The sequence below is a fragment of the Paenibacillus sp. PvR098 genome, assembly GCF_017833255.1.
GTDB lineage: Bacteria > Bacillota > Bacilli > Paenibacillales > NBRC-103111 > Paenibacillus_G.
The window spans coordinates 576,714-1,038,086 of the sequence record NZ_JAFIBU010000001.1; the positions used below are offsets into that span (position 1 = coordinate 576,714).

Genomic DNA, 461,373 nt, shown 5'->3' on the forward strand with positions numbered 1-461,373 from the left:
AATATTGTCACGATTAATGGGGTAGAGGACCGGACGCGCGGGATGTTATTGCAAACAAAAGATGAAGAGAAAGTAGATTTAATGGGTAAAATGCTCAAAAAGGTGGATAATATAACTATAACCGCTTTACGTACACCCAAATTGGTTGATATATTGGCAGTGCGACATGGCCGTTATATCGAAAGGGATTCGGACGATCGCAAAACGTTTCGTTTTACACGCGACGAGCTGGGGCTTTTAGTTGACTTTCTCGGTGAAGTATTTAAGCGGGATGGTAATCACGTCGTAGGACTTCGCGGTATGCCGCGAGTAGGCAAAACGGAATCGATTATCGCGGGGAGCGTATGCTCGAATAAAAGGTGGACCTTCGTATCCTCCACTTTGCTTCGTCAAACGGTGCGCAGCCAGCTGTCCGAGGAAGAGATGAATCCGAACAACGTGTTTATTATTGACGGCATCGTGTCCACCCTGCGTTCTAACGAGAAGCATTATGCGCTGCTGCAGGAAATTATGGCCATGTCTTCGACCAAGGTCATTGAGCATCCGGATATTTTTATCCGCGAGTCCGAATATACCTACGAAGACTTCGATTGTATCGTCGAGCTTCGGAATACGCCGGAAGAAGAAATAAACTATGAAACCTTCACTTCAGGGTTCGACGAGTATTAAGTTTGGTTGACGCGGGATAGCTAGCGTCCTTCCATAAGGCTTCTACTGTTCTTGAAAGGAGTGACAACGTGTCCGATCTTGGTCAGATGCTCAAAAAAGCCAGACTGGAAAATAAAATATCACTCGAGGATTTACAAGAGTCGACTAAAATCCGCAAGCGCTACCTGGAAGCGATCGAGGATGGCAACTACAAGGTGCTGCCCGGGAACTTTTATGTACGTGCGTTTATTAAAAGCTATGCAGAAGCCGTCGGATTGGATCCGAACGAGGTACTGCAGATGTACCACAATGTAATCCCGTCTCCAGAGCCGGAGCATATTGAACCGATCCGCACGAAACGGACAATCCGAAATACGGAGCGGATTGGCAAATGGGCGTCCAATGTTATGGTCATCTCCTTTGTTGTGCTGATTCTGGGGATTATTTATTATTTTGTAAATATGAATTATACCGGCGGGACCGAAGATACTGCGGACGGATTGCCGAATTCCATCACGGACAAAATCGCACCTGCGCCTCAACAAGCGCCAGCTGCCAATGGCGATGCAGGCACAGGGACTGTGACTGAACAACAAGCACCGGAACAGATACCTGTCCCGGTTACACCTGAAGCTCCCCAAACCGAAGTGAAGCTGGTTAAAAGCGAGAGAAACACCGACTTTTACTCGGTAGCGGGAGTGAAGGAGCTGAGCATTGAAATGACAGTGACCGGTGACAGATGTTGGGTTGAGGTGGAATCCGCAGGAACCGAGAAAAAAGTGCTCGCCTCGCAAAATTTCCTGAACGGGAATACGCAAACGTGGGTCATTCCGAATACCGCCCGTGTGGTTCTAGGGAAGGCAAGCGCTGTGGAACTTACGATTAACGGCACCCCGATCAACGTAGGTGATGAAGCGAATGTCAAACGCATTCAGATTGACCTGCTGCCATCTTAAGCCTAAGCTGTCTCCCCTCCGGTGATGATGGAGAGGCGCGTGTGTTCACTTAAGACGATTAACGTAAACTAGCTGGAGACACACGGAGGCTTTGTGCTGAAGGTGTCTTTTTTGTTAATATAAATAACAGTTGTGTTTATCAAGAAAGGAAGAGATGAATGAGCAGCGAAAATTCATTTGACATTGTATCCAAGCTGGATATCCAGGAGTTAAACAACGCGATTAATCAGGCAGAGAAGGAAATAGCCACGCGCTTTGATTTCAAGGGCAGCAAGAGTAGTATAACCCTTGAGAAGGAGGAGTTGGTCGTTATATCCGACGACGAGTTTAAGCTTCAGAATGTACTTGATATTCTTCAGTCCAAGATGGCTAAGCGGGGCATCTCTTTAAAAAATTTGGATTATGGCAAAGTGGAACCGGCCGCATCAAGCACCGTTCGCCAAAAGATTAAGGTAAAGCAAGGCATCGATCAAGACAATTCCAAAAAAATCAATGTGCTCATCCGCGATTCCAAGTTGAAAGTAAAAAGCCAAATTCAGGGGGATCAAATTCGGGTAACCGGGAAAAGTAAGGATGATTTGCAGCAGATTATGCAGCTCCTCCGGAAGGCCGATTTGCCGCTGGAGTTACAATTCATCAATTTTAGATAAGTGTCGTGCGTCTTGCAAATTTTTTTAGCATGGAGCAATCGTAAGGTTCTACTTCTTTTGACACTCTTCGAGCGATTATATTATACTTGTAACTAGTCGTTTAGAAGGAACAGGTGGAGGATTTATATGACAGAGAAAGTTAAAGTGGTGACCCTTGGTTGCGAGAAAAATTTGGTTGACTCCGAAATCATGTCCGGTCTCATTCACGAGCGCGGTTACAGCTTGGTATCGGAGAAGGAAGAAGCTACGGTCATCATTGTCAATACATGCGGGTTCATCGATGCAGCAAAAGAGGAGTCGGTGAATACGATATTGGATATGGCGGAACTAAAGCAAACCGGGCAGTTGAAGGCATTGATCGTATCGGGCTGTTTGACACAGCGGTACAAAGAAGAGCTGATGAATGAGATGCCGGAGATCGACGGCATTGTCGGAACCGGAGATTTTGACAAAATCAACGACATTGTCGATAAGGCGCTGTCGGGTAAAAAACCGGTTATGGTTGGTAATCCGGTGTTCAACTATGAGCAAAAGTTGCCGAGACGGTTGACTACGCCGCGATATACGGCTTATGTGAAAATCGCAGAAGGCTGTGATAACGCCTGTACGTTCTGCAGTATTCCGATCATGCGCGGAAAGTTTCGCAGCCGGAGTATGGAGTCGATCCTTGAAGAAGTGGAGCAGCTTGCTTCACAAGGTGTGAAGGAAGTCAGTCTGATTGCACAGGATTCTACCAATTACGGTACTGATCTGTATGACGGGTTTATGCTTCCGACCCTAATGAATAAAGTGACCGAAGTTCCTGGCATTGAGTGGGTAAGGCTTCATTACGCCTATCCGGGCTTCTTCACGGACGAATTGATTGAAGTGATGGCGAATAATCCTAAGGTATGCAAATACGTGGATATGCCTCTGCAGCACAGTGAGGACAGCATTCTGAAGCGGATGCGCCGTCCGGGTCGTCAGCGTGATTCTCGCGAGCTAATCCGCAAAATCCGTGACCGTATTCCGGGCGTTTCGCTGCGCACGTCTATCATTGTCGGCTTCCCTGGAGAAACCGAGGAAGACTTCGAAAATTTGAAAAATTTTATCACTGAAATTCAATTTGACCGCCTGGGGGTTTTCACGTACTCCTTGGAAGAGGATACCCCTGCTTCACGTTTGCCGGATCAGGTGCCGGATGAGGTGAAGGAATATCGTTCCAACTTGCTTATGGAGATTCAACGGAAAATTTCGAACGAACGGAACAGCATCCGGATCGGGCAAGTCATTGACGTCTTGATCGAAAAGTATGATGGTCGAGGCGATGTATATGTAGGCCGGTCTATGTACGATGCTCCAGAAATCGACGGTGAGGTGTTCGCACGGGGTGTTCAGCTGACTATCGGGGAGATTGCCAAGGTTCGAATTACCCATTCGTTTGAGTTTGATTTATCCGGGGAGGTTGTAGCATGAATTTAGCCAACCGGATCACTTTGGCGAGAATATTTTTAGTCCCTATCATTATGTTTTTCTTGCTCGTCAACGTGAAATTTCCTCATATCCGGATCGAACAGTTCAGTATTACGTACAACCAGATTATTGCAGCTTTGATCTTCATCATAGCTGCGAGTACGGATAGTCTCGACGGCTACATCGCCAGAAAAAGGAAGCTTGTCACGAATCTCGGCAAGCTTCTGGATCCGCTGGCCGACAAGCTCTTGGTATCCGCGGTTCTTGTTTCTTTGGTGGAGATGGATAAGCTTGGCGCATGGATCGTGATCGTGATCATCAGCCGTGAGTTTGCCGTAACAGGGCTTCGCCAAATCGCGCTGCTGGAAGGCGTCGTCATGGCGGCAAGCAAGTGGGGGAAATGGAAGACCGCTGCGCAAATTACCGCGATTATCGCGCTGCTGCTTAACAATTTTCCATTCGCCTTCATCAACTTTCCGTTTGACGTTATCACCAGTTGGATCGCCGCTATTATTACGGTCTATTCGGGCATTGATTATTTTATTAAAAACAAGCATGTCATTAACTTTAATGAACAAAAACAGTAGGGCTTCCTATTGTTTTTGTTTTATTCGGAGGCGAAACGCATGAAAGCGGAAATCATCGCTGTCGGCACAGAGCTGCTGATGGGACAGATCGTGAATACGAATGCGCAATATTTGGCCCGAGGGTTGGCTGATATCGGGGTCGGCGTTTATTATCAGACGGTGGTGGGTGATAACGCTTCACGGATGAAGGAGGCGCTGCGGCTGGCCAAAAGCCGTGTAGATTTAGTCATATGCACAGGCGGGCTTGGCCCAACGCAGGATGATCTAACCAAAGACGTGCTTGCCGAAGTACTCGGTCAAAGTTTGGTGATGCATCAGCCTTCGCTTGATAAAATGATAGCTCTCTTCGAAGGGCGTGGTATACCCATGGTGGAGAGCAATAAGCGTCAGGCGTTAATGCTTGAGCACAGCGAGCCGCTTGCAAACGATACGGGGCTTGCGGTAGGTGTCGCCGTTACGCATGAGGGCACTCATTACATATTGCTGCCGGGACCGCCTAAAGAAATGAAGCCTATGTTCGATAATTATGCGCGGCGCTGGATCGATTCTAACATGGACAACGCACAGCCTCTGTATTCTTTAATGGTGAAATTTGCCGGGATTGGCGAGTCATCTCTTGAGCACGAACTGATTGATTTGATCGAATCCCAGAGCGATCCGACGATTGCTCCCTATGCCAAAGAAGGCGAAGTAGCAATTCGACTCACGACACGGGCGACATCGGCTGATGAAGCGGCCGAAAGATTACAGCCGCTGGAGAAGGAGATCCGGAGCAGGCTCGGGGAGCATATTTATGCGTCAGAGGATATTTCGCTTGAGCAGCATATTCTACGAACGCTAGCCACGCAAGGAAAGAAACTGGCTGTGGCGGAAAGCTGCTCAGGCGGACATTTAAGCGATATGCTGACGGCTGTACCGGGTAGCTCGGATGCGTTTGTGGGCGGGGTTATCTGCTACTCGAACGCGATGAAACATAAGCTGTTAGGGATTCCGATGGAACAGTTAGAGAGTGACGGCTCACCTGGTGCCGTTAGCGAGGAAACGGCGGCGGCTATGGCCGAGAATGTCACGGAGCTGACCGGAGCTGATTTCGGAATTTCTATTACCGGCGTGGCGGGTCCAGGTGAATCCGAAGGCAAGCCGGTTGGACTTGTCTATGTTGGAATCGCCAAGAGGGGCGAGAAAGCCGCTGTAGTGAAATTGCTGCAGCCTGGCAACCGAGAGTCGATTAAGCTGAGAGCTTCCAAAAATTCGCTTTACCATCTCTGGAATCTTTTAAAATCGTAGTTGCCACCTTTCGGGAAATCAAGTATAATATATTTTATCGGAAGCACCGTAACAAACTCAAACCTTTGTTACGGTTTTTCTTTTGCTTTACATGCGAATGTATGTTCTAAAAATAGCTTGGCAACGGGTGAAAAACCCGCTATGATGTAATTATACGAATACGAAGAAGGAAGTGAGTCTCTTGACAGATCGGCGCGCAGCCTTAGAGAATGCACTACGTCAAATTGAGAAGCAGTTTGGTAAAGGATCGATCATGAAATTGGGAGAATCTACCCATATGCAGGTGGAGACGATTCCTAGCGGTTCGCTTGCATTGGATATCGCACTGGGTATAGGCGGGTTTCCGCGAGGTAGAATCATAGAAGTATATGGACCGGAATCCTCCGGTAAAACGACGGTAGCGCTGCATGCGATTGCCGAAGTGCAGAGGGCGGGAGGAACGGCTGCCTTCATCGATGCGGAGCATGCTTTGGACCCGCTGTATGCGAGCAAGCTCGGCATCAACATTGATGAGCTGCTGCTGTCCCAGCCGGATACCGGTGAACAAGCGCTCGAGATCGCAGAAGCACTCGTGCGCAGCGGAGCGGTTGACATTATTGTCATTGACTCTGTTGCCGCACTCGTACCCAAGGCCGAGATCGAAGGAGAGATGGGGGATTCCCATGTTGGTCTACAGGCTCGCTTAATGTCTCAGGCACTGCGTAAGCTTTCCGGTGCCATTAACAAATCGAAGACGATTACCATCTTCATCAACCAGCTTCGGGAGAAGGTCGGCGTGATGTTCGGTAATCCGGAGACGACCCCTGGCGGACGGGCATTGAAGTTTTATTCTTCGGTCCGGCTTGATGTGCGCCGTGTGGAGACGATTAAGCAGGGGAATGATATGGTCGGGAACCGTACGCGGATCAAAGTCGTCAAGAACAAAGTAGCACCTCCTTTCAAGCAAGCAGAGATTGATATCATGTATGGTGAAGGCATCTCCAGAGAAGGCAGTATCGTAGATATTGCAACCGAGATGGATATCATTCAGAAGAGCGGCGCTTGGTACTCTTATAACAATGATCGGCTTGGTCAAGGCCGTGAGAACGCGAAGCAGTTCTTAAAGGAGAACAAGAGCATTGCGGATGTTATCGAGAAGCAGATCCGGGATAACAGCAACCTGGTTACTGCAGTCGGACCGAACACCGATGAGGAAGAGGATTTGGCTGTACCTTTTGAATAAACGTCAACGTCACATCGGTTAGTCCGAAGCGTCGGTTGATGCACATAGCGATTCACCAATCAGGGCAAGGGCACCTTTACGATGAGTGAAAGGTGCCCTTGCTGTTTGTAAGGAGTGTGTTACAGGTTGACGAATCATACAGACGAATGTCTGGCCCCGGGAGTCATCACCAAAATTGAGCAGCAGCAGAGATCGAGGCAGCGTTATAATTTGTATATTGACGAAAAGTTTGCTTTTTCCGTACATGAAGATGTGTTGGTCAAGCATCGGTTGCTGAAAGGGGAGGTCGTCGATGCTTCTCAGCTGCAGAAAATATTGTACGAGGAAGAGGTTAACAAAGCGTACCTAGACGCGATCCGGCTGTTGTCCAGCCGGTTGCGTTCAGAGCATGAAATGCTGACGCGGCTCAAGCAAAAAGGGTATTCACCCGAAGTCAGTCAAGTGACGATTGAACGTCTTCGAAAGGAAGGCTACCTGAACGATACGCTGTTTGCCGAGCAGTTGACCAAGCAGCGCTTGAAATCGCAAAAGAAAGGGAGCCGCTGGATAAAACAAGAGCTTCAGCACAAAGGGATTAACAAAGAACAAATTTCTGAGGCTATGGAGCAGGTGGATGAGGAAACTGAATACCAGATGGCCTACAGCCTGACGATAAAACGGTACGGTGCTGAGCTGGAGAAGGATGCCAGCAAAGCCCGGCGCAAAATCGTAGGGTTTCTTCAGCGCAGAGGCTATCCCGGTTCGGTAGTAAGCAAAGTACTGAGCCGTTTGCCCGTCCAAGGGCAAGAAGATGAGTGGAATGAGACGGATTTCAACGAAGATTAGTCAAGATCATACGAAAGAAATTAATGAAATAAATAATTAGTATAGTGTATTAAAGTTCAAGAAAAAGACAACCATCTTGACAAGCTTCTTCGTCAAAAGCTAAAATAATCATGTATAAACATTATACAAGAGAGTTTTCCCTTCCAGCCTAAGGGAAGATTCGCAAAGTAAAATCGCCAATTTTTACTTTTTCTAGCGCTTGTAAAATGGATAAAAAACCTTATTATCCCAAGCTTACCCCTTGGAGAAACAACGAGGAGGTGAACTGCATGCTAAACACAGTCATCTGGATCCTGATTGTTCTCGTTGTTGGTGCTCTATGCTTATGGATTGGTTATTTTATCCGCAAGTCCCTTGCAGAGGCGAAGATTTCCAGTGCTGAACATGCTGCCACGCAAATTATCGACAATGCTCGCAAAGAGGCAGACGCACTGAAGAAAGAAACGGTTCTTGAAGCAAAAGACGAGATTCACAAGCTCAGAACCGAAGCTGAAAAAGACATTCGTGACCGTCGGAACGAAACTCAACGACAAGAGAGACGATTGTTGCAAAAAGAGGAGTCGCTGGATAAAAAATTAGATTCTCTTGAGAAGAAAGAAGAGCAGGTCGCCAACAAGGAGAAACGAATCGAAGAAACCCAAGTGCAAATTGATCAGATTTATAAAGATCAAGTTGCCGAACTGGAGCGGATTTCCGCGTTGACGATGGAAGAAGCCAAGAACATCATCTTGACTAACGTTGAGCAGGAAGTTCGCCACGAAACCGCACAGTTAATTAAAGAAATTGAACAGCAAGCCAAAGAAGAAGGCGACAAGAAAGCCAGAGAGATCATCACGCTGGCCATCCAGAGATGCGCCGCCGATCACGTGGCTGAAACTACCGTATCGGTCGTAGCGCTTCCGAATGAAGAGATGAAAGGCCGGATCATCGGTCGTGAAGGTCGTAACATCCGGGCTCTGGAAACACTGACGGGCATCGATTTAATTATCGATGATACGCCGGAAGCGGTTATCTTGTCCGGCTTTGACCCGATCCGAAGAGAAATTGCCAGAACATCGCTTGAAAAGCTGGTAGCTGATGGACGAATCCATCCGGCTCGTATCGAAGAAATGGTGGAGAAGTCCCGTAAGGAAGTTGACGAGCGCATTCGCGAATATGGTGAGCAAGCTACGTTCGAAACAGGCGTTCACGGGCTCCATCCGGATTTGATCAAAATTTTGGGCCGTCTGAAGTTCCGCACAAGCTACGGTCAGAATGTACTGAAGCACTCAATGGAAGTTGCATATTTGACCGGGCTGATGGCTGGAGAACTGGGAGAAGACGTGACATTGGCGAAGCGTGCCGGACTTCTTCATGACATCGGCAAAGCGCTCGATCATGAGGTAGAAGGCTCCCACGTAGAAATCGGTGTCGAAATTGCGAAGAAATACAAGGAACATCCTGTGGTCATCAACAGTATCGCATCGCATCATGGCGACACTGAAGCCACATCAGTTATCGCGATGCTTGTCGGCGCAGCAGATGCTCTTTCCGCCGCAAGACCGGGTGCTCGCAGAGAAACGCTCGAAACGTATATCAAACGTTTGGAGAAGCTTGAAGAGATTTCCGAGTCGTTCGAAGGCGTAGAGAAATCGTATGCGATTCAAGCAGGTCGTGAGGTTCGCGTTATGGTTCAACCGGAAAAGGTGGATGATACAGAAGCCTTCCGTTTGGCCAGAGACATCACAAAGAAGATCGAGGGCGAACTGGATTATCCGGGCCACATTAAGGTAACGGTGATTCGCGAAACACGGGCTGTAGAATACGCTAAATAATTGCGTACACTAAAGAGAAGTGGCTGAAAAGCCACTTCTCTTTAATTACATAACGAATTGGAATCAGGCAGGAGGAGAAAGTCATTCGTATTTTATTTATAGGTGATATCGTTGGATCGGTTGGCAGGAAGGCTCTCAAAACGTGTTTGACCAAGTTGAAAACAAAATACAATCCCCATTGGATCATTGCCAATGGTGAGAATGCCGCGGCCGGTCGGGGGATTACCTCAGCCATCACCAAAGAATTGATCGAGCTTGGCGTGCATGGGATAACGATGGGTAATCACACGTGGGATCAAAAGGAAATATTTGATTTTATTGACAAGGAAGATCGGATGGTTAGACCTGCCAATTTTCCCAAAGGGACGCCAGGCCGGGGAATGACGTTTATTAAGATAAAGGAACAGGAGCTCGCGATTATTAATCTGCAAGGACGCACCTTCCTGCCTCCGCTGGATTGCCCATTCGAGAAAGCCTCGGAACTGGTGGAGCAGGCAAGGAAACGAACCAAATACATCTTTGTTGATTTTCATGCGGAAGCGACCTCGGAGAAATTGGCGATGGGATGGCATCTCGATGGAAAGGTATCTGCGGTCGTCGGTACTCACACGCACGTGCAGACCCATGACGAACGCATTCTGCCGCAGGGAACGGCCTATGTGACGGACGTTGGAATGGTTGGTCCTCGTGATGGAATCCTTGGTATGGAGCGTACAGCCGTGCTTCAGAAATTCAAAACACAGCTCCCTGTCCGGTTTGTTGTGGACGAAGGGAAATGGCATTTTCACGCGGTATGCATCGATCTTGACCCGGCAAACGGGCTGGGTAAAAAAATTCAACTGATCCGTATGGATGAAGACAGTGTTCTGTTTGAATAGGCTATAGTGCAGAAATAATTAACAAATTGACGAACAATTCAAATATTTTAGAAAATAACCTCTTCGGGAAGAAGGAATTAACGGTAAATTCCTAGAATATGAATAGTACTGGAAGCTATCATCATTCCCGAGGAGGTACTTTTCATGGAAGTATTAAAAGTTTCAGCAAAATCCAACCCAAATTCTGTTGCAGGCGCGCTTGCTGGGGTGTTGCGTGAACGTGGGGCTGCAGAGCTCCAGGCCATCGGGGCGGGAGCTCTGAACCAAGCGATCAAAGCGGTAGCCATTGCTCGAGGATTTGTGGCTCCCAGCGGGGTTGATTTGATCTGCATACCAGCGTTTACCGATATTGTGATTGACGGGGAAGATCGGACAGCCATTAAATTGATTGTAGAACCAAGGTAAGCTCCCAAATGCATATATGTTGGCGCAAAACACCTGTTTACTTTGTAGACAGGTTTTTTTGTTTTTTTGGAGCTAAGAAGCTAAGGAGGATGATTCGGTGAAAGTGATCGACGGGCACTGCGATGCGTTGTATAAAATGTACGAAAACCCTGATATCGATTTTTTCGATGCTCAAACTTCTCCGATGGACGTGACCTATTCAAGAATGCTTAATTCCAATGTAAAAGTGCAATGTTTTGCCATATATTTGCCTGAACGTATAACTCTGCCTCATTTTGACCATTATTTGGAATATATAACTATTTTCTATCGGAAGATCGTTCGGGTCGGCTACATTCATGCGATTAAAACCCGTGGTGACCTTGAAGGGGTCATGAACGGTCGTGTTCTCGGAGCGCTGCTGACGTTAGAAGGAGCAGATGCTCTCTATGGCAATCCACTTTATACGCATACCCTGTATCAATTAGGCGTGCGTATGATGGGTGTTACATGGAATTATGCTAATTGGGCAGCAGACGGTGTGCTGGAGCCCCGGCAAGGGGGATTTACACGCAAAGGAAAAAGCTTTATTAAACAATGCAATGATCTGGGTATCCTATTGGATGTGTCTCATTTGTCCACTGCGGCATTCTGGGATTTGGCCGCAGCTTCCACCAAACCGTTCGTTGCCACCCATTCCAATGTCAAGAGACTATGCGGTCACCCAAGGAATTTGGACGATGAGCAAATCAAGACTTTGATCCGTGTGGACGGACGGATTGGGGTGACATTCGTGCCCTGGTTTGTGGAAAGCAGCGGAAAAGCAAGCGTCGAGGATATAGTGAAGCATATGGAATACATTTGTGCGTTAGGCGGTGAACGCCAGCTCGTGCTTGGTTCAGATTTTGACGGAATTGACCGTCATATTCCGGGGCTGGAGCATGCCGGCCAATACGATCGATTGGCTGAGGCGCTTCACAAACGATTTACAGACGAGCAGGTAAACAGGTTTATGCATGGGAATTGGCATTCATTTTTGACCCGTCACCTCCCCGTTCACTAAAAATTAACATCTTTTTTATAGATATAAGACAACTAATATATTCTCAAATTGATATGGATTCAATCTAAAATAACTATCTTTAAAAATGATCTAAACCCTTGCTTTTTAATGCTTTACGTCATAAAATTTATTTGACAGGTGAAAAGTTATTTTTATCTTTCCTACAGAACAGTTTTTAAGTGGTAAGCTGCAGCGTCAGCGAATTTAAAAGGAGTGGACAACGGTGATTAGCCAATTATCTTGGAAGGTCGGAGGACAACAGGGGGAAGGCGTGGAAAGTACTGATAAAATTTTTTCCACGGCATTGACCAGACTGGGGTACTACTTGTACGGCTACCGTCATTTTTCATCGCGGATTAAAGGCGGGCACACGAACAACAAAATCAGAATCAGCACGAAACCGATTCGAGCCATTTCCGACGATTTGGACATTCTCGTAGCTTTTGACCAAGAAACAATTGATTTGAATGCATACGAACTGCGTGAGAACGGCGTGATTATCGCCGATGCAAAAGTCAATCCGGTTGTACCTGAAGGCGTAAAAGCCAGACTGTTCCCGGTTCCAATTACGGCAATTGCTGAAGAATTGGGCACATCCTTATTTAAGAATATGGCTGCTTCCGGCGCATCTTGGGCATTGCTCGGATTGCCGCTTGAAGTGTTTAATAAAGCAGTGGAAGAAGAGTTCGGTCGTAAAGGTGCGGCTGTTGTTGAAAAGAACATCGAAGCGGTTCGTAAAGCAGCAGATTTCGTACTTGAACTTACAGGCGGTCCGCTTCCTGAGTTTCAACTGGAACCCGCGGATGGAAGAACGAAGCTGTTCATGATTGGTAACGATGCAATTGGTCTTGGTTCAGTAGCCGCAGGCTGCCGTTTCATGCCAGCTTACCCGATTACTCCGGCTTCCGAAATTATGGAGTACTTGATCAAGACGCTTCCGAAATTCGGCGGCACAGTTATTCAAACAGAAGATGAGATTGCTGCATGTACAATGGCAATCGGTGCTAACTACGGCGGAGTTCGCGCGTTAACGGCATCGGCCGGCCCAGGGTTGTCCCTGATGATGGAAGCAATCGGTCTTGCCGGTATGACGGAAACGCCTGTCGTTATCGTTGATACACAGCGTGGTGGTCCAAGTACTGGACTTCCTACGAAGCAAGAGCAATCTGACGTACTGGCCATGATCCACGGTACGCACGGTGAGATTCCAAAGATTGTATTGTCGCCATCGACTATCGAAGAATGCTTCTATGATACGATTGAGGCGTTCAACTTGGCTGAAATGTACCAATGCCCTGTTATTCTGCTGACAGATCTGCAGTTGTCCTTGGGTAAACAAACGAGCGAGCATCTCGACTACAATAGAATTCAAATCAACCGCGGCACACTAAACTCGGGCGATCTGCCGCAGCTTGAAGAGAACCAAATGTTCAAACGCTATGCTTTTGCAGAGAACGAGAACGGGATTTCACCTCGTGCGGTGCCGGGACAAAAGTACGGTATCCACCATGTGACCGGCGTAGAGCATGCTGAAGATGGCCGTCCGTCCGAGAGCCCAGTAAACCGTAAGAAGATGATGGACAAACGGATGGGTAAAATGAAGCACGTGAAAGTGACCGATCCGATCAAAGCCGACGCTCCTCACGAAAATCCGGACCTGCTCATCATTGGAATGGGATCCATCGGTGGAACGATTGACGAAGCTAGAGGTCGTTTGAACGATAAAGGTATCACTTCGAATCACGTCACGGTTCGCCTGCTGCATCCGTTCCCTGCTGAAGAGCTGCAGCCTTACCTTGAAAAAGCGAAAACCGTCGTTGTAGTTGAAAACAACGCAACGGGTCAACTCGCTTCCTTGATCAAACTTAACGTAGGCTATGCCGATAAAATCAAAAGTATGCTGAAATATGACGGCAATCCTTTCTTGCCGGCTGAAATCACAAAATACTGTCAGGAGTTGAACCTTGTATGGCAACGTTAAAAGATTTCCGCAATAATATCAAACCGAACTGGTGCCCGGGCTGCGGTGACTTCTCCGTACAAGCGGCGATTCAAAGAGCGTCCGCCAATGTCGGTCTGGAACCGGAACAGCTTGCCGTTGTCTCAGGGATAGGCTGCTCCGGTCGGATCTCCGGTTACATTAACGCTTATGGATTCCATGGTGTTCATGGACGTTCGCTTCCTATCGCACAAGGCTTGAAGATGGCTAACCGTGAATTGACGGTTATCGCAGCAGGCGGCGACGGGGACGGCTTCGCGATTGGTATGGGTCATACGGTTCATGCAATTCGCCGGAACATCAACATTACGTACATTGTCATGGATAACCAAATTTACGGCTTGACTAAAGGCCAAACATCTCCGCGTAGTGCAGAGGGCTTCAAGACAAAATCAACGCCTTCCGGTTCGATCGAGTCCGCGCTGTCTCCGCTGGAAGTGGCTCTGGCTGCTGGCGCTACATTCGTAGCTCAATCGTTCTCGAGTAACCTGAAGCAGTTGACTTCTTTGATCGAAGAAGGCATGAAACACGAAGGTTTCTCCTTCATCAACGTGTTCAGCCCTTGCGTAACGTTCAATAAAGTAAACACATATGAGTGGTTTAAAGAGCATATCGTTGATCTGGAAGAAACTCCAGAATACGATTCGTCTAACCGCCTTGCTGCAATGACCAAGATTATGGAAACAAACAGCTTGGTTACTGGTTTGATCTATCAAGACAAGTCCAAGAAGAGCTATGAAGATATGGTTGCTGGCTTCAAGCCAGAAGGGCTTTCCAAGCAAGATTTGAAGCTCAGCGAGCAAGATTTTGAAAAATTGGTGGCTGAATTCAAATAATTATACGAACTTTATTAAAGCATACGGCGACAGCCGTATGCTTTTTTCATATGGGTTGGGTATAATGTGAAGAGAAGTGTATGTGGAAGAAAAAGGAGCGTGTGGCTATGAAGCAGGTACCGATCGGTGTATCCGCAAGACATATTCATTTATCGAAGGAGCACATCCGGATCTTATTCGGACCGGATTATCAATTACAAGTGTTGAAAGAGCTATCGCAGCCAGGGCAGTTCGCAGCAAAAGAAACGGTGACCGTCATTGCCTCCAAAGGTCAGTTCGAAAAGGTCCGTATTCTTGGCCCGGCCCGCAGTCAATCGCAGTTGGAAATATCGAGAACTGATGCGTTCACATTGGGAATTGACCCGCCTGTAAGGGAATCGGGTCATATTCAGGGGACGCCGGGAATCAGAGTCGTGGGACCCGCCGGTGAGGTCGAGCTGGAGGAAGGCGTTATTGTTGCGGCTAGGCACATTCATTTTCATATAGACGATGCTGCCAGGTGGGGTATATCAGACAAACAAAAGCTAACCGTCCGGGTTGAAGGGGAAAGAGCGGTTACCTTCGAACAGGTTGTGGCCCGTGTGTCCGATCAATATGCTCTGGACATGCATATCGATACGGACGAAGCCAATGCAGCGGGTGTGAAAAACGGAGTTGTAGGTTTCATAGTATCGTAGGAGATAGAGAATTCTTTTGAAATGCATGCCGTACTAGTGATATAATAAAGGGTATGATCTTCGCGGCAAAATGCAATTCAGGAGGAAATGAAGTACATGACGACAAAACCAAAATCCGAGAAAGATTATTCGATATATTTTCAGCCTCCTTCTCTTACGGACGCCAAAAAAAGAGGGAAGGAAGATATTGAGGTTCATTACGATTTTAACATTCCAGAGGAACTGCGTGAGCTCGGGAAGGACAAGTATTATTTGATCCAAACCTACGGCTGCCAAATGAACGAGCATGATACGGAGACGATCAAGGGCTTGCTTGAGCAGATGGGCTATCAGACGACAGAAGATCGTAGGCAAGCGGACATCATTCTTCTTAATACGTGCGCCGTACGGGAGAATGCGGAGGATAAAGTTTTCGGTGAGCTCGGACACTTGAAGCATCTGAAGACGGAGAAGCCGTCGCTTATTCTCGGCGTGTGCGGCTGTATGTCTCAAGAGGAATCTGTGGTAAACCGCATTCTGAAGAAGCATCCGTTCGTCGATCTGATTTTCGGTACACACAACATTCACCGGCTGCCAGTTCTTGTGAAAGAAGCTATGTTCAGTAAAGAAATGGTTATTGAGGTATGGTCCAAGGAAGGCGATATCATCGAGAACCTGCCCAAAAAGCGTGAAGGAATCAAAGCTTGGGTGAACATCATGTACGGCTGTGACAAGTTCTGTACGTACTGTATCGTGCCTTATACGCGCGGAAAGGAACGAAGCCGCCGTCCGGAGGACGTTATTGCTGAAGTGAGGGATTTGGCGCGGCAGGGCTTTAAGGAGATTATGCTGATCGGCCAGAACGTGAACGCGTACGGCAAAGATTTTGAAGATTCCGATTACCGTTTCGGAGATCTGATGGATGATATCCGTAAAATCGATATCCCGAGGGTCAGGTTCACCACATCGCATCCCCGTGATTTTGACGACCACCTGATCGAGGTACTGGCGAAGAAGGGCAACCTGATGGAGCACATTCATCTTCCGGTCCAATCGGGGAGCAACGAAATTTTAAAGCGGATGAGCCGCAAATATACGCGTGAGCATTATTTGGAGCTGGTCAGCAAAATCAAGGAAGCAATTCCTGATGTTATCTTGTCGACGGACATTATCGTAGGTTTCCCCGGTGAAACCGAGGAACAGTTCGAAGAAACGATTGCGCTAGTGCGTGAGGTTGGATTCGACAGCGCATATACGTTCATTTATTCTCCTAGGGATGGTACTCCGGCTGCGGATATGGAAGATAACGTTCCTCTTCAAACGAAAAAAGAACGTTTATACCGCCTAAACGATGTCCTTAAAGAATATAGTAAGGCCAGCAACGAGAGCCTAAAAGGTCAAACGGTCGAAGTATTGGTCGAAGGTGAAAGTAAAAACAATGCCGACGTATTGGCTGGACGCTCGCGTACAAACAAGCTTGTGCATTTTGAAGGGCCGAAGGAGTTAATCGGAAAGTTTGTGAATGTGAAGATTACAGATACCCCGACGTTCTATATTAAAGGCGATTGGGTACAAGAAGCGGTAGTACAATAAGTTAAAGGTTAGGGGCGTGTGACGCGTATGGCGGAGCAAAAATATACGGATTGCGGTATGGAATTGTACTACAACAAGGATTTAATTGTCCGTGAGGATATTATGGCGAAAGCGAAGGAGCTTGCAGGTCTCTTGTCTACCTCGAACGAGGTTCAGTTTTTTCAAAAAGCTGAGAAGCAGATTGCGAATAACAACCATATCCAGACGCTGATTAGCGCGATTAAGAAGAAGCAAAAAGAAATCGTAGCGTTTGAGTCCTTCCAGAATCAGAAAATGGTGGACAAGATTGAGAAAGAAATCGAAGCTCTTCAGGAGGAGCTTGATGCGATTCCAATCGTAAGTGAGTTCAAGCAGTCTCAGGAGGACATCAACTATCTGCTGCAGCTAGTGATGACAGTGATTCGCGATACGATCTCGGAGACGATCACGGTTGAGCGAGGAACGGTTACCAGTTCCACCTGCAGTGATTAATTTTAATAGTGAGTTCAACATAAGACCGATGTGCAAACCGATGAGGGATGCAGGTCGGTCTTTTTATTTTCAGAAATTGGTATATGATGGGGATTGAAATTGGATACTATCGAGATAACCAATAGGAGGAATGCGAGATGTCCAGTACAGTGAATATACCAGGACCCAAGGGGCTGCCGATCTCGGGTAATTTGCTCGCGTTTCGCAAGGATCCGCTAGGTTTTCTCGTTAAAGCGCAGCGGGAATACGGAGATGTGGTGCATATTCGTTTTGGACCGTCCCGTCATGTATATTTGATCAGCGATCCTGAGTATATAAAAGAGGTATTAGTAACAAAGCAGAACGCCTTTCGCAAGGCGAAAGGCTTGCAAACGGCCAAAGCGGTTGTGGGCGAAGGGATTCTCACGAGCGAAGGCGAAGCGCATATGCTGCAGCGCAGGTTGCTACAGCCTTCCTTTCGCAAGGATCGAATTGGACGTTATGCGGAGGTTATGGTGGACTATACGGATCGAATGCTGCAGAGCTGGAGCCTTGGTGAGACGCGTATCGTTACAGACGATATGATGCAGTTGACGCTAGATATTATCACGCACACCATGTTTGGGACAAGTATCACCAGCGGAGTGGAAGAGATCGGTCATGCCATAGAAGTGGGTATGAAATATGTAACCCATAAAGCGTCTTCCATATTCGATATTCCCGACATGATACCAACCCGAAGCAACGTGGAATTCAAGCAAGCGGCCAAAACGCTGGATGAGGTGATCTTCGGCATCATAGACCAGCGAAGGAAGCATCCCGAACCGGGCAGAGGAGATCTGCTATCCATGCTGCTTGATGCTCGTGATGAAGAGACAGGAACGGGGATGAGCAATAAGCAGGTACGGGATGAGGTGATGACCATTTTCCTTGCAGGTCATGAAACGACGGCGAACACGCTGTCCTGGACATGGTATTTGCTGTCTCAGCATCCGGAAACGGAGAAGAAATTTCATGAGGAGCTGGACCGTGTATTAGGCGGGCGCAAGCCCACGCATGATGATTTGAATCGACTGGAGTATACCCAGCAGATTGTCTGGGAGTCTATGCGTATATATCCAGCCGTATGGGCCGTGAACCGTGAAGTGTACGAGGAGGTTGAGATTGGCGGTCGCACGTACACGCCGGGGGACACGCTGATGATGAGTCAATTTGTGATGCATCGAAATCCGAAATATTATGAGCAGGCGGAACGTTTTTTGCCTGAACGCTTTGCGGGAGATATGCTCAAGCAAATCCCTGCGTTCGCCTATTTTCCGTTTGGTGGAGGCCCCCGGGTGTGTATCGGGAATCATTTTGCTCTGATGGAAGCAACGCTGCTTCTAGCAACGATCGGAACCCGTTATCAACTGCGTATGGCGCCTGATCACCGCCTTGTGGAGCTGGAGCCTCTCGTGACGCTCAGGCCGAAGTACGGACTTAAGATGGTCGTGTCGGAAAGGAAAGCATAATTTGCGGGAAAAGCGGACATCCTTCTTTTACATCAAAAAAAGGTACAGAAGGAGGCTTGCGAAGTGGACCTCGTCAAATTTACGATACATCCTCAAAATGAAGCTGAGCTGAAGGCACTGATTGATGAAATCAATGCCCATTCCGTACTCACAGATACGGAGAAGCAGCAGTTGTTGGAAGAGCTGAATGACCTGCATTATGAAGTGGAGAAATAAAATAAACGAGACCCTTAGACCATTCTGCTCGAAGGCTGACGGGTCTTTTGGCGAAAGTAGGAAGTACACCTTCGGAATTCATCTTGTCGGGGAGTTGTGATACAATATATCGACAAGCGTGATTGAATGAGGTGAATGGCGGTGGAGAAAGACATCTTAACCAGGTTCGGCGTGTCCATGCCGGAAGAACTGGTCAAGCAGTTTGACCAGTATATTACTGAACAAGGCTACACTAACCGATCCGAGGCGATTCGGGATTTAGTGAGAAGAGTGCTGCTTGAGCCAGGAGGCTTGCCGGGAGACCAGCTTGTGGCGGGAACGATCGTGATGGTATATGATCATCATATGACAGATCTCCCGCTGTATCTGATGGAACTGCAGCATGATTATCATCATCATATTATTTCTACGATGCATGTCCATCTGAACCACGATCAATGTCTTGAAATTATTGCTGTCCGCGGTAATCTTTCTGAGCTAAGAGAGCTTAAGCAAAAAATACAAGTACAAAAAGGTGTATTGTACGCTGAGCTGTCCGTTACTTACGTAGATGAGCATGGAACAAACGATTCGAAGAATCATCATCATACATAGAATAAGGGCCCGGGTTTTATTAGCCGGGTCCTTATTCTATGATGGCGCGAAAGACAACATTGAAATTCAATGTATAAGACGACCCATAAACCGAAGAAACTAAACCCAGCGTATGTTTGGCTTGTCCTGACGGACATCTGTGCGTATGCTCCGATAGATAGGCAAAGGAGGTATTCATATGGAACGAAAATGGGGGATCATTGCCATCGGTTTGGCGATCGCTGTGGGTCTCACGGCTTGTGGTGGAGGCAGCAGCGATGAGGCCGCCAAACCGCCTCAAGCGGCTGATGGAGGAGGTACGGTGAATGCGGAAGCGATATACAGGAGCAACTGTGTCACCTGTCATGGCGCCGACCTGACGGGGGGATCGGGTCCGAATCTGCAGAAAGTCGGAGCCAGGCTGAGTAAGGATCAAATCGTGGCTAAAATCGAGAACGGCGGCGCTGGGATGCCGGCATATAAAAATACGCTGGAAGATAACGAGATCGCTGCACTGGCTGAGTGGCTGTCGACTAAGAAGTAGGGCGTGAGAAGGAGAGGACGTTTGCAGAACGTCCTCTCCTTCTTCATAAATTTGTCATCGAATATCATGGGACGGAGTGTTTTTTCTTGTCGTTTTGTGGTATTTTGATAGACAAAAGCATCAATTAGCTATACGTAACCGAAAGGGGTCTATCAGCAACATGGCTACTATTATTCTACTACTGTGCTTGATTGTTATGGGTTCGTTTTTTAGCGCAGCCTTTGTTTTGTTTTTTCAGAAAAGAACAACCAATGGATACATTTTCACCGTTCTTGGATTGATCAGCGCGGCCATCTTTTATTATGCCATTTTTAAAGGCTGGCTTGTTCTGCCAGAGGCTCAATAAACATGGACGGACGGAATCGTAAAGACATTGCGCCCGGTGTGGAAGTGGATATTGTTCTGAAGCAGGATCAGCGAACCGGCAGGCTCACTCGCGGTATCGTGAAGGATCTGCTCACAAACTCAGCGACACATCCTCATGGCATCAAGGTGAGGCTTAGAAACGGACTAATCGGGCGAGTCAAGCAAATCATTAAGCCTAAATAGATATAGTTTGCATTCTTCCCGCGTACAATGACGTCATAAGGAACGTAAGTAACGGGAGGCAGGTGGGATTCGCTGATGGAAACGTTCGGTAGATGGTTGTCGTTTTTGTTTTTGCATGGATCACACAAAGCACGATTAACATTCCATGGTTTATTTTAATTCCTCTGGTGATTCTAGCTTTCTGGATTGCAGGCAAGAAGAGCAAATGAGCAAAGAACCAGACGCTTTTGCGTCGTATCCTTGCGCTTCGGTGCCTTTCTTCCCGGCAAGGCCGCCTTCTCATGCGCATATGTTCCGTAACTGGTCTGTACCTGAAATGGGTCATACGCATCTTATTGAATTATTCACGTATCCGGTTAACGGCAGCGCAACGGATCGGCATGTACACACATATCAAGGTCATACCGCTATGGCTGCCGGACACTTTCACCGTTTTCTAAGTACGACGGGTCCCGCGATCCCATTGCCGGATGGTTCGCATTATCACGTCATTGACGGAGTGGTCGATGATGAGCCGTTCGAGTTTAAGGGGGGCTTTTATGTCACGGTGACACGGCTGAAGCGGCATACCCATAGGTTTTGGGGATCTACCGGGAGTGGTCTCGGCTATGAGCCGCCGGATTGGTAGAATAACACATGGAATCAAAGACTCGCCCATTGGAGCCGGGTCTTTTTCTGTTTCTTATGAATTCAGTGTATTCTGATCTGTTTTACCAACATTAATCCATTGTGAATAAAACTTGTATATTTAACAGATTGAAAATTATTTTTATTGAAAGATAATAGAGAAAAAGAGTGTATTATTGGGATTCATACAAAAATGGTCAAAATCATTATTTCAAAATGGAATAAAGTCAGGTATAATAGAAGTAATATTATAGGAAACGGGGGGAGTCACGTGAAAAGCCGGAAAAATTCATTTAAGCAATGGGCGAGCATTTTTTGGACATTTTTTAAAATCGGCCCTGTCACCTTCGGCGGCGGATACGCGATGATTCCTGCCATTGAGAGGGAAGTAGTGGATAAGCAGCAGTGGATTACACACGATGAGATGAGCGGGGTTTTGTCTGTAGCCGGATCGGCACCGGGAGGAATCGGGGTCAATGCTGCCTCATTCATCGGGTATCGATTGGCGGGAATTCCAGGTGCGGCGGCGGCGGTAGCCGGGATTACACTGCCGACATTCGTCATTGTGTTCTTACTGAGCCTCGGCTTCAGTCAAGTTGTTGGCCATCCGAAAGTCACTGCGGCGTTTCAAGGCATTCAAGGCGCGATTGCAGCGCTCATTCTTATATCGGCCTACAACATGGGCAAAACATCCGTGGTGGATCGAACGACATTGGCCACGGCAGCGAGTACGGTTGTGCTGCTTCTGGTGTTTCATTTTTCCCCTATTGCACTCATTGTTGTCGGATTGGTTATCGGGCATTTGCTTATTCTTATAAAAAATAAACTTGGGGTTGTTGTGAGCTTCAATAACGAGCTTGCAGCAGCTACGACATCTACGAGCTATAAATATTCAGACTATTATATAGCTGACGGGATTTGATGATTCGGGGTGTTCCATATGCTGATGAGCTTGTTTTTTGTTTTCTTGCAAATTGGGTTCGTGTCGTTCGGCGGGGGCTACGCCATGATTCCGGTTATTCGTCATGAGGTGCTGCAGCATGGCTGGATCTCCCAACAGGAGTTTAATGACCTGGTTGCCCTTGCGGGGATGTCACCAGGGCCTATTGTTACGAATATTGCGACTTTAATAGGCTATAAAACGGCAGGTATCGGCGGAGCGGTGCTTTCTACTTTAGGAATGGTGCTGCCTTCGCTAATCCTGATCATCGTGATTTCGGCCTTTTATTATAAAGTACAAAAGGCGAATTGGGTACAAGCGACGTTCTATGGGTTAAAGCCTGTAGTGACGGGGATGATCGTATATGCAGCGATTCATTTCGGAATACCGAACGGGGGTTTTGGTCTGCTTTCCTGGCATACGGCCGGCACTTTGATCATCATTGCGCTATGTATCGTCGCGCTGCTGAAATACCGGGTGCACCCGCTCGCTGTAATCGCTATGTCCGGCCTTCTCGGTATTGCTTTCTTTCATTAAACCTGACACAAGCCCCGGCAGTTCGGGGCTTTATTTCTTTTGCTAAGGCTGGGAACAGATTCTCAGAGGACATCAATAAGAAGGTTTTCTTGTTCCCGCATATGGTACAATGAAGGATGAATTGTTGGAAATCGGAGTGATGTTCATTGTTGAAGCTTCCTGTTGAATCTGTCCTGCCGGAATTAAAGGACAAGCTCAGAACGCATAACAACGCGGTACTGATTGCAGCGCCGGGAGCAGGGAAAACGACCCGTGTTCCGCTTGAGCTGTTTTCCGAGCCGTGGCTGGAGGATCGGAAGATCGTTATGCTGGAGCCCCGACGTTTGGCTGCAAGGGCTGCCGCACGCTTTATGGCTGCGTTGCTCGGCGAACAGGTCGGGGAGACTGTAGGTTACCGGGTGCGCTCGGATACGAAAGTCAGCGCAAAAACCCGGATCGAAGTGATGACCGAAGGGGTACTGACCCGGTTGCTGCAATGCGATCCGGCACTCGAGGATGTGGGGCTCGTTATTTTTGATGAGTATCATGAACGCAGTCTCCAGGCGGATCTGGGACTTGCGCTATGTCTGGAGGCCCAAGCTGTTCTTCGGGAGGATTTACGATTGTTGGTCATGTCCGCCACATTGGATGCCTCACCAGTTGCTGGGCTGCTGAACGATGCTCCAGTGGTAGTAAGTGAAGGCCGCAGCTTTCCCGTGGAGACACGATATTTGAGCCGACCGCCGGAAGGACGTATTGAACCATTGGTGGTAAGGCAAATCATCGATGCGCTGTCGGCAGGGGAAGGAGATATTCTGGTCTTTCTGCCGGGTGCCGGGGAGATTCGGCGTGTGGAAGGGTTGCTTGCCGGCTCGAGCTTGGGGGCTAACGTCCGGGTGGCGCCGCTGTATGGTCAAATGCCGCAGGAAGCGCAGGATCGGGCGGTCGGGCCAAGCGCCACAGGCGAACGCAAGATTGTACTGGCGACATCCATCGCCGAATCCAGTCTTACAGTCGAAGGGGTACGGATTGTTGTAGATAGCGGGCTAATGAGGGTGCCGCGATTCTCGCCGAGAACAGGGATGACCCGGCTGGAGACCGTCCCCGTATCTCGCGCTTCGGCGGATCAACGGCGAGGCCGGGCCGGACGTTTGGCGCCCGGTCTGTGCTTCCGGCTTTGGACAGAGCAGGAAGAGAGGAATCTTGCACCCTATTCGACGCCGGAGATCTTAGAAGCGGATCTGGCACCGCTGGCACTTGAGCTTGCCGCTTGGGGCGTGACCGATCCGGTCAAGCTGGCCTGGCTGAATCCGCCTCCGGCTGCAGCATATTCGCAGGGCCGGGAGCTGCTCATGCAGCTTGGGGCACTTGATACAGCAGGAGCCATTACCGCTCATGGGCGCCGCATGGCTGAGCTCGGGATGACGCCCCGGTTAGCGCATATGGTGCTTCAAGCGCTGCCTCTGGGCTGCGGGGGGCTGGCATGCGATCTGGCAGCGCTGTTGAGCGAGCGGGATATGCTTCGCTTTGCTGGCGGAGCCCCCGAATCAGACCTTAGGCTGCGTGTGGAAGCTTTGCTTCACCCAGATGAGCTTCCGGTCGGTTATTCGGCGGATTCCTCTATCAGGCAACGCGTGAGGACGGAAGCGAAGCAATGGAAGCAGTCACTGAGAATACCGCAGATTCAAGAGAAGGTGGAGGACATTGATTCCTGCGGATGGCTGCTCGCTTATGCTTACCCCGATCGAATCGCACAAAGCAGAGGCGGCGGACGGTATGTACTGAGCAGCGGACGGGGGGCGGCCTTCGGACAACTGCAGTCTTTAGCTTATGCCCCATATTTGGTTGCGGCCGAGCTCGATGACCAAGGAGCAGAGAGCCGAATTCAATTGGCAGCTCCGTTGGATGCGGAACAATTATACAGGCATAATGCAGAGCGCATCGTAACAGAAGACGTCGTCAGCTGGGACCGCGGGTCTCAAGCCGTTAGGGCTAGGCGGCGTGAGCGGCTCGGCTCGCTTGTTCTGCGGGATACGCCTATGTCGAACCCGGATCTGGATGAGGTACTGCAGACACTGCTTGCTGGAATAACAGAAGAAGGCTTAACTATTCTTCCATGGAGTAAAGCCTCCAAGCAGCTCCGGCAGCGTATGCGTTACATGCATCGGTATGCTCCCGAGTGGCCAGATGTATCGGACGCCGGGCTAATTTCTACGCTGCACTTATGGCTTGCTCCGCATGTGTATGGGATGAGGAGCCGCGACGATCTCCAGCGGTTGAAACTAACAGAAGCGCTTGAATCCATGCTGTCGTGGTCGCGGCGACAAGCATTGGAGGAGGGTGTGCCAACGCATATTGTGGTGCCTAGCGGATCACGCATACCCGTCGATTATAGCGACCCCGATGCCCCGGTGCTTGCTGTACGCCTGCAGGAACTTTTTGGGCTTCGGGAGACGCCGCGTATCGCAGGAGGCAAGGTGCCGCTCGTACTTCACCTGCTGTCTCCAGCGCAGCGTCCGGTGCAAGTGACGAGAGACTTGGCCAGCTTTTGGCGTGAGGCTTATTTTGAGATAAAGAAAGATTTGAAAGGCAGGTATCCTAAGCACTATTGGCCGGATGATCCACTCGTCGCCGAACCGACTCATCGTGCTAAGCCGCGCAGCCAAGCCTGATATACATTTGTATGTACGAAAGCCTATGCTCATCAAAGACCCTTTAAGTTTTACATTATTCGGTACGAAATGCACAAAGAGCCGCTCCGATTTTCACGGAGCGGCTCTTTCCTGCTTTAATAGCGATATATGTTGGAATGCGATTGACCACTTCGGAGAAGCCTCCAGCCGAAATAGATTAATGCGGCGGCGATCACCATATTGAGCAGCATCGGGAGCCAATACAGCATCAGCCCGACTCCGGCGGCGATCACCAGCCCGCTGCATATTTTCTTCAATGTCGAGTCCGCCTCAACCCACAGCTTATAGCCAAACCGGAGCATCACCAGAGCAATCAAGTAAGAGAATAATCCGGCCAGTCCGCCCCAGGAAATTAAACCCCAAACCCCGATTACGATCATAACGGCACCGCTCACACTTTTTACGTTCCATTTCATAGTCGTTCACCAGTCCTTTTAGGTTGTCTATGCTTTTATTGTAAAGGATTCAGGGCTTGGTGAAAACCGTCTGAGGGTGGTTGGTTCGACTAGACCTTGGTCGGGCAAAATCTTTGCATTAATGTTTCCTCGGGATTAGGCTTTTCCTTCAGAGAGCGATATAATTAGGATAATTATGGATAAGAGGAGACGTCATGGGATCTAAATCCAAGTTGTTGACTATATTTTTTGGGTTGTTCGCACTGTATGCCGTTGCGATAGGTTTGTATTTATGGCTTGCCTCCATTGATCCGATCCCGGATTTCTTCAAAGGAACTGCGGCTGATCCTGCCACGTTCTTGACGGATACGCAGCTGCAGCAGAGTGTGATTTATTCCGCGCTGCGCAACTGGATCTTTTTCGTTCGTTATCCCTGGGAATGGGCGATTTATCTCGTGCTGTTGTTCACTGGAACCGCGGGACGGTGGCAGGATAAACTGGCGCAAGCCTCATGGTCGGGCTTCGTCCGTTTTCCCGTTTTCGTGCTGCTGCTGAGCCTTGTATCTTATGCCGCTTTGCTGCCGCTTCGATTGATCAGTTACGCTCTGGCCCGTCACTATGGCATATCGACTCAACCGGTCTGGAGTTGGATCAGGGACCATGCGGTAACATTTGCGATCGATTTGGTGATACTGACGATTGTCTCATCTGTAGCCTTCTGGTTCATTCGCCGCGGGGGCCGCTGGTGGCTGAGGCTGTGGGTAGTATCCGTTCCTTTCATCCTGATTATGATGTATATTCAGCCTGTCGTCATCGATCCGTTGTATAACGAGTTTTCCCGTCTTTCGAACCCGCAGCTTGAGCAGCGAATATTGGCTCTGGCGGACAAAGCCGATATTCCAGCAGACCGGGTGTATGAGGTGAATGTGTCGGAAAAGACGAATGCGCTGAACGCTTATGTCAATGGCATCGGCACCAGTTTGCGGATCGTTCTGTGGGATACGACGCTTCAGAAGCTTGATGAGAATGAGACTTTGCTGATCATGGCTCATGAGATGGGGCATTATGTCATGCGTCATTTGGAATGGAGCGCCTTTGGCGCAGTCGCCTCCTCATTCTTCCTGCTTTGGTTCGGCAGTAAGCTCTATAAAGCGGTCCTTCGACGGTGGGGTCCGGCATGGGGCATTCGTAAAGCAGGTGATGTGGCCTCGCTTCCGGTTCTTTTGCTTATCATCTCTCTACTTAACTTTGCGTTCACTCCCGCGGCCAATTTTGTATCCAGACAAGCGGAGCGGTCAGCCGATGATTATGCGATTCGTCTCATTGGCAACACAGAAGGAGCGGTGACGATGTACCAGAAGCTCGCCATATCTTCTCTTAGCGAAATGAATCCGCCGCTGCTGGTAAAGCTGTTCCGGTCAACCCATCCGAGCTTGATGGAACGTATTGCGGGTGTTCAGAATGATAAGCAATCCTAGTAGCAAGCTGGAGCTCTATTGCATGAGCGGGATGGCTACCTCACCGAATTTCTTGGAAGACTTCTGTTGTGAGCTTAGCCGGCGGATGATGCAGGAGGGTTGGGACGTGAACTCGCAGCTCCTGTTTCCTTACGGGGATTGGAATCGTAAGACGGCCGCCCAAATCGTTGAGATTATCCATGATACTGGGCTTGGTCCCAACCGTTACTCTCGTTCCATAGGAGGCCGTAGAGCAGCGGCAGGGCTCAGTAACGGTTTTGCGGCATCCGGCGTCATTCGCGTCTTTATCGGTCACAGTGGGGGAGGCGTGGCGGCCGCGCATGCGTCGCGCATTCTGCTGCAGGATAACGTTCATGACCCAAGGCACTATATCGTTCAAATCGGCTCTCCCAAGTGTGCACTCATTCCTGAAGATCGGACGCAAGCGCTATACATCAGGTTCGGAGAGCATGGCCGACGGACGGACCCGGTTACGCGTATGGGCAGTTGGGGAGGCTGGGAAAAAGCAGGCCGGGGCTGGCGCTGGAATTCCGAAAAGTATGCGCCTGCTTACCGTGTTTCCCTCTCTTTGATCGGAGGACATGCGGATTATTTCAGACGAAACGATCCTTTTGTTTCGGAGGATGGAAAATCCAATCTGGACAAGACGACGGACTGTATCGGATTATGGCTGCTGGAAAAAATAAATGCAGTTTAGATCAATTAACGGGTCTTCTGGACCTGTAAAAAGATTCTTGCAAACGCTTACGGGATAAATTATGATAAAGTAAATTTATAAACGAGAGGACTGGTGCAGCAGATGAAAGTATGTGAAATAACTGTTCGTAGAGATCTGGAGGCGCAGGAGCTGCAGATGATATCCCATCAAGCCAGCCTGTTCAGTTCGGATGTCATGTTCAAATATGAAAACCTGAACCTTCAATTGGATGCCAAAAGCGTGTTGGGCATGCTGCTGCTTCCCATTCGCAGAGGTACGAAACTGACGGTTCAAACGAAAGGAAAAGACGAGCTTGAAGCGTTGGAGCATCTTATCCTCTTATTGGAGAAACAAGATGCGCCGCGCGAACAAGGATAACAAAAGATGGACCCGCGGGAATGGGGGGGTGGAGTTACCGAAGCTGATCCCGCTTTAATTGCACATCGAGCACAAATGTGCCAAACGGTACGAGCGATGCGATCAAAGCGCCGATCCCTCGTAATACCGACCATCGGTGAACGAACATCACATGGGCAACCGCGATGAGAAAAAGAACAAAAAGCAGGCCGTGCAATGCCCCTACGATGCTCACAGCCATCGGAAGATCGGCGAAATATTTGAGCGGCATCGCGATTAAGAGAAGCACTAGATAAGATATTCCTTCATACAAAGCGATGAGACGAAGGCGCCCTAAAGGCGTTTTCAATGTCATATATGATACACCTCCTATTCAAATCTCATTATATACCATTATCAGGCCTGATCTATGAATTAACTCATTTGTTCGGAATATGTTCAATTAGTTTGTTTATTTCGCGTGAAAGCAGGGTAAGAATTACTAGTTAAGCAGGGTTGAAATTTCAACCATATTAATTCACAATGGGAGAGTCTGTACTGGACGAGAACTCCATCAGTTTTCCGTACATCAGGCGACAGGAAAGGAGGCTTGCCGCATGAACGGACTCGAAGTCGTGATCACCATTGTGCTGATGAATGTTGTGTATGTATCTCTTTTTACGATCCGTATTATTCTTGTTATGAAAGCAAGAAGAGTCTTGGCTACTTTGATCAGCATGGCGGAAGTGTTTATCTATTTAATGGCGTTAAATATTGTGCTGAACAATATCGATGAACCGATCAATTTGGTCGCATATTGTCTTGGTTGGGGTGCTGGAGTGTGGCTTGGCATTAAGATTGAAGAATGGTTGGCGCTTGGGTACACTACGCTGCAGATTGTCGTTGATCACGAAGCCAACTCCCTTCCGATCACGCTGAGGGAGAAGGGTTACGGGGTGACGAGCTGGCTGGCGGAAGGACGTGACGGCCCGCGGTTGGTCATGCAGGTGCTCACCAAACGGAATCAGGAGAAAAATCTGATGAAGCTCATTCAACAAATCGCCCCCAAAGCGTTCGTTATTTCTTATGAACCAAGGACATTCCACGGAGGCTTTTGGACAAAAGTTCTGAAACGGTAACCGTTTCGAACTTCATGGATAAATATCGGCAGACCCTTTGAAGGGTCTGTTTTTTTATGCGTTATTTCGAAGTAGTATGTTTGGGCAATCATGAAGACATCGAAGTGAATGAAGTAAATAAACGGCTAACAAAGCATTCCATAAAAGAGTAATTGTGGTAGAATGGAAGACATTCCGTTTATTTAGGTAAGGAGGGAGGACAATTGGATTTTGTCATCTCTATCATTCTGTCGACACTGGAAACGTGCACTGTATTTTTTCTCACGATGACCATGCACCGATATAAGCATAAGCCTGATTATATCATGATCGGTCTATTCAGTCTCATGCTTTCCACTCTTTCTTACATTATGAGGGTTAAGTTTCAGCTTCCCAGGCTCGATATCCCTGTTCAGTGGAGTTTAATGTTTCTGTATGTTCACTACATGTTCGGGGTACGATGGTTTTATTCGGCCCTCATGGTGATGTCTGGATCGATTTTGTATGCCTTGCTTCAAAGTGTCATTATACTGGCGGCTAACCAGCTCGGGATGTTCTCGTTTTCCGATTCGCAGTCAGGAACAAGCGATGGGGCTCACCGAGTTCAAATCGTCTCGGTAATCATCTGCGCCGCCCTCATACGGCTGATGAAGAGTTTCAGATTTGGTTTTTCCTTCGTCCCGAATCATCCCCGGGCCGATGTGAAGCTCAAAGGTGTGAATAAACGTATTTTATGGTCCATGGTCGTTATTGGGCTGGTGATTTCCGTCTCCATTATATCGATGTCCACACAGAGTGCTTATTTGTTCTACAGCTCCGCCGTCCTCTTATTGTTTTCCTTTATTGATCTGATGAGGCTGTCTTATGTTAAAGAGTTTGAGGAAGACTAATGGGTCTGTTTACAAAGTAATGTACGCATTCCAGCATTCGCCGGATGTTCTTGTCTTTGAGCCATCCGGCAATGGAATCGTTACGATGTAAGCCGCTTCAAGGGCCGGTCCGCTAGCACCGGTTAATCTATCTGCTCGATGCTTGTCCGGATCATCTCGTATTGCATGCGGATTCGCGCATATGGTAATCGAATTGACGCAATCCATCACCGGTACATATAAATAGGCCTCCAAATCTTGGCCGAATTGATTCAGTGACGGGGTTCTACGGTTAAGTACTAGATGTTTAAATGGAAAGGGGGAAGGGGAATGTCGACCAAAATGGAGCGTGGCGAAAAGGGACAAGTCTCTTATGGCAGCACGGGAAAGACTCCCGATGTGGGAAAAAGCACGAAACCGAGGCTCCGGTTGTCAGGCTTTCTGCTTAGCCTGTACTGCCGTTTCCAGGATGACGATGTGCCTGCGATGGGCGCGCAGTTGACGTACTATTTGATCCTGTCCTTTTTTCCGTTCCTTATCTTTGTTATTGCCGTGCTTAGTTTCACCGATTTAAATACGAAGGACGGGATTGAGGGCCTGACCCAAATCATGCCGGACCTATCCATTCAGCTTATTATGAGTGTGTTTAATGAAATTGACGGGTCAAAAAGCGGTTCCCTGCTTTCCATCGGCTTGTTGGCTACCCTTTGGTCCGCTTCAAACGGGGTCAATGCGGTCATCAAGGCCTTGAATAAAGCTTATGATGAAGAGGAAAACCGTCCGTTCTGGAAGGTACGCGGCACCTCTATTTTGTTCACCGTCATTTTGGCGATTGTGATTTTGTTCGCGTTCATCATGCTGGTTTTCGGCCGAGTGATTGGTGAAATGATCTACACGTTTGCGCTTTCTTCAGATGGCTTCGATACATTTTGGCGAGTGGGCCAGTTTGCTATACCTCTGGTGATTATGGTGATTGTGTTTGTCCTTCTGTATCGTTTTACGCCGAATTTAAGGTTGACGGTCAAAGAAGTTTTGCCTGGTGCCATTTTCGCCACCTTTGGGTGGGTCGTTACATCGTTGTTATTCTCCTTCTATGTTAATAATTTCGGCAATTATACAAAAACGTACGGCAGTATTGGAGGCATTATCGTGCTGCTGATGTGGCTGTATCTGTCGAGCATTATTATTGTGCTTGGTGGCGAGATCAATGCGACGCTTTACTACCATAAGGAAGGGAAGCAAAAGCCGGTCTGCAAAACATTTGCTCTCACCCTGCCCTTCAGCATGAAAAAATGGTTCAAATGAATACCCATAGTTTTGAAGTGGATGGGAATAATAAGCAAAAAGAAAGGAGGGATCTGCGTCATGAGGGACGATTTGCGCGGGAGCACCGATGAGTGGGTTGAGAAGCTGCACGATACCCAGAAGAAGGACGAAATAAACCGGAAGCATCAAGGAGACGGGCACCCGGATAAGAAGCTCCCGGCCAAACAGCACCGCAACGGTAATTAAGAAAACATGCACTACAATTGAAACCGCCGAAGGGCGGTTTTTGCGTCGTTCAGCAAGCAGGCATACTCCCATGAGGGCTTGACAGGATGACACGGAGCAGATATCGTCTTTCTAAGAGTAATGATATTTACATGTTTCTGGGAGCGGACATTAATAGACAATCCACAGAGGGGGAGACGCAGTGGAACTATGGGTCATCTATTTGCTCGTCTTGAATCTGATCTCATTTGTCATCATGGGATACGATAAAGCGCAGGCTAAAAAAGGCGGCCGCAGAATAGCTGAGAGAACGCTATTTATCATCGCCGCGGCGGGTGGAGCACTGGGTATGTGGATGGGCATGCGAAAATGGAGACATAAGACAAAGCATGGATCTTTTGTCTATGGAATTCCGCTGCTTCTAGCCTTGAACGCTGCTCTCGTTTATTATATCGCGTTAGCTTGATACGATTCTGAGTTCATTTTTGGAGGATTTATATGGAAGCTATGCTGTGGGGAGGCTTCGTATCGTCGCTGGCAACGGCGCTCGGTGCGATTCCGGTCCTTTTTATGAAAGAATTATCACATCGAGCCAAGGATACCTTACTTGCTTTCACCGCAGGCATCATGGTATCCGCCTCCATGTACAGCCTGATCCCTACCGCCTTGGCCATGTCCGGCTTACTTGTTCTCTGCGTAGGTGTAATGCTTGGTACCGTGACGCTGACCCTGCTCGAAAAGCTGGTGCCGCACATTGATCTTGTGCATGCCGGAGAAAGCCGGGTCATTGGAAAATTACCGCTTGAACGCAAGTCGATTCTGTTTCTGACGGCGATGACGCTGCACAATTTGCCCGAAGGGCTCTCCGTTGGGGTAAGCTACGCGAGTGAGCAGGAGGAGCTTGGACCGTTGGTCGCTATATCGATGGGTCTACAGAATGCGCCGGAAGGCTTCTTGGTCGCGTTGTTTCTCATCATGCAGAAGGCTCGTAAAAGCACGGCTATTTTTTTCGCACTTTTTACGGGGATGCTGGAGTTTGCAAGCTGCATCATCGGGTTCTATTTGACTGCATATGTAACCGGACTTATTCCGTACGGCCTTGCATTTGCAGGTGGCGCTATGCTATTTATCGTATATAAGGAGCTCATACCGGAGAGCCACGGTCACGGCTATGAGAGAATGGCGACCTTCTCTTTCATCATCGGGCTGCTGGTGATGATCGTGTTGACGGAAATCTTGGGGTAACGGAGGAATACTCTATGGAACATGACAAAAGGGTGAAATCCGGCAAAGGATTGGACGTTCTTGAGCGTGTCAGGGAAACGTGTGCTTGTATGCTAGAGGTAGAAGAGAAGGTAGATTCGTTCGGCCATAGTTCGTTTCGGGTGAACAACAAGCCTTTTGTCATGATAGGGGAGAATGACCATGAAGGGTCCATTGCGATCAAGACGGATCACGCTTCACAGGAAATTCTTCTGCAGCAAGGCCGCTATTACAAAACGCCCTATATCGGGCAGCACGGCTGGGTTTCGCTGCGCCTTACGGAAGTGCTCGACTGGGCGGAGCTGAATGATCTCATCGTTGAAGCTTATTTGCGTATTGCTCCGAAGCGGCTTGCGCGGAGGCTCAAGGAATGAACGGCTTTCTGTTGTTGGCCAACCATAGTTTTGTTGTTCGCAATACACTGCCCGAACTCAATTCAGGCAGTGTATTTTTTTATGCATTGGATAGGTGACGAGAAGAAATCACTGTGCTACAATATCTATTATTCGTGCTACGAAAATAGGATAATTAGATTTGGAGTGGAGAGAGTGAAGCGGCAATCCTTTCGCGTTATTTTGGTTTTAGTCGCAGCAATTGTCTTGATTGGCCTTGTTGCAGGCTGTTCATCAGATGCGAACCCGAGTTCAGAAGCTTCAGAAGCAATTAAAGAAGAGCTCATGATGGCCATCGGATCTGAACCGGAGACAGGCTTTGATCCGACCACCGGATGGGGGCGTTACGGCGCGCCGATTTTCCAGAGCACACTATTAAAGCGGGATCATGAGCTGAGCATCGTGAATGACCTTGCAACCGGTTACGAAATCACCAGCAGCGGAACGGTATGGACCGTTAAGCTCCGTAATGATGCAAAGTTCTCTGATGGCAAGCCGTTAACTGCCGCAGATGTGAAGTATACCTTCGAAACCGCGGCGCAGAGCGGCTCCGTGGTCGACCTGACCAACATGGAAAGCGTGGAAGCCACCGAAGAATTCACCGTAAAATTCACTTTGAAGGAAGCGCAATCGACTTTCGTATATAGCTTAGTCACAACAGGAATTGTTCCGAAGCACGCGCACGGTCCGAATTATGCGGCCAATCCGATCGGATCGGGACCTTATCGGCTCGTGCAATGGGACAAAGGGCAGCAGCTGATTGTTGAGGCAAATCCTGAATATTACGGAGCTAAGCCTTTCTTTAAGAAGCTGATATTTTTATTTTTGAACGAGGATGCGGCCTTTGCTGCAGCTAAGGCCGGTAAGGTAGATATATCTTACATACCTTCTGCTTTCAGCAAACAGACGGTAGAAGGTATGCGCCTTGAAGCTGTGCGCACTGTCGATAACCGGGGAATCGCATTCCCCACAGTTCCTTCCGGAAATAAAACAAAAGACGGATATCCAATAGGTAACGATGTGACTGCAGATATTGCCATTCGCCAAGCGATCAATAGAGCTATCGATCGCGAAGCCCTTGTCAAAGGCGTATTGGAGGGACATGGTACACCGGCTTTTACCGTCAATGACGGCCTTCCATGGTGGAATTCAAAAAGCATCATTAAGGACGCTGATTTAGACGGAGCCCGAAGCATCTTGGCAGACGCCGGTTGGAAGGACTCTAATGGTGACGGTATTGTGGAAAAGGGGGCCTTGAAGGCAGAGTTCACTCTTGTTTATCCGGCCAGTGATGTGACGCGACAATCTCTTGCGATCGCCGTGGCGGATCATATGAAAGCAATTGGAATCTCAATTAAGGTCGAAGGCAAGAGCTGGGACGATATCAGAACCATGATGCATTCCAATGCCGTGCTTTTCGGCTGGGGGAGTCACGATCCGGTCGAGATGTATAATCTGTACAACAGCAAGTATATGGGGAAGGATCTTTTCAACCCCGGATATTACAGCAACCCTACGGTCGACAAATATATGACTCAAGCTATGAAGGCAACCAGCAAGGAAGAAGCGATGGAGTACTGGAAGAAAGCTCAGTGGGACGGAACAACAGGTGTAAGCGCCTTGGGGGATGCTCCATGGGCATGGCTTGTGAATATCGATCATCTGTATTTAGTCAAAGACGGTCTTGATATCGGAAAACAGAGAATTCATCCTCATGGTCATGGCTGGCCGGTGACAGACAACATCGAAGAGTGGAAATGGTTGAAATAGAGTGAGAACGGAGCCTTATACCCCATGATACGGAGCATGATCAGATTTATATGGATGAAAAGCCTACGGCTTGTATTTCTGCTAGTGGCTATCAGTTTCATTTCATTCTTGCTTCTAAGCCACTCTCCTATTGATCCGGTTCAAGCTTATATTGGTGCTGATATGATGCGCGTGAGCCCGGAGCAGCGGGAACAAATCGCCGAGTATTGGGGACTGAATCAGCCATTGCTCGAGCGTTATCTTCATTGGGGAGCTGCAGTACTGCAAGGGGATTTGGGTACCTCCATGATGTATCGCCTTCCTGTGGTGGAAGTGATTGGAGAACGGTTTGCGAACTCCATTGCATTGATGGGAGTCTCATGGGTATTATCGGGACTTATCGGATTTACCGCGGGTGTCATAGCTGCGATGAACAAAGATACCTGGGTGGATAAGCTGATCAAATGGTATTGCTACACGCTGGCATCCACACCAGCCTTTTGGTTGGGTTTGGTGCTGCTCATTGTTTTTGCGGTATGGCTCGGCTGGTTTCCGGTAGGCTTGGGCGTTCCGGCGGGTACACTGACCGAGAACGTAACCTGGGGAGACCGGATATATCATATGGTGCTGCCTGCATTGACGTTGAGCATCATCGGAATCGCCTCTATAGCCCTGCATACGAGGCAGAAGCTGCTCGATGTGCTATCGAGCGACTATATTTTGTTTGCGAGAGCCCGCGGTGAGCGTGGATTGAAGCTGTTTTGGAGACACGGACTCCGCGGGGTGGCTCTGCCGGCGGTGACGCTGCAGTTTACAGCCTTCAGCGAGCTGTTTGGAGGGGCCGTTCTGGCGGAGCAAGTATTTTCATATCCAGGATTGGGTCAGGCTACAGTGGAGGCGGGTTTGCGGGGCGATGTCCCGCTTTTGCTTGGAATCGTTCTGTTCAGCGCGGTATTCGTCTTTTCCGGTAACACCGCGGCGGATTTGATATACCGTGCGGTAGATCCAAGGATCAGGGAGGGACGTTCCGTATGAGTAGTTTGTTCGTCCCTGAACGCAATAACAAGCGTTTTACATCCAAATTCAATCACAGACAGCGGGCGTTGCTCATGGCTGCTGCATCTGCTGCTTTAATCGTGGGGACATGGCTCACTGGGCTGTTGTTGGATGATGTGAGTTTATCCACTAATCTCGAAATGCGTAATTTAATCCCGTCTCTTTCGCATCCTTTCGGTACAGATTGGCTGGGTAGAGATATGTTCACACGCACACTAAAGGGTTTAAACTTAAGTATTCAGGTGGGTATGATGGCTGCTGCCGTGAGTGTAAGCATCGCGGTCATTCTAGGAATGCTCGCCGCAACTATGGGTAAAACAGTCGATCGAATCATCGGTTGGTTGATCGACTTGTTTTTGAGCGTGCCGCATCTAGTTACACTTATATTAATCAGCTTTGTACTAGGCGGAGGTGTCAGAGGGGTTGTCATCGGGATTGCTTTGACTCATTGGCCGAGTCTGGCGCGTGTGATCCGTGCAGAGGTGCTGCAGCTGCGTTCGTCTGAGTTCATCCAAATCTCGCGTAGAATGGGCAAGTCGCGCTGGTGGGTCGCCGTTAGGCATATGATGCCCCATCTGATTCCCCAGATGATGGTAGGCTTGCTGCTCGTGTTCCCACATGCGATTCTTCATGAAGCCGCTATTTCTTTTTTAGGTATGGGATTGTCTCCTCATCAACCCGCTATCGGTATTATCCTATCCGAGTCGATGCGATATTTATCTACCGGCCTTTGGTGGTTGGCGTTTTTTCCAGGCCTCTGCTTGCTGCTTGTAGTACGTTCCTTCGACACGGCAGGAGAAAATATACGTTTGCTGTTGGACTCGCATCGGTCTAATGAGTAACTGTATGAGGCCATTAGGCGAACAAAAAGGGAGGTTCATGCGGGAATGACTGTTCTTTTGGAAGTGAATGATTTGAGCATCTCGTTCCTGCAGTATATCCAAGGTTTCCGGCAAAGCAAGCTAAGCGTGGTGCATGGGTTGAATGTTACTGTGAATGCAGGAGAGATCGTTGCATTGGTGGGCTCAAGCGGCGCGGGTAAAAGCTTGCTGGCCCATGCTATATTGGGAATTCTTCCCGACAATGCGGAGATATCGGGTAAGATTCGTTATGAAGGAGAGGAGCTCACGTCTGCCAGGCAAGCAGCGCTAAGGGGTCGTGAGATCGCTCTTGTACCGCAATCGGTCAATTATCTCGATCCGCTGATGCGTGTTGGAGCTCAGGTCCGAACCAAGCGTGGAGATACGAAGGATGCGGTCAAGCAACAGCGGAACGTTTTTGAGCGATATGGGCTTTCCCCCAAAGTGGAGCAGATGTACCCTTTTGAATTGTCCGGAGGGATGGCTCGACGTGTGCTGGTCTCCACAGCGGCCGTCAGCGGGGCAAGATTAGTCATTGCGGATGAACCAACCCCCGGCCTCGACGCAGCCATCGTTCGAGAAGCGCTCGGCTTCTTCAAAGAGCTGGCCGACCAAGGGTGCGGAGTGCTGTTCATTACTCACGATGTAGAAGCCGCGCTTCAAATCGCTCATAAAGTGGCGATCATCTATGCCGGAACGACCGTTGAGACGGCTCGTCCTGAGGACTTCTGCGGCAGCGGGGAATGGCTGCGCCACCCATACAGCAAGGCACTGTGGAGAGCGCTACCGCAAAACGGGTTTGTGTCGTTTCCCGGCTCCCAGCCTCATCCGAACGAGCTGCCGCCGGGCTGCAGGTTTGCCCCGCGCTGTCAGATGGCCACTGCTGAATGCATGCATTCTTTACCTGACATGCGTGAGCTGAACGGAGGATTGGTGAGGTGCATTCATGCTACTTGAAGGACGAAATCTTGGTTTTCATTACGAAGGGGCTCCTTGGATTTTTAGAAATCTGGATCTCGTGATCCGGCCGCGTGAAGTGGTAGGACTTGTCGGGCCGAGCGGCTGTGGGAAATCCACGTTGTCTCGCATTCTGGCAGGCTATGAAAAGCTGACCGAGGGAACGGTACTGCTCGATGGCGCTCCTGCGCCCACGAAGGGTTATCATCCGGTTCAGCTGATATTTCAGCATCCGGAGAAGGCAGTCAATCCGCGTTGGCGCATGCGGGCGATCCTTAAGGAGAGTTGGGAGCCCGATGAAGACCTTCTTGCCTCCTTAGGGATTATGGAGGAATGGCTTAACCGTCGACCCAGCGAGCTTTCCGGTGGCGAGCTCCAACGATTCTGCATCGCCCGTGCGCTTGGTCCGATGACCCGTTTCCTGATTGCCGATGAGATCACCACGATGCTTGATGCTATTACTCAAGCCCAAATATGGCATGCTGTGCTGGAAATAGCCGAGAAGCGGGGCATGGGTGTACTTGTGATCAGTCATGATAAGCATCTGATTCACCGGCTCTGCAGCAGAGTAATGGAGTGGGACTTCTTCAAGGAATCATCAAGGGTTCCGCAATGAAGCTGATGGTAGTGAATTTTAGTTCCAAGGTTTAATAAAATGCATCAACGGCGAATTTATATCGCGGCTGGTGCATTTTATTATGCATGAATGCCTAGTGCGACATCATAAAATCTAGTTCTGAAGCAAGGAAAATTATAGTAAAAATGTGGGAAATGTGTTAGAATGTAAGCACAGATTGTCGAAACTGCTTTTTTATACACTATCCATGTCGAAAGTCTTACATTATTCATCTGATTCACACACAAAAAACCAACATTTTACATAAAATGATGGTCCGATAAAGGCACAGCCATTGAAAAGTGGTGTCGCAAAGCTATAGGGGCTACCGTGTGGAAACACACCATGCCAGCCAGCCGCCGGAATGAGGTCGGAAAAGCCCTTCATTCGGAGGGCTTTTTTTTTACAACTTGTGCGGGAGGTGAGAGGACATGTACGGGGTCTTCAATGAAAAGCGTCTCCAACACTTATCGGAAGAAATTGAGACGATCCGGACTCGAATGCATGGGATTTTCAACATCAAACATAGTCTATCTGACCCGGAAGTTAATGCAATAAGCAAAGAATTGGATTGCGCTATTATTAGGTACCAGGAATACACTAAGCGGCTTATGTAAAATGAGTAGAGAGGCAAGAGAGAGCTTGTAACCGGAAAGGATGATGTCGATGATCGGTAATCAGGCGGTGAATGGACTTACACAATTATTAGTAAAAGATATAGCGACCTATGAGCACAGCATCAGGATAGGGAAAATGGCTAAATTGATGGCTGCTTATCTGAATTACGATGAACAGCAGACCCAAAAATTAATTGCAGGCTGCTGTTTACACGATATGGGCAAGGTACACATCCATGAATCCATTCTTAAAAAGAAATCCTCACTGACACAGGAAGAGTGGAAATTTATGAAGCGCCATGCTTTTTTTGGTGTTCAGATGGCCATTATGGAAGGAATTACAGATCAAGACATCATAGATACCATACATTATCATCATGAGCGTTGGGACGGTACGGGTTACCCGACAGGGTTGCAAGGAACCGATATTCCGTTGTATGCTCGCATTTGCTCCATATTGGATGCTTTCGATAGTATGATTTCGGATCTTCCATATAAAAAGGGCATGTCCATTCAACATGCTCGTGAAGAGCTTATTCGGCAGAGTTATTCACAATTTGACGGTCGTTATGTCCAGGTGTTTCTCACGATACAAGATATCATATTGGCTTATATTCAAAGGGATTCTGTCCATTCTGCTTCTTATTTTGCTAGATCAGTATATCATCCGGAAATCATGCAGCAGTGAAATATGTCATCGATATTGATAGGTGGCTTTTTTTGATTTTGCAGAAGGAAAACCGGGGGAGGGTAATGAAATAATAATAGAGCGGACTGAGAGAAACCGAGCAACTATGATTGGAGGGGAATTATAATTGAATAGGGTAATCGTGTCCAAAACGTGGAAGATCTTACTTGCCTTCTGGATTACGATGGCTATGCTGGCCATTCCGGCGCCACGGGCGGAGGCTTCATCCTTTTCTTATATGTCGTATCCTAAAGGAACGGTTGGTATTTCCAAACCGGACATCGGATTTGAACTTAGTAACCGGAACGAACTGCAGGTGAATACGTTTCGTATGAAGCTGGATCAAGATCTTGTTTCGGGAACATGGGATAACGAATCGATGAGCTTTATTTATACACCGACTACTGCTTTACAGCCTGGAGAGCATTCGGTTGAAGTGGAGCTGCAATTCTCAGGCTACGAAGCAGTCAAGTTGAATTGGAAGTTTAAGGTAGCGGACAACCCTGTAAGCGAGATTCCTTCTGAGTTCACGGAGAACCATCGGCTAGGTCTGAAAGCGATCAATGATTATCGAATACTGTACGGGTTAAAGCCTTTAAAGCTTAACGGCAGTTTGACGTTGGCAGCTAAAAATCATGCGCAGTATTTGTTTGCGAACCGAGTGGCACAGACGATCTCACCAGTCTCGTTACACGATGAGAAGAAAGGCTTGCCAGGGTTTACAGGGGCTACACCTTCCGATCGCGCAAGATATGCCGGATATTCCTTTGGCGTCGGGGAGGATGTTTCCTTCTATACCGGAACGCTCGTGGAGTCTGTCGATGCGTTGTTTGACGCGCCGTATCACCGCAAGCCCTTCTTAATGCCTCATGTTACGGAGGCAGGAATTGAAATGGTCGGGGATTATGTCGTCATCATGTTTGGCTACGGGGAAGAAACCGAGCTGCAGATGACTGTATCTCCGGCTCCAGGAGATCCTTATGTTCCACTGGATTTTGACGGTTATGAAACTCCGGATCCGATTCGCATGCACCCAGCAAGAGAATATCCAGTCGGTTATCCGCTCATGGCTCTTGTTTCGGGAAGCGATATCGAAAAGGTGCAGCTGCTCGAATCCACTCTGAAGGATGAATCGGGACAACCGGTAAAGCTGCTGCTTAACAGTCCGAGTAACGACAATCAATTGAAAAACAGCGTGATCCTGATTCCGGCCGAGCCACTGAAGCCGGACATGCTGTATTCCGCTTATGTGAGGCTGAATGTAACCGAGAACGGCCTTTCTAGAACAATTCAGAAAGCTTGGGATTTTCACACGGAGCCGGTTTCTGGCATTGGAAAGCAAAAACTACACAAGGACGTTGCGGCCTATGTCAGGTTGACGAAGCAACAAGGCGGCATCAATCATGTGGTTACTTTCAAGCTGGATGATGATGATTATACGCTGGATGATGTATCGTATCTACTGAAGAGGCAGCCGTTTATTCTGGAAGGGACGTCCTATTTATGGGTGAGAGACTTGGCCGATGCTCTAGGAGCTTCCGTCACTTGGGATGACAGCCGCAAAGCCGCGATCTACACCAAGAACGGCCGAGAAATCACTTTCTTTACGGGACGTAACGTATATTCTATTAATGGGAAGGAATATACGACCGACTCACCGGCCCGATTGGAGGAGGAGCTCACAATGATCCCGGTTCGTTTACTTTCAGAAGTATTGGGAGCTCATGTAGAATACATGCAGGAAACGCGGAGCGTTAAGATCATGTATTGACACTCCTAGCTTAAGCTGTGTTTTGTCCCACGGGTAAGGCACAGCAAAATAAAGCACAGCTGATCAAGATCGTAGATGCAGTTAGGTTAAATTAAGACTAACGAGGGTCACATCTGGAGGTTACACCATGAGGGTTATTGATTTATCGGAGCCAATATTTCATAGAATGCCTGTTTATCCAGGCGATCCGGAAGTGAAAGTTGAAGTGATCCATTCCTACGAGAAGCAATCATGGGAGCTGCGTCAATTGACTTTGGGAACGCATACCGGTACTCATGTAGATGCTTTTTCGCATATGCATAGGCAGGGTAAAGCCATCGATGAGATTCCTATTGAACGTTTTTTCGGGACGTCACAAGTTGTAAGTTTATTCTCGGAATGGCCGGTGAATAAAGGATTATTTTTTAAAGAAGAAATCGGGATGGAGTGGTTTGAACGCATCCATCAATCAAGCCCGACTTTTGTAGGAGGGAAGATCACGGAGGATTTGGAAAGGGCACTTCTTGGCATTGGAATCATAACTTATACCAACTTGGTTCATTTGGAATTGCTGCCATTAGGCAAAGACTTCATGTTTTATGGCTTTCCTCTTCACATTAAGCAGGGCGATGGGTCTCCTGTGAGAGCCGTTGCTGTACTTGATACATAACAGAGCACAATGTCGACCATAGAATAAACGCCCAAAAAGGAATCCCATGGTTAGCGCAGGGATTCCTTTTTGGCCGGAAAGCCGTCGGTTATATGAGAAAGTTATCCTCGCTTACAGCTTAGTCATTGTTCACACGATACAAATCATGTTCCGTCCGTTATTTTTTGCTGAATACAGCGCTTTATCGGTTTCTTCCATCATATCTTGCATGTTGAAATCGGATGATTTGGTAATGATACCCATGGATACGGTTACAGTTAGAGTTAAATCCCCCACAGGAATTTGTAAATCTTGTATCGCGGAATGAACTCTTCTCGCGACGCTCAATGCTTCTGCTTCATCTGTTTCCGGTAAGAGTATGGCGAACTCTTCTCCGCCGATCCTAGCGCAAATATCCGTTTCTCTTGTGTTTTCAAGCACGGTATCTGCTATTTTGATCAATACTTCATCTCCAACAAAATGGCCGTGACGATCGTTTATATTTTTGAAGCGGTCGATGTCCAAAATGATAAAAGAAATGGGATGATGATATCGACTGGCTCTAGCCATTTCTTCTATAAATTTCTTTTCCAAATATCTGCGGTTGTGAAGAGAGGTTAGAGTATCTGATATCGCTAACTCGATTAATTTTTCTTCCATGATTTTACGTTCTGTAATATTGATGTGAGAAATCGTAGCACCCTTAATTTCCGATTTGACAAGAAGAGGAGTCACATTCATCAAGAACCATCTTTTCTCATACGCGGAATCACAGGGGTACTCATAAGTAAAGTTCGGCTTGTTCCCAAAGAGAACGGAGAGGATTCCTTCGAGCACTTCTCTGTTTTCTCCACAATAATCAAAATAATTGGCACCGATACCGCAAGCGGCCAAATCACCGCCATTATTGGAGGCAAACGAAATCCACGACTCATTGACAAAAATAATCGTTCCTTTTGTATCGATCAAAGCAATCTGGTCTATCAGTGAGTTCACAATAGCAAGACTCAAGTGTTCAACATTAGATGAAACCATGACCAATCGCCCCTAACCAGCAGAATCTCGAAATAGGTATACATGAACACCTCTCAATCCGCAAAAATAACCCCCCAGAATAAGGGGGGCCTCATACTGGCAGCTGGCTGGCATATTGTACAAGAAGATGTACAGTTTAGCCCCTGTAGTTTTGCGGCCTTATTTTTCAATAAGTGTGCCCGTCATATTGTATTTGTTTCTTGATCATTAATACAAAGTCATCTTTATCCTTTATTATAATCTTGTTATGTTAAGTTGTCACTGCGGTTTCGACAAATAACAACATTAAATGCGAACTATTTCTTGATATAATGTAGATATGGCTATTTAAATATCCAGACACTATCCGCAGGAGGAAAGACAATGAATGGAGTTCACTTCGTTTTGGGATCCCCAAACGCCTACATCCACGAACCTGGTATTTTGCGTAAGGCTGGAGAATGGATAGGAAAATACGGCAGATCCGTATTTATCGTAAGCGGCGAGAAATCTTGGAACAGCTGCGGAAGCCGGTTGGCCTTCAGCTTGGATGAGTCGGGAATTCGTTATGAGATGCATCGATACCGTGGAGAATGTTCCTATGAAGAAATGGAACGATTGAAAGCGCTTGTGGATTCGGGTGTAGATCTGATCTGCGGCGTGGGGGGCGGGAAAGTAATGGATACCTCTAAAGCTCTGGCTGATGCCCTAGGCAAACCGTTTGTGGCCATCCCCACCTTGGCTGCAACATGTGCAGCTGTCGCCAATCTATCGATCATGTACACTGAAGACGGTGTTTACTTGAATTTTCCCGTTTATGTCCGGGGGACGCTGCTTTGTTTAGTGGATACGGAGATCATTGCACAAGCTCCTGCTCGTTATTTGGCCGCGGGCATTGCGGATACATTGGCGAAGTGGATCGAAGCGCCGATGTCTGCCACCGGGAGAAAGCATAATCTCCCAACGATTGGCGGACTTCAGGCGGCCAAGCTTTGTTATGACACGCTGATTCAGCACAGCGCACAGGCGCTGGAGGATGCCCGACAAGGAATACCAAGCGAAGCGCTTCAGCAAGTTATCGATGCGAATATTTTATTCAGCGGATTGGTAGGCGGGCTTGGAGAAGACAATTGCCGAACAGCAGCGGCTCATGCGATACATAATGGTCTGACCGCCATCCAAGACACCCATGAGGCTTATCATGGGGAAAAGGTGGCATACGGCATTTTAGTACAACTTGTCTTGGAACACCGGTCAAAGCATGAGATGGACGAGATGCTGGCGTTTTATAAAGAAGTCGGGCTCCCGCATCGGCTTGACCAGATAGGAATTCATAGGGAGTTAACGAATGAGGAATGGAATGAGATTGCGCGGGTGTCGCTTCTTCCGGAAGGCACGATGGCTAATATGCCGTTTGCCATTTCAAGCGAGATGGTCATCCGTGCGATTAGAGAAGTAGAGAGCTGGTAACGAGTTATCATCGCAGGGAATACCCATGACAAATGTCATGGGTATTTTTGTTGCCTATTAAAATATGACTAGCTCTCTCCGCGTTAACCGTTTCTTTTAGCCATTGATTTACATACACCTATCATAGAAAAAGAAAAGGTATCCGTCTGTTTAAAATAATCTTACTAACATCACAGAAAGGAGAGATGACCAATAATGAAGAAACACGTCCTTATTATTGCTGCTCATCCTGACGATGAACTGCTGGGCTCGGGAGGGACGATAAAAAAATTGATTCAAAATGGATTTGAGGTGATTACTGTCATCACCGCCAGGGGCCGACCGGAGGAAGATCATCATATACGGCAGTTTGCCATGAGAGCGAACCAGCATTTGGGGATCAAAGATGTTATTTTTTTGAATTTCCCCAATTTGGAATTGGAATGCTCTCCGCTGCATGTAATTAACAAAAACATCGAAAAAATAATTCTTCAGTATGACCCTGCTATGATTTTTACTCACCATTACGGTGATTTAAACCGAGATCATCAAATTACGTATCAAGCCGTAATGACGGCTGTGCGGCCCCTCCCCGGCAGCTCTCCCATAGAAATATTATGTTTTGAAACGGTGTCCTCCACTGAATGGACAGGGCATACCAATGATAAAACATTTAAACCCAATTATTACGTTGACATCAGCGATACGATATATGACAAACTGGCTGCACTAAAGCATTACGAAGTCGAGATGCGTTCGTTTCCTCATCCGCGGTCCTATGATGGAGTGACGTATTTAGCCCGTGTCCGTGGAATGACGGTTGGGGTCCCTTATGCGGAAGCATTCGAAATCATACGAAAGATATGGAAATGACGAAATGAGCATACATCCATAGCATGTTGATTCCGTATGGATTATTCATTTGAGGAGGAAGCACGTATGAGTACAACGAGTTCAGGCTCTACATTACCCGAGAACGAAATGTTTATAGAGATGCTTGGCCAACATATTCTAATCGTTACCAAATCGGCGCAGTTAAATATTTTGGGTCAAACATTCAGGGGCATATTTACCGGCAAGCTATGCCATGTTGCAGACGGCTACATCACGCTCGATCCGGTTATTATCAAAATGTTTAATGCGCCTTTTTATCGTTTTCCTACACCGCTCCAATACCCGATTGAGCAAATCGCCAATTTTATGCCGTTTGATCCCGAGACCCGTTTGCCGCTAACTTAAATCAGATATGGAGGTCATCATTTATGCATGATAGGCAGGCACATGATATCCACATCCTTCGTCGAAAGTCCATAAGTGAAGCTTTTGAACAGGGTATTGGAAGAAGGGTGTTCCTCTTGATTCCTCAGTATCCCTTCATGATGATTGGACGAATCGATAGAATGGTTAGCGATTTTGTGGTTCTCGAAGCGGAAACAACAAATATTAACGAATTGGACGGACGTATGATCAGCGTTCATATTGATCAAATTGAAGTGTTTTATATTGAAGGAAAACACGGTGTAAAGATTCCCCGATTAGACTGCTAGTCCAGAAAGGAGGAAATCTCTTGCTTAGATGCTTTCACATTGTAGCCATCCCGGTACGTATGGTCATCAACAGCTTCGGAGATCACGACCCCAACGGGATGATGTATGTTCTTAAAGAGAATGAAAGCCGGGTAAAAGAAGAGACTGCCCACAATCCGTTTACCCCCGTCGACTTGGTTCAACCGTTAGTTATTCGGGCAAATATAGGGGATGAAATAGAAGTTTTGTTTGAGAATCAGCTTCCTTTCAGTACGTCAATCCACATTCAACGGGCTGATTATCATGTGCAGACATCCGATGGCGCATTTGTGGGCTGTAACGATAACTCAACCGCTCCGCCATGCTCTCCCGGCCATGTCCAGCAGTACCGTTGGTCCGTCCATCTGGAGGGCATCCATTTATTCTTCGACCTCGGAAATACGCTGTCTAGTGAATGGGGGAGCAATGTTCACGGGCTGTTCGGAGCGCTCATCGTTCAACCGAAAGGTTCTTGGTGGACCGATCCCGTAACTGGTAAGCCCCTTAACAGTGGAATTTACGCTGACGTGCATCATCCGCTGCTTCCATCGTTCCGTGAGTATGCCTGGATGTTCCACGACGAGATGGAGGTCAACGATTTAACGGGACAAAATCCTATCGATCCGCATACACTGCAGCACGAAGCGTCGCACAGTGTAAATTACAGGGCTGAACCGATGCGAAACCGGATGCGTTTGCTGCAGGAGGGCGTTGTTTGTCCCGATTGCGAGGGGGAAGAGGTACATCACGATTCCTGGGTTTTTGGAGATCCGGCCACACCCATTTTACGCGCTTACGTAGGAGACCCGGTGAAAATTCGCCTTATGCACGGCGGAGTGAAAGAAACGCACGTATTCCACTATCATGTTCATCAATGGCTGTTTGAAGCGGAAGACCAGGATTCGGAGCTTATCGATTCGCAGGCAATTTCTCCTCAAACCTCTTACACAGTATCACCACTATATGGCGCCGGGAGCTTACAAGGCGCATTTGGTGATATTATCATCCATTGCCACTTGTATCCGCATTTCACCGAGGGAATGTGGGGGATGCAGCGGATATTCAATACGCTGCAGGATGGCGGTCAATGTTATCCGAACGGGGTCCCGATCCAGGCGTTACAACCCTTACCGGGTCGCCCCCATCCGCCCAGGCCAACTCCGGAGAAACCGGGTTTCCCAGGATTTATCCCCGGTGTGGTGGGATATAAGGCACCACGCCCTCCGATGGGGATTGTAGGAGGACGTAAAGCTACGTCGCTGGAAAAGAACCAATTTGCCCCCAATGCCAGCCCGGGCGCCGTTTTTGTTAACCCCACTACGGAAGGAATTCCAGAGCGGAATTACCATATTATAGCGATGGAGTTGCCTATTGTCTATAACAAGCAGGGCTGGTACGATCCACACGGAAGAATCTTTGTTCTGGCAGAGGATGAAGAGGATATCCGCTCCGGCCGGAAGAAACCGGTGCCGTTGGTTATATTCGCCAACTCGGGTGACTGCGTGAATTTAAAATTGACAAATAAGCTACCGGAGACGTTAGGGGGCAATGCGTTTCAGCTGGTGAACCGAACATATGAGGCGGGACTGCACGTTCATTTCGTTAAATTCGATCCGCTCTCGTCGGATGGGGCGAATGTGGGCTGGAACTATGATAGCAGCCTGATGCCTGGAGAAACGGGGCATTATCAATGGTACTGTGAGGTCGAACTAAGGGGCACGTTCTTCCATGACCATCTGTTTGCGAACTCGCATCAGCAGCATGGGTTATTCGCTGGCATCAACATTCAGGCAAGAGGCTCCAAGCATCTGGATCCACATACCCTCAAAGTCATTCGAAGCGGTACGCAAGCGGTGATTACCAATCCTCTAATTCCAGATTTTCGTGAGCTGACCTTATTCGTGCATGATTTCACGATGCTCTTCGATGCCGACAGCTGTCCATTGAACCAGCCTCCGTTTCCTGGTTCCCCAGACGATCCGGGCGTCATGGGGATTAATTACCGCAACGAGCCATTGCAGTTTCGTCTGAAGCCGGACTGTGATCCCGCGTACGTGTTCAGCTCCTATGTCCATGGAGACCCGTGTACGCCTCTGCTCCAAACGTACAATGGCGATCCAGTACGCATCCGTTTATTCCAAGGGGCGCATGAGGAATCTCACAGCTTTAATCTGCACCGGCAGCGATGGCATCAGGAGCGCCGAGATCTGGACTCAGAAATCGTGCAGCAGCAGCATATCGGCATATCGGAGCATTATACTGCGGAGTTTTATGTCGATGGAGAAGGCGATTTTGATATGCTTTACCATTTCGGGTCCATCGATGATCTATGGGTTGGCAATTGGGGCATCATTCGCAGCTATGAATCAGAAGTGCAGCATTTACCGCCGCTGCCGGACAGGAAGCCGCCAAGGCAAAGAAAGACACCGCTGCCAGTCCCTACAGGGGAGCTGCCGCCGCCTGCTCCCGACCCTGGAAACCCTTGTCCGCCCAATGCTGTAACGAGATGCTATGAGGTCGTTGCCATGCAGACGCCTATCGTGTACAACGAGGCTGGGGATCACGATCCTTTTGGCATTGTGTTCGCTCTTGCAGAAGATGTTTCTGCCATTATAAACAAACAGAAGAATCCGGAACCGCTTATTTTGAGGGCTAATGTAGGCGATTGCGTAGAAGTTACACTGCACAACCGCTTATCCTGCGATGTTCATAATGATATGATTCATGGCTATCCCGGTGTGCCAGTGGAAGCTCCGTTCCCGCCTTCGTTCCGAATTTCGCTGCATCCCCAGTTCCTTGTTTACGATGCTCGGGGCTCCGATGGCGCCACCGTAGGCTTCAATCCGGATCAAACGGTAGGACCGGGCTGCAGTATCACGTACCGATGGTATGTTGATTTGGAGCTAGGCTCCTGCAATCTTTGGGATATGGCGGATTTGCGTAACCACCGGCACCATGGTGCGTTCGGCATTCTGATCATAGAACCTAGAGGCTCTAAATACCTGGACCCTGTTACCCGTAAAGAAGCGGTCACAGGAAGCCAGATGATTATCTCCAATCCGCTCCTTGGAGAGTTTCGTGAATTCGTCCTCCTCATGCACGACGGCGTAAGGCTGGTTGACAGAGAAGGGAATCTCATCCTCGATCCGGAACCGCCGATTCTCATGGACAATGCGGAAGCGGATATCGAAGACTTCGAGGACCAAGGCTCTCGCGGGTTCAACTATCGGGCCGAGCGATTTAGACACCGGTTATTGCGAAACCCAGACATTGCGAAAGTATTCAGCTCTAAAGTTCATGGCGATCCATCCACCCCTGTTTTTCTGGCTTATGCAGGGGATCCGGTGACGGTTCGTTTCGTGTTTCCTTCCGACAGGGCGCGTGCCCACGCCTTTGTAATGCATGGGCACGAATGGTATCGCAGCTCTGACGATTTGAATTCAACGGTGGTAAGCGTACGCGGCCAAAACACGGTAGGTTCCTCAGACGATATTTATCTTGGTTACGGAGCAGGCAGCATGTTCAATATTCCGGGTGACTATATGTACCGGTCAGGCAATATTCGGTGGGATGTGGAGTTAGGGCTTTGGGGATTCATTCGCGTGCTGGGTGAACACTGTCATTTCTTGGCGCCATTGAAAGATTCCCGTATAGTCCAGCTTGCAGCTCCTCCGGCGAATTCGGATGGGACTCTGTCTAGTAACGTGAAGAAGGAGACTAGGGAGACATTTCAGGAGGTGATTAACAATGACGAAACAACGGTTCAAAGACGTCAGCCCTGGCGTGCCTTGTCCCGAATCATCAACCATATCCGTACCTGACACTTTGGATTGTTCCTGTCCGAGGCCCATCACGACACGGCGCTTCCCATCGCCGAACAGTCCGCTTCGACCCAAAGATCTCGAACGATTGAAGGAAAGCATCGAAGCAGCTAATGAGCTGCTTCGCACCCTTGGCAATCCTCGAGAGCCGGATAATCTCAGAGAGCTGCAGCTGCATTTTCGTACTCTTCGCGGTGTAATGGTGAGAATATCCGTCGACTGTACGGACGCAGTCATTCATTTGGTTGGCCGGGTGGAAGACGCGGGGAGGGACTTCCTTCAAATCAATGCAGTTGGGCAGCAGGTGTTTGTTTTATATGATCGGATATGCCTTATCCACCAAGAAGAGTGCAAGGATTCTATCGTGGACACCCAGGAATTACGGGATGCGGATGCATGCCTTCGTCGCGACCTTGTTTTGCATTTCGGAAGTTTTGTATCCGGTAATCCATACCTGATGAATTTGTTCTTCGGGCTTCCGCTCCATTGGTATTTGCTGCAGTTTGTATGCTGTGAGGTTGTAGTGCATAAAGTAGGGGAAGAGGGTCCGATACGCGGAATATTGGTCGGATCGGACAAAGAACAGGTTATCCAAATTCAAAAAGGTAATAAACTGGAGCAAATCAAATGCAGTGAAATCTGCTATCTGACGATATGAAAAAAGCCCGTTATCCACGGGCTTTTTTCATGAATAACATAAGGTTTAACGCTTTAAGATACGGTCATAGAGTCTGAGGGAAAGATTCAGCATATAGGGAACCGTCATCTTTATTCTTCTAAGCTTAATGTAATCCACGTCACGCAGATTCACGTCGAATCTGTTTTTTGCGTTTTGCAGGGAAAGCGTTCCAGATGCTGCATAAACGATTTTGCCGGAATGCATAGTCTCATTAGCCGTAACCGTTACACTTGCTCCTTTCCAGCTTTGGAGACTGGTTTGGAGCGAATCCTCGTAAAATTGCTGTTTTAAGATATCGTGCCCGCCTACCGTTTTGCCAAATTGAGTAAGCAGCCTTCTTCTTAGTTGTTCATCAAATACAACATGTTGATGTGTATTGGAAACATCAGGAAGACCGGCAGGGATATTGGAGGATTGAATACTGCGATAGGGAATCCAAATTCGGTTCCATAGCGTAGTCAGGACAACAAAGTCCCTGCCTATATTCGCCACCTTCCCTAAAGTATGCTGTTTATGAGCTCCGATGCTTGACACAATCTCAACCCGCTGATTTCGTTTGTGCTTAAAAAATTTGATTAGCATCAGGTTTTTTTTCTGACGGGGTAAAGATTCGCTTAATTTCTGCAGGTTCACGTCATGGATATATTTTTGAAGCATTTTTAATTCGTAATCCGGCAGTGGACTGGCCGGGGAGGTATACTTTTCTTCTTCACGATTTGGACGGTCGGGTGATTTTTCCATGATAAAGAGACCACCTTCCTTTCTTCATAGATTATTTGCTTGCTGCAACATTAGTACCTGTCAAACACCCGTTTTCTAGGTTATAAGCACACATTGGGTACTATACCTCATAAAGTGATAGGAGGGCGATGGGATGATCTCTTTGTATTGGGTTATTTTACTCAGCTATTTTATCGTAGGTGCGGGAGCGTATATTTATTTAATGAAATCCCGGTATTTGATAGGCTATCATCTTGGAATGAATATCGCGATGACGGCTAGCGGGGTGATCGGATTAGCGGTAGGGACTGTGCTCGGCTCCCAATTTCCTTCCCACGAAAGCATGGTTACCGTGGTGACTACAGGTATAGCGGTCCTGACGGGTATCTTGTTCGGAGCGCTAGTGGATTACCAAACTCTCTTAACCGGCGTGTCAAGCGGTATCATGTCAGGTTTAATGGGGCCGATGCTTGGGCTGCATTCCTCGCAGCCATTTTTCTTAATTCTGCTTTGTACGTTGTTGGTTTTTATTTCTTTTGCTTTGCTATGTTTTTCTTTGAGGGTATAAAGGTATGCCGAAGCGAAGGGAGGGGGTGAGGCGGCTGATAAGGAGTCCATGTAGAAGTAAATTACACTTGCTGTACCGAGCAGCTCTGTGCTTTATGATGATGTTTTCGATCTTCCCCAAGGATACGTACTCACATGCATCTCTCGTTGCAGCCGATCCCTCTCCAGACAGTGAATGGATTTCTTCACCGCCGGAGATCCATTTGACTTTTAGTGAAAGAATCGACCAAGGGCTCTATTACCTCAAAGTATTTGACGATAAGGGCAACGAAGTGGCGGGTAATGAAGCGAGTGTAAGTGAAGATCGAATGGTCCTGCGATTAAGTTTGCCTACTCTGGCTAACGGAGTGTATACCGTATCTTACCGTATCATATCCGAGGACAGTCACCCCGTTCGCGGTACTTACATTATCTTTGTGGGCATCCCTCGTTCGAATGCGGATCATAGCGTCAGTAATCCGTCCTCTACACGGGGGTTTTCCGAGAGCATCATTTATGCGGCCAACGGCATTTATCTATTAAGCTATCTTCTCTTGATAGGCTGGATAGGCTGGGGAACTGTTTTTCGTCCTTTTACCGCGGTGGATGAATTAAGGAAGGGATACCTCCTTGGGACTCAGGTTATGCAGCAAATCCATTTGATGTCGTTAATCCTCCTCATGTTACTGTTGTCGAGAGATATCATATCTAGTTTGAAAGGTACGGAGGAGCTTAAGCTTCCGTTAGGATCGCTTTATGGTGTGACATGGATGGCGCTTCTGTTGCTTTCCATTACGGGGTTCTTCACGCTGCTGCGCTCCAAGGTATGGGACAGAATATGGGTCGTATTGATGGTAGGAGTCAAGAGCTTGAGTGGGCATGCGATTACCTTAGGCCCTCCGTTGGTTACTGTTCCGTTAAATGCCATTCATTTACTGGCGGCGGGGGTTTGGGTGGGCGGCCTCCTATTGATCGTGATGAATTGGCGCCGACACCAATTGTATATGCGTGTCTTTATAGCCTTATTTTCTCGAACGGCGATGATTTGTATCGCTTTATTATCTGTTTCGGGTATCGTCTCTGCCGAAATGTTCTTGCCTAAACTTAGGTATGTGCTGGAGACTCCATGGGGGCTGTTGATAGGTATTAAGTTGGCGCTTATATTAGGCGTTGCAGTGATAGGCGCTGTCTTAAACGTTTCTGTTAGACACAGCAGATTTATGAACATTAGCACGTGGTTGAAATGCGAAATCGGCCTAATGGTAGTCATCGTCATGGTGGTCGGTGTGTTGGTTCATCAGAAGCCGACTCCCGAGAATAAGCCTCTATTGTGGGAAGACGAGTGGAATCAAGCGCACATGTCCGCACAAATCGTTCCTAATATACCGGGGATCAAGAACCGATTTATTGTGGACATTGCCGTTTCCGATCCTGATGCTGAGCCCAAAAATATAGAAATGCGGTTGTATCCTCGAAGTCACCCGGAGATCGCTCCTATTCGAGTTCCGTTAAGTTATGAAGCTCATGATGATGGTGTCAATATTTATTCAACAGAAGGGGCATATGTGCCTTTTCCAGGCCGTTGGACCGTTGAGATCCGTATTCAAGATAAGGAAGATAACGAACAGGTTTATCGTCGTCAGATTGAGGTTTTTGCTCCTTAGACGCGAAAAATAAATAACCCTTTACCTAACCAAAAAACGCTAGGTGAAGGGTTGCTGTATAACGGATCAGTTAGTGCTCAGGTTCATCGTGCGAACATGGCTCGCACGGCTGATGAGGCGGACTTGGATGGCAAGGATGGCAATTCGAATCGAGCCAGGTGACCTTACAGATTTTTTCCGTCAATAATGTAACCACCGTATGATTGTCTTTGATCACACTCACATAGTTGGTTCCTACACTGCAAATTTTGCCTCTGATCGAGTGGCCGTTCCCATTACCGCTATGACCTGTTCCTGGAGCGACATCACCATCGCCGTTATCTCCGCCGCTGCCTTCGTTACATTGGCATTCATAATCGACTTCGATTTCGCAGCCTTTACCGCGAAGCAATTGAAAATTAAGATTGCCGGTAAGACCCCCAAGATGTAAACGATCATGACAGAACGGGATATGGTGGTATCTCGGGGAAAAGGCAGGGTAGTGTTTGCCGCAGCCGCAGTGACCGTGGTGGTGATGCTGCTTGTGGCAGCCGCAGTGACCGTGGTGGTGATGCTGCTTGTGGCAGCCGCAGTGATGGTTGTGGTCCATTTGTTTAAGTAATTCCTTGCATTGCTGGTATTTTTCCTTGTATTTTCTGTACTGATTCTTGTAGTGCTTGTACCTCTCGTTATAATCGACCATTGCTTATCACCTCCTCGTTACTATTAAGATATGTAAAATGGCTGCTTGATGTAAGGGACGACTACCTTGTTTTATAAACTTACTGAAAGGAGTAAATGGGTGATGGTAGCAGTAAGGATTACCACTATATCGGAGAGGGTGAGCAGGGGAGGGGATTCCAAACTTCTCTTGCAACCGTTTTAAATAGTAAAAAATGGATAGATACGAACAAAATATGATGATTGGGTACTGCTTTATCTTCATGCGAAAAAACACAAATTAAAGGCAATGAGCAACAATGCTCGTAAGATGACGGAGGAAATATACGCTTCTTTTTGAACGCCTCCGGAATCGGTCAAAATAAGCTGTGCTTGGCTTTCTAAAGCCAGCATATCGAAATAATCGACAGGATTACTCGTTTGAATATTGTCGCTGCCTATCAGAACTTGCAAATTCCACTTTTCAATGAGTCATGGCGACTTGTTTGTAATAGAGCACAGAGTCATACATTATGTCCCCAACCAGATAGACATTCTGACGGATCCCCTCGTAAACCAGATTATCCACCGCTGTCTGAGTGGGGCAAAACAACAAGGAGGACATATGGTCTGTAAGTATCCGGTTTAACTCTTCCGGCATACGCCGATTAAAGCTTCATAACCCTGCCTTTACATGTGCGATGGAAATACATAACTTAGACGGGTGTGAACACTGACCTCTTGTACCGAGGGTGGGAATAGCTTGCTTAAAACTGATACTTTAATGAATTGAAGCCGTGCGCTAATGAAAGTAACAAGTTTCAAGCCTGTACCTCCCTCTAACTCTTCATCTTAAGTTTTATTGTATTCTAATCCGTTAAGGGTGGAATGGATTAGAAACTATTTAATTTATAATACATGAAAGACTAGAACGTTACCTCGGACAACTTAATATTATAACTTGAGGAGAAGAAACACCAATCACCTTTTGATAGATAGGGGAATACAGGTCTGCGACTTTTTGAAGCACGGCTGAGATGGCAAAAGTGATGGAGAACACCCAAAAATTTGTAAACATTTCTTTTATGAATGTTTTTGATACTAAAAATGTAACCCGCACATTCGGACCGTTGGATCACGTTATATATCTGTAAGCAACTCGGTTAAATACTTTTCTAGGAAATATGGAACGATTTGATCTGTAACCGAGTATGATAGAACAACATTATTTTCACTGATTTGAAAGGAGTGAATGCGATGATGAAAGAAACAAACAGCAGTAAGGAGTACCATTTTATTGGAGAGGGCAAGCAGGGGAGGGTTTTCCGAATATCTCCTAATTGCTGCATTAAAGTGTATAGTGAAAAAAGACATGCAGAGAGGGAAAGGAAAGCATATCAGGCGGCGCAGGGATCCCCGATCATTCCCAAGCTTCATGAATACGGGTCAAACTATATTATTATAGACTATGTGCAAGGACCTACGCTCAAACAATATTTAAAAGAGAAGGGCTATATTTCCAAATCCATTACGGAACAAATTTTGTCATTATTAAAAGAACAGGAACGGTTGGGTTTCACACGGATCGATGCCGCTGTACGCCACATCTTTATAACGGAAGATATGAATCTTAAGCTAATAGACTTAACGAACTGCTACCAGCATACAAGCTCCGCTCCCCGCATGCTGCTTAAAAGTTTGAATAATATGGGCTTCCTGCATTCTTTTTTGGAGCATGTAAAGGGGTTGGATCCAACATTGTATTCCAAATGGAAAAAGATGATATAAAGTAAATGTTAGGTATGCGCAGAAGCGGTAAAAATAGAGCCCTTATCTTCCAGGGCTCTATTTTTTCTTATTTATTTTTGGCTGGAGTGCCATATCGGAAAATGCTTCTGGAGTTTCCCTATGGCCCTATCCACACGTGACTTTCGATAATACAAATATTCGGTCAATGCATGGATTTCATCCCGCTTCAATCCCCATTCCTTGGGGATGCCCTCAATGGCTTCACTAATATCAGATTTGCTTAATGATTCAATCGCCTTCAGATCATCGTGAAAAGGATCTTTACCATCAATGTATCGGACAAACCTCTTGTACATATCTCCCCAATACACCTTTGATTTGTTTTGGTTTTTATTCAATGAATCTACTGACCATCTTGGACCGTCGAAGCAATTGGCATGGTCAATCATGATGATGTTGTTCTGCACAATTAACAGATTGGATGTACTTCTGTTATGTCTATCCCAATTATGAATCCAATGGTCAAAAGCGATCATTCCGGAAGCCTTGTTCAAGTTCTTACATTTGGAAATCAGTTTTTCGTTATCGGTTTCAACTGCTCCTTCATAGTAACAAATCCCCAAATGCGGCCCACTTTCAAGTTTCATATCTTTTAATGAAGGATACAAACTAATCAGTCCCTCGGAGATATAGATCACCTGACACTCGCCCACCGGAAGATTTAACATGCTCCCAAGCTTATAGGCAATAAATTCATTACTAAGCGTCTTTTTCCCCAAGGGGTTATTTTTGAATTTAACGACATATTTTTTGCCGTCTATACATCGAAATAATTGCGGCTTGGTCCAACCTCTGCCGATCGGACCTAAATATTGAACCGCATCAAGCATAGCATGTCACCTCTTTTCTACTAGAATCAACAGGACATCAACAGGACACCAACAGGACATCAACAGAACATTAAGAAAAAGGACCTTCCCAGCTCCAGGATTTATGATCATCTCTCCGGTAATATTTCAGCATCCCATTGGACTCTGTTATGGCTATGAGATTGCCCGATTTACTTTGAATTAACGAAACCCAATTGACTTGCTCTTGGCCAAAGACTACAGGTCCGCTCCATGGTTGTCCCGGCGCGTCATTGTTTCTCCACCAGTGGCCTAAGCCTCCGCCGGACAGGGGAGCAACCACTTCGAAATTACCGCGACTGCTTTCAATAAAGGAAACCAATCCTTTTGTGCCGTTGGCAAAAGAGGCCTGTTCAATCCATTCCTCAGAACCGAATTGCTCATCCCGCCAGTAATGAACAAGCTGCTCTCCCTTTCGTGCAACCAGCTCAAGTACATTGAACCTACTGTGGATCATGGCCACCGCACCAAATTTTTCGCGATCAAAGACCTTAGGACCGAACCAATGTAATCCCCGTTCATCGTTGTTCTGCCGCCAATGCCCTAGCCCGCCTTCCTTTAAAGGAGCCACAAATTCAAACCATTCACTCTTCCCAAGCTTACGCCGGTTAAAATATGGAGGTCTACGGATCTTTTCAGTATCGAGCATCAGTCCGTCAATATACTTTTCCCAGTTTCGTTGATCACTTGCCCGTTTTTTATTCATCAGGTTCCTGATGGTCCATCTTACTTCATCCTTTGATCTGCGATTTACGGGATGAAAGAGAAAACAGTGGGGATTCTCATTCATAAAATGAATGAAACTTCTGTAGGAATAATGGGGACGATAACGGATCGAAATACTGGTTTCTTTGGGATAGGATTTCGGTTCAAATCCGAGGAGCTTTGCCATGTTGACGAATACAATCTCTTCGATAGCAAAGCATTTGGTTTTCTTTAGATTATTTTTCACTAATTCTAATTGCTCGCATCTAAGCAAAGTTTGAATAAATCGCCGACCAAACACTTGTCCTACATTAAATGCCTTTAAGAAAGGGTCTTCTTTAAATAGAGATCGCCACAGCTCCCTCTCTTTTCTGAAAAGAACCCCGGGATACCAGCTTTCTTTGGGGACTCTCATATCCACTCCCATGTATTCCGAATTTTTCATAGCATGGAATATAAAATCTTCAAACCCCTCTCTTGCAAAAAGAACATCGGAATCTAGACTGATCAGATAGTCGTAATCGTAATTGATTTCTTCTAACCACTCCATAACATCAAGCATGAAAGAAGTGAGAAACCCGTAGCTTAGTTTTTTGCTCATCGGACAAACGGGGTATTCCAGATCTTTACATAAATTTGGATCGTCACCGCCGTTATACAATACAATATCGCTGTTGGGGCAGAAGTAACGAATATTATCGATCAGATCTCGTATGCTTTCTCTTTTGTTATGGACAAGGATGGCAAAACAAATCTTTTTTTCATTACTATTTTTTCTTAGGCTTAGCATGGATTATCCAGCACTCCTTCTTTCATAATGTGACTGATGTACCTATATTGTATGGTCTAAGCGGAGTTTGGATTGGACGAAAGCAGGAGTCTAGTAAATATAGACAGGGGCCTGATTTTGAACTATGCAGGTTACTGGTCCATGTCCATATTTTAGTCAAAAGCATACAATTTAAAGAGACGTTCGATCCATGCCTATAGTGGTTCGTTTATTTCATGATGCAGAACCGTTGATCGTAGTACTGGAAACGTTGGAAAGGAGAACGGAGATGGACCCATTTAAAATAAAGGGCAACAAGCGATTTTTGGTTATTGCCAGAGTAGGCGACTCCTCTCTCCACCAGGAGTGGTTGCAGCCGGCAGAGTACAAAAATTTCGACCTATGCCTCAGCTATTTTGACAGTCAGCCGGGGCGGTTCTCAGAGGATTGCGATTTTTATCATCAAGCTCCAGGAGTAAAATGGCCTAAGCTAAAAGAAATTATTGCCTTATTCGGAGAGCAGATGGACCATTATGACGCGGTTTGGATGCCTGACGATGACATTAGTACCAATGCATACGATATCAATCGGATGTTTGAGCTATTTATGCAGTATGAGTTGGAATTGGCTCAGCCGGCTTTGACCAGCGATTCGTATTATTCACATAAGGTCACGTGTGTAAATAAAGAGTATCGTTTAAGATACACCCAATTTGTCGAACCCATGGTTCCGATTTATTCCAGGGAAGCATTCCGTGTCCTCTTGCCTACATTTGAGAAAAGTGAAGCCGCCTATGGGCTCGATTTCGTATGGCCGAAGGTGCTCGGTTACCCTCACAAAAAAATCGGTATCATCGATGACGTCCCTATGAAGCATACAAGACCTGTTGGCGGAGGAACGTTATATCAGAACATAACCAATAACCGATGGGATGATTTTCATCGTGTGACCAAGGAATATGATGTCGAAGTCAATTGGCATCCTACGCATTATGATGGCGTACCTAAAGGGACAAAAGTGATGTTTGCCGTGCTTGCTCAGCATGAGGAGAAGGTGCTTGCCGCCCAATTGGATAACATACGTCATTATAATCCGGATGCAGGCATCGTAGTTTATAATGCAGGCAAGGATAGGGAAATGGCAGCCCATGTGAATGCTCTCATATGCCCAAACAGTCGTCCGGATCGTTCGGATAACTTTGCCCTCTTTATGTGGGATGTAATGAACTGGCTTCACAATAATAAGGTAGAGTATGAATACTTCATTACCCTCAATAATGATATGCTGTTTGTCAAACACGGCTTTGATTCCTTCCTTGATAAGACGATGAAATATTCGGATTGCATGGGATGGAATTTGCAGAGGTTCTCGAGTAAGGAAGAGGCTGATGATGACTCCAAAAAATCGATGTGGAAGGAAAGTCGGAAATGGAGCTCCCTTTTAGGGGATGAAGGGTTTATTCGTTATTATTCTCCAGCTCAGGTATACCGTCGCGAGATTGTCAAACGAATGATTTCAGCCGTTACTCGTGCAGGAGTGGCTAACAAAATTGCTGAATCGGAAGTCCAGTCGCTCGCAGAATTCTTCTTCGTTACACTTGCTGCGTCTTTAAAAGGCCGATGTCGGGAATACCCTCGGGACCGGATGCTCAATGTGATAAGCCATGAAAACGATGTAGATATGTCAAGGATGCAGCAGGCAGTCCATCATGCTTACTATTACTTCATTCACCCGGTTCGAGGCCAACAGCTCATTGAGATGAAACACTGGCTGATGGGTGGTGATGCGGTGCAGGAAAATGATTCAGTTCAAAACGAACAGATGGCAGAAAACGAGACACAGCAGGAGCAGCAGGAGCAGCAGGAGCAGCAGGAGCAGCAGGAGCAGCAGGAGCAGCAGGAGCAGCAGGAGCAGCACAGTATTGGAAGGCGGAAGAGGAGACGGAAGGTCGTACGGGGTAAAAAGAAAATCTGGAACAAAAGAAAAATAGTAAGGGGTAAGAAAAGGGCTATACCCAGGAAGGCATTCAAAAAAACGTTGAGCAAAAAGGCAATACCGAGAAGAAGACGCATGATCAAAAGACCACTTAAAGGGAGAACTGTTCAACGCAAGGGGATTCCTAAAAACAAAGTGAATAATTCCTCACAGACGGTTTGGAAAAATATACAAAAATCCGCACCGTCAGGCAAACAAATCAAGGCTGCTTAAGCGTAAGCTGCTATTGTGGTGCGCCATGTCAGGGTGGGAGAATAGCCTTCCACCCAAGCAGCTTCTATCTTACTGCATGTAGTCGGATGAAATACATACGTTGGATAACCTTGATAAAAAAGCGGTACACCTGTTCGATTTCCAGACGTGGAGGAGTTAACATGAAGAGATAGATGGCAGGTCTATTGCTCACCTGCGGTGTTATCTATAACCACCACAGGCTGTGGGCTTGTTGGGTGAAAGCAAAGCAATAAATCCCCAATGTTCAAGCCCCCTGGCAAGGATGAGAAGGCCAAAATTAAAGTGCTGTTCTATAACGTTCAGGCTTTCGGAATGCCATACCAAATCGTCCGTTCCGGCTGCTGCTTGGGAGTTTGTCAAATTCGTCAACGGCGACGAGTTCGCCAAAATTCGTTCGAAGTCTTCCTTCGAACCGCTGACCTGTACGGCTATATGAAGGATAGGGAAAGCTTCAGTACAAAATCAAGCTAGCATGCTAGGACGGATACCGCTTCAAAATGAACTTTATTTCATAGAATATCATTATGAGAAAAGGAGGTGATAGGAGAATGGCATTGGAAAAGGAGCTTTTGAAGAAGGTGGAGCAAATACGCGTGTGGAAGCCGACCTACTCCGTCGATATTGACAATCCTACAAGCTATAAACTTCTGGGTGCGGGCAAGCAAGGAGTGGCCTTCCAGATTGACGAGAAGCGCTGTGTAAAAATGTATTTCAGGCATGAAAGTCTTACAAGAGAATTACATGCTCTGCAGTTGGGAGGCAAGGCGGGTATTTGTCCGGAGGTATATTTATGGGGCGATCATTTTATCGTGATGGAATATTTGAATGCCCCTACGCTGTACGAGTATCTGGATACCCACCCACTGACCGAAGCATTGAGCGGCAAAATCATACATTTGTTAGATACATTCGAAAATATCGGATTTAATCGATTTGATCATGCGGCGCGTCATATCTATATGCTGCCCGGCGAACAGATGAAGGTGATCGACGTTGTTCATGTCATCAAAAGCCAACCCGTATGGCTGGCACAAAAGCTCATCAGTGATATGGAAGAAAACGCGATTCTATTCGTTGAGCATGTGCAAAAATTGAGCCCTAAATGGTATGAGCGTTGGAGCAATCAACCGGAGTTCGGTGTACTGATGGAAAAGTTGAAACAAAAATGGTAAACACAAAAAGGTTCTTCAACGATGAAGAGCCTTTTTGTGTTTCATTATTCATCTTTGATTGGCTTTGGCAACATATCCGTTGAAATCCGGATGACTGCTCCATGAAATATATAATGCTTCGTCGATTTCCTTCACATATTCCAAGAAGAGGCTGACTTGCTTGCCCATTCCTTTGATCATTTTTTTCGGGAACGGCGCAGCTAGGGGAGCATCGGATTTGATACCTATTGCCATGAGGCTACCGCTTGGCATGATCAGAATGTTCTCCGGCGCTTGATTGATGCTGAATCCCGCTTCCTTCAGGTTTTTGAAAAGCCGGATCAGCTTTTCCGTTAGTTCCTTTGTTAAAGGATAGGAGTCTAAATATTGTGCCACTGTCGGCGAGTTAATGGATTCCATAACAATATAATTCGGTCCCCAATCGTACACCTGGGGACTAATTCCTTGTTTTGCTCCTAAACGCTGGTTGTGATATTCTTGTTCCGCTTTACCGACTTTGGGGAAAATTTTAATGCAGCGCTTCTCATCAAGTCCAAAAATGGCATATTTCTTATGCCTGGTCAGTAACGGCAGGTCTGTGGGATTATCCACCTCTACCAATTCTTCTTCGCCCGTTTCAGGTCTGTTGACTTTAATTTTATTAATTTCCTCTATCAGCTGTGCTTCTTTTATTTTTCTCCATTCATTCTTGAAATAATTTATCATCTGGCTTGCTCCTTTCATTTGCTTGTTCAATATAGAATATGAAAATCAAAAGAAATAGAAACGGCTCATATCTTTAGAGATGAAAATGTGATTTCGTGGAGATAATGGCCGTTCACTGAGCCATTTTGGCCTCATACGATAGTAAGTTCAGAGATTATAAGAAAATGAAAGACGGTGATATTCATATGAAAGATTTCTTAATCCCCTTGGAGTATATTAAACCCATGGAGACTGGCTATTCCAAACCTCAATTGATCCGCTTTGACGACGGTCAAGAATATGTCGTGAAATTCAGGAACAATCCTTCCGGTACAAGAATTCTAGTAAATGAATACATCGCAAGCAGGCTGGCCGAGCTTCTGTGCCTGCCCGTACCTGCATTCAAAATCATGCCTATTCCCCGATCTTTTATTGATCAAAACCCCGCTATTCCTTCACGTTTTGAGGGAGGAAACCAGTTTGCTACCCTGTTTATACCCCATTGCACATCTTTAAATCGAGACCTGCATACTCCGAAACAGCTTCAAATCGTAAACAGATCTGCTCTTGCCGGAATGATTGTATTTGATAAATGGATTGGTAATACTGACCGAAAAGACAACAACCTTCTGTTGCAACCGGTCGGAGAAGGGGCCTATCAGGTCATCATGATCGACCACGGCCGCTGCTTCTCCGATGCCAAATGGAAGGTAAAAACCCTTCGGAAAATGCCGGATATGGAGAAGATTCTGAAGGTCCATCAATGGTGTGCAAGCTATCTGGAGTCGCCCCAAGAGCTAGTCCTTGCTGCCGACCAAATCGTATCATTGCCGGAAGACTCAATCTATCAGGTAGTGGATTCGATTCCCGAGGATTGGGAGGTTTCGGGGGAAGAAAGAGAGGCCGTCGCTAGGCATCTTATCCAAGCCAAAACTCTTCTGCACGGCATCCGAATATCTACTATGAGAAAAAGCAAGCTATAACCTTTCCTAAGTTCCAGTAGTCTATTGAATATGGATCTCTTTAGTAGACAAGCGCCGTTTCTGTTTTCATTCAGTTTCATATGATATAGCAATGAGATATTAAGATCATGTAAAACCGGTTCTGAGAAAGATAAATCTGAGGTGGTAAATGATGAAGGTGGCGATGATTGGTTGGGAATATCCTCCGTCTTTTTCCGGAGGGCTTGGGGTTCACTGCCAAGCGCTTGTCCGCGAGCTGACAAGCATGGCAGTTGACATTGAGTTTTATCTTCCCACGGATGGAAAAACACAATTCGATATACCTGATCGGATGACGATGCACCCGATGGTACTGCCTAATTCAGAATCTTCATACAACGCTCGTGTCACATGGGAAGCGGTACAACAATTCCGGGACTGGCTTGAAGCATACTTCACACCAAAGGGGATTGATATCATTCACGCGCATGATTGGATGGGGATCTTTGCTGCGATGCGTATATCTCGACTTCACAACATTCCTCTGATCTGGACGGTACATTCGACTGAATATGACAGATCTGCTGGTATGTCTCTTCATCCCGGAATCTTATCGATCGAATTGGAAGCATTAAGCCAAGCAAACTATACCATTGCGGTCTCCAAGCGGACTAAGCACACTTTGGTTAAACGATATCAAAACGATTCGGCCCCCATAGCGGTGATTTATAACGGTCTTGATGCCGGCCCGTTTACACCAATGTCACATAGGAATTATCTGCATGATGAAGGACATATCCTGTTTCTTGGCAGGGTCACTGAGCAAAAGGGTCCAGGGATTTTCTTGGAGGCAGCCCGAATTGTTCTCGCTGAAACGGACGCACGATTTGTGATTGCTGGCGATGGGGAATTATTAGGTATTTTGCGCCGGAGGGCGCGAAGATGGGAGATTGACAATCGTGTCGAGTTTACGGGGGCGGTATTCGGGGCCCCGCTGTATGATTGTTATAGAAATGCGATACTATTTGTTCTGCCGGCCGTATCCGAACCGTTCGGAATTACGGTTTTGGAGGCAATGGCTTCCGGTATTCCGTCCATCATTTCTACGACTACCGGTGCAGGAGAAATTATCAAGCATGCATTGAAGGTCAATCCGAACAATCCTCAGGAGCTGGCGCAAACCATTCTGGTCCTGCTGAAGCATCCTAGGCTTAGACAATCGATCGGACAGAACAGTGCTCGGGAAGCTCGCCATTGGACCTGGAAGCGCGTCGCCCGTGAGACCTATTCCTTGTACCAGCAGGTTTTGATAAGGACATGACTTTGATCATACGGAAAGGAGGGGTTTACAATTGGTTACTGATGGACATTTGCTTCCCCCAATCGAACAGGTTACTTCAGCCTATGAAGCAAGCTTTGATAACGATGGACAGCAAGTACTGTCCACCACACTTACTTCCTTTACTCCCAAATTACGCAAATGTATTTTGGAGTACAATGTGGCGTCTATGAACCCATTTGGCGAACGAGTTGAGGAAGCTGTGATCGGCAAAGTTTACTCTAGAACAGAAACTGGAAATGATTGCTATCATTTGATGCAGTATGTATGGAACCACGGGATGGATACGGATCCGTATTACACGATCGTTCGTCCCCTCGCATTTGTAAGCCACTTGCGGCTGTTTCTGATGTCTAAGGCACCGGGTAAAACCCTGGATGATTATATACACACGGCTCAAGACGGTAAACAAGGGGCTTATCTTGCAGCGAATTGGCTGGCCCGGCTTCACTCGATTCCTCCGTCTCAAATACAGAATAACAAACGAACAAGATCGGGAGCGGATATTGGGCGTTTTGTTCATGAGCTTGAAACCGCGGTGCCCAATAAGTCATCCAGCTTTAGATCGATATATAACCGTTTGCTTGTCCAGTCCGGAAAGCCGTGGACGGGTCAGCCTGTATTTCTTCACGGCGATTTTCACCCCAAGAACGTATTCCTGGACGAGGAGAGAGTCGTAGCGATTGATTTTGATCACCATTTCGCGGGAGATCCTGCTTGGGACGTGGCTTATCTCGCTTGTCAAATACAGATCAGCGGATTTTTTAAGCGGGGAGATTTTCATTATTTTGATCCGATCGTAAGATACCTTGTAGATGTTTATCTTGAACTTCACCCTGCTTATAATCGGACATCGTTTGTTGAACGGCTATGTCTTTATCGGGCCCGATCATTATTTGAGAGCCTTCATTATGAATTATGCGTGTTGAAAAAAGGGGACCTCCACATTGTTGATCTTTTTCTTAATGAATGTGAGCAATCCTTAGATGGGAAAGGATTCCATTGAACGGGTCTCGTGTCCCCATAGCTATCGTCCATCATGCCAATCAATATTTAATTGCGAACGATTACCGTAACCGCGCAGGATTGGCTGAAATCATCGGGCCCCCGAATGCTTCCTCCGGCTTACGAGCCGTATTTGAGCTTCATTCGATGTATAGAATCCCCTTTAATCTTCATATCAGCGGTACATTTATTGAAGCCTGTGCTTGGTTGGAACCCCATTTCCTGGAGGAAATCTCAGAAATGGTAGATTATGGACTTATAGAGGTCCTCGGATCCACTTATGCGCAAAACATTATGCCGCTGTTTGAAAGAGAGCATAACCTATACCAAATCCGGGAGGAGCTTGACGCAATAGAAGCCTGGTTAGGTGTCCATCCAACCCAAATTACCGGCTTCTGGATTCCTGAGCGTGTATGGAATACGGAACGGCTAAGTCCCGTTCTTACGGACAGCACTCTCGGAAATGGAGGGTTTCGTTACATTCTGGCGGATGACCGGCTGTTGGTACCCAAATCGGAACGATACAGCTTCGACCAAAACCGTCCTTTTAGACCCGAGCTTTTTGAGGCCTATGATATCCGCGGGGGGAATGGTCTTATTGTCCTGCCGTTATCTGGAGAGATGCGTCTCAATATCCCTTTGGAGACGGTTCAGCAGGAACGTAAGCTTGATACCCTCATGGCCCGATTAACCGAAGAATTACGAAACGGCAGGAATATCATTGCGATATACGGTGACGACATGGAAAAAGCCGCGGGCATTCCTCCGTGGAATCCCCTGGCAGTCAAGCATTATCGCCGATTTCTTCAATGGGTCGTTAGGAGACAGGATGCGTATCCTGTTCAGCTGAATGCCTGGTTAACGCAAAAGGCCCTCCGACCGACGGGGTGTGTTGAGCCGGGCACATACCGGGAGCTGGCTGTTCAATTCGGAGCGGGCGAGGATTATATGGGATGGGCGGGTTCTGCGGAATGGATGCCTTATCAGAACATGATGAAAAAAGCGTGGGACAGATATATGCTGCTATCGAAGCAGAGCGATGCAGCCCCTGGATTGCTCGATTTGGCCCGAAAGCACTTGTTGGCCAGCGCTTATGAAACAGGCTGGCACGACGCTCCGGACAGTGTTCATACGAATCCTAATCAGAAAGAGGGGGCCGGTTCGACTCCCGCATTATGGGCGTGTGCCCTGGCAAGCCAATCTCGAGCGTCCCACGTGCTTATGGAAGCGGCCCAATGGGGGGCAGACACGAAACGGAAAAGTAAAGCGCTCGTATCTATAGAGGATTTGGACAAGGACGGCCATAAGGAAGTCCTTATGCGAAACGAAGTATTCGCCGTTGTCATTACTCCACAGTTTGGCGGACGAATTGTGTATGGATTCCAATACGATGAACATGACGGCGTTCTTGTTATAGGCAATCCATCAGACGATTGGAACTGGTTGGAGCAGCCTAACGATTATATGGATGTTCCAGCGAACCATCCCGGAGCTTTAGCCGATGTTGGCTTCGAGCACGACCGATACGAAATCGAATCCATGCAAACGAATCCCGAGGGGGATGTGGAATTGGTTATCGTTAACCGAGAGCCCAACAGTCCTGCCTATGGATTAATCAAACGCTTTATTCTCTCAAAAAACAGCACCATCCATGTTCGCTATGAACAGATCCCAAGTGACTTGTTTCCCCTGAATCTAAATGTAGGATTTTCCCCTGATTACCTGCGCCTGCTGCGAGAGGGACGACGTGCTGTCGCGCCCTTCACGAAAGGAGATAAACGCGGGTTCCGCACAGGAAGCTTATTTGCCTGGGTACGATTGAAATCAGATAACGTAAGCTGGGGCATTTCACGCAATCCGGTGTTCGGCCATGGGCTATGCCTTGGCCTCGGCATCAGCTCATCCACTGCAACGTTAGAGATCGGAGTTGAAATTCTTCAGCCTGACAGCGGCTAAGTCCTTCGCCATACGAACAGAAACATTTCTACTGGGAAGCATGGCATCCGGAGCTTGAGCACCAAGTTCTGGATGCTATTGTATTTTGAATTATGGCCTCTTTTATCTTACTGTTAACATTTGTTAAACAAATGTACTGAAATTTTGATTTTTTCACTCCGTTTTATCATGTATAATTGAATAAAGTGGATTATTTTTCATCCCCTTTCATTCTCTCAAAAAGAAATGAAGACCAATAATGATACCTGAAAACATCGGCTACATCCTTCTTCTGTTGATTGCAAGCATTCTTACCTGCATGCTAAGTGCCTATACCTATATTAAAGCTCGAGGAAAACCAGGAGTAAAGGCTTATGTCTGGTTAGCCTTGGCATCGAGTATATATGCATTCGGTTATGCATTCGAATTAGCGGGCGGCTCACTGCAAAATATTCTGTTTTGGTTAAAAGTACAGTATCTTGCTATTCCAATTATCCCCGTATTGTGCCTGATCATGAGTTTAAGCTACACGGGGCTTGAACGATACCTTAAACGGAATATCGTATTTGGATTATTTCTTATTCCCGTATTAACCTATGTAATTTATTATACAAATTCTCTCCATCATTTACATTATACTTCAGTTGCATTACGAACGGATGAAGCTTTTCCTATGGTGTCGCTTGGGAAGGGATTCTGGTACTGGGTTCATATCAGCTATTCGTACCTGTGCATCCTTGGGGCAATCCTTTTGTTAATCAGACGATGGCATCGATCCGCTTATCCATACCGTATGCAAACCCTTAGCATGTCGTTGGGTATGTTCTTACCTCTGCTAGGAAACTTCATTTATCTTATCGGCGAAAGTCCATCGGGGATTGATTTGGCGCCTATGATGATGACTTTTGCGAGTCCCTTTCATGCTGCGGCTTTAATGTCATTTCGAATGTTTAATTTAGTGCCGGTTGCCCGTGGGAAGGTTTTTGAGAGCATGCGGGACGGAGTTATAGTACTTGACGATTTAGACCGAATTGTCGACTTTAATCCGGCGTCAGTGGAAGTGTTCCCGGCCTTGACCCCGAAGGTTATCGGAAAACATGTCCAACTCGGACTGAAGGAATTCCCTGATTTATGGGGGCAAGTCTCTTCTGGTGCTGATGAATTTGATATCCGGCTGGAAATCGAACTAACCAGGATGTATTTTCAAGTTCGCATTTCACCTATCTTAAAAGGGACAGGAGAACATATTGGAAGAATTATGGTTTTAAACAACATAACGGAGAGAGTTCAGCTACTTGAACATCTGCGTACCCTTGCGACGTTCGATGGATTAACACAGATTTACAACAGGGCTCATTTAATGGAGGAATGCAGGAAAGAGCTTGATAATGTAAAACGTCAAACTGGGCCGATCTCGGTAATCATGATGGATATTGATCATTTTAAAAGTATTAATGATCATTACGGACATGAAGTCGGTGATATCGTAATCCAACAAATTGTACATACTTGTAATGAACAGCTACAACAAGGCGATATCTTTGGTCGTTATGGCGGGGAAGAGTTCGTGATTTGTCTCCCTTTCACTGACCCTCAAAGGGCGTTGGAATGGGCAGAACAAGTAAGGATCGCTGTAGCCGCGCAGCGTATTCAGTTAGTTGAAGGAGAGGTTGCTACCACAGCAAGCTTTGGTGTAGCGGGAAGAAACGTATCAACCGCAGATCTGGATATGGCTTTATTACTGCGTGAAGCGGATAAAGCCCTATATATTGCCAAGGAAAGGGGTCGTAATCGTGTAGAGAGTATAGTTCATGAAGAACCATACTCAAAGTAAATGAATATTGGTTTGTGGATTACACTATCGGAGCATGTCAGAGCTCCACCTCTTGAAACCTGTGGGGAGGTGGAGCATTTAGTATGAATTGTATTGGTGATGGTTGATCCAGACATTAAATTGAAGATATGATTCTGATTGAAATTTTGGTGAAATACAAATAAGTATCAGCGTCTCTACGGGAGGAGAGGGACTAAGAATAAGGGGAATTGGCCGCAGGATTGTAAACGTTATCACTGGACGTTTGAAAACATATTCATAAAACGAGGTGATTACAGTGGGAACCCGCTTATTATCGGAGCATTTAATAAAAAAACGTTATCCGCATTTAAAATATGTAAGAATCCATACGATTGCTAACAATACAGCAGCAATCTATGCTTGGAATGATAATTTGCAGCTACCGGATAAGGAAATAGCTATTTTGAAGAACTATGCTTCCGGCTATTTGCTTCAGCATGTTTGCTACAAAGTGAAATCCTATGATATGGTTCAAACCGATCGGGTACCCCAAGTAGAAGAATTGCCAGAACTCATTATTCAAACAGCTATGAGCAGGAATTTAAATCAAGATCGAATTGTCGGGATCATTAACGGATTGTTCTCAAACGGCAGTATGACTTTTAACAGCTACGACATGATCACGGGGACCATTCATTATGATTTTCACTCATCCAAACCAGTTATGGATATAGAAAAGGAATTAATTCGCCAATATCTTTATGAAATTACTCCCTTAGGGGCTTACAGCGAAGTGACATATTGTCAAGAGCGGGCCGGGAATGAGAAACCGACAGATTTATCCTGATAGACCGAGTTATTAAGGGCAACAAAAAGCCGAACGTAAACGTAAAGTTTATGGTCGGCTTTTTGTTTGCCTTGCCGAGCCGTAATCATTGATATGTAAAGAAGTCATTTGATAAATAAATCTACGCAATGTATTGAATATGGATTGAAAATTATGGTATTATGATTTTAGATTTTATATACAAAACCTAGTTTATTATAATAAACCATAAAAATAAGTCTCTATCAAAATCAATAGGAATTATTGGGTCTCCGTTAGGTTGGTTGTGTTCCCACTCAGCTTTCCATTCGGGATGGAAGAGATCTTATTTATTTGGGCAAATAAGAAAGCGGTTGCAATTTTTCTCTGACATGCTGCGACCTAGCAATTTCGCCGGTCCCTTGTGAAGTCCGAGGGCAGTTATGATCCCTTTTTGACCACGCCTATCGCAGCAGGACTCTTGGTTTTAGCGCTTAGTCCTCTTCTAACACCATTTATTCTAAAATTACGGAAGAGATGAGCATTGAAATAATACATGGTGAGGAGTAAGATGAGAGATGAAAACTTTAGTCTGGACCGGCCCAAATAAAATGGAAGTACAGGAGGCCGCTATCCCTTCCTTAGCTGAAGAAGAATTGCTCTTGAAGGTAGATGCCGTAGGTATCTGCGGATCTGAAATTGAGGGATATCTGGGACATAACAGTCTTCGGGTGCCTCCGCTCGTGATGGGGCATGAATTCAGCGCAACCGTGGAGGAAACGGGAGCAAAGACCAACGGCTTTATGAAGGGGAACAAAGTTGTGGTAAACCCGTTGATTTCCTGCGGAACATGTCATTCCTGCAGAAAAGGGCTTGTGCAGCTTTGTGCGAAGCGTTCCATTGTTGGGATCCACCGTCCAGGTTCCTTTGCGGAGTATGTCAATGTCCCGGCTTCCGCCGCTTATCTTCTGCCCGATGGTATTAACCCTTTTAGGGCTGCCCTGGCTGAGCCGCTCGCATGCTCGCTGCGAGCGGCCAGAAGAGCAATGGAGAAACATCCGTTTGCTAATGTCGTCGTGTTTGGCGCAGGCACGATAGGATTATTAAGCTTTCTGGTCGCACAAATTTTAGGAGCCTCCAAAATCATCGTTGTGGATACGAATGAAGCCCGGCTGAGAACGCCTGAAAAATTAGGTGCTCATGGAGTGTTCAATCCACTAGCGCCAGATTATATAAGTAAAATCAAAGACGCCATGGGACCTTCCGGGATAGATGTTATCATCGATGCTGCCGGATTCCAGTCCAGCCGTTCAGCAGCAATGGAACTGGTTAATCCTGGGGGAACAGTCATGAACATCGGCCTTGGCATCGATGTAACTCAAGTTCCAATTAACGTTTGTATTCGGAGTGAAATCTCAATACTAGGTTCCTTTTCTTATGACAAACAGGATTTTTACGACTCGATTGAGCTGTTAAAGAGCGGGAAAATTCAAGAATCGGAATGGTCGGAAGTCCGCTCCTTATGGGATGGAGACCAGGCATTCCAGGATTTGATTAATGGAAGGGTTCACAATGCAAAAATCTTTTTGACACCGTAAGGGGAGTGATTTTCCTCCCTTTATTTTCTTTTTTATGGAGATGAATTGTGTGAACGGGTTAATTATTCTTTTGTGTGTTATATGGGGATTCAACTGGGTTGTGATGGATGTTGGAGGGCAATATTTTCCGCCGATGATGTTTTCCGCTTTACGTTTTCTTGTAGGCTCCTTGGTCATTTTTTTAGTCATATGGTTCAAGCGGATTCCGCTGCCTAAAAAAGAAGACTGGAAATGGTACGGAATATGCGGGATTCTACAGATCGCTTACGTCTATACGGTATCTCAATATGCCCTTCATTATATAGATACTGGCCTTGCTTGTGTGTTGAATTTTACCATGCCCTTATGGGTAACCCTCATCTCCCCGTTTTTTATTCCTGGTGAACGTTTAACAAAATTAAGGTTGACGGGAGTCTTTATTGGCATCATCGGATTGGTTATGGTGATGGAGATTCATTCTGCCCAGCTTGAAGGAAATGGAATGAAGCTGTGGATGGAACTGCTGCTGCTATTAGGAGCAGTGGCTTGGGCCATATGCAATATTATCATTAAAAAGGTGCTCCATTCTCATGATAAGATCCAATTTACCGGATATCAGATGTTCATCGGAGCCATACTGCTGCTATTGGGGTCTTTGGCTTTTGAAAGAGGAGAGCCGATCACCTGGAGTACTGAAGGTGTGATCGCCGTTCTCTTTGCAGGGATAGTCGCATCCTCCCTGGCTTATGTATTATGGTTTTATATTTTAGTACGAATCGATGCAACCAAGGCTTCCATCAGTTTGTTGTTAGTGCCTGTTGTCGGTGTTTTTTCAAGTAGTCTCGTATTTCAAACTCAACTGAGCTGGAGCGTCTTCATAGGGATTGTTCTTATTCTTTCGGGTATCGGGATCGTTAACATGAAGCCTCGTCATCGTAGACAGAGTATTGCTGTGAAGTGAGTCGCATCAAGAATGCAAATCATCCAATCACAAGCCTGTGCCTTATGTTACAATATAAGTATTGGGATTTATATACTGCTTTTGAATTATAAGGAGGTATTGGGGATGAGCCAGACATCGACTTCGATCATTCGGGAACCATTTACATTAGAAGCGGGCCAACTGGAAACAGGTGAGCGGCTTTATATTCGCGGTGAAGTAAGAGCAGCGCGTGGGAAGGAGGACATGGCCAGACCGGTTGTTTTTATCAGCCACGGATTCAAAGGCTTTAAGGACTGGTCCTTCTATCCTTACATTGCGGAGCGTATCGCTGAACAGGGCTTCTATGCAGTAACCTACAATTTCTCCTGCAACGGGGTGAATGAGCGTGACTTTGATGAGCTCGACAAATTCGCGCTGAATACTTATTCACGTGAACAGGAGGATCTTGGAATCCTGCTTCACGCTCTTGAGGCAGGTACATTGCCGCTCGCTTCACTCGCAGATCCGCGGCGTCTTTATTTGCTGGGTCATAGCAGGGGGGGCGGAGGCAGCATCATCTTCGCCTCTGAGCACCCACAGGTGAAGGCTGTCGTCACTTGGAACGGTATTGCTTTTGTCAATCTGTTTGAAGACGCGTTTAAAGCGCAAATTATCGAGCATGGCGTAGCCTACGTGACGAACATGCGAACGAAGCAGGAAATGCCGATCAAGGCGAGCTTTTATGAGGACTTATCCAAGAACGAAGAACGATTTAATATCGTCAGCCGTTTGGCAGAATTACAAATACCTGTTCTACAAGTCCAAGGCGGTCAGGATTCACCTCGGCTGCAGGCCGGTTTTGAACGGCTTCGCGAGGCTGCGCCTCAGCATCAAGTCTTGGCGATTCCAAGCGCAAATCATACGTTCGGAGCCGTTCATCCTTTTCTGGGTACAACGGAAGAACTGGAAACGGCCTTAGAGCAAACGATTCAATTTTGGAAGAGTATTTCATAATATGAAATATCCTGTAGAAAACAACTTATAATATCATGTATGGTTTGGGGGCTCGGGGCTACCATCTTTTTGATGGTAAGCCTTAGGGCCTCTTTTGCTTAAGGTGACTTGAAGAGGAGTTATAAAATTTTTCCCTTCAGCGAAAGCAAGATTTCTATTTTATTTATTGAGAATACTTATTTATATTGTTAATCAAACAGACGGGGGTGATCATGCCAAAAAGTGAACCAACGTTTGTAGGCTAAACCTTTGAAGTCCTCTATGATATAAAATTATTGTGGGGCTGTATAGTAAAACTTCTATTTTAAGGTTTGGTTAATTTACTTTATATTGGAAGAATAGGTACAAAATATTAAAAAATAGGTGATGAGAGAAATGGGAAATTATAAGTTAGCCATTCTTGAAGGAGACGGTATAGGCCCGGAGATTGTGAGGGAAACAGAGAAGATCCTAACTACCGTTCAAAGAGAAGTCGACGGGATCAGCTTCGAATATCAATACTTCCCCGTCGGGCTTAAGTCTTACGAAGAACATGGGGCAACACTTCCCCAAATAACGTTAGATGGATTAAGTCAATGTGATGCGGCGCTGCTTGGGCCTTTAACTACACATACGTATGATGTAAGCACCCCAAACATGGTCAATCCAAGCGGTGCGCTTAGAAAACACTTCAACCTGTACGCGAATATACGTCCCGCCAAAAATTATCCTGGAGTCAACAGCAGATATGAGAATGTCGATCTTGTCATCGTAAGGGAAAATACAGAAGGAATGTATTCCGATCGAAATCTGTTTTGGGGATCGGGGGAATTCATGCCGGATCCGGATACAGTCTTATCTATTCGGAAAGTCACAAGAAATACTAGTGAAAAATTAGCGAAGGTAGCTTTTGAGCTTGCAGAGGTTCGAAGAAAATCGCTATCGATCGTTCATAAAATGAATGTGCTAAGGAAAGGCTGCGGTTTATTTTACGATAGCTGCAAGAACATTGGATCTCAATATAGCGAAGTATCTGTAAATGATTTTCATGTGGATGCCTTCTCTATGTTTTTGGTACAAAGACCTGAAGATTTTGATGTTATTGTCACAACGAACATGTTTGGTGATATTCTATCTGATGAGGCTGCCGGTTTAGTTGGGGGACTCGGCTTGGCTCCTGGATTAAACCTGGGGGATCATTTTATGATTGCACAGGCTACGCATGGTTCGGCCCCGGATATTGCGGGGAAAAACATTGCGAATCCGATTGCCGAGATCCTTTCGGCAGGGATGATGCTCACTTGGTTAGGCATACGCAATCAGGATCAAGCCATCACAGATGCATCGCTGCTCATTGAACAATCGGTAACCAATGTCATGACGAAACAAATCTTCACACCGGATTTGGGAGGATCCGCAACGACACAGGAGATGGGTGATGCTATCGTAAACGAAATTCAAAGGCTGGTCGCTTTAAAGGCTTAGGAGTGGAAACACAGCAATTGACGAGGAGGATATTGGGTATGCTGGAAATGAAAATGTTAATTAACGGGGAATGGGTCGATAGTTCAACCAAAGAAAGATTCGACTCGGTTAATCCTTTCAATCAAGAAGCTTGGGCTAGTATTCCGAAAGCGAGTGAGCAAGACATCAACGATGCGATCCATGCTGCAAAACATGCTTTTCATAAGACATGGAAGCATACCAATGGAATTACAAGAGCCCAAATGATGACGAAATTAGCGGATTTGTTAGATCAGCGTGCAGAAGAAATGGGAAGATTGGAAACTACAGATAACGGTAAAGTCATTAGAGAAACCAAAACACAGATGCACTTTGCGGCGAGAAACTACCGTTTTTTTGGAGCCTATGCGGACAAGCTGTACGGAGAAGTCATTCCGCTGGATAATACAAACTGCTTTGACTATACCTTGCGTGAACCCATTGGAGTCGTTGTTTTAATTACAGCGTGGAATTCACCGATGGCTATCCTGGCCAATAAACTGGCGCCCGCTCTGGCAGCAGGCAACACGGTAGTAATTAAGCCGTCTGAACATACTTCAGTTACGACACTGGAATTTGGAAAGCTAATCATGGAAGCGGGATTTCCGGCCGGAGTCGTTAATATCGTTACGGGAGACGGGAAAGTCGGGGATCTTCTGACGAAATCCTCCGACATTGATAAGATCAGCTTTACGGGGGGAACGGAAACCGGGAGAGCCATTGCTCAGAATGCCAGTCTCAATCTCATCCCGACCACGATGGAGCTAGGCGGCAAGTCACCAAATATGATATTTGACGACGCGAATTTGGAGAGGGCAGTAAATGGAGCGATCGCCGGAATCTTTGCTGCAGCGGGCCAGACTTGCATCGCAGGTTCGCGACTATTGGTTCAGGATTCGATATACGATGAGATTGTCTTCAAATTGGCGGAAAAGACAAAAAGCATACGATTAGGGGATCCTTTGAAAGCGGAAACACAAATGGGGCCGGTGGCAAATAAGCATCAAATGGATCGAATACTCAAATTTATACAATATGGAAAAGACGAAGGAGCAGAACTCATCGTTGGCGGAGCTCCTGGTCAAACAGAAGAATGTAAAAGAGGATATTTTATCGAGCCCACCATATTTGCCGGTGTTTCCAACAAAATGACGATAGCACAGGAGGAAATTTTCGGCCCTGTATTAAGTGTTATCCCATTTACGAATGAGAGCGAAGCAGTCGAAATCGCTAACGATATTCCCGGTGGTCTGGCTTCCGGTATTTGGACGAAAGATCTGGCAAGAGCGCATCGTGTGGGCAGACAGATTGAGGCTGGAACGGTATGGATTAACACCTATAGAACCAATGCGGCGCAAGCCCCTTTTGGCGGGGTGAAGCAAAGCGGGTACGGAAGAGAAAGAGGGCATCATGCATTGCTGGATTATACCAGAGTAAAGAATGTCATGATCGACCTCTCGGAAGATGAAAGAGATCCATTCTCGGTAAAAGTATAAACAAGAAGGGGAGTAAGTACGACATGAGAGAGAATCAATGGAGAGTTGGAGTCATTGGATTAGGCAATATGGGGGGAAATATGGCGCAGGCCATATTTGATGGGGGATACGCTGTCACAGTATATGATGTCAATTCGGAACTCGTATCTAAGTATGGTTCCTTAGGATTTGGAACATCAGATTCGATTCAGGATCTGACCCAAAAGTCGAACCTGATCCTGACCAGCTTGCCCAATTCCGAGATCGTCCGTCAGGTATATATGGGAGCGCAGGGGATTGTCCAACATATTCAGCCTGGATCCGTGGCTGTTGATTTAAGTACCATAGAACCGGATGTCATTCGTGAGATTGATACGGCCATCGTAAGTAAATCGGCATCGTTGTTGGATGCCCCGGTGAGCGGTGGACCTAATGAAGCGAGAAATGGAGAATTGGTGTTAATCGTCGGGGGCCATAAGGAGCTGCTGGAAGAAGTAGAACCTGTATTAAGACGTATTGGAAATACGATCTTCCATGTGGGAACGCCAGGAGACGCCAAAGTGGTCAAGCTTGTGAATAATATGATGACGATGGGTAATGTTCTCGTTGCGGCTGAGGCGTTCTCTGTAGGAGTAAAGGCAGGAGTAGATCCAGAGCTGCTATTTCAAGTTTTGAGCCAAAGCGGAGGCCGTTCGCATCACTTTAATAAGCGTTTTCCGAAAGCGCTTGAAAGGAACTTTAATCCTGGTTTCACCGTCGAACTTGGCGAAAAAGATGTGGGACTTGGGGTAGACTTGTCGAAATCGCTGCAGTTACCGCTGCCCCTCATGAATTTGGTTAGGCAAATGTATGGAGTCGCTATGTCCGAAGGCTTAGGAAAAGAAGATATTGTAAGCGTTCTTAAGCTTTATGAGAACTGGGGCAGCAAACAGAAAGCATAAGAGAGCATTCATGCCGTGGCTGTACATGGGGTTTGTCCTAATGTTCGATAGGGCGAACGAATTTATACCCATGAGTTTAATATCATTTAAAAAATGGAGGTCATACCCATGAAAAAAATGCTTAGTGTATCCTTGGCAGCGATTTTATCGTTAGCGCTTACAGCTTGCGGCACCGGTGGAGCTCAAGAAACCTCCTCTCAAGGAGGCGCTTCCGCTCCTGCTCAAGAATCAAAAAAGGGTGAAAAGTGGCCGACTAAGCCCATCAATATGATCATTTCTTATGCGCCCGGCGGCAGTACGGACGTGACGGCCCGAATCCTGATGCCTTACGTCGAAAAGGAGCTTGGTGTCCCGATTAATGTGATTAATAAACCGGGAGGCAGCGGTTGGATCGGCTGGACGGAGCTCGCCAAAGCCAATCCCGATGGCTACACTCTTGGGTATGTTAACACCCCCAATATCATGACAGGCTACATGGATCCGAAGCAAAACCGAAAGGAAAATCTGGACAGCTTCTCATTCATTGCAAACCATATTGTGAATCCAGGTATTATAGGTATTCGTAAAGACGAGACTCGCTTTACTGACATCAAATCGTTGATTGAATACGCCAAAAACAATGAACTTACGGCAACGGCCAGCGGTGTGGGAAGCGATGAGCATTATGCAGCTTTGAATATGAATAAGACGTTCGGAACCAAGTTTAGAGTCGTTCAGAACAAAGGATCTGCAGAAGCGCCGGTTCAGGTTATGGGAGGTCATGTGGATGTCTTGTTAGCCAACGTCGGTGATGTCTATACCCTTCACCAAAGCGGGGAAATCAAAATTGTTGCCGTAACGACAGAAGAGCGTTCCCCATTCCTGCCTGACGTGCTAACACTGAAGGAAAACGGACATGAAGGGGTTATCTTTATGTCGGCTGCAGGAATAGCTGCTCCCAAGGGCGTAGATTCTGAAAAGCTGGAGATCCTGCGTGCGGCTATTGAAAAAGGAATGAAGAATGAAGAACAAATCAAGAAGCAGGCCGATGCCGGTCTTCAGATGGATTATAAAGACGGACAAGATTATATGAATATGTTAAAAGCGGATGAGGATCTTGTAAATAGTTTAAGAGATATGATGGGTTGGTGACGAATTCGAAGCTGGCCGGGAGTAAAGTACCGGCCAGCTATACTTCTAATCGGCAGGTTTGAAAGGGGGGTGAAAGATGAAAAACGCAGGAGTCTGGCTTGGTCTGATTCTATTGATTTTTGGCGGAATATTTTTATGGAATTCATTATCCTACGATTATTATGGTGATTATGGTCCGGGTCCGGGATTATTTCCTGTTTGGTTGAGCGGATTATTAATATTTCTGGCCATTCTTTATATCATTGATTCGATCCGCAAGGAACCCATCAACCTAACTGAACTTCTTCCGAAAGGAAAAGGGCTGAGAAAAGTTTTAGCGATTTTTACTTCGCTGATTATTTTTCTGATTCTCTTGCCTTTTGTGGGGTTTACGATGGCATGCGTGATCATGCTGTTTATTTTATTTTACCGTGAATACAAGTGGTACTGGGGCTTAGGCATTTCCATTATTATCTCGTTCGCCTTATTCTACGCATTCTATGTTTTATTAAGCGTACCACTGCCTGTGAATTCGTTCGGAGTGTAAAGGGGGCTGCTTCATGGAGTACTTGCTATCTGGCTTTGCAGTCGCATTCAGCGGCTGGAATTTATTGTATTGTTTAATTGGCGTAACCATCGGGATGCTTGTAGGGGTATTACCGGGTCTTGGTCCGACAACAGGGACGGCCGTTCTGCTCCCACTTACCTTTGGAATGGAACCGATATCTGCGATCATTATGCTCTCCGGGATTTATTATGGAGCGATGTACGGTGGTACGATTACATCCGTTTTGATTAATACACCCGGGGAGGCTGCTTCCGTTATTACTTGTCTTGATGGGCATCCTTTGGCTAAGCAGGGTAGAGCAGGGACCGCATTAGGGGTAGCCGGGATCGGATCCTTTATTGGCGGCACCTTATCTATCATTGGACTGGCGCTTATAGGTCCGCCTATCGCCAGGTTAGCCCTGAATTTCGGGCCTCCGGAATTTTTTGCATTGATGCTGCTAGGGATGACCATGGTTGTCGGTCTCATGGGTAAGTCGCTTACTCGTGGGCTGATCGCAGCGGCGATCGGATTAATTTTGGCACTGATTGGGCTCGACCCGCAGACAGGCGCGGCCCGGTTTACTTTTGATTCCGATGCGTTGATGAGCGGCTTGGATTTTGTACCGCTAGCCATGGGGTTGTTCGGAATATCCGAGATATTGAGCAGCGTGGAAAATAATATTAAAGCAGAAAAACCTCCGAAGGTTAAGGGAGTGCTCCCCAGGCGGGAGGAATGGAAGCCTACCCTTGCCGCCATTTTTAGAGGAACCGGTATTGGATTCGTTATCGGATTACTGCCGGGAACGAATTCTGTCATTCCAGCGATCATGTCCTACTCCATGGAAAAAAAGCTTGCCAAGGACCCGTCCCGTTTTGGCAAAGGGGCTATTGAAGGAGTTGCCGGTCCGGAGACCGCGAATAATTCTTATTGCGGTGGGGCTCTAATCCCATTATTTACTCTAGGGATTCCGAGTTCTCCCGTCATCGCCGTCTTATTAGGAGCTTTCATCATGCACGGTCTTACACCGGGGCCGCAGCTGTTCCAGAATAATCCTGACATTGTTTGGGCTATTATTGCCAGTATGTTTATCGGGAATTTTATACTCTTAATGATGAATTTGCCCTTGGCCGGTATGTGGGCCAAAATTACGTTAGTCCCATTAAAGCTGCTTTTCCCCATCATTATTGCGGTTGCCATCGTAGGGGCGTACAGCGTAAATAATAGTGTATTTGATGTTATCGTCATGATTATTTTTGGGGTTGTAGGTTATGTATTCAAAAAGATGGACATTCCGTTAGCGCCGATTGTATTGACTTTCGTGCTTGGTCAATTAATGGAAAACGCCCTGCTGCAGTCTTTGACCATATATAAAGGGAATTTCTTTGCCTTATTTACCCGACCTATTTCAGGAACCATCTTAGTGATCACGATAGGTATCATTGCATTCAGTATCTACGCAGGACTCAAGAACAGAAGAAAAATCATTGCATCAGATGTTGAAATGTAATATATACCTTTTAAGTTTAGGAGGATAAACGATGGGAAATGTGATCGACCAATGTAAACAGCTTCCTACAACCTGCATTTCGGATGCCATGCAAGGTCTTAATCATCTGGACCCTGCCATTAAACCTTTAAAAGATGAATATAAAATGGTTGGCAGGGCATTTACCGTCAAAATGCCAATGGGAGAGAATACATCCGTATTAAGAGCAATAAGGGACGCAAGCCCTGGTGATATTCTTGTCATTGATGCCAAAGGAGATTGTTACCGGGGGATCGCCGGTGATTTTATGCTTGGCATGGCTCAAACTTTGGGGATCGCCGGGATCGTAGTGGATGGAGCAATACGGGACGTTCTTGGGATCAAGGCTTTGAATTTTCCCGTTTTTTGTAAAGCAACGACAGTCAGTGCGAGTGCTAAAACCGATGCGGGTGAAACCAATGTTCCTATTTCTTGTGGAGGAGTTTCGGTTCATCCGGGAGATTTGGTCGTTGGGGACGTGGATGGGGTAGTCGTCATTCCGCAAAGAATTGAACAAGAAATCCTGAACTTAACATTGGAGAAAATGGCGAAGGATGAGGCACGAGCCGAGCGAATTTCAGGTAATCCGGATGCGATAAAGAAATATCTGGATGAGGTGCTTTCAAAAAAGTAGAATGATCAATTAAAACCATAAAATCATATCCCCGTAACCGTCTAACTGAAAGGTAAAACGGACTACGGGGATGAGTTCATGATGTGCTGCTGGTTTTAAAATAGGCTTTAACAAATTCTACAAAGGTGCGCACGGTTAATAGACTTAATGAAGTGGAGTGATAGATCATCCACGTTTTCCGCGTCTCGATTTCCCCGTTAGCATCCGTGAGATTTATCCTGAATAATTCATCCGTTTCAGTCAAACAAATGCTAGGGAATACACTATAACCCAAACCATTCAGCACCATTTCTTTGCAGGTTTCGACCCGGTCGACCTCCATCATGATATATGGAGGCTTGGAGAAGGTTTGATTCCACCATGTATCGATTTGACTTTTTAGGTATTTATCTGTATTATATGAAATTTGAGGCAGATCAATTAAATCGCTTACATGAATTTTGTGTTTAGAAACAATACAGATGCTTTCTTCAGCCAACAGTTCTTTTTGATCATTCCAATCATGATTGCCTCGAACAAAACCGACATGAATTTCTTCTTCCGAAGCCATTTTGACTAAATCTGTACTCCAGCCCGTAAGCACCTGAAACTCAACATGAGGATAGAGGTCATGGAACGATTTTAAGAACCCTGGTAATTTATATCTGGCAAAATTATTGGATACGCCTAGAATGATCTTTCCCCTGATCTCATTCTCGGCATCTTCGAGCTGCTCTAACAGTTTTCGATGTTGGATAAGGATACGATTGGCGTATTCAACTAAATGCTCCCCTTGGGTCGTAAATTCAATCCCATTTTTACGTCGTATGATGAGTTGAGTATTATATGTTTTTTCAATTTGTTGAATACGATAAGTTAAAGCAGGTTGAGTTAAAAAGACGCGTTCAGACGCTTTGGTTAAATTTTTCTCTTCGTGCAGTATTTTTAATATGTAACAGTCTTTTTCATCCATGAACATTCCACCTTAGATATAAAAAAAATAGGGCTATGCTGAATAAAGATTCTATTTTATTTATTATATATTTTTGATTATAGTATTCTCATCATACAAATACAATGAAGTGAGTACTTCATTGTATTTGTATGATGAATCATATCGGAGGAAGAATTCGTGGTCTTATTTTCTTTCTTAGTCATTCATTTGCTGAATTGCATTGCGCTTGTAGGAACAAGGCCGATTGTTTCTTTGTATGCGCATGATCAAGGTGCCTCAGCGGTGATCATCGGTCTTCTTGTTTCCACGTATGCTTTCATTCCTATGTTGGTGTCCATCACCGTTGGCAAATGGGTGGACGATTTTGGTGCGCGAAAAATTACGATACTGGGTGGAGCCGTAATGGCAATAGGTATTGCTCTTCCGGCCAGTTATCCCGGATTGATCACATTATTTATTTCTCAGCTCGTATTAGGGTTTTCCATGCTTTGTGCTCTCTTATCTCTTCAAAAGACCATAGGAAACCTCTCGGGGAGCCGGGATAAGCTCATGGCCCATTTTAGTGTGATGGCATCTATAGGAGAGCTTTTAGGCCCTTTGATCAGCGGGAAGACTTACGAGAATTTTGGATTTCAAGCCACGTACACGATTAGCTTTGTTGTTGTTTTCCTTGGACTATTGGTAGCCATTATGATCAATAAGAATCATTGGAGCCCTGAAACGAAGACTACATCCGGTGGAAACCAGAGGAATTTGCTTTCTACCGTGCGTTTGCTTGAGAACGGGAATCTTCGAAAGGCTGTTGTGATCAGCGGGCTGGTTATGTATTCAAAAGATTTATTCGTAGCTTATTTTCCAGTGTATGCGAGCGGGATAGGCATGAAAGCAGGTAGCATTGGCATCATACTATCCATTATGGCTGGAGCATCGATGAGTGTAAGGTTGGTCCAATTTTATTTGGTAGAGAGATTTGGACGTGGACGTGTGCTTACTGCGACATTGTCCATGAGCGCGATTGCTTTTTTGCTAATCCCTCAATTTACCCAACCGGCGCTTCTTACCATGCTGGCATTTCTATTAGGAATGGGGCTTGGATTAGGGCAGCCGCTCAGTATGGTTTATGCGCTGAATCATAGTCCGATTCATAGGCAAGGAGAAGTGCTGGGTCTGCGTATGACGGTTAATCGCGGTTCCCAATTTTTCGCTCCCTTCTTATTCGGAACGATCGGGGGGATAGCAGGTTTGGCCTCCATTTTTTGGCTAAGCGGGGCTCTTGTATTGATAGGAGCCTATTATACCCGTATGAAAGAATCAGAGAATGCTGAACAGAAGGCGGTTATGAAATGATTGAAATAGAAGTGGCGCTGAGTACGAGAGGATGATTCTATAAACAGATGGAGGAGATCACGATGGGTCAAGTTGTTGGTGTAATTGGCTTAGGAAACATGGGAGCGGAAATTGCGAAACGCATGGGTAAGAACCTTCAGGTGATAGGCTATGATCTCGACCCTAACAAAATGGAGTCCGTGAGCAGACATGGAGTCATGTGCAACAAATCCATGGAAGAGCTCGCAGAAAGCGTTGATGTGATTATTCTCTCGTTACCCAAGCCGGAAATCAGTTTACGGGTGGTGCAAACCATTTCACCAATGCTTCGAGCGGGGGCCATCATCGTGGAAACAAGCACGGTTGCTCCAAGCGATGTAAAGAGACTCTCCGAAGTGTGTTTACCGCATCAAGTCAAAGTGGTTGACGCCGCCCTGCTTGGCGGAGTGTCCCACGCTGTCAATGGAACCATTGGTGTTTTGTTAGGCGGCGATCCAGACGATATGGATAATGTAAAGAGCATCTTGGCTGAACTGTCCAATGACGTCGAAGCACTTGGAGCATTGGGAGCGGGAATGGCTGCTAAAATTATTAATAATGCGGTTGCGCATTCGGTCATGGTATTAATTGTGGAAGCAGCGGCATTAGCGGTACGCACGGGGATTTCAAGGGAGGCTGCGTACAAGCTGCTCAGCGGGGAGACCGCACTGCAGCGCCCTCTTACTCATCGACTAGGTGAACGGATATTAAGCGCACAATATGAAGGCGGAATGTCGACAAGCAACGCCAGAAAAGACTCGACACTTGCGCTCAGCCTTGCACAGGAAATGGGTGTACCGTTGTTTGCGATTCAATCCACACATACAGTCTACGACATTGCCGTGCAAGAGGGGTTGGGTCATCTGGATTACGCGTCGATCGCCAAGCTTTGGGAAAAGTGGGCACATATCGATTTTGCTCATTAATCAACCTAGAAAAGAGGAGATATTGTTGGCAAACGCAGTACAAGACATCCTATTGTATCCGTTACGTATTCATGCTGATGCTCCGGTCATTGAAGAGCTTTATTCATCCATCCAACAGGCGATTGAAAGTGTAATGACGGGTGAGAGATTCAAGAAGCTTAAACGCGGTTCCCGGATTGGGATAACGGCAGGGAGTCGTGGAATTGCTAACTATGTACCGATCATGCAGTCCATAGTACAAGTCTTTAAGGATAAAGGCTATGAGCCTTTCCTTTTATCTTCCATGGGCACTCATGGGAGAGGAGAGCCTGAGGGACAGCGGGAAATCCTAGACAGCTTAGGGATTACACCTGAGCAAATGAATTGTTCTGTGTCTTATTCAAGTGACGTGGTTGTTCTGGGGGAAATGGAAGCCTATGGTCGTACTCTTCCTATTTATTGCGCCAAAGATGCTTGTGAAGCGGATGCCGTTCTTGTTGTGAACCGAATCAAACCGCATACCTCTTTTCACGGTGATTATGAAAGCGGTTTGCTTAAGATGATCACCGTTGGGATGGGGAGAGTGCCTGGAGCAACGATGTTTCATAGTCTGGGAGCCGGTTTATTGAGGGAAGCGATCCCGCTCTTTGGGGAGCGTCTTCTGGAACTGGCGCCGATCGTGGGCGGAATCGGTATTGTCGAGAATGCGAATGAGCAGACCGCGATCATTGAAGGAATCCCTAAAGAAAACATCTTTGAACGAGAAAAGAAGCTGTTGGAAGAGGCAAAAAGGCTGATGCCCAGGCTTCCGATGAATCAGGCCGACATATGTATCGTAGGAGAGATGGGGAAAAACTACAGCGGAACGGGAATGGATACGAATATTATCGGACGGCTTCGAATCCAGGGAGTGGCCGAACCTTCAGCCCCGCAGTTTACCTATATCGGTGTATTAAGGCTTTCTGAACCCTCGCATGGGAATGCTACCGGAATCGGGTTGGCTGATTTCACAACTGAAGATCTTGTGAATGGTATTGACAAGAAAGCTACTTACTTAAATTGTATGACCAGCGGTTTTGTCATCCGAGCGGCAATTCCTATGACTTTCCCTACAGATTTGGAGTTAGTGGCTGGAGCTGTTCAAGCTCTACACATGGAAGATGTGAATTCATTGCGTATGGTGGCAATCAAAAATACTCTACACATTGATCATATTTGGGTTACGAAGGCTATATATGAGGAAGTGAAAAACCTTGAGCATATTACATTAGACGGTAATCCGTCTGCGATCACGTTTGATTCCGGCGGAAATTGGTTGTGGAACGCAGTGAAATGATTTCATCCCTCTTGTGCATAGATTGGGTTAGCCCTTATCTTTTCAATGAACACAGGAGGGATGTTTTTGTTATGCCCTCCTGGATGCTAGGATGATGTCCACTCACCGCCGTTAACGTGAAGCGTTTGGCCTGTGACGAAACGTGAATCGTCAGAAGCAAGGTAGACGAAGGTTGGCGCCAGCTCAAATGGCTGGGCCATCCGTTCCATTGGATTAAAGGCTCCGAATACGCCAACTTGGTCTGCTGAGAAACTGGACGGAATGAGTGGAGTCCAGATGCGTCCCGGAGCCACCGCGTTGACACGGATGCCATTATCTGCAAGATTGTTCGCGAGAGCGCGTGTGAAGCCGATATTAGCGCCTTTGGTGGCGGTGTAATCAATCATTTGCTTCTCACCTATAAACGTTACCACTGAGGAAGTGTTGATGATGGAGCTGCCTGGTTTTAAATAAGGAAGCGCTGCTCTCGTCGTGTAAAAGTGAGAATATATATTTACTTTAAAGGTATCGTCGAATTGCTCGTCGGTGATATCAAGTAAGCTTAGTTGCTGAAATTGGATACCCACGTGGTTGCAGAGAATATCAAGTCGTCCGAAAGTGTGTATGGTATGCTCCACAATGGCTGCGCACTGCCTTTTATCACGCAGATCGCCTGGCATTAATATACAGCGTTGTCCGAGCTGTTCGATCCTCGCTTTGGTCCGGTGTGCATCCTCATGTTCATCTAAATAAGCTATGGCAACGTCTGCGCCTTCTTTAGCAAAAGCTATGGCAGCCGCTGCGCCAATACCACTGTCGCCGCCTGTTATGAGAGCGATCTTACCTATTAATTTTTCGCTTCCTTTATAGTTCGGGTTTTCAATAATCGGCCGGGGCACCATAAGTCGTTCCAAGCCGGGTTGACGGGTCTGGCGCTGCTCCGGGACACTGATCGGGATATCTTTGTAACGTGTTATTTTACCATAATTGGGGTACATGGGATACGCTTTCTGTTCTTGATGTGTTGGGTGCATATGACAATAATGGTCCATGGTAAACCTCCTACAATATAATCAATAGTCAGTGTACCTTATGTCAGATGGGCTAATGCGGTTCCTGTTCCACAATAGCCTTTGAAGCTGGTTCCAACCGTACTAGCTCAATGTCACGGGAGTCTGAATAGGGTAAAGAGCAAGTCATTATGCGAAGGAGGCTGCCGTGTTGCAAAACCAAATCATATACCCTCAAGTTTATTTATTGCTGCAAAACAATACGGAAGAAAAAGAGGAAATCCTATACAATAATAATCCTTGTCCCTGGCTAAAGCCAAAAATCGGACCGAGACCCCCAATCTACTGCAACCCGCGTTATGTTCAATACTATCCGATAGCTTAAATCGGCAAATAGGGCTGTCCATGTTTCTTAGAACAGCCCCTTTGGATTTACTTTGGAAAGATCGTCTTGATCTCTAAAGTGCAATCGGACAAGCCTTTATTACAAAGCATTGAATCTCTTATTCTGTAGTATAATGAAGTCTCAGGAATTCTACGAATGCTTTAACTACGGATAGCTTCGTATCGTCCTCATGATAGAAGGCCCAAAGTTTCCGTAGTATCGGTTTCCCGTCTAATATTAGAGGATGGATAAACAAATCATCTCTCTTATCTTGGTCCGAAAGAAGGTAGTGGGGGATGATGCCGTATCCTAATCCATTGAGCACCATTTCCTTGCAGGTTTCCAATTTATCGACCTCCATACTGATATAAGGAGGTTGAGAAAAATGTCCCTGCCACCATTGTTCGATCGCCCTTTTTGCGTCCGGATCCGTTTGATGGCGTATTCTCGGTAAGTTAGGCAGATTTTCCAGAGAAATATGCTTTTTTGATATTAAGCAAAGCTCATCTGCTCCCATCAATATTTTGGATTCATCCCATTCATAATCCCCCCGGATAATGCCAACATGTATTTCCTCTTTGGCCAAATGCTCCAATATTTGTACGCTCCAGCCCGTGTGAACATTGAATTGAACATTAGGATAATGATCGTGGAAGCTTTTCAGTATGGAGGGGAGTTTATATTGCGCAAAATTGCTGGAAACGGCGAGCCTTAATTCTCCGCTAACCTGCTGCTTCAAATCCTGCAGCTGATCCTTTAATTTACGTAGTTCTATTACCATTTTATTGGCATAATCAACGAGGTGCTCTCCTTCTTTCGTAAATTTGAGTTCTCTTTTTCCCCGGACAAAAATTTGAATGTCAAAATGTTCCCCTAACTGATTAAGCCGATAGGTCAAGGCCGGCTGAGATATGTGCAGCTTCTGCGCAGCTCTGGTAATATTTTTTTCTTGATATACCGCCTGCAAAACGCTCCAGTCTTTGTCGTCCATGATCAACAGCTCCTTTTAAGAAGAGGGTTCGTTTTAATTATAAATAAAATATTCAGACAAGAGAGAATTTTTATATTTTATTGATTATTCTTTATATACTATAATCAAATCAAAGAAGAACAACAACCATTTATCTAGTAAAAATACCACATTATGGATATGAAAGAGGGTATATCCTTTGAGCGCGATGACCAAAGTGGTTTCACTTGATAAGCTGTCGGATAAGATGAAACTCTTAATCCAAAGTAAGCTGAATCCCAATGTGGAAATTGTATTTTGCGAACAGGAAAGCGATAGGGAAGTCCATATTTCTTCAGCAGATGTGTTGATTACGTTTACAAAAGGAATCTCTAAAGTATGGCTTGAGAAAGCGAGCGCCTGCCGATTCATTCAAAAATTGGGGGCAGGGGTGAACAATATTGATATGGAAACGGCATCGAGGAAGGGGATTCCCGTAAGCAATACGAAAGGGCTGAATGCTCGATCGGTTGCGGAGCATGCCGTACTCTTGATGATGTCGGTCTACAAGCAGCTCATTACAGCTCATAATGAAATTGTATACAAGGGGAACTGGTTAAAGACAGAGCTGCGGGACCGCTCCCACGAACTGACTCGCAAAAAAATCGGATTGGTCGGATTTGGCGCCATCGGAAAAGAAGTAGCGAACATATTGCAGGGATTTCAATGCGATGTCCGATACTATGATGTTTACCGACTAACGGCCGAGCAAGAAAGGAATGTGAACGTTAGTTTTATGGAACTAGACCCGCTGCTTGCCGAATCGGATGTCATTTCCTTGCATGTACCGTTAAATGAGCACACCTACCATTTGATTAACGAAGAGAAGCTTAAGCTAATGAAACCGACAACTATCCTCATTAACACCTGCAGAGGCGGTATCGTGGATGAGAAAGCGCTGTTCCAATATTTGAGCAGCAGAAGAATCCTGGGGGCCGGCCTCGATGTGTTTGAGAAAGAACCGGTAGATCGGAATGATCCCCTGACCACTTTAAATAACATTGTGTTAACGCCCCATATCGGGGGAGGAACGGTGGAGGCGATGGAGAACGTCGTCGACAAGGCCTGCCGTAATATCAATCATTTTATGGTTAATGGCGCTCCTTATGACGAATCAGATGTGGTTAATTTAGCAGCCCTGACGATGTCGGTAAATAAACAAGAATAATTTTTAGGGGGGAATGGCGATACAATGAGTATCAGAACTTCGGACTTATGTGATCAATTTTCAGACCAAGTCGTGATTTGCACGACAGCGTTTCAATCTTACGGAATTAAGAAAGCGTTTACAGGTAAAATATCTACGGTGAAGATTTACTCCAATGACAATCAGATTTTCATGGAGGCGATTGAGCAAGTGACTCCGGGCACCGTCCTCGTACTAGATGGAGCCCATAATTTAGCGCCTTGCGCCTGGATGGGAGACAGAAAAGCCGGAATCGCGGCATCCAGGGGAGTCACCGGAATCATTATTAACGGCTTGGTACGCGATATCGAAGGGTTGGCGTATCTGGATATCGGTGTTTTGGCATTAGGAAGCCATCCTTTAAGCAGCAGATTTGTGAAAAAAGAACAAAGGGGGGTTCGCGATGTGATCCTTGATTTTGGCAATGTCGATTGGGTTCCCGGCCATTATGTTTACGCTGATCAAGATGGGGTTGTTATTTCAGAGAAAGAATTAAGCGTGTAAGGGGTGATAAATTGAATATGAATGCGGAAGTCAATCCAGATGTCCTCAAGCTGCTGCAAAACCACAGATCGGTACGGAAATTTAACAACAGAAAAATATCCGATCGTGATCTAGTGCAAATTATTAAATCTGCTCAAGCGGCGCCTTCCTCGAGCCATGGGCAAGCTTATTCCATTATTGGAGTAACCGATCCGGAAAGAAAAGCGAAATTGGCGGAATATGCTGGCGGCCAGCCCCAAGTGGAATCCTGCTCACATTTTCTTGTATTTTGTGCGGATTTATACCGATTGGAGAAACTTGCATTACAACAAGGTGTAAATATGACGGAATCGATGGATTCAACAGAGATGTTTATGGTCGCTACCATAGATGCGGCATTGGTTGCACAAAATACAGCTATTGCCGCAGAGGCGATTGGCTTAGGGATTGTCTATACGGGAGGGCTGCGCAACCATCCGTATGAAGTAGCTCAGCTGCTGGAATTGCCGAAAAGGGTATATGCGGTATTCGGAATGTGTATTGGCTATCCCGAGGTAATTCCGGACCCCAAACCGCGGCTTCCATTGGAAGCGGTGTATTTTGAAAATAAGTATAGGGACTTTGAAGAGGTAAACAAGCATATTCATCAATATGATGAAACCATGAAAGCGTATTATTTGAATAGAACCCATGGAACCCGATCCGAGACATGGTCGGAAACCATGACCCACAAAAGAAAACGTCCAAGAAGAATGAACATGAAATCGTTCTTATTGGAACAAGGCTTTCCGCTTAAATAAAAAAAGGGAGGTAATTGCTTTGAAAGGAAAAATGAAACCCATCATGGCTTCCATCATCGTTTTCTCTCTCGCCTTCACATTAGCCGCCTGTGGGTCACAAAGCCGTACAGCAGATTCGCCTTCAACTCCACCAGCAGATGACTATCCGAACAAACCGATCAACTTGGTTATCCCGTTCTCGCCTGGTGTAGCGGGAGATACCTTCTCCAGGACATTTGCCAAGATTGCCGAAAAATACGTTGGTCAGCCTTTTGTTCCCGTTAATAAAGAAGGCGGAAGCGGTGCTGTAGGTGTTTCTTACATGATGTCCCAGCCCGCAGACGGGTACACGATCACTTATCACTCTTCAACCTTTGCTTACACGATGGCTTCAGGCCAAGTTCCATTCAAAACAAAGGATATAGCCCCCATCGCAAGCATCAATGCCGATTATCAAGTGTTAGCCGTATTGAAGGATAGCCCTCTTAAAACCTTTGACGACTTTGTCCAACACGCCAAAGCCAATCCCGGGAAGCTGAAGGTTTCCGGCTCCCAGACCAAGGGTACCAATCATGTTTTCTTATATAAAATCTTAAAAGAAGCCGGTATTGAGGCGAACTACATTCCTTACGATGGTGGCAGCAAGACTTTGCTCGCCTTATTGGGCGGCAATGTGGACGCATTGGTATCGTCCAGCTCGGTAGTCAATCAGCATGTAGACAGCGGTGAGGTTCGGATACTCGCGGTTACCGGTTCTGAACGCGCTCCGAACCGTCCGGATGTTCCGACATTTAAAGAATTAGGCTTAACGAATATCGTCGATGAAAATTTGTGGAGAGCTTTTTTTGGAAAGCCTGGAATTCCGCAAAATCGGCTGGATAAATTAAGTAAGGCCTTTGAACAAGTGATTCAAGATCCGGAGTGGCGGAAGTTTATGGAGACGGATCAGCAGATTGATTTTTACAAGAATACCGCTGATTTTACCGAGTATTTCAACAAGTATGTCACTGATGCGGAAGAAGTGTTTAAAAACTTAGAGTAATCTGATATCGATATCTCTCAACTTTCGCAGTTCAATTGGCGAATCCTGGTTATTGTGTTGCGAAAGTTGAGATTAAAAAGCCTGAAGCGGAGGCGAAGGAATGAGCTATAAAATAGCCAGTTACGTGTCCCTAATCTTTTTTGCCATGATAGGAGTATTGTTTTTCAGTTCATCGTTTTATTTGCCAGCATCGGGCCAAACGATCGGACCTGAATATTTTCCGAGACTGCTCAGTATTATTCTGATTATCTTTTGTATCATCAGTTTTATTACTACAACGAAAAAAAAGGATGTGAAAGTTGAATTTGCTAATCCCCGCTACATTATTTTCACAGTCCTATTGAGTATTGTGTTTATCGGTCTATGGCACATGTTCGGGTTATTTTATGTATTTGCCTTTGTTTACATGGCCATTTTGTTTTATTTCTATAACCAAGACAAACATAGTTTAAAAAAAGCGTTCAAATATATCGTTATTGCGTTAGGGATGGCCATCTTTTTGTATGTGTTGTTTGAACGCCTACTGAATTTTACAATCCGTTAACGGAGGATTAGACTATGTTTGATTTCCTTTTCTTTGATTTTTCTCAATTATTCACATGGAGTAATTTATTTGCCATTATTTTTGGGACCTTGTTTGGGCTTCTTATTGGGGCATTGCCCGGACTTGGACCTACGGTAGGCGTAGCTTTGCTCCTGCCTTTAACCTATACGATGGATACGGTTCCGGCCATTCTGATGCTCGTAGCTTTATATCAGGCTGCTGAGTATGGAGGTTCCATTACATCGATTGTACTGGGAATTCCTGGGACTGCAGCGGCCGTGGCGACTGTCCTTGACGGCAATGCCATGGCCAAGGACGGGTATCCTGGAAAGGCCTTGGCTTATTCACTAATCCCATCTACCATTGGGGGCCTTATCGGAATTCTTGCATTAATGATGCTTACGGTTCCATTGACCAAGCTAACCATCAAATTCGCCGATCCGGAATTGTTCTTAATCGCACTGTTAGGTTTGATTAGCGTGGTCAGTTTAAGCTCCAAGGACATTCCCAAGAGCGTGATATCGGTCATGTTAGGCCTGCTTCTCGGCACAATCGGATTGGACGTATTTACCGGTTCGGCGAGATTCACTATGGGCAGCATTCACTTTATGGAAGGTCTTTCCTTGATTGCCGTCTTGACGGGTTTGTTTGCGATCTCGGAAGTTCTGACCATGGTGACCGACGATTTGCGTAAGCGATATGTTACAAATACCCAAAATTTAAAGGTGTCGCTAACCTGGAGCGAGCTGAAATCGGTGTGGAAAAGCACAACCAAAGGATCCATTATTGGGGTCATGGCAGGGATCATACCGGGACTCGGGGCCAGCGCCGCTTCGTGGATCGCTTATACGGAAGCGAAAAGAACATCGAAAAATCCTGAAAAATTCGGGAAGGGTGAACCGAACGGCATTGCTGCCCCCGAAGCGGCGAATAACGCCGTCGTTGGCGGGAATTTAGTTCCCTTATTAACATTAGGGATACCCGGATCCGCTACAGTGGCCGTGATTATGGGCGCCTTCATGATACAAGGGATTCAACCGGGTCCTCAAGTATTCAAAAATGAACCTGATCTGATTTATAGTATTTTCTGGGGATTTTTTGCAGCTACCATATTGATGTATGTATTTGGAAAATATACCACTTCCATTTGGGCCAGGCTGCTGACGATTCCCAATTATATCCTTATTCCCATCGTTTTTATTGCATGCGTAATTGGCGCTTATGCGCATAAAGAATCGCATTTTGACGTATGGTTAGCCCTTTTTGTCGGACTCATAGGCTTCATGATCAAAAAATTGGATTACTCGTTTCCTGCCTTTATTTTGGCTTTTGTATTAGGCCCCCTGATGGAAAGCAGCTTGCGGCGCTCGTTAATGTTATCCGAAGGCAGCTACAGCATATTTATTTCGAGAGGCTATTCAGTTGGGATTATCATACTTATATTGGCCATCGTTAGCGCTACAGTATATGGGAATTGGAAGAGGAAGAAATCTGCTCAATCCGAGGGAGTAAACATGTGATTTAATATAAAACGTTTCCAAAGGAGGGAATTCTACATGGCGTCAAAGTACAGAATTATAGATGTGGATGCGCATTACCACGATGATCCGAGGGCAGTGCACAAATACTTGGAAGAACCGTGGAAGAGCAGAATTCGAGATTGGAGCGGGAAGTATTTTTTACCGGTCAGCGGTGGCTCGGTTGGCGATCCTTTGATGGGGGGCCGTATTCGAATAGGCGCACACAATAATGATATGTCAAAAAGAACCTTGGGTATATCCAATACAAGAGAGAGTATTAGAGAAACCATGGAATTTTTGGATTTTGAAACCATTGTCATGGTGCCTACCTATATGCTGCATGTGGGGAGAATCAACGATAAAGATCGTGCCGTCGCTCTAGCCAACGGCCATGCGGATTATATGTTAGAGGAGATGGCCGATCCGGCACGTGGCATATATTGCGCTCTTCCCGTGCCCGCACAAGATCCTGAAGAGGCAAGGAAATTAATCGAAAGGGTTGGCGCCGAGCCCGGATTTTGCGGAATTATTATTGTGACGAACGGACCGAACCCGCCGCTGGGAGACCGTTACTATGATCCGATATACGACGCTGCGGAGCGATTTAACCTTCCTTGTATCCTTCACAGCGGATTTGCGGGGCCGGATGACAATACGTATGCAAAGGGCTTAGAAAAATGGGTCGAGAGCCACAGCCTGGATTTTGTGTTCAGCAATATGATTCAATTGACCAGCGTTGTTATGCAGGGCGTAAAAGAACGCTTCCCTAAATTGGATTTTATTTTCCAAGAATCCGGCATTTTTTATATTCCGCAAATGATGTACAGATTGGATAACGAATACATGCGGCGCAGGGCAGAAGTGCCGTTACTGAAAAAGCTGCCGAGCGAATACATTAAGGATTTTTATTATGGAACCCAACCTTTGGAGCTGCCCAGCAACATGAACCATCTCAAAATGGTATTCGAAATGATCGATGCACCCAATACGTTAATGTATGCATCCGATTATCCTCACTATGATTGGGATCATCCATCATGTATCGAGCGCTTGACGTTCCTTTCCGAGGAGGATAAATGTAAAATTCTTGGAGATAACGCAAGACGGGTTTTGCGTTTTAGGGGGGAATAACATGGGCACACACTATGTATGTCCTGCAGCGGATATTACGGTTGGGAGCCACAGGGTTTTTCAGATCGGACGCCACTCCTTCGGAGTGTTTAAAGTAGAGGGAAGCTATTATGCGGTGCGAAATTACTGTCCGCATCAAGGAGGACCGCTATGCGAAGAATCCGGCGTGTTCGATCAGATTGACGCGGAGGTCACGGATAATCACAAAGTAAGGGAATTTATATCCGTAGAAAAAAACTTGGTTGCCTGCCCTTGGCACGGTATCGAATTCGATGTCAGGACAGGAGAATGCTTGGTCAGGAAAGATTGGAAAGTAAGAACCTATAAAGTGCATCTTGATTCTGAAAACAACCTGCTGGTTGAACTGCCGGACTGATTCGCTTTGCCAGCTTCGTTGTCTGTTAAGAAAGATTTGTTTAAGGAGGCTCTCGTATGGATAAGGTCTATACCTTAGGCTGCTCCGATTATATCAATATGGGAAAAGACATATTGAGCCATACCGGAGTTTCTGAGGAACATGCTGAGATTTTAATGTCACATTTGCTGGATTCGGATGAAAAAGGAATCTATACACACGGTTTTTATCGATTGCCTACGTATTTAAAACAAATCAAACGCGGAAATATTAACCCGCGGCCGAATATCCAAAAGCTAAAGAGCGGTCCGATTGTCCAATTGCTGGATGGCGATGACGGGCTAGGAGCGATCGTCAGCTATTATGCGATGCAGGAAGCGATCCAAACAAGCAGCGAGCGAGGGATTGGCGTTGTCGGCGTGAGGAGAAGCAGCCACTTTGGCGCGGCCGCCTATTATGCTGAAATGCCTGCGAGATCGAACCAAATCGGTATTGTATTCTCGAATGCATCTCCGGGGATCGCACCGACGGGCAGCTTGACGCCTGTACTCGGCAACAATCCATGGTCGATCTCCGTACCGACAAATTTGAACTATCCCATTACTTTGGATATCGCTAACAGCGTTGCAGCAAGGGGTAAAATCCGGCTTGCGGCCTTGAAGGGGGAGTCGATCCCGTTCGGTTGGGCTATCAATAAATACGGTGAACCGACGGCCGATCCGCAGGAAGCGTTGGAGGGCGCGATTTTGCCGATCGGGGATTACAAGGGCTATGGAATTACGCTGATGATTGATATTTTGTCGGGAGTCCTCACTGGGGCCAATTTTGGGGATCAAGTGCCGGGCGTTGAAGAGGATGGAGTGCGAAATAACGGTCACCTGTTTATTTCGTTAAACATCGAAGCGTTTATGAACATTACGGAATTTAAGCAAAGAGTGGACGAATTAGTGCGTATGGTGAAAGCTGCTCCCAAGATCAGTGAGGAGACGGAGATTTTGCTTCCCGGGGAAAGAGAATGGGCGCGCAAGCTGGGCCAAAATCAAGCTACTGTCACCATTCCGGAACAAATGTTCGATGTGGTCGCTGCTCTATGTCGTGAATATGCCATCGACTTACCGGAAGTTCAAATGATAAACGGATGATCCTTCCCGAAATTCGGATCAGTGCTGAGGCTGGGCTGAATACGAAGCTTAATTCAAATGGAGGTTAACATCAACATGCCATACCAATCAAAGCAAAATTCAGTCAAAACGGCCATACGCGAAGGGCGAACCGCTCTTGGGATGTATGTGGCGATTCCTTCGCCTGTCATTGTGGAGCTCGCGGGTCTTGCAGGGTTAGACTTTGTTCGAATCGACTGCGCTCACTCCCCTTTGGATGGATATGGAACAGAGCAAATGATCCGGGCTGCGGAAACCCAGGGGATTACCCCTTTCGTTAGAATCAACTATGATGAACAAAAAATATCCAAAGTTTTGGAAATGGGTGCGATGGGGATTATCGTGCCCGGTGTGTCCACTGCAGAGGCTGCAAGAGAAGTGGTAAATGCGGCAAAGTTTTCTCCTATTGGAGAGCGTGGTATGTTTGTCGGTCCCAGAAGTTCAGGCTATGGCAGCATGGATGCGGCAGCTTATACAAATTGGTCCAACCAAGAAGTGATGGTGGCTGTTCAGATCGAAAGTGCACAGGCGATCGAAAATTTGGAAGAGATCATGAACGTCCCTGGTATCGATATGGTATTAAGCGGACGTGGGGATCTGGCGAATTCTCTGAAAGTCACCGGTCAACGAAACCATCCATTAGTACTCGAAGCCGAGCAGAAAATATTTAGTATTGCCCAATCCAAAGGGATCGCCGTATCCGTAAACCTGGACCCGACGGATGTGAATTTTGCCGCAAGTGTAGAGGAGTGGAGGGAAAAGGGGGCGCAGGCCATCACCTTTGGGCATGATCTCACGTTGATTAGAAAAACCTTTGAACAAATGGTAAACACATCACGTGTCAGATCGTAAATCTAGCTGCGGGAGGTGAGTAATGTGACAATCGATTACAAAATGCTAATCAATGGACAATGGGTGGAAAGCTCAACGAAAGAACGTTTCCCATCCAGCAACCCGTATAACCAGGAAATTTGGGCGACCATTCCTCAAGCTTCTGAAGACGATGTGAGTCAAGCGATTGATGGCGCGCGCAAAGCCTTTGATACGTCTTGGAGAAAGGTGAGCGGGCTGCAGCGGGCGCAGCTATTAATGAAATTGGCCGACCTGCTGGATGATAATGCAGCCCGAATAGCCGCTCTAGAAACGACAGATAACGGAAAAGTCATCCGTGAAACGAAAAATCAGATGCATTTTGCTGCACGTAATTACCGTTTTTTTGCGGGCTACGCAGACAAATTAAATGGCGAGGTTATCCCATTAGATAATCCTTCTTTATTTGATTACACATTAAGAGAACCGCTGGGAGTAGCGGTGCTGATCACCTCGTGGAATTCACCGATTGCTCTCTTAACGAACAAATTAGCTCCTGCTTTGGCTGCAGGGAATACGGTGGTCATCAAGCCATCCGAGCATACGAGCGCTACAACGCTGGAAATCGGCAAGCTCATTCAACAAGCCGGTTTTCCCGATGGTGTGGTCAATGTCGTAACGGGAGATCATCGAGTAGGCCATTTCTTAACTCTGAACCCGAATGTAAACAAGATTAGCTTTACTGGCGGGGCGGAAACAGGGAAGACGATTGCTCGAAATGCGAGCCAAAATCTGATTCCCGTAACCCTGGAGCTGGGAGGCAAATCCCCAAATATCATCTTCGAGGATGCGGACATCCATGCGGCCGTGATCGGCGCCGTCGCCGGCATCTACGGAGCAAGCGGACAAACCTGCATTGCCGGATCGCGTTTGTTGGTTCAACGCTCTGTATATGATGAAGTCATCCAAAAAGTCGTTGATAAAGCTAAAACGATCCGATTAGGAAATCCGATCACCCCCTCAACCGAGATGGGGCCGGCTGCGAACAAGCCGCAGTACGACCGTATCCTCTCCATGATCGCGAAGGGTAATGAGGATGGGGCCAAGCTGGTGTATGGCGGCCATCCGGTTTCCGAAGGCGAACTGAATAACGGGTATTTTATTGCTCCAACGATATTTGTTGATGTAAAAAATCACAGCACCATTGCTCAGGAAGAGATTTTTGGGCCGGTCTTAAGTGTGATTCCGTTTGAGGATCAAGAAGAAGCGGTGCAGATTGCCAACGATTCCAAGTATGGATTGGCATCCGGGATTTGGACTTCCGATGTCAAACGGGTCCATCGAATGGCCAGACAAATCCAAGCCGGAACGGTTTGGGTGAATACGTACAGAACTTCGGCAGCTCAAGCGCCATTTGGCGGAGTCAAAATGAGCGGATATGGGAGAGAGAGGGGCTTGCATGCGTTAATGGACTACACACAGATGAAAAATGTAATGATTAATTTGTCCGACGATGCACGAGACCCTTTTTCCATGCAAACCTAACGAGGAGTGAGCTAATGAAATTAGGAGAAGCAATTACCAAAAAACTAGGAAATTCGGAAATCGATACGGTATTTGGCATACCCGGTGGTGGCAGCAGTTCGGATTTGCTCTGTTATATGGGCGATCATGATATGAAATTTATTTTGACGCAAAATGAGACAACGGCTGCAATTATGGGCAGTGTGTATGGTGAGGTTACCGGAAAACCTGGCGTTTGTCTGACGGATCTGGGACCGGGAGCACTCTCTATGTCTACCGGTTTGGCTTATGCCTTGCTTGATCGTGCGCCATTGATTACGTTAAGCGATAGATACGGCAGTGAGAATGTAGATTATGCGCTGCGACAAAAAATATCTCACACGGATGCCTTTAAACCCATCACGAAGCTAACAAGCAGTTTATCCGCTTCCAATTGGAGCAGTATGCTGCACAGAGGATATACGGTGGCTATGACGCCGAAAAGAGGACCGGTGCATTTTGATATCCCCAATGATCTTATCAATCGGGAAGTGGATGAGGATATTGGGAGCTTGTCCCGGGAGGCTTACCTTTTAACTGCTGATGAGAAGAGTTTGAAAAATGCTGCGTCTCTTATTCAAAAGGCAAAATTTCCCGTCGTGATTGTGGGTTTAACCATCAACAACGGAAATGGGAGCCAGTATGAACAGTTAAGGAAGTTTGTCGAAGCCTTTCAAATTCCCGTTTTCAAAACCGCTAAAGCCAAAGGGTCTTTGTCCGATCAGCATGAGCTCTCTTTGGGAGTATTTATGGGTGGAAGATTAGAGACGGGCATTATGGAACAATGTGACTTGATTGTAGCGATCGGTTTGGATCCTGTTGAGCTGCTGCCCAAGAAATGGCGGTATAACCAACCAGTGGTGTATATCTGCGATGATCCGAACGATCAAGAGATGTATCGTGCGGAAGCGGAAGTGATCGGCGATATCGGTATTTCCTTGGACCTCATCGGAGATTATATGACGGATTCCAATAACCAGTGGCAGTCTCATGATATCACTCAATATCGCAATCAGGTGAAATCAGCCCTGGAAACCAGCGGAACTATTCTCACAGCTGATAAAGTCATTCGCGTTTCACAGGAGGAATTACCGGCCGATGTCTTGATGACTACTGATGTTGGAGCCAGCAAACTGCTGGTAATCGAATTGTGGGAGTCCATAAATCCTCAATCCTTCTTTATCTCTAATGGCCTGGCAACCATGGGTTTTGCTCTGCCGGCAGCCATGGCGCTGCAGCATGTGTTTCCTAATAAGGTGGTTGTTTCACTGACCGGCGACGGCGGATTCATGATGAGATTACCGGATATTTCCACTGCCGTTCAAAATCGATGGCCGGTCATCTCCATCGTTTTCTCAGACCGCCGACTTAGTCTGATGGATGTCAAGCAGGTGAAGAAGGGCTATAATCAGCCATTCGGAACAGAATTTGTAGCGCCTGACTATGTTAAATTTGCTGAAAGCTTCGGAGCCAACGGCTGGAGTGTAGATACGGAAGACGAGCTACGGCAAGCCATACGTAGTGCGCTGGGATCAACCAACGGAATGCCCTCAATCATTGAAGCTCGCATCGATCCTTCATCCTACCATAAACAATTTGAAGCGATCAGAGAATTATAGCATTTATGTTTTCATTCATCCTGAAAAAAGAGCAGCAGCACCCTATGTAGATGGATGCTGTGCTCTTTTTTTATAGGTCAGGGTCGAAATATGACGACGAATTTCGGTTCTTTCTCGCCTATAAGGAATTTAGCATATTAGGGACAATTGAAGGGGACCATTATAGGGCACAACTTGCCTAAGCAAAGTGAGACTGCTGCCTTACTGACCGTAAATTCCTGTATTAACTGACCGACAGAAGGTGTCGTAATATACCTGGTTGAACCTGAGGCGGCTTTTATTAATAATGGCGGATAAAAGTGATTCATTGTATAAAGTTATGGGTAATAAAATCTGTTATATGCCGAAAAATGCATCAAAAATAATTCTGATCGAGTCCAGTTAGTTGAAACTTTAATCAGCAGAAGGATGATATGGTCGAACGGATAAGATATCATCATCACCATGAAGAGGATCTTCCAGATACGTTTCCATGGCGATTGCTGCCCATGTTCCGGCAGTTCCAACTGAGGTGACACGATCTGATAGGCGATTTTCCACTAATTCAAATCGATTGTTTGCAACGAAATGTCATTCCTTCAGGTTGATTATCAATTATTCAAAATGGTTAATCATTGGGGAAACGGTTTTTCTGTATTAACTATATGAAATATGGGAGCAATAAATGAGGCCAAAGTAGGAAGTGGCAGGACGTTGAATTTCTAGCAGGGGAATACGATAGAAACCGTTGGGAAAAATAGTGAAGCAAAGATTTCCGTTTCTCGAAGGGATTTGATTCTTTTGGATCGCATAATTCGTTATTTTCCAAACATTTTTACTCTATCTAATCTGGGCTGCGGCATCGTAGCTTTAGTTTTCATTGTTAATCATCTGCCGCTTATTGCTACTCTATTCTTAGTATTATCAGCCATATTTGATTTGTTTGATGGAAAAATTGCACGCAGTCTTAAAGTGTCCAGTGAATTTGGGGTTGAGCTTGATTCCTTAGCGGATATCGTTAGCTTTGGTGTTGTTCCGGCACTGGCGCTTTATGAAACCGTACCCCATCAAGTTGCATCCACCATCGCTTTAATGGTATTCCCCATGGCAGGTGCCCTTAGACTGGCACGTTTTAATACACGTCCCACCAAAGGATACTTTGAGGGGGTGCCGATCCCTGCAGCGGGATTACTGGTCTGTTTAGTATTATGGTTTCCCGCCGTTTATGGCTTCGCTGCCTACATTGCGCTGATTTTATCAATTTTAATGGTCAGTAGGATACGTGTCAAAAAGTTATAGAGAATAAAAAAACGGCAATCCAAAACCCTTCAGCGTAAGACTGGAGGGTTTTGTCGTTCTCAAGTTAACTCCTCACACTTTTAAGGACGGAATTTTTATAATTGTCTTGCTGCGATACAGGTGATAATATATGTTTATAAACATATCATATGAGTTGGTGATGATGATTAAAGAGCTAGCAAGTACAAAAATTCTAAATGAATTGACCAGAAGGATTGAACAGGAAGAGTGGAAGGCCGGGCAGAAGCTGCCTTCTTTGGCTGCAGTTGCCAAAGAATTTCAAGTAGGCGTCTCCACCGTACGAGAAGCTCTGCGCATTTTGGAAAACAAAGGATTTATTCTTATTGAGCATGGCAGAGGGATGTTCGTACGTAATCCGAACTATTGGAAACAGGAAAATGCATTGGACCTCACTCGGCTTCCTGTAGGAGATATGTTTTCCTTGCAGGAATACCGGGCTATTCTTGAACCTGAAATGGCAGCGCTTGCAGCGGAAAGGGCGACCCCTGGACAAACTGCACAAATGAAGGCGGCGGCATTAAAAATGATCGAAGATGTATCCAAAAGAGAAGATTATTTCGAAGCCGATATGGCCTTTCACGAACATATTGCCGAGGCTTGCTCGAATGAAGTCATGGCTCAGGTCATGAAAGGGATCTCAGACTTGCTCCTGGAGAGCCGCAGAAAAACAACGCGTATTCCCGGCAGTGCCGAGAGAGCTGCACACTTTCATATGCTGATCGCGTTGGCAATAGAGCAGAGAAACGGTGCCCTTGCCAAAGATATGATGAAGGCGCATCTGCAGGATGTTCGTCAGGATTCAATGAAGCTCAAGGAAGGTATGCAACCGCCACAACAAATTGAAACCATCGAATGGGAGAGAAGTTAATGAAAACAATCCATCATGGTGTTAATCCGTACCAAGGTAATGTACAGGGCAAAGCTAACGAGCCTATTACCGTAGCCGGGCTATTAGACCGCGCACGTCGCAGTCTTGGCGGGAAATACGAAGGCGGGGAGCCGGATTGGACGCTCGACAACATTTATGACCGACTAGAGAATAATTCACCCCGGATCGCCATTATCGGAGGCTCCTCCGATCATCCGGCCCATATTTTGGATCATGAAACGGTCTATAAAGCTGCTCTAAAAATATGGCAGGAAGGTGGAGTGCCGTTCTATTTCAGTACCCCGGTGCTTTGTGACGGAACAGCGCAAAACAACATGGGGATGTCCTATTCACTGCAGAGCCGCAATGCGATTGCGGAAATCGTAGTGAATCAAATGGAAGCGCAGTCATATCACGGAGCATTTGTGATTCAGGGCTGCGATAAGCAACCGCTGGGAGTATTAAGCGCCCTTGCCCATCTGGATCGTGTCCGGCGTTATCGCGGCGAGCATCATGTGTTTGCTACGTTCGCCCCTTCCCACGTACTGAAGGGAGGTACGATTCCGGATGATTTAAAGCTGGAATTAGCAGGTTTAGTATCCCAAGCCGTTGCAGCGGGATATGACGATATTGCCGCCGACATTGAAGATGCGGTGAGCTATATCCTTCAGTGCTCTTCCAACACCTCATTCCAAGGGGTTTTTGAACGAGCCGTGGAATGTGGTCTATTGACGGAGGAACGGCATAAGTATTTTGAAAAGAGGCTGGCTGTGAGCACCTGTGATTCCAAGGGCGGCATCTGTGCATTTCATGGAACGGGCAATAGTTCCCGGGACGTTACTACAGGGTTCGGTATCGTAAGCCCTGAGCTAGAGCTGCTGACAGACCCGCCGACACAGGCTCAAGTTAATCAAGCGATCGAGTCTTTGTTCTCCATCATCGATCGTCCGGAATGCAGCGTGAGTGAATTGGTCCGAGCCAATATCACCAATGTGATCCGGATCCATAGCTCCGCCGGAGGCTCTACCAACCTGATGATGCATATTGTCGGCGCAATGGTCTATGCGGGTTATGACTTTTCGCTCGAAGATATGGAACGCATCGCTGCTGAACATCCGATTCCCGATTTGTTCGATTACAGCTTGACCGAAGGAAGAGATATCTATGTATTGGCCCAGCAGTGCTGCTCAGGTCAAATTCGCGGCATGGAAACGCTGATGTATGAGCTTACAAGAAATGGTGTTCCTATGGCTTTGGATGCACCGACGGTGACTGGTCAAACCTGGGGAGAAAGGCTGTCCAATACCGTAGGCTTAAGTGCGGATGGCGTGAAGAACAATCCGATCATCTTAAGCAAGCCTAAAAGAAGCTTTAGCGGTGTCGATGTCCTTCGGGGGAACTTTTTTAACCAAGCTGTGGTTAAAATCAGCGGCATGCCTACAAAGCAGCTCAATCAATTCGACGATAAAGTCGCCTTCGTACTTTATTATGAAAATGAAGAAGAGGCGAACCATCATCTGTTGGACGTGAATATGTTGGACCGCCTAAAGGCCGAACGGCACTTTGAGCTTGAACATATGAAGCGGATGGCTTCCTATAACGCTTCCGTTTCTTTGGAAGAGCTGCAAACGTTGAGTTATGATGAGCTGTTTGACCGGATGATTCGGGAGGAATGGCTCAGGCTGGCGGTCATTATATCCGGTCAAGGCCCTGAAGCTTTCGGAATGCCGGAAATGATGACGCCTATGCAGCATATTAACGCACACCGTCAGTTAAAGTGTCTGACCACCTTAATCAGCGACGGCCGCTATTCGGGTGTGACATTTGGAGCTGCTGTAGGTCATATGACACCGGAAGCTTTTCATGGCGGCGGGCTTCTGTATCTGCAAGAGGGAGATCTGCTGCATCTGCAATTTCGCAAGAAACGTATCGATCTGCTGAATCCACAGTCATTTGCTTTGGGCCTAATTGAACACGACGTTGGGGAGCTTCGGAACAAGCGGACTGAACTCGGAATTTTCAGAATGGAAAAGATGCGTAAAAGACAAAAGCGTGTGGCGGCATCGAACCGGCTGCGCGATTGTACGGATGCATCCCGCGGCGTAGTGCCGATGGGAGTTGCATTGGATGCGGAGCTGAAATGGATTTAAGGGATAGGAGGTAGAATGAAACGGCAATAGAGAAAGGGATTTTTAGAGCCCGCTGGTGAAGCGGGTTTCTTTATTTTCTTGAATCGATCTTTTGGGCGGAAATATGTTGCGTTCATGGAATGCAAATGAGAATATATTATTGGATGCGCTATTAATTAAGGATTTTGTTGCAAATGTTAACACTTGTTCAACTGATGAAAAAATCTTTATTTAAAAGGTGATCGAATTGAATATACTTGCCATAGCTCCATATCCAGGGTTGAGGGATTTAATTCTGGAAGTGAATAAGGATTTGAAAAAAAACATCGATGTTGAAATCGGAGATTGGTATGAAGGTGTGGACATTGCCAAAGCGTTGGAAAACAAAGACTATGATATCATCATTAGCCGCGGAGCGACTGTAAATCTGCTGAGGGAACATTGTTCCATTCCGGTGACGGAAATTAAAATATCGGGTTATGACATTTTACGCACGCTTACGCTCTTGAACGGATTTGAAGGAAAAATTGGCGTGATGAGCCATTTGAAGGTGATTCAAGGAGCGGACTTTATAGGCAAGCTTCTGAATATGGACTTAACCTTTTACGGCGATGGAGATTGTGAAAGGTGTCTGGAAAAGGCCATTGAAGACGAGGTTCAGGTGATTGTCGGGGATGTTAAATCAACCAATGCGGCTAGAAACCACGGACTTCACGGTATCCTTATCACTTCCGGAAAGGAAGCTGTGATGGAGGCGATTCAGGATGCAGAAAGATTAATCTTTTACATAAATAAAGAAAAAGAAAAATATGCAGGTTTAGTATCTATACTGGATCAAAAATGGAAGCCTGATCAACCCGTTCGGGATAAGATTGATAAGTATCGGTTTGTAAAACAAGCAAAGGCGACTGTCCACTTCAACCAGCTGGTTGGAAAATCGCAGATTATGGCTCATTTGATTGATTCCGCCAAACGGATAAGCCATTCCGAACTGCCGATTATGATCTACGGAGAGCCGGGAACGGGAAAACACGTTTTAGCCCAAAGTATTCATAATGAAGGCGGTCTAAAAACGAAAGCGTTTATTACCATAGATTGTAGTTCCCATTCACCCGAGATATTAGAAAAAGAAATGCTGGGCATAGGTTCTGAGCCGGGTGCTTTCGAGCTTGCAAATGGCGGAACTTTATATATGTCCAATATTGGTAAGCTGCCTTTGAGCCTCCAAGTCACATTGTTACATATTCTAACCCGTCATAAGGTCAGGAGAATGGATAGCAATGAAGACCGAGAGATCAAGGTTCGAGTGATTGCTGAAAATGAAGAAAAATTAAACCCTATGGTCTCAAGAGGTGAATTTAGATCCGATCTGTACCGTGCTATAAATACATTCGCTTTAAGTCTTTCTCCGCTGTGTGAAAGAGTAGAGGATATGGCTGATTTGATAAGGATGTTCATCGCTTCGGCGAACGTCGTGACGGGAAAGGAAATCGTCGGGGTCAAACCGGAAGTGATGGAACTTTTAAGATCGTATGACTGGCCGGGGAACATCGATCAGCTGAAAAATACAATCAAAAAAATGTGCTTGCTTAGCAGTGGCCCTTACATTGATCAAGTAGAGATCGAACCGGTCATTAAAGAATTAAGTGAGAGTTCAGAAACCCATGATGCTCAAGGCATTTCTTTCTTCAACAAAACGTTAGATGAAATTGAAAGCGATATCATTTGTAAAATACTCGCGGAGGAAGAATATAACCAATCGAAAGCGGCAAAAAGGCTTGGGATTAATCGAACGACCCTATGGCGCAAATTGAAAATAAAGAATAGAAGGTCAATGATCACAAGCAATGATTAAATCTGCAACAAAACAAAATCGTATGGCTGTAGTAAATGGTAACAACACCATAATATAATTAAAAAAACGCTTACACCAATTCATTAAACCGTGAAGGAGATAGGGTATGGAAACTCAAAGAAAGCCGATCATGGCTTTGACTTACGGGGACGCTGCAGGAATCGGACCGGAGTTGGTCGCTCAAGTGCTGCAATTGGATGAAATTCGCAGCTTGGCTCACTGGGTGCTGATTGGTGATGAACGGGTGTTTCAGCAGGGGGCGGAACTCGCAGGGGTAACCTTGAACTATCGAAGAATCGATTCCATCGAGCAGGCTTCACATCAAGAGCATGAACTTCCGTTAATTGATCTGCAAAATGTAAATTTGGACGATTTCCAAAAGGGTACCCTATCTCCGGAAGCGGGGTTAGCCAGCGGAAAAACGCTGGAATACACTTTGCAGCTCGTGAAAGGGAATCATTTAGAGGGCGTGGTATACGCGCCTTTGAATAAAGAAGCGATGTTTCGGGGTGGTCTTCATTTTGAAGATGATATTCATTTCCTTGGTGACCTACTGGGCGTCAAAGACGGATTCGGTGAAATTAATGTCATGGAGAAGCTATGGGTATTCCGTGTAACCTCTCATATTCCTCTTAGAAAGGTAAGTGACTTGATTACGAAAGAAAGTGTCGGGCAGCGTATTCGTTTTGCTCATGAAACGCTCACCGCAGCGGGTTTTCATCAGCCGCGAATTGTAGTGGCCGCACTCAATCCTCATGCGGGTGAAGGAGGGCTCTTCGGGATGGAAGAGATCGATGAGATTATTCCGGCGGTACAAGACGCACAGGCACAAGGAATTAATGCTGTAGGGCCTTATCCGGCAGATACGATTTTCTTGCGTCTTCCTAAGGACCCGTTCGACTGCTTACTCTCTATGTATCACGACCAAGCGCAGACGGGCATGAAGCTTATGGGTTTCAACAAAGGGGTGACGGTCAGCGGCGGACTTCCTGTTGTTCTGGCGACTCCTGCACATGGAACTGCATTTGATATCGCCGGCAAGGGCGTTGCTGATCCCGGAGCCATGGCTCATGCAATGAAGCTGGCCGTTCGATTGGTCCTGGGGAAGCAGATTTCAGTAGCAAATGAATAAAAGTGAGGAGAAGGAGCAGCATGGATGCCAAATACAGTACCGTCATGATGAAACCGATAGATAATGTGACCGTAGCCTTAACAGAATCGGGCCTACATTTTAACATTTAAATCAAACAGGGTTCATACAAAAGCGACCTCCGAGATGAGAATGGACAAGGGCTTGAATCCCTGTTCAGGCTCCTCATAGCGGAGGGCGCTTTTTTAAAGTAAAGATGAGATTACTTTCACCGGTGAAACATCCAAATTAATAAGGCCGCCAGCTCATCTTGCGACTTGAACTGCTCCATGATATCAGTCTCCTGTTTATATTCATCAATATATTATAGTATGGAGGCCGAGAGACCATTCCTTTTCCAATATAGTATAATGAGTTCACTGCAGTAACAATAGATTTATCAAAGACCGGAACGGGGAAGGAATGAAGAGCTTGGCTATAAAACATGTAATATTCGATTTTGACGGCACCTTGGCGAATACACTTTCCGTCGTTGAATATAGTCTAATTCAGGTGTTTCAAAAATTTGATGGCAGGATCTTGACCCATGAAGAATTCCTTTCGATGTGCGGGCCTTCAGAGACAGGAATCATATCAAAGTATTTTTCAAAAAAAGATAACATCGAAGAAGCGATTGCAGAATTTTTTCAATTGTACGAGGACAAGCATGACGACTTGGTGGACAGGTTCTCTTTTATCGATGAGCTTCTACGCGATTTGAGAAGAACGGACGTGCGCTTGGGACTATTTACAGGTAAAACTCGTCGTAGCCTGGAAATCTCCCTACAGAAATTAAATTTTGATCATTCATTTGATGTGATGATCACAGGTGATGACGTGAAAGAAAGCAAGCCCTCACCGGAAGGCTTGCTTATGGCTATGCAAGTATTAGATGCGACAAGGGAAGAAACGGTATTTATTGGTGACAGCGATGACGATATGCAGGCGGGGTGGCGAGCGAATGTCAGAACGATAGGTGCACAGTGGATGCCTGCTAAGCAATCGACAGAATACCAACATGTGCCAGAGCACATCTTTAATGATGTGTCCGATTTGCGTGAGTTGTTGTCGCAGCATATAGCCGGGTTTCCTCAATAGGCCCTCCATTACGGTGGATTTAGTGGGATGAACTCCAATATTTGTTTTGATGAATCTTAAGTATGAGCTAGGGGGAAAAGTCTTGAGAGGAAAAGTAGCACTGATTACCGGTTCGGCTACAGGTATAGGGAAAGCCGTTGCTATTCGTTTAGCCCAAGAAGGAGTCCGCATCACAGCCAATTATTCAAAGTCAGAGAAGGAAGCATTGGAGACGCAGAAGGAAATCGAGGCATTGGGCGTCCAATGCTTATTGGTTCAAACTACGGTATCGAATGATCAGAAGGTAAGGGAAATGGTTCAACAAACGATCGATACCTTTGGGCGTCTGGACATTCTGGTCAATAATGCGGGAGTTACTGATTTTGTGAAGCACGAAGATCTGGAAGGGTTAAAGGAGGAATATTGGGATCGGGTCATGGATGTCAATGTGAAAGGCCTTTTCTTCTGCTGTCGTGCGGCGGCGCCTGAGTTAAAGAAACAGAGGGGCTGTATTGTGAATATTACTTCGGTGGCGGGCTTAACAGGGTTGGGCAGCTCCATTGCCTATGCTGCCTCTAAAGCGGCTGCGATCAGTGTAACCAAATCGCTGGCCCGTGTGATGGCGCCTGAGGTGAGAGTGAACAGCGTTGCTCCGGGGATTGTGCAAACCCGGTGGGTTGAAGGGCAGGAGGATCATGTGAAGCGTTTGGCGGAAGGAACACCGCTCGGCAAAGTGGCTAGCCCCGAGGATATAGCCAATGTGGTCTTTTCCGTAATTGCTCACTCTCATTTTGTGACTGGAGAGACGATTAAAGTGGATGGCGGTATGTTTATCTAACTGCGGATGAGTGCTCAGCCTTAAATAACATGATTGGATTCGAGGGACGATGATTCATCGTCTCTTTTTTTATTACATATTTTCAATATTACGTATGCGTTAAAATAATATAAATACTTGGTTTCATATCTATTGTTCTAATTAATCCTCATATATATGATATTTTAATGTGATAATGTAAAATTTTATAAAATGTATTGACATTAACGTATACATTAATTGATAATAATAATATGAAATCATTTAACAAATCCAGATACAAAATGATGGCAGGAGGCCGAATTATGAGTGACCAACGACATTTTCGAATTGCAGTAATCCCGGGTGATGGAATAGGACAAGAAGTGATCCAGGAAGGGCAGCGAGTACTCGAGCATATTGCTCAAGCATCCAACGGCAAGTTTTCTTTTGAATTTGATTCGTTTCCTTGGGGATGCGAATATTATTCCAAATACGGCCGCATGATGGCAGAAGACGGTTTGGAACAGCTGAAAGACTATGATGCCATATATTTCGGAGCTGTAGGTTGGAAAAGTGTCCCTGACCATGTAAGCTTGTGGGGATTGAGACTTGCGATCTGCCAAGGATTCGATCAATGGGCCAATATCCGTCCTGTTCGCTTCCTGCCAGGGGTGGAAAGCAAGCTTCGGCATCCTAATGTAGAAGAGCTGGATTGGATCTTGATTCGCGAAAACTCTGAAGGGGAGTATTCAGGGTTCGGAGGACGGAATTTCACAGGCCGGGGAAAAGGGAAAGAAGTGGCGGTTCAGTCATCGGTGTTTACGGAGGAAGGGTGCGAGCGAATTATCCGTTACGCATTTGAGACCGCCCGTACTCGTAAGAGGAAGAAAGTGACCAGTGTAACGAAAAGCAACGCTCAGCAATACGGCATGGTGCTATGGGATGAAGTGTTTGCCCGTGTTAGCCAAGAGTATCCGGACGTAGAAACCGAACAATGGCTTGTTGACGCTATGGCGGCCCGCTTTGTATTGAAACCGGAAACGTTGGAAGTTGTTGTAGGATCCAACCTGATCGCAGACATCCTGTCTGATTTGGGCAGTGCGCTTGCGGGAAGCTTAGGGCTTGCAGCCAGCGCCAATCTCAACCTGGACAGACGTTACCCAAGCATGTTCGAGCCCGTCCATGGATCTGCTCCGGATATTGCTGGGGAAGGCATTGCGAATCCGATCGGAACCATTGCCAGCGGGGCGCTCATGCTGGAACATCTTGGCCTTCGAGAGGAAGCTGCTCTTCTCAATCGTGCGATCGAGGAGACGACGAGACAAGGAAAGCTAACACCTGATGTGGGCGGAACTTGCAAAACGAGCGAAGTAACCGGAGCTATCATAGCGAATTTATCCAATCAGGTTGCACAGGTTTAAATAAAGAAAGAGCTGGAGTAGATGTATTGCACATCCACTCCAGCTCTTTTTATGTTGGTTTAGGTTTGGGGCATATTTCGAAGTACTTCTAAAATTTCATTGCGCGCCCTAAAGCGATGAGATTGAAGCATCGTCCGCGCAGCTTCGGATTCGCCGGCCTTCATAACCGCCAGGATGGCTTTATGCTCCATGATAGAACGCGTAGGCTGGGGCCTATGTTGTATCGTAAATAATCGGGCGCGATAAAGTTGATCGGATTGATTATCCATAATGCCTCGAAGACGCGGATTTTTGGCCAAGTCTACAATTCCGTTATGAAATTGATCATCCAGATCCGTCCATTCAAGCAGGTCATCGTTTGCCAGTGCGTTTTCCTGTTTCTCAATGAGAAGTTCAAGCTGTTGAAGCTCCTCAGGAGTGACGCGGCCAGTAGCGAGTCGGCCTGCAATACCGTCCAGCGCTTCCACGACTTCGTAGATTTGCTGCAGGTCATCAACCACAATGGGCGCAACGACAAAGCCCCGGCGCGGAATGAGACGTACCCAGCCCTCCAGCTCCAGACGGACAAGTGCTTCGCGGACGGGGGTCCTGCTCATACCAAGAATATCCGCTAATGTTCTCTCTAATACCGTCTGACCGGGAGACAGTTGAAGATGCCGTATCGCATGGCGAACGGCTAAGTATGCACGCTGCGGCAATCGCGTTTCTTCGCTTATGTACAGGTGGGATAAATTAATTTGCATATGGTGAGAGAGAGCGCGGTTCATGTTCTCTTGATGATTACCATTCGGCTGAGGAATGAACGGTCGTTTTTCCATGTAATATTTACACATCCTCGATAGGCTGACGATTCTTACTTTCATTAAATTATAACAAAAAGTAAACGAATTACTCAATTAGGCAAATTGGACACGGATCTGACATTGACTCTCTTGGGACGTTTAAACTACAATATGTAGTGTTAACTAAAGAAAAATACATAATGTAGTTATATGAGGAGGTGAACTGTTGAATACAGTAGATTTAACTTTATGGCTGGTGTTTGGAGCAGGTTTTTTATCATTCATCTCTCCCTGCTGCCTACCCTTATACCCATCATACCTTTCTTATGTAACCGGGGTTTCAGTCAAAGAGTTGAAAGAAGGAAAAGGGATGTTTCAGAGGCAAGCTCTGCTGCATACGTTTTTCTTTATTTTGGGATTTTCAATCATATTTTTTGCGCTGGGGCTATCGGCCAGTTTGCTCGGAGATTTGTTCTCCGGTAATCAACAATTGATCAGGCAGCTCGGGGCCATTCTGGTCATAGTGATGGGGCTTGTCATGCTGGGCTTTATGCAGCCCAAGTTTTTGATGAAAGAAGTGCGATTTCAGTACAACGCTAAACCAGTGGGATATATGGGTTCGATTCTTGTTGGTATCACCTATGCGGCAGGATGGACGCCCTGTGTAGGGCCTATTTTGGCATCCGTGCTGGCCTTAGGCGTGAGCAATCCGGGTCAATCGGTATTGTATACAGGGGCTTATACGGTGGGGTTTGCACTCCCATTTTTTATCATGGCTTTTTTTATAGGAAAAATGAAGTGGATTTTGAAATATTCCATTCTTATGACGAAAATAGGCGGGGCATTTATGATACTTACGGGAATATTGCTTTATACCGATAAAATGACGACGATCACTATATTTCTTATTGATCAATACGGCGGATTTACCGGCTTTTAGGAGTGGACGATATGTATTCATTGTTTAGTCAGGTCAGTGCTTTTTTAAGTGAACCGTTCGTTCATGCGGCGAATACGGATATGGCTCTGATTGCTGCGCTGTTTCTAGGCTTTGTCGGATCAGTCGCCCCATGCCAAATCTCAGCCAATGTGGCTGCCATCACATATTTTGGAAATCGGCAGCTCCAAGGAAAGCTGTCCTGGGTTGAAACATCCATGTATATTTTTGGGAAAGTCGTAGTGTTTATTTTGTTGGGCACGGTTTTTTGGTTTTTTGGTCAGCAGATTTCCAAAGAATTTATTCCTTACTTTGCTTTTGCAAGAAAAGTGCTGGGACCGCTGCTTATCCTTATCGGACTCTTTATGATAGGCTGGATATCCATTCCATTTCAATGGGGAAATCGCATATCCGAATCGATCAAAAAACTCTTCGACCGGACCAGCGGCAAAAGTGGAGCATTTCTCTTGGGAGTCGCTTTTTCCCTTGGTTTTTGTCCTACGATGTTTGTCTTATTTTTCGGAACGTTAATGCCGCTCACCTTACAATCTTCCTATGGCATCGTTCTTCCGTCTATTTTTGCTGTAGGTACGGCTATGCCATTTTTACTGTTTGCCGGGCTAACCGTTGGGTTCGGTTTGGATCGCGTTATGATCAAACGTGCAAGACGATGGGGAAGCTGGATTCAGAAATTGGCGGGTATATTATTTATCATGTTTGGAATAGGTGACACCATGACGTACTGGGCTTTATAGCTTTAAGCTATTCCGTATAGCTTAAAGCTTGTTTACCCAATGCTTCCCAAGTAGCAATAAATCGTTCTTTTTCAATTCTTAACTGTTTTCTGCCGCTCAATGGATCGTTGACGTAAACGTTCTTCTCATCGTAGCCGACTAGCAGCACGGTATGTTCCTGAAAGGTTGTTCGAATAGGTCCGATGGAGGTGTCCCATACCACCCACTGTTTATCCGCAGGTACTGTAAAAGAAACCGTAGTCCATACAAGAACGGGTATGCCGTTGGATACTTGTCGCTCCAAATCATCGAATGAGCTGCCTGTTAAATCGACTCCTGTCGGGATGTATTTAAGAAGCAATTCAGATAATGCGGCATGGTATATTCCAAGCCCTTTTTGTTTGCCGGTCACATCTCCAACAAATCCGAGATTCGGATTTCCCCAATATTTAATTGTTCCGTTTGGATTGTACTGAATTGTGGTTGAATCCTTTTTCATCTCAGGAACAAGCTCCATTTTGTTTTTCTTAATTCCTTTATACTGAAACAGCATGGTTAACGCTGTAATTTCGCACCCATTAAAGAGCTCTGGTTTTTGCATAATTATAGGAGCATCGATCATGGCGGACAGCTTTTTTCTGTTATCTTCATCCTCCAATGAATTCATATCGGAGAGCGCTGCTGCCGGACTAAATGAATCGTAGATTGGAGGAGGTTCATTATTGTCGATTATTTTCATATACAACAGGAAAAGCATAATCGCACTTGAAAAGGCGAGTCCGATCAGGAGCAGCGCACCTAAAAAAGTTTTTATACGTCTTAATATCATGATATCATCCGCTTTAGTTTGATTTTAAACGCACATAAATTATACTACAATTTGTAGTGAGAATAAAATCCTTGAGTCATTGACATAGACGATTTCTTTATACTACAATCTGTAAGTACGGGATATGAAAATCATGCAGATTAAAAAGTTCAATATGAACGAAGTAGGATTGAATCATTTTTTCGGCCCGCTCGAATCGCGCATCATGACGATTCTATGGTCTTCAGAGGGAATCACTGTTCGAGATATGCAGACGATTTTAAATCAGGAAGCGGTTCACTTCCTTCGAACCTTTGCAGTCCAAAGATCAATTTCTATCGGAACAGACCAAAGCCGTTACCTATGGACTTATACAGGAATATGGAGGGCTTGTCGTCAATCATCTCATCGATGCTTTGGATCATGCTGACGAGGGACTGATTACCAGGCTCGAGCATAAAATCAATGAGATGAAAAGCAGAAAGAAGACATAACAGATCATGGTCACAGGAGGGTGCCCTTGTGGAAGGTAATGTTTTGAATGTAACACTGATCATATTGAATATCGTCGTCTTTATTTTTATTATGAGATATAGAAGACGAAGATTAGCTAAACAAGCTGAGAAAGGTAGAAAGCTGCAGGAATTGATCTCTCAATTCTCATTCGAAGCCAATAATGAGAATGTACAGCAATTTATCGATGAGATGAAAAACTCTTATGCCTTGTTCAGCAATCCCAAGAATGGCGACATTGCACGATCAGCATTTGAAAACGTAGAAGCAAGCGATAAAGTAGATTTGGAATTAAAGCAAGAATTACGTAGAGTACTTACGAAATCGGGAGTCAAGAATCTCAAAGAAATCCATACATAACCGACTTACAGCAAGCTGGCGTCTGCATTCCCGCAGATGTCAGCTTGTTTTTATGCTTAAGAACTGACGCGAAACACCGTTTAAGAACCGTATTCTGAAAAAGATTTTCTCTTGGTTTTGTTCATTATAAAAGAACCGACCCTATTTTTATCATTCATTGAAAGGTATTTTATGGAAGAGGACGGATAATGAAAATGTGTTGGAGCTGGTCCTTCCGCAATATTTATACAGCGCTTTCATGATGTTGTGATTGGGCAATTGCGGTGAAGCTGCCGACACCTGAAGGGGGATCGAATGGGATGAAAAGTTTGATTCAAAATTCGTTGAGAGGGACCTCAAAGCTCATGCTGACGCTGCTGGCATGCACCTCGCTGATATTGACGGCTGCAGGATGCGGGAGCCAGACGGCTGATTTGCCTGCATCAGAGGGTAAGAGTGGAAGCCCAGAAGCTGCAGAGGCTGTGAAGATTAAGCCGGATCAACTGACCACGATTAAGATGGGGCTTCCTTCGAAAAACATGAGCTACCTACCGATTTACGTGGCACAAAAGAAAGGATTTTATAAGAACGTCAATCTGGAAGTCAATCTCGAGTATGTTAAAGGCGGCGTCCTGGCTCTAAGGGGGCTTCAAACCGGAGAATATCCGATTATCTCCACGCTTCCGGAGTCGGTCATTACCGGGGTAGCGGAAGGCGCGAACGTCAAGATGATCGGCACGCTCGACGATAAGTCGATGTATTCGATCTTTGTGTCAAAGGATATCAAAAGCCCCAGTGATCTGAAGGGTAAGTCAGCGGCGAGCAACGTACCGGGTAACGGAACAGACATTCAGCTGCAATATTGGTTGAAGAAAAACGGGTTAGTGCCTAACGAGGACGTACGACTCATCAACGCAGGTGAGAACGCGGGCCGTTTGCAGGCGCTTCAGACAGGTCAGGCGTCCGTAACCATTTTAAGCCAGCCCACAGATTTGAAGGCCGAAGAGCTCGGTTTCACCAGGTTGTCTTTAATGCGCGACGAGCTCAAGACGTATAATCACAACATGATCGCTGTCAATGGAGACGTTGTAAAAAATACGCCGGAGGTTGTCTATGCCTTTATGTCGGCACATGCCGAGGCCGTGAAGTTTATCAAGGATAGCGCCAATCGCGAAGAAGCCTTGCAAATCGCCATGTCGGAGCTGGGAATGAAGAAAGCCGATGCGGAAAAATCGTTCGATTTCGTGCTGCCGGCACTTGCGGACAAGGGTAAAATGAACATCGAAGGCATGAAATGGGCCATCGATACGGTAAAGGAAACAGGGGCTCTTTCGAAAGAGATCAGTGTCGATAAAGTGGTGGATGAACGTTTTTATGCTAAGTAACTGCGTTAAGAGCTGCCCGAGCTGTTTGGGCGCTCTTTTTATTCTGCTGCTTCTCATTTAAGAATAGACAGTTATAGGGGATGCAGCATAAACCGGCTGCTCCGGTGCTAGGAACGAAACCTTTTTTTCATTATGTTCACCATATAAGAACTCCGGGATTTTAGGGAGATGGTTAGCCCTTATACTTAAGGCAATGATTTAGCCTCATCTAAGAAATCAAGGGAGAGATGGATATGTTAAAAAGAGAAGACAATGAGAGGCTATGCAGGGTAGGCCCGGGAACACCGATGGGTGAGCTGTTCCGACGTTATTGGATTCCCGCTGTCTTAAGCGAAGAGCTGCCGGCAGCGGATTGCCCGCCTGTTCGTGTCCGAATCCTAGGGGAGGATTTGGTTGCGTTTCGCGATACGAATGGGAAAGTCGGACTGCTCGATGCGTACTGCCCTCATCGCCGGGCCCATTTGTTCTGGGGACGCAATGAAGAATGCGGCCTCCGCTGCGTGTATCACGGCTGGAAATTCGATACTAGCGGTCAATGCTTGGATACACCGAACGAGCCGCCGACCAGTGATTTCAAGCATAGCGTCCAATTGACGTCTTATCCTACCTATGAAAAAGCGGGGATCATCTGGACCTATATGGGGCCGGAGGAGCAGCAGCCAGGTTTCCCGGATTACGAATGGATGAGAGCGCCGGAAAATTACCGCAATGTATCGAAAACCTTCGAGGCATGCAACTGGCTTCAGGCGTTGGAAGGGGGCATTGATACTTCCCATTCCTCATTTGCTCATAACAATAACATTGCGGATAAAAATGCGCTGCGGACAAGGGCCACCGCGCCAAAGCTAGAGGTGGTCAAAACCAATTACGGCTTCAAATACGCTGGCATTCGTGACTTAAAGGAACACAATAATTATGTCAGGGCTTATCAATTTATTATGCCGGCACAGCAAATGAGGGGCGCCATGATCCGCTGGACCGATGGTAAAAGGGAAGAATTTCCGTCCATCGCAGGCCATTTGTGGGTGCCCGTCGATGACGCTAATGTATGGGTGTACAACATTCTGTACTCATCGGATGTCAATATTCCGTTCACCCCTGAATTTGTGACGAAGCACGAAACGGATTTCGGCCGTGGGCAAGAAGATATGCTGCCGGGATACAAACTGGTGCGCAATCCTTCCAATGACTACTTCATTGACCGTGAAGTGCAGCGAACCCAAACCTTCACGGGTATCGCCGGTATCAACACCCAGGACTACGCACTGCAGGAAACGATGGAGCTGCCATTCTGTGACCGTACCAAGGAGAAGCTGGGTACCGCCGACACCGCCATTATTGCGGCGCGCCAGCTGCTTTTGGAGGCGACCAGAGACGTTGAGGCAGGGAGAACGCCGCGCGGAGCAGAGCCGGACACACACAGCAAGGTTAGAGGCTGCGATAAGTTTCTGCCTAAAGGTGTGGATTGGAAAGAGGGGCTGCTCGAAGAAATGACGGCCAAGTTCTAGGCGCCCCACCAGCAGAGGGGAGGAAGGATATGGTATTCACTACCGATTCCGGACAATTAAAAAAGAGACTTGTTCAAAGCATTCTGATGCTGGAGCGGGCGGAAATCATCGACTTTAACGGCCATTGCAGCGTACGTATTCCCGGTACAGAGCAAATCCTGATCAATTCAGGGCCGAGTACCCGAAACGATTTGAGCGCTGAAGATATCGTCACCATGGATGTTAACGGGACAAAGCTGGAAGGGCGTGAAGCTCCTCCGATGGAATATCACATTCATACGGAAATCTATAAAAGACGGCCCGACGTGCAGGCTGTGATCCATGCCCATCCTCGTTGGTCGACCTTTTTCAGTATGACGGGGACACCGCTTAGACCTGTGTTTCCTCAAGCGGCTCTGTTGGGTGAGATTCCGACCTTTGACCGCATTGATTCCATAAACACGCCGGAGCTGGGCGGCCGGTTGGCCGAGGTGCTTGGGGGCAGCCGCATTGCGCTGTTAAAGTCTCACGGCAGCGTCATAACCGGGTCCACGCTCGAAGAGGCGTTCGCCCTGTGCATATATTTGGAGGAGAACGCTAAGCGTCAGTACAGGGCTCAAGCCATGGGCAAGCCCTATGAACTAAACGATCAGGAAATCGAAGCCTGTGCCCGTCATTTAGGGAAGCCTGCCCTTTACCGCAAGGTATGGGAATATTACGAGGTAAAAATACGGCACTAATCTTCCGATTTGTTCCGTAGAGAGGGGAAGACATCATGGCGATTCATAATGAATTTGCAGGAAAAACAATTGCCGTGCTCGGCTACAGTGAGGACGGGGCCGAATATGCAAAGCGGCTGCGGGAGCAAGGCTTTGAGGTCGTCATTGGCTTGCGAGAAAGGGACATCATGTGGCCTCGGGCTGAGCAGGATGGCTTTAGGGTGATGAACCTGTGGAATGCGGTCGGAGCTTCCGACATCATACAAGTGTGGTAAACCAAAGGAGGGATATCATCGCTTGAGTGAATCGATTGAACCCGTTGAAGCATCGCCGTCACATTCTTTGAAGGACATGTGGCTGATCACGATCGGTCACGGATTAACCCATTGGTATCCAGCCACTTTTTATATGCTGCTTCCGATCATTGGCAAAGAGCTGGGACTCAGCTATACCGAAACCGGGATGATCATTACGTTTCAATATATTGCGAGCACGATTTCCAATGTGCCGGGAGGTATGCTGGTAGATACGGTTGGCAAAAAAAGTCTTCTTATGGCACTGTCGCTCTTCTGGGTCGGATTCCCCTACTTGTTCATGAATTTTACGAGCACCTATTGGATGCTGCTCCTTTGCATCTCGCTGGTCGGCATAGGCAACAACCTGTGGCATCCTACGGCGATCCCTACATTATCTCAGCGCTATCCGAAGCGGAGAGGCTTTGTCCTATCGGTTCACGGCATGGGAGCCAATGTGGGCGATGCGCTCGCTCCGCTGGCGATAGGTGCGATGTTGGCTATATTTACTTGGAGGCAAATCGTTGTGATCAATATCATTCCTGGCGTTTTGATCGCTCTGCTCATTGTGATCTTGCTGCGGAATTCACAATTAGACTCCAAAAAACAAAAGGCGACGGATAGTGAAGAGAAGCAAGGACAAACCATAAAGGAATATTTCAGCGGACTGAAGGGACTGGTACAAAACCGCAGTCTGGTGCTCATTTCAACGAGCTCCGCTTTCCGTTCCATGACGCAAAACGCGCTGCTTACCTTTCTCCCGTTGTATTTGGCGCATGAACTGGATTTCTCTCCTTTATGGGTCGGAGTAGGCTTATTCCTGCTCCAGATGGGAGGTTTTATCGCCGCTCCGATATCCGGTCATTTGTCCGATAAGTGGGGACGCAAAAAGGTATTGGTGACAAGCATGGCGATGAGTGCCGTGATTCTGATCGTCATGGCGGTTTTGGGTAAATCACCGTTATTCATTGTATTTATCGCGGTTCTCGGATTTTTTCTCTATGCGGTTCGTCCCGTGATGCAGGCTTGGCTGATGGAAGCATCTCCCCAAAAAATGGCCGGGACCAGCATAGGTATCCTGTTCGGTATGCAATCCCTGGGCCAATCGATCTCTCCATTGCTGGGCGGTATCATTTCCGACAAGTTCGGTTTGTTTGCTGCATTTTATTTTGTTGCCGGCACGATTATCATTGCGAATCTGCTCATCTTGTTTGCTCCAAAAGAGGAAGTGTCATCTGGCAATAATCAATCCATATCCACGTGAGGGGGATCACCATGAACAAGTTAAATTTAAGCTTCGCCTGTTGGGACTACGACCGTGTTCAAGCGTTAGTGGACGGCTCCGTCCATCCCAAGGGAATTGAACTGAACTTTCTCAACATGCCGGTGGAAGAAACGTTTTTCCGCATGATGCGCCATCAGGAATTCGATGTTGCTGAGCTGTCGGCTTCTTCCTACCTTCTTGCGAGGGACCGCGGATTTCCGAATTTTACGGCCATTCCGGTATTTCCGTCCCGGTTTTTCCGTCATTCCGGCATTTACGTGAATGTTGAATCGGGTATCCGAAAACCGGAGGATTTAAAAGGCAAGCGCATCGGTATTCCCGAGTATCAGCTGACCGCCTGCGTCTGGATTCGCGGATTTTTGCAGCATGAATATGGTGTTCATCCGTCCGAGGTGGATTGGTTCTTTGGGGGGCAGGAGACCCCAGGCCGCGTCGAAAAGTTCAAGCTGGAGCTTCCGGCTGACATTCGCCTGCAGCCGATTGGTCCGGAACAGACGCTAAACCAAATGCTTGAGTGCGGCGAACTGGACGCGTTTATTGCTCCGCGCGCTCCGTCCTGCTTCTTGAAGGGATCACCGCGCGTCAAGCGTCTGTTCGAAGATTATGTATCCGTTGAAAAGGAGTATTTCCGCAAAACCGGTATTTTCCCGATTATGCATGTGGTAGCCGTTCGAAACGAAATTCTGCAACAGAATCCGTGGGCTGCACAAAACCTGTATCAGGCTTTCGTCGAGGCGAAGAACAAGGTGTACGAGGGCTTCAATCAAACCGCGGCCTTAAAAGTGACGCTGCCTTGGCTCGTAGCGGAGATTGAGCAAACAAAGCAACTGATGGGCGATGATTTCTGGCCTTATGGATTAGAGAAAAACCGCGCTACCCTGGAAGCGCTGGTCAGCTATTCCTATGAACAGGGTCTCATCAAAAACAAGCTTTCGGTGGAAGATTTATTTGTGAAGTCGACCTTGGAGCAGTACACCATTTAAAAAAAGAAAGGCGTGATGTTCATGTCTCTTGAATTAAATATGCTGGTTGCCCATATGCCGCGCATTTGTCACGAAGACCGCGTCGCCGAGTTCCAAAAACCACTGATCCGCGCGATGCATATCGCTTCCCAGGAGCTTTTTAAAGTAAGCCCTGACGTTGTCGTCAGCATTTCATGTCATTTTCCGGCGACATTTCATCATTATGTGAACTGTGCCGCAGTACATCAAGGATCTTTGACCGCGGTGGAGTGTCCCGATTTGATCGCGGATGTGCGCTACCAATATGCCGGAGATCCGGTACTGGCGGAAGAGCTGGTCCATGCGGGAAAAGAAGCGGGATTGCCGATCCTTGCGTTTCGCGACGATGCCTATGTCTGGGATTACGGAACATTGGTACCGATGCGTTATTTGGTACCGAAAGAAAATCTTCCGGTCATCGACTTGTCGGTTTGCTGGGCGGCAAGCCTGGATGAGACGTTTGAGTGGGGGAGAATTGTAGGTGAGACTCTCAAAAACAGTGAGAAAAAAGCCGTATTCGTCAGCAGCGGAGCACTGTCCCATAATCTGGTGCGAGGTCCAGAGAAAATGCCGACGATTTCCGAGCAGGCGCTCGACCAGCAGTTTACGGAGTACCTGCTTTCGGGGAGCCTCGATAAGGCTCGCGAAATGCTGCCGCAATATGCACGGATAGCTGGAGTAGAGTCAGGCGGTCGTCACCTGGCCATCCTTCTTGGCGTAATGGAAGGCAGCGGCAATTACAAGGCTACCTTCCACGGCTATGCCCAGTCGTCAGGAAGCGGTAACGCGGTGATTACTTTTGAGCCTATGGCGGGGTGAGCCATGAAGATGAATGAAAAGAGGTTGATTTCATGAAGCGAACATCATTGGCCGCTGTCACGACCGGAGTTCGAACGACAGAGCTGCAGGAATTCGACCTGCCCGAGGTAGCGGATGATTCCGGACTGCTTCGAATCGAAACCGTAGGCGTGTGCGGAACGGATGTATCCTACTACAAGAAATCACAACCCCCTCGCATACTGGGTCACCATATTGTCGGCTTTATTGAGCGGGTAGGGGAAAAGGCGGCTGCGCGTTGGGGGGTGAAGGAGGGGGATCGGGTAGTACTTGAGGAATATATTCCTTGCGGCCAATGCTCTTTTTGCCGGATGGGCATGTATCGCTCCTGCCAAACGACGGATCCAAGAGCTGGCGGTATTCGATACGGTGCTACACCTGTGGACCTGCGGCCCTCCTTGTGGGGCGGTTTCAGCGAGTTTATGTATCTTCATCCGAACTCGGTGCTGCATCCGATGCCTGAACATGTTCTTCCGGAAGAAGCTGCCCTTACCTTACCCTTGGCTAACGGGTTTGAATGGATGTCACTGCAGGGCGGCGTAGGTCCCGGAAAAACGGTTGTCATACAGGGACCCGGTCAGCAAGGGTTGGCTTGTACCCTCGCAGCAAAGGCGGCCGGGGCTGACTGTGTTATTGTCACCGGAAGAACTACCAGTATGAACCGGCTTGACTTGTCCAGACGCCTCGGTGCCGATCATATTGTGAATATCCAAACTGAAAGTTTGGAAGAACGGGTCCGTGAAATCACTGGCGGCCGGATGGCAGATGTGGTTATCGATTTAACCTCTGGCGGCACAGAGCCGGTGTTATCCTCCGTTGCTATTGCCGGTCGTGGCGGAATGGTTCTATTTGGAGCCTACAAATACACGATGATCCCCGAATTCGACATCGACAGGGTCATTACGAAAACACTTCAGCTCAAAGGCGTCAGGGGACACAGCTATACATCGGTACAAATGGCCGTCGATTTTATCGCTTCGGGCAAATTTCCGCTGCGTATCATGAATTCTCACGATTACGCGTTGGAGGAAACGGACATGGCATTAAAAACGGCAGGGGGAGAAGGCGATCCAGGTCCGCTTCTTGTCACCGTATCGCCCGGGAAGAAAAGATAAAATCCCGCGTTTGATGAGTTGATGCAGCATCTTTTGCTTCGAGAGGGTAAGCAGCCTGAGTCGAAGACGGACCTAGTCCATTTACTGCCAAATACAAAAAACGGGATGGAATGAATCCATCCCGTCCCATTGACGAGCATTTCTTGTATTAGCCGAAATGACCTGCAACTAACTGAGCCGCTCAGTGATCAGCCTGCTGTAGGTCTTTAATTCCTTGACATAGTTTTGTACCTGTTCGGGATACAAATACGATTTGGTTACAGCTAGACTGACGGCTGCGATGACCAGGCCAGTGTTGCTAAGCACCGGAACAGCTACGGAGCAAATTCCGTTTTTATACTCCGACATTCCTACGGAATAGCCATTTTTGCGCACGTCTCGCAGTTGTTCGATGAGCGATTCACCGTTAGTGATGGTTTTGGGCGTATGCAGGTTAAGTCCTTTTTGGACGACTCGCTGGATTTCTTGCTCGGATTGTACAGCAAGGAGAACTTTGCCTGAAGCGCTGCAGTAGCTTGGTATTCGTTTTCCTATTTTCGATACGGTTCCGTTATGATCATCAGGAACCTTTTTGCACAAAAACACGACTTCTCCGCGATCGTAAACGCCTAAATGAACCGCCTCACGGTATGTTGTCATCAGCTTGTTCAAGAGTGGAGTCGCTATCGACCGAAGCTCATTGCCGTGGTATACGGCAAAACCAAGCTCGAACGAGCCGATTCCTAAATGATATTTATGGGTGTACTTGTTTTTCTCCACAAGATTGTTCCCCTTAAGCGTGCTAACTAACCGGAAAATAGTGCTTTTGGCCAATCCTAAACGCTCACTCAGCTCCGTGATGCCAAGCTCTTTATCTTCTAGGGTAAACTCCCGCAAGATACGGATCGCATTGTTAACTGATGAAAGAGGTTCTTGGTATGCCAATGAAAACACCACCTTGAAAATGATTTTTCAGCCATTATGTATTCGCTTACATAATGATTATGACATACCCTTTTGGGAGTTGAAATGTATTGTGCCGTATAGGGGAACACGTTGTAACAACAGCCATACGATCTTAGGAAGGCTCATTTTGACACGATTTCTTTCTAAGCTTAGCCACAATCCATGTCACAAGTGGAAGCACAAGCATAAAAGTTGAGGCATACGCCGGCCACACCCGTTGGATAAAATCGTTCACGTAAACGATGTTAGTATAAATCAGTAAGTTGGTGACAATCGTAAACATGCCAAGCGGTATGGTCAGAAAGGAATAGGATTTCAATCGAAATACTTGACTTGCTCCGAGAGCTGCCGCGAAGAAGGATAAAATTAATTTGAATGTTATGGTAATAAACCATATGCCCCCAATAATGATCTCAACACGTTCAAAAAATTTTCCGACGCTGATCTTTTTTGCAAGGATAAAGCTGGGATAGTTGTGCACCGTAGTTAAGTCCGGTCCCAACACTAGGATGCACAACAATACGATGATAATAATTACAGCACCAGCTATAAGGGACCCGGAATAAAAGGCATGGCCTGCTTTTTTCGAAACCTTTACGAAGGGGTATATCATCATCAAGATGACGTATTCCTGCAAGCTAAAAAAAGGAAAGACCGCTTTGATTACCGGCATCCATCCATTCTCCAATACGGGTTGAATTTTTACTGCATCCATTTTGGGAAGCAACATCAGAATGAGCAGAACCAGCAGCAGCACTACCCAAGGGAAAAAAATTTCCGCTCCCCTGGCCATGACCTCCGGTCCTAAACGAGTCCCCATAATCACGACAACCATCAGACAAGCCATAATAAAAACAATGGGGGTTTCAGGCATCACATCTGTAGTCAGAAAATATCCGATATCTCCAAGCAGCAAAGAGCTTAATATTAAAAAAAACAGAATATAAAGAAAAGACACGGCCTTGCCTAACCATTTACCGAAAACCAATTCGTTCATCTCCATAAGGGTTTTATGGGGAAACCGGCTAGATAGGGCTACATAGACTGCAATCGGCAGTAGCCCGAGGAGAATTCCAAGAATAGAGGAGATCCAGGCATCCTGCTTGGCAACAGCTGCAAGGGGAGATGGAGCTATCAGGATGGATGTGCCCATGCCGAAGAAAATGACAAGGACCGTAAATTGGTGAACCCCTATAGCCCGATTTTCTTTCATGATGGACTCCTTTCTGCTAACGAACCGCACTCTTAACTTATCCAGCCATGAACCAGAATCTTTTATACATCATCGAAATGAGTTCAAGTGGATTGGGTAGACGGTAATTCAGCGTTTGCATGGTATAGATCGTCAATGATGAGATCGTTAATGAGCTATATATCACCATTTCTTTGTACTGCTTTTTTTTATACAGCGTCGGTAGTTCCAGTAGGATTACAAAGATGCTAACGGCGACGGCTAAGATAATGGGCCACATGGGATCTACTTCCTTACACGGGATTTGACGGATTGATTAATCGTTCCGGTTCGGCGGATATCTACGTCAACGGTTACTTGAACTTTTAGGTTAACAAATGTGTCATCCCAATTCTGTTTCCATTGCTTCCAGTGCTTGGGGTATGCTCGGCGAAGTGCTTCTCCGAATCCGAATATATCGGTCTTATAACGCCTTTGTGTGTTTCGTACCGCATCCTGTATGGATGCCTTTATGGTCTGTGCACTGATCTGTTCGATTTGCTGAATCGAAGAGGGATCCAGCATATTGATGTCGCATGTGACATCCCCGACATTACCTTCGGCATAAACTTCTATACTTACTTCCGGTTCTCCATCGCTCGTTAAATGTCCCTTAATTTTTGTTTTTGTTCGAATGAGCTCAACGGCAACTTCTCCCCCAAGGCATTTTTGAACGCCAACCGTGCTTTTAACCTTTCCTTGAATAAAGTTATAGCCCTTGCTATCGTTTTCATTTAGCCATCCAATCAACTTATCGCTTTTAAATACCGCAATGCCGTCATATTGCAAGAGGGTAGCAACGGTTGAAGATTGTAAATTATCCATTTTCTGCCCCTTACTATGAGGGCCCACCATAAACATACCTGTTAAAACAGGGCTCTTGCCCTCACTTTGCAAGTCGCTAATTAACATGTCCAGCGTCATTTTTCCTGTGGCTGCCCATGCTTTTTCTGACATTTCCAAAGAACCATACATTTTATTCGCTGGTATTCTTTCTTGAGGTGTCAAAATATCCAGGATGTCCCCGGCCTTTGCTTGCTTGGCTATGACGACATAAAAATCCGTTCTTAGTTCATGATCTCTGGAAAGAAAATCAATGGGATCCGCAATTCCTTTCCTTGCCAAGTCTTCACCAATCACCAGCATACGAAGGTGGGCTAGATAAATTTTTCGATTCAACTTGGTTGTCATCCTTCTAATAGCCTCAAAAACGGAACGGCCTTGAGAACGAAACGTGGATACCGGTGAGCCGCCAGCTCCCCCGGATTTGGAGGCAATATCTTTGGGATTGACCAGCTGCACGGTAACCAGATATTGACCAGCTTCCGATATATCTAATCCCATGGCCACCGCTATGGACAGCTCATTGAGTTCCGTACGATTCCAGCAGCCGGTCAACAGCAGGATCAATCCGGTAATCAACAGCCATTTCCACCAATTTAAAATCATAGGAAACCTCCTTTATGAATTGGAGCTATCCTTTCCATGTAGGTCTTGGTTTGGAGAAATCGTTTCCGACCCGATCCGAATGTAGTTTCGATTTTTCGTGTAAAAAGGTCTTGAAAACATAGCCCAACGAGGTACACGAAGAATGGCATCCTTTTGATCATCCAGATGGAACGGAGCGAATGTGCTCAAGTACGGCACCCCAAAAGAGCGAAGGCTGCATAAGTGAAAAACGATGATAAACAACCCTAACAAGATACCGAATATGCCTAAGGAACCAGCCAGCATCATCATAAAAAAGCGTAGAAGTCGTAAGGAAATAGCAATACTGTACGAAGGAATGACGAAATTGGCTATTGCCGTTAATGAAACGATAATCACCATAGCCGGGGAAACAAGCCCGGCTTCCACTGCCGCTTGACCTATGACGAGTGTACCCACGATGGATACCGCTTGTCCGACCGTTTTGGGCATTCTTACTCCAGCTTCTCTTAAGATTTCAAAGGTGATCTCCATGATCATGGCTTCCACGAACGCGGGAAATGGGACATCCTCCCGTGCTGCGATTAGATTCATTAGAAGTTGGGGTGGGAGAATTTCCTGATGAAAAGTGATAATAGCGACATAAAGCGCAGGAGCAACAAGCGCAATGCCAAGGCTTGCATAACGGATCAACCGAATGAACGTGGCAAAATCCCACCGTTGGTAATGATCCTCTGAAGCCTGTAAAAATTGAACGAACAGCGCAGGTACAATTAATACAAAAGGCGTCCCATCCACCAGAATGGCTACTCTTCCTTCTAATAATTCAGCCGAGATGACATCAGGTCTCTCCGAGTTATAAACCAGCGGAAATACGGTTAGGGTTTTGTCCTGGATAAATTCTTCGATATACCCGCTCTCCAAAATGCTGTCGATATCAATTGAATTCAAACGCGTGCGTACTTCATCCACTACTTTCGGGCTTGCGATTCCATTGATGTACATCATGGCGACATCCGTTTGGGTGACTCGTCCGATTTGAAGGGTTTCCATCCAAAGATCCGGATTTTTAATTCTTTTGCGCAAAAGTGAAGTGTTAGTCCGTAAAGACTCCGTGAAGCCGTCCCGGGGACCTCTAACCACTGATTCGGTATTCGGTTCTTCTATACTGCGCTCCTTCCATTGTCTCGAACCAGCAATGACACCATAATCCAGGCCATCAAATAAGATAGCGGTATCCCCGGAGAGAATTGCCTTCAGAAGTGAGGTCATGTCACGGACCATCTTTACTGAACCTACAGGAACGAAAAGACGTTGAATGAAATCTTCAGCATCGATTATAGGCCACTGCACTTGCTGGTTCGATTGTTCATGCAGGATCATGACTAGAGGCTCCAGCACAGACTTCGTATCAGTAATCCCGTCGAAATACAAAATCGCTGCATTTTGCTGATTTTTATCGCCCATTATGAAATGTCTGATCATTAGATCCGTGCTGTTTCCTAGTCGTTGTGTGATTACGTCGATATTAGTGTTTAAACGGGTGTCCAACGATATTTCGGACGTTGAACCCTCAATCTGCGGAGACTTTTGGTTGGGAGAATGGGAAAGCTTTTTTTTAATCCATTTTCGAAACAACTTCATTGGAACCATGCCCCCTAATCATTACAGAGTGATTTGGTATAAAGTTATGTTTACCAATTTAACGAAAAAAATCCATAGCAGGATAGATATAATAATTGCACAGTGAATGATTGCGGTTCACATTCTGTTCTGAGAAGTAATGTATTTACAAATGCAAGCTGAAACTTTATGATAAGACTATGATTGAGAAAACGTTTACTCACGAGGGGCGAACATGTCCAATATTACGATTAAAGAAATCGCTGATTTAGCAGGGGTGTCCGTTGCGACGGTATCCAGAGTATTGAATGGAAATGGACGATATTCAGATGAGACCAAACAACGAGTGCTGGGGATCGCGGAGAAATTCAATTACAGAACCAATGTGGTGGCCAAAAGCTTGAGGACCAATCAATCCAAGACGATAGGCGTCATTGTTCCGGATATTACCAACGAGTTTTTCGCGAAGATTGCGCTGGCTATTGAACATGTTTTGGTTCCATACGGGTATTCCATTTTTATATGCAATACGAGTGAAGATCATGAGAAAGAAAAAAGGTTTGTCCGGGATTTGGAATCCAAGGGTGTGGATGGTTTGATCTATGTTTCGGGTAACATGAATATCCCGGATGAGGCTACCATCAAAAGACTTCCCATTGTCTGTATCAATCGTCGCGATCCGCAAAATCAGGAGTTTGTTGTCGTTGAATCCGATAATTATAACGGGGGCTTTGTGGCCACAGAAGAATTAATTGCTCAAGGCTGCAAGCATATCGTCATTGTAAAGGATGAACGTGACATCGTCCCGATGAATGAAAGGTACCGCGGATATCGCGAAGCGTTAAAAAAACATGGAATATTATTAGATTTAGATCTGGTGATCGAGATCCCCGTTGATGTACATCATGCTGAGAAAGCGATGCAGCACCTTTTAGGTCGGGGAGTGAAATTTGATGGCATTTTTGCTTGCACCGATTGGTTAGCGATTGGGGCGCTGAAGGCGTTACAGCAAAATCACATTCACGTTCCTCAAGAGGTACAGGTCATCGGCTTCGATAATATTTTGGTTGGAGAGCACAGCCACCCGACGTTAACAACGATTCATCAAGATAAAATCAAATTAGGAGAGGTCGCCTCCGAGATTCTCCTGAATAGGATTGAACATCGAAATACGTTAACAGAAAGAAAAATCGTTGTACCTGTTTCTTTAATCAAAAGAAATACAACTTTACAGCGCTGAGTAAACGATTACGCAAACTCTATAACCAGAAGCCCAAGGAGGATTTTTAAACATGAGCAGACCAAAAGTATTTGTCCCCAACCGAATCCCTGTACAAGCGCTCCGCTACCTTCAAGAACATTGTGAGGTAGACTACCGGGATGTAGAAGAGAAGCTTTCTGACGCGGAGCTCATCGATGGGCTTGAGGATGCTGAAGGGTTAATGATCTATTCCCGCCAGAAAATTCATGCTTCTATTCTTGAACACGCCCCTCGCTTAAAGGTGGTTAGTAATATCGCTGTCGGATACGATAATTTGGATCTAAAAGAATTAACCATGCGTGGCATTATGGGAACCAATACCCCTGGGGTGTTGACGGAAACAACGGCTGACCTCACCTTCAGTATTCTTACAGCCGCGGCCAGACGGATAGCGGAAGCGGATCATTTTGTGAAAAGCGGTCAGTGGGAAGGCTGGATGCCCAGTTTATTGCTAGGGAAAAATATCTATGGTTCCACGCTTGGGATTATCGGAATGGGAAGGATCGGAGAAGCGGTAGCCCGCCGGGCAAAAGGCTTCGATATGAATATCCTCTATTACAATCGTTCCAGAAAATCGGAGGCCGAGGAGATGTTGGGAGTAGCCTACTCTTCATTAGACGATCTTCTGCAGCAATCCGATTATGTTGTCGTATTGGTTCCGCTGAGTCCGAGTTCAACCCGTTTAATAAGCGAGCGTGAATTTCGGATGATGAAGCGTGATGCCATCTTTGTTAATGTTTCAAGGGGGCCAACCGTAGACGAGCAGGCCTTAATTCACGCTTTACAGGAAGGCTGGATCGCAGGAGCCGCTCTGGATGTGTTTGAGAAAGAACCGGTAGATAAGAATAATCCGTTACTCCAAATGCCGAATGTGGTAACTGTGCCTCACATTGGAAGCGCTACATTGGAAACACGTTCAGAAATGGCCGTGAAGGCCGCTAAGAACTTGATAGCCGGTGTGACAGGGCAAATACCTATGGATCTAGTAAATCCGGACGTCATTCATACAACATCAAGTCAGGAGAGGTAATATGACAAGTTCTTCGTCTATCGTGATACACCCGGATGATTCGGTATGTATTACCCTTCGACCTTTTGCCAAAGGAGAGGAGCTTACTATAAGCGATCGCAGCGTGATTTTGCAAGAGGACATCCCTCAGGGTCATAAAATTGCAAGAAAACGCATACTTTCTGGTGAACATGTGTTAAAATTTGGGTATTCCATCGGGAAAGCCAGCAGTGATATTCAGGAAGGACAATGGGTGCATACCCACAACCTCAGAACGAATTTGGAGGGGATGTCAGACTACCGCTATGAGCCGGCCCAGGAAACCAAAGTAAAGGTACAGTCGAATGAGGTAACTTTTCAGGGTTATGTAAGGAAGAATGGAGATATCGGTATTCGTAATGAAATCTGGATTATTAATACCGTAGGATGCATTAACAAAACCGCGGAATTGCTGGCCAAAATGGGTAATGAACAATATAACCATGCAAAATTCGATGGAGTGTTTCATTTTGCCCATCCTTTTGGCTGCTCGCAGCTGGGCGATGACCTAAGGATGACCCAAAGCATCTTAAGTGATCTGGTTCATCACCCGAACGCTGCTGGTGTGCTCGTGCTTGGACTCGGATGCGAGAATAATTATGTTGAGCTGTTTAAGAAGTCCATCGGAGAGTTCGACCCGAATAGGGTAAAATTTCTAGTCTCCCAAGAAATCGAGGATGAATTAGAAATCGGTATGGAATTGATAGGGGAATTGGTAGGCTACGCGGAACAGTTTGAGCGAGAGCCTGTGCCTGTCTCTTCCTTGAAAGTGGGTCTGAAATGCGGAGGATCGGACGGTTTCTCCGGCATTACAGCCAATCCTCTTGTGGGAAGCTTCTCCGATGTTTTGGTTTCTCAAGGCGGAACTTCGATCATGACCGAAGTTCCGGAGATGTTCGGAGCAGAGACTATTCTTATGAATCGGGCAAACAATGAGGAAGTATTTCATCAAACGGTTTCACTTATCAACGACTTTAAGCAATATTATATCAAGCATGATCAGGTTATCTATGAGAATCCTTCCCCTGGGAACAAGCAGGGAGGGATTACGACTTTAGAGGAAAAATCGTTAGGTTGTGTCCAAAAAGGGGGACACGCCCAAGTGATGGACGTGCTTCCTTATGGCGTCAGAGTAACGAAGAACGGTTTGAATCTGGTTGAAGGTCCAGGTAATGATCTCGTATCCGTTACGGCTCTAGCTGCGTCCGGAGCGCATATCGTTCTGTTTACCACTGGGCGCGGGACGCCGTTTGGAGGGCCTGTACCTACGGTGAAGATTTCAACGAACAGTCAGTTGTTCCAGAGAAAACGGAATTGGATCGATTTTAATGCCGGACAACTGCTTGAGGACGTGGAGTCCGAGCACTTGACAGGCGAGTTGTTTAATTATGTCCTGCAAGTAGCTTCTGGGGAAGTGAAAACTTGTAATGAGCGAAACGGCTTTAAAGAGATCGCGATCTTTAAGGATGGAGTGACTTTATAAAGGAGGTAAGATACGGTGGAATCACTTAATTTAAGTTTATACCCTGAAATTGAATTGCCCCGCTTTGTTAAAGTAAAGCAAAACTTTGATCCTCAGAAGCTGGAAGATATCCCGGACGAGATTCAGAAAAATATAGCGCCATATCTCGAGAATCTTAAGGACAAACGCATTGCTGTAGGTGTCGGGAGTCGTGGGATCCATAACATCGACCTCATCACAAAATGCGTGGTTGATCAACTGAAGCAGGCGGGCGCTCGGCCGTTTATTATCCCGGCGATGGGCAGTCATGGCGGAGCGACACCTGAAGGACAAGCCGAAATTTTGGAAGCCTACGGAATTTCTGAGGAAACGATGGGTGTTGAGATCGATGCGACCATGGATGTGGAATCGGTCGGGGAGATTGAACCGGGACTCGAGGTGTATGTGGCCAAAAGCGTAATGGAAGCAGATGGGATCGTTATTATTCCGAGAATTAAAGCGCATACGGCGTTCCGGGGTGAAGTCGAGAGCGGGATTTGCAAAATGCTGGTCATCGGGCTAGGTAAACAAGCGGGCACAGATCTTGTGCATCGTCAGGGATTTGGACGTTTCGCAGAACTGATTCCCTCTATTGGCCGCATGATTGCTGAAAAAACCAAATTTCTTTTTTCCGTATCCATCATCGAGAATGGGTATGAAGAAACGTATAAAATTGAAGTCATACCCAAGCAGGACGTGATCACGTTAGAAAGAGAAAAAGCCCTTCTTGAAGAAAGTAAGAATAAGATGGGCAAGATCCTGTTTCCCAAATTTGATGTGTTAATCATTGAACAGATCGGTAAAAACATCAGCGGCGATGGACAAGATCCCAACGTGACCGGGCTTTATGTGACAAAGTATGCCAGTGGAGGTCCTGAGTTTCAGAATTGTGCCATTTTCGATTTAACGGAAGAGACACATGGGAACGCGAATGGTATGGGAACGGCAGACGTCATTACCCGCAAACTGTTTGATAAGATTGACTTCATTTCCATGTATACGAATTCTTTCACCAGCACGGAATCCATTCCTGTCAAAATCCCGATGGTCGCCTCCACACCAGAGGACGCCCTGCGCATCGCCGTGAAGATGTGTAATGGAATTGATCCTTACCAACATAAGATTGTATGGATCAAAAACACCCTGGAGTTAGGTGAGATTATCATTAGTGAGCCCTTATTAGAGGAAGCCGAAACTAACCCGAATATTGAGATTAGTTCGGATTTGGTAGAGCTTACTTTCGCCAATGGGGAACCGCTGTTTCATTGCTAAAATCGGAAGGGTCCAGTGCATATGGAGGTGGATAGATTGATGAAGCTTCGTTGTGCGATTCTTGATGACTACCAGCAAGCTGCGCTAACCATGGCTGACTGGTCGCCTATATCTGAATTGGTGGAGGTCCAGTCATTTGACCAGCATGTGGATCAGGAGGATGAGCTCGTTAAGATCCTTAGAGATTATGAGATCATTGTAATCATGCGCGAACGTACTCCTTTTCCTGCTTCGCTTTTTGCGCGTTTGCCTAAGCTGAAGATGCTCATCACCTCGGGCATGCGTAATGCATCTATAGACCTTGCTGCCGCGGCTTCTCATGGTGTTGTAGTTTGTGGGACGGGAAGTAAGTCTGACCCACCTACAGAGCTTACATGGGCGTTGATTCTTGGGCTTGCCCGTCATATCGTTCAAGAAAACAATGCTATCCGAGCGAATGGTCGCTGGCAAAGTACGATCGGGACAGATCTTTATGGCAAGCAGCTCGGCGTGCTGGGTCTCGGTAAGATCGGCAGCAAGGTGGCTCGTATTGGCATGGCCTTCGGGATGAATGTGACGGCCTGGAGTCAAAACTTATCCCAAGAACAGGCCGATGCTGTAGGCGTACGTTTAGCTGCCTCGAAAGAGGAGCTGCTTGAGAGCAGCGACTTTGTCTCCATTCATCTCGTGCTCAGCGATAGGACGAGAGGATTGCTTGGCAGAGAGGAGCTTCAACGGATGCGTCCTACGGCGTATTTAATCAATACCTCACGTGCTGCGATTGTGGATCAACCAGCTCTCATTGAAGCTCTGCAGAATCGGTGGATCGCAGGCGCGGGTATCGATGTGTTCGACATGGAGCCTCTGTCAAAGGAGGACCCGTTCCGAAAGCTGTCTAATGCTCTCACGACACCTCATCTCGGGTATGTGTCCCAAGGAAATTATCATACATATTATCGGGAAGCGGTAGAAAACATCCAGGCTTTTTTGTCCGGGGCACCGATTCGCAAGCTCTCCTAAGCCGACAAATCCGCGTACAACATCGCGGATTTTTTTGTTCATCCTTTCCGCTTACTAAAGGGGGCATGAACAATACGTTTATTTGACGAGCGAAAAAAATAAGTAGAAGTGTTTGAGCTTTTGCATTACAATAGTGGTGCGCGAGAATTGGTAAATTAGGCAGCTTACAGAAGGACGTGGGAAAATGAGACGAAATCAGTTTCGATTGCGTGTAAACTGGGGAGATACGGACAAGGCAGGAATCGTTTATTATCCGAATTATTTTAAGTGGTTTGACATTGCAGGTCACCAGTTCTTCCGAAGCATTGATCTTTCTCCTACAACATTGTCGGAGCGGGAGGGTGTGATTTTACCTCTGCTGGATGTTCGCTGCTCATTCGAGAAACCGCTTTACTACGACGATGTCATCACCGTGATGACGGAAGTGGCTGAGGTCAATGCCAAAACATTGAAGCTCACGCACCAGGTATTTGCTCGTGATATTCGCACAGGCCATGGTTATGAGTTGCGCGGATGGGTGAAAGAGGTGAATGGAAACATGAAGGCGGTAGATATTCCTTCAGCCTATCGGGCGATTCTGGAAGAGGATTGTCCGTTTCCACCGTTAAATTCAGACCCGTGGTTGTGTTCGTGAGGTGATAGAGATGATGGATGAATTACGAAACCGGCAGCAGAGATTACAGCAAATGATGAAGCAGAGTGGAATTGATGCTTTCGTCATTACCCACAATGTTGGGCTTTATTATTTTACAGGCTCGATGCAAACGGGATATTTGCTGATCCCATCCGAGGGAGAAGCAACATTCTTTGTTCGGAAAAGCGTGTCTCGCGCCCGCCGCGAATACGAAGGCAGGGTGGAGCCGCTTGAATCGTTGACCGAACTGCGGACTCGATTGGAGCAGGAGCGTCCGGACTTGTATCGTGGTAAGGCTTTAGTTTATGCCACAGAGTATGACGTGCTGCCCTTATCGTATTATCAACGATTAGTTAAGGCGCTGCCTAGCGTCACTTGGGTGGACGGAGCGTTGTTGATCCGCGAAACCCGAATGATCAAGACGCCCTACGAAATCCAGAAAATTAAGGATTCAGCTATGGTGCTTCATTCCGCGCTCGAGCGTTCCTTATCATACATTCACGTGGGCATGTCGGAGCTTGAGATGATCAGCCGCATCGAGCATGACATGCGGCAATCAGGGCATATCGGTCTCATGCGTATGAGGGCATACAATCAGCAGGCCTCCTCCGGAATCATCGTATCAGGTGCTTCCGCTGCACTTCCTACTTACTTTGACGGGCCAGCTGGAGGAGAAGGGCTTACTGCAGCTTTTCCTATCGGATCAAGCCGCAGGGCATTCGAGAAGAATGTTCCGATACTTATTGATGTGGGTTGCTGTATCGACGGCTATCATATTGATCAATCGAGAACATTGGTGTTTGGGGAATTGCCTGAGGATTTGCAGCATGCGTACGATACTGCGGAACGGATCGCGAGACAAACGGAAATAAATATGCAGCCGGGCATTATTTGTGAACGTTTGTTTCAAGATGCGCTAATCACTGCGGAAGAAGAGCGGCTGATCGACCATTTCATGGGTTATAAAGAGGACCGGGCTAAATTTTTGGGGCATGGCATCGGGCTCGAGATTGATGAATTTCCTGTGTTGGCCGAGAAGTTTATGTACCCCCTTCAGACCGGAATGGTCATTGCTGTTGAACCGAAGTTCACATTCCCTGACCTCGGCGTCGTCGGCACGGAAGACACCTATTACATCACTGAGACGGGATGCGAAAGACTCTCGGTAACTGCGCCTGGCTTGATTCGAATGTAGATATACGAAAATCGGAACAAGAAATGGGGCTTGTTTCTTTCATGGACCCAAGGTGACGGCGTGTTTGGAGAACACACCGTCACCTTGGGTCCATTATTGTTTAACAACACAAAAAGGGTACTATGAATCTGATGATTCGTGTTATTAAAGAATGTTTGGTATTGTCAAAAGAGATTGAAGGTATATAATTAAAGCTGCAACTAAAATATCAGCCTTCTATTATATAGACGGGTTTAATCAACAAGGAGATAACCATCATGGGAAAACTTTCCCGGACGCAAACCATTTATTTCATCATCTTTCTAGTCACCGTCTGGGGAGTGAATTGGCCGTTATCCAAAATTGCTCTTTCCTATACACCACCGGTGCTATTCTCGGGACTTCGAACCTTATTAGCTGGATTGATCTTGCTGATCATCGCCCTTCCAAGATATAAGCAGCTCCTTTTTAAGGAAACATGGGCGATTTATTTGCTATCCGCTTTGTTTAATGTGGTCTTATATTACGGCTTGCAAACGATCGGACTGAATTACTTGCCGGCGGGTTTGTTTTCTGCCATCGTATTTCTTCAGCCTGTGCTCGTCGGTATTTTGTCATGGATGTGGCTCGGAGAGTCGATGTATGGCTTGAAGATTCTGGGTCTCATTCTCGGTTTTTCCGGCGTCGGAATCATAAGTACGGGGGGGGTATCCGGTGAGATCTCCAGCATAGGCGTCATGTTGGCCATAGGTTCCGCTATGAGTTGGGCGATAGGAACGGTTTATGTTAAAAAGAAGGCTTCGGGAGTGGATCCCATCTGGCTTGTAACTCTTCAGCTGATCGCCGGCGGACTGTTCATGACGGCTGGTGGCTTAGGGGTTGAGAGTTGGTCCGACATTGTCTGGACACCTACTTTTATCCTGTGTCTATTGTTCATTTCGCTTTTTGTCATCGCGATCGGCTGGCTTGTCTTCTTTAGGCTCATCGACTCCGGTGAGGCCAGCAAAGTGGCATCGTACACCTTTTTCATTCCCATCGTGGCGATTCTGATCGGCAGCCTTGTTCTTCAAGAACCGCTTACATTATCTCTTTTGCTCGGTGTAGTGTTGATCCTCGTCAGCATCTATTTTGTGAACCGGACACCGAAAAGAATGGTATTAAAAAGGGTTGCTTTAAAAAACAAGAGCTAGCCTAAGTATGTATCATTATAACAAGAAGAGAACCCCCTATCACGGGGGTTCTCTTTTTCATTATCTCTGCTTTGATTGTCGAAACGATTGGAATTGGGTCATCAGCTTTTGACGGGCCTCTTTATTTCTAAGTAAATATGCGGCTCCCATACTAATAGCGGTCCAAATCATTTTTCTCATCGTCTTTACCTCCTTCAAAGGGTTGTATGGTTGTAGAATATAACATTTTACGATTGGTTATGGATTAGCTAGAGGACTGAGCCAACTTCACAAGCATATGAGCCAGCTTATGCTGCTCTTCTTGCGAACCTACCTTCCATAGCTCCTGGAGCAGCTTTTCCTCGCTGTTGCGAGGTTCTTCATGATCGGCCAAGTAGTTCGCTACCTTCTCAGCCGTTTTGGCTAATTGTTCCTCATTCAGGCCAAACTTCTCGGCCATCTCAATTCGTTTGCCCAGATAGCGTTTGAAGGAATCGAAATTTCGAAGAATTTCGTCCCTTTGTCCAGAGCCCAGATTTCTCAGGGTATTGTCCACTTTCTCATCTACGGTTTGGTTATTTGGATCCATGTACTGTGTCATAATAACGCCTCCTCAATGGTTTGGTGTGACATGACCTAATTAACCTTTGAGGTTGGTCATGAATCACGCATATCGTTTCAGTCATCGCACGGCTGGTGTATTAATAGTCAACCATAAACCGGCAAAGGGGCGAAATGATCACATGGAAAATAAGTTTAAAAAATGGCATGGCAGCAGCTTATATTGGCCTCATACCTCGATTGAATTACCAACTTGTCCTTCATTGAATCAACGTATGGTTGCCTAGGTTGCCTAGGTTGCCTGTGGGAGACAGCCCGTCCTTATTTTTATTTTAGGACAACCCCTGACGGCAGGATGATAGCAGGAGGTTTAGACGAAGAGCGTTAAGTTCCCATAACCAACTCTACTTATCTAAAAGTACCTTTGGCGGATGGGAAGAGAGTCTTCCTTTAAGATCTGGAACAGCCCGGAATTTTTCATGCTCTGGGATGCTGGGGGAACGGGACCGTGTATGGCATGATTGCCGCTGAAATGTTGAGCGATCACTTATGCGGGAGAAAGCATCCTTTAAACTCATTGTTGGCTCCCCGACGTACGAATAGGTAAAAAATACTATCCTTTAAAAAATTATCAGAAACAAATCATGTTTAGCCGCAGAGCGTTGAGGGTAATAATTGCATAAGAAACACCACTTACAATACACAAGGAGGAATGAACATGCTAACAAATTGGAGAAAGAAAGTGATCGTGGGAGCTATGGCTGTAGTCCTTGCACTGGGTGGATTGGCAGGATGTGGTGACGGTGTGGATCAGGATAATGGAATCAGTGATGGACAGTTGAAGGATGAAAAGGATGTCAAAAACCCCTAGTAATAATCCAATGGTATAATAAAAAAGCTGAATACGATAAAATAAAATGGTATTATCCCCTTTAAGTAGACACTCAGAAAAAAACCTTATGTTATTATGAGGAGCGAGTGAACTTAGAGGGGATATTTTGTATGGCCAAAAAGGGACAAATGTTTCAACAGTATACGGAAGAATTCAAGTTAGCAGCAGTCAAAGCATACATAGAGGGATCAGCGAGCTATAAAGCGGTAGCAGAAAAGTTGGAAATCAGAAACTGCACACAATTAAAAGTATGGGTAAGGAAATGGCAGGATGGAGAGGCATTTGACGTACGCAAAGGGATATCTAACCCACTTAAAGGACGTCCGCGAACCGTCTTTGACACCGTAGAGGAAGAGCGAGATTATTTGAAGGCACCGGTGGACTACTTAAAAAAAGCGGTATCCAAATCTGGTAAGGGAGGCACCTTGAGTCCGCAGGATAACTATGATAATCGAAGGGTTACGCCACCTGCATGGTGTTACACGCCTGTTAGCCATTGCAGGGGTACCCAGAGCTAGCTACTACAAGTGGCGGGCTACACAGCCACTGCGTATCGAAAAACAAACGCGGGATCACGAGATCAAGGAACACATGATGGCCATTCATTTCGCACATCCTTATTTTGGATACCCCCGAATGATGACAGCTTTGTGGGAAGCAGGCTATCGCGTCAATCACAAAAAGTATGGAGGCTCATGAAACAATTAGCGATCCAGTCTGTTATTCGAAAGAAACGAAAACATTCCAGTTATACCCCATCTGTTATGTATCCTAACCGATTGAAGCGTCAATTTCATGCCATAGGGCCTCAACAGAAAATGGTCGCCGATATCACCTATCTTTCCGATGGCACACGCTTTTATTACCTGTCGGTCATTCAGGACCTATTCAACAACGAGATCGTGGCTTGGCAATTGTCTGAACGCAACGATGTTCAGCTTGTGCTCGATACCCTAGAGCAGTGGACAAGAAAAAGAGACGTCTCGGAAGCTATGCTCCATTCGGATCAAGGCTTCCAATATACGTCTCATGCGTACAACACACGATTAGAATCCTTTAGCGTTAAAGGCAGCCACTCTCGCAAAGCAACCTGCCTGGATAACGCGTGCATCGAATCCTTCTTTTCGCATCTCAAAACAGAGAAGCTGTACCTCCACCAGTGTAAGTCAGAAGCCGAAATTCATCAAGCCATAGAAGAATACATCTACTTTTATAACTATCAACGGTTTCAAGCCAAACTCAAACAGCGCGCACCGATTGAGTATCGGCACGCGCTGGCAGCATAGCTTTTTTCATCTGTCTACTGACAGCGGTATAACCAAAGCCGCCAATTTGCGGCTTTTTATTTTATCTCGAACTAGTTATATAGAGCCGTTTAAATGCATGATTCTCTCGGTATGAAGGCAAGGCGCATGCTCTTATCTTTTTCAGCTGAAGATTGATGTTTCAAACCTTGTAAAGAAGGGTAAAACAGTAAATTATAGAGGGGGGAAATACATGATTCGATTCGATAACGTGAGAAAAGCCTATGAAGACGGATTTGTGGCTCTGAAAAACATTGATCTCGAATTCAATGAAGGCGAATTAACCGTTCTAATCGGGCCTAGTGGTTGCGGAAAAACCACTTTGATGAAGCTGATTAACCGGTTGAATAATCCGAGTCAGGGAAAAGTCCTCATCCGAGGAAAGGATATTTCTAGCATTGACCCGATCAAGCTGAGGCGGAGTATTGGATATGTCATTCAAAGCATTGGATTATTTCCTCATATGACGATTGCCTCAAACGTGGGAGTTGTTCCGCGCTTGCTTCATTGGGACCAAGCTCGTATTGACCAGAGAGTAGATGAGCTGCTTCGCCTAGTCAATCTCGATCCCGATACCTATCGTAACCGGTATCCGGCAGAGCTGAGCGGTGGGCAGCAGCAGCGCATCGGGATTATCCGGGCGCTCGCAGCAAACCCCGATATTATCTTGATGGATGAACCTTTCAGTGCGTTGGATCCGATCAGCCGTGAAACTCTGCAAGACGAGCTTGTTCGACTGCAGCAAGAATTAAAGCAAACGATCGTGTTCGTTACACATGATATGGATGAAGCGCTCAAAATCGCCGATACGATTGTACTCATGAAAGATGGAGAGGTCGTGCAGACGGGGCGTCCTGAACAAATTTTGAGGCATCCGGCCAATGATTTCGTGAAGAGCTTTATCGGAGAAAAGAGGCTGCAAACCGAAACGGCAGATGATCTGCTTCAGGTGGATGATGTCATGACGGTGAATGCCGTAACCGCATACCCGACGCGGGGATTGGCCGAAGCGATCAAACTGATGGAAAAGCGTAAGGTAGACTCTTTGATTGTTGTTAACCGGAATAATGACCTGCTCGGGTATGCTTCGATTTTTAGTGTGCTGGATCGGTATCGGGAAGAACATGCAACTCTAGTCGATGTCATGAAGCCCTTTGAGCATGTCGTCGAGTCGGGAATGCCTGTAGCGGCTGCCATATTCTTGATGAATGAGCATGGGCTTCCTTATGTGCCAGTTATTCGCGAAGGCCGCTTTGTCGGTCTCATTACAAAGGGAAGCATTGTACGACATCTGGCCGAAGTATATACTCCGGTAGAATCGACCGAACCGCAGCTGTTTGAGGGGGCTTTATCCAATCTGGAAATCGAGCAAACCTCTCAAGAGATGAAGGGCGGCGGAACCATATGATCGGCCAATATTTTGAATTTGTCCTTAGCCGGCAGGAAGATATTTTGCGCGCAATGCAGGATCACTTGGTTATTTCGGCAGTATCGGTGCTGCTCGGTGCTATTGTGGCGATTCCCATCGGTATTTGGCTGGCCGGAAACCGGAGCTCCTGGTTAAACGGGATTATATTTTCCATAGCAAATATTTTGCAAACTATTCCCAGCCTAGCACTGCTCGCCATACTGATTCCGCTGCTGGGAGTTGGCAGGACCCCTGCCATTTTTGCGTTGTTCCTGTATTCTTTAATGCCGATACTGCGCAATACATATTCCGGATTTCAATCTGTCGATCCGAACTTACTGGAGGCTGCAAGGGGCATGGGCTATAGCAGGAAGCAGCAATTGCTCCAAATCCAACTGCCCCTTGCTCTTCCATATATAATGTCAGGCATTCGTGTCACGACGGTGTACATCATCAGTTGGGCAACGTTGGCGACGTTGATCGGCGCCGGTGGGCTTGGACAATTGATTTTTGCCGGCATGGGAACGAATAGGAAAGAGCTTATATTTACAGGAGCCATTTTGGCGGTTATTTTGGCGCTTGCAGCGGATTTATTCCTAAGCCTTGCAGAAAAGCGAGTCACGGCCAATACCCATTCTGCCAACGCCATCGGACGGGGGGGCAATCAATGATTTGGTTGAAGTCGGCAACATCAAGGTTAGTCCTACTTGCTGTTTTTACCATTATTTTGCTCGTCGGCTGCAGTAATGAAGATAGAATCATTATTGGTACGCAGACGTATTCAGAGCCCAAAATTTTGGCGCAAATGCATAAGCTACTGATCGAAGATCGGACCGGACTCAAGGTCGACGTACTGCCTGATTTAGCATCCAGCGCGGTTGTCGCTCAGGCTATGAAAAACAACGATATCCAAATGGCCGTATTGTATACGGGCATGATCTTTGACAATTATTTTCCGGTTGAGCCCAATAAAGACCGCGATATCGTGTTTCAACAGGCCAAAGAAGGTTTTGATAAGCATTACGGCTTCCATTGGTTTGATCCGTACGGTTTTGAGAATACGTATGCCTTTACTGTAAGGGAGGACGTTGCGTCTCAAGGCAATCTCGCCAATATTTCTGACGTGGGACCTATGGCCGGAAATATGTCGCTTGGCGTGGACACGACCTGGCTTGAGCGGGAGAACGACGGTTATCCTGCTTTTCGCAAACATTACGGTTTCGCCTTCGGAAAAACGCTTCCTATGGAAGTGGCGCTCGTGTACAAGGCTGTAGCGAGCAAGAACGTGGATATCGTTCTTGCTTATTCCACGGATCCACGCATCAAGGAATACAATCTGCAATCTCTTAAGGACGATAAGCAGTTTTTCCCTCCTTACGACGCCGCGCCGGTGATACGAAACGATGTTCTGGCTCAGCACCCGGAGCTAAATGAGATTACTAGTCTTTTGGCAGGCAAGATCGATGTACAGACAATGATCGAATTGAATTATGAAGTCGACGTCAGCAAAAGAAATGAAAGAAAAGTAGCCGAGGAGTATCTGAAAAAAGTCGGACTTCTGAACTAAAGAAAGGAGGTGGCTAAATGGATTTGTTTTTCCGTTATGTGGGGGAGAACTGGCTTTACCTCGTTGAACTCACTTATCAACATATCTTGATGGTAATATCGGCTTTGCTGTTAGCATTGATCGTAGGAGTCCCTTTCGGCATACTTGCTGCAAGAGTACCCAAGCTTGCCGGTGTCATTTTAGCCTCAGCTAATGTTGTGCAGGTTTTTCCGAGCTTGGCTATGCTCGTGCTGCTCATGATCGTTTTCGGTTTGGGATTCACTACCGTAGTTATCGGATTGTTCTTGTACTCACTGCTGCCGGTAATTCGCAACACTTATGTCGGATTGACTCAGGTAGACCCGGCAATTACCGAAGCTGGGCGCGGTGTAGGAATGAGTCCTTTGCAGCTGCTGTTTCGTGTGCAGTTTCCCCTCGCTCTGCCTTTTGTGTTCACAGGGATAAGAGTGGCCGCAGTCATTGCCATTGGCGTTGCGACCATCGCTCCGCTGATCGGCGGGGAAGGGCTCGGCCGCGAAATTTATGCCGGTATCAATATGGATAATTCGGCACGGCTCTACGCAGGAGCTATTCCTGCTGCCATACTTGCACTGCTAGCAGATCTGCTTCTGGGTTTGCTGCAGCGGCGTGTGGGTCAAGGAAAGACTGTTTAGGATAAAAGTAAAGAAAAACCGTAGCATGATCATACCCCTGTCAAGTAGACATTCGAAAAAAGCTATGCTGCCAGCGCGTGCCGATACTCAATCGGTGCGCGCTGTTTGAGTTTAGCTTGAAATCGCTGATAGTTATAAAAGTAAATATAATCTTCAATGGCTTGATGTATTTCGGATTCTGACTTAAACTGTTGGAGATACAACTTCTCTGTTTTGAGATGCGAGAAGAAGGATTCGATGCATGCGTTATCCAGGCAGGTTGCTTTGCGAGAGTGGCTGCCTTTAACGCTGAATGCTTCTAATCGTTTGTTGTACGCCTGAGACGTGTATTGGAAGCCCTGATCCGAATGGAGCACGGCCCCATAAACGTCTCTTTTTCTTGTCCACTTCTCCAACGTATCCAGCACGAGCTGCACATCGTTTCGTTCAGATAATTGCCAAGCTACAATCTCATTGTTAAACAAGTCCTGAATGGCGGACAGGTAATAGAAACGTGTGCCATCTGAGATATACGTGATGTCGGCGACCAACTTCTGCTGAGGACCTATGGCATGGAACTGACGCTGTAATCGGTTCGGATAAATGACGGAAGGCTTGTAACTGAAACGTTGTCGTTTCTTCCGAATGACGGATTGTATGGATAGTTCCCTCATCAATCGCCATACTTTCTTGTGGTTAACACGGTATCCTGCTTCCCACAAGGCGTTCATCATGCGAGGGTATCCGAAATATGGATGCGTAGCATGAACGGCCATCATACGCTCCTTCAACTCGTGGTCTCGTGCTTGTTTTTCTACGCGCAACGAGCGTGTTTTTCGCCATTTGTAATAGCTGGCTCAAGCTATACCCGCGATATGTATGAGGGGGGTAACACCGTGTATGCTACGTAAATCTTCGATTAGTTGGTAGTGATCTTGCTGCTCGACATGGCCTCCTTTACCAGATTTGGATACCGCTTTTTTAGGTAGTCTACCTGCGCTCTCAGATCGTCCCGCTCTTCCTCTATGCTAGCGAAGGATGTACGAAGACGCCCTTTTAACGGATTACTGACGCCTTTACGCTCATCAAAGCTGGTATATGCTTTAACCGCAGCTATCTTAAATTCTTCTGTATACGTCTGAAAGATCTGCCCTTTTTTAGCCACAAAGAAATCCCCTCCAAGTATTTCACTCGTTCCTCATGATAACATGACGGTTTTTATTGAGTGTCTACTTAAAGGGGATAATACTAAGCAATACGGTTTTTTTTGTTGTAATTTTGCAAGAAAGAACCCCAAAAAAATAATTTTATGACATTAAAGATTAATAGTATAAATATAAATTCATGTTCTTATTCACAAAATATAAAAGAGTGAAGGAAGTCATGCACAATATTCCTTGATTAACAACGACTTCCTAACGACATTTTATTTATAAGAATGATATATTTTTAGGGCGAAATGTTATATATCACAGGATTTGATGTTTTCAGATGAAAAAGAGGTTAGTAGGTAGAAAAACATATATTTCTGTTTATGAAAAGTTCATAGTTAGTCATATGTTTTCATGGGTTTGGTTGTTATTTTCCGTTTGGATTTCTCAAAAATCGATTTTGGAATTAGGACAGATCACGGGTATCCCGTTCGCTATCCTTATCATTGCCGGTATTGCTTATATTCCTGGTTATATGAATAGTTTTTTGGTTTCAAGCCTTCTTTTGGATAGACAACCACCGTTTAAACATCAAGCTAGTGTGTTTGCTAAATATTTAACGGGTATCAATTTCAGAAAAGTATATATGACAAGTCCTATTGCAGTCTGGTGTTACGTACAAGGGGCCTTTCAATTAAAACGTGTATGGAAATAAAGAAAGGATAGATCGATGTTGAAGAAGCTCTTGCGGGATGCAAGAGCTTTTTGTTTTGAGCGTGCAGGATTTATGTAGGGGTGCCGCGGGTATATTTAATGAGTAAACACGTGCTGATCGATACGGACTTTCATCGGACGGCTCTTGCTCCAGGACGATGTTGCAATCTTAGGATTATAGTAATAGAGAGCTCCGTCCGTCGGATCCGATCCGTTCAAAGCGGCCTTGGCCGCCCGATAGGCTGAAGATCCTGGAGTCAAGTTGTATTGTCCGTCCTGAATGGCGGAGAATTGACGCGGTTGAAAAATGACCTTGGTAATGGAATCGGGAAATTCATTGGACTGAACTCTATTGAGGACGACCGCACCGACGGCGACTTGTCCTTGAAACGATTCCCCTCTAGCCTCGGCGTGGATCACTCGTGCCAATTGCTCCAATACGTTTTGCTTGGGATCGGCCGATTTTTTCAATAGCGACAAGGTCTTGGGATCGGCCTTACCGTTTGCAAGCAAGCCTTTTTGTTTTTGAAATTTCTTTACCGCATTGTGCGTAATCGATCCGTAGTAGCCGGTTGCACCGGCTTGAAAATGACCAAGCGTGCTAAGACGCAGCTGTAGGTCGAGGACATGCTCGCTTTTGGTACCTTTCTCCAGCGCGGCTGCGCCGACTGGCATCGCCATGGCCGTAAGGCCAAGGGTACAGGCGATTAATGTGACTAGTACGGAACCTTTCTTCATCGTATTCAGACAACCTCCTATTCCTTTTTGGGGCCGTATCAGTGACGGCATTACAAGTTCTGGGATGTTCATCCGACCGGGGAAGTCGCCATACACGCTCAATATGGTAAGGCGGGAACAGCTCTGGGCTGTTCTCAAAGGGTTCGGAGCCGTTATCTTGTTTAGGCCCGGTTGTTAATTTTTTTAATAATTGTTACCAGATTTAATTCTATTTATTACCCTTTTTCCTTGCAAAATAAACCTCAATTTATTACACTAAATCTATATTTAGCGTAATTTAATTTTAAACGGATTTTTTTCTCCGCAGCCGGGCATTAGCAGCAAAGAAACGGAGCGAAATGAGATGGCAGATGAGTACTTTGATGATGAATTGTTAGAATTATTCGATATCTGGATGAAGGATCAAGGCTTTACTCCACGAACACAAAAGGCGTATCTTGGAGATGTCCGTTTGTTTTTAGCCGCGGTAGCACCTAAGACATTAAATGAAATTGAGGCCATCGACGTACTGCGTTTTCTAACCAAAATGCGACAAGGGGGGGCGGGCGATTCTGCGAGGAATCGTTACCTCTCCTCCGTTCGAACCTTTTTCTCCGCTTTGATTGAATACAAATATGCCCAAAACAATCCGGCCCTTCACGTAAAGAAATCAAAATTTGATAAGAATCAGATCCCATCTTATCTGGATAAGCATCTTTTATCTGTGTTCATAGAATCAATAGAAGGAAAATATCAGATCAGAAATGTGTCCATGTTTCTTCTTATGAGCTACGCGGGGCTGCGGGTCAGTGAATTACATCGTCTTAATATTTCTGATTTCAACAGAACGGCGAATCTATTAACCGTTTATGGGAAGGGACGTAAGTGGCGAGCCATACCGCTGCCCGTACAGCTAGTCAAGGTTTTGGATATGGCACTTAGTGAACGTATTTCTCCAGGGAAAAAAGGGGAACAGGCTTTTTTCGTTTCACAGTTCGGGCGTCGTATTTCCATCCGCATGATCCAAAAGATTGCTGAAGCCCAATTTGATGAACTAAAGGAACAGTTTAGTGAGCTAAGAGGAAAATCCCTTTCCAGTCATAAGTTACGGCATACCTTTGCGACGATGCAAGTGATGGCCGGTACGGATATAAGAACGTTACAAGAATTGTTAGGACATGCGAGTATACAAACCACACAGATTTATACGCACGTTGGAGATAAGCAAAAGCAGGAAGCCATGAACCGAGTAGTACCTCGTGTACCCGTGTCAATATTGAAAGGAATAGATGTCGCCGGCGGCTCTGATATTGCAAGTCAACCATGAATCACAGGGAAGAAAATGAGGAGCTGTATAAAAGGTTATTAAAAAGAAATGCATCCATGTTTGCGTCGTCGAAGTACCCGATGCAAACATGGATGCATTTTTCATTTAGATCTTCATTTTAGCCAATTCCCTGATCTTTTTCCATTCCGCGAGATGCTTCTCAAGGTTGTCGATCAGATGATCCACGTCATTCAAGAAGCCTTCTTCATCGATTGTTTTGATTTCTATGATGTCCGTCGGCAGAGGAGTGTGGTCCGGAAGGGAAGCGAGTAATCGCTGCAGCTTGTCCTCCATAGTAGCTGCTGTTTTCACTTCAAGCTCATTCTTCGCCGGCTTCGTATTCTTCTCCGGAGTCGCGTTCTTTGCTGCCTTCGGCGCGGCGGGCTTTGCTCTTTCCGCTTTATTTTGTTCATGTACGGACCACGTTTCGAGGAGCCCAGATCCTGTTTTGTACAACAACTTATCTTTTGTACCGGATGAGATATTTTTATCTTTAAATAGGCGAGCGATCTTTTTGACATCACTCACGGGCAGCTCGTCCCTAGCGATAATCAAGGCCAGTGGATCGCGATGCTCGATCGGTAAATCTTTAATGGGCAGCAGCTGATCTTCTGTCAGCTTGTCTTTTCTGATTTCCGTACCGCTAACGATCAGCTTTTTTACAGCCATACCAAATTTCAGTAGATCACATTTGTTTTTAATGTAGGCTTCCGGCTTTCCCAGTTTACTGGAGAGGTATTTAACCGAACTGCTGAACTTAGGGTCGTTCAGAAGTTTATTGAAGGCCTCGGCTTCTTCAATGGGGGAGAAGCCTTCTCTCGTTAAATTCTCCGCAATCTGCTCCAAATAAATCTCGAGCTCATCCGTTACGGTGGAGACAAGGCAAGGGATCGTGGGGCGCCCTAGCATTTTGCAGGCTTTGTATCTTCGATTTCCATATATGATTTTATAACGGCCGTTACTCGCGGTTCTCACTTTGATCGGCGACAATAGGCCAAGCTCTTCAATGCTTTTCATTAATTCCTGAAGCGCTTCTTCATCAAATTGATATCTGGGCTGATCCGTATCCTCATCAATCAAGTCGGTTAAAATTTCGGTAATTTCCATATCCGTTCAATCTCCTATCCTTCTATTAAATCCCCGAGAGAAGTCGCCGGTGGGACATACGTATATAAGTATTATATAACACGGCCCGCGTGGAGGAAATGTGTGCTATGTCTACTTAACTTCAGAGAGTCAGGGGCGGTCCTGTAGATGTGTCTTTGTAATGATTTTTAATAAATTCAACATATGCTTTGACGACCGATAGCTCTAAAGCCGCATTGCGATGCATCATTGAGGTTTTACGTGATATCGGCTGGTTTTCTTCAGAATATAGGTCAATGGTATGCAAAGAATCGATCTCGCTGAGACTGATGCTCGGAATGATTGCATAACCTAATCCGTTCTTGACGAGCTCAACACAGGTGTCAATACGGTCAACATCCATGGTGATCAGAGGGGGGTGATTAAAAGTTTTGTGCCACCAATGATCGATGGTTTGCTTGAGATGACTATCCGTTTTATAGTTAATTCTTGCTAGATTCGGCAAGTTTTCCAGATGGATATGCTCTCTTGAAGCAATGGTGACCGGTTCTTCATATAAGAGATAGCTGTGTTCATGCCAATGATGATCCCCACGTACAATGCCAATATGAACTTCATCCTTATATAAATAATTGAGGACTTCCGTGCTCCACCCCGTTTTTACTATGATTTCAACATCCGGGTAAATCTTTAAGAATTGTTTGAGTAAAGCGGGCAGCCGATATCGTGCGAAGTTACTGGAAACACCAAGACGCAGCGTACCTTGAACTTTGCGGCCCATGTTTTGTATCTTATCTTTTGTTTTTCGGATATCCTGCAGGATTTGATCGGCAAGCTTGACAAGACATTCGCCCTCCGCAGTAAATTCAACCCCTTTCTTTCCTCTGGAGATGATCGGGGTATTAAAATATTTTTCGAGATTTTGAACCCGATAAGTAATGGCCGGCTGAGAAATGTATAAAATTTCAGCAGTTTTGCTAATATTTTTTTCCGTATACAGGGTTTTCAGCAGCAAAAAGTCTTTTTCATCCATGAGCAGACTCCTTTTTCAATAAAACTTATGGATAAGTATAAAAATTAAATATTTTTATTATCGATGGGATTATATTACAATACCCTTATACGGAAATGCAAGCCTCAGCTGCATAGAGCTAAGCCTAAAGTGAGTTGGATAATTAACCCTAAAATTCTACCCATAAAAAAAGTCCTGGGAGGTAAAAACATGACGAATGAATATGCTATACAATACGATGTAGTTGTCGTAGGTGCAGGTAATGCGGCTCTCTGTGCCGGGATATCCGCTAAAGAGGAAGGCGCCAATGTCTTAATCCTGGAAAGAGGGCCGCTCGAAAAGCGCGGAGGAAATTCCTTTTTTACGGATGGAGCCATAAGGACAGCCTTTCAAAATCTTGATGATATCCGAGAAGTCATCCCTGAAATCACAGATGAAGAAGCTTCGAGAATTGAAATCCCGATTTATAACGATGAAGATTTTTACAATGATCTGATGAGGGTTACCGGGGGGAAAAGCGATCCTCAATTAGCGAGATACCTGACTGGCCAATCTACACAAATCGTGAAATGGCTGCATCGCAATGGAGTGATCTTTGAGCTGAATGAGAACCAATCTTTTGAGAATGAAGGGAAACTGACCTTTTGGGGAAATCTACCTCTGAAAACGCAAAATAAAGGAGTTGGACTGATTCAGCAATTGAACCAACGAGCAAAAGAACTGGATATTGATATTTGGTATCAGTCTCGTGCCGTTAAGCTGGTGACTGAAAATGAACAGATCACTGCGATTCAAATCGAACAACCGGACGGAGTGGTTACTGTTCGTGCCGGGAGTGTTATTCTTGCCTGTGGTGGATTTGAGGCGAATAAAACAATGCGTGCCGAGCATCTGGGCTCCGAGTGGAATGCTGCCATTGTGAGAGGGACTGAGTATAATACCGGGGATGGTCTTACGATGGCGTTAGAGGTAGGAGCGCAAGCCTATGGTGATTGGGCTGGATGCCATTCGATTGGAACTGACTACAAAGCGCCGGAGGTAGGAGATTTTACGAAGCCGGGAGATATTTACAAAAAGTCATCTTTTCCGCTTGGACTTCTTATAAATAAAGAGGGGAATCGATTTGTTGACGAGGGCGCAGATTTTCGCAATTATACGTACGCCAAATACGGCCGGGAGGTATTGAAGCAGCCGGGGAACATGGCTTATCAGATATTCGATGCCGAGGTACATCCAATGCTGCGCAAGGAGTATCTCTTGGAGGAAGCCACCTTTATCAAGGCGGACAGCATGGAAGAATTAGCGGATTTACTTGCAGTGGATAAGGAGCAATTCGTAAAAACCATCCAGGAATACAATCAGGCAGTTCAGGAAGGTACCTATAATCCTACGGTGAAAGATGGGAAAGGTACGAAAGGAATTACACCGCCTAAATCAAATTGGGCGCTGCGTATGGAGGAAGAACCCTTCTATGCTTATCCGGTAACCTGCGGGATTACGTTTACCTTTGGCGGTATAAAAGTGAATACTCAAGGAGAAGTTCTCGGCAATAACGGTTCACCAATTTCCGGTCTATACGCTGCTGGTGAGATGGTTGGCGGGTTATTCTATGAAAATTATCCAGGCGGATCAGGATTAATGTCGGGTGCTGTTTTCGGCAAGATAGCGGGAACCTCCGCAACGCATTATGTAAGAGAAAGAACGAATACAATAGCAAATCAATAATAGAGGAATAGGTTAGATAAAAAGGATCATTCCATGCGTAGATGGAGTGGTCCTTTATATTTTTAAGAGGATGGTTTATATTCCCGGAATCATGTAGACGTACAAATAAAAGAATGCTAAAATGATGTCACCTATTGGAGAGGGCGGCTTATACATCAGGTACAGAAAGCTAAATTGACGGATAAAAATCTCTAATATAGAAGGTATGGAATGGGAGAGAAGCAGACATGAGTTATTTAGAAATAGCGTGCAAGGCGGCAAAAGAAGCCGGAAAAATGATTCTGTCCAGATCAGGCGGGGAGCTAGGTACAGAAGAAAAAAGCTCAAGCTTTGATGTTGTGACAGAGGTCGATAAACTAGCGGAGCAAATGATCCGCGATGTTATTATGGATTCTTATCCTGAACATGCATTTCTTGGTGAAGAAGAAACCTACCTTTCTTCTCGTCCTATACAGGAAGTTCTTGAAGGGGCGGCCGACATTCCGTTCTTATGGATTGTCGATCCGATTGACGGCACAACCAATTATGTTCATGGTATCCCCGGGTTTACGGTTTCTATTGCGCTGGCCTGCCATGGGGAGCTTGTGATCGGTGTCGTATACGATCCTAGCCGGGATGAATTGTTTTCGGCAGAGAAAGGTAAAGGTACTTATCTTAATGGTAAATCAGTAAAGGTATCTAATGCGGAGCATGCTGCCCAGTGCGTAATTGCCACTGGTCTTATGTCATCGCCCGAGTACAGGGAGATGAATCTCGGCAGTATGGTTCCAATGGGCAAGCAGTTCAGGGCGATTCGGGTGTTTGGTTCTGCTGCCTTACATATGGCCTATGTTGCCTGCGGAAGATTCGGTGCATTCTGGCAGTACGGCTTAAATGCGTGGGATATGGCTGGAGGCATCGTGCTTGTTAAGGAGGCCGGGGGAATGGTGACTGACATCAAGGGAGGTACATATCGTCTGTCGGATCAACATATCATCTGCAGCAATGTGAAAGTACATTCTACGGTGATTAGTTGTCTACAGCCGATCGCAGAATAGCCTCGTTGGAATATCGTTTGGTTTCGCTCTGCAAAAAGGGGCTGTCCCATAAGTCATGAATGAAATGACTCAGGGGCAACCCTGTTTTTAAAATTGTAAAACAAAAAGAAACCGGTTCTTAGTAAAATGGAGGTACCACCCAACCATTCGAAAGGAGACGGTTTCTTTGTACATTCAATATAACATGGATCAACTTTATCTGCCAATGGATTTGGAGGAAGACATTCCAGCGAATCATCTGGTGCGTGTGGTGAACGCTGCTGTGAATCGCATAGATGACCACATCTTCACGGCAGCTTATCCAGGTGGAGGTCGAGACAGCTACCACCCCAAGATGCTCACAAAAATCATCATCTACGCTTACACCCAGCGGATCTACTTCTCTCGTCAAATCGCAAAAGCCGTGCGTGAACATATTCCGTTCATGTGGCTCGCTGCCCGGCAACGACCAGACTTTCGTACTATAAACCGCTTCCGTTCCGAGCGGATGAAAGCCGTGCTGGAAACCATCTTTACCACGGTGCTTGGCTTTCTGGTGGAAGCCGGCTATGTCAAGCTGGAGCATTACTTCATCGATGGAACAAAAATCGAGGCCAATGCCAACAAGTACACCTTTGTCTGGGGCAAAGCCGTGGTGAAACATAAAGCGAAACTTCAAGAGAAAGTCCAAACCCTCTTTGCGAGCATTGAAGAAGCCGAGCGTCAAGAAGAACAAGAGCGACAAAATCAGGATTTGCTTGAACTGGGCGAGTCCAGTTCCATCACCGGTGAAAAGCTGGAGAAAGCGGTGCAACAGCTCGAAGAAAAACTGAAAGCCAAACCCAAGGATAAGCCGCTGAAAAAGGCGGTTCGCTTGGTGCGCAAAGATTTACTGCCCCGTTTGCAGAAGTAAGAACATCACGAAAAGGTGCTGGGCGAGCGGAACAGCTACAGCAAAACGGATCCGGACGCGACCTTCATGCGGATGAAGGAGGATCACATGCGCAATGGGCAGCTCAAACCGGGTTACAACGTGCAAATCGGAACGGAAAACCAGTTTATCATCGGATACAGCTTGCATCAACGCCCGACCGACACCCGTTGCATGAAGCCCCACTTGGAGAAAGTCAAGGCAGCGTTTGGCAAGCTGCCGGGCACCGTCATTGCCGATGCTGGATATGGCGGAGAAGAGAACTACGCCTATCTGGAGGACGAACAGATCAAGGCCGTGGTCAAATACAACACCTACCACAAAGAGAAGTCGAGAAAATGGAAGAGCGACATCAGCAAGGTGGACAACTGGTCATATGATGAAGCAAGCGACATGTGGCATTGCCCTGGCGGTCGAGCCTTAACGTTCCGATATGAAAGCAAAGGACGGACCGAAAGCGGCTACGAAATCCAACTTCGCCATTACCGAAGTGTCGATTGCACGGACTGCCCCATCAAAAGCGACTGTACGAAAGCACAGGGAAATCGAGAAATACGGGTCAGCATGAAGTATCTGCGCCAGAAGCGGCAAGCACGAGAACTGCTTCAAAGCGAGGAAGGTTACAAGCTCTCGGTTCGCCGCATGATTGAACCGGAGAGTGTGTTTGGACAAATGAAGAGCAACCGGAACTTCCGGCGTTTCCTGCTTCGGGGCTTGCCAAAAGTAAGCCTTGAGGTCGGGTGGCTTTCGCTTGCCCACAATCTGCTCAAGTGGGCAACGATGATCCAAAAAGGCCGAGTTCAGGAGCAAGTATAAGCCCTGACTCGACCTTTTTTCGTCATAATGAGAGAAGGGACCATCTCTTTAGTAGCAAAAACCTACTTTTGAGACAGCCCCGTCAGACCTTTATATATGTCCTTACGTCATACAGGAAAAACGTCAGCGATGGGTTACATTTATAGCTCTGGGAAGTATAAAAAAGCAAGGTGTAGTATACCTAAAATCATTCATAACCGGGCGATTACTTTTTCAACGTATGGGAAAAAGAGGTTAAAAAAGTTAGCGCGAGTGAGCACGATATTTAACAGAACCAATCGTTTCGGTAAATATGGTATTCATAAATTGCTGCTTCAGCAATGAACGAATGTTCAGAACTCTATGTTAAGCCAACAAGTGGAAGCATAGGCAACGGCATTATTAAAATAAAGAAAAAATCGAGTGGAAATTGGACTATTTATTGGAAAAAAGAAAAGCATTTGCAAAAATCTCTGCGGAAAACCTTTGCTTTTATTGAACAAAAAGTGGGTCCGCAAAATTATCTCATCCAAGAGGCTATTCCTTTAGCAACTTATCATGGACGACCCTATGATCTTCGAGTTTCGGTTCAGAGAGGAAGAACAGGGGAATGGCAGATTTCCGGTATGGTGGGGAAGGTTGCCGCGGCAGGCCGCCATGTAACCAATGTGGCCAAGGGTGGCAAGGTTAAAAGAGGTGAGAAACTTTTCCGGCACAGCGGGTTGTCAGTGGAATCCATGAAAAAAGAAGTTAACCGCGCGTCATTGGAGATCGCTAATTACTTGGGGGATCAATTGCCCCACCTTGCCGATATTGGCTTGGATATGGGGGTTACTCGCAATGGTTCGGTCAAATTTATTGAGATGAACGGAAGAGACCAGCGAATTACATTTAAAAAAGCAGGAATGCGTTCAACGTTTTTTGATACTTACCTCACACCCATTCAGTATGCCGTGTTTTTAATGAAATCAAACCGAAAACTAAATTCAAGGTGGGGAAGAGGAAAAACTAAAAAGACGAGGGTCTAATGGTTCTGTGGCCGACAGCAGTGTTCGGCCCCTCTCTATACTATTGTGAATCCTCGGATGCGAAAATATCTAGCATAGACAAGAAACATGTACATATATTTAATATCACAATGAACTCATCAGTTGAGCATACCAGTTAGAGAGGGAAGGTGACCACCATAGTTGCTGAAAAGAAAATCCAACCATTTACTCAACGAATGATTAGAGATACGATCTGGAAAATTAGTCGAAATGAATACCATTCAGGTGCTCAGCTGCCTTCGATTGAAAGTATCGCAAAAAGCTATGGCGTAGCGAGAACAACGGTACGTGAAAGCATTAAATACATGGAATCGACAGGTTTGGTCTACTCCATACATGGTAAAGGAACATTCATAGCAGATTTTACTCCTTCACCCAATGGAGTAGCTTTTTTGGAGCATGTTGTCGATTTAAGACGTATGATCGAAATTTTTGGAATCAAAAAGGCAGCTGAAAACCGTACAGCATCAGATATAGAAGAGCTTAGAGATTTAATAGAGGAAATGCGAAAAACAATATTGGTTCCCAAACGTTTTTTGGAGTTTGATCGTGAATTTCATTTTATCATCTCCAAAGCTTCTAAAAATCCATTTATTCACAGTATTTTTCATAATATCTCAGGCATGTTTGATGCCGTGCTGGACGCTTTAACCCATATACCTGATTATCCATTCGAAAGAGTTCTGGAGGATCATACCATTATGGTCGACGCTATTGAAACCGGAGATACTCAACTGGCGGAGGATATTATGAAGAAGCATCTGGATAATATCACTGACGAATTAACAAAACAGACGTAAGTCAATGGATATTTTTATCCATATGCGAATGCTAGCATCAAGATTTTTTTTAATGTTATGCTCATCAGATGAGCATATTAGCTTATTTATTGAATATGATGGCTGTGAGGAAATCATTAAGACTAGTATGCTGCAGCTTTGGTTTTGAAGAATGTGTTTACCATTCGCCAATTAACCTATTTCATTTCATGTATCCTATATCATCGTCCTCCACGGCGTGTGTTTACCAAAGCAGGACCATTGCAGGGGCAAGAACGAAGGAGGGTACCCGTGAATTTGAGAAAAAAAATGATTCAGAACGACGATGACATTGTTGATTTGATCAAGGAAAAAGCGAAGCTATCCCGTTTGGAAACCATTCGATTGATTTCTCTGGCGGGCAGCGGACACTATGGATCTTCGTTTTCTTGCGCGGAGATCTTTGCTGCTCTTTATTATTACACGATGAAGTATGATGCCAATCGACCTTCATGGGAGGAGCGAGATCGTTTTGTTATGGGAAAGGGGCATGCAGCCGTCGGATTATATCCCATACTGGCTGATGTCGGCTTTTTTCCCAAAGACGAACTGAACACGTACACACAAATCGGAAGCGCTTTTGGAGATCACCCGGATATGAATAAAATTCCTGGCATCGATTTCAGTTCCGGTTCGCTAGGGCATGGAATATCCGTAAGTGTGGGGATGGCTTTGGGGGCTAGACTGGATCGGATTGCGAATCGGATCTATTGCTTGCTGGGCGATGGGGAGATCCAAGAGGGGCAAGTGTGGGAAGCCGCTATGAGCGCCTCACATTTTAAGCTCGGAAATGTCGTCGCGATTTTGGATAATAACAAAGTTTCCGTAGATGGAATAACGAAAGAAATCATGAATATTTATCCGATCCGAGAAAAGTTTGAAAGCTTCGGCTGGAATGTGGTTGAGATCGATGGCCATGATATCCCTTCACTCCTTAGAACGTTTGATTCGCTTCCCGCTCCGGATTCGGAGAAACCTACTCTGATCCTCTGCGATACCGTTTCCGGAAAAGGCGTGTCCTGGATGGAGCATACGTTTGAATGGCACGTCGCTAATTTGGCTCAGGAAGATATGGATAAAGCGATCCGGGAAATCAAGGGGGTAGGATAACATGGCCGTACCATTACATGAAGATACGTGGGAGCTGTTCCAAGGCTTGACATTCGCCAAGCAATTAACCGCAGGCGAAACGCTTGCACGATTAGGGGAGCAATATCCCGGAATAGTGGCCTTATGTGCCGATCTCGGATATCCGACCCGTTTGGCGGACTTTGGAAACAAATATCCGGATCGGTTTTTCGATTTCGGCATTGCCGAAAAAAATATGGTATCAGCTGCAGCCGGGTTGGCAACTACGGGGAAAATTCCATTTGTGGCAACCTATGCATCGTTTCTTGGATTGCTATGCTGTGAGCAGATTAGAACCGATATTGCCTATCCTAAACTCAAAGTCAGACTCATTGGCACACACACCGGAATTGCTATGGGTTTTTATGGTTCCTCGCACCATGCTACCGAGGATATTGCGATTATTCGATCGATGGCGAACATGACCGTGATTTCCCCAGCAGACGGGCAGGCTCTGTCGCAATTGATTGAGGAATCGGTCGTGTCATACGACGGGCCGATTTACTTCCGGGTGAGTAGAGGCCGGGAGGATGTAGTGTATACGTCGGATCGTCCTAAGAACGTTATCGGGAAAGCGAATGTACTCAGACAAGGTGAAGATTTAACCATTATTGCGTGTGGAATCACCGTGAAATCAGCATTGGACGCAGCGGAGCAATTAAATCAAGAAGGGCTGGAGGTACGTGTGCTCGATATGCATACCATTAAGCCTCTGGATCAAGAAGCCGTCTTTCAAGCGGCAAGAGAAACTGGAGCTATATTGACCGTTGAAGAACACAATATTTATGGCGGACTTGGGGGAGCTGTAGCGGAAGTGCTGATGGAGTCAGGCATACCGTGCAAATTTAAACGCCATGGCATCATGGATCAATATTCATTGATCGGTAAGCCTTACCACTTATACCATTACTACAAACTGGACGGTGAAGGGATCGCGTCCGTTGCGCGAGAAATAGTCAATCCATAACGATAAAAGGGGTACCCATATGAATTTCGATCAAAGAATTGCGCTCATTACAGGGGCCGGGTCCAAGCGGGGCATTGGTCGTGAAATCGCTAGACAGCTGGCCTCAAGAGGTGCTGCGGTAGTTCTGGCCGACATTGATGTGAGCGGGGTGCAAGAGGCAGCGAAGGAAATTGAAGATAGCGGCGGAATCGCCGTATCCATTCCGCTTGATGTAACCGACCGTAAGCAAATATCCCAAGCCGTAAGCGATATTGTTAACCGATTCGGTAAATTAGACATTCTTGTCAATAACGCGGGCATTACCCGCCCGACACGAGTACTGGATATTTCGGAAGAGGAATGGGACCTCATTTTCAAAATCAATATGAAGGGGGTATTTCATCTTACCCAAGAAGTTCTTCCTTACATGAAACAGAACAGCTACGGTCGAATTATAAATTTGGGATCTGTTTCGGGAAAAAGAGGAGGCGGATTGTTCGGGGGCTCTCATTACTCTGCGGCGAAAGCAGCTGTAAGCGGTTTTTCGAAAGCGGTTGCAAGAGAGATGGCTGCTTTTGGTATTACCTGTAACAGTGTGGCTCCCGGACTGATCGGGACAGAAATCACAGGCGGTCTGCTCACACCTCAATTGAAAGAGGAATTAGTAAGAGGGATTCCGGTTGGAAGGATTGGAACGATTGGAGACGTGGCCTATACGATTGTGTTTCTGGCTTCTGAAGAGGCGGGATATATTACCGGTGAAGAAATTGATATCAATGGCGGTATGCATATCGATTAAATATTGAGGGGATGCCATATGAAAAAAGTGCTTTGTATACTGCTTACTTTAAGCATGGTATTGGCAGCGTGCTCTTCCGGTGGGTCGAATTCAAGCTCAAGTCCAAATACATCAGGTTCTCCAATGCCTGCAAGCAATGATAAGAAAATCATTATTAAATTGGGACATAGCAGTGTCGAAACGAACTTCAGACATCAGGCGGCGCTGAAATTTAAAGAATTGGTTGATCAAAAGTCCAATGGAACTATGGAAGTGCAAGTTTTCCCCTCTGAACAATTGGGCAGTGAGTCGGCCATGCTTCAAAGCCTGGTCACCAACTCGATCCAAGCAACGCCAGTGGCAACTGGTCTATTCGCCAAATATTACAGCAACATCGGCGTTATCGAATTACCTTACCTATTCGAAAATTTTGAACAGGCATGGAAGGTGCTGGATGGACCTGTGGGCAAAGAGCTTGCCGAACCGTTGACCGGCAAAGGCATCAGGATTATCAGCTATTGGGAGAATGGTTTCAGACAGATTACGAATAACAAAAGGCCTATCGAGAAACCTGAGGATTTAAAAGGAGTGAAAATTCGAACGCCCGAGATACCTATTTCACTGAGTGTTCTCAAAGCGATGGGGGCCAATTCGGTAGGGATGGCATTCGGTGAGCTATTCCCGGCTTTAGAGCAGAACGTGGTTGACGGACAGGAAAATCCGCTAACAAACATTAATGCAAGTAAGTTTTATGAAGTCCAAAAATATCTTTCTATGACAGGTCATCAATACAGCCCGGTGCCTTTTGCCGTTAGTGAAACCTTCTGGAAAAGTTTATCGGCGGATCAACAAAAAATCATATCGGATAGCGGTAAAGAAGCGGGACAAATGATGCGGGAGCTGGTTAAGCAAGATGATGTCAAGCTGAAGGCCGAGCTTCAGGCCAAAGGCATGCTGATCAATGAACCCGACAAAAAACCGTTTCAGGAAGCCGTTGCTCCGGTCTACAAGGAATATGAAAGCACGTATGGCAAGGAATTGATTGAAAAAGTACGTAATGCTGCCAAACAGTAAAGACGATTTGCACATCAATGAATGGATGAGGGGATGCAATATGAAAAAAATATTTGCCATTTTACTCACAGTATCCATGGTACTTTTTTTGGCATCGTGCTCTTCCGGTGGCACTCCATCTACTCCGAGCCCCAATGCATCAAACAACAATACGCCAACGCCGGCGAACAATGATAAGAAAATCATCATTAAATTGGGTCATGCACTCACCGAAACGAACTTCAGGCATACGGCGGCGCTGAAATTTAAAGAGCTGGTAGAGCAAAAGTCGAACGGAACAATGGAAGTGCAGGTTTTCTCGGGTGAACAATTAGGCAGTGAATCCGCCATGCTGCAGAGTATTGTGACGAATTCTATTCAGGCGACGCCAGTAGCTACGGGTCTCTTTGCCAAATATAGTCCCAGCATCGGAGTCATCGAATTACCGTATTTGTTCGAGAATTTCGAGCAGGCATGGAAGGTGCTGGATGGTGCTGTCGGTAAAGAGCTGGCCGATCCGTTAATCGGTAAAGGCATACGGATTATCAGCTATTGGGAGAATGGATTTAGACAAATCACGAATAGCAAAAAGCCTATCGAAAAGCCGGAGGATTTAAAAGGGGTTAAAATTCGAACGCCCGAAATACCGGTATCACTGAGCGTTCTTAAAGCAATGGGGGCTAATTCTTTAGGAATGGCGTACAGCGAGCTATACCCTGCTTTGGAACAGCACGTAGTTGATGGACAGGAGAATCCGCTTACGAACATTAATGCGAGCAAGTTTTATGAAGTCCAAAAATATCTTTCTATGACAGGACATCAATACAGCCCGGTGCCTTTTGCCGTTAGTGAAGCCTTCTGGAAAACATTATCTCCGGATCAGCAAAAAATCATATCGGATAGCGGTAAAGAAGCGGGACAAATGATGCGGGAGCTGGTCAAGCAAGATGACATCAAGCTGAAGGCCGAGCTGCAGACCAAGGGAATGCTGATCAATGAACCCGACAAAAAACCGTTTCAGGAAGCCGTTGCTCCGGTCTACAAGGAATATGAAAGCACCTATGGTAAAGAGTTAATTGAAAAAGTTCGAAGCGCTGCCAGACAGTAAGGAATGGGGTTCGCCGCCCCTGGTTTGGGGCGGGTTTCCTTGAAATCTCCAGTCGTTTGGAGGGGGTCTTATATTGTCTCAAGCATCCTTGACCATGGAACCACTTAAAGAGAAGGCTCTGGTTATTCGAAAACAGATCATTACGATGGTGGAGGCTGCTCAGTCCGGACACCCGGGCGCTTCGCTTTCCTCTGTTGAACTCGTAACCGCTCTATATTTTTCGGTAATGAATATCGATCCTTTAAGACCCGATTGGGACAAACGCGACCGGTTTGTATAATCTAAAGGTCATGCTAGCCCAGTTCTATACGCGGCTTTGGCAGAGAGAGGATATTTTCCTAAGGAAGAATTGAGCACATTCCGCCAGATAAACAGCAGACTTCAAGGCCATCCTGACATGAGAAAAACACCTGGTGTTGATATGTCCACCGGATCATTAGGACAGGGATTTGCTAGTTCGGTAGGCATGGCGTTAGGACTTCGAAACAAGGGAATACCGGCATATACTTATGCTCTATTGGGAGATGGAGAATTAAACGAAGGCATCGTTTGGGAGTCTGCCATGATTGCATCCCATTATAAAACAAATCATCTGATAGCGATCGTCGATAAGAATGGAAAGCAAGCAGGCGGTTTCACCAAGGATATCATTCATATGGAAGATGTAATGAAAAAATGGGAGTCTTTCGGTTGAAACGCGATGGAAATCGACGGGCATCATTTTGGGCAAATACTGGCTGGAATAGCTCAGGTTAAAGCGTGCAAAGACAAACCTTCCGTACTGATTGCTAAAACCGTCAAAGGAAAAGGGATTTCCTTCATGGAACGTGGAAACGAATTTTACGGAGAAAAATTAAGCAAAGCCGAAATTCAGTTGGCCAAACAGGAATTGTTGGGCTAAGGAGGGATACCCGCTGGAGAATCCAAGTGCAGCCTATTGTGAGGAGCTTATCCGTTTAGCTGATACACGCTCCGATATTGTACTTATTACCGCAGATTCCTCCGATCCTATAGGACTGGGGCCATTTATCGAAAAGCACCCGGACAAATTTTACGATGTCGGCATTGCGGAACAGGCCATGACCAGTATCGCCGCAGGGTTTGCCAGTCTCGGGTTTACTCCCTTTGTCTCTGCCTTTGCCATGTTTCAAGCCTTACGGGCTGGCGACAATATAAGAAATGGAATTGCTTATCCTTTACTTAATGTGAAAATCGTATCTGCGAATATCAGTGTTCATGTCGGTAAAAACGGGGCGACTCACCACGCGCTTGAAGATATAGCCATCATGAGGTCGATCCCCAATATGACCGTGGTGTCTCCAGCTGATGCGAATTCGACGAGAAGACTGATACGGCAAGTTGCCGAGATGGTGGGTCCAGTCTACGTCAGATTGGATAAAGTCCCTATTCCGGTTGTTTATGGGGAGGATGAACCAGTTAACCTGGGTAAAGGCAAGATTTTGAGGACAGGCAAGGATGTGGCCATATTAGCCACCGGGTCTATGGTCAGTACCGCGGTCGAGGCTTCAAAACAGTTAACTCTGCAAGGAATAACATCTATGGTGATTGATATTCACACGATCAAACCGTTGGATGAGGAAGTAATCATTTCGTGTGCACGGACTAATAAAGCCATAGTCACCGTTGAACCGCATAGTATCATCGGAGGGCTTGGCGGAGCGGTATCGGAGCTGCTAGGCAATACACTGCCGGTACCGATTGAACGAGTCGGCATCAGGGACCGATTTACCGAGTCGGGCTTAGTAAACGATCTGAATCATAAATATGGCCTTACAGTCCAATCCGTTGTCCAAGCGGTAGAAAAGGTGCTTGAACGTAAGAAACAGCATATCAAATAACGGATTTAATCCAAAGGTGGTGTTATCCATGCAAAAAATGTTCAAGCCGATCAGAAATCTTCTTAATCTCGCTATCGTTATCTCACTGACGGCCATGAGTATCCTTGTTTTTGGCAACGCCGTATTGCGCTATGTTTTTGATTCCGGCATTTCCTGGACGGAAGAAATGGCACGATTTTTATTAATTTGGATGACATTTCTCGGAGCCATCGCCGCATTAAAAGATAACCAGCATTTGGGGGTCGATATGTTTGTCAAAAAGCTACCTATGTCGCTTAGAAAAATCGCATTTGTTCTGAGCAACTTGATGGTTCTTTATTGTCTTTGGTTGGTTTTCTTAGGGAGCTGGAATATTACGATACTGAATATCGACAACAGAGCCCCGGCAACCGGAATGCGTCTCTTTCTGGTTTATGGCATTGGTGTGGTTACCAGTATAAGTATGGGAGCTATACTGTTATACAATATATTCCAGGCGTTATTCAAGAAAAATAATGACAGCGATCTCACTTTCACGAGCGATTCGGAAGAATGAACGAGTTCTGTAATCCATAAGTAAAGGGGAGGGCAAGAACGTGACAATAGCCGTATTTGTAGGTTCGCTTCTCGGCGCGATGGCTTTAGGCATACCGATTGCTTTTTCCCTCTTGCTTTGCGGAGTTGCGTTAATGTTTTATCTGGGTACCTTTGATACGTCCATTATTGCGCAAAACCTAATCAATGGCGTAGATAACTTTTCTCTTATGGCGATTCCATTTTTTATTCTTGCAGGGGAACTGATGAATGCGGGCGGGATCTCCAAACGGATTGTAAACCTGGCTTTGTCCTTGGTTGGGCATATTCGCGGCAGCCTCGGGTATGTTGTTATTATCGGGAGTGTTCTGTTTGCCGGACTTTCCGGCTCGGCTGTTGCGGACACGGCTGCACTAGGCGCTATCTTGATCCCGATGATGGTTAAAGCAGGCTACGATCGCAACCGGGCAAGCGGACTGGTTGCAGGGAGCGGTATCATAGCCCCCATTATCCCGCCGAGTATCCCCATGATTTTATATGGGGTAACCGCGAATGTATCGATCACCAAATTATTTCTAGGGGGCATTGCGCCTGGTTTACTGATGGCGGTAGGTTTGGCGGTTTGCTGGTGGTGGCTTTCACGCTCAGGAACCTATCAGGTATATCCACGCAAATCGTTCAAAGAGATTTTCGGGACCTTCCTAGATTCGATCTGGGCTCTCCTATTGCCTATATTTATTATTGTGGGGATGCGCGGAGGGGTTTTCACCATTACGGAATCGGCGGTGATGGCCGCATTCTATGCTTTAGTTGTCGGTTTATTCATTTATCGGGAATTGAAGTTGGAACAGATGTTCGATGTTTTGTTATCGGCAGCCAAAACCACGAGCATAGTTTTGTTCCTTACTGCTGCGGCTATGGTTTCCGCATGGCAAATCACGATCGCGAACATTCCAGCCGAAGTAGCGAGTATGCTGGGACCGTTCATTGAGCATAAAACTCTTCTTTTGCTGATCATTATGGTGATCGTATTTTTGGTTGGTACAGCTATGGATTTGACCCCAACGATTTTAATACTTACACCCGTATTGATGCCTATTATCCATGCGGCGGGAATTGATCCTGTTTATTTTGGCATTCTCTATGTTCTTAACAATTGTATAGGGCTTCTAACACCGCCGGTAGGAACAGTTCTTAATGTGGCTGCTAGTGTAGGGAAGACCAATATGGAAGGGATTATGAAGGGCGTTTGGCCTTTCTTGTGGGTACACGTTGTGATCCTGCTTCTGCTGGTGTTGTTTCCCCAAATTGTTACGGTTCCTTTGGAACTTTTGTATAATAAGTGATTCTAATCAGCGCGCTATTTCATAAGAATAAATTCATCAGATGAGCATATCTATGGGTACAAGAACCATCTAATAGGAGGAATGAACGATGAGTAACAGAGAAACATTAGCGGATATTACGGTTGTAGACGTTGACGTACATGTGAATGATACTCCAAGGGAGCTTGCTCCTTATATCGATATGCCTTGGCGTAAGTCGCTGGAATATTTAGAGGAAGTCCCTTGGAGATATTTATCCATTCCCGGCTATGCGCCTCAGTTTAGAGATAATCTCCCTCTTTGGCCTGGAGGGAATACGATGTTCCGGCAAGTTACGAGTCCAGCTCAAATGAAAGAAGAATTATCCGCCTTTCATATCGACATCGGAGTGTTGTTTCCAGACCACCTCTTGCTGATCAATAATCTGCCTCAAGTGGAATATGCTGCGGCCCTAGCCAGAGCCTATAACGCATATATCGTAGACAAATGGTGCGATAAAGAGCAGGGCTTGAAGGGCTGCATCATTGCATGCTCCCAAGATCCTGAGGACGCAGCAAGGGAGATTGAGAAATATAAGGATGTGGAAGGAATTGTCGGCATATATCTTCCGTGTGCTGGACTCGATGTATTATGGGGTCATAAAAAATATGATCCGATATTCCAAGCTGCCGAATCGGCCGGACTTCCGTTAATTCTTCATGCTGCGACCACCTTGGTACCGCATTTCCCGAATAATGTTCATCAATACGAAACGCTCATAGGACAGTTTGTTTTCCCTCACTGCTTCTCTATGATGGCGAATATGTTGAAAATGATGGAGAAGGGAATACCTGTTCGTTTTCCTAAATTGAAAATTTGTTTTGAAGAAGCGGGAATTTCATGGGTGCCGTTTATGATGATGAGATTAGATAAAGTGTACCTGGAGCAGCGCAGAGAGTGGGGAATCCTGGAGCATCCTCCAAGTCACTATGTCAAAAACTTTTACTATGCTACACAACCGATCGAGGAGCCGGATAAACCTGAGCATTTAAAGCAGATCATCGACATGTTTGAAGGGGAAAATCGTGTGATGTTTGCTTCCGATTGGCCGCACCATGATTTTGACCACCCAAGAGAAGTATTTAACAACCCGGCCTTTACTCCGGAGCTGCGACGTAAGATCATGGGCGAGAATGCGTTGGAATTTTTTAATATCGACAAAACAGGTCGCCGGTTAAACCTTGAAAAGAAAGCCATAGACCAAATCAAGTAAGTGAATGAGGAATGAGGAGGGTGATCGATGGTGGCGGGTGGAGATATTGTAGGGAAAGTAGAGGATTTTCCTAAGGGTTCACATAAAGTGGTCAAGGTGAAAAACAGAGAAATCGGAGTGTTTAATATTGACGGCGAACTGTATGCCCTCCCTAACCTATGTCCGCATCAGGTGGGACCCGTATGTGAAGGGAGAGTATCGGGCACGCTGGCCGCTAATAAAGATACGAATTGGCAAAAGCAATGGATCAAAGACGGCGAAATCATAGCTTGTCCATGGCATGGTCTGGAGTACGAAATTAAAACGGGACAATGTCTGGCTTATCAAGAAATTAAACTTAGAACGTATAAGGTGGAAGTACAGGATGGTTTAGTCCGTTTGGCATAAACAACGGCTGCCAGATCATAAGGGGAAGATTGAAATGGAAGAGATGAAGCTAGAGCGTCTTAAAGTCGTTGAAAGGCCGTTGGAGTATATTGTGGTGTATTCGGAAAATGAACTGGATTGGGTGGCTAAATTCGATAAATCGTGGGTGGAAGCGAAGAGCTGGGCTTATCATATGGTTGAAGTATACAATTCCCGGTTAAGCCAATCGGAATAAGCTTAGCAGCATTTAAGGAATATACCTATAAGGAGAGGTTGAACCATGGCTTCAAAAGTGAGAGTTGCAATTATCGGATTGGGTCGAATTTCAAGAACGCATATTGATGCGATTCAATATTGGCCCGATCTATGCGAGCTTGCCGCAGTGATAGATACGCAGGAACGGCTTGCGGTATCGTTTTCCGAAGAATACGGCGTTCCGTACTACACCTCTGTAGATGAAGCGTTCAAGGATCCTGATATTGATGCCGTAGTGATTTGCTTGCCCCATTTCTTGCACCAGGAGATCGCTGTAAAAGCCGCCGAAGCGGGAAAACATGTTCTAGTGGAAAAAGTGATGGCCAATTCCGTACCCGAAGGCCAAGCCATGGTCGATGCGGCGGAGAGAAACGGCGTGAACCTCATGGTAGCGCAAAGCCGCCGCTTCTTTATCGCCCTGCAGGAGGCCAGGAAGCAGCGCGAAAAAATCGGGAAGATTACCAACCTCTTGTATACTTTCGTTTGTCATTTTGACGTGAATACCGCTCCTGTGTGGTGGCGATCGAAGAAAGCTACGGGCGGACTCGTATATCCGATGCAGGGCTCTCACAGTATTGATTTTACATTATGGATGCTGAACGATCGACGGCCCGTGTCCGTGTTCGCCCAAGGCGCCTCGAACAACCCCGATTTCGAGGGGGATGACGATGTTACAATTATCATCGGCTTTGACGACGGGACTCATGCCACCAGCTTCCTATCCATTAATAACCGGCCTTCTAGACATGAAGGACTGATGATCGGCAAAGAAGGATCCATTTATTTCTCACAAACGGGGGACCATGTCGGCTTGGTAGGTACCGCAGAAACCGACTTGTATGTAAATGGTGAGCTGATCATGACGGGCGAGCCGCTTCCGCACAATTTTGCGGTGCAGATGAAGGAATTCGTGGATTCGATAAGGGAAGAGCGGGAACCAGTGGCATCCGGTAAAGAGATCATGCTACAGCTCAAAGTTATTGAAGCGGCCATGCGATCGGCTGAAGAAAAAAGAGTCATTATGTTGGATGAAATTGAAGTAGCTGCTCATTCATTGGCCAAATAGTAGGCGCATATCAAAGATGACGCACAGGAGGGAAAAGGAATGCTGAAAAAGCTGGTGATTCAACAAATCGCTGCTTATTTTCGCTCGGAGCAGTGGAACAAGACCATAGAAACATTGGAAAAAGGAAGAAAAATACGTCATATGCATGTCTATGCCAATAGTATCCTGTACCCGCATGATATGGCCAAAGTGGTTGAAGGCTATTTCTCAAAGAAAGGCTATACCCTGCAGCGAAAAATCGGATTTTTGGGACATGGAAAAGGGATAACCAATATATATTACATCCATCCGCGACAGGACATGGCTCACTTTGAATTATTCTTAACCTATGATTCCAATGCTGTAATTGAGCCCGCAAATCCTAACAACACAAGAGCCGGGACCAATTTGGAATATTGGGAAGATGATTTTATGGAAAACTATTATTCGAAATATGAATTCAGACAACCTGAAACTCATGAAAAACCGATCATTAGCAGCTACTTTAAATCACAGCATTGGCAGCAAAGCTATGAATTTATGACTTCTGAGGGCACGCACTGTCATGTTCCGGTGAAAACAAGCATTCATCCGGAGACATTGGCACAGTTCGGAAGAGATGCCATAGAGGCCAAAGGCTGGAGCATATCGAAAGTGGATTCCGTTGTATACAGCATGAAAGGCTATGATCAAGGGAAAATCACCTACTTGCTCAGCAGCCCTGAAATGGTATTGGAATTGGACTGGGAGTTTGACGCAGATACGGTGATTGAGCCAAGACATCCCGAATTGATCATCAAGATGACGGAAGAAAATTTCAAGAGCTCCGTTGAAGGCTTAAGCTATTATAGACTGGATCACAACGATATCCGTGAAGTGATTGATCTGATTTAAGTTCGGTTAGGCGGGGCGAGTTTCCGGACTTTTTTATATCCATTTACTCGTAAGCTGAGCAGTTCAATGGACGGAATCAAGGGAGGAAAAAGAGATGACATTGGCTAATGGAGAAGGGTTTACGTCAGCAGAGGGTAAAACGGGTCGATTGATTGCCATTCGATTAGACCGAGGCACGGATTTAGTGCAAGGGGTCATTGACGCTTGTAAGAAATACGGAGTGAGATCCGGGGGAATCACGGCGATGGTCGGCAGCTTGGCAGCCGGCGCTCAGTATAGATTTGTTGCGCTGGATTCAAACGCGATCACCGGGGCGGGCTTTACCGAAATGCAGACGATTGATAGTCCTGTAGAGGTGTTATCCGGTCAAGGCATCATTTGCGAAAAAGGCGACGATTTGTTCATTCATTTACATGCGGTTATGGTGGATATCCATGGGAAAGTCATTGGCGGGCATATTGAAAGAGCCTACAATTGTTATGCATTAAATACGCTGGAGGTCATTGTTCAGGAATTGGACAACGCCGTATTCCGACGGGAGCTTGCTGAGGATACGGGCTATACGGTATCTATGCCGAGACAGCTGTAAGATATATGATTAGAAGCTCAACATGAATGGAAAGGAAGGATCTATGGTGTCTGACGAGACGATTGTGGGAAAAGTGGAGGATTTTCCAAAGGGTTCGCATAAAGTGGTCAAGGTGAGGAATAGAGAAATCGGAGTGTTTAATATCGATGGGGAGCTTTATGCTCTCCCTAATCTTTGTCCCCATCAGGTCGGACCCGTATGTGAAGGCAGAGTATCGGGGACGCTGGCTGCAAATAAAGAAACGAACTGGCAAAAACAATGGATCAAAGATGGCGAAATCATAGCATGTCCTTGGCACGGCCTGGAGTATGAAATTAAAACGGGACAGTGCCTGGCTTATCAAGAAATTAAACTCAAAACCTATAAGGTGGAGGTTCAAGAAGGGCTAGTGAAAATCTTGTAAACAACCATCCGACGAGATATCACGTGACGTGTATGGAATCCTGGATCCGATTGGAGGATGGAGCCTTACACGTCTTTGTGCATATCCTGATCAAACGTGTTGCCTGTACTTATTGAGCTGGTGAAACCATAAGACGCGGGTCTTTTTTCTTCTTATGAACCATAGAATATATTAAAAATTAATTGTGATATTCAGGTCAATAGAAGAGGACGGCCTTGGATCATCCGGCTGCTCTATTGTTTATTGATCTAAACTCATTAGTTTATGTAGAAGTGAGGGATTAGACAATGAATAAGCCAGAGGCCGTTGGCCCTGATTTACATCTGTTGGCACAATCTTGCGTTGTTACCGAGTGTTCGGATGAGATGAAAAAGAGTTTGGGGCTATCGTATGATGCTGAACTCCCGATTGCTGAACCCGGCAGTGAAGCTGAAGTATCCGAGATATTGCGAAACGCACAAGAAAGAGGTCTAGCCGTCATACCTACTGGTCTAGGGAGCCAGCTGTTCATTGGAGAGAATCCGCAGAGGACGGATATTCTGCTGTCTTCAAGACAGCTAACGGGCATTGTAGAACATTCGGTGGGCGACCTTACCATGACGGTGCGGGCCGGGACTCCTTATTCCGAAATTCAGTCGTATCTGAGAGAGCATGGACAATTCATTCCCATCATGCCGCCTACTGCGGATGAATCGACCATTGGCGGACTTATTGGGACAGCCGCAAGCGGTCCCGAAAGAGTACTGTACGGATCCTGGCGGGACAACGTAATCGGTCTAAGAGTGGTATATCCGAATGGGAATATCATTCGCACGGGCGGTAAAGTGGTTAAGAATGTTGCTGGATATGATATGAACAAGCTGTTTGTCGGCTCCCATGGGTCACTCGGCTTCATCAGCGAAGTGACGCTCCGGGTACGCCCTTATCCCAAACATAGAGAAATGATCCTTGCTCACAGTAAACGACTTGAGGATTTAACGGCGCTCGCTGCTTGGGTGCTTGCCTCGGAATGTATTCCCAGCTGGTTGGAGCTGACAAACCGTCCTTCGGAAGGGTTGTATGAACTAGCCATTGGATGCGATGAAGTGGAAAGCGCAGCACGCTATCAGGCTGAGCGGATTCGCCAGCTCGCAAGTGCAATGGATTCACAGGTTGATTATGTCCATCTAATCCATGAGGAAATGGAGCAGTATGGTCTAGAGCACCGAACTGAGTGGAAGCAGACTGCTCCCGACTCATTGCTGCTCAAGGCAGCTTGTCCGATCCCAAGCATGACGGACCTGCTCTCTTTGTTTGAGAGGGAGGCCTCCTCACGCAATGTATCCCTTGACTATACGGCAAGTCTAGGCGTTGGAACTCTTCGCATACGACTGCGCTCGAATGATCCTTCCGCGTTGGTTGAGACGGCCCAGCTCCTCAGACAAAGTTCTGAGCAGCGGGGAGGCTATCTTGTGCTGGAATATGGGGAAGAGTCCCTTAAAAAAGACATTGGCGTTTGGGGCACTATGCAAAGTGGGCTTTCGATCATGAAAGGTATCAAACAAACCATAGATCCGGCTTGCATCTTGAGCCCGGGGCGTTTTGTAGGAGGGTGCTAGGATGAACAATTTCAAGTGGCCGGATCCACCGAGTGTCGATAAATATTCCGTTTGTGTGCACTGTGGACTGTGTCTTCAGGCATGCCCCACCTATCTGGAAACGGGGAATGAGGCACAATCTCCCCGGGGGCGCGTAGATTTAATCAAAGCGGTGTCGGAAGGGAGAATGGCGATCAATGAGTCATTTATCGATCCTGTCTTCCGCTGTCTGGACTGCCGTGCTTGTGAAACGGCTTGTCCTTCCGGTGTGCAGGTGGGGACTCTGATCGAGGAGGCACGCGGTCAAATTCGCCAGGCAGAGCCACTGACAGGCTTCAAAGGAATGGTTAGCAGCGTTTTTCTAAAAGGCATTTTCCCGAATCCGGGTCGGTTGAAAGCTCTGGGCACGCTCACGAGATTGTATCAGAAGTCAGGAATGCGAAAGCTGGTCCGCGGAACCGGAGCCATGAGGCTGCTTCCTAGACATCTGCAGGACATGGAAAGGGTAATGCCGGAGGTGTCTGCCCGTACCTCTCGGGAAGTTCTTCCCCCGCTGGTGCCGGCCATCGGAGAGAAACGTGGTTCCGTAGGGCTGATTTTGGGCTGTGTGATGGATGTTCTCTATGCAGACATCAATCTTGCCACGGCTCGGGTGCTGGCCCGAAACGGTTTTGATGTGATGGTTCCTCAAGCCCAAACCTGCTGCGGGGCGCTTCAGGTGCATGCAGGGGAAAGACCCACGGCAAAGCTAATGGCTAGGCAGAACATTGATGCATTCCTGGAAGCTGGAGTGGATTATATTATTATCAATGCGGCCGGGTGCGGCGCGACGTTGAAAGAGTATGAGGATCTGATGCAGAGCGATCAGGAATATGCCCATAAAGCAGGCCAGTTTGTAGCGAAGGTTCGCGACATCGCGGAATTCCTGGTAGAGGTTGGCTATGAAGCACCAAAGGGAAGAGTAGATGTGAAGGTCACCTATCATGACGCCTGCCATCTAGCTCATGCACAAAAAGTGAGAACGCAGCCGCGTCAGCTCCTCCATTCGATTCCGGGCGTGGAGCTGATTGAAATGAGGGATTCCGATGTATGCTGTGGGTCTGCCGGTATTTATAACCTGACCCATCCGGATATGGCAGAACCCATTTTGGATAAAAAAATGGCTAATGTACCTCCTGAGGCAGAGATCCTTGTCATGGGGAACCCGGGCTGTATGATGCAGATGTCCGTAGGAGTTCACCGGAAGGCGATGGATCAGGAAGTAGTGCATACTATTTCCCTTATGGATCGGGCCTATGAGGCAGAAAAGAGGTCGGGGGCATGAATCAGGAACAATTGGTTGCCGAGCTGAAGAACATCGTTGGTCTCAAAGAAGTCATCCATAAGCCGGATGATCTGATCGCCTATGAATGTGACGGGTTTACAATTGTTAGGGCCCGTCCGAGGGCTGTCGTATTTCCAAACAACACCGATCATGTGGCTGCCGTGGTCAAATTACTGCACAATAACCGGATTCCGTTTATTCCACGCGGTGCCGGAACAGGGCTCTCTGGAGGAGCCACTCCGATTAACGGGGAGGTGTTGATCAGCCTCGTTAAGATGAACCGATTGTTAAGTGTGGACTTCAAAAATCGTACGGCCGTTGTCGAGCCAGGACATGTGAATCTAAAGCTGACGAACGCTATCGCTCATGAAGGGTATTATTATGCGCCGGATCCTTCTAGCGGTATGTCCTGTACCATTGGAGGGAACGTGGGGGAGAACGCAGGCGGACCGCATTGTTTGAAATACGGGGTGACCAGCAATCACGTCCTAGGCGTGGAAATGGTTCTGCCGGACGGGGAAATCGTAACGTTAGGCGGTACCGTTCCGGATATGCCTGGTTATGATGTCACTGGCCTTATTGTTGGTTCTGAAGGAACGATGGGCATTGTCACCAAAATTTTCGTAAGAATTCTCAAGAAGCCGCAGGGTGTCAAAACCATTGTTGCCTTGTACGATTCAGTGGATGACGCGAGCCAAACGGTCTCTGCTATTATTGCGGAAGGGATCATTCCGGGTGCTCTTGAAATGATGGATCGGGTGGCTATAGAAGGGGTCGAAGCGGGAAATTATCCGGTTGGCTACCCTAAGGACCTGGCCGCAGTGCTGATTATTGAATTGGATGGCCTTACCGTCGGAATGGAAGCTATGGCGGAACAGATCGTCGACATCTGTACCCAGTTTCATGTACGGGAAGTTCGAGTGGCTCAGACGGATCAAGAAAGAACGCTTTGGTGGGCAAATCGAAAAACTGCTTTTGGAGCCATGGGCAGAATTTCCCCGGACTACATGGTGCAAGATGGAGTGATCCCCCGCAGCCGTCTTCCGGAAGTGCTGCAGCGCATTTCTGACATTAGTGTGGAATCGGGACTGCGTATTGCGAATGTGTTCCATGCAGGAGACGGAAACCTGCACCCGCTTATTTTGTTCAACGCAGCCAACCCGGGTGAAACGGAGTTGGCCGTAAGGGTGGGCTCAGAAGTGCTGCAGGTTTGTGCCGACGTGGGGGGAAGCATCACGGGCGAGCATGGTGTGGGCATCGAGAAGCAGAGGGATATGATTAAGATTTTCACTCCCGAAGAGATTGCCGCGCAAGTGGAGGTTATGCGGGTGTTCAATCCTCATAATCTGTGCAATCCGGATAAGCTGTTCCCTAAGCCCTCTCGCTGCGTAGAGGTAAAGAGAGCAGCGCATACGCATTAACGGAGTGCGGAGTGCGGCGGTTCGGAGCATATCCGTTGTTTTCAATATGCATACGTGGAGCGGGTGCTGAGGCACCCGCTTTTGTGATTTCATCAGTAATAATTTCAAGATTCATCAATATAGATAAGATGAGCAGGTGATCAAATCATAATATCATGGATTGATCTTGAACTGAATGCGATTACAAAATAATGATTTTTAAGGAGGAATTGTTGTGGAAACCTTATGTGTTCACATGCCTGAACCGCGGAATTTGCAATTAGTCAAAAGAGAGCTTGAGCTTAAGGATGATGAGGTGCTGGTCAAAACATATCAAAGCTCCATATGTGATGCGGATTTACGGGCTTGGCAGGGGTTATTGATTCCCGATGACCTTCCTCCGGATTGTTTCCCTTGGATGGGACATGAAGGCGGAGGCGTCGTTGTCGCTTTGGGCAAAAAGGTAAGGGAATTCGAAGTAGGGGATAAGGTCATGCTGTTTGGTCCGCATAACGGGATGTCGACCCATTTCAAATCCAAGGTTCATAATCTGTTTAAAGCACCGGAAGGATTGGATATGGAAATTGCTTGCTTGGCCGAACCTATTTGCGTTGGAATGTTTGGGGTTTTTGAGAGCGGTGTCAAATTGGGGGATACCGTGGTTGTCGCAGGGCTAAATTTTCAAGGACTGATTGCCGTCGAGGGTCTGAAGAAAAGCGGAGCGGAAAAACTGATCGCAGTGGATTATTCGGATGCTCACCTGGAATTGGCCAAAAACCGGGGTGCGGATGTACTGATTAACACAACAAAAGAAAATGCCATGGAAGCCATCCTTGATTTGACGAATGGACAGGGTGTAGACGTAGCTTATCACTCGTGCGGATACTGGAACCCTCTAACGGAAGATTATTATAACTTGTGTATCGATGTAACAAGAGACGAAGGCATTGTAGCCTCGGTACCCGATATGATGGCGCCGATAAAAGTGAATCTTCACCGGTTCCATCATCATGCCATGGATGTGCGTTTTCCGGCGTTTATGCATCACGGTCCTGAGTTTAGGAAGCAGCGATTTGCCCGGTTAATGAATCCGGTCGTTCAAGGCATGATTGATATCAAATCTTTAATTACAGGAAGCTATCCTTTATCCAAGATTGATGAAGCGATGAAGAAATATAACGAGGATTTGGATCAAGTAAAAATTCTCATTACGCCGGATTCTTAATTGGCAATACAGAAGGAGCGGATAAATATGATTACAAAGGTAAGAATCGCTGTGATAGGATTAGGCAGAATATCCCGCACTCACATCGACGGAATCCAAAGTTGGCCGGAGCACTGTGAGCTTGCTGCCGTTGTAGATATGCAGGAGCATCTTGCAAAGTCTTATTCAGAGGAATACGGTGTTCGATATTATACTTCTACAGAGGAAGCGTTCAAAGACCCTGACATTGATGCCGTTGTTATCTGTCTGCCACATCATTTGCACGAAAAGATCACGACGCAAGCATGCGAAGCGGGTAAGCATGTACTGGTGGAAAAAGTGATGGCTAATTCTATAGCCGAAGGCAAGGCGATGGTAGAGGCAGCCGACAGCAATGGAGTAAAGCTCATGGTCGCCCAGAGCCGACGTTTCTTTATCGCCCTGCAGGAAGCCAGGAAGCAGCGGGCACACATTGGCAGGATCACCAATATGCTTTATACCTTCGCTTGCTATTTCGACGTAAACACGGCTCCGGTGTGGTGGCGCTCCAAAAAAGCCACTGGCGGTCTTGTATACCCGATGCTGGGCTCTCACAGTATTGATTTTACATTATGGATGCTGGATGACAGAAGACCTGTATCTGTATATGCACAGGGAGCCTCAAGCAACCCCGATTTCGAAGGGGATGACGACGTCACCATTATTATCGGATTCGACGATGGGACGCATGCTACGAATTTCCTATCCATTAATAATAAGCAATCGAGACATGAAGGGCTAATGATTGGCTCCGAAGGTTCCATCTATTTTACGCAAGCGGGGGATCATATCGGATTTATAGGCACGGCAGAAACCGACCTCTATGTCAATGGGGAGCTGATCATGACCGGCGAGCCGCTTCCTCACAATTTTGCAGTGCAAATGAAAGAATTCGTGGATTCCATTCGTGAAGACAGAGAACCGATCGCGTCCGGGAAAGAGATCCTGCTGCAGCTCAAGCTGATTGAAGCCGCCCAACGCTCAGCGGAAGAAAAGAGAGTCATCATGCTGGATTAACCGTAGTACATATTGTCTGCGGTATAACCTGTAAAACAAAGAAGTGTAGGTCAGGTGATGCCGGGCCTACACTTCGTTAAGAGGAGCTGAGAAGTGGAGCCATTGGATTGAATAGAAAAAGGGTACGGGCAAGGTGATCGTTATTTAAAATTGTAACCGCTTACAGTTTTTAGATAAGGCCGATGGTAGTGAGTCTAAATATAAGTAAAGTGGGAGGGTCAAGAATAATGAAACTATTGAAACGAAATGTCTTTATCTCATTAGTTCTGGTCTTGCTTGCTGGCTGTGGTTCAAACCCGTCGCAAGGTGACGTCAAAACCGATAATGGCACAAGCAATAATGTCCAAACCAAGAAGCTCACATTTGCCCTAGATCAGTCGCCTTCCGATAGCTGGAGTCAAGCAACAAGGAAATTTGCTGATTTGGTAAAAGAAAAGACGCAGGGCAGCATTACGATTCAAGTTCATGATTCAGGTACCCTCGGAGCACAACGTCAGGCATTAGAAGGAATTCTAGCCGGTACCATTCATGGTACCGTGACTCTGGAACCTGTCTCGTATTGGGTAGAGGACATTGGTATATATGGAATTCCATATCTGTTTAGGGATCAAAGCCATCTTGATCAATTTTTGGCGAGCAAGTCTGGTGATGAATTACATCAAAAAATGACGGATGCGGGATTTCGCCCGATGACCTACTTTAAGCGGCCTCCAAGACATATAACGAGCAATAAACCCATTAACACATTAGCAGATTTAAAAGGATTGAAAATAAGAGTTCCGGAAACACCGACAGCTCCGCCTGCGTTTAAAGCGATGGGGGCAGCGCCTGTAGCCATGCCTTTCTCTGAAGTGTACTCCGCGTTGGATACGCATGTTATCGATGGACAAGAAAATCCTTTGCCTACAACATTTTCCAATAAATTTCAGGAGGTTCAAAAGTACGTTGCCCTGACAGGTCACCAATATCAGGTTGCTTATCTTGTGCTGAGTGACAAGATATATGCCTCCTTAACAGATGCGGAGAAGAAGGCTATAGACGAGGCGGCCAAAGAGGCTCAGCAGTTCGAAAGTGAAACGGTAGATAAAAACATGAAAACGATAGAAGCGGATATGATTAAAGCGGGAGTCACCTTCACGAAACCGGATACGAAACCATTTGCTGAAGCGGCACAAACGGCCTATTCAGGCTATAGCAAGCTCATGCAGGACTGGATACAAAAAATTCAAAGTCTAAACTAATTCCATATAGAGAGTCTTCCTGATCAAGTGTCGGGAAGACTCCTATAACAAAGCGGGGAACCGATATGCAGAAAATAGTTAAGATCTTTGACCATATATTCAAAGGCATAATGGTTGCTTCAATTAGTACTATGGTGATTCTGGTATTTGCAAATGTTGTTCTTCGTTACGTATTTAGCTCCGGAATCATTTCTTCCGAGGAGTTATCGCGCTTTTTATTCGTTTGGTTGACTTTTATAGGGGCTGTCGCTGCATTTAAAGATAATGAACACTTGGGTGTAGATACATTGGTTAAGCGACTGCCCATAAAAATCAGAAAAATGGTGTATATCGTCAGCAGCTTGCTAATGATGTTAGCATGCGGTCTCATCTTGGAAGGCAGCTGGAAATTGACGATGATTAATCTTCATAGTAAAGCACCGGCTACGGGATTGCCGCTTTCCTTTATATATGTTACAGGTATTCTGATGAGTGTGGCGATTTTATTGATGCTGATGATCAATCTTTATCGATTAGTGTTTAACAAAATCAAAGCAGAGGATTTCAACTTAGTAAAAGAATCTGAAGAGCTGTTGGAATTTCATCAGGAACAAAAGGGAAAGGAGGGTAAACCATGATGATCGGGGTATTTATTGGTTCTCTACTTGGTACCATGGCGCTTGGCATGCCGATTGCTTTTGCTTTGTTATTAAGCGGCGTTGGTTTAATGCTTTACCTTGATATTTTTGACAGTCAAATTATCGCGCAAAATCTCATTATTGGGGCAGATAATTTTCCTCTCATGGCGATTCCTTTTTTCCTTCTGGCCGGGGAGCTGATGAATGCCGGGGGGCTGTCTCATCGAATCGTATCCATGGCAATGTCATTGGTTGGTCACATTCGAGGGGGACTTGGATACGTAGCTATTATTGCCGGAATACTGTTTGCAAGCTTGTCGGGATCAGCTATCGCAGATACGGCGGCTTTGGGAGCTATTTTGATTCCTATGATGGTGAAGAACGGATATGATATCAAACGCTCTAGCGGATTGATTGCGTCGGCTGGAATCATTGCACCCGTGATCCCGCCAAGTATTGGTTTCATCATGTTCGGTGTCATCGGCGGTGTGTCGATTACCAAGCTTTTTTTGGCGGGGATTGTACCAGGTCTTCTCATGGGATTAGGACTGACGATCACATGGGCCATTATGGCTCGCAAGGATAAATTAAAGGTTCAACCTCGTAAAACGGCCAAAGAAATATTTGTTGAATTCAGACAAGGGATTTGGGCGCTTTTCTTACCGGTGATTATTATCGGCGGTCTTAGAGGAGGTGTGTTCACTCCGACAGAAGCGGCTGTCGTGGCTGCCGTCTATGCTTTATTTGTTGGACTAGTCATTTATCGCGGACTGAAAATAAAAGATTTATACCATGTGCTGATAAGGGCAGCCAAGACGACAAGTGTAGTGATGTTTCTGGTATGTGCGGCTCTGGTATCCTCATGGTTGATGACAATTGCGAATTTGCCTGCCGCAGTGGTTCATCTGTTAGACCCTTTTATGGATAACCCCCTGCTGCTTCTGGTCATGATTAACATTTTAGTTATATTGATCGGAACCGCAATGGATATGACGCCTACCATTCTGATTTTAACGCCTGTATTATTGCCGGTGATTGAACAGGCAGGCATTGATCCCGTTTATTTCGGTGTCTTGTTCATTATAAACAATGCCATTGGATTATTAACGCCGCCTGTTGGAACCGTATTGAACGTGATGGCCGGGGTGAGTAAAATCAGCATGGAGGATATTATGAAAGGGGTCTGGCCGTTTCTGCTTGTAGAAATCCTAGTATTGATTTTGCTGATTTTATTCCCGTCACTTGTACTCGTACCCCTTGAATGGTTCTCCTAATGGCGTTAGCGTGCCAAGAATCTGACGTCCACGGCACCTGAGCCCTGCGTGTTTTGGTTAGCCCCAAGACTGAGAGCTCGCCGCTTTAATAACCTTTTGACTTGATTAGGGGTTAATGAACGATGTTTCTGTAACAGCTGCGCAGCAGTTCCTGCGACAATAGGGGTTGACATACTCGTACCCGATAACGTGAAGTACCATCGGCCTTTTCTTGAGCTTTTCTCGGTCTGATCCAGTGCCGAGCCCGGCGCTCGCAAAGAGATGATGGTTGTTCCAGGTGCCACGAGATCGGGTTTCACAACGCCATCTATTGTCGGACCACGACTGGAAAAGCGTGCGATTCGGTCATCCGAAACTTTGGTGCTCCCTCGGTCGTTACTTGCGCCTACCGTAATTCCTAAAGGGCTGATCCCTGGGGAAGAAATCGTTCTCCGGCCTGGACCTGAATTACCTGCGGAAGTAACGACAGCCAATCCTTGTTTCCATGCTTTTTCGACGGCCTGGCACAACGGATCCCTTTTGGAAGGGACGCTCGCTGAGCCGCCTAAGGAAAGGGAAAGGATACGAATGCCAAGGCGCTTTTTGTTCTTCACGCACCAATCGATACCCCGGATAGTAGTTGAATCGGTGCCAATTCCATCTCGATCCAATACTTTGATACCTACTAGCTTGGCTTTCGGTGCGGGTCCTTTGTATTTCCCTTTCGAGCTGAGGCCGTTACCCGCCGCATCGCCAGCGCAATGAGTCCCGTGACCATTATCGTCGTAAGGGCGCTTGCGGTTGTTAATGAAATCTTTGAAAGCGACGATTCGATTAATTGGCTTTGTTAAATCAGGATGGGGGTATATGCCTGTATCCAAGATGGCAATGGTTACCCCCGATCCAGTCCATCCGGATGCTTGTGCTGCTGAGGCTCCGATAGCAGGAGTGGCCACATTAAGGTGAATTCGATTTTTCCGGTCCCTGTAAACATAACTCACTTGTTTGCAACTGCATAACCTGCCAATACAATCGGCTGGCACCTTTACGGCTATCGAACGAATTAAGCCCAAACGGACATGATTTTTCAACTGATAAGGGTGCATATATTTTTTCAAAGCTTGCAGCTGTTTTTTTTGATTTTTCCCCTTAAATTGAACAATCACTTGAACCAAGGGGATACGGCGTTTCCAGTGATGGGCCGGTTTTAACATTCGCCGCAAATCGGGGTCCATTTTCTGATTGTTACTCAATCGCAGCACCTCTTTCAATTTATACAACAGCTTATGGGTGATGTACGGTTTGAGCTTGGAGAGCCGCCTATAACATTAGGAAAAAAATTAAAACCTGAAATTCTCCGCTAAAACAAAAAAGGAGGCATAGCCTCCAAGTCTTCCTCATTTCTAGTATTTTGAATCTATTATTTACGCTTTGTTACCGAAAGTCCCCGTGCTCGTATGAAAGTCCAACGTTGTCCGCCGAATCCCCCTGTTTGAGCAAGCTGTCGAAGGCTCAGTACCCCGTTATTGTTAATAAAAACTTCCACCGTCAGGGTGCCACTGTTTAAAGTAACGCCACGGGGCACGTCAGCCCACTGGCCTGATATAACGTCTCCGGTTCGAGTGGCGCGGTATACATTGGTAAAAACAGCACCGTTTCCTCGGCCGCTAAGCCCCGCCCAGAATATACGTCTGCCAATTTGCCTGATGTAATAACGACCCCCGTCACTGCAATTCCAGACTCCGGTAATGTTGGACAATTGAGCTGCCTGGACAGGCTTTGCTGCACGGACTGACTTCATGTTACGAACAATCTGCTTCGCCATTTTCAACACACAACCTTTCGTTAGTGATGATTCATTCTATGCTGTTTTGGTTACTGATGAATGGGGATGAACCTGTTACTAGTAAAAAAAGGTAGATACCTAATAGATTCTAGACTTAGCCGCGTTTTATATAGAGTAATCATAATGTTTGAAGATCGAAGCTACGGTAATAATAGAAGGATTGGAAGGTATAGACCGTAGATTAAATACCGTGGAAAAGGAAACTTGATCATAATGAAAGCATCTTTACTCCGTGAACCGAAGCATCGTAAATTGCTGTTCAGCGCTGGACTTAGCTGGCTGTTCGATGCGATGGATGTGGGAATGATCTCGTTCATCGTTGCCGCTTTGGCTGTTGAATGGAATCTGGCTGCACAGCAGATTGGGCTGCTGACGGCCATCAATTCGGTCGGAATGGCCGTTGGAGCGGCTATCGCGGGATTGCTTGCGGACCGTTATGGACGCCGGTCTGTGCTGATCTGGACGCTTCTTATTTTCTCTGCCGCTAGCGGGTTGTCCGCTTTGGCCACCAGCTTTGTTGTACTGTGTGTACTGCGTTTTGTAGCCGGGTTGGGCTTGGGCGGGGAGCTGCCGGTTGCCTCGACACTCGTATCTGAATCCGTACCAGTCCAAGAAAGGGGGCGCGCGGTTGTTCTGCTTGAAAGCTTCTGGGCCGGCGGGTGGCTTGTCGCGGCGTTGATCGCCTATTTCGTTATACCGGATTACGGCTGGAGGACAGCTTTTATTATCGGTGCGCTGCCGGCTTTCTATGCTCTCTACCTCCGGCGGGCCATCCAGGATTCTCCTCGTTATATCGGTCAGCAAAGCAGGAAGCTGACGTTTATGGAGCGGGTGGCATCCGTATGGTCGGCGAAGCACCGCAAGTCTACCATTACACTCTGGATTGTATGGTTTACCTTAGTATTTTCTTATTACGGCATTTTCCTGTGGCTTCCGACTGTCATGATATGGAAGGGATTTGACCTTGTGAAAAGCTTTCAATATGTCATGATCATGACTCTTGCACAGCTGCCCGGATATTTTACGGCTGCTTACTTTATCGAAAAATACGGCCGGAAGTTTGTGCTCGTTACCTATCTTCTCTTAACGGCAGCAAGTGCAGTTTGGTTTGGCAATGCCGAAACGGAGGGGATGCTGATTGCGGCAGGAGTGAGCCTCTCCTTTTTTAACCTTGGTGCCTGGGGAGGGATTTATGCATACACTCCAGAGCTGTACCCGACTTCGGTCCGCTCTACCGGGGTTGGACTTGCCACATCCTTCGGAAGGATCGGCGGCATCATCGGACCCTACCTTGTAGGCATTCTGGCGGCACAGGGAACCCCAATCACAACGATATTTTTGGTATTCTTCGTTTCGATAGTCATCGGAGCACTAGCTGTACTGTTCTTTGGTATAGAAACAAAGGGGACGGATCCGGATCAAAACGCAGATGATCGGTTAACCGAATTAAACTAAGGGGTTCAAGATTCGTTTCGAATAAGATAAAATAACGAAGAAGCGCTTTTTGTTGATAACGTTAACTTAGTTAATATTTTATATCATAAGAGAAAGTGGGGATCACTTTAATGGGTCAATCGAGAGTCGTATCGCTTTGGAGATATCCTGTAAAATCCATGATGGGTGAAGAAATGAATTCGTGTGACGTGACTTCTCAGGGCTTATTAGGAGATCGCGCCTATGCCGTGCTGGATACCTCAACCGGTAAATTGGCTAACGCAAAGAACCCTTTGAAGTGGCCGCGTATGTTTGAATATCGCGCGGCTTATATGGAGCCGCCCTCCATTGATGCTGCACAACAGCCGGTGCGAATCACATTTCCTGATGGATCGACCGGCGAAAGTACGGAAAGCGATTTGGGAGAAAGACTTTCCAATAGCTTTGGCAGGCCTGTAAAACTAACGGGAGAGCTGTCACAGGAAGTGCAGTTCGAAGGCTATATCCCTGATATGGAGGAGCTTCAAGATCGTGATTCCGTATTTACACGTACGTCTCCTGAGGGGACCTTTTTTGATATCGGATTCGTTCATATCTTAACAACAGCCACGATCAACCAAATGCGTGCTCTAGCACCTCAAAGTCGTCTCGAGGTTAGACGCTTTCGGCCTAATCTGGTGATCGATGTTCTCAATGGAGAAGGCTTTGTTGAGAATGAATGGGTTGGCAAAACATTACGGTTCGGCAATGAGGTTCGTTTGCAGATTGTACAACCCACCATTCGATGTATCATGACAACACTGGAGCAGGGCGATCTTCCAAAAGATCCTAACGTATTACGTACTGCTGTAAAGCATAACGCAGGAGCCGTTGGAGTTTACGCATCAGTGCTGCAGGGCGGGCGTATCCGTCGGGGGGATTATATGGAGTTTGAGTAAAGGGCTTAACGGTCCGGTACTTTTGGCAATAGAGCAAACCGCGCTTCCCGAAGCGTGGTTTTTTAAATTGGTTCTTTTCGCCAAGATTGCTGCTTTTAAATGCAACAATTCTAATTTATCGGTTACGATGGGTTACAGCGCTGAAGGGCCGGATCATCCGGAAGTTCAAAAAACAATGAACGGAGTGATGGCAGCAGGTCAGAAGCATGGCGTTACGGTAGGAATCCAAGTAGCGAGCGCGCCGGCGGTCACTCAAAAACAACAATGGGGCGCTCCTTATATCGGTATAGCGATTACTCCTGTGGTGTTCTCCGCATTCGGAGAAGCTGTTAAGGCGGGCAACCCATCAAATCAATTGAAATAATATCATAAGGAGATCACAGAAGCGGTTCTACCACAATAAACAGCCTCTCTCACAGGGCCCTATGAACCTGGGGTTCATAGGGCCCTTTACGTGAGTTGTTTTGATTTTATCGGACTCTTATTTCATGGTAAACTTAAGACGCTAACAGCTCTTAAAATGATTCGAAGTAGGGGGATATTATGAATTGGATAGCTAAACAGCCCTATTATAAGGTTCAGCGGGAAGTGAGCAGCACAGAACAAAAAACGGTTGTGCATGACCGTTGGTTGTACTTGTATGAAGATAAAATTGTTACCGGGTATAGGAGGTTTCCCATCGATGAAGTATTTGATATGTCTTATCGAAGGCTGGGCAGCGAAGAAGGGGTTCTCTATTTACACACGAAGCAAGGCGTCTATTCTTACACGGTGAAAGCAGATCCAGGTACATTTATAGAAGCATTCAAGGAGCTTGAGACAACCTCGCGGGAGCATAAGAAACAATAATTGAGCTATGGATAAATTCAAACAAGGCCGATTACAAAAGAACCCCAGGGAGACCGGGGGCATGCGGCTTATTGTTTCTGCTTATCCTTGGGCTATGGCAACCATAAAAATAATCCAACCGGCTAAAAAGGCGATACCGCCGAGTGGTGTAATAGCACCTAGTTTTCTAACGCCAGTTAAACTTAAAGCATATAGGCTGCCAGAGAACAGGATAATCCCAGCGAGTAGGAACCAGCCGGCAGTAATGACGAGTGAGGATCCCACGTCGCTCCCTGCGTTCTGACCGAGCAAGAGCAATCCGAGTGCATGGGCGATATGATATTGAATTCCCGTCTGGTAAACCTTCATCATGTCCTCGGACAGCTTTTTCTTTAATGCATGCGCCCCAAAAGCGCCTAAAGCAACCGCAATGAACATATTTAAACTTCCGAGCAGCAATAACGTATTCATGAACAACGCCTCCTTCCGAAATACTACCGATAATAAATCATTTCGTCAAATATAATAGGATTAATGGGTGAAATAGCTAACGCTATTCTGAATGGCGGAGGTGATGTGATCGGAGTCATGCCTGTAAGAAGGTCGGGTGAGTGCGGGAGGCGAATGGTGTGACTGCGTGACTGTCCTATAGGTACAAATCAGTTGTCATTACGGATTGACGTAATGGTGAGCGGGATGGTATATTATGGATATTAAACGCGAAACAAATTAACGTAATAAACAATAGATAACGCACCTATTTTTCTGGGCAGACATCATCCATGTGAAGGAAACCGATCAAAATGAAAGAATAATCAATGATTAGTTATTGATTAATTCGCGATTTCGGAATGAAGGAGGCCGTATGAATCCTGCCCGTTCATCCTTTCTAATTGAGATTATGGATCGTGCCGTTGCTTTGTTTGATGATCGTGGGTATACGCTTGCCGTATCGGATATCGATCGCGCGGGTGCGATGCATGGTATTCGAAGCGTACTTAAACAAGCTTCAGAGATAGACTTGATCGACACCTCTCTTTTCTTGCACTGTTGTCCTGAAATCCGCCTTCAAACAAACTGTGTTAGTAAAACTGTGTATTCCCTCAGCGGCCAGCCTGTCGGTCTGATCACCTCAAATTCTTTTAAAGAACAGGCTTTAAAACTATTTTCATTACTTCAAATTCCTCAAGAGTTCCTTTATGTAATGCCGACAGAGGGTGTCGTTGACCCGACGGCTTCACTCCGTAACGCTATGAACCGTTTTCTCTATCACGGCGCGGAAACGGTTGCTATTTGTATAGCACCATTACTAGATCAGCAGTTTCAAGAAGAAGAACTAAAGAAAAAGATCACCACCCTGTATCCTCCGCATTTGTTAGGTTCCATCCCTATATTAATTCCTTTACATCTTGTACAGCAGCGTAGCGAATGGGATCGGCTTGAGTCTGTTGTCGTGAGCGGATATGTTCGCGGCTCCCTTTTACAACAATTGAAAGAGGTTCAGCAACTGCTGCGCGAGCACGGATTTACAGGTCGATTATTAACTAATACGGGCGATAATCGTCTGGTTCCAAGCTCCCAATGTTATCCGTGGGACATGCTGGCATATGACAGACATCGTTTTTTCACCGATATCCGTCATTGGTCGAAAGAGGAGGCCGTAAGCGAAGGAGTAGCCATCCATATTGATTTATACAAAATTGAAACCGCTATCATTGAAAGTGGCGGGACGTATAAATCATGTTCGATTACAGACTGCACGCCACTTCGCACCTTGTTTCCTCATAACCAAAAGAAGGAACCGGTACATGACCTTTTGGCTTCCGCCGGATTGCTGCCTGATCAAGAGGAACAAGGCTATAGCGAAGGAAACGGATCTATTCGCTACTTATCCCAATGGATTCAAGAGCTTGCGAGCCTCGTAAGGAGAAAGGCAATGGTTGAAGGAGGGCAGTTATTCTCGGATACACCACTCATGGTATCCGGCACGATCGGCGGTATGGTTGCTTGTCATCTTGCGGATTCATTAGGGATAAGGAATCTGTATCTGACGTTAGGCAGACCGTTTGTCTCTAATGCTGCAAGGAACTCTACTTCAAAAACGATTCGATGGAGCGCAAATAGCGGCTGGCTGTCTTCCCCGAGCATCGGGGGGACTCAGGTCGCCTTGCTGGAAGAAGTGAACGGTCTTCATTACATAGAGGGGTACGAGACGGAATGTTTGGTGCCTCCCGGTTGGATTTTCAAGCCCATATCAAGCGGAAGGGCTGCACTTATTCGGAGGTCGTCATGAGAATACGAATTACAGAAAGCTTAGATATTGACTTGAATTCGGAGATGTGGTGCTGCAATCGCTGCGGAATCGAGCTCGTAGATGCACGAATGAATTATAAAGAGGGCTGTTTGATCCAAGCGCGGGATCCGAAAGAAGTTTTCCGCCCTCTTGTCGAAGGCGAAACGTACACCTTTGCCCCCGATTCTGATTGGGCTCGTCTTGTGGAATTTTATTGCCCTAGATGCGGAGTCATGTTTGAGAACGAAATGCTTCCTCCGGGGCATCCAATTACGCACGACATTGAGATCGATTTAGAGAAATTAAAGCGAAAACATCAGTAAAATCCTTCCACGAAAGAGGGAGTTGGATGACCTACCGAATCTTTATCGATATCGGCGGCACCTTCGCGGATTGTGTCGTCATTCATCAGCAGGGTATTGTATCCTCTAAACGCCCAAGCGCGCACGATCGAATCGGTGAAGTTCTGGTTAAGGCATTGCGCGAATGTGCAGACGAGCTGCGCATTGACATTAGCGAATTATTGTCCAATACGGAAGAGATCGGTTATGCATCGACAGCCGCGTTGAATCAACTTGTAGCACGACAAGGGCCTAAAATTGGACTGATGACCACAGCCGGGGCGGAGGATGCGATCTATATCGGAATGGGAGCGCAATGGATTGACGGAATCCGTGACATCGAACGGGAATCGCTGCTGCCGAATGCGCGGAAACCGTCCCCGCTTATTCCCCGTGAGCTGTCGGTCGGTATCTTGGAGAGGATGGACTCACGAGGTAACGTCATCCGACCGTTAGATGAAGAGATGGTTCGCGAGCAGGTGCGCCGCTTGGTAGAGGGAGGGGTACAGGGCTTTATCGTCTCCTTCTTATGGTCGTTTCTGAATCCGAGCCATGAGCTGAGGGTGCGTGAAATCATCAAGGAAGAGTTCCCGGATCACTTATATGCGCTCCCTATTGTCCTTTCGAGCGAGTCAGCTTCAGTTCGCGGGGAGTACCAAAGAACGATGACCGCAGTGATCAATTTATTTTTGATGGAAAATATGCGCTTCCAAATGTACAGCGCGATCGAAGAGCTGCGTAAGCACGGCTTTCGAGGACAGATTTCCCTTGTTCAAAATAATGCAGGACTAGCTGATGTTTGGTCTACTGCGCCTGTTTCCGTATTTAAAGGCGGGCCAGCGGCTGGCCTGATCGGGGCAACGCACCTGAAGAAAAAATATGGCGATAACATCATTACGACCGACATGGGAGGAACGACGTTTGACGTCGGCGTCATTAGCGCTGGCGAGCCGATGACGAGCGAATTGCGCCCAGTCATTGATCGATGGCTCATTGGAGCCAATATGCTGGAAGTGACGTCAATCGGGGCAGGCAGCGGTACCATATTCCAAGTGAACCAAGAACGTAACGGTCAGCTTGAAGCGATGCCGCAAAGCGCCGGATCGGTGCCGGGACCTGCAGCTTACGATCTTGGAGCGAGCGATCCGACTTTGCTGGATGCGGATCTCATTCTAGGCTACCTTGATTCTGACACGTTCGCCGGAGGAAAACGGAAGCTGAACCGGGATCGCGCTTATCGCTGCATTAACGAACGAATCGCTCGTCCACTAGGAATATCTGTCGTAGATGCAGCTGCCAGAATGCGGCGCATGGCGAACGACCTTATGGGACACACATTGTTGAAGGAAACGTTGATGCGTGGTTTCGATCCCAGAGAATTTACCGTTTTCGCATACGGTGGTGCGGGTCCAACCCATTGCTGCGACTATACGAGAGTGCTGGATCCTAAACGAATTGTAACGTTTCCTTTTTCGCCTGTGTTTTGTGCAATTGCCAGCTCACTCTTGTCTCACAGCCTCACCTTAAGTAAATCAAAGCCGTTTGTTCTCATGTATCCCGGACAGCAATGGCCGGATCATTTTGACGCTTTCAATGCTGCCGTTAAAGAACTTCAAGCACTGGCCTGTCAAAATCTAGGCACAGAATCAGTAAACAGAGGAGCTTTGGAGTACACATTAGAACTCGATATGAAATTCGGGGGACAAGTGCATGTGAAGCGAATCGTATCTCCTCTCCTTCGGATTGAATCTGTGGGGGACGCAGATCTGATCTATGCCACGTTTATCGAGTCTTATAAACGAAGATTCAGTCCGTTCTCACTTAATGTCGAAGGAGGGGTCATTATCGAAGCGTTTACCTTACATGCTTCAATTCCGCGAGAAGCAAAGGAGCTGCCGACATTTCCTGCTGCTTCTTCCGGTCCTTCTCGCGCTTTGAAGGGAAGAAGGGACGTATTTTGGATTTATGAAAAACAGTGGATGTCGACGCCGATCTATTCATTTGATTTGCTAAGCGCGGGCAATTTGTTAGAGGGGCCGGCCATTGCCGAAAGTGCGTATACGACCTATGTCATCCCTCTTGGTTATCGCTTTTCATTGGACCGCCATAAAGCCGGCATAATCGAAAAAGCATGACATAATTTAGCATTATTGCATAGGGGGAAAACGGATGACCTTCGTCGATCAAGGAGAGTTATTGGGATGGTTGAAGCCTGAAATTCCGTCGGATTACGAAATCAATTGCTCTGAACGGATTGACGATGTGGACTACGCCGTCTATAAGCAAAAATTAAATCTGATCCTATCGGAAGCCATGGATATGTTTGTGCGATGCGGGATCTCCGACTTAGCCATGGCCGGGGATGTCGGTGTTGCGTTGTTCACGCCGGAGGGGGATTTGGTCGCATGTAACGTAGGAAGTTATTTGCATGTGGTAAGCTCCGTGTTTCCGATTAAATATATCATGCGCATATTGCGCCACAGCCAAGGAATGGCCGTTCGGGAAGGGGACTTCTATTTCTGCAATGATCCTTTATACGGGGCCGTACACAATGCGGATCAAATCGTTATGATGCCTATATTTCATAATGGTACGTTGGTAGCCTGGACCGGAGCGACCGCGCATACGGGAGAAACAGGGGCGACAGAACCCGGCGGCATGCCCGTTAGAGCTCGCAGCCGATTTGACGAAGGTATGAAGATGGCGCCTTTCCGGATTGGGGAGCGTTATCAATTGCGGACGGATTTGCTTCAGATGATGGAGAATTATGTATCGCGATCGCCTCGCACCTTCATGATCGAGTTAAGGGCACGGGTAAGCGCCTGCGATCGAGTGAGAATTCGGGTTCAGGAGCTGGTTCAGGCCAAAGGAGCCGTTTTTTTAACCGGATTATTCCGGAAAGTATTGGTCGAAGCGGAGACCAGCGCAAGAGCGCGGATTCGAGGATGGAACGACGGAATATATCGAGCGGTGACGTTTACCGACAGTATTGGCTTAGAAGAGGGCTTGCAGCGCGTGTCGCTTACGTTAACAAAGTCCGAAGACCGTCTCGTCTTCGACTTCAGCGGTACTTCTCCTGAGCATGAAGGCTCGTATCATGCTTTTCCGCATGCTACGGCGGCGCATGCCGCCATTTATTTATTCGGTTGGCCGTTTTGCGACCTGCCGAGATCGTCGGGGACGCTGGCCTCCTGCGAATTTGAATTTGCGCCTGGAACGGCGTTGTCTCCGAGTTCAGAGGCAGCTACTTCGAATTCCGTCATGATCGGCAGCGCGGTTATGTCACTTTTGCCGAACTGCTTTAGCAAGATGATGTTCGATAGTCCCCAACGGGATCTAGTAAGCGCAGCCATGGGAAATACAGGTTCCGGTTATGTTATTTCTGGCTTGAGCCAGTGGAACGTACCTTTCTCCGATATGCTGGCGTATCCGCTTAACACGGAAGGCGGCGGCGGGAAGGCGGAATCCGACGGAGTCGATGCGATGGGTTTTCCTTGGTGCCCCTCGGGCAGGGCATCCAATGTAGAGGATGAGGAGCACGATTATCCCATTATATGCATTACGCAGAAGCTGGCGCGCGACAGCTGCGGTTTTGGTCGACATAGAGGCGGATCAGGAACGCAAATGGCGGTTACGCCGCATCATGTAGAGCACTTGGCACAAATGTCAATTTCCAAAAATTCGCGCCTTCACACCACACAAGGACTGTTTGGTGGCTACCCTCCGCGTGTGATCCCGGGGATTGTTATTCGAAATACCGATTTATTCGCTCGATGGCAGAAAGGCGATCGGGAGATCCTGCACGACATCCACGATCTGATTATGAACCGAAGTCTTTCAGGCGAATACATTTTTACTACGCATTATCGTCCCGTTCAACTTCTGAAACGGGGAGATATCTTCGTTGAATTTTCCTCCGGCGGACCTGGTTATGGAGATGTTTTAGAGCGAGATGCTCACAGCGTGTTGGCCGATATCAAGCAAGGCGTCATTTCCGAATGGGTTGCGGATCAAGTGTATCTGGTATCGTACCACTCACATACATTTGAACTGAATGACGAACGGACGACGGAGCGGCGAAGAGAAGCAAGGGCTCGTCGTTGTCATAAGGGATTACCTTACCGCAGTTTTATGCGTGATTGGGAGAAGCTTCGGCCGTCGGAGGAGTTACTGCGTTACTATGGGAATTGGCCGGATGCTTCACCGAACCGAGACGTTATCCGCATGTGATACGCCGATGGGAGGGGAAGAAACCATGCTCGCCTATTCATATGATTCGTTGGGAGAACAATGGAGCCGTCAAACGGTGTTATCGGAGTTATTAAAGGACGCAGTACAGGTCATTTCTGGTATCTGCAGCACCCCCTGCGTTGCGATTATTTTTCGAGAACCCACGGGGAAAACGATATTTCATTGCGAAGGTCCTCTTTCGGAACATGCTGCATCAGATATACGTCGTTGGTTGGAGCGAGGGAAGTGGGAATGTACGGAATACGAAGCGAAAGAGGTTGCTAGGGAATTGGCTTCGGGCTTTCTCCTTGGCATTCGAGCATGCGTGACCATCCCCGTCAATCGGCATGGAGAATTGACCGGAATCATCGGTCTGTTTTATGAAGAGTCTAAGCCGGCATTACAGCGAGAGATGCTTGAAGATCTATCGGCCCAATTGTACCTGGCGGCCAAACGTTGTTGGCTGTACCAACGCGAAAGGCAGTTGGTTAACCTCCTGCAAGAATCCCGCAATGAAACGGCAGAGCTTAAGCGCAAATATGATCGGCTTTTCACGCTTCAAAAACAATTCGCAGATATCAATGCAGTTGTGGATGGCTTTGATCCCATTGTCGGAAAGCTTGGCGAGCTCTTGAAAGAGCCGATCCTTCTACTGGATAAAGATCTGCGATTATTGGCGTCGTACACGCCGCCCGTGCCCTTAGAGACGGCTTGGATCCGGTCGTTGGAGGAGCGTCGATTAGACCCGTCTTTCGCCGATCGTCCCTCTTTTCAGCATGCGATTCGGCGGGTGCAGTCGGGAGATACGGTACCCGTTACGTTAGAAAGCTCATCGAGCGGTACGAGGGAGCTTTATTGGTTGGCGGCTTTGCAGAGCGGAGCGAGTGTATGGTGTTACCTGTTGTGGAGGGGCGTACTTCCGCCATTACCGAAAGAGACTGCCCATACGATTCAAATGGCAGGAGTAGCCCTGACACTCGCCTATTTCTACCAATTCGAACAAACACTGCAACAACGGCCGTCCTTCCTGGAAGCCTTTCTCGCGGGACAGTACTCCAGTACTGAATCGGTCTTGGAGCAGGCTCGGCTGCAGGGCTGCGACATCCAAAAGATGAACAAAATCATCATCATTGAACCGGAGAAGACAGACAGAAGCATGAGTGAACTGAGATCGCTGGTTGAGAGTGCTGTAGGCGGAATGAACTGTGCATTTTATTCGGGAGTATATGCCGAAACGATTGTCGTTCTTCTTGATTTCGATGCGGAGGAGAAGGCGGTGTCCAAGGCGATTTACGATCGTCTCCGTGCGAATGATATTCCGATCTTGCTGGGGGTAAGCCGCTCCTTTCGGGATATGGAGGATCTACGAAGCGCTTTCACCGAAGTTCGCCGAAGCTTGGCGCTCTCACGGAAGTGGGGAAAGCACAATACGGTCGTTCATTACGAGAGCCTTGGCGTTTATCGGTTGTTGTTAACCACGGATCGAGCATCATTAGAGGATACCATTCATAAAGCGATGGGACCGCTCTTGCGCGTCGAAAAGAAACAATCCGACGAATTGATGTCCACATTAATGCACTATCTTCGAACCGGCGGAAGCATTCAACAGGCGGCGGAGCTTTGTTTCGTTCATATCAATACAGTGAAATATAGGCTAAAACGAATTTCGCAATTACTGGATGCCGACTTAAGCCACCCGGACGAACGGTTCAAGCTGGATTTCGCACTGCGCGCGATGGAGATATTGGATTTGTAGGCGATTAAGGGGTCGAGGTTAAACCAAAAACCATTGAAAAGATTAATGGCCGTTCCACGTTGATTGGACGGTCTTTCGTATTATTAGGTCAGTCAGAAAATTCGGCTGGCCTTTTTTTGTCCTTGAAAACAGCTAAACTTCTCAGTAAGATCTCGGGGAGGGTTGTTTTCATTTCAAAGAAGTTTATACCTCAAAGACAACGGTAATTGTACCTCAAGATATCTATGAAGAAGATGTGCCAAAAGATAGGATGTAAGCGTATACAATAAATCGCTTACGGGAGGTGCAGTATGCGTTATACAGTCGATATCGACATCGGCGGAACGTTGACAGATGGTCTATTCAGCGACGGCCAGCAGGTTATCGCAACGAAAGTGGACACGACTCCACATGATTTTACCGTTTGTTTTTTTGAGTGCATTCGAGAGGGTGCCAATCGTCTTGGTTACGAGAGCCTGACTGACTTTTTTGCTGACGTGAAAGTTATTCGTTGGTCAAGTACGATCGCAACGAATGTACTTGCTGAAGGGAAAGGACCGAAGCTTGGTCTCCTGATCAGCGACGGCCATGGAACGGATCTGTACGGTAATGGAGTAAGCCCGGCGATTAACAAAGTATTGTCACCGGAGAACATCACACAAATCAGCGAACCGATTTCGGAAGAAGAAGTACTTCGCAAAGTAAGAGCGCTTCTGGAGCAGGGCGTTCGGCGCATTTGTGTCAGCCTGAAGGGAGCCTTCGACAATCCGTCAATAGAACGGCGTATTAAGAAGCTCGTGGATGAACAGTTCCCCGACCACTATTTGGGTGCTGTGCCTGTCTTGTTAGGAAGCGATATTCTGCACCACCCGGACAGCCAGACGAGAACCCATCTGTCCCTGATCAATTCGTATGTTCATACTCCGCTCGCAGTAGCCTTGTTTAAAGCGGAGGATGAACTTCTTCTTCAGCACAAATATCGCAAGCCGGTTTATATCGGTCACGTGAATGGTGGGGTCGCACGTGTTGCAAAGACGAAGGGCGTGGACACAACCGAATCCGGTCCGGTATTCGGACTTCACGCAGCGTCTTATTTTGCCAAACGATACGGCTTGAATAAGGTATTGTCTGTTGATGTAGGCGGTACGACGGCCAAGATCGGATTGATCCTTAACGGGGAAGTGATCACGGTTCCCAATGGTGATTTGTTCGGTATTCCACTGAAAACGCCGTGGGTTTTGCTTCGTTCCATCGCTCTCGGCGGAGGTTCCATTGCCCGTGTGAAAGACGGTAAGGTAACTCTAGGTCCAGAGTCGATGGGCGCCTACCCCGGACCTGCTTGCTATAACCTTGGGGGCGACTCTGCAACGCTTACAGATGCATTCCTTGTCTCCGGTGCGATGAATCCGGATCGTTTCTTAGGCGGACGTCGGCAGCTTCAGATGGAGCAAGCGCGCCGTGCGATTCAAGAGCAGGTCGCCGGTCCGCTCAACATCAGCGTTGAAGCAGCAGCTCAAGCGATTGTCGAGAAAGCGATGGAGCTGGTGACGGACTGCTGCAATGAAACACTCAAGGAATACGGTTATACATCGGAAGGCTTCAGCTTGTTCTCATTCGGCGGCAACGGCTCCAACTTCGCCTCTGGCGTGGCCGACAAGCTGAATCTGAAGAACGCTTACGTATTCGGTCTCGGTCCTGTGCTTTCTGCTTTCGGTTCATCGGTATCCGACATTTGCCACATTCACGAGGAATGGCCATACCAGCCGCTGAGCAAGACTTCGGTTCAAGACGTGCATAAGCTCGTTGCAGCCGGCCAAGAACGCGTGCTCCGCGATTTGGAAGGTGAGGGCTTGTCGGCGGCGGATGCGGAATTGAGCGTTGAATTCATCATTGCAAAAAACAATGACGAATCCGAGGTCGTTCAGCTTCCCATCGAGAAGGCGCTAAACGGAGGATTCATAGAAATTGTCGCAAGCCATTCGGGCTCGACGCTCGAACGCGTCTCGATCAAAGGAGTGTCCCCGGTATCGAAGTTTGAGCTACAGCGCACGGATACGAGCGCACAGCAGGCAAAAACGGAACAGCGCCGGACGATGCTGTGGCCGAAGCAGGCCGATCATGCGCCGATTTACGATTGGGAACAACTGCAGCGGGGAAGTTCGTTCACAGGTCCCGCTTGTTTGGAGTCCGAAACCGTTTCATGTGTGGTCATCCCGGGCTGGGGTGTCCAGATCGACGAATACGGCAACGCCGTGTTCACCAAAGGAGGCGCGTAATCCATGAAGCGATTGATCATTACCGAATATTTGGAGATTGATCTCGATTCAGAGATGTGGCACTGCAATCGATGTAAGCACGCTCTGATCTCAGCCCGCAAAAATTACAAGGAAGGGCTACTGGTCTATAACCGGGATCCTAGGGAGATTCACAAGGAGGTTATCGAGGGAGAGTATACGTTCTCCCCGGATCCGAACTGGATGCGCATTTTGGAGTTTTATTGCCCGGGCTGCGGTGCACAGGTAGAGACGGAATATTTACCACCGGGACACCCGATCACCCATGATATCGAGATCGATATCGACAGCTTGAAGCAGCGTCTTCAGGAAGGCGAATTGGAAATTCACGAAAAAAGGCTGGTGAGCAAGATATGACGGAACCAAGCTCAGCTCGCAATACGATTGACGTTGATGTAGGCGGTACGTTTACCGATATGGTCCTGACCTATGAAGGTACGCAAATATTTCGCAAAGTGCCGACGACCCCCTACGATCTTTCAGTTTGCTTCATCCAGGCGATCGAAGAAGGGGCGAAACATTTCCATAAGACGGCAGATCAAATTCTCCCGAATTTCGATATCGTTCGGTATTCGACGACCGTAGCCATGAACCGTCTCATCGAGCGGAAGGGTCCGCGTCTTGGTTTAATCACGACCGAGGGTCATGAGGATGCGGTCCACATTGGACGCGGCGCACAGTGGATCGACGGCACGCGCCTCGCGGAACGGCGCAACCTGCCGATTCAACAGAAGCCGAAGCCGATCGTTGATCGTGAAATGATCGTCGGGGTGAAGGAGCGGATCGATGCGAAGGGTAAGGTCATCCGACCGCTGGATGAAGAGGACGTCCGCCGTAAGGTCCGGACGCTCGTCGATCGCGGGGCGCGCGCTTTCGTCGTATCGCTTTTGTGGTCGTTTGTCAATCCGTCACACGAGAAGCGGATCAAGGAAATCATTCGCGAGGAGTACCGCGAGTACCACGTCGGCTATTTGCCGGTCATTTTGTCACACGGAGTCGTGAGCCGATTGGGCGAATATGAGCGAACAAATACCGCGATACTCGATGCGTACCTTCAGCGATCCATGCAGATCGAGCTGTCCGGCACTTGGGATAAGCTGCGGGAGAAAGGGTACCGCGGACCGTTCATGATGGTGCATAACACCGGCGGCTGCGCGGACGTCTTCAAGACGACGGCGAGCAAGACATACAACGGCGGCCCGGTATCCGGTCTCGTTGGGGCGCAGTTCGTTGCGGACAAAATTGGCATCAAGAACGCGGTCACGGCCGACGTTGGCGGCACAAGCTTCGACATCGGACTCGTAATGGAATCCAGCGTTCGAAACTATGAGTTTAATCCGGTCGTCGATCGGTGGATGGTCAGCGCGAACATGCTGCAGTCGATCTCGATCGGCGCAGGCGGCGGTTCGATTGCCTGGATAAATAAGCAGCTGGGCAACCGTCTGGAAGTGGGACCGCAATCTGCAGGTTCATATCCGGGGCCTGTTTGTTACAACCTCGGGGGCACCGAACCAACAGTGACCGATGCGGACCTGGTACTCGGCTACCTGAATCCGGACTATTACTTCGGTGGCCGCATGAAGCTGAACAAGGCGGCTGCGGAGCGGGCGATCCGCAAGAAGATTGCGGAACCGCTAGGTCTCTCCGTCATGGAAGCCGCGTCCTTAATCCGGAGGCTCGTTGACGAGAAGATGGCTTCTGCGATCCGCAAAGAGGTTGTACTGCGGGGCTATCGCCCGGACGACTTCGCGATCTTCGCGATGGGCGGAGGAGGCGCCACGCATGCGGCGGGATATAAGGATGAGATTCCGAAGGTCGTCATTTTCCCGTATTCCCCTGTATTCTGCGCATTCGGATCGTCGATCATGGACATCATGCACGTGTATGAGACGTCGAAAAAGATGCCGTTCATCGCTCCGATGACGGAGCAGCCGACGCTTGACTTTGAAGAATTCAATACGACGGTGAACTCTCTGCTCGAGCAGGGGAAGAAGGAGCTGGAGGCGGAAGGGCTCGACACGAATAAGGCTGTCTTCACGCTTGAGCTGGATATGCTCTACGGCGGACAAATCAACTCTAAGCGTACGTCGACGCCGGGCCTCCATATTACGAATGACGAGGATCTCTGGAGGTTCTATAAGCAGTTTGAAAAAGAATTCAGTGAAGCGTTCAGCCCCCACGTCATCAACCTGTCGGGCGGCGTGTACATCGAATCGTTCGTATTGAAGGCGGCCGTACCTTCCCAGCCGTTCAATCTTCCGGTGCTGCCTCCGGCAACGGCAGGCAAGGAGAACGCGTTGAAAGAGCATCGCTTGATGTACTGGCCGGAGGTGTCAGACCATGCGGATTCGCCGGTATATGATCAGATGAAGCTGCAGCCGGGTCACGTTGTGAACGGACCGGCCATTATTGAGTCCGAATATACTACCGTCGTCGTTCCGCCGGGGCTAAAATACAGCGTTGACCGATACGGACTTGGCATCATGGAACTAGATGAAGAGCGTGTGCCGGCCCTTTCAGGTACGGCAGCCAATCAAGGATAAGGAGGCAAATCGATATGCCAATGCCTACACCGGAACAGAAACTAGCCATGATTAAAATGGAGCCCGCTACGCCCGAAGAAATCGCGGCAATGGAGACGCTCTCTCCAGGGGATTACGAAATCGGCTATCAGCGAACGAATGATATCGTAGATGAAGCATTAGAAGTTTTCCAGCGTTCCTCACGTTCGAGTATGGGGGTGTCCGGCGACGTCATGCTCGCGATCTTTACCGCGAACGGAGACTTGGTCAACTCCGCGGCGGGCACTTATCTTCACGCTATCATTCAGCCGATTATCATCAAATACATCATTAAGCACTACAGTAAAAATCCGGGTATTAAAGACGGCGACGTCTGGTTCGCGAACGACGCACTCTATGGCGGTATCCATAACCCGGACATGGTCTGCATAACGCCTGTGTTCCACAACGGCAAGCTGATCGCTTGGACCGGAGCAGCGAGTCATATGACCGAGACTGGCGCGATTGAGCCGGGGGGTATGCCTGTATCGGCGACCTCGCGCTTTGAAGAAGGGCTTGGTCTTCCGCCTGTGAAGATCGGCGAGAATCACGAGCTTCGCGAGGACTGGATAGAAGTGTTCACCGCATATGGCATTCGCGCGCCGCAGATGATGGTGACGGACTTGAAGGCGCGGGCGACGTCCGCGGATCGGGTACGTACCCGCCTGATCGAGCTTGCGGACCGTGAAGGTACCGAATTCGTGATTGGCCTGCTGCGGAAAATGCTTGAGGTGGCGAAGGAAGGTGCGACGAAACGTTTGGCATCCTGGCCGGACGGCAAATTCCGCTGCGTCACGTTCTCCGACGCGGTAGGGGTGAAGCACGGCTTAATTCGTAACGCGGCTCTGACGATCGAGAAGAAAGGCGATAAACTGATCTACGATTTCACGGGGACGTCGCCGGAAAACTATTCAAGCTATCATGCTCATGTGCAGGCTGTTGTCGGTCACGTGGCCAACTACATTTATTCCTACGTGTTCTATGACTTGCCGATCTCGAGCGCCACATTTGAGCCAATCGAGTTCCGTATTCCGAAAGGAACTATTCTGAATCCGGATCCGAAGGCGGCGACCTCAAATGCGGTCATGATCTGTACGGGCGTCATGTCCGCCAGCGCGAACGCGTTCGCCAAGATGATGTTCTGCACGCAGGATGCTAATAAGGTTGTGGCTTCGTCCTCCAATGCCGGCAACGCGATGGTTATCGCTGGCTTGTCACAATGGGGCTTGCCGTTCGCGGACATGATCGCCTACTCCATCAACACTGAGGGTCAAGGAGGTCGTCCCGCGCTCAAAGGGATGAATGCGTTCGGGTTCCCATGGTGCCCATTCGGCCGTGCTCCGAACGTAGAGCTCATGGAGAACGAATTCCCTCTGCTTATTCCGCTGTCGCAGCATTGGAAAGATTCTTGCGGCCACGGCAAAAACCGCGGCGGCGTAGGTACCGCTCAGATGTGGGTCGCACACCAGGTACCTCAAGTATTCTTTATGGCGATTGCCGATAACTCGAAGGTACAGACGCCGCAAGGCTTGTTTGGCGGATATGCACCTTGTACGGTACCGGGCATCGGCATTCGTAATGCGGATATCGTGCAGAAGATGAAGGAAGGAACGAGCCGGAATCTGGAAGTGAGAGAAACGCTGACGGAGCGTTGGATCGAAGGCAGCTGGGAGGTTGAGTTCTTCGGCCGATCCGCTCGCCCCTACAACGAAGGTGACGTGATGGCGTACGGCTTCTCCGCAGGGGGCGCCGGCTACGGGGATCCGCTTGAAGCGGAGCCGGAATCGGTCGGGGAGGACGTTATCAACCAAATCATCACGAATGAAACGGCCGCAGAAATGTATAAGGTCATCTTTGACGAAAAGGCGCATAAGGTCGACGTGGAAGCGACCAACCGTCTCCGGAACGAAGAGAAAGCCGCTCGCCGCGGCCGCGGAAAACCGTACTCTGCGTTCATTAAGGAATGGGAAAAGTTAAAGCCTGCGGACGATATCCTGCACTCTTTCGGCTCCTGGCCGGAAGGTCAATCGACCGGCGTGATGATGAGAATGTAAGAAGGAGGCGCTTGACTCATGTCCTCTCCTAAAGAATTGTTGAACACTGTACTGACGGGTGGACGAGCGGGGCGAAAGCTCCTCGCTCCGCTCGTTTGCGCGGCGGCCGGCGAAATGGCAAGTCTCTCGCCTAAGGAATTTTTGAACAATTCGACTAAGATGGCCAACACACTGCGCGATTTGCAGCGAGCGTTGGGGCTAGACGTGGTCGTTCCGGAATCGGGATCGAACATCGAGTGGGAAGCGTTAGGGGCGAAGCTGGACTGGTCGGTATATCCGCCACGTCCGAACTCCTATCCGTTCGAGGGCGATATCGCCCTCGCCTTTAGGGGACGGATGCCTGTGCTGGTTGAGACGGTCAAGCGGTTGAAGCAGATGCTCGGGGACAAAGCGGCGGTGGCCGTGGCGCTTCAAGGGCCACAACGGATTTCGGACGCCGGAGACGTCGGGTTGGACGATGCTGCTGATTTCGTACTTCGGATGGCTCGCGTGGCGTGCGAAAGCGGCGCAGATTTGATCTGGTTGAAGGAGGATGGTGAACACCCTCCGCTAGATACTGACGAATACCTCGCCTTAACGGCGCCGATCTGGGGGACGATTCGATTTTATCAATCCGTTCCCGCGCTACATCTAGCAGGTTCCGCCGATCGATGGCTCGATACGGTGCTTGATGCTGGCGGAAGCGTCATCCCTTGCATCGATCCGCTCCGTTCTCCGGAGCTTTCGGCTGCGCTGAAATCCGCGGGTACGTATGGGGCAATAGTGGGTGACGACATGTTAACTCTCGATAAGGCGGCTTCACTTCGCGCGTTTGCCCAGGAACCTGGTTGTCTGCTTCTTACTAGCGAATCGGATTGGTTTGGGAGGGTGACAGCACGTGATTTTCAAACAAGCATCGACCAATGGAAAATGCTGATCAATCCATAATCAAGGGGGTGTGAACCGATGGATCGGACCTATTGGGCTCCAGACATGGAAACAAGCGTACCAGGTTCGCTTCATTCACTAGAGGAGAGCAGATTGCGTCAGCAGCTTTCTTGGGTGTTGAAGCATTCTCCGTTGTATCAAGAGAAGTTTAAGGGAATCGATCCGGAAAAATTCCAGCTTTCCGATCTTTCCAAGCTTCCCGTTACGACGAAGCAAGAGGTTCGGCTGAGTCAGGAGTTATATCCTCCGCTTGGCGGTCATGCGTGCGTCGATTGGAGACAAATAGGACGCATTCACGCGAGCTCGGGCACAACAGGAAGGCCAACGCTTGTTGGTGCGTCAACGCGAGACCGAGAGATGTGGCGGGATCTGGTCGCTCGCTGCATGTGGGCTATGGGCTGCCGACCCGAACACCGGGCTTGGGTGCCGCTGACGTTCGGTTGGTGGATCGCAGGTTTAAGTTTCTATGAAGGCCTGCAGCATCTCGGAGCGGCGGTGCTTCCGAGCGGAAACAACGAACCGGCGCGAACGCTCGGCGTGCTGCAAACAACAGGCGCCGACTTCGCAATCTCTACGCCTTCGTTTATTACTTATTTGGCACAGCTTGCCCAGGATGAGCTCGGCATGGATCCTCGATCCTTGGGGCTCAAGAACATCGGTCTGGGTGGAGAGCCGGGGGCCGGCTTGCCCGATGTCCGACGCCAAATTCAAGAAACGTGGGGCGCGAAGGTATACGACTGTATGGGAACGGCAGACTTCTGTACTGTCATCTGGAGCGAATGTGAATGCCAAGACGGCATGCATTTCTTCGGTCAAGGTTATATCATTCCGGAGCTGCTCGATCCGGTCACTGGAGATGTGATCGAGGTGAAAAAGGGTGTTGTCGGTGAACTGCTGTATACAGCCATTCACCGCGAGTGTACTCCGTTGATGCGTTTTAAGATAGGGGATCTTGTGGAAGTGGTGGGCGACGGAACGTGTGATTGCGGCAGAACGGGGATGCGGATTCGCTGCGTGGGCCGGGCGGACGACATGCTGATTATACAAGGCGTAAATGTATATCCGTCCGCGGTAGCGGATGTCGTTTCCTCCTTCCGTCCAAGAACCACTGGGGAAATACGGATATTTACGGACGGAGCGGGCCCGAACGTACAACCTCCTGTACGAATTCAGGTGGAGCACGAACCCGATGTGGGAGATTTGGAAGCGTTAAAACACGACATAGAGCTCGCAGTCCGCCAGAAGCTAGTGTTCCGAGCCAATATCGAATGGGTGGATAAAGGTGCGTTGGCTGCGAAGGGCGGAATGAAACGCAATCTTGTCGAGCGTCCGAAAGTTTCTTCGCAGTAATGGCCTAGAACAAACTCATGAAGAGGGGTGTGCGTACATGACAACGCACAAAGGGAAAATCGACGTGGTGACCGGAGCGGCGAGAGGCTTCGGTCACTCAATCTCGGTAGGACATGCTGAGGTGGGAGCCACGGTAGTTGCTGTAGACCTTAATGACTCGAAGGAAACGAAGAAGGCCATTGAAGCGGTCGGCGGTACTTGCCTATCCCTTCATCGACTTCGCGGATCTTACTTTTGAGCAGTGGCGCAAGACGTTGTCCGTGTCATCGGCTTCACACGCGGCCTCGCGAATGATCTTGGTGCGCATAGCATTACGGTAAATTACGCCGTTGACGGCGGATTGGCGAAATACCAAAGGCATCCCCTGCGTACAGCAGGGGAATAATCCATATCGGAGGAGGGAAGGCATGGGGAATCACGAGGTGTATTTGATAGACGGGGCTCGCACCGCCTTCGGGGATTTTGGAGGCTCCCTTAAGAATGTCTCTGCTATAGAACTTGCAGTAGAAAGCGCTAAGAGAGCGATGGAAAGGGCGAGTGTGGCTCCTGAAGAGATCGATCAGGTTATCCTCGGAAATGTCATTCAATCGAGTACGGACGCCATTTATATGGGGCGGCATGTTGGATTAAAATCGGGCGTGCCGGAGCATGTGCCAGGGTTGACGGTCAATCGCCTTTGTGGCTCGGGTTTACAGGCGATCGTGAATGCGGCGCAATCCATCATTCTCGGCGAATCCGACTTGGCTCTAGCTGGCGGAGCGGAAAACATGAGTCAGGTGCCGCATGTCATTCGAGGCGCTCGGTGGGGCATTCCGCTAGGGAAAGCAACGATGGAAGATTATTTGTGGGAGGCGCTCTACGATCCTTATGGCGATTGCACCATGGCGATGACAGCAGAAAACCTTGCCGTCCAATATGGTATCACGAGAGAAGAAGTGGATGCCTTTGCCCTCCGCAGCCAAGAGAGAGCGATAACGGCAATCGAGAAGGGTATTTTTGCGGAGGAAATTGTACCGTTTACCGTCAAAGGACAGAAGGGCGATACGGTGGTGAATCTGGATGAGCATCCGCGGAAGACGACAATGGAGGCGCTGGCAAAGCTGCCGGCTCGTTTTACGAAGAAAGGAGTCGTCACAGCCGGCAATGCAAGCGGCATTAATGATGGCGCAGCCATGACGGTCATCGCATCGGAGGATGCCGTCAAAAGAAGTAACCTGAAACCAATCGCTCGCTTGGTATCTTGGGGAATTGTCGGCGTGGAGCCGAAAATCATGGGCATCGGCCCGGTAGAAGCGATTCGACAAGCGCTTAATCGCGCGGGCATGTCTATACATGACCTGGATCTGATCGAAATCAATGAAGCCTTCGCGGCACAATACTTATCGTGCCAGAAGGAGCTCGGCTTCGATCCGGAACTTGGTAACGTGAACGGAGGGGCCGTCGCGTTAGGGCATCCGCTTGGGGCAAGCGGAGCGAGAATTACGCTGTCCCTTATGTACGAACTGCGGCGCAGAAACAAGAAATTCGGCGTATCGTCTCTTTGTATTGGCGGGGGGCAAGGCATCGCGGCGATTTGGGAACGAGTATGAGGCAGACCGTGTGGAGGAGGGGATGCGATAAATCCGGTAGAGTTGGGTGGTTACGAGGTATCGAGACTCTCTACTATGTTGTTTTACGAAGCCTCCGGCATGAGAGTACATCGGTCAATTAAACACATCATAACGAAGGAAAATGGCGTTGTACAATTGACGCAAAACATGGCTTTAAAAATCGTTTTTCCAAAGAGTCTATTTATACCCGTGGTGGGTAGAAATGGAAATTGGAAGGACGATTTTTTTGTATTATCCTTTAAACGACATAAGAAATTGCCATATAATCCCTTATGTATTATTATAAAGATGACATATTATGTTATATATTTATTGATCTTAAGTATAGATTTATTACGAAATTGATAGTACATTCGTATGTATCGGTCATAAAAATTTATTATTTTGGTTAATAAAGATGTTTTTTGTAAAAATATTCGCTTTTTCGACAATTCTTGTGTGAAAAAGGGTAACATACGGATTGACGTTTATAAAGATTGTTCGTATAATTTCCCTTATGACTTATTGAATGTGAAGGGAACTCACATCATGACATTTTTAATTACATATCCTTAAGATTAGCTGCGGATTGAAACAAGAATGAAAGGCACATTTTGCTTATCTGAAGTCACTTTTTTTGATTTAAAAAAGCTATAAACGTCACCATAAGATGTTAATAACGTTTCTATGTAACAGATGAAGAGACAACTAGAGTAAAGGGCTAATTTTAGAAAGAAAGGTAAGTGAATATGACAATTAACGGAATTCCTAGTAAACAAGGCCTCTATGATCCCCGGTTCGAGCATGACGCGTGCGGAATCGGTTTTGTAGCCAATATCAAAGGCAAGCCTTCACACGAAATCATCAGACAGGCGCTTCAAGTTCTTTTAAATATTGATCACCGGGGCGGACAGGGCAGTGAAGCCAATACGGGCGACGGTGCAGGCATTTTGCTGCAGATTCCGCACAGCTTTTTTATCTCAGAGCTTGCCAAACAGCAGGTCCAGCTCCCTGAGGCAGGCAGTTACGGAGTGGGAATGGTTTTCCTTCCACAAGCTGAGAAGTTGAGAGCTGCCTGTGAGAACATCCTTGAAGGAATTATCCGTGAAGAGGGCCAAGAGCTGCTTGCATGGAGAACTGTTCCTGTAAATAACTCCACATTGGGCGACTCCGCAGTTTCATCTGAGCCATATGTGAAGCAAATTTTTATAGGCCGAAGCTCAGATATCAAGGATGAGATGGCTTTTGAACGTAAGCTTTTCGTGATCCGAAAATTAGCTGAGCATGCCATTGCAAAAATGGAAGGCGCTGAGTCGTTTTATTTCCCTTCCTTTTCATCCAGGACCATCGTTTATAAAGGCATGTTGACGCCAGAACAAGTAGACGCTTACTATTTGGAGCTTCAGGATCCGGCGATGGAAACGGCGATGGCACTCGTGCACTCCCGTTTCTCGACAAATACGTTCCCGAGCTGGGAACGGGCGCATCCCTACCGTTATGTGATTCATAACGGCGAAATCAATACGCTGCGTGGTAATGTCAATTGGATGCATGCCCGCCAGGCGATGTTCAACACCGATCTGTTTGGTGACGACATTTCCCGAATCCTTCCTATCATGCAAACGGACGGTTCGGACTCCCAGATTTTCGACAACAGTCTGGAATTTTTGTCTCTTTCCGGACGCAGCCTGCCACATGCTGCTATGATGATGATTCCCGAACCATGGGCGAAGCATGAGACGATGGACGCTGACAAGAAAGCCTTCTATGAATATCACAGCACGCTGATGGAGCCATGGGACGGCCCGGCGGCGATCTCCTTTACGGATGGTCGTATCATCGGTGCCTTGCTTGACCGTAACGGACTGCGACCTGCTCGCTATTACGTGACCAGCGACGATCTGATCGTTCTGTCTTCCGAAGCGGGAGTTCTGGATATTGAACCGGAGAGGATCGTGTTGAAGGAACGGCTGCACCCGGGCAAGATGCTTTTAGTGGACACGGTACAGGGTCGGATCGTTCCGGATGAGGAAGTAAAACGGAATATCATAAACGAACAACCCTATCGCAAGTGGGTTGAAGATAATTTGATTTCCGTTGAAGAGCTGCCGGCTTATGAAACACCGATAACGGACAAGGCTACTCTCGCCCAACGCCAGCTGGCTTTCGGCTATACATTTGAGCATATACGTAAGATCATCGAGCCGATGAGCAAAAACGGTGTTGATCCGGTAGGATCAATGGGCTACGATTCTCCGCTCGCCGTGTTGTCAGAGCGTTCTCAATTGCTTTACAGCTATTTCAAGCAGCTGTTCGCACAGGTAACCAACCCGCCGATCGACTCCAACTTCGAGGAGATCATCACTTCTCAAGGCACGACGATTGGTGCCGAAGGCAATTTGATCGATCCGAAGCCTGAAAGCTGCCGCCAAATACGTCTGCACGCTCCGATCATTACGAATGAAGAGCTGGCTAAACTGCGCCACATTAATCGCGAAGGCTTCAAAACCATAACCTTGGACACGGTATTTCCTGCTCTGGATGGCGGCGCCGGTCTGGAGAAGGCGATGAAACAGCTATACGCTGATGCGGACGCGGCCATTAGAGACGGAGCAACGCTGCTTATCTTGTCCGACCGGGCAGTGAATGAAAAGCTTGCACCCATTCCGGCGCTGCTGGCCACTTCCGGCTTGCATCACCACTTGATCCGCAGCGGAAGCCGCACACGCGTCTCCTTGCTAGTGGAGTCGGGTGAACCTCGGGAAGTGCATCATTTTGCCTTGCTTATTGGTTACGGAGCTGCTGCGATCAACCCTTACCTGGTCTTTGAAACCGTTGATGAGATGATTGAAGAAGGCATTCTCGAGAACCTGTCTTACGAGAAAGGCGTTTATCATTATGTAAAGGCAGCCACCAAAGGCGTTGTCAAAGTTCTTGCCAAAATGGGGATTTCCACTATTCAAAGCTACCGGGGAGCTCAAATATTCGAAGCGGTTGGTTTGAACCAAGATTTCATTAATAAATACTTCACCTGGACTTATACACCTATCGAAGGCATCGGGCTGGAAGAAGTGGCTTTAGAAGCTACGATCCGCCACAGCCAGGCATACTCCAATCAGGATCCTGTGCTGGATTCGGGCGGTGAGCTGCAGTGGCGTCGTGACGGGGAAGAACATTTGTACAACCCGGAAACGATTCACGCTCTGCAAACCGCTGTTCGCAACAACGATTATGACGCGTACCGCAAGTTTGTAAGATTGGTAAATCGAGAGCATGAAAAGCAAGCAACACTGCGTGGATTGCTCAAGCTTCGTAAAGATCACAAGCCGGTTCCTATAAATGAAGTGGAAAGTGTGGAATCGATTCTCAAACGGTTCAAAACAGGTGCGATGTCCTTTGGGTCGATCTCCAAAGAAGCGCATGAGGCGCTAGCAATCGCGATGAATCGTATCAACGGCAAAAGCAATACCGGTGAAGGCGGCGAGCATCCGGAGCGTTACATTCCGGACGAGAATGGCGATTTCCGCCGTAGTGCAATTAAGCAGGTAGCTTCGGGAAGATTCGGAGTGACGAGCAATTACTTGGTTCATGCCGATGAAATCCAGATCAAGATGGCGCAAGGTGCGAAGCCGGGCGAAGGCGGACAGCTGCCGGGCACAAAAGTGTATCCTTGGGTCGCCGAAGTACGCGGCGTAACGCCGGGTGTAGGCTTGATCTCTCCTCCTCCGCATCACGATATTTACTCGATCGAGGATTTGGCAGAGCTGATTCATGATCTGAAGAACGCCAACCCTAAGGCCCGGATCAGCGTGAAACTGGTTTCCGAAGTCGGGGTCGGCACGATCGCCGCAGGGGTCGCTAAAGGTAAGGCTGACCTGATCCTGATCAGCGGCTACGACGGGGGTACAGGCGCTTCACCACAAACATCAATCCGCCATGCCGGATTGCCTTGGGAGCTGGGTTTGGCCGAAACGCATCAGACACTGATGCTTAACAACCTTAGAAGCCGAGTGATGCTTGAGACGGATGGCAAGATGATGACTGGGCGTGATGTGATCATCGCCGCTCTACTGGGTGCCGAAGAGTACGGTTTTTCTACGACGCCGCTCATTGCTCTTGGCTGTATCATGATGAGAGTGTGTCATTTGGACACTTGCCCGGTTGGCGTTGCGACGCAAAACCCGGAACTGAGAAAAAACTTTACCGGGGAACCGGAGCATGTTATAAACTTTATGCGTTTCGTCGCAATGGATGTCCGCGAATTGATGGCCGAATACGGCTTCCTCACGTTGAATGAGATGATCGGCCGCACAGAGTACCTGGAATCGTCCGACTTGTCCGGACATTGGAAAGCCAAGAATCTCGACCTGTCTCCGCTGCTGCATAAACCGGAAGTAGGCGAGGACATTGGAAGATTTAAACAAATGGAGCAGGATCACGGGCTCGACAAATCACTTGATATGCAGAAGCTCCTTAACATCGCCAAACCGGCGCTGGAAAAAGGGGATCGAGTGCATGCCATCCTGCCAATCCGCAATACGAACCGCGTTACCGGAACGATTCTTGGCAGCGAAGTTACTCGCCAATTCGGGGCGGAAGGGCTGCCGCACGATATGATCCGTCTTCACTTCAGAGGTTCTGCGGGTCAAAGCTTCGGCGCTTTCGTGCCGAAAGGAATTACCCTATCGCTCGAAGGCGATGCCAATGACTATGTCGGTAAAGGACTTTCCGGCGGAAAGCTCATTGTTTTCCCTTCGGAACAGTCGTCTTTCATCGCAGAAGAAAACATCATCATCGGCAACGTGGCTTTGTATGGAGCGACGGGAGGAGAAGCTTACATCCGCGGTAGAGCAGGAGAACGCTTCTGCGTGCGGAATTCGGGCGTACGTACGGTTGTCGAAGGTGTAGGGGATCATGGTTGCGAATATATGACCGGAGGTCGCGTGGTCGTACTCGGGCCAACAGGACGCAATTTCGCGGCAGGGATGTCTGGCGGAACGGCATATGTCCTCGATGAGGATGGTACCTTTGCCTCCCGCTGCAACAAAGATATGGTGCACCTAGAGACTGTTGAAGAAACGTTCGAGATCAATGAACTGAAAGGCATGATCCAGCATCATGCTACGTTTACGGATAGTGCTGTGGCGCACCGTGTGCTGACTGCGTGGGATGAATACATTTGGAAATTCGTAAAAGTCATTCCGAAGGACTACAAGCGAATGTTTAACTCCATCGAAAAGATGAAGAGGTCCGGGCTTAGTCAGTCGGAAGCTGTAATGGTTGCTTTTGAAGAGAACAGAAAAGATTTGGCCCGTGTTGGCGGAAACTAACTACGGCTAAGCATAAGGATGGATGGAGGGCAGCAAAATGGGTAAGCCAACCGGATTTATGGAACATGTGCGGGAAGACTCGAGAGAGCGACAGCCCCTTGAGCGGGTAAAAGACTGGAAGGAATTCTACATCAAGCTTCCGGAAGAGCAATTACGCTTGCAAGGAGCTCGCTGCATGGATTGCGGCATTCCTTACTGTCATACCGGCAAAAATATGAGCGGCAGCGTCTCCGGCTGCCCGGTGAACAACCTCATTCCCGAGTGGAATGATCTCGTATACCGCGGACGCTGGAGAGAAGCGTTGGATCGTTTGCATAAAACAAATAATTTTCCTGAATTCACAGGGCGGGTCTGTCCCGCTCCGTGTGAGGGATCCTGCACGGTCGGCTTAATCGGTGACGCCGTCTCGATCAAGAGCATCGAGCAGGCCATCATCGACAAAGGTTTTGAGGAAGGCTGGGTCGTAGCTGAACCGCCTGCGATTCGTACGGGGAAGAAAGTGGCCGTCGTCGGCTCCGGACCAGCTGGTCTCGCAGCAGCGGCGCAGCTTAACAAAGCAGGCCACACCGTTACCGTCTATGAGCGCTCTGACCGTATCGGCGGACTGCTGATGTACGGTATACCTGCGATGAAGCTGGAGAAGCATATCATCCAGCGCCGGGTGGATTTGCTTGCGGCTGAGGGTGTCCAGTTCGTAACGAATACCGAAGTCGGCAAGGACATTTCTGTCGATACTCTGAAGGCTGAATTCGATGCGATCGTATTGTGCGGCGGAGCTACACGTCCCAGGGAACTTCAAGTAGAGGGTCGCGAGCTGAAAGGGGTCTATCCGGCGATGGAATTCCTGAGCTTGAACACGAAGAGCTTACTGGATTCGAACCATCAGGACGGCCAATTTATTAATGCCGAAGGGAAAGACGTCATCGTCATCGGTGGAGGCGATACGGGTACGGACTGTGTTGCCACATCCGTGCGCCACAAGGCTAACAGCGTAACGCAGTTCCAGCACCGTGCGAAGCCTCCTGAAAAGCGTGCGGTAAATAATCCATGGCCGGAATGGCCAAAGGTGTTCACGGTTGAATACGGCCACAAAGAAGCGGCTGCCGTACATGGCGAAGATCCGCGACGGTTTCTCATCACCACCAAGAAATTGGTGGGTGACGAGAACGGTAACGTTAAGGAGCTTCACACCGCCATTATCGAATGGCAGGAAGACAGCGAAGGCAACTTTGTCGCGGTGGAGGTGCCTGGCAGCCAAAAGGTGTATCCCGCACAACTTGTACTGCTGGCAATGGGCTTCGCAGGGCCGGAAGGCGATCTGCTAGACCAACTGGGTGTAGAACGCGACAACCGTTCAAACGCGAAGGCCGATTATGGTAAGTACCGTACGAATGTTGATAAAGTATTTGCCGCCGGTGACATGCGCCGTGGGCAAAGCTTGATCGTTTGGGCTATCAACGAAGGTCGGGAAGCGGCGAGAGAAATAGATCGTTATTTGATGGGCAGCACTTTGCTGCCATAACGAATAAAGCTTCGGCAACTTAGTTGCCGAAGCTTTATTGTTTTTGCACGTACAAAAGCCCTGTTAAGTCCAACGGGCAGATCCTCCAAGCCTGATTACCCATTTCCTGTTGATGAGATGAATCATTTCCTCGAGAACAGCCAGTGAACACAACGACGCCAGAAAGGGAACGTAGATTATCAGTGAGCCGAAGGTGGAATGCCGAATGACGATCGTGCGGCGGGAAATGTTCGTTTCAACCAAGGTCATCATGCTAATCTCATACCTAATGATTAATGAAGCAGGATTATTAGGTTATTTGTAGAATAATCAACGTTGCTGCACGAATATAGTAGTTCGACAGTAAGTTTAAGGGGATTGAAGATATACGACATCACTTGAAGGTGTGCAAGCATTATAGAGACGAGACTACCTATTGTTTGCTAACCAAGGGAAAGGAAGAGCATCATGACATCAGCAAGGGAAAATAATGAAACCCTACTATTTACTAGAGTGGACAAGAATACGAAATCACTTCCTGTGTCATTTGAAGATTGGGTACAGAAGGCAAAGGACATTTTGGCAGATGGACCGTTTGATTATATCGTTGGCGGGGCTGGAGCGGAGGAGACGTTGGCAGCCAACGTTAAGGCGTTTTCTCGCTGGGCCATTGTACCACGGATGATGCGGGATGTATCCAAACGTTCGGTGCAAATCACGCTTTTTGATGAACAGCTGCGTGCTCCGGTTTTATTGGCGCCAGTCGGCATGCAAGCCATTGCTCATCCGGATGGCGAGCTTGCGACAGCCAAGGCAGCTGCGGCAGCAGGAGTGCCTCTTATAGTCAGCACGGTTTCCTCTTATTCGTTAGAACAGATTGCACAATCGATGGGAGAAGCTCCCCGTTGGTTCCAGCTCTACTGGTCCAATGATCGTGAAGTGTCCGCAAGCATGGTAAATCGGGCGGAAGCAGCAGGTTACTCAGCGATTGTACTAACGGTAGACACGATCATGCAAGGTTGGAAACGCCGAGATTTGCGTAATGGGTATTCTCCGCTTCGGGAAGGTAAGGGGCTGGCTAACTATATTCAGGACCCTGTGTTTTGCTCGCGTTTGTCAGAAGTCACCCCAGAGAAAGCAGTTGAAGAAATTTTTCGGAGTATCTATCATCCGGCATTGAACTGGGCCGACATTGCTTTTTTGCGTAAGCATACGCGCCTTCCGATTTTGTTAAAAGGCATACTTCATCCGGAAGATGCAAAGCTTGCTCTGGAGCATGGCGTAGACGGTATCATTGTATCCAATCACGGCGGCCGCCAGCTTGATGGGGCTATCTCTGCCTTGGATGCATTGCCTCGGATCGCAGAAGTGGTGACTGGACGGATTCCTGTTCTATTGGATAGCGGCGTTCGCACGGGCTCTGACGTTGTAAAAGCGATTGCTTTGGGGGCAAATGCAGTCTTGATCGGCCGTCCGTTCATGCTAGGCTTGGCGGTTGCGGGGGAACAAGGCGTTGCAAGCGTGCTGGACACTGTGTTGGGTGAACTGGATGTATCCATGGCTCTTTCCGGCAGTAATACCATTGCAGACTTGGATCAAAGGATTCTCACTCGCGTGTAAGAAGATTGCCGTGAGGCTTATTGGCGATGGATGATCTTCAAGATAGCGCTCAGAACGGGAACATAACATTATGATTAACAGAAACTTCCACAACATGGAGGTTTCTTTGTTGTGTAAATTTTCCAATCAATTCGGTTTTCTAAAATCCAATCGTTAAGGCAGAAAGCCGCAAAATTACGACAATGCCGTTGGACTCACTGTTATTGCCGCCCATTCTACTTAGAGACTGTAGGCGGATATCAAAAAGCCACTTACAGCTCCCTAATGTGGTGTAAGTGGCTTAAGCCATGCCATTGGTAATGGTACGGAATCGTTCTGTTCAGATTTCCTTCAGCCAGGCGTTCGCCAACGCCATCGCGCCTCTCGCAGCGGCGGTTTCGGCCAGCGCATTCAGCATGACGAAGTCGTGGATGATGCCTTGAAAGCGTGCTGCCGTCACGCGCACGCCGGCTTCGCGGAGCTTGTTGGCATAGGCTTCTCCCTCATCACGCAGGACATCGGCTTCGCCGGTAATGACGAGCGCCTCCGGCAGCCCCTTTAGCTGTTCGGTCGAGGCGCGGAGCGGCGACGCCGTGATCTGGGCCCGTTCCTCGGGGTCGGTCGTGTACTGGTCCCAGAACCATTGCATCCCTTCTCGGCTCAGGAAATAACCTTTTGCGAACTGCTTGTAGGAATCCGTATCGAACGAGGCGTCCGTTACCGGATAGAACAGCAGCTGCTTATGGATGGCGGGGCCTCCGCGATCCTTGGCCATCAGCGTGACGGCAGCGGTCATGTTGCCGCCAACGCTGTCTCCGCCGACCGTCAGCCTGGAAGGATCGGCGCCAATCTCCCTGCCGCTCTCAGCGACCCACTTGACGACGGCATAGATCTCCTCAATCGCAGTTGGATATTTGTTCTCCGGGGAAAGGCTGTAATTCGGAAACACGACCACGGATTGCGATCCCACAGCCAGCTCGCGGATCAGCCGGTCATGGGTGTGCGCATTGCCGAATACCCAGCCGGCACCATGGATATAGACGATAACGGGCAGCAGCGCCGGGGCGTTCTTCGGCTTCAGGATCGTTACCGACACATCTCCGTTTGGTCCGCCCGGTATCGTACGCTCCTCGAGTTCAACGTCCGGCTTTGTGACAGGGCTCGACTGTACCTCATCCACTTTCTCTCGGCCTTTCTCGGGTCCCAGATCGTACAGGTACGGTGGATTTGCCGTGGCTTCCACGAATTTTTGCGCTTCGGGCTCCAGCTTTACTTCATTCGGCATGGTTTATGACTCCTTTCAAATTGGAGTGTTACTTACTTTTTTACACAGAATGTGTGATTCTAAAACCTTTGCAAGTCAGCCACCGTAAGCTTCTGCTTCCTCAGCAGCTCAAGCAGAATGATGTTTAGGCTTGCTCCAACCGCCGACGACCGCATAATTGGCCGTTGCTTGCATGCGGCAATTTATGCAGCTTAGCCCAGTTAGCTCGCACCAACTCTTTTACCCTGCTCTTAGCACTTTTGGCGGCCCAGGAGCAGACGGTGTCAGCACAAGTGTCCGGTACCAAGCTGCACTTGCAATTTCAAGACAAACAAATATCCGCGGCTGTCAATGGCTCGGCTGATCTTTAGAGGCAGCGGCTCAAATCGTGGACGGAAACTTCTACATACCGATTCGTTGGGCTTCAAAGCAGCTTGGACTGGCGACGAAGTGGAACGAGGAACGAAAGACGGCGGGACTTACCACGCCAAGCGCCTATTTGGAGTGGGATTTGGAGCGTCAAACGGTCAGTGTCAACGGAGCATCGATGCCTTTGAAGGAAACATCCTTTATTAGTGAAGGAGCACTGTTGGTAAAGCTGAGTTGGATCGCGCAGTACCTACAGGTGCAATACGCATTTCAACCGAATCCTAGCCGTGTGGACTTAGCCTACGTACAGCAGATGGATACCGCCTATCGTGAGTCAAACTACTCCGAGGACACCTAGCCCAATTCACGTCCCATCGCTATTTTTGTTACCGACAAGTCGTCTTATCGGCTCGGTGAGCCGATCTTTTATATTGATTTGAGCTATGACCCCGATGCCAAGGGTCTTCCAGAATATCGATGGTCCGGTAACAAGCAGGCCTTCTTTGAACCGGGGACCTACTCCGTTTCCTTGCAGAAGCGTGATGGCAGCGGGAATTGGAGCGAGACTGAGGTTCAGAGCGTGAAGGTGACGGATGAACCCTACTTAACCGCATCGGAGTTTCCTTGGCATACCAAGCCTGCCGGCGCAGTAATCAAGGATGAATCGAAACCATGGAATCGCACGCTATCTAGCGCTCCTCAGCTATCTGCTATTGTGACGAGATCCACGGAGAGAGCGTGAATAATCAGCGGGGAAAGCGATGTAATCCGAAATACAGGACTTATTGGGCAGCAATCCGTGAACGGTATATATCACGCGTGAAGGACTGCTTCAGCCGACCGTCTTACATCAGGCTAATGTGAGAGAAGCGGCGGTCAATTTTATGACCCAGCCGGTCTTGGAGGAAAGCTTTGAGGTGAAACCGGGGGGGGGGACGGCGGTATTAAAGCAAGTCTCTCTTGAGCCTGGGCAAGACTTTGCAGTGATTCAAGACATAGAAGCGGTTGGCCAAGCAGAAATCGAATTTGTTGTAATCAAGGCGGGCGAAACAATAAAGCCCTATGGCTCCTATTCCAAAATAAGTGTCGTCAAGGCCGTATATGATACTTCAGAAATTCGCCTGGATGCGGATATCGATGGGAAGAGTATGCCGGTGTTGTCCAAATGGACGCTAGACACTCCTCAGACCTCCGATAGAGGTACTGTGTATTCCTTGCATTTGTATCATCCGCGCCAATCCGTCATTGCATTTCGAGCGAATGAAGGCTATGTCAACGGTGTCGTAAGAGTCAATGGCCATGTGCTGACTTTGCCTCAAGGAGGCTTGACAGATCAGGACGGCGCCTTTGTGGTCTATCGAGCGGAGGGATGGGAATCCGCCGTGCATATCGAATGGTTGGCCGCCCCTGGACGCACGTCTCCGATCGAATGGATATTCTATCCTTTAGAAGAAAAGAAATAAAGATAGAAAGGATTACATAGCTGATGCAACCATTACGTCAACTGCTGCTTACACTAACTACGGTCTTCTCTTTGGGGGCCGTAAGCGGGCAGGCCGCGGCCGGCCCGGAGGTTAGCCACCTGATACTTTATCCCGGCAATACGGTAGTCTATATTAACGGGTCGAAAACACAAACCCAAGTCACAACGCTTGAACAGAACGGAAGATATTACTTGCCTGCTGCGGAGCTGAACGGCTGGTTAGGTATTCCTGTTAAGTGGGATGGAGAGAAGCAGGCGGTGCAAATCACGACGCCGAAGGCGTTTCTGGAGTACTCACTTGCCGACCAAACGGTACTTGAGAACGGTGCAAGCCGCAAATGGGGTACCGATGCGGTCCTTCAGGGTGATCGGCTATACATTGAATTGACCTCGCTGCAGCAATATATTTCTTTTCATGCCAAGGTCGATCAGGAGCTGAAACGAGTCGAGTTGCGGTATGTAAAGCCGGCGGCGAACCGAACGCTGTTTACGAACGATGCCGCGCCGAACGTCAAGCCTGTTGCCAAATTCACCGTGGATAAGGAATCGTACCGGATCGGCGAACCGATACATTACAGCAATCTCAGCTACGATCCGAAGGGAACGAAACTAACGGACATCCAATGGATCGGTAATGCGCATGCGATTTTTACTCCGGGCCTGTACAAGGTTTCTCTCACAGTAACAGACAGCCTAGGGCAATATCAGCACTACATATTCCCGCAATATTCTCGTAAAGGACAAGCCTTACTTAGACAAATTTGAGCACAAGGTATATCACGAGCCTGTAGGAACCTACGTTCGAGAGGAAGAAGCGGTGCTTCGCAAAAATTTGCGCGAAATCCCCCAGATTCCCAAACAAGAGCAGAAGCCTGCGGACCGTCCTCTGATTGTAAGCGATAGTCCGGAGACGTTTACGGAGAAGGGCTTTTTATACCAGGAGAAAGTAAACGGGAAAGCACGGCTGTATGCAACCCATGCCAACGGTATGGATCGAAAAATGAAATTTGCCATCGTTGTACGAAATAGCGATCCGACCCGCAGCGTTACGATCAAGACGACCAATCAAGGGGAGGTATATCCTTCGATCTACGCCAACTTGATGGGGAATGAACCGACGATTGAGTTTCTGCAAGGAAAGAGAGCTGTGGAAACGATGGTGCTTAGGCCGTACGAAACGGCTTATTATTAAGCAATGCCTGATTTCTACCCGGGACAAGGAATGAATGTACTGTATGATGTGGAGACGGATGGTGAGGTATACTTTTCCTTCGTAGCCATGGAGCAGGAAGATGGACTCGAAACGATCGCCTCATTCCCAAGATTGGCTTACAAAGGGAATGTACGAGGAACGTTCAGCGGTTCAGAAGTTCAATGGACCATCGATGCTTCCGCGATCAAGAGGCCTTCCAGCTTCGCTATCGGGGATGGTACATCGGATCAATTTGTTACTGGAACAGATTTTTTCAGCAAAGAGCCTTCGCTCAATCTGGGTAACTACGGTGTGGTATACAAAATCCACATTGATGCTCCGCCGAAAATGTCCGTGCTGATTCTCCCGCGCGGCGGCGTGTTTAGAGGACCGTTCATTGTGAATGGAAAAATCGTTCAAACCCCGCCGTCGGGAGTCATGATGGATTATCAGGGGTATACGATCATTGCTAGGACGAATGGGACCGAGCCGTCACTGGATCTGGAATTTTCTCCGGCCTCGGGATCGGCATTCCCGATCGACGTCATTTTTTATCCGCTAAATCGTAATTAAAACAAGGTAACCGCCTCTAAACGGTGATCGTTCTTTTTGACCGGGCTCATTTAGAGGACATTTGGTAAAGCTTTTGGGTGTATTTTGGAAATAGAATGATTCAAATGATCCTTGCGCAGGCGTCGCCACCGATCACCAATTACAAAATGCAGTCCGCTTCCCATGAGAAGTGAACTGCATTTTTGTGTTTTTAGTCTACTTCAGCCTCATCTTCTTCATTAAACCATAGAGGATCGTCGCAATCCACTTCACCATTATAGTTGATTAGTATCTCATCCCCTGCATTTATATCTGTATAGGCATAGAATTCAAATGTGTGATTGTTAAAGTTAATATCATACGTGGCATTAGGAGTATATGAATGGTTAAACAAACTGCCATATCCTAAGAGGATGGCCGTGTGGTTAGCTCCATACTCATACACATAATCTGCAAGTATTGTTTTCTCTATGAAATCATGGTCCTCATTAGGATAAGGAATGACCGGTGCTTCATGTATAAGAGCACCCTTTGAAATATCTTGTGTCGCAAACACCCCTCTATTGAACTCCCCATTGCTAAGTTTGGAAATTTTTATCTCAATCATACTAATCACCTACGCGCTCTTTAGTCTATGGAGTCACCTTGCTTACTTGATAACGTTTGAAAGAATAATTGTAACTCACCCTCGGTAAAACGGCAAGCAGAACAATTATAACGGGTTACGATACACAAAAAAGGACGGGTGCCAAGTTTAATGCTGCCTCTATTTTATCGCGGTTGGAAAGATAGGCAATGCAACTGAACGAAGCAATTTACGAAGCAGTTTATGTGGATTACGTTATTTATTCCCAATTAATTTCCAATAAATGTGGGTTGTTACACTCTACGGCCCCCCGGTACAATGAAAAAGGAAGAAAGGAGACGATCATATAGTGAAAACATGGACGATAGCCATCCTTTTCTCATTCCTTATACTTTTTTCATTTGCGGTGCATGCGGATCACACGAATGCCGCGCCATCGCTCAAGATGGGCAGTTCCAATGGGGATGTGTGGGATGTGCAGTACCGATTAAAGGTTTTGGGGCACTATAAACAACCCCTTGACGGAAAATACGGGGCACACACAGCCTCCGCAGTTCGCAGTTTCCAAAAAAATTACGGCCTGCCAGCAGACGGCGTTGTTGGGGAACGCACCTGGGCTATGCTTAAAAAATATAGTTTAAATCGGGCAGACATCGATATCATGGCCCGCGTCATACACAGTGAGGCCCGCGGGGAACCTTACATGGGGAAGGTGGCAGTAGGAGCGGTAGTCATGAATCGGATACAGTCGCCTTTATTTCCGAATACCATTAAAGGTGTTGTTTTCCAGCCAAGAGCCTTTACTGCTGTAGATGATGGACAATATTGGTTAACACCGGACCGCAGCGCATATTTAGCAGCCTTCGACGCCGTTCGCGGTTGGGATCCGACGAAGAATTCGCTCTATTACTTTAATCCGATAACGGCAACGAGCGCATGGATTTGGACGCGTCCGCAAGAGTTGAAAATCGGTAACCATATCTTCGCACGTTAATTCGTTATATTAAAAACCAGCACCTCTTATGGTACTGGTTTTTATTTTAGTTTTCTTTCCCCTGAAATCGCCGAGAAAAAGAAGTGAACATTTATTATGCTGCATTAAATATTTGTGATTGGGATATTTTAAGTGAATAATGACTAAAGCCATTGGGAGGATATTTTATGCAGCAGAATTCGCAGCAACAAGGCGTGGGATTTCAGCAAATGCCAGTACGTATCCAAGAGCCGAATATGCATAGAGAAGACTTTTCTTCTCAGAAAGTGATGCCGCAAAACCCTTCGGTCGATGTGAGCATACAGCGAATGCTGACTCAGGCAGGGGTAAGCAACTTCGCCCAGCAGATGCAGCAAATCGGTCAACACCTTCAATATTTAACGGAACGTCTCCATTACGCTCAAAATCAAGTTCAAACTCAAGCCGAGGCACAACTTCGAGAACTTCACCAAATTCAGCAGGCGATCGTCTTGACGATGCAGCAGATGCAACAAGCGCAAATATCGGCAAACATGCAACCGAATCTAATGCAATAACAAACCAACAATGAACAGAACATTGGTACAATCGGTTTGAAAAACTTGATACATAAGGCTATTAGAGTCTTATGCCTGATCAAGCTATCCCAAACTATTATAAAATTTGGGATAGCTTTTTTTATATGGAAACATTTTGTTGCCCACAAACATTTAGTCGCTTTATATTAGCGGTATGTCCTGAAACAATGAATAGAAAGTGGGCTTGACTCGCATCCTTTTGATGAATCAAAATAAAAAATAAGGGTCATAAGAAGACGGGACACATTTTTTTACGGACCCGGTGAATGAGGAATCCCAAGACAAGTGAGTAGATGAGGCTGCGGCGGTAAGGCAGAGATGGCCGTCCAAAGTGGGAATACTAGCATGATCTGGAGGTCAAGCTCTTGGGATAACAAGTTCAGAGAAGTGCAGATCATTCAAAAGTTCGCAGAATATAGTCATTAAGAACTAATCTTTGGTTCTTTTAGGACTAAAATGGTATTCGTACAATTCATGTTGTTCGACACAATCATATCTTATGCGACATTATTCTTAGGTAGTTCATGCGTATTATAATCCGAAATAACTATTTTAACAATAGATTTTTTTGTAATTAAATAGTTCTATTTAACTAATATTTATTTTTGAAACAGTCTGCAACATAATCGGGTGCTGCTTTATTTATCTGCCCCACTGTATGAAGGTATCGTTGTGTGGTATTAATATGTGTATGTCCAAGATTTTCTTGAACTTGCTGCAAAGAAGCTCCATTGAGCAAGGCTAAAGTTGCATTGGTATGTCTAAGCCAGTGGGGAGTCACTTTCTTTTCAAATTCACATTGTTCACGTGCTTTCTGAATAATTTTTTCTATAAGTCTTACAGAAAAGGGGAATATTCGTTTATCTTGAATCGGATTGTAACCCGCCTGTTGTCCTTGACGATATAATTCTTCAATTAGGTTCCACAGCATCCCCGGTACTTTTACTTCACGTTGTTTTCCTCCCTTTCCGTTAATCACAGTTAACCAGTTGGTCGTTTCTTCAGGATCGGTATGGAAATGTCCCCATTCAATGGAGACTAATTCCGACACTCTCAATCCGAGTAATACAAGGGTTAATCCAATGACATAATCACGAAATCCCTGTCTTTTTAGCTGCTCTAATAATGTAATGACCTCTCGTTTGGTCAAGTAGTGATTTTTGCTGGTAACAGATATTTTGGGACTACGAACACATGTAGTAGGATTATGGTCAAAAATCCCGATATTAGGATCACTAGCCCATTTGAATAAGGAACGCAGTGGTGCCAGATGAATGGCGACAGTTGCTGGAGCGTTCGGTTTGTTATTGAAAATACCTTTGATTAACCCCATTTTGTAAACCTCAATTTCCCTCCATGTGACGTCGTTTAGTGATTTATCTCCAATGAATAGTTTGAATTTTCTTATCGCATTTTTATAATTCCTTATTGTGTAATCTGAACGTTGAGCTGTGGCTAAAAACATAGCAACAATCTGGTCATCCGAATAAGATGCGTTATTTTCTTCAAGAACCAGAGCCTTATTAGGCAGATACAATTGTTGCTGCATATATAAATTTTCCTCCTTTTTTTTCGAACAACATGAATTGTACGAATACTATTGTACTATTCCTAAGGCCATGAAGCACCCATGAGTTCGAAAAACAATCGAAAAGGCACACCTATTGAAAAATAGGGTCGCAAAGCTATAGGGGCTACAACACATCGAAATGATGTTACGCCAGCCAGTTACCGAAATGAGATGAAAGTCCTCCTATTTCGGGAGGATTTTTTTGTTGAAAGGGGGTGGAAGAATGAGCTTTATAAATCAACAATTTGCTGTTTTTACCATTAATAAAAGTATGTATGGCCTTCCTATTCAAGAAATTTCGGAAATCATCCGAATGCAAACGGTTAATTGGACGCCCAATTCGCAGCGAGAGGTCTTAGGAATGATTCATCTCAGGGAAAAAGTAATCCCGATTATTAGTCTGCATCGCGTTTTTCTGGAAACGGAAAAAGAGTTAGATTCCAAAACCCGCATTATTGTTATACATGCCAAAGGCAAGGAAATCGGTATTGTGGTAGATGAAGTGGACAAGGTAATGTTATTGCCGGAACAGTATATTAGTCCGCCCCCTTACCGGTCTGAGAATGGCTGGATGAGGGGAGTGTACCATCATGAGGAATTGATTATCGCTCTGGTCCATATGGAAGCGGTATTAGGGAATGTGGATATGGATTTGTTTTAAATTAAACTAAAATGGATATGAGATGAGGAAAACGATGATGAAGTGGTTTTATGATTTAAAAACATCCGTGAAATTGATCACGGCTTTTGTTATGGTTTCGATTATTTTAGCATGTGTTGGTTTTTTTGGATTGTCGAACATGGGAACGGTTAATTCCAGCTTGGAAGATATGTATCACGAAAGGCTTCAACCCGTTAAAAACATGTCGGAAGTACGAATCGCGTTCCAGCAGATGCGGATAGCCATTCGGGATATTGGAAGAGAGGAAACCAGTGCAGGGAAAGATAAGTACGACGATCTAGTCAAAGAAATCAGGAAAGAGATAGAAGCTAAAATCAATGTATACAGCGGGCGCAATTTAACTCCGGAGCAGCAGCGGGCTGTCCAACAATTTAGTTCCGCTTGGCAGGCATATAATCCGTTATTCGATCAAGCGATGCAATTAAGCTATGCGAATCGGGATGATGAGTTCAGAGAGCTGCTATCCGGCGATTTGTCGGCAGTGGGTGACGAATTGGATCATGCGTTGAATGAAATTATCAATATCAATGTGAAAGTTGCAGAGTCAGCATATGCCGATTCAAAGGAAGTGTATACATCATCACAATTTATCACGATCTCTGTCATTATCATTTCATTTGTCATCAGTATAGGTTTAGGGATTTACATTTCCCGAATTATCTCCAGTCCTCTTAACAAGGTCGTCGAATTAGTCACAAAGGTGGCTAAGGGAGATTTGCGGGAAACGACGGACATCGATACCAAGGATGAGATCGGAATTTTAGCAAAATCAATTAACGACATGGTGTTAAGCTTAAGATCAACCGTCGGGGGCATTCTGGCTTCAGCGGAAAGTGTATCGGCAGCGGCACAACAAATTTCTGCCTCCACGGAAGAGATTGCCAGCGGCAGCAACAGTCAGGCCACTGCGGCGCAAACGATGTCCGAACTGTTCAAGGAATTGTCTACAGCCATCAATTCGGTGGCTCAAAGTGCAGAGCAAGCCTCGGAATTGTCCAATAAAACAATGGGGATTGCTCAGGATGGAGGGAAAGTGGTTCGCTCTTCCATTGACGGGATGAATTTGGTCAATCAGCAAGTATCCAGGCTGGAGGAAGACTCCAATAAGATCGGGGAAATTATTGAAGTGATTGACGATATCGCCGATCAGACCAATCTGCTTGCTTTGAACGCAGCGATTGAAGCGGCTCGTGCTGGAGATCAGGGGAGGGGCTTTGCGGTAGTTGCCGATGAAGTCCGCAAATTAGCCGAACGCAGCAGTGAAGCGACCAAGCAGATCACTTCCATTATTAAGGGAATGCAGGAAAACACCCAGCAAAGCGTAAAAGCTGTAGGTGATGGTGTTATATCGTCTCAGAAAACAGGAGAAGCGTTTGACAACATCCTGTCCATGGTTAATGAAACCGCCCATAAAGTTACTGAAATTGCCGCCGCCAGCGAAGAGCAGGCCGCACAGTCCTCCGAAGTGCTGCTATCGATTGAGAGCATCTCCGCAACGACCGAAGAGTCGGCCGCCAGCAGCGAGGAAACAGCGTCCACCGCTCAATCTCTATCGCAACTGGCGGAAGAACTGAACAATACGGTTATGATTTTCAAAATTAACTAATCCGCTCAACTTGAATGGTTTAAATCAACCCCAATCTAACCAGATTGGGGTACCACCACTGAACATAAAGAAGGTGAATTTTCATGGAAAAAAATCGGGATGAACAGTACATAGAGGTGGGCATCGGCAAAGAAAGATATGCGCTTAGAATCTACGAAATTCATGAAATTATCAAGATGCAGGATATTACCGAAATTCCTAATAGCTTATCATATTTGAATGGTGTCATTAATTTGCGGGGTAGTATTGTGCCGATCATTGGTTTGCGCAATCGATTTGGATTACCGGAAAAGGCCCCAACGAAGACAACCCGAATTGTTGTGGTGAATTATGCCGAGGAGATGGTGGGGATCGTCGTGGATCAAGTGAATCAAGTCACGAGCTTTGCGGACATACAGCCTCCACCGGAACGAATCGGCAGCGTGAATGGCTCCTTTTTTGCGGGGATCGGATGTACCGACACCGGGTTGGTCAGCATATTGAAACTGGAAGAGATCCTTCGGGTATAGGAGGAAGTATGATGAATCCGTTATATATGTCCGAGCTCAAAAGCGTATTTTTGGACGAGGTCGAAGAACAGCTTCAAATCATGGATCAGGACGTATTGCATCTGGAGCAAGCCGGGGAATCGGGGGAAACGATTCAAAGCTTATTTCGGGCAGCGCACACGTTGAAGGGTTCTTCTGCTGCGATGGGTTTCGAAGAGATGAAGCAGCTGACGCATGAAATGGAGCATCTCTTGGATCAAGTGCGCAATCGGCAAGTGCGTGTTACAGGCGCAATGATCAATTTGTTATTTAATTGCCTGGATCATCTGCAAATATTGAGAGAAGAGTTTATTGCCGGAGAAGCCATCTCAACAGAGATATCTCCATTATTGGAGGAACTGAGGCGTGCCATAAAGCCGAAAAACCAGTTCAGGCAAGATACGGTAATCACTAATGAACAGGCCTCTTCATTTCAAACCAGGATTGGCCCGGATATCGTCTTGAAGGCTGTACAATTACAAGAAAAGGGGTCTCGCGTGTTTGTCGTACGTGTCAGGCTCACCGTTGAATGCGTAATGAAATCGGTTCGTGCCGCTGTGATCTTACAACAGCTTTGTTCAATTGGTGAGGTTCTGTATAGCGATCCCTCATCGGAGAATCTGCGTGAAGAAGACGACAGTGTGTACGAACAATTCCTTATTCTGCTAGCTTCTCAAGCTGAAGCATCGAAAATTCAAGATGTCCTCCTATCCTTCTTGGATGTGGCTGAAGCGGAGGCTTCTCTCTACCTGGCGGAAATGAATGAAAGTAACCCCCTTGAAGCTACAGTAGGCATTCATATGAATTCTCAAAAAAACGATAACATGCCCGCTGCCGGAGAGGGGAAGCGGAAACCGCAAACGATCCGGGTGGATGTGGAACGGTTGGAGCATCTGATGAACTTGGTGGGAGAGCTTGTCATTGATCAAACTCGGATGAGCCAAGTTGGAAATATATTAAACCATCGTTATACGACTGATGATACGGTGGCTGAACTGGGGCAAGTATCCGATCATGTCTCCCGGGTGATCGGGGAATTGCAGGAAAGCGTCATGAAGGTACGCATGCTTCCGCTTGAGCAATTATTCAATCGGTTTCCGCGAATGGTTCGGGATTTAGCACAGTCATTGAACAAAGAGATCGAATTGATCATTGGGGGAAGTGAAACCGAACTGGATCGAACGGTCATTGAAGAAATTGGAGATCCGCTTATTCATTTAATCCGAAATGCGGTGGACCATGGGATGGAGACGACGGCGGAACGAATAAGAGTCGGGAAACCTTCCAGAGGGATACTGCGAATTACTGCTGCACACGAAGAGAACCAAGTGGTCATAACGGTAGAAGATGACGGGCCGGGTATCGACCCCGGGCGAATAAGGGAATCGGCTGTCCGTAAAGGCGTCGTTACGGAGGACGAAGCCCAGAAGCTTTCCGACCGGGAGGCCGTCTATCTGATATTCCGCCCCGGCTTCTCAACTGCGGCAGCCGTCAGTGATATATCCGGTCGGGGAGTCGGAATGGATATTGTCCGCAATCATATCGAAAAACTGAACGGTCTAATCGATATTGAATCCAAACCGGGAGAAGGGACCCGGTTTAAAATCAAACTACCGTTAACTTTGGCGATTATTACCGGTCTGTTAATCAAGTTAAGCGGAAGGACCTTTATTCTGCCGATGAGCTGCGTCATAGAGATTGTTCGTATGCCGATAGAGGCCTTTCAAACAATCAAAAAAGACCCTGTGGTTGTCATTCGGGAAGAAGTGCTGCCGGTCGTCTGGCTGCACGATCATTTCCGTATTCCAAGGACACAGGATGAACGTAAACAGATGCCTGTTGTCGTGGTAGGCACTGCCGACAAGCGAATCGCATTGGTGGTAGATGAACTGAATGGGAATCAGGAGATCGTGGTGAAATCGTTGGGCGCTTATGTGGGCAAGACAGGCGGCGTTTCGGGTGCTACGATCTTGGGGGATGGGAGAGTTGCTTTGATTCTGGAGGTTTCGGGAATTTGCCAATTCATCGGAAAAGGCGTGTGAGCGGTGCAATCGTGGATTAGGAGTGATAAAACATCGTGAGGGTTTTAATTGTGGATGACGCTGCATTTATGCGGATGACGCTTCGGAAAATCTTGGAATCGGCAGGCCATGAGGTGGCGGGTGAAGCCGTGGACGGAGATGATGCCATTTTAAAATATAACGAGCTCAAGCCCGATTTGGTGACTATGGATATTACGATGCCACGGAAGGATGGAATTGCGGCTACTAAAGCCATACGTTCTGTCGATCCGAATGCGAAAATCTTGATTACTTCGGCGATGGGACAAGCTGCGATGGTTAAGGAAGCCGTGTTGTCCGGCGCATTTGATTTTATAGTTAAGCCTGTGGATGAGGATCGCTTGTTAGCGGCTGTCACTAAGGCCTCGATAACCTATTACGAAAACACTATAAAGACATAATTCTATAATGTGGCGGATATTAGTTTCTGTCGATCGACATTGCCGGCGGAGAGGAATCTTAGATGTCCCGATTATCCTACGCGGTTTGGCATATGATATACCACAGCTGTTTAAACACCTGCATAACCACATGCAGGTGTTTTCTATATGTAGGGAGCGATCATTAAATGTTAAAAAAAGGGGCCAACATCATAACATCGCTTTTAAATCCATAATTCAAGGAGAGAGTTGTCGTCATGCTTGATCGGGGCTGAATACGGGTAAAGTAACTTCATCCAAGTATACTTCGGATGGGGTGTTGAGTGGGATGAAGGACCAAACAACGATAGAGTTCGTTCATAATGAATTTGACTGGAAAAACTTTTTGCATAATAATCATTTCAAAACGGATTTAACTTTATTTCATAAAGAATTAGACGACAGAAAAGAAGATTTGTCTGAGCTTCGCTGGCTGCTTTTGGAAATCCGGAGGGTGCTGGAGCTTTACCGGGGCGCTTTTCCGCATGGACAGTTCGAACGGGAGCTGAGGGCGGCTTTTACACGTCAGGCGGACGTGTTGGAGAAGCAGGTGGCCGGATATGAAACCAAGCTGGAAGAATGCGATTTGAACGCTTACCTTGCTGTGAAGTATGAAATTCGAACGCTTTTCAAGCAGCTTGGTGCGATCGTGGCGGGAAGCGATTGGCAATCTCCATGTAAAAGACTTAAGAATCCTCCTCCGGATGTCCCCGAGGAGGCAGGTTTTGCACAGGAGGAGCAAGGCACATACATGCGCAGCTATGGCAGCGAGACGGTTAAGGAGTACGAGGAGGCTTCGCTGGCGGCATTTTACTCGTTGTCTGCAGACATTCGTAAGCAGAGTGTCGGTTTTCTGACGACATCGGGAATGAAGGCGCTGGAGCTTGCGTTGATCGCTTATAAGACCTTCACACGTGAAACCCTCCCATTTTATTATCAAAAAGGCTTCTATTGCGAAGGGGTTGACTTGGCCAAAACGCTAATGATCACCCCGTTGGAACTGGATCCGGCGGAGATCTATATGGAAGTGGAGGCCAACAAGCCTATCGGCTGTTTGCTTGTGGATCCTGGAATGTGCTGGCCGGTTAGGCCCGCAGTTGATCTTGCGAGGCTATTTGAAGGCTTGTCTTGTCACAAACAGAGCCAGCCGCTTTATGTCATCGTGGACCGGACGCTGACGAGTGTGGCTAACCCGTTGTTCGAGAGGTATGCGGACCGACTGCCGCCTCATGTCGTGCTGATCAGTGTAGAAAGCGGGATCAAGTACATGCAGTACGGCCTTGAGCTGGCTAATGTAGGTTATCTAGTCGCCGTTGGTAGGACGCTGAGAAGCGAATCACATCGTGAGAAGTGGGTTGCTCTGTTGTCGCTCCTGGACGCGGGTGCCGATCCGCTCACCGTCCGTCAGTTGCCGGCACCTGACCTTAAGCGGTTAACGGCCCGCTTATCCAGATTAAACCGCAATGCCTACTGGATGGACGCCTTTTTGAGTCATATGGCGCGGGAGGGGAAAGTTGCGGCTTTTTACCGCTCGGTGGAGCCTTCTTCCCAATATGATTTGAACGGTAGGAATTGGATCGGTTCGGTCTTTTATATTCAACTTCCGGGGCATCGTTCGGAGCAGGAATATCAAGCCTGGATTGATGATTTTGTCGTGTCGTCGCCCGAGGAGGTACATTTCGTGTCCGGCGGAAGCTTCGGGTTCGATACGTTTCGGATGAACGCTGTAGGCGACGTAAGCGGCAAAGAAAACGCGTTGCGAGTGTCCGTCGGTCGAGACCCATTAGGCCAGCTTTTGTTGAAGCTCAAATATATGTACAGCTATGTACAGCCATAGTGAAAAGTAACTGGTTCATTTCCGCAACACCTTCGCATGTCGCACTTTTGCCGGTACGTGTGCACAATAAAAGCCGACTGCGTGTTCTTGGCAGCCGGTATTTTACTATGCCATTTTGTACATTATTCAATATGGTAATGTGATGAAGTTAACTAAGGCGATATGGATCGAGGATGAATCGGGAAAAAAACACCTGTTACGTGACAAACGGACCGAACTGGTCGATCCAGTGTTTTACATCTCAATAAACATAATATGGCTTTTAACTTAAAAAACAATATTATAACAAGGAAGAAGTGGAGGTTCCACGGTCATGGAAAGCAGCAGGACAGTCTAGAACATTCTTTGCATGTTGTGAACTGTTTTTTCTGTTCTTTATGGGATAAAACTATTTTGCAAGTAGAATCGTGGTTTTGCAACCGTAAATATTCATACCTTTGGAGTTGGTTTATCATAAATTTGGGCTAAAGGGCTGAAAATAGCCCTTTTATGCGAATTCTGTGTCGACTACATACGAAGTTACCGTTTCATTAAACAAAATACTGGTGAATAGAACAACGGCGAGATCGTCCTACCACGAGAGGAGTTTTGAAAATGAATTTAAAACAAAAGATGGGTAAAGTATTTATGGCATGTGCCCTTGTTGCAGGAGTAGGTACTGCTGTTTCTCCTTCTGTAAACGCTGCAACAGAAGTTATTCCAGGTGGAGCAATTTATGGTCCTTTTTACACAAAGGTTACTAAGAGCGAATTGAATTCTTGGAAGTGTAGCTGGAATACGATCTGTAAAAAAACAAAGCCGTTAGTAATCAAACGTTATGGTAGTGTAAATAAGAAGAGTTCTTACACAGTATCATATCGTAACAAAGTAATTCAACGTCATGTCTATTCACATACTGGTAGTGTAGTAAACTTGAAACTTGTTAAATAATAGTTTCATTTAAACGGGAAACAATACTTCAACCTACACGAAAGAGCAGGCTCCGCAACTCGGGTCTGCTCATTTTTCTGTGCTAGCGGCGCAGGCAGATGTCTTTGGATTAAGGATTATCCTCGGCAGCTGTGTAGAGTCTATTGCGATGTAAGCAGATCTTTATGAAAGGTTAAGCAGCTGCCAAGTGTTTTGTTCAAATACAGAACAGATGCTTCTTAGTCGCTACTAGTCATCGCATTCGCCTTTTATATTTTTTTGGTAAAAGACTGGCTTCCCCGGTCTTTTGCTGCAACATAACATCGGATGTGTGTTTTGCATTGCTCTTTTCTGGGCAGTATGTTTTTATACTCTGATGAAAGGGTAAGTATTGTTGTATTTGACCAGTAATAATCCAGGGAGGTATTACATGAAAGCCGTAACGTTTCAGGGAGCAAAGGACATCCAGGTTAAGGAAGTCGCAGATCCGAAGTTGCATAAGTCTGACGACATTATTGTGCGGATTACCTCTACAGCCATTTGCGGGTCAGATCTTCATATCTATCAAGGAGCATTACCGGCAGCCAAGGATTATGTGATCGGACATGAGCCTATGGGAATTGTCGAAGAAGTGTCCCCTGGTGTCACAAGGGTAAAGAAAGGCGACCGGGTCGTGTTGCCATTCAATATCTCTTGCGGCCAATGTTTCTATTGCCATCACGAGATGGAAAGTCAATGTGATCATTCGAATAAAGATTCAGCCATCGATTCGGGCGGATATTTCGGTTTCACGGAACGTTACGGCAACTACCCGGGGGGCCAAGCGGAATATCTTCACGTTCCGTACGGCAACTTCATGCCGTTCGTCATACCGGAGTCCTGCGAACTTCCGGATGAAGCGCTGTTGTTTATGTCAGATGTTCTCCCTACCGCCTATTGGAGTGTAGAGAACGCCGGCGTGGAACAAGGAGATACGGTCGTCGTGCTGGGCTGCGGTCCTGTTGGACTGATGACGCAAAAATTCGCATGGATGAGAGGGGCCAAGAGAGTGATCGCAATCGATAATGTCCCATATCGGCTCAACCATGCGAAAAAAATGAACAATGTCGAAATAATCAATTTTGATGACTATAACGATTACGACGATGTGGGCAAGTATATAAGGGAAATGACCAAAGGCGGAGCGGACGTTGTCATCGATTGCGTGGGCATGGACGGCAAGAAGTCCACGATCGAGGCCATTGAACAGAAGCTCAAGCTTCAAGGCGGAACACTTAGTCCAATCAAAATCGCATTAGATGCCGTCCGGAAATTCGGGACGATCCAGCTCACCGGTGTGTACGGCGCCAAGTACAACATGTTCCCGCTCGGCAATATTTTCGAACGGAATATCACTCTGAAGATGGGACAGGCTCCTGTCATCCACTACATGCCTATGCTGTTTGAAAAGATTACGGCTGGTGAATTTGATCCAACGGAAATCATCACGCACCAGGTCCCGCTCGAGAGAGCGGCAGATGTTTATAAGATCTTTAACGATCATGAGGAAGATTGCATCAAGGTCGTGCTGAAACCATAGCAAGCAATCGATTAAATCGACTCTCGCTCTGGATACACAACTAAGGGATAATGATTGTTTAATACCGAAAGGGCTGCCGGCTGGCAGCCCTTTCGCTCCGATAACGGGCAAGTTAACGCACTCTTTCAACCATTTGATAAGAAGTATGTGCCTAAACCATAACAGGAATGAAGTATGTTATAATCGGAATTGGGTTAAGAACCCTGTTTCAAAGGATCCAGCCATCTTACTGATTATGGGAGCCATGTGTTCGATGGTTTATTGGGATGAACAATTCTGTCAACGATTAGCCGATACGGGACGATATTTATTCTATATGATAAGCGAGATGTTGGACGTTCCACTTCCTATGAGCCGGGGAGTTCCTAGTATACCGTGGAAGACATGGCAAGGGTGACAATTCGGTTGTACCGATTGTGTTACCCTTCTTCTTATTGAAGATAAGTGTTGGAAGCGTTGAAGCTAACAGGGGACGCTAATTCATTGTACTGAAGGAGATAGATGACTTGCATCTATTAGCTAAGGAGTTAAGCAAGTGTAATGAGATTACAGTATATGATGCTACCCAGTTATATGGGGAAATAGGGAAATATCGATTCTTGCAGTTTTCAGATGATGCTATACAAGGTGCAATAGACTTGATGGATCCGAAGCGCATCGTGCTAGAATACCCGAGGGCAATTATACAATTAATGGAATGTAACGATCCTCATTTCGAAAACGTGTTTATCATAGGCCATGGGATTGGTACGATCGCAGGCCATTACCAGAACAAGCGATTTAGAACAGCGGAAATCGACGAGAAAGTGGTGGAGTTAAGCAAGGCGTTTTTTAGATACAAAAAGGATAATGTTATTGTCGGAGATGGCCGCCAGATCCTTATGAATGAAGAACCGAATGAATTTGATTATATTATCCTGGATGCCTTCACCAAAGAGGGTACTCCGGTTCATTTAACAACCATGGAATTTTTCGAAATGACCAAGGAAAAGCTCAACTCTCGGGGATCTATTATCATGAATCTAATGGGAAAAGCCAAGAACGATAAACTAATTAATGCCATTCATACGACTCTTAGAGAAACCTATGTTTACACAAAAGCTTTTTCCCTACCGGGAAAGGATGTGTCTGACATAAGGAATATCATATTAATTGGAAGCAACAAGAACATTGATTTCCCACGGGATATGGCAGGCTTTTTTGAGATCGAATTAGGACAAGGACATATCATACTGGACAGAGAACCAAGATTTTCTTGAATGAACTGGCACAATATAAAGGAGTTAACAGATCGTGTGATGGTACGCCGACAGATTTTAGTTCCTACTTGTATAGCCCTAATTTTAAACGACAAGATCCATTTCTTTTGCTGAAAGCTAGTTGTATATACCTGAAGGATTATTTTATCAAGGATGTTTACAAGCAAAAGATTGTTAATAATATGGGTTATTATACTGTCGGGACATGACTCATATCCCATAGACAGCACCTTTTCTACCTGTTTATGGGATTTTATTAAGACAAACGAACAAGCACACTCTCGAAGGATTACATATACAATTATTGGTTATAAAAATTCAAAAGAGGTGAGTTTAGAATGTCTTGTCCTAAATGTCCAGCAGGGGGTAAACGTGGATGAAAGAAATTCCGATTAAGGGATTTGTCGTGTGTTCAGGTAACGAAGAGTCCGACCATTCACACAAATTGTATATCACCTCATGGGACGGCAGACCTATACATGTCCATCCATTTGCCGGCACAACCTCTTATGACGTCGGTCATGCACACCGGTATGCCGGAACTACAGAACCGGCACCCAGCGGCGTGCAGCACACTCATGGCTATTACGCTGAAACAACATTTAACGATGGCCATATTCATATCATTCATGGAGTCACAGGCCCCGCAATCCAGCTTCCTGGTGGTGGACACATTCATTACTTTGAAGGGAATACTACTGTAAATGGACGCATCCCACATGTTCATCACTACAGCGGTAAAACAGGCAAAGAAAATTAAGCAAACATCCAGTGAAAGCTATTTCAAGTTTACAATATGAACGGGGTTTTCCGGATTTTATAGGCATTTACCTAAGCGATTTGCCCACTTGCTGAATATTTGTATTGATGTCTAGCCCTTGTTTAGTAAGTGGCCGGTTATCCGAAAAAATGAACAAAAAGGAGAAATGGCTCTTTCGCTTTGATGCGAACAGAGCCATTTTTGCCATTGTTCCAGTAAAATCGGCTACCATAGCGTATTTAATAAATGCGAGAATGTAGTGAGTGGCGAGCCATTCTTGAGTCCGCTTTAGAACCCGACGAAGACTTTATCTTGGTTCCGCAGATCGACTGTAGCGGTAAGGAGTTATATCGTTCCATTGAAAAGAGGGTGGTGGAATTGTGGCTAAAATGAAGGATAGCCGTTATATTTCAAGGCGAACTAACGAATGGTTGAAGATAATAAATTATCAGTATGCGGAGGTTTATATCACCGGGTATCGTAACGAGGAATTTGGCTGGCTGGTCCATGTCATGGAGAAGGGGCGATTATGGCCTGCAGGTATTTTCCGCTCAGCTGCATCTTCTGAAGCTGCAGGGAAGAATAGAGGTTACTACAACGAATTGGGGCTAAAGTAAGCTCGTTCAGGCAACGTTTTATACAAAAGGATGAGGATATGGGTTAAGCTGCTCAATCGTTAGCGGTATCTTCGCATACCCAAGCTCCATTGGTATTCTAAGCACTCTTTCTAGCTCTGACAAGCGGGTAAGGTGATGTCCGAACGTCATTGGCAGCATTCCTGGAATAAGCACTTTTACGCAATATAACCCGTTTCGAAGTGTTTCCGGTGAAGTCTGATCTACTACAATCACATCGAGGTTCAATTGGCGAAACACGTTAACCAAGTCCTTTAGATCATCCGTCAGATCCGAGTGACTTACCTTTCGCTTAAATTCCTCATCAAACATGCACAATGAACGCTGTCTATCCAACAAGAATTGTAGCCGCTCCTCCGCTTGTGGTAAACTGTACAGCATTACATGGTCCTCCATTTGCTGTACCAAATATGAATCATGGAACATTTTTACGAAATCCTCCCGGCTCGCTTTAAATTTCTCTTGAAGTATTAACAACATGCCAGCCAATTCGTGAATCGCACTTTTTGCTGCCCGTATAGGATCTACATGGGCTCCGGCCGCACAGATGATATTCATTTCTTCCTCCGGATTCTGGGTTTTCGCCAATGCCCAAATGCTTGGAATTCCATTCTCCATCGTTATGTTAAATAAATGAATGTTATATCCGGCGACTGCCTGTAACCTTTCAATCATCAACTGTAGTTCTTGATCATTAGCAGAAAAGGGGTCAAGGCGGGGGACAGGCAATTTTGCATACCAAGTCATCAGGAACGAGTCTCGCTCAACCACTTCCAACATTCCGTAGAAAATGGCTTCTTCTAAACTTCCCCCTAAAGCGCATCCGTTTGAACCTTCTTGCACAAAACCACCACCGTAGATTGAGCTATAGTAGGCAAGACTCTCTGGAACAAGAATCGGGCGCTCGCGCATGAACGAAAAGCCCCATACCCAATTCATTGGGCTATCAGGATCAAAAGGTTCGAACGGGAAATCAGGCTGAGCGTATTGTTCCTTAGTGTATAAGCCGACCTTGACTGGATCGAGTGCTTTATCTGCAAGATTGTTAAAACTGTCGTATATCACGGTTTGTTTACCGTGGGGGGCCAATCCGCATCGACGCTCCAAACCTTCTAGAATGGCGGTCAATTCGCTTTCCGCATAAGAGTGGCTCCGTCCTCCAGTTACCTCATCTCCCGTCGTGAAAGTCGGTAGATTCACAGTCACAGAAGCAAAAGGCGATACGAGATCTTGCATTTTTGCATTAAATAGACCTGTTCTGGAATCCAGATAGTCTTTGACCATAACTTTTTTCAGATCATCTACCGAACGGCAACGATAACTCTCGGCGTTTGTTTTGGGTCTTGGTTCCAATGAAATTCGGGCTCCAGTGGATGAATCGTAAGGCAATTGGCCGCATACTGGGCACAGCGGGTCAGGCAGAACGAAATGCAGTGAGGTCTTTAGCGTTTTAAGGTTAATTATATACATATGGTCTTCCGTGTAGGCTTTGTCGTCCTGAAGTACTCTCTGTGTCTCTGAAACAAGCAGATGAGCTACATGGCGTAATCCTGAAGGCGATATTCTTACATTACGGGGGATGTCCCCGGGCAGGGTCAACACATTTAGTAAATTTACCATTTCATTGGACTCGCTTCTCGCCATAAATCGACGGGTGTCCGCACACAGGGAGCATCCCGGTTTGCCCGGATGAACTAACGGTCCGACTACCCCTTCATTCAATGAAACGAAACCGTGCAGGCAAGGTATGCCGACCTGCTGCAGTATCTCTTCAGTCTTAAGATAATCGAAGGAATGCCAGTCATCATGTATCACTAAAACTAGTTCAGCCGCTCTTGGAGCTCCTATTATAAAATCGGTCTGATGAACGACTTTATAGTGGGCAGACAATTCTCTGCTTACAAAGTCAGCCAGTAAACCTTCTCCAATTATCGCTACAACAGTATTCATTTGGACACAACCTTCCGTAGTATGTGCCTATTACTTTTACAGGCGATCTTTTAAAAACGGTTCCAGCACCAAATCAAAAACGAGGAGACGCCTACGGTTCTGTTTCAAGATTTGAAAGGCTGACAGAAGGATCTCAGAGGTTTCGTTTCTTCAATATGAATTTGTACCTTTTTGACAGAGGGCTTCTTTCTGATACCCTGCTTCCCCGAGTACTCTTTATGGGTAAGATAGGTACAGACAATTTCCGGTAACAAATCAGCCGGCCCTCCACCAAGGGATCTACTACTTGAGCGCGGCACTGAGAGAGCTGTAGTTGCTTAAACCTGAATATGTTTATTCTTGGATTAATGTAACAGGAAGAGAAGTGAACCCACATCAATCAAAGTGATATTGAATTTAATAAAGTGTGCTACATGACCGGCACGCAACAGCCCCCTTTCGGAGAAGTTCCTAAGACATAGGGGCTTCTTTCATTTTATAAGGTGAAGACGAGCAATCTATGTTAGCTGTTGTTTCCAGCAAGTGCACATTTTTGAGTATCCCAATTTTAAGGCCATTAAAAAAACAGAATTTTAAGCGAAAAGGGAGAAACTATGAATTGCTAAAAGAATATGGTCATTATATTTCTTCTCTTTTACAAGCTGGTAATCCTTACAATGTAGGTTATAAATTATATTTCTGGAGATGACTTTTCCAATTCATGTTAGATGAAAGCTTTACACCGTAACCAAAACCACCCATTGTGCAAAACTCCTTTCACTTGTTTTTGTACTACAAGAACACTATATGAACAAACGAATAAATTTGCTAAAGTCACAGGTAAAGGAAATGAGTCTGAAGCTAAGGAAACTTCAGAATCACTTAACTAAATCGTTATAAACCGAAAATCCTTGATTAATTAACTGAGGCAATTCCGATAAGGTCCGATTGAACCTAGTTGTCGCCCTTATAGATAAAACATGTAAGGTAAGGTTAATAAAATATGCTAACAATCTGTTCATTTGTCCAAACAAAATTTGTTATTCGCTCATAAGTTGTTGATGTAGTTAAATCAAGGAGGTGTTGAACAATGAGTACTGTTGCTGGTTTTAGCTGTGGAGGTTTTAGCTGTGGAGGTTTCGGTTTTACTACCACTGGAGTTATACTCGTTCTGTTTATTCTGTTGGTTATTGTTTCCAGAGCTATTGTAATCTAATTCTAAAACAGACTGCCGCTGACACAAAAAACGTATAAAATCAGGAATACTCGGCAGGTATCAAAAGGGGCTGTACCAAAAGCCATCTGTAAGATGACTCCTGACCAGCCCCTTCATTTTCACGAAGTGTCCAATCCAAAAGAAACCGTTTCTTGCTAAGATGTAAGTACGACCAAACATCAGCAAAGGAGCGGTTTCTTTGTACATTCAATATACCATGGACCAACTTTTCTTGCCGATGTGAGCAAGCTTGATAACTGCACGTATGAAACCGAAACGGATTGCCGGATATGCCCGGCAGGACAAGCATTAACGTATATACGAGAGAACAAATCCCAAACCGACAACAAGAATCCGTGATGATCACCATCGTTGTGCAAGTCATTTAATTTTCTACCGTTTTATGTGCCCTTGCCCGGATTTCCTCGGTTTAACTTGAATGGAACTGAAATAATACACCAAACATACAAATCGGAGTACAGATAAAAAAGAATAATTGAATAGAAATCCCATGATGTGGAGAAGTATGCTCTCACGCAACATTCGAGATGACGGAGTTAGCCGATATAATGGAATATATGATGATTGAGGACTTCATTCAGATTGGTCTTTGGAATAAAAAAGAGAGGGTGAAAAATTTATTAAATCATTACAGGAAATTAGATATTTGAAGGCTTGGCCGTCACTTTGACCTTTTGAAATGTCTAACCAAACGCATTTGTTCGAGAGGTTCAGCTAAGTGAATGCCTGTATATGGTCGTTGTGACGATATTCCGGAGCAGCAGGGAAAAGTGTGGATAACCCCCGTTTAATACGACCTCTTTCAGGGTAATGATGCATGAGGTGATAATTATGGAGAATCCAATGGTAAAATGCAGCATTGCCAACTGTGAATACTGGGAGCAGGGCAATAACTGCAGCGCTGAAGTCATTATGATTGAAGTAAACTCCCATGCCGACAGGACCCAGCCCCAGCACAAAGGCGATGAAGGCTACGATTCCCGTCACCGCGATTCGGCCTCGGGCATTGTCGACACCTGTTGTCAGACGTTTGAGGAGAGAAAGATCCATTAACAAAGATGAATTAAGGCATGAACAAACAGACTCTCTGTAAAAGAGAGTCTGTTTGTTCTGGGAAACCCGGTCATGCACCGGATTAAATTTATGTTTAAACAATGATTAGGAAATTTACTCAATAATACATACGGTAGGTATTGTATTGGAGCAAGAGTTCGGAGACCCTACGGTTCTAATGACAAATCCTCTCTAACAGTGTCCCCAATTGTTCTGCTAAAGCTTCATGTGGAATAGGCTTTCCATTCGTGAACCACCATTCCACTGCCCCTACGTAAGCTGATGCAACAAATCTAACAATAAGATCTTCATTTAATCCATGGTTTTTTCCTTTGGTTACATCCACCTCATCCCGAAATTCTTCGATAAGAAAGTCAAGGAACCGATTACGAAAATAAGGTGCTCCTTTACTCGCTAACATCATCGAAAAGAATGAATAATTACTTTCGAAGTATTCAGGAGCAGTTGCTAGTGAATTACCTGAAACAATTTCAGATGTAGGACTAAAATCTTCAGTTGATGAATTCTACAAAGTTGCGATTGGTGCCGAGAGCATTGCTCGTGCAATTGCTTTTGCAATTGAACAACCAGCTGATGTAGCCATTAATGAGATGATTATTCGTCCTACAATCCAAGAGCTCTAATAAGAAAACTAATTAAGACAATGTCATCGAAAATTTTTTCAGTTTCAATTCAATCACGGCATTCTTTATGCTTTTTGATTTTGAGTAATCCAAAATCCATTTTAGGCATTGTGGTCACCTTACTTTTCTGGAATTAATCAACAATGATAGATCATTTGTTCACTAATTAACAAAACGCGCTTCTCTAACAATGGCATAAATTCTGTATCTGTTTATGATTATAGACAGATGTTCATTTCTATATCAGGATTTATTATTAACTATTGCGAAGAAAGGGGAAACAAATGAAGAAAATTGTAGTACAGGCTCTAGTATTGATGATGGTTTTCATCCTCGCTGCCTGCGGGGGAGAAAACGATGCCATGACTGACAACACCCGGATGGAACAGCAGTCCGCCACGTCCATCGAAAGCGCACAGGCAGAAACAGAGGATACCAAGGAAGACGAGCTTGTCCCAGACTAAAAGACACCAATAACGATAACGGTTGGAGAAACGATCATTACAGCTACATTAGATCATAGTAAAACATCTCAGGACTTTATAGAATCATTACCTCAAACGATATCAATGAAGAGGTGGGAAAATAGAGAATATTATGGGGCCATACAAGAATCTCTTTCAGATGAAGGTGAATTGCAGAGCGTATTTGAAAATGGTGATGTAGCATACTGGCCTAGTGGCAAGTCTTTGGCTCTATTTTTTGATAAATCTGTAGATCCTACACTGTCTTCACCTGTAATCATCATAGGAAAGATAACTTCGGATCTGGGGGTTTTTGAGAGTTTAGGTGAAGCTGTAGAGATGAAGGTGGAGGTAAAGAACTAGCCGAACATCATCGGGCATAAATGTATTGTTATAAGTAGGCAAGGGGGAGAAGAATGATGAAGAAAATGTTAGTACTGGCCCTCGGATTGATGATGCTCTTTACCCTCGTCGCATGCGGAGGCAACAACACCCGGCAGGAACAGCAGTCTGGCACGCCTATCGAAGGCGCACAGCGGCTCACGCATCAGCGACGAGGAGTTGTCGGAGGTAACGCAGAAAATGCAAAATCTTCTGGAGGAGTAAGAAAAGGAGTTGACGGATTAAACCCTTGGATGAGGGTACTCTTCATGCTGCTTATACATCTTGCGGTTCGACGCCGTGACCAAAGAATGGCTCCAGTATCGTATGGTCTCTCATGCCTAGGGCAGAATCAGTGGGCAAGAATCCACGAATTCTTATGAAGCTTTCCTAGATAACTACGAAAAAGGACATCGTGTTTTTGATATGTTGATCTGATCCTCACAGCAGACGGAAAATTAGTTCCGCGACACGACTGGTTGGAATATACGCCAGATAGGCTGCTGCAAATATCCCTCCTGATGTCCAATAAAAAAAATAAGTATTTTCTTAGTGCTTAGTTTAATATATGGATCTGTATAAAAAAACTACATGCTACTTGCGTGTGCTTTATTAATAATTGGTAATGGTGAGGACGTAGCACAAGCGAAGGTGTGTGGGCGTTCTTTTTTTGTTAAACTAACTCGCAGGATAGCTGTTCAAAGAATTATTTTAGAATCAATTCTGGTATACTATGTACTATAATTTAGTTAAGTTTACTCCTTCTAATGAAGGTAATACGGCCACCGTTTGTCTTCCGGCTATTAAGCCATACACTTTGTTATTATGATATTTATCCTGATAGGAATAAACCCACATTTTCTTCGATTCGTCAAATCCTAAATAATTCATAAACTCTACTCTATTTTTCAGATCCTGAATGGTCATCTTAATTCCCCTTACTTTATTATTAAAAGGACATGTTAATAGTTTCGTTTGCCGTTTACATTTTAAGGGGATGAAAGTCATAGACTGAAAAATAAAGTATTAGACTGAGAAAAAATAGTTATAGATTAAGAAAATAAAGTTTTAGAATGGGTAGGGTATTAAGCTCCCTCGATATGATTCAGTTTCCTCACTCAGACTCATGAATTCGCGGTTTCACCTTTAGCTTAGCGTGAGATAAGAAGGGAACAGAGAGCCGGCAGCTTGGAACAACTGAAAGGGCATGCAGGAACAGAGGTGAGGGCGAGTCACCCAATTACTTCCATATCCTATTCGATCTGCACTTCTGGCTCACCATAACTGGAGTAGACTCGTTCTGGCGCTTCGGCAAGTCTGCCGCCAATGCATCTTCTGTTATTGATCTCGGAGGCTATAAGGAGAGGTTAAGGCAAGGGAATCCGACTCAGAGGCCCATGTTCACATCGTTCTATGAGAATTGATGTGTCTGGTCTGATGGAGCAAAACATAAAACTGATCAGGTGATTTTTGCAACAGGTTTCCGATCAAATCTTGCTTTTCTTCAAGAGATCGGCAGAATAACCAGTACAGGCGAAGCGATTCAAGAAGGTGGAATAAGCACAGCTGTATCCGGAATGTATCGTGGGGTTATCCGGCCAGAGGACATTTGCCTCGGCTACCTTGCGAGGGGTGGGACATGATGCATCCTATGTCGTAAATCATATTCGCCGGAGGATGAAAAGCATACGGAGCGGTTAAGAACCGCTCCAGGCTCTGATCGATATGCACTAACTAGTTACAACACGAAACTGCGGATCCGGATGGCTGACAACAACATTTATGTTGCTGAAAAATGATTGAACAGAAAGAGAGATTAGACAGAATTCGAGCAAAAGAGATCTTACTGTTAACCAGAGTAGATGATCATTGAACTAACGAGGAACGTTAGTCAGAAGGAACTTTTAACTACTCCTGGACATATGTACAAAATACGGGTTTTGTGAAAATGTGTATTTATCAAATGGTGCGCCGGTGGTCCAATCCTATACGATCGTTTCCCAATAGTCTTGCAAAGCCACCCACGACTATTGATAAATATTTTTATGCCCACTAAATTCTCCGTGAACACATATAACGTTTTCTAAAAGTACCCGAATCAAAGGAGATAAACTGCTCTGATAAATACGAAAAAAAATAGCGATATCTAGAGCATCTTGTATTGTGAAGGCGATCCGGCAAAATCAGCTTACGCCTTCAGCAGCGCTTGTCTCAACTCTTAGCTGCATAATTATCTACACATATTTATCCGTTTGGGTTTGTTGATAATGTCAAGATTCGTAAGGTGTTGAAATCAGTTATTGTTGTCAGTCAAAACGGTGACTCAACTATTCTCTCCCCGTCAAGCCTTCAAAAAATTACAATTAACCGAAGACCACGAAATCCTACTACAAAAAGGTTCAGTATCGCTTTAAATTCAATAGCGAGAGACGGACAACCGCAGAGTCCCTTCCCCTTGCCCATTCCGACTAAGATAATATGCAAAAGTTCCCTAAACTCGACAAAATCGCTCTAATGCTTCCAAGCAGCATGGATTAGACTTGATAAAGCTGTATGAAATTACCACAAGTATCCTCAAATATGGCCTCTGTTCCCATTTCTGTTTTTGTTGGCTTTTTTCTAAAAACTACGCCCAGTTTGTTCATTCTTTCATATTCATGTTGGATATCTTCAACACCTAAAACAACAACAGGCAATCCTGCATTGTAAAGAGCTTCTTGGTATGTCTTGGCGATCGGATTATCGTTTGGCTCAAGGAGTAAACCTGTCCCATTTGGTTCCTCAGGTGAAGCAACAATTGCCAAGTATGCTTCAGGCATGTAGATCCTTTTGATGAAACCCAGAACCTCCGTGTAAAACTTAAAGGCTTCGACTGGGTTATTTACATATACACTAGTTAAGCTAATTTTCATAATAACCTCCGTTTTAATTCATCATTATTTTCGTAGTAAAATGCATATGCTTTCCATTTCACGGGGTTGAGTCAGGAACTAATACTTGTTCGATTTGCGGCTACATTATCATTCCATCTTAAGATATTATATCCTATTATACCCATTTTTACACATTTGTCGAAGAAATCCATTTTACTTGACCACCTCTTCCCCATTGTTATAAAACAAAAATAGTGTGATGTTTCTCAGAGCAGTTTTCACTGTTGTACGTTCCGGGTTCAACCTGGAAAAACGCCTCTCTGTTGTATCGTAGGACACCCTGAATTAACAAAAGAACTATACCAAGGAAAATAACTTCCTGGTATAGCCCCTAGATGAACTATGCGTGATCGATATTTTTCGCAGCCCGCCTAAACTGTTACGGACGGTTTCTCAGAATCGCGATGTCGATTTTGTTTCTTACTAGATTTGTTGGCCACCACTGTAATCAGGAATGCCAATATCAAGGCTGTCGCCATGGAGATGATGAAGCCGGCCATGTTATTGGATAGCAGAGGTCCCATGAAAGACGGTACATAGGCTGTTCCGCGAATGTTAAACAAGCCTACAAGTCCCCCTCCAACGCCAGCTGAAAGGATTGCGCCCATAAAAACAATCTTGTTTGAAAACATGAATGGATAAGCCGCCTCAACAAACGTGCCGAAGCCCATATTGATCAGAAAGCCCGGAGTGGCTACGGTAGCTTCCCCTTTGTCACGGGGAGCGACGATGTTCGCCAGTGTAATTCCTGCCGACACCATAACCAAGCCGACCATATCAATCGCACCCAAAAAACTGTTCCCCGTATTTTCCATTTCAAGCAATACAATAGGCAAAATAGCAGCATGATAGATGCCGCCAAGAATGGCAGGCCAAATCAGGAGTCCAGCAACAATACCTGCGAGAATCGGATTGAACGATACCGCCTGGTCAATGACAAATCGGATCAATTCCCCCGCTTGCAGAGCAATAGGTGCAATCAAATAATATACGATCAAACCGGATATGAGACCGGCGAACCCGCCTGCGACAATATTCACGGTGGTCATCGGGAAACGCCACTGGACGCATTTGATAAACAGGAATTGAACTAGCAAACCGGCTCCGATACCTCCGATAATGCCGCCGATAATCCCACCCTCAATAGACAATGTACCCGCAATTACACCTGCTACAATAGAGACTTCATCCAGATCGGAAATTTGCTTTGCGGCAATGACAGCCAGTATAACAGGCAATGCTTTAATCATGAGATCAAATACTTCCTTCAACCCTTTTAAGGCAGGAATCTGGCTAAGCGCCAACACGATGGCCATTGCGATAAAAGCTGGCAGAGAAGATTGCATGATGCCTTTAAGATTTACTCTTTTCAAGGGATTGCCCGATATTGACGCAAGGCCTGCTTTGGTTTCTCCAAGTACAGGATGGTACTTGATACCCCAAAACCTGCATAATGAAGTCATGAAGGACACAGCTCTTGTCCGGTTAGTAGTGCCTGTTGTGCCTGAAGTAGCGATGACGTTGACGCCTTTTGAGCTGATGAGAGCCATGGATGTTCCGCCTGTTCCGACAACGGGTATCCTCTTCTCTGCCGCTGCTAATATGGCTTGCTTATTTGCATGTTCGGGGTCGGTACTCATCACGATCAGAGCATCGATTTGTCCTGCTTTTATTAAATCCGCGATGCTGCCATCCAGTTCAACGGCTGCCTTATTAGTATCACTTAAAGAGCCATCGAACATTTTATAGAATCGCTGTCCGGAAGAGTTCCAGCTATAAAGCGATGCCGTAGTTTTCTCTTTCGTTGAATCCATGGAATCCGTTGCGGCAATAAATTGCAGCGCTTTAATTTCGACACCAGCACCTTCACACTGTGCAACGATTTCCCCGATTAATTTTTCGGGATCTTCCCCTCCCAAATTAAACAAATTTCCCCCGCTACTCCCCAGTATTGCTATGCGCTTCATCTTCTTGCCCCTCTCGTTGTACTTTCATTCATTATTGTTTGAAAAACCGGGTTGTTAGATTTGTTAACCTTCGTTTTCAAAATAAAAGAACTTCGCAACGAAGGAAGATTACCAAGTTCCCTCATGCCAAAGCTCTTTTCTATAAAAGATAAGCTATTAGCTTACTTGCAAATTGTGACATTTATAATTATACCAAAGCCTAAAAGCATATCAATAGCTTTTTAAGAAACAATTATTTCATTCGTTTTAACAAGCGCTGCAAAAATCCTGGCTTGAATCGCCCCGTTCTCTTAGGTGCCTCGAGGGCCACTGCCACTTCGAACTGTGAACGCAGGTGTTCGGTGAGCTGTCGTTCACGTGCTTTTAAGGAATCCTCGATAAACTGCTGCTGCAGTTCCATCAATTTTGTTTGTTCATTCAGCGTTTCGACAAGTATTTTTAACAGCACGCTTTGATCCGTAACCCTTTCCGAGAGTGCCTCAATTTGTTGCTCGAAGCTTGATTTCGCATCTGTTGATTTATAAATGATTACATTGCCCCCAAGCCATTCACGCACCTGGTTGTAGGTCCAGCCTTCACTCTGGATTTTTTCTTTGATTGCCAGCAAGTCGGCGATGTTTTGTTGAGTAAACCGTCGGTGACCGCGAGTAGTACGCTCCACCTGCAGATTAAATTCCTTCTGGTAAACCCGGATTAAATCATCCGAGAGCTCCGTGATCTCAGCGACTTGTTTTGTGCTGTAATAGACATCTGCCGAAACCTCGATATCTGATTCCAAGTTAGGTTGCACAATATCACCTCCCTATTTGAAGCTCGCAACACGTATTCCAGATTTCAATTCTACTCTTTTCATTGTAGATTCATAGCGCTGAATTTACAGTCGAAATCGGGTGTCGGATATTCAATTATAGTGAGGGAAACTTGATATCTTTCTTCTTTTATCCGTTGAAAATGACGATTGGTGTTGAGTTTTTGCGAGATACACTTTAAACTGCCGTCCATCCTCCATCGACCATGACTGTATGTCCCGTTACTAAATCAGATGCAGGACTCGCAAGGTAAATAACGGTTCCCAGAAGATCCTCGGGCCTTCCAACCCGCTGAATAGGTTGGCGCCGGAAATATTCTTCTTTAAAAGCATCTTTCGAAAACAGATTTTCAGTTAATGGTGTCAATAAGTACGTGGGCCCAATGGCATTGACATTGATGCCATACTCAGCCCATTCCGCTGCCAGCGTGCGGGTCAAATTAATAACGCCTGCTTTGCTGGCTGTGTAAGAGGATCGTTCGGCGGACCCAATCATTCCATTGATAGAAGCGATATTGATCATTTTTCCGCCTCTTTGTTGAATCATCACTTTAGCGACAGCCTGACTGGTAAAGAATACGCCCTTGAGATTGACGTCCATCACCTTATCCCATTCTTCTTCCGTCACGTCCACAGCCTTTTTCCTAATAATAATGCCGGCATTATTCACAAGAATATCAATTCGCCCAAACGCAGCGCATGCTTGTTTGACCATATGTCCAATGCTGCTTACATCCGTTACATCCAAATCGACTACGAAGGTTTTCCTTCCCGCGCTGCGAACTTGCTCCGCAGTTTCATGGGCAGCGTTTGATTTTTCCGACAGTTCAGTAATGACAATATCCGCTCCCGCTTCAGCAAGACCCAATGCTATATTTCTGCCGATGCCGGAACCGCTTCCTGTGACGACCGCCACTTTACCTTCAAGATTAAAGCTAGGATGCTGCATTAGCTTGACCTCCCATATGAACAATTGAGAAATGGCATATCCTACTGAATATATATATTGTCTACGAATTCAACAGCGTTGTATAACAAAATTGATAAATAATCTAAACGATTCTATTTATAATCATAAAGATGTAATATCAAAAAGGTCCTATAGTAATCTCTCGGTTTTTCAACCTAAGTAAAAAGTGTTACTAACGAAAATGGCTGCGTCACATAGACTCAGTCATTAATTGGTCTTGTAAGTTAACATAATATTTGTTACGTAAACTAAAAGTCAAATCTTACTATTACTTTCAAGACTATCGGTTAATCATCACACGTTATCTTTTAACTCGCGAGCTGCTTCAAGCTCCAATTCACTCAGTTTTTGAACTCTCCTTCTGAAATGCTCCTCAACGCTAAATTTTGCTTGAATATAAGCTTTAACCAAATCTTCGGCTAACCATGGGCCAATAATTTGTGCACCGATACACATGATATTTACGTCGTCGTGCTCCACGCATTGATGCGCGGAATGAACATCATGGCACACGGAGGCCCGAATTCCCGGAATTTTGTTTGCGGCAATCGCCGCTCCCACACCTGTTCCGCAAACCATAATTCCTCGAACTACATCTCCACGTCGGACCGAATCGCATACCACTCTTGCAATGTCGGGAAAATCGACGGGCTCTTCCGAATGACAGCCCAAATCTATAACCTCGCAACCAAGGCTCTCAAGGACTTGCTTCACTTTATCTTTCATGGGATAACCGCAATGGTCATTACCAAGTGCAATTTTCATTGATCTTCTCCCTTTCATCATTTATAAAATCAAGTGGAGGAACTCCATAAGAGGGCTGATCATCCGCTTGAAATAATATATTCCTCCGCCTTTGAGCTAATACCGGTTAATGATCCGGAGAATCCTGAGAGGGTTCTCAAATCAAAGATCTACTTCTCTAATGTAAATTTTATTCCAGATGACTAGATATTCCTGCCGATGTATAATTGAATTGTTACAATCATCATGTGTTTCGACAGCCTATTCTTTCAGCAATGTTAAGTACAAGGAGGACGTATTAGATGAAACAAAGTTTAACAATATTGGCTTGCTCGACTATGGCTTTAACGATATTTACTTCCACAGCAACGGCCAATCCGGCAGTACATACTCCGGCTTCCATCGCGGCGGACGCCAAAGTGGCTCATACTTTCAATGACCTGTCCAATATTGACACGGCTCTTAAGGCTAAAATTGATGCATTAGTGTCTAAGCAGATATTTGAAGGTGTTTCAAGCGACATTTTTGGAATTAACCAAACCATGACTCGCGCCCAATTTGCGAAGGTTGCTGCATTAGTCTTTGAATTAAAAGTAGATTACAGCATAAAAACTTCCAGCTTTGTGGATGTTAAAGCAAACGACCTTCAGAATAGCTGGGCCATACCTTATATCGAAGCCGCCAAGAGGGCTGGCCTGATCGATGGGATTACGGATACAGAATTCGCCCCAGGTGAGAATGTAACTATAGGTCAACTGGATAAGGTTTTCGTTACTGGGTTGGGCAAGAAAGTGAAGTTGGCGGGTATTCCTTGGTATGAGGATGCTGTTAAACAAGCCCGGGATCTGGGAATTCATCCGGTTGGCAAAGAAGGCAACACGGCTGCCACTCGTGCTGATCTTGTCGTAGCCGCGTATGGCAGTTCAGAAGCATATGAGAAACAGAACAGTCCCGCTCCCGCGTCTATCGTTTCCGTCCAAGCAGCTGATGACAATAAGATGGTTCAAGTGACATTTAACCAGGCGGTGGAATCTTCCAAGGCAACACTTTCACTAAAGAAGGGTGCTCAATCGATCTCCACGTCAACACATTGGTCCAGCGATCGTAAATCAGCACATGTAACCATTGACGCCGCGCTTTCTTCAGGTGAGTATACGATTGTGTTGAATGGTCTGGACAAACCGGTTACAGCTTCTTTAACGATTACTGGAAAGATAAGCACCAACGACCCCCATGTCACGATCACGAACCCTGGTGATATTGCCAACGTCATGGATAGCGGCTTGACGAATGCAGCTAGCGGGCTCAATGGCCTTGTATCCAAATCGACAGCGGAAGATCCGACCGTCAGTAAATTTGCCAAAGAGATCAAATTTAATGTAACGAATGCGGCTGGAGAAAAAGTGGCCATTCCTGGCATTATCGAGTCGATCACCTCCTCCGATCCCGGCGTTCTAAGAGTCGCGCGATCGAATGATAAACGTGGCTATGTTCTTGGCAATAAAGCTGGCACCGCGATTGTGAATATTGTGTTTAAGACGAATACTGGTGAGTCCAAACGGACGACCGTAACCATGAACGTGAAAAGCGACAGTGTCACCGCAAGCAGGATTGAAGCGGATACAAGAACGAATCAAAGGATGACCGTGACGAATAACGTTTATTCTGCAGCTTTTAATGCGTATTCCGCAATGAATCTAAAAGTTGGCGATAACTACGGCATCGAGTACCAAAAAGACGAAGTGCAGAAATATAACTTTGCGCTGGCTGTCTTGATTATACCGGAGCATATTGTTGGCGACCCTGACCATGGCGCTGTAGGAACAGTAACAATAGATCCAGATGGAACTGTTCATGTGACCGGAAACGTGACGCAATTTGATTTGACCGCATACCTTCCGAACAATAAAAGTGTGAGCACTGAGGTTCAACTTCAACGATAATACCGTTGTACAAGATAACAGGACACTTGTTTCTAATGAAACAGGTGTCTGTATTTGTTTTCAACGTCTCTTTGTATGCGATATGATATAATAATCATTGCCAGCGAATAACGAAGTAGAAGGTGATTCCGAAATGCTGCAGCTTATCGCTATGATTACCATGCTTATTGACCATGTAGGTCTGATCTTTTTCCCTCACTCAGAGATGTACCGCATCATTGGTCGGATTGCCTTCCCTCTTTACAGCTGGTTTCTTGTACAAGGATACCTGCACACAAGCAACCTTAAACGTTATATATGGAGGCTTTTTGGACTGGCGTGCTTGTCCCAGATCCCCTATACCCTTGCATTAGACGGTCAGGTTTTTCAGGAACTAAATGTGATCTTTACACTATTGTTATCGATACTTGGCTTATATGTAATGGATCGCGTAGCGAATGAGAGTTTAAAAGCCATTCTCATGATCGGAGTGCTCAGCGCTGCTCTTCTTATACCGATGGATTATGGACTTTACGGAGTACTGCTTGTCTTCATTTACCGTTATTATGACCAATGGAAAATGATTGGCTATCACATGACTCTGAATCTGATGTATATTGCAATATACGGAACAGGTGCCTGGATACAATTATTCAGTCTATTGGGGACTTTTCTATTCGCATATTCGATTCCGTATTATTCGATATCTATGAAGAAATGGATATACCGCAGCTTCTATCCGGCTCATTTAGCTATCTTATTTATCGTATACCTATGGATGGAACAATCTTAGATCCGCTTCATGTAAAAAATCTGGGTTAAGGAGCAGCGACCCCTCAACCCAGAAATGTAATGGAGCTTCATTTATTGTTTATCTGTATCTTCTAATTCGTTAACCAACCGGTCATACTTCGCATATCGATCATCCACTTCTGAGGCCATTTGCCGAAAACGCTTGGTTTCTAACACTACCGGGTCGATGTGCGCTTGAATACGAATCTCCGTCTTGATCGGCAATCGTTTGCGAGCGGCTTCATCAACATTCTCTTGCCTCATCTCACCTTCTGTGAGCTTTTGCACCAATTCTTCCTCCAGCTCCTTGGAACTCATGCTCATCCGCCTCCATTTCACTTGTAATGATCATACCTATATCCTATCCATACGATTGAACTGCTATAAGCTGGAACGCCATTGATAATGACATGCGTCAAGGCCGCCAATAGCATAGAGGTGCCCAATGGGACATAAAACAATATGATCCGAAGCACGCTCCCCCATACCTATCCATGATATATCCAAGCTGCGGGTTGTTGTGCTATGATTTAGACCGGATCAATTTGAACCGCCGCCTGCTTGCCGCTTAACTGAATGCCTGTTTTTTTGCGCCCTATCTGGCTTAAATCCTTGATTAATGCTTCTAATAGCTCCTTCGCTTTGGCACCTTCTTTGGCCTGGATGCGAACAACGAGCATAACAGAATCGCCGGATTTGAGGAATCGCTGTGCTTGCTGCATTTTGGTGTCGTAGTCATGTTCCTCGATTTGAGGAGTAAGACGGATTTCCTTCAGCTTAGGCTGGCGTTCCTTCTTACGGTCCTGCTGTGCCTCCTGCTTGGCCGCCCCGGCCCCCATCAGCTTACATGGCGGAGGACTGCTCATTAATGACGTGCATACTAGATCAACCTTCAGCTTTTTGGCTAATGCCAGTGCCTCCGATGTCGGAACAATTCCCATATCCTCGCCGTTAAGGCCAGTGAGCGAAACCTCGGATGCTTTAATTTTTTCATTCATGATCATTGTGTATGCACCTAATCTTTCACTATAATGAACCCATATTACCGCGTAAAAGGAGAATTTTCAATGAGCAATAAAGAGCTAGAGGAGCAAATCATCCGCAATTACCAACGCGACGAGCAAATGATGATCCTCGTGTTTGCCCAGTGGTGCGTCAATCATGACCTCGATCCGACAGAGCTGTACCAGCGTGCCTATCCGCAGCAAGCATCGAATCAAGAACTCCAGCAGGCGATCGAATTAACCGTATCGAAAGAAGAAGCCGGTGAAATTCCGGATGACACCTTGCTTGGTGTTCTGTCGCTGTTCGGAAACGAAGAGCTGGCCTTCATCGTGACCGAGGAAATCCAAAATCGTCCGCGCCCCATGTTATAAATACCGAAACTCATCATTTCATCCGAGTCGAGGGTACTCCCCATCAGAAGTACCCTCGGCTGTTCTGGGTTCATGAATCCACAAAATGATGCTGCGGTATATAAATAATTAACAGTTATCCTGATCATGGAATTTCTTCACAATCCTCTATTGAATATTGTTTTGAACCAGTCTACTGCTTGATGTTATGATAAGTGAAGAGGTTAAAGTTTATTTGTTTACATAAATATTATTATGTTAACTATTTAACTCCACTGCATGAGGTGAGACTACATATGAATATCATCAAAATAAAAGATCGCAACGAACTGGATAAAAAGGTGCCATCGATGCCTTGGTATGTGGAAAAATTTATTAATTATAAGCTGCCGGACCTCTCCCCCTCATCGCTGCTTGAATATGTGCGTGATTATGAAACGTTTTTTTCCTGGCTGCTGGCCGAAGGCCTTTCCTCAGCCGCAGCCATTCGCGAGATTCCGATCGAAGATTTAGAGAAGCTGCATATGGACAGCATTGATAATTTTAAAATGTTTCTGTCCTCCCGAAAAGAGAACGCGAACGGAAAAACGACGATTTCCCGCAAGCTCTCTTCTCTCCGATCGCTTTTCCACTACTTAAGCCAAATTGCGGAGGACGAGAACTTCTATCCGTTATTGAAACGCAACGTGATGGCGAAGGTGGAAATAAAAAGGACGCACAAGCCGAAAGATTCCGCGGCCAAGCTGGAGGGCAAGCTCCTCCAGGAGTCTGAAATCACCGAATTTATTGAGTATGTCCAACAGGGATATGGCCTGGATGTGATAAAAAACAAGCAGGCTATCTATTCCTACGAAATAAACAAAACGCGCGATGCATGTATTATTAGCTTAATTCTGAATTCAGGGCTCCGTGTTTCCGAAGTGGTCAATTTGAATATCGAGGACATTGATCTGAAGAAAAAGCTGACCTATGTGTATCGCAAAGGTAAGAATGACGACACATTCAAAACCCCGGTGTATTTCCGGCAAGAAGCGATAGACAACCTGACGAAATATATGGAGCTGCGACAAACGCAGTATAAAGCCCCGAAAAGGGAAAAAGCCCTCTTTCTAGCCGTTGCGAACGGCAAAAAAGAAGGCGAACGTATGACGAAGCGGGCCATTCAAGAGATGGTTGTCAAATATGCCAAGCGCTTCGGCAAACCGTATTTGTCGGTCCACAAGCTGCGGCATTCCTTTGCGACCGATTACTATTTGCGCAACGATCTGTATAAGACGCAAGAGCAGCTCGGCCATGCCTCTCCCGAAACGACGCAAATATATGCGCATTTGACGGATAGAACCATGGCGGAAGCGATCGATAAACGGTCTGAGGGCGGAGCATAGAAGCCTGAAGCCGCGTGATAACCATCCGCATTAATTGCCTTTACTGATCCAAAAAGTGATGCTCTCTCCTTTGGCAACCTTCTGACCGGCTTCAAGGTCCTGCCTAAACACTGTATTGGCGGGACTTTCATGCGGCTCCAAAAAGAATTTATACCTAAGCCCTGAGGCCAGCGCCTGCTTCTCCGCTTCTTCTTTGGAAAGGCCGACAAGACTAGGCGTATCCACAGGTTCGTTGGAAGAAGGCTGCGTGTCTGCGGGTGTCTCCGTAGGTTCATCCTGCTCGATGTTCGGCTCAGGCACAGGTTCTGTTGAAGACGGAGGGGTTTGAAACGATATGTCTCTCTGATGGGTATCTGTAGCAGCAGAAGGCTGACGTTCCTCCGGTCCGCCCAAGCCGAACAAAAAAATGAGGATCAGCCCGGAAAAACTGGCAATGCCAGCTCCGATCAACAGCTTGATGCTTGCGCGCCACAAGAATCCTCTTCTTGGAGGTTCCTCTTCGTTCGATTCCTCTGGCTCATCAAGTTCTTCTTTCTCTTCTAAGTGCAGCTCCTCCATCGGCTGGACTGCTTGAGCCCATGGCTCCTGCACCACCTTTTGCAAGCTAAGAATAAAGGAAGATAGCGTATTTTGATCGTTCCATGCGCGTCTCCAAGACATCATCAGCATGTCAAGATTTCCCTCAGGAATTTCATTGAGCGCAGAGCGCAGCGATTGCTCCGCAGCTTCCAATGAGTCAGGCTGCGCTTCTGAACGGGTGAGGAGCTGATAAAGCAAGCCGGCCAAGCCCTGAACACCGCGCTCCGAAGTCTCTCCCTTTTCCCAATAGTTGATGATTTTCAGCTGTCCGTCTTCACCGACCCATACATTGCTTGAGAGCACGGTAAAGCCTGCGATCTCATGCTCCATAGCATCTTGCAAGCCTTTCCCAAGCTCGGCCACCATAGTAATCATTTCCTTGGGTGAATAGGTATGGTATTTCAAAAATTGAATCAGCGGTTGACCGGTAAAGGTTTTTAGCGCAGCAAAAATACGATGGCTTTCTATTCCAACGTCAAGAATATGGAGGAATCGGTTGTCGTTAAACATCGCAACATCTTGAAGCAACCGCATATAAGCTTTTTTATGAGCTTTCCCCTGGCTTTCCACAACGAATATGAGGAGTTCTCTGTTCAAGGACAAATCGTTCCCGCTATATAAGATTCCGCTTCGCATCGGAACAATCGGATCTAGAAGCTCGTAACGCTGGTTGATGCGTTTTTCCATGAATACCTCCTGAAACAGGTAATAAAATACAGGGACTTATTTCATAATAATATAATTCGAATGGAGTTTGATTTTTCTGAGGTAGCAGCCGCATTGATTGGGAATTATGTTTAATAACATTAATAATTAATTAGATATATTATTATTCGAGTTAATTAATTATCTGAATCTCCTTTTCACCTACTTTAAGTATAGCATACTAATTAAGAGGCTGCATTTGCTTTCATAGAGTATACATAACTTTATTTATGTAAACAATATTTCCTCCTACTTCCATCCATTCGTACAATCTGCTACCATGAAGCTTGTACAAACAATTGACCAAGGTGGGAACGTTAATGAGAACTGAAGATCAAGTGAGAAGAAAGTTGAACGAATTCATTATGCAGCGGCAATCTCTTGTAAGCCGTCTCGACAGTGCTGCAGAAGAAGCCAAGGAAGCGCTCCAGTCTGAGCTGAATCATCTTGACGATCAAATCATTCTGCTGGAATGGGTATTGAATAAGCCTATTGGAAGCTATCACGTGTAAGCGTTGGTTATCCCCTCTTACCCCCTGCGTAACGAATACACAATCATTTCAGTACATATAAACTTCGATTCGTTAGTACATAATGGTATTGTTGTCACATTATAAAGTCCAGGAGCTACGAATCGATAAGATACCGGAAGTTGGGCAGAACCGGAAGAAAGTGAGTGAAATCAGTCTGGGCAGCTGGATGACGTATGGAGGATACGTGGATCATGACAAATCTGTTCGCTCGATCGAGAGGCCAATGATTTGGGCGTGAACTTTTTTGTTACAGCGAATGTGTATGAGCGCAGCCATGCCAGCCTGCAGCGGCTTGCAGTTGGCGTGCATGGATCTTGCGACAGGATAACAGTGCTCTTGTCGGTGCAAGTCGTCCGGAGCAAGTTGTAGAGAACTGCGCTGCTTCCGATGTCGTGATTACATAAGATGTGCTTGATTGGATCGAAACGATTCTGCAGGACTAGTACGGTATAACTTTATGGAATCCAGCTTTACTGTACCGGAATGAAGACCCGGCTGGTAAGGCTGGATTTTTCCATACTTTGAAAGACTATTTTTTGATCATGGCGTATTTAGCTGGAGGCTCCTCAATAAGCAGCTCCTCCTCTTTTCCCACTATCACGCGGCTTCGGGGCAACTCGGAATAAGCCTTCATTCGGTCTGGAGCGTAAGGCTTAAGTAAGCTTTGCAGGAAGTCCGGTTCTCCATTCATCTGCGGATCAAGCCAGGCATCGATATCACGCTCGTTCAGAATAACGGGCATCCGTTCGTCGTATTCATAGATCAGCCGGTTTGATACTGTAGTCATTACCGTACACGTACGATATTCCCTGCCGCGGGCATCCTTCCAAATTTCATATAAGCCGGCCATACCAAAAACTCGCTTATCTTTCATTTCAATGCGTATCGGTTTCTTGTTTTTCCCCTTGGACTCCCAAACATAGAATCCATTGCATGGTATAACGCAGCGCTGCTTGGAAAACATCTTGCGATAAGCCGGCTTTTCATGAATTATAGCACTGTCGGCATTGACGGCATCCTTGGCCCAGAACGGAACCAGACCCCAACGATGCTCCTCCAGCCTACGGTGCTCCTTAGCGGGAATAATGACAGAAACCTGCTGCGTCGGAACGATATGGCTGCGTGCTTTATAAGCAAAGTGCACTTCTCCTATTTGAAAATGATGGGATAGCACATGCAGTTCTGTAGTTAATGAAAAACGATCGCACATGAAGAACACCTCTTATGGTTTTAGTTCCAGTATCTTCATGTTGAAGGAAATTATGCGGCTATAACTGCAGAGGTATCCTATGAGCCCTGCGTGGCGAATAACAATACCGGTTCATATCAATGACTGACCATGGAAAACGATTTTCGAGGTCGGGTTGATCTGAACCATTGATAGCAAAGTACGGAGATCAGAATAAGGTCAATTGCATCGCCGCCATAGTACATTAGCATTCCGCCAGCTTCTGCCTGTGGTAAGGGTACGTTATTAGGCGGATGAACATAGATGTACTTAGATAAGATTCCGTGGCCAGCTAAAGCTATTACCAACACGATTGCCCGATAGAAGAAGCTGGTTCGATGTGGTGTAGGGTCAATATAAATCATGGATACAGTAAAGAGATATCCTGCAAAGAATACATGAATGTGAACCAACATATGTAGGATGATATTCTGTTGCATCGCCCCATATAAAACAGTCGTATAAAGTATCCATAGTCCTCCAACATTAAGGAGGGATGCCACAATGGGATCGCTAAGAATGCGCACTGGCCAACTCTTCAGCATGCGTGAAAGTCGTCGCGCTGAATTCACCTTGAGTGTCCGTAGGGCAAGAGTCATAGGGGCAGATAGCACCAGAAGGAGTGGAGCAAGCATTCCAAGGAGCACATGACCGATCATGTGCGCTATGAAGTCCATATGAGAACGATTAGCTAAGGGTCCCACAACTGCGAATGCGGCGCAGAAAACACCGAAAACCCAGCATGCAGTACGGTATAAAGGCCATGCGTTGTGACGGGAACTGGATTTTCCTGCAGCAAGAATATAAATAACCAATGCCAGCACAAACGGTAACGCCAAGATCAGCTCGAAGGTATATGCACTTCCATGATGATGAATGTGATCAATGTTCATTTCAGGATTCCTTCTGACTAGTTTGGTTCGCTTCGTTCCGAAATACGATTATGGTGCCGATTACGACCATTACAGAGGCAATGATGTTCCATATCAAGTCATAGATAAGCACATTATCTACGTAACGGATCTGGTGTAACCGCATCAGCTTGTGTTGGATTATACCATCGTATAACTGAAATGCACCTCCCCCTAGCAATACACCTCCCCACCACCTTGTGAGCCACAATGCGTTTCGGCGACGAAGGTCCGCAAACATAAACAACGACCCAATGGTCGCAAACCAGCTAAAAGCGTGAAACAGACCATCTGAGACCAACCCCAAATCGGTCGTGGACTTATCATAGAAGTGATGCCAATGCAGTAATTGATGAAAAATGGTCTCATCTATAAAGGCTACTAAACCAAGTCCGAACAGGAAGCCCGACCATAGATTGCGGGATGAGTAGGTAGAGCGAGTCAAATCATTAGAATTAAGGTTTTCAGCATTCATAGGAAGCTCCTCCTTGCAAATTGTTTCATCCTTCACTTGCACTTTTAGAGTGTATCTCTTGCAAGTCTATCCAGAATGAATAAGTTACAAACGGATCAGCAACCGCTAATTGGGTTTTGCTATTCAAATCGCATGAAATTGAATTGATGAATGCCGATTCCCGAAGGAGATTATTTGGGTTTTGTTCCAAATATGATAAAAATCATGCACATAATGAGGGAGGTCTGCCAATGAACATTTATGGAGAGGAATGATGCCAGCCGCTAAGCGGTAGTATACGAAACTGACGCCGACCGGTTTGGATGAATTCATCAGGCGTATGATGGTAATCTGTCCAGCCTGCCCTCAGCTTCTGTTATGAATAGAAGTAGTACATATCCATGGTTGCTTATTAACTCAAAAGGCATGTCGAAAATGTCAGATAATTTGAAAAATTTATCGAGTTATGCGCTTACCCGGGAAATGAAATATCGTTTATTTCCCGCTGCCCGGGGAAATTTCCTGCTGATAATTCTCAATCGTTTGCAGCAGCAGCTTGTAATAAAGCTCGGGATGAGGAACAAAATCTTCCGCGACGACGGTACGCTCCACGGATTGCATTGATCCATCCCGCTTCGGGTCAGCTGAAATGCCCTGGATGTTCAACGAAAAATCCGTCCCCTGCGCCAGCCTGCGAACATCCGCAATAGAAAGGCGATACAAGCCAGTGACCTCCTCCTCCTGCAGGCGGTATTCCGTAAGGGGATGTCTGCAGGGGTACAGGAATACATGACAAAACTCACGGTCGATGAGCTCCGGAGAGATTCGATCTTCTTCCGGGAAAATACCGCACGGAATCAGTTCCTCGAAAGGTACGCGCAGCCCCAGCTCCTCTTCTAGCTCACGTACACCGTCCTCTGCTCGCTCACCTGCGATCAAATGACCGGCACATGAAATGTCCAGCAAGCCCGGGAAGGTATCCTTATCCGGATGCCGCTCCTGAAACAAAAGAGCCCCTTCACCTTCTGCATTGTCCCATATCCAGCATTGAAAGGTTTGGTGCCATAAGCCTTTGGCATGAGCTTCCGAACGTGTTGCCGTACCCATCGGGTTCATCGATTCATCAAATATATCAAGGATTTCGCTGGATTTGTCTGCGCTCATAGCGATTCTCTCCCTTTCCGTTCAATTCGACGCCTGGACAGCAGATTGCCAGGACGCTTCATCCTATAGTAAGATGGAAACTATTATAGCGAAATGATAGAAGGAGCTGCAATTGTCGATGAACGTCCATGAAGCCATAACCAAACACACCCAAAAGCAGCATGCCCATCTCGAGCGATTTATGGAACTGGAGAATGAGCGGGAGCTGGCTATTGAGCAAGCTGTAGCCTTGTGCGCAGCTGGCCTTCCTTTCAACGTCGAGCCAATCAATGCGGCAACGGCCCGTATTAACAGCCATGCTCAAAAAGGGATCTCCCCCACTCGGGTTTTCGTGACGGAAGAGATGTTGCGTGAGTTCGCGAAGAGCAAGAGATGACTCCTTGAGAGCCGTAAACGCCTATTCGTATTATTCGTATTATTAGATACAACGGAAAAATATCGCTAAGTGCGCATACTTGTTGGAAGTAACTTCGCATTTAGCGATATTTTTATGCTATGACTTTATTCTATATCATTAATAAATATCGCATTTTGAAGCAAATGCTCAAGTAAGGCCTCCATATCGTCGATATGGCTTTCATCAATTTTACGTGAAGAGATCATTTTGACGCGGTAGCTGCCATCATAGGTGCTAGGGTCGGATTCTACAGACAGCTCCGTTAACCGCTCATGCGAAATAAGCCAATCCTCGCCCCACAGCCCTGATACATAGTCGTGAACGGCTCGTCTTTTTTCCGACAGCTCTGCGGGCATCTCAAGCTGCATTTCCAGCTTGGCTCCCGGACGTTCCCCGACGGCATGAATTCCGCGCAGCTCTCCGGCAAAATCCGTTAAACCACTGCACAGCATTATGGAAGTCTTGCAGCGCTCCCTGCCATCTCGCAGCACAAATTTCATTCGAAATGTGCGTCCCATCCCAGCTATGTCAATCAGATCTTCTCTTCCCACGATCCTGATCTTTCTTTCGGCATCCATATCGTACAGATGCCCCTCCAACACAACCTTGAGATTATCGTATATCGTTGGATCAAACAAAACAATCATCACCTCGTTCTTTTCCTGCTTGATCTGGAATAAATGGTTACATTATGACGACACTATAATCATTCCATATCCTTCACCTAAGGAGTGTTCTTCATTGAAACGCACAGCCATCCTGATGATAGCCGGGTGTTTACTTTTTATTCTTTCTGCTTTCTCGTTTGATGCGCAGCCGAATCTGAACAAGCTGCGGCTGACGCACACGAAGGTGGCTTCACCCGATAAGCTGATCCGCGCCGCGGATTTGATCGTGTTCGGACGCTTCGACAACCGAACAGTCTCCTACCCTACCGGCGTCCCGTTAGGATCAGGTCAGCTGGTCAATTATGTTCAGCCGCTGCACGTGCACCAAACGATCAAAGGCTCAACCGGGCAGTCGCCCATCCGCGTACTCACGGACGGCGTAGAGCCTTTGCCGAAGCCTTCGGATCCTTTGAACCTTACCTACACTGGACCTGTAGCACAGGGCGAATATGTGTCCTTCCTACGCAAACTGCCCGGAACGGATATGTATATTCTAATGGGTCAATGGCAAGGCATATACCCCGTGGTAGGCGGTAAACTGATTGCCCTGCATGAGGGCGGATTTCAACAATTCATGGGGCTAACCATTCCGGAAGTGATCCAATTAGTGCATGATACCGGAACGTATCGTACTCAAGAGAATCAACGCGATCCCAGCAGATGAGTGCGGACATCGATCACGTCGCCCTGACCCAAATCTCCGCTCTCTAGAACGGCCAAGATCCGCTCAGCCGATTCATCAGCCGAATACAAATGGCCAGACGCCTTCAGATCAATGAATCGTTGTAATTGCGGGAATAATTTCGGATCAGTCTCACGGATCTTCTCCTGCATTCGGGTATCGACAACGCCAGGCGCGATAGAAACCAGTTTCACGGCGCCAGGCCCATCCCCTTGCTCTTGACCGGCGCAGCGCGTCATCATATCGATTCCTGCTTTGGCCGTGCAGTAGGCGCTCCAGCCGGAATACGGCTTTTTTCCCGCGCCCGAGGAGATATTCGCTACCGTTTTGGAGATGGTATCCGGCCAGAAGCTGGTCGCCCGTATGAAGGCGGAGGTTAAAAGCATCGGCGCTAACAGATTGACATGCAGATGCTCCGTCAGCTCCGCTTCCTCAGCTTGATCCAGCGGTTTGATCGGGTCCAAGATGCCCGCGTTGTTTACCAAGGTGACGGCTGTGAACCGCTCTGCATCCATTTCCGTAATGATTCGTTCCAAGAGAGTCATGAGGTGTTTCGTTTCTCTTAGGTCGGATGGGTAAAATCTCAGCTCCGCCCCTTCTTCTGCCAATACGGATAGAGTTTCATTTGGCGACCGGGAGATCGATACCAATGAGTGGCCGGAGGTGAGCACACGTTTGGCCAGTGCTTCCCCAAGTCCGCGGGAGGTACCGGTAATGATATACAGCTGCATGGACGTTATCCTTCCTTTCGTTTCTTACATACAAAAAAATCCCCTTACCGGGGATAACTAGCGATAAGCGATTAAGGGTTATGGCGTCATCAAATCGTCTGCCGTAATCCCGTCTTCCACAGCGAATTCAAAATCATACACATCATATACCTGTACCGGAATTTCGGCTTGAATGATTTTCTCCATGAGCTCGATTTGATCTGTCAGCACAGGTACCTGTTCTCTAAGTGAGGTTAGGATGACTTCTGTCTCGATCGGATCCAGCATCTCGCCATACTGCTCATTCTCGACGGAATAAACCACGGTGAAAGTAACTTTATCATTTACCGGAAGTGGTGGACTGCTCCGCCAAGGCCCCTTCAGCGCGCGTTCGATCTTCTTTTTATTAAACGGATCATCGAAGAATCCAATCAGCTCGCCGATCTTCTCTTTTACAAAGGCGTCATCGTCCGCTTCCGGCATGACCGGCTCCTCGCTGTCTTTCATTTCATAAAGCTCCAGAATACTCGAGTATGGAATTACATATTCCACAGGACGGCTTGGCACCATCAATTCGCCGTAAATGGCCACCAAGACCGCTTCGATCACAAAGCGTCGGGACATGCTGCGTTCCCCCCTCTATCCATATACGTCCGTACGTTCTTGTCCCCTCCTTAATGTGATAACATAAATGAAGCCAAAAGTCCAATAATGACCATGCGAAAAAAGCCCAGTGTTATACATTTGAAGCCGCGGGGCTCTTGAATATATCTAAATATATACAGAAACGGGAAGACGTTGAACCATTGTTTTTAAAATGAACTACATATGCTGCCATCCTAATGCCGCCTCTTGAAGAGATATTATTCATTTGTGACCAGAAAAAAAAATATTTAGCCACCTAGTGAGAATAAGCTTAGTGGTGATATAATAGAAAAACGTGTTTTCAAGATAAGGATAGAAAGCAGAGGAAGGAGCTGAGCTTTGATTGGTTAAATCCATGTGGAAATCACCTTACATACTGCTTCTCATCGCAACTTGCTTTTGGGGCGGCAATTTTGTCGTCGGAAAATCGCTTGTGACCGAGGTTCCGCCTTTTTTGTTGGCGCTTATTAGGTGGAGTCTGGCATTCATTGTAATCCTGCCAATTTGGGGGCCAGAATGCTGGCGTTACCGCAAAACGATTATGCAGAAATGGCGAATGGTACTATTTCTGTCACTCACAGGGGTGGCCGGTTTCAATACGCTGACCTATATTGCAGTTCAATACACAGGCTCCATCAATGCATCGCTGATGAATGCGGCGACTCCCATCATGATCGTCGTCTTTTCTTTGTTTATGCTGAAAGAACGTATCAATTGGAGAGTGCTTCCTGCCATTTTACTGTCCTTGGTCGGCGTGCTCTGGATCATCTCGCGCGGCAGTTGGACAGCAATCGCCGGGCTTTCTTTTAACAGTGGCGACCTCTGGATGCTTACAGCAATAGCATGCTGGGCGCTTTATTCCGTAGGGATGAAGAAATTTGCAGGCGAGCTGCCTGTCCATGCCCTGTTTGTCGCAACGCTGGTGACGGCACTGATTGTGCTCATTCCTTGCACGATATTGGAATGGATGGTTCGCGAACCGGAGATTGAATGGTCGGCTGGCCTGGCCCCCGGCATACTGTTTATAAGTATTTTCCCTTCACTCTTATCCTTTACGGCATGGAACGCAGCCATTGCCATGATTGGTCCGTCTCGCTGCTCCGGCTTTTTGAACTTGATCCCGCTGTTCAGCGCAATCTTTGCTACTTTATTTGCAGGAGAATCGATCTCCGCGTATCATCTGATTGGCGCGTTGCTGATCGTAACAGGCGTATACTTCATGAATCGGCGGTTATCACCGTCACCGAAACGAATGGAGCTTACAACCTAATGATATCCAAACCCAATGTACACATTCCTTTGCCACTGCTGCTGCTCGTTGGTATCGTGGCAATTTCTTTTTCGTCTATATTTGTCCGTTGGTCAAATTCTCCAGTATCCGCCATCGCTATGTATCGGCTCGTTATTACGGCTCTAATCATGCTCCCCTTTTTATGGAGATATCGACAGGATATACGTGAGATCGGTACACGCGATTGGATAGGGCTGGCTTGGTCGGGGCTTGCACTCGGGCTTCATTTTTTATTGTGGATGGGCTCACTGAGGCTCACAACCGTGGCTAGCTCTACAGCCATTCTGGCGCTTGAGCCTGTCATTGTCCTCATAGGGGCTTGCCTCTTTTTCCATCAGCGCACGAACCTGCTCGCCGTACTGAGCATGCTTGTCGCGATCACCGGGGCCATCCTGATCGGTTATGGGGATTGGGGACTGACCGGACAAGCACTGCTCGGAGACCTGCTATCGCTGCTTGGTACAGTGGCAGTCGCCATACACATGCTGCTCGGCAAAAGGCTGCTAAGCCGCATTCCCGCCTTTCTTTACAGCTTCTTTGTGTTCGTTTTCGCTGCTGCTGTTCTTGCCTTGTACAATCTAGGATTCGGTTATGCGTTTACGGGCTATGAAGCTAGTGAGTGGGGTATCTTCCTTCTGATGGCGCTAGTGCCCACCTTATTCGGCCATTATTTGTTCAATTGGCTGCTCAAATTTATGCGGCCCGAATCCGTATCCATGAGCGTATTGGGAGAGCCGCTGGGGGCGACCGTGCTTGCTTATCTGCTCCTGGGCGAATCCATTACCTGGCTTCAGACGGCCGCGGGAGCTCTACTGCTGGTGGGTGTTTGGCTATTCCTCCGTTCGAACGAAAAGGAGCCGACTTCGAAGCTAACGCAATCCGGGCATGCTCGGGCTTCTTAGGTCTAACCATTCCAAGATGAAGAATCCCCTACTATGGTAATAAGTATATGTCACCATAATAGAATTCCTATAATAATAAAAATGAAAAGCCACAGATTCGTGGCTTTTCATTTTTATGCAACGCTGATATATTAATTGCTTTCGATCTTAATTTTCCCCTTGCTGGTTATCGCCATTGGAAGATTTAAACGGAGATGATTCGCTGGGCTTGAATAAGGATGGACTCTTCGAAACAGGATTTACCGGTGTCATATCAGCTTGTGATGTGGGAGCGGCAAATGCTTTTCCGTTGTTGGGAATGACCCGCCGTGCAGTCACGTATGTCTTGTCCCATGTGCTGCCTGAAAAATTGGAAATCGTTACTCCAACTCCGACTCTATAGGTATGAAGCAGTTTTCCTTCACCCATATAAATACTTACGTGATTAATAACTCCGTCACGATTGGTATCAGAAAACACTAAGTCTCCAGGCTGCAACTGATCTTTCGGAACAAAGGTACCTGCATTGGCTTGCTGTCTTGATGAACGGGGAATGTCCATTCCATTTTGTTTAAATACATATTGAGTAAAAGAGGAACAATCAAATCGATCTGTTCTTCCCTTTTTTGCACCGAATTGATATGGTACTCCGAGAAGCTGTTTCCCTGTTGCAATCACGTTATCGGCAGCGGATGTGCTAGTTGTAGCTGCTGCATGCGTAGACTGAGGAGTTATAAACATGCTACCGGAAAAAGAGATGGCTAGACTTAGACTCACACCCGTCAGCAATTTCCTAAATCGTTTGTTGTTTGTCATCTTCATCGTATCCTCCCTTTGGAACTAGTAGATTTTTTCTCGCCTAATAACCATAACACATCATAATAACCCATTAATTACCAGGAGTTTCGAGAAACCTTATGATATCTCATATAAGCTGCTATTATTAGAAGTGGATGAGAATGTTCTCATTGAAAATCTCTTGACAAAGTCAATAACGTCTAGCTCATCTTTTTCCTATAAAACAATAAAAACCTCCCCTTGTCTAAGGACAAAAGGAGGCTTGCGCTTCTAAATTAAGAAACACGGCGGGCGGTTGTATAATTTTTCTTCCACCAACCCTTGTTAATATTATCGATGGTCACTCCGGGCTTACCGTAGGTGTGTATAATATTACCATTTCCAATGTAAATACCTACATGGCTAATCGGCTTGTAAAAGAATACGAGATCACCCGGCTTGAGTTGGCTTTTCGGAACGAATTTACCGGCCTTTGACTGTGCTTTCGAAGTACGCGGCACAGTAATGCCGTTCTTGGCATATACAGTCTTAACAAATGAAGAGCAGTCGAAGGTTCGGGTCTGCCCCATTTTCGCACCAAACTTATATGGTGTATTCATATATTTTTTGCTCGTAGATACGATGCTACTCGCTTTGGATGAAGACACAGCTTCGACGGGAGTTGCGGGACCTGCTAGTGTTCCGGTCATGATCAGTGCAGCGCTCAAGCTGACGGACATCATAAGACGTCCCCAGCGTTTAGAAATTAGGTTGTTCATCTGTAACGTCCTCCATAGTAGGTATTGGCTAGTTTGGCCTAACCCACTATAGCACAGATGAATTGTAAGGATATTTTTCCAATCATCTCTGAAACCTTGCTATTACTGGAATCAAGAGCGTTTATTAGAATTTCATGAGAATTCTCTCATGTTCCCCTCATAAAACGCTTCCGTTTCCTTCTTTGGCAAGCCTACGGTGACTGTCATCCCCTTCCCTTCGTCACTGTCCAACCGAATCGTACCCCGGTGCTGCTCTACAATCCGTTTGGCGATGGCCAGCCCCAGACCCGATCCTCCAGTACCTCGTCTTCTCGCTTTATCCACACGGTAAAAACGCTCAAATAGCTGCGATAGCTCCCGCCGCGGAACTCCAATTCCTTCATCCTTCACTTGTAATATAACGTAATCGGTTTCTTCTTTACACAGAACAGACACGGGCTCTTTACTATATTTAATTGCATTGTCCAAAAGAATAATCAGCAGCTGTTTGATTTTTTCCTCATCCGCCATACAATAAAGCTCTGATGAGGCTGATTCCATTCTAATTTCCCGTTTGAACGCGAGGCTCATTTGCTCTGCAGTCGTATCGATTAAGGTCCTCAGATTGATATTTCGCAGCTGTGTCTCAGGATGACGTTCTATCACTGCCATATGCAGCAGGGAGTCGATCAGACCTTTTAGACGAACTGTTTCTGAATGAATGGCGTCTAACGCTTCTTGTCGAAGGGTCGGATCTTCTCCCCCCCACCGCTGAAGTAGAGAAGTATAGCTTTCAATGACAGTTAATGGTGTTCTCAACTCATGGGATGCATCTGATACAAATTGTTTTTGCTTAAGGTCGTTTTCTTGTAGACTAAGGATCATCTGATTGAACGTTTTACCAAGTCTCCCAAGCTCATCATGGTTTGTTGTAAATTGTGGACTCAGTTGAATGAATTGTCCTTTGCTGCGAACGGTGTTCATCGTCTCGAGCAACTTCCGGATCGGTCGTACGATGACTCGGGTATAAAATACCCCTCCCACAAGTGAAAACAGGAGGACGCTAACGGTTGTAACCATGAGCCCGGTTGCCAACACTTCCATAAAATCTCCTATGACGTCCAGTGCCTTCCCCAATTCTAGCAGCCCGATTTGAACACCATCCTCTACAATGGGTACTTGTATAAACAACAGTCGGACATCAAGGTCGTTTACAACAGTGAAGTGGTAATCTGTTCGATATACCGGCGGGTGGGCAGCAAGTTGATCATTGGTAACGATTTGACCAGCTATGAAACCATTGGGAGAGATAATTCGAATGAGTGAATTGGGGTCTTGAAACTCTTTAAGTATATCCGGGTTTGACCAATTTTCGGGTAATTTCATTTCGGGATTACGGAGAACAATCTGCGCCTTGTTCCAAAGAAGCTCCACCTCGGTATCTGTTGTTTTCTTGAGAATATAGAAATATATAAAGAAATTAAAAAACAACACGATAAGCAATATCCAAGTCCCGGTCAACAAAATCAATCTCGTACGAAGACTCATGTCTCAGGTACCGTTAATTCGTATCCGATGCCTCGCGCTGTTCGAATCAGCTTGGGTTGATAGCCTTTATCAATTTTTTGACGCAAATAGCGGATATATACGTCTACAATGTTTGTGTCTCCGACAAAATCGTAGCCCCAGACATCGGACAAAATTTGATCCCGGCTCAGCACATGTTCTTTGTGCTCAATCAAATATTGAAGAAGGTCAAATTCTTTAGGTGTAAGTTCAATCGTGTTACCGCTGCGCGTCACCTTACGCGCGATCAGGTCTACCTGCAAATCATCCGCTTCCAGTATATTACCCAAAGGTTTTGCCCGTACTGTGATTTGAATGAGATTTCGGATTCGAGCAAGCAGTTCTTCAATAGCGAACGGTTTGGTTACATAATCGTTAGCGCCTTGCTCAAAACCACCGACGATATCCGGTGTGGCATCTCTGGCAGTCAATAAAATAACAGGAACACTGTCATCCACCTGACGGATACGTCGAAGCACCTCAAGCCCGTTCCACTCCGGAAGCATCACATCCAGAAGGATCAAGCTCCAAGGATTTTCTAAAGCCAGTCGTACTCCTTCTTTGCCATCAAATGCAGTGCCGACTTGGTACCCCTCATGCTCTAACTCCAGTCTCAATACCCGTGATATATGCTCTTCATCTTCAATAATAAGAATGGAATCGGCCATACGTTCTCCATTATTCTCGTCGTTTGATTTCATCATAACCAATTGGATAAATCTCTATTCTGTAAAACTAAAAAAAGAGCAAAGCACCGCGCATTAGCGGTCTTTGCTCTTCTCCATGGATTCGGTTCGCTCGCTGCCGAAAGCCATGATGAGATTTTGAATTTTTTGCAAACGGATATATTCATTATTCTTCAAATCTGATCGAAAATAAGCATACATATAAGCGCCTTCCATGAACGACAGGTTCGGATAACAGACCAAATCCGAAGTGGTATACGGATTATCGAGAATAATCTGCCATTCTCCTTCCCGTTGATCAGACGGGATCGTTTCAAGAACCGTTTGTTTATAGGTGACGATGAACTCATATTCTTCCCATATGTGCGCCCAAGCCGGGCTGAACGCTTGAGGCTCCGGAAACAGCTCCTTAGCTGATGCGATCAAACGGCTAATGTTGACATGCTCGTGCTCCTCATAATGCTTCAATCGCTCGCGAAAACCATCTATAAACAACCGAAAGGCAGTAAATCCACCCTTCAGGATCAATTCCTGAAACTGTCTCTGCTCATCCTCGTTGATTGCAGCTTCAAACAAGTCAAAAGGGTTCGTATTCATTTACATTCCATTCCCCGTTCTTTACGTCAACATTAGGCATCCTGCACTGAATGGACGGTCATATTCCCTTCCGGGTCTAAACAAAGCTTGCGGGTAGGGTCATTCTTCAATTTTACGTTGAATATCTTTAACCGGCTCTCGTTTACAGGCAGAACCTGCCACAAGTCTGGATCGTCATGACCGATCGCCGACAAGAAAGCATCCTTTTCCTGTTCCGCCATGCTCTTGTCATCCCATTGTTTGGCCCCATAGTAATCCAAATCATAGTTGTTTTTTTGAATATAGGCCGCGATTTCACCAGTTTGGGTGTGCCGAAGTACATAAAACATCGGACATCCCTCCATATCTCTGTGATAAAAAGCAAAGGCGCAAGCTCGATGAAGAGTTTGCGCCTGAGCATGCCTTACAAGTAAGGATTTTCGTGCTTCGCCTTCAAACGGCTCCAGCGGCGTTCTACCTCGTTCTCGAACGATTGAAGCGCTTCGGAGTATTCGGGCTTGGTCAGGTGCTTCGTTTTGCCCATATTTTTGAGCCACTCGCCAACCGGAATCCGCTTGCTCTTCTCTTCCGGGTTGTACGTAATTGTAGTTACTCCATTCTCTATTTCATAGAGAGGGAAGAAACAGGAGTTAACGGCTTCATCGATCAGCGTTTGACCAATTTGTTCCTCAGACAGCCAGTTCAGCGGACAGGTGATCAGGATTTTACCGTACACCAAACCTTCGTTTTGGGCATAATATTGCGCCTTGGCCGCTTTCTTCAACAGGTCCTGCGGGCTTGCTTCAGAACCGGTGAATACATAAGGGATGTTGGTCGCCGCCATAATTTGCGGTGTATCCTTATGGTGGAACAGCTTCCCGCCTTGATGTTTACCGACATTGGACGTCGATGTCCGGTGGCCGAGCGGCGTCGAGTAGGACAGCTGTGCACCTGTGTTCATGTATCCTTCATTATCGTACTCAAGAATGATCATTTTATGATTACGCAGTGCAGCGCCGATCGCCGGCCCCATACCGATATCCATTCCGCCGTCTCCAGTGATCATCACGAACGTGAAATCATCCGGTAGATTCAGCGAATCCAGCTCGCCCCGACGTTTACGCTCCCAGAACATTTCCACAACGCCTGACAGCGTAGCAGCACCGCTTTGGAACAGGTTATGAATATACGTTGCTTTGTGAGATGAATACGGATATCCCGTTGTAACTACCATTGCGCAGCCTGTGTGGAATAAAGCTACGATGTCGCCTTCAATCCCTTTAAAGAAAAGCTCGAGACCGGAGAAAATACCGCATCCTGGGCAAGCTCCGTGGCCTGGCGCAAGGCGCTTCGGCTTCTTGGTCAACTGACGGATTGGGGGTACTTTGACTTTGAGCTGTCCTGTTTCTTCATCTTTATTCACGGTAATCAAGCCCGTTTTGAGATCCTCATACTTCATCGGCTCAATAACACGTTTAGGCTTGTTGTTTGGATCGCCAGGCGTGTGACCGTAGTAATCGAACGGTGCGTCCACGCGGCCCTTCTTCACCGCATCGATGGCCAGCTCGAAGAAAGCATGGCCGTCTTCAGCGTAGAAGTCTTTCCCGCCGAGACCGTAAATACGACTGATAACCATCGTATCGCGGTTGCCTTCCGTGAAAAGTGCAGCTTTGATCTCCATGGTCATGTTACCGCCATGTGCGCCATAAGAATCGGCGCGGTCACCGATGGTAACGGCTTTGACGTTCTTCAGCGCTTCTGCAATCTGCTTCTGCGGGAACGGGCGAATCATGTTTGGTGCGATCGAACCTGCTTTGATGCCTTGGGCACGCAGCTGGTCGACAACGTCTTTAATAATTTCCGAAGACGAGTTCATCAGGAACACGGCCACTTCCGCATCTTCCATACGATACAGGTCCAGAATCGGGTAATCGCGACCTGTTAGTATTTTGTATTCCTTTTGAATACGATCGAATACCTCGCCTGCTCTGTACATCGCTTCGGATTGCTGGTAGCAGTTATTGATGTAGTCAGGCTCGTTCATGTATGGGCCGACGGTGATTGGATTATTCCGGTCCAGCACGTGCGGGAATTGCTTTGGCTGCTCACCGATAAAAGCATGAACGTCGCTTTTGTGCGAAAACGTTTGCACGCGGCGCTTCTGGTGGGATGTGAAGTAGCCATCTGAAGCTACGATAACCGGCAGACGTACCTCCGGATCTTCCGCCAGCTTGATCGCCATGATATTCATATCGTAAACGGCTTGCGGATCACGGCACATCAGGATCGGCCAACCGGTGTTCAGCGCATAGTACAAATCAGAATGGTCGCCGTGAATGTTCAAAGGGCCTGATACGGAACGGCAAACCAAATTCATGACCATAGGAAAACGGGTTCCGGATTGCACCGGCATTTGCTCTAGCATGTAGAGATAACCATTCGCGCTGGTGGCGTTGAATACGCGTCCTCCTGCCGTGGCAGCACCGTAACAAATCCCTGCAGAGCCATGCTCTCCGTCCGCTGGAATCAATTTAATGTCATGTTGACCATTGGCCTTCATCAAGTCAAGGAACTGCGCTACTTCGGTAGACGGGGAAATCGGAAAATACCCCATCACATGATAGTTGATCTGGTGAGCAGCATAAGCAGCCATCTCGTTACCGGACTCGTAAACCATCCGCTGCTCTACCGTACCTTGGCTGACCTCTTTATTGATATCGATTGCCATTGTGATTTCACCTCTCCCTGATTATCGTAAGCTTGTTAGTTCGCCAAGTCGAAGCGATGCGGTACGCGATGCGCTTCAGCGTAGCCATCTGTCTCGCGATTGGAAGAAAGCGCTTCCGTCGGACAAGCGACAACGCATTTTAGACAGCCCTTGCAATATTGATAATCGATTCCTTGAAGGAACATTTGTGGACGGCCCTTTTTGTCCGGCTGCTCATCCCAGACAAAGCAAAAATCAGGACAGGCGGTATCGCATGCCGCACAATGAATGCATTTATCATCGTCAAAATGAGGCATCATCCCGCTGCGGGAAATACTCAGGTCTTTCAAAATACTGTTGCCCGGGTTGGTTACCATCCCGCCGATCGCCTGAGTGGCATAGCCGAGTACCGGGATATCCCAACGCTTAGGGTTCGGCATCTCGGTGCCTTCCGGCAATTCGAAGGTTTGAAACTGGACTTCATCATAGCCGCGTTGAAACGTTCTAAGTGCAGGTTCAACAGCGCCCGGATATTTTTTCTCGAGAGATTTGCGGATAATTCCCTTCATGTGCTCGAAATCGAGGAACTCGCAAAGTCGGAACAAGCCGCCCAGCATGGCCATGTTAACGCGATTTTTCTCCTCCAGCGCAATGCCTGTCGCGTCAACCACAGCGACCGTACCGCCAACGAGCTTCAATTTTTCCTTCAAAGCTTCAGAACTCTTGGCGGAATTGACCAAGACAACACTGTCTTGATAAATACCGCTGACGACATTAATGGTTTTGGATAGATTTTCGTGAAATACGCCTACGACATGCGGACGTTCAACCGGAGTCGTGTCGCGAATGTTTGTTTCCATATCGCAAAAGCGAATATGTGCTTTTACAGGAGACCCTTTTTTCTCAGAACCATAAGAAGAAAAGCTGACACCGTCAAAACCGCTTCCAACAACGCCTGCTTCAGCTAGCATTTTTCCTGCCAGATTCGCACCCAGACCGCCGATGGATTCGAGCCGAATTTCAAAGAAGCCGAGGTCGTTCGTTTTCGGTAGAACCCTCATGAGTTCAACTCCCCTCATATATTTGGAAAGGTATATAATTCCTACGAAACAGTATACCAGTTTCTATTCGCCCCGCATAGAGTTTTTGACATGAAAGTTTCACATCGGAAGCGTTTTCCGAAGAGAATCTAACATGATTATGATTTTAATTACTATATATTACCATTATGATCCGATGTTTTAGTTGGTTACATGAATTTTTGTCCATTTTTTTATATAATATATGGTAAATACGATAAGAAATATCAAATTATCTGTTATGAAACAGTATATTACTGTTATAAAACATTACAAAGATGGTGATTCTTCTGAAAATCGAAAATGGATAACAAATCATGAAAAAAGTCCAGTCTACTGCTCACATCGACTGGACAACACTATCTTTTTGTCATATACATTCTTGCTATCCGTTCTGGCTACCACCCCAATGCAAGCCCGTCTCCCCTAGGATCTGCGGCTCCGCTGCATACTCCATATTCTGGTTCTCTATTCGAAGCACATTGCTGTCTTGTCCCCACTTGCGCCCGTATATACCCGGCGGGGCAGCTCAATGGCCTCCTGAATAGTGCAGCAGTAATCCAATACACCGGTAATCAGTGAAAGCTGAGTTTGCGGCTGTCCTTCTCCTCCCTGTGAACCCATGAGAAGAAATGGTTTCCCGTCCTAATAAATCATTCCTTGCATCAAAATGTGGAACGCACGTTTGCCTGGCTGGAGCTTATTTGGATGAGGAGGATCCAGGTAAAAGTAAGATCCGCAGTTCTGCAGGATGACGCCGCTGGATTCGGGTACATAAGCTGCTGAATCAAAGTCAAAATAAAGGCTTTGTAATGAACGAGACCGCGTTTCCTGCTTCATCCGTAACTGCGGCATAAGCGGTATCTTGGCCGCTCATCGGCGACAAGTGCACTGCGCTGCCCTGCGGTGTCATCCGGATATCCTCGAACAAGGATCGGGCATAGGGTTTGGAGAGCAGCCGTTCGAGCGGGATCGCAGCGAAGTCGGGGTCGCTCAAGAACTGATCGCGATCACGAAATGCTTTTTTCCACTACTTCGGTCACCAAATGATAAAACCCGGCAGAGCCCCGGGATATTCGCGATGCGAAGCCACTCTTCGTCGCGGTCCAACCAACGGTACAAATCCCGCGAGATGGGAAAGTCTTCCTCCGCTAAACGAATGGCTGGCGCCAGCAGCTTCTCCCATGGAAGCTGTCCCCGATTGTTCCATACTTCCCACCACGCATCCTCATATGTCCATCCCCCGTCTTCCGTCGGTCCGATGTATACGAAGCCTACCCGAGGCGTTTAGTTCCCCTCTGACTTTGGTGCTTCTTCTCCAGCTTGCTGTGGCATGGCGGGTTCCGGATACTGAGGCTTAGCACTTCCTTGCGAGCAGCCCACAAGGAGAGTCAATTAGGCGAATAAAGCGATGAACCCCGTTCTGCCTGATTTCTTAAACATCGTCTTAAGCAAGTTTCCTCCTCCGACCGGATATAATGGTTATAATTATACATGCACATTATCCCTAGCATTTTCACTCACAAGTTACACATACATCACATGTGGTTAACGAAATAATCGAATACGCTCCAGATCTTCTGCTGTATCTGCATCTATAAACCTGTGAGATTCCAGCTCTTCCTGAATCATCCCGAAGTAGTGCGGCTCCATAAACAATGATCTGGCCCCTTCATCCCCCGCAAGCTTCCCGATGACAGGAAAGAGGGTACGGGATAGCAAAACGGGTGGCTTAGGCAAACCCAGGTGTCCTGCTGCGCAATAATCAAGCGCCCGATTACGTTGAAACGAACGAATCATCCTGTCGATCATCTCTGCTTTGATGAGCGGCTGATCCGCAAGCATGACAACGACGGCTTCCGGCTCCGATTCCGCGCAAGCAGCCATAAGTCCGCTGCGCAGAGAATGGGACATGCCGTATTCCGCCTCCCAACACACAACTTGTTGAGCTCGCCCGGATGCTTCGGCTTCATAAAAGGTTGAAGGAAGCCAATCTGTCGACCAGCCTCCTCGCGTCACTACATAGGTCCGATCCAACGACGAACGGAGCGCCTCCTCAAGGGCGAAGCCGCCCAGTCGCTCGCCTGGCGTTAATTCGATGGAAAGCTTGGCTCCGCCCATTCGCTTTCCGGCTCCTGCCGCTAAATAGATGCCTACAATAATCGGTTTCATATAATAGTCGCTCCTTCCGGTCTTAAGCGTAAAAAACTTTGAGCAAGCCGTGCATCTCCATATCCACACCCTCCCTATAGTCCGTCTATCCGTTTCAACAGCGTTTCAATGCATCGATCCGCTTCATTCAGCACCAGCGACTTATCAACGGTAAGCTGCCGGTTGCCTTCCATGTCCAACCTCCCATCCATAATCACGGTATCCACGTCACCCCGGGGCGCCGAATAGACGATACGGGAATAGAGGTAGATTAGGCACCTGTGCAATACCGGAAGCCAGCTTCAGGTTGGAGCCCGGACAATGCGTTACTTTTACGCCGCGTTCGCGGATAATCCGTTTTCTACCGAGTGAAGCGCCTTGGTTATTACGCTGCATCTCAGCATGAAATAAGCCTTTCATTTGATCGGAGAATGTGAATTGGTACGGAAGTTCAATGAGAGGAAAACCCAGACGATCTACCAAAGGGAAAATCAACAGCGCTTGTTCGACGATAAGATAAGATGCATAGGCACTCCCCTCCCAAGAATGACCTTGGATGTTCGTTAAACTGGAGATGCCCTGATGTTTGGAATGTGTGTGTTATTTTATATAACATTATATAAGGGGTTTCATCAAATTTCAATAATTATATGTTAGGAATAATTACATATTTACGAATTTAGTCCATTTTACCCAAAACAAAAAACCCGCCGGCCGCGGGTGCAAGATCATGATATGCCTTTCTAACTCAAGCTTTGGTTTACTCTTTGTACAATTTCATCGGCGGACATGCCTTGAGCGTTGATCACCGACGCTTGGGTTGCCGTTTCGCTCATTCCCATCATGTTCTGATCCTGGCCGGAGATCACGCAGCAATCGCAATTTTGCAAATTACCGCTATCCATGGAAATAACCTCATGTCCGTTCTGCTGCAGGGCATTCTTTACATCCTCCAAGCTGTTCTCTACCGCAATTTTTGCCATGGCTTTTCTTCCCTCCTTTTCCATGCTGTAGTTTGCCCGGGTTCTGTCCCTTTTTATACGCGTTATTTTAACGAAATCGGATAATCTTGATTGATGACCAACGGATCGCTCACGCGCCGCAACGAGATCATATAGTTATCTTGCTTGGAGGCCGGGATGTACAGATCGAGGTAAGAACCGCTGCTGTCGATGCTATCCGCCGTACCGAATCCCGGTATATTCAATTTCTCACGGAGTGTGTTTACTTCCTCGCGTAATTGATCGTTGTGCAAAATTTGGTCGTTGTATTCTTTGATGAAGAAATATACCCCTTCCAATTGAGATTGACCAGGGATCTCTTTTTTTACTTTCAGGTGAAGATACCCGTCATGGTACTCCGCCGCTTCGATGACGATGTGCTTGTTCTTGTAACGAACGGACTTGGGGAACTCATCTTTCATCGAAAGCTCTAAGGTGCCGCTAGGTTCTCTTTCGGAGACCAGTACTGTTCCTATATGCAGGTACAGCTCTTTGGCTTCGGTATCAAAGAATAACGAGGAAGAGAAAGGCAGCTGCATCCTGCCGTCTTCCAACATCAACCCTGGACCGGAAGGATCGTACCGAAAGACGTTTCCTTTCACATCCTTCAGATATGGAGCATTTTCATTCTCCCTAGGGAATTGCAGGCTCCACCCCTTTTTCCCGAAAATGACCACATTCATCGTCGTAGGCTGAATGGTCAGCTTCTCCAGCGAAAGCTCTTTCCAGTCTGGGTCCGGATGCTCCACTGGCAAAGCCAACGCTTGTTTCGGTTCCAGCACCTTGTTGTGCAGCAGCTTGTTCTGATCGACCGGAACGGACATGGTTGCCACTTTCTCGAACCGGACATCCTTTATTTCACGATTAGAAGTACTTTTCGTAATTTCGAACACCAGCTCGCTTAAGCCTTTGGCAAAAAAGTTCCGTACTTCATTTTCCTCTAGTTGATACTTATACGACACTTGAAGAACTGGTGTTTGATTCCCATCCGTCGTCTCAGCAATGGAAGAACCCGTAGTTGATCCGCCTCCACGGAGATTGGTGGGTCTAACCCAGAAGTGTACAGGACTACTTGCATCGGTTACATCATATTCGTTCGTACGTATGAAGGCTTTGAACAACAGTTCATCGTCTGTCAAATAGACATCGCTTATCGTAACTTGAGTACCGCCAAATTGGGTAGTCACCGGCTCAATCGGAGTATAACCGTTGTTCACCGCAACTTGAACGCCGTCATGGCTTCTTATCTTTGTCAACCACTGAGCTGCAATGTCGAAGCCCGGTACGCTTTTCATGTAAGAAGCTAACGCAGGAGACACTTGAACCCCGGCGGTTAATGTGAAGGCAATTACGGCAGCAGCAGCCGTACCTTTGAGCACAGCGGGAACGAACCGTCGTCCGGAACGGACCGGTGCCGGAGAAGCTTGTAATTGACCTTGTTCACACAGACTTGGGATATCCTTCGCAAACCGAAGTAACGAATCCGGTACAGCAATTTGATTCATCGCGGTTTCCAGTTCAAATTGTAATTCCTTCTCTTGACTCATAGCTGCACCACCTTCGCATTCAGTTGAGGAATCGAAACCATTTGGCTTAGCTTAAGCCTGGAATGATAGAGCCGCGATTTGACAGTACCTTCCCTAACGTTCAGTACCGAGGCGATTTCCTCGATTTTTAACTCCTGAAAATAATACAGCACCACAACGACCCTCTGCTGCAGCTCTAAAGACATGACGGCTTCCAGAAGCTGGTTGGACTCTTCCTTTTTTACTATTTCCTCGATTGGGGTTGCGGAGTGGTCCTGAAGCTCCATCCCATCAATGTCCAGGCCGTTCTGATGGCGATTCTCCTGTCTGACGAGGTCCATCGCCCTGTTCGCGATGACCCGGCTGAACCATCCGCGAAAATGACGAATCTCTTTACCCTTTGTTATGGTTGTATAGGATTCGATTAACGCATTCTGCATGGCTTCCTCCGCCAGGTGAGGTGACTTTAAGATTGCCACGGATGTTCGGTAAGCTCTGGCAATCAGCGGCTCGACCAATGTGCCGAAAGCCTCCTTATCGCCGCTTCGTATCGCTTCCAGCAGGTGTTGCTCGTTGTTTCGGTCCAATGTGCTTCGCCTCACTTTAGGTGTGTCTATATAATAGGCGTAATCAAGAGTAATTCGGTTCAATCCTAACCAAAGAAAAAAACAGCTGCAATGAGCAGCTGTGAATAAACAAATCTTATATCTTTCTCTACGCAAGTCTTCTTGTTCACTCTTGCGTTTCTACATCATAGATACATTGAAAGCATTCAACGCCGGTGAATTTCTCCCCAAGGCTTGTGATGGAGAATCCGATGTTCCGGAAGAACTCCACCGACTCTTCGTCGGTTTCCGCATGAATTTCAATCGGCTTCTTGAGTTCAATCAGCTCCAATATTTGTCCTCTGCCATAGCCTTGTCCGCGATATTCAGGATGAACGGCAAGGTGATTCACCTCAAGAAGTCCATTCTGATGTACGATAAAACCGACTACGCCAATGATTTGGCCTTTATCTTCATACCCATACAGCTCGCGACCGTCCTCTGCTGCATAAGCGTTCAATTCTTCTTCCAATATTTCCGGGTCGGGGAAAATCGAATACGAGAGCAGCTCACGGATCGGTTCTTCGCCAAGCCTTTGCTTGATATCAATCAACATAGAAAATCACTCCGATTATCTTTTCATTATGTGGGTGCTATTCTATTAAATCATAGTTTGTTGCGATGTCCAATTTTTATTTTGTTGTAATCATACCTTTGACCCGGTAAGGACTTGAGCTTTCTTCCGCATACAGTTTTCTGGCGAGGAAGAAGGTTAAGATAAAGACCAGCATCCCCCCTACGACAACTCCAGGCCACCGATATAAATGCCAAAACCAGCCCAAATAAAAACTACCTAGGCTACCGCCTAAATAATAGAAAAATAAATAAAGGCTTGCTGCGCTCGCTTTGGCGAAAGCCGCCCGTGAATTGACCCAGCTGGCCGAAGCGGAATGAGAAAAGAAAAAGCCGAAGCACTGCAGAACCAAGCCTATCAGGATGATCGGCAGCCATTCGACAAGCGTGAGCAGAAGGCCCGCAGCTAATATAAGGATTCCCGCCATCATGCAGCGGCTTTTGCCCCATTGGTCGGAGAGTCTTCCGGAAACAGCAGAACCGAAGCTGCCTGCCGCGTAGGCCAGAAACAACAGGCCTAGCTGTGAAGGAGTCAACTGGAAAGGCTTCTCGCTGAGCAGGAAGGTCAAATAATTAAACGAGCCGATAAAAACTAAGAAATGAAGTCCGCCGATCAGCATCCCGATGCTTAACGTCGAATTCCGCAAATGTGCAAGCATCGACGAAGCGGCAATTCGCCACTCCAGCGGAGCCGGCTTGAAGTTCCTGGAACGGGGAAGCAAGTATATGAATGCCACAAACAAAGCCACCGACAAGAGTCCGATTACGGTAAAAGATGTGCGCCATCCCCAATGCTCTGCAACAACGCCGCTTAGAATACGTCCGCTCATCCCGCCAAGGCTGTTCGCCGCGATATAGAGACCCATAGAAACACTTAAAGCTTTCGGTGAAAATTCTTCACTCATATAGGCCATGGCTAATGCAGGAAGTCCCGCAAGAAATAGTCCCTGTACAGCACGCAAGATGAGAAGCACGGTATAGTCACTGACAAAAGCGGTTAGTAGGGTTGAGATCACTCCGCCTGCCATGCACCAGACCATAATGGGCTTTCTTCCTACCGCATCCGATACGGGCCCATAGATCAGCAAGGCTACACTGATACAAAATACGACAACCGAAAGTGATAAGCTGGACATAAATTCGCTCAATCCAAATTCAACTACAAATAAGGGCAGCAGCGGCTGAGTCAAATAAACGATCGCAAAAACCAAAAACGATCCCAAGCTAAGAGCCGCTGTGGCTCTCCAATATTCCGCGGTACCATAGTTCATCCCAAGAACTCCTTTACATGACTGTTCTTCAGATGATACCATGATGTCATACTATTAATAAAATATATTAATTTCATCATTTACATAACTTTTAGGAATAGTACTGAGCAAAAGGAGAACCGTCGATGGATTTTAAAAAACTGCAGTATTTTGTAGAGATCGCCGATTCGGGAAGCTTCACCAAAGCGGCTGAGAAACTGCTTGTCGCCCAACCGGCGATTAGCAAGTCCATTCAAAAACTCGAAGTAGAGCTGCAGCTAACCCTGTTTGACCGTTCCGAAAAAGCAGTGGCTCTTACACCGGAAGGCCGTGCCCTGCTCGTTCATGCAAGAGCTATTTTAAGCCGTATAGAAGAAGCACGTAAAGAGATGGAAGAATTACGCGGGCTTGAAAAGGGAGAAATCCGTATCGGCCTCCCCTCCATGTTTGGCAGCTATTATTTTCCGCAAATCATCAAGGAATTTAAAAAGAAATACCCAGCTCTGACCATCAGCGTCGTTGAAGCAGGCACGCTGGAGGTCCAAAAGCTATTGGATCGCAAAGAGGTTGACATCGGAATCATTGCCCTCGGCGATCACCATCAGGAGCATCATGAAGTCATCCCCTTGTTAAGAGAAGAGATGGTGGTTTGTCTGCCTGTCGGTCACTCTCTTGCACGCCGTTCTTCATTACGTCTTGAGGAGATATTGAATGAGCCCCTTGTTTTATTTAAGGAAGGCTATTTACAAAGAAAAATCATTATGGAATCAAGCCATACGGCCACCGTCCAACCCAATGTCACCTTCTCGACCAATCAATTATCGTTAATCAAATCCTTGGTATCCGAAGGCTTTGGTATTACTCTGTTTTTGCGCATGGTCATTAAGCATGATGATCATCAGCTGGTTCCTGTTTCATTGAACCCCCCTGTATTTCTTCATTTGGGAGCTTCATGGCGCAAAGATACGTATTTATCGAAAGCCTGCCAAACCTTTATGAACTTTCTCAAGCAATGGTTATAAACAGACAAAAGAAAAACAGAAGCAGTTACGCCTCTGTTGAATAACCTTTAAATTGTTTTTAGACGACGGCAAATTTCATGGATCACTTCGGTAGTCGAGGCTTTGCCGCCGATATCCGGAGTTTTGAAGCCATCCTGGATAACACTTTCCATCACTTCAAGCATTTTACGACCTGCTTCGACCTCGCCCAAGTGATCAAGCATCATCTTCGCCGTCCAGATTTGGCCCATAGGGTTAGCAATGCCTTTGCCGTAAATATCGGGTGCAGAGCCGTGAACGGGCTCGAACATGGATGGGTATTTCCCGTTAATGTTGATATTGGCTGCTGGAGCGATCCCAATGCTGCCCATGATTGCCGCTCCCAAGTCGGTCAAGATATCCCCGAACAGGTTGCTTGCGACAATGACATCGAACGTCTGTGGGCGAGTAACAAAGAATGCGGCTAATGCATCAATGTGGCAGGATGACGTTTCGATATTCGGATAATCCTTGCTGACATCTTGAAACACGTCATCCCAGAATGGCATCGAGTGCACGATTCCATTAGATTTGGTTGCGCTTGTGAGACGTCCTTTTCTTTGCTCAGCCAGCTGGAAGGCGTAACGGATGGCTCGTTCCGTCCCTTTTCTAGTAAATACAGCTCCTTGAATGGCTACCTCGTCCTCACCCTTGTGAATACGTCCGCCAACCTCGCTGTATTCTCCTTCGCTATTCTCTCTGACCACGATCAAATCAAAATCGCTCGGGTTATGTAGAGGAGATTGAATTCCTTGAATATATTTGGCAGGACGCATATTGATAACCTGCTCAAAATCACGGCGAATTTTGATCAATAGTCCCCAGAGGGATATATGGTCCGGAACCTTCTTAGGGTCACCGACCGCTCCGAGAAATACGGCATTAAAGTTCTGCAAGATTTGCATTCCGTCATCGGGCATCATTTTTCCGTGCTCCAAATAATAATCGCAGCTCCATGGATAGCTGGTGAATTTAAAATTCAACCCGCCGTGAACTTCCGCTACGGTGTTCAACACTTCCAATGTTGCCGGAACTACTTCTTTACCGATTCCGTCCCCTGGTATAACTGCAATGTCAAATTGTTTCATGTTTATCCTCCCCATTATGCCCTTCAAGGGCTTAAAATTTGAAGCAAACCGGTTAAATCGCGCATTTCGTAATCGGGACTAAAACGGGGATCGAGCGTATAATCGTTCAACCGATTGGACCAGGCGCAGGTAAGCCCTGCCGATTTAGCCCCCATCACATCAAATGAAGAACCTGCAACATGCAATAATTCCATTTTATCCAACCCGAGCTTAGTAAGCGGAAGCTGATAAATCATGGGACTAGGTTTATATGCTCCCGCTTGATCAGAAGCAAAAATATAATTAAATTGAATGTCGATCTCTTCCTGGAGCGCTTTCAACATGGCTTCCGTTCCATTCGACAAGATGGCGATTTCATATCCTCTATGTTGGATTTCGGATATCACTTTCACCGCCTCCGGCCAAGTGCGTAACCTAGTCCAGGCACGTATTAATCGGTCTCTGATCTCGTCGTCCATTTCGATTCCGAAGCGTTTGGCCGTATATTCCAAGGTGCACCGGGTAATGTAATCATATTTGAAGTGTTCGCTGTCCAAGGAATTGTTAAGCAATAAATAATCCCATTGCTTTGTACGCCAAGCCCGGAAAAATGCCGTTGTGTCAATGATTTCCGAATCAATAAGCTCATTTAATTCAGGTACCAGACTTCCTTCTATATCAGTCAAAGCTGAATATACATCGAAAGAAATCAATTGGTATTGCATCGATCTAACCTCCTTTTTAACCATATTAATGAAGACTGTCGACAGTAAACAATTAAAGTATAACAGATCCGATTTCATTTTTAAATCGTTTTTTAATCGGATCGTTACCATTAAATAGAATCGGAATCGCTTAGTACTTGAGTCAAATGATTATAATCGGCTGTCAAATGGCGTACCATTGCCTCAGATGCTGCTTCCTCGTTTCGTTCTTTCATGAAACTAAATATTTCCGCATGTTCGTTATAAATCGTCCAATCCCGTCCTTCTCCATAGAAATTAATAATCCGATATAAGAACATCAAAGATCTTAAATCATTTAATTGTTTTTGCAAACGATTGTTGCGGCTAAATGTCATAATCAAATCATGGAACTCTTCATTTAAACGAATCACTTCGTCCTTATCGTATCCATTCGGCTGCTTAATCTTTGCTTTGGCCAACGACAGACTATCTTCAATACGCTTCATTTCAACGTCGGTCGCTTTTTGAACGGTCACTCTGACAGCCAATGCTTCAAGTGCCATGCGGCATTGATAAATATCCTCAACATCTTTCACTGTCGGCTTATACACAATAATTCGCGATTTTTCGTCTATCACGACCAGACCTTCTTTTTCCAAAGCTCGGATCGCTTCTCTGATGGGACTTCTGCTCACATTCATTTCCTTTGCCAACCTGGATTCAACAATTCTCTCTCCCGGTTTGAACACACCGTCGAAAATCATTTTTTTGATGGAATGGTACAGTTGATCGTAATAAGGCATCGGTTTTTCGACTGAATAAGAATCCATCCACTTCACCCTCTTGTAGTCTGTCGACACGATTTAATACTAAATGTAATCAATGCTTTGAGTGAAGTCAATGTTATGAGGCGAAAATGTAAAAAGGGTATGGAGACCATACCCCCACTTTAACAATAGTTTGCACTTGAAACTTCGATAATGAAGTTTCAATGCAAAGGTATAGAATTCCCTTCAGCTTTTTATTTAATGAAATTAACTATTTCGAGTCTTTATCCCGCAATATCAACTTCAGAACCAACCGCCGCTTTTACGCGTTGTTTAGTGCGTCGGATTAGAATCAGTGATACAAAAAGAAGCACAAAAGCAAGGATCAGAATAGTTAAAGAAATCGGGCGCGTAAAGAATACAGTGAAATCGCCTCCCGACATGGACATGGATTGGACAAAGGATTGCTCGAACATCGGCCCCAATATAAAGCAGAGAATAAGAGGAACCACCGGCCAGCGATATTTGTGTAAAAAGTATCCGATTCCGCCGAAAACTAGCGCCATGAAAACATCAAATAAACTGTTTCTTACGGTATAAGCGCCAATGATGCTTAATATAAGAATGACAGGCGCCATCACTCCGTAAGGTACACTTGTTAACTTTGCCCATAATCCGACCAACGGCAAATTTAATACGAGCAGCATCAAATTACCGATAAACATACTTGCAATGACTGTCCATACAAAGCCGCCACTCTGTTCGAACAAAACCGGTCCCGGCTGCAGCCCGTAGATCATCAAACCTGCAAGCAATACGGCAAGCGGTGGCGAACTCGGAATTCCAAGAGCGAAAAGCGGGATAAAACCCGATGAACTCGTCGCATTGTTGGCCGCTTCCGGCGCTGCAACGCCCTCAATCGCTCCATGACCGAATCTTTCCGGCGTTTTGGACAATTTCTTTTCCATATCATAGGCCAAAAAGGTCGTAACTGCGGTGGAACATCCAGGCAATAATCCAAGGATAAAACCAATAAATCCACCCCGGAACATCGCTTTATAACTCTTCTTCAAATCTGCAAAACTTGGATAAACGCTTCCAATTTTGCCGGGGGCGATAGCGCCTGTCTTCTCTTCCATCCCCTTGATGACCTCGGTGATCGCGAACAGCCCAATGATCACGCTGATCATATCAATGCCGGCCGATAGGGCATCACTCCCAAACGTAAACCGCATCTGCCCTCCGGAAGGACCCATTCCTCCCATGGAAAGCAAATATCCGAAAAGTCCCATGATTAAGCCTTTTATAATCGAATTTCCCGCTAAGTTTACAATAACAGTTAGCGCTAGCAACATGAGGGCGAAATATTCGGGAGGGCCGAACTTTAGCGCTTGATCCGCAAGAATCGGAGCGAAAAAGACAAGTCCAACGACACCCATTGTTCCAGCTGCGAAGGAGCCGATCGCGGCGATACCGAGCGCTGGTCCCCCTTTTCCCTGCTTGGCAAGCGGATAACCGTCCAAACATGTCGGCACCGACGAAACCTCTCCAGGAATGTTCAGCAGAATGGCGGTAGTTGAACCGCCGTACATAGCACCATAATAGATTCCGGCCAACATAATAATTCCTTCAACAGGACCAAGTACTGTCGTTAACGGCAGCAATATAGCAATAGCTGAGGTAGGTCCGAGACCCGGCAGCATGCCGACCAGAGTTCCTACCAGAGCACCCAATATGGCCATTGCAAGATTAAGGGGTGTCAGCGCTTCTGCAAATCCGTGTAAAAGCATACCTATTGCTTCCATTATTAATGGTTCCCCCCTTCGTTATACATTGAAGATTCCCGTTGGGAATGGCATATTGAGCCAAAAAACGAAGATCAAATAAAATATGGTCGTTAGAACCGTTGCGTATAAAGCGGATTTGACAAGACTGAAGAAACCCAGCACTTTAAACAATCCGATAGCAACCAATAAGGTGCTGATAACATACCCCAAATATTGAATCGCAAACCAATATGCGAATAATAATCCTAAGGCGAGGAGCATACTTCTCATAATTACACGGTCAGGGAACTCTACCTTAAAACTCTCACCCTTCACAAAGAATACCATCAGCAAACCTAATAATATTAATGCCCCACCTACAATCCCAGGCATGGTGTGATCTCCGACGAATGTATCCATTCGCGAAGGATAGAGACGTATAGCCTCCGACATTGCGATGCCCCCGAAAATAACGCTAATAATTCCTCCTATACGATCAGCCAGCATATGTTCTCCCTCCTTTATTTAGAATAGACCGATACAGTAGCCGTTCAACAATAATGTAGACGCTAGCCCGGCATATCTCCGAATTCCAATAAACACCACAAAAAGCTTTCTACACACTTCCTCCTTCTGCAGTATTACTCACAGAAGGAGGAATGAATTCCCGCTATCGTTTTTTCGATGCTAAAAAATTAATTACTTAATGAGTCCCTTTGCTTTTACCATTTCAGAGAACAGCGCTAATTCTTCCTTTACATAGTTGGCATATTCCGTAGGATTCTGATAGCTGCCTTGAACACTCATGGATTTCAGTTTCTCTTGGAAAGCAGAGTCTTTGTGCATTTTCTCAAGGGTTGTTTCCCATTTTTTCACTACATGATCTGGAACCCCAGCCGGCATGGAAACTCCAACCCAGAACGATGCGGTAATGTTCTTAACACCCTTTTCTTCTAAAGTAGGAGCATCAGGGAAGAACGGACTTCTTTCCGGGGAAGCTACAGCCAATATTTTCAACTTTCCAGCCTTAACCAGATTGGATACCTCACTTACCCCTTGTACGCCAAGTGTGATGTGTCCGCCTGCAACCTTCGGAAGCGCATCACCGGCTCCATTAGTCACGATAAGTTTGGCTTTAGAAAAATCGCCGCCGATACTATCCAACCACTGGATGACACCGAAGGTAGCGATAGCTGTAGGACCATTACTTGCAAACGTAAGTTTGTCCGGATTTTGCTTCACCCAATCGTTAAGCTCCTCAATACTATTCCATGGCGCATCAGACTTCACAACAAATGCGAGCGGGTCATTCGTATTTCTGGAAATAAACTGATAATCTTCATATTTAAATGGCAAGTTCGGAACTCCCGCCAGTAATCCTGTTACAGCAGACACACTTTGAGTCACAACGGAATAGCCGTCCTTCGAGCCTTGCTTCAGAACCGCCTGTGTTCCTGTCGCACCGCCCGCTCCGGGTTTGTTCACGACGATGACCGGCTGTCCCCACTCCTTGCTTAAATAATCACTCATCGCCCTTGCGAAAATATCCGTTCCCCCACCAGCAGCAAACGGTACGATAATTTCAATTTGTTTGGTCGGATATTTCGGTTCTTCTTTAGCTGGCGCAGGAGTGCTGCCTGCTGAACCGTTAGAAGCAGGAGCCGTACCGCAGCCGGCTACAGCCAGGGCCAACAAGGACGCTGCCAGAATACTGCCAAAAATTTTTTTCTTCATTTCGATTTCCCCCTAAATGTAGTTTTTTATTTTCCAATTTAATGTCATTTAAACGCTTTCCGAAAGCGGTTACATTGACATTTTTATAATAATTCTAATGAATGAACAAAACAATCTTTCGATCATATTGGTTCTTTTGATCATTTTGGTCTTACATACGCAGTAATTCTTTAGCTTTTGGATGAAAAAAAGACTAACCGTTCATAATAAATGCAGAAATTGAAATATACGATAATTTTAATGGTGTGACCAAAATAATAAGTTAAGTTTAGGTGATATCTATGTTCAGGTTTTGGAAAAGAGCAAATATCGGAACCGCACATGAGGAAATTGAACCTCGTAAGAACTCCGTTCTTTCCTTAGATGCATTAAAACTGCTGCTGGCCAACATGCATGATGCAGAAATCATTGAACGCCAAACGAACGTAGATCAAAAGGTAACCCTCCTGTACATAAGAACTCTAATCGACCAAGAGCGTCTGAATGATACCATTGTTAAACCGCTGAATCATTGTACCTATGATACCGTTTATGAGTGTATTCAAAACTCTAAGGTGTTTGCCGTCGCTACGTTGGAAGAGGCGGTAAAGCTTTTACTGCAAGGGTCAGTTCTTATATATGATGCATTCAGGAATCATTGGTGGGCTGTTCTTCTCGCTAATCCGTTGAGCCGAGCCATTGAATCCTCAGAAACGGAAACGATTATTTACGGACCCAAAGACAGCTTCAGCGAACAATTGGACCAAAATATCACCATGATCCGCAGGCGAATTCCTATAACCGAACTAAAGACGGAGCAATATACCGTAGGGTATTTAAGCAAAACATCAATTGTGCTCATGTACATCGACGGATTGACGAATCCCGAATTTGTTTCTATCGCAAGAGATAAATTATCCAATATTGATTTTGATTTAATTCTGGAATCGTCCAATCTCACCGCTTTCATGGATGATCATATGCATAGCGTTTTTCCTCAATATTTGCAAACGGACCGACCGGATGCCTGCGCTTATTCTCTGGGTCTCGGAAAACTGTTGTTTCTGGTCGATAATACGCCGTTTGCCATCGTTGCTCCCATCACTTTTTTTCATTTGTTTCAATCCCCCGAGGATTATATCAACCGCTGGATTGTTGCAAGTTTTTTTCGCTGCATTCGATATGTCAGTTTTTTGATTTCGGTGGTATTGATCCCGGTCTATGTAGCGTTAGCCACTCATCATTATCAGATGATACCGCTGCAAATTCTTTTCGTGTTACTGGAATCCAGAAGCAAACTGCCCTTCACACCATTCTGGGAAGCGTTCTTAATGTTAATTACTTTAGAAATCATCAAAGAAGCCAGTCTGCGCATGCCTTCTAAATCAGGTCAAACCTTGGGTGTCATTGGAGGTATCGTCATTGGACAAGCGGCGGTAGAAGCCGGCTTCGCTAGCAAAGTGTTAATCGTATTGGTAGGAATCTCCTCGATCGCTTCGTTTTTGGTTCCCAATTATTTGGTCACTAAATCAAATACGATCATTCAATTCGTATTTCTTGTACTTTCGTCTTTTCTTGGAATGATTGGTATCGCCATTGGAATGATTGGAGTTCTTGCTCATCTGAATGCACTTAGCTCTCTGAAGCAGCCTTATTTTGCACCGGTAGCTCCATTCTATTGGAAGGACTGGATCGATACGTTCATTCGAGGTCCCCTAGCATGGATGAAAGCTCGTCCGGAATCTCTTTATCCTTTGGATAAGCTCCGTTATAAACGAAGGAGATGATCGAATGCGTTCACTTTCTATCTTTAATAAATCGTCTACCTTTGACGGCATTTATGTCATTCTAATGGTTAACCGGTTACAGCTGCTTTACTATTTTTTTATCCTTCCTATGTATTTGGTTTATCCTTATATGATCTGGGGGATTATCGTCATGGGTGTATTATCGCAATTCAATATCATGCTCTTCTCCAAATGGTTTTCATCAGTGACGTCTCCTAAAGATTATCAAGGATTTGTGAAACTCTTCGGTGAGCCTACGGTTCGTATTTTTGCTTTTCTTGGCTGGATGATTATATTAGTCAAAATCACTATTATCACACTGAGCTATATAGAAATTGTTCATCAATTTATATTCCCTGGGATGAATATGAACTGGCTCATTTTTTTTATCTTTCTCCTCACTTGCTATATAGCAGGACATGGGATGGAAAAAACGATTCGCTTTGTTGTCATCTCATTTTTGTTGTCGGTTTGGATGCTCCTATTGTTTATTCCTTTTTACATTCCGCCCATTGCTTCGCTTCAAGATTTACTTCCCATCATTCCAACTGAATGGCCCAAGGATTTATGGAATAAATTGGTATTTTTATGGTCTTGCTATTCGGGTCCAGAACTTCTGGTATTCATGCTTCCTTGGCTAAGCCCGGAACAAAAGATACTAAAATATTTGACGATTGCGAATGCCTTTTCTGTCATGGAATATGTGATTGTGTTTGTCGCCTCGTTATTTTTTTTCGGTTCCAATTACTTGCTCATAAGCGAGTTTCCGGTGATCAATATGATCCGATACCTGCAGTCGCCCGTTACGGAACGATTGGATATGATTATGATTTCCATACATATGATCCATTTTGCATTTGCTGCATCCATCTTCAAGCTGTTTTTATATGGTGGCGCACGGATCGTCATGGGTACTTGGAACAAGCCTAGCACCCTGATCGGTTTTATGGCAAGCTGCTCTCTGATTTTTGTATGCACCATTATTGTTAAAGAGACCTTATGGATGGAAGGAACAGAGGAGAATATCGGGCTCATGGTGGAGATAGGTTTGGGAGCATTAACGTACCTTCTGGTCCCATCATTCCTGCTAATGGCCAGCAAACGAAGGAGGCGCGTTTAGGTATGAGACAAATCAAAAGGGCTTTGTTAGGAGGACTGTTAAGCGCTATTCTGCTCATAACCGGATGCTCCCCGTTCGTGGAGAATAATACGATTGAGGAAATCGCCCCTGTGATTTTCTGGTTTATCAAGGATGGCGGAGAAGGCAAATTAAACATCAGCACCTTGGTCCCCCCGTTGATTAAAGAAAAGAAGCGGCTTCTCTCCAAGAATGTCGAACTTTTAAAGCAGGGCGGGAAGGAATTTAATCTAGTTTATTATCGGGAATTAAAAAACGGACAGCTTCGAATGATATTAATTAATGAGGAGCTTGCCAAAAAAGGAATTCTTTCGATGATTGATACCCTGCTGAATGACCCTAATATATCCCAGCGTCTTTATGTGGCCATAGTGGACGGGAATTTCAGTGATTACATCAATAGTCAATTATCCCAGCAGGCCAATTTGGATTATTTTCTATATCGCATGTTCAAGCACTACGAAGATAAGCACCAAGGTGAAATGAGCATAGTGAATCTGCATCAATTCAAGAACAAATTATACACACCCTTCTCGGATCCGATCCTCCCTGTCTTCAAGGTGGACAAAAACAACTTCACCTATCAGGGGACCGCATTTTTCCGTCATGACAAGCTAATCGGGAAGATTAACAAAATTGACGATGAAATCCTGCAGCTTATTAACAACGATCATTACCTTAAGCTTCTACCTCTACCTGAATTATCTGTAAGCATAGATCATGTGCGGGGAAATACCTACATGAAATTGAATCAGGATTACTCATCCCTTTCATTCATAGTCCATCTTAGCGGCAGAATCGATGAATACCGAGGGAATAAAAACCTTCATGATTACGAAGATTTTCTGGCTCTTAACCATGAGATTAACGCATTTTTGAAGAAACACACCGTGGATTTACTGAAAAAAATGCAAGAATGGAAGGTGGATCCTCTGGAAGTTGGAAAACATACTCTTCGCCCTTTTAAAAAATCGATGAGTGAAAAAGAATGGTCCAACTATTGGAGTAAGATGAACATCAACGTCGAATATCAAATCGATCTTGATCCTTTGAAGAATATGAACCAATGAATCAAGGCCACCGAATCTCTTCATGTATTGCCAAAGGCATTACTATGGAAATCGCCGTGATTCGCAGACGGATTCGGCATGACGATTTCCACAGGCATACTATTCAGTCGATTTTCGAAATTTTGAGAACAAATAAGGATACAAAAACCACAAAGCCAATAGATAAAAAGCAAGAACAAGATATGCCGGCGCCAAATGCCATTGATTCGTATAGCCGATCTCCACATGTACTCCTAAACCCGCTATAAAACCAGGCAGGCCCGATAGTGCTAGCGTCCACCAGATCCAGCTTTCTCCCCTGCGTATTCCCCATAAGGCCATGAGCAGAACCGCTATGCCCAGGGAAAATAAAGCCCCTCCGAAGCCCGCCCGGTCATGTGCGATCAAAGAAATCAATCGCTCGTTCGCCTCCGCTAATTCCTGCACGCTTGTGCACAAGTATGCCAGATCTTCAGGTACGAAGACGAATGTGATCCCGACAATAGAAATGACGAACCCTCCTACCATAAGCGAAGCCCCAAGCATAACGGCAAACAGTTGTCCCCACTGCCCTCTTCGCCACGCCCGGTCATTCCTTAGAGCAGGAGAAGGCATCCCGAAATGAAAGGACCGGTGAGTCCCCCACATCCCGATCACGAAGAGCGGCAGAATCAGAAGCGAGACGAGCGCATGCAGCGGATCGAAATAATCAAAGCCCAGAAACAGAAAAAAACTCAAGAAGCCAACTGAGGCGGAATACAGCACAGCTTGCCTGGCCCAATGAAGCCGCTTACGGATACCGAAACCAGCGAGCATGAGATATACGATGCCGATCGATATCATAGTTCCGGCGAGCGTCATTCGGTCATGGGCCATAAAATGAAGCAGCCGCTCGTTGATCGCCGTGAATCTCTCCCGCAGTATGCCTACGTAAGCTTCGTCATAGGGCAGCATGACGACCGTCGCTGCAATCCACCAGGCGAGAATGCCGCCAATGCACATGGCCAGGCCAAGCCCTGCGATCCAGCCCCACCCCTTCCAAAACCGTCCACACTCGTACGAAGCTGCTGTCCCGATTGTGAAGGCAGCAGCTTCATTTATTCGTTTGGGTAGTCCGGGACCGGCATAAACCAATCCGCTGTGCAGAACAATCAGGTCAGCTCCGGCGGATATGAGATCCAACGCATCCTGCGGATCGGATATTCCTCCCGATGCCAAGATCGCATATCGCTCTCCCCAGCGTTCCCGTATGGACCGAACCAAACGTTCAGCAATCGACTTGCTTGGCGGACCTATCACCCACGCGTCATCCGATTCTTTTAAAGCATCCGTGATAGCGACACCCTGAATGATATAAGGTGGCAGCTCCTCCAGCATAGCTTCAACTTCCAAGAACGGTGTATCCGGGGAAAAGGCTAGCACCACTGGTTTACCGATCCCTTCAGAGAGCAGCAGATTTTCCAGCATTTCAAGGCGCCAATGCAGTGGTTTATGGATCCAATCCTCGCTATGTACAACATAAAAGTCCGCATGCTCCGAAAGCCGCTCCGCAGCAGCGCGGATTCCATTCGCCGCATGTACCGGGCTTTCCTCTAGCGTACCGAGCCAAATACCAAGGGGCAGCTTTATGGGCCCCTGTTTGCGAACGATTGCAAGTGCTGCTTCAACTGAAATCCGGTTGGTTGCCTCCGAATAGACCAATTGCCTATCCTGTTCTCTTCTTTTCGTCCGCGGATGCGATGCTTCTGTCATGTCGGAATACACCGTCCCGATCTGCAAAAAACCAAGACCGAAGCCGGATAATGCCCTCATACCTCTGCCGTCGGCTGAAAGCTCGGGAGACAAGCCTACCGGGCTGGCGAAGCGAATTCCAAGAACCTCACGAGTCAGCTCTTCAGGCGGATCCATGTGTCCCATGAAACGTATGATGGCCCCGCCCCCGGGAAGGCGCGATAACAGATTGATGGCTCCAAAGGTGATGCTTCGGGCTCTTTCCGCCTCCATACGAAACAGCAGAGGCTTGAATAGGGTATGATAACTCCAATCCGGCATTCTTCCTTCTCACCTCGCTTTCAAGCATGAATGATAAGTCATAACTATTTATCGATAAGGAACGATTCCTATGAACTACAGTTTTTCTTTTTCTATTATAGCGTGTTGGATCAAAAAAAGTATGGCATTTTTGTCGAAATTTGATAAGATAGTTGAGGTGTTTATACTATTAACCAAGACCGCCAAGGGGTGTATCGTATTGAATCAATCAAAATTTATCGGAGTTCACGAGCGTCCGCCGCTGCTTCAAAGTTTGCCGCTCAGTCTCCAGCACTTGTTTGCCATGTTCGGCGCGACCGTGCTCGTACCCTTCCTGTTTGATGTGGACCCAGCCACGATCCTGCTGATGAACGGGATCGGCACATTGCTGTATCTATGGATCTGTAAAGGGAAAATCCCTGCCTATCTAGGCTCCAGCTTTGCCTTTTTGTCCCCTGTATTTGCCGTATTGGGCGCGGGACTGCCATATGAAGCAGCTCTTGGCGGCTTCATTGTATCGGGTATTATATTCTCCTTGGTCGCCCTGTTGATTCGGGCCGTTGGAACGCGCTGGCTCGATATTGTGTTTCCACCTGCGGCAATGGGTGCCATTGTAACGGTCATCGGGTTGGAACTCGTGCCGGTAGCTGCCGAAATGGCTGGCTTCATTAAACCGGCAACCGCTACAGAATGGTCTCCAGATCCTAAGGCAATTATCGTCTCGTCCGTCACTCTGATCATAACAATCGTAGGCTCTGTTGTATTCCGGGGATTTCTGAAGATCATCCCGATACTTGTCGGCATTGTCTGCGGCTACATTCTTGCTTACTTCATGGGCTTCGTAAAATTTGGAGCCGTTATGGAAGCGGATGTTCTGGCCCTGCCGACCTTCTATTATCCACAGTTCTCGATTACGGCCATCATGATCATCGCACCCGCTGCGCTGGTCGTTATTGCCGAGCATATCGGACACTTGATCGTAACAGGCAATATTGTAGGAAAAGATTTATCCAAAGACCCCGGGTTAGATCGTTCCTTGTTCGGCAACGGGATCTCGACGATCCTTTCAGGCTTCGTTGGCTCTACACCGAATACGACGTACGGCGAAAACATCGGCGTCCTGGCCATCTCCCGCGTATACTCCACCTGGGTTATTGGAGGGGCTGCGATCATCGCCATAATCCTGTCGTTCTTCGGTAAGCTGACCGAATTAATTAAAACGATCCCCGTGCCTGTCATGGGCGGAGTTTGTCTCCTATTATTTGGCGTGATCGCGACATCCGGCGTACGGATGCTAGTTGAAACGAAAGTGGATTACTCCAAAGCAAGCAATCTAATTCTGACAAGCATCGTTCTCGTTATCGGGGTTAGCGGAGCCACGCTAACCATCGGCAGCTTTTCGCTTAAAGGCATGGCGCTCGCCACTGTCCTAGCCATTATAATCAGTCTGTTCTTCAAATTGTTAGAACAACTGAATCTTATGAACGAACCAAGGAAATAATCATGGCTTATGGCCTTGATTACGGGCCGTAATGAAATACCCTGCATTGGCAGCTATGCCTTTGCAGGGTATTTTGGTATTTGACAATTATTCACATAATGGCTTCCAATCCGCCATACTTAGATATGGCGATAAGCAAGTCGTGCAGAATGGGTAGAATAAATTGGGCCGAGCCCAACTGCAAGATGCCACTCCGGTTATGCAGCACTGCTTCCCTCACGTAGATACGGTAATGCTGCATTCCTGCCTGCACATTCACAGTCTCGCTGCCGGAAAACTTACTGGTACTCAGTCGAATCGGACGGGAGCCGGTGGGAAACTGAAACGGTGTAATGCTGATGATGTCCTCCAGCTTGATATGGTAATTTGCGTGAGGCTTTTGGAAGATCAATTCTTTGGTTGACACCGTAAGGCCGAAATCGCGCTTCTTATGAGATAGCTTCAAGTCCCCTTCAAGAGCTTTGATCTTGATAAAATTCTCGTTCATCGTGTCTTCCTCCTCTTATACTGCGGCGGAATCGCCTGAACGTTATAGATTAGTCTCATGGAATAGAGCTTTAACAGAGCATACCACAAAACATGAAGCACGTGCCACAGTGCTGTGTGGTTACTGCTGGAGGGTGCTTCAGATAGCTCGTTTTCCAGAAACGATTATGCTACAATACGAAGATTAACAATGGATTACGTTTCTGTAGGAGGATTTGATTAATCATGTTAATTATCGGCATTGCAGGCGGCACGGGATCGGGTAAAACAACGGTGGCGCGTTCTGTCATCGACCGGCTTGGGTCGGACAAGGTCACTTTCGTGTCTCAAGATAACTATTACAAAGATCACTCTCATCTTTCTCTAGCTGAGCGAGAATCCATCAATTACGACCACCCGCTGGCATTCGATAACCCTCTGCTGCTTGAGCACTTGAAGCAGCTTAAACGTCAGATTAAGGTCTTTGCGCCGGTGTATGATTTCTCCCAGCATGCACGGTCTGAAACAGCAAAGGTGGAACTGCTGCCGAACAAAATCATCATAATAGAAGGGCTTCATGTACTTTCCGATGAACACCTGCGCGACATTCTCGATATCAAGGTATTCGTCGATACCGACCCGGACGTACGTATTCTGCGGCGCGTGCTGCGCGACATGAATGAGCGTGGAAGATCGATCCAATCCGTATACGATCAGTATTTAAATACGGTCAAACCGATGCATGAAGCCTTTATCGAGCCTTCAAAAAAATATGCCGACCTCATCATACCCGAAGGCGGGCATAACGAAGTCGGCATTCAGCTACTTTCCATATTAACCGAAAAATATTTAATGTCATAAATATTTAATAGGAATTAATTATCTAACTTTCGTTATACACGCTCCAGCCGACCAACGTCTCTGTAGGAGAGATCTGCCCTCAGCTTGTTTTCCGCAACCAGGTGCTCAAGATAACGGCCGGCGGTAGAACGGCTAACGCCATCCCGCTTTGCGGTTTGTTCCGCGGTTAATGGTGCATCCGCCGCTGTCATGGCCCCAATGATTTTATCCAGCGTCAGCTTATCCAACCTTTGGGAAGGGAAACTCCAATGATCGAGGCTTCCTTCTTTCCCGATCCTTGCATTAGGCTCATGTAGAATCGTTCCACCGAGTTTTTGCACGGCGTGGTTAACCAAGGAATGCCCATGCCGTGGTGCTCGCCTTCTTTACTGGAAACTCCTTTTTTAAAGATAAGGTCGGTCGGAGCAATTCGCTGGGATCCCTGGGCCGTTATCTTCACATTCAATCATTAAATCGGTGCCAAGATCACTTAAAAACATCATCACTTTCTTCTCTTCAGAGGAGTGGTGTTCAATCAGCGTTTCCATGGTATTGTCCGCCAATGACCGGATTTGGAATTTTCACGCATGATGAACTGAATCAAGTTTTGATGTACGTCGGATTCTCTTGAAATCATCTTTACAACCTTTTGATACGATTCGAGATGAATTAAGCCAGAGATGATATAGAGTTTGTTGGAGTATTCATGCGTTTGAGCACGCAGCCCTTCGGCAAATCGTTGACCTGCGACAGTTCCACATCCAGACGATATAACTCGGATTTGTTCCGAAAGCTGGCAACGGCGCCAATGACCTTCTGCTTCCTATTGAACACAGCTAAAATGAAAAAGGCAGCTGCAGCAGCTGCCTTTAGGCCATTGTCAATCTCAATTTCGTAAGATAATGATAAATAATAACGTGCGGTTCGTAAGCTGGCTATGGTTGTTGTTTAGGCTCCTGCGCAGGAGCCGGTACGCTTTGGATGCCGGAAACATTCTGTCCTGTACGTGTTGTTAAGCTTTTGACCAGTTTCTCCACGTCAATACCGCTTACGTTCTTCAGCATCTCCGGAGCGGTAGCCATAAGCTGTGTCACATAGTTGCTTACGCGTGCGGCACCTTCGCCATTGCCCGTATCGACAACGGTGAGCTTATCGATCGAGCTGATCGGTTCGGCAATTTTACCTGCCAGCTCGGGCAGCATCTTCACGATGATATCGAGTACGGCCGCTTCGCCGAATTTCTCAAACGCTTCGGCAAGCTTCTCCTTCGCTTCCGCTTCGGCCAAACCGCGCAGACGAATGACCTCCGCCTCGGCTGTTCCTTTGGCTCGTTCGGCGTCTGCAACGGCCAAGCCTTCGAGCCGCTTCTGCTCCGCCATCGCCTTGGCTTCCGCCTCTATGCGGTATTGCATGGCATCAGCTTCCGTAATTTGCTTCGCCTTCTCCGCTTCCGCTGCCTGAACTACTGCATAACGATCGGCGTCTGCTTTCTTCTTCACTTCAGCATCATACTGCTTCTCGCGGCGCAAAATCTCTTTACCTTCGATATCGATTTCTCTTTCCTTGCGAACGATTTCAACACGCATTTGTTCCTCAACAACGCTTTGCTTGGCGCGAGCTTCTTGAATATGGTATGCCTGATCCGCTTCTGCGCGAGCCGTATCCTGCTCCTTCTTAAATGAAGCAACCTTTAGCTCTTTTTCCTTTGAAGCCTCGGCGATGTTCGTATCACGCAGCAACTCCGCCTTCTGCCCATCTTCCTCGGCGCGTGCCTTTTGAACCCTTGCGTCCCGAACGGCTTCCGCTTCGGCAATCTCCGCATCGCGTTTGACCGCTGCGATTCTAGGTTTCCCGAGGGCATCGAGATAACCGTGCTTGTCACGCAAATCCTTAATCGTGAAGGAGACGATCTGTAGACCCATTTTTTTCAAATCCTTGGCTGCTACTCCTTGAACCTCCTGCGCGAATTTATCACGGTTCCGGTACACTTCCTCGACCGTCATCGAGCCCAGAATGGCACGCAAATGCCCCTCCAGCACTTCCTGCGCCTCACCCTTCAACGCTTCTGTCGGTTTGCCCATGAACTGCTCCGCCGCTGTGGCGATATCCTCAACGGCTCCTCCGATTTTGATAATGGCAACGCCGTCGGCCATCACAGGCACGCCCTGCTCCGTATAAACCTCTGGGGTGGATACATCGAGCTTGTGGGACAAAAGAGATAAAAATTCAGCTTGCTGGAACACGGGAAGAATGAAGGAACCACCGCCGCGGACAATTTTAATTTTACGTCCTGTATCATCCGTCAGTACATTCTTGCTCCCCAAGAACGATCCGGTGACAATCATCGCCTCATCCGGACTTACTGTTTTGTAGCGGGCCCAGAACGCAAGACCTAGTACGACGATCACCCCGACAACGATGATTGGAATCGTCAAAAGTTCATTTAATACCATTCCCATCTCTCCTTTACAACTTGGGTTCGTCCAGGCAGGTTACGAACAGCGTGCCGTCTATTACTTCCACCGTCACCACTCTTGTACCCGCCTCGATCGCGTTACCGTCAAAGCTTTCCGCAATTTGATTCGTTACGCCTCCGCCCATCCGCATCATCACCTCTCCGCAGCCCTGGGCCGGAATCGGCACCGATACCTCCCCGATCCTTCCGACCAAATCCTGCATGGAGAAAGCCAACGAGTTCTCGGTATTTTCCATCGGCTTGATGTAAAAGAAATAGATGAGTACCCCGGACAGGACGGCGGCCAGCAGAGACAAAATCAACACCACAGCAGCCGCAAATGGGGAGTACTTCGTGAGCAGTATGCCCGCGCCTCCAAGTACCGTCAGACCGCTGAACAGCACCATCGGCTGTAAGTAATGCAGCACATCGCCGGACATCCAATCGAACAATCCGTCCACTGCGCTGCTGAGCAAGTCTCCAAACAGCACCGTCACAAGCGCAAACAATACTCCAGTAATAAGCAGACCCCAATACAACTCCATCATGTTGTTCCCTCCTGACCTACGATCAAATGTGCACATGTAGTAATACGCAGCATACATCTAAGAAGTTGCAATTTTACCTCTTAAATCCAATATTGTGTATAAAAAAAGAACACACCTCGACAGAAGATGCGTTCTTTAACTAGGCTAATCCATTGGAATATCATCGATAATAACGCCATTTTTCAATATGATATTCGAGTATTAAGCGCACTCCCTCGTCGCGCTGTGTGAAAGCCTAGCAGTCAATTTCATCCTAGCTCTCGAATATCGCTTATGTAACGCAAACTGGAAAGTGGTTGTTGAATCGGTTACTATGAGTATGGATCAATCATACATACCAGTATTCATGGGAAAACAGGCGAGGTGTTTGTTTTGGAAGATGTTATTGTAATCGGAGCGGGTCCTTGCGGCTTGTCCACCGCTTTAGAGCTGCAAAGAATCGGTTTGAATCCACTCGTAATCGAAAAAGAATGCGTCGTGCATTCTATTTATTTATACCCAACGTACATGCAATTTTTCAGTACACCGGAGCTGCTTGAAATCGGAGGCTTCCCTTTCTCGACTCCGAATGATAAACCGTACAGGCTCGAAGCATTGAACTACTACCGCAGCGTAGCTCAGCGAAACGAGCTTCGTATCCGTTCTTATGAGACGGTTACAGAGATCAGCCGGCAAGCTGACAGCACGTTCGAATTGACAGTACAAAATCGCTTCGGCTCCTCCACATCGATTCAGGCCCGCCGCGTTGTCGTGGCCACCGGATACTTCGACCACCCGAATATACTTGGGATTCCGGGTGAGGATTTGCCGAATGTCACCCATTACTTCAGAGAAGCCCATCCTTATACCGGTACCCGGGTAGCCGTGATCGGAGGAAGTAACTCCGCTATCGACGCAGCCATGGAGCTGCTTCGCGCCGGAGCAAGCGTGACGGTCATTTACCGCGGAGAACAGTATTCCTCGGTTATTAAGCCTTGGGTCCTTCCCATATTCGAAAGCATGGTAAGCAAAGGCCGAATCCGGATGCTGTTCCGATCACGTGTAACGCATATATCGGAATCGGAGATTACCGTGGTAACCGATGGACAAGAGCAAAGGCTCGACATCGACTTTGTACTTGCCTTAACAGGCTTCCGGCCCGATCGCGGCCTATTGACAAAAGCGGGTGCTGAATTAAACGTTGAAGCTGACGGTGTGCCGAAGCATGATCCGGGCACGATGGAGACAACGGTACCCGGCCTTTATATTGCAGGGGTAGCCGCATCCGGTTCCAATGCGAATGAAGTGTTTATCGAAACCGGCCGGCTGCACGGTGGACGAATTGCCGCACATATTGCCTCAAGATCATAATAAAAAGGTCGCCCTGAGCTTCATGCCAGGACGATCTTTTTGCTGCTTCTATATGTAAGTTCAATTAAAATATAAGATCCTTCTCCCGCTGCGTCAATCGGCGTCCGGCGATATCGACGGTTAGCTTGCCGCCCGACAATCCCCAAATTCTTGTACCGAACTTTTCAGCCAGCTCAACTTGATGAAGGCTGCAGAGGACAAGTAATTTATTTTTACGGCAGATCGATTGCAGATCCTCCAGCACACGGTTGGCCGCCTCCGGGTCCAGACCGGACACCGGCTCATCCGCATAAATCACCTTAGCGCCCTTAATCAATGCTTTACAAATCGCAACCCGCTGCTTTTCCCCGCCGCTTAGCTTCTCAACGGGTTCATGAGCTTTGTCCAGCAGACCCACTTTATCCAAATAATCCATCGCTTCCATATGATCGTCTTCCGATACCGTATTGGTGAGAAAGCGCCACCACGATTTTTTGAACAGCAGTGCACTGAGCACATTTTTCACAGCCGATTTTTTCAGGTTCAAGCTTGGCTTTTCTTCTAAATAAACCCACTGCTTGCGCAGCTGGAATTTCTCCCAAGCGTTTAGCAATGTAATGTCCTTACCTTCATAAATGTATTGGCCTTCATCCCATTTTTCCTTCAGCATCAGACAGCGGAATAAAGTGGTTTTGCCGCTTCCGCTGGCTCCTAGCAAGGCCACCAAATCGCCCTCGTCCGCTTGAAAGCTGATACGCTGCAGTACGCGATGATCGGGGGGAAAGGTTTTGCTCAAACTGCGTACAATCATCATCCGTCCGATTCTCCTTTATTCGCATCCCTCTGTAATACTATACCATGTTCCTCCGTTTAAAAACCACACCGCGAAATTTTTTAAGTGTTCTTCTACCGCAGCACCTTCAACCGTTCAAGTGAAGGCTGATCTGTCATTTCTTGCTCTGAAGTCGGATAACCACATGGCATCCACATCCGTCAAACGAGCAAGCATTTCGCCGATAGTTGGAAGTACCTCCGGAACCCTTAAAGAGTTCATCCTCCTTTTCCATTCATCAAAATTTATTCGAACAGAATAATACATCTTCTGCAGCGCGAAAAGAACTGTCCGCACTTGGACAGTTCTTTTCCGTTCCATTTTCTTAAAAATTCACTACTGAGGGTTCGTTTCTTTGGGAATCTCATTCAGACTCGGAGGGTGAAGGGCCGCTTTATCGGGCTCAACGATCGTACCCTCTTGCGTAAACTTATTATCCCTAAAATTCGGGTTGATTTTATTATCGGCTCTACCGTTAGTCATATTACAGAATCAACTCCCATTGTGGTTAATTTGCCACAATTAACCTTTTATAAACATATTTTGGTATTTGTCATAAAAGTTTAACATACTATTCGACATATATTAACATTTTTTACGCTGAAAACGTATTATAATACCTTATAGAACAAAATTTTCTAAAAAATAGAGGAAGTGATAGGATACAGATGAAAGAAGCTGAATTAAAACGTCGCTTGGAACGAATGCAGCATCAGCTTTACCAACTGGTGGAGAAAACAGGAAGCTTTGTAGATCCCAAGGTGGTTGAGCTAAGTCAACAGATCGATAGCCTTGTCCTATCCATTCAACGATTACGCATGAAGGACAAGCTTCAGTAGTGAGGCCATTGAATTCCATTTCAATGAGCCTCTTTTTTATGCTTTGACTTGATAAATGTTACATGATATGTTATATTAAAACCAAGGAAAATCAAGGGTTTAAGCAGCATATGAACTCTAGAACCCCTGCTTAATCTATTTTCTTGATGCACCACTCAACTGATAATTAAAGGAGCGATGCACCATGAGTTATGATGCTAATCAACAACCGCAGGAGAAGAAGATTTCCGTTGAGCTGACTCTGAATGAGGCTCTGGCGCTTACCGGTGTACGATTCCGGGATAATCATAAGCTCGAAGTCGATGTCATGCACAAAATCAAAAAGCAGCTTGAAGAGCAAATCATCGACCGCCGCAGAAATTTACAGTAAATTACACTTAAAATGTAAACGTTAACAAGATCCTTATGCAATCCATTGCGTCGGGATCTTTTTGTTTTGTCCCCCTCTTCGTTTATAATAAATACACAATAAAGAACCCCTAAAAGGAGCGCATTGTTCATGAAGCAGCAGATCGCTTCGGTCATCGATCGGTATAGCGAATCGTTTACAAACCTATCGAAATATATCGGAGAGCATCCGGAGCTCGGGCACGAAGAATGGGAAGCCTCGTCCAGACTCATGGATGCGCTCCGTCAGCACGGCTTTGAGGTGCAATCTCCGGTGCTGGAGCTACCTACGGCCTTTATCGGCACCTATGTATCCTCCAAGCCAGGACCCACTATCGCATTTCTGTGCGAATATGATGCGCTGCCGGAGCTCGGACACGCCTGCGGGCATCACTTGATTGGCGTGATGGGACTGGCCGCCGCTGTAGGCCTGAAAGCCGTGATCGACGAAATCGGCGGTACCATCCGAGTATACGGCACGCCAGCGGAAGAAACGAAAGGCGCGAAGGTCCTCATGGCGGAGGCAGGGATGTTCGACGATGTCGACATCGCCCTGATGGCTCACCCCTATCATTCGTACGAACAATCCGGAACTTCTCTTGCCATGGATGCGATTCAATTTGAATATCATGGGAAGTCCGCACACGCAGCGGCAAGCCCTTATGAAGGCGTTAACGCGCTTGATGCCGTGCTGCTGTTGTTTCATTCGATCGCTGCTCTGCGGCAGCAGTTGCGGAGTCATGTTCGTATTCATGGTATTATCACCGAGGGAGGCAAGGCGCCCAATATTATTCCGGACTACGCTGCAGCGCAGTTTTACATCCGGTCCGCAAACCGACCATACACCGACGAAGTCGTGCAAAAGGTACTGCACTGCGCGGAAGGCGCTGCGCTGCAAACTGGTTGTACGATGAACTGGTCCAATTACGAGTTTTCATACGATGAGCTCATCACGAATCGTGTATTGTCCGACATTTTTACGCATAATTTAACGTCCATGGGAATAACCAAAGATTCGATAGAGAGCGGCAAGGATCACGGTTCACTCGACTTGGGCAACGTATCGCGCCATTGTCCGACTATCCATCCTTACGTGAAGGTCGTCGATGAACGCCGCTTGCTGCATACGAAAGAATTTCGCGATCTGGCGATGCTCCCCCGCGCCTTCGAAGGTATGCTGCTGGCAGCTAAGGTGCTGGCGTTTACAGCATATGATGTAATTACCAGCCCCGAGGTGCTCCATGTAATCCGCGAGGAATTCGAGCGCAGCATACACAGCAGTCATTGAGGCACTGACTTTCCCGACATGAAATAAGAGTCAGATCGAGCAAAAGCACTTTGCTCGATCTGACTCTTATTTGTTCTTTCCTGAAATCATAACACTTTACCTAGAAATTCCTTTGTCCTTGGATGTTGAGGGTTCGTGAATACGTCTACTGGCTTGCCTTGCTCGACGATTTTGCCCCCGTCCATGAAGATCAGCCGGGTGCCGACCTCACGTGCAAAACCCATTTCGTGGGTGACGACAACCATCGTCATCCCTTCCGCGGCCAGCTCTTTCATGACATCCAGCACTTCTCCCACCATCTCCGGATCTAGTGCAGACGTAGGCTCGTCAAAAAGCATGACCTTAGGGGACATGGCCAGCGCTCTGGCGATAGCGATGCGCTGCTTTTGCCCGCCGGACAGCTGTCCCGGATAGCTCCCCGCTTTATCGACCAAGCCGATCCGCCTTAGCAGTTCGCGGGCAACGTTGTTCACATCATCGTCACTCAGCTTTCTCAGCTTACGTGGAGCTAATGTAATATTGTCCTGCACCGTCATGTGCGGAAACAGATTAAACTGCTGGAACACCATCCCCATCCGCTGACGCAGCAAATTGATATCATGCTTTCCGCGAATGAGCGAAGTTCCTTCGAACTCGATATCTCCACCAGTTGGCTGTTCGAGCAAGTTCAAGCAGCGTAAGAAAGTGCTTTTGCCCGAACCGCTGGGACCGATGACAACGACGACCTCGCCTTGGGCAATGTCGATATCGATACCGTTCAACACTTGATGATTACCGAACGCTTTCTGTAAACCGGATACCTTAATCAGAAGTCCTCAGCCTCCTCTCGGCCAATCCTAGCAACTTGGACAACGTGAACGTCATGATAAAGTAGATAAGGGAAACCACGATTAACGGCTCGAACGGTTGGAACGTATTGCCTTTCACCGTGTCAGCACTGTACATCAATTCAGCAACCCCAATAACCGAGACGATCGAGGAATCTTTAATGATCGTAATAAATTCATTGCCCAGTGCCGGCAGCACGTTGCGGAACGCTTGCGGCAGTATGATATGCCGCATCGCCATGCCATGCGGCATCCCAAGCGAACGGGCCGCCTCCATTTGACCTCTGTCGATCGCCTGAATGCCGGCACGAAACGTTTCCGCCACATAAGCGGCACTATTAAACGATAGAGCTAGGATACATGCCGCCACATCAGGAAAAGCAGAGCCAAGCCAAGGAATCTCAGGAAAATTGATACCCAGCTGGGGCAACCCATAATAAAATAATAACAGTTGAACCAGCAGCGGTGTTCCCCGAATAAATTCAATATAGGATCCGGCAAACACACGCAGCGGCGCGATGCGCGACATGCGCATAAGCGCAAGGCAAATACCGAAAATAACCCCGAAAATGACGGTAAAGAAGGATAAGATCAACGTCAACTTGGCGCCATCGATGAAAAACATATAGTACTTAGGCAAAAATGAAAAATCCATCCGTTCCCCTCCTTATTTATGAGATGAAAAGCTGATAACCAAACAAAAACCCGCCGGATAGCTCCGTTCAGGTTTTTGGTCGACTATTCTGCATCAGGGCTTTGATTATTGCTCTTCCACTAATTCGTTCGCTTCGGTAACAAATTTATCAATGGATTTATCGTTGATGAGCTTGTCCAGCGTCTTATTCATCGCTTCAACCAGATCAGGATTGCCTTTCTTTAGAGCAATGGCCGAGCCGCTGTCTTCCGTAGCCAATTGAATATCCGCAATCACAAGGTCTTTGTTCTTCGAGAGATAGGCCTCAGCCACCGGAAGCTCGACGACAAGAGCATCGACCTTTTTATTTTTCAATTCCAGCATCAAATCGGAAATTTTGCCCAGCGGCTTCACTTCAGAGCCGGGCATTTGCTCCTTCACGATTTTCTCCTGAGTTGCGCCTTTCTGAGCTCCCACCTTCAACCCTTGCAAGGAATCAACCGTGGTGAATTTGTCTTTATCTTCTGCACGAATGACAACCTTCTGAACAGCCGTATAATAAATATTGGTAAAATCAACAGCTTTCATACGCTCAGGTGTCGGCGTCATCCCGGAAATCACAAAATCAACGTTACCTGCTTCAAGTGCTGCCAGCAAACCTTCGAACCTCATGTCTTTCATCTCAAGCTCTACACCGAGATCCTTCGCAATCGCTTTGGCGATTTCGATGTCGAACCCGACGATTTCATCTTTTTTATTAATTTCTTTATGAAATTCATATGGAGGGTAGTCCGCGCTGGTTCCCATTACGATTTTGCCGGCTTTTTTAATTTTCTCCAGCTTCGTTTCGTTTTGCTGGGCAGTCGCTGATGTGTTGTCTCCTCCACCAGTTTGCTCTGTTGTCGCCGCAGGCTTGGTTCCGCAAGCGGAAATGATCAGAATCAAGCTCATCAGCATGAGTACAATTGCCTTATTTTTAATCATTGGTCAATTCTCCTTTCTAAGTAACTTCAACATTATATAATAGAGATACTAGTTTTACAATACAAGCACATGTTATATTCACAAGCGTTTTATGGAATATCCACAATTATAATGGTATATATTAACATTTAATCTCACCATAGAAAAAGCGGCACCTCCCTGCTTACAAGGAAACACCGCTTCATATCATTCCTTATTCAAATCTTCAAGCTGAAAGAGCTCAGCAACAGATTTCTTTAGCTTTTCATGCACTACTACTTCCGGACGAATCTCTTGAATACGCGCTTCTGCATCGTCCACCGAGTCGCTGATTCCCAGCGCTAAAAGCGTACCGATCGCCACGCTGCCGGCTCTGCTGCGTCCGGCGGCGCAGTGAATCGCTACTTTTTTCCCCGCCTGGGCTTCCTTAACAACGGTGTCGATGGCTTGCTTAAGGAGCGCCTCCTGACCCTCTTGCTTATCCATAAGCGGCACATGTATCCTTGATACGCCTTCCTTGCCAAGCTCAACCTCAGGTGACTCCGCGCGGAGATCCACAATGACCTCGCATTGCTCCTCGTCTATGAAAGCCTGAACATCCTGTGCTCCACCAATAAATATTTGCTTGTCCACCAGAGCTTGATACGATTTTTTTTGTTCCGCCACGATCTTCACTCCTCTCTCCTATGGCAATGCCTATGAAAAGTTTATCAAATCATACACTGATGCACAATTGCTTTATTCGCGGAGAACATACACTATCTTGAGGTGAACTTCATTGTATGCATACAAAAAACGGTATAAAAGCAAAACATTCAGGGGAAAGCTGCGTGTATGTAACGAGTTAGCTGCAAGTAAAAGGCTGAGACATCTCGTTCCCCACACCGTCTCTTTGACGAAAAGAAACCTGAAACGGATGACCGGTAAATACAAGGCTTTATATGTCAAGCCGAACATCGGTTCCATGGGGATCGACGTCTGCAAGCTGGAATGTTCCAAGAAAGGCTACGAGCTGCTCTCGACCGGTAAACGCAGACAAATTCGCAAGCGTTTCAAAATTCTATCCACGGTTTACAAACACATCAAGGCCAAGCATAAGCAAAGCATGATCATTCAAAAAGGCATTACATTGGATAAGGTAAAAGGACGTCCTTATGATATCCGGGCGATGGTTCAACGCAAACCCCGCGGTTCATGGACGTGCACCGGTTTTTTGGTGAAAGTCGGAAGGAGGAACAAAATCGTAACGAATTATTACCAAGGCGGAGAAATATACACCATTGAAAAATTACTCAGAACCAAAGGCTTATCTCCGTCCAAACATCGCCCCCGGATCCAATCGTTATCCCAAACCGCTGTTAGGATCGCCCGCAGATTAAACAACAAATGTTCAGCCATGCATGAAATAGGTGTTGATTTTGCTTATGATACGAAGCAGCGCTTATGGATTCTTGAGGTGAATTCCAATCACCCGCAATTTTATCCGCTGAAAAAACTGGATCGTTTCGCCTATAACCAAATGGCCTCTTATGCTAGAAGCTACGGAAGGCGCGACGATTAAGACCCGCAATATATGTCTAAGCTATAATTATCCTCCGATGACCAGAATGAATCAAATGGTCCAATCGTTCCATTCGTTCTTGCGTTTGTCGATATGGAGCAGCCAGTCCCGCGTCTTGCGAATGACCTGCTCTTTGGCCTGCCCTCCAGTGAACGTGTGATCCGCTTGAAATATTACCTCTTTATCACACTGCCCCTGGCTGCGGAGCCAGAACAGCTTCTGATACAAAAAGCAGTAATCCACCGGGATCACATCGTCTGCTGTACCGTGGACTAAAAATACGTCACCGCTAAATTTACGCAGCTGTTCGAAAGGCTGATGTTTTGCAAGAGATTCAAAGAATACGGGCTTGAGCGAATAGCCAAGGTAATCGGTTGAACCGAGCTGGACTGCTTCCTCATACGCTTTTTTGCCGGTAATGCCTACAATGTCGTTAAATGGGTACGCAACAGCTGACCATAGCACAAGCGTTTTGACCCTTTTGTCCCGGGCTGCGGTCAGTATTGAGACAGCCCCGCCCAAGCTGTGCCCGAGAAGAATGACCCTTTGAGGATCGACGCAATCGATATCAAGAGCGTAATCAAGCACGGACCGAGTTTGATCGATCATCACGTCAAGTCCGCCGCTGCCGTAATCGCCCGTGCTTTCACCGCAGCCTCCATAGTCGTAACGGAGCACCATATATCCATTACGTGCATACTCCCTTGCTGCAAGCACGAATAACCGGTCTACTCCGATCCTGCTCCCGACAAAGCCGTGGGCAATAATAATAATGGGGAAACGCTCGTTTCCCTTTCGTATTTTATTCTCCCCATTCCCCGATTCGGGATAGTGAAGCGTTGCGGCCAGCTCCTGCTCTCCGCTTCGTATAGTAATGTGATGTTCCATAGAAACTCATCCTATTCTCTGTTAAATTTATACTACATTATTCCGATGAAATTACTATGTTTTATACATATTATCACTGAGCTGATGTGCTGTCAAACGAAACGAACCTCCACCCTGAGGGTGGAGGCTCTTTTCGTATATGAGCGATGATTATTGCAGTTCCTTATCATCGGCGGGAGTGCACTCACCGCAGTAGCCTAAAATTTCAAACCGGTGGTTAAGTACTAGAAAATCAGACGGTACTCCGGCCATCTGCTTCATCGGACAAAATTCGAATGGAATCGTTCTCTCACAGCTGACGCAAATCAGGTGATGATGGTGATGCGACTCGCATCTTGCTCGGAACTTCAATCCGTCATTCAAATAGATTTGCTCCAGAACTCCCATTTCGCTTAGCAATCGGAGATTGCGGTACACCGTATCAAAGCTCACTCCAGGATATTGCTGCCTCATATAATCGTAGACATCTTTCGGAGCCAAATAGCCTGTCGAACTAGCGAATAAAGTGGCAAGGCTCTTGCGCTGGTCGGTAATACGCCAGCCTTTGGCGGACATCGCCTTCAGGATATCTTCTATTGTCGTTTGCGTCTCATGCTCATGATTTGCCATAGCTACCTCTCCGTTTGTAACGATAGATACTATTAATAATGCCTGAATCCGTGTCACGAGTCAAGAATCAACGGGTTTCGAGCGCAGCCAATAGATCAGACAGAGCTTCTTTGTCGAAATGCTCACCAATGAACACGGCAACACTTGCTACGTTCTCTTTCGGCGAAATTTTAATAAAGTCCATCTCACGATATGCAAATTGAAAAAGGAAGGGGCTCGTCGTATCGGTGAAGCGAAGAATTCCTTTGGCCCGATAAATGTTATGCGGAAGCCTGCCGATGAGCTCCTCGAAGCGTTCGCTCTCAATCGGTCCGCGAAAATAATGAGTATATACCATGACATGCTCATGGCTGTGGTGATGGGCGCCCTCGTGTTCATGGCCGCATTCGTGATGGGTGTTCTCATGATCTCCCTCGCATCCACAGGCTTGGATTTGTAGATGGCGCTCCTTCCCCCCGCCTTCAAGCTGGTCGAGCATGGCAAGATCGATTTCGCAGCGAACGGTTGGGATTATCGGGGCCACCGGGTTCAGCTCTCGGATGATGGCTTCCGTGCGTACAAGCTCCGAAGGGGGAATCAGATCCGTTTTGTTCAATATGATTCTTGTTGCGCATCGGATTTGATCGGCCATGAGCCGGTATGTTTTTCCTGCGGGATTGATCGAACGCTCGGCGAGCTGGGCGGCGTCCACCACCGTAATGACCGACTTAAGCGCTACCTCCGTCAACAAGGAGGCATCCGTTACGCCGTCCAGCATCTCCATCGGATTGGCCGCCCCTGTGCTCTCCACGAAGACGACATCGGGTTCATGGTCCAGGATCAACTGTCTCAGCTCCATTCCCAAATCGCCGCGAATGGTACAGCAAATACAGCCGCCTAGCATCTCCGTCATCGGCACCTCCTCATCCACCATCATGCCGTCGAGATTAATGTCTCCAAGCTCGTTCATGACGACCGCGGGCTTTTTTCCTTGCAGCTTATAATAATCCAATGCGCGAGTAAGCAGCGTCGTCTTGCCGCTCCCGAGAAATCCGCTCAATATATGTACAGAAACAGGCTGCTTCATCGTTCCTCACTCTGCTTTCGTCCATAGTTTCGTTTCAAGGGTACATTGTACCCCCGCTATCATGTGCTGTCAATTTCACCTATATTATTTAAAAGTAATAATTACGTATTATAGTGTAGCCTTGTTCTGATTTCCCGTCAATCTTTCATCTCCCTGTTTTCAATAACCGCATTTTCATTCTAAATTGGAAGCCGCCGGCATAGAAGCGTACAATATAAAGAAATACGGCAAGCAGAGAAAGAGGTGCAGTGAGGCATGCCCATACGAACCTTCATTCGCGGAATTCCCCCACAGGTCTCTCCTTCAGTAAAGTTTCCGCAGCCTACCATTCAAATCGATCCGACATTTGCTTATTATTCAAACCGGTCGGAGGATAGCATCGCCGCAGAGCTGGAGCTGGCCGGTTATCGCTCAATACGCTATTTCGTGACGAACGAAACCGCAGTCAATGGACGCTTGGTATCCGCATTACGTGAACGGGGGATGGAGGTTTGGGCCATGGTGCTCGGTAACGGCGCCTACGGAACCGGTCATCTTCCGGCGGATTGGAAAGATTGGCAAATGACCCTGCTGAAAAAGACGGATGACGGATTTTACCGTTTCTCTCTGTTCAGCCATCGGTATACAGCGTGGAAAAAAGAAGCATCGGCTAAGCTAATCAAACAGCACCCTTTCACCGGCTTCGAGGTGGCCGAGCCTTATTTCCCAGAATGGAACGGTCTAGACACCGGCGTTTACGGCGATGTTGGTCCTTGGGCAAGGCTTGCGTTCAAGAGGTTCAGCGGCTCTGAAATGCCGGAATTCCGTTACCCGAGCTCCCCCTACTATTATAAAAAGGACCGGGCGCGTTACCTCCTTTGGATCGACTTTAGGGTTCAAGCGGTTAATGGCTTCCTAAACGATCTCATTAACGGTCCCGGCGGTATACGCGAGACCAATCCCGATATACGGATTGCTACTTGGTCGCTCGCTGTGAACGCTGGCAATGATCCCGTTCAAGCCCTCAGAGAATACCAAGGCATCGATGCGGGCGCCATGATTCGTACGGTGCGTCCGGACGTGCATATGCTTCAAACCCATTGGCCCGATTGGATGCGCGCACGACTGAAGCCCGATTATGTTAAGTATTACAAACCGTTTGTAGACAGAATCCGCGCCTCTCACCCCTCGATACCGCTCGGCATACAGACGGATATCGGTTCGCTTCGACGGATGCGGCGCAGCCGCGCCTGGATGGAGCGGTTTGCCGCAGCCGCTGCAAATCAGGGGTACCGGTTCTGGACCGCATACGAATATACCATCGGTCTTCCGATGTATGAGGATAAACCCGAGCCGATTCGCGCATATCGTCCTGAACAAGGCGTCATCGTGCTGGAATTCAATAAACGATTGGATGCGCGATCTGCCGAGTGCAGCCAGCATTACCGTTGTGTTAGCCGCGGAAGCGAATTATTGATCTCTCTCACCATTACCCAGGTGGATGGACACCGGGTCGTCCTGCGTTCAGAGCAATTTCCTTCGGAGTCGTTTGAGCTTCGCATCACGGGAATCCGGGATACGCCCGAGTTATGGCTGCTCAAAAACGAAGCAGGTAACGAAACGACTCGAGGGTGCCGGGTCGAGATTCCCGATTTTCTTTGATCATTGGTCATTGATTGCATTTCAGGTTACAATGGATTATGTGGCCCTTGTCTCGCTTAGCTTTTTCATAAGCTGGTCAACTGGGGCCAACCTGACCCGACGGGAGTGAGTTTATTGTGACCATGGACTATTGGAAAGAAGAACGCGCGAACGCGGTCACCCACGGGATAGGTGCCGTTCTTAGCGTGGCGGCGCTTGTCCTGCTACTGATCCATTCGTTACGCAACGGAAGCGTATGGCATATCGTCAGCTTTTCCGTTTTCGGTGTATCGCTGATACTACTGTATGTCTCCTCCACCCTGCTTCACAGCGCCCGTAAAGAGCGGTGGATCGACATCTTCTCTATCATGGACCACGCCGCCATTTTCGTGCTGATTGCCGGAACCTATACGCCATTCTTGCTTGTTACGCTACGCGGTCCGCTAGGTTGGAGCTTATTCGGAATCGTTTGGGGACTCGCGCTGGCTGGGATCATTTTCAAGCTGTTTTTCGTCAAACGCTTCGTCCTGCTCTCCACGCTCTTTTATATCGCTATGGGTTGGCTTGTGATGTTTGCGTTTCGTCCGCTTCAAGAAGAATTGGCACAGGCGGGGATTGCATGGCTTGTTGCGGGAGGCTTACTCTATACGCTGGGTACGATTTTTTATTTATGGAGAAAAATCCGGTATCATCATGCGATCTGGCATTTATTCGTACTGGCCGGCAGCATCTGCCATTTCTTCACGATATATTTCTACGTGCTGCCCAAATAATTGCTTACAAAAAAGAGATAGACCGGGAGACTCGATCGAGCGCTCCCGGTCTATGTGCATCTTTAAGGATGTTTATCGGCGGCGAAGCTGTTTGAACTGGAAATAGATAAAGCATCCGACACAGAATCCGCAGATCGCAACGAATGCCGCAATGGCTACCACTCCTGCAAAGAGATAGCCTATCCAGCCTCCAGGCATTAACCAGAAAGAAAGTATAGATAAAGTCAATAATGCCACGGCGATGGAATTGTTAAACCGCTGCAGCTCAGCGGCTTCCGTCTGAGCACCGGCTATACGGCTGCGCAGCAGCGGGGCTGCCAGCTGTACGATCAGGTTCGCACGCACACCCTGCCATAAGCCGATCATTTGAATCGCCCATAAGGCGGCAATCAGAAAGGGCTGTTGGAATAGGATGGCGAGAACCACAAATAACACGATACCCGTCTGATTCGCACGGACATAAGGGATAGGAATTTCTTTCATCTTCGACACTCCACCTTTCGACTTTAAGATTCTTGCGTCGCCGGCTCCAGCCTTAGCTGACCGGTGTTTTTGTCTTGGAGCACAATACGTCCTTCGAGCGTGCGCCCGTGTTCATCAGACAGCTTCATCAGCGCCGTCCGACCGTGCTTGAGCAAATACGTCACGGCCGTATCGGTCAGCGTCGCTCCGAAGCTGTCCTTCCATACTACGAAGCCGCAGCCACTCTTATATTCGCTGCAGCCGTAGCCGCGGTTGCCGCGGATAATCCGCCCACCGCAGCCCTGGCGCGGGCACGCGGCTAATGCAACCCGCGGCTGAGGCGCCGCCGCGCTCTCGGCCTGCGGCTGCGGCTCGGCAGTCGCGCGGGTGCCGCGTTTGACCCGCGTCCGCGCAGGCGCCTCCGCTTCGCGGCCTTCGGCTTCGCCACTGGCAGCCGCGGGTTTGGCGCTGCTCTTGCCTTTGCCCCTCTGTCGCGGGGCCGGAGCCGCCGCCTGGTCCGCGAACGCCTGCTTCGCTGCCGGTGACTGCACGCGCACCTTCTCTACGATCAGGGCGGAGAAGCGCTTGACGTTCTGCATGAACGTCTCGTCAGAGGCCGCATCGCGGGCGATCTCGTTGAGCCGGCGCTCCCATTGGCCGGTCATCTCCGGTGAGGTCAGCAGCTCGACACCTGCGCCGCGAATCAGCTCCACGGCGGTGCGCCCTTTGAGCGTGATCGCAATCCGCTTGCCCTGCATCACGACATAGCCGACGTGCTTCAGCCGTTCGATGACCGAAGCCCGGGTTGCCGGTGTCCCAAGACCGGAATCCTTCATCGCGTCCCGCAGCTCATCATCTTCGATCTGCTTCCCGGCGCTTTCCATTGCCTTCAGCAGCGTTCCTTCCGTGTAAGCCTTCGGAGGCTGCGTCTCCTTCTCCTTGGCTGCGCTGTCTTTACAGACAACCTCCTGAGCAGGATCCAGCGTAAAAGGAGTTTGAATTTCCTCTTCAGCGGCCTCGTCTTCCTCCTCCTTCTCGGAGGACTTCCCCCGTCCGCGGCTTGTCGGCTTTTCCTTGGCCTGATCAGCATAAATGACTTTCCAGCCGAGCGCCAGCAGCTGCTTTACGGTGCTCTTGAACCGCTCGCCTTCTGCCAACGTGAGCACCGTATGCACTTTGTAAGTGGCTGGCGGATAGAAGTGCGACAAAAACCGCCGTACAATCAAATCATACAGCTTCTGCTCATCGGGCGTCAGTCCGTTTGGCATCTTATGCGTTGGCAGGATGGCATGGTGATCCTCTACCTTCGTCGGGTTGCACACCGCTTTGTTATTTTTATGCACAAGCTTCTTATCCGCTTGTTCCACCAGAGACGAATAACCGGTTTTGCCGAGCTGGTCCAGCGCTCGATGCATCTCGGGAATATTTTGCTCCGTCACATAGTTGGAGTTAGTACGGGGGTAGCTGATCGCCTTATGCTTCTCATATAGTGCCTGAGCCAGATCCAGCGTCTTCTTCGCCGAAAAGCTGAACTTGGCATTAGCTTCTCTCTGCAGCAGAGTGAGATCATACAGTTTGAACGGATACTCCCTCGTATCCTTTACGTCGTAGCTCTCGATTCGGCCAGCCCGTCCCTTCACTTTAGCCGCGAGCGCAGCCGCTTTCTCACCGTCGGTCAGCCTCTCTCCCTGCCACAACCCGCGGTACAAGCTCTCTCCCTGCGCGAACCAGGCTTCCACCTCGAAGAACTTGTTGGACGTAAACGCTTCGATTTCCTTCTGCCGGTCATAAAGCAGCGCTAGCACCGGCGTCTGTACTCGACCAACTGACAGCAGTTCTTTGTGCTTGGTTGTGAAGGCGCGCGAACCGTTCATGCCGATCAGCCAATCAGCCTCGCTCCTGGCCTTCGCCGCACGTGTCAAAGGCTCGAACTCTACTCCCTCCTTTAGCTCGGCGAACCCTTTGCGGATCGTCTCCGGCGTTAAGTCCGAAATCCAAAGACGCTTTACCGGATGCTTCAGCTTCAGATGGCGTTGGATCAAGGAAAAAATGTGCTGCCCTTCCCTTCCGGCATCGCATGCATTAACGAGGCGATCGCTTCGCTTAGCCAGCTCGGCAATAACCTTCAGCTGGTCCTTCGTCTTCGGATTCGGTATCAGCTTAAACTGATCGGGAATGATGGGCAGATCGTTGAAGTTCCACTTTTTGTATCTTTCATCATATGCGTCGGGCTCCGCTAATCCGATCAAATGTCCGATCGCCCATGTAATAATATACTGTTCTCCTTCAATATATGAACGGTGATTTTTAGCTTTGGGATCTATTGCGGCGGCTATATTTCGTCCCATATTTGGTTTTTCCGCAATGATGAGTGTTTTCAAACGACTATCGCTCCTCAAGAAGAAACATCTATATAAACTAAGTATAGAATAACATATTTAGCTGAACTTGTACGACCCGTTGATCAACCATAGCTCACCTCACTGAAAACGAAAGAAGCCGTCTCCGTTTGTTCAGGAAACAGCTCAGACTATGATAATCAATCCACTTATAAGTGTCAAGGCATCCGGAATGGCCATCCAAAAAAATAAAATCCCCCATCGCATAAGTTCCGGTTTCGGTGCAAGCCAATGTAATGATAACGCGCTTGCTCTCTCTCCTCTCCATTAATTCATCTGGTTTAGCCGCCCGTTTCATCCATTCTGACTGTTTCTATGTAATAATTACTGTTAATAGCATGTTACTTTATGCCAACATTTTTTGTAAATAGTATTTATTACATCTTACAAAAACCAATCTAGCATTTTTTTTCAACTATTTATGCCCTGTCGTAAAGCTAGCCTCACTTAAGCGTTGGATGGTTTGTTCACGCATCAGCCTGATGTACATTGTGCATATTAGAATTAAAAAATAAAATATCTACTACCATTTTCGCATTGGGTTGAAATTCAGGATTAATACTCATCGTCCACGAAGAGGAGTATCCTCCATGTCCATACATATAGATAATCATTTGTTTGATTCAAGCGTTCAACAGCTTACCTTATATTGCCGAACTTGGATACCTATACATGCGAAAGCCCTGCTTATTTTTTTGCATGGAGCAGGACAGCATTCGGGACATTACTCTCATGTAGGGACAGAGTGTTTAAAACGGCGGATTGCTCTCGCCGCTCCTGATCTGCGAGGATTTGGACGTTCGGGAGGAAAACGGGGTCACATTCACCGGTTTCAAGATTACCTGGATGATTTAGATGAGCTGGTGACCCGCTTGCAAAGCCAATATTCGGGATTGCCGATTTACTTATTCGGCCATAGTTTAGGAGGTCTCATTGCTGTACGTTATGTTCAACATTTTGCGGACAAGATAGCCGGAGTTCTATTGTCTTCGCCCGCACTCGGGATTCATTTCCCCCCATTCATCATCAAAAAATGCATTGAATTTTTTTCGTTAGTCACTCCGTCCCTGCCCATCGACCTGATCAAATGGAATGAAAGTCTGCGGAAGCTGCAATGGTTTCACTCGAGTTTCCCGAATTGGACTTCTGAATTCATACATGACCAGATGCCGGCCATCCAATATACTCCACGCTGGTGTACGGAAATGGTGCATAATGGAGCAATGGCTTTATCGGAGGTGCAGAAGTTTCATTTTCCGGTATTATTTCTTTATGATGTATACGATCCGGTCATCAATGCTGACGTCATTACCCAATTTATCGAAACAATTCCATCAAAAGATAAACAAAGTATCGTGTTTCAGGACCGAGAACATCAGCCCCTGCAGGGGTACCGTAAAGAAGAGGCGCTTGAACACATTTTTCAGTGGTTAGTTCTCCGAATGTAGTCCTACCCGCCCAAATAAGACATCTCTGCCTTCTTTATTCCGGTGCTCGAAGTATGACTTAACCTCACTTCAGAATAACGGTCTTCTCTTTTCTGCCATGTATCGCGAATCAGCTGCTCTAGCTCCGTATCACTGGCTCCATCCCGCAGCGGCGTCCGCAAATCTAAGCCTTCGGAAGCAAACAAGCAGGTGTACAAACGTCCTTCTGCAGACAATCTGGCTCTAGTGCACGTAGAGCAAAAAGCTTGCGTCACCGACGAAATCACGCCGATCTCCACATCCGTACCGGCATAACGGTACCGGCTTGCCACTTCCCCGTAATAGTTGGCCTCGACCGGCTCCAAAGGCATCTCGGCGTTAATCATCTCTACAATGGCACGGCTTGGGACTACCTGATCTAGCTTCCATCCATTCGTATTTCCAACATCCATAAATTCGATGAATCGAAGCGTGTGTCCCTTCTCCTTAAAATAACGGGACATGGGAAGGATGTCGCTTTCATTGCTTCCCTTTTTGACAACCATATTGATTTTGACCGGGAAGCCCGCTTGTGCAGCAGCATCAATGCCGTCCAATACCGACGACACCTTATAGCCTACTCCGTTTATTAAGGCAAAGCGTTCATCATCAAGGCTATCCAAGCTTACCGTTACCCTGCGCAGTCCGGCTGTCTTTAGTGCTGACGCATGTTTAGCCAGCAAGGAGCCGTTCGTCGTCAAAGCAATGTCCTCGATCCCTTCTACCCCGTTGATCATGGTGATCAGTCTTTGCAGCTCGCCACGCATCAACGGTTCACCGCCGGTAAGTCGAATTTTTTTCACACCAAGCCTCGTAAAAATATCTGTCAGTCGGGTTAATTCTTCAAACGAAAGCAATTTATTCTTCTCTAAAAAAGCATAACCCGCACCAAAAATTTCGGCAGGCATGCAGTACGTACAGCGAAAATTGCACCGATCGGTCACGGAAATCCGCAAATCTCTCAACGTTCGATGCAGACGATCCTTTACCGTGTCATGATGATCCATCCTCTTGACTCCTTTCATGTGAATCATTTACATTTTATCACAAGTTGAGGAGCGATAAACGAAAACTTTATGGGCAGCAAGTAAAGAAATCCTAAGAACAAAAGGAAAGAACTTTAAATATTTGTTATGCAAATCGATGGGACCCATATAATTTAAAGAGAAGACTCCTATGCATTACGGAAGGAATGTATGCTTATGGCTATTCGTCCCCCTTTATTAAAACAAGGTGATACCATAGGAATCGTTACTTTGGGTAGTCCGTTAGAGGCAGATGTCATTCATGCGCGGGTAGATATTCTGAAAAGCATGGGGTTTAATGTCATACTTGGACAATATGTATATGCCCGGAACGGATTTCTTGCGGGTTCAGACCAAGAACGTGCTATGGATTTGATGAGAATGTTTGAAGACAAGCAGGTAAAAATGATTCTGCCTACCCGCGGCGGCGTAGGCGTCGCCGGCATTCTTCCTTATCTGGATTATGATTCGATCCGGAGAAATCCAAAAATAGTAACGGGATACAGCGATATTACAGTATTGTTAAACACACTGTATCAATTCGCCGATTTCATTACGTTTCAAAGTCTCCTGCTGATTGACTTCAGGCCCGATACTCCTGCATATAATTTCAACCAGTTTTTCTCCGTAACATCTTCCTATGCTCCTTATCGGCCAATCCAAAATCCGCCGGGCATCCCACTAGTCAGCAGAGTTCCCGGGAACGTTACAGGTCCGCTTATCGGAGGCACTCTGACATCCTTTATCGGCACTCTGGGTACACCCTTTGAGATCGATCCAAAAAGTAAAATACTGGTCCTGGAAGACACACACGAACCGATCAATACGATCTACAGGTATTTGAACCATTTGAAGCTGGCCGGAGTATTCGAGGACTGTATTGGAATCATTATGGGGGAATGCAGCGGTTGTACGATCTCTTATGGCAAATCATACGAAGACCTCATTAACGAATTCCTTGTACCTCTCGGAAAGCCCCTCATGACGAATCTCACAACAGCACATGGATTGTATAAAGCCGCGCTCCCTATTGGGGCTAGGGTTAATCTGAACACTATGAATAATACGTTGGCTGTACTTGAACCAACCGTCAGTGTTTGAATCGAATGAAACGCGTTCTTATATAACCATTATAGCAAGTGCTTGTAAAGCAAAAAACGACGTGACACCACTGACCGCTTATCGCGATCAGTGATCACATCGAATCTTCCTCATTGCATGCATTAGATAAAAAAGAACGGAATCGCAAAAAGAAACGCCAAAGCCGCAAGTGAAACAGCGAATGGAGAGAAAAAAGGAGTAAATGCAGAGGTCTTTGCTTTCATTTGATGGCTGATTTGGTCCTTGGCTTTGTTTGCCTTACTTGTCGAGACCGAGGCCAATCCATGTGTATATTCATCCAAGTATAAGTTTCCGCCTTCAACCCGTCCTATTTTGCCGATGCAATAGGAGCCATCGTGAAACACGGCGCATACATGCCGCCCAACATAGGGACTAATTTGTTCCGCAGTAATCGGATAAATACTCTCCAAACAAATCCCTCCTCAACCTTATGGAAGAAAGGACAATAATGACCTCTGCACAACCGGCGCCAGCTGTACGTTATGCCATAGGACTTCCCCTTTCTCTGGTTTATCCTATGGTATATGAAGACCTTGAGTTTGGACTTATCGAAAATTAGGTGCTCATCCTACAAAACAAGCATTCCTTCACAGCAGGTTCAGGAGGATGCTTGTTTACGCTTGCTTTGTATTATTCCTTGGGATGAATCATATCCTCTGGGCGTACGATGGCATCAAACTGCTCAGAGGTTAAAAAGCCGCTTTGCAATGCCGCTTCCTTCAGCGTAAGCCCTTCTTTATGTGCGAGCTTGGCGATGGATGCGGCTTTCTCATAACCGATATGCGGATTCAGGGCGGTTACAAGCATTAGGGATTGCTCCAAATGACGGCCGATAACCTCCCTGTTGGGCTCGATCCCTACGGCACAATGCTCATTAAACGAATCCATAGCATCGGACAGCAGACGGATGGATTGCAGGAAGTTATGGATGATTACCGGCTTGAACACATTCAGCTCAAAATTCCCCTGGCTTGCCGCGAATCCTATGACCGCGTCATTACCCATCACCTGGCAGACCACCATGGTGAGCGCCTCACTCTGCGTCGGGTTCACCTTGCCCGGCATAATCGAGCTTCCCGGTTCATTCTCCGGGATTCTGATTTCACCGATTCCGCTGCGCGGACCGCTAGAGAGCCAGCGAACATCATTGGCTATCTTCATCAAATCCGCCGCTAGCGCCTTCAGTGCCCCATGTGTGTATACGATTTGATCGTGGCTCGTCAAACCGTGGAATTTGTTCGCGGCGGATATGAAGGTCCTGCCGGTTTCCTGGGATATTTCTTCCGCAACGGCTTCGCCGAATTTCGGATGGGCGTTCAGACCCGTACCTACGGCCGTCCCGCCGATAGCCAGCTCATTCATCGATTCCAAGCTCTGGCGGATCATCCGCCCGGTAGTCTCCAGCATGGCCCACCAGCCGCTGATTTCCTGTCCAAGCGTAAGCGGTGTGGCATCCTGCAGATGGGTGCGCCCGATTTTGACGATATCGGCAAAGGCTTCCATCTTACCTCTCAGTGTCTCCTTCAGATTGTCCAGAGCGGGCAGCAAACGGTCCTCTATCGCCATCACTCCGGCGATATGCATCGCTGTCGGGAAGGTATCATTGGAGCTTTGCGACCGGTTCACATCATCATTGGGATGTATGCGGATACTTCTTCCCTTCGCTTCGAGCAGCTGCGTAGCCCGCGCAGCGATCACTTCATTGGCGTTCATATTCGACTGCGTGCCGCTGCCGGTTTGCCATACGACCAGTGGAAATTCATCGTCCCACTTCCCATCCATGACTTCATCGGATGCCGCTGCTATGGCCTCGGCTTTGTCCTTCTCCAGCTTGTTCAGCCTAAGGTTCGCCTGAGCCGCCGCTTTCTTCAGCAGCGCAAAAGCCCGCACCACCTCGATCGGCATCCGTTCCGTGCCAATGCGGAAATTTTCGCTGCTTCGCTGCGTTTGAGCCCCCCACAGCTTATCTGCAGGAACCTTGATTTCACCCATCGTATCCCGTTCAATTCTGTATTCCATATTGAATACCTCCTTCGTTTTAGGTCACTATAACATATATTACCCATTGCTACTGGTAAATAAAGCTACATTTGTGAGCGCTTGCGGCTCTTTACTTTCATGTGCTATAGTATATCTCCTGTCATTTTTAGGAATAACAAAATGAACGGAGGTCATGAATATGGAATCCGGTATACGGAACGCTTATCAAGAGGAACAAGCTCGTTTAGAACAAACGATCGAAGAAATGGACGCCCACCTGAATATGCTGAGGGCGATACCTACCTATACGGGTCATGATGTGACTGAGCAGGTGCTGGAATCGATCCGTGAGAATAACCGGCGCAATCTGGAGCAGGCCGCTCCCGAGCCTTATTTCGGCAGACTTGATTTTCAAGAGAGCGGTAAACCTGATCCAACCCCGATTTATATAGGAAAGTTAGGCGTGGAAAAAGCAAACTCGCCCGAGCTCATGGTTATCGATTGGCGCGCCCCGGTGGCGAGCCTTTTTTATTCATTTACCGGAGGCCCCGAGGCCGCTTCATACGACTCGCCAGATGGACTTATAGAAGGCCTGATTAATCTGAAGAGAAATTTAGTGATCCGCAAACAAATTTTGCAGCGTGTAGTCGATACGTTCGATCGCGATCAAGATAACACGGCAGTAACGGATGAGTTTCTGCTATACCGCTTGGGAGAGAACAAAGACAACAAGCTCCGCGATATCGTATCGACCATTCAAGCCGAACAGGATGCGATTATTCGGGGAGGTAAAAACAACGCGCTGGTCATACAAGGTGTAGCGGGCAGTGGTAAAACGACGGTTGCCCTGCACCGCCTTGCTTACCTGCTGTATCATTACCGGGATCAGGTCAAAGCGGAGAAAATGATTATTTTCGCACCAAACCGTATGTTTTTGGACTATATTTCCGGCGTGCTTCCCGAGCTTGGCGTCGGCCATATTCAGCAGACGACCTTCGCCGACTGGGCACTGGAACTGCTCGACCACGAGATCAAGCTCGCAGATTCAGCAGATACTTTGCGCTATTGGTTCGGCATTGGGGAGTCTCGGCCTGTAATGAATGATACATCCCCAGGCCGAATTAAAGGCTCCATCCGCTTCATGGAACAGCTGGAGCGGATGCTGAACGCCTATGAAGAGAACGCCGTACCGGATGCCGACTTCTCCCCCTGGGATAGAGCCAAGCTGTCCCGACGGACAATCCGTCAGTGGTATGCGGTGGAAAACAAGCATGAGCCACTGATGAAAAGACGGGAACGCGTGCTGGCCCGGATGAAACGTTGGATGGAGATGGAGCTCGACAAGGTTTGGGAAGTGCATCTGCGTAAGGAGTATAAGAAGAAAGCCGGAGCGAGGCTGCGAGAGTACGGGAAGCTCTGGCCGGATTATACGCCATTTGCCTTTTATAAGGAGATGTTCACCACAAAGACCAACGAAGAATTACAGCAAACGGTTTCTGAAGACCTCAGGCAATCGACACTGGCTTTGGCTAAAAAGAAACGCGTACAGCTGGAGGATTTGGCCCCCCTTCTTTATATAAGAGCACGGTTTTACGGCATTCCAGGCGATCTCCGGTTCGATCACACCGTCATCGACGAGGCGCAGGACTTCTCCCCGTTCCAAATAGCGCTTCTTGCCCTGCACACGAAGAACGGCTCTTTTTCCATACTGGGGGACTTGTCTCAAGGAATTCACGCCTATCAAGGGATTCAAGACTGGGAGGAGTTTCTTTCTCTGTTTCCGGTCGATAGCCGGGCCTATTATACACTGAACCGGAGCTACCGCTCGACGATGGAAATTATATACTTCGCAAACGAAGTGCTGAAGAACGGATTGGAGGAACTGCCGGCGCTTGCTGTCCCGGTGTTCCGCAGCGGCGAACCGGTAGAGCTTGTGCAAGCGGAAAGCACTGCTCTTACGGAGCTTCTGCTCCAAGCAGTGCGGACGCACCAGAACCGTCATACGGCGGGAACGTTGGCCGTGCTTGCCCGAACGGAAGCACGCTGTCGCGAGCTGCACGAGCAGCTGCAGGCCGCCGGCTGCGGCGAAGTGCGTCTGATCGTGCCCGGGCAGCAGCAGTACGAGGGCGGTGTCTCGATTGTGCCGGTCTATATGGCCAAGGGGCTAGAATTCGACACCGTCCTGCTGGTCGATGTCGATTCGGTCCATTACACCGATTCTCCCCAGGACGCCAAGCTCCTGTACGTCGGCTGCACCCGGGCTCTGCATGAGCTGAAGCTTTACTACAGCGGCGAATCCTCTCCTCTCGTTGCAGACATCCGCGGCGACTTTGTTAAAGCGGAATAAGAAACTAGAGCCGGGAATCCTTCGATCCCCGGCTCTACATCATATCTTAACTCCCCATTATTTAGGGTGTTTCTTTGGAGGTCACATATCCACTTGCCGCGCCATAACCAGAAAACATAAGCAGCAAGGCGGCAGCCAATAAGAAAATCAATGAATAGGTCCAGCCATTTGTAACATCATGAATCAGACCAAATAGTGTTGGTCCGGTTGCAGCCATCAAGTATCCTACAGCCTGTGCCATGCCCGATAACTCTGCTGCTTGCTGCGAATCACGGGTTCGGAGTACGAAGAACATCATGGCCAAGCTAAACGCGGTGCCTACTCCAACGCCCATCAGAACCAACCATACCACGATTAGCGATAAATTTCCGCTGAGCAATCCAAGGCATCCAATAATCAAAGAGATACCGGCAGCCACCACCATTCCCCGCTGACTCGAGACTCGGCTTGCCAACACGGGTACGATGAAGGTAATCGGCAGGATAATAAATTGAAGCATGGAAAGCATCCACCCCGCAGTTTCATTGCTCATTCCCCGCTGTTGGAGAATTTCCGGAAGCCATGTGACCAGCATGTAGAATACTAAAGATTGCGATCCCATATAAATGGTTACATTCCAGGCCAAACGTGACCTCCACAGATGACCGCCTGTCTTTTTAACATGAGAGTTAGAACCATGTCGACGATTTCGAAGCTGCGGCAGCCAAATGAGTATCGCGATAAAAGAAAGAAGCGCCCAGCATCCTAGTGCTGCGCCCCAGCCTAACCCTAATCCGCGAGTAATGGGAATGCTGATGCCTGAGGCAACAGCCCCGCATAAGTTCATAGACACCGCATAAATGCCTGTCATCACACCGACTCTTTCAGGAAACTCCCGTTTAATCAGACTGGGTACAAGCACATTGCCCACCGAGATGGCCAATCCTAACAGTAAGGTACCCAGAAAGAGCAGTCCAATCCCAGGAATTGAGCGAATCAATATCCCCACGGTCAGTGCGATCATCCCAGCCAATAAAGTAACTTCAATTCCGATCTTACGGGCGATTCTTGCTGCAAACGGAGAAAGCAGCGCAAAAGCGAGGAGCGGCAAGGTTGTCAAAGTTCCTGCTAATGTATTCGAAATCCCCGTTGCGTTCCGAATTTCTCCAATAATCGGACCGACTGCAGTGAGTGGCGCGCGAAGATTGGCAGCCACCAGAATAATTCCTATAACAAGCATAGAAAAGCCTGCTCGTGAATGTATGCGTGGATTGACTAGTTCCCGATGTAACATGCGTATGTTACTCCTCTCTTTTATCGCCTTGCAGAATATGTCTGGAAGCTTCTATATATGCGCGAACGGCTTCCGCTGCATATTCAGGATCCTGGTCAATGATGGCCTGTACCAAATCGCGGTGTATCTTGATATGAGGCTCCATAAGTACGGAATGATCCAGTACGCTGCCGATCGATACTCTCACGCCTTCCGTGATATGCTCGTATAATTCGGTAAGTACGCTATTGTGAGCAGCAGCAATAATCATTTTGTGCAGGTTCAAGTCAGCCTGCACGTAGCCCTCAATGTCTTTGTTCTCTGATGCGGCATCAAACTCGTCCAAACTTCTGCGCAGCCTTTCAATGTCCTCAGCGGTACGCCGTACAGCCGCCAACCGGGCGGCTTCTTGTTCAAGAGCAAACCGAACCTCTAATGTTTCATCAATGCTAGAGCGCCGTAAGCGGCGCAGTAATACAGCACCGAGAACGCTTGAGGAGCAGACATAGGTACCGTCGCCGGGACGGGCGATGAGCAGTCCTGCATGAACCAGTGACTTCACAGCCTCCCGCACCGTATTTCGGCTTACACCAAGCTGCCGGACAAGGTCCGGCTCTGCCGGAATTCTTAATCCAACCGGCCATGTACCCGATTCTATAAGAAGCTCCATTTGAGCAACGACTTGTTCAACCAGCGTCGTTCGTGACGCTCGTTTAAGCCCCAATATACAAACCCCCAAACATAGGATGTTTAACGCTGATATTATAACTCTATCATCTATCAATATCAATAAAATAGTGTTGATCTGAGATGAAGCTAAGGTGCGAACCGCCAAAAAAGCCACTGAATTGCTCATTCAGTGGCTGGTGCTATTATTTTAACCCCCACGACCGATTCCTTTATCGAAAGTGTGATCTTCCAAACTATGAATTAACTCTCCATGGCTACGTGAGGTTTCAATTGAAATGACATCAGCCTCCAGCGTACATATAGCATCGCTAATATCATAAATCACGATACTTCACGACGGAACCCGCCTTAAAATAACGTGTTTTGTCGAATGATATGGACAGATACAAAAATTTGGGAACCAAGAGGTACACAATCATGAGGCTCGTGACGAAAACCAGATTGGACTATCTTCAAACTCTGATTCAGTCCATGGGATATGACAAAGCACACAAAGAGGCCCTGCATATCCTTGAATCCATTACAAGAGATATTGAGGAAAATTATGCGGAAATACGCAGACCGATCCGGCTGCCTGAGAAGCTTAAGAATCGGTCTGAAGAGGAATCGTGATTTACTAAATCATTGAGTCCGTTTATTCATTTAAGTCCAGCGACAGCAAATACTTTATCAAAGCCGGTTTTGGAGCGCAAAATCAGGATTTCCGGTGAATCCTTCGGCATCGAGGGCGTCAATATTTCCTGAGCAACGACGCCTTTGTAACCGATGTAATGTAAACCGCTCAGAAAATCGGCTAGAGGAATTACTCCTTCCCCGAGGTACAGACGGTCGTTATCCAGCACTTCTTCCACCGGTACGTTCGGCGCGTTAATATGTACATACACGATTTGACTTGCTTCAGCTGCTTCATTTCCACCACGGATAAGCCGTTCGTATACCAAGGATACTTCCAGCGTGCACCCATTTGTTCGTAGATTGATTTATCTTAAGTCCCATCGGATGTCCTCTCCAATTCACAATGATAAGGCAACAAACTTTTTTTGTTACATTTATGTAAACTATGTTTACACTCAGGAACGGTTGAGTGTAAAATAAGCAAAAAAGCGAAATCGGGTGAGCATCATGAGAATTGGCTTCCGTACCATCAAGACCGCGATAGGCGTAAGTCTCTCTATCTTGTTGGCCCAAGCCATGCAGCTGGAATATTACACGGCTGCGGGGATTTTAACCCTGCTGTGCATTCAAAAATCCCGCAAGCAGTCCGCTCAGGCCGTGATCAGCCGCCTATTCGCCTGTTTGGCGGGACTCCTGTTTTCAAGCCTTTTATTCGAATTAATCGGATACCAGCCCTATTCATTTCTAGTGCTTCTACTGTTATTTATCCCCTTCTGCGTCCGCTTTCGGATACAAGAAGGCATCGCCAGCAGCTCCGTCATTGTCATGCATGTCTATATGCAGGGAACAATTGAGCCTGCCTTTTTTTTAAATGAAATTCTTGTGATGATCATCGGGCTCGGTATAGGATTACTGATCAATTGGTATATGCCTAGTATCGATAAAGAGCTAAACCGGTACAAAGAAGAAGTGGATCAACTGATCTCTGGAATTTTGACTGAAATAGCCTGCTACTTGAAAGAGGGCTATACACTTTGGGACGGGAAGGAACTGCTTCAGCTGTCAGATGCTCTGCAGAAGGCCAAGCGATTGGCTGCTCTGGATGCGGAGAACAACCTGCATCGAAAGGAAAATTCCTATGAGCATTACTTTCAATTCAAGCAGCAGCAGTATGATATTCTCGAACGGATGCTTCCTTCCATTTCTAGAATCACCGTACAGATGGAACAGGGAATTCGAATTGGGGATTTCGTTCAAAATTTGAGTCTCCACTTGAATAACAGGAACCAAATGGCCCATTTTCGCGAAACGCTTCGTGATATTAGGGAGTACCATAAGCAGCTGCCTTTGCCGGAGTCGAGACATGAATTCGAGAATCGAGCCAGTCTCTACGCTGTAGCCAATGAACTAGAACGTTTCATTAACACGATCTAAGCAAGGCTTCAGGTCATCGACTGCACCGCGGTTGTGCCGTTATTTTATATGGGCAACTTCCACAGCAGTCATCTTCAGGAACAAATGGAAATACATTAATAATAATCTATGCATGGGAAAGGGTTGTTAATCTATGTATTCTAATCAACCTTGGTATCCGTCTCCGTTGATGGCTGCATCCTCTGTTCACGATACCTGCCACATCATTGAAGTCTCGGGAGAAGGAACGGTAACCGCCCCTCCCGACAGAGCCATTATTGAATTAGGCGTCATCACTGAGAACCCAAGCCTCACGATTGCCCAAAAGGACAATGCAGCCGCCATAGCAAATATAGTTCATTCCCTGATACAGCTAAACATTCCAGAAGAACATATCCAAACGGTAAGTTACCGAATCGAAATCCAATATCATTATGCAGACGGGAAACAAATCTTTAGAGGCTATCAAGTGAATCACATGCTTCAAATCACTTTGAGTCAGGTTGATCAGACAGGGCTTGTTGTCGACACCGCTGTTAATCATGGCGCTAACACCGTATCCAGTATACGATTCAGCATAGCCCGCCCCGAGATCTACTATAACCATTCCCTTACGTTAGCCCTGAAAAATGCCGAAAGTAAAGCCATGACTATTGCACGAACACTAGGTGCAAGCCTTGTTAGACATCCGATAAAAGTCCTAGAAGAAACTCCCACGCGCGAACCCAGACCTTATCAGGCCTCGCTTTATGCTGAAAGCGCAACCGCCACGCCGATCCAACCGGGAGAATTGAAAATTACTGCCGCAATAAAGGTTCACTATGCATATCAGTAACGTTAATGCTGCTTCGCACTTCTTTCCACCCTATGCTCCATAAGGTAAGCGATATACACTTCATCTCGAACTAACCAGGCGGAATAATTTCTTTTCACGAAACGCTCCGCCTCTTCAAACGTCGAATAGTGTTCATTCAACTCGTTACCGTCGACATCGATTTCCCATCCAGCTCCAGAAGGGAAAATGAACACCTTTTGGTCTTTGCGGTTCTCATAAAGCGATCCATAGACCGATTTTTTCAAATTGAAAGTATTGCGGAAGGCATCCATACGCATCGGTTCCAGCGGAAAGGTCTTGGCAACATAGAGTCTATAGGCCTCCTCCGTCATTGAGCAGCCAGACGCTTTGGCATGTCCTCCCCCGCCATAAAGAGCGGCGATTTCTGAAACGTCTACATGATCGTGAATGGTTCGAAAGCTGATCCTTTTCCCGCCCAAGTTCATGATCGCGACGTAATCCAAGTGGGGGTTTTCTTTGCCTAGCTCGTTTCCCAGTTCAGAATGGTACGATTCTGCATGAACGATACCTACATAATAATCATGAATACGGGTTTGAATGATTTCCCGTTTTTTTCTCCGAACATAGCGATCAATTTTTTCTTCTTCAATATCCAGTATTTTTTCTTCAAATTCATCAAACATAAAGCGCTCGCCTTGTTTGAGGCGCTCCACCATTTTGTCCTCAAATTCATCAATGGATAGGATATTAAAAAGATCGTGAAGCCTCTTGGCCCGCAGTTCCCCATGTCTTTCCCATTCCCACGTGTCATACTGTCGGACCAGCTCGACGAATTCATCTAACCCCTTGGTAGGCTTTAGCAAACCGTTCTGAACAAGGTACTCATAAAACAGCGAAGTGGCGCTGGCCAACTTCCCATTCTCATACTCCACCTGAACCATTCCCCAAGGATACTTATTATAATGAAGCGCCGTCTTGTGATGATCAATCAGCTTAACTTTGCCGCCCGCTTTTGAAAATTCATCTAGCCCTTTTTCATTCTCTTCATTCACGGACAGATCGGTAATATACAAAACCTTGTTTTTTCTTGATCTCTCTAAAAATCGCTCCACTTGTACATTTAAGCCTCCAACGGAGTTGTACCGGATTTCCACTTGATGTCCAAAAGCACAACGGGCGACAATGCCGCAGCCCAACCCGTCCAGATCATTATGAGTATACAAAAGATACAACCTTCGACAGCTCCCTATGATAGATTTTTTTCCTATGAATACAAAGATAAAATTCCCCTGAACGAATTACTCTATTCCGTCTACAGCAAAAAAAGGCATGCAGCAGCATGCCTTGACGATCCGAAGCGTAAATACTAGGATGGAACGTTTAGAGCGGTTTGAATATTGTTAATATCAAGCTGTATTTGTTCATTCACATTGTATGGATGGTAATACCCTCTTTGCACCATATAATTGGTGATTTGTTCGTGAGTAGCTATAGCTTCCTCAAGATGCTTACGCAACACCGTTTTGATCTCCGGCGTGGTCGTTTCCGTTAGAGCAAGGGAGTACATTTTTATGCCTGTTTTGGCCGCGAGAAGAAAATCGGTTGCTACCACTTGATCTGTTAACGTATTTAATCCGGTCATATGCTCAAGAATCGTATTCATGTAATCTCTCCCCCTATTGGATCGCCGTGGACAATAACCCATTTAATTCTTGCATTTGTCTGGTGGATACCTGAACGTCTTGTTGTAATATTTGTAATAACTCTTGATCGGAAACGAGGGCTTGCATGGTTTTGGATTTGGTCATGCAAACCGTTTTAAATGCGGCGATTTCATGAAGCTCAAGAGTTTCGTGCAATCCGAATGTTCTGTTCATTATGAGATTACCTCCAAGTATCAATCAACATTTATGGTTTAAGGACGACCTTAATGCATCCGTCCGTTCTGGTGTCGAAAATTTCATAGCCGCGCTTCGCTTCGCTAAGAGGTATTACATGCGTGACTATATCCCCTGGATCAACCTTGCCTTCCGCAATCAAATTGTACATATGGGGCATATAGTGGATAACCGGAGCCTGTCCGGATCGGATGTTAATGTTCCGTTGAAAGATATCTCCCAGCGGAAACGCGTTGTATCTTGCTCCGTACGCACCTGTGATTTGAATTGTACCGCCTTTTCGTACAGCTTGCGAGGCGATAACGACGGCTCCCATTGCACCGCCTTGCAGCTTCAATCCCGTGGCTAGAAACTCCATTGGAGTCATCTTTCCGCTCATGCCGACACAGTCAATGACAACGTCCGCCCCGCCCTTGGTGATTTCTTTCAAATGATTCCCGATATTAGGCTCTTGTTCAAAATTGACGGTTTCCACCTTATTGGTCCGCTTTGCATGGGCTAAACGGTAATCGACATAATCGACCGCGATGACGCGTTTGGCGCCTTTAAGCCAAGCGAATTTTTGCGCCAATAATCCGACTGGACCACAACCAAGGACAATAACGGTATCCCCATCCTTTACACCGGCGTTATCGACACTCCAATAAGCGGTGGACATGGCATCTGCGATTAGACATAGCTTCTCGTCTTCGACTTCGCTATCATCGGGAATCTTGAAAGAGGTAAAATTCGCATAGGGAACCCTCAAGAATTCCGCTTGCCCTCCAGCATACCCTCCCATCGTCTCGGAATAACCGAAATAAGCTCCCATATCCCCGTGCGCGTTTGAGTTGTCGCATTGACTTTCTAATTCATGCGTGCAAAAAAAACATTCGCCGCAAGCGATATTAAAAGGGATGATCACGCGGTCCCCTTTTTTGAGTTTGGTTACATTGGGCCCGACCTCTTCCACAATCCCCATAGGTTCATGACCGATAATATAATCTTGAGGCATATTGGGAACCATGCCGTGAATGAGATGTAAATCCGAACCGCAAATGGCAGTTGATGTCAGCCTAACAATCATATCGTCTGCTTTTTCAATTTTCGGATCCTGAACTTCTTTAACCTCTACCTCTTTGATTCCTTGGAACGTAACGGCTTTCATTTAGGGTTTCCTCCAATGTTATTTATCCGGCGTAGCGAACAAGCCTAGTCTTGCGGTATCTTTTGGAAAAAGCTCCATTTGTGCGATTTGTACTGTTGTTTTAGCCGATTTCATATCCAGCTGGTATTGCTCGTTCAGATGATAAGGATGCAGCCATCCTTTATTTAACATGAGCTGAGATACTTCCTCATGCAGGGCAAGCGCTTCATTCAGTTGATTGTGTACCATCGTTCTTGCTTCTGGGGTTATCGTCTCCGTTAACGCAACAGCACAATTACGAACCGCATTTTTAGCGGATAAAAGAAAATCCAGCGCAAAGGATGAATCGGCAAGATCTGGCATGCCCACGGAGTTAATCGGATCTAAATAATCCTGGTTCATCGTTAGTTTCACCTCTGTTTAATGAATAGGAGCTTTGCTATATAGACTTTGAAGATCTTGAATGTCTTTGATCGACTGCTGTACGTCTTTTTGCATCAATGCCTTCAGGTCTCTGTCAAAAACCAAACCTTGCATCATTTTGGATTTGGCCAAGCAAATGGTTTTGAAATTGAGCAGCTCATGGATCTCCATCGATTCATGTGGGGCTAAATGCTGTTGAGTCATCATCATCACCTCCGGTTACCTCAACATGGTTATGATCTCCTTAAAAATTTCAGTAATTCCATTCCTTATTGTGATTAAAAGAGCCCCATTTTACTCATAAAAAAAACCACTTACCTTTTATATTGGGGTAAGTGGTGTCGAACCTAACCATTTGTTTTAGGAAACGGCTGCTTGAGGCTTTTCAAACTTTCGGATCACGTCATCCGTTGAAGCGATTTCAGCTATGCAGAAGGACAGGCTGGTCAGAACGGCTTTTTGGATATCTTCGGCACTCATGGCACCGGCGCCCAAATCAGGATGATCCATTGTCCCATTGGCATCTGATACAAAAATGACTTTGTAATCTCGGAACTGAGCATCTCTTGCCGTTGACTCGCAACACATATTGGTTACGGTTCCGGTTATTATGAGTGTGTCAATTCCTCGATTTCGAAGTTGAGTCTCAAGGTCGGTATTGTAAAATGCGCTGTACCGATGTTTTTTGATTAACAAATCCCCTTTTTGCGGTGCAATATCATCAATAATATCTACCCCAGACGTTCCATCCACCAAAGCGGTTTGATTCCCAATCGGTGGCCAGAACTGCTCCATTAATCCCATATCTCCCCGATCTTCCCCATGAACATGAGCCGTATAGATAACGGTTACGCCATTTTCCCTGGAATAGTCTATTAGTTTTTTCATATTTGGCAGCATATCAAAGGCCATGGGAACATACATAGGAGCTCCCGGTTTCACAAAATCATTTTCCATATCGATGACGAGAAGCGCCACTTTTCTCGGATTATCAATCGAAAACTTCATTTAGAATCCCTCCCAAGATATAATTTTCCGGAATAAAATGCGTAGATGAAGATGAACTTTTTCTTGTATCGCTAAAAGCTTTCTCGTTCCCCTGAAAGAAATTCTTCCGTGCGGACATCAATATCTTTTTGGTCTATCATACCGGTTTCAACTACGAGCCGCTCCAATGCCGCCATCCAATGGTCATAATAATTCCAGGCCTCAGCATCCTTAGATTCAGCGCTTTCCCACTCACCGATTTCTTCGACTAGACGGGTCCGGAAGTCATCCCATGAGGTATAATGCTTTTGGTCGTACAACGCAATGGCCATCCCAAACGAGCGGCTTTCCCAAGGCTCCTGAAAATTCAGTTCTCCGTTTTTCCGGGGAGGTGTGACTCCCTCAGGCATATACGCGAGCCACGTCTCAGCCGATTGAACTTCACAGCTTTTTTCCATTGTGGTCCTCCTTTTACGCAGTAACCGCGGGGGGCTGTACTTGTACGACCCCAATCATAGAATCTCGGGTAACGATCGCGGCAAGCTCGTCCTCAGACATACTTTCCGTTCCCGGGGGTCTTTGGGGCAATACCAAATACCTCATTTCCGCGCTGCTGTCCCATACCCGGAGTTCTGTTGTATCCGGCAGCTCCAAACCAAATTCCCGAAGCACCTCTCTCGGCTCTTTAACAATTCGGGAACGATAGGCCGGTTCTTTGTACCATGCGGGAGGCAGACCAAGCAAGGTCCAAGGATAGCACGAACACAGGGTGCAGCATACCACATTGTGTACCGCATCCGTATTTTCCAATACCCTGACATGTTCTCCCTGCAGTCCATAAAATCCGAGCTCTTTTAATTCCGTTAGCGGGTCTTGAAGCAATCGTTGCTTGAACGCAGCATCCGTCCATGCCTTGGCGACAACCTTAGCGCCGTTCATAGGCCCAATCTCATTCTCGTAGCGCTGTACCACACTGTCGATCGCATCGGAGGACAGAATCCCTTTTTCAATCAGCAAGGATTCCAAAGCTTTTGCCCGAGCTGACCAGAATGTTTCTGGATGCGGATGGTGGTGGGAATGGTCGTGATCATGATGGTCGTGTTTATGCTCAACTGTCAAAATAAACTCCTCCTTTAGAGATGTTTAATAGAGAGCTCTAATTGGAAGCAGGCTCCAAGTGACTTTCCCATAGATCGATGTTGACCGTTTCTTTCTGCTGTACTCCCCATAATTCGTCGGCCTCAAGGCGCACGGAATATAGATGTTCCGGGTTCTCTCCTTCTCCGTGCGCATGAGCATCAGGCAACACGTGGACACCGTACGCCGCCTCGATGACACCATACTTATCGCGTGCGTAGCGGGGCAATCTGGTGTGTCCGGATGGGTTAATATTTCTGGTCTTTATTTTATCTCCCACTTTAAACCTGGGTGCGGTCGTTGCTTCGCGGTGAGTTGGCGCGCCATATTGGACGACCAGTTTCATATGGCTCACTAAATCCGGGTTTACCCGGTTTGGCACTTGTGCATCTGGATCCGTAAGGAACGCTTTTGTTCTGGCTTCGAGTTCTGCTGCGTCCAAAATATTCTTCTCTACCAAGTTTCGTTCGACAGTCGATAGCCAGTGACCATAATATCCGGAGGTCAGAAAATCTACCGGAGTCATTCGTTCCCAACCGTGCCTCATTTCATCAAGGTTATACAACCCTTGGCCCAGCGTACCAAGCAAGATTCCAAAAGCACGCTTTTCCCAATCCTGATGGAAGACAGGCTCGTTTTCTTCTACAACGATTTTGCCAAAGCCGTCCATTCCTCCAACATCATGAATACCATTCATTTCAACACCCCCTAGCAGGAATTGGTGAAAAAGATATCGTGATACAGGTATAAGCCACTGATCATTAATAGAAAAGACCGTGTAACCGCTTACCATTATAATAATTTCAAGTCGTTTTGAAGTATGTAATGATTGTAGTGCGTGGAGATGACGATCAAAAACTTCATGCGGGGCAGCTCAAGCGGTGGGATTGACTCACTCCCTCCTTCTCAGATGCATGAAGTGAAACAATAACATAGGTATCACCTCCCAATACATTTTGGCTGCGAATGATATTCTCTATGTTGTAATTATAGGATATCAAAGAATATATGTAAACGTTTTTTTTACGGCCGTATTATTTAAATGAGGTAATCTTATTCAAATTTCAAATCAATAAATGCTGTGGATGGCTATAATATCAGGATATTTCTTTCTAAATAGCCATAAACCATCGTATGGATAATCCAATCATTAACACATGTAATTTTTACTACCGTAAATTTTAAATTATATTACAATCCCTATGCCCTTTCTGGAAAGGAGACACTGTACGAATGAAGAAGCAATTCTTAAGCTTGTTTTGTCGTATTGTTTCACTTAACCATGACCCCATCGATGGCTTTGGTGCGCCGTAGCGGCACTGATCCATGTTGCAGGCGGCAAGAAAAACAACCGACTTGATACCAAGTCGGTTGCTCCGTTAAATCGCTCAAGAAACAAAGGATATGATCGCGTTCGAACTGCCGGACGATTGTCCATATCCCCAGAAGGTTGCTTTGTGATTCTCATCAAGTACGCCAAGCATAGCCGCAAGATGACGGCCTCCAGATTCAACACCGGCAATACGTGAATATTGGGTCAGCATTTCACGCGCAGCTACGTAATCCCCGTTCAGCAAATAGTCCATAAATTGATTGTCCATCGCTTGCTCGGAACGTGTAGGCATATTCTGGCGTCCTCTGACCAGGTTGTGGGATAAAGCGCCGCTGCTGACGAACACCGCTCGCCTATCGCTATCTCGCAGTATTATACCGATTTGTTCTCCCCAGGCATACGTTTCCTCGAGACTTGATGCTAAGCAGATGGACAGACTGACTACGGCGATATCTGCTTGAGGAATCAAATATCTCAGCGGAACTACGGTACCGTAATCCCACATATAAGTAGGATCGTTGATGCCGACAACAGGCAATCCTGCATTCTTTCCAGCTTCCACAAGCCTTCTCCCTAGTTCCTCATCCCCCGGATAGTTATAGGGAACATCGGCTATGAGGTCAGGACATTCGACAGCCGTCAACACTCCCTTATGAACTGGAGCGACGTCGACATAATGGTCAAAGGTTCCCGTAAAGTGGCAAGACATTAGAACGACAACATCGGTCTTCAGTTCCCGGAACTGATCTCTCATGTGATGAAGCCCCTTCACCAGGTCCTGCTGGAAATCCGGTACACGCTCCTCGTGACACATGCTAGGAACATGAGCGGCTAATAAAGCCATTTCGAGTGACATTCTTTTCCCCCCTTGTTCTTAATGTACCTTTCAATTTCCATTTAAATCTAAATGGGCGTCACCAACAGCGTCGGAATCATAGAAGTATCGTAAACCGCAATCTTTTCTTTAAATTTTGCTTCTCCGTCCACAAACACCACCTTATCCACGTATTTGCCTACGTTGTAGACTTCTGTAATCCCATCCTGTCTCGTTTGAAACACGGCGTAATTGGCGCGGACCAGATAGGCATCGCCTTCCTGACCTACGATGCGGACACCGCTAACCAAATGCTTGTAGGTATGCGCCTCATAAATATTTGCGTGTCTATGCGCCGTAATTCGGTCCTTCAGCATTCCTTTGCTGTCGCAGTAGATCACGCAGACCAGAAGATTCCGTGCATAATTTTCCCGAGCAATGATTTTATATATGCATTCCTCCGTAAAAAATTCCGGCCATTGCTCCAACTCATCGTTATCGATACAATCCGCGTAGGAGTGGAATAGTTCCTCTATGGCTGCTTTCAGTTCAATTGACGCCGATTTTACATTCTGTACGCTCATTCCTTTACACTCCCCTCCCTTGGTCTAGTAGCCCATTAACTCTCGGTAGCGTTTCCAAAATCCGCGAATAGATGTTTCGGTTGCGCGGAATTCCTGGCTTTGAACGGTTATGCCGCCCATTTCGACAAAAGAGCTTTTTTCCTTATCCCGGACGATGCCTCTTTGTACGAGTTCTCCGACTCCTCCATCCTCCAAGGAGACGAAACCGGCCGGACCTACCAAATTGGATTGTTTCATTCGAATCGTAGTCATGTTGTTATCATCGTCTGCATAACCGAAATAGGTCCAATGCAGCTCGCAATGTCCCGGACCTTTGGGCAGCAATTGTCGAACCGCAAGCGTATTGTGAATTTGCTGCAGCACCATGCCTGGAAAAATGGACTGGATCGCCAGCGTGATGCCGTCTGCAAACTCCTTACGGCCCTGCAGCATTGATTGATCTTCCAGCTTATATTTGGAGTTAAACGAACGTAAATTCGCTTGTTTATAGGCATCCTCGTTCTCATCCGAGGAACCGTACGTATAGCTCACATGATGCATTCCTGTATCGTCCATTTCAATGCCCCCGCGTTGGGAAAGGCGGTTCAGACCAAAGGTGGTAAAGAACGTGTGAAGGATACTGGCATGATACGAATCTTTGACGTTCTCAAAATAAATTTTCCAATTATTGTTCATCGATTGACGGTTGTATCCCAGAACACGCACTGGGCGATTAAATACGCGCTGGATGTAACCGCACATTTTTTCACCAAGATACTCTTGCAAGGGTCCGACATGAGGATCGAATGAACCGAAAATAACGCCGCAGAATGTTTCAATCCTCAGCTTCTGCAATGAATGTTTGGCAGGATCAAAGTCATCCGGCATCCCTCCTTTTCCTTCCACCCCGTTACGGAAAGGAACTCCTTTCAGATCCCCTTTGCCATCGTATGCCCACGCGTGGTATACGCAGGTGAATGTTTTTGTATTGCCGCAAGAATCCATGCAAACGGTTGCACCGCGATGCGCACACTGGTTCACAAATGCTCTTATCTCACCGTCACTGTCTCTTGTTACGACAACTGGCGTATCACCGACGAAAGTGGTCTTGTAATCACCGTTTTGCGGCAGCTCCGCATCTAAAGCCAGATAGTTCCATGTAGGTCCGCGATAAATCTTCAACTGCTCCTGCTCATATACGGATGGGTCCATGTATACTTCATAAGGTACTCTTGTGAAGCCTTCCGCAGGCCAAGTAATTTGCATTGTATCTACACCAAGCTTTGTCATTGTCATGTTCCTTTCTTTATGGAATATGGGATACTTTAATATTAGATAAGCAGCGTGCTAATAGATAGCAGATGATTCAGCCATGCGGAACAAAAAAATATTTGCTTTATTTCATATTAATGCGAATATCGTATTTTCTTCGTCCGTTCCATACCCAATTGCTCCGTAATTAGTCGGCTGTACATCTTCATTTCTCTTAATATAGGCGGTATATTGGCATTCGTAATTTGTCCGGTAGGCCTCAGAATACATATGGCCGCGATAATCGCATCGTAATCATTAAATACAGGAATGGCTAAGGAGCTCATGCCAGGATTGAATTCTTCATGGGAAACGGCATATCCCTTTTGGCGGATCGTCTGCAGCTCCCCACGTAATTTATCCGGACAGGTGATCGTTTTTCTAGTAAATGATTTCAATTCCTTACTTAACACGTGCTTTATTTCCAGCTCGTTCTGAAAAGCCAGCATGACTTTACCCGATGCGGTACAGTGTGACGGAACCCGTTTCCCCATTACATTCAATATTTTGCCGTCCCTATGATCGGGAAGCTTCAACAGGTACACGATTCCGCCTTTATCATAAGTAACCATTTGAATAGCCGACTGAACGTTCGGCAGCATTTTTTTTAACAGCGGCAAAGCGATTTGGCATAATTCCATCTCATGATAAACAACGGAACCAATCTCAAAAGCAGTTAATGACAAATGATATTTACGGGTCTCTTCATTCTGGACGACCATATTTTCATCGCACAAAATTTGAACCAAACGGGAGACCGTGCTTTTGGCCATTCCTAATCTTCTGCTTAATTGGCTGATCCCGAGTTCCGGTTCGTTCTGGGAAAACTCTCTTAGTATTCGAATAGCTTTGTGAACCGAGGTGATCGAATCTTCCATATTTTTCATTAAACTTCCCCCCAAAATTTTTCTTTTCCACATAACTGAACAAGTATCTTTCCGTGGATTAGGTAAATAGTTATCCTTTATATAACGCAGCACCAAACTGATTTGTAGGAGGAATCCCTCTTGAAGAACCATAAACCTATCATTGTCGTCACCATTGGCGACCCCGCAGGGATCGGTCCGGAAATTGCTCTCAAGGCACTCTGGAACCAAAACACTTACGAACGATGCCATCCGATTCTGGTCGGAGATAAGAACTTATTGGAATGGTACGTCAACCTGCTGCGGGCTCCGCTAACAATACATCCGATCACTAAGCCGGACGAGGCCCTTTTCAAATACGGTATTGTCGATGTCATTCACATTCCTAACGTTCAGATGGACCAGCTTCAGATAGGTGAATTTGCTTCAGAGTATGGAAAGGCCATGTTGGATTATACAAACAAGGCATTGCAGTTGGCCATGGACGGTCAAGTTCATGCAGTGATCGGTGGACCTCATACCAAAAAATCGGTAGAGCTGGCCGGTGTTGAATTTGACGGTTATCCAGGTTACGTGGCCAAGGTAACAGGCACTCAACCTGAGGAGGCATTCTTGATGTTAGTCTCCGACCAGCTGCGCATTGTCAATGTGACCCTGCATGTGTCATTATGCAAGGCCCTGCAAATGATCAACAAGGCTTTAGTGCTGAAAGCGATTAGAGCTACCGACAAAGCAGTACGCAATATGGGCGTTCACAATCCCCGTATCGCTGTCGCCGGTGTAAATCCGCATGCCGGTGAACAGGGAATGTTCGGAACCGAAGAGATCGAAGAGATTGAACCAGCTATCATTCAAGCGCGGCAAGAAGGCATTCATGTCTTCGGGCCGTATGGTAGCGACACCTTATTTCTAGAACACCGCGATCTTAAATACGACGCTTACGTAGCCATGTACCACGATCAAGCCCATATGCCGATCAAACTTTTGGCTTTTGACAAGATTACCGCCTTTACTACCGGGACCCCTGTTTTCTTTTGCACAGTCGGTCATGGAAGCGCGCCCAATATTGCCGGCAAAGGCGCAGCTTCCCCGAACAGTTTATTGGAATCCATCCGTCTTTTGAGTCATATTCCGGTTTCCCTTTAGCCCTGCGGAATTCCGGCTAATGTGCCAATATAGCGATTACCAGTACGAGAAAGAAACCAAGAGCTTGCAGGAGACTCCATCCAATGACATGAAACGGACTTTTCCGAGCCAGGGTGGATATGATGCCAAGCGTTCCGCTGAACGGCCCGATCAAGAAAGTTAGCACAGCCCCTCCCGTCAGCGCAATGGTCAGTTGTTCCGGAGAAATCCCAAGCTGGTTCGGATTTAGGGATTCGCCCAAAAGAGTGATAACCGCAATGGGATGCAAGCCAATAAAAGCAAATGCTACAGTAAGCACAGGCAGCAGAATCAAAAACGTTTGGCCACCCATCCAGTGATTTAATTCCACAAAACACGCATTCGCGTAATGGTGATACCCCGATTCATTCATTGCCCTCACAAAAAAGCCTGCACTCAAAAAAATCGCAAACTGTTCCGACAAGGCCGGAAGCTGATCCCTCGCATACGAGGAGGTTCCCTTAAGGAAGAGGGAACCTTTTTTTAACAATAGCGACCATACATAAGCAAAAGGCAGCGCAATCACTGTTGCGATCAGGACTATACCTACTTGAAACACACTATTCAGAGCCAAAACCAATACAACCAAGATCACGATAATCCATGTGATCTGCATGATTTTCAACGTTGGATTAGAGCTTTGCATTCCATTGGAGTCTAAAGCTGCAGCAATTACCGATTCCTCTCCTCTCATTGAAACCGAATATTTCATCCCCCGCTCCACTAATTTAAACCGAGGACCCAGACGTCTGACTTGAAGGTAAATCATCCAATTGACGAATAATCCACAGACGCTGATCCCCCATAGCGTCAGCATGATGTTCTGCCAATCCACCTTGGTTACCGTGAGCACTACACCCAATACACCCGATACGGGTGCCCAAGCAACCGAAACGGCAAAACCGTGGATAATGGACGATAAAACAAATTTATTGGTTTGCTCTCCCGCCCACTTCGCCACGGCGTTCTTAATACTATGATACATAATGGGAACAGTGGCCAAATTTAGGAAACTGCCCAAAAGAAACGAAATGGCGGTAATGAACCCATAATATTCGATGTCTGTTCTATTTTTCCGTTCCAATAGCTGCTGAATGGCTTCGTCATATTTACCGATTTTGATCGGAATGGCCAACACGGGCACGATGGCAAACAGTGAAAGAAGATATAGCATATCGCCGAAAGACAGGATATACTCCATCAGATTCGTCCCCGTTTGCAATAGAAACCATGTGCCGCCCCCTAAGAAAAGCAAGGTGAACGCTTTGGCGCCCCTCCCGCTTTTCGGGATGGAGACCAGGATAGCCGCCACTGCCAGAACGGACAGCAGCGGTTTTAATATTTGGAAACTGAAAAGCGTAAACAGTAGGAAAACAACGATCGACATGATGAAAACAATGGATCTTACCGCATTCCATGGAATTTTGCTTAAAATTAGCGTTGTTCTCACAGGGACCTGTTAAGAGATACCGCTTCATTCCGTCTATGAGAGATCACGAGCAGAAATACGATGAGGCAAATCCCCGCTATGTTGCTTAGGGGATTAGGAACGATGATCAGTACCCCCGCAATAAGAGCCCAGCTCCGCCGGAACCATCCGATCTGGTGATGAATATACCCTTGAAACACGATTCCAAAAGCGATTACGCCCAAAAAACCGCTCACTATAGCCAATGAGATTTCACCGACACTTCCGATTAGCAAATACGCAGGATTTAAGACGAACATGAATGGAACAACATAAGCCACAAATGCAAGTCGGGTGGCGCTTAAAGCCGTTATCATCGGCGGGGTCTCAGCAACAGCTGCAGCTGCATACGCAGCTAAGGCATCAGGAGGTGTAATCACTCCAACGGAAGCCCAGTACATAACAAACATGTGGGTGAGAATGACCGCATTGGAAGCAATTGAATCCACCCCCGTGGTTTCCAACACCCCAATGAGAGCCGGGATGGTAACAGCGATTTGGACAATATAGGAAGCTGACGGAGGCAGCCCCAACCCTAATATAAAGGATGTTACCGCGGTTAAAGCGAGCGCTAACAGGAGGTTCCCGCCAGCCAATTCGCCAAGCGATATGGAAAACCGCAATCCGAGCCCGGTTAGACCAAACATACCGCTAATCATTCCCGCAGTCGCTGTAGCTGCCGCAATCATAAGCATGCCTTTGGCCCCATCTTGAAGCGCATCCAAAATGGTTTGAAAATTCATACGCGTTTCTTTGCGAAATGCGGCAATAATGACAATACTTAATATGGCATAAGTTACTGAATAAGATGGACTAAAGCCTAATACCAATAAACCAAGCATAATCACAATCGGAAGCAGCAGATGACCACGACGTTTGAAGCTATTCTTCCAATCCGGCAGCTCCTTTTTGGGTAAACCCTCCAATCCAAGTTTTACAGCTTCCAGATGGACCATGACCCCAACTCCCCAGAAATACAGTAATGCAGGCAATAACGCATAGAAAGCGATTTGTATGTACGGTATACCTGTGTACTGCACCATGATAAAGGCGATCACACCCATGACAGGCGGCATGATTTGGCTTCCTGCGGAAGCAGCTGCTTCGACGGCACCTGCAAAATGCGGTTTGTAGCCCGTCTTTTTCATTAGCGGGATCGTAGAGGTTCCTACAGTCATGACATTTGCTACTGCACTTCCGGACAACATGCCGTGCAGAACGCTGCCGATGACCGCCACTTTGGCAGGGCCGCCTTTGGTATGACCGGCTAAGCCCAAGGCAAGCTCCATTAATAACGAACCAAGACCTGATTTAGCTAGAAATGAACCAAATAAGATGAAAAGGGCAATATAGGAAGCACTAGCGCCAAGCGGAATTCCGAACGTCCCGTCCGTCCCCATATAGTTTAAGTCGATGATGCTGTCTAAGCTGTATCCTGCATGCGAAAAGATCCCCGGCAAATAAGGGCCTATTAATCCATATACAAGAAATAATAAAGCGATTATCGGCAATGATGGCCCCGCAAGCTTTCTCGTGGCTTCCAAGACCAAGGCGATCATCACGATGCCTAGGACGGCCTCTGTAGCAGTCAACGGCGTGATCATCGGATACCGTTCACCTAAGATATAATCATAGTTCAAATATAAATAACCCATTGAAACGAAGGTTAACAAGATCATCGTGCTGTTAAGTATAATACCGGCCGTCCGGTTTACGGTTTTGTAGGGGTGGAGCATGAAAATAAGAAGCATAGCCAAAAAGAGGTGTACAAATCGTTGCAGAAACGTTTCAAACGAACCAAAAAACCCTGTATACAAATGATAGAAACTGAACGCATAAGTTATGAATAGCAATAATTTTTTCAAGTATTGCATCAATTATTAGCCTCCTCCTATATTAATCCAGGTAAAAAAGGAACCGAAACGTTTTATTACAAACGATTATTTCAGCATACCTTTCTCCTGGAAAAACTTTTTGGCTCCGGGGTGTATCGGAACACCAATATCAACCAGAAGGCTTTCTTTTGTAACCGGCTTTAAAGCGGGATCTATATTTTTCAAATTCTCGAGATTGTCGTATATGGTTTTCGTCATTTGATAAACCAACTGTTCCGGTGCATTCTTGTTTGCAATAACAACCAATGGGGATTGAACCGTTACCACGTCATAGTCTACTCCTTTGTACGTTCCCTTTGGCAAAGTAACTTTCACCAGACCCGAATTTGAGGAAGTCATTTGTTTAATAATTTCTTCCGGGATCGGCAGCAAATCGATCTCTTTGCTTTGACTCAGATCAGTCAACACTGCAAAAGGAGAAGGCACCGTCCAAAACAAAACATCCAACCGCCCGTCTTTCATCTGCTCAACAGAATCTGCAAAAGACAAATTCTGAACGCTGGCCATATCCTTATAGCTCATTCCGTAGGCTTGCAGGATTCTGGAAGCAATGTCCTCGGTTAGAAGACCTCTAGGACCAACGTTAATTTTTTTCCCTTTCATGTCTTCAATTTTCGTGATCCCGGAATTTTTCAACACTGCTATATGTGTGGTATGCGGGAATAACGACAGCACATACTGCACATTTTCATTCTTTTCTTTGAATGGAGCGTTACCGGCATAACCATCAACCGTTGGCATGGCCTGAGAGAAGCCCATCTGCCCCATTCCTCCATTAACCGCAAGGACATTGGCAACACCGCCGCCGGGTTCTATACTGATTTGCTTTATATTGCTCATGTTTTTCTTTAAAGCCTCCGTAATACCCACCGCTAATGGATACCATGAACCGGATTGTGCTGCCGCCATAAATCGAAGGTCCATGGGCTGGTTGGAATCCGAAGCGGGAACGTCCCCACCGTTGGTTTTTTTCTCATTCATTGTCATCCCCGGTTTAGTGCTGCATCCAATTAATAATGCCAAAACAAGCAGCAATGATGAAACCGTTTTCAAATGTTTGTTTTTAACCATTACCTAAATCCCCCCTATGCATAAGTGATAAACTGTACGAGATGAACTCTCTTTTATCATCTAACGAAAAAGGTGTTTAAACAAGATATACGTTCCACATATTGGGACATGTGGACGAATATTCTAAAAATGCCGGGAACCTAACAAGATGTGCCTTGTGGGATTTTCCAAAGCTGTATGTCGCTAAAACACTAAACCGTTCGTATGGCGCATTTATGTTTTGTCCCCGAGAGCGGCTTCCATTTTTTGAATCCTAGAACAGCACATAATTTCCTGGCTCGATTAATGCAACACCGATTGCAATGGCAATCAGAATAAGATTGTACTCATAACCACCTGCTGTGGCCCAGTATCCGTTTTTACCATGGACTGTAATAATAGAAACTAGCCATCCCGGAGTACCCTTTAGACCAGGTCCGTTAAACCAACCAAACATCTTCTGTGCTCCATGCCCCATAAATGTTAACCCTACAACTAATCGAATTATTAATAATCCAATATCAATCATTGATAAATTCCCTCTCTTTTTGAAGCCTTCCAGAGTAGCAAACAAAACCTGTTTCAGACGCAGAAGGCAATTTTGTATTTGATTGCTTTATATCCTTATTCCTTGATACTCTTATCTTTTATTCAAAGATATGGTTATATTAACAGCGTTTTTCGAAATCTATATAATAACGATCTTGAAATGAATTCATGTATACATATTAAAACAGGTATCACACTGACCACATGAGAGAAAACTATCAAATACGAAAATAAATTGACACCAAAAATATTGTAAAATATAATGTAGCTATAACAACTGTTGTTATAGCTACAAAGGAGGTGGTTGTTTGAATTTGTCGTTACATGAATATATTAGCATTATTATTCACCAGACAGACCTAACCTTGACTAGTTATGTTAAAAATCAATTAGCACCATACAATCTAGCGCCTGAACAAAATTTAGTTATGATGCTTCTTTGGGAAAAAGATGGCCTTAACCAAAATGAAATTGCGGAACAACTAGTTAAGGATAAAACAAATGTTGCACGTATGTTGTCTAATCTTGAACAAAAAGGATTTATCCAAAGAGTATGTCCAAAAAACGATCGTCGATCATTGAGGGTTTATTTGACAGAAGAAGGAAAACAACTGGGTAATCACATTATTCCTCTCACTGAGGAATTTAATGATTTAGTAAACAAAGGAATTACAAATGAAGAATTAAATGAACTAAAAAGAATTCTTACAAAGATAAGCAATAATGTTAAATAAGATCCTTGCTTATCGTTGCAATCATGTTTTTCTTGTATTGTCTCAATAATGAGACTTTACGAGTGACTAAAGTTGCTATAACAACTAATTATATCGTATAAAGAGGTGTCAAGATGGCCACAGTTCTTTTTATTAAAGCAAATTCCCGTCCAATTGAGCAAGCAGTTAGCGTAAAGCTCTACCAGTCATTTTTGGAAAGTTATAAAGAATCCCATTCAAATGATCAGATCATTGAACTTGATCTATTTAAGGAAAATTTACCGTATTACGATACCGACAAAATCAACGGGATGTTTAAACTGGGACGGGGTTTAGAGCTCTCCCCCGATGAAAAAACAGCGACAGACTTAGTGAACAAATACTTGGATCAATTTCTTGCCGCAGATAAGGTTGTGTTTGCCTTCCCGCTTTGGAACTTAACTGTGCCTGCAGTACTTCATACCTATTTCGATTATCTCGCTCAAGCAGGCAAGACATTCCGTTATACTCCCGAAGGTGCAATTGGACTGCTCACGGATAAAAAGGTTGCTCTTTTAAGTGCTAGAGGGGGAATTTACTCTGAAGGATCCGCACAATCCCTAGAAATGGCTGTTAATTATGTAACAAACATGTTGAACTTCTGGGGTGTGCAAGACATAACCAGCGTGATAGTAGAGGGACATAATCAATTCCCCGACAAAGCTGAAGAAATCATTCAACAAGGTGTAATAAAAGCTGCAGCTACCGCAAATAATTTCTAATTGAAACTCATTAGAAGGGGTGTCGAAATATGTACGATATTGCTGTTATTGGTGCTGGTCCTGCTGGAGCAACTGCTTCACTCTTTGCTGCTAAAGCCGGTAAAAAAACGTTATTAATTGATAATGATAAAACAATGACAAAAAGAGCTTGGGTTGAAAACCATTACGGTGTAATGGAAATCACAGGACCTGAGCTTGTAGAAATAGGAAAAAAGCAGGCAAGCAAATTTGGGGCAGAAATTGTTATCAATACAGTTGATAACATTACTGAATCAGAGACGGGTTACAAAATTCATGTAGAGAACCAAACATTTGAATCGAAACAAGTGATTTTGGCTACTGGAGCCTTAATTGATCTGGCCGAAAAGATTGGAGTGACCACTAAAGATGGAACAGAACCGCGCATAAAGAAAGTGATCTCCGTCGACAGCAATGGAAAAACAAGCAAAAATGGCATTTGGGCAGCAGGAACTGTAGCAGGGGTAAGCGTTCATACCATTATCACAGCTGGCGATGGTGCGAAAGTGGCGATTAATGCGATAAGTGAATTAAATGGGGAACGTTATGTTGACCATGATGTACTTAAGTCTTAATTCAATTTAGAAACAAGGTAACGGTTTACTTTTTTAAAAATGTCGGGGCATCTTGCCTTCGACATTTTTTCCCTATCTATGTTTCTCAATCAAAAGTTGGTTCTGTTTTAGGAAATCTTACAACCACAGGTTCTACCGAAAATAGACCATGTATCCTTGAAGACCCATGCCAAAGGAGCTACCAAAAGTGTACTGCGCAAAATCACAAACTAAATTTGAGAAAGCTATGGCTATCATCAGCACACGGTGGTGTGTTTTAATTGTGTACCAGCTTCTTTTAGGCCCAAGACGATTCTCAGAGATTGAATCCGCTATTCACATAAGTTCAAGACTACTAACCGAAAGATTGAAGTACTTGGAGCATGAAGGAATCGTGAAACATGATTGGATGAGGTATTCTTTAACGAAAAAAGGTTTAGCGATGGAAGACACGATACGGAACATTGAGAATTGGGCAATAAACTAAGGCATATTCTTCACTCTATGGATCGATTTATAAACAGACAGTCACTTTGTTTGCGCGAACATTGCACCTGAAATATGTACTACAAGTTCAGATCATGACATTTGCATTTATACCAAGCTTAGTAGCCAGATCTTGAAGATAACTGCTAGTTAGTTGAATGGCCGATCGCCATTCTAATCCTTTATTTTCTCAGTAAGAATGTACATCCCCACAAGAATGGCGACTTCCCCCCAATTCTGGATAAAATAATAAAGGCATCACTAGGTTCGGATTCACCTCTAAGATGCCTAAATCTCATTGCCCTCCATTTCATAATATATTTGAGGAGAGCATTTGAGGTAACACCTTTCCAGTGAAGCTTTCTTGTGTTAAAATGGGTTTAGAAACGTATGATTTGAATACACTTGTAAAAGACCGCAGATGTCGCGAGCATCCACGGTCCGTACAATAGATTGCCTTTCAAGGGCGATCAGCATCACCAAGTAACAGAAGGTAGACCTCCGTGGCTGGTAGGCTCAAGGGAGGTCTACTTTTTTTTGAGGTAGGAAAGTAAGGTCAGGATGAACATACCGAACATGAACATCAAGCTTAATGCATCCTTAACTTCCATAGCATCACCTCCTTTCCAGGAGATGAGCTAACCGCCCTTGAGAAAGCCGATTCTATTGTATCCATATTGTACCATACAATCGGTTATGCGAACATATGATTCTATTCCTATTTATATGTTACTGTCGAACAACCTGTGGCTTACTCCGAGTCCCGTTCCTCTTTCTTGTTGTTCGTCACGCCGAATGGCACATGCACGGACGGTACAATTCTCGCTACACCCTCAATGTGACCAACCTGATCATCAAAGAAAATATGGGGCTTAAATATTCTTAATACTCTTCCTTTGTCGACTCCTCCCAGGAAGAACGCCTCATCGACTCTTATATCCAATTTCCTCAACGTCGTAATAACTCTCTCATGCGCAGGAGCATTCCTGGCCGTTGCGATGGCCACTCTGATTTTGGGCTTATATTCCGAGTTATTCTTATTCTTCTCGATCTCTCTTCTCTGCAGTTTGGATATTTCGGTAAAGAAGCGTAACAGCGGTCCTCCAGGAAGCGGCTCCCCCGCGTTCAACCTCTCATGATCATGAAATAATTGCAAAGCGCCTCCTTCCTGGAATACAGATTCTGCCGAATCATCTGCAATCACTCCATCAAAATCGAACGCAATTCTTAGTTCCTGATCTTCATCATCATCAATATAGTCCGTTGGATGAATACACCCTGCCGGAAAACCGCGTTCAACCGCTTCTTTCACATCTTTAGGATTTCCGGACAAAAAAAGCGAAGCGTTGAATGCTTCCATATATTGAAACGGATTGCTTCCTGTCACAAATACGGCCCTGCTAATGGGAAGCTTGTAGTGCTCTATGGACTTAAACACGCGTAGTCCGGTATCCGGATCATTGCGTGATAACAAGACCACTTCAACAGGCTGATCTTCAGCATCATTGATACTTAAGAGCCTTTTGATCAGCGGAAATGCTACCCCCGTGTTTAGAACATCATTCTCATGCTCTCTTTGATACTGTCTGTATTTGTCTTCGCCCTTATTTCTAAACACCCTGTCCGATTCGGTTAAATCAAATAGCGCACTGGATGCAACGGCGATCACAAACTTGTCTTCAATTTGGTAAGGCATGGTGTTCTCCTTTGCTGGAATTTACTACTTCATTGATATTTCTTATCCCATTGTATAAATAGTATTCCTCCCATGAGTATTCCGCCAAGTTTAATTTATTGATTCTGCTCGGGTGTCTTCCCCATAGAAAAGATGGCTTTTGATTGTATGGTTGCGTTTTTTGTTTCTATCAAATTGTCACACCCTCAACATTTTTTCATTAATGGCGACCGCAGCGTGAATGCTATGTTATCAGAAAATAACAAGACTCTCAGAATCCACTACTTTCAAGCGTTTCTTCCTTCCACTGTAATAAATATCTTATTCATATATGTCTTTTTATTAACGATCTCTATTCCCTCTTGTCTCAGTAATTGTTCAGTATTTCTATTTAGATGACACCCGTCACATATTCTTTTCCATATCGGTGTCAATAGGTCTTGCATTGCCGCTAACATTTTATGTTCGTGTCGGGTGTGTTCAAATATTAAAATTTTTCCTTTTGGTTTACATACCCTCATCATTTCTCTAATTGCCTTTTTCGGATCAGGAATTGTGCAAAACACCAACGTTCCAACTACAGTATCAAATGAATGGTCCTTAAATGGTAATTTCTCAGCGTTTCCTTCTACCACATGAATGGGTGCATCCGTCTGATCAGCCCTTTTATGGGCTAAATCCCTTAAGACGTCATTTGGTTCAATCGCGGTTACCGATACGTGTTTATAAAAGGGAAAGTTAATTCCAGTGCCACAACCGATCTCTAGCACTTCCCCTTCTGCTTTACTTATTATTTCTGTTCTTATCTGTGTAAAAGTTTTCTTTTCTAATGGTTTCATTAATCGATCATAATGGTTTACAAACCAATTATTAATAATAATCTCTCCCCTGTTCTTATATCCACTTCAAGTTAATCAATTGTTGCTTATTCTTGCCGAAATTACATTGAGCAATAATACTAAAATTCTTCATATAATTGTTCAAATTTATTTTTATCAATAATTGATCCTGGCCTTAAATCTAAACAATTACTTGCATTAATAGCAACACCAACTATATAGTATTCTACTTTTTATTATTTGAATTGCAGCAATGCGTGAATGCGGTGTTATCTGATGGTGCAGCCTTCTCGAGTTACTTAACTGCTGGTTTTCTATTTCTGACTTTCTTCGTATTTTTTTAACCATTCCTTTCCGCTTGACCATTCTTTTACCGGATTTTTATCCTTTAGAATATCCGCACATGCCTTCGCCATGATCCATTCTTTCAAACCATTCTCTTCACTATGTTTTAAACTATTAATAAGGTACTCCGTCCCATCTGTACCTTCTCTTAAGATTTCTAGGTAAGCCTGATGATTGGGTTCTATATAGATGTTCGGGTTACTTGAGAAACTAGCATTAGGATTATTTAAAATAATGCTGAGATTCTTCTCAATCTCTTCCCCTACACTTACATTAGACTGACAAGATGTGGTTATTAACAACATCATAATTATCAAAGCTGTTTTCATATAGTTATGCATCTCAAATCTTTTAGATTTTATATTACTTTGCTGCACTTTCAGATAACTTTCAGATAACGTCTCTTGCATTCACGAACTAGCTTGGTTCGTGTTTGTTAACAATCTATTGTTTAATACGTAACAAGTATACTTAATCTTTTATTTCCAATTTTAACATATACATTATAATTGGAGAACATATCCAATTAGAACGCCTGTTTGGAATAACAAATCTTTGACTTTTTTTCCACGAAACACAAAAAAGCCTGATTTCTTTCTCAGGCTTTCCTGCAATATAAATTCAAATATATAAGGCCCAAAATTGCTCGACCTACTTCCTCGCAAACTACGCCTTCACTAACTCCTGCAACTCCTTCACCACATTCTGAGGAGAGTCGCTGGTCAATGCCGACACAAGATTCTTCGCAGCCAACATGGCCATGTCGCGGCGCGTGGCAGTTGTAGCCGAGCCGATATGCGGCAGCGTCACAACATTAGGCATCCGCAGCAGAGGGTTGTCCGGTGTAGGCGGCTCCGGATCGAACACGTCAAGTCCCGCCCCGCGAATCCGGCCGGATTCTAGCGCTTCGATCATGGCCTGTTCATCGACAGTCTGGCCGCGGGAAGCGTTGATGAAGAAGGCCGTTGGCTTCATCATCTCAAAATGCTCCTTGCGAATAAAATGAACCGTCTCTGGCGTCAATGGTGTCATCAGTACGACAAAATCCGACTGCTGCAGCAGCTCTTCCAGAGTGCTATATTTTGCGCCGTAGAGCTCCTCGGCCTCGGGACGACGGCTGCGGTTATAATACAACAGCTCCATATCGAAGCCGTTCACTGCCCGCTTGGCGATGGCCTCGCCGATGCGGCCCATCCCCATAATTCCGAGCGTACGGTGATGCACGTCCATACCAAAGAGCATGTCATCGGTAATCCCTTTCCCCCGCTGCCATTTCCCCTGCTTCACGAACGCATCCAGTTCAGGGATCCGGCGCGCGGCGGACAGCATGAGCGCCAGTACGAGATCAGCTACGGTATCGTCAAGTACAGTTGGCGTATGCGTCCCGAGAATGCCCCGAGCCTTCATGGCCTCTATGTCATAGTGGTTATATCCCACGGATACACTGCTCACGGCTCTTAGCTGGGGAGCATGATCCAGCAGCTCCTGATTAATCGGAACGCCGGTAGCCAGCAGTCCTTCCACGTCCGATAGCTCAGCCAGCAAGGCTTGACGCGAAGCTGTGCCTTGTCCATCCCATATCTTGCAATCGCAGTGCTGTTCCAGATAAGCCAAAACTTCCGACTCAACCGGCTTGGCGATATATATCTTTGGTTTTCCCATGATCACTTAGCCTCCTATTGCGCTGCCGCTTGAATGGCCTGCTGCTCCTGCGGCAGCACTTCGTTCAAGCTTCCCGAGCGGTAGCCCTTCAAATCCAGAGTTACGTAAGCGTAGCCGATTTCCTTGAGCTTGGCTTGAACGGTCTCCGCTACAGCGAGTACTTCAGCCAGCTCAGAAGCTGGTACTTCAATCCGGGCCAAGGTGTCATGCTGGCGTACGCGCACTTGACGGAAACCCAGCTGAATCAGAAAATCCTCCGCCTGATCAATCATGGAGAGCTTCTGGGCCGTAATCAGCTCACCGTATGGAATTCTTGAGGACAAGCAGGCAAAGGATGGCTTATCCCATGTTTTCAATCCGAATTTGCGGGACAAATGACGAATTTCCGATTTCTTAATGCCTGCCTCGAGCAGCGGTGCACGAACGCCTCGTTCATGCGCAGCCTGCAGGCCCGGACGATGCTCGCCCAAGTCGTCTGCGATGGCGCCAAATACGAGATGCTTGTAGCCATGCGCTTCAGCAATCGGAATCAAATGATCGAACAGAGAGTTTTTGCAAAAGTAACAGCGGTTCGTCGGATTCTCCGCATATCCCGGTATATTCAGCTCACTCGTATGAATAACCTCATGCGGCGCTCCCATCTCGCTGGCCAGCGCGATGGCTTCATGTTTTTCCCTTTCGGGATAGGTTTCAGAATCGGCCGTAATCGCAAGCACACGGTCCTTACCCAGAAATTCCAAAGCTGCTTTCAACAAAAAAGCGCTATCAACACCGCCGGAAAAGGCGACTACGACTTTGTCCATAGACCGGAGAATGTCCCCAAGCTTTTCGTATTTTTGCTCTATTTGCTGCTCCATGTCCACCAAGGATCCAGCCTCCTTTTTCTTATGTAAGGTTATCCTACGGATAATCCCCTATCGCACACGTTTGCAGATCGCAAGAGCGTTACTCCACTCTGACCTATTATAGACCCTTTTGGAGCCGAGAAAAAGGTATTTTTTATAAATCACTCTCTTCATTTTGCGCAAAAAAGCAGCCTGCTCCGCAAAAAGCAAGAACAGACTGCTCTTTCTTATACGTAATTACTTACTCAACAGCCCTTTAATATCTTCTTCAAGCGCCTCAGGCTCCGTACGGGCGGAGAACTGCTTGACCGGCTCTCCATCACGGTTCACTAAGAACTTGACGAAGTTCCACTCAATATCTCCTGTGCGGGTATCTGCAGGGATGTTATTTACCAAATAGGTGTACAACGGATGCGCGTTCTCGCCTTTAACATCGATTTTGGCAAACATCGGGAATGTCACCTGATACTTCAGCTCGCAAAACTCTTTAATTTCTTCTTCCGTGCCTGGCTCCTGCCCGGCAAATTGGTTGCATGGGAAACCGAGGACAACCAGCTCTTGATCCTTGTATTTGTCGTAAAGAGCCTGAAGGCCTTTGTAATGCGGAGTCAATCCGCAAGCGCTGGCCGTATTGACGATCAGCAGCACCTTACCTTTGTAATCCGCGAGAGACTTTTCTGTTCCGTCAATAGTTTTGGCTGAAAAATCGTAGACTGACATGTTTTCCTCTCCTTATCGGTATGGATTGTAACCTCCCCTATTGTAGCATGAACTTCATTGGAATAAAAATCCATAACAGATTAGAGAAAAATAGCTCGCTCTGGTACAATAATGGAGAAATATAGAGTAAGAAGGCCGAAGGAGGTACTGCGCTACTATGAACGAAATTGAGACGATTCAAAATAAATTGGAAGAAGCCATCGGCCATTTAGAGTCACGCTTTCTTGAACGGGAGGAGCTGATCCGGCTGCTGCTATTGGGATTGATGGCTGGTGAGAACGCTCTGTTGGTCGGTCCGCCGGGCACGGCCAAGTCTCAGCTTGCGCGGGCTGTTTCCCAGCTGTTCGGCAGCGGCCGGTGGTTCGATTATTTGCTCACCCGCTTTACGACTCCGGACGAGATGTTCGGGCCGGTCTCCTTGAGACAGCTGAAGCAGGACCAGTACGTAAGGCAAACCGACGGGTATTTGCCTGCAGCGGATTTTGCTTTTTTGGACGAAATATTTAAAGCGAACAGCGCGATTTTGAATGCGCTTCTGTCGATATTGAACGAACGCATCTTTTTCAACGGACAGACCAAAGAACAGGTGCCCCTGCTTTTCCTGATGGCTGCCTCCAATGAGCTTCCAGAGGAGAATGATCAGCTAGCGGCGCTCTACGATCGGTTCTTGATCCGTTATGAAGTCGGTTATTTAAAGCAAATGTCCAGTTACGAACGCATGTTCCAGCTTCTGGTCGATCCCCTGCCCCCTCTGCTTTCTCTGCGGGATATCGAAACCATCCGGTCAGCCGCAGACGGAATAACCATTCCGGAATCACTTATTTACATGCTGTATGAGTTGAAGAGTGATATGGAGGAAAAAGAATTCGTCCTGTCCGACCGGCGCTGGAGAAAAATAGGCCACGTCTGGAAAACGTCCGCAGCACTGAATGGACGCACGGAAGTCGGCGTTTGGGATACCGTCTATACGCCGCATATGCTTTGGGATCTCCCAGAGGATTATGGAACGATGCAGGAGCTTTTTCAGAAGGTGTTCCAAGAGGCCCTGAAGCAGGAGACGGAGCGAGAGCTCCCTCTGCGGCGTTACGATCAGATCGCGAAGCATTGGCTCGCTAAGGAGGAAGAGCTCCACGCGTTCCAATTCAAGAAAGAGGTCGGCGCCCGCTTGAGCAAAGAGGATCTGGAAAAAGCGAAGTCCAATCTGGAGGTGTGCCGGACGGAGCTGGAGGAAACGGCCCGCGAGCTGCGAGGAAAGCTGGTACAGTGGCTTCAACGCGAGAAGGATCTGCCGGGGTATATCCGTAACCGCAATTTCCTGCTGATTCAAACCGCCCAATTTGCCGTGAAGTACACGCATCTCCGGATTCAGGGAGAGCGTACGCTGCAGACGCTGCAGGGACTTTACCGCACGCTGTTTGATCGGGAAATACCGGGCGTCGAATATGATTACACACTGTAGCACGGGTGGGGTGGTGACATCATGATCATACGCTGCGCGCGGGTCGACCGCTTTGTGTTTGACGGATACGTTCACTCCTCCCGGACGGCTCAGGAGTGGATTCGCGAAGCCGAAACACGGACACCGTGGTTTACGATTGAGCTGTTCGCCGATTTCTTTTTGTGCTTTTATCTGACGAATCCGCAAACCGACCAAGGTGGCGAGGCAACCCCTTTTCACCGATGGCTGGTCGGCGAGCTGCAGAAGCAGTTTTTTTACCGGACCATCCATCCTCGCACCATAGGAGAAGTGAACGCCTCTTTCAAAACAGCGCTTAAATCGCTCATGTGGCTGACAGAAAGCTTTGAAGCGGAAGTAAAGCAGCGCAAGCACGAGGAGCAGCAGCTCAGAACTATCGGAATGAATGAACAAAAGCGGCAGCAGGACCAGGAGCAATCGCAGGTTCAAGAGCATCTGACCGAGAAGCAGCTGGAGCAGCTTCGGCTTGTCGGGTATACGCTGCAGCGAGGCAAACGGAACGTCGAGGAGAAACAAGCCGCGCTGGACAGCCGACCTCTGGTTCATGCAGAGATAGACGCGCTAAAGGAGCGCATCCGCTCGCTGCAGGAGGAGATGCGGACAGATTTCATACGCCGAGACAAGCTCCGGCAGAAGCTGGCTAAAGCAGAAGCCGAGCTCGGAGAGCGCGAAAAGCAGTTGGAACGTATTAGCCGCCGCGAGCGGGACACGATTCGGCAGCTGGAAGAGCAGCTCGGCGGTTGGCTGAACCGGGCCCTGCAGGAATCGCTGGGCCGTGAGGAGGCCGAAAGCTTGAGCGCGTTCGAGCTGCTTCAGGCCAGCCAGCGGATTGCGAACCGCCGCTGGGGCAGCGATCTGGGACGTCTGCATCGCCAGCAGTTCACTCATTACATGCTGTGGGTCGAGAAGCTGAAAAAGCATCCTGAGCTGCTCTCTTTCCTTCAGGAGGTCGGACGGCAGCTGCAGCACCTGAAGGCCCAGCGCCGAAAGCTGCGCTCCCCCCGCATCCCTGAAAGCTACGACGACTTGCGGCAATCCGGCGACATCTCGCATATGCTCGCCAGCGAAGCCAGCCTGCTTGCCGATGAGGATTATGAAACGTATTTTATGGTCAAATGGTTGGAAAGCAAGCTGCTGACCTATAACATCTCCGGCTGGACCGAGGAGCCCTTGAGAGGTCCAGTCATCTGTATGCTGGACACCTCCCACTCCATGCGGGGCAGCAAGCTCCGGCTGGCGCAGATTTTCATCGCCACTTTTGCAGCCTTCAGCATGCTGGAGAAGCGTGATTTCCAGCTGCTCCTGTTTGGCGCACGCGGCGAGCTGGTCGAGCATCCGCTCTACTGGCGGAAGCCCGACTGGCCGGCGTTTTACGCTTTGGCGCAGCTGGCCTTCGGCGGCGGCACACACTTCGACGCCCCGCTTCGCAGGGGCATCGAGTTGGTGAACGCGGATGCTCGCTATCATGACGCCGATTTCGTCATGGTCACCGACGGCGTCGGCGCCATCTCGCCGCCCGTGCGGGACGCGCTAGCCGAGCTGGGCAAGACCAAGCACGTTCGCCTACACTCGCTCATCATCGGCACGGCGCGGCAGCATCTCGCCCAGCGGTACGACATTCTGGGCGTCTCGCATCAGGTACGCTTTGCCGCCTCATGGGAGACCCAGCGAAAGGATGCTCTGCTGCTCGACGTGTTCAAGACACGCTAGCTGACAAACCCGGCGCACGATTCGGGAGGAGCGTTTCGTTGTCAATCCGTGTCGTTCGTGTTATGATATAGACAACAAAGACCAAGTGCTGGTAACACTTGGTCCATACAATTGGCTTGGATGGGTTATCCCTTCCCGGTCATAGCGGAAAGAACCCACCTGGGCGCTAACCTTAGGGTGGGTTCTCACTTTTTCTTGTAGTTATTACTGATGTATGTTAATAGTGCAATGAGAAATGAGCCGAATAACAACATCATCGTTATGGCATCATTGATTTCCATGGCCTCACCCCCTCCCTGCATCGGCTGTTACGCCTTACAGTCGAGAAAGAAAACCACGCCCACCCAAGATTCAATTGTAATTTCCATTTTATCACACCAGTTCATTCCGAACAAGCGTTCCAGAATCCCTTAGTATGGCAATGCCGCTGCCAGTTCTTCGTCCAGCGCCTTAGCCTTGAGCCGACCCACAAGCGATTCCAGCGTCTCCGGCATCAGCAGCTCTACCGGTGAGATTCCGCGGTCAAACTCCAATCCGTCGCCTTCCAGCACCACGACATATCGGTCCCCCAGCTTTGCGATGTGCAATCGGTCGCCGAAATCGGCGAGCAGTGCCTTGACGGACATGTGGCCCAGCTTCACCTTCATCTCGAGGTCCGGCTTTTGCTCGACCATCATGGACGCAGCCTCGATCACATGGCTTTGATCCCATTTTTCTTGAAGCTCCCGCTTCTCGCTATGAGCCCACAGCTCCATCTCTTCGAGCTCGCGTTCCTTTTCTTCCGGATTATCCTCGTAGACTTGCTCTACGTACTGCTGTACAAAGCCGAGCACCTGATCGTTCATCAGCTCGGGCACCGATTTTTCATACTCAACGAACTTTAAGAAGTCTTCAAAATATCTAGCATGCGAGGATTGATGAATTTTAAGCTCCCATACTTCCATCATTCCCGGTTCCGGCATATGAGGGTACATAATCGATTTCATATTTTTGGCGTTAATTGCCATCTCCACTTTGTTCAGCAAACTGCGTTCGTCTGTAATGCGGGCTATTTTCTGCTCGAAGTCGCATTTGAATACAAACAAGAACGGCTCGTCGAAATATTGATTCAGCTTGGCCCGAACGATAAACATCGCACCGCCGCGGATCGCGCTGGCATCCATATATGTCGTCACTAGCTCGTCGGCATGGCCCATAAAAGAGTCAATGGTTTCCGCCGTGCGAAGTCTTGCAAACAAATTATAGTTTGGATTGCTGTCTAGATCATATCCAGGCTCTGCCGCGAATCGGCCGATTTTAGTCGGAACCTGCTCCGCCTTCGGATTACGCTCCGCTTTACGTTTGGCGGTTTTGGCAAACTCTCCGTCAAGAAATGAACTCAGCTCGCTTACGGAATAGTCATCCCCGTCCATCGTCTGGTAATGCTTGCTCCGCTTACCTTGCCCATCCTCTCCGTCCACCTGGATCACGAAAAAAGAAATATATTCCACATCAAACTTCATCTTAGCGTCCCCTTCGTAAGTACATAGTTAAGCCGCCGGTCTGAAGGCCGACTCCTAGTATACTACAAGGCGACGATAGGTTCATAGAGGAAAAAGTTCGAACATTAGCTCGTGAAACGCTTCTTCGGGGGATGTGTCGCGTGAGTTAACTTAAGCGGCAGCAGAACGAATCGATGAGACGGGACGATCAACGTTAGAGAGATCATCGTCGCTTATCTTGAATGATAGTAAACAGGTTGCCGCTATTCTGTTTCCCTTCTTGTTGGGGCAAGCTTGGCAAAGACCTGCCCTCCATCACTTGATTGAGCAAGGATACCATTTCTTCATAGGTAACGGGCTCAGCATTAGGCTGCAGCTCATATCCCAATTGTCCGTTCGCCTCAATCGTCGCAGTCTTCACTTTAGAAATGCTGTTAATGCCATGCTGCCTAAACCTCATTTCCAACTGCTGCTTCGTCATTCTCATTTTTTTTAAAGGTCTCTCTAATATTTGACCTTCGCTAACGACGATGCTCGGTTTACCGACAAGGATCCTTTCAAACCAACCCATCTTTAATTGAATATATTGCGCTAGGATCAATAAGGAGACTACGACGCTCATAGCAATCAGGGTGTTCATCACCCCATCCTCATTGATTGCATGGCTAATTAAAGTTCCGATAGCCAGTGTCGTGATGATTTCTAGTGTTGTCATTTCGGCCACCGTTTTTTTTCCAGCTAATCTTAGCAATACATATCCGGCCGGAACGATGATAAGTGCTTCTCCCACAAAATGCATTGGTTCACCCTCGATTTACCTGTTTAAGATTATATTCACACACTAGATGTAGATTTATTCCCCAAGTTAGAGTTTGAAATTTGAAAAACTCTAAATTTGACGAGAATGGAAGCCTTTAAAAAACCAAACACAAAACAGTCTCGTCATAAAAAAGGTAATAAACAGTGAACTCCAAGTCCAGAACCAATTCCAATGAATGTATTCAATTAAATCGGTATATATCTCTATAAGTACCTCCGTTAAGGTTAGAACTGTACAGTACGCCGCATAATATCCCAGTTGAAACCAACGGCTGCGATGGGATGGATAACGCGCATTGAAGACGGCACAAACCATAGGATAAGCAAGGTACTCATAGATAAAGCTTGTGCGATTCACCTCGGGTAGACACCTGACAGGATAAACCAATAAACCTAGCTCAACAACAACTAAGCCTAGGAACCACGTAATCATCTGTTTAAACAAAAATGCAACCATTGCAACTCGGAGCTTGTCCCGTGGAATGGCAAAGATGAGTAGGAAAGAAAGAACCCAGACAACTATCAAAATGATGTACTCAAGGCTCATTGGGCAGTTTCCACTTCTTGAACCGACTTCGCATCTTTAAAAAACCACCTGACTATAGCATTTACCAAAACAAAAATGATGAAGAAAGCAATCCAGACAATATACCAATGGTAATGGATATATTGTATAAGTCGAGTATATCTGGCTAATCCATAATGAAACACAGCTAGCCCGGAGCACCAAGCAATGAGATACAAACCTCTCGCTGTCCATGACCGCTGGGGCTCGCAGATCAAATATATCCCGCAAAGCAATGGATACACCATATATTGCATTGTAAATCCCAATTCCGTTGCTTTAGGGAATTCCCGAACCGGGTATGATACCCAGTGCAGCTTTACATGAAGAGCTTCGTTGACCCATGTGATTGCCTGACATACAAGAAACCCCATTACAAATTGACGAAAGTCAGGTCGGTGAACCAACAAAGCTATCACGATTGTCCCTACGATCCAAACTATAATAAGTATAGCCCGTTCCAAACTCATATCCGTTTTTATCTTCCTTTTGCAATAATTAGTGGATAAGGGTTATTATGATCCATGGCCGACATCAGCATACATAAGTCTATTGGGATATAAGTTTTTCAATAATCGCTCTTTCCTCTGATGTCATTTTTCCAGGTTTATTCAAAATCGAATCGGGGATATGAATTTTTCCGACATCGTGAACGATAGTCCCATTACGGATGCCACCCAAATCTTGAGCTTTCATTAAAAGAAAAAATAAATATGATATACTACTAGAAAGAAACGAACGAAAGCTGCAAGGGGTTGAAGTTATTGAAGTTGGTATCATGGAACGTCAACGGGTTAAGAGCATGTGTGAATAAAGGATTCAACGACTATTTCACAAAAACGGACGCGGATATTTTCTGTGTGCAAGAAACGAAATTACAAGAAGGTCAAATTCATCTGGAATATGATGCGGAGTATCATCAGTATTGGAATTATGCCGTGAAGAAGGGGTATTCCGGAACGGCAGTATTTACAAAGATTAAGCCGATTTCCGTACGATACGGTTTAGAGGAGAATCACGAACCAGAGGGACGGGTCATCACGCTGGAGTTCGACTCGTTTTATCTTGTCAATGTTTACACCCCGAATGCAAAACGTGATCTTTCGAGGTTAGAGTATAGACTGGAATGGGAAGATCGCTTCCGAAGCTACCTTCAGCAGTTGGACGCCCATAAGCCTGTTATCGTTTGCGGGGATCTCAATGTGGCCCACCAAGAGATTGATCTCAAAAATGCGAAAGGCAACCGTAACAACTCCGGCTTTACCCCGGAAGAACGATCCAAATTGACTCAACTGCTGGACGCCGGCTTTATCGACACCTTCAGACATTTCTACCCCGACCAGGCAGATGCCTATAGCTGGTGGTCTAATATGCCTAAGGTGAGAGAGCGGAATGTCGGGTGGCGTATCGATTACTTCCTCGCCTCATCCAAACTTGCTCCTTCATTGCTTGACGCACAAATTGACGCCCATGTAACAGGCAGCGATCATTGCCCTGTTATCCTGAACATCTCAGATTCTAGCTTGACCGTTGGAGCTTGATCCTGTCCGGCTCGTGCGACGGCGGCGGAAACCGCCCAACCGTGCAAGTCCATAGACTTTGCACGGGTAAGGGTTGGCTATTTAAGAAAATAGGTCTCCAACGTCTCTTTGATCGTGTCCAAGCTCCTTCGGATATGCATACGCATGGCCTGCTCTGCACCTTCGGCGTCCTTCTTGCGGACATAATCAAAAATTTGACGGTGCTCCTCTACGGGAAGCTTGGCAATATAATGCGGATGTTTGTATCCGCCAATCCGTCTATATCTCTCAATCCGGCTGCGCAGCTGCTCCAAAAAGCTGATCGCTGTCGCGTTCTGAGACGGCTCATACAGAAGTTGATGAAAATCGCTGCCATATCGAATGGTATCTGCATTCCGATTGGAGTCGGCGGCCGACTGCATAAAACCCATCGTTTCCTCCAGCTTAACCAACTGCTCTTGATTCATCTTTAACGTCGCTTCCCGGGCAATCAGACCTTCTAAGACCTCCCGTACCCGGAATATTTCCTCGGCCTCTGCAAATGTAAGTCGGGCCACCACAATACGGCCGGTCGATTGCTTCGTCACCAGACGTTCCATCTCCAGCCGATATAACGCTTCCCTTAAAGGAGTCCTGCTGATTTCCAGCGTCTTGGATAAAGATTCTTCGCTTAAATGCTCGTTGGGCTCGTATTCAAATTCAATGATTTTTTTCTTGATTTCCGTATATATCAAATCGCTCGCTTTAATCCTTTTGGATGGCTGCAACACTACTCGCCTCCCCTCTTATGAAGATAAAATACTGAGAACATAAGGCAGGATGCCGTTATTACGATAATAAACAATCTCGACTTGACTATCAAGCCGTACGATCACGGGAATATGGACACGCCCCCCATCGGGTTGTACAACCTCCAATTGGACTTTTTGCTTAGGCTGGCTGAATTCCGGTGCGTGTAAGACATACTCTTCTTCGCCACTGAGTCCCCATGCTTCCGCATTCTTGCCATCCGCGAACTGTATAGGAAGAACACCCATTCCCACCAAATTACTGCGGTGAATGCGTTCAAAGCTTTCGGCCAGAACGGCTTTCACGCCAAGCAATAATGTCCCTTTGGCCGCCCAGTCCCGGGAGCTTCCCGTCCCATATTCCTTTCCCGCAATCACAAGCAGAGGCGTTCCGCTTTCTTTGTATTTCATTGCCGCATCGTATATCGTCATCAATTCGTCATCCGGAAGATAACGGGTGTACCCCCCTTCCTTTCCTTCAACCATCCGGTTCCTTAGACGAATATTAGCGAACGTCCCGCGTAACATGACTTGATGATTACCCCGCCTGGAGCCGTACGAATTATAATCCTTTCTCTCGACTCCCCGGCTGCGCAAATATTTCCCCGCAGGACTGTCCACCGCAATATTGCCTACCGGAGAAATGTGATCCGTAGTAATGGAATCTCCTAATACAGCTAACGCCCTCATCCTAAGCGCATCGGAAGCTGCCCTGTAACCATCCCCCTGACTCATGGGGATCTTATTTACATGTTCTCGGTCCACTGCATGGTGGAAATAAGGAGGGGGCTGGATATACGTGGAGGCCGCGTCCCAAGTGTACTGCCGGTCATTATCTGAAGATAAGCTGTTCCAGAGCCGATCTCCTTGAAACATATCCTTATAGGTTTCCGAAAAGATTTCTGGAGTTAGGGTTGACTGCAGGATGTGTTCTACTTCTTTGGAGCTCGGCCAAATGTCTTTAAGAAACACGGCAGTCCCCTCTTGGGTATACCCTACGGGTTCAGAGGTCAAATCTATATTCATGGTACCCGTTAACGCATAAGCAATAACCAGTGGCGGGGACGCCAGAAAATTCATTTTAACCAGCGGGTGGATACGCCCTTCGAAATTTCGATTTCCGCTTAAAACGGAAGCTACCGTCAATTGATGGCTCGTGATTGCGCGATCCACCTTTGGGGGCAAAGGTCCGCTGTTCCCGCAGCAGGTCGCACATCCATAACCGTCAATGTAAAATCCTAACGCCTGCAAGGACGTCAATAGACCCGACCGGCTTAAATATTCGGTCACCGCTCTGGAGCCAGGGGTTAAGCTTGTTTTGACGAATCGCGGTATGGTTAACCCTTTCTCCACAGCCTTCTGAGCCAGCAGCCCGGCTCCAATCATCACAGACGGATTGGAGGTGTTGGTGCAGCTGGTAATCGATGCAATGACAATAGAGCCTTCCTTCATTTCTTCCTTGTCTCCATCGTCGTATTCAACCCATACTTTCTTCTCCATATGCTCCTTCGTTAAACCATATCCCCCTTGTGCCGATGGACGCATGAACGCTTCCCTCAATCGTTCGGGCAGATTAGGTAGCTCAATTCGGTCCTGGGGTCTCTTCGGCCCAGCGACAGAAGGCATGATCGTGGACAGGTCCATTTCGCAGGTATCCGTAAATAGGGGGTCCGGAGCTGTTTCCGTACGGAATAATCCCTGCTTTCGGTAATAACTCTCCATTAATTCGATATGTTCCTCCGATCGGCCGGTTAACCGGAAATAGTTCAATGTTTCTTGATCCGGCGGGAAGTAACTGAGTGTAGCTCCGTATTCCGGCGCCATATTGGCTATGGTCGCCCGATCAGGGGAGGAAATTTCCGATAGTCCTGGACCATAAAATTCAATAAATTGTCCCACTACTCCTTTGTGACGCAGGAATTGGGTAATAGCCAAGGCTACATCGGTAGCCGTGACGCCTTCACGAAGCGTGCCCGTTAGCTTGATTCCAACCACCTGCGGCACGACAAAATATAGAGGCTGGCCGAGCATGGCGGCTTCCGCTTCAATCCCTCCGACCCCCCAGCCCAGTATGCCTAAGCCGTTGATCATCGTCGTGTGAGAATCGGTGCCAATGACGGAATCCGGAAACAGCATCGTGCCATAAGGACTTGGCTGCCGTATCACGCCGGATGCCAAATATTCCAGATTCACTTGGTGAACGATACCGTACCCGGGGGGGACAACCCGAAAATTCTCAAAGGACATTTGCGCCCAACGCAAAAACCGATAACGTTCTTCATTCTGCTGGTATTCCTGCGACATATTGTCCCGGATGGAATCCGGCCTGCCGTACGACTCTACGCTCAAGGAATGATCGATTACAAGGTCTACAGGAATTTGCGGGTTGATTTTATCAGGGTCCCCTCCGTTACGTTGAACAGCATCCCGCATGGAGGCCAAATCTACTACCGCCGGTACGCCCGTGAAATCTTGAAGAACTACCCGTCCGGGCTTGAAGGGAATCTCTTGCTGCCCGCCTCGGTGCTCCGTCCAATCCGCCAACAAACGAATATGATGCATCGTTATGGAGTGCTCATCATAATTACGTATCAGCGATTCCAGCAAAATTTTGATTGAATATGGCAGCTGCGCTATGTTTCCAAATCCCTGAAGCTCTGCTTCTGCCAAACTATACAGTGCATAAGAGCGTTGCTGTACTTCCATCGTTCGTATCAATGAGTTGAATCTGTCCGGCTGCATCTTAACCTCCTGCTATTTCTTGTGGGATACTTTAGCCCAATTTCACCCTTACTTTTTCATCAGCCTTCTTACCAGCGGAAAGATAAGAACAATTGCCGTTACGAGCAATAATGCGAGCGAAATCGGGCGGTCGATAAAGATCATCAAGCTTCCGTTGGAAGCCGTCAGCGACTGCCGAAAAGACTGCTCCATCATCTCCCCCAAAATAAAAGACAAAATGAACGGGGCAGTAGGGAACGAAAATAAATACATTAAATAACCGATTACACCGAATAAGACCAGCATATACAGATCGAATACATTGTTACCGATCACGTATACCCCGATAAAACAGAAGGTGATGATTAACGGGACCAGCATAGCCCGGGGAATATACATCAAGCGTGAAATGTAAGGAATCAAAGGAAGATTCAATATCAACAAGAACACATTCCCTACGTACATACTTGCAATCACACCCCAAAAAATATCGGGATGGTCCTGGAAAAGCAGAGGACCGGGTTGGATGCCCATGACCAAAAAAGCGCCCAGCAAAACAGCCGTTGTCCCCGATCCGGGAATACCAAGACTCAGTAAAGGTACAAAAGCACCGCCGGACGCTGCATTGTTGGACGTTTCCGGTGCAGCTACTCCAACCAAGGAACCTTTTCCGAATTCAGCCGGATTCTTGGATATGCGTTTTTCAGTAATGTAGGAGAGAAAAGAGGAAATGGACGCCCCTGCACCAGGCAAAACACCGATCATAAAGCCCATAAGTGATTGTCGCAGCGTTGGCCCGGAAATCTCCTTCAGCTCTTTCTTGTTCAGCAGCAGACTTCCGATGACTTTAGTGTCATCTACAGTTTCATTTCGGTTGATAATTAGGGAGCTCACTTCAGCTAACGCAAAGAGTCCAAGAGCAATAATCAAGAAGTCAATTCCTTCCAACAAGAAAACGGAATCAAAAGTAAACCGGGGTGTTCCGGTCTGTGCATCAATTCCGATGGTAGCTACCATAAATCCGCCTACTACGGAGATCATTGCCTTAATCTTGGAGCCGTCAAAAAGACTGGATACCGCAATAAGCCCCAAGAATACCAGCGAAAAATATTCAGGAGGACCGAAGGACAATGCGATCTCAGCCAGATAAGGCGCGAATAACATGAGCAGAACCACACTGATCGTTCCGCCTACGAACGAACCGATGGCCGCAACGGCAAGCGCCTTGCCGGCCTTCCCCTGTTTGGCAAGCTGATAGCCGTCAAGAGTGGTCACAACGGAAGAAGATTCGCCCGGGGTATTTATCAAGATGGATGTGGTGGAGCCGCCATACATCGCTCCATAATAAACGCCTGCCATCATGATCAGCGCAAGCGTAGGATTCATCCCATAGCTGATGGGAATCATTACGGATATAGCGGTGATCGGCCCAAGTCCCGGCAGCATACCGATTAACGTACCGACGGTGACGCCAATCAATACGTACAATAACGATTCCCAGCTCGTGGCAATCTGAAAGCCATGCAGCAGTTGTTGAAAAGTTTCCACGGCTAACCTCCTATAAGGGCAATATACCGGCAGGCAGTTCGATCTCCAGCAAATAATTAAAGCTAAAGTAAATGACTAACGAATAAATAAGAGCAACACTGATATTAATTTTCCAGTTCTTGTACCCCAAATATTTCGTACACACCATCAAAAATAGCGCATTTACAATGATAAATCCCACAACTTCAAGCAGCAGGATGTACAAAAGAGCCATCAGCAGCACAGTCAACAATACGCGTAGGTCAGCGCGACTATGTTTTTCCCTGGATGCTTCGGTCGATTTATCGAAAAAAAGAGCGATTGACAGAACAAACAGCAAAAACCCGAGCACCTTGGGTACGACATCCGAATCGACGTTAACGTACGGAAATTTAGGTAAACCAAAGCTGGAATACAGAAATAGAGCGGAGACGATCAGCAAAACGGAAGCGATTTTTTGATTGGTTGTCTTAAACAACAATCATTCACCATCCCTTTTTGAAACGAAGTCAATGTCCGGTTTGATCTGAACATTGACTTCTATCGAATTATTTTTTCGCCAGGCCCAGCTCATCCAACAGCTGTTTAAGCGCTACTTCTTCCTTCTCCAGATACTTTTTATAATCCTCACCAGTTAAGAACAATTCGTTCCAGCCATATTTTTTACGCATATCTACCCAAGCGGAGTTGGTGTTAAGTTCCTTGAATTTCGCTTCATAGTAAGCGAGCGCCTGAGGATCCATATCTGGAGGACCGAAAAATCCGCGCCAGTTTTCGAATGTCGCATCGATTCCCTGTTCCTTCGCTGTTTTAAACTCGGAGAGCCCTTCACCCTCCAACCGTTTCTCCGAGGTAATTCCGAGTACTTTTACTTTTCCTGCCCTTACCTGCTCAACGGATTCGGCAACGCCGGTTGAATAAATGTCAGCGCTTCCATTCAAGAGTGCAGGCAGTGCTCCTCCGTCTTGTATCGATACATATTTAATTTGTTTAATGTCTACGCCAGCTGCTTTCGCTACCTTGATAAACTGCATATGATCCATACTGCCGGGAGCCGATGCGCCTACGACGGTGATTTTAGTAGGATCCTTTTTCATGTCGTCAAACAACTCATTGAGGTTGTTCCACTTGGCATCCGCTTTGGCGACAAAAGAACCGTAATCCGTAATCAGATTAGCAATTGGAGTGAAATCTCGAAATCCAAATTTGGACTGACCGTTCAGATGCACGAAAATAATCGGCGGGGATGTAACAAATAGCGTGTGATTATCCCCTTTTTTCTCATGCACCCCGGCCCAGGCTACCGCGCCGCCGCCGCCGGCCTTGTTCACAGCGCCCATACCTTGATTGATGATTTTTTGCTCTTCCAGCACCTTCGCCGCCATACGCGCTGTGGTATCCCAGCCTCCTCCAGCGCCTGCCGGAACGAGAACCTCGATGGATTTGGTCGGCGACCAGGCGCCTGCCGGAGCAGATGGATTGGTATTCGCATTCCCCGCAGCTTGTTTGTTATCCGCCGGATTCGTTTGGGTCCCCCCGCTCGTGCCCGTCGTTTGCGTGGAGGAGCCGCATGAGGCTGCCGTTAAAGCCAGAACCACTGCCAGACTAAGTGTGAGCATTTTTTTCATCCTGCTTTACCCCTTCTCTTCTAAAATGTATAAAAGTGCGCAAGGCACAATTACCTGGAGTTGGCGTTCGGATTACAATACGGTCTTTGCAATACGGTTATCCAATTCCTCATACGAAAAATATCCGATAGTCTCATACAACTGTTTGCGTGTCTGCATCGCTTGAACATACTCTGCCTGTGTGCCCGTTTGCTGAATGGCACGGAATACCTCCTGGATGGCATGCGCAGCGATCCGCAAGGCGGTCACGGGATAGATGACCATTTTGTATCCCCACTGCTCGAATTGCCGTGCCGTATAATATGGTGTTCTTCCAAACTCGGTCATATTCGCAAGGAGAGGCACATTCGTTTCTTGTGCAAAGCGTCTAAATTCCTCCTCGGTTTCCAATGCTTCTGGGAAGACCATATCGGCTCCGGCCGCTTGATAAGCATGCGCGCGCTCGATAGCCGCTTCTATCCCTTCCACACCTTTGGCATCTGTTCTTGCAATAATGACCAGGGAGGATGCTTCGCGTGCGGCTTGTATTTTTTGCACCATTTCCTCTGTTGAAATCAGCTTCTTTCCATTTAAATGACCACATTTTTTCGGTAAATCCTGATCCTCGATTTGAACGGCTGCAGCGCCCGCTTCTTCCAGCTCCATGACCGCCCGGGTGACGTTCAACACACTTCCGAATCCTGTATCGGCATCCACGACAAGCGGCAGGCCGGTTGCGCGGACAATTTCTCTGGTGCGCTGGGTCAATTCCGTCAGCGTAATGAGCCCCAAATCCGGATAGCCCATGCTTGCCGTTAATGCAGCGCCTGACAAATACATCGCCTGAAACCCTTCCTGTTTAGCGAGTAAACCCGTAAGCGGATCGTACGTACCCGGGGTTTTGATGATCGACTGATTCTGCTCCAGTAACTGTCTGAGCTTCTGTATCGGTTGCTCCTCTTTATCTCTGACTAACCAGGTCACGCTATCCCTCTTTTCACTTATTTGTTTTACCTGCCAATACCAGCGAAGTCATGAGCTCCGGATAAGTCCTTACTTTATCTAACTCCCATAGAAGTTTTAAAACCGATTGCTGCTGATTTTCCTCTAAAATATTTGTTGTAATTGTAATGAATTTTTCATTCAATTGCTGGTCGGACATCGGCTTGCCTACATGGCCAATCGGATATTTGATTTTTGTCCGGAGAACATTACCGTTTTTAAATTCTATGGTAAGCACCGTAGGATTACCATCCGGATATTCGGCAGTCAATTCCTCGCTGGCGGTCACCGTAACCAGGGTTTGAATCCTGCTGAGGGTCTCCGGGCTGCTAATGCGCTCAGGAGCAAACGTATCCAGATCGATCCTGCCGTCTTCAAGGGCAGCCATGACAATGTAAGGCAGAGAGTGGTCTGCCGTTTCTCTCGTCTTGGGCGACCATTTTTCCTCATCCTTGGCTAAAACATCATAGGCCAGCTGGAAGGTTTCAACCTTAATGCGGGCAATATCGTCCAGATCACGGAACTGGCTGCGCAATTCCAGAGCGGCTTCGATAGCCACCTGTGTCATATATTCCACAGCCCAATTTTTAATGTACGTGTTCAAAATTCTTTGTGGTTGATCCACCGCCCTGATCTGCTCAGCTACCCGCTCCATATCCATTTTGTCTTTCAACAGCAGTGCATTGAAGCCCATCGAACCGGAAAAAGGCTGATAAGGTCCCTTCATTCCGCTCTCGGCCAGCTTGATGGCCACAATAGCATTTCGTGCAGCGTTCGCAGCGGCAGCCCCTTTCCACATCGATATTTCTCCGTTACGTGTTTGTCTTGCAGCGGCATGGGGAACAACGGCTAATGCGAGCGCCTGCTCCGTTTGCTCTTCAGATAATCCAAGCAAATGAGCTCCCCCTACAACAGTTGTTACAGTGATGTAATTGACATGATCCCAGCCGTTCGCCTTTAAGCTGGCTGCGTCACACAGAATGACACCGACTTCATATGCCAAAGCAATGGCTGAAACCAGTCGGGTCGGGGCAATGGACCGCTCCTCCGCTAGTGCGAGCAGAGGCGCGATCACATCACTTGGATGCTGAGGCTCCAACGATAAGTAAGTGTCGTTAAAGTCTAAGCTTCTAATGGCCGTGCCGTTAGCAAATCCTGCAATTTCGCTGGGTACTTTAACCAGAGAGCCAATGAGAGTTGAACCGTTATCTGAATGATACACTTCGGCAAATTTACGGCTAATTTCGGAAACATCCTCCCCGTATCCCGCAAACAAACAAGCAATCGAATCTATGAAGCGGCGTTTCACTTCATGAATGACCTCGTGTGACAATCGGCTGTGATCGATTCTGCGGGCGAGCTTGGATAATTCCTTGGATAAAAGATCAGACATCTGCATCCTCCTATGATTTATTCTTAACATCAGCTACGTATGAGTAAGAGAAGGTACATATAATTGGCCGGTCATGATTCTTCTTGCCGTACGCTCTAACCCCACAGATTCCACATCCATTAAATCCGGTGTTAAGACGACTCTGATTTCAGCGATTCCGTCCGCATGGCCGATTCGGATCTTTATTACCTTGCCTGGATTGATATGATCCTGCAGCTCCTTACCTGCCACAAGATTTGGGATCGTCCCCTGCAGCAAAACCGCTGCCGCTAAATTCAACAGACCGCTTACTGCGAAGGTTTTATGAAACTTCCCCATGGAAAGCATACGGGCAACCACATCGACTTCCGACTTGGAAATGATCCGACCGGATGTGGTGACATAGTCCTGCGGTTTACCCACGATCGCAATTTTCGGTATAGCCGGACATTCCTTCCTTGCTTGCTCCAAGGTTAGTGCCAATCGCGCGTCTATACACGCTTGATCGCGAATATGATTTAATTGGTCAATAAGCACCGTATTCGCGGACAGCTCTTGAATTCCTTCAGTTCCGGATAATCCCAGTTTATCCGCTGAAATATAAACAAAGGGGTTCACTATATCTACAAGTGACGCGGTATCAGAATAACCCCCCGCCTGTATCGTATGGCAGCTGCCTAAAGGCAGGGTCGTCCCGGTCTTACCTCCTCCGGGCTGCATAATATCAACCGTAATCTTCGCTCCTGGATTCGTCACGCCCGGCATGGCAAAATCTCCTTTGACTTTAGCCGCTCCGTCCTGCACCGGAACTTTAATTTGTAAATGTTTATTAATATTCGTATTGTAGACATGGACCGTTACCCGATCCAAATCTTCCGCAGGATTGACAAGATGCTCATCTATGGCAAAAGCTCCTACTGCCGCCATCAAGTTTCCGCAGGTTCCCTTATCGTCGAGCACATAGCCCTTCGTTCCTGCCTGGACGAACGTATAGTTCACATGAGCGCCTGGTTGATCCGATGGAGAAATAATGACAATCTTACTTGTATGAGAGCTGCCTCCACCAAGACCATTTACTTGTGTTTCATCGGGGGCTCCGATTCCAGTCAAAAAAATATGCGCTTTTAATTCCTCGTCATCCGGAAGATCCTTTTGATGAAAAAACAATCCCCGGCTCGTTCCGCCACGGTATACTGCACAAGGAACATGTAGCTGTTCTATACGAATTCCTCCCTATATATAATATTGTATACAATTTTGTATACGGTTATTGTAAGCGCTTCTAAATTATTCGTCAACAACTATTTCCAATTGATTTCCGTTTGCCTTTTAGATGACACATAGGACAAAGTGACTCGAGCATATGCTCTGAAATAACCTATGATGGGGTGATCTTATGAGCAAAGAATCAATGACACTGGAACAGTTCATGGATAGACCGCGAAAACAAAACCGACCTCGCCGATCTGTATTGCTGATCAGGATTCCAGGCGGCAAAAAAACGGCTCGCATCATCCGATATATTTTCAACAACAAAAAAGCTTAGTCGGACCGGTTCGCGGCATCTGACTAAGCTTTTTCCACAAACTTGAATCGTAATATGCTACAATAGCACATAAAACAAATTACGGATGGTGTATCTATGCGCTATGTGCTATTATTCGCAGCAATCCTTCTATATGCCATTGGAAATCTGCTCTTTGCCGTTCCTAACCACATTATGAACGGTGGGATTACAGGTTTAAGCCAAATATCCTACTATATCTTTAAGACGAATATCGGATTAAGTCTCTTGCTATTCAATTTACCACTTTTCATTTTCGCCTTTTTTAAATATCGCCATTTATTTTTCAAATCGGTGGTAAGCATGATCGTATTTTCCTTAGCCGTTGGATTACTGCAGGATTATATCATCCCTTTTGGCGTCCAGAATATCTGGATCGGCAGTATCATTGGCGGGTTTTGGATGGGAGTTTCCTTAGGTATCCTCGCCAAATTGAACGCCAGTTTAGGCGGTGGTTCTTTGCTCGGCAAGATGATCCATTTGCGTTACGGAATCTCTCTTAGCAAATCCATATTTGTCATCGATTCCTCGGTATATCCGCTGAGTCTTTTCATCATCGGAGGAACAGAGACCTTGTTTTCATTGATTCTTACTGCATTTAGCGCTTTTGGCGTCTACGTGGTCGGCTTGTTATCTGATAAGATACCCGCTAAGGACAACAAGCCCTCTTTTCAATAAGATGGTTTTATGGAGAGTGGTTTAAGGAGCTTGCATCGGTCTTATTCAAGAACATAGGAAAAGCTGCCCAAGTCAGGCAGCTTTGTTCTTATTTCCATGTGGTCTGGCGAACGGCGTAATGTCCATGTCCGGTCAACCGGGCTTGAGGGAATACCTGACGCAAAGAAACGGTGATGATAGCGGCCGCTATGGCTTTGATGATGTCCCCCGGAATATACGGATAAAAACCGGCTGCCAGAGCTTTGGACATCGAGAAGCCTGCCACATGGGCAAGCCATGGAACCCCGGACACATATAAGAGCAAAGAACCGAAGCATGCCATGATCAGAAAAATGAGCACGTAACCGACCCACCCGTTGCTGCGCACTTTGTTCACCAAGAGCCCGATGAGGAGCGCTGCAATCGGCCACATGACCACGTAGCCGCCGGTAGGGCCAAGAATTGCCGGTATGCCGCCCTTACCTTGAAGCAATGGAAAGCCGAGTGCAGTCAACACAACAATCATCATCATGCTGAAGAACCCGTAACGCGCCCCAAGCAGCCCTCCAGCCAGCATGACAGCCAGCGTTTGCAGCGTGATCGGAACCGGGGTAAAGCCGAGCGGAATGCTCACATAACCGAAAACAACGACCAGTGCAGCGAATAAGGAGCTAAATGCAACGCCTCTTAAGGTTAACGTTTTTGCCAATTGTATTACTTCCCTTCCTTATGATACAGTAATATTTAATTTGATTGTCAACTAAATATTCATATGTTAGGTTAACATTCCGCATTATAGCATGCCAAAAAAGGAAATGATAGAGCAATGATATATATTACTCCATCTGTTCTCAAGCTTGAGCAAGTAACCGTCCATTATATGGGAGACCTATCTAGACTGCCAGCCCTGCAGCAGGTCTCCTTGGAGCTGCCTAAAGGCTCGTGGACTGCCGTGGTCGGTGATAACGGGAGCGGTAAAAGCACACTTTCCAAAGTTCTTGCGGGGCTTAGTCCGGTGTCAGAAGGCCAACGGATCGTCACCGAGGGTCATACGGTGCATATGGTGCTGCAAAATCCGGAAACACAAATCCTTGGTGAAACCATATATGAGGAAATCGATTTAAGCATGCCGGAATCCTATGATCGATCTCAAGAGGATAAGGAAGCCCACATGCTGGACCTACTGAACGAGGTCCGTTTATCAGCACCGCTTGATGCTCCGGTCCAACCACTCTCTGGCGGACAAAAGCAGCTTTTGAACATGGCGTGCTGCTTGGCCGCTGGGGCTGACTCCATCCTTTTCGACGAAGCCACCTCAATGCTCGATCCAAGCTCCCGCAAGGCCGTACTGGAGACAACCGCCAAGCTCCATAGATCGGGTCATACGATCGTCTGGGTAACTCACCGGATGGAGGAGCTGTGCTATGCCGAGAGGGTTTTACTGCTTGATCAAGGACGTGTCGCTTTCGACGGAACGAGCGAGCTGTTTTTTTACGGCGAGGGCCATCCCGACCTACCGAGCCCTTGCGAGCAATTTGGGTTCGACCCGCCGGATGTCGTTCGAGTCGTCCGCGCCCTGCTTAAACTCGGGCATGAGCTGCCTATCCGGCCCTTATTCCCCCAACAATTAAGTCAGGCCGTGAGGTCATTATGCCAATAAACGTAAGCGGGCTGACGGTATATGCGGACCACCGACGCTCCCGCACGATTTTGAACAACATCCATTGCTCGATACAAGACAGGACGCTTACGCTAGTGATAGGCAAGGCCGGCTCAGGTAAAACAACTCTTCTCCGCACGCTGGCCGGCTTGTCGGAGATTGGCGAAGGCAATGTATATTACGATGACCTCCCTTTATGGAAGAAGGGAAAGGTTGACCCATCGCTTTTGCTTCGTAATGCCCTCGCTTTCCAGTTCCCCGAGCATCAGTTGTTTGCTCGTACGGTCCAGGGAGAGTTTGACTACTCGCTCAGAGCGTACCGCCTACCCAAACCGGAAAAGCTTCGACGCATCGCCGCCGCAATGGATGGTCAACGTCTCCCGACATCCTATCTTGCCCTCTCCCCTTTTACACTTAGCGGAGGACAAAAGCGGCGGGTTGCTCTGGCTTCGATTATGGCGGCAGAGGCACCCTGGCTGCTGCTCGACGAGCCTTCAGCCGGCTTAGACAGCAAATCGGTGGCCCGGCTGAAGGAAGAGCTTGCCGAGTGGAAGCAGCAACGCGGTGTCGTACTCGTGACTCACGATTTGGACACGTTTCTACCGATCGCGGATAAGGTGCTCATCATGGAGCATGGGCAAGTAGTAGCCGGTCTGACTCCCGAGGAACTCGCCATGAACCCGCATTTGTTGGTACAAGCCGGGATTGGCCTCACCGGAGTCATGGAGCTCTCGGAATCGCTACGCGAAGCAGGTCTTCTCGTTCCGGCAGGCGCATTCACACCCGAGCAAATAGCGGGAATACTGGCGAGCCACATGAGTACGTCACAGCAGCTTGGAGAAACTCAACGGCAAAACACCCAGCCAATAAGGTATGAACCGCCTGCTCAGCCGCAGCGCCAAGCTTCCGACTCACTGAGGAGAAGCTTTGTGTACGGTATGGATGCCAAGCTCAAATGGCTCATTTATATGCTGATTTCCGTAGGGATCGTTATTCAGACACGGTGGGAAGGCTTATGGGTTGCCCTGCTGTTTGCAGCGGGATGCACAGCCTTCTTGCTTCCAGAGGATCGGCGGAAGCTGAAGCGTTTAGCCTATCCACTTCTATTTTTCATGGCGGTTGCAGCCTTCATATCTGGCGTTCAAATCAGCTTCGCGCAAGGTATCGAATGGACTAATCGATTTGATTTTTCCTACACGTTCGCCTTGGAGACATTGCGGAGATTAACAACATTCTTTGAAATTACTTTAATTGGCCTTGTGTTCACCCTGTCTACCAGCACTTCCAGCATGAAGCAAGGGCTTGAGATCGCACTCCGTCCGCTGAAGCGCTTGAAGGTCCCGACTGAGATGTTGGCATTAGCCGCTTCTCTGATGCTGCGCTTCATCCCTCTAATTCTTGAAGAAACAGAGCGTTTTGCCATGATCGCAAAAGCGCGGGGCAAGCGGATGGCCAGACGTGGACAAATCTCTATGGCAGATATCCCCGTTTTTGTCATTCCGCTGCTTATCGCGTTATTTCAAGCGGTAGAGGAACTTATTTTGGCAATGGAGCTGAAGGGATACATGACCAAATCTCCGCAACCGCTGCCCAGACTTAATTCCGAAGAACGGACCAGTAAGCTGGCTCTGCTCATTTGCATCATCTTTGTCATCATACTTATAGGTATTCGCGTATACGTCTGAAAAGGAGGGCCCATGAGCATTCAACTGCGTGGACATCATTTACTTTGCTTATTAGGATTTCGGGGAATGGGCTATTCTCCTGAATTCGCCATCAATATGACGGCCGTATACGAGCAGCTTCGAAATAACCCGGCAACCATGGTGACGCTCGTTCGCGGAGCCGATGATCTTTGCAGCTGTTATCCGCTGGACAAGCCCAATCACTGTGATACGAAAAGTGTGCACGATCGGGATGACACGGTGTTGGCGCGGCTCGGATTAATGTCAGGTACCTCCATCTCGTGGCAGGAAATACTGCAGCTTCTGGAAAAGCATATGGTGCCTGGAGATATTCCACTAATATGCGGTTCCTGCCCGTGGCAGCCGTACGGGGTTTGTGAGGAAGGCGTCGCACGTGTATCTGCGGGCAAAGGGTTGTCGCCACTCCCCATCGGCCACAACAATCCATAAAACTCAAATATCAATAAATAAAGGGAGGGATCACATTGAAGTGACCTCTCCCTTTGTTCACCTAGCTATCTTTGCGAGCTCCTGCTGTCCGACGGCTAATCTCACGCCGAACCGCCGGAGCGACTTCCGTGGCCAAAAGCTCGATTGCTGTAGCGACTCTGGAGAAGGGCTGCCCGCCGATATCCATCTGGGCAACGAAACGGTGGTGTCCGAACATCTCATACTGATATAGGATCTTCTCAACGATTTGCTCTGGACTGCCGACGGCCAGACCTTCTTCAGGACGAACGAATGGCTCGAATTCGGTTCGGGATAATCTAAAATTACGTCCTCTCTCGCGCATGAGGGGTCCCCAATAATTTAGATAGTAGGGGTAAAACTCATCCAATGCCTGCCGGGATGTCTTCGCTATATATCCGTGACTGTTGACGGACACCTTGAGGCCAGCTGGGTGATGTCCTGCTTCCATGTATGCTTGCTTATAAATCTCGACCCGTGGTTTGTAAAAGGACGGATCTCCGCTGAGCAGCGCCATCGCCATACCTTTCCCCAGCCTGCCGGCCCGTACCGCACTCTCCATGGTGCCCCCTACCCCGATCCAGATCGGCAACGGATCCTGGATGGGGCGCGGTGCAATTTCCGCATCATGTAAGGCCGGACGGAATCGGCCATTCCAAGTTATACGTTCCTTCTCACTCAGTTCAAGCAAGAGCCCAATTTTCTCCTTGAACAGCTCTTCATAATCGTCCAGTTTGTATCCAAATAGCGGGAAAGACTCAACGAATGCACCGCGTCCGGCGATGATTTCGGACCGGCCGTTGGAGATCAAATCCAAGGTCGCGAAATCTTCGAACACCTGCACGGGATCAGAGGTGCTAAGTACCGTCGTAGCGCTTGTCAACCGAATGCGCTTAGTAACCTGGGCGATGGCCGCTAAAACAACCGGTGTGGAAGAGGCCGCAAAATCCAACCGGTGATGCTCACCGAAGCCGAAGACATCCAAACCCGCCTCATCGGCAAGCTTAGCCGCCGCCACGATTTCTTCCAGACGCTGCCGGGCGCTGATGGTCTGACCTGTTTGAGGATCAGCAAACAAATCCCCGAAAGTGTAAATGCCGAACTCAAAGTCCGGCCCATGCTCTTTTTTTATTTCCTCACTCATATGGACCCACCTCTCGTATGAATCAAACTCGTATCCAATGCTATTTGTCTATTATGACTCTTTTCGGTAAATTTAGGAAGTATGTATTAAAAAGTAAGTAATATATTCTATGTTTTTATTGTGTCGTTATATGTGTAAGTGGTCATGAAAAAGACGAGGGCCAATGATCCACCCTCATCCTTTCAGTTAGCCTATAAGCTGCAGCAATTTTTTATTTCTCTCTTCTCGCTCTTCATAAGACGCTAGATCATATTTTTTCAGAAGGTGAAACAGCTCGTTTAATGTTTGTTGTGAGTGCTGGCTTTCTAGAAAACGATGCAGCTCTTTACCCATCGGCTCCGGCAAAAAATCTTGTTGACTATCCAGTTTTTGAATCACATCTTCTTGAGAATGATCGATATTGCAGTTCCCCATTAAAATCACCTCTTGTAATGTAAATTATCAAGCGAAGTTTAAGTACATCCTGATCTCTTAACAACCAGACTGTTATGGTTATCCCATTCTATTTTACTGTGAAAGCTTCGGCTTGAACATAAAAATTATTGTTAAACAAGTCTGGTATACTATATCATGGTGAAAATAAGGATGACACATACCCATTATAGGAGGTTACCAGATGAATGCGAAGGTTGAACAGGCACTAAACATAACAATAAGAAACTGGAACTCCATGTCGGGCTCCAATAACGATGAAGCAGAATCGACTGCGAATGAATTTGAATCTTCTTTTTATTTGTTTATTGATACGGTACGTGAGTGGGCCGATGGGTTAAATCCACGACCGCAAACCCTCGAGGAATTCTTAGAGCAGCCTATGATTCAGGATATTCTCGATTTGCTACCAACGCCGCTTCATTTGAATTTTGAAACCGAAGCGGAACTCATTGTTGATAATAAAAGCAGAATTGATGATGCCAAGTATGATTAGAAGAGCAGGCTAAGGGCGGCCGGACAACAGTATCCGACCACCCTATTCACTTGATGCGATTCTTGTCCCCTGTTATTTATGAGCCGTCACTTCGTGCTCTGCTTCACTCCATGTCCAGAGGTACCCGAGTGCCTCCGCCACCGCTCTCCATTCCACCAACACAAAATTATTCAACACATACACAGGAGGTGATTCCACGGATCTCGCTTCCCCTTGAACCCTGTACGTTAATCTTTTGTTCTCCCCGTCGTATCGCACATCCTGCGCACCCAGCAGAGACATTGTTTGCCCAAGCGGAACCCACGGCATCCCTTGGATCATGACTGGCTTAATGCCTTGAAAATGCATTTGCTGACCATCCACCCGTAAACGGATAAAAGGCAAATGCCTCGCTACGGTTTTCCCCGGTAAAAGCGTAACGAGGCCTCGATCCAGATCAGCCTTTTCCTGCTCGGACAGGTACTCGACTTTGTTAGTAGACTCCTGAGGGTGCAGCTTTATGTGATAGGTATTATCCATGTAGTAATGCAACCACTGCATCTCTTCCCTGCTCACCGTTTTGAGGCTCCGCCCCTGCAATTGCGCCATCAGCACGCCGATCGCCTCGGCCGCCAACGCACCGTTCGGTTGTATACGAGCACTTCCGTAAGCGACCGCCGACGCTCCTACCAATTTTCCTGCCGTTATAACGTTGTCATAGTCTTTTAATAAATAACTACGAAGTGGAATGCCGTACTTATCCGGCTTCCCCACAGCGAGGCCCTCCCTGTTCGAGCGCGAACCCTGAATGTCAAGGAAATATCCGCCGATACTGACGTTATCCCAGAACATCCTGCCGCTCATCATATCGGTCGCCTGCATGACATATTCAGTCGGGTAATGGTTGTACTCCCTCACATATAAATAGTTCGGCTCCCCATTGAGCTCAAGACCTTCAAAACCGATGATTTGCTTACGCAAGTGGTCTCGGATGGACGATATCTCCTCTTTGGCGATGCGCTTCCCTCTCTCTATCGTATCCGTCCGGCTGGGATCTACCCCGTACACCTGCAAAGCATTGATAACGATTTCTCCCTCACCTTGATGGATGATATTGAGTCCACGCAAGTTAAGCCATTCCTTGTTTTTTAACTCGTAAGCCGAAACGATCGGAGGAAAACCGTAGGCGAGATTGGAATCGACATACGTTTCGGGTCCGTAACGGTTCACCCGATCCAGCTTATCCATTTCCCAAAAGTGGCTGTAAAATCGATGCCAATTCACGCCCTTGAAACGCATCATAAAGGTGGCGCTCATGTATTCCCGCTCCTGCCCTCCATATAGAGCCTCCAGCCCCGGAAGCGGTTCTATGTTCAGCTTACGAATCAGAGCCGCGTCATCCGAGTTGTCAATGACATAGCGAGGGTACACTGCTCTTTTCATCCCGTGCCGGTTTACATATTGAATAGAAACGATCTTGCCCTTGTCTGCTTGCACATCCTCGATCACAGCATTCTTTTCGATCGGAATCCGGTCAATCAAACGATGAAAATAGTGAGCGAACTGCGTCTTTTTCCGAATAGCTCCAAGTTCATATTGGCGAAACAGTTCCTTCATACCGCCTTGGACCAAGGAGCTGCCCTGATCGTCAAAGGTCCCGTCCAGATAGAACATCTCTCCCTGCAAAAGCTGGCCGCCTAAATGGTTCTTGGTTTCCAATATGAGTACATTAAGCCCTTCCTGCTTCGCTCTTTGAGCCAAATACATCCCCTCCAGCTCCGTGCCGACCACAACGACATCGGTACGGTAGGAGAAATTGGGAGTCAGCATAAAGCTTCCATCGCTATCGCGATGCAATCCGAAATAAGCCAACACATAGGTGATAAATCCCGCAATCCCGAGAAGAATGCTAATTCGCAATACCTTTTTAATCATTCCTGATGCTTTAAAGTTCACGTATACTCACCATTCATTCCGCTATATGAAGATAGGCTGGAGGTTGTTGGTAGTATCTCTTTAAAACATACATGTTATTACAAGTGCGGTCTCATAAGCACGAACCGTCAAGGAAGCTCTTTTCCCGTTCTATCCAAAGGAAGTCCCAAAAGCTTAATAAAGCCTTGGGACTCCCTTTGGGTACCATCTCATTTTATATTAACGCTTAGTTTCCAGCGGCTTCAGGTTCTCTTCAATCGACTTGCGCTGATTCTCCAAGAACGGCGGCAGGGCAAGGGATTCGCCTAAAGACTCGTAAGGTTCATCTGTAGCAAATCCCGGACCATCGGTCGCAAGTTCAAACAAAATACCGTTCGGCTCGCGGAAGTACAAGGAACGGAAATAATATCTTTCCACAAATCCAGAGTTTGGCAATCCTGCTTTGTTCAAGATTTCGATCCAGGACAGAAGCTCCTGCTTGTCTTCCACACGGAAAGCCACATGATGAACGCCCCCTTTGCCTTGACGTCCTACAGGGAGATCGCTGCGCGGCTCAACCTGTACTTCCGCTCCAGACCCTCCTTCTCCCGTTTGCATGATGATGATATCGTCCTGTCCTTCCACAAGTGCGGGAATCCGTTTTTTCTCCGTAAATCCAATAAGACGAAGCGCTGCCAGGGTTGAATCCGGCTTCCTTACGGTAAGCTTCACGGGGCCTAATCCAATGATGCCGAATTCAGCCGGTACCGGGCTTTTATCCCATGGAATACCACCTATCACGCCCACATTTGTCTCATCGGATACAAGCGCTAGCTTTTGGCCTTCAGGATCCTCGAAGAAAATGACATTACGGTCTGCAAATTCGGTAATGGCTGAATGCTTTACGCCATGTTCAGTAAAGCGCTCAATCCAATAACGAAGTGCGGCGTCACTCGGTACACGCAGTGATGTGCCCGAGATGCTGCTTATACCTGGGCTCGTAGGGCCGACCCCTGGAAAATCAAAGAACGTAAGCTCCGTCCCCGGATTCCCTCTCTCGTCTCCATAAAACAAATGATAAGCGGTTGTATCGTCTTGGTTTACCGTTTTCTTGACGAGCCGCATACCGAGTACCTCTGTGTAGAATTTAAAATTTCCCGGAGCGTTTCCTGTCATTGCGGATAAATGATGAATGCCTTTAACGTTCATGCTTAACCATCCTTTCACGATTGCAGTTTTTTTAACAATGCAACCAATTGTTTTTGTTCCGATGAATTCAGTTTGCCGAATTGAGCAGCCTGGAACCGTTCTTGCAGCGGAACCACATCATCAAACAAAGCTTTGCCGGCTTCTGTAAGCGATACGTACTTCGTCTTCCAATCTTGCTCGCGTTCGATCCAGCCAAGCTCCTCCACTTTGTGAATCAATTGGGTAATATTTCCCTTGGTGACAACAAGCTTCTCGGCCAGCTCCTGCTGCGTAATGCGTCCCGCCGCACCAACTTGGGCAAGCACGTCAAACTGTGCTGCTGTCATATTCCATTTTTTCAAGTGATGATTGGTTTCACGGATACTCTGATTATAAAAACGGGACAGCCGGAACCACAACAAAATCCCTCGTCGTTCGTCCTGTTTGGTTAGTGCATTGAGTTCGCTGTTCTCCGACACTCGTATCACCTCTCTTTCTTATCCTTACCCAAACAGTTTAGCTCTAAACTTAACGTTAGTATATAACTAAACTGATGAAATGGCAACATACAAAAAAGAGACACCTGTAAAGATGTCTCCTCTATAAGCAGTGATATACTTTTAATTTAATCCGCCCATGACCGGGTGTGGAACATAAGGCTCTTCCAAGCTCTCAATCTCATCCTGCGTCAGCTTGATCGAAAGAGCGGCGATCGCATCGTCCAAATGATGCTCCTTGGTTGCTCCGATGATAGGTGCCGTGACCGGCTCCTTTTGCAGCACCCATGCGAGCGCAATCCGCGCACGCGGAACGTTCCGCTTCGCCGCAATCTCCGCCACCCGTTCAACGACTTTGCGATCCGCGTCAGCTGTTGTTGCATAGAGCGATTTACCGAACTCGTCCGTTTCCGAACGTGCGCTGGTTTCAACCCAATCCCGTGTCAGTCTTCCCCGCGCAAGCGGACTCCAAGGGATCACACCGATCTTCTCCGACCGGCAAAGAGGCAGCATCTCACGCTCCTCCTCACGGTACAGTAGATTAAGATAGTTTTGCATCGTAACGAAACGTGTCCAACCCTTGCTCTCGGCAATATGAAGGGCTTTGAGGAATTGCCAAGCATACATTGAGGAAGCTCCTATGTAACGTGCTTTGCCGGCCTTCACGACGTCATGAAGCGCCTCAAGCGTCTCTTCGATCGGAGTATGATTATCCCAGCGGTGAATCTGATAGAGATCGACATAATCGGTACCCAGACGTTTAAGGCTCTTATCAATCTCACTCATGATGGACTTACGTGAAAGCCCCGCACCGTTGGGACCGGGCCGCATGCGGCCATGTACCTTGGTCGCTATGACCACTTCGTCTCGCTTGGCGAAGTCCTTCAAGGCTCGTCCGACAATTTCCTCGCTTGTGCCGTCGGAATATACATTCGCCGTATCAAAGAAATTGATCCCAAGCTCCAACGCCTTCTTAATGAACGGCCGACTCTGTTCTTCGTTCAGTGTCCAAGCGTGAGAACCTCTTTCGGGAGTCCCATAACTCATGCAGCCAAGGCAAAGCCTCGAAACGTCCATGCCGGTAGATCCAAGTTTCACATAGTCCATCTTGTTACTCCTTCTCCCTGTCATTTATAGTGTTATAATGGTAAATAATCCCTACCATTTTATCATATCTCAAGGTCATCCTAAACAAAAGAGTCATATCCATTTCTTTATTTTACTTTCGGTAACATAATAGAAAATTCCGTTCCTATGTCTTTTTCGCTGCTCACTCTTACCTTTCCTTCAAAAGACCGGATAATTTGAAAACTAACCATCATCCCTAATCCTGTTCCGCTTTCTTTTAGGGAATAAAACGGAGATCCAAGTCGAGCAATCTGCTCTTTTGTCATCCCGATTCCTTGATCTTTAATACTAATCTCAATATACTCATCACCTATTGGGCTGCAATTGACCCAAACCACTCCACCCATCGGCATAGATTCAATCGCATTTTTCAAAATATTAATAAGAGATTGGTTCAATTTTTGAGAATTAGCATAAATCCAACAGTCATCACTAATATTCGTTTTCATTATGACATCATGGGATATGGAATACGTTTCAATCATTTTGATAACGCGTCGTAATTGATGCCCTACGTCTATTCTTTGAGAAATGTTCGTTGTCGGTTTTCCAAATAACAACAAATCGTTAATAATTTCGTTGGCACGATCTAATTCTTCGATGGATAATTGGATATACTCTTTTTTCTTTTCAGATAAATCAGGTGCATGGAGAAGCTGTAGAAAGCCTCGAGCAACCTGCATAGGGTTTCTGATTTCATGGGCGAAAACACTGCTTAGATCGCTAATAACCCGTAGCTTCTCCGAGTTTTGTATCTCTGATCGCAGCCGGTGAATCTCCCTGATATTTTCGTTTAAAATGGTGAAAAAACCAGTAAACACCGCTATAAAAATGACATGAATGCCCTGTACTACTAGACTTTCTATCGTAAAACCTCTTACAATGCAAAACCAAACAATTCCTGCAATCGTGGAGTATAAAGAGAGTACTACTGCCATGTAAACCCTTTTATTTTTTTTTGATCTGTCAAACGATTTTTGAAAAAGTATGATCACAGGCACCGCGGATAATAAGGCAAGAACCGTAATATAAAATCCCAAGTCGTCTCCCATATAAAACCGATAAACGATGACAAGAGACGTTAAAAATATACCTGTTTTATATCCACAGTATAACGTTCCAAGCAAGACAGGAATAATCCTTATATCCAATCGGTAGCCTTGACCAAAGATCGTTGGAAAGGACATGCAAAAAATGACAGCTATACCCCATAAGGCTGACATAACTAGCTTTTCATTTTTATGATCCTTAAACCTTTCCGCAAAGAAGGTATGGTAAGTAAACGTGGGTAGTGCGATAAGCATCAGCTGCAGCAAAAAATCCTTTATTACACTCATCTTCATGACCTTCCGCGTTTCGATTGTTTGTGACTTCGTTCCAATAAGTTGTTTACATTTTCAGTTTAATTATACCAATTCATAACTAAATAGTCTTGGGGTTCAACGATATCTGGACAATTTTTTGTAGAAAAATAAGGAAAGCTAACGAAATATCGCGAAAGACGCAGAAAAAATAGATTTTTTCTCTTTTTTCGGACTTTTCTGAATATTTACAAATCTTATACCTTTGATTTACTATATGACCAAGGAGGTCAGACTAGCCGATGGTTGCGTTTACATTTTACTTTGATAGTCAGAGGTGATCCATATGGGACCATAACATTTGGTTTACAAGCTTCAATTTGAGCTTGCAATCTTGAGCAAACTTGAATTGAATTTCAAATACCACATCATTCTGTAAAGGAGATGAGTCCGTTGGATTAGGTTAGCGAAGCATGTCCACCAAAAGTTAAAGGACATGCGGGAACTCAGAGGTATATAAAGGAATGGAGTGCGGTTAGTACATTGAATATGTCACTATCAACATAGGGGCGTTCCGTTATCTTAGATAATGGGGGTCCCTTTATGTGTTCCCCCTTTGGATACGCATTGTACTATTCCAAACAAAAAAAGAACCATCAAAATCCGGTTCTTTGTTCGTTAGCGATGTCGATGCCGCCTGTACTGTACCTCATGACTTCGAATCGGCCTGCTTCTCTCGCAGGGTTGGCCTTTTCCAATACGTTCCCGCGCGCCATACCCACTCCAACGGCCCCATGCCATGGCGACGAAGCCATACCTGACTCCAGCCGACTTGAAGTATCAAAAGGAGTACGGAATATATAAAGCAAGCCCAAAGAGGCCACAAACTGGCATCCCGCAATACAACGTATAGGATAAGCATCGTGATTATGGACTGCGTCAAGTAATTCGTGAACGCCATCCGCCCGACAGCAGCAAGGCCGTTCAATCTTTGCTCACCCAGCGATTGAATCAGACGCAGCAGAGTACAAAAGTAGAATACCGCCATCGTTTTGCCGGACAAATACGTGTAATGGTAAACATAATTAGGATTATAAGAAGCACTATACATATAATGATTTACCATTGGAATAAAGAAGAGCAGGGTTAGCAATAGCGAGATCCATTGCCAGCGCCTTAGGATGTTCTTAGAAAGACCCTTTCCCTCAAACCACCCCTTCTTGCCCGCATAAAGGCCTAACAGAAATAATCCCATAATCTCCGGGCCCCTTAATAACAAGTTCATGGTGCTGTAGGTTAGCAAAAAGTCGATGCGCTCACCTAGGTTTGGGATGGTTTGGAAAATAGGCTTGCTTAGCTCTTCCGGCACGAACACGATGGCAAGCAAGGTGGACGCAATGATGATCAACCCGGAGAGTATGAGCAAACTCCAGCTCCAGATCAACATTGTTTTCTCTTTCCTCTTGTAGAAAAGCATTAAGATGAATCCTAGAATGGCATATGTATGCAGTACATCCCCAAACCATAGGACCACACCATGGATCATACCGATAAGAAACAGCAGCAGCAGACGCCTTGTCATCAATGTCTTGGCAGCTAAGCCGCGCCGCTCTGCGCTTCGCATGAACAAATAAAAGCTCAGCCCGAATAAGAAGGCGAAAAGTGTATAGAACTTGGTCTGTACCAACATATCGTACAGAAGACGGACGAACGCATCGGTACCGGTATGGTCCGAAACGAAGGCAATGCCACTACCGAGCATCTCCGGTATATTAACTAAGCAAATGCCCAGTACGGCAAAGCCGCGAAGAATATCCACCTCCCTGAGTCTCTCTTTATTATCACCTTGCAAAGCTTGCATGTGCGAATTCTCCTCATACACTTCATGGATTAATATTGCTCAGCATGATTATATAAGATTAGCTATATATGGTAAAATGTAGTACTCATCTTTTTTCTTGATATGTTACCGCCATAAATCAATGAGGATAGCCCCCACTGACGTTCGACAGCTTAGACTATCCTCTCCAACCTTTGTTCATATGCATAAAGTGATATGATGACTAAACAAACTTTTCCGGTAATGTCTTAATGATATCTTCATACTGCAGAGCCACTGCCACTTCTAGGATATGGACGGGGTTTTGATGAGCGTAGGCGAGAAGCAGCTCTTTATTAAACTCATCGTCATTCATCTTCAGACTTCTTTTTATCAATTCCATCATTGCTCTTTGATTACGAATATTAAGCTGCTCAATTTTTTCCACAGCTAACTCCACTTCACTCTCCATAGTTACACTCCTAAGTTCGTTTTCGTCAGGTCCGAAGTCTGGTAACAGCAACCCTCTTGCTCACATCATACTATTTCGGGTTATTTTCAGTTTTTCTGAGGGGATGCCGATACCGTAGGGCTACGTCACTTCTTGATTTTGTACCGCCTGTCCCCGGCTTTTTTTCCATATATTATAAATCAATAAAGTAATTCCGAGAAAAGCGCCATACACGCCAATGGTTACTACGATATTTCTTGGCTCAGTCATCAAGCTGTCTCCAATCAAAGCAAAAAGCAGCATCGCCGGTATTTTGCCTATGGAGGAGGCTATGGCATAAGCAGTGAACGATACCCGGCTTAAAGCCGAATATATATTGACAACAATAGAGGGTACAAATGGAATCAACCGGGTAAAGAGAATCGTCAAAAACGCATTTTTCTCAAACAGCACGGTGATTTTACCCAAACTGTTGCGGCTATGCAGTACTCTTTCTCCCCATTCTTGATAACCATAACGAACAAACAAAAACATGAGGATAGAGGCCAAAGTAGAGCCTACCCAAGTAATGACCCCTCCCAGAACAGGCCCAAATGCCGCACCGATGACTCCTCCGACGATAGGATACGGAATGACCGGGAACAATGCCATTAAAGTAGCGATTAACATAACCAGGGTCACATTAGTAGTCTGCTGAAACCATGCCAAAATAACTTCCCCATAGATGTAAATCATAAAGGCAATCCCTATATACAGGATCGCTAAGCCTAGTTTTTTAACCATTAATATTCTCCCAGAGCGTAGTACCTTTATCATACCATATCAGGTCTTCATTCGAAAATTCTCCTTTGCTCTCGGAACAACACAACCCCGGTGCTATCAATCAACTTGTGCATAGTACCGGGGCTGTAGGAACAACCATATTAAAATCATCATTCGGCACCCGCTAATCTGAGCGGCGGCAAAAAAGCAGGCTGGGAGATATCCGGCCATGCATCTTCTCTTCCGCTGCTGCTTTACCGCCCATACAGCCCCTCCACCCAGAAGCACAATTGCCGCAAGCATCGAGATACAGCCTGTTACATCCCAAGTAATAACCTCTTCCACCATCAAAAACAAAGACGTCCGTTTCACCGGAACGTCCTGGATTCAACGATTTTCGTTGTCAATGCAAATACATAGCAGAGGATCATACCCTACAGATGAACCTGATGCTGTGCATAATTTACAATTATAGGTAAGGGTTTTGGTTAAGTACATAGGGTGACGGACTTATGATACGGCTTCAGCCATATGTCTGAAGCCTTAAAATACGACATATATCAACAAAAAAACACCCCGTACCGAGGCGTTTTGATCATATCTATCATATCGCTTCCTTAAATTCAGCTATTAAGCCTTCGTTCTCCTCTCCAAAATAACCGTACTGTCTTAAGGACTCTAGCTCCTGACAAATTACTTCTTTATCATTCATCGACATGTCCAACAGTTCTTGCAGGGTCGCACGAGGGTGATCTTGGATATAAAGAAGCAAACCTTTAGCAGCCCAAGACAAACGATAGTCGCCGAAATCGCCCACAATATCCCGGAACACTTTATGCGGCAGCACCTTCTGCTCCGCCAGACGCTGCAGGGCGGTAGTCGTCTCCTTGAAGCTCATTCTTCCCTGAACGGCAATCTCGGCTACCGAGGGAATGCCTGAAGTTGCGGTATTGATATATGTACTTAACACCATACATACCATCTGCTGATAAATATCCAGATCAGGTACCTTCAAAATTTCTTGTATGGAAAAATGACGTGTCGGGTTTGCTTGCGGCAAGCTTGTCATGAATCGGTTCCTCCTTTGAGTGTCATCTGCTCATTGTACAGAAAAAGTATGACAGGAATATGAACCAACTATTATATCTTTATGGATTTTGCATCTATTTTCACATCATGTTCCCGTTTTTTTACGCATCCGTGCCACGATGAATAAAACCACAGGAAAAATGACCATATAGGTTAACGCATAAGGCGTCCATATGGTTCTAATAAATATTTGCGCATAAGTTTGGTTTGGATATACGAGAAGAGAAAGAACCGTCATAATCATGCCAAGCGGCAAAAGAAATGGTCGATAATCTTTTAATTTGAATGTCTGAGCAAGCCCTAATGCCGAAGCGTAGAAACAAATCGTTATTTTAAAAAAAATGGAGATAAACCACAGTCCAGCCAATACGGCTTCTGACCGTCCTATTTTTTTAGCTAGAGAAAAGCTAGGATACGTGCTTCTCGCCGTTAAGTCTGCCCCTAGCACCCCAATACATAAAATCGTAATTAATATTAACATTAATCCTCCCAGGAGCGTCCCCGTAAATAACCCCCTTCCAGCCCGTTTCGTCTGTTTTACATAAGGGAAAATCATGAGCAGTATAACAGGCTGCTGCAGCCCGAAAAAAGTAAAAGCTGTACGTAGTATAGGTTTAAACCCCTCTTCGAACATAGGCTGCAGCTTTAGCAATTTAACTTCAGGTAATAGGGTAATCAGAAGTATTAATAACAGCAGAATGATCCAAGGGAAAAATATTTCCGCTGCACGTGCCCATACTTCAAGTCCAAGACGAACGGCCATAATAACAACCGACAAACAAAGGATAATAATGAACTGAATAGGGGTTTCCGGGAGGATTTGCGATGCAATAAAATACCCCAAGGTCGAAATCATAAGTGCCGTAAGAATGAAAAAGAATGTGATGTACAATAGAATAACGGTTTTACCTACCCACCTTCCTAAGATCTCCTCCGTATATTGTGCGATGGTCATCCTAGGAAACCGAATCCCTAGTGCGTTATATAGCGGTATGATGAGCAGCCCCATTCCTATCCCGATCACAGAGGCAATCCATGCATCCTGCTTCGCTTCGGCAGCAAGTCCTGACGGGGCAATCAGAATAGAGGTGCCAATCGTAAATAAAGTAGTCAATACGGTATATTGGCGAACACCAATTTTTCCATCTTCAAACATGTCTTAACCTCCCCTCACTGCAGCATCCCGTATATGACATCACTAAGCGGTTTATAAACTACCTTTATCCAATCCAATGGGTTTGGAATGTTCACATGCATAACTTGGGCAATACTTAACCCCATCCCAAAAACTAAAAGAAAGAGAAATACGAATAGCTCTTTTTTTAATTTTCTTTTCAATAGAGGGGGCACTTCAAATACAGCGATGACGATACCTGCGGCAAGAATTCCTGTAATGACCCACATGGAATTACTCCTTCAGCTTATCTTGGAACGAATTTGAAATGGTACCCAAACGACGAATTCTCGCGTCGACCTTAACATGTACTTGGAGATTGACGAACTCTTTGTCCCAATCCTTTTTCATCTCTCTCCAGGCTTTAGGGCTTGAACGATGGATCGCTTCTCCGAAGCCAAAAATATCCGATTTGTATATTTTCTGCGCTTTATGAATAACAGCTTCGATATTTCTTTTCACCGCTTTTTCCGATATTTTTTCTAACTCGTTGAGTGTTTCAAGTTTGGATAAATCGATAGCGCATTCAACATCCCCCATATTTTGTTCAAGACGCACAGCGATATCGATTTGTGGTTTTCCGTTGATCATTTGACCTTTCATTTTTGTGTCCGAGCGAATCACCTCCATAGATAATTTCCCGCCACCCGGACAAGACACATGACCAACTGTACTTTTCACCTCATTCTGTATATAGTTATAGCCTTTACTTTCATCTTCGTTTAACCAGCCAATCAATTTATCCGTTTTAAACACAGCCAGATTGGTAATCCGTATACTGGCCATCGGTTTTATCTTTTCGACATTTTCTTTCGTTTCGATTTGATCAGATTCTTTAGCCCCAGTGATGACAACACCTGTGATCACTGGCTGTTTTCCTTCATTCGTGATATTAGATATTAATTCATCTAAGGTCACTTTCGCAGTAGCTGCCCAAACTTCTTCCGATGTTTCCAGGGATTTGAATATTTTATTGGCAGGGATAATTTCCTGCGGCATCGTGTACACTCGCAGTATTTGTTCAGCCGTTGAGCCTTTAGCCTGTAAAATTGAAAAATCGGTTCTGGTTTCATGGTCTCTTGATAAAAAATCAAGGGTTTTACCTATCCCTTCTTTTGACAATTCCTCGCCAAAGACAACAGCTCTTAGATGGGAGAGATTAAGCTTTCTAGGTGTTTGGGTCGTTATTCTTCGAAGCGCTTCAAACACAGTGTCGCCTCTCTCCGTAAGCGTGACGACAGCCGCCCCCTTCCCCCCTCCGACTTTGGCCGCGACTTCGCTCGGATTCACCATCTGAACAGACATGATATATTCCTCCCCGCTTTTATCTAACCCCATGGCAACGGCTACAGAAATATCATTCAATTCACGACGGTTCCAACAGCCGCTGAGCAAGGCGATGCAGCCGAATAATAGTAAGACTGAGACCATTCTTTTACTCATCTCTCAAACTCCTTTATTCAAATCGGATCAGCCTATTCTGTTTCCGGTTTCGGAGTAGGTCTATTTTGTGCACGGATCACATTATTTTGACTGATTAAACGAGGACGTGAGTATAACGCCCACTGGGGGAAACGAAAAATCGTATCCTTCTGCCCAGCTGCATTAAAGGGTGCAAAAGGCGACATGTAAGGAACTCCGAAGGACCGCAAGCTGCACAAGTGCAGCACAAGCACAATCAGACCGATCGTTATGCCATACAGACCAAAGGTAGCCGCAAGCCCCATGAGAAAAAATCGCAGCATTCTTATTGAAATCGCCATATTGAAGGAAGGAATGACAAAGTTAGATATCGCAGTGATAGAAACAACCATAACCATTGCAGCGGAGACAAGCCCTGCTTCTACCGCGGCTTGACCAATGACTAATGTGCCTACGATCGAAACCGATTGTCCGATCGTTTTAGGCATTCTTACCCCTGCTTCCCGCAGAATCTCAAAGGTGATTTCCATCATTAAAGCTTCAATAAAAGCAGGAAAGGGAACCCCTTCACGTTGAGAGGCTAATCCAATGAGTAATGCTGTGGGCAGCAATTCGTGATGGTATGTCGTCACTGCAATATAAAAAGACGGTACAAGCAACGCGATAAAGAAAGATATATAACGTAGAACCCTAAGAAGCGTGGCAAAATCTGCACGCTGGTAATAATCCTCACTAGCCTGATAAAATTGCGTAAACAACGCCGGCACCAATAGTACAAATGGAGTGCCATCCACTAGAATGGCAACTCTCCCTTCCAATAAAGAGGCTGCAACCGCATCGGGCCGTTCGGTATTATACATTGTAGGAAAGGGGGTCCATGTTTCATCTTGGATCAATTCCTCGATATATCCGCTCTCCAAGATGGCATCTATATCTATTCGATCAAGCCTTGCGCGTACTTCCTCCAAAACTTTATCGTTTACGATTCCTTTTATATACATAATCCCAATGTCTGTTCTGGTCACTCGCCCTATTTGTTTATTCTCTAACCATAAATTCGGATCCTTGATTTTGCGGCGAATCAATGCCGTATTGGTGCGTAATGTTTCCGTAAAGCCTTCTCTTGGTCCTCGGACCATGCTTTGAGACTCGGGTTCTGTAACGCTGCGGTCATTCCAGCCTTTTTGACTGGCAATAAGACCTTCCGTCTGTCCATCAAGCAATATCACGGTATCTCCGGACAAAACAGCGATCAATAAAGCTTCAAAATCATAGACAGATTTCACTTGTCCAATGGCGAGGGAAAAGTCCTTCAATAGACTTATTGGATTAGAATTGGAGAGCATCTGCTTATCGATTCGAGTATCGCTAATTTCGGCCATCAAGGCTTCTAAAGTCTCTTTCGAGTCAGCCAATCCGTCAGTATAGATGATCGCTGCTCTGATATTTCCTTCCGAACCGATGAGAAATTCCCTAATCACTAAATCGCAGCTGTTTCCGAAAGCTTCTTTGACCTCTTGAAGATTTTCTCGCAAGCTGATTTTTAAGAGCTTTTTATTATCCTCATTTACTTGGATATTTTGCAAGTTGGATGGGGAATGTTTGGAAGCTTTTTTGAATTGTTTCCAAAGCGTACCCATTCGATCCCTTCCTTTCAAACGTTTGCACTTTCTGATGGACTATTATATTAGTACCCCCATAAATGGTTTTCAATACCAAAAAAGCACCTACCCATAGGATAAGTGCTTTGAAGTGTTTATTTTCGTTTTTGATAAACCGGCTAGTTTTTCATAGGATCGAAAGTAACATCGATTTGGACAATTTCAGAGCGTGAACCGATACGAATAGGGGGCCCCCAAAAACCGTATCCGGAAGAGACAACCGTGTGCAGCTGTCCTTTCTTTAGATATCCCCAATCATTTTCATACATTTTTTGTGTAATCCAATGCGCAGGGGCGATTTGTCCTCGATGTGTATGTCCAGACACCATCAAATCAACGCCATTCTTCTGTGCAATATCCAAATCGTAAGGCTGATGATCAAGAAGAATAACCGGCTTGGATAGATCCACTTTCTTCATTAATTCGGCAAGCTCTGCACGAGGCTGGTCTCTTCGGTCTTTCCTTCCGATAAGGGTGAACTGCTCATCAAGGAGTATCGTTTCATCGTATAAAACATTCATACCGCTATCTTGAAGAATCGTAATCAAGTCCACGTTTCCTTCTAACCGGTCATGATTTCCTAAAGACGCATATACCGGGGCTTTGATTTGCTCTAGGATGTGCGGTATGTCTTTTTTAAGAAACTGGTGCACGTCATCATCGATAATATCCCCCGGGAATAATACCAGATCGGGCTCTAAAGAATTGATCTGCTCCACAAGATTTTTCGCATGGGCTGCTCCGGAGAGAGCTCCAAAATGCGTATCCGAAGCCATGATGATTTTAAGACGCTGTTTTCCTTCAACCTTCTTAGGAATGTTGATTTCATAGCTTCGGACAACCGGGCTATAGGCGTTAAAGACTCCATAAGCAAGTAAACTCATTATTACAAATAATGTTGCAAACCCGGTCCATTTGACGGCTTTTTCTTTGGAAATACAAATAAAACGAGCTATAGCTACCGTGAGATTAGCCAGTGGAAGCAGCAGGATTAAGAAAAAAAACAGAGCAAGCCAGAGAGCCGTAATCATCGTTAGGATCAGACTTTCATCTAACCAGCGACCCAAGAAAAAGGAATAGGCCAACAGCAGAAGAGCAACCACATACATGTATTTGATGCGATTTGTTTCGCCCCATGTTGTTTTTAACCAAATCCATCCGTTCCATCCGATGTACAACAAAAGAAGATGATATATTATAATAAATAGAAACCCAACCATGAATTAAACTCCTTTATAAATAACTTTTTCGACAAAGTTCGTCATTTTTACTGTTTTTTCGATATTCTATTGCCGATTTAATACGGTCAACCCATTCATCAGGTTTCAAAAAAAAAAGCTAAGTCTGAACAGCCGTCGCTGCTTTGACTTAGCTCTCTCCTATTTATTGAACCATGCAGCGGCTTCGCTGAATCACAGGGAAGCTGAACGTTCATAATTGGAGAGGCTCGTCCGAATGGTATAGAATGCCGGAAATGCCGGAAGTCTTTCCCGCAGCATAACGACAAATGAAGGAGATTAAAAGGATGTTCCACATTCAAAGGTTAAAAATCGGCATGACTCTGATGCTGACCGCTGCCCTCTTTGGAGGAAGTTCACTGGGGTTGGCTCAATCGTCCTCCTCCGTAACATCCAATATCGTACAGGTAACAGCTCTGGGCAAAGCATTCAAGGTCAACGTTGTCACCATTAATTTGACCGATCCGATGCTGGAGCTTTCCCCTGCCTTGGCAAAAGGAGGAATCGGGCATGATGAGCCGTTCGCTACCATCATAGACAGAGAACAGGCGGTAGCAGCTGTTAACGGCACTTTTTTCAATGCATATGAGTCCAATCCCTACATCAGGTACCCCAACGGCGCACTGCTGGAATCGGGAGAGCTGGTTCATTCCGGGGAAAATCAAACGTTGTACCTGAACAAGGATAAGGCAGCGAATATTGAGTTCATCGATTTCGATATCGCTGTACACGTCAGTGAAGGCTCCCGCAAGTATACGGTGAGCCCATGGGGAGTAAATAAATACTACGGATCCGCAAATACCGACCAAGTCATATGGTATACGCCAGACTACGGCAGTTGGATCGGCTTTCCGAACGGAACTAAAGTTGTTGTGAGAGAGGGCCGAATCACGCGAATCACAGAGAATGCCGTACCGGTGCCTGAAGATGGCTACGTCTTGTTCGTCGGCAGCAGCACCAATAACCGCCAAAACTTGCTTCCCCAGCTGAAGGTGGGCAATACGGTCACGTTAGAGCTTTTGGCCAAAAGTCAGGATGGCCGCAGCATGGATGCTAAAGACTGGCTTACCGCCATCGGTGTGGGACCCAAGCTAGTCACTGGCGGCATCGTCGATCTCAATTTCAGTCGGGATGGCTTCACAGACCCGAAACTCACTCGATCGGCTGCAGCAAGGAGCTTTGTCGGTATCGACGCTAACGGTCGCTTGGTGATGGGAACGGTTCCTGCAGCAACCATGTCTCAGCTCGCCGCTATCGTAGTTCAGCTTCAGCTGAAAGAGGCGATGAACATGGACGGTGGGGCTAGCTCCGCGTTATATGCCAACGGCCAGACGTTGACTGCTCCCGGCAGGAAGCTGAGCAATGTGCTCGTTGTACGCAAGCTGGATAAGCCTAAGGTACAAATTGAAATTGACGATCGGTATATACCTGATTTTCAAGGCTTTATCGTGAAAGATACAACTATGGTTCCGATCCGGCCGTTCATCACTGCGCTGAATGCCGAATTCCAATGGGATACCGCAACCAGGACTGCTGTCATTTCGAGCGGCGCTGTTACGATGAAGCTGCAGGATGGCAGCTCAGCCGCTACGGTCAACAGTAAAGATGTCTCCGTTCCCGTGCCGCTGCAGATCCTGGAGGACAGCCGAATGTACGTACCGCTGCGATTTGTATCTGAAACGCTTGGCGCCACGGTAGAATGGGACAATCGCTTATACCGTGCTTCCTTGAAACTGCCTTGACCGGAGGAACAGATGCGAAGAATACGCAAGTGAATACAGTCGACTTGATGCCGTATGATGCTGAGCGGCATCGCAAAAAGGAGCGGCCTTAAAGGGAGGCCACTGAAGAACTTGCGTTTTTTTCGGAGCAACTAATTTTCTCAACAAAAAGACGACTCTTATTCAATTTTTTTGAATGAGAAGTCGTCTTTTTTGCCAACTTTGGTTCTGTATGACCTCGGCTTTAATCAATCTGTTAGTTTTAATATTCTTTTTAAGTTAACTGTAAAAATCGCCATTGCTCCTTGTATTTCCATGCCTGTTAGACCCGAGGATGAAGCTACATCATACCCGTGTCTGTGTTTTAATTCACTGTTTTTTGCTTCAATTTTATACCGTTCTTTGGATTTTACTTTGAAATACTCACTTTCTTGGAAGGTGGCTTGTTCGGTATGTTCATTGGATTTACTGCTCACCGAATAACTTTTGCTTTTAGCTCCTTCTTTATAGCACCCATCCTTAAATGGACATCTTTTGCATTTTTCAATATCAAAGTAATAGGTATCTGTTTGGTTCACGCCCACGCCTTTCTTGCCTTGTCGAGCTTTCCGTCGGTTTCCTTGCGTAATCAAAGGGTTTAATTTAGCCACTAATTTAATTTCGTTTTCTTTGCTGTATGTGATGTTATCTTTTTCCGAATAAGCGGTGTCTCCAATGACGTTTCCACCACTATGCCGGCTGCCTTACTCTTTTCAATTAACGTTTGTAGTTGCTTTCCATCATTCTTTTCACCAGTGGTAATCGTAGCGGCTGTAATAATTCTTTCCTCAGTCATGGCAATGTGTGTCTTGTATCCAAAAAACGAGGTGTCCGCGCTCTTGTGGCCAACTGCGGCATCTTGGTCTGCTGAGATTTTCAAATGCTCACTATCATCAGCGACGGTTTCTTTCAGAAGGTTTAGTTGTTCTTTCACTTTTGGAAACGCGGAAATACTGCCTTCGTTTTCAATGGCGTGAATAAGTTTTTGACAGTAGTCAATCTCATCTTCTGATACGTCTGTTGTGGTTTTTGACGGGAACTTGTTTTTCATGGATTCATCTATTCTGTAAACGGCTTTTCTCAGCTTTTTTTAAGCGGTCCAACAGAATTTCTTTAGGGGACTTTTGGTTGTAACGAGCTTTCGTATGGGTCGCATCGACGATAATAGCCTTGCTTTTAATGATTTCCTTTTCAATGGCGATTTCTACTGTTTTATTGACCAATAGATCTACAGGCTAAGGTCTTTTAACGCAACTTCCGAAATTTTGTTAAAGAACTGGATTCAATCACAGCTTCTTCAGGCGCCATATGGAGAAAATACTTTAATGACATGTCATATTTTGATCGCTCTACCACATCAACATCAGACAGGTCATAGATTGATTTCAATAGTAAATACTTAAACATGCGAATAGGATTAATGGCATTTCGTCCGTTATCCAGGCAATAGTTATCCTTAAGCTCATCATAAACGAAGGAGAAATCAATGAGTTCGTTAATTTGACGCAACAAGTTATCCTTCGGGACGACTAGGTTATATATATCCATAAATGGACTTATGATCATTGCTTGTGGTTTTTGAATCATTAAACTCACCCACTATTTTTTATACCTCAATTATATAGGAAAACAGGTACGGTCTCCTCACTTAGTGAGGAACCATACCTGTTTTCTTAAAGAGGACTTTTTCAGTGGCCTCCTTAAAGGCAAGCTCCTTTTACTTTTGCTTTTCTAATGTTTTCAAAGCAGGATTTAGTACGAGTCTAACAAATTCCGTTGTTCCTCGTCAGCGATACTTTGGACGTCCTCCGCGATAATGCTCAGATAGCGATACCCGTCTTCCTCTTGCCTTCTAAGTGCTCTTTGTTTGAAATATTTAGGGCTTGCCTCTCCCGCATCTTCATCATAGAAGAGGAGTATACCCTCCGATTTTCTGAGCAGCAGGTCATCTCTAGCCTTGAGCTGCCACACTCCGTCGTATGGCTGCTTACTTACCGTGCCGTAATAATTGACGCCTTTAAGAATGTCTCGGAAATAGTTCTGTTTATCCTCTTTCCACTTCTCCTCCGGTTTGAGATACGCCGAAATAATGGAAAGCTTCAAGTGTGGATACCGCTTTTTTAATCCGATGACCACCTCGCATGCCCATAAATCCACTCCGTACTGACCGGGAGTAAGCACCCACTCCAATCCCTCTTCGACAAGAGGAGTGAGCTTGGCTTCAATTGCTTTCTTGATGTATACGATGCCTTTATGCTTCTGATCGAAAATGCTGAGCTCATGAGCACGGTAACCCGTGACGAGAAGGCTTTTCATGATGGGCTATTCCTCAACATAAGGAATCGTTAATGGACCTAGCGGCAGAACAGCCACCGTCATGTTTTGCCCATACTTTTGTTTAAGCTCTTCGAGGGTTTGTTCAATACTTCCAGTTGGCTTGAACATCGCTTTTTGGATTTCTTCATCGGGCAGCGTGGAATACACATATACATCCGCCCACACTTGGATCACGGCTTGCTTCTGAACTTGCCACTGATCAAACATTTGGAAGCCGGTGTCATTAATCATGTCTAAAATTTCTTGCGGCGTTTTACGCATTTGCAGGATGGCTGCATAATTTCCGTGGTTCGGCAATCCATCCCGGCATTCAGCGGCAGAGATAATCGTACCGCCCTCTTTCACGATTTTATGAGCTGCACTCATGCCCTTTACGGCTTGATACAGGTTTTGATCGAGTGGATACCCAGAATTCGATGTAATGACCACATCAAATCGCTCATTACAGCGGATCATCGCATGGTCTTTGGCAGAAGCGCATCCCTGGTCATGAGCCTCAAAAAGTTCTCCTGCAAATACATTCGTAATTTCTTTATCTCCGTTCAGCGTGACATTAAGCATGAAGTGAGGCTTGCATAAGCGGTTCACTTCTCTCGTCATGTCTTGCAGCGGATTATTATCCATGTTACCCCATGTCGCTAATGGATCTCCGATCATTCGGGCGTTGTGAAAGGTTTGGATTGTTTCGATCCCCGCAATGCCCGGCATGATCCCTTTCGGTCCACCCGAAAAACCGGCAAAGAAATGGGGCTCAATAAAACCTGTCACAATGCGAAAATCGGCTTGCACATAATCTTTATTCAAGTAAACATCACAGCCAAATTCACTTTTCCCCACATTCACTAACGTTTCTTTATCATGACAGTGATTATTTACAATTCGGATATGGTCTACTACCCACTCCCCTAGCATCTGCACAAACTCGTCTCTCGTTTGATCCCGATGAGTTCCTGTACCGTTAATAATCACAAAATTCTGGTGAGGGACATGTGATAATTCTTGAATTAACCACGGTACAAGTTTGTCATTAGGGGTAGGCCGGGTGATGTCGCTGATCACAATCGCTACCGTATCCGTTTCTTTAACCATCTCTCGAAGCGGTGGCGTTCCGATTGGAGATTTCAATGCATCCTTAACGGCATTCTCTTCATCCTTCAACCCTTCTAGGTGCTGAGGCTCCACAATGACCGAGTGATCCGGCACCTCAATCGTTAAGCCTTCCGTTCCATACAAAAGAGTCGTCTTCATGTATTAACCTCGCTTTCAATCATGTTTCTTATTTCCATTGTAACAGGGAAAAATGGAATAAAGAACCCCCTTGGAGTGAACTGAGGTCAGCCTTAGGGGCCTTCGAAGATTTACTGTTTATACTTCATCAAGACGTCCATCGATTCCCTTGCTCTTCTGGTATTTATCCCAAAGAATGACGGCCAATGGACACATTAAAGCCGTTGAAAGTGTTGCAATTGAAATTTGAGCCGTAGCAATCGGCACAAGGTCGGCATAGGCTTTGGCCATTTCAGCGCTCATTGCTCCCGTTGATGCGGATACAGCCGCGGCTGCGGCGATGGCCGCTGGAGTTCCAGCTGCATTGCCGGCGGTACTTGCTTCTGCCCAACCGGAGATGGTGCTTTTCTCACGAGATAATTTCAACGCAAGAACCATGGCCGCCCCCGTTAACAGTGTCGTCATGATTCCTAGAAGCAATCCTGCTCCAACGACTTCCGGATTGAAGAAGCTAGATAAATTCATTCCTGCACCTAAGGCAAAAGCGAAAAACGGAACAGGCAAAGTTTCTCCCGGCTTCAAGAATTCACGAATATCCGGATCGAGGTTACCGAGAATCATCCCGATGGCAATAGGTAACAATACTGCGACGAAAGCAATGACCGGGAAGTTCGCCCCCATCAACCCCAGCGCCATCAAGGTGAAGAATGGACCGTCGTTTAGGGATAGAACCGAAACCGCCCCGACATCCGAACGATTCCCGTATTGCCCGGTCAAAGCGACATACATTCCGCCGTTTCCGTTAGTCATGGCCCCAATAATAGCAACTGTAGAAAGCCCTAACAATCCGGACATGGGATCAAACATAGAACCTAATGCAAAACCGACAGCTACCCCCACCGCATACTTGACAAGAGTTAAAATAATTCCTTTCTTCAGGGACCTTCCACCCACACGGAGATTCATTTGACTTCCTGCGCAGAACAGGAATAAAGCAATTAGCGTTAACGCTCCTGTTTTAAATAAGGCTTCGGAGAAGCCTCCAATTCTCATAAACTCATAAAACCCTTCAGCGTTTGGCGCCACCCCCAACGCCTTGAGTCCATTCATAATAAATGGGATGTGCATTTGATCAATGGTGTTCAGCAGGGCTCCGAACAATAACGGTACTACCATTAGACCGCCAGGAACCTTTTCGATCGTTTTTTTGATTTGCATTTGAATACCTCCATTAGCTAGAATTGTTCAAAGCAAGAAAAAATCAATAAATGATCAACTTGAATACGCTTACATAATCACACGTCTATTCTATCATGGATATTAATTTAATTTCAAATAGTATCATAATCAAAAAGGACCGCTCAAAATGAGCCGTCCTCAGTATTCAATATCTCCTTTTACAATCTTCCTCGGTTAATTCCTGGACCTTTTCCTATTTTCCACAGTGTTTGGCATTAAATTTGATTTACACGGGTTTCCTTTCGGAGGCGTTCGCGTAGAACCAACGGTAATCATTAATGAACACGGCGCAGAACCCGTCAACGATTTGTTAGGTCTTCGCAAGCATTATGATGATAGACATAAATAATAAGATAAAAGCAAAATCATCAGACCTAATCTGATCTGATGATTTTGCTTTTCTTAATATGGTAACTGCCGCAGCCTTAAAATACAACCCGAGACGGACGTTCTTTGGAGACTGCCATTATCGAATTACGCCACAAGCGATGCGAGCACCTGCATTACCGGCGGGTTCAGTCACATTGTCGTCCGCCTTCTCATGAATGACGAGAGAGGTACCCCCGTCCTTCAGCAGCGAGTTAGGCTGATTCGACTCCAGTGTCAACTGCTTGGCAACATAGTCGAGTTTGACCTTGCCTTCTTGATCAACCTCTAGATTCGGAAGATCACCGGCATGTGAACCTTGCGGGTGTCCTACTCCATGCTTTTGGCCTAGCGGGTTGAAATGCCCTCCAGCCGATTGATAATCCGGCTGTTCACATTTGCCGTTCTCATGCACGTGAAAACCGTGCGGACCCGGCGTCAAATTCGACGATTCCACCTCAATGCGTACACCTTCGTCCACCTGTGTCAGCTTGGCTTGTCCGATGCGTTGGCCTTGGGTGCCCAGCAGCTCGACGAGGACCGATTCCTTATCTTGATGAGCCATGACTGGGGCGCTGCTGCCATTGACCTCTTGCTTTGGGTCCTTTTCTTGCTCAGCGCCGCTCCAGCCGAATTGACAACCAGACAGCAACAGCATTTGTGAGATTGCCGCAGCAGCAATGAACGATTTGAATCTCATAGCGACTCCCCCTAACGGTTTAAAGTATCTTTGACCATTATTAACCAATTTGGGGATCCGTAAACATCAAATATACGTCCTGCTATAAAAACGGATTGCGCCACTCCATCAGCATTGCGAAATGATGGGACTCTTCATCCTCAAGATAGTTTTCTACCAGCTTAACCGGTGTACGGCCGCAGCGGAGCAGGAATGTCATCACTGGATCCTTCAGCTTACCCTCAAGCACATGGCGTACATATACTTCCGCCGGCATCGTATCCGCATGCTTGTGGTAGCCTGGAAGACGGCCGCCTCCAAGCAGCCGTTCCAGCTTAAGCTGCACAACAACCTCGTACATCGACATCATCAGCCATTTGCCGAGCCCCAGCTTCCGGTAAGCAGGCCTGGCGGAAATATCGACGATGTACAGCGTGTTTCCGTTCGGGTCATGATTACGGATATAGCCGCCGTCCGTGATCTCTTCCCATGTATGATCCGCATGCGACGGATCGAAATTCACCCGCAGACCGGTGATCGAAGCGGCCAGCTCCCCGTCGATTTCTACGCATAGCGCACCTTCCGGGAACAATCGAACGTGATTGTTCAACTGCTCTTCGTTCCACCACAGCTCTGATGGAAAAGGCGGCGGGAAGCTTTCCCGTTGAATGCGGATCATCCCGTCATAATCATTCTCCGTATAGGATCGGATTGTTGCCTTAACAGAACGGTCCTGGTCGAACACGTACAGCTCCTTACGGTAAAAAGCCATATGCACCGCTCCTCTCTTGCCTTAACTCCAGTCCGTATACAAATCCGTACGGCGGTCTCTCCACGTGGTTACGGAACCTTTTTCACGAACCTGGTGCAGCAATGTTAAATCCAGATCGCCGGTAATGACCATGTCGCCGTTAATTTCGCCCGCCGTCATGATGCCTCCCGGCGGAAAAGGAACGTCGTTAGGCGTAATAATCGCCGCCTGTCCGTAATTGCCTCGCATAAAGTCAACCGTCGGAAGCGATCCGACAGTTCCCGTTGTAACTACATATACTTGATTCTCGATTGTCCGCGCATGGCAAGTGTATCGTACCCGGTGAAACCCGTGCCGGTCATCCGTGCACGAAGGACAGAACAGCACGTCCGCCCCGCGGGCCCTGGCCATCCGGACAATCTCCGGAAACTCCATATCGTAACAGATCAGCATCGCGATCCGCCCTTTATCCGTATCGAAAACATGAAGCCCGTCTCCGGCCTCCATATTCCATTCTTTCACTTCGGTTGGGGTAATATGCAGCTTCCGCTGCTCCCCCACCCGTCCATCCGGGTAGAAAAGAAACGCCGTATTGTATAGGCGGCCTTGTTCCTCTATGATGTGCGTACCGCCGATGAGATGCATCCCCGTTTCGGAGGCTAAAGATTTGAACAAATCCATGTATTGTTCCGTGTATGCAGGAAGCTCTTCAATCGATAACGCCTTATTGCTTCCGTCTTTGCCGATGGACATCAGCTGTGTTGTAAACAACTCAGGAAACAGTACAAAATCCGATTCAAATTCCTCAGCCGTTTTGACATAATGCGTCACTTGAGCAGCAAATTCCTCAAAGCTTGTTATGGTATGTAAATGATATTGAACCGCAGATACTCTCAGTTTCATGTTGTACTCCTTTCCATTATGTCGAGAATGGATCCGTCAGAACGTTCCTGTTTCTCTACCTTCTCTTCAAACATATCCTGAATCGGGTCGAAAAACAAAATATGCGGCTTTTTCATACACCAAGTCGTCATAGATCGCTGTCCCTCTACCTGTACGGTTTTGATAGGATCTACAAATACACCGTGCAGCTTCTCGGTCATGTAGTGCAGCGCTTCGGAGTCTACTAAATAGCGCTCGCTGCCGTCCGGAAGCTCAAAACGATTCCCCCCGAGAGGACGCACCTGGTTCTCTATCCCGATATTGGAAGCAAGACGAGCGAAAAATAATCCGCCCGGTTTCAGCACGCGCCACATCTCTGAAGCCATACGCTGAAAGTGCCTCTCGTCTTCTGCAAAATGCAGAACAGCACAGGAGATGACGACATCGAAGGTATCGTTGGCGAAGCTGAGCTTCTCCACCGGCTCCACGCGAAACTGCTCCTCCTGAAGCCTGTTATTCAGCTCCGCGGCCAGCTTGCGAACCTTTTGGATCGCTTGCTCCGACCGGTCAACGGCGAACACGTCATAGTCCTCGCGCAGAAAATAGACCAGATTGCGTCCTTCCCCGCATCCCGCATCAAGAATACGCATGCCGGGGATGATCCGCCCTTTAAGCAGCTGGTCGAATAAGTTGATATCAATATTTCCGAAATGCTCCTTCATGTTCATACGCCCGGCTTCACTCGCTTCCAGATGATAGCGTTTGTTAGATTATTATACCATTATCGGCCTTAGAAAACTATGACGTGTCCTTTTGAAGGCACAATGTCTCATTCTCGAGAGCTTCTGAAGATGTTTTTTAACTATGTCACAATCTGATAACTTCCTATGATACATTCTCCATGTAAGCAGCGAATCGGCGATTGGGGACCGGCGACACTCGGAGTATCCCTAGGAGGAAGCAGCCATGAACCGTTTGATTACGTTACCGGAGCGCTGGTTCGTCAGCAGCCCGAACGTATTCCTGCAGGGATGGAAAGCCTGCGCATAGAGCCTCATACCTATGCCGTATTTACGCACAAGGGGCCCATTTACGTACTTGGTGTTACATACGCTGCCATTCATCATTGGCTGGATACGAACGGGAGCTTCTCAAGAGCTACGGCACCCGAACTTGAATCCTATGATCACCGATACAGCGCTGAGAATCCTGAATCCAGTGAATTTGACATCTATATCCCTGTCCTAGTCCGATCCTAATCCAATGACCACGCCCTGGGACATACCATACGCTTGAACAAACATTTCAACCGCCTGCCGGATTCGTTCATTCAATTCGGCAGGCGGCTCTACCACTGCGTCTGCACCAAGGCTCAAAAAATAACTCGCGTAATAATCCATCTCATCCGGCCGAATCCTCAGCTTTAACATTCCTTTTCCTTCATCGTCCACCTGAAGCTCATTATGAAACCAGGATTCCCACCGACATCTGCGTACACCTACGGCGGTAAAACGAACGATCACCTCTACTTTTTGTGGACTTTGCTCAGCTTCGTGCCCTTCGCCACAAGGCGGCTTAAACCAGTGTGAAATCGGAAATTCGCTTAAATCAATGGTAGGATGCTTTTCATCCGTCCATTCCGCCTGAAGCACCCGGTCTGCCCGGAACAGTAAATAGGTTTCCTTTAGAAAGCAATACGAAGGGCAATACCAGAAGCCGTTATACGAATAAACGCCGATGGGCTGAATGGAACGCCGATTCGCTCCATCGCGAGAATCGTAAAGAATTTGCAGCGGCCGCTGCTGCAGCGCAGCGTCGAGAAGCAGCTTCAAATACGGCACGGCAGCCGCCCTTATGGGCGTCCAAAACACGACGCGCTGCTTCATTTTATCGATTCGCTGCTTCGTATCGTCGGGCAAATAATAATAAAATTTGTTTAATGCGGTTACCGACTCCTCGTTGAACGGAAGAGCGCCCTGTAAAAAATCCTCTGGCTTGTGAGGACCAGGACAGCAGCGGTACCTGATGCCGTTCATGCCAGGCCAGGTCTGCCGAATCCGCGGAGACGCAGCCCGCCCAGAAAGGCTCGTTGGCCTTCGCCAAGCTCAAATTCGGGCTGCTGAAGGTGAAGCTGACAAGTCCGCTCGCAGCTGCGTAATCGTTAGCTTCCTGTAGGCGGTCGGTTGACCAGTTGGAGCCTCCGATGGCCTTCACTCGTCCAGCGGCGACATGCCCGTTCAACGCATCCATGATTACACTTACCGGTACGGAAGGATCGTCCCGGTGAAGTGCGTACAGGTCAATATAATCGGTACCTAGACGATCCATGCTTTCGTTCAAATCAATCTGTATTGCTTCCGGACTCACTCGCGGACCGTTATTATCATGGTACGCCCCCTTGGTCAGAAGAATGACTTTCTCCCGGTTACCCCGTTCTCTCATCCATCTCCCGATCGTCTGCTCGCTCTCTCCCCCGCAATAAATGTGGGCTGTATCGATCGTGTTGCCGCCGATGGCAAAGTAACCATCCAATACCCGGGAAACCCTCTCGTACACCTCGTGCTTAAAAAAGTCCGATCCCTGAATCAGTCTGGAAACCGGCCTTTCCAGACCTTGAACCGTAATCGTCTTCACCCTCCGACAACCCTTTCTCCGATTTCGACACGCCTGCGCTCGTTGGCAGACATCAAGCAGGCATCAATAACGCGCATGTTGCGGATCGCGTCCGTCGGCTCATATGGCAGCGGCTCGCCGTACAAGATGCTGCGGCCCAGCGCATCGGCTTGCAGCGCGTATTGGTTCACATGCGGAACTTCGACCTCTCGTCGATCCCCCTTGGTCGTCACGAAAAAGTGATCCTGTTCATTCTGGTGCGCCACGAAAGCCGATGGCACCTCGATGCGCCCTTCACTACCCAGAATCTCCAACATGTTTCGTCCATCAGCCCACATCCCGCAATCGAACGTCAGCGCAACTCCGTCAGAGAATTCAAGAAGTCCCGAAGCCATCATGTCCACATGACCATGCTCCGGCGAGAAGAAAGCATGTACTGCTGCCGCTTCCGGCTCCCGTTCGAGAATGAGGCGGGCGGCGCTAATCGGATAAACGCCTACATCATAGATCGAGCCGCCCCCCATAAACTTCTTGTACCGCACGTTGCTTGCATCCTTGGCATTATTAAACGTAAAAGCACCGTGAATTCCGCGAAGCTCACCAATTTCACCGGATCGAATGATCTCTTTGATCATTGTGTACCGCGGATGATAGCGGTACATGAACGCTTCGGCGAATATCACCCCGGCACGCTCGCAAGCCGCTGCCATTTCCTCAGCCTCCCCTGCGTCAAGTGCTGCAGGTTTTTCGCACAGCACATGCTTGCCCGCATCCGCCGCGCGAAGGGTCCACTCCTTGTGAAGATGGTTAGGAAGCGGAATATATACAGCATCAACATCCTTATCGACAAGCAGTTCTTCATAGCTTCCGTAAGCTTTGGGAATGTCCAGCTTATCTGCTGTTTGCTGTGCTTTGTCCAGACCTCTGCTAGCTATAGCCGTCACAACTCCTGTGCTTGATTGCTGGATCCCAGGGATGACCGCGCGTACAGCAATATTGGCACAGCCGACAATTCCCCATCGTACTTTGTCCTTAATCATATCCAGAACCTCTCCCTGTTTCACGATTTTCCATACTATATTGCCATTATATTGAACTGACTTTAATATGAAAATAACAGCTTATTGCAATCATATATAATAATATTGCTATTGCGAGTAGGGGGTGCATGAATGAAGCGTCAATCCTTATGCCCACACTCAGCGACCACGAATATTTGCTTCTGCCCGAGTCCGTCGGTTGGTACCGTGAGTTTCCGGAGAATGAGGTTAGCCGAAAGCAGGGAGCGTTGAACAATTTCAGCATACATTTGGTCGTAGACGGAAAAGGCTTCATCGAAGCGGAACATAGCGGGTTCTTGCACCTGACTCTCATATCCACATTGACTTATGCGGTCGTGGCGGAATTCGTCACGCAAGCGGCGCCTTGGGCCGAAGTAAGCAGCCCCAAGGACGATAACCGCATTCTAGAGCTTCTGCCATTCATAAGACAAGAGGCTTGCCGACCATTCGACTTGGATTATTGGTCCAGGCGAGCCGGGGTGAGTAGCTACTATTTTTGCCGCTTGTTTAAAAAATCCACTCAGATGACTCCAATGACCTTCATCACGCTGTGCAGGCTGCAAAACAGCAAGCAATGGTTGTTGGAAAAACAAAGCTTGACGGTCAAAGAAATCGCAGAGCACGCAGGATACCCAAGCGTCAGCTATTTCAACAAACGGTTTCATGAACAGGAAGGCATGACGCCGACGGTATACCGTAGGCTTTATCGCCGGGAATAACTGTTGTATACTGAGGATTCGAGAAAAGCAGCCTGATGTGAAGAGACGACGGGAAAGGAGCTCTTATGAAATCATTAATTCTTGCAGAAAAGCCGAGCGTGGCTAAAGAAATCGCCCGAGTGCTCGGCTGCACCCAGAAGCATAAACATTATATCGAAGGCCCGGCCTATGTGGTCACCTGGGCACTGGGTCATTTGGTCACGCTCGCCGAGCCCGAGGAATACGACCCAAAGTACAAAACCTGGAGCCTTGAAGACCTGCCGCTGCTCCCGCAGCGCATGAAGCTGAAGGTCATCCGTGAAACGACCCCGCAATTCAAAGCAATTGCGCAGCTTGCGGGCCGCAGCGATTTGAACGAGCTGATCATCGCCACAGACGCGGGACGCGAGGGAGAATTGGTTGCTCGTTGGATCATGGAGATGATCCGCTGGAGAAAACCATTCAAGCGGCTTTGGATTTCCTCTCAAACGGACAAAGCAATCCGTGATGGATTCGCTTCGCTCAAGCCAGGGTCCGCCTACGATCCGCTCTATCGATCCGCCGTTTGTCGTGCAGAAGCCGATTGGCTGATCGGGCTTAATATTACACGCGCGCTGACCTGTAAGCATAACGCACAGCTCGCCGCCGGACGCGTACAGACGCCGACGCTGGCAGCGCTGATGGAACGCGAACGCCAGATTAAAGCGTTTCAGGCGAAGGATTATTGGATGCTGCGTGCACAGCTCGGTCCCTTCCAAGCTGTCTGGCGAAGCAAATCTCAACCGGACGGGCGCCTGTTCGATAAAGACGCCGCAGACGCGCTCTTGGGCCGTCTGACAACGGTTCGCACCGCCAAGATCTCCCAGCTGAAGGTGACGGAGAAAATCGAGCCCCATCCGCTTGCTTACGATTTGACAGAGCTTCAGCGTGACGCCAATAAGAGATACGGATTTACAGCCAAGCAGACGTCGAACGTGCTTCAAAAGCTGTATGAGCAGCATAAGCTGGTCACATACCCGCGAACCGATTCCCGGTATCTTTCTTCGGACATGGTATCTACTCTCCCGGATCGGCTCAAAGCACTGCAGCTGCCCCCATACGCCGCCTGGGTAAAACCGCTGCTGAACAAGCCTTTACCGGTAACTAAGCGGATTGTAGACGACAGCAAGGTATCCGATCACCACGCCATTATCCCTACGGACGAGCGCCCGCAGCTGCAGAATCTAACCGCTGACGAACGTAAGCTGTACGACATCATTGTGCGCCGCTTTATCTCGCTGTTCTACCCGGTCTTCCGTTATGACGAAACGGCAGTCACAATCGACATCAGCGGCGAAAACTTCCATGCCAAGGGCCGCATCACGCGGGACGCGGGTTGGAAAACACTATACGATGCTGGAGCTATTGCATCAGACGACGAGAATGAAGATGCTGCGGAGGATGAGGCTTCCTCCCGTCAAACGCTCCCTCCTCTTCAATCAGGTATGGAGCTTAAAGACGTCCGACTCAACCTGCAGAAGCAGACGACCAAACCGCCAGGCCGATATACGGAAGCAGGATTACTAACGGTAATGGAGAAGCACAACCTCGGGACGCCAGCCACACGAGCAGACATTATTGAAAAGCTGCTGCAGACCGATACGATCGAGCGGCGCATGAATACGCTGCAGCCTACCGGCAAGGGCCTACAACTGATCGAGCTTGTCGTGCCTGAGCTTCGCTCACATGACCTTACGGCCGAATGGGAGCAGGAATTAGAACGGATTTCCAAGGGAAAGGGCGACGCAGACGCCTTCATGGAAAGCATTCGGAAGCAAACGCAGGTAATCGTAAAGCAGGTCAAAGAAAGCGACGCGGAATATAAGCCGCACAATTTGACGAATTCCCGCTGCCCCGATTGCAGCAATCCGCTGCAGGAGATCAAAGGTAAACGCGGAAAGATGCTTGTTTGCAGCAGCCGGGAATGCTCTTACAAGCGTGCGGCTGAAGCGCCCTTATCCAATAAACGCTGTCCCCAATGCCGTAAGAAAATGGAAATTCATATGGGGAAAGCAGGGAAGTATGCGCAGTGCAAACCTTGCAACGTCATCGAGATGCTTAGTGAATCCGGCGGTGGAGGCGGACGTGCAGCGAAACGCCAGCAATCGCAATTGGCCAAGCAATTCAGCGACAATGCAGATCTGACATCCGGCCTCGGAGAAGCGCTGAAGGCCGCTTTGCAGAAAAAACAGGAGTAACCGCAGGTTTTCCGCTGATTGATGGGAAGTGTTAGCGGTGATTAATCGGTGTATATAACTATAAAAAGGGTTGCCTCCCCTGCCGCACATTCGCTGCTCGATGGAGGCAACCCTTTTTATAATTTGGGACAATACCCTTTGTCCCCTAATTTCTCAGTCCAATCCGTGGCATTACCTCTCGCTCAAAGTACGACTGAAGCTGCTGCTTTTCCGATTCCGTGAATCGAAACTCACAGTCGCGCCCCTCATCCTGAGGAACGATGTCGATGATGTCTCCACCGCGTGTACAGATCAGCAGGGCACTAAGCTCCTCAATCCCTTCCGGCATCAATGCGCCATCGGCCAGCTGAAAGCAGATATCAACATCGATCCACTGATCGTCTCGCGGTTCAATCCGGGCTTTCATCTGCTCAAATCGCAGTTCCTTGATATCCGTACCTCCGTAAGCTATCATGGTGCTCAATTCACCGCCTTTTGTCCTTGATTTATCAGATCATTCAATGCCATCTCAAGGAGCGGATATTGAAACTGAAAACCGTTAGTAATCGCAACATGCGGAATAACTCTCTGGCCTTGCAGAAGCAGCATGGACATCTCCCCAAACATCAGCTTCAATAAGAAGGAAGGCACAGGGAATGCATAGGGCTTGTTCATCACCTTGGCCAGCATTCTTCCAAAATCGTCATTGGTAACCGGATGCGGCGATGTGGCATTCACCGGGCCTTCAACATTTTCATTCTCGATACAGAAATCGATCAACCTGACGACGTCATATATATGAATCCACGACATCACTTGTTTACCGCTGCCGATTCGGCCGCCCAGACCCAACCGGAACGGCATGCTCATCTTAGGAAATGCTCCGCCATTCTTGTCGAGAACAATTCCTAGCCGCAGTAGAACAACGCGCGTATCCGGAATCATTTCGGCCGCGGCCTCCCACTTATCCACCACATCAGACAGGAAATCTTCCACGCTAAGGTCACTATCTTCCCCGAAGCTATTCGTCTCTGATTTCCCGTAGATTCCAATGGCTGAAGCGTTAACTAGCACAGGCTTAGTCTCCAAGCGTTGGATCATGCTCTCTACTTTCTCTACAGACTCCAATCGCGATTGCAATATGCGCTCTTTAGCCTTTGGAGTCCACCTCTGATTAATGGTTTCTCCCGCTAAATTGACGATTGCGTCCAGCCCTTCAAGCGGCTTCACACTTTTGTCCAGCTCAGCCCAAGTAATATTACGGATGAGCGGATGCTCAGACTTGCGCTTTTGCCTAGAGATCAATATAACAGTTGCCCTTTTTTCCAAAAAATATTGGGTCAAATGCTTTCCTATAAAGCCTGAGCCCCCTGCAATTGCCACTTTCATTGTTTTCCCCCGCTCAATCGTAAGTTTTGCTATGAACCTCATTATATATCAAAATGAAAGAACGGACAAAAAAAGGGGTCAAGTGCTCGCCTGTTATTGCTGCTTTATACCGTTCGCCATATAATACATATGAGGTGAAAAGATGGAATCCAAAGAAGCTCTCGAACATTTTATTATGTATTTACAAACCATTAATCGACATTTGCGTTCCCAAATGTTCGATCAACAGGCAGCGTCGTTAACCCGGGTACAATGGCTGCTCATGCGTAATCTGTATCGAAACGGAGCCTCCACTATCGGGCAGCTTGCCGAGCACCTGGACGTTCGCTCCAGTACGATGTCCCAAATGGTCGATCGTCTCGAAAAGGCAGGATTCGCTTACCGGGAAAGCAGCGACCCGGATGCTCGCGTGAGGTGGGTGAAACTGACGGAGCAAGGTGAGCGTGTCATTCGTCAAACCGAAGCGTTATGGGCCGAAACGTTGTCCGAACCATTCAAGCAATTCAGCGATGCCGAAAGACAGCAGTTGCTGGAGTATATGCATCGCTTGTCCGATGCCCTTCCTTCCAAAAGAACATGATCACCGGATTTAACCATCTTGAAACACGGAGCTTGTAGCAATTGGGGCTCAATACGCATGATGTCGGAGATGGACCATATGCACCCGTCGCTCTAATACATAAAGCCCGCTTGCCTCAACTCTATTCAGAGTGCCGAGGCAGCGGGCTATCTTTCGGGAATCAAACTTTGTCCGAAGGGAAACTTCGTTCAATGAAGCTCAGTGCTTCAGGCAAATGCCCCCCGAAATATCCCCAGTCGTGGTCACCTTCAAATTCCATGTATTCATGAGGATATCCAAGTTGATCCAGCAGCGCTTTATATGCGGAGTTCAGCGGATATAAATAATCGGAAAAGCCGCAGTTAAAATGCAGCGCCGGCCGGTTTTCCTCTCGGACACGACGCGATGCAAGTACATGCAGGTCGAGCTCTTTGACGTATGGGCCATGCACCGGACCGATCATACGGACAACCTCTGAACGCAGCATTGGCTCAGTCATTAAATTCGCAGACATTAATGCGCCGGAGATACTGGCTGCTGCACCGAATACGTCCGGATTGCGGAGCGCAAGAACGAAAGCGCCATAACCGCCCATCGATAAGCCGCACACGGCTCTTTGAGAACGGTCAGCTATCGTGCGAAATTCCCGGTCGACGGCAGGAATCACGTCGTACAGAATATAATCCTCGAACTGTCCGCTTCCATCATACCAGTTGACATAGAACGTTCCATGCCCGTAACCTCCGTCGCTGATCATTACGACGATGCTCTCTCGAAGCGCTCCGGAGGAGATCATATCGTCAAGCGTAGTTTCCGCATTTCCTTTCACGATCCAGCTTGTTTCGTCGCCATACAATCCATGCAGTAAATAAATGACAGGATAGCGTGTTTCATCCGATTGCTCGTAGCTTGAAGGCAGATACACATGACATACTTTTCTTGCGTACAATGCACCTGAAAATAACGAGAACGGCTTCACACTCATTCGGTCTCTCCCCTTTGCTGGTCTCGGTGCAGCATTAATTCAGAACGGCATTCATATGCTGCTTGGTGATGGACCAATGCGAGGTGTTCCATATCGTTTCTTTGTTTTTGATATACAAGATTTGCGGTGACGCATGCTTCACGCCCGTATCCTCGGCTATCTGATTGGATACCGGTCGAGATTCGATCACTTTGACAAGGATGTAATCGACATCTTGATTAGGTGCTGTCCCCAGATAGCTTTCATATTCGTCCAAAGCGTTGGAGCTGACCGGACAAGCCGTGCTGTGCTTTAGTACAACAACCGGTTTCGAAGTCGATCCCTCAAAAATATGATTCCATTCCTCGTTCGTCGAAATTTCTTTCCACTGTGCCATGTTCCGCTTCCTTTCGTTGCTTTATTTATGATCATAATAATGATGTTCGGCTTCCAATTCAGTACCAAGACGGAGAATACCGAACGAATAACGGGGTTGTCGTCGCTTATCGGTTGGCGAGCCGGGATTGAATAGCAGCATCCCGCCTTGTCGTTCCAAATAGGGTGTATGAGAATGTCCGAATACGACCACGTCAACGGTACCCTCTCCAACCACATTGCAAAAGGCTTGGAAAGCTGTATTCGGGGTAGAACGCCCTCCATCTCCGTGAATCAGGCCGATACGGTACCCCGCAAGTTCCAGCACTTTACGGCGGCCGAACCGGCGAACGATCGCGAGGCCGTCATTATTGCCGGCAACGCCGTCTACCGGAGCCCATTCGGCGAATAGGTCCACGACCTCTTCATCGATCCAGTCGCCTGCATGTAGGATCATATCCACTCCCTGCAAACCTTCCACCAAGGCCTTCGGCAGTGATTTGGACCTCCCGAACATGTGTGTGTCGGAAACGACGCCGATACGCATCGAACCCCGCCCTTCATGATTTGTTTATCCCATTATTTTACCATAGTTATCCTCAAAAGAAAAAGCACCGCTTCGGTCCTTTGAACCAATATATAAATTTTTCCTGAATATGAGGACGGTACACAAAAACCCATGAGCGTTCACGCTCATGGGTTATGTAGTCCGGTTATAAGTTATGCGGATACTGCCGCAAACGGTCTGCGGACGGCAGGAAGAGCTTATGGCGTACCTGTCAAATTCAGAGCTTGCGAGGAAATGTCCTCTTTAAAGCGCGTCATGCAGTTGCACAGAAAATCTTTACGGCAAATTGGGCATGGCTCTTTAAGCAGCCGGTTGATATGAGTAGCCTTCGCGCCCCCGGATGCGTCTTGCTCATAGATAAGACGGCAAACCGTCCGGTCCTTGAGCTGTGCTACGACTTCAAACAACCCGTTCTTCGAATTGTGACTGACGATTTTGGCATCGACGACTTGAGGATTATATGCCATCTTCAGCACCTCTTTCCTTTATGTATTAAAGCGCAATCCGTTTGCAATATGAATAATATCGTTTTTTAACCGTCTGCGTCAAGCAACCGGGACTCTTCGCGCATCGTACAACACAACATTAATATTCAATACGAAGGCTAGTTGCCGATTCCTTTGCCTGCTTCCGCGCTTGTTCTACAGTGTCTGCCGAGCTGAGCGCCACGGCCATGCGGCGGCCTTGCTTCGTCTCAGGCTTCCCGAATACGCGTACTTGCGAGTTCGGGACCGCAAGTGCTTCCTCAAGACCTCCGATCCGGAATGTGTTAGCTTCCCTGTCGGCCTTCAAGGTGTAGGATGCCCCAGGCGTCAGCAGACGAATCGTCGGGATCGGAAACCCGAGAATCGCTCGTACATGCAGCGCAAACTCAGACAGATCCTGTGTTACCATGGTAACCATACCCGTATCATGAGGACGCGGGCTCACCTCACTAAAATAGACACGATCCGTTGCCAGGAACAGCTCTACGCCATAAATACCGGCTCCACCCAAAGCATCGGTAATCGCCTTAGCGATATGCTCCGCTTCTTGAATCTGCGCCATGCTCATTGCATGCGGTTGCCAGGATTCGATATAATCGCCGTCCTTTTGAATATGCCCAATTGGCGCACAGTAGGTCGTACCGGATACGGAGCGGACAGTGAGCAACGTGATCTCCGAATCAAAATGGATGAATTCCTCTACGATAACACGGGTTTTTTTGGCACGGCCCCCTTCCATGGCCGCATTCCAGGATGATTCTACGTCTTCAGGAGTACGGCATACACTCTGGCCTTTCCCAGATGAGCTCATGATCGGTTTAATCACGCAAGGAGTTCCGATTTGAGCCACTGCAGCGCGAAGCTCGTCCAAGCTGTCGGCAAAGGCAAATTTCGCCGTAGGCAGGCCAAGCTGCTCCGCTGCAAGTCTGCGGATACCTTCGCGGTCCATCGTGAGCCTGGCCGCCGTTGCCGTCGGCACGACCCGGTACCCTTCCCGTTCCAAATCCACAAGCGTCGGGGTCGCGATAGCCTCGATTTCCGGAACGATCAAGTCCGGCTTCTCCTGTTCAATCAACCGGCGAAGCTCATCTCCGTCCAGCATATTAATAACATGAGACCGATGCGCAACCTGCATGGCTGGAGCGCCCGCATATCGATCTACGGCAATCGTCTCCACACCGAGCCGCTGCGCTTCAATTACAACCTCTTTACCGAGCTCGCCCGAACCGAGCAGCATTATTTTTTTCGCTTGTTCAGATAGTGGTGCACCATACATGTAAAAGTTCCCCCCAAAATCTAATCATTTTTTCGCCTAACGCTGTTATACTGTACTTGGAAGGATTTTTCAAGAAATTTTTAGAAAAATAAGAGTTGAATTATATTTTAATCGACTTACAATTGTCAAGTTAATTATGTTAAAATAGAATGAAGAAGAGGTGAAGAGCATGACAAATCAATCTCAACCTTTATATTCCAAGCAGCAGCTTTGTCCTAAATTTGAAGCCGCTTTTGAGATTCTCGGCAAGCGCTGGAGCGGACTTATTATCCGCGCACTGCTCGAAGGTCCTTGCCGGTTCAAGGATATATCCGAGATGATCCCAGGTATGAGCGACCGGATGCTTGCAGAACGGTTTAAAGAGCTGGAGGCCGCGGGCCTGATCAGTCGGCATGTGTACCCGGAGACACCAGTGAGGATCGAGTACCAGCTGACGGACAAGGGAAAAGCATTGGAGCAGGTTATGGACGCCGTACAAAAATGGGGGGAAACGTGGGTCACCTAACCCGCGTTTCTGAACCTTAATTTAAGGCTGAGTTAATCGCAGTGGACAGGCTCTGCTATTGAACTTACCGGATAGAAGAACATGCGCTGTCCGCACTGCGGACATTTCATTTTTACATCAAGTTCATTCAAACCATTCATAAACATAGAAAATGAAAAAGACGATTCATGGTTGATCGTCTGAATAATATCTCTATGATAAACATAATCGCAGCCCGAAGTGCTGCAGCAGGACCGAACTTTATAGCTGTTCATTATATGGCACAATCCTTCCAAGAAAGAGTAATCGATCTCTATACAGAGTACGATACTCTACTTGTTATTCCCTATGACAGGAATTTTATGTGCCTGAAGGAAAATTTATCTCAAATTAAGCAAGCCGTTCGTTCTAGGCTGACCGTCCGGAAGATTTCCTCATTGTCAGCAGTATGAGCTCATCGAGCTCCATACTTTTTTGAACAACGCGAGGATCAGTCAATGAACAACCCTGCCCCGTGACCAGTGCGTTCAAATCATCAATGCAGCAACGAATTCGACGTTCAATTATCGCGTTCATCAGTATCCTGCACACCTCCTGTTTGCAGTTGACAAAGGTTATTATATGTATAATTTCCATTAAATGCTACCTATCATTACCCCTGCTTAGTACGGTAGAAACAGGTTGCACGCGGTACTTTGCATTATTATTATAAGGGACAATGGTTAAAAAAGTTTTAATCAATTATGGAATATTTGTTAATTTTTCTAACAATGTCTTAATAAATTAATTGAGGTGGCATTCATGCCTAAAATATTGCTGGTCGAAGATGATCAAACGATTGCTGATATGATATCCATTTATATGGGGGAAGAAGATCACGCCGTTTTCCGTTCAGCGGATGGATTCCAGGCCAAACAAATGTTCTTGGAACATTCACCCGATGTTGTGATTCTTGATTTGATGCTGCCCGATATGAACGGCATCGAGCTCTGCAAGCATTTCCGGTCCTTTTCCAGCGTACCGATTATGATTGTCTCCGCCAAAAGTGAAGTAACCGAACGCGTTAATGCCCTCATGATTGGCGCGGACGATTATTTGTGCAAGCCTTTCAGTATGCGCGAACTGGCTGCACGGACAACAGCTCTGTTAAGACGCTCATCCATCAATAAAACCGTTCAAACCACAGTATCCGATTCTCAGTCTTCCGATACTCAGGATATGCTTCTCGACCTGGAAAAGCGCAGCATTTACCTGATGGGTATTCCTGTAGAAACAACGTATTCCGAGTTCGAGATTATGAAACATTTTTGGCTGCATCCTGGTAAAGTGTTTTCCCGCGAAGAGCTCTTGAATAACATTCGCGGCATCGACTCCTTCGTTACCGAACGTTCCGTAGACGTGCATGTCACCAACTTGAGAAAAAAACTGGAGACCGATCCCAAGAAGCCAAAATATATCAAAACCGTTTGGGGCGTCGGTTATAAATTTGAACCTAAATAAAAAACTCCTGCAACCAAGCTTTACCGCCGTTGCAGGAGTTTTTCTCATTTCCTAGTATTCGTATCATCTGGAAATACGTATTGAATCATGGTGTTAAACTCGTTCATGTAGTCCGTAAAGGTGCCTCGTTCTTGTTCCTCTTTGGCGTAAAGTCTTACTCGCTGCACAAAATTCGGATTGGCCGACACGTACACCTGCTCAATATTTGTCGGCGCATGCTGCAGCACCAGCTTGCGGATTTCATCCGCCAGGCTTGTCGATAAGCCACCGCTCTCCGTCCAAGAGTACTGATTCGGACCTTGTTCGGAAGCAAATATGCCTACACCGCCAGTAGGCGCAACCCGAAATTTCATCATATCGGGTGAAGCTTCAGTATCCGGATTGTGGCCTTCCATCACGACTGCCACATAACCGTTCACTTCGGTAAGCAGCACCTGGGCTTCTTGAATTCCAGGAAGCTGCTTCACCTTTTCAGCTATTTGCGGATCAAAACCCGCTGTATTCGCCAAATGCGGGTTAGTCATGTCCAGCTGCTTACGTCCGCTGTACTCTGTTCCCTTGCGGTTCTGCTGCTCATTTACCCAGCGCTCTTTCACGCCGAGGGACGGGTCCTCGTTGTTGCGCGAATCCCGGTCGAAGAGCGCCTGCTGACGGTAATCCTCCATGCCGCCTCCGGGTCGGCTGGCCTCTGGCTTGTTACCTGCGCATGCACCGAGAAGCAGTAAGCAGACTGCCGCGGAAAAAAGGAATAATATTCGTTTCCAGTTTCTTCTTCTATTCATCCTTCGATCGTCCCTCCTGTTGCTTACCTTGATCGACTCACGTTTAGGATGAATCACTGTCAGGAAAATATGCGCATTATTCCTTATTTTCTCCGTCCTCTTTATTCAGCTTGTCCAAAAGCTCACGCACTCTTTCCTCCGACAGATCCCCGGCTTGTTTGAATTTTGCTAGCTGTTCCGCGATTTCGAGCCCCAAGGCCTCGTGCTCAGCTACTTCCGCCGCATAAGATGGGTCGAACCACACATAATCACCCTCTGGTCCGTTCCGCAAAAAAGCTTTTCCCCAATGCTCGGGATAATCGTACGGTTCCTCTCCAAAGAGCAGACCGAGCACTTCGTCGCTGTTGAGGGGCATCAACTGATGGTACACTTCCTCCTGACCCGACTCCGGGCCTACCGCTTTGAAATTCCGGTGCATATAAGCATAATGAAGATAATGTTCGCCAGTTTCTTTATCTTTAGAGATTTCATACATTTCATGCTCGAGTTCTTTTAAGGCACGGACGGTTTCCAACCGTTCTCCAAGCATTTCGGAAGGAATACGTTTCCACTCCGTCCAAGATCCGGCCAATGTCATATGATCAGGCTCCTTCCATATTTATTTCTTTTCTCCATAACGCTCCGCTTGGAGTGTTAGCGTGCGCCGGGGCAGCCGCCACTTGAATGTCACCGAAAGCATACGTAACGTGACGACGATCACGAATAGAAACAGCAGCGACCAAGAGCCCTGAAACCAGCCAAGCCCGATCAGAAGACCGGCTAGCATGCCCCAAACGGCATAGATTTCATCTCTCAGCACCAGCGGCTTCCTTCCTGCAAGCACATCGCGAATGATACCTCCTCCAATTCCAGTCAACATAGCGGCCACAATAACGGCGCTGAGAGGAACATTCATTTGCGTTGCGTACAAGGCGCCTTGAATGGAAAATGCGGATAATCCGATGGCATCGAACAACGACTCCCATGTTTTCCAACGGCGAATCCAGCTCACGGGTACAATAAAAACAAGAAAGGCGGCAAATAACGCTATTTTCAAAAAGAAACCTTGGTTCCACAATGTGGTGACCGGAATTCCGATCAGCACATTGCGGACGACCCCGCCCCCGAATGCGGTCACGAAGGCGAGAACGAACACGCCGAGAATATCGTATTCTTCTTCCATGGCAACAACCGCGCCTGAAATCGCGAACGCGATCGTACCGATGATGCTAAAAATTTGTAAATTCAGCTCCAGCAGCTCATCCATAGGACTTAATCCAAATTCCAATCCAGTGTAACGACGTTGCCCGTACGGGATGATTCATAGATCGCTTCGAGCACCAAACTATTCGCTAACCCCGATATAGCCGAAGTGATCGGCTCCCGGTTGTTACGAACAGATTCTACAAAATGACGGCTCATCCGCACTCTAGAGCCTTCGTCATCCTGCGGAGTAGTCAGCTCCACGTCGGCGGTACGGTCGAACAACTCCGTATGCAGAGATCCTTTCCCGCCGCGCAAGGAGGCCCCGCCTTCCGAGCCCATCAAGTATATGTATGGTCCGTTTTCTTGGAAGGTAGTGTTCGCGGCCCAGCTTACGTCCAGCGTCAGCGTACTGCCGTTATCCAGTTTAATCAACGCCGTAGCCAAATCCTCCACATCATAGAAGCCGTTCCAATCCGGCTTGCCCCAAGTGCCGATCCCCTTCTTCTTAGGCCCGAATTCCGAATAAGTTGTGCCGAATACGGAGACGGGCTTTGGGCTGCCCATCAAATGCAGCGATAAATCGAGCATATGCACACCGAGATCGATCAACGGACCTCCGCCTGATCTATTCATTTGGGTAAACCAAGTGCCCCAACCCGGAATTCCTTTACGGCGCATCCAACCGGCTTTGGCGTTGTAGATATGTCCGAGCGCGCCTTTATCGATTTGTTCCTTTACTTGCAGGTTCAAGGACTCCCAGCGCATTTGATGCGACATCATCAAGATTTTGCCAGACTTCAGATACGCCTTTATAATTTCTTTTGCGGAAGCCGCATTGATTGCCATCGGCTTCTCAAGCAGCACGTGTTTGCCTGCTTGCAAGGCATCGATAGCAATCGAAGCATGCGAATCGTTCGGCACGGCCACGATCACCGCATCGATGTTCGAGTCTTGAAGCAATTCATGATATGTAGTATAGATTTTTGGAATGTTGTATTGCTTTGCCCGCTCAATCGCCATGGGCTGGTAAACATCAGTTACCGCGACAACCTGCGCCTCAGAAACTTTACCGAACTCCTGAAGATGTACGTTGCCAATCCCCCCGACGCCAATGACGCCGATTTGAATTTTGTCGTTTGCACTCATCCTTACAAGCCCTCCATTAGCCATGTTCTTGCTTCCAAACTGTTCCTACTATATCATAAGCGGGGCGGAAAAGGGTAACCGAAAAAACGGCTTCCTTCGGGATATTTCACCCTCGTCCGCCGTTTACTTGAACAATGCTTACAAAATGCCCATATCCTTTGCCTTTTGCGCCGCTTCTTTGCTGCTCTTGCCCCCGAGCTTCTTCAGAATATTGCCTACATGAACCTTGACCGTACGTATCGAGATGACAAATTTCTCGGCGATTTGCGTCTGGGTATTCCCCTTCTCGATTAAGTCGAGGACCTGGATCTCAGTAGGCGTCAGCAGGTTTCTCAGCTGGTTAACCCTTACCTCACGCTCAAGCTGCTTGAGGCGCCGGAATTCCTCCCGCATTTGCGCGGCTACACTCGGATGAATGGCGCTCCGGTTTACATATGCGCTGCGGATCGCCTGCGGGATTTCAGTGAAATTCGATTTGACCATGTAATCCACGGCGCCTGCCTTGAACGCCTCGAATATCATTTCCTTATCTTCCATAGAAGAAAGCATAATCACCCGCGCACCGCTGCATTTGACAATTTCCGCAGCAGTCCATAGCCCTTCCGGACTGTCGGACATCATAACGTCCATAAGCACGACGTCCGCTTCTGTCTTTTCCAATAACTCGACCGCAGCTTCTCCGGAGGAAGCGTTACCGACCAATTCGATATCCGGTTCCTTCTGCAGGTAGCTTTGCAGCCCACGCAGCCAGTCCGGATCGTCCTCAACGATAACGACACGAATCATACCCTGCTCCATTCAAACCAACTCCCTCTCCGCAGCATGCGTTTTCCTTTTCGGGAACTGCATGAACACACTGGTTCCTTGGCCCGGTTTGCTGTGAATGCTCATCGTTCCTTTATGCTTCTGAACTATATTATAACAGTAAGACAAACCCAGACCGAAGTTCATATTTTTACCTGACTTGGTGGAGTAGAACGGATCAAATACCCGTTTCAACTGATGCTTTTCCATCCCCGGTCCCGAATCCTTAATTTCCACTACGATTTTGCGTTTCGTTTCCGTTAGTCTGACCGTTAATCTGCCCCCGCCGGGCATCGCCTCAATCGCATTCGTCAGCACGTTTGTCCAAACCTCAGTAAGCAGTGCCCGGTCTCCAGACATCGTACCACCGTACGAATATTCTTCGCTGACTTCAATACGCGCCAGCTCCGGAGAGAGCATGTGCAGGCACTGTCGCATGAGCTCCGCAGGACGAACCTCCTCGAATGCGAGCTCCGCCTCTTGGGTCTGTCCTTGGATACGGTAAATCATGTCATAAATATGCTGTGAGGCTTGTAAGATGACTTCGACATCCTGTATAACTTGCGAAGAATCCGCCTTTCCTGACGCGATCTCTAATTTGATTTTATCGCCGAATAAACGGATTTTGCCAACATCGTTTTTAATCGCATGGTTCAGAATGGAGGTACCTGATGTGATGGCACGGAGCGTATAATCAAGCTTTTGGTTTTGGATCGAGATCTGAAGCCCCATGAACCCGTAACGGAAACTGGAGCCGATGATAACCGCCAAGGTAAACGCAATGACCCAAGCGTTATAACGCCACCACTCATAGGTTTCGAAATAATGAGGCAGCAAATAAAGCGTGAAGAGCGCAAAAAATAATGTAGGAGCCGCAGCAGCCGTCGTCAGCAGCCTGCTACGCCGAAGAAAAGAATTCCGTTCCTTGAGCGTTGCCGCCATAAGCAGCCCAATGCCCGTCAAAATATATGGCATTGCCCACAAGGTAACATAACTATAAGGAATAGGTTCGTTCAACTTCGGTTCGAAGGCAAAAGAGAATAGCACCGGAACAAGCAGCACCCAAGGGATGTAGCGTCTTCTGGACCACAAAGCGTATTCCGGATAGTACACTACGGCAAACATCAGGAAAGTATAAGGCAATCCGTAGTAACAAATATGCGAACATATCGTTTCCACGAGCGGGAGCAGTCCAGTCAGCGGTTCCGTCAGCCAGCCGCGGGCATATAAATAAGGTGTGAGCTGGTCTCCGATAACGGCAGCCATCCCGCCCGATCCTCCGATAAATGCGATGCTGCTGATCCACCGGGTCGTCTGCCGCTTCGGGTCGGTTACGATCAGGAGCAGACCGATCGACCATAGTCCGATGAGTACAAACAGCATGGCTGAATCACTTCCGTCCTATTGATATTCTCCCTTCAAAAGCTCCAGTTCACCGAGACAGCGCTCGGCCCAACGGACCATGCGCCGCAATTCTTCCGCTTCACGTTCCAAAGCGCTATGCAGCGATTCCTTGTAATCCGGTATCGGGCCGCTGTAGGGCCGAACCGTATTCAGCGGCATCAGTGCAATTTCCTGGTACGAGAGGGCGCGCCGTTGGTGAAAAAATGCCACGTCCGGGTCCATGTTCGTATGTAAATCGCCCTGCGTGGGATGCTTGACGACGGCCAATATTTTCACCGCCGCTTTGACGTTCGAGGTTAGCTCTACCACTTCGCCGATATATTCGCCTGTTTTGTAGGAGGCTCTAACCCGTGCCCCCGGTTCATAAATGGATTGTTCCATGAGTAAGGACCCACTCCTTTGGTTTATAATAGGTACTAACAATCATTACAACTGCTCCGTAGTTTTACTGCTTTCATCCAGCATCCAGAAGCGAAGCTCCTGTACTGTTCCCAGACGGTACAAAAGCGCTGAAGGGGTTCCGCCTTCGAGCTTGACGAGACAGGGAACGCTCTCGATTCGCCAGCCTTGGGCCAGCGCCTGAGCATAATTAATGTTGCACAGACCGACAGGGATATCCGGGTGCATAGCCACCACCACTTCGAGCATGCGTATGCCTACCTTACAAGTACCACACAGCGGCGTATAAAAGTAAACAAAACGGACATCTTTCTTCGCCGCGACATTTGCTGTACGCTCCAGAAGTTCATCCTCCGTCCATTCTGGCAGCATAGTCTGCCCCCTTCCTTCATCATTATTTTTTACATGTTGCTTCCATGAGTACAAATCAATTAGAATGTATCTATATATGACAAGGGCAGGTGTGAAAGATGACGGACTCAACAAACACAAACGAACCGCGCAAGGTCAGCCTGGCGGATGCCATTAAAAACAAGCTCGCGCAGAAAAAACAAGAGCTGCACGATGGCAAAGGAAACGGTCAGCAGCGTGCAGGTAACGACGCAGTCATGCGCAGCCAGAACAACAAAAAGCCAAACAACCAAAGGCGCCGTACCGGCGGGAGCTAGTCTTGCGCGCCGTATGGGAAAGAAGGATGAGCACCGCTTGATCGGCGGCAGCTCATCCTTTTTCATGTTTCTGTTATGCGTACAGCACTTCGCGCTGCTTCTTGATTTCTTCGTTCTCCAAAAACTCATCATACGTGACGCTCTTGTCGATCAAGCCATTTGGAGTAATTTCGATAATCCGGTTGGCCACGGTTTGCACGAATTGATGGTCATGAGAAACGAATAAAATCGTTCCGTCAAAGTCGATTAATCCGTTGTTGAGCGCCGTAATGGATTCCAGATCCAAGTGGTTCGTCGGCTCATCGAGTATAAGCACGTTTCCGCCGCTCATCATCATTTTTGAAAGCATGCAGCGAACTTTCTCCCCCCCGGACAGCACGCTTGATTTCTTCAGTGCTTCTTCACCTGAGAACAGCATGCGGCCAAGGAATCCGCGGAGGTACGATTCGTCCTGATCTTTGGAGTACGGACGCAGCCAATCCACCAAGTTCACGTCCGTATCAAAATAAGCTGAGTTATCTTTCGGGAAATAGGCCTGGGAAGTCGTTATTCCCCAGCTGAATTCACCCGAATCCGCTTCGATCTCGCTCATCAAAATTTGGAATAGCATGGACTTGGCAATGTCGTTAGGTCCAACGAAGGCAATCTTGTCGCCTTTGTTCACGGTAAAGCTGATATTGTTCAACACCAGCTGTCCATCGATTGCCTTGTTGATCCGATCGACCGTAAGCAGCTGCTTACCCGCTTCACGCTCCGGCGTAAATTTGATGAATGGGTACTTCCTTGTGGACGGTTTAATGTCCTCCAGCTGCAGCTTCTCAAGCGTCTTCTTACGGGAGGTCGCCTGCTTCGATTTGGACGCGTTCGCGCTAAAACGCCGAATGAACTCTTCCAGCTCTTTACGCTTCTCATCCGTCTTTTTGTTCTGCTCCCTTACAAGTTTCAAGGCAAGCTGACTTGATTCGTACCAGAAGTCGTAGTTACCGACATAGAGCTGAATTTTGCTGAAATCGATGTCCGCGATATGCGTACACACTTGATTCAAGAAGTGACGGTCATGGGATACAACAATGACAGTGCCTTCGAATCTGGCCAAGAAGTTCTCCAGCCAATTGATCGATTCAATATTCAAATGGTTCGTAGGCTCGTCAAGCAGCAGAATGTTCGGATTTCCGAAGAGGGCTTGAGCTAGCAATACACGTACCTTTTGATTTCCGTCGAGTTCTTTCATTTTCAGATCATGCAAATCTTTTTGAATGCCGAGTCCGATCAAGAGCTCAGCCGCATCGGATTCCGCCTGCCAGCCGTCCAAATCCTGAAACTCGCCCTCCAGCTCGGCTGCGCGCATGCCGTCTTCCTCGGAAAAATCAGGCTTAGCGTACAGCGCATCCTTTTCCTCCATAATTTGAAACAACCGTGCATGGCCCTTAACGACGGTTTTGAGCACATCCACTTCTTCATATTCAAAATGATTCTGCTTCAGCACGGCCATCCGCTCGCCCGGAGTAATGCTTACATCGCCCGTATTGGGCTCCATCTCGCCGGACAAAATTTTCAAAAAGGTCGATTTGCCGGCGCCGTTAGCACCGATCAGGCCATAGCAGTTTCCAGGGGTAAATTTGATGTTGACATCCTCGAATAAAGCTCTTTTCCCGTATCTCAAGGTGACGTTTGTAACAGTAATCATGTGATAAAAACCCTACTTTCCACAATAGACTGAAGTATCCCCTAATCAGACGATAGCTTCCAAAGTTATATTATAGCACAAATTGTATTGGGTTCCCAATACGTGTAAATTTTTTCCCATTTCAACTTACTTGTTCTGCGCAATGCTTTCTACAAGCTCGGACAGCTCCGCCCATCGGTCCATCGTCCACTCCAGCTTGCCGCTGAGCTCCTGCTCCTCGCGGTACAGATCCTGCACCTTGCCGTAATCGCTGCCGGCCTTTTCGATCTCCCGTTTAATAAGAGACAGGCGTTCCTCCAAGCCAGCGATATCTCCCTCGATTTCATCCCATTCCTTTTGCTCTTTATAAGAGAGCTTACGGGGACGGTTCGTTTCACGCTTATCGTTTGCTGAAGCATCGGATGCTTCAGAAGGTTTGGATTCCCGCTTGCTCTCCGCTTCGGCATCTTTGGTAAGACGGACAGAATCCATGTATTCGGTGTAGTTCCCATAAAACCTGTTGACCCGTCCCTCACCTTCGAACACAAACAAGTGATCTGCCGTCCGGTCCAGAAAATACCGGTCATGAGATACGATAATCACAACGCCCGGAAAATCCTCCAAATATTCTTCTAGAATCGTGAGGGTCTGGATATCCAAGTCATTCGTCGGCTCATCCAGCAGCAGTACGTTCGGCTCGCCCATTAGTGTGCGGAGTAAATAGAGTCTACGCTTTTCCCCGCCCGACAGCTTACCTATTGGCGTCCATTGCTGAGACGGGGTAAACAGGAAACGCTCAAGCATTTGCGCTGCGGTAATGGTATCGCCGCTGGCCGTGCGCACGACTTCTGCTGCCTCTTTAATGTAGTCAATGGCGCGCTGCTTCTCATCCATATCCACGCTTTCCTGCGTGTAATAAGCCAGCTTCACCGTCGTACCTGTGACGATAGTGCCCTGATCCGGCTCTAGATGACCCGCCAGCATATTTAAAAATGTAGATTTGCCGGTACCGTTTGGTCCGATAATGCCGATGCGGTCTTCCGGAAGTACGATATAGCTGAAGTCTTCGACCAATGTCCGGTTGCCGAACGATATGGAGACGTTCTCCAGCTCCATAATTTTTTTGCCGAGACGGCTGGCACCAAGCGACATGTCCATGTTCGCGGCAGGTCCGTCCGTTTTACGGTCACGCAGTTCGATAACGCGATCCACCCGCGCCTTCTGCTTCGTCGTTCTCGCCTTCGCCCCTCGGCGCAGCCAAGCCAGCTCGCGGCGCAGCAGGTTCTGACGCTTATCTTCTTCCGCAGTCTCTCGCTCGAGCCGGTCCGCCTTCTTCTCAAGGAACGAAGCATAATTGCCTTCATAACTGTAAATCCTGCCATGGTCCAGCTCGAAGATGCGATTGGTTACCCGGTCCAGAAAATATCGGTCATGCGTAACCAACAGCAAAGCGCCCCTCCATTTGCTGAGGAAATCCTCCAGCCACTCCACGGTTTCGTGGTCAATATGGTTGGTAGGCTCATCCAAAATAAGCAAATCGGCCGGTTGGATGAGCACCCGTGCCATTGCCACCCTCTTACGCTGTCCGCCGGACAGTGTGCCCACCTTCTGTCCAAAGTCGCGGATGCCGAGTTTGGTCAGCACGATTTTCGCTGTTGTGGACGCCTCCCATGCTCCTGTCGTGTCCATTCGCTGCTGCGCAGTAAACAGCTTAGCCTGCCGCTTCTCGTCCTCTGGCGCCAGCTGCAGCTCGGTAAGTGCCCACTCATATTCCCTTAGCGCCTGCATGAGCGGAGTGTCGCCATAAAATACTTGCTCCAGTACGGTAGAGTCCGGATCAAATTCGGGATTTTGAGGCAAAAACTCTACGTGAAAATGGTTGGCATGAATCAGCTTGCCTTGCTCCAACGGTTCAAGACCGGCCATCACCTGGAGCAGCGTCGATTTCCCTGTGCCGTTCACTCCTACAAGACCGATCCGCTCCTTCTTATTAATCTGAAACGTGATGTCGTCGAAGAGTACTTTTTCACCATAGCTTTTGGATAAATGTTCAACCGTCAATATGTTCACGAGTTTCCTCGCTCCTTCTTGGTAGAATACGGCTCAGCGGGCTCCGTCACGTAAGCGGCGAGCAGAGCTGTGGTCTGTTCGATCGCTTCGATATGTGTCCTCTCCATCGCATGAGAAGCGTGTACTCCCGGCCCTATTAGCGCCGCCCGGATATTGCTGCCGGCTCTAAGCGCTGCAGAAGCGTCAGATCCGTATTGTGGATAAATGTCCACGGCGTGCTTCAGTCCATACCCCTTCGCCAGCTCGATTAGCTTGGTGGTCATCGCATAGTCGTACGGACCAGATGAATCCTTCGCACAAATCGAAACGTCGAATTCCGTGCATATCAGATCATCGCCCATGGCCCCCATATCTACGGCAATCATTTCTTCGATATCCTCTGGAATCCATGCCGCGCCGTGCCCGACTTCCTCGTAAGTGCTGATCAGTACCTTCAGCGTGCGCGCCGGCACGACCGCCTCCCGCTTTAGCAGCTCGAGCAACCCGAACAGAGCCGCTACTCCCGCTTTATCATCCAGATGCCTCGATTTAATGTAACCGTTCGTTTTAAACTGTGTTCTTGGATCAAAAGAAATAAAATCGCCGGGACCTATACCGAGTGCCCTTACCTCATCCGCATTGCTGACGGCTTCATCCAGACGTACTTCCATAACGGCTTCCTCCCGTTTCAGCTCACGGGCATCCGGATAAACATGAACCGACGGCTTATGGGTCAATATGGTACCGTCATACGTTCTGCCGTCCCGGGTGTGCACCCGGCAGTATTCGTTCTCAACGGAGCCCATCATATAGCCTCCGATCAGCGTAAAGCGCAGAGTGCCGTTCCCTTTGATCGAACGCACCATGGCTCCAAGCGTATCAACGTGACCGGACAGACCTATGACATGATGCGGCTGGCCACCCTGCACCTCAATGATGCCGCAGCCTTTGGGTGTAAACCTCATAGCATAACCAAGTTTATCGGCTTCTTCCGCAAGCTTGTTCATGATCTCACTGCAATATCCGCTTGGACTCGGCGTTTCGAGCAGCATGCCCAACAACCGCATTATATAATCTTGATTAACTTTCCCTCTCAAAGCTATCACCTTCGTTCATTTGCTTCTATTCTATTTTTCGTGTAAGCTACGATTGGATCCAAAATAAGGAGGTTGACTTTTATCTATGTCAGAAACATTGCCACCCAAAACATGCAGTATTGACCGACTCGTTACCAAGGAAGACGATGTAGAAAAGGTACTTAGCGGTGAAAAAACGGCGACTCGCCGGAACGGACGCTACGCCGATATCGGTGAGGTCATGGAGCTCAAGGGCCGTAAATTCGAAGTAACGAAAGTGTACCAGCAATCCTTAGGCGAGTTAACAGACGAATCCGTTCAAACCGAAGGGTACCCGAATGTGGAAGCTTACAAAAACTACATTATGTCTATGCATGCCGGAATGCCTTGGCTTCCCCAAATGAAAGTTTGGGTGCACGAATTCCGCGCGGTTTGATATGCAAAAACAGTGTAGCCGCTTTTTTTGACGGGAAAGAGGGACACGGTACCCCCGCGCCCGCCCGTCAACAGGCGCCTGCTACACTGTTTTTTTTGTACTTCCTAATGCTGGAGGCCTTATTTCATGTATCCTTGGCTGGTATTTATCCATTCCATTAGCGCGATGGTGTCGATCGGACCTTACATCGTGCTGATTCCTATGCTCCGGAAGCTGAAAAACTCAGAGGAAGCGGTGACCGATTCTTACTTGGATTCGTTTCAGTTCACTGTTCGCTTATCCAAGCATGCCGGGCATGTCCTTGTCGGATCCGGGCTGCTTCTCATGTGGCTCGGCAACTGGCCTTGGACCACCCCATGGATCGCGGCGACGTTCGCGATTCTGTTCGCCTCGTTGTTCTTCCTGGCCCGCGCCTTCTCCCCAACGATTCGCAAACTGCGCGAGCAGGGGGAAAACCGTGTGTATTTAGTTCGGAAGCTCAGCCGAGCGTTGTACATCTATTTATTCGTTCTTTTCCTGATGCTTTGGCTGATGATGATGAAGCCTCAGCTTTGGTAGAATGCAGCTCAGATCGGAATCAGCTCTCGAAATCGACGCAAATGCTGGTTCCGTCGAGCACTTGCTTCATGTGTGCTTTTACCTCGAGGTGAAGCGGATGATTGTCGTAAGCCTCAAGGTCCTCAAGCGAATCGAACCTCGTGATCAGTGCAATGTCGTAGGAACGATCCAGATTCAGCACGTCAGTGCCGACTTCAATGTAGCGAAGCAACGGAATTTTCCCCTCCATATTTTTGAGCACGTTATAAGTCACCTTCACAGCCTCCGGGCTCCGGTCTTTCAGCTTAAACATAACAACATGCGTAATCATCGCATTCGCTCCCTTTTTAAATAACTTATCAGCTGTAGCTTAATTCTTCAAACGTTAACAAGCTCGTGAAAGATTCAATACCCCTGTCTATGAAAAGAAATCACATGATCAAGAATTCATTATAGCATTGTAAGCTCACCGTAATCTACATAAATCCTGACTTGATTTTACGGAGTAAGACAGGAATTGCCCTCCGTATTCTTTTCAGAATAAGAATACAAAGCTGAACCCGGATGTTTACATGTCTCGTGATCGAAACGGGTATCGTTCTTAATGGCTCCAGCAGCATTAGGCTGATGTTGTCTTCCGCTTTCTTATTTAAAGCCTTTGAGAGAAGATCATCGCACATTTCTTGTGCATCCGCTTTACTCTGAAGCTGCTTGCGGATCATGGCAGCTACAGCTTGATCGGAATAAAGATCGTGAAACCCGTCGCTGCTGATGAGAAACAACGTATGAGCCGAATACAAGCCTGAACGTATGTATATATCGGGATCTTTGCGCATGCCGAGCGACTGCAGCAATACGTGACGCCTCGGATGCGTACGTGCGCGTTTCTCGGACATCCGTCCGCTGCGCACCTGATCGGCAGCCCATGAATGGTCGCGGGTCAACCGGTCGCAATGACCATTCGACTTCAAGCGATACACCCGGCAGTCGCCCACATGGACAATGGTGTATACAGGCTCTGCGAGAATGAGCAGTGTCAACGTCGTGCCAAGCACGCAGTTTCTTTGGTTCGCCGCATCACGGATTTCCCGGTGGATAGAACGAAAAAGCTTCTCCGCTTCCTGCTCTACCACCTCTGTACGGTCTGACGCAGCAAGCAGCGTGGGCAAGCGATCCTCGAGCCATGCTTTTACCCTTTGTACGGCAACCTCACTTGCCCAACCGCCGTCCGCCGTCCCCCCCATCCCATCGGCGATGACTGCTGCGGCGTAAGGCTTTCCGTCCCGCCCCGTACCCATCCGGAGCAGGGAACGGTCTTCATTCAATGTGCGAAACCACCCTGAGTGCGTGGCTGCTCCGTACCGCCAGTGCACGGCAAACGTCTTTTTCACTCGCTAAGACCCCATTATGAACTTAAATTCGGTCCTTACGATCTTTACTATATCACCTTCTTTCAAAGGCTGCACCTGATAAGGCACCAATGTCTCCCCATTCAAGGCCGTACCGTTGCGCGAACCCAGGTCTCGAATTCCATAACCCTCGGGTTGTTTCATGATTTCAGCGTGAAGACGGGACACTCCCGGTTCCTCGTGGAATAAATCCACTTCTTCCGCAGCGCGTCCTATGACGAAGCCGGATTTACAGATGCTCGCCTGCTCTCGACTGCCTTCCTTCAAAAATTCCAAAAAAGGCTCTTCCCGCTTCGTCTTCGGTACCAGCCTTCCAATAAACACGGTTGCGTCGGGAGGACTCAATAACGTAGTTCGCATAGCAAGGTTAGAGGGCTGCGACTGGGAAGAGAACGGTTCCGCCACCGGGATGTCAGCTCTTGCGGGTTCACGGTGTGCCCCGGACTCCGCAAGCCCGATTCGGGCGAAAAAACCGCCATCATTATTGGCATCATAGGAAGGAACCCAATCTTCCACGGGCGGGTCCTCCTCGGTGTCAGCTTCTGCAGCTTTCCGAATGTTTCGTAGGAGGACGAAACCCATTGCCCCGATCAACAAGGTCAGACCTGTGGAGACTAAGAGCATGCTATCTTGGGGATGATCCGCATAAAGCTTCCATATGAAACTCCAAGCAAGCATGATCAGCAGGATGATCCAAAGCTGCTTTTTTCGATGGTCCACGGCTGGACCTTGAACTTCAGATTCCTCTTCTGTTGTCAAGAGCGGGGAAAAGGGTTGAACGCGATGATGCCTAACGCCAGATTCTTGCCAAACTTGCTGTTCTTCCATGAACTTCTGATCTGCTGTAGACGGTTTTTCAGGAGGCTCCAAAGACTTCGGAACCCCATTTGAGACCACGGGGGAATCCTGGAGTAGGTTCAGCTGGTTATGCAGCAGCTGCTTCAACTCAGGTAAGTTGAAAGCTTCCTCCTGCAAATAGCGCATCAGCTCTTGAAAACCTCTGCCATGAAGTTCGGTAACCCGGTGGATCCATTTGGAAGCCAGCCGTTGAAAATCCGAGGACACCGTATGTTTTCCTTCCAAATTGTCTTTGGGAACATAAGTAAAATACATGTCATGCATCCCGCTGCCGCAGTAGATATATTCCTCTTCAAGCACGTATCGCCCCGGCTGAAGCATATAAATTTTGCTGTCATCCATCACCTCGACGATCCGCAGCAGCAGCTTGTAATACTCACGAAGCGTCAACCGCTCCATACGGAGCCAATGGGCCAACATTTTCTTGCCTGTGATCTTGTAGTGAAGCCGCATCTGACCATCCTTCGCCTCTACCTGCATTTCAAGCAGTCTTGGAATCCGATTTGCAGAAAGCATATTAACCTGAAAGGAAGACAAATCATCCTCCTGTCCGTGAGGAAAGGTGAGAACCATATAATGTCCATGTTCACTTACGTAGTTCACTTGCAGTCCATAAAGCTGTTGATCCACTCCAATATCCTCCTTTTCACCATAAAATAAAGGTGTATGCCGCCCCTGGCGCTACAGCCCACATGAATGGAAATCGCAGACGATCACTCGGAACCGAAACCCAAACAAGAGGCGTCAGATCACGAAAAACAACGACGCGCAGCAGAGTCACGGCCGTATTCTTTAGCCTTTGCAGCCCGTCGCTGCGCCATAATAAAATGAAAACGGCGATACATCCCGCTATCAGGAGGGAAGCCGACATGACATAGAGTACATGGATCGCGCCAACCAGCGACCCCAATGCGGCGAACAGCTTTACATCGCCTGCTGCTACGGCACGCAAAGCATATAATGCCACCATCGGAACAAAACCCGATAGAAATCCTAAGCCGGCAAACAACAAGCCGTTCCAACTGTCGGCAGTCAGATGGTAAATGATCCCTCCCCCGGTTCCTGCAAGTGTAAGCCAATTCGGAATTTTATGCTTTGTGATATCCGTTACAAAAGCAACCGACAGTAGTAAGCCAGCTAACCACAGCGACATCATGCTCCCCCTCCCACCCATGCGCGCTCGAGCGCTTGTTTTCGCAGCAGGATCGTTTTTTTGAAAAACGGAACCGCAAATGTATACTCATACTGTGCCTCGATGGTCACATAGGCCTCCTCATGGTTATCCAAATCAGGAAACGTAAGCTGAGTTACCAGCAGCTTCTCCGTCTCAAGCCTATCCGTCTCCGCGAAAGAAGCTATGATAGGCGTAGCCGCTTTCGCCAATTGGCGCTCAAGTGATTCCCTTGCATTAGCCGCGGCTAAACTCCCCATCGCCTCGAGCTGTTCCCTTCGCTGCTGCTCCCACTCAACTAAGTCGACAAGCGGCTCCGGAATCCATCGCTCATAACGTTCTACGAAAACTTCTGCATCCAAAACCTTTTGTCTCGCCGTATCCGCTTGCGCCACAACATTGCCAATCCAGACACTGGCTTGGCTGTTAGACCACTGAGATTGTCCTTCCCTGTACAATTGCTCCACGGGATACATGTTCGCCGCAATGACCTTTGCTGATTCCGAAACGGCTGACTGCAGCGCCATCTCCGTAAGAGACAACCGAATGAACGCTGTGAGAAGAGTCACGAAGGCGATAAAGAAAGGAAGCGTCAACGCCGCTTCCAGCACGATGCTTCCCTGCTGATCTTTCATGAAACGCATCTGTTCCGCCCCCTAATATGTATAATCCGCCGTTTTGGTGATTCGACACCGGTTACCGTCAATGGCACAGCCGGAAAAATCCATCTTCCCGATCGCTTTCATCACCCGCGGAAGAAACCAAAGCTGAAATGAGGTCGAAGCGGTTCCTGATACATAGGTCGTAGCTTCCCGCAAATCGAGTCCGGTATTCACCTGCAGAAGCCCTTGCATACGGGACAACAGTGTCTCTTCACGGTTGTGCAAAAGTAGGAACACGCGCAAGTAATCTTTATATCCCATAGTCAGTGCATTGCCGAGTTTGCTTGAAACGGGAAGCTGCTCACCCTGAATCAGTTTAGTCATATCCTGTTGTGCTTGAAGCGCTCCTTCTGCTATCGCTGCGAGAAGGACCAACAGCGGTGAGCCTGAGGTTAATACCTTGCTTTGAGGTTCGAGAAGCGATTCCAGCACGCCGACGGCTAACCGAAACGCGAACATTTCCGCGTAAGCCATGGTATAATTACCGGCGCATGACTCGGAACCATAAAGCAAGTATTCCACCTCTTGGTTTGTGAGCGGATGCTGTCCCGGTAACGAAAGCTCATTGGACGTTTTAACGCGCCCGAAGGCGTCTTTTTCCAGTCCCAAAGTACGATAGCTGAATTTGCTAACGGCAAATTCATTGATATAAAACTCGTCCCTAACCTCTGTCAGCGCGTGCTCCAGCGCAGCGACCAGCCTTAAGGCCGACAAACCGGCCTCATCGGGCTTTTGCAAATCCACGTCTGGGACCGGAGAAGGCGCGCTGGCCGCTTGATTCAAATCCAAATAAGCCTGAACATATCCTGTACTTCCACGCTCGGCTGGATTTCCATTCAGCTTTTTGTAATACACTTCATAAGGATCCGTCCCGCTTATCAGACTGCAGCTTCCAAGGCCTCGCTGAATTTGATCCAGCACCGCTTGCGTTTTTGACCTCTGCTCCCGCTTGGCCGTCCGGTTCACGCCGGTTTTGCGTTGACGCTCCACTTCGCCCGGGTTATATCGGGAAAATACTTCTTCCGCCTTCTGACGGAAACCGTCCAAAGAGGACATCGTGGTAGAGTACTTCTGCTGTGTGAACAGCAATCCGTCTTGGATTTGCGCATAAACCCCGTAAAACTGTGAGACCGAGGCGCCTATGCCGGCTTCCTGTTCGTCCAGATCTTGCCGGTCTACAAGCTGCACATGCGCAAAAACCTTTTCCGCTTCCAATGCATCACTGCCCCCTGTTTGTGAAGAAGCCTGTCGGGATATTTCGGCGTTAAGCTCATCGTTTGCCTTCTTGGACAGTTTCATGGCATGCCCATAAGTTTCATGTATTGAACTTAAAGCTTTCATATCTGACGTTGATTTGACCTTTAACATGGCGAGCACTTCCGCATATCTGAGAAGATCTTGCAGAAGCTGTTCGTATTCCATTACCTTTTGAACGGATTCATCCATTTGACGCTGAAGATCCATACGAGCTTGATGCAGTTGAGCCATAGCTTCGGCCGTAACAGCTCCTGCGGAGACCATAGCAAATATCGTTCCATTCAAGCTGTTGATCTGTTCTTGAATAGTTTGCACCTGTGTTCTGGCGCTTTGGAGCGTCGCCCGGACGTTCTCGATCGTATGAATGCCGATTCGTCCACTGATTTCGTTCAAATCGCTCAGATGCGTTTGATAGAACGGATGCATATCCGCCACCTTTTGACGGATGTCTAGAAAGGCCTCCCAAGTCTGATCCAAACGAAGGTCACGTTCTTCCAACAGCTTCTCCACCATAGCTGCATTCTCTCCGAATCGGGAGGCTTGACCCAAACCAGCAGCAACCCCGGTTTTCTTGAACTTGTCGGCAATCTCCAGTCCATAAATCAGTGGAGCCCGGTACTTCATCTCTTCTAATATTTGCTGTTTGAATATGCCATGATTAGATAGAGCATACATAGGTGTGATTCGGGCAGAACCCGGATCATAGCGCTGATCGATAAAGCGAAAGCGATCCGGCTCCGCTGCTTCGGACACATTGCCGGCAACCGTCCGTTCAAAAATTCGGTTTGACCCCTCACCTCCGGAATGAAGCGAATAAAGTCCATAAGTATGGAGCGATTTGGAATATGCGGAGAGGGTAGAGCGGACCCCGGCCTTTACCGCATTCTCCGCTTCCTTATCCGCGCTTTTCCACCTCATCACATCGATCAGCAGTCCGCACAATAAAAAAACGGGAACGAGGACCACAATCAAATAGATCGAGACGGCACCGCTCTGTTCCTTCCAAAGCCGGTTCCAGCTTCTCAGCTAACTCACCTCCCGATTCGTTTTATTCATGAATAACTACGACGACCCCGTTTCGCTCCAATTCACGAAGCAAGCCAGACGATAATTTGACCTTGGCTTGATCGGACCGCTTGAAAAAATGCCAGACGACACCATTCACTTTCCCTTTTTTAAGCAGCTCGGCATCTTTCGGCATCTGAACCTCACGTAATTGCTTTTCAGTAAAATGATAGTAAGCTGCATGGGCTACCCCGCCTGCATCTATAGCGTCAATTATTCGCTTGGTTCCGGGATGAACCTCGATTTCGTCCTCCTTGCCACTTACCAAGACTTGCAAATATTTAGCAGCTTGCTCATGACCTGTAATTTGCTGGGGCTCTTTAATGGAGGTTTTGGGTTCGACCATTGCCGCGAGTGCATCTCTGGGCTTGATACGGCCTTGAATCTCTCCGATAAACGTCCGTGTTAGATCCGTTGTGCGGATCGTCTCCACCGGATCAATGACATAGGATTTGGACACTCCGCTAACATTCGCTTTGCCCCAAAGCCTTTCTGCGAAGTCCGGAAGCTGCACCGGCTTATGAAGCGCTGCCCGTACGAGACGCAGTACACCGTAATTTTCGTATCCCAGCTCCCCTTGAGCTTCATCAGCTGACATGGTGCTCGCAGCCCTTACAAGCTTCCCTTGGGGTCCACCATCTGGAGTTGCGCTGTTCTGATTTAGCGGAAGACTAACGGTCGCGGACGGCATTGGCAGCAAAAAGCTGAACATATGAGACACATTGTCGTTCGTAAGCCGCCAATATAATCCGTCGTTCTCTCCCGACTTCACCGCGCCTGTGTACGGATCCTTTCTGCTGTTATCCCAAATATAGGCCGCCCGGTCAGCCGTCATGGCAGCCGTATAATGCAACGAAGCTTGGTGATAACTAAAGAGCGCGAGAAATAAAAGCAGCACCGTCGCCAGAAAAATGACCGGCAGCGTAAGCGACGCCTCCAATGTGATTTGCCCGGCTGGGTCCCTGAGAAAGCGATAGATTCGCTTATACATCTTCAACACCTAATTTTGGGATGCAGGAGGATTTATTTTTGTTTTATCTGATTCATAATTATTTTGGTTGTCAATAATCTCAGAGTTTGCTGTTGAAAACAAACCTTCGATCCATTGTATTATCCACTTGCGAAACGCAATCGCAATAATGATCAGAACGGCGATAATCAACAAAATCTCGAGCGTGCCGAGCCCGTCCTCCTCTTCCCAAAATTGTTTCCAACCTACCGGCCAAATGTTCATTTCTTTATCCTCCCAATCTTGTCTATATACACATTTCGTAATTCATTAGCTCATCATCAGCATGGCTGGAGCCGCCACAATTACCATGACAACAAAGAAAATCAGCACCATCGGAAAAACTAGCTTGGACGAGCCCTCCTCGCCCAAAGTACGGGCTAATGCTTTCCGTTTATCCCATAATGCGATGGAGAGCTCCTGAAGCGACATCATAAGCTCATCGCCGCCCCTCTTGTAATTCAGAAGCAGCGTAGTCGTAAACAGGGAGGTTTCCTGCATGGCGCAACGTTTGCTGAAATCTTCCATAACTTTGGAGAAAGAAACGTTCATTTTTAGAGCATGGACGGCCAATGCGAGTTCCGTCAGCAGCGGATTACCCGTATGTTCCTTGCCTTCCACCGAACGTATTAAGGCTTGAGGAACCGTTTCCCCGGCACTTACCAATAACAATATACGGTTGAGTACCTCGGGCAGCTCGATCAGCATCTGCCGCTTTCTCTTTTGAGATTGATTCGAAATCTGCTTGTACATCACAAAGGGAATAAATGCGGCCAGCAGCACACCATATAGAAGCATCTCGGCTTGGCCGCCTGCGGCCCACCCCAGAAGCGTGGTTAAGCACAGCGCACCATAGGCGTACACGATGGCCTGTGCTGCAAACCATTTGGTTTCAATCAATGCCCTCTTGGCTCCATGTAATTGAATCATGATCAAATGTACTTGCCCGAGCGGCTCGGTTAATCGGTCAGCGAGTCGTATCTGGTCCATAACCCAAAGACCTGCAGGCAAGATTCTGTTCATCGCATCCATCGGCTTTGTCCCCCGATGCTCCCGCACCCACGAACTGTACTGCGGACGGGCCATATACACCACAACCAAAGCCGCGATCAGCTCTAGTACAAACAGGACCGCTATCCACACTTCAGATCACACCTTTATGTCCATTATTTTTTGCGCTAAGGCATAACAGCCCAAAAGCACCGCGAGTGCGCAGCTCATGATGAGCAGTCCGCCGCCCTGGTATAACGGTTCCATGTAGTCCGGAGTGCTCCAGGCAAGCGTTGCTATAATAGCTACTGGAGTGACAGAGAGCACTTTGGATTCGAATTTTTTTTGTGCCAGCAACACCTGAATATCCTGTTCGATATCCAGCTTTTCTTGAATCAATACAGCCGTACGGCGAACCACCTGTACCAAGCTTCCCCCGGTTCTTTTGCACGTAACGAACACTTCCGCAAACCTTTCAATTTCATCAATATGAGCTCGTCGGCTAAAGCCTATTAAGCAGCTCTCAATCGTTTCCCCATTTTCCATTCGCCTTTGCATCATCTCAAGCTCTTTGATGATCATTGCTTTGGAATCGGGATAAAGCAGCCTTAAGTCGCTTAGCGCCTCCACGAAAGCCGATTCAACCGACCGGCCTGCGCTAATAGCCGACGCGAGCGCCGCCAACATTTGTTTGAACTGCAGCTTTAACTGTGCTTTTCTTTTGCGGATCAACTGCTTCCGTCGAATCGACGGGTAGCCTAGACCAATGGCACCAAAAAAGAAAGCAGCACCGGGATGCTTGTAAAAGACGTAAGCAATGGCTGCCATAATCGTCGCTCCCCACAAGGCGGCGAGCGTAATCTGACCCGGGCTCATCAGGTACTCGTCATAATCTTGAAGTGTTGTATTCGTCGGGGGCCGCTGCCCACGAACAAAAGGAATCGGCACATGAAGCTTTAGACGCCCTAGTGTTGTCTTGAACATGGCTATCGATTCTTCCTTTCTGAAGCAAATATTCTTCTTTAACCCAAGCCCGCCATCTCAAGCTTCCATGTTCGCATCAGTCGATTGCCCGTCGGCTTGAGCTCTCCCAACACCATCCCCTCTAACGTTTCACCTGTTTCCTCAAATAGATACAACGGGTTGAGCATCACCTCCCCATCGACTACTCCAACCATCTCACTGATTTCTGTCACTCGCCTTGAACGGTCACGAAGCCGCTGCAGATGTATCATGACATCAATGGCCGATGAGATCTGCTTCCGCACCACCCCCACCGGCAGGCCCGCGCCGCTCAGCACCATAGTCTCTAGACGGCTGAGCATGTCCTTAACTGAGTTGGCGTGGCCCGTGGACAAGCTGCCGTCATGCCCAGTGTTCATCGCCTGCAGCATATCCAGCGCCTCTGCACCTCTAACCTCACCGACGATGATGCGATTAGGCCTCATACGAAGCGACGAACGGATCAAATCGCGAATTGTAATCTCTCCCTTCCCGTCGTTGTTGGGGTTGCGCGTTTCCAGGCTGACCAAATTCGGCACACCGTGAATCTGGAGCTCCGCTGAATCTTCGATCGTAATGACGCGTTCGTCCTCGGGAATGAACTGCGCCAGCGCATTCAAGAACGTTGTCTTTCCCGATCCTGTCCCGCCGCCGATAAACAGGTTATATTTCGCCTTCACAAATCGGATTAAGCTCTCCGCAGCTTCCTCGGATAAAGCTTGCCGCACAGTCAAATCGCGGATCGTCATCGGCTGCTCTGGAAATTTGCGGATCGTCATGGCCGGACCTTGCAGTGCAATCGGAGGGAGCACAATATTGACGCGAGAGCCGTCCTGAAGCCGTGCATCTACCATCGGGCTCGATTCGTTCACCAACCGGTTCACTCGGCCGACAATCGCTTGAATCGTGTCCTCCAGCTTCTCTCGGCTATCGAACCGGATGTCCGTTTCGATTACTTTTCCGTCTTTTTCAATAAAGATCTGATCATGCGAGTTGACCATGATTTCCGATATGGTCTTGTCATCGACCAGTGGCTGCAGCACGTCCAAACCCCGGAAGGAATGAAATAGCTCCTGTACGAGCTGATGCTTCTGCCCAGCGGTCAGGAAAGATTCATTCGAATAGGCGAATACATGCTGTTCGATGGTCTCAATCAACTGCTCATCCGAGAGTGTATTTCCGTAATCTATGCTCTCTTGGATTTTTTTGAGCAATATCTGTTTCCTTACAGCGACGCTAATCCGATTCAGCAACTCCTTTCTTGAGCCAATAACTCCTGTACGACCGAAGCCGCGAATCCGGCTGAAACCAACTGCTCTACGTGAGCCACCGATTTCCATTCCGGAACATAAGGGAGCTCACCCCGAAGCGTAATTCCATACCTCGAAAAATCATTGACCGTATGTCCTGTGCTTTTATTTAGCAAAAACGTCACATTGTCCAAAGGAAATCGTTCCCTTCCGGCTTCTCCTTCCCTCCAACTTTGAACAAGCTGTACCGTCTTTTGAAGATGAATACAATCGTCAAGCACTAACCAAAGAACATGATCCGCAGCGTTCAAAGCCTTAAGCGTGACCGGGCTTGGATAAGAATCCAAATCCATAATCACCCAATCGAATAGTCCCGAAGTCGTCGCCCCTTGTACAATGCTTTGCAGATCCGTGCTTTCCATCTCAGCCATTTCTTGGAGATGTGTAGAGGGGGGCACATAATCGAATTTCAAATCCTCGTGCGTGCGCTTCAGCTGCTCGATTTTGGCTGAGAGGACGTCCGGATTCGTTTTGGCATAATAGAGCATGCGTGAGAAGGCTTCCGACTCTTCCCCGCTCTCTTCCACAAACCAAGCTTTGGAGGGAAGCCGTTCCAGCGACAAACACAATACTTTTTCCCCTTGCATGATGAGCTGACGGGCCAAATGAATGGCAGTTACCGTCTTGCCGCTGCCCCCCACAGAGGAGTAAACCGCTAGTGTTCTCGCTCCCCTCCCACCGCGCAGCGGCTCATTCTCACAGTATTCGTTATAGTGAACAGCAATTTCCGACAACAGCCGATTAAGCGGCTGAAATTTGAACAGCACCGGGTATTCCAGCAGCCCTCCCGCCTTTATTGAATCGCTGATCAAGACGGTACACCCCGTCCTGATACGATAAGCCGTATCCGGTAGTGGCATCCATGACTCATGCACCATCATAATGAAACGCTCCCTAGTCTCTTCCATAAAGCGAAAACCTTCCTCCGTGGTTGTAAACACTCTTAGGCTAAAGCGTTCCGCATACTCCGACGAACGAATATAGGTCGACAGCATATCGGCAAAATACGTATCATCATCAAGCAGCACCAGCAACATTTTTGCCAAGATGAATTCCTCCCCCTTCCATGTTGAGACCCCCAAAAAGGCAACAAAAAAAGCACGCGCTGTCAAGGGTCCTATGAACCTTGAAACAGCGGTGCTTCCGCTTATAATAATGAAATTAATCGTATTATAGACCTAAAATTTGGAAAATGCAAGGGGAATTTATCCGCTTGGCTCGTGCCCTAATCATCCCCGGGTAGCGAAAGCCTGTTTGTTGCGTTCAATCTGCTGAATATGACGGTCCACGTGACCTATGAACATCTGTACCACATCCTGCAGTGTTTGCTTCCCTGCAACGTTGTGAACGCCGGTTCGCTGCCAGTCTTCATTGGACAGCCCCGACAAAATTGCGGACATGGAAAACCGCAGAGCACCGAACATAGCCAAGTAAGCCTGTATGTCCAATGCTTGGTAATTAAGCCGCAATGCCCAAGCGTCGGGATCAAATTTGAACAGAAGAGGATTGTCTTCCGCGATGATCCGTTTCATCCGGTCCGTGGATACCATTTCGGCGTCGCACACATGAATAACAACCTCTTTAATGCTCCACTTGTTCTCTGCCGGTTTAAACAGTAGTTCCTCTTCACTGACCCCGTCCAAAGCGGCCATCAATAGATCCACACCTTTGGCATAGTTTTGCACCAATGCTTCCATGCTCCTCAGCCTCCTATTGAATAATCGCTCAAGCATCAGACGGATAGCTCGTCCACGATTCGAAGCTAGCCTCCGCCTGCTTGATCTAATGGCTCTTCACCAAAAAAAGAGTAAGCTCTTCCCGGTTATGAAACAACTGCTTCGCTTTTTGTAGTTCCAGCTCAGGAGATAGATCTTGAATGACCTCCCGGATCGTTTGAAATGCTTTCTTGTTCATCAGCTTTACGGTAATAATGGCCGTTCCGCCCGGCTTCAAAGCGTAGAGCAGTCCGCGGACCAGCTTGGCCATCTGACGGTGGCTCCAGCTCATATCGCATACCAGTAGATCGAAGGCGCCTGCCGCAAACACCACTTCATCCGCTTTTTTGGGATGATATGTGAGGTTTCGATTGCGCAAAAGCCCGGCATCCAGCTTGGCCGGATCCACCGCCGTCACCTTTAGCCCCCGCTCCAACAACAATGAAGTCCAACCGCCAGGCGCAGCCCCGATATCGAGCGCAGAACGATACTGAGTAAAATCAAGGCCAAATGCCTGCTCCGCTTCGAGCAGCTTGAATTTGGCCCGGGAAACCTGCCCTTCTTCCTTGCGGAAGCGAACGGCTCCGCCTGACCAGTCGGATAAGTTGTCCTGCGGTCGCGACAAGCCGTAATAAACCGTATCTTTCGTGAAAAACAGCGACAAAATGAAGTCAGTGTCTCTCACCTCAGGCTTTGCGGAGAAGTCCGATGACAGCCTCTCATCCACTGCAGCCTTCGCGGCGGATGGGGAAATCTCCGGAGCAGCGTCCTCTGTTTTGCGGACTTGCACCGCAATCTTACTGCCGAAGTACGTTGAAGATGCAGAAAGCTGTTCCAAGACAAAGCTCATGACCGAATCCATGGAGCCATTCCATGCTGCTTGTTCATCAACCGGCTGAATATGCCTTAAAAAAACCGGTTCATCGCCTGTGATCATCCGAATTGCTTCTTCCCTTGTCAACTCGGTCGTGAATAGAAACACTTCTCCGGGAACGATCCATTCGGACTTAACCGATCCCAGCAAGCGGCGCAGTTCTTCCTGTGCCTGCTGAGCAAATCCTCTGTTGGAAGTTCCGATAAATACGCTCATGTTCGTCATAGCACCTTAATCCAAGGCCGGTCGCCGAACCACTCGATTCGAATCGGTACCTGAAACGCCCTAAATAAATTTTCTTCTGTCAGAACCTCTCGCTTCAAACCGGAAGCGATCAGCTCTCCTTGCTCGATCAGCGCCACATGAGTAAACATCGGAACGATTTCCTCGATATGGTGCGTTACATAGATGACCGCCATTTGTTGTTCTCCAAGCTCATTGATGTTCTCAAGCAGCCTTTCACGTTCAAAAAGATCAAGCCCGGAGCATGGCTCGTCCATGATGAGGATCGATGGACGCGTCATCAGCGATCTGGCGAGCATGACCTTCTTACGCTCACCTTGAGAAAGCGTACCTAATGGTTGATCCGCAAGATGACCCAGCTTGACGTCACTAAGTTTTTGGAACGCCTTTTCCTTCGCAATCGCCGGTATTTCCTCATAGAAGCGAAGAAACCCGTATTCGCCGGTAGCAACGACCTCCCAGACGGAATCGCCGGGGTTCAGCTTTTCATAAAGAGATTGGCTGATGTAGCCGATTTGTTTGCGGACCTCGCGCACATCGCATTGTCCATATGTATTTCCGAGTACCTGCACTTTACCTCTGCTTGGGAATTCGTAACCATTCATCATCTCCAAGAGAGTAGTTTTACCAGACCCGTTTCTGCCGAGGATCACCCAATGCTCTCCAGACTTAATATCCAATTGAACACCAGATAAAATATGTCTTTCTTCCCGAATAAAATGAATTTGCTGTAACGATAAGACCTGTGACACCAATGACCACAACCTATTCTTTGACGTTTTCGGCAATGCCCGTGAGCAGCGCCGACGGCATAGGGCCGTTTACCAAAAGCACCTGCTCGGGCTTGCTTGCATATAAAGCTTGAAACATGTGCTGTCTTCCCGAATCGCTGGACGTATGTAAATAAATGCGTTTCGGGTAGCGGTTCGAGGCAATGATGCCTCCGACCACATCCATCCCGTTAGGCTGACCCCAGCCTAGGCCGTAATCGAGCGAAAGCACATCCACGTCGCATTCCTGCAGTAAAAGAAGGCATTCTTCCGCATTCCTGACAAGTACGAAGCCCTCAGGACAAGTCCGGTAATCATCCAAATAAACATGAATCACCCTTCGCTCAGCTCCTTGACATAACGGATTTCCGAGCCATGCGTCGCCCCGCGGATCACTGGAGTTTCAAGAACAACCGGAAGCTTCATGCTCTGCAGCCGAACGGAGCGAAGCAGCGGAAGGAATCGGGCCTCGCCGATTTCTCCTTTGCCGATCATGGCATGCCTGTCTTTGTATGCGCCGCGCGGATATACGGAATCGTTAAGATGGATGGCCCGAAGATAAGGCAAATAGCCTATGGCTTCGGCTTGACGTTCCCAATCCGGCCAGCCTGCCGGCAGCGCCGGGAACAGATTGGAGGCGAAAGCATGGCATGTATCGAAACAAAAACCGATTAACTCCGACCTTTGGCATAAGCTTCGAATCTGAACAAGCTCTTCGAGCGTTGTCCCCATTAATGAGCCTTCCCCCGCTTGATTCTCAATCAGCAGCATTGCGCGACCCGTATATCCCGCAAGCACCTCATTCATACATTGTATAATATTTTTATAGCCTTGTAACGTGTCTTTCCCCTTATATTTACCAAAGTGGACAACGGCACCTACCGAACCGCAAGCATCGGCAATTTCGAGATCGTTCCGAAGCGAAGCGATAGTCGCTTTTCGCATCTCTCCCTCGTCTACTGCAAGATTAGTCGGATAAGGCGTATGTGCGATGGAGTAAATGCCATGCTCGCGGCAATATCGCTCACAGTTCTCCGCGTCCATGCGATTGAACGGCTTCACCGTCAAGCTGCGCGGATTTTTGGGGAAATATTGAAAAGACTGAGCACCCAATAGAACCGCCGTCTTTGCTGCTTCCAGATAACCCTTCCGAATGCTGATATGGCAGCCAAACCGCATCGCCTCTCGCCCTCCCTTACCTTTGACAGACTAGGCAGCAAAAGGATTTCTTGGAGGAAACGTCCTGCCTCACGATGGGGTGGCCGCAGCGTACGCACGGCTCACCATCCCGGTCATAGACACGGCACCGGCTGTCGAAGCCGCCGGTTAACGTGTCTCCCGTGTATAGCGGCATCTCCATATACCCTCCGTAATGTGTCGCCTCGTTTAGCACTTCCCTCATGGAACGGTACAGCTGACCTAATTCGTTAGAAGTTAAATGAGCCGGACGTCTTGAAGGCAGCAGTCCGGCATGAAAGCAAATTTCATCGCTATAGCAGTTCCCGATTCCAGCAATTACGCTCTGGTTTACTAGATTGCTTTTGAGCGTGCCTCTCTTGACACGCAGACGTTCCTCAAATCTCTCCGCAGTGAGTTCGGAATCGAACGGCTCAGGTCCCAGCTTTTTCATAAGCCTAGAGATCTCTTCTGCTTCATAAAGATGCAGGTACCCCAAGCGAAGCCCGATACAAAACAAATGCCAGACTCCAAAATCGATGCGCACCTGTACGGTACGCTCCGGCGTTTCGTCCTTCGTACCGTAAAATATGATGCCTCCAAGCATCAAATGAAGCACCAGCACCTTGCCGGAGGTTAACTGAAACAGCAAATGCTTGCCCCGCCGGTCAACCATACTAACCGCTTGACCTGCAAGTTCCCGTTTGAACCGCTCCAGAGCAACATTAATCGACCTCTCGCGTCCGACCTCCGTGCCGGTAATTGTCCGACCTACGATTCGTCTGTTCAGCAGGATGCGATAATTTTCCATTTCGGGGAGCTCCGGCACCTTTTTCACCTTCCTCATTTGTTCGATCTTTCACTAGATTTCCATGAGGAAGGGAATTTATACCTTACAGCAGCAGAGACAGCTGTTCGGAGCCCAACGTGGACCTTCGCTTTCTTGGCAATTTGGGTGCAGCAGGTGACGAAGCAGAAGAGAAGGCCGCAGCCGATTTTCTCTTCAGCCGTTCAATCCTTTTTTCCAATTCAGCGGCTTCCGTTCCCGTATCCTTCTGTCGATCACTCCGGCTGCCAGCTCCCGGTCGACTCCCGTTACGCTTTAGCGCGCCGCGCCGCCATACGAGATCGAGGGCTAGCTCAGCGTAATCCAAAGCCGGCTTCCATTCTTTCACTTTGTGCTCATAATACATAGACAGCTCAATATATGGCTCAAGAGCTGCGGTGCGGCTGACGCCCTTGCAAGCAATATAATGCTTCCACAGAAGACAAGCTTCAGTCAGGTTCCGCCGCCGTTTGAAAAATTGAGCCAGCGCAAGCAAGCAGTCATCCACATCACCGGTATTCCTCTGTGATTCGTCTGAGAGCAATTCCTCCGCTAAGGCACCCAAGGCCTCGTCGGCCTTCGCCTGCATACCGATCTTCTCCAGCCACAGCCCAAGCCGGAACCATTCTTCCCTGCCGAATTCTCGGGCATGCATCCAGTCGAGCTTTCCGCCCAGTAAAGCGGTGAAATGTACAGCCAACCCGGCCAACGACAGGACGTCCAGCTCGTTATGCACAAACACGCCTTTTAGAACCTCCGGATCCCGCTCTGCCAAATATTGAAAATAAAGCGCAGGCGCCATAGACCCGGGAACATCATTCTCCCGATGCACGCCAAGACGCTCCTCTTCGACATTACCTAGTCGGCAGGACGTCAGCGAATGCTTCCATAAACTTCTGGACGGATACAGAAAATCGATATGTCCAGCAGGCTCGGACTGCAGCGGCATTCGGTTCATAATGTACCGGTTCTTGATGATCGGCCAGTCGAACGACTTGCCGTTATAAGAAATTAGCACAGGACGGTTTTTCAGCTTGTCTTGAAGGTACCCAAGCATGGCCGCTTCTTCTCCCGGGTGCCGAATCAGCATTTGCTCAACTGTAAAATGATCACCCTCATAGAACCCGATTCCGATCATAAAAGAAACATTCCCCGCGCCGTGGCCTAGTCCAGTCGTCTCCGTATCCATGAAAAGCAGCCGTTCGTGTGGCATGCCGAGAGCTTCGGCCAGGCCATTTTCGGCTTCTCCCGAAGCCAGCAAACGCCAAAGCTCATTTGCGCTGCCGACCAAATCACCCAGTTTGCTGCCGCCGTGCCGATATTCGGCCTCGTAGGTGCGCCGACGGAGTACAAAATCCCCCCACTCACTCTGTTTCATGACCGCGCCGACAACGCCCCATTCATCTTCAGACGCAGCTTGTTCGTCGTGAACAACAGCTACTGGCGTCACTTCAGTTCTCTTATGTCGCATCAGCCGTTCCCTGAGCGAGCTCATCCTATTCCCTCCAATCGACGCAGCAAGCTAAGCGATAGCTGCTTTCCGGTCATACCTACTTCCTCGATCGGACCTACACAGGCCGGACAGCCGCTAAGACAACCGCATGATTTGATAAGCCGCTGCGCTTCGATCAGCAACTTCCCATGCACTTCGTATAGCCGTTCACTGAGACCTACACCGCCAGGATACCTGTCATAGAAAAAAATCGTAGGCTGCTTGTTATGCACGGCTTTCACCTGCGGAACTACGCGGATATCGTGCGGATCGCACATCAGATACAGTGGGGCGATATGAACCAGCACGTTAGATAAGCCGAGCAGCGCAAACTGCATATCGTTTACTGTCATTCCAGCGGCCACCTCATCGTCGAAGGTAAACCAATAAGAGCTGGTATGCAGTTCTTCCTCAGGAAGATGAATCGGTCCTGAGCCTATGTTCTCATGCGATCTCAGCTTGATTTTTTTGAATATCGTTGCTTTAGCGTTCACCGTTACTTCCCCGTACTGCCGCAGCAGCCCTCGCTCAGTCGCTTCCCGGTGCACGTGAAGAACCTTTAGTTGAACCGCCAGGTTGGCGTCCGTAAAATAATCGACCTTCACTTCGCGGACATACGCTTTCTTCTCTTCATAATCCAACTTCTCTACTTGAAACTGAACGCCCTCATGAATATAGATCGCTTCTTCATGAATTAGCGTTGGAGCGCTGAAACGGTCAACTTCACCGAGTACACGCGCACCGTTGGTCATATCTATGATAATAAAGTTTTCCTGTGCGGCGGAGCGCAAGCTGATATCATGTGCCGGAAACGACTGCTCCATCCAATGCCAGCGGTTCTGCACCCGGTGTAATATGCGTTCCTCCGTCAAAAATTCCAAAATGTCCTTCAGTGATTCGTCCCCGAACTTCTCATTCTCTTCAAAAGGCAGCTCGTAAGCGGCGCACTTCACATGATCCACAAGAATAATGAGGTTATCCGGGCCGATCAACGCCCGTTCTGGCGGCCGCTCGATGAAATACTGCGGGTTCTGAATCATGTATTGATCCAACGGATTGCTGCTCGCTACCAGAAACGTGATCGAGCTTTCCTGTCTACGGCCTGCACGTCCCGACTGCTGCCATGTGCTGGCGATCGTGCCTGGATATCCATTTAGTACGCACGCCTGAAGCTGCCCGATGTCGATGCCGAGCTCAAGCGCGTTCGTGCTTACGACCCCGCGGATTTCGCCGTTACGTAAGCCCTTCTCAATCTCCCGCCGCAGCTTAGGTAAATAACCGCCGCGATATCCCCTTATCGATTTGGTTCCAAGCTCATGCGCGACAAGCTCATGTAAATAGGTAAGCAGTATCTCCACTCGCACACGGCTGCGCGCAAATACGATCGTCTGAATCCCCTGCTTCAACAGCAACCCGGCGAGCTTCCGCGTTTCCAGCACGCTGCTTTTGCGGATGCCGAGCTGCTGGTTGACGACGGGCGGGTTATAAAACACAAAGTGCTTTTCCCCCGTCGGAGCCCCGTTGTCATCCACCAGCGCCACCGGTTCGCCAATCAGCCGTTCGGCATGCTCCTTGGGATTATCGACTGTCGCGGATGCGCAGATAAACTGCGGACTGGAACCATAAAAGCGGCAAATCCGCTTCAGCCGCCGGATGACATTAGCAACATGGCTGCCGAATACGCCTCTGTAGGAATGAACTTCGTCGATCACGATAAATTTAATATTTTCAAACAGCTTCACCCATTTGGTATGGTGAGGAAGTATCGCAGAATGAAGCATATCCGGGTTCGTCACGACGATATGTCCGGCATTGCGTATCGCTTGACGCACGGTGGGCGGCGTATCCCCGTCGTACGTATGTGTCTTAATGTCCGCTCCCATGATATTCGCAAGCTCCTGCAGCTCGACGACCTGGTCTTGGGCCAGCGCTTTGGTCGGAAACAAATAGAGCGCCCGAGCGCTCTCGTCATTCAATATTTCCTGCAGTACAGGCAGGTTGTAACAAAGCGTCTTTCCTGATGCCGTAGGTGTCACTGTAACGACGTTCCGTCCGGCGCTTACCTCGCGAAAGGAATGTGCTTGGTGCGTGTATAGCCGCTTGATTCCTCTAGTCTCAAGCGCACTCTGAATAAGCGGATTCAGTCCGTCAGGAAAAGCCTCATACCACCCCTCACGAGGCGGAATCGTATGCCAGTAGGTCACTTGAGACATCAGCTCGGGCGTCGCTTTGACCAATTCTATTAATTCATTTATGGAAGTAACCTTTCCGGTTAATGGATTCATCTCTTCGGCTCCTTTTGACGGTAGCGTCACTCCTATTATATAGAATGCATGTTCGCATTTCAAATCCTTTTTTGCATATGATCCGCTAGAAGCTTGGCTTGGTATACACGGTGCTTTTTCTACGAGCGGTGTGATCATATGCTCACCCCCAATCGATCACGCTCGGATTGTTCGGCCCAGGAGAAAGCACATACATCGCCTTTTTTCCTCGGAGGGCCGTTGTCGGATCGCTTCCAGCTGATTCTCTCCTACCGCATAGCCCCCTCTTAGCCTTCTTCATTCCCTGGAAACATCCGTCCGATTTCCCGTATCATTTGTCCAAGTTCTTTATATACATAGAAAGGAGCAACAGTGGACATCAGCTTCGAATAATCACACAGAGAGCACTTTCGCGTACAGCTCCCCCAAAATATGAAGTATGCTCACCAACGTCTGGACCCTGTCAAACGAATATTCCCCATTATTTAGCGGGGAGCCGCGACCGCCGACAATCGCTGTTTCTTCAAGACGTTAACTTAATAGCCTTTTGCGGCAAGCATCATGGCGACGGATAACCGCCCGGAACAGCAGTATTACAACTATTATTTTCCAAAACCCTTTTATCCCTAATACGAGGTGACCATCATGAATTTGAAGCTCATACACGCTTATAAAGTATGCGTGAGGGTTATCAATGAACATTCCTCCAGCTATTACTGGACCTTCTCGTTTCTTCATGATAGAAAACGAAACGCCATATGGGCCGTTTATGCTTATTTCCGTAAGGTGGATGATAGCGTAGACGAAACAAGAGAGCACATCCTGCTCACGTTGCTTGCCAAAGCCAACACATGGCACAAGCGCAGAACGGCAGCCACTGGTAAAGGACATCTCACATGGTAAATTTGTGGCTTCGTCGCATTACGATTTTGTATGGCTTTTGGTTTATAGGCGGTTATATCCTCGTAACAGGGAATATTCTGCCCACGTGGCTCGAGTGGTCCAACAGCTTTTATCTCATTTTAGGCGGAGTCACCGCTTTGGTTTGGTATGTGAACCGATACGGAGGCCGTCAAGCACTCATCCTGTTCGTCGTTTGCGGCAGCATCTCTTATACGGCCGAATGGATTGGCGTTCATACCGGACGATGGTTCGGGGTCTATGATTATGGCCCCTCCTTCGCTCCTTTGGTGCTCGGCGTCCCGCTTGCCATTCCGTTTGTTTGGTGCATGCTGCTCGTCATTTCCAAGGCCTACGCTCCCATTCGAAACTCTCAAAGAGCCTGGCGTGGATTCCGCCTGTCCGAGAAGCTGTCGCTGGATCGATACAGGATCCAACGTGAGCGCAGACGCATCAGGCGGCATAGCTTCTGGCTTCCTGCCATCTGGGCAGCGACTATGATGACCGCCATCGATTTACTGCTGGATCCTGTGGCCGTTCAGAAACGTTATTTGACATGGAATACGGCCGAGAACGCGGCTTGGAACCCCTCCCCCTACAGCGTTCCGATAAGTAATTACATAAGCTGGTGGATTACTGCCTTACTCATAATTAATATCATAAATTATTTACATGATGAATATTTAGAAAAAGATTATGCCCCTCATAGCAGTCTCTCGTTCATACCGATGATACTCCTGCTGACATTAGAGTTTTTATTTCTTACATTGGCGATCAAAAGCGGACTGTGGTGGGCTGTGGCCGCTAATATCCTGACGCTTGCTGTTTTATTTCTATGGAAGCGCAAGGAGGAAGCCAGATGATATCCGCAGATTATGGCGGCAGCTTTGAAGCTCACTATTCCCTTTATAACCGGTACTATTTCAACAGATGGTCGTCTTTCGCTATAAATACGATGATTCTTCTGTCGCATACGAGCTCTCATAAGATAAATTGTCCTGCGTGTCGCGTTTTTTACTGCGGTATACTAACGCCGGATATTTGCATAAAAAATAGCCCCTGCAATCTTGCAATCAAGGGCTATTTTTTATCGGGTCCGGGATACGTTTATTTCTTAACCAAATTAGGCACAGCTTTATCATAATCCTCCATAGTAATTTCACCCATACATACTTGCCGAATCAATTCTTTCTCTTCCGGATTAAATTTCAAACCATCCAATTCCCAGGTCGATTCTATTTCCTGAAGATATTTTTCAAACTGTTCCCTTGTCATGTTCAGATCTCCTTCCGTTTGAAGGTATATAGTCTTCTCATACGGTTTCAAGGATGGTCGTTCTCTATTAAGAATACTATTATAATATAAGTATATTTTCTTATTTTTAAAAAGTATGTCGAAATATAGGAGAACATAAAAAATATACATACAATTTTATTTAATGATTCAATAAATTACCACTCAGTATTCCAAGGGCCATTATAAAACTAACCGTATCCGTTCTTCGTAAGACCCATTGTCCTGCGGGCGCCAACCTTTGGCAGCATGTCATGGTACGTATGGGATGTGTACTGGAATCCCTCATCGCTATGAACGATTAGTCCAGTCACGTCCCTTTGCTTAGTAAAGGCTTGTTCAAATGTCTTCAACACGAGTTCGTTATCGTTTCGCAAACTCATCTGTTAAGCAACGATCTCATTGTTGAACAAATCTTTAATCGGCGAGAGATAGAGTCATTTTCCCCCTACGATATTGGGTGACATCCGTGACCCATTTCTGGTTAGCTCTGCGGTACTGAATTCTTCGGTTCAGCAGGTTCTTCGCCACTCGTTCTCCGGTCGAAGAAGCGTAGTTGCAGCGGTGCTTCCGACGAATCCGGGATCGAATCTCTAAGATTTGCATAAGTCGGAGAACCTTCTTATGATTTATCCAAATGTCATCGTCTTGTAGCAGGCAGAGCTGAATTTGTCGATATCCATAGACTCCGTGATAACGCTCATACACCTGCTGAATGAGCGCTTTCGCGTCCTTATCCCGAACCCACATCTTTACGCTTTAGATAGGCGTAAAATCCGCTTCGGGAGACGTTAAAGAGTTTGAAGATGCTCGCTGATCCTTTGATAGGTCCATCCCTCCATTACATGCAGACGAATGGCCTCTTTCTTCAATTCTTTTGAGAAGAATCTAAACTTTTGTCCCTTAATTGCCATGAAAAATGCACCCCCTAGAAATTCATCGGATAAACCAGGGGTTCCAATGTCCATTCTAAGGGGTGCACTTCAGAGTTGCTTACTGTTAATTTGCTAACCCATGTTTTTACTTTTGCTCAGTATTAGTTAATTCTGCGACAAAACCGCTAAGCTTCGAGGTCAATGCATCAAGTTCTTCTATCATTGCATTAAACCCTTCGGCCTCGTCTGCTTGCGCTTGTACTGCTTTTGCAATTTCATTTAAACGCTGAGATATCCCATTGATACCATCGCTAATATTACTAAGAGAAGCTTCAATTTTAGATGTAGCTTCTTGAGAATTATTCGCTAACTTTCTGATCTCACCCGCAACTACAGAAAAGGTCCTTCCATGCTCCCCAGCTCTCGCTGCTTCAATAGCTGCATTAAGACCGAGTAAATTAGATTGTTGAGCAACCTCTGCAATAAAGTCTACTATTCCATCTATTTCTTTTGAATTGTTACTTACTGAATTGGAACTTTCAGTGATCTCAACTATAGTTGCAGATAACTCTTCTGTCTGAGCCGACAGCGATTGAGAACTTGCTTGAATGTTGTGACTGATTTTTTCTAACATATTAACCACGTTTAACATCTCAAATTCCTTATGAAGACTAATACCCATCGCCAAGATGCCTACTACTTCGTTATCCTCAAATATAGGAACTGCAATTGAACGGAATGGAGGTCCATATTCAGGTGGAGACACCATTGAAAAACGTTTTTTAGTCTTTCTAGCAGTTCCTAATGAATCATGCTCATAAAAAGGATCTCCAATCTTCACCCCAGCATCTAAAGTTGTTCCTGGGGTACAATAGAGGAACTTTTCTGTATCTGCTACTGCTACTATAATATCTTCCTCGGCTAGCAGCGCTGTTATAAAAGGAGCGACATCTAAGAGATTTTTTAATTTTTGTGATCTAACTTCTAGCTTTGACATATTATATTTCTCCTTATAAAACTATTATTTTGTTGTTAAAAAAGTAACCAAACCCCAATTCTTTTAAATCATACCTCTCGAAGGCATAATAAAATTAATACGTGAAAATCGTACCATGGTTTCGACAAAAAATGCATTTTTCATTTTGGGAATTAGAAAACATCCAATTTCATGTACCTTTTCATATAAACTTATCTCTCTAATATAAAAAGAGGACCTTATTTAAAGGTCCTCTTCCTGCATATCAAATTCCTGTATTTATTTCACTTATAACCATGTCCAGCGCTTGAATCTGTCCCTATATTGCCGGCTCATGTTTGCCAACACTATCAACTTCCATCTGTTCAGTAAGCGCATGCTTTCTCCAGATCAAACGTTAGATGTATTCCTCGCTTGTCCGCGGCGAAAAAGTCCCTGGTATCCATTTGATATGCGCTATACCAAAAGGAATGGACCGAGATCAAAGAACGCGTTGGAGAGAAGTGGATCGGCGGTAATCGAGAATTTCTCTTTCAAGGTTCATGTCGTTTCCTGCGCTTTCCCGGGAAAAGTTAGTGTACAGCTTAAAGCAAATCGGAGGAATCGTCGTAATCGTAAAAAATCCCATCCTGAGAAGCCGTCGATTGTAAAGGGGAAAATACCATGGCTGCTGCCGCATTCGTTTTGAGCTTGGCCAGCACTTCATGAAACGGATGTGCCTTCGTCTCCTCGCTCTGCGAACGAATCGCAATTTGCAGTGCCTGCTCGATCACAGCGATATCCTGACTTGTGAAATCCAAACGCAATCCCTCCCTCACATTTTTACTGCAACTATTCTAACCTAAACCCATGTTCTTCATACTAATGCAGAAGCCAACGCTTGGTCAAATTTCAGCAGAACGGCAATGTATCTTGAATCTCAAACACGCTATGGCCGGTTTCGATGCCGACAAAGCTCGTAGCGTACTTCGCATCCCCGAAAAGTATGGTCATTGCCGTCGGCTATCAAGGCGATAAAGAAAGCACTCCCGGAAAGCTCCGGGATCGTGAGAAGCCATCTGATCGCCGTCCACTGAGCCAAAGCGTTTTTGAGGGCGAAATGAGGCCATGAAGGGCCTTTTTTTTATTTCAACCACATATAAGCGGCTGAAGAGTGGTACAGGATAGGAGTACTCTAATACAAACTTTGTGCATGCATAAATTACGTCTGCGGGTGGGATCGTATTATTGGCGCACTTCTGCTGCGCATGACTCTAACCTAAACATAGGAGCTGATCCACCATGGCTAAGCCGGACAATCGTTCGGACAATGTAGAACATCTGCAAAACAATATTAATAACACCATTGAAAACATGGAAGAAGCTGAAGAGTATTTGACAGAGCACGCCGAAGAGATCAGCCCGGAAGAAAAGCAGCAAATCGAATCCAAAAACAATCGCCGCCGTGAAAGCTTAACTTCGTTTCGTTCTGAAATCAAGGACGAAGCGAGCTATCAAAACGAAACATAAAACCTCAAGAATACCTCCATCCCTTCGCTCGGAAGGGATGGAGGTTATTACTTTAAGCACTACCTCCGGTTTATCTTCCGGCTACCGGTATCTCAAAACGGAAATGATCGTGCGCCAAGTGCGTTTCCTCATGAAGAGAACGGGCTTCAGCCACTAATTGCTCGACAAGCTCTCCTTGATAACGAGAACTGATATGCGTCAAGATGAGAGCTTTCGCTCCAGCCTCCTTGGCTGTACGTGCAGCGTCGATCGCCGTAGAGTGATCATATCTTACAGCCATCTCTTTCCTTTGCTCTGCGAATGTAGCTTCATGCACGAGTACATCGGCATTCTCAGCAAGCTTCACCGCATGCTCACACGGCTGGGTATCCCCCAGAATCGTAACTGTACGGCCAGGGATAGACGGGCCAATAAACTCCTGTGCTTGAAGCTCCGTACCGTCCGGCAGCACAATATTTTCCCCGTTCTTGATTCTGCCGAACAGCGGTCCTGATGAAAGTCCGAGCTCTTTTAATCTTGACGCATTCAGCTTTCCTTTTTGCGGTTTTTCGGTGATACGGTAGCCGTAACTGTCAATACGGTGCATAAGTGGAGCAACGGTAACCGCGAGCTGCTCGTCTTCAAATATGAGAAACGGTTCCGTTTCCTGAAATTCTATGATTTCGGTCTGATAACCCAGATGAGAATCGCTCACCCTCAGCGACGTTTCAATAAATTCCTTTATTCCTTTAGGGCCGTAAATGGTAAAAGGAGTCTCCCCTCCTTGATAGGAACGACTTGACATCAGACCGGGTAGACCATAAATATGATCGCCATGCAGATGCGTAACAAACAGCTTTTCCAGCTTGCTAATTTTGACCGGGGCCCTCAGCACCTGATGCTGTGTTCCTTCACCGCAATCAAACATCCAATAAACGTTTCTCTCCGCCAGCAGATTTAGCATGACGGAGGTAACATTGCGTTCTTTGGAAGGCATCCCAGCGCCCGTTCCCAAAAAATATAACTCCACACTCCATCGACTCCCGTTATGTTAAGTCCAATTAGTGAAAAGAGTGGAGCAAGAATGCTCCACTCTTCATAGCATGCCCCAAACCGGATTTAGGCGTTAAAATATCTTGCTCCGGGATGCGCAAACACGATGGCGGACACAGAAGCCTCCGGCTCCATCATGCTGCCCTCGGTCAGATGAACACCAATATCCTCAGGCTTCATCAAAGCGAAAAGCTGCTGCTGGTCGTCCAGGTTCGGACACGCAGGGTACCCGAACGAAAACCGCTGACCACGATATTTGGCGCCAAAACGCTCCTGCATCGTCATCTCTGTTGGATCCGGGAAGCCCCAAACGTCACGCATCATTTGATGAATACGTTCCGCGAAGGCTTCCGCTGTTTCCAGAGCGGCTGCTTGAAGCGCATGCGAGCGCAAATAATCACCTTTTTCACGCCATGCTGCCGCCAATTCGCTGATCCCATGGCCGGCTGTAACAACAAGGAAGCCGACGTAGTCCATTTCGCCGCTGTCCACTGGCTTTAAGAAATCAGCAAGACAGAGATACGGTTCTTTATCCTGCCGCGGGAAGCTAAATTTCTGAAGTACCTTTGTATGATCTTCATGATCGTACACCAGCACATCATCGCCGTCGGCCTGCGCAGGGAAGAAGCGGTACATCCCGTGGGCTTTAATAATTCCCTCGCGCTGCGCTTCGGATAAAATCTGATCGACCGTTTCCTTCAATTGAAGAGCCTTTGGATCCTTCTCTGCCAGCAGATGATCAACTTTTCCTTTCAAGCCTAGATGGTGTCCGAGCAGCATTTGCATGTTGATGTAAGGCATCAAATGGCTCATCGGGTAATCGCGGAGCACGCGGCGTTCCAAATCCGGAGGATGCTGTACCGGCACTGTCCTGTCTACCGTGGATACCTTCACACGAGTCAGGTCAGGCATCTGCTCAACCTTACGCCCGGATTCCTTCACATCCGAATCCATGCTTTCTCTCAGTTCACGAACCAATTGCTCCTTCTGTTTCGGATCGCTGAGCTTGTTCGCGATATCTAAGCCATCCATTGCGTCCTTGGCATAGAGCACAAGGCCGTCGTATTCCGGAGCAATCCGTGTCTTTGTAAATTTCCTTGTCAGAGCCGCGCCACCCACAAGAATAGGAACATCAATACCCGCATTCTTCAAGTCTTGAGCGGTAATGATCATTTGCTGTGCTGATTTAACGAGCAACCCCGATAAACCGATTGCATCAGCCTTCTCTTTACGGTACGCTTCAATCAGCTGCTCCGGTGGTACTTTGATGCCTAAGTTAATGATCTTGTAGCCGTTATTGGACAAAATGATTTCGACCAGGTTTTTACCGATATCATGCACATCGCCTTTTACCGTTGCCAAAATGATTTTTCCCTTGACGGCACTGTCCGCCCTTTCCATGAACTGCTCCAAGTGAGAGACAGATGCTTTCATGACTTCAGCACTTTGCAGCACCTCGGCTACGATGAGCTCGTTGTTGTTAAATAAACGGCCTACCTCTTCCATTCCTTTCATCAGAGGACCGTTAATAATTTCAAGCGGCGGATATTTTTTTAGCGCCTCATCCAAATCTGGAATCAGGCCTTCTTTCGTGCCCTCCACGACATACGAAGCCAAGCGCTCCTCCAAGGTCAAATTCGAAATTTTTTCTTTCTTCTCAACCTTCTTGGTGCGGAAATGCGCAACGAACTCGGCCAACGTATCATCATTCGTATCATAGATGAGGTTCTCCGCCAATCTCCGCTCTTCTTCAGGAATGGATGCATACCGTTCCAGCTTCTCCGTATTGACGATCGCGTAATCTAGACCCGCCTTCGTACAATGGTACAAAAAGACGGCGTTGAGCACTTCACGTCCAGCCTCAGGCAGACCAAATGAAACGTTGCTAAGCCCGAGTATCGTCTCCGTATCCGGCATGGCTTCCTTAATCATCCGAATACCGTCAATCGTTTCTTTCGCCGATCCGATATACTGCTGATCTCCCGTACCTACAGGGAAGACGAGCGGGTCAAAAATGATATCGTTCGGGTTCATCCCATATTTGTTTACAAGCAGATCGTATGAGCGCTGGGCAACTTCCAGCTTGTCTTTTGCTGTAATGGCTTGTCCGCGTTCGTCAATAGTTCCCACAACAGCAGCTGCACCATATTTATGAATGAGCGGCACAACTTGCTCAAACTTCTCTTCCCCGTCTTCCAGGTTAATTGAGTTGATGATCGCTTTCCCTTGAGAATACTTCAGACTCAGCTCTATGACACGATAATCCGTTGAATCAAGCATCAATGGAACCTTTACCTTTTTGACGACAAGCTCCAGGAACTTCTCCATATCCGCCATTTCATCGCGATCCGGATCCTGTAAACAAACGTCGATGACATGTGCACCGCCCTTGACTTGAGCGCGGGCAATTTCCGAAGCTTCCTCGTACTTGCCCTCTGCGATCAGGCGTTTAAACTTACGAGAACCCAGTACATTCGTTCTCTCGCCAACCATGTAAGGACGATTCGCATCCTCGATATATACTGTCTCAATCCCAGAAACAGCCGGGGGATGGACTCCTCTATGACCTCGAGGCTTGTAGGAGCTGAGAGTCTCTGCCATTGCGCGAATATGGTCAGGTGTTGTACCACAGCAGCCACCGGCAATGTTAAGCCAACCCTGCTCGGCAAATCCGGCCATTTTCTTCGCTAACGTTTCTGGTGACTCATGGTAATTTCCGTTCTCATCCGGTAGTCCCGCATTCGGGTAACAGCTGACAGCCGTACCGGCAATATCCGCCAATGTCCGGATATGATCACGCATAAATTCCGGTCCCGTCGCACAGTTAAGACCAACAGATACCGGCTCTAAATGCTCGAGAGAAATATAGAATGATTCAATATTTTGACCGGCAAGCGTCGTACCCATCGGCTCGATCGTACCGGAGATCATTAAAGGCAGCTTCTTCCCTAGCATATCGAACGCTTTGCGAATACCGATACTTCCTGCTTTCACGTTGAGCGTATCCTGCGACGTCTCGAGCAGAAGCGCGTCAACACCCGCTTCCATTAACGCCAGGGCTTGTTCGTAATAGCTGTCAATCAAATCGTCGAACGTGACTCCTCCCGTAACGGAAAGCGTTTTGGTTGTCGGACCCATGGCACCCACCACATAACGCGGCCATTCTGGAGTACTGTATTTATTTGCTGCTTCAATCGCGAGCTTGGCAGCGACCAAATTGATTTCCCGAGCCCGATCCTGCAGTTCATACTCCGCAAGGACCACACTGGTGGCTCCGAAGGTATTCGTCTCTACCATATCCGCACCCGCGGCAAAATAAGCTTCATGAATTTTACGGATCACATCCGGTCTTGTAAGAACAAGAATCTCATTACACCCATCCAGGTCTTCTCCGCCGAAATCTTCCTCGGTAAGATTTTCTTGCTGGATCATGGTGCCCATGGCGCCGTCCAATATCATAATTTTCTTTTGTAATTGCTCTTGCAAAGATGACTTATTCATCTAGGATCCCCTTTCAACCTGCCGCCATATTTATTATATCATTTCAATATGCGGATCTTACGCAGCATCTCTTTCGTCGCTGTCGAACAAACGCGAAAGTTCGCAAAATACATTATCCCTAAAGTGTACCAGAAACAAAGCATGATGAAAAGGAACTTCACCTATTATCAAACGAGAATTGTACTAAATCTAAGGAATGAATAATCCATTACACATCGACAGATGAGATACCTTCCACTATAATAAACTACAGATAGGAACCATTCTTTATTGGAAAGAGGGATAGACCATGGCAGAAATAAGAATCCGCAACACCAACGAACGAATCTCAGGCGAACAAAACGTCAAAGCGTTTTTGGATAAACAAGAGGTCCTGTATGAGCACTGGAACGCAGGCAAGCTGCCTGTCGAGCTGCAAGAAAAATTTGCACTGACAGACGAGGAAAAAGCGCAAATTTTATCTACCTTTGATGGAGAAATCCGCGATCTGGCTGGACGCCGCGGTTACCAGACATGGGACCTCATTGCCCTTTCCGACGCCACACCAAACCTCGACGAGCTCCTCAAAAAGTTCGAGCAGGTTCATACGCATACGGAAGATGAAGTACGGGCCATTACGGCCGGCAAAGGTATTTTCATTATCAAAGGCACCGACGATGTGGGCTATTTCGACGTCGAACTCGAAGCAGGCGATGTTATTTCCGTCCCGGAGCATAAGCCTCACTTCTTCACTTTGATGGAAAACCGCCAAATCGTAGCCGTACGCCTCTTTATCGAAACAGAAGGCTGGATCGCTCACCCGTTCGAAGATGCGACGTTCCAAAAGGCATAATCATCTATATAAATAATGCATCAAAAACCCCGTCAAATGGACGGGGTTTTCTAATACCGAATTTGTCGTTAGGTTTGACGGCCGATCATCGTCAGATTACAACGAGTCGATGATCGTTTGAATCTCGCGCAAATTTGTAATTTCATGTGAAGGTACGATCTCATCGGATCGCTGCAGGCCGTGACGGTTGATCCACATATTACGCATACCCACTGTATTGGAACCGAGAATATCGGTTGTCAGTTTGTCACCGATCATAACGCCTTCATCCGCTTGGATGTCTAACAAACGCATAGCGTGTTCAAAAATGGCTCCCGCAGGCTTCCCTTGACCGAACTCTCCCGAGATAACGATATGATCAAAATAAGGAGCAAGCTTAGGCACTCCCGCCAGCTTTTCCTGCTGCAAATCGGGAGATCCATTCGTCAAAAGAAGAAGCTGATAACGCTCCTTCAACTGATCTAATACCTCAAACGTTTCCTCATACACAATGGGACGGTTTCTTCGTTCAGCCGGGAACAGCTCGCCGAGTTTATAGCCAAGCTCTTTATCCTCGATGCCTAACGCTTTCAACCCCAGTGTCCAAGACTCCGTACGATATTCTGGAGCCAGCGCTTGAAGTTTACGGAATTCTTCTTGCTTCCCTTGGGAAAAATGCGCCCACAGTCCTTCAAACGGGTTAATTCCGATCATTTTTGTAAATGGGAACGTCTCATACGATTCATATAAAGCACGGGCTTCACGTCGTACAGCATCCTCCAGATGAGCCGGATCTACTTTATAATATTTAGCCGCTTCAGAGCAAGTCGCTTGAAAAGCTTCTTTTACACTGCGGTCGTCCCACAGCAGCGTGTCATCCAAATCGAATAGAACCGCCTTGATCCCCATAAATTGTGTTCCTCTTTCTCCCCTGATTTATCTCTTCATTGATTAATCTTTGATTAACGTCACGTTGTTTTTTTCCGCGTACTCCTGAAGCTTTTCTCTCGCGGAGTCTACCGGAAACAGATGGTAGAGCTTGGTGAACACCCACCGTTTTCCTTTGGGCTTGAAGTTGATCACAATGGCATCTTTACTCATGGTAATATCCTTAATTTGATCTGCTTCCATAAACCGGTTACCGCCAAATCTGCGCGACGATAACGTTTTTTTATCAATTTTCAGAAAAGGACGGCGAATCCAATACATCAGGAATGCTAGAAAAATATAGCTGGCCCCAGTAATCCAATATAGCTGCTCTTGTCCAGGTTGATTCCGAAAAGTAATAAAACAAAAAACACCGGTAGCCACAAGCAGCATCGGCAAAAACCAGCTCCGTCCTTTGAATGTGACCGAACCGTCGGCACTTACTCCCGCAATCTCGCCTTTTCCGCTCTTCTTCCGCTGCGTGTTAGAAACTTTCGTATTTTTCCGAACCATTCGTTCCCACTTACGTGACATGATGAGTGCCCCTTATATTGTCATTTACACTTTGCGCCAAAACTTGTCAATAAAACGGGTAGGATATTCCGATTCCAGAGCGCTTACATCATCTAAGCGCTGCCATTGCTCAGCATCCAGCTTCCAATCCATAGCTCCCATGTTTTCTTCAAATTGCTCTAATGTCCGTGCACCAAAAATCGGCGATGTGATGCCCGGTTTATGGATCAACCAGTTCAACGCCACCTGAGCAGGAGTTTTGTCGACCTCACGAGCAACCGAAATAACTTCATCTAATATTTGAAAGTTTTTCTCTGTATTGCGGATTTCCCAACGGCTCTCTCCCATTTTAGATGCCAAGCGTCCTTCCGTCGGTTCCTGTCCACGAACATATCTTCCTGTCAAAAAACCACCGCCAAGAGGTGCCCAAGGGATAACACCCACATTCTCTTCTAAACAAAGAGGCAGAACCTCACGATCCATCGTGCGGCAAACTAAACTATACTGCGGCTGTATGGAGATAAAGCGAGCATATCTACTAAAATCACTGATGCTTAGTGATTTCATTAATTGATAAGCCAAGAAATTAGAACAGCCGATGTACCGTACTTTGCCTGATGTAACAAGATCATCCAATGTTCTCAATGTTTCCTCGATTGGCGTAATTTGATCCCAAACGTGCATCTGATAAAGATCAATATAATCTGTACCTAAACGGCGAAGACTCGCTTCCACACCATCGAGAATGTGTTTGCGGGATAAGCCTACGTGGTTGATATTCGATCCAGTAGGAAAGCGTACCTTGGTCGCCAAAATCACATCGGAACGATGTTCACGAATCGCTTTGCCTACAATCTCTTCGGAAGTACCGGAGACATACACATCCGCAGTATCGATAAAGTTACCTCCGCGCTCCAAAAAACGATGAACCATTTCAATCGAGTCCTGCTCATTTGTCGTGTTTCCAAATGTCATCGTACCTAAACAAAGCTCCGAAACGGCGATGCCGCTTTTTCCTAATACACGATACTCCATCTCTCATCCTCCGCTCTTACTTCTTCTCTTCATCAACAAACTTGATGTTATCGAGATGACCACGCAAGGAGGATTTAAAAGAGTCGATATACTTTCTTCTTAGTTCGTTGCGTTCATTCAGTTCCACATCGGTAAGCCCTTCCTCCGTCTTCGCTTTGCGGGCCAACTCGTTGATTCGCCGTACGATTGCATCATGATCCGATTCGCTCATGCTGTTCCTCCTGATAATGTCATTTCAAATTATACTTTGACATTACCGCTACGGATTGTCAAGAGAAGCAGCCTCTAGAAAACCGGATACCTGTGTAACGATCAATTATGGAAGCAAAAGCTTCTGACCTAATTGTATATTTACATTCTTCAAACCGTTAATCGCTTTCAACTGGTGCACATATTCTCTCACATCTTGTCCGTCACCAGCATGCTGAGATGCAATGCCCCAGAGGGTGTCTCCAGACTGAACCTCCACGTAAGTAT

General features: G+C 47.0%; 455 protein-coding genes, 17 pseudogenes and 3 riboswitches (2 of these 475 running past the window's edge). Of the genes and pseudogenes, 255 read left to right on the forward strand and 217 right to left on the reverse strand.

Annotated features, from left to right (window positions below; translation table 11 throughout):
* The 27 genes from JOE45_RS02855 to hrpB form a co-directional block, all read left to right on the forward strand.
* Positions 1–669 carry the 3' portion of a DUF3388 domain-containing protein gene (locus JOE45_RS02855; RefSeq protein WP_210023448.1) on the forward strand. Its footprint begins 111 nt before the window's first position, so 669 of the gene's 780 nt are visible here — the last part of the coding sequence; the start codon falls outside the window, past its left edge; it ends in the stop codon at positions 667–669.
* A gap of 68 nt (positions 670–737) precedes the next feature.
* Positions 738–1,604, forward strand: coding sequence for a helix-turn-helix domain-containing protein (locus tag JOE45_RS02860; RefSeq protein WP_210021624.1), 867 nt, complete (start codon positions 738–740; stop codon positions 1,602–1,604).
* A 158-nt stretch (positions 1,605–1,762) separates the two neighbouring features.
* Positions 1,763–2,254: a YajQ family cyclic di-GMP-binding protein gene (locus JOE45_RS02865; protein WP_210021623.1), complete on the forward strand. Its 492-nt coding sequence runs from the start codon at positions 1,763–1,765 to the stop codon at positions 2,252–2,254.
* A 126-nt stretch (positions 2,255–2,380) separates the two neighbouring features.
* Complete coding sequence (gene rimO, locus JOE45_RS02870; RefSeq protein WP_210021622.1) at positions 2,381–3,709, forward strand: 30S ribosomal protein S12 methylthiotransferase RimO; 1,329 nt, start codon at positions 2,381–2,383, stop codon at positions 3,707–3,709.
* Positions 3,706–4,293, forward strand: a complete 588-nt coding sequence (gene pgsA / locus JOE45_RS02875) for a CDP-diacylglycerol--glycerol-3-phosphate 3-phosphatidyltransferase (RefSeq protein WP_210021621.1) — start codon at positions 3,706–3,708, stop codon at positions 4,291–4,293. The genes rimO and pgsA overlap by 4 nt, the downstream gene beginning before the upstream one ends.
* Before the next feature lie 39 nt (positions 4,294–4,332).
* Entirely contained in the window at positions 4,333–5,580 is a 1,248-nt protein-coding gene (locus JOE45_RS02880; protein WP_210021620.1) for a competence/damage-inducible protein A, read from the forward strand.
* Between the two features lie 181 nt (positions 5,581–5,761).
* Positions 5,762–6,802: a recombinase RecA gene (gene recA, locus JOE45_RS02885; protein WP_210021619.1), complete on the forward strand. Its 1,041-nt coding sequence runs from the start codon at positions 5,762–5,764 to the stop codon at positions 6,800–6,802.
* A gap of 126 nt (positions 6,803–6,928) precedes the next feature.
* Positions 6,929–7,627, forward strand: a complete 699-nt coding sequence (locus tag JOE45_RS02890; protein WP_210021618.1) for a RecX family transcriptional regulator — start codon at positions 6,929–6,931, stop codon at positions 7,625–7,627.
* A gap of 269 nt (positions 7,628–7,896) precedes the next feature.
* Complete coding sequence (gene rny, locus JOE45_RS02895) at positions 7,897–9,441, forward strand: ribonuclease Y (protein ID WP_210021617.1); 1,545 nt, start codon at positions 7,897–7,899, stop codon at positions 9,439–9,441.
* Positions 9,442–9,524: 83 nt separating this feature from the next.
* Positions 9,525–10,319, forward strand: coding sequence for a TIGR00282 family metallophosphoesterase (locus tag JOE45_RS02900; protein WP_210023447.1), 795 nt, complete (start codon positions 9,525–9,527; stop codon positions 10,317–10,319).
* Between the two features lie 144 nt (positions 10,320–10,463).
* Entirely contained in the window at positions 10,464–10,724 is a 261-nt protein-coding gene (locus JOE45_RS02905) for a stage V sporulation protein S (RefSeq protein WP_006286829.1), read from the forward strand.
* Positions 10,725–10,821: 97 nt separating this feature from the next.
* Positions 10,822–11,766: a dipeptidase gene (locus tag JOE45_RS02910; protein WP_348632467.1), complete on the forward strand. Its 945-nt coding sequence runs from the start codon at positions 10,822–10,824 to the stop codon at positions 11,764–11,766.
* A 223-nt stretch (positions 11,767–11,989) separates the two neighbouring features.
* A complete protein-coding gene (locus JOE45_RS02915) occupies positions 11,990–13,747 on the forward strand; it encodes a 2-oxoacid:acceptor oxidoreductase subunit alpha (RefSeq protein WP_210021616.1) in 1,758 nt (585 codons plus the stop codon).
* Positions 13,735–14,601: a 2-oxoacid:ferredoxin oxidoreductase subunit beta gene (locus JOE45_RS02920; protein ID WP_210021615.1), complete on the forward strand. Its 867-nt coding sequence runs from the start codon at positions 13,735–13,737 to the stop codon at positions 14,599–14,601. The genes JOE45_RS02915 and JOE45_RS02920 overlap by 13 nt, the downstream gene beginning before the upstream one ends.
* Positions 14,602–14,708: 107 nt before the next feature.
* On the forward strand, positions 14,709–15,278 hold the full coding sequence (gene pduL / locus JOE45_RS02925) for a phosphate propanoyltransferase (protein ID WP_210023445.1): 570 nt from the start codon (positions 14,709–14,711) through the stop codon (positions 15,276–15,278).
* Positions 15,279–15,374: 96 nt separating this feature from the next.
* Complete coding sequence (miaB, locus tag JOE45_RS02930; protein ID WP_210021614.1) at positions 15,375–16,850, forward strand: tRNA (N6-isopentenyl adenosine(37)-C2)-methylthiotransferase MiaB; 1,476 nt, start codon at positions 15,375–15,377, stop codon at positions 16,848–16,850.
* A 27-nt stretch (positions 16,851–16,877) separates the two neighbouring features.
* Positions 16,878–17,321 (forward strand): YlbF/YmcA family competence regulator, encoded by a 444-nt coding sequence (locus JOE45_RS02935; RefSeq protein ID WP_210021613.1) that lies wholly within the window; start codon positions 16,878–16,880, stop codon positions 17,319–17,321.
* A gap of 137 nt (positions 17,322–17,458) precedes the next feature.
* A complete protein-coding gene (locus tag JOE45_RS02940) occupies positions 17,459–18,811 on the forward strand; it encodes a cytochrome P450 (RefSeq protein WP_210021612.1) in 1,353 nt (450 codons plus the stop codon).
* Between the two features lie 63 nt (positions 18,812–18,874).
* Complete coding sequence (locus JOE45_RS02945) at positions 18,875–19,027, forward strand: hypothetical protein (protein WP_210021611.1); 153 nt, start codon at positions 18,875–18,877, stop codon at positions 19,025–19,027.
* 141 nt (positions 19,028–19,168) lie between these two features.
* Entirely contained in the window at positions 19,169–19,621 is a 453-nt protein-coding gene (gene nikR, locus JOE45_RS02950; protein ID WP_348632468.1) for a nickel-responsive transcriptional regulator NikR, read from the forward strand.
* 178 nt (positions 19,622–19,799) lie between these two features.
* The gene (locus JOE45_RS02955) at positions 19,800–20,144 is read left to right on the forward strand and encodes a c-type cytochrome (protein ID WP_210021609.1); all 345 of its coding nucleotides are present in this window, start codon (positions 19,800–19,802) and stop codon (positions 20,142–20,144) included.
* A 160-nt stretch (positions 20,145–20,304) separates the two neighbouring features.
* Complete coding sequence (locus JOE45_RS02960) at positions 20,305–20,490, forward strand: hypothetical protein (RefSeq protein WP_210021608.1); 186 nt, start codon at positions 20,305–20,307, stop codon at positions 20,488–20,490.
* A 2-nt stretch (positions 20,491–20,492) separates the two neighbouring features.
* Complete coding sequence (locus JOE45_RS02965) at positions 20,493–20,693, forward strand: YwbE family protein (RefSeq protein WP_210021607.1); 201 nt, start codon at positions 20,493–20,495, stop codon at positions 20,691–20,693.
* 205 nt (positions 20,694–20,898) lie between these two features.
* Positions 20,899–21,321: a YmaF family protein gene (locus JOE45_RS02970; RefSeq protein ID WP_210021606.1), complete on the forward strand. Its 423-nt coding sequence runs from the start codon at positions 20,899–20,901 to the stop codon at positions 21,319–21,321.
* A gap of 270 nt (positions 21,322–21,591) precedes the next feature.
* Positions 21,592–22,242 carry a chromate transporter gene (locus JOE45_RS02975; RefSeq protein WP_348632469.1) on the forward strand — a complete coding sequence of 217 codons (651 nt, stop codon included), beginning with the start codon at positions 21,592–21,594 and terminating at the stop codon, positions 22,240–22,242.
* A gap of 18 nt (positions 22,243–22,260) precedes the next feature.
* Positions 22,261–22,797, forward strand: coding sequence for a chromate transporter (locus JOE45_RS02980; protein WP_210021604.1), 537 nt, complete (start codon positions 22,261–22,263; stop codon positions 22,795–22,797).
* 146 nt (positions 22,798–22,943) lie between these two features.
* Positions 22,944–25,448 (forward strand): ATP-dependent helicase HrpB, encoded by a 2,505-nt coding sequence (gene hrpB / locus JOE45_RS02985; RefSeq protein ID WP_210021603.1) that lies wholly within the window; start codon positions 22,944–22,946, stop codon positions 25,446–25,448.
* Positions 25,449–25,564: 116 nt separating this feature from the next.
* Here the strand turns inward: hrpB and JOE45_RS02990 are convergent, their stop codons facing one another.
* Positions 25,565–25,885, reverse strand: coding sequence for a hypothetical protein (locus tag JOE45_RS02990; RefSeq protein ID WP_210021602.1), 321 nt, complete (start codon positions 25,883–25,885; stop codon positions 25,565–25,567).
* A gap of 194 nt (positions 25,886–26,079) precedes the next feature.
* Between JOE45_RS02990 and JOE45_RS02995 the strand changes: the two genes are divergently transcribed.
* From JOE45_RS02995 to JOE45_RS03005, 3 genes are all read left to right on the forward strand, one after another.
* Positions 26,080–27,342, forward strand: coding sequence for a M48 family metallopeptidase (locus tag JOE45_RS02995; protein ID WP_210021601.1), 1,263 nt, complete (start codon positions 26,080–26,082; stop codon positions 27,340–27,342).
* 106 nt (positions 27,343–27,448) lie between these two features.
* Positions 27,449–28,039 (forward strand): hypothetical protein, encoded by a 591-nt coding sequence (locus JOE45_RS03000; protein WP_210021600.1) that lies wholly within the window; start codon positions 27,449–27,451, stop codon positions 28,037–28,039.
* A 102-nt stretch (positions 28,040–28,141) separates the two neighbouring features.
* Positions 28,142–28,417: an HPr family phosphocarrier protein gene (locus JOE45_RS03005; RefSeq protein ID WP_210021599.1), complete on the forward strand. Its 276-nt coding sequence runs from the start codon at positions 28,142–28,144 to the stop codon at positions 28,415–28,417.
* Positions 28,418–28,451: 34 nt separating this feature from the next.
* Here JOE45_RS03005 and JOE45_RS03010 read toward each other — a convergent pair whose 3' ends face one another.
* Positions 28,452–28,751 carry a DUF3817 domain-containing protein gene (locus tag JOE45_RS03010; RefSeq protein ID WP_210021598.1) on the reverse strand — a complete coding sequence of 100 codons (300 nt, stop codon included), beginning with the start codon at positions 28,749–28,751 and terminating at the stop codon, positions 28,452–28,454.
* 241 nt (positions 28,752–28,992) lie between these two features.
* Here JOE45_RS03010 and JOE45_RS03015 point away from each other — a divergent pair, with 241 nt between their 5' ends.
* The 16 genes from JOE45_RS03015 to JOE45_RS03090 all read left to right on the forward strand — a co-directional run bounded on the left by JOE45_RS03015 (position 28,993) and on the right by JOE45_RS03090 (position 42,471).
* Complete coding sequence (locus tag JOE45_RS03015) at positions 28,993–29,514, forward strand: DUF2179 domain-containing protein (RefSeq protein ID WP_210021597.1); 522 nt, start codon at positions 28,993–28,995, stop codon at positions 29,512–29,514.
* 203 nt (positions 29,515–29,717) lie between these two features.
* Positions 29,718–30,383 carry a hypothetical protein gene (locus JOE45_RS03020; RefSeq protein ID WP_210021596.1) on the forward strand — a complete coding sequence of 222 codons (666 nt, stop codon included), beginning with the start codon at positions 29,718–29,720 and terminating at the stop codon, positions 30,381–30,383.
* Positions 30,384–30,692: 309 nt separating this feature from the next.
* Complete coding sequence (locus JOE45_RS03025) at positions 30,693–31,667, forward strand: YihY/virulence factor BrkB family protein (RefSeq protein ID WP_210021595.1); 975 nt, start codon at positions 30,693–30,695, stop codon at positions 31,665–31,667.
* Between the two features lie 60 nt (positions 31,668–31,727).
* Entirely contained in the window at positions 31,728–31,874 is a 147-nt protein-coding gene (locus tag JOE45_RS03030; RefSeq protein ID WP_210021594.1) for a DUF4023 domain-containing protein, read from the forward strand.
* Between the two features lie 181 nt (positions 31,875–32,055).
* Positions 32,056–32,319 carry a DUF1294 domain-containing protein gene (locus tag JOE45_RS03035; RefSeq protein ID WP_210021593.1) on the forward strand — a complete coding sequence of 88 codons (264 nt, stop codon included), beginning with the start codon at positions 32,056–32,058 and terminating at the stop codon, positions 32,317–32,319.
* A gap of 32 nt (positions 32,320–32,351) precedes the next feature.
* Positions 32,352–33,098: a ZIP family metal transporter gene (locus JOE45_RS03040; RefSeq protein WP_210021592.1), complete on the forward strand. Its 747-nt coding sequence runs from the start codon at positions 32,352–32,354 to the stop codon at positions 33,096–33,098.
* 14 nt (positions 33,099–33,112) lie between these two features.
* A complete protein-coding gene (locus JOE45_RS03045; protein WP_210021591.1) occupies positions 33,113–33,490 on the forward strand; it encodes an MmcQ/YjbR family DNA-binding protein in 378 nt (125 codons plus the stop codon).
* Between the two features lie 174 nt (positions 33,491–33,664).
* The gene (locus tag JOE45_RS03050) at positions 33,665–35,278 is read left to right on the forward strand and encodes an ABC transporter substrate-binding protein (RefSeq protein WP_348632470.1); all 1,614 of its coding nucleotides are present in this window, start codon (positions 33,665–33,667) and stop codon (positions 35,276–35,278) included.
* Between the two features lie 36 nt (positions 35,279–35,314).
* Complete coding sequence (locus JOE45_RS03055; protein ID WP_245246552.1) at positions 35,315–36,292, forward strand: ABC transporter permease; 978 nt, start codon at positions 35,315–35,317, stop codon at positions 36,290–36,292.
* A complete protein-coding gene (locus JOE45_RS03060; RefSeq protein WP_210021588.1) occupies positions 36,289–37,155 on the forward strand; it encodes an ABC transporter permease in 867 nt (288 codons plus the stop codon). The genes JOE45_RS03055 and JOE45_RS03060 overlap by 4 nt, the downstream gene beginning before the upstream one ends.
* Before the next feature lie 45 nt (positions 37,156–37,200).
* Positions 37,201–38,130 (forward strand): ABC transporter ATP-binding protein, encoded by a 930-nt coding sequence (locus tag JOE45_RS03065; RefSeq protein ID WP_210021587.1) that lies wholly within the window; start codon positions 37,201–37,203, stop codon positions 38,128–38,130.
* Positions 38,120–38,746: an ABC transporter ATP-binding protein gene (locus JOE45_RS03070; protein WP_210021586.1), complete on the forward strand. Its 627-nt coding sequence runs from the start codon at positions 38,120–38,122 to the stop codon at positions 38,744–38,746. The genes JOE45_RS03065 and JOE45_RS03070 overlap by 11 nt, the downstream gene beginning before the upstream one ends.
* Before the next feature lie 275 nt (positions 38,747–39,021).
* A riboswitch (cyclic di-GMP riboswitch) is annotated at positions 39,022–39,110 on the forward strand.
* 67 nt (positions 39,111–39,177) lie between these two features.
* Positions 39,178–39,363, forward strand: a complete 186-nt coding sequence (locus JOE45_RS24055) for a Spo0E family sporulation regulatory protein-aspartic acid phosphatase (protein WP_210021585.1) — start codon at positions 39,178–39,180, stop codon at positions 39,361–39,363.
* Between the two features lie 49 nt (positions 39,364–39,412).
* On the forward strand, positions 39,413–40,051 hold the full coding sequence (locus tag JOE45_RS03080) for an HD-GYP domain-containing protein (RefSeq protein WP_210021584.1): 639 nt from the start codon (positions 39,413–39,415) through the stop codon (positions 40,049–40,051).
* Positions 40,052–40,178: 127 nt separating this feature from the next.
* Positions 40,179–41,822 carry a stalk domain-containing protein gene (locus JOE45_RS03085; RefSeq protein ID WP_210021583.1) on the forward strand — a complete coding sequence of 548 codons (1,644 nt, stop codon included), beginning with the start codon at positions 40,179–40,181 and terminating at the stop codon, positions 41,820–41,822.
* A gap of 127 nt (positions 41,823–41,949) precedes the next feature.
* Positions 41,950–42,471: a cyclase family protein gene (locus tag JOE45_RS03090; protein WP_210021582.1), complete on the forward strand. Its 522-nt coding sequence runs from the start codon at positions 41,950–41,952 to the stop codon at positions 42,469–42,471.
* Between the two features lie 129 nt (positions 42,472–42,600).
* Here JOE45_RS03090 and JOE45_RS03095 read toward each other — a convergent pair whose 3' ends face one another.
* A complete protein-coding gene (locus tag JOE45_RS03095) occupies positions 42,601–43,485 on the reverse strand; it encodes a sensor domain-containing diguanylate cyclase (RefSeq protein ID WP_210021581.1) in 885 nt (294 codons plus the stop codon).
* A 95-nt stretch (positions 43,486–43,580) separates the two neighbouring features.
* A riboswitch (cyclic di-GMP riboswitch) is annotated at positions 43,581–43,675 on the reverse strand.
* A 173-nt stretch (positions 43,676–43,848) separates the two neighbouring features.
* Between JOE45_RS03095 and JOE45_RS03100 the strand changes: the two genes are divergently transcribed.
* The 6 genes from JOE45_RS03100 (at position 43,849) to JOE45_RS03125 (ending at position 50,957) form a co-directional block, all read left to right on the forward strand.
* Positions 43,849–44,934, forward strand: coding sequence for an iron-containing alcohol dehydrogenase family protein (locus JOE45_RS03100; RefSeq protein ID WP_210021580.1), 1,086 nt, complete (start codon positions 43,849–43,851; stop codon positions 44,932–44,934).
* A gap of 195 nt (positions 44,935–45,129) precedes the next feature.
* Complete coding sequence (locus JOE45_RS03105) at positions 45,130–45,786, forward strand: PIG-L deacetylase family protein (RefSeq protein WP_210021579.1); 657 nt, start codon at positions 45,130–45,132, stop codon at positions 45,784–45,786.
* Positions 45,787–45,852: 66 nt separating this feature from the next.
* Entirely contained in the window at positions 45,853–46,152 is a 300-nt protein-coding gene (locus JOE45_RS03110) for a hypothetical protein (protein ID WP_210021578.1), read from the forward strand.
* A gap of 23 nt (positions 46,153–46,175) precedes the next feature.
* A complete protein-coding gene (locus JOE45_RS03115) occupies positions 46,176–46,460 on the forward strand; it encodes a hypothetical protein (RefSeq protein ID WP_210021577.1) in 285 nt (94 codons plus the stop codon).
* A 20-nt stretch (positions 46,461–46,480) separates the two neighbouring features.
* On the forward strand, positions 46,481–50,299 hold the full coding sequence (locus JOE45_RS03120; RefSeq protein WP_210021576.1) for a multicopper oxidase domain-containing protein: 3,819 nt from the start codon (positions 46,481–46,483) through the stop codon (positions 50,297–50,299).
* Positions 50,226–50,957 (forward strand): hypothetical protein, encoded by a 732-nt coding sequence (locus JOE45_RS03125; protein ID WP_210021575.1) that lies wholly within the window; start codon positions 50,226–50,228, stop codon positions 50,955–50,957. Before JOE45_RS03120 ends, JOE45_RS03125 begins: the two co-directional genes overlap by 74 nt.
* 45 nt (positions 50,958–51,002) lie before the next feature.
* Here the strand turns inward: JOE45_RS03125 and JOE45_RS03130 are convergent, their stop codons facing one another.
* Positions 51,003–51,719: a hypothetical protein gene (locus tag JOE45_RS03130; RefSeq protein ID WP_210021574.1), complete on the reverse strand. Its 717-nt coding sequence runs from the start codon at positions 51,717–51,719 to the stop codon at positions 51,003–51,005.
* A 133-nt stretch (positions 51,720–51,852) separates the two neighbouring features.
* Between JOE45_RS03130 and JOE45_RS03135 the strand changes: the two genes are divergently transcribed.
* A complete protein-coding gene (locus JOE45_RS03135) occupies positions 51,853–52,266 on the forward strand; it encodes a hypothetical protein (RefSeq protein ID WP_210021573.1) in 414 nt (137 codons plus the stop codon).
* A 67-nt stretch (positions 52,267–52,333) separates the two neighbouring features.
* Complete coding sequence (locus tag JOE45_RS03140) at positions 52,334–53,908, forward strand: copper resistance CopC/CopD family protein (protein ID WP_210021572.1); 1,575 nt, start codon at positions 52,334–52,336, stop codon at positions 53,906–53,908.
* Between the two features lie 70 nt (positions 53,909–53,978).
* Here JOE45_RS03140 and JOE45_RS03145 read toward each other — a convergent pair whose 3' ends face one another.
* From JOE45_RS03145 to JOE45_RS24065, 3 genes and pseudogenes are all read right to left on the reverse strand, one after another.
* Positions 53,979–54,590 (reverse strand): hypothetical protein, encoded by a 612-nt coding sequence (locus JOE45_RS03145; RefSeq protein WP_210021571.1) that lies wholly within the window; start codon positions 54,588–54,590, stop codon positions 53,979–53,981.
* A gap of 290 nt (positions 54,591–54,880) precedes the next feature.
* Positions 54,881–55,036: pseudogene (locus tag JOE45_RS24060) on the reverse strand (UDP-N-acetylglucosamine 2-epimerase); the annotation flags it as partial.
* A gap of 34 nt (positions 55,037–55,070) precedes the next feature.
* Positions 55,071–55,268 (reverse strand): annotated as a pseudogene (locus JOE45_RS24065) (UDP-N-acetylglucosamine 2-epimerase); the annotation flags it as partial.
* Between the two features lie 536 nt (positions 55,269–55,804).
* Between JOE45_RS24065 and JOE45_RS03160 the strand changes: the two are divergent.
* Positions 55,805–56,335, forward strand: coding sequence for a kinase (locus JOE45_RS03160; RefSeq protein ID WP_210021568.1), 531 nt, complete (start codon positions 55,805–55,807; stop codon positions 56,333–56,335).
* Positions 56,336–56,406: 71 nt separating this feature from the next.
* Here JOE45_RS03160 and JOE45_RS03165 read toward each other — a convergent pair whose 3' ends face one another.
* Positions 56,407–57,186 (reverse strand): HipA family kinase, encoded by a 780-nt coding sequence (locus JOE45_RS03165; RefSeq protein WP_210021567.1) that lies wholly within the window; start codon positions 57,184–57,186, stop codon positions 56,407–56,409.
* Between the two features lie 70 nt (positions 57,187–57,256).
* Positions 57,257–58,699 (reverse strand): hypothetical protein, encoded by a 1,443-nt coding sequence (locus JOE45_RS03170; protein WP_210021566.1) that lies wholly within the window; start codon positions 58,697–58,699, stop codon positions 57,257–57,259.
* A 190-nt stretch (positions 58,700–58,889) separates the two neighbouring features.
* On the opposite strand from JOE45_RS03170, the gene JOE45_RS03175 reads away from it, so the two are divergent.
* On the forward strand, positions 58,890–60,887 hold the full coding sequence (locus JOE45_RS03175) for a DUF707 domain-containing protein (RefSeq protein ID WP_210021565.1): 1,998 nt from the start codon (positions 58,890–58,892) through the stop codon (positions 60,885–60,887).
* Positions 60,888–61,456: 569 nt separating this feature from the next.
* Positions 61,457–62,080: a hypothetical protein gene (locus tag JOE45_RS03180; RefSeq protein ID WP_210021564.1), complete on the forward strand. Its 624-nt coding sequence runs from the start codon at positions 61,457–61,459 to the stop codon at positions 62,078–62,080.
* A gap of 48 nt (positions 62,081–62,128) precedes the next feature.
* Here JOE45_RS03180 and JOE45_RS03185 read toward each other — a convergent pair whose 3' ends face one another.
* Entirely contained in the window at positions 62,129–62,785 is a 657-nt protein-coding gene (locus JOE45_RS03185; RefSeq protein WP_210021563.1) for a hypothetical protein, read from the reverse strand.
* 185 nt (positions 62,786–62,970) lie between these two features.
* On the opposite strand from JOE45_RS03185, the gene JOE45_RS03190 reads away from it, so the two are divergent.
* The 16 genes and pseudogenes from JOE45_RS03190 (at position 62,971) to JOE45_RS03265 (ending at position 81,814) form a co-directional block, all read left to right on the forward strand.
* Positions 62,971–63,747 (forward strand): HipA family kinase, encoded by a 777-nt coding sequence (locus JOE45_RS03190; RefSeq protein WP_210021562.1) that lies wholly within the window; start codon positions 62,971–62,973, stop codon positions 63,745–63,747.
* Positions 63,748–63,898: 151 nt separating this feature from the next.
* Positions 63,899–65,026, forward strand: coding sequence for a glycosyltransferase family 4 protein (locus JOE45_RS03195; protein WP_210021561.1), 1,128 nt, complete (start codon positions 63,899–63,901; stop codon positions 65,024–65,026).
* A 31-nt stretch (positions 65,027–65,057) separates the two neighbouring features.
* Positions 65,058–66,050: a phosphotransferase family protein gene (locus JOE45_RS03200; protein ID WP_210021560.1), complete on the forward strand. Its 993-nt coding sequence runs from the start codon at positions 65,058–65,060 to the stop codon at positions 66,048–66,050.
* Positions 66,047–68,005: a polysaccharide deacetylase family protein gene (locus JOE45_RS03205; RefSeq protein ID WP_210021559.1), complete on the forward strand. Its 1,959-nt coding sequence runs from the start codon at positions 66,047–66,049 to the stop codon at positions 68,003–68,005. Before JOE45_RS03200 ends, JOE45_RS03205 begins: the two co-directional genes overlap by 4 nt.
* 238 nt (positions 68,006–68,243) lie before the next feature.
* A complete protein-coding gene (locus JOE45_RS03210) occupies positions 68,244–69,818 on the forward strand; it encodes a histidine kinase N-terminal 7TM domain-containing diguanylate cyclase (RefSeq protein WP_210021558.1) in 1,575 nt (524 codons plus the stop codon).
* 277 nt (positions 69,819–70,095) lie between these two features.
* Positions 70,096–70,626: a hypothetical protein gene (locus JOE45_RS03215; protein ID WP_245246553.1), complete on the forward strand. Its 531-nt coding sequence runs from the start codon at positions 70,096–70,098 to the stop codon at positions 70,624–70,626.
* Between the two features lie 536 nt (positions 70,627–71,162).
* Entirely contained in the window at positions 71,163–72,182 is a 1,020-nt protein-coding gene (locus JOE45_RS03220) for an alcohol dehydrogenase catalytic domain-containing protein (protein WP_210021557.1), read from the forward strand.
* 49 nt (positions 72,183–72,231) lie between these two features.
* Entirely contained in the window at positions 72,232–73,122 is an 891-nt protein-coding gene (locus JOE45_RS03225) for a DMT family transporter (protein ID WP_210021556.1), read from the forward strand.
* A 105-nt stretch (positions 73,123–73,227) separates the two neighbouring features.
* Positions 73,228–74,097, forward strand: coding sequence for an alpha/beta hydrolase family protein (locus JOE45_RS03230; RefSeq protein ID WP_210021555.1), 870 nt, complete (start codon positions 73,228–73,230; stop codon positions 74,095–74,097).
* A 375-nt stretch (positions 74,098–74,472) separates the two neighbouring features.
* On the forward strand, positions 74,473–75,561 hold the full coding sequence (locus JOE45_RS03235; RefSeq protein ID WP_210021554.1) for an isocitrate/isopropylmalate dehydrogenase family protein: 1,089 nt from the start codon (positions 74,473–74,475) through the stop codon (positions 75,559–75,561).
* Between the two features lie 38 nt (positions 75,562–75,599).
* The gene (locus JOE45_RS03240; protein WP_210021553.1) at positions 75,600–77,075 is read left to right on the forward strand and encodes an aldehyde dehydrogenase; all 1,476 of its coding nucleotides are present in this window, start codon (positions 75,600–75,602) and stop codon (positions 77,073–77,075) included.
* Positions 77,076–77,098: 23 nt separating this feature from the next.
* A pseudogene (locus tag JOE45_RS03245) lies at positions 77,099–77,905 on the forward strand (NAD(P)-dependent oxidoreductase); the annotation flags it as partial.
* Positions 77,906–78,103: 198 nt separating this feature from the next.
* On the forward strand, positions 78,104–79,126 hold the full coding sequence (locus JOE45_RS03250; protein WP_210021551.1) for a tripartite tricarboxylate transporter substrate binding protein: 1,023 nt from the start codon (positions 78,104–78,106) through the stop codon (positions 79,124–79,126).
* Between the two features lie 76 nt (positions 79,127–79,202).
* Positions 79,203–79,652 (forward strand): tripartite tricarboxylate transporter TctB family protein, encoded by a 450-nt coding sequence (locus JOE45_RS03255; protein WP_210021550.1) that lies wholly within the window; start codon positions 79,203–79,205, stop codon positions 79,650–79,652.
* Between the two features lie 13 nt (positions 79,653–79,665).
* Complete coding sequence (locus JOE45_RS03260; protein WP_210021549.1) at positions 79,666–81,162, forward strand: tripartite tricarboxylate transporter permease; 1,497 nt, start codon at positions 79,666–79,668, stop codon at positions 81,160–81,162.
* Between the two features lie 31 nt (positions 81,163–81,193).
* Positions 81,194–81,814, forward strand: coding sequence for an RraA family protein (locus tag JOE45_RS03265; RefSeq protein WP_210021548.1), 621 nt, complete (start codon positions 81,194–81,196; stop codon positions 81,812–81,814).
* Between the two features lie 76 nt (positions 81,815–81,890).
* Here JOE45_RS03265 and JOE45_RS03270 read toward each other — a convergent pair whose 3' ends face one another.
* A complete protein-coding gene (locus JOE45_RS03270) occupies positions 81,891–82,766 on the reverse strand; it encodes a LysR family transcriptional regulator (protein WP_210021547.1) in 876 nt (291 codons plus the stop codon).
* 159 nt (positions 82,767–82,925) lie between these two features.
* Between JOE45_RS03270 and JOE45_RS03275 the strand changes: the two genes are divergently transcribed.
* The 3 genes from JOE45_RS03275 (at position 82,926) to JOE45_RS03285 (ending at position 86,354) form a co-directional block, all read left to right on the forward strand.
* On the forward strand, positions 82,926–84,095 hold the full coding sequence (locus JOE45_RS03275; RefSeq protein ID WP_210021546.1) for an MFS transporter: 1,170 nt from the start codon (positions 82,926–82,928) through the stop codon (positions 84,093–84,095).
* Between the two features lie 62 nt (positions 84,096–84,157).
* On the forward strand, positions 84,158–85,039 hold the full coding sequence (locus JOE45_RS03280) for an NAD(P)-dependent oxidoreductase (RefSeq protein WP_210021545.1): 882 nt from the start codon (positions 84,158–84,160) through the stop codon (positions 85,037–85,039).
* A 25-nt stretch (positions 85,040–85,064) separates the two neighbouring features.
* Positions 85,065–86,354 carry a nickel pincer cofactor-dependent isomerase, group 22 gene (locus JOE45_RS03285; protein WP_210021544.1) on the forward strand — a complete coding sequence of 430 codons (1,290 nt, stop codon included), beginning with the start codon at positions 85,065–85,067 and terminating at the stop codon, positions 86,352–86,354.
* 86 nt (positions 86,355–86,440) lie between these two features.
* On the opposite strand, the gene JOE45_RS03290 is transcribed toward JOE45_RS03285, so the two are convergent.
* Positions 86,441–87,385 (reverse strand): SDR family oxidoreductase, encoded by a 945-nt coding sequence (locus JOE45_RS03290; RefSeq protein ID WP_210021543.1) that lies wholly within the window; start codon positions 87,383–87,385, stop codon positions 86,441–86,443.
* Between the two features lie 461 nt (positions 87,386–87,846).
* A complete protein-coding gene (locus JOE45_RS03295) occupies positions 87,847–88,719 on the reverse strand; it encodes a LysR family transcriptional regulator (RefSeq protein ID WP_210021542.1) in 873 nt (290 codons plus the stop codon).
* 187 nt (positions 88,720–88,906) lie between these two features.
* Between JOE45_RS03295 and JOE45_RS03300 the strand changes: the two genes are divergently transcribed.
* The 20 genes from JOE45_RS03300 (at position 88,907) to JOE45_RS03395 (ending at position 111,506) form a co-directional block, all read left to right on the forward strand.
* A complete protein-coding gene (locus JOE45_RS03300; protein WP_245247174.1) occupies positions 88,907–89,905 on the forward strand; it encodes a 2-hydroxyacid dehydrogenase in 999 nt (332 codons plus the stop codon).
* A 24-nt stretch (positions 89,906–89,929) separates the two neighbouring features.
* Positions 89,930–90,427, forward strand: coding sequence for a ribonuclease E activity regulator RraA (gene rraA / locus JOE45_RS03305; RefSeq protein ID WP_245246554.1), 498 nt, complete (start codon positions 89,930–89,932; stop codon positions 90,425–90,427).
* Between the two features lie 17 nt (positions 90,428–90,444).
* Positions 90,445–91,206: an oxygen-insensitive NADPH nitroreductase gene (gene nfsA, locus JOE45_RS03310; protein ID WP_210023442.1), complete on the forward strand. Its 762-nt coding sequence runs from the start codon at positions 90,445–90,447 to the stop codon at positions 91,204–91,206.
* Positions 91,207–91,225: 19 nt separating this feature from the next.
* Positions 91,226–92,227, forward strand: coding sequence for a Bug family tripartite tricarboxylate transporter substrate binding protein (locus JOE45_RS03315; protein ID WP_210021540.1), 1,002 nt, complete (start codon positions 91,226–91,228; stop codon positions 92,225–92,227).
* A gap of 100 nt (positions 92,228–92,327) precedes the next feature.
* A complete protein-coding gene (locus JOE45_RS03320) occupies positions 92,328–92,771 on the forward strand; it encodes a tripartite tricarboxylate transporter TctB family protein (protein ID WP_210021539.1) in 444 nt (147 codons plus the stop codon).
* Positions 92,772–92,785: 14 nt separating this feature from the next.
* Positions 92,786–94,291, forward strand: coding sequence for a tripartite tricarboxylate transporter permease (locus tag JOE45_RS03325; RefSeq protein WP_210021538.1), 1,506 nt, complete (start codon positions 92,786–92,788; stop codon positions 94,289–94,291).
* A gap of 36 nt (positions 94,292–94,327) precedes the next feature.
* Positions 94,328–95,422 (forward strand): amidohydrolase family protein, encoded by a 1,095-nt coding sequence (locus tag JOE45_RS03330; protein WP_210021537.1) that lies wholly within the window; start codon positions 94,328–94,330, stop codon positions 95,420–95,422.
* Position 95,423: 1 nt separating this feature from the next.
* Complete coding sequence (locus JOE45_RS03335; RefSeq protein WP_210021536.1) at positions 95,424–95,798, forward strand: Rieske (2Fe-2S) protein; 375 nt, start codon at positions 95,424–95,426, stop codon at positions 95,796–95,798.
* 56 nt (positions 95,799–95,854) lie between these two features.
* Positions 95,855–96,919 carry an Ldh family oxidoreductase gene (locus JOE45_RS03340; RefSeq protein ID WP_210021535.1) on the forward strand — a complete coding sequence of 355 codons (1,065 nt, stop codon included), beginning with the start codon at positions 95,855–95,857 and terminating at the stop codon, positions 96,917–96,919.
* A 75-nt stretch (positions 96,920–96,994) separates the two neighbouring features.
* Positions 96,995–97,789 (forward strand): HpcH/HpaI aldolase family protein, encoded by a 795-nt coding sequence (locus JOE45_RS03345; RefSeq protein WP_210021534.1) that lies wholly within the window; start codon positions 96,995–96,997, stop codon positions 97,787–97,789.
* A 24-nt stretch (positions 97,790–97,813) separates the two neighbouring features.
* Positions 97,814–99,292 carry an aldehyde dehydrogenase gene (locus JOE45_RS03350; RefSeq protein ID WP_348632471.1) on the forward strand — a complete coding sequence of 493 codons (1,479 nt, stop codon included), beginning with the start codon at positions 97,814–97,816 and terminating at the stop codon, positions 99,290–99,292.
* A 14-nt stretch (positions 99,293–99,306) separates the two neighbouring features.
* Positions 99,307–100,929, forward strand: coding sequence for a thiamine pyrophosphate-binding protein (locus tag JOE45_RS03355; protein ID WP_210021533.1), 1,623 nt, complete (start codon positions 99,307–99,309; stop codon positions 100,927–100,929).
* 780 nt (positions 100,930–101,709) lie between these two features.
* Complete coding sequence (gene pssA / locus JOE45_RS03360) at positions 101,710–102,207, forward strand: CDP-diacylglycerol--serine O-phosphatidyltransferase (protein ID WP_245246555.1); 498 nt, start codon at positions 101,710–101,712, stop codon at positions 102,205–102,207.
* 130 nt (positions 102,208–102,337) lie between these two features.
* A complete protein-coding gene (locus JOE45_RS03365; RefSeq protein WP_210021531.1) occupies positions 102,338–103,096 on the forward strand; it encodes a FadR/GntR family transcriptional regulator in 759 nt (252 codons plus the stop codon).
* A complete protein-coding gene (locus JOE45_RS03370; RefSeq protein ID WP_245246556.1) occupies positions 103,096–105,246 on the forward strand; it encodes a dihydroxy-acid dehydratase domain-containing protein in 2,151 nt (716 codons plus the stop codon). The genes JOE45_RS03365 and JOE45_RS03370 overlap by 1 nt, the downstream gene beginning before the upstream one ends.
* 280 nt (positions 105,247–105,526) lie before the next feature.
* Positions 105,527–107,080, forward strand: coding sequence for a sigma-54-dependent Fis family transcriptional regulator (locus JOE45_RS03375; protein WP_348632472.1), 1,554 nt, complete (start codon positions 105,527–105,529; stop codon positions 107,078–107,080).
* A gap of 106 nt (positions 107,081–107,186) precedes the next feature.
* The gene (locus JOE45_RS03380) at positions 107,187–108,212 is read left to right on the forward strand and encodes a PdxA family dehydrogenase (protein ID WP_210021528.1); all 1,026 of its coding nucleotides are present in this window, start codon (positions 107,187–107,189) and stop codon (positions 108,210–108,212) included.
* A 429-nt stretch (positions 108,213–108,641) separates the two neighbouring features.
* Positions 108,642–109,307: an HAD family hydrolase gene (locus JOE45_RS03385; RefSeq protein WP_210021527.1), complete on the forward strand. Its 666-nt coding sequence runs from the start codon at positions 108,642–108,644 to the stop codon at positions 109,305–109,307.
* Between the two features lie 82 nt (positions 109,308–109,389).
* A complete protein-coding gene (locus tag JOE45_RS03390; RefSeq protein WP_245246557.1) occupies positions 109,390–110,124 on the forward strand; it encodes an SDR family NAD(P)-dependent oxidoreductase in 735 nt (244 codons plus the stop codon).
* A gap of 284 nt (positions 110,125–110,408) precedes the next feature.
* A complete protein-coding gene (locus tag JOE45_RS03395) occupies positions 110,409–111,506 on the forward strand; it encodes a tartrate dehydrogenase (RefSeq protein WP_210021525.1) in 1,098 nt (365 codons plus the stop codon).
* A 59-nt stretch (positions 111,507–111,565) separates the two neighbouring features.
* Here JOE45_RS03395 and JOE45_RS03400 read toward each other — a convergent pair whose 3' ends face one another.
* A complete protein-coding gene (locus tag JOE45_RS03400; RefSeq protein ID WP_245246558.1) occupies positions 111,566–112,324 on the reverse strand; it encodes a GntR family transcriptional regulator in 759 nt (252 codons plus the stop codon).
* A 190-nt stretch (positions 112,325–112,514) separates the two neighbouring features.
* Between JOE45_RS03400 and JOE45_RS03405 the strand changes: the two genes are divergently transcribed.
* Positions 112,515–113,228: a cytochrome c biogenesis CcdA family protein gene (locus JOE45_RS03405; protein WP_210021524.1), complete on the forward strand. Its 714-nt coding sequence runs from the start codon at positions 112,515–112,517 to the stop codon at positions 113,226–113,228.
* A gap of 11 nt (positions 113,229–113,239) precedes the next feature.
* Entirely contained in the window at positions 113,240–113,980 is a 741-nt protein-coding gene (locus JOE45_RS03410) for an urease accessory protein UreH domain-containing protein (protein WP_210021523.1), read from the forward strand.
* A gap of 7 nt (positions 113,981–113,987) precedes the next feature.
* Here JOE45_RS03410 and JOE45_RS03415 read toward each other — a convergent pair whose 3' ends face one another.
* Entirely contained in the window at positions 113,988–114,788 is an 801-nt protein-coding gene (locus tag JOE45_RS03415; protein ID WP_210021522.1) for a C39 family peptidase, read from the reverse strand.
* 133 nt (positions 114,789–114,921) lie between these two features.
* Here JOE45_RS03415 and JOE45_RS23325 point away from each other — a divergent pair.
* From JOE45_RS23325 to JOE45_RS03460, 10 genes and pseudogenes are all read left to right on the forward strand, one after another.
* Positions 114,922–115,261 (forward strand): annotated as a pseudogene (locus JOE45_RS23325) (BlaI/MecI/CopY family transcriptional regulator).
* Between the two features lie 28 nt (positions 115,262–115,289).
* The gene (locus tag JOE45_RS03420; protein ID WP_210021521.1) at positions 115,290–115,640 is read left to right on the forward strand and encodes a hypothetical protein; all 351 of its coding nucleotides are present in this window, start codon (positions 115,290–115,292) and stop codon (positions 115,638–115,640) included.
* Positions 115,641–115,939: 299 nt separating this feature from the next.
* Positions 115,940–117,004 carry an ABC transporter substrate-binding protein gene (locus tag JOE45_RS03425; RefSeq protein ID WP_210021520.1) on the forward strand — a complete coding sequence of 355 codons (1,065 nt, stop codon included), beginning with the start codon at positions 115,940–115,942 and terminating at the stop codon, positions 117,002–117,004.
* A 233-nt stretch (positions 117,005–117,237) separates the two neighbouring features.
* Positions 117,238–118,512: a Rieske 2Fe-2S domain-containing protein gene (locus JOE45_RS03430; protein ID WP_210021519.1), complete on the forward strand. Its 1,275-nt coding sequence runs from the start codon at positions 117,238–117,240 to the stop codon at positions 118,510–118,512.
* A 29-nt stretch (positions 118,513–118,541) separates the two neighbouring features.
* Complete coding sequence (locus JOE45_RS03435; RefSeq protein ID WP_210021518.1) at positions 118,542–119,231, forward strand: class II aldolase/adducin family protein; 690 nt, start codon at positions 118,542–118,544, stop codon at positions 119,229–119,231.
* A gap of 35 nt (positions 119,232–119,266) precedes the next feature.
* The gene (locus tag JOE45_RS03440) at positions 119,267–119,485 is read left to right on the forward strand and encodes a Rossmann-fold NAD(P)-binding domain-containing protein (protein ID WP_210021517.1); all 219 of its coding nucleotides are present in this window, start codon (positions 119,267–119,269) and stop codon (positions 119,483–119,485) included.
* A gap of 22 nt (positions 119,486–119,507) precedes the next feature.
* Complete coding sequence (locus JOE45_RS03445) at positions 119,508–120,767, forward strand: MFS transporter (protein WP_210021516.1); 1,260 nt, start codon at positions 119,508–119,510, stop codon at positions 120,765–120,767.
* 11 nt (positions 120,768–120,778) lie between these two features.
* Positions 120,779–121,771 (forward strand): ABC transporter substrate-binding protein, encoded by a 993-nt coding sequence (locus JOE45_RS03450; RefSeq protein ID WP_210021515.1) that lies wholly within the window; start codon positions 120,779–120,781, stop codon positions 121,769–121,771.
* A gap of 21 nt (positions 121,772–121,792) precedes the next feature.
* Entirely contained in the window at positions 121,793–122,608 is an 816-nt protein-coding gene (locus tag JOE45_RS03455) for a DODA-type extradiol aromatic ring-opening family dioxygenase (RefSeq protein WP_210021514.1), read from the forward strand.
* A gap of 32 nt (positions 122,609–122,640) precedes the next feature.
* A complete protein-coding gene (locus JOE45_RS03460; protein WP_210021513.1) occupies positions 122,641–123,741 on the forward strand; it encodes a zinc-dependent alcohol dehydrogenase in 1,101 nt (366 codons plus the stop codon).
* Between the two features lie 168 nt (positions 123,742–123,909).
* Here the strand turns inward: JOE45_RS03460 and JOE45_RS03465 are convergent, their stop codons facing one another.
* The 5 genes from JOE45_RS03465 to JOE45_RS03485 form a co-directional block, all read right to left on the reverse strand.
* A complete protein-coding gene (locus JOE45_RS03465; protein WP_210021512.1) occupies positions 123,910–124,665 on the reverse strand; it encodes an IclR family transcriptional regulator in 756 nt (251 codons plus the stop codon).
* Between the two features lie 133 nt (positions 124,666–124,798).
* Positions 124,799–125,899 (reverse strand): GerAB/ArcD/ProY family transporter, encoded by a 1,101-nt coding sequence (locus JOE45_RS03470; RefSeq protein ID WP_210021511.1) that lies wholly within the window; start codon positions 125,897–125,899, stop codon positions 124,799–124,801.
* A gap of 37 nt (positions 125,900–125,936) precedes the next feature.
* Entirely contained in the window at positions 125,937–126,158 is a 222-nt protein-coding gene (locus JOE45_RS03475) for a hypothetical protein (protein ID WP_210021510.1), read from the reverse strand.
* 5 nt (positions 126,159–126,163) lie between these two features.
* Entirely contained in the window at positions 126,164–127,366 is a 1,203-nt protein-coding gene (locus JOE45_RS03480; protein ID WP_210021509.1) for a Ger(x)C family spore germination protein, read from the reverse strand.
* 12 nt (positions 127,367–127,378) lie between these two features.
* Positions 127,379–128,989 carry a spore germination protein gene (locus JOE45_RS03485; protein WP_210021508.1) on the reverse strand — a complete coding sequence of 537 codons (1,611 nt, stop codon included), beginning with the start codon at positions 128,987–128,989 and terminating at the stop codon, positions 127,379–127,381.
* 214 nt (positions 128,990–129,203) lie between these two features.
* Here JOE45_RS03485 and JOE45_RS03490 point away from each other — a divergent pair, with 214 nt between their 5' ends.
* The 8 genes from JOE45_RS03490 to JOE45_RS03525 all read left to right on the forward strand — a co-directional run bounded on the left by JOE45_RS03490 (position 129,204) and on the right by JOE45_RS03525 (position 138,047).
* Entirely contained in the window at positions 129,204–130,208 is a 1,005-nt protein-coding gene (locus JOE45_RS03490) for a LacI family DNA-binding transcriptional regulator (RefSeq protein WP_210021507.1), read from the forward strand.
* Between the two features lie 52 nt (positions 130,209–130,260).
* Complete coding sequence (locus JOE45_RS03495) at positions 130,261–131,259, forward strand: 2-hydroxyacid dehydrogenase (protein WP_210021506.1); 999 nt, start codon at positions 130,261–130,263, stop codon at positions 131,257–131,259.
* A gap of 1 nt (position 131,260) precedes the next feature.
* Positions 131,261–132,760, forward strand: coding sequence for a UxaA family hydrolase (locus JOE45_RS03500; protein WP_210021505.1), 1,500 nt, complete (start codon positions 131,261–131,263; stop codon positions 132,758–132,760).
* 15 nt (positions 132,761–132,775) lie between these two features.
* Positions 132,776–134,050: a nickel pincer cofactor-dependent isomerase, group 22 gene (locus JOE45_RS03505; RefSeq protein WP_210021504.1), complete on the forward strand. Its 1,275-nt coding sequence runs from the start codon at positions 132,776–132,778 to the stop codon at positions 134,048–134,050.
* 39 nt (positions 134,051–134,089) lie between these two features.
* A complete protein-coding gene (locus JOE45_RS03510; RefSeq protein WP_210021503.1) occupies positions 134,090–135,049 on the forward strand; it encodes a D-2-hydroxyacid dehydrogenase family protein in 960 nt (319 codons plus the stop codon).
* A 184-nt stretch (positions 135,050–135,233) separates the two neighbouring features.
* On the forward strand, positions 135,234–135,683 hold the full coding sequence (locus JOE45_RS03515) for an acyl-CoA thioesterase (RefSeq protein ID WP_210021502.1): 450 nt from the start codon (positions 135,234–135,236) through the stop codon (positions 135,681–135,683).
* Between the two features lie 10 nt (positions 135,684–135,693).
* Positions 135,694–136,878 (forward strand): M24 family metallopeptidase, encoded by a 1,185-nt coding sequence (locus JOE45_RS03520; RefSeq protein WP_348632473.1) that lies wholly within the window; start codon positions 135,694–135,696, stop codon positions 136,876–136,878.
* 257 nt (positions 136,879–137,135) lie between these two features.
* Positions 137,136–138,047 (forward strand): DMT family transporter, encoded by a 912-nt coding sequence (locus JOE45_RS03525; RefSeq protein ID WP_210021501.1) that lies wholly within the window; start codon positions 137,136–137,138, stop codon positions 138,045–138,047.
* 244 nt (positions 138,048–138,291) lie between these two features.
* Here the strand turns inward: JOE45_RS03525 and JOE45_RS03530 are convergent, their stop codons facing one another.
* Positions 138,292–138,627: a DUF3243 domain-containing protein gene (locus JOE45_RS03530; protein ID WP_210021500.1), complete on the reverse strand. Its 336-nt coding sequence runs from the start codon at positions 138,625–138,627 to the stop codon at positions 138,292–138,294.
* A 678-nt stretch (positions 138,628–139,305) separates the two neighbouring features.
* On the opposite strand from JOE45_RS03530, the gene JOE45_RS03535 reads away from it, so the two are divergent.
* The 7 genes from JOE45_RS03535 (at position 139,306) to JOE45_RS03560 (ending at position 144,411) form a co-directional block, all read left to right on the forward strand.
* Entirely contained in the window at positions 139,306–139,458 is a 153-nt protein-coding gene (locus JOE45_RS03535) for a hypothetical protein (RefSeq protein WP_210021499.1), read from the forward strand.
* A 131-nt stretch (positions 139,459–139,589) separates the two neighbouring features.
* A complete protein-coding gene (locus tag JOE45_RS24070) occupies positions 139,590–139,997 on the forward strand; it encodes a transposase (RefSeq protein WP_461479513.1) in 408 nt (135 codons plus the stop codon).
* Positions 139,998–140,129: 132 nt separating this feature from the next.
* On the forward strand, positions 140,130–140,765 hold the full coding sequence (locus tag JOE45_RS24075) for an IS3 family transposase (RefSeq protein WP_461479514.1): 636 nt from the start codon (positions 140,130–140,132) through the stop codon (positions 140,763–140,765).
* A gap of 211 nt (positions 140,766–140,976) precedes the next feature.
* Positions 140,977–142,191 (forward strand): ABC transporter ATP-binding protein, encoded by a 1,215-nt coding sequence (locus JOE45_RS03545; RefSeq protein ID WP_210021498.1) that lies wholly within the window; start codon positions 140,977–140,979, stop codon positions 142,189–142,191.
* Entirely contained in the window at positions 142,188–142,862 is a 675-nt protein-coding gene (locus JOE45_RS03550) for an ABC transporter permease (RefSeq protein WP_210021497.1), read from the forward strand. The genes JOE45_RS03545 and JOE45_RS03550 overlap by 4 nt, the downstream gene beginning before the upstream one ends.
* Positions 142,859–143,758 carry a glycine betaine ABC transporter substrate-binding protein gene (locus tag JOE45_RS03555; RefSeq protein WP_210021496.1) on the forward strand — a complete coding sequence of 300 codons (900 nt, stop codon included), beginning with the start codon at positions 142,859–142,861 and terminating at the stop codon, positions 143,756–143,758. The genes JOE45_RS03550 and JOE45_RS03555 overlap by 4 nt, the downstream gene beginning before the upstream one ends.
* 17 nt (positions 143,759–143,775) lie before the next feature.
* Positions 143,776–144,411 (forward strand): ABC transporter permease, encoded by a 636-nt coding sequence (locus JOE45_RS03560; protein ID WP_210021495.1) that lies wholly within the window; start codon positions 143,776–143,778, stop codon positions 144,409–144,411.
* A gap of 62 nt (positions 144,412–144,473) precedes the next feature.
* Here JOE45_RS03560 and JOE45_RS03565 read toward each other — a convergent pair.
* Positions 144,474–145,555: pseudogene (locus JOE45_RS03565) on the reverse strand (IS3 family transposase).
* A gap of 326 nt (positions 145,556–145,881) precedes the next feature.
* Here JOE45_RS03565 and JOE45_RS03570 point away from each other — a divergent pair.
* Positions 145,882–146,256 carry a hypothetical protein gene (locus JOE45_RS03570; protein WP_210021494.1) on the forward strand — a complete coding sequence of 125 codons (375 nt, stop codon included), beginning with the start codon at positions 145,882–145,884 and terminating at the stop codon, positions 146,254–146,256.
* A gap of 95 nt (positions 146,257–146,351) precedes the next feature.
* On the opposite strand, the gene JOE45_RS03575 is transcribed toward JOE45_RS03570, so the two are convergent.
* Positions 146,352–146,993: a cell wall hydrolase gene (locus JOE45_RS03575; protein WP_210021493.1), complete on the reverse strand. Its 642-nt coding sequence runs from the start codon at positions 146,991–146,993 to the stop codon at positions 146,352–146,354.
* Between the two features lie 343 nt (positions 146,994–147,336).
* Here JOE45_RS03575 and JOE45_RS03580 point away from each other — a divergent pair, with 343 nt between their 5' ends.
* Positions 147,337–148,299, forward strand: a complete 963-nt coding sequence (locus JOE45_RS03580; protein ID WP_210021492.1) for a tyrosine-type recombinase/integrase — start codon at positions 147,337–147,339, stop codon at positions 148,297–148,299.
* A 105-nt stretch (positions 148,300–148,404) separates the two neighbouring features.
* Here JOE45_RS03580 and JOE45_RS03585 read toward each other — a convergent pair whose 3' ends face one another.
* Positions 148,405–149,406, reverse strand: a complete 1,002-nt coding sequence (locus JOE45_RS03585; RefSeq protein WP_210021491.1) for a ParB/RepB/Spo0J family partition protein — start codon at positions 149,404–149,406, stop codon at positions 148,405–148,407.
* A 121-nt stretch (positions 149,407–149,527) separates the two neighbouring features.
* Positions 149,528–150,418: a LysR family transcriptional regulator gene (locus JOE45_RS03590; protein WP_210021490.1), complete on the reverse strand. Its 891-nt coding sequence runs from the start codon at positions 150,416–150,418 to the stop codon at positions 149,528–149,530.
* 189 nt (positions 150,419–150,607) lie between these two features.
* On the opposite strand from JOE45_RS03590, the gene tcuA reads away from it, so the two are divergent.
* The 29 genes and pseudogenes from tcuA (at position 150,608) to JOE45_RS03745 (ending at position 179,938) form a co-directional block, all read left to right on the forward strand.
* Positions 150,608–152,122 carry an FAD-dependent tricarballylate dehydrogenase TcuA gene (tcuA, locus tag JOE45_RS03595; RefSeq protein WP_210021489.1) on the forward strand — a complete coding sequence of 505 codons (1,515 nt, stop codon included), beginning with the start codon at positions 150,608–150,610 and terminating at the stop codon, positions 152,120–152,122.
* A 227-nt stretch (positions 152,123–152,349) separates the two neighbouring features.
* On the forward strand, positions 152,350–153,159 hold the full coding sequence (locus tag JOE45_RS03600; RefSeq protein ID WP_210021488.1) for an inositol monophosphatase family protein: 810 nt from the start codon (positions 152,350–152,352) through the stop codon (positions 153,157–153,159).
* Between the two features lie 166 nt (positions 153,160–153,325).
* A pseudogene (locus JOE45_RS03605) lies at positions 153,326–154,885 on the forward strand (IS1182 family transposase).
* A 320-nt stretch (positions 154,886–155,205) separates the two neighbouring features.
* Positions 155,206–155,892, forward strand: a complete 687-nt coding sequence (locus JOE45_RS03610; RefSeq protein WP_210021487.1) for a YheC/YheD family protein — start codon at positions 155,206–155,208, stop codon at positions 155,890–155,892.
* Positions 155,893–156,041: 149 nt separating this feature from the next.
* Positions 156,042–156,713, forward strand: a complete 672-nt coding sequence (locus tag JOE45_RS03615; protein WP_210021486.1) for a FadR/GntR family transcriptional regulator — start codon at positions 156,042–156,044, stop codon at positions 156,711–156,713.
* Positions 156,714–156,983: 270 nt separating this feature from the next.
* On the forward strand, positions 156,984–157,841 hold the full coding sequence (locus JOE45_RS03620) for a transketolase (protein ID WP_348632475.1): 858 nt from the start codon (positions 156,984–156,986) through the stop codon (positions 157,839–157,841).
* 1 nt (position 157,842) lies between these two features.
* Positions 157,843–158,826, forward strand: coding sequence for a transketolase family protein (locus JOE45_RS03625; protein WP_210021485.1), 984 nt, complete (start codon positions 157,843–157,845; stop codon positions 158,824–158,826).
* 19 nt (positions 158,827–158,845) lie between these two features.
* A complete protein-coding gene (locus JOE45_RS03630; RefSeq protein WP_210021484.1) occupies positions 158,846–159,604 on the forward strand; it encodes an SDR family NAD(P)-dependent oxidoreductase in 759 nt (252 codons plus the stop codon).
* A gap of 18 nt (positions 159,605–159,622) precedes the next feature.
* Complete coding sequence (locus JOE45_RS03635) at positions 159,623–160,657, forward strand: TRAP transporter substrate-binding protein (protein WP_210021483.1); 1,035 nt, start codon at positions 159,623–159,625, stop codon at positions 160,655–160,657.
* Between the two features lie 40 nt (positions 160,658–160,697).
* Positions 160,698–161,744, forward strand: a complete 1,047-nt coding sequence (locus JOE45_RS03640; RefSeq protein ID WP_210021482.1) for a TRAP transporter substrate-binding protein — start codon at positions 160,698–160,700, stop codon at positions 161,742–161,744.
* Positions 161,745–161,838: 94 nt separating this feature from the next.
* A pseudogene (locus JOE45_RS23330) lies at positions 161,839–162,645 on the forward strand (transketolase).
* A gap of 13 nt (positions 162,646–162,658) precedes the next feature.
* On the forward strand, positions 162,659–163,603 hold the full coding sequence (locus JOE45_RS03660) for a transketolase family protein (RefSeq protein ID WP_245247179.1): 945 nt from the start codon (positions 162,659–162,661) through the stop codon (positions 163,601–163,603).
* Between the two features lie 28 nt (positions 163,604–163,631).
* Complete coding sequence (locus tag JOE45_RS03665) at positions 163,632–164,138, forward strand: TRAP transporter small permease (protein WP_245246568.1); 507 nt, start codon at positions 163,632–163,634, stop codon at positions 164,136–164,138.
* Positions 164,139–164,178: 40 nt separating this feature from the next.
* Positions 164,179–165,462, forward strand: a complete 1,284-nt coding sequence (locus JOE45_RS03670) for a TRAP transporter large permease (protein ID WP_210021477.1) — start codon at positions 164,179–164,181, stop codon at positions 165,460–165,462.
* A gap of 88 nt (positions 165,463–165,550) precedes the next feature.
* Complete coding sequence (locus JOE45_RS03675) at positions 165,551–166,693, forward strand: amidohydrolase family protein (RefSeq protein ID WP_210021476.1); 1,143 nt, start codon at positions 165,551–165,553, stop codon at positions 166,691–166,693.
* Positions 166,694–166,720: 27 nt separating this feature from the next.
* Positions 166,721–167,080 carry a Rieske (2Fe-2S) protein gene (locus JOE45_RS03680; protein WP_210021475.1) on the forward strand — a complete coding sequence of 120 codons (360 nt, stop codon included), beginning with the start codon at positions 166,721–166,723 and terminating at the stop codon, positions 167,078–167,080.
* 34 nt (positions 167,081–167,114) lie between these two features.
* Entirely contained in the window at positions 167,115–167,294 is a 180-nt protein-coding gene (locus tag JOE45_RS03685; RefSeq protein ID WP_210021474.1) for a hypothetical protein, read from the forward strand.
* Between the two features lie 45 nt (positions 167,295–167,339).
* Positions 167,340–168,380, forward strand: coding sequence for a Gfo/Idh/MocA family protein (locus JOE45_RS03690; protein ID WP_210021473.1), 1,041 nt, complete (start codon positions 167,340–167,342; stop codon positions 168,378–168,380).
* Positions 168,381–168,419: 39 nt separating this feature from the next.
* Positions 168,420–169,253 carry a hypothetical protein gene (locus JOE45_RS03695; RefSeq protein WP_210021472.1) on the forward strand — a complete coding sequence of 278 codons (834 nt, stop codon included), beginning with the start codon at positions 168,420–168,422 and terminating at the stop codon, positions 169,251–169,253.
* Positions 169,254–169,347: 94 nt separating this feature from the next.
* Positions 169,348–169,842, forward strand: coding sequence for a PPC domain-containing DNA-binding protein (locus tag JOE45_RS03700; RefSeq protein WP_210021471.1), 495 nt, complete (start codon positions 169,348–169,350; stop codon positions 169,840–169,842).
* A 22-nt stretch (positions 169,843–169,864) separates the two neighbouring features.
* Positions 169,865–170,245, forward strand: a complete 381-nt coding sequence (locus JOE45_RS03705) for a Rieske (2Fe-2S) protein (protein ID WP_210021470.1) — start codon at positions 169,865–169,867, stop codon at positions 170,243–170,245.
* A 287-nt stretch (positions 170,246–170,532) separates the two neighbouring features.
* A complete protein-coding gene (locus JOE45_RS03710) occupies positions 170,533–171,843 on the forward strand; it encodes an FAD-binding oxidoreductase (RefSeq protein WP_210021469.1) in 1,311 nt (436 codons plus the stop codon).
* A gap of 1 nt (position 171,844) precedes the next feature.
* Entirely contained in the window at positions 171,845–173,146 is a 1,302-nt protein-coding gene (locus tag JOE45_RS03715; protein ID WP_210021468.1) for a (Fe-S)-binding protein, read from the forward strand.
* A complete protein-coding gene (locus tag JOE45_RS03720) occupies positions 173,143–174,567 on the forward strand; it encodes an FAD-binding oxidoreductase (RefSeq protein ID WP_210021467.1) in 1,425 nt (474 codons plus the stop codon). Before JOE45_RS03715 ends, JOE45_RS03720 begins: the two co-directional genes overlap by 4 nt.
* A gap of 214 nt (positions 174,568–174,781) precedes the next feature.
* Positions 174,782–175,771: a zinc-dependent alcohol dehydrogenase gene (locus tag JOE45_RS03725; protein WP_210021466.1), complete on the forward strand. Its 990-nt coding sequence runs from the start codon at positions 174,782–174,784 to the stop codon at positions 175,769–175,771.
* Positions 175,772–175,798: 27 nt separating this feature from the next.
* A complete protein-coding gene (locus JOE45_RS03730; protein ID WP_210021465.1) occupies positions 175,799–176,806 on the forward strand; it encodes a Gfo/Idh/MocA family protein in 1,008 nt (335 codons plus the stop codon).
* 227 nt (positions 176,807–177,033) lie between these two features.
* Positions 177,034–178,047, forward strand: a complete 1,014-nt coding sequence (locus JOE45_RS03735) for a TRAP transporter substrate-binding protein (protein WP_210021464.1) — start codon at positions 177,034–177,036, stop codon at positions 178,045–178,047.
* Positions 178,048–178,112: 65 nt separating this feature from the next.
* Positions 178,113–178,664 carry a TRAP transporter small permease gene (locus JOE45_RS03740; RefSeq protein ID WP_210021463.1) on the forward strand — a complete coding sequence of 184 codons (552 nt, stop codon included), beginning with the start codon at positions 178,113–178,115 and terminating at the stop codon, positions 178,662–178,664.
* The gene (locus JOE45_RS03745) at positions 178,661–179,938 is read left to right on the forward strand and encodes a TRAP transporter large permease subunit (protein WP_210021462.1); all 1,278 of its coding nucleotides are present in this window, start codon (positions 178,661–178,663) and stop codon (positions 179,936–179,938) included. The genes JOE45_RS03740 and JOE45_RS03745 overlap by 4 nt, the downstream gene beginning before the upstream one ends.
* Positions 179,939–179,943: 5 nt before the next feature.
* On the opposite strand, the gene JOE45_RS03750 is transcribed toward JOE45_RS03745, so the two are convergent.
* Together JOE45_RS03750 and JOE45_RS03755 are read right to left on the reverse strand one after the other, a co-directional pair.
* Positions 179,944–181,170, reverse strand: a complete 1,227-nt coding sequence (locus JOE45_RS03750) for a S8 family peptidase (protein WP_245246571.1) — start codon at positions 181,168–181,170, stop codon at positions 179,944–179,946.
* A gap of 167 nt (positions 181,171–181,337) precedes the next feature.
* The gene (locus JOE45_RS03755; protein ID WP_210021461.1) at positions 181,338–181,742 is read right to left on the reverse strand and encodes a hypothetical protein; all 405 of its coding nucleotides are present in this window, start codon (positions 181,740–181,742) and stop codon (positions 181,338–181,340) included.
* A 234-nt stretch (positions 181,743–181,976) separates the two neighbouring features.
* Between JOE45_RS03755 and JOE45_RS03760 the strand changes: the two genes are divergently transcribed.
* The 4 genes from JOE45_RS03760 (at position 181,977) to JOE45_RS03775 (ending at position 184,984) form a co-directional block, all read left to right on the forward strand.
* Complete coding sequence (locus JOE45_RS03760; protein ID WP_210021460.1) at positions 181,977–183,218, forward strand: MFS transporter; 1,242 nt, start codon at positions 181,977–181,979, stop codon at positions 183,216–183,218.
* 110 nt (positions 183,219–183,328) lie between these two features.
* Positions 183,329–184,135, forward strand: coding sequence for an MOSC domain-containing protein (locus tag JOE45_RS03765; RefSeq protein WP_210021459.1), 807 nt, complete (start codon positions 183,329–183,331; stop codon positions 184,133–184,135).
* A complete protein-coding gene (locus JOE45_RS03770) occupies positions 184,128–184,499 on the forward strand; it encodes an HpcH/HpaI aldolase family protein (protein ID WP_210021458.1) in 372 nt (123 codons plus the stop codon). The genes JOE45_RS03765 and JOE45_RS03770 overlap by 8 nt, the downstream gene beginning before the upstream one ends.
* A gap of 179 nt (positions 184,500–184,678) precedes the next feature.
* Entirely contained in the window at positions 184,679–184,984 is a 306-nt protein-coding gene (locus tag JOE45_RS03775; RefSeq protein WP_210021457.1) for a hypothetical protein, read from the forward strand.
* A gap of 81 nt (positions 184,985–185,065) precedes the next feature.
* Here the strand turns inward: JOE45_RS03775 and JOE45_RS03780 are convergent, their stop codons facing one another.
* Positions 185,066–185,434 carry a DUF423 domain-containing protein gene (locus JOE45_RS03780; protein ID WP_210021456.1) on the reverse strand — a complete coding sequence of 123 codons (369 nt, stop codon included), beginning with the start codon at positions 185,432–185,434 and terminating at the stop codon, positions 185,066–185,068.
* Positions 185,435–185,828: 394 nt separating this feature from the next.
* Here JOE45_RS03780 and JOE45_RS03785 point away from each other — a divergent pair, with 394 nt between their 5' ends.
* The 16 genes from JOE45_RS03785 (at position 185,829) to JOE45_RS03860 (ending at position 212,788) form a co-directional block, all read left to right on the forward strand.
* Positions 185,829–187,256 (forward strand): hypothetical protein, encoded by a 1,428-nt coding sequence (locus tag JOE45_RS03785; protein ID WP_210021455.1) that lies wholly within the window; start codon positions 185,829–185,831, stop codon positions 187,254–187,256.
* Positions 187,253–187,579, forward strand: coding sequence for an acetone carboxylase subunit gamma (locus JOE45_RS03790; RefSeq protein WP_210021454.1), 327 nt, complete (start codon positions 187,253–187,255; stop codon positions 187,577–187,579). The genes JOE45_RS03785 and JOE45_RS03790 overlap by 4 nt, the downstream gene beginning before the upstream one ends.
* Positions 187,580–187,605: 26 nt before the next feature.
* On the forward strand, positions 187,606–189,732 hold the full coding sequence (locus tag JOE45_RS03795) for a hydantoinase/oxoprolinase family protein (protein ID WP_210021453.1): 2,127 nt from the start codon (positions 187,606–187,608) through the stop codon (positions 189,730–189,732).
* A gap of 34 nt (positions 189,733–189,766) precedes the next feature.
* Positions 189,767–191,827 (forward strand): hydantoinase B/oxoprolinase family protein, encoded by a 2,061-nt coding sequence (locus tag JOE45_RS03800; protein ID WP_210021452.1) that lies wholly within the window; start codon positions 189,767–189,769, stop codon positions 191,825–191,827.
* Positions 191,793–193,583 (forward strand): PucR family transcriptional regulator, encoded by a 1,791-nt coding sequence (locus JOE45_RS03805; RefSeq protein WP_210021451.1) that lies wholly within the window; start codon positions 191,793–191,795, stop codon positions 193,581–193,583. Before JOE45_RS03800 ends, JOE45_RS03805 begins: the two co-directional genes overlap by 35 nt.
* A gap of 290 nt (positions 193,584–193,873) precedes the next feature.
* Complete coding sequence (locus JOE45_RS03810) at positions 193,874–195,838, forward strand: hydantoinase/oxoprolinase family protein (RefSeq protein ID WP_210021450.1); 1,965 nt, start codon at positions 193,874–193,876, stop codon at positions 195,836–195,838.
* Positions 195,839–195,841: 3 nt separating this feature from the next.
* Entirely contained in the window at positions 195,842–196,213 is a 372-nt protein-coding gene (locus JOE45_RS03815) for an acetone carboxylase subunit gamma (RefSeq protein ID WP_210021449.1), read from the forward strand.
* The gene (locus JOE45_RS03820; RefSeq protein ID WP_210021448.1) at positions 196,210–198,399 is read left to right on the forward strand and encodes a hydantoinase/oxoprolinase family protein; all 2,190 of its coding nucleotides are present in this window, start codon (positions 196,210–196,212) and stop codon (positions 198,397–198,399) included. The genes JOE45_RS03815 and JOE45_RS03820 overlap by 4 nt, the downstream gene beginning before the upstream one ends.
* 14 nt (positions 198,400–198,413) lie before the next feature.
* Positions 198,414–200,471 carry a hydantoinase B/oxoprolinase family protein gene (locus tag JOE45_RS03825; RefSeq protein ID WP_210021447.1) on the forward strand — a complete coding sequence of 686 codons (2,058 nt, stop codon included), beginning with the start codon at positions 198,414–198,416 and terminating at the stop codon, positions 200,469–200,471.
* 18 nt (positions 200,472–200,489) lie between these two features.
* Entirely contained in the window at positions 200,490–201,398 is a 909-nt protein-coding gene (locus tag JOE45_RS03830) for a uroporphyrinogen decarboxylase/cobalamine-independent methonine synthase family protein (RefSeq protein WP_210021446.1), read from the forward strand.
* 18 nt (positions 201,399–201,416) lie between these two features.
* Positions 201,417–202,748, forward strand: a complete 1,332-nt coding sequence (locus JOE45_RS03835; protein ID WP_210021445.1) for a phenylacetate--CoA ligase family protein — start codon at positions 201,417–201,419, stop codon at positions 202,746–202,748.
* Between the two features lie 37 nt (positions 202,749–202,785).
* Positions 202,786–202,986 (forward strand): hypothetical protein, encoded by a 201-nt coding sequence (locus JOE45_RS03840; RefSeq protein WP_210021444.1) that lies wholly within the window; start codon positions 202,786–202,788, stop codon positions 202,984–202,986.
* A 169-nt stretch (positions 202,987–203,155) separates the two neighbouring features.
* A complete protein-coding gene (locus tag JOE45_RS03845; RefSeq protein WP_210021443.1) occupies positions 203,156–204,337 on the forward strand; it encodes an acetyl-CoA C-acetyltransferase in 1,182 nt (393 codons plus the stop codon).
* 749 nt (positions 204,338–205,086) lie between these two features.
* The gene (gene gltB, locus JOE45_RS03850; protein WP_210021442.1) at positions 205,087–209,667 is read left to right on the forward strand and encodes a glutamate synthase large subunit; all 4,581 of its coding nucleotides are present in this window, start codon (positions 205,087–205,089) and stop codon (positions 209,665–209,667) included.
* A 37-nt stretch (positions 209,668–209,704) separates the two neighbouring features.
* The gene (locus JOE45_RS03855) at positions 209,705–211,189 is read left to right on the forward strand and encodes a glutamate synthase subunit beta (RefSeq protein WP_210021441.1); all 1,485 of its coding nucleotides are present in this window, start codon (positions 209,705–209,707) and stop codon (positions 211,187–211,189) included.
* Between the two features lie 447 nt (positions 211,190–211,636).
* Positions 211,637–212,788: an alpha-hydroxy-acid oxidizing protein gene (locus JOE45_RS03860; RefSeq protein ID WP_210021440.1), complete on the forward strand. Its 1,152-nt coding sequence runs from the start codon at positions 211,637–211,639 to the stop codon at positions 212,786–212,788.
* Positions 212,789–213,107: 319 nt separating this feature from the next.
* Here JOE45_RS03860 and JOE45_RS03865 read toward each other — a convergent pair whose 3' ends face one another.
* Complete coding sequence (locus tag JOE45_RS03865; protein ID WP_210021439.1) at positions 213,108–214,052, reverse strand: alpha/beta hydrolase; 945 nt, start codon at positions 214,050–214,052, stop codon at positions 213,108–213,110.
* Between the two features lie 361 nt (positions 214,053–214,413).
* Between JOE45_RS03865 and JOE45_RS03870 the strand changes: the two are divergent.
* From JOE45_RS03870 to JOE45_RS03895, 6 genes and pseudogenes are all read left to right on the forward strand, one after another.
* Positions 214,414–214,758, forward strand: a pseudogene (locus tag JOE45_RS03870) (stalk domain-containing protein); the annotation flags it as partial.
* 171 nt (positions 214,759–214,929) lie between these two features.
* Entirely contained in the window at positions 214,930–215,142 is a 213-nt protein-coding gene (locus JOE45_RS03875) for a hypothetical protein (RefSeq protein ID WP_210021437.1), read from the forward strand.
* Between the two features lie 142 nt (positions 215,143–215,284).
* Positions 215,285–215,863 carry a hypothetical protein gene (locus JOE45_RS03880; RefSeq protein WP_210021436.1) on the forward strand — a complete coding sequence of 193 codons (579 nt, stop codon included), beginning with the start codon at positions 215,285–215,287 and terminating at the stop codon, positions 215,861–215,863.
* A 23-nt stretch (positions 215,864–215,886) separates the two neighbouring features.
* Positions 215,887–216,648 carry a stalk domain-containing protein gene (locus tag JOE45_RS03885; RefSeq protein WP_210021435.1) on the forward strand — a complete coding sequence of 254 codons (762 nt, stop codon included), beginning with the start codon at positions 215,887–215,889 and terminating at the stop codon, positions 216,646–216,648.
* Between the two features lie 52 nt (positions 216,649–216,700).
* Positions 216,701–217,075, forward strand: coding sequence for a hypothetical protein (locus JOE45_RS03890; protein ID WP_210021434.1), 375 nt, complete (start codon positions 216,701–216,703; stop codon positions 217,073–217,075).
* A gap of 30 nt (positions 217,076–217,105) precedes the next feature.
* Positions 217,106–217,648, forward strand: a complete 543-nt coding sequence (locus tag JOE45_RS03895) for a hypothetical protein (protein WP_210021433.1) — start codon at positions 217,106–217,108, stop codon at positions 217,646–217,648.
* Between the two features lie 190 nt (positions 217,649–217,838).
* On the opposite strand, the gene JOE45_RS03900 is transcribed toward JOE45_RS03895, so the two are convergent.
* Positions 217,839–218,234 (reverse strand): SET domain-containing protein, encoded by a 396-nt coding sequence (locus JOE45_RS03900; RefSeq protein ID WP_210021432.1) that lies wholly within the window; start codon positions 218,232–218,234, stop codon positions 217,839–217,841.
* A gap of 367 nt (positions 218,235–218,601) precedes the next feature.
* Here JOE45_RS03900 and sleB point away from each other — a divergent pair, with 367 nt between their 5' ends.
* The gene (gene sleB / locus JOE45_RS03905; protein ID WP_348632580.1) at positions 218,602–219,207 is read left to right on the forward strand and encodes a spore cortex-lytic enzyme; all 606 of its coding nucleotides are present in this window, start codon (positions 218,602–218,604) and stop codon (positions 219,205–219,207) included.
* A gap of 167 nt (positions 219,208–219,374) precedes the next feature.
* Positions 219,375–219,743 (forward strand): hypothetical protein, encoded by a 369-nt coding sequence (locus JOE45_RS03910; RefSeq protein ID WP_210021431.1) that lies wholly within the window; start codon positions 219,375–219,377, stop codon positions 219,741–219,743.
* A 613-nt stretch (positions 219,744–220,356) separates the two neighbouring features.
* On the opposite strand, the gene JOE45_RS03915 is transcribed toward JOE45_RS03910, so the two are convergent.
* Positions 220,357–221,313 (reverse strand): tyrosine-type recombinase/integrase, encoded by a 957-nt coding sequence (locus JOE45_RS03915; RefSeq protein ID WP_210021430.1) that lies wholly within the window; start codon positions 221,311–221,313, stop codon positions 220,357–220,359.
* A gap of 95 nt (positions 221,314–221,408) precedes the next feature.
* Positions 221,409–221,500, forward strand: a riboswitch (cyclic di-GMP riboswitch).
* A 57-nt stretch (positions 221,501–221,557) separates the two neighbouring features.
* On the opposite strand from JOE45_RS03915, the gene JOE45_RS03920 reads away from it, so the two are divergent.
* From JOE45_RS03920 to JOE45_RS03975, 12 genes and pseudogenes are all read left to right on the forward strand, one after another.
* Positions 221,558–221,995, forward strand: coding sequence for a chemotaxis protein CheW (locus JOE45_RS03920; RefSeq protein WP_210021429.1), 438 nt, complete (start codon positions 221,558–221,560; stop codon positions 221,993–221,995).
* A 37-nt stretch (positions 221,996–222,032) separates the two neighbouring features.
* On the forward strand, positions 222,033–223,622 hold the full coding sequence (locus tag JOE45_RS03925; protein WP_210023434.1) for a methyl-accepting chemotaxis protein: 1,590 nt from the start codon (positions 222,033–222,035) through the stop codon (positions 223,620–223,622).
* A gap of 83 nt (positions 223,623–223,705) precedes the next feature.
* The gene (locus JOE45_RS03930) at positions 223,706–224,131 is read left to right on the forward strand and encodes a chemotaxis protein CheW (RefSeq protein WP_210021428.1); all 426 of its coding nucleotides are present in this window, start codon (positions 223,706–223,708) and stop codon (positions 224,129–224,131) included.
* A gap of 8 nt (positions 224,132–224,139) precedes the next feature.
* Entirely contained in the window at positions 224,140–226,191 is a 2,052-nt protein-coding gene (locus tag JOE45_RS03935; RefSeq protein WP_245246573.1) for a chemotaxis protein CheA, read from the forward strand.
* A 35-nt stretch (positions 226,192–226,226) separates the two neighbouring features.
* The gene (locus JOE45_RS03940) at positions 226,227–226,610 is read left to right on the forward strand and encodes a response regulator (protein WP_210021426.1); all 384 of its coding nucleotides are present in this window, start codon (positions 226,227–226,229) and stop codon (positions 226,608–226,610) included.
* 307 nt (positions 226,611–226,917) lie between these two features.
* On the forward strand, positions 226,918–228,465 hold the full coding sequence (locus tag JOE45_RS03945; protein ID WP_210021425.1) for a hypothetical protein: 1,548 nt from the start codon (positions 226,918–226,920) through the stop codon (positions 228,463–228,465).
* A 594-nt stretch (positions 228,466–229,059) separates the two neighbouring features.
* Positions 229,060–229,395 carry a hypothetical protein gene (locus JOE45_RS03950; protein ID WP_210021424.1) on the forward strand — a complete coding sequence of 112 codons (336 nt, stop codon included), beginning with the start codon at positions 229,060–229,062 and terminating at the stop codon, positions 229,393–229,395.
* A 409-nt stretch (positions 229,396–229,804) separates the two neighbouring features.
* On the forward strand, positions 229,805–230,953 hold the full coding sequence (locus JOE45_RS03955; RefSeq protein WP_210021423.1) for a zinc-dependent alcohol dehydrogenase: 1,149 nt from the start codon (positions 229,805–229,807) through the stop codon (positions 230,951–230,953).
* Positions 230,954–231,167: 214 nt separating this feature from the next.
* Positions 231,168–231,319, forward strand: a pseudogene (locus JOE45_RS23945) (alpha/beta hydrolase); the annotation flags it as partial.
* A 122-nt stretch (positions 231,320–231,441) separates the two neighbouring features.
* Entirely contained in the window at positions 231,442–232,212 is a 771-nt protein-coding gene (locus tag JOE45_RS03965) for a spermidine synthase (RefSeq protein WP_210023433.1), read from the forward strand.
* A gap of 376 nt (positions 232,213–232,588) precedes the next feature.
* Complete coding sequence (locus JOE45_RS03970; protein ID WP_210021422.1) at positions 232,589–232,972, forward strand: YmaF family protein; 384 nt, start codon at positions 232,589–232,591, stop codon at positions 232,970–232,972.
* A 380-nt stretch (positions 232,973–233,352) separates the two neighbouring features.
* On the forward strand, positions 233,353–233,589 hold the full coding sequence (locus JOE45_RS03975; protein ID WP_210021421.1) for a hypothetical protein: 237 nt from the start codon (positions 233,353–233,355) through the stop codon (positions 233,587–233,589).
* Between the two features lie 18 nt (positions 233,590–233,607).
* Here the strand turns inward: JOE45_RS03975 and JOE45_RS03980 are convergent, their stop codons facing one another.
* Complete coding sequence (locus JOE45_RS03980; RefSeq protein ID WP_210021420.1) at positions 233,608–235,557, reverse strand: TOMM precursor leader peptide-binding protein; 1,950 nt, start codon at positions 235,555–235,557, stop codon at positions 233,608–233,610.
* A 1,069-nt stretch (positions 235,558–236,626) separates the two neighbouring features.
* Here JOE45_RS03980 and JOE45_RS23340 point away from each other — a divergent pair.
* On the forward strand, positions 236,627–236,752 hold the full coding sequence (locus JOE45_RS23340; RefSeq protein ID WP_245246575.1) for a sporulation protein YjcZ: 126 nt from the start codon (positions 236,627–236,629) through the stop codon (positions 236,750–236,752).
* Positions 236,753–237,604: 852 nt separating this feature from the next.
* Positions 237,605–237,826 (forward strand): DUF1540 domain-containing protein, encoded by a 222-nt coding sequence (locus tag JOE45_RS03985; protein WP_210021419.1) that lies wholly within the window; start codon positions 237,605–237,607, stop codon positions 237,824–237,826.
* 175 nt (positions 237,827–238,001) lie between these two features.
* Here JOE45_RS03985 and JOE45_RS03990 read toward each other — a convergent pair.
* A pseudogene (locus tag JOE45_RS03990) lies at positions 238,002–238,283 on the reverse strand (TetR-like C-terminal domain-containing protein); the annotation flags it as partial.
* 471 nt (positions 238,284–238,754) lie between these two features.
* On the opposite strand from JOE45_RS03990, the gene JOE45_RS03995 reads away from it, so the two are divergent.
* From JOE45_RS03995 to JOE45_RS04005, 3 genes are read left to right on the forward strand one after another with little or no spacing between them, the layout of a single operon-like run.
* A complete protein-coding gene (locus tag JOE45_RS03995; protein WP_210021417.1) occupies positions 238,755–238,934 on the forward strand; it encodes a hypothetical protein in 180 nt (59 codons plus the stop codon).
* 15 nt (positions 238,935–238,949) lie between these two features.
* Positions 238,950–239,297, forward strand: coding sequence for a cyclophilin-like fold protein (locus tag JOE45_RS24080; protein ID WP_348635269.1), 348 nt, complete (start codon positions 238,950–238,952; stop codon positions 239,295–239,297).
* A 53-nt stretch (positions 239,298–239,350) separates the two neighbouring features.
* Positions 239,351–239,698: a peptidylprolyl isomerase gene (locus JOE45_RS04005; RefSeq protein ID WP_210021416.1), complete on the forward strand. Its 348-nt coding sequence runs from the start codon at positions 239,351–239,353 to the stop codon at positions 239,696–239,698.
* A gap of 355 nt (positions 239,699–240,053) precedes the next feature.
* Here the strand turns inward: JOE45_RS04005 and JOE45_RS04010 are convergent, their stop codons facing one another.
* The 6 genes from JOE45_RS04010 to rpiB all read right to left on the reverse strand — a co-directional run bounded on the left by JOE45_RS04010 (position 240,054) and on the right by rpiB (position 246,758).
* Positions 240,054–240,242, reverse strand: coding sequence for a hypothetical protein (locus JOE45_RS04010; protein WP_210023621.1), 189 nt, complete (start codon positions 240,240–240,242; stop codon positions 240,054–240,056).
* Positions 240,243–241,849: 1,607 nt separating this feature from the next.
* A complete protein-coding gene (locus JOE45_RS04015) occupies positions 241,850–242,227 on the reverse strand; it encodes a VOC family protein (RefSeq protein ID WP_210021415.1) in 378 nt (125 codons plus the stop codon).
* 392 nt (positions 242,228–242,619) lie between these two features.
* Positions 242,620–244,215 carry a PTS sugar transporter gene (locus JOE45_RS04020; RefSeq protein WP_210021414.1) on the reverse strand — a complete coding sequence of 532 codons (1,596 nt, stop codon included), beginning with the start codon at positions 244,213–244,215 and terminating at the stop codon, positions 242,620–242,622.
* Between the two features lie 232 nt (positions 244,216–244,447).
* Positions 244,448–245,005 (reverse strand): MerR family transcriptional regulator, encoded by a 558-nt coding sequence (locus JOE45_RS04025; protein ID WP_210021413.1) that lies wholly within the window; start codon positions 245,003–245,005, stop codon positions 244,448–244,450.
* A 196-nt stretch (positions 245,006–245,201) separates the two neighbouring features.
* Entirely contained in the window at positions 245,202–245,972 is a 771-nt protein-coding gene (locus tag JOE45_RS04030) for an SDR family NAD(P)-dependent oxidoreductase (protein WP_210021412.1), read from the reverse strand.
* A gap of 315 nt (positions 245,973–246,287) precedes the next feature.
* Positions 246,288–246,758, reverse strand: coding sequence for a ribose 5-phosphate isomerase B (rpiB, locus tag JOE45_RS04035; protein WP_210021411.1), 471 nt, complete (start codon positions 246,756–246,758; stop codon positions 246,288–246,290).
* A 281-nt stretch (positions 246,759–247,039) separates the two neighbouring features.
* Between rpiB and JOE45_RS04040 the strand changes: the two genes are divergently transcribed.
* Together JOE45_RS04040 and JOE45_RS04045 are read left to right on the forward strand one after the other, a co-directional pair.
* The gene (locus JOE45_RS04040) at positions 247,040–248,680 is read left to right on the forward strand and encodes an S-layer homology domain-containing protein (RefSeq protein ID WP_210021410.1); all 1,641 of its coding nucleotides are present in this window, start codon (positions 247,040–247,042) and stop codon (positions 248,678–248,680) included.
* Positions 248,681–248,813: 133 nt separating this feature from the next.
* The gene (locus tag JOE45_RS04045; RefSeq protein ID WP_245246578.1) at positions 248,814–249,452 is read left to right on the forward strand and encodes a TraX family protein; all 639 of its coding nucleotides are present in this window, start codon (positions 248,814–248,816) and stop codon (positions 249,450–249,452) included.
* Between the two features lie 71 nt (positions 249,453–249,523).
* On the opposite strand, the gene JOE45_RS04050 is transcribed toward JOE45_RS04045, so the two are convergent.
* Together JOE45_RS04050 and infC are read right to left on the reverse strand one after the other, a co-directional pair.
* Positions 249,524–249,769, reverse strand: coding sequence for a hypothetical protein (locus JOE45_RS04050; RefSeq protein WP_210021409.1), 246 nt, complete (start codon positions 249,767–249,769; stop codon positions 249,524–249,526).
* A 212-nt stretch (positions 249,770–249,981) separates the two neighbouring features.
* Entirely contained in the window at positions 249,982–250,455 is a 474-nt protein-coding gene (gene infC, locus JOE45_RS04055) for a translation initiation factor IF-3 (protein WP_210021408.1), read from the reverse strand.
* Positions 250,456–250,518: 63 nt separating this feature from the next.
* On the opposite strand from infC, the gene JOE45_RS04060 reads away from it, so the two are divergent.
* On the forward strand, positions 250,519–250,827 hold the full coding sequence (locus JOE45_RS04060) for a hypothetical protein (RefSeq protein ID WP_210021407.1): 309 nt from the start codon (positions 250,519–250,521) through the stop codon (positions 250,825–250,827).
* A gap of 275 nt (positions 250,828–251,102) precedes the next feature.
* Positions 251,103–252,191, forward strand: a complete 1,089-nt coding sequence (gene xerS / locus JOE45_RS04065) for a tyrosine recombinase XerS (RefSeq protein ID WP_210021406.1) — start codon at positions 251,103–251,105, stop codon at positions 252,189–252,191.
* A 30-nt stretch (positions 252,192–252,221) separates the two neighbouring features.
* Here the strand turns inward: xerS and JOE45_RS04070 are convergent, their stop codons facing one another.
* Entirely contained in the window at positions 252,222–253,457 is a 1,236-nt protein-coding gene (locus tag JOE45_RS04070; RefSeq protein ID WP_210021405.1) for a PASTA domain-containing protein, read from the reverse strand.
* Between the two features lie 338 nt (positions 253,458–253,795).
* On the opposite strand from JOE45_RS04070, the gene JOE45_RS04075 reads away from it, so the two are divergent.
* Together JOE45_RS04075 and JOE45_RS23345 are read left to right on the forward strand one after the other, a co-directional pair.
* The gene (locus tag JOE45_RS04075; RefSeq protein ID WP_210021404.1) at positions 253,796–253,987 is read left to right on the forward strand and encodes a hypothetical protein; all 192 of its coding nucleotides are present in this window, start codon (positions 253,796–253,798) and stop codon (positions 253,985–253,987) included.
* Positions 253,988–254,112: 125 nt separating this feature from the next.
* Positions 254,113–254,287 (forward strand): annotated as a pseudogene (locus tag JOE45_RS23345) (aldo/keto reductase); the annotation flags it as partial.
* A 250-nt stretch (positions 254,288–254,537) separates the two neighbouring features.
* On the opposite strand, the gene JOE45_RS04080 reads toward JOE45_RS23345, so the two are convergent.
* The 4 genes from JOE45_RS04080 to JOE45_RS04095 form a co-directional block, all read right to left on the reverse strand.
* On the reverse strand, positions 254,538–255,218 hold the full coding sequence (locus tag JOE45_RS04080; RefSeq protein WP_210021403.1) for an SOS response-associated peptidase: 681 nt from the start codon (positions 255,216–255,218) through the stop codon (positions 254,538–254,540).
* A 116-nt stretch (positions 255,219–255,334) separates the two neighbouring features.
* Positions 255,335–256,129 carry a cytochrome c oxidase assembly protein gene (locus JOE45_RS04085; RefSeq protein ID WP_210021402.1) on the reverse strand — a complete coding sequence of 265 codons (795 nt, stop codon included), beginning with the start codon at positions 256,127–256,129 and terminating at the stop codon, positions 255,335–255,337.
* Between the two features lies 1 nt (position 256,130).
* A complete protein-coding gene (locus tag JOE45_RS04090; RefSeq protein ID WP_210021401.1) occupies positions 256,131–256,622 on the reverse strand; it encodes a DUF2243 domain-containing protein in 492 nt (163 codons plus the stop codon).
* 474 nt (positions 256,623–257,096) lie between these two features.
* Positions 257,097–257,765: an NUDIX hydrolase gene (locus JOE45_RS04095; protein WP_210021400.1), complete on the reverse strand. Its 669-nt coding sequence runs from the start codon at positions 257,763–257,765 to the stop codon at positions 257,097–257,099.
* Between the two features lie 118 nt (positions 257,766–257,883).
* On the opposite strand from JOE45_RS04095, the gene JOE45_RS04100 reads away from it, so the two are divergent.
* The gene (locus JOE45_RS04100; RefSeq protein ID WP_210021399.1) at positions 257,884–258,141 is read left to right on the forward strand and encodes a DUF2533 family protein; all 258 of its coding nucleotides are present in this window, start codon (positions 257,884–257,886) and stop codon (positions 258,139–258,141) included.
* Positions 258,142–258,266: 125 nt separating this feature from the next.
* Here the strand turns inward: JOE45_RS04100 and JOE45_RS04105 are convergent, their stop codons facing one another.
* Complete coding sequence (locus JOE45_RS04105; RefSeq protein WP_210021398.1) at positions 258,267–258,812, reverse strand: hypothetical protein; 546 nt, start codon at positions 258,810–258,812, stop codon at positions 258,267–258,269.
* Between the two features lie 91 nt (positions 258,813–258,903).
* Here JOE45_RS04105 and JOE45_RS04110 point away from each other — a divergent pair, with 91 nt between their 5' ends.
* Positions 258,904–259,494 carry a hypothetical protein gene (locus JOE45_RS04110; RefSeq protein WP_210021397.1) on the forward strand — a complete coding sequence of 197 codons (591 nt, stop codon included), beginning with the start codon at positions 258,904–258,906 and terminating at the stop codon, positions 259,492–259,494.
* On the opposite strand, the gene JOE45_RS04115 is transcribed toward JOE45_RS04110, so the two are convergent.
* Both JOE45_RS04115 and JOE45_RS04120 read right to left on the reverse strand, forming a co-directional pair.
* Positions 259,473–260,243, reverse strand: coding sequence for a (S)-benzoin forming benzil reductase (locus JOE45_RS04115; RefSeq protein ID WP_210021396.1), 771 nt, complete (start codon positions 260,241–260,243; stop codon positions 259,473–259,475). The genes JOE45_RS04110 and JOE45_RS04115 overlap by 22 nt on opposite strands.
* Positions 260,244–260,321: 78 nt before the next feature.
* On the reverse strand, positions 260,322–260,846 hold the full coding sequence (locus JOE45_RS04120; RefSeq protein WP_210021395.1) for an ADP-heptose synthase: 525 nt from the start codon (positions 260,844–260,846) through the stop codon (positions 260,322–260,324).
* 364 nt (positions 260,847–261,210) lie between these two features.
* On the opposite strand from JOE45_RS04120, the gene JOE45_RS04125 reads away from it, so the two are divergent.
* Complete coding sequence (locus JOE45_RS04125) at positions 261,211–262,137, forward strand: DMT family transporter (protein ID WP_245246580.1); 927 nt, start codon at positions 261,211–261,213, stop codon at positions 262,135–262,137.
* Entirely contained in the window at positions 262,137–263,060 is a 924-nt protein-coding gene (locus tag JOE45_RS04130; protein WP_210021394.1) for a DMT family transporter, read from the forward strand. Before JOE45_RS04125 ends, JOE45_RS04130 begins: the two co-directional genes overlap by 1 nt.
* A 147-nt stretch (positions 263,061–263,207) precedes the next feature.
* Here the strand turns inward: JOE45_RS04130 and JOE45_RS04135 are convergent, their stop codons facing one another.
* The 18 genes and pseudogenes from JOE45_RS04135 to JOE45_RS04210 all read right to left on the reverse strand — a co-directional run bounded on the left by JOE45_RS04135 (position 263,208) and on the right by JOE45_RS04210 (position 278,315).
* Positions 263,208–263,855: a C40 family peptidase gene (locus JOE45_RS04135; RefSeq protein WP_348632478.1), complete on the reverse strand. Its 648-nt coding sequence runs from the start codon at positions 263,853–263,855 to the stop codon at positions 263,208–263,210.
* A gap of 257 nt (positions 263,856–264,112) precedes the next feature.
* Positions 264,113–264,595 carry a C40 family peptidase gene (locus tag JOE45_RS04140; RefSeq protein WP_210021392.1) on the reverse strand — a complete coding sequence of 161 codons (483 nt, stop codon included), beginning with the start codon at positions 264,593–264,595 and terminating at the stop codon, positions 264,113–264,115.
* Between the two features lie 132 nt (positions 264,596–264,727).
* Positions 264,728–266,122: a sensor histidine kinase gene (locus tag JOE45_RS04145; protein ID WP_210021391.1), complete on the reverse strand. Its 1,395-nt coding sequence runs from the start codon at positions 266,120–266,122 to the stop codon at positions 264,728–264,730.
* Positions 266,119–266,808, reverse strand: a complete 690-nt coding sequence (locus JOE45_RS04150) for a response regulator transcription factor (RefSeq protein ID WP_210023429.1) — start codon at positions 266,806–266,808, stop codon at positions 266,119–266,121. Before JOE45_RS04150 ends, JOE45_RS04145 begins: the two co-directional genes overlap by 4 nt.
* Positions 266,809–266,901: 93 nt before the next feature.
* A complete protein-coding gene (locus JOE45_RS04155; RefSeq protein ID WP_210021390.1) occupies positions 266,902–267,423 on the reverse strand; it encodes a hypothetical protein in 522 nt (173 codons plus the stop codon).
* Between the two features lie 32 nt (positions 267,424–267,455).
* Positions 267,456–267,752: a hypothetical protein gene (locus JOE45_RS04160; protein WP_210021389.1), complete on the reverse strand. Its 297-nt coding sequence runs from the start codon at positions 267,750–267,752 to the stop codon at positions 267,456–267,458.
* Positions 267,753–267,826: 74 nt separating this feature from the next.
* On the reverse strand, positions 267,827–270,130 hold the full coding sequence (locus JOE45_RS04165) for a thiamine pyrophosphate-dependent enzyme (RefSeq protein ID WP_210021388.1): 2,304 nt from the start codon (positions 270,128–270,130) through the stop codon (positions 267,827–267,829).
* Between the two features lie 35 nt (positions 270,131–270,165).
* On the reverse strand, positions 270,166–271,170 hold the full coding sequence (locus JOE45_RS04170) for a 2-oxoacid:acceptor oxidoreductase family protein (RefSeq protein ID WP_210021387.1): 1,005 nt from the start codon (positions 271,168–271,170) through the stop codon (positions 270,166–270,168).
* A gap of 486 nt (positions 271,171–271,656) precedes the next feature.
* A pseudogene (locus tag JOE45_RS23350) lies at positions 271,657–272,043 on the reverse strand (gamma-glutamyltransferase).
* Positions 271,982–272,185 carry a gamma-glutamyltransferase gene (locus tag JOE45_RS23355; RefSeq protein WP_245246582.1) on the reverse strand — a complete coding sequence of 68 codons (204 nt, stop codon included), beginning with the start codon at positions 272,183–272,185 and terminating at the stop codon, positions 271,982–271,984. Before JOE45_RS23355 ends, JOE45_RS23350 begins: the two are co-directional and overlap by 62 nt.
* Positions 272,182–272,451: a gamma-glutamyltransferase gene (locus JOE45_RS23360; protein WP_348632581.1), complete on the reverse strand. Its 270-nt coding sequence runs from the start codon at positions 272,449–272,451 to the stop codon at positions 272,182–272,184. Before JOE45_RS23360 ends, JOE45_RS23355 begins: the two co-directional genes overlap by 4 nt.
* Before the next feature lie 285 nt (positions 272,452–272,736).
* Entirely contained in the window at positions 272,737–273,360 is a 624-nt protein-coding gene (locus JOE45_RS04180) for a nucleotidyltransferase family protein (protein WP_210021386.1), read from the reverse strand.
* Positions 273,361–273,434: 74 nt separating this feature from the next.
* Positions 273,435–273,699 (reverse strand): annotated as a pseudogene (locus JOE45_RS23365) (hypothetical protein); the annotation flags it as partial.
* A gap of 383 nt (positions 273,700–274,082) precedes the next feature.
* Positions 274,083–274,322, reverse strand: coding sequence for a YkuS family protein (locus JOE45_RS04190; RefSeq protein ID WP_210021385.1), 240 nt, complete (start codon positions 274,320–274,322; stop codon positions 274,083–274,085).
* Between the two features lie 62 nt (positions 274,323–274,384).
* On the reverse strand, positions 274,385–275,887 hold the full coding sequence (locus JOE45_RS04195; protein ID WP_210021384.1) for a DUF4179 domain-containing protein: 1,503 nt from the start codon (positions 275,885–275,887) through the stop codon (positions 274,385–274,387).
* Positions 275,884–276,453, reverse strand: a complete 570-nt coding sequence (locus JOE45_RS04200; RefSeq protein ID WP_210021383.1) for an RNA polymerase sigma factor — start codon at positions 276,451–276,453, stop codon at positions 275,884–275,886. Before JOE45_RS04200 ends, JOE45_RS04195 begins: the two co-directional genes overlap by 4 nt.
* Positions 276,454–276,598: 145 nt before the next feature.
* Positions 276,599–277,027 (reverse strand): GNAT family N-acetyltransferase, encoded by a 429-nt coding sequence (locus tag JOE45_RS04205; protein ID WP_210021382.1) that lies wholly within the window; start codon positions 277,025–277,027, stop codon positions 276,599–276,601.
* A 76-nt stretch (positions 277,028–277,103) separates the two neighbouring features.
* On the reverse strand, positions 277,104–278,315 hold the full coding sequence (locus tag JOE45_RS04210) for an MFS transporter (protein ID WP_210021381.1): 1,212 nt from the start codon (positions 278,313–278,315) through the stop codon (positions 277,104–277,106).
* Positions 278,316–278,440: 125 nt separating this feature from the next.
* Here JOE45_RS04210 and JOE45_RS04215 point away from each other — a divergent pair, with 125 nt between their 5' ends.
* Positions 278,441–279,316 (forward strand): LysR family transcriptional regulator, encoded by an 876-nt coding sequence (locus tag JOE45_RS04215; protein ID WP_210021380.1) that lies wholly within the window; start codon positions 278,441–278,443, stop codon positions 279,314–279,316.
* A gap of 47 nt (positions 279,317–279,363) precedes the next feature.
* On the opposite strand, the gene JOE45_RS04220 is transcribed toward JOE45_RS04215, so the two are convergent.
* The 6 genes from JOE45_RS04220 to JOE45_RS04245 form a co-directional block, all read right to left on the reverse strand.
* On the reverse strand, positions 279,364–280,422 hold the full coding sequence (locus JOE45_RS04220) for a tartrate dehydrogenase (protein WP_210021379.1): 1,059 nt from the start codon (positions 280,420–280,422) through the stop codon (positions 279,364–279,366).
* A gap of 23 nt (positions 280,423–280,445) precedes the next feature.
* Positions 280,446–281,126: a haloacid dehalogenase type II gene (locus tag JOE45_RS04225; RefSeq protein WP_210021378.1), complete on the reverse strand. Its 681-nt coding sequence runs from the start codon at positions 281,124–281,126 to the stop codon at positions 280,446–280,448.
* Positions 281,127–281,236: 110 nt separating this feature from the next.
* The gene (locus JOE45_RS04230; protein WP_210021377.1) at positions 281,237–281,917 is read right to left on the reverse strand and encodes a GntR family transcriptional regulator; all 681 of its coding nucleotides are present in this window, start codon (positions 281,915–281,917) and stop codon (positions 281,237–281,239) included.
* A gap of 221 nt (positions 281,918–282,138) precedes the next feature.
* Positions 282,139–283,659 (reverse strand): tripartite tricarboxylate transporter permease, encoded by a 1,521-nt coding sequence (locus JOE45_RS04235; protein WP_210021376.1) that lies wholly within the window; start codon positions 283,657–283,659, stop codon positions 282,139–282,141.
* A gap of 21 nt (positions 283,660–283,680) precedes the next feature.
* Positions 283,681–284,127, reverse strand: coding sequence for a tripartite tricarboxylate transporter TctB family protein (locus tag JOE45_RS04240; RefSeq protein WP_210021375.1), 447 nt, complete (start codon positions 284,125–284,127; stop codon positions 283,681–283,683).
* 192 nt (positions 284,128–284,319) lie between these two features.
* Positions 284,320–285,354 carry a tripartite tricarboxylate transporter substrate binding protein gene (locus JOE45_RS04245; protein ID WP_210021374.1) on the reverse strand — a complete coding sequence of 345 codons (1,035 nt, stop codon included), beginning with the start codon at positions 285,352–285,354 and terminating at the stop codon, positions 284,320–284,322.
* 281 nt (positions 285,355–285,635) lie between these two features.
* Between JOE45_RS04245 and JOE45_RS04250 the strand changes: the two genes are divergently transcribed.
* The 3 genes from JOE45_RS04250 to JOE45_RS04260 are packed head-to-tail and all read left to right on the forward strand — an operon-like array spanning position 285,636 to position 289,328.
* Positions 285,636–287,120 (forward strand): spore germination protein, encoded by a 1,485-nt coding sequence (locus JOE45_RS04250; protein ID WP_210021373.1) that lies wholly within the window; start codon positions 285,636–285,638, stop codon positions 287,118–287,120.
* 4 nt (positions 287,121–287,124) lie between these two features.
* On the forward strand, positions 287,125–288,240 hold the full coding sequence (locus tag JOE45_RS04255; RefSeq protein WP_210021372.1) for a GerAB/ArcD/ProY family transporter: 1,116 nt from the start codon (positions 287,125–287,127) through the stop codon (positions 288,238–288,240).
* Between the two features lie 2 nt (positions 288,241–288,242).
* Positions 288,243–289,328: a Ger(x)C family spore germination protein gene (locus JOE45_RS04260; RefSeq protein ID WP_210021371.1), complete on the forward strand. Its 1,086-nt coding sequence runs from the start codon at positions 288,243–288,245 to the stop codon at positions 289,326–289,328.
* A 99-nt stretch (positions 289,329–289,427) separates the two neighbouring features.
* Here JOE45_RS04260 and JOE45_RS04265 read toward each other — a convergent pair whose 3' ends face one another.
* A complete protein-coding gene (locus JOE45_RS04265) occupies positions 289,428–291,359 on the reverse strand; it encodes a dihydroorotate dehydrogenase (RefSeq protein WP_210021370.1) in 1,932 nt (643 codons plus the stop codon).
* A gap of 199 nt (positions 291,360–291,558) precedes the next feature.
* On the opposite strand from JOE45_RS04265, the gene uraA reads away from it, so the two are divergent.
* The gene (uraA, locus tag JOE45_RS04270; RefSeq protein ID WP_245246584.1) at positions 291,559–292,839 is read left to right on the forward strand and encodes a uracil permease; all 1,281 of its coding nucleotides are present in this window, start codon (positions 291,559–291,561) and stop codon (positions 292,837–292,839) included.
* Positions 292,840–292,930: 91 nt separating this feature from the next.
* On the opposite strand, the gene JOE45_RS04275 is transcribed toward uraA, so the two are convergent.
* Entirely contained in the window at positions 292,931–293,326 is a 396-nt protein-coding gene (locus tag JOE45_RS04275; RefSeq protein ID WP_210021368.1) for a hypothetical protein, read from the reverse strand.
* A gap of 224 nt (positions 293,327–293,550) precedes the next feature.
* Between JOE45_RS04275 and udk the strand changes: the two genes are divergently transcribed.
* Positions 293,551–294,165, forward strand: a complete 615-nt coding sequence (gene udk / locus JOE45_RS04280; RefSeq protein WP_210021367.1) for a uridine kinase — start codon at positions 293,551–293,553, stop codon at positions 294,163–294,165.
* Positions 294,166–294,197: 32 nt separating this feature from the next.
* Here udk and JOE45_RS23375 read toward each other — a convergent pair whose 3' ends face one another.
* The 5 genes from JOE45_RS23375 to JOE45_RS04295 all read right to left on the reverse strand — a co-directional run bounded on the left by JOE45_RS23375 (position 294,198) and on the right by JOE45_RS04295 (position 297,147).
* A complete protein-coding gene (locus JOE45_RS23375) occupies positions 294,198–294,485 on the reverse strand; it encodes a response regulator (RefSeq protein ID WP_245246586.1) in 288 nt (95 codons plus the stop codon).
* Positions 294,486–294,548: 63 nt separating this feature from the next.
* Entirely contained in the window at positions 294,549–294,692 is a 144-nt protein-coding gene (locus JOE45_RS23380) for a hypothetical protein (protein WP_245246588.1), read from the reverse strand.
* Positions 294,680–294,925, reverse strand: coding sequence for a Spo0B domain-containing protein (locus tag JOE45_RS23385; protein WP_348632582.1), 246 nt, complete (start codon positions 294,923–294,925; stop codon positions 294,680–294,682). Before JOE45_RS23385 ends, JOE45_RS23380 begins: the two co-directional genes overlap by 13 nt.
* A 154-nt stretch (positions 294,926–295,079) precedes the next feature.
* On the reverse strand, positions 295,080–296,597 hold the full coding sequence (locus JOE45_RS04290) for a flotillin family protein (RefSeq protein ID WP_280874167.1): 1,518 nt from the start codon (positions 296,595–296,597) through the stop codon (positions 295,080–295,082).
* A 13-nt stretch (positions 296,598–296,610) separates the two neighbouring features.
* Positions 296,611–297,147, reverse strand: a complete 537-nt coding sequence (locus JOE45_RS04295; RefSeq protein WP_210021366.1) for an NfeD family protein — start codon at positions 297,145–297,147, stop codon at positions 296,611–296,613.
* A 372-nt stretch (positions 297,148–297,519) separates the two neighbouring features.
* Between JOE45_RS04295 and JOE45_RS04300 the strand changes: the two genes are divergently transcribed.
* Positions 297,520–298,497: a YpdA family putative bacillithiol disulfide reductase gene (locus JOE45_RS04300; RefSeq protein WP_210021365.1), complete on the forward strand. Its 978-nt coding sequence runs from the start codon at positions 297,520–297,522 to the stop codon at positions 298,495–298,497.
* Positions 298,498–298,561: 64 nt separating this feature from the next.
* Here the strand turns inward: JOE45_RS04300 and JOE45_RS04305 are convergent, their stop codons facing one another.
* Entirely contained in the window at positions 298,562–299,290 is a 729-nt protein-coding gene (locus tag JOE45_RS04305; RefSeq protein WP_210021364.1) for a phosphonate ABC transporter ATP-binding protein, read from the reverse strand.
* Positions 299,291–299,644: 354 nt separating this feature from the next.
* Positions 299,645–299,791, reverse strand: coding sequence for a hypothetical protein (locus tag JOE45_RS04310; RefSeq protein ID WP_210021363.1), 147 nt, complete (start codon positions 299,789–299,791; stop codon positions 299,645–299,647).
* A gap of 185 nt (positions 299,792–299,976) precedes the next feature.
* Here JOE45_RS04310 and JOE45_RS04315 point away from each other — a divergent pair, with 185 nt between their 5' ends.
* From JOE45_RS04315 to JOE45_RS04325, 3 genes are all read left to right on the forward strand, one after another.
* The gene (locus JOE45_RS04315; protein WP_210021362.1) at positions 299,977–300,147 is read left to right on the forward strand and encodes an aspartyl-phosphate phosphatase Spo0E family protein; all 171 of its coding nucleotides are present in this window, start codon (positions 299,977–299,979) and stop codon (positions 300,145–300,147) included.
* Positions 300,148–300,331: 184 nt separating this feature from the next.
* Positions 300,332–300,517 (forward strand): hypothetical protein, encoded by a 186-nt coding sequence (locus JOE45_RS04320; protein WP_210021361.1) that lies wholly within the window; start codon positions 300,332–300,334, stop codon positions 300,515–300,517.
* Between the two features lie 129 nt (positions 300,518–300,646).
* Positions 300,647–301,822: a M20 family metallopeptidase gene (locus tag JOE45_RS04325; protein ID WP_210021360.1), complete on the forward strand. Its 1,176-nt coding sequence runs from the start codon at positions 300,647–300,649 to the stop codon at positions 301,820–301,822.
* Positions 301,823–301,908: 86 nt separating this feature from the next.
* Here JOE45_RS04325 and JOE45_RS04330 read toward each other — a convergent pair whose 3' ends face one another.
* From JOE45_RS04330 to JOE45_RS04345, 4 genes are all read right to left on the reverse strand, one after another.
* Positions 301,909–302,631: an amino acid ABC transporter ATP-binding protein gene (locus JOE45_RS04330; protein ID WP_210023427.1), complete on the reverse strand. Its 723-nt coding sequence runs from the start codon at positions 302,629–302,631 to the stop codon at positions 301,909–301,911.
* Positions 302,624–303,304 (reverse strand): amino acid ABC transporter permease, encoded by a 681-nt coding sequence (locus tag JOE45_RS04335; protein ID WP_210021359.1) that lies wholly within the window; start codon positions 303,302–303,304, stop codon positions 302,624–302,626. The genes JOE45_RS04330 and JOE45_RS04335 overlap by 8 nt, the downstream gene beginning before the upstream one ends.
* A 105-nt stretch (positions 303,305–303,409) precedes the next feature.
* Positions 303,410–304,267, reverse strand: a complete 858-nt coding sequence (locus tag JOE45_RS04340; RefSeq protein WP_210021358.1) for an ABC transporter substrate-binding protein — start codon at positions 304,265–304,267, stop codon at positions 303,410–303,412.
* A gap of 186 nt (positions 304,268–304,453) precedes the next feature.
* Positions 304,454–304,912: a protein-tyrosine phosphatase family protein gene (locus tag JOE45_RS04345; protein ID WP_210021357.1), complete on the reverse strand. Its 459-nt coding sequence runs from the start codon at positions 304,910–304,912 to the stop codon at positions 304,454–304,456.
* A 112-nt stretch (positions 304,913–305,024) separates the two neighbouring features.
* Here JOE45_RS04345 and JOE45_RS04350 point away from each other — a divergent pair, with 112 nt between their 5' ends.
* On the forward strand, positions 305,025–305,807 hold the full coding sequence (locus JOE45_RS04350) for a YheC/YheD family protein (protein WP_210021356.1): 783 nt from the start codon (positions 305,025–305,027) through the stop codon (positions 305,805–305,807).
* A gap of 51 nt (positions 305,808–305,858) precedes the next feature.
* Here the strand turns inward: JOE45_RS04350 and JOE45_RS04355 are convergent, their stop codons facing one another.
* The 3 genes from JOE45_RS04355 to JOE45_RS04365 form a co-directional block, all read right to left on the reverse strand.
* A complete protein-coding gene (locus JOE45_RS04355; RefSeq protein ID WP_210021355.1) occupies positions 305,859–306,695 on the reverse strand; it encodes an alpha/beta hydrolase family protein in 837 nt (278 codons plus the stop codon).
* Positions 306,696–306,845: 150 nt separating this feature from the next.
* The gene (locus JOE45_RS04360) at positions 306,846–307,304 is read right to left on the reverse strand and encodes a Fur family transcriptional regulator (protein ID WP_210021354.1); all 459 of its coding nucleotides are present in this window, start codon (positions 307,302–307,304) and stop codon (positions 306,846–306,848) included.
* A 67-nt stretch (positions 307,305–307,371) separates the two neighbouring features.
* Positions 307,372–308,370 (reverse strand): CobW family GTP-binding protein, encoded by a 999-nt coding sequence (locus tag JOE45_RS04365; protein WP_210021353.1) that lies wholly within the window; start codon positions 308,368–308,370, stop codon positions 307,372–307,374.
* A 255-nt stretch (positions 308,371–308,625) separates the two neighbouring features.
* Here JOE45_RS04365 and JOE45_RS04370 point away from each other — a divergent pair, with 255 nt between their 5' ends.
* Together JOE45_RS04370 and trhA are read left to right on the forward strand one after the other, a co-directional pair.
* A complete protein-coding gene (locus JOE45_RS04370) occupies positions 308,626–310,011 on the forward strand; it encodes an N-acyl-D-glucosamine 2-epimerase (protein WP_210021352.1) in 1,386 nt (461 codons plus the stop codon).
* Between the two features lie 122 nt (positions 310,012–310,133).
* A complete protein-coding gene (gene trhA / locus JOE45_RS04375; protein WP_210023426.1) occupies positions 310,134–310,763 on the forward strand; it encodes a PAQR family membrane homeostasis protein TrhA in 630 nt (209 codons plus the stop codon).
* A 72-nt stretch (positions 310,764–310,835) separates the two neighbouring features.
* Here trhA and JOE45_RS04380 read toward each other — a convergent pair whose 3' ends face one another.
* Together JOE45_RS04380 and JOE45_RS04385 are read right to left on the reverse strand one after the other, a co-directional pair.
* Positions 310,836–311,246, reverse strand: coding sequence for a DUF4395 domain-containing protein (locus tag JOE45_RS04380; RefSeq protein WP_210021351.1), 411 nt, complete (start codon positions 311,244–311,246; stop codon positions 310,836–310,838).
* Between the two features lie 23 nt (positions 311,247–311,269).
* Positions 311,270–313,606: a type IA DNA topoisomerase gene (locus JOE45_RS04385; RefSeq protein WP_210021350.1), complete on the reverse strand. Its 2,337-nt coding sequence runs from the start codon at positions 313,604–313,606 to the stop codon at positions 311,270–311,272.
* Positions 313,607–314,214: 608 nt separating this feature from the next.
* Between JOE45_RS04385 and JOE45_RS04390 the strand changes: the two genes are divergently transcribed.
* Positions 314,215–315,072, forward strand: a complete 858-nt coding sequence (locus JOE45_RS04390) for an alpha/beta fold hydrolase (protein ID WP_210021349.1) — start codon at positions 314,215–314,217, stop codon at positions 315,070–315,072.
* Between the two features lie 2 nt (positions 315,073–315,074).
* Here JOE45_RS04390 and moaA read toward each other — a convergent pair whose 3' ends face one another.
* A complete protein-coding gene (gene moaA / locus JOE45_RS04395) occupies positions 315,075–316,097 on the reverse strand; it encodes a GTP 3',8-cyclase MoaA (protein WP_210021348.1) in 1,023 nt (340 codons plus the stop codon).
* A gap of 195 nt (positions 316,098–316,292) precedes the next feature.
* Here moaA and JOE45_RS04400 point away from each other — a divergent pair, with 195 nt between their 5' ends.
* Positions 316,293–317,216 (forward strand): S66 peptidase family protein, encoded by a 924-nt coding sequence (locus JOE45_RS04400; RefSeq protein WP_210021347.1) that lies wholly within the window; start codon positions 316,293–316,295, stop codon positions 317,214–317,216.
* Between the two features lie 122 nt (positions 317,217–317,338).
* Here JOE45_RS04400 and JOE45_RS04405 read toward each other — a convergent pair whose 3' ends face one another.
* Complete coding sequence (locus JOE45_RS04405) at positions 317,339–317,647, reverse strand: hypothetical protein (RefSeq protein WP_210021346.1); 309 nt, start codon at positions 317,645–317,647, stop codon at positions 317,339–317,341.
* Positions 317,648–317,867: 220 nt separating this feature from the next.
* On the reverse strand, positions 317,868–319,256 hold the full coding sequence (fumC, locus tag JOE45_RS04410; RefSeq protein ID WP_210021345.1) for a class II fumarate hydratase: 1,389 nt from the start codon (positions 319,254–319,256) through the stop codon (positions 317,868–317,870).
* A 160-nt stretch (positions 319,257–319,416) separates the two neighbouring features.
* On the opposite strand from fumC, the gene JOE45_RS04415 reads away from it, so the two are divergent.
* Positions 319,417–321,564: a HelD family protein gene (locus JOE45_RS04415; RefSeq protein WP_210021344.1), complete on the forward strand. Its 2,148-nt coding sequence runs from the start codon at positions 319,417–319,419 to the stop codon at positions 321,562–321,564.
* 61 nt (positions 321,565–321,625) lie between these two features.
* Here JOE45_RS04415 and JOE45_RS04420 read toward each other — a convergent pair whose 3' ends face one another.
* From JOE45_RS04420 to JOE45_RS04430, 3 genes and pseudogenes are all read right to left on the reverse strand, one after another.
* On the reverse strand, positions 321,626–322,783 hold the full coding sequence (locus JOE45_RS04420) for a CynX/NimT family MFS transporter (protein WP_245246589.1): 1,158 nt from the start codon (positions 322,781–322,783) through the stop codon (positions 321,626–321,628).
* A gap of 61 nt (positions 322,784–322,844) precedes the next feature.
* Entirely contained in the window at positions 322,845–323,540 is a 696-nt protein-coding gene (locus tag JOE45_RS04425; protein ID WP_210021342.1) for a FadR/GntR family transcriptional regulator, read from the reverse strand.
* A gap of 159 nt (positions 323,541–323,699) precedes the next feature.
* Positions 323,700–323,822, reverse strand: a pseudogene (locus JOE45_RS04430) (hypothetical protein); the annotation flags it as partial.
* A 101-nt stretch (positions 323,823–323,923) separates the two neighbouring features.
* On the opposite strand from JOE45_RS04430, the gene JOE45_RS04435 reads away from it, so the two are divergent.
* The gene (locus tag JOE45_RS04435; protein ID WP_210021341.1) at positions 323,924–324,118 is read left to right on the forward strand and encodes a hypothetical protein; all 195 of its coding nucleotides are present in this window, start codon (positions 323,924–323,926) and stop codon (positions 324,116–324,118) included.
* A gap of 26 nt (positions 324,119–324,144) precedes the next feature.
* Here JOE45_RS04435 and JOE45_RS04440 read toward each other — a convergent pair whose 3' ends face one another.
* A complete protein-coding gene (locus JOE45_RS04440) occupies positions 324,145–324,447 on the reverse strand; it encodes a hypothetical protein (RefSeq protein ID WP_210021340.1) in 303 nt (100 codons plus the stop codon).
* 181 nt (positions 324,448–324,628) lie between these two features.
* Here JOE45_RS04440 and JOE45_RS04445 point away from each other — a divergent pair, with 181 nt between their 5' ends.
* Entirely contained in the window at positions 324,629–325,555 is a 927-nt protein-coding gene (locus JOE45_RS04445; RefSeq protein ID WP_210021339.1) for an aromatic acid exporter family protein, read from the forward strand.
* Between the two features lie 133 nt (positions 325,556–325,688).
* Positions 325,689–326,369, forward strand: coding sequence for an SIMPL domain-containing protein (locus JOE45_RS04450; RefSeq protein ID WP_245246591.1), 681 nt, complete (start codon positions 325,689–325,691; stop codon positions 326,367–326,369).
* 2 nt (positions 326,370–326,371) lie between these two features.
* Here JOE45_RS04450 and JOE45_RS04455 read toward each other — a convergent pair whose 3' ends face one another.
* From JOE45_RS04455 to JOE45_RS04520, 14 genes are all read right to left on the reverse strand, one after another.
* Entirely contained in the window at positions 326,372–327,562 is a 1,191-nt protein-coding gene (locus JOE45_RS04455) for a DHH family phosphoesterase (protein ID WP_210021338.1), read from the reverse strand.
* A 134-nt stretch (positions 327,563–327,696) separates the two neighbouring features.
* Positions 327,697–327,993, reverse strand: a complete 297-nt coding sequence (locus JOE45_RS04460; protein ID WP_210021337.1) for a spore coat protein — start codon at positions 327,991–327,993, stop codon at positions 327,697–327,699.
* Between the two features lie 13 nt (positions 327,994–328,006).
* Positions 328,007–328,207, reverse strand: coding sequence for a hypothetical protein (locus tag JOE45_RS04465; protein ID WP_210021336.1), 201 nt, complete (start codon positions 328,205–328,207; stop codon positions 328,007–328,009).
* 31 nt (positions 328,208–328,238) lie between these two features.
* Positions 328,239–329,375 (reverse strand): zinc-dependent alcohol dehydrogenase, encoded by a 1,137-nt coding sequence (locus tag JOE45_RS04470; protein WP_210021335.1) that lies wholly within the window; start codon positions 329,373–329,375, stop codon positions 328,239–328,241.
* Positions 329,376–329,393: 18 nt separating this feature from the next.
* Positions 329,394–329,756: a spore coat protein gene (locus JOE45_RS04475; RefSeq protein WP_210021334.1), complete on the reverse strand. Its 363-nt coding sequence runs from the start codon at positions 329,754–329,756 to the stop codon at positions 329,394–329,396.
* 18 nt (positions 329,757–329,774) lie between these two features.
* A complete protein-coding gene (locus tag JOE45_RS04480; RefSeq protein ID WP_210021333.1) occupies positions 329,775–329,981 on the reverse strand; it encodes a spore coat protein in 207 nt (68 codons plus the stop codon).
* Positions 329,982–330,137: 156 nt separating this feature from the next.
* Positions 330,138–330,785 carry an isochorismatase family protein gene (locus tag JOE45_RS04485; protein WP_210021332.1) on the reverse strand — a complete coding sequence of 216 codons (648 nt, stop codon included), beginning with the start codon at positions 330,783–330,785 and terminating at the stop codon, positions 330,138–330,140.
* Positions 330,786–330,856: 71 nt separating this feature from the next.
* The gene (locus JOE45_RS04490) at positions 330,857–331,222 is read right to left on the reverse strand and encodes a nitrile hydratase accessory protein (protein ID WP_210021331.1); all 366 of its coding nucleotides are present in this window, start codon (positions 331,220–331,222) and stop codon (positions 330,857–330,859) included.
* A 13-nt stretch (positions 331,223–331,235) separates the two neighbouring features.
* The gene (gene nthA, locus JOE45_RS04495; protein ID WP_210021330.1) at positions 331,236–331,883 is read right to left on the reverse strand and encodes a nitrile hydratase subunit alpha; all 648 of its coding nucleotides are present in this window, start codon (positions 331,881–331,883) and stop codon (positions 331,236–331,238) included.
* Positions 331,884–331,920: 37 nt separating this feature from the next.
* Positions 331,921–332,598 carry a nitrile hydratase subunit beta gene (gene nthB / locus JOE45_RS04500; RefSeq protein ID WP_210021329.1) on the reverse strand — a complete coding sequence of 226 codons (678 nt, stop codon included), beginning with the start codon at positions 332,596–332,598 and terminating at the stop codon, positions 331,921–331,923.
* Positions 332,599–333,289: 691 nt separating this feature from the next.
* Entirely contained in the window at positions 333,290–334,090 is an 801-nt protein-coding gene (locus tag JOE45_RS04505) for a DODA-type extradiol aromatic ring-opening family dioxygenase (RefSeq protein WP_210021328.1), read from the reverse strand.
* A gap of 47 nt (positions 334,091–334,137) precedes the next feature.
* On the reverse strand, positions 334,138–334,632 hold the full coding sequence (locus tag JOE45_RS04510; protein WP_210021327.1) for an aromatic-ring-hydroxylating dioxygenase subunit beta: 495 nt from the start codon (positions 334,630–334,632) through the stop codon (positions 334,138–334,140).
* Positions 334,633–334,656: 24 nt separating this feature from the next.
* Positions 334,657–335,901: an aromatic ring-hydroxylating dioxygenase subunit alpha gene (locus JOE45_RS04515; protein WP_210021326.1), complete on the reverse strand. Its 1,245-nt coding sequence runs from the start codon at positions 335,899–335,901 to the stop codon at positions 334,657–334,659.
* A 116-nt stretch (positions 335,902–336,017) separates the two neighbouring features.
* Positions 336,018–336,809, reverse strand: coding sequence for an IclR family transcriptional regulator (locus tag JOE45_RS04520; protein WP_210021325.1), 792 nt, complete (start codon positions 336,807–336,809; stop codon positions 336,018–336,020).
* Positions 336,810–336,929: 120 nt separating this feature from the next.
* Between JOE45_RS04520 and JOE45_RS04525 the strand changes: the two genes are divergently transcribed.
* Positions 336,930–337,934: a PdxA family dehydrogenase gene (locus tag JOE45_RS04525; protein WP_210021324.1), complete on the forward strand. Its 1,005-nt coding sequence runs from the start codon at positions 336,930–336,932 to the stop codon at positions 337,932–337,934.
* 16 nt (positions 337,935–337,950) lie between these two features.
* On the opposite strand, the gene JOE45_RS04530 is transcribed toward JOE45_RS04525, so the two are convergent.
* The 4 genes from JOE45_RS04530 to JOE45_RS04545 form a co-directional block, all read right to left on the reverse strand.
* Positions 337,951–339,402 carry a hypothetical protein gene (locus JOE45_RS04530; protein WP_210021323.1) on the reverse strand — a complete coding sequence of 484 codons (1,452 nt, stop codon included), beginning with the start codon at positions 339,400–339,402 and terminating at the stop codon, positions 337,951–337,953.
* Positions 339,399–341,294: a TRAP transporter permease gene (locus JOE45_RS04535; protein WP_210021322.1), complete on the reverse strand. Its 1,896-nt coding sequence runs from the start codon at positions 341,292–341,294 to the stop codon at positions 339,399–339,401. The genes JOE45_RS04530 and JOE45_RS04535 overlap by 4 nt, the downstream gene beginning before the upstream one ends.
* Before the next feature lie 66 nt (positions 341,295–341,360).
* On the reverse strand, positions 341,361–342,386 hold the full coding sequence (locus tag JOE45_RS04540) for a TAXI family TRAP transporter solute-binding subunit (protein WP_210021321.1): 1,026 nt from the start codon (positions 342,384–342,386) through the stop codon (positions 341,361–341,363).
* Between the two features lie 253 nt (positions 342,387–342,639).
* Positions 342,640–342,894 (reverse strand): DoxX family protein, encoded by a 255-nt coding sequence (locus tag JOE45_RS04545; protein WP_210021320.1) that lies wholly within the window; start codon positions 342,892–342,894, stop codon positions 342,640–342,642.
* Positions 342,895–343,222: 328 nt separating this feature from the next.
* On the opposite strand from JOE45_RS04545, the gene JOE45_RS04550 reads away from it, so the two are divergent.
* The 4 genes from JOE45_RS04550 (at position 343,223) to JOE45_RS04565 (ending at position 345,447) form a co-directional block, all read left to right on the forward strand.
* Positions 343,223–343,648, forward strand: a complete 426-nt coding sequence (locus JOE45_RS04550; protein ID WP_210021319.1) for a MarR family winged helix-turn-helix transcriptional regulator — start codon at positions 343,223–343,225, stop codon at positions 343,646–343,648.
* 113 nt (positions 343,649–343,761) lie between these two features.
* Complete coding sequence (locus JOE45_RS04555) at positions 343,762–344,388, forward strand: FMN-dependent NADH-azoreductase (RefSeq protein WP_210021318.1); 627 nt, start codon at positions 343,762–343,764, stop codon at positions 344,386–344,388.
* A gap of 29 nt (positions 344,389–344,417) precedes the next feature.
* Positions 344,418–344,981, forward strand: a complete 564-nt coding sequence (locus JOE45_RS04560) for an NAD(P)/FAD-dependent oxidoreductase (RefSeq protein ID WP_210021317.1) — start codon at positions 344,418–344,420, stop codon at positions 344,979–344,981.
* 226 nt (positions 344,982–345,207) lie between these two features.
* Positions 345,208–345,447, forward strand: a complete 240-nt coding sequence (locus JOE45_RS04565; RefSeq protein WP_348632583.1) for a winged helix-turn-helix transcriptional regulator — start codon at positions 345,208–345,210, stop codon at positions 345,445–345,447.
* Positions 345,448–345,973: 526 nt separating this feature from the next.
* Here the strand turns inward: JOE45_RS04565 and JOE45_RS23775 are convergent.
* The 7 genes from JOE45_RS23775 to JOE45_RS04595 all read right to left on the reverse strand — a co-directional run bounded on the left by JOE45_RS23775 (position 345,974) and on the right by JOE45_RS04595 (position 351,532).
* On the reverse strand, positions 345,974–346,057 hold the full coding sequence (locus JOE45_RS23775) for a putative holin-like toxin (RefSeq protein WP_280875084.1): 84 nt from the start codon (positions 346,055–346,057) through the stop codon (positions 345,974–345,976).
* 140 nt (positions 346,058–346,197) lie between these two features.
* The gene (locus JOE45_RS04570) at positions 346,198–347,142 is read right to left on the reverse strand and encodes a 5'-nucleotidase (RefSeq protein WP_210021315.1); all 945 of its coding nucleotides are present in this window, start codon (positions 347,140–347,142) and stop codon (positions 346,198–346,200) included.
* 266 nt (positions 347,143–347,408) lie between these two features.
* Entirely contained in the window at positions 347,409–347,960 is a 552-nt protein-coding gene (locus JOE45_RS04575; RefSeq protein WP_245246592.1) for a class I SAM-dependent methyltransferase, read from the reverse strand.
* Between the two features lie 314 nt (positions 347,961–348,274).
* Positions 348,275–348,715: a hypothetical protein gene (locus JOE45_RS04580; RefSeq protein WP_210021314.1), complete on the reverse strand. Its 441-nt coding sequence runs from the start codon at positions 348,713–348,715 to the stop codon at positions 348,275–348,277.
* Between the two features lie 256 nt (positions 348,716–348,971).
* On the reverse strand, positions 348,972–349,967 hold the full coding sequence (locus JOE45_RS04585) for a 2-hydroxyacid dehydrogenase (protein ID WP_210021313.1): 996 nt from the start codon (positions 349,965–349,967) through the stop codon (positions 348,972–348,974).
* A gap of 14 nt (positions 349,968–349,981) precedes the next feature.
* Positions 349,982–350,824, reverse strand: a complete 843-nt coding sequence (gene larE / locus JOE45_RS04590; RefSeq protein ID WP_210023422.1) for an ATP-dependent sacrificial sulfur transferase LarE — start codon at positions 350,822–350,824, stop codon at positions 349,982–349,984.
* A 225-nt stretch (positions 350,825–351,049) separates the two neighbouring features.
* Positions 351,050–351,532, reverse strand: coding sequence for a glutathione peroxidase (locus JOE45_RS04595; RefSeq protein WP_210021312.1), 483 nt, complete (start codon positions 351,530–351,532; stop codon positions 351,050–351,052).
* Between the two features lie 157 nt (positions 351,533–351,689).
* Between JOE45_RS04595 and JOE45_RS04600 the strand changes: the two genes are divergently transcribed.
* Positions 351,690–352,991 carry an AAA family ATPase gene (locus tag JOE45_RS04600; RefSeq protein ID WP_210021311.1) on the forward strand — a complete coding sequence of 434 codons (1,302 nt, stop codon included), beginning with the start codon at positions 351,690–351,692 and terminating at the stop codon, positions 352,989–352,991.
* A 21-nt stretch (positions 352,992–353,012) separates the two neighbouring features.
* Entirely contained in the window at positions 353,013–354,719 is a 1,707-nt protein-coding gene (locus tag JOE45_RS04605) for a hypothetical protein (RefSeq protein ID WP_210021310.1), read from the forward strand.
* Positions 354,720–354,904: 185 nt separating this feature from the next.
* On the opposite strand, the gene JOE45_RS23395 is transcribed toward JOE45_RS04605, so the two are convergent.
* The 5 genes from JOE45_RS23395 to JOE45_RS24085 form a co-directional block, all read right to left on the reverse strand.
* Positions 354,905–355,021 carry a putative holin-like toxin gene (locus JOE45_RS23395; protein ID WP_348632479.1) on the reverse strand — a complete coding sequence of 39 codons (117 nt, stop codon included), beginning with the start codon at positions 355,019–355,021 and terminating at the stop codon, positions 354,905–354,907.
* A 108-nt stretch (positions 355,022–355,129) separates the two neighbouring features.
* The gene (locus tag JOE45_RS04610; protein WP_210021309.1) at positions 355,130–356,221 is read right to left on the reverse strand and encodes a DUF3900 domain-containing protein; all 1,092 of its coding nucleotides are present in this window, start codon (positions 356,219–356,221) and stop codon (positions 355,130–355,132) included.
* Positions 356,222–356,423: 202 nt separating this feature from the next.
* Complete coding sequence (locus JOE45_RS04615) at positions 356,424–356,999, reverse strand: DUF421 domain-containing protein (RefSeq protein WP_210021308.1); 576 nt, start codon at positions 356,997–356,999, stop codon at positions 356,424–356,426.
* A 90-nt stretch (positions 357,000–357,089) separates the two neighbouring features.
* Positions 357,090–357,566 (reverse strand): CBO0543 family protein, encoded by a 477-nt coding sequence (locus tag JOE45_RS23780; protein ID WP_280874142.1) that lies wholly within the window; start codon positions 357,564–357,566, stop codon positions 357,090–357,092.
* Positions 357,563–358,054: a CBO0543 family protein gene (locus JOE45_RS24085; protein ID WP_461479523.1), complete on the reverse strand. Its 492-nt coding sequence runs from the start codon at positions 358,052–358,054 to the stop codon at positions 357,563–357,565. The genes JOE45_RS23780 and JOE45_RS24085 overlap by 4 nt, the downstream gene beginning before the upstream one ends.
* A 294-nt stretch (positions 358,055–358,348) precedes the next feature.
* On the opposite strand from JOE45_RS24085, the gene JOE45_RS04620 reads away from it, so the two are divergent.
* On the forward strand, positions 358,349–359,125 hold the full coding sequence (locus JOE45_RS04620; RefSeq protein WP_210021307.1) for an exodeoxyribonuclease III: 777 nt from the start codon (positions 358,349–358,351) through the stop codon (positions 359,123–359,125).
* A 77-nt stretch (positions 359,126–359,202) separates the two neighbouring features.
* On the opposite strand, the gene JOE45_RS04625 is transcribed toward JOE45_RS04620, so the two are convergent.
* The 8 genes from JOE45_RS04625 to JOE45_RS04660 form a co-directional block, all read right to left on the reverse strand.
* Positions 359,203–359,871 carry a GntR family transcriptional regulator gene (locus JOE45_RS04625; RefSeq protein WP_245246595.1) on the reverse strand — a complete coding sequence of 223 codons (669 nt, stop codon included), beginning with the start codon at positions 359,869–359,871 and terminating at the stop codon, positions 359,203–359,205.
* Between the two features lie 18 nt (positions 359,872–359,889).
* Positions 359,890–362,634, reverse strand: coding sequence for an aconitate hydratase AcnA (gene acnA, locus JOE45_RS04630; protein ID WP_210021305.1), 2,745 nt, complete (start codon positions 362,632–362,634; stop codon positions 359,890–359,892).
* Between the two features lie 48 nt (positions 362,635–362,682).
* Positions 362,683–364,161 (reverse strand): tripartite tricarboxylate transporter permease, encoded by a 1,479-nt coding sequence (locus JOE45_RS04635; RefSeq protein ID WP_210021304.1) that lies wholly within the window; start codon positions 364,159–364,161, stop codon positions 362,683–362,685.
* A gap of 10 nt (positions 364,162–364,171) precedes the next feature.
* Positions 364,172–364,618, reverse strand: coding sequence for a tripartite tricarboxylate transporter TctB family protein (locus JOE45_RS04640; protein ID WP_210021303.1), 447 nt, complete (start codon positions 364,616–364,618; stop codon positions 364,172–364,174).
* A 70-nt stretch (positions 364,619–364,688) separates the two neighbouring features.
* Positions 364,689–365,768, reverse strand: coding sequence for a tripartite tricarboxylate transporter substrate binding protein (locus JOE45_RS04645; protein WP_210021302.1), 1,080 nt, complete (start codon positions 365,766–365,768; stop codon positions 364,689–364,691).
* A gap of 72 nt (positions 365,769–365,840) precedes the next feature.
* Positions 365,841–366,731 carry a methylisocitrate lyase gene (gene prpB, locus JOE45_RS04650; protein ID WP_210021301.1) on the reverse strand — a complete coding sequence of 297 codons (891 nt, stop codon included), beginning with the start codon at positions 366,729–366,731 and terminating at the stop codon, positions 365,841–365,843.
* 13 nt (positions 366,732–366,744) lie between these two features.
* On the reverse strand, positions 366,745–368,142 hold the full coding sequence (locus tag JOE45_RS04655; RefSeq protein WP_210021300.1) for an MmgE/PrpD family protein: 1,398 nt from the start codon (positions 368,140–368,142) through the stop codon (positions 366,745–366,747).
* A gap of 33 nt (positions 368,143–368,175) precedes the next feature.
* Positions 368,176–369,348, reverse strand: coding sequence for a PrpF domain-containing protein (locus JOE45_RS04660; protein WP_348632584.1), 1,173 nt, complete (start codon positions 369,346–369,348; stop codon positions 368,176–368,178).
* Positions 369,349–369,763: 415 nt separating this feature from the next.
* On the opposite strand from JOE45_RS04660, the gene JOE45_RS04665 reads away from it, so the two are divergent.
* Positions 369,764–370,363 carry a YitT family protein gene (locus tag JOE45_RS04665; protein WP_210021299.1) on the forward strand — a complete coding sequence of 200 codons (600 nt, stop codon included), beginning with the start codon at positions 369,764–369,766 and terminating at the stop codon, positions 370,361–370,363.
* Positions 370,364–370,451: 88 nt separating this feature from the next.
* Here the strand turns inward: JOE45_RS04665 and JOE45_RS04670 are convergent, their stop codons facing one another.
* Positions 370,452–371,051, reverse strand: a complete 600-nt coding sequence (locus JOE45_RS04670; RefSeq protein WP_210021298.1) for a biotin transporter BioY — start codon at positions 371,049–371,051, stop codon at positions 370,452–370,454.
* Positions 371,052–371,168: 117 nt separating this feature from the next.
* Between JOE45_RS04670 and JOE45_RS04675 the strand changes: the two genes are divergently transcribed.
* Genes JOE45_RS04675 through JOE45_RS04685 form a run of 3 tightly spaced genes read left to right on the forward strand, consistent with a single transcriptional unit; the run spans position 371,169 to position 374,137 of the window.
* Complete coding sequence (locus JOE45_RS04675) at positions 371,169–372,002, forward strand: energy-coupling factor ABC transporter ATP-binding protein (protein WP_210021297.1); 834 nt, start codon at positions 371,169–371,171, stop codon at positions 372,000–372,002.
* Positions 371,993–373,687 (forward strand): ATP-binding cassette domain-containing protein, encoded by a 1,695-nt coding sequence (locus JOE45_RS04680; RefSeq protein WP_210021296.1) that lies wholly within the window; start codon positions 371,993–371,995, stop codon positions 373,685–373,687. The genes JOE45_RS04675 and JOE45_RS04680 overlap by 10 nt, the downstream gene beginning before the upstream one ends.
* A 12-nt stretch (positions 373,688–373,699) precedes the next feature.
* Positions 373,700–374,137 carry a DUF1284 domain-containing protein gene (locus JOE45_RS04685; RefSeq protein WP_210021295.1) on the forward strand — a complete coding sequence of 146 codons (438 nt, stop codon included), beginning with the start codon at positions 373,700–373,702 and terminating at the stop codon, positions 374,135–374,137.
* Positions 374,138–374,198: 61 nt separating this feature from the next.
* Here JOE45_RS04685 and JOE45_RS04690 read toward each other — a convergent pair whose 3' ends face one another.
* Both JOE45_RS04690 and JOE45_RS04695 read right to left on the reverse strand, forming a co-directional pair.
* Entirely contained in the window at positions 374,199–375,299 is a 1,101-nt protein-coding gene (locus tag JOE45_RS04690) for an LLM class flavin-dependent oxidoreductase (protein WP_210021294.1), read from the reverse strand.
* Between the two features lie 186 nt (positions 375,300–375,485).
* On the reverse strand, positions 375,486–375,713 hold the full coding sequence (locus tag JOE45_RS04695) for a group-specific protein (RefSeq protein WP_210021293.1): 228 nt from the start codon (positions 375,711–375,713) through the stop codon (positions 375,486–375,488).
* 202 nt (positions 375,714–375,915) lie between these two features.
* Between JOE45_RS04695 and JOE45_RS04700 the strand changes: the two genes are divergently transcribed.
* Complete coding sequence (locus JOE45_RS04700) at positions 375,916–376,227, forward strand: hypothetical protein (RefSeq protein ID WP_210021292.1); 312 nt, start codon at positions 375,916–375,918, stop codon at positions 376,225–376,227.
* 72 nt (positions 376,228–376,299) lie between these two features.
* Here the strand turns inward: JOE45_RS04700 and JOE45_RS04705 are convergent, their stop codons facing one another.
* From JOE45_RS04705 to JOE45_RS04775, 15 genes are all read right to left on the reverse strand, one after another.
* Positions 376,300–378,162, reverse strand: coding sequence for an FAD-dependent oxidoreductase (locus tag JOE45_RS04705; protein WP_210021291.1), 1,863 nt, complete (start codon positions 378,160–378,162; stop codon positions 376,300–376,302).
* Between the two features lie 198 nt (positions 378,163–378,360).
* On the reverse strand, positions 378,361–379,329 hold the full coding sequence (locus JOE45_RS04710) for a ring-cleaving dioxygenase (protein WP_210021290.1): 969 nt from the start codon (positions 379,327–379,329) through the stop codon (positions 378,361–378,363).
* A 14-nt stretch (positions 379,330–379,343) separates the two neighbouring features.
* Positions 379,344–379,787 carry a MarR family winged helix-turn-helix transcriptional regulator gene (locus JOE45_RS04715; protein ID WP_210021289.1) on the reverse strand — a complete coding sequence of 148 codons (444 nt, stop codon included), beginning with the start codon at positions 379,785–379,787 and terminating at the stop codon, positions 379,344–379,346.
* Positions 379,788–379,928: 141 nt separating this feature from the next.
* Entirely contained in the window at positions 379,929–380,912 is a 984-nt protein-coding gene (locus JOE45_RS04720) for an aldo/keto reductase (RefSeq protein ID WP_210021288.1), read from the reverse strand.
* A gap of 107 nt (positions 380,913–381,019) precedes the next feature.
* Positions 381,020–382,270 (reverse strand): ATP-binding protein, encoded by a 1,251-nt coding sequence (locus tag JOE45_RS04725; protein ID WP_210021287.1) that lies wholly within the window; start codon positions 382,268–382,270, stop codon positions 381,020–381,022.
* 673 nt (positions 382,271–382,943) lie between these two features.
* Entirely contained in the window at positions 382,944–384,095 is a 1,152-nt protein-coding gene (locus tag JOE45_RS04730; RefSeq protein ID WP_210021286.1) for a DUF418 domain-containing protein, read from the reverse strand.
* 202 nt (positions 384,096–384,297) lie between these two features.
* Complete coding sequence (locus JOE45_RS04735) at positions 384,298–384,525, reverse strand: hypothetical protein (RefSeq protein WP_210021285.1); 228 nt, start codon at positions 384,523–384,525, stop codon at positions 384,298–384,300.
* 120 nt (positions 384,526–384,645) lie between these two features.
* Positions 384,646–385,287, reverse strand: a complete 642-nt coding sequence (locus tag JOE45_RS04740) for a TVP38/TMEM64 family protein (RefSeq protein ID WP_210021284.1) — start codon at positions 385,285–385,287, stop codon at positions 384,646–384,648.
* Between the two features lie 96 nt (positions 385,288–385,383).
* Positions 385,384–385,638, reverse strand: coding sequence for a hypothetical protein (locus JOE45_RS04745; RefSeq protein WP_210021283.1), 255 nt, complete (start codon positions 385,636–385,638; stop codon positions 385,384–385,386).
* 232 nt (positions 385,639–385,870) lie between these two features.
* Positions 385,871–386,335 carry a hypothetical protein gene (locus JOE45_RS04750; protein WP_210021282.1) on the reverse strand — a complete coding sequence of 155 codons (465 nt, stop codon included), beginning with the start codon at positions 386,333–386,335 and terminating at the stop codon, positions 385,871–385,873.
* Positions 386,336–386,440: 105 nt separating this feature from the next.
* Positions 386,441–387,511, reverse strand: coding sequence for a GerAB/ArcD/ProY family transporter (locus tag JOE45_RS04755; RefSeq protein WP_210021281.1), 1,071 nt, complete (start codon positions 387,509–387,511; stop codon positions 386,441–386,443).
* Positions 387,512–387,525: 14 nt separating this feature from the next.
* The gene (locus JOE45_RS04760) at positions 387,526–387,759 is read right to left on the reverse strand and encodes a hypothetical protein (protein WP_210021280.1); all 234 of its coding nucleotides are present in this window, start codon (positions 387,757–387,759) and stop codon (positions 387,526–387,528) included.
* 4 nt (positions 387,760–387,763) lie between these two features.
* Entirely contained in the window at positions 387,764–388,972 is a 1,209-nt protein-coding gene (locus tag JOE45_RS04765; RefSeq protein WP_210021279.1) for a Ger(x)C family spore germination protein, read from the reverse strand.
* A 32-nt stretch (positions 388,973–389,004) separates the two neighbouring features.
* Positions 389,005–390,591, reverse strand: a complete 1,587-nt coding sequence (locus tag JOE45_RS04770; RefSeq protein WP_210021278.1) for a spore germination protein — start codon at positions 390,589–390,591, stop codon at positions 389,005–389,007.
* A gap of 140 nt (positions 390,592–390,731) precedes the next feature.
* Positions 390,732–391,832, reverse strand: a complete 1,101-nt coding sequence (locus JOE45_RS04775) for a metallophosphoesterase (RefSeq protein ID WP_210021277.1) — start codon at positions 391,830–391,832, stop codon at positions 390,732–390,734.
* A gap of 305 nt (positions 391,833–392,137) precedes the next feature.
* Between JOE45_RS04775 and JOE45_RS04780 the strand changes: the two genes are divergently transcribed.
* Entirely contained in the window at positions 392,138–393,592 is a 1,455-nt protein-coding gene (locus JOE45_RS04780; protein ID WP_210021276.1) for a stalk domain-containing protein, read from the forward strand.
* A gap of 227 nt (positions 393,593–393,819) precedes the next feature.
* On the opposite strand, the pseudogene JOE45_RS04785 reads toward JOE45_RS04780, so the two are convergent.
* The 8 genes and pseudogenes from JOE45_RS04785 to JOE45_RS04820 all read right to left on the reverse strand — a co-directional run bounded on the left by JOE45_RS04785 (position 393,820) and on the right by JOE45_RS04820 (position 401,813).
* Positions 393,820–395,197 (reverse strand): annotated as a pseudogene (locus JOE45_RS04785) (IS1182 family transposase).
* Positions 395,198–395,362: 165 nt separating this feature from the next.
* A complete protein-coding gene (locus JOE45_RS04790) occupies positions 395,363–395,926 on the reverse strand; it encodes an SLOG family protein (RefSeq protein ID WP_210021275.1) in 564 nt (187 codons plus the stop codon).
* A 6-nt stretch (positions 395,927–395,932) separates the two neighbouring features.
* Positions 395,933–397,195 carry a nickel-dependent lactate racemase gene (larA, locus tag JOE45_RS04795; protein ID WP_210021274.1) on the reverse strand — a complete coding sequence of 421 codons (1,263 nt, stop codon included), beginning with the start codon at positions 397,193–397,195 and terminating at the stop codon, positions 395,933–395,935.
* A gap of 117 nt (positions 397,196–397,312) precedes the next feature.
* Positions 397,313–398,392 (reverse strand): 2-keto-3-deoxygluconate permease, encoded by a 1,080-nt coding sequence (locus JOE45_RS04800; RefSeq protein ID WP_210021273.1) that lies wholly within the window; start codon positions 398,390–398,392, stop codon positions 397,313–397,315.
* A 487-nt stretch (positions 398,393–398,879) separates the two neighbouring features.
* Positions 398,880–399,479, reverse strand: a complete 600-nt coding sequence (locus JOE45_RS04805) for a superoxide dismutase family protein (protein ID WP_210021272.1) — start codon at positions 399,477–399,479, stop codon at positions 398,880–398,882.
* An 82-nt stretch (positions 399,480–399,561) separates the two neighbouring features.
* Complete coding sequence (locus tag JOE45_RS04810; RefSeq protein WP_210021271.1) at positions 399,562–400,230, reverse strand: GNAT family N-acetyltransferase; 669 nt, start codon at positions 400,228–400,230, stop codon at positions 399,562–399,564.
* Positions 400,231–400,251: 21 nt separating this feature from the next.
* The gene (locus tag JOE45_RS04815; RefSeq protein ID WP_210021270.1) at positions 400,252–401,112 is read right to left on the reverse strand and encodes a carbon-nitrogen hydrolase family protein; all 861 of its coding nucleotides are present in this window, start codon (positions 401,110–401,112) and stop codon (positions 400,252–400,254) included.
* On the reverse strand, positions 401,109–401,813 hold the full coding sequence (locus tag JOE45_RS04820) for a class I SAM-dependent methyltransferase (protein ID WP_245246607.1): 705 nt from the start codon (positions 401,811–401,813) through the stop codon (positions 401,109–401,111). Before JOE45_RS04820 ends, JOE45_RS04815 begins: the two co-directional genes overlap by 4 nt.
* Before the next feature lie 165 nt (positions 401,814–401,978).
* Here JOE45_RS04820 and JOE45_RS04825 point away from each other — a divergent pair, with 165 nt between their 5' ends.
* The gene (locus JOE45_RS04825; RefSeq protein ID WP_210021268.1) at positions 401,979–402,350 is read left to right on the forward strand and encodes a GyrI-like domain-containing protein; all 372 of its coding nucleotides are present in this window, start codon (positions 401,979–401,981) and stop codon (positions 402,348–402,350) included.
* Here the strand turns inward: JOE45_RS04825 and JOE45_RS04830 are convergent.
* From JOE45_RS04830 to JOE45_RS04840, 3 genes and pseudogenes are all read right to left on the reverse strand, one after another.
* Entirely contained in the window at positions 402,336–403,127 is a 792-nt protein-coding gene (locus JOE45_RS04830; protein ID WP_245246609.1) for a helix-turn-helix transcriptional regulator, read from the reverse strand. The genes JOE45_RS04825 and JOE45_RS04830 overlap by 15 nt on opposite strands.
* Positions 403,063–403,725: pseudogene (locus JOE45_RS04835) on the reverse strand (aldo/keto reductase); the annotation flags it as partial. The pseudogene JOE45_RS04835 and the gene JOE45_RS04830, both read right to left, overlap by 65 nt.
* Entirely contained in the window at positions 403,722–404,744 is a 1,023-nt protein-coding gene (locus JOE45_RS04840) for a Gfo/Idh/MocA family protein (protein WP_210021266.1), read from the reverse strand. The gene JOE45_RS04840 and the pseudogene JOE45_RS04835, both read right to left, overlap by 4 nt.
* A 128-nt stretch (positions 404,745–404,872) precedes the next feature.
* Here JOE45_RS04840 and JOE45_RS04845 point away from each other — a divergent pair, with 128 nt between their 5' ends.
* The gene (locus tag JOE45_RS04845; RefSeq protein ID WP_210021265.1) at positions 404,873–405,484 is read left to right on the forward strand and encodes a helix-turn-helix domain-containing protein; all 612 of its coding nucleotides are present in this window, start codon (positions 404,873–404,875) and stop codon (positions 405,482–405,484) included.
* A gap of 65 nt (positions 405,485–405,549) precedes the next feature.
* The gene (locus JOE45_RS04850; protein ID WP_210021264.1) at positions 405,550–407,700 is read left to right on the forward strand and encodes a DNA topoisomerase III; all 2,151 of its coding nucleotides are present in this window, start codon (positions 405,550–405,552) and stop codon (positions 407,698–407,700) included.
* Positions 407,701–407,845: 145 nt separating this feature from the next.
* Here JOE45_RS04850 and JOE45_RS04855 read toward each other — a convergent pair whose 3' ends face one another.
* Entirely contained in the window at positions 407,846–408,154 is a 309-nt protein-coding gene (locus JOE45_RS04855; RefSeq protein WP_210021263.1) for a hypothetical protein, read from the reverse strand.
* 5 nt (positions 408,155–408,159) lie between these two features.
* Complete coding sequence (locus tag JOE45_RS04860; protein WP_210021262.1) at positions 408,160–409,068, reverse strand: TIGR01777 family oxidoreductase; 909 nt, start codon at positions 409,066–409,068, stop codon at positions 408,160–408,162.
* Positions 409,069–409,210: 142 nt separating this feature from the next.
* Here JOE45_RS04860 and JOE45_RS04865 point away from each other — a divergent pair, with 142 nt between their 5' ends.
* Positions 409,211–409,648, forward strand: a complete 438-nt coding sequence (locus JOE45_RS04865) for a MarR family winged helix-turn-helix transcriptional regulator (protein ID WP_210021261.1) — start codon at positions 409,211–409,213, stop codon at positions 409,646–409,648.
* A 160-nt stretch (positions 409,649–409,808) separates the two neighbouring features.
* On the opposite strand, the gene JOE45_RS04870 is transcribed toward JOE45_RS04865, so the two are convergent.
* From JOE45_RS04870 to purT, 5 genes are all read right to left on the reverse strand, one after another.
* Positions 409,809–410,612, reverse strand: coding sequence for an alpha/beta hydrolase (locus tag JOE45_RS04870; RefSeq protein ID WP_210021260.1), 804 nt, complete (start codon positions 410,610–410,612; stop codon positions 409,809–409,811).
* Positions 410,613–410,646: 34 nt separating this feature from the next.
* Positions 410,647–410,988 carry a bacillithiol system redox-active protein YtxJ gene (gene ytxJ / locus JOE45_RS04875; protein WP_210021259.1) on the reverse strand — a complete coding sequence of 114 codons (342 nt, stop codon included), beginning with the start codon at positions 410,986–410,988 and terminating at the stop codon, positions 410,647–410,649.
* A 21-nt stretch (positions 410,989–411,009) separates the two neighbouring features.
* Positions 411,010–411,513 carry a metallophosphoesterase gene (locus JOE45_RS04880; protein ID WP_210021258.1) on the reverse strand — a complete coding sequence of 168 codons (504 nt, stop codon included), beginning with the start codon at positions 411,511–411,513 and terminating at the stop codon, positions 411,010–411,012.
* 218 nt (positions 411,514–411,731) lie between these two features.
* The gene (locus tag JOE45_RS04885; RefSeq protein WP_210021257.1) at positions 411,732–412,001 is read right to left on the reverse strand and encodes a hypothetical protein; all 270 of its coding nucleotides are present in this window, start codon (positions 411,999–412,001) and stop codon (positions 411,732–411,734) included.
* A gap of 118 nt (positions 412,002–412,119) precedes the next feature.
* A complete protein-coding gene (gene purT / locus JOE45_RS04890; protein WP_210021256.1) occupies positions 412,120–413,295 on the reverse strand; it encodes a formate-dependent phosphoribosylglycinamide formyltransferase in 1,176 nt (391 codons plus the stop codon).
* Positions 413,296–413,464: 169 nt separating this feature from the next.
* Here purT and JOE45_RS04895 point away from each other — a divergent pair, with 169 nt between their 5' ends.
* The gene (locus tag JOE45_RS04895) at positions 413,465–413,800 is read left to right on the forward strand and encodes a winged helix-turn-helix transcriptional regulator (RefSeq protein ID WP_210021255.1); all 336 of its coding nucleotides are present in this window, start codon (positions 413,465–413,467) and stop codon (positions 413,798–413,800) included.
* A 387-nt stretch (positions 413,801–414,187) separates the two neighbouring features.
* Here the strand turns inward: JOE45_RS04895 and JOE45_RS04900 are convergent, their stop codons facing one another.
* The gene (locus tag JOE45_RS04900) at positions 414,188–414,415 is read right to left on the reverse strand and encodes a Spo0E family sporulation regulatory protein-aspartic acid phosphatase (protein ID WP_348632481.1); all 228 of its coding nucleotides are present in this window, start codon (positions 414,413–414,415) and stop codon (positions 414,188–414,190) included.
* 165 nt (positions 414,416–414,580) lie between these two features.
* On the opposite strand from JOE45_RS04900, the gene JOE45_RS04905 reads away from it, so the two are divergent.
* Positions 414,581–415,279, forward strand: a complete 699-nt coding sequence (locus JOE45_RS04905; RefSeq protein WP_210021253.1) for a response regulator transcription factor — start codon at positions 414,581–414,583, stop codon at positions 415,277–415,279.
* 44 nt (positions 415,280–415,323) lie between these two features.
* Here JOE45_RS04905 and JOE45_RS04910 read toward each other — a convergent pair whose 3' ends face one another.
* From JOE45_RS04910 to JOE45_RS04945, 8 genes are all read right to left on the reverse strand, one after another.
* Positions 415,324–416,061 carry a YhcN/YlaJ family sporulation lipoprotein gene (locus JOE45_RS04910; RefSeq protein ID WP_210021252.1) on the reverse strand — a complete coding sequence of 246 codons (738 nt, stop codon included), beginning with the start codon at positions 416,059–416,061 and terminating at the stop codon, positions 415,324–415,326.
* 76 nt (positions 416,062–416,137) lie between these two features.
* Positions 416,138–416,638: a hypothetical protein gene (locus JOE45_RS04915; RefSeq protein ID WP_210021251.1), complete on the reverse strand. Its 501-nt coding sequence runs from the start codon at positions 416,636–416,638 to the stop codon at positions 416,138–416,140.
* A gap of 21 nt (positions 416,639–416,659) precedes the next feature.
* The gene (locus JOE45_RS04920; protein ID WP_210021250.1) at positions 416,660–417,307 is read right to left on the reverse strand and encodes a trimeric intracellular cation channel family protein; all 648 of its coding nucleotides are present in this window, start codon (positions 417,305–417,307) and stop codon (positions 416,660–416,662) included.
* Between the two features lie 5 nt (positions 417,308–417,312).
* Positions 417,313–418,392, reverse strand: a complete 1,080-nt coding sequence (locus JOE45_RS04925) for a Gfo/Idh/MocA family protein (protein ID WP_210021249.1) — start codon at positions 418,390–418,392, stop codon at positions 417,313–417,315.
* Positions 418,393–418,530: 138 nt separating this feature from the next.
* Positions 418,531–419,190 (reverse strand): response regulator, encoded by a 660-nt coding sequence (locus JOE45_RS04930; RefSeq protein ID WP_210021248.1) that lies wholly within the window; start codon positions 419,188–419,190, stop codon positions 418,531–418,533.
* Entirely contained in the window at positions 419,191–420,579 is a 1,389-nt protein-coding gene (locus JOE45_RS04935; protein WP_210021247.1) for a sensor histidine kinase, read from the reverse strand.
* Positions 420,580–420,597: 18 nt separating this feature from the next.
* The gene (kapB, locus tag JOE45_RS04940; RefSeq protein ID WP_210021246.1) at positions 420,598–420,981 is read right to left on the reverse strand and encodes a kinase-associated lipoprotein KapB; all 384 of its coding nucleotides are present in this window, start codon (positions 420,979–420,981) and stop codon (positions 420,598–420,600) included.
* 45 nt (positions 420,982–421,026) lie between these two features.
* Positions 421,027–421,371, reverse strand: a complete 345-nt coding sequence (locus JOE45_RS04945) for a thioredoxin family protein (protein ID WP_210021245.1) — start codon at positions 421,369–421,371, stop codon at positions 421,027–421,029.
* A 98-nt stretch (positions 421,372–421,469) separates the two neighbouring features.
* Here JOE45_RS04945 and JOE45_RS04950 point away from each other — a divergent pair, with 98 nt between their 5' ends.
* Positions 421,470–421,667 (forward strand): hypothetical protein, encoded by a 198-nt coding sequence (locus JOE45_RS04950; RefSeq protein WP_210021244.1) that lies wholly within the window; start codon positions 421,470–421,472, stop codon positions 421,665–421,667.
* Positions 421,668–421,740: 73 nt separating this feature from the next.
* Here the strand turns inward: JOE45_RS04950 and JOE45_RS04955 are convergent, their stop codons facing one another.
* From JOE45_RS04955 to JOE45_RS04965, 3 genes are all read right to left on the reverse strand, one after another.
* Positions 421,741–423,354, reverse strand: coding sequence for an ABC-F family ATP-binding cassette domain-containing protein (locus JOE45_RS04955; RefSeq protein ID WP_210021243.1), 1,614 nt, complete (start codon positions 423,352–423,354; stop codon positions 421,741–421,743).
* Between the two features lie 126 nt (positions 423,355–423,480).
* Complete coding sequence (locus JOE45_RS04960) at positions 423,481–425,403, reverse strand: ABC-F family ATP-binding cassette domain-containing protein (protein ID WP_210021242.1); 1,923 nt, start codon at positions 425,401–425,403, stop codon at positions 423,481–423,483.
* Positions 425,400–426,449 (reverse strand): M42 family metallopeptidase, encoded by a 1,050-nt coding sequence (locus JOE45_RS04965; protein WP_461479525.1) that lies wholly within the window; start codon positions 426,447–426,449, stop codon positions 425,400–425,402. Before JOE45_RS04965 ends, JOE45_RS04960 begins: the two co-directional genes overlap by 4 nt.
* Before the next feature lie 115 nt (positions 426,450–426,564).
* On the opposite strand from JOE45_RS04965, the gene JOE45_RS04970 reads away from it, so the two are divergent.
* Together JOE45_RS04970 and JOE45_RS04975 are read left to right on the forward strand one after the other, a co-directional pair.
* A complete protein-coding gene (locus JOE45_RS04970) occupies positions 426,565–426,894 on the forward strand; it encodes an ASCH domain-containing protein (RefSeq protein WP_210021240.1) in 330 nt (109 codons plus the stop codon).
* Positions 426,895–427,020: 126 nt separating this feature from the next.
* Entirely contained in the window at positions 427,021–427,452 is a 432-nt protein-coding gene (locus tag JOE45_RS04975) for a DUF2269 family protein (RefSeq protein WP_210021239.1), read from the forward strand.
* A 19-nt stretch (positions 427,453–427,471) separates the two neighbouring features.
* Here JOE45_RS04975 and JOE45_RS04980 read toward each other — a convergent pair whose 3' ends face one another.
* From JOE45_RS04980 to JOE45_RS05075, 20 genes are all read right to left on the reverse strand, one after another.
* A complete protein-coding gene (locus JOE45_RS04980; protein ID WP_210021238.1) occupies positions 427,472–427,762 on the reverse strand; it encodes a Dabb family protein in 291 nt (96 codons plus the stop codon).
* 145 nt (positions 427,763–427,907) lie between these two features.
* Positions 427,908–428,822 (reverse strand): PP2C family protein-serine/threonine phosphatase, encoded by a 915-nt coding sequence (locus JOE45_RS04985; protein WP_210021237.1) that lies wholly within the window; start codon positions 428,820–428,822, stop codon positions 427,908–427,910.
* Between the two features lie 3 nt (positions 428,823–428,825).
* On the reverse strand, positions 428,826–430,328 hold the full coding sequence (locus tag JOE45_RS04990; protein WP_210021236.1) for a DUF6382 domain-containing protein: 1,503 nt from the start codon (positions 430,326–430,328) through the stop codon (positions 428,826–428,828).
* A 16-nt stretch (positions 430,329–430,344) separates the two neighbouring features.
* Positions 430,345–430,854: an A24 family peptidase gene (locus tag JOE45_RS04995; RefSeq protein WP_245246611.1), complete on the reverse strand. Its 510-nt coding sequence runs from the start codon at positions 430,852–430,854 to the stop codon at positions 430,345–430,347.
* Positions 430,851–431,513 (reverse strand): TadE/TadG family type IV pilus assembly protein, encoded by a 663-nt coding sequence (locus JOE45_RS05000; RefSeq protein WP_210021235.1) that lies wholly within the window; start codon positions 431,511–431,513, stop codon positions 430,851–430,853. The genes JOE45_RS04995 and JOE45_RS05000 overlap by 4 nt, the downstream gene beginning before the upstream one ends.
* 12 nt (positions 431,514–431,525) lie before the next feature.
* Complete coding sequence (locus JOE45_RS05005; protein ID WP_348632585.1) at positions 431,526–433,754, reverse strand: hypothetical protein; 2,229 nt, start codon at positions 433,752–433,754, stop codon at positions 431,526–431,528.
* A gap of 82 nt (positions 433,755–433,836) precedes the next feature.
* Positions 433,837–434,844, reverse strand: coding sequence for a TadE/TadG family type IV pilus assembly protein (locus JOE45_RS05010; RefSeq protein WP_210021234.1), 1,008 nt, complete (start codon positions 434,842–434,844; stop codon positions 433,837–433,839).
* A 9-nt stretch (positions 434,845–434,853) separates the two neighbouring features.
* Positions 434,854–435,087: a Flp1 family type IVb pilin gene (locus tag JOE45_RS05015; protein ID WP_210021233.1), complete on the reverse strand. Its 234-nt coding sequence runs from the start codon at positions 435,085–435,087 to the stop codon at positions 434,854–434,856.
* Between the two features lie 45 nt (positions 435,088–435,132).
* Positions 435,133–436,005 carry a type II secretion system protein gene (locus JOE45_RS05020; RefSeq protein ID WP_348632482.1) on the reverse strand — a complete coding sequence of 291 codons (873 nt, stop codon included), beginning with the start codon at positions 436,003–436,005 and terminating at the stop codon, positions 435,133–435,135.
* Positions 436,006–436,011: 6 nt separating this feature from the next.
* A complete protein-coding gene (locus JOE45_RS05025) occupies positions 436,012–436,836 on the reverse strand; it encodes a type II secretion system F family protein (protein ID WP_210021232.1) in 825 nt (274 codons plus the stop codon).
* Positions 436,837–436,874: 38 nt separating this feature from the next.
* On the reverse strand, positions 436,875–438,068 hold the full coding sequence (locus tag JOE45_RS05030) for a TadA family conjugal transfer-associated ATPase (RefSeq protein WP_245246615.1): 1,194 nt from the start codon (positions 438,066–438,068) through the stop codon (positions 436,875–436,877).
* A gap of 32 nt (positions 438,069–438,100) precedes the next feature.
* Positions 438,101–439,201: an AAA family ATPase gene (locus JOE45_RS05035; RefSeq protein WP_245247197.1), complete on the reverse strand. Its 1,101-nt coding sequence runs from the start codon at positions 439,199–439,201 to the stop codon at positions 438,101–438,103.
* A 192-nt stretch (positions 439,202–439,393) separates the two neighbouring features.
* Complete coding sequence (locus JOE45_RS05040) at positions 439,394–439,861, reverse strand: DinB family protein (RefSeq protein WP_210021229.1); 468 nt, start codon at positions 439,859–439,861, stop codon at positions 439,394–439,396.
* An 85-nt stretch (positions 439,862–439,946) separates the two neighbouring features.
* Complete coding sequence (locus JOE45_RS05045) at positions 439,947–440,969, reverse strand: SAM-dependent methyltransferase (protein ID WP_461479527.1); 1,023 nt, start codon at positions 440,967–440,969, stop codon at positions 439,947–439,949.
* Between the two features lie 5 nt (positions 440,970–440,974).
* Entirely contained in the window at positions 440,975–441,748 is a 774-nt protein-coding gene (locus tag JOE45_RS05050; protein ID WP_210021227.1) for an ABC transporter ATP-binding protein, read from the reverse strand.
* A 13-nt stretch (positions 441,749–441,761) separates the two neighbouring features.
* A complete protein-coding gene (locus JOE45_RS05055) occupies positions 441,762–442,103 on the reverse strand; it encodes a cyclic-phosphate processing receiver domain-containing protein (protein ID WP_210021226.1) in 342 nt (113 codons plus the stop codon).
* Complete coding sequence (locus JOE45_RS05060) at positions 442,100–442,945, reverse strand: deoxyribonuclease IV (RefSeq protein ID WP_210021225.1); 846 nt, start codon at positions 442,943–442,945, stop codon at positions 442,100–442,102. Before JOE45_RS05060 ends, JOE45_RS05055 begins: the two co-directional genes overlap by 4 nt.
* Positions 442,946–442,961: 16 nt before the next feature.
* Positions 442,962–443,771 (reverse strand): Fpg/Nei family DNA glycosylase, encoded by an 810-nt coding sequence (locus JOE45_RS05065; RefSeq protein WP_210023416.1) that lies wholly within the window; start codon positions 443,769–443,771, stop codon positions 442,962–442,964.
* A gap of 64 nt (positions 443,772–443,835) precedes the next feature.
* The gene (locus JOE45_RS05070; RefSeq protein ID WP_210021224.1) at positions 443,836–445,263 is read right to left on the reverse strand and encodes a ribonuclease H-like domain-containing protein; all 1,428 of its coding nucleotides are present in this window, start codon (positions 445,261–445,263) and stop codon (positions 443,836–443,838) included.
* Positions 445,260–447,545: a DEAD/DEAH box helicase gene (locus tag JOE45_RS05075; protein ID WP_210021223.1), complete on the reverse strand. Its 2,286-nt coding sequence runs from the start codon at positions 447,543–447,545 to the stop codon at positions 445,260–445,262. The genes JOE45_RS05070 and JOE45_RS05075 overlap by 4 nt, the downstream gene beginning before the upstream one ends.
* Positions 447,546–448,169: 624 nt before the next feature.
* On the opposite strand from JOE45_RS05075, the gene JOE45_RS05080 reads away from it, so the two are divergent.
* A complete protein-coding gene (locus tag JOE45_RS05080; protein WP_210021222.1) occupies positions 448,170–448,427 on the forward strand; it encodes a squalene/phytoene synthase family protein in 258 nt (85 codons plus the stop codon).
* On the forward strand, positions 448,421–449,287 hold the full coding sequence (locus tag JOE45_RS05085) for a carotenoid biosynthesis protein (protein WP_210021221.1): 867 nt from the start codon (positions 448,421–448,423) through the stop codon (positions 449,285–449,287). The genes JOE45_RS05080 and JOE45_RS05085 overlap by 7 nt, the downstream gene beginning before the upstream one ends.
* Positions 449,288–449,531: 244 nt before the next feature.
* On the opposite strand, the gene JOE45_RS05090 is transcribed toward JOE45_RS05085, so the two are convergent.
* From JOE45_RS05090 to JOE45_RS05105, 6 genes and pseudogenes are all read right to left on the reverse strand, one after another.
* Positions 449,532–449,699, reverse strand: coding sequence for a hypothetical protein (locus JOE45_RS05090; RefSeq protein ID WP_210021220.1), 168 nt, complete (start codon positions 449,697–449,699; stop codon positions 449,532–449,534).
* Positions 449,700–450,134: 435 nt separating this feature from the next.
* Positions 450,135–450,323: a hypothetical protein gene (locus JOE45_RS23400; RefSeq protein ID WP_245246643.1), complete on the reverse strand. Its 189-nt coding sequence runs from the start codon at positions 450,321–450,323 to the stop codon at positions 450,135–450,137.
* Positions 450,324–450,341: 18 nt separating this feature from the next.
* Positions 450,342–450,467: pseudogene (locus JOE45_RS24090) on the reverse strand (IS3 family transposase); the annotation flags it as partial.
* A 41-nt stretch (positions 450,468–450,508) separates the two neighbouring features.
* The gene (locus JOE45_RS23785; protein ID WP_280874096.1) at positions 450,509–450,631 is read right to left on the reverse strand and encodes a hypothetical protein; all 123 of its coding nucleotides are present in this window, start codon (positions 450,629–450,631) and stop codon (positions 450,509–450,511) included.
* Positions 450,632–450,737: 106 nt separating this feature from the next.
* Positions 450,738–451,589 carry a methyl-accepting chemotaxis protein gene (locus JOE45_RS05100; RefSeq protein ID WP_210021217.1) on the reverse strand — a complete coding sequence of 284 codons (852 nt, stop codon included), beginning with the start codon at positions 451,587–451,589 and terminating at the stop codon, positions 450,738–450,740.
* 563 nt (positions 451,590–452,152) lie between these two features.
* On the reverse strand, positions 452,153–452,368 hold the full coding sequence (locus JOE45_RS05105; protein ID WP_210021216.1) for a hypothetical protein: 216 nt from the start codon (positions 452,366–452,368) through the stop codon (positions 452,153–452,155).
* 481 nt (positions 452,369–452,849) lie between these two features.
* Between JOE45_RS05105 and tlp the strand changes: the two genes are divergently transcribed.
* Positions 452,850–453,077, forward strand: coding sequence for a small acid-soluble spore protein Tlp (tlp, locus tag JOE45_RS05110; RefSeq protein WP_210021215.1), 228 nt, complete (start codon positions 452,850–452,852; stop codon positions 453,075–453,077).
* A gap of 70 nt (positions 453,078–453,147) precedes the next feature.
* Here the strand turns inward: tlp and rnz are convergent, their stop codons facing one another.
* Together rnz and metH are read right to left on the reverse strand one after the other, a co-directional pair.
* Positions 453,148–454,086: a ribonuclease Z gene (gene rnz, locus JOE45_RS05115; protein WP_210021214.1), complete on the reverse strand. Its 939-nt coding sequence runs from the start codon at positions 454,084–454,086 to the stop codon at positions 453,148–453,150.
* A gap of 89 nt (positions 454,087–454,175) precedes the next feature.
* The gene (gene metH, locus JOE45_RS05120) at positions 454,176–457,610 is read right to left on the reverse strand and encodes a methionine synthase (RefSeq protein WP_210021213.1); all 3,435 of its coding nucleotides are present in this window, start codon (positions 457,608–457,610) and stop codon (positions 454,176–454,178) included.
* Between the two features lie 289 nt (positions 457,611–457,899).
* On the opposite strand from metH, the gene JOE45_RS05125 reads away from it, so the two are divergent.
* The gene (locus JOE45_RS05125) at positions 457,900–458,442 is read left to right on the forward strand and encodes a 1,2-dihydroxy-3-keto-5-methylthiopentene dioxygenase (protein ID WP_210021212.1); all 543 of its coding nucleotides are present in this window, start codon (positions 457,900–457,902) and stop codon (positions 458,440–458,442) included.
* A gap of 96 nt (positions 458,443–458,538) precedes the next feature.
* Here the strand turns inward: JOE45_RS05125 and JOE45_RS05130 are convergent, their stop codons facing one another.
* From JOE45_RS05130 to JOE45_RS23405, 5 genes are all read right to left on the reverse strand, one after another.
* Positions 458,539–459,330, reverse strand: a complete 792-nt coding sequence (locus JOE45_RS05130) for an HAD family hydrolase (protein ID WP_210021211.1) — start codon at positions 459,328–459,330, stop codon at positions 458,539–458,541.
* A gap of 42 nt (positions 459,331–459,372) precedes the next feature.
* Positions 459,373–459,882: a hypothetical protein gene (locus JOE45_RS05135; RefSeq protein WP_210021210.1), complete on the reverse strand. Its 510-nt coding sequence runs from the start codon at positions 459,880–459,882 to the stop codon at positions 459,373–459,375.
* Positions 459,883–459,906: 24 nt separating this feature from the next.
* Positions 459,907–460,896: an aldo/keto reductase gene (locus tag JOE45_RS05140; protein WP_210021209.1), complete on the reverse strand. Its 990-nt coding sequence runs from the start codon at positions 460,894–460,896 to the stop codon at positions 459,907–459,909.
* Positions 460,897–460,912: 16 nt separating this feature from the next.
* Positions 460,913–461,107, reverse strand: coding sequence for a DUF896 domain-containing protein (locus JOE45_RS05145; RefSeq protein ID WP_210021208.1), 195 nt, complete (start codon positions 461,105–461,107; stop codon positions 460,913–460,915).
* 105 nt (positions 461,108–461,212) lie between these two features.
* A protein-coding gene (locus JOE45_RS23405; RefSeq protein ID WP_245246645.1) for a LysM peptidoglycan-binding domain-containing protein crosses the window boundary here: on the reverse strand, positions 461,213–461,373 show its final stretch. Its footprint extends 196 nt past the window's final position; the window shows 161 of its 357 coding nt (coding positions 197–357); the start codon falls outside the window, past its right edge; the stop codon is at positions 461,213–461,215.

What these genes read in the sequence shown, in the direction of transcription:
- JOE45_RS04770 (WP_210021278.1), bottom strand. Translation starts at nt 390,591, where the DNA reads ATGGGTACGCTTTGGAAACAATTCAAAAAAGCTTCCAAACATTCCCCA.
- JOE45_RS03290 (WP_210021543.1), bottom strand. Translation starts at nt 87,385, where the DNA reads ATGGACCATTATTGTCATATGCACCCAACACATCAAGAACAGAAAGCG.
- JOE45_RS03110 (WP_210021578.1), top strand. Translation starts at nt 45,853, where the DNA reads ATGAGTACAACGAGTTCAGGCTCTACATTACCCGAGAACGAAATGTTT.
- JOE45_RS03760 (WP_210021460.1), top strand. Translation starts at nt 181,977, where the DNA reads ATGAAAGCATCTTTACTCCGTGAACCGAAGCATCGTAAATTGCTGTTC.
- JOE45_RS03450 (WP_210021515.1), top strand. Translation starts at nt 120,779, where the DNA reads ATGAACAAGTTAAATTTAAGCTTCGCCTGTTGGGACTACGACCGTGTT.
- JOE45_RS03955 (WP_210021423.1), top strand. Translation starts at nt 229,805, where the DNA reads ATGAAAGCCGTAACGTTTCAGGGAGCAAAGGACATCCAGGTTAAGGAA.
- JOE45_RS03920 (WP_210021429.1), top strand. Translation starts at nt 221,558, where the DNA reads ATGAGCTTTATAAATCAACAATTTGCTGTTTTTACCATTAATAAAAGT.
- JOE45_RS04295 (WP_210021366.1), bottom strand. Translation starts at nt 297,147, where the DNA reads ATGATGGAGTTGTATTGGGGTCTGCTTATTACTGGAGTATTGTTTGCG.
- JOE45_RS02940 (WP_210021612.1), top strand. Translation starts at nt 17,459, where the DNA reads ATGTCCAGTACAGTGAATATACCAGGACCCAAGGGGCTGCCGATCTCG.
- JOE45_RS03625 (WP_210021485.1), top strand. Translation starts at nt 157,843, where the DNA reads ATGGCCGTACCATTACATGAAGATACGTGGGAGCTGTTCCAAGGCTTG.
- JOE45_RS03470 (WP_210021511.1), bottom strand. Translation starts at nt 125,899, where the DNA reads ATGAAAGAAAATCGGGCTATAGGGGTTCACCAATTTACGGTCCTTGTC.
- JOE45_RS24055 (WP_210021585.1), top strand. Translation starts at nt 39,178, where the DNA reads ATGTACGGGGTCTTCAATGAAAAGCGTCTCCAACACTTATCGGAAGAA.
- JOE45_RS04030 (WP_210021412.1), bottom strand. Translation starts at nt 245,972, where the DNA reads ATGCAGCATCCTAGCTTTAATCTTGAAGGTAAAGTGGCGGTCGTCACA.
- JOE45_RS24070 (WP_461479513.1), top strand. Translation starts at nt 139,590, where the DNA reads ATGGCCAAAAAGGGACAAATGTTTCAACAGTATACGGAAGAATTCAAG.
- JOE45_RS04955 (WP_210021243.1), bottom strand. Translation starts at nt 423,354, where the DNA reads ATGATTACTGTTACAAACGTCACCTTGAGATACGGGAAAAGAGCTTTA.
- JOE45_RS03830 (WP_210021446.1), top strand. Translation starts at nt 200,490, where the DNA reads ATGTCCTCTCCTAAAGAATTGTTGAACACTGTACTGACGGGTGGACGA.
- JOE45_RS04945 (WP_210021245.1), bottom strand. Translation starts at nt 421,371, where the DNA reads ATGCTGCCAGAATGGACGGAGGATGAACTTCTGGAGCGTACAGCAAAT.
- JOE45_RS03480 (WP_210021509.1), bottom strand. Translation starts at nt 127,366, where the DNA reads ATGATTTTAAATTGGTGGAAATGGCTGTTGATTACCGGATTGATCCTG.
- JOE45_RS03545 (WP_210021498.1), top strand. Translation starts at nt 140,977, where the DNA reads ATGATTCGATTCGATAACGTGAGAAAAGCCTATGAAGACGGATTTGTG.
- JOE45_RS03555 (WP_210021496.1), top strand. Translation starts at nt 142,859, where the DNA reads ATGATTTGGTTGAAGTCGGCAACATCAAGGTTAGTCCTACTTGCTGTT.
- JOE45_RS05100 (WP_210021217.1), bottom strand. Translation starts at nt 451,589, where the DNA reads ATGTCAAAGCTAGAAGTTAGATCACAAAAATTAAAAAATCTCTTAGAT.
- JOE45_RS04520 (WP_210021325.1), bottom strand. Translation starts at nt 336,809, where the DNA reads ATGAAAAATATGGAAGATTCGATCACCTCGGTTCACAAAGCTATTCGA.
- JOE45_RS04085 (WP_210021402.1), bottom strand. Translation starts at nt 256,129, where the DNA reads ATGAACATTGATCACATTCATCATCATGGAAGTGCATATACCTTCGAG.
- JOE45_RS03125 (WP_210021575.1), top strand. Translation starts at nt 50,226, where the DNA reads ATGACGAAACAACGGTTCAAAGACGTCAGCCCTGGCGTGCCTTGTCCC.
- JOE45_RS03880 (WP_210021436.1), top strand. Translation starts at nt 215,285, where the DNA reads ATGACCCAGCCGGTCTTGGAGGAAAGCTTTGAGGTGAAACCGGGGGGG.
- metH (WP_210021213.1), bottom strand. Translation starts at nt 457,610, where the DNA reads ATGAATAAGTCATCTTTGCAAGAGCAATTACAAAAGAAAATTATGATA.
- JOE45_RS03945 (WP_210021425.1), top strand. Translation starts at nt 226,918, where the DNA reads ATGAAGGACCAAACAACGATAGAGTTCGTTCATAATGAATTTGACTGG.
- JOE45_RS03490 (WP_210021507.1), top strand. Translation starts at nt 129,204, where the DNA reads ATGTCCAATATTACGATTAAAGAAATCGCTGATTTAGCAGGGGTGTCC.
- JOE45_RS04995 (WP_245246611.1), bottom strand. Translation starts at nt 430,854, where the DNA reads ATGATGTCGCTGTGGTTAGCTGGCTTACTACTGTCGGTTGCTTTTGTA.
- JOE45_RS02990 (WP_210021602.1), bottom strand. Translation starts at nt 25,885, where the DNA reads ATGAAATGGAACGTAAAAAGTGTGAGCGGTGCCGTTATGATCGTAATC.
- JOE45_RS04245 (WP_210021374.1), bottom strand. Translation starts at nt 285,354, where the DNA reads ATGAAGAAAAAAATTTTTGGCAGTATTCTGGCAGCGTCCTTGTTGGCC.
- JOE45_RS04725 (WP_210021287.1), bottom strand. Translation starts at nt 382,270, where the DNA reads ATGAGTGTAATAAAGGATTTTTTGCTGCAGCTGATGCTTATCGCACTA.
- JOE45_RS04685 (WP_210021295.1), top strand. Translation starts at nt 373,700, where the DNA reads ATGAGCATTCAACTGCGTGGACATCATTTACTTTGCTTATTAGGATTT.
- JOE45_RS04255 (WP_210021372.1), top strand. Translation starts at nt 287,125, where the DNA reads ATGCGTTCACTTTCTATCTTTAATAAATCGTCTACCTTTGACGGCATT.
- JOE45_RS04645 (WP_210021302.1), bottom strand. Translation starts at nt 365,768, where the DNA reads ATGAAAAAAATGCTCACACTTAGTCTGGCAGTGGTTCTGGCTTTAACG.
- JOE45_RS04265 (WP_210021370.1), bottom strand. Translation starts at nt 291,359, where the DNA reads ATGCCGGATTGGAGTTATCATACCCTATTCAAGCCTCTGCTGTTTCGT.
- JOE45_RS03030 (WP_210021594.1), top strand. Translation starts at nt 31,728, where the DNA reads ATGAGGGACGATTTGCGCGGGAGCACCGATGAGTGGGTTGAGAAGCTG.
- JOE45_RS03105 (WP_210021579.1), top strand. Translation starts at nt 45,130, where the DNA reads ATGAAGAAACACGTCCTTATTATTGCTGCTCATCCTGACGATGAACTG.
- JOE45_RS03435 (WP_210021518.1), top strand. Translation starts at nt 118,542, where the DNA reads ATGGTATTCACTACCGATTCCGGACAATTAAAAAAGAGACTTGTTCAA.
- JOE45_RS03100 (WP_210021580.1), top strand. Translation starts at nt 43,849, where the DNA reads ATGAATGGAGTTCACTTCGTTTTGGGATCCCCAAACGCCTACATCCAC.
- JOE45_RS03710 (WP_210021469.1), top strand. Translation starts at nt 170,533, where the DNA reads ATGAATAAGCCAGAGGCCGTTGGCCCTGATTTACATCTGTTGGCACAA.
- JOE45_RS04145 (WP_210021391.1), bottom strand. Translation starts at nt 266,122, where the DNA reads ATGAGTCTTCGTACGAGATTGATTTTGTTGACCGGGACTTGGATATTG.
- JOE45_RS04665 (WP_210021299.1), top strand. Translation starts at nt 369,764, where the DNA reads ATGCGCTATGTGCTATTATTCGCAGCAATCCTTCTATATGCCATTGGA.
- JOE45_RS04760 (WP_210021280.1), bottom strand. Translation starts at nt 387,759, where the DNA reads ATGTGGGTCATTACAGGAATTCTTGCCGCAGGTATCGTCATCGCTGTA.
- JOE45_RS05015 (WP_210021233.1), bottom strand. Translation starts at nt 435,087, where the DNA reads ATGAACATTTGGCCGGTAGGTTGGAAACAATTTTGGGAAGAGGAGGAC.
- JOE45_RS04765 (WP_210021279.1), bottom strand. Translation starts at nt 388,972, where the DNA reads ATGAGTAAAAGAATGGTCTCAGTCTTACTATTATTCGGCTGCATCGCC.
- JOE45_RS04580 (WP_210021314.1), bottom strand. Translation starts at nt 348,715, where the DNA reads ATGCAAGAGACGTTATCTGAAAGTTATCTGAAAGTGCAGCAAAGTAAT.
- JOE45_RS03665 (WP_245246568.1), top strand. Translation starts at nt 163,632, where the DNA reads ATGCAAAAAATGTTCAAGCCGATCAGAAATCTTCTTAATCTCGCTATC.
- JOE45_RS03270 (WP_210021547.1), bottom strand. Translation starts at nt 82,766, where the DNA reads ATGGATGAAAAAGACTGTTACATATTAAAAATACTGCACGAAGAGAAA.
- JOE45_RS03365 (WP_210021531.1), top strand. Translation starts at nt 102,338, where the DNA reads ATGTTTATAAACATATCATATGAGTTGGTGATGATGATTAAAGAGCTA.
- acnA (WP_210021305.1), bottom strand. Translation starts at nt 362,634, where the DNA reads ATGCAGCCGGACAGATTCAACTCATTGATACGAACGATGGAAGTACAG.
- JOE45_RS03980 (WP_210021420.1), bottom strand. Translation starts at nt 235,557, where the DNA reads ATGAATACTGTTGTAGCGATAATTGGAGAAGGTTTACTGGCTGACTTT.
- ytxJ (WP_210021259.1), bottom strand. Translation starts at nt 410,988, where the DNA reads ATGGCACAGTGGAAAGAAATTTCGACGAACGAGGAATGGAATCATATT.
- JOE45_RS04780 (WP_210021276.1), top strand. Translation starts at nt 392,138, where the DNA reads ATGTTCCACATTCAAAGGTTAAAAATCGGCATGACTCTGATGCTGACC.
- JOE45_RS04115 (WP_210021396.1), bottom strand. Translation starts at nt 260,243, where the DNA reads ATGCAGCTGTATATCATTACCGGTACCTCCCGCGGACTTGGGGAAGCA.
- JOE45_RS03740 (WP_210021463.1), top strand. Translation starts at nt 178,113, where the DNA reads ATGCAGAAAATAGTTAAGATCTTTGACCATATATTCAAAGGCATAATG.
- JOE45_RS04275 (WP_210021368.1), bottom strand. Translation starts at nt 293,326, where the DNA reads ATGAACGAGAATTTTATCAAGATCAAAGCTCTTGAAGGGGACTTGAAG.
- JOE45_RS05135 (WP_210021210.1), bottom strand. Translation starts at nt 459,882, where the DNA reads ATGTCACGTAAGTGGGAACGAATGGTTCGGAAAAATACGAAAGTTTCT.
- JOE45_RS04335 (WP_210021359.1), bottom strand. Translation starts at nt 303,304, where the DNA reads ATGGATTTTTCATTTTTGCCTAAGTACTATATGTTTTTCATCGATGGC.
- gltB (WP_210021442.1), top strand. Translation starts at nt 205,087, where the DNA reads ATGACAATTAACGGAATTCCTAGTAAACAAGGCCTCTATGATCCCCGG.
- JOE45_RS03320 (WP_210021539.1), top strand. Translation starts at nt 92,328, where the DNA reads ATGAGCTATAAAATAGCCAGTTACGTGTCCCTAATCTTTTTTGCCATG.
- JOE45_RS04915 (WP_210021251.1), bottom strand. Translation starts at nt 416,638, where the DNA reads ATGACATTGGCCGGATCTTGGACGGAGTGGAAACGTATTCCTTCCGAA.
- JOE45_RS04210 (WP_210021381.1), bottom strand. Translation starts at nt 278,315, where the DNA reads ATGAACTATGGTACCGCGGAATATTGGAGAGCCACAGCGGCTCTTAGC.
- JOE45_RS03825 (WP_210021447.1), top strand. Translation starts at nt 198,414, where the DNA reads ATGCCAATGCCTACACCGGAACAGAAACTAGCCATGATTAAAATGGAG.
- JOE45_RS03930 (WP_210021428.1), top strand. Translation starts at nt 223,706, where the DNA reads ATGGAAAAAAATCGGGATGAACAGTACATAGAGGTGGGCATCGGCAAA.
- JOE45_RS04735 (WP_210021285.1), bottom strand. Translation starts at nt 384,525, where the DNA reads ATGGAGAGTGAAGTGGAGTTAGCTGTGGAAAAAATTGAGCAGCTTAAT.
- JOE45_RS02955 (WP_210021609.1), top strand. Translation starts at nt 19,800, where the DNA reads ATGGAACGAAAATGGGGGATCATTGCCATCGGTTTGGCGATCGCTGTG.
- JOE45_RS04390 (WP_210021349.1), top strand. Translation starts at nt 314,215, where the DNA reads ATGTCCATACATATAGATAATCATTTGTTTGATTCAAGCGTTCAACAG.
- JOE45_RS04010 (WP_210023621.1), bottom strand. Translation starts at nt 240,242, where the DNA reads ATGACCATTCAGGATCTGAAAAATAGAGTAGAGTTTATGAATTATTTA.
- JOE45_RS03130 (WP_210021574.1), bottom strand. Translation starts at nt 51,719, where the DNA reads ATGGAAAAATCACCCGACCGTCCAAATCGTGAAGAAGAAAAGTATACC.
- JOE45_RS04320 (WP_210021361.1), top strand. Translation starts at nt 300,332, where the DNA reads ATGAGTTATGATGCTAATCAACAACCGCAGGAGAAGAAGATTTCCGTT.
- JOE45_RS03485 (WP_210021508.1), bottom strand. Translation starts at nt 128,989, where the DNA reads ATGAAGTTGTTTCGAAAATGGATTAAAAAAAAGCTTTCCCATTCTCCC.
- JOE45_RS04575 (WP_245246592.1), bottom strand. Translation starts at nt 347,960, where the DNA reads ATGAAACCATTAGAAAAGAAAACTTTTACACAGATAAGAACAGAAATA.
- rpiB (WP_210021411.1), bottom strand. Translation starts at nt 246,758, where the DNA reads ATGAAAATTGCACTTGGTAATGACCATTGCGGTTATCCCATGAAAGAT.
- JOE45_RS03845 (WP_210021443.1), top strand. Translation starts at nt 203,156, where the DNA reads ATGGGGAATCACGAGGTGTATTTGATAGACGGGGCTCGCACCGCCTTC.
- JOE45_RS03835 (WP_210021445.1), top strand. Translation starts at nt 201,417, where the DNA reads ATGGATCGGACCTATTGGGCTCCAGACATGGAAACAAGCGTACCAGGT.
- JOE45_RS03240 (WP_210021553.1), top strand. Translation starts at nt 75,600, where the DNA reads ATGCTGGAAATGAAAATGTTAATTAACGGGGAATGGGTCGATAGTTCA.
- JOE45_RS04540 (WP_210021321.1), bottom strand. Translation starts at nt 342,386, where the DNA reads ATGGTTAAAAACAAACATTTGAAAACGGTTTCATCATTGCTGCTTGTT.
- JOE45_RS04850 (WP_210021264.1), top strand. Translation starts at nt 405,550, where the DNA reads ATGAAATCATTAATTCTTGCAGAAAAGCCGAGCGTGGCTAAAGAAATC.
- JOE45_RS04370 (WP_210021352.1), top strand. Translation starts at nt 308,626, where the DNA reads ATGCCCATACGAACCTTCATTCGCGGAATTCCCCCACAGGTCTCTCCT.
- JOE45_RS04220 (WP_210021379.1), bottom strand. Translation starts at nt 280,422, where the DNA reads ATGAAACAATTTGACATTGCAGTTATACCAGGGGACGGAATCGGTAAA.
- JOE45_RS03895 (WP_210021433.1), top strand. Translation starts at nt 217,106, where the DNA reads ATGAATGTACTGTATGATGTGGAGACGGATGGTGAGGTATACTTTTCC.
- JOE45_RS03070 (WP_210021586.1), top strand. Translation starts at nt 38,120, where the DNA reads ATGCTACTTGAAGGACGAAATCTTGGTTTTCATTACGAAGGGGCTCCT.
- JOE45_RS04830 (WP_245246609.1), bottom strand. Translation starts at nt 403,127, where the DNA reads ATGAACGGCATCAGGTACCGCTGCTGTCCTGGTCCTCACAAGCCAGAG.
- JOE45_RS23400 (WP_245246643.1), bottom strand. Translation starts at nt 450,323, where the DNA reads ATGCAAATCTTAGAGATTCGATCCCGGATTCGTCGGAAGCACCGCTGC.
- JOE45_RS04325 (WP_210021360.1), top strand. Translation starts at nt 300,647, where the DNA reads ATGAAGCAGCAGATCGCTTCGGTCATCGATCGGTATAGCGAATCGTTT.
- pgsA (WP_210021621.1), top strand. Translation starts at nt 3,706, where the DNA reads ATGAATTTAGCCAACCGGATCACTTTGGCGAGAATATTTTTAGTCCCT.
- JOE45_RS04150 (WP_210023429.1), bottom strand. Translation starts at nt 266,808, where the DNA reads ATGGCCGATTCCATTCTTATTATTGAAGATGAAGAGCATATATCACGG.
- JOE45_RS04515 (WP_210021326.1), bottom strand. Translation starts at nt 335,901, where the DNA reads ATGACAAAGCTTGGTGTAGATACAATGCAAATTACTTGGCCTGCGGAA.
- JOE45_RS03590 (WP_210021490.1), bottom strand. Translation starts at nt 150,418, where the DNA reads ATGGATGAAAAAGACTTTTTGCTGCTGAAAACCCTGTATACGGAAAAA.
- JOE45_RS05085 (WP_210021221.1), top strand. Translation starts at nt 448,421, where the DNA reads ATGGTAAATTTGTGGCTTCGTCGCATTACGATTTTGTATGGCTTTTGG.
- JOE45_RS04755 (WP_210021281.1), bottom strand. Translation starts at nt 387,511, where the DNA reads ATGTTTGAAGATGGAAAAATTGGTGTTCGCCAATATACCGTATTGACT.
- JOE45_RS04140 (WP_210021392.1), bottom strand. Translation starts at nt 264,595, where the DNA reads ATGAACAACCTAATTTCTAAACGCTGGGGACGTCTTATGATGTCCGTC.
- JOE45_RS03860 (WP_210021440.1), top strand. Translation starts at nt 211,637, where the DNA reads ATGACATCAGCAAGGGAAAATAATGAAACCCTACTATTTACTAGAGTG.
- JOE45_RS04980 (WP_210021238.1), bottom strand. Translation starts at nt 427,762, where the DNA reads ATGATTACGCATGTTGTTATGTTTAAGCTGAAAGACCGGAGCCCGGAG.
- JOE45_RS03055 (WP_245246552.1), top strand. Translation starts at nt 35,315, where the DNA reads ATGATCAGATTTATATGGATGAAAAGCCTACGGCTTGTATTTCTGCTA.
- xerS (WP_210021406.1), top strand. Translation starts at nt 251,103, where the DNA reads ATGAATATCATCAAAATAAAAGATCGCAACGAACTGGATAAAAAGGTG.
- JOE45_RS04020 (WP_210021414.1), bottom strand. Translation starts at nt 244,215, where the DNA reads ATGAAGCGCATAGCAATACTGGGGAGTAGCGGGGGAAATTTGTTTAAT.
- JOE45_RS03115 (WP_210021577.1), top strand. Translation starts at nt 46,176, where the DNA reads ATGCATGATAGGCAGGCACATGATATCCACATCCTTCGTCGAAAGTCC.
- JOE45_RS03090 (WP_210021582.1), top strand. Translation starts at nt 41,950, where the DNA reads ATGAGGGTTATTGATTTATCGGAGCCAATATTTCATAGAATGCCTGTT.
- JOE45_RS04825 (WP_210021268.1), top strand. Translation starts at nt 401,979, where the DNA reads ATGATACATTCTCCATGTAAGCAGCGAATCGGCGATTGGGGACCGGCG.
- JOE45_RS04075 (WP_210021404.1), top strand. Translation starts at nt 253,796, where the DNA reads ATGAGAACTGAAGATCAAGTGAGAAGAAAGTTGAACGAATTCATTATG.
- JOE45_RS03685 (WP_210021474.1), top strand. Translation starts at nt 167,115, where the DNA reads ATGGAAGAGATGAAGCTAGAGCGTCTTAAAGTCGTTGAAAGGCCGTTG.
- JOE45_RS03745 (WP_210021462.1), top strand. Translation starts at nt 178,661, where the DNA reads ATGATGATCGGGGTATTTATTGGTTCTCTACTTGGTACCATGGCGCTT.
- JOE45_RS03795 (WP_210021453.1), top strand. Translation starts at nt 187,606, where the DNA reads ATGACCTACCGAATCTTTATCGATATCGGCGGCACCTTCGCGGATTGT.
- JOE45_RS03325 (WP_210021538.1), top strand. Translation starts at nt 92,786, where the DNA reads ATGTTTGATTTCCTTTTCTTTGATTTTTCTCAATTATTCACATGGAGT.
- JOE45_RS03230 (WP_210021555.1), top strand. Translation starts at nt 73,228, where the DNA reads ATGAGCCAGACATCGACTTCGATCATTCGGGAACCATTTACATTAGAA.
- JOE45_RS04740 (WP_210021284.1), bottom strand. Translation starts at nt 385,287, where the DNA reads ATGGTTAAAAAACTAGGCTTAGCGATCCTGTATATAGGGATTGCCTTT.
- JOE45_RS04005 (WP_210021416.1), top strand. Translation starts at nt 239,351, where the DNA reads ATGATGAAGAAAATGTTAGTACTGGCCCTCGGATTGATGATGCTCTTT.
- JOE45_RS02880 (WP_210021620.1), top strand. Translation starts at nt 4,333, where the DNA reads ATGAAAGCGGAAATCATCGCTGTCGGCACAGAGCTGCTGATGGGACAG.
- JOE45_RS03355 (WP_210021533.1), top strand. Translation starts at nt 99,307, where the DNA reads ATGAAATTAGGAGAAGCAATTACCAAAAAACTAGGAAATTCGGAAATC.
- JOE45_RS04845 (WP_210021265.1), top strand. Translation starts at nt 404,873, where the DNA reads ATGAATGAAGCGTCAATCCTTATGCCCACACTCAGCGACCACGAATAT.
- JOE45_RS02970 (WP_210021606.1), top strand. Translation starts at nt 20,899, where the DNA reads ATGAGCAAAGAACCAGACGCTTTTGCGTCGTATCCTTGCGCTTCGGTG.
- JOE45_RS03495 (WP_210021506.1), top strand. Translation starts at nt 130,261, where the DNA reads ATGAGCAGACCAAAAGTATTTGTCCCCAACCGAATCCCTGTACAAGCG.
- JOE45_RS03165 (WP_210021567.1), bottom strand. Translation starts at nt 57,186, where the DNA reads ATGCTTGATGCGGTTCAATATTTAGGTCCGATCGGCAGAGGTTGGACC.
- JOE45_RS04160 (WP_210021389.1), bottom strand. Translation starts at nt 267,752, where the DNA reads ATGTTTTATGTACTTCGGCACACCCAAACTGGTGAAATCGCGGCCTAT.
- JOE45_RS04675 (WP_210021297.1), top strand. Translation starts at nt 371,169, where the DNA reads ATGATATATATTACTCCATCTGTTCTCAAGCTTGAGCAAGTAACCGTC.
- JOE45_RS05090 (WP_210021220.1), bottom strand. Translation starts at nt 449,699, where the DNA reads ATGACAAGGGAACAGTTTGAAAAATATCTTCAGGAAATAGAATCGACC.
- JOE45_RS04480 (WP_210021333.1), bottom strand. Translation starts at nt 329,981, where the DNA reads ATGACTCAACAGCATTTAGCCCCACATGAATCGATGGAGATCCATGAG.
- JOE45_RS03170 (WP_210021566.1), bottom strand. Translation starts at nt 58,699, where the DNA reads ATGCTAAGCCTAAGAAAAAATAGTAATGAAAAAAAGATTTGTTTTGCC.
- JOE45_RS04400 (WP_210021347.1), top strand. Translation starts at nt 316,293, where the DNA reads ATGGCTATTCGTCCCCCTTTATTAAAACAAGGTGATACCATAGGAATC.
- JOE45_RS03160 (WP_210021568.1), top strand. Translation starts at nt 55,805, where the DNA reads ATGATGAAAGAAACAAACAGCAGTAAGGAGTACCATTTTATTGGAGAG.
- JOE45_RS03180 (WP_210021564.1), top strand. Translation starts at nt 61,457, where the DNA reads ATGGCATTGGAAAAGGAGCTTTTGAAGAAGGTGGAGCAAATACGCGTG.
- JOE45_RS04710 (WP_210021290.1), bottom strand. Translation starts at nt 379,329, where the DNA reads ATGAACGTTAAAGGCATTCATCATTTATCCGCAATGACAGGAAACGCT.
- JOE45_RS04610 (WP_210021309.1), bottom strand. Translation starts at nt 356,221, where the DNA reads ATGAAGTTTGATGTGGAATATATTTCTTTTTTCGTGATCCAGGTGGAC.
- JOE45_RS03815 (WP_210021449.1), top strand. Translation starts at nt 195,842, where the DNA reads ATGAAGCGATTGATCATTACCGAATATTTGGAGATTGATCTCGATTCA.
- pduL (WP_210023445.1), top strand. Translation starts at nt 14,709, where the DNA reads ATGAAGCAGGTACCGATCGGTGTATCCGCAAGACATATTCATTTATCG.
- JOE45_RS04355 (WP_210021355.1), bottom strand. Translation starts at nt 306,695, where the DNA reads ATGGAACATCACATTACTATACGAAGCGGAGAGCAGGAGCTGGCCGCA.
- JOE45_RS03640 (WP_210021482.1), top strand. Translation starts at nt 160,698, where the DNA reads ATGAAAAAAATATTTGCCATTTTACTCACAGTATCCATGGTACTTTTT.
- JOE45_RS05045 (WP_461479527.1), bottom strand. Translation starts at nt 440,969, where the DNA reads ATGAGCGTATTTATCGGAACTTCCAACAGAGGATTTGCTCAGCAGGCA.
- JOE45_RS03785 (WP_210021455.1), top strand. Translation starts at nt 185,829, where the DNA reads ATGAATCCTGCCCGTTCATCCTTTCTAATTGAGATTATGGATCGTGCC.
- JOE45_RS02865 (WP_210021623.1), top strand. Translation starts at nt 1,763, where the DNA reads ATGAGCAGCGAAAATTCATTTGACATTGTATCCAAGCTGGATATCCAG.
- JOE45_RS04260 (WP_210021371.1), top strand. Translation starts at nt 288,243, where the DNA reads ATGAGACAAATCAAAAGGGCTTTGTTAGGAGGACTGTTAAGCGCTATT.
- JOE45_RS04305 (WP_210021364.1), bottom strand. Translation starts at nt 299,290, where the DNA reads ATGATGATTGTACGCAGTTTGAGCAAAACCTTTCCCCCCGATCATCGC.
- JOE45_RS03535 (WP_210021499.1), top strand. Translation starts at nt 139,306, where the DNA reads ATGCTAACAAATTGGAGAAAGAAAGTGATCGTGGGAGCTATGGCTGTA.
- JOE45_RS04895 (WP_210021255.1), top strand. Translation starts at nt 413,465, where the DNA reads ATGACAAATCAATCTCAACCTTTATATTCCAAGCAGCAGCTTTGTCCT.
- JOE45_RS03780 (WP_210021456.1), bottom strand. Translation starts at nt 185,434, where the DNA reads ATGAATACGTTATTGCTGCTCGGAAGTTTAAATATGTTCATTGCGGTT.
- JOE45_RS04040 (WP_210021410.1), top strand. Translation starts at nt 247,040, where the DNA reads ATGAAACAAAGTTTAACAATATTGGCTTGCTCGACTATGGCTTTAACG.
- JOE45_RS04340 (WP_210021358.1), bottom strand. Translation starts at nt 304,267, where the DNA reads ATGATTAAAAATAAGGCAATTGTACTCATGCTGATGAGCTTGATTCTG.
- JOE45_RS04595 (WP_210021312.1), bottom strand. Translation starts at nt 351,532, where the DNA reads ATGTCAGTCTACGATTTTTCAGCCAAAACTATTGACGGAACAGAAAAG.
- JOE45_RS23785 (WP_280874096.1), bottom strand. Translation starts at nt 450,631, where the DNA reads ATGGCAATTAAGGGACAAAAGTTTAGATTCTTCTCAAAAGAATTGAAG.
- JOE45_RS04920 (WP_210021250.1), bottom strand. Translation starts at nt 417,307, where the DNA reads ATGGATGAGCTGCTGGAGCTGAATTTACAAATTTTTAGCATCATCGGT.
- JOE45_RS04080 (WP_210021403.1), bottom strand. Translation starts at nt 255,218, where the DNA reads ATGTGCGATCGTTTTTCATTAACTACAGAACTGCATGTGCTATCCCAT.
- JOE45_RS04315 (WP_210021362.1), top strand. Translation starts at nt 299,977, where the DNA reads ATGAAAGAAGCTGAATTAAAACGTCGCTTGGAACGAATGCAGCATCAG.
- JOE45_RS05145 (WP_210021208.1), bottom strand. Translation starts at nt 461,107, where the DNA reads ATGAGCGAATCGGATCATGATGCAATCGTACGGCGAATCAACGAGTTG.
- JOE45_RS04170 (WP_210021387.1), bottom strand. Translation starts at nt 271,170, where the DNA reads ATGAGGGTTCTACCGAAAACGAACGACCTCGGCTTCTTTGAAATTCGG.
- JOE45_RS03580 (WP_210021492.1), top strand. Translation starts at nt 147,337, where the DNA reads ATGGCAGATGAGTACTTTGATGATGAATTGTTAGAATTATTCGATATC.
- JOE45_RS03730 (WP_210021465.1), top strand. Translation starts at nt 175,799, where the DNA reads ATGATTACAAAGGTAAGAATCGCTGTGATAGGATTAGGCAGAATATCC.
- JOE45_RS04070 (WP_210021405.1), bottom strand. Translation starts at nt 253,457, where the DNA reads ATGGAAAAACGCATCAACCAGCGTTACGAGCTTCTAGATCCGATTGTT.
- JOE45_RS03400 (WP_245246558.1), bottom strand. Translation starts at nt 112,324, where the DNA reads ATGGAAAAACGACCGTTCATTCCTCAGCCGAATGGTAATCATCAAGAG.
- JOE45_RS03820 (WP_210021448.1), top strand. Translation starts at nt 196,210, where the DNA reads ATGACGGAACCAAGCTCAGCTCGCAATACGATTGACGTTGATGTAGGC.
- JOE45_RS04380 (WP_210021351.1), bottom strand. Translation starts at nt 311,246, where the DNA reads ATGAAAGAAATTCCTATCCCTTATGTCCGTGCGAATCAGACGGGTATC.
- JOE45_RS03810 (WP_210021450.1), top strand. Translation starts at nt 193,874, where the DNA reads ATGCGTTATACAGTCGATATCGACATCGGCGGAACGTTGACAGATGGT.
- udk (WP_210021367.1), top strand. Translation starts at nt 293,551, where the DNA reads ATGTTAATTATCGGCATTGCAGGCGGCACGGGATCGGGTAAAACAACG.
- JOE45_RS04775 (WP_210021277.1), bottom strand. Translation starts at nt 391,832, where the DNA reads ATGGTTGGGTTTCTATTTATTATAATATATCATCTTCTTTTGTTGTAC.
- JOE45_RS04935 (WP_210021247.1), bottom strand. Translation starts at nt 420,579, where the DNA reads ATGCTGTTTGTACTCATCGGACTATGGTCGATCGGTCTGCTCCTGATC.
- JOE45_RS04790 (WP_210021275.1), bottom strand. Translation starts at nt 395,926, where the DNA reads ATGAAAAGCCTTCTCGTCACGGGTTACCGTGCTCATGAGCTCAGCATT.
- JOE45_RS05070 (WP_210021224.1), bottom strand. Translation starts at nt 445,263, where the DNA reads ATGAGCTCGCTCAGGGAACGGCTGATGCGACATAAGAGAACTGAAGTG.
- JOE45_RS05130 (WP_210021211.1), bottom strand. Translation starts at nt 459,330, where the DNA reads ATGGGGATCAAGGCGGTTCTATTCGATTTGGATGACACGCTGCTGTGG.
- JOE45_RS04460 (WP_210021337.1), bottom strand. Translation starts at nt 327,993, where the DNA reads ATGAATACGATTCTTGAGCATATGACCGGATTAAATACGTTAACAGAT.
- JOE45_RS03690 (WP_210021473.1), top strand. Translation starts at nt 167,340, where the DNA reads ATGGCTTCAAAAGTGAGAGTTGCAATTATCGGATTGGGTCGAATTTCA.
- JOE45_RS04700 (WP_210021292.1), top strand. Translation starts at nt 375,916, where the DNA reads ATGAATGCGAAGGTTGAACAGGCACTAAACATAACAATAAGAAACTGG.
- JOE45_RS05140 (WP_210021209.1), bottom strand. Translation starts at nt 460,896, where the DNA reads ATGGAGTATCGTGTATTAGGAAAAAGCGGCATCGCCGTTTCGGAGCTT.
- JOE45_RS04365 (WP_210021353.1), bottom strand. Translation starts at nt 308,370, where the DNA reads ATGAAGCAGCCTGTTTCTGTACATATATTGAGCGGATTTCTCGGGAGC.
- JOE45_RS04535 (WP_210021322.1), bottom strand. Translation starts at nt 341,294, where the DNA reads ATGCAATACTTGAAAAAATTATTGCTATTCATAACTTATGCGTTCAGT.
- JOE45_RS03575 (WP_210021493.1), bottom strand. Translation starts at nt 146,993, where the DNA reads ATGAAGAAAGGTTCCGTACTAGTCACATTAATCGCCTGTACCCTTGGC.
- JOE45_RS03455 (WP_210021514.1), top strand. Translation starts at nt 121,793, where the DNA reads ATGTCTCTTGAATTAAATATGCTGGTTGCCCATATGCCGCGCATTTGT.
- JOE45_RS03250 (WP_210021551.1), top strand. Translation starts at nt 78,104, where the DNA reads ATGAAAAAAATGCTTAGTGTATCCTTGGCAGCGATTTTATCGTTAGCG.
- JOE45_RS03715 (WP_210021468.1), top strand. Translation starts at nt 171,845, where the DNA reads ATGAACAATTTCAAGTGGCCGGATCCACCGAGTGTCGATAAATATTCC.
- JOE45_RS04465 (WP_210021336.1), bottom strand. Translation starts at nt 328,207, where the DNA reads ATGAACAGAACATTCGGATTGCACGAAACTCTTGAGCTTCATGAAATC.
- JOE45_RS03925 (WP_210023434.1), top strand. Translation starts at nt 222,033, where the DNA reads ATGAAGTGGTTTTATGATTTAAAAACATCCGTGAAATTGATCACGGCT.
- JOE45_RS04865 (WP_210021261.1), top strand. Translation starts at nt 409,211, where the DNA reads ATGGAATCCAAAGAAGCTCTCGAACATTTTATTATGTATTTACAAACC.
- JOE45_RS04045 (WP_245246578.1), top strand. Translation starts at nt 248,814, where the DNA reads ATGCTGCAGCTTATCGCTATGATTACCATGCTTATTGACCATGTAGGT.
- JOE45_RS05080 (WP_210021222.1), top strand. Translation starts at nt 448,170, where the DNA reads ATGAATTTGAAGCTCATACACGCTTATAAAGTATGCGTGAGGGTTATC.
- JOE45_RS04870 (WP_210021260.1), bottom strand. Translation starts at nt 410,612, where the DNA reads ATGAGTGTGAAGCCGTTCTCGTTATTTTCAGGTGCATTGTACGCAAGA.
- JOE45_RS03935 (WP_245246573.1), top strand. Translation starts at nt 224,140, where the DNA reads ATGATGAATCCGTTATATATGTCCGAGCTCAAAAGCGTATTTTTGGAC.
- JOE45_RS04615 (WP_210021308.1), bottom strand. Translation starts at nt 356,999, where the DNA reads ATGCATTTTGTGGGAGAAGCACTTATCATCGTTCCGGCCGGATATGTA.
- fumC (WP_210021345.1), bottom strand. Translation starts at nt 319,256, where the DNA reads ATGGAATACAGAATTGAACGGGATACGATGGGTGAAATCAAGGTTCCT.
- JOE45_RS04190 (WP_210021385.1), bottom strand. Translation starts at nt 274,322, where the DNA reads ATGGCAAAAATTGCGGTAGAGAACAGCTTGGAGGATGTAAAGAATGCC.
- JOE45_RS04730 (WP_210021286.1), bottom strand. Translation starts at nt 384,095, where the DNA reads ATGCAAGCTTTGCAAGGTGATAATAAAGAGAGACTCAGGGAGGTGGAT.
- JOE45_RS04545 (WP_210021320.1), bottom strand. Translation starts at nt 342,894, where the DNA reads ATGATTGATATTGGATTATTAATAATTCGATTAGTTGTAGGGTTAACA.
- JOE45_RS04015 (WP_210021415.1), bottom strand. Translation starts at nt 242,227, where the DNA reads ATGAAAATTAGCTTAACTAGTGTATATGTAAATAACCCAGTCGAAGCC.
- JOE45_RS03045 (WP_210021591.1), top strand. Translation starts at nt 33,113, where the DNA reads ATGGAACATGACAAAAGGGTGAAATCCGGCAAAGGATTGGACGTTCTT.
- trhA (WP_210023426.1), top strand. Translation starts at nt 310,134, where the DNA reads ATGGACTATTGGAAAGAAGAACGCGCGAACGCGGTCACCCACGGGATA.
- JOE45_RS05060 (WP_210021225.1), bottom strand. Translation starts at nt 442,945, where the DNA reads ATGCGGTTTGGCTGCCATATCAGCATTCGGAAGGGTTATCTGGAAGCA.
- JOE45_RS04215 (WP_210021380.1), top strand. Translation starts at nt 278,441, where the DNA reads ATGGATTTTAAAAAACTGCAGTATTTTGTAGAGATCGCCGATTCGGGA.
- JOE45_RS02980 (WP_210021604.1), top strand. Translation starts at nt 22,261, where the DNA reads ATGCTGATGAGCTTGTTTTTTGTTTTCTTGCAAATTGGGTTCGTGTCG.
- JOE45_RS03635 (WP_210021483.1), top strand. Translation starts at nt 159,623, where the DNA reads ATGAAAAAAGTGCTTTGTATACTGCTTACTTTAAGCATGGTATTGGCA.
- JOE45_RS03195 (WP_210021561.1), top strand. Translation starts at nt 63,899, where the DNA reads ATGAAGGTGGCGATGATTGGTTGGGAATATCCTCCGTCTTTTTCCGGA.
- JOE45_RS03735 (WP_210021464.1), top strand. Translation starts at nt 177,034, where the DNA reads ATGAAACTATTGAAACGAAATGTCTTTATCTCATTAGTTCTGGTCTTG.
- JOE45_RS03950 (WP_210021424.1), top strand. Translation starts at nt 229,060, where the DNA reads ATGAATTTAAAACAAAAGATGGGTAAAGTATTTATGGCATGTGCCCTT.
- JOE45_RS03560 (WP_210021495.1), top strand. Translation starts at nt 143,776, where the DNA reads ATGGATTTGTTTTTCCGTTATGTGGGGGAGAACTGGCTTTACCTCGTT.
- JOE45_RS04815 (WP_210021270.1), bottom strand. Translation starts at nt 401,112, where the DNA reads ATGAAACTGAGAGTATCTGCGGTTCAATATCATTTACATACCATAACA.
- JOE45_RS03080 (WP_210021584.1), top strand. Translation starts at nt 39,413, where the DNA reads ATGATCGGTAATCAGGCGGTGAATGGACTTACACAATTATTAGTAAAA.
- JOE45_RS04155 (WP_210021390.1), bottom strand. Translation starts at nt 267,423, where the DNA reads ATGAATACGAACCCTTTTGACTTGTTTGAAGCTGCAATCAACGAGGAT.
- JOE45_RS04360 (WP_210021354.1), bottom strand. Translation starts at nt 307,304, where the DNA reads ATGGCAAATCATGAGCATGAGACGCAAACGACAATAGAAGATATCCTG.
- JOE45_RS04510 (WP_210021327.1), bottom strand. Translation starts at nt 334,632, where the DNA reads ATGAGCGTACAGAATGTAAAATCGGCGTCAATTGAACTGAAAGCAGCC.
- rimO (WP_210021622.1), top strand. Translation starts at nt 2,381, where the DNA reads ATGACAGAGAAAGTTAAAGTGGTGACCCTTGGTTGCGAGAAAAATTTG.
- JOE45_RS05025 (WP_210021232.1), bottom strand. Translation starts at nt 436,836, where the DNA reads ATGTTCAAGACAACACTAGGGCGTCTAAAGCTTCATGTGCCGATTCCT.
- JOE45_RS03600 (WP_210021488.1), top strand. Translation starts at nt 152,350, where the DNA reads ATGAGTTATTTAGAAATAGCGTGCAAGGCGGCAAAAGAAGCCGGAAAA.
- JOE45_RS04090 (WP_210021401.1), bottom strand. Translation starts at nt 256,622, where the DNA reads ATGAATGCTGAAAACCTTAATTCTAATGATTTGACTCGCTCTACCTAC.
- JOE45_RS03805 (WP_210021451.1), top strand. Translation starts at nt 191,793, where the DNA reads ATGCTTCACCGAACCGAGACGTTATCCGCATGTGATACGCCGATGGGA.
- JOE45_RS03065 (WP_210021587.1), top strand. Translation starts at nt 37,201, where the DNA reads ATGACTGTTCTTTTGGAAGTGAATGATTTGAGCATCTCGTTCCTGCAG.
- JOE45_RS04180 (WP_210021386.1), bottom strand. Translation starts at nt 273,360, where the DNA reads ATGAAACCGATTATTGTAGGCATCTATTTAGCGGCAGGAGCCGGAAAG.
- JOE45_RS03210 (WP_210021558.1), top strand. Translation starts at nt 68,244, where the DNA reads ATGATACCTGAAAACATCGGCTACATCCTTCTTCTGTTGATTGCAAGC.
- JOE45_RS04695 (WP_210021293.1), bottom strand. Translation starts at nt 375,713, where the DNA reads ATGGGGAACTGCAATATCGATCATTCTCAAGAAGATGTGATTCAAAAA.
- JOE45_RS03610 (WP_210021487.1), top strand. Translation starts at nt 155,206, where the DNA reads ATGAACGAATGTTCAGAACTCTATGTTAAGCCAACAAGTGGAAGCATA.
- JOE45_RS03630 (WP_210021484.1), top strand. Translation starts at nt 158,846, where the DNA reads ATGAATTTCGATCAAAGAATTGCGCTCATTACAGGGGCCGGGTCCAAG.
- JOE45_RS03330 (WP_210021537.1), top strand. Translation starts at nt 94,328, where the DNA reads ATGGCGTCAAAGTACAGAATTATAGATGTGGATGCGCATTACCACGAT.
- JOE45_RS03515 (WP_210021502.1), top strand. Translation starts at nt 135,234, where the DNA reads ATGAGACGAAATCAGTTTCGATTGCGTGTAAACTGGGGAGATACGGAC.
- JOE45_RS03520 (WP_348632473.1), top strand. Translation starts at nt 135,694, where the DNA reads ATGATGGATGAATTACGAAACCGGCAGCAGAGATTACAGCAAATGATG.
- JOE45_RS04135 (WP_348632478.1), bottom strand. Translation starts at nt 263,855, where the DNA reads ATGACAAACAACAAACGATTTAGGAAATTGCTGACGGGTGTGAGTCTA.
- JOE45_RS05035 (WP_245247197.1), bottom strand. Translation starts at nt 439,201, where the DNA reads ATGTTGCTGGTGCTGCTTGATGATGATACGTATTTTGCCGATATGCTG.
- JOE45_RS04900 (WP_348632481.1), bottom strand. Translation starts at nt 414,415, where the DNA reads ATGGAAATTATACATATAATAACCTTTGTCAACTGCAAACAGGAGGTG.
- JOE45_RS03345 (WP_210021534.1), top strand. Translation starts at nt 96,995, where the DNA reads ATGCCATACCAATCAAAGCAAAATTCAGTCAAAACGGCCATACGCGAA.
- JOE45_RS03570 (WP_210021494.1), top strand. Translation starts at nt 145,882, where the DNA reads ATGAAAAAGAGGTTAGTAGGTAGAAAAACATATATTTCTGTTTATGAA.
- JOE45_RS04100 (WP_210021399.1), top strand. Translation starts at nt 257,884, where the DNA reads ATGAACGTCCATGAAGCCATAACCAAACACACCCAAAAGCAGCATGCC.
- kapB (WP_210021246.1), bottom strand. Translation starts at nt 420,981, where the DNA reads ATGGAACAATCCATTTATGAACCGGGGGCACGGGTTAGAGCCTCCTAC.
- JOE45_RS03790 (WP_210021454.1), top strand. Translation starts at nt 187,253, where the DNA reads ATGAGAATACGAATTACAGAAAGCTTAGATATTGACTTGAATTCGGAG.
- JOE45_RS03235 (WP_210021554.1), top strand. Translation starts at nt 74,473, where the DNA reads ATGGGAAATTATAAGTTAGCCATTCTTGAAGGAGACGGTATAGGCCCG.
- JOE45_RS03280 (WP_210021545.1), top strand. Translation starts at nt 84,158, where the DNA reads ATGGGTCAAGTTGTTGGTGTAATTGGCTTAGGAAACATGGGAGCGGAA.
- JOE45_RS03340 (WP_210021535.1), top strand. Translation starts at nt 95,855, where the DNA reads ATGGATAAGGTCTATACCTTAGGCTGCTCCGATTATATCAATATGGGA.
- JOE45_RS03530 (WP_210021500.1), bottom strand. Translation starts at nt 138,627, where the DNA reads ATGACACAGTACATGGATCCAAATAACCAAACCGTAGATGAGAAAGTG.
- JOE45_RS04810 (WP_210021271.1), bottom strand. Translation starts at nt 400,230, where the DNA reads ATGGCTTTTTACCGTAAGGAGCTGTACGTGTTCGACCAGGACCGTTCT.
- JOE45_RS04450 (WP_245246591.1), top strand. Translation starts at nt 325,689, where the DNA reads ATGTATTCTAATCAACCTTGGTATCCGTCTCCGTTGATGGCTGCATCC.
- JOE45_RS03005 (WP_210021599.1), top strand. Translation starts at nt 28,142, where the DNA reads ATGAAAGTATGTGAAATAACTGTTCGTAGAGATCTGGAGGCGCAGGAG.
- JOE45_RS02905 (WP_006286829.1), top strand. Translation starts at nt 10,464, where the DNA reads ATGGAAGTATTAAAAGTTTCAGCAAAATCCAACCCAAATTCTGTTGCA.
- JOE45_RS03755 (WP_210021461.1), bottom strand. Translation starts at nt 181,742, where the DNA reads ATGGCGAAGCAGATTGTTCGTAACATGAAGTCAGTCCGTGCAGCAAAG.
- JOE45_RS04505 (WP_210021328.1), bottom strand. Translation starts at nt 334,090, where the DNA reads ATGTCACTCGAAATGGCTTTATTAGCCGCTCATGTTCCTAGCATGTGT.
- JOE45_RS03910 (WP_210021431.1), top strand. Translation starts at nt 219,375, where the DNA reads ATGCAGCAGAATTCGCAGCAACAAGGCGTGGGATTTCAGCAAATGCCA.
- JOE45_RS02965 (WP_210021607.1), top strand. Translation starts at nt 20,493, where the DNA reads ATGGACGGACGGAATCGTAAAGACATTGCGCCCGGTGTGGAAGTGGAT.
- JOE45_RS05075 (WP_210021223.1), bottom strand. Translation starts at nt 447,545, where the DNA reads ATGAATCCATTAACCGGAAAGGTTACTTCCATAAATGAATTAATAGAA.
- JOE45_RS03985 (WP_210021419.1), top strand. Translation starts at nt 237,605, where the DNA reads ATGGAGAATCCAATGGTAAAATGCAGCATTGCCAACTGTGAATACTGG.
- JOE45_RS03175 (WP_210021565.1), top strand. Translation starts at nt 58,890, where the DNA reads ATGCCTATAGTGGTTCGTTTATTTCATGATGCAGAACCGTTGATCGTA.
- JOE45_RS03260 (WP_210021549.1), top strand. Translation starts at nt 79,666, where the DNA reads ATGGAGTACTTGCTATCTGGCTTTGCAGTCGCATTCAGCGGCTGGAAT.
- JOE45_RS04235 (WP_210021376.1), bottom strand. Translation starts at nt 283,659, where the DNA reads ATGGAAGCAATAGGTATGCTTTTACACGGATTTGCAGAAGCGCTGACA.
- JOE45_RS03370 (WP_245246556.1), top strand. Translation starts at nt 103,096, where the DNA reads ATGAAAACAATCCATCATGGTGTTAATCCGTACCAAGGTAATGTACAG.
- JOE45_RS02920 (WP_210021615.1), top strand. Translation starts at nt 13,735, where the DNA reads ATGGCAACGTTAAAAGATTTCCGCAATAATATCAAACCGAACTGGTGC.
- JOE45_RS24085 (WP_461479523.1), bottom strand. Translation starts at nt 358,054, where the DNA reads ATGAGTTTGGAACGGGCTATACTTATTATAGTTTGGATCGTAGGGACA.
- JOE45_RS04420 (WP_245246589.1), bottom strand. Translation starts at nt 322,783, where the DNA reads ATGCTTGTTATAGGAATTATTCTGGTGGCTGCCAATCTTCGCGCGCCA.
- JOE45_RS04820 (WP_245246607.1), bottom strand. Translation starts at nt 401,813, where the DNA reads ATGAAGGAGCATTTCGGAAATATTGATATCAACTTATTCGACCAGCTG.
- JOE45_RS03220 (WP_210021557.1), top strand. Translation starts at nt 71,163, where the DNA reads ATGAAAACTTTAGTCTGGACCGGCCCAAATAAAATGGAAGTACAGGAG.
- JOE45_RS04680 (WP_210021296.1), top strand. Translation starts at nt 371,993, where the DNA reads ATGCCAATAAACGTAAGCGGGCTGACGGTATATGCGGACCACCGACGC.
- JOE45_RS04805 (WP_210021272.1), bottom strand. Translation starts at nt 399,479, where the DNA reads ATGAGATTCAAATCGTTCATTGCTGCTGCGGCAATCTCACAAATGCTG.
- JOE45_RS04655 (WP_210021300.1), bottom strand. Translation starts at nt 368,142, where the DNA reads ATGTCTGATCTTTTATCCAAGGAATTATCCAAGCTCGCCCGCAGAATC.
- JOE45_RS04750 (WP_210021282.1), bottom strand. Translation starts at nt 386,335, where the DNA reads ATGACAAGCTTGCCGCAAGCAAACCCGACACGTCATTTTTCCATACAA.
- JOE45_RS03015 (WP_210021597.1), top strand. Translation starts at nt 28,993, where the DNA reads ATGAACGGACTCGAAGTCGTGATCACCATTGTGCTGATGAATGTTGTG.
- JOE45_RS03695 (WP_210021472.1), top strand. Translation starts at nt 168,420, where the DNA reads ATGCTGAAAAAGCTGGTGATTCAACAAATCGCTGCTTATTTTCGCTCG.
- JOE45_RS04130 (WP_210021394.1), top strand. Translation starts at nt 262,137, where the DNA reads ATGATATCCAAACCCAATGTACACATTCCTTTGCCACTGCTGCTGCTC.
- JOE45_RS04205 (WP_210021382.1), bottom strand. Translation starts at nt 277,027, where the DNA reads ATGTTGATTGATATCAAGCAAAGGCTTGGCGAAGAACCGATCCGTGAG.
- JOE45_RS03430 (WP_210021519.1), top strand. Translation starts at nt 117,238, where the DNA reads ATGTTAAAAAGAGAAGACAATGAGAGGCTATGCAGGGTAGGCCCGGGA.
- JOE45_RS03525 (WP_210021501.1), top strand. Translation starts at nt 137,136, where the DNA reads ATGGGAAAACTTTCCCGGACGCAAACCATTTATTTCATCATCTTTCTA.
- JOE45_RS04415 (WP_210021344.1), top strand. Translation starts at nt 319,417, where the DNA reads ATGGAATCCGGTATACGGAACGCTTATCAAGAGGAACAAGCTCGTTTA.
- JOE45_RS03025 (WP_210021595.1), top strand. Translation starts at nt 30,693, where the DNA reads ATGTCGACCAAAATGGAGCGTGGCGAAAAGGGACAAGTCTCTTATGGC.
- JOE45_RS03900 (WP_210021432.1), bottom strand. Translation starts at nt 218,234, where the DNA reads ATGATTGAGATAAAAATTTCCAAACTTAGCAATGGGGAGTTCAATAGA.
- JOE45_RS03295 (WP_210021542.1), bottom strand. Translation starts at nt 88,719, where the DNA reads ATGGACGACAAAGACTGGAGCGTTTTGCAGGCGGTATATCAAGAAAAA.
- JOE45_RS04470 (WP_210021335.1), bottom strand. Translation starts at nt 329,375, where the DNA reads ATGAAAGCCGTTACGTTCCAAGGAATCAAAGAGGTAGAGGTTAAAGAA.
- JOE45_RS03720 (WP_210021467.1), top strand. Translation starts at nt 173,143, where the DNA reads ATGAATCAGGAACAATTGGTTGCCGAGCTGAAGAACATCGTTGGTCTC.
- JOE45_RS04165 (WP_210021388.1), bottom strand. Translation starts at nt 270,130, where the DNA reads ATGGCAATCGATATCAATAAAGAGGTCAGCCAAGGTACGGTAGAGCAG.
- JOE45_RS04435 (WP_210021341.1), top strand. Translation starts at nt 323,924, where the DNA reads ATGAGGCTCGTGACGAAAACCAGATTGGACTATCTTCAAACTCTGATT.
- JOE45_RS02995 (WP_210021601.1), top strand. Translation starts at nt 26,080, where the DNA reads ATGGGATCTAAATCCAAGTTGTTGACTATATTTTTTGGGTTGTTCGCA.
- JOE45_RS03395 (WP_210021525.1), top strand. Translation starts at nt 110,409, where the DNA reads ATGAGTGACCAACGACATTTTCGAATTGCAGTAATCCCGGGTGATGGA.
- JOE45_RS03425 (WP_210021520.1), top strand. Translation starts at nt 115,940, where the DNA reads ATGAAAAGTTTGATTCAAAATTCGTTGAGAGGGACCTCAAAGCTCATG.
- JOE45_RS03915 (WP_210021430.1), bottom strand. Translation starts at nt 221,313, where the DNA reads ATGCAGCAACAATTGTATCTGCCTAATAAGGCTCTGGTTCTTGAAGAA.
- JOE45_RS04060 (WP_210021407.1), top strand. Translation starts at nt 250,519, where the DNA reads ATGAGCAATAAAGAGCTAGAGGAGCAAATCATCCGCAATTACCAACGC.
- JOE45_RS03060 (WP_210021588.1), top strand. Translation starts at nt 36,289, where the DNA reads ATGAGTAGTTTGTTCGTCCCTGAACGCAATAACAAGCGTTTTACATCC.
- JOE45_RS02935 (WP_210021613.1), top strand. Translation starts at nt 16,878, where the DNA reads ATGGCGGAGCAAAAATATACGGATTGCGGTATGGAATTGTACTACAAC.
- JOE45_RS03095 (WP_210021581.1), bottom strand. Translation starts at nt 43,485, where the DNA reads ATGGTTTCATCTAATGTTGAACACTTGAGTCTTGCTATTGTGAACTCA.
- JOE45_RS03265 (WP_210021548.1), top strand. Translation starts at nt 81,194, where the DNA reads ATGGGAAATGTGATCGACCAATGTAAACAGCTTCCTACAACCTGCATT.
- JOE45_RS04290 (WP_280874167.1), bottom strand. Translation starts at nt 296,597, where the DNA reads ATGGTATTAAATGAACTTTTGACGATTCCAATCATCGTTGTCGGGGTG.
- JOE45_RS04095 (WP_210021400.1), bottom strand. Translation starts at nt 257,765, where the DNA reads ATGAGCGCAGACAAATCCAGCGAAATCCTTGATATATTTGATGAATCG.
- JOE45_RS04860 (WP_210021262.1), bottom strand. Translation starts at nt 409,068, where the DNA reads ATGAAAGTGGCAATTGCAGGGGGCTCAGGCTTTATAGGAAAGCATTTG.
- JOE45_RS04485 (WP_210021332.1), bottom strand. Translation starts at nt 330,785, where the DNA reads ATGAAGTTTTCGATTGATAATCCGAGAAAAGTGGCGCTTCTCGTCATC.
- JOE45_RS04490 (WP_210021331.1), bottom strand. Translation starts at nt 331,222, where the DNA reads ATGGAAAAAAGCTGTGAAGTTCAATCGGCTGAGACGTGGCTCGCGTAT.
- larE (WP_210023422.1), bottom strand. Translation starts at nt 350,824, where the DNA reads ATGGAGCAGCAAATAGAGCAAAAATACGAAAAGCTTGGGGACATTCTC.
- JOE45_RS04885 (WP_210021257.1), bottom strand. Translation starts at nt 412,001, where the DNA reads ATGGCATATAATCCTCAAGTCGTCGATGCCAAAATCGTCAGTCACAAT.
- JOE45_RS04475 (WP_210021334.1), bottom strand. Translation starts at nt 329,756, where the DNA reads ATGAACCAGGATTATTTAGATCCGATTAACTCCGTGGGCATGCCAGAT.
- JOE45_RS04840 (WP_210021266.1), bottom strand. Translation starts at nt 404,744, where the DNA reads ATGATTAAGGACAAAGTACGATGGGGAATTGTCGGCTGTGCCAATATT.
- JOE45_RS04050 (WP_210021409.1), bottom strand. Translation starts at nt 249,769, where the DNA reads ATGAGTTCCAAGGAGCTGGAGGAAGAATTGGTGCAAAAGCTCACAGAA.
- JOE45_RS03040 (WP_210021592.1), top strand. Translation starts at nt 32,352, where the DNA reads ATGGAAGCTATGCTGTGGGGAGGCTTCGTATCGTCGCTGGCAACGGCG.
- JOE45_RS04560 (WP_210021317.1), top strand. Translation starts at nt 344,418, where the DNA reads ATGTACGATATTGCTGTTATTGGTGCTGGTCCTGCTGGAGCAACTGCT.
- JOE45_RS23340 (WP_245246575.1), top strand. Translation starts at nt 236,627, where the DNA reads ATGAGTACTGTTGCTGGTTTTAGCTGTGGAGGTTTTAGCTGTGGAGGT.
- JOE45_RS03765 (WP_210021459.1), top strand. Translation starts at nt 183,329, where the DNA reads ATGGGTCAATCGAGAGTCGTATCGCTTTGGAGATATCCTGTAAAATCC.
- JOE45_RS04800 (WP_210021273.1), bottom strand. Translation starts at nt 398,392, where the DNA reads ATGCAAATCAAAAAAACGATCGAAAAGGTTCCTGGCGGTCTAATGGTA.
- JOE45_RS03410 (WP_210021523.1), top strand. Translation starts at nt 113,240, where the DNA reads ATGTATTCATTGTTTAGTCAGGTCAGTGCTTTTTTAAGTGAACCGTTC.
- JOE45_RS03675 (WP_210021476.1), top strand. Translation starts at nt 165,551, where the DNA reads ATGAGTAACAGAGAAACATTAGCGGATATTACGGTTGTAGACGTTGAC.
- JOE45_RS04855 (WP_210021263.1), bottom strand. Translation starts at nt 408,154, where the DNA reads ATGATAGCTTACGGAGGTACGGATATCAAGGAACTGCGATTTGAGCAG.
- JOE45_RS03460 (WP_210021513.1), top strand. Translation starts at nt 122,641, where the DNA reads ATGAAGCGAACATCATTGGCCGCTGTCACGACCGGAGTTCGAACGACA.
- JOE45_RS03585 (WP_210021491.1), bottom strand. Translation starts at nt 149,406, where the DNA reads ATGGAAATTACCGAAATTTTAACCGACTTGATTGATGAGGATACGGAT.
- JOE45_RS04195 (WP_210021384.1), bottom strand. Translation starts at nt 275,887, where the DNA reads ATGAGTCAAGAGAAGGAATTACAATTTGAACTGGAAACCGCGATGAAT.
- JOE45_RS03380 (WP_210021528.1), top strand. Translation starts at nt 107,187, where the DNA reads ATGGAAACTCAAAGAAAGCCGATCATGGCTTTGACTTACGGGGACGCT.
- JOE45_RS04120 (WP_210021395.1), bottom strand. Translation starts at nt 260,846, where the DNA reads ATGTCCCGACGCTTTGTGATCGAAGCGGTCTTGGTGGCCATTTACGGC.
- JOE45_RS03840 (WP_210021444.1), top strand. Translation starts at nt 202,786, where the DNA reads ATGACAACGCACAAAGGGAAAATCGACGTGGTGACCGGAGCGGCGAGA.
- JOE45_RS04930 (WP_210021248.1), bottom strand. Translation starts at nt 419,190, where the DNA reads ATGGAGCAGGGTATGATTCGTGTCGTTATCGTTGAGGACGATCCGGAC.
- larA (WP_210021274.1), bottom strand. Translation starts at nt 397,195, where the DNA reads ATGAAGACGACTCTTTTGTATGGAACGGAAGGCTTAACGATTGAGGTG.
- JOE45_RS23775 (WP_280875084.1), bottom strand. Translation starts at nt 346,057, where the DNA reads ATGGAAGTTAAGGATGCATTAAGCTTGATGTTCATGTTCGGTATGTTC.
- JOE45_RS03300 (WP_245247174.1), top strand. Translation starts at nt 88,907, where the DNA reads ATGACCAAAGTGGTTTCACTTGATAAGCTGTCGGATAAGATGAAACTC.
- rny (WP_210021617.1), top strand. Translation starts at nt 7,897, where the DNA reads ATGCTAAACACAGTCATCTGGATCCTGATTGTTCTCGTTGTTGGTGCT.
- JOE45_RS03185 (WP_210021563.1), bottom strand. Translation starts at nt 62,785, where the DNA reads ATGATAAATTATTTCAAGAATGAATGGAGAAAAATAAAAGAAGCACAG.
- JOE45_RS05040 (WP_210021229.1), bottom strand. Translation starts at nt 439,861, where the DNA reads ATGGAAGCATTGGTGCAAAACTATGCCAAAGGTGTGGATCTATTGATG.
- JOE45_RS04310 (WP_210021363.1), bottom strand. Translation starts at nt 299,791, where the DNA reads ATGACTAACGGTAGAGCCGATAATAAAATCAACCCGAATTTTAGGGAT.
- JOE45_RS23380 (WP_245246588.1), bottom strand. Translation starts at nt 294,692, where the DNA reads ATGGAAACGCTGATTGAACACCACTCCTCTGAAGAGAAGAAAGTGATG.
- JOE45_RS03855 (WP_210021441.1), top strand. Translation starts at nt 209,705, where the DNA reads ATGGGTAAGCCAACCGGATTTATGGAACATGTGCGGGAAGACTCGAGA.
- JOE45_RS03010 (WP_210021598.1), bottom strand. Translation starts at nt 28,751, where the DNA reads ATGACATTGAAAACGCCTTTAGGGCGCCTTCGTCTCATCGCTTTGTAT.
- JOE45_RS04965 (WP_461479525.1), bottom strand. Translation starts at nt 426,449, where the DNA reads ATGCGGTTGTTGGGCATGCTGCTCGAAACGCCGAGTCCAAGCGGATAT.
- JOE45_RS03500 (WP_210021505.1), top strand. Translation starts at nt 131,261, where the DNA reads ATGACAAGTTCTTCGTCTATCGTGATACACCCGGATGATTCGGTATGT.
- JOE45_RS04970 (WP_210021240.1), top strand. Translation starts at nt 426,565, where the DNA reads ATGTCAGAAACATTGCCACCCAAAACATGCAGTATTGACCGACTCGTT.
- JOE45_RS04910 (WP_210021252.1), bottom strand. Translation starts at nt 416,061, where the DNA reads ATGAATAGAAGAAGAAACTGGAAACGAATATTATTCCTTTTTTCCGCG.
- tcuA (WP_210021489.1), top strand. Translation starts at nt 150,608, where the DNA reads ATGACGAATGAATATGCTATACAATACGATGTAGTTGTCGTAGGTGCA.
- moaA (WP_210021348.1), bottom strand. Translation starts at nt 316,097, where the DNA reads ATGGATCATCATGACACGGTAAAGGATCGTCTGCATCGAACGTTGAGA.
- JOE45_RS03800 (WP_210021452.1), top strand. Translation starts at nt 189,767, where the DNA reads ATGACCTTCGTCGATCAAGGAGAGTTATTGGGATGGTTGAAGCCTGAA.
- JOE45_RS04445 (WP_210021339.1), top strand. Translation starts at nt 324,629, where the DNA reads ATGAGAATTGGCTTCCGTACCATCAAGACCGCGATAGGCGTAAGTCTC.
- JOE45_RS04230 (WP_210021377.1), bottom strand. Translation starts at nt 281,917, where the DNA reads ATGGATTCTTATTCAGTCGAAAAACCGATGCCTTATTACGATCAACTG.
- JOE45_RS03415 (WP_210021522.1), bottom strand. Translation starts at nt 114,788, where the DNA reads ATGATATTAAGACGTATAAAAACTTTTTTAGGTGCGCTGCTCCTGATC.
- JOE45_RS04555 (WP_210021318.1), top strand. Translation starts at nt 343,762, where the DNA reads ATGGCCACAGTTCTTTTTATTAAAGCAAATTCCCGTCCAATTGAGCAA.
- JOE45_RS02960 (WP_210021608.1), top strand. Translation starts at nt 20,305, where the DNA reads ATGGCTACTATTATTCTACTACTGTGCTTGATTGTTATGGGTTCGTTT.
- JOE45_RS04565 (WP_348632583.1), top strand. Translation starts at nt 345,208, where the DNA reads ATGGCTATCATCAGCACACGGTGGTGTGTTTTAATTGTGTACCAGCTT.
- JOE45_RS03475 (WP_210021510.1), bottom strand. Translation starts at nt 126,158, where the DNA reads ATGTGGCCCATTATCTTAGCCGTCGCCGTTAGCATCTTTGTAATCCTA.
- miaB (WP_210021614.1), top strand. Translation starts at nt 15,375, where the DNA reads ATGACGACAAAACCAAAATCCGAGAAAGATTATTCGATATATTTTCAG.
- JOE45_RS05000 (WP_210021235.1), bottom strand. Translation starts at nt 431,513, where the DNA reads ATGCGTTTCATGAAAGATCAGCAGGGAAGCATCGTGCTGGAAGCGGCG.
- JOE45_RS05125 (WP_210021212.1), top strand. Translation starts at nt 457,900, where the DNA reads ATGGCAGAAATAAGAATCCGCAACACCAACGAACGAATCTCAGGCGAA.
- rraA (WP_245246554.1), top strand. Translation starts at nt 89,930, where the DNA reads ATGAGTATCAGAACTTCGGACTTATGTGATCAATTTTCAGACCAAGTC.
- JOE45_RS03550 (WP_210021497.1), top strand. Translation starts at nt 142,188, where the DNA reads ATGATCGGCCAATATTTTGAATTTGTCCTTAGCCGGCAGGAAGATATT.
- JOE45_RS03190 (WP_210021562.1), top strand. Translation starts at nt 62,971, where the DNA reads ATGAAAGATTTCTTAATCCCCTTGGAGTATATTAAACCCATGGAGACT.
- JOE45_RS04720 (WP_210021288.1), bottom strand. Translation starts at nt 380,912, where the DNA reads ATGGACTATGTGAAACTTGGATCTACCGGCATGGACGTTTCGAGGCTT.
- JOE45_RS04880 (WP_210021258.1), bottom strand. Translation starts at nt 411,513, where the DNA reads ATGCGTATCGGCGTCGTTTCCGACACACACATGTTCGGGAGGTCCAAA.
- JOE45_RS03970 (WP_210021422.1), top strand. Translation starts at nt 232,589, where the DNA reads ATGAAAGAAATTCCGATTAAGGGATTTGTCGTGTGTTCAGGTAACGAA.
- JOE45_RS03775 (WP_210021457.1), top strand. Translation starts at nt 184,679, where the DNA reads ATGAATTGGATAGCTAAACAGCCCTATTATAAGGTTCAGCGGGAAGTG.
- JOE45_RS03255 (WP_210021550.1), top strand. Translation starts at nt 79,203, where the DNA reads ATGAAAAACGCAGGAGTCTGGCTTGGTCTGATTCTATTGATTTTTGGC.
- nfsA (WP_210023442.1), top strand. Translation starts at nt 90,445, where the DNA reads ATGAATGCGGAAGTCAATCCAGATGTCCTCAAGCTGCTGCAAAACCAC.
- JOE45_RS04600 (WP_210021311.1), top strand. Translation starts at nt 351,690, where the DNA reads ATGAACGAAATTGAGACGATTCAAAATAAATTGGAAGAAGCCATCGGC.
- JOE45_RS03440 (WP_210021517.1), top strand. Translation starts at nt 119,267, where the DNA reads ATGGCGATTCATAATGAATTTGCAGGAAAAACAATTGCCGTGCTCGGC.
- JOE45_RS03995 (WP_210021417.1), top strand. Translation starts at nt 238,755, where the DNA reads ATGAAGAAAATTGTAGTACAGGCTCTAGTATTGATGATGGTTTTCATC.
- JOE45_RS03335 (WP_210021536.1), top strand. Translation starts at nt 95,424, where the DNA reads ATGGGCACACACTATGTATGTCCTGCAGCGGATATTACGGTTGGGAGC.
- JOE45_RS04240 (WP_210021375.1), bottom strand. Translation starts at nt 284,127, where the DNA reads ATGCTGGCTGATCGTATAGGAGGAATTATTAGCGTTATTTTCGGGGGC.
- infC (WP_210021408.1), bottom strand. Translation starts at nt 250,455, where the DNA reads ATGATCATGAATGAAAAAATTAAAGCATCCGAGGTTTCGCTCACTGGC.
- JOE45_RS03885 (WP_210021435.1), top strand. Translation starts at nt 215,887, where the DNA reads ATGCAACCATTACGTCAACTGCTGCTTACACTAACTACGGTCTTCTCT.
- JOE45_RS04605 (WP_210021310.1), top strand. Translation starts at nt 353,013, where the DNA reads ATGATCATACGCTGCGCGCGGGTCGACCGCTTTGTGTTTGACGGATAC.
- JOE45_RS05010 (WP_210021234.1), bottom strand. Translation starts at nt 434,844, where the DNA reads ATGTATAAGCGAATCTATCGCTTTCTCAGGGACCCAGCCGGGCAAATC.
- JOE45_RS03700 (WP_210021471.1), top strand. Translation starts at nt 169,348, where the DNA reads ATGACATTGGCTAATGGAGAAGGGTTTACGTCAGCAGAGGGTAAAACG.
- nthB (WP_210021329.1), bottom strand. Translation starts at nt 332,598, where the DNA reads ATGAATGGTATTCATGATGTTGGAGGAATGGACGGCTTTGGCAAAATC.
- JOE45_RS04585 (WP_210021313.1), bottom strand. Translation starts at nt 349,967, where the DNA reads ATGGGAAAACCAAAGATATATATCGCCAAGCCGGTTGAGTCGGAAGTT.
- purT (WP_210021256.1), bottom strand. Translation starts at nt 413,295, where the DNA reads ATGTATGGTGCACCACTATCTGAACAAGCGAAAAAAATAATGCTGCTC.
- JOE45_RS03135 (WP_210021573.1), top strand. Translation starts at nt 51,853, where the DNA reads ATGATCTCTTTGTATTGGGTTATTTTACTCAGCTATTTTATCGTAGGT.
- JOE45_RS23395 (WP_348632479.1), bottom strand. Translation starts at nt 355,021, where the DNA reads ATGCAGGGAGGGGGTGAGGCCATGGAAATCAATGATGCCATAACGATG.
- JOE45_RS04905 (WP_210021253.1), top strand. Translation starts at nt 414,581, where the DNA reads ATGCCTAAAATATTGCTGGTCGAAGATGATCAAACGATTGCTGATATG.
- JOE45_RS04250 (WP_210021373.1), top strand. Translation starts at nt 285,636, where the DNA reads ATGTTCAGGTTTTGGAAAAGAGCAAATATCGGAACCGCACATGAGGAA.
- JOE45_RS03680 (WP_210021475.1), top strand. Translation starts at nt 166,721, where the DNA reads ATGGTGGCGGGTGGAGATATTGTAGGGAAAGTAGAGGATTTTCCTAAG.
- JOE45_RS04925 (WP_210021249.1), bottom strand. Translation starts at nt 418,392, where the DNA reads ATGAGTGCAAACGACAAAATTCAAATCGGCGTCATTGGCGTCGGGGGG.
- JOE45_RS04225 (WP_210021378.1), bottom strand. Translation starts at nt 281,126, where the DNA reads ATGCAATACCAATTGATTTCTTTCGATGTATATTCAGCTTTGACTGAT.
- JOE45_RS03865 (WP_210021439.1), bottom strand. Translation starts at nt 214,052, where the DNA reads ATGCCGAATGAAGTAAAGCTGGAGCCCGAAGCGCAAAAATTCGTGGAA.
- JOE45_RS04950 (WP_210021244.1), top strand. Translation starts at nt 421,470, where the DNA reads ATGACGGACTCAACAAACACAAACGAACCGCGCAAGGTCAGCCTGGCG.
- JOE45_RS03145 (WP_210021571.1), bottom strand. Translation starts at nt 54,590, where the DNA reads ATGGTCGATTATAACGAGAGGTACAAGCACTACAAGAATCAGTACAGA.
- JOE45_RS04975 (WP_210021239.1), top strand. Translation starts at nt 427,021, where the DNA reads ATGTATCCTTGGCTGGTATTTATCCATTCCATTAGCGCGATGGTGTCG.
- JOE45_RS03510 (WP_210021503.1), top strand. Translation starts at nt 134,090, where the DNA reads ATGAAGCTTCGTTGTGCGATTCTTGATGACTACCAGCAAGCTGCGCTA.
- tlp (WP_210021215.1), top strand. Translation starts at nt 452,850, where the DNA reads ATGGCTAAGCCGGACAATCGTTCGGACAATGTAGAACATCTGCAAAAC.
- JOE45_RS04570 (WP_210021315.1), bottom strand. Translation starts at nt 347,142, where the DNA reads ATGCCTTACCAAATTGAAGACAAGTTTGTGATCGCCGTTGCATCCAGT.
- JOE45_RS23780 (WP_280874142.1), bottom strand. Translation starts at nt 357,566, where the DNA reads ATGAGCCTTGAGTACATCATTTTGATAGTTGTCTGGGTTCTTTCTTTC.
- JOE45_RS03705 (WP_210021470.1), top strand. Translation starts at nt 169,865, where the DNA reads ATGAATGGAAAGGAAGGATCTATGGTGTCTGACGAGACGATTGTGGGA.
- JOE45_RS04690 (WP_210021294.1), bottom strand. Translation starts at nt 375,299, where the DNA reads ATGAGTGAGGAAATAAAAAAAGAGCATGGGCCGGACTTTGAGTTCGGC.